We start from the raw sequence: 455,019 nt of genomic DNA on the forward strand, positions 1-455,019 counted from the left end.
GTAGAGTGGTAGCGCAACAGCCCTGTCCTGGTGGTCGTGCTTCTGTGAGAGGAAACCGACCCTATCCGGGCAGGGCTGTTGCGCTGTCAGCCCAGGCATCACCACCGGCCACCCCAGCCAGCAGTTCTGAATAACGCTCCTCCACTCCGGCACCGCGAGTCGAACCTCCAGACCCGTCGTGTCGAACCTCCGGCACCCCCGAGTTCGACGTTCGGGGCGGCTCACACCTCCAGGTCGTGCCGCCCCGAGATGAACTCCTGCACGCGGATCTTGGCGCGGATCAGCGGCTGCCGGACGCGCGCCTCCCGGCGGTAGGCGCGGCGCAGCTTGCTGGACCCCTCGGTGTACCGCCAGCGCGCCCACGGCGAACCCGGCCGGGCCAGCCGCAGCGCGCCGATCTCCGGCAGCACCGGCACCAGCAGCCCGAGCAGGCCGGTCCACACCTTGCCCTTGAGCAGCGCCACGATGGCGAACACCAGGTTCACCAGGATCACCAGCACGCGCAGCGCCAGCCCCTCGCCGTAGAACTCCTCGTAGCCCAGCGGCCGCGCCCCGAGCAGCAGCAGGCCCGTCATGCCGATGGCCAGGAACACCGCGTCGACCGACAGCCGCCCGTCCTTGGTCCAGTACACGTCCCGCAGGTGCAGGATCAGCGCGAACTCGTCGAGCACCAGCGCCGTGCCCACGCCCAGCAGCGCCGCCGCGCCCGCGCGCAGCCCGTACTGCTCGTCGGGCGAGGCCAGGCCGACCAGCCCGCCCAGCATCAGGAACACCGCGCCGAACACGACGTGGTGGATGTGGGTCCCGCCGGGCGTGATGTTGCCGGGCCACCACCGCACGCCCGCCCGGATCATGCGCACGCTGATCCGGATGAAGACGAACGTCACCACCAGGCCGAGGAAGAAGAACAGCAGCCGGGACTGGGGCAGGTGGAGCGAGTACACCACCCCATTTTCACCCGGCCGGGACTAGTTGAACGTCACGCCGCCCTGGATGTCCCCGGCCTGCAGCACGTGCCCGTGCACGGTGCCGGAAATGGAGTTGGTCACGCGCCCCGTCTGGGTCACCGAGTCGTGCTCCCGCAGCCGCCCGGCGAACCCCGGGTCGGCCGCCGTGGCGCGCTCCAGGGCCTCGCCGAGGGCCCTGACCTGGGGGGAGTCCGCGGGTGCGCCCTCAGCGGCGGTGAGCGCCGCGGTGGCCACCGGGTCGTCGGCGAACTGCCTCCTGACCAGCTCGTACAGACCTCCGACGGCCCGCGTGGCCAAAGACGCGGCGATGGAGAGCAGCACCGGTTCCGGCATGTCAGACCCCCTGTGGTCGCGGTCACGAACACCGTAGCAGTGCGACTCGCCGCGTTCTGCCGCTCGACTGCCGGCCGCATCCCGTGGTTGACTGTCTTCGGTCGTACCTATCTGTGTTCGTGTTCCACCACGCTCGCGGATCGGAGTTGCGGGCGCCGAACACTCCTCGCCAGGAGGGGCCGGAGCCCCAGCGGACCCGGTGGTCGCAAGCGCGATCCGGCACCTGTTAGAGGAGAAGTAGCAAGATGGCAGTTCAGGGCACCGTCAAGTGGTTCAACGCGGAGAAGGGCTTCGGCTTCATCTCCCCGGACAACGGTGGCGCCGACGTGTTCGTGCACTACTCGGAGATCCAGACCAACGGTTACCGCACCCTGGAAGAGAACCAGCGGGTGGAGTTCGAGATCGGCCAGGGGCAGAAGGGCCCGCAGGCACAGGCGGTTCGACCGGTCTGACCTGGTCCGGGTCGCACTGATCCGGAACCTCTTGCCGGGCCGCCACCTCCCCCACCGGGAGGTGGCGGCCCGGTTCGCGTCAGGCGTCAGCCGTCAACCGCTCGGCTCGCGTCAGCCGCTCAGCGCGGGCGCCGGGCCCACCTGGTCGCCGTAGACGCGCTTGCCGACCAACCGCGCACCGTCGAAGACGAAGAACGCGGTGGTCCGCACCCGGACCGACCGGCCGGTCGGCTCCTCGCCGCCCAGGCTGCCGAGGTGGGTGCCCTCCAGTTCCAGCTCGACGATCACCGCGTCGTCGGCGTGGTGCAGCTCCACCAGCCTGCTGCGCCGGTCGGGGAACGCCGACCGCACCCGCGCGTAGTACCCGGTGAACTCGTCCCGACCGTCGAACACCTGGCCCGTCGACACGATCTCGCAGCGCGGGTGGTCGAACGCGCCGACCGCGGTGTCGAACTCGTGCTCGTTCTCCGACTCCAGGTGCTCCAGCACGATCGCCTCGCGCAGGGCCCGCAGGGCCTTGGACGCGGTCATGCGCGGTTCCCTCCGTGTTGTCGCCTCGTGAGCGACCAAACACCGCCCGCGCACCGCCAGTCAAGACGCTGACGGCGGTTCGCCGCAGCCCTCGGGGGCGCTCATGCGGCTCGGTGATCGACGGGATTCGTCGTACCCCCCGCGTACGGTGCTGTGCGTCACATTCCGGAAGGGGACGCCACGCACCTGCTCGCCATCGGCACCCGGAAGGGCTTGTGGCTCGCGACCAGCGAGGACCGGGCCGAGTGGGAGGTCGGCGGCCCGCACCACCGCATGACCGAGGTGTACGCGGTGGCCATCGACCCCCGGCGGCTGGTGGGCACGACCTGGCAGGAGCCGGAGCAGCCGCCCGTCGCCTTCCCGGCCGACGCGTCGCTGGAGCGGGTGTGGCAGTTCGCCCTGACGGCCGACCCGGACGTCGTCTACGCGGGCACCCAGCCCTCGGCGCTGTTCCGCTCCGAGTACGGCGGCCGGACGCACGCGCTGGTCGAGGGCCTGTGGAAGCACCCGCACCGGGAGCAGTGGGGCGCGGGCCACGGCGGCAGCTCGTGGCAGGCGGGCAACACCGGGATCAGGGCCTACTTCCTGCCCGACCCCTACCCCGAGTTCGGCCAGTGCGTGCACGAGGTCGTGCGGCACCCCGACGTGCCGGACCGGATGTTCCCGCAGAACCACCACGGCGTCTGCCGGTCCGATCGGCCGACGCGGGCGGGACGTGGGAGGCGCTGCGCGCGGGCCTGCCGGACGGCTTCTGGACGGCCGTGATGCGCGACGCCATGTGCACGGCCACCGCCACGCCCGCGGGGCTGTACTCCGGGTCGCGGTCGGGTGAGGTGTACGCCGGCGCCGACGAGGGGGAGTCGTGGCGGCAGGGCGCCGCGCACCTGCCGGACGTGCTGTGCGTGCGCGCCGCGGAGGTGTGAGGCCGTGCGGGTGGTGGTGCTGATCCCCGGCCCGCTGTGGCAGGTGGCGGGCGTCGCGGGCAGGTTGGAGGTCGACCTGCCGGGGCCCGTGACCCCGGGTGGGCTGCTCGACCACCTGGCCGGTACCCGCTGCCGGACCGGCGCCCGCGGGACGAGCGGGCCGGGTCGCGCCGGTACGTGAACTTCTACGTGGACGGTGAGGAGTGCCGTCGGTCGGCCGGGGCGGAGACCGAGCCGGGGCCCGGGGCGGAGGTCCGGATTCTGCCTTCGGTGGCCGGGGGGTGATCCGGGCGTTGCGGGACCACGAACCCGCCGGTCGCGCTGATCGGCGGGCCCGCGGGTGCCGGTCGCGCCGCTCAGCGGTCGCCCTGCGGCTCGCGGCCGTGCCGCGGCTCGGCGATGGCCCGGTAGAGCGGGCGCAGCTCGTCGGTCACCGACCGGCCCGCCACCACCAGCGGGTCGAGCTGGTCGAGCAGGGCGTCCGGCCGCCCGCGCACCGGTTCCGGCAGCTCCGGCACCGCCGCGGTCGGCCGGGGCCGGGTCCAGAACGCCTCCAGCGGGTCCTCCCGCGGCCGGGCACCCCCCGCCTCCGCGACCTCGTCGCCCTCCGCCGCTTCCCCGGGCTCCTCGGGGCGCATCGGTGCGCGCAGCTCGCGGAGCCGGTCCAGCAGGTCCTCCTTCGACCGGCCGCGCCAGGCGAGGATCTCGAACGGGTCCCGGTCGAACGACTCGGCCAGCAGGTGGCAGGTGGCGGCGAGGTGCTTGCACGGCACCTCCCAGTCCGGGCACGTGCAGTCCATCGACAGCTCGCGCGTGGTGGCCGGGAACAGCGTCAGGCCGAGGCCGGTGAACACGTCCTCGATCTCCGGCGGCATCTCGCCGGCCAGCAGCTTCGCCGCGAACAGCGCCCGGTCCGCCAGCGCGTGCTCGACGCGGGTCCAGTCGTCCTCGTCGAACTTCCGCACCCCGATGCGCGCCCGGTACGGCTCCGGCCGCGTCCCCGCCACCAGCGCCACGACCAGGCTCGTCGACAGCGACAGGCTGAGCACCTGCCCGGTCCGCGCGTACGCGCGCCCCCGGTCCAGCCGCCCGCCCATGCCGAACGACTCCAGCACCTCCACGAACCGGCGCGACCACCACGTGCGCGCGATCTCGCCCCGCTTGCTGCGCAGCGTCAGCCCGCCCTCGACCCGCAGCGGCCGTCCGCCGGGCCGGTGGCGCGTCCCGTCAACCACCCACGGCCTCCCCGGACAGGGCGAACAGCCGGTGCAGTTCGCCGGTCGACAGCTCGGTCAGCCAGTCCTCGCCCGCGCCGACCACGAGCTGCGCCAGGTCGCGCTTCTCCTCGATCATCAGGTCGATCCGCTCCTCCAACGTGCCCACGCACACGAACTTGCGCACCTGCACGTGGTCGCGCTGCCCGATGCGGAACGCCCGGTCGGTCGCCTGGTCCTCCACGGCGGGGTTCCACCAGCGGTCGAGGTGGATGACGTGGGTGGCGGCGGTGAGGTTCAGCCCCGTGCCGCCCGCCTTGAGCGAGAGCACGAAGACCGACGGCCCGCCCGGGTCCTGGAACCGCCGGACCATCTCGTCCCGCGCCCTCTTCGGGGTGCCGCCGTGCAGGAACAGCACCTCGGTGTCGAACCGCGCGGCCAGGTGCGGCGCGACCAGCGAGCCGAACTCGGTGAACTGGGTGAAGCACAGCGCCTTGTCGCCGTCCGCCAGCGCCTCCTCCAGGACCTCCTCCAGCCGCGCCAGCTTGCCCGAGCGGCCCGCGACGCGGGACCCGTCGCGCAGCAGCTGGGCGGGGTGGTTGCAGACCTGCTTGAGCCGCGACATCGTGGCCAGCACCAGCCCGCGCCGCTTGATGCCCTCGGCCTCGGCGATCCGCTGGAACATGTCGTCCACCACGGCCTGGTACAGCGATGCCTGCTCGGCGGTCAGCGTGCACAGCTGCTTGACCTCGATCTTGTCCGGCAGGTCGGTGATGACCTTCGGGTCGGTCTTGAGGCGGCGCAGCACGAACGGGCCGGTGATCCGGCGCAGCCGCACCGCCGCGTCCTCGTCGTGGTGCCGCTCGACGGGCACGGCGAAGCGGGCGCGGAAGGTGTTGATCGAGCCCAGCAGGCCGGGGTTGACGAAGTCCATGATCGACCACAGCTCCGCCAACCGGTTCTCCACCGGCGTCCCGGTCAACGCCACCCGGTGCCGCGCGGGCAGCGACCGCACCACCTCCGACTGCCGCGTCGCGCTGTTCTTGACGTTCTGCGCCTCGTCCAGCACCACCCGGTCCCACGCCACCCCGGCGAGCGCGCTCGCGTCCCGCGCGAGGACCGCGTAGGTGGTGATCACCAGGTCGCAGTCGGCGTCGAGCGCCCGGTCCGCGCCGTGGTGGACGCGGACCCGCAGGCCCGGCGTGAACCGCGCGGCCTCCCGCTGCCAGTTGCCGACCACCGACACCGGGCACACCAGCAGCGTCGGCGGGCGCCTGCCGTACCGGCGGTTGTGCGCCTCCAGCGCCAGCAGCTGCACGGTCTTGCCCAGGCCCATGTCGTCGGCCAGGCACGCGCCCAGCCCCAGCCGGTCCAGGAACGCCAACCACGCCAACCCGCGCCGCTGGTACGGCCGCAGCTCCGCGACCAGCCCGGGCGGGTCCTCCACCGGTTCGAGGCGGTGCTCCACCTCGCCGGACAGCAGGTCGCCCAGCCAGCCGTCGGCGCGGACCCCGTTGAGCGGCAACGGCAGCCCCGCGTCGTCGGGGTGCAGGCCCGAGTGCAGCAGCACCCGGGCGGCCGACATCCGCCCACCGCCGCGTCCGAGGAACGCGAGCCCGGCGGCGAGCCGCTTGCGGTCGACGTGCACCCACCGGCCGCGCAACCGGATCAGCGGCACCTTGGCCTTGGCGAGCGCACCCAGCTCGGCCTCGGTCAGCCGCTCGTCACCGAGCGCCAGCTCCCACCGGTAGTCGACCAGCGCCCTCAGCCCGAGCTCGCTCTCCTTCGCCACGGTCCCCGCCGTGCCGCGCCCGGTCGCGTCGAGCACGAGCCCCAACCGGTTCGGCTGCCGCCACCACGCGGGCAGCAGCACCCCGAACCCGGCCTGCGCCAGCAGCGGCGCGTGCGTCAGGAAGTCGTACGCCCCCTCCACGTCCAGCACCAGCTCGACGGGCCGCTTGGCCGCCAGGGCGCGGTCCAGCGCGGGGTAGAGCCGACCGGCCCGGCCGAGGTCGCCGAGCAGCACCTCCTCGGGGCGGTCCACCCACCTCCTCAGCGCGGTGTCCCCCCTGCGCCACAACCGTTCGGCCGACACCAGCACGCTGGGCTCGTCGACGGCCTGGAGCAGGAACTCGACCCGCCAGTCCTCCTGGCGCGGATCGCCCTGGTCGGGTGAGCCGAGCCGGAAGCACGTCCGAACCGGCAACTCCCGCAACCCGCGCGCCGCCCACTCGCCCAGCACGTGCCGCAACCGGTCGACCTCACCGACGGCGTGGTCGACCGACGGATCCCCCACCAGCGCGGCCAACCACCGCCCGACCACCTCCCCGTCGGCCGCGTCCGCGCCGTCGGTCGTGCCCGAGAGCAGCCGCCGGACCTCCCGGTCGACGAGCCGGTCGAGCACACCGGTCAGCACGTCGACCGACACACCGGCGGCAGACCCGCCCCCGTTCGCGGTCGGGTCGGCGGCGAGGAAGGAGGCGGGCGTGCTGGTCCGCAACGCGGCGTGCCGCAGCGAGTCCACGCCGGACAGCGCCGCGCGCCACCGGGCGGTCCGGTCGCCGTCGATCACGGGCAGCACGCGTCCACGCCGGACCAGGTCCAGCCCGAACTCCACCGCCTCGCCGAGGAACTTGGCCGACACCCCGAACCGGCAGTCCGGCAGCCGCGCGGGCACGGCACCGTCCCACCACAGGACGGGAACCACCCACTCCCGCCACCGCAGCGCACCGCGCCGGACCGGCTCCTCCCGGACCAGCTCCGGCGAGGCGACCGGCCCGGAGGCGAACGAGGGCAGCCGGAGCCGAAGCTCACCGACCTCCCCGCCGTCCAGCAACGCCCGCAGGTCCGCCCCACCGACGGCGAACGGGTGCCGCACCGTCGCCCGCGGCAACCGCCCGACGACCCGGGCGGGCAGCCGCGAGTCCTCAGCCCACAGCGCCACCCGACCGCCGACCGCTCCCACGCTGTGCAGCACCAACACGGGGGTGGACTCTATGTGCCACCACCGACGGCGTTACCCACGGCGACGCCCGACGCCGGTGCCCGAACGCCCGGTGTGCCGGGAGTGCGTGAAGACACCGGCCCACCGAACGCACGGGGCACGCCCCGGAACACCGGCGCACCGGGAGCCTGCGCACGGGCGGGCTGCCGTCCCGGGGCCCGTGGTGCACCACGGGCCCCGGGACGGGCGTTGGGTCAGCCGGCCTCCCGGGATCGGACCGGGCAGGCGGCGGAAACCGCCGGCAGCCGCCGGAGGCCGTCGAAGGCCGCTCGGGAAAGCGGGTCAGTGGACCTGCCGGGACTTGGAGCGCCCCAGCACCGTCACGCCGACACCGGCCAGGCCGACCTGGAGGGCCGTCTCCAGCCAGTCGAAGCCGGAGGTCTCCGCCACCCCGAGGACCGAGGCGGCGAAGGTGCCGACCAGTGCCGCCGCGATGCCGACCAGGATCGTCATCACCCACGAGATGTGCTGCCTGCCCGGCACCACCAGCCGACCGAGGCCGCCGATGAGCAGACCGATGAACAGTGCCGAGATGAGCCCGGTGATCTCCACGAGAGGTCCTTTCCCCCGCTTGCAAGTCCACCTCCAGCATCAGTCCACCCCCTCCCCGGCCGAATCGGGTTTGCCCCTGACCCGTCCCTGATCCGGACCCTGAAGATCCGGACCTCGAAGATCGGGACCTCGGACATCCGGACCTCGGACATCCGGACCTCGGACATCCGGACCCTGAAGATCCCGGCCCTGGACCCGGTACACCCGCGCCCCCTGGTCCGACAGCGCCCGGCCCGGCACGTCCGGGTCGCAGCCGATCCTGGCCAGCCGGGACCGGATCGAGGTGGGTGAGCGCTCCAGCCGCCTGGCGATGGTCCGGATCAGGTCGGCGCTCGGCCCACCCCCGGCGGTCAGCCACTCGGCGCGCAGCTCCTCGTCCTGCTCCTCGCCCCACGGCTGGTTGGCGTTGGCCGGGCGGTGCCCCGGCGCTGTCGGCGGCGGGCCGCTCAGCCTGCCCAGGGCGTCCAGCACCTGCCCCAGGAGCCTGCCGAGCTTCGCCCCGGCGTCGGCGGGCAGGCGCAGGGTGCCCTCGGCCACCAGCGCCCCGGAGGAGTCGGTGCCGGCCAGGTGGACCGACAGCTCGGGGTCGGCGGTCGCCACCAGGCGGTAGGTCGAGGAGCCGATGCGGACGGAGTTCTCGTACGTGGTCGTCGTCATGGTGATGACGGTAGACCGGGGGTCTGACAATTTTCGGTTCCGCGCCTGTCCGTGCAGGTCAGGGGCACAGGCGGCACGGGCCGGGTGCCGTCGGCGTGCCGGTCAGGTAGGGCTTGATGTGGTCGGCGATCGCGCGTGCCAGCAGCGGGGGCACGGCGTTGCCGATCTGCCGGGCCACCTCGATCTTGGTGCCGCACCACTCGAAGTCGTCCGGGAACGACTGGAGCCGGGCCGCCTCCAGGTGGGTGATCGGCCGGTCCACGCGGTGCCCGTCGGGACCGTCCTCCCACTGCGGGTGCAGGTAGCGGCCCTTCTCCGGCTTGTAGAACTCGGTCCGGATGGTCAGCGACGGCTCGTCCCACCGCATCCGGCCCATCACGTCCGTGGTGCCGGTCTTCTTCTCCCGCCAGCACCGCGGCAGCAGCTCCGGCGGCAGGTCGAACCGCCCGCCGCCGGGTGGGATCAGCCGGTAGCGCTGCACGGACAGCGGCGTGGGGTTGCGGCCGATGTGCAGGTCCGGGCTCTTGAAGCGGCCGGGCAGCACGCGGCCGAAGAACTCCACCTCGCACTTGGGCAGCGCGGTGGTCAGCGGCTGCTCCGGCAGGCCGCGCAGCACGTCGCGCACGGTGTGCCAGCGCCCGCGCGGGTGGGTCGGCGCGGGCAGCGGGATGCGGCCGACGCGCGAGCCGATCACGATGGCCCGGCGGCGGCGCTGGGGCACGCCGAAGTCCGCGGCCAGCAGGATGCCCGCGCTCAGCTCGTAGCCCTCGGTCTCGGCCTGGAGCAGCGCGAACTCGGTGGAGGACAGGAAGCGGTCGACGTTCTCGATCACGAACACCGACGGCTTGGCCCGCCGCACGAACCGCAGGTACTCCCGCCACAGCGAGTTGCGCGGGTCGTTCACGTCGCGCGAGCCCAGGTTGGAGAACCCCTGGCACGGCGGCCCGCCCACGACCACGTCGACCTCGGGGATCGCGCTGTCCGGCACGGACGCGATGTCGGTCCACCGCATGTGGTCCTCGCCGAAGTTCGCCGCGTACGTCGCCGCCGCGTGGAGGTCCCACTCGACCGCCATGACCGGCGCGTATCCGCCCGCCGCCGCGAAGCCGGAGGTCATGCCGCCGCAGCCGGCGAACAGGTCGATCACGGACAGCACGGCGCTCAGGCTAGCCCACCGCGCCGCCGGAGCACCGCCTCCCGCACCCGACTCGCCGCGGCGGCCGGGTCCTCGTGCTCCCACACGCGCACCGCGAGCCACCCCGCCTCGGCCAGCACCTGGTCGGTGTTGGCGTCCCGCGCCCGGTTGCCCTCGATCTTGGCGCGCCAGAACTCGCCGTTGCGCTTGGGCCACGTGCCGTGCTCGGGGCACCCGTGCCAGAAGCAGCCGTCCACGAACACCGCCACCCTGGCGGGCCCGAACACCACGTCGGCCTCGCGCCGGACCGCGCGCACCGGCCGCCGGTGCACCCGGTACCGCAGGCCGAGCCGGTGCAGCTCGCGGCGCAGCGCCACCTCGATCCCGGTGTCGCGCGAGCGCTGCTTGCTCATCCGGGCGCGGACGTCGTCCGTCGTCTCCAGGTTCGGCACCGGGCCATGATGGCTCACCCGGGGTGCAGCACGTCCCGCAGCCTCCGCGCCGCCCGGTCGAGCTGGTCGCGCGCCGGCAGCGGCACGGGGCCCACCCTGGTGAACCGGGTGATCCCGAGGTCGGCGAAGAAGAACGGCGGCATGGCGTGCACGAGCAGGTCCGCCGACCGCTGCGGGCCGCCGCGCGGGTTGAGCACCAGCCGGTCCACCCAGGCGTCGACCTCGAACACCACGTCCGCCAACGGGTGCACGCGCACGTCCAGCCCGTGCCCGCGCAGCACCGCCAGGACGTAGGTGTCGCGCAGGAACGCGAGGTAGTCGCGCACGACCCGGTCGCGCAGCGCCACCCGCGCCGCGCGCCCGGCCCCGGCCACGACCTCGCGGGCCGGCGTCCACAGCATCTCCCGCGCCCGCTCGTCGGACGCGCAGGAACCGCGGAACGCCGGCCAGTCGGGTAATCGGCCCGACGCCTCCACCACGTGGTGCGCCACCACGGTGAACGGCACGTCCGGCCGCCAGCCCCGCACCCCCGGCACCTCCGCCGGACTGGGCGCGGGCGCGCTGCGGCAGGCGGCCTCGACCTCCTCGGCGGTCACCCGCAGGACCGCGTCGGCCTCGTGCGCCATCACCTGCTCCACGACCCGGCCGCGCCCGCGGTACCAGCCGTTGAACCGGTACCTCGTCTCCTGCGTCACGTTGAACAACCGGCGCACGTCCAGTGCCGTGGTCATGACGCCGAGGGTACGGACGAACACCGACAGTTCCGGTGGAAGCGCAGGTCAGCCCAGGGACAGGTCGGCGCGGTCGGCCGCCGTGCGCCCCGCGTCCCAGCCCGCGGCGCTGCGCACCGCGGTCGACTTGGCGACCGTGCGCGTGAACATCGCGCCGAAGTACTCGTCCACGGCCTTCCGCCGCGCGGCCAGCACGGGCAGCAGCCGGTCGTCGTCCTCGGGCACCTCGTTCGCCGCGCGCAGCCGTTCCCCGATCCGGTGCGCGTAGGACAGCAGGAACGACTTGCGGAAGGCCAGTGACCGCTCCTCGGAGCTCTTGCCCGCCCGCTCGCCCGCCGCCACCATCGCCCGCGTCGCCTGGACCAGCAGCGACGCCGACAGCAGCTCGACGATCTCCAGGTCGAGCTCCTCGCCGACCAGCGCCACGAACCCCAGGTCGTACACCACGGCGCGGCACCGGTTGGCCTCGGCCACCACGTGCACGACCTGCGCCTTGCCGTCGAAGTACCGCTTGTCCAGCCACAGCCTGCGCGACGTCGTGGTCGGCGCCTCGACCGGCATCCGCTCCAGCGCGTGCCGCGTGACCAGCTCCTGCGCCTTGGCCGACAACGCCTCCGCCTCCTCCGCGTACGGCGTCGACTCGGCCTTGGCCAGCAGCCCGCGCACCCGGTTGAGCACCTTCGGGTCGACGTTGTGGTGGGCGAGGTCGGCCAGCGGCGTGCCGGGCTTCGGCACGATCACCGGCAGCCCCGGCAGCGCGACCAGCACCCGCAGCACCGCCACCGCGGCCGCCACGGCGTCGTCGCGCAGCTCGATGTGCCTGCGCGCCCACTCGTCCACCAGCGGCGCGCCGGCCTCCCACCAGACCTCCGCCCCGATCTCCGCCAGCTGCTCCCGCCACCGCGGGTGCAGGACCCGGTGGCGGGACGCCTCCAGGGCCAACGAGTCCACCAGGAACGACAGCGCGCTCTCGTCCGCGTTGCGCCGCACCACCTCGTACACGTCGTAAGGCAGCCAACCGTGCTCCCACAGGTGCTCGAAGGCGCGCCCGAGCACCGCCCGCACCGCGTCGTCCACTTCGGCCGCGGGCAGGGAGGAGGTGCGCGGCGGCCTGGCACGACGGTTGGTCGCGGCCCGCCACAGCGCCTCGCGCAGGTTGTCCACGACCGCCGATTGTCCCCTTTCGGGTGTGGTGTCGCCGCGCGCGGTGCGCGTTGCGCGCCCCGGTGCCGCCGGACGTGCCAGCCTCGCGCCGTGAGCCGGAAGCCGACGGTGGTGCACCGTCCACAGGGGACGCGACTGAGCCCGGCGCAGCGGGCCGTCGTGCGCCGCTGCCGCGCCCTGTCGCGGGTGGCCGACCCGCTGGAGCTGGAGCTGGTGGTCAGCGGCGCGGTCGCCGACGTGCGGCCGGACGAGGAGTTCTGGGCGGGCCTGATCGAGCACGCCGTGTCGGTGCCCGGCGCCCGGCACCACACCCTGCTGCGCGTGCTCGCCGCCGTGCTCACCGGTCGGCCGCGCGAGTGGGCGGCCAACGCCGCGGTGCCCGTGGGACCCGCCCTGGCGGTCGGCGACGCGTGGATCTGCGACCGCTCGCTCGACGCCGGCTACCTGGTGCTGATCTGCGCCTACCGGTTCGCCGAGCAGGCGCACGCGATGGTGTTCCTGATCGACGAGCTGGCCGGCGGCGCGGTGCGCCGGGCGTTCGTGACGCGCGACGTCGACACCGCCCGGCAGCGGCTGGCCCGCCACGGCCGGCTGACCCGCATCGCGGCCGACGCCGCCCACTGGCTGCTGGCCAAGTCCTACGACCGGTTGGACCGCGGCGCCGTGGACGTGGGCGGCGACGTGCGGCGGACCCGGCTGCTGGCCCGCCGCCGGATCGCGCTGGCGTTCGGCTGAAGCCGCGTCGAATGCCCTGGAACGTCTCGCTCACCATGCCGGGTCAGCGATGCGGGTCCCCGGCGCCGCTCGAACGCGGAGCGAGCGGGCTCGACGTGGTGTGCGGTCCAGTTGATCGGTTCAGGGCGGCCGCAGCGCCACGGCCGTTCAAATTCGGGACGCGCGGCAGTGGCGACGGGGCATCGCGGATGAGGCCGCCGATGAGGGGTCACGTGGACGAGGCCCCGCGGTGAACCCGGTCACCGAGAACTCGGTGAACGGATCTCGTGGTCGGTTGGGTGCAAAATCAATTAGCAATCTCGTGAGCGACATCACGTGTACCGTTGGTCCGAATGCCGAACCGGTTCGCTCAATAGGGCAATATGAGATGACCGTTCCCATACCGTACGGTCGTGTTGGTCGAGTCGACACGCCAGTGGGGGTGGGGATGTCGCGATCGGGAGAAGGGTCGGAGGGGCGAGTCGCAGCGGATAACGCGTTGTCCGGTGTGACGGCGGGTGCGGTGGTCCAGGTCGGTGTCGTGCACGGTGGTGTTGCTTTCCACAATGGACCCAAGACATCGCCGGTCCCTCGACAATTGTTGGCTGCGCCCATGCATTTTACTGATCGACTCGACGAGTTGGGCGAATTGGATCAGGTGCTCGAAGCGAGCCAACGCAACGCGACGCGCACGTTCGCCGTGCTGAGTGGTCCGGGGGGTATCGGCAAGACCGCACTGGCGCTGGAGTGGGCGCACAAGGTGCGCGACCTGTTCACCGACGGTCAGCTCTACGTGGACCTCGCGGGCTTCAGCGGGAGCACCCCAGTGGCCCCGGAGGAAGCCTTGGGCCTGTTCCTGCGCAGTCTCGGTGTCCCGGCGGAGCAGGTGCCGGTGAATATCGCCGAGCAGGCCGCGCTCTACCGCTCCCTCACGGCCGACAAGAAGCTGCTGGTCCTGCTCGACAACGCCTACTCGGCCGCCCAGGTACGACCGCTCGCACCCAATTCACCCTCCAGCGCGGTCCTGGTGACCAGCCGCAACCGGTTGACCGGCCTGGTGGCGGAGGGAGCGCAGTTGGTCGATGTCGGTCCGCTGGCCAAGGCATCCGCCATCCAGTTGTTGGCCAAGGTGGTGGGGCGACGGGTGGACGACGAGCCGGACCGGGCCGAAGCGCTCGTGGGCATGTGCGGCGGGTTGCCCATCGCGGTCCGCGTGGCCGCCGCGCGACTCGCCACCCGGCCGAAGTGGTCGGTGCAGAAGGTCCTGACCGAGCTGAGCGACGAGCGGCGTCGCCTGGCGCGGCTGTCCGCTCCCGAGTTGTCGGTGCAAACGACGTTCGACCTGTCTTACCGGGCGCTTCGACCGACTGCGGCGATGCTCTACCGACGGCTCGCGCTGCACCCCGGTCAGGAGTTCGGAGCCCTGGTGGCCGCGGCCGTGCTCGGTGCCGACTCGCACGAGTTGCTGGAGGAACTGGTGGACGGAAGCCTGGTCGAGTCGGTCGGGGAGAGCCGTTACAGGTTCCACGACCTCCTGCGGTTGCACGCCCGGAGCAAGGCGGACGAGGAGGGAACCGACGAGGCGGAACGCGCGGTGCGCCGCATGGTCGAGTGGTACCTCCGCGGCGCGATGGCGGCCGACCTGGTGGTCACCCCGCATCGGCGCAGGCTTCCCCACGAGTTCGCGGTACCGCCGGAGGACCCGCTGGAGTTCACCGACCGCGAGTCCGCCCTGTCCTGGTTGGAAGAGGAGCGGCGGAACCTCGTCTCCTGTGCTCGGGTGGCGGCGGAGCACGGCTGGTGGGAGCTGGCGTGGCACTTGTCGGACGTGCTCTGGCCGCTGTTCCTGCACCACAAGCACTACCGCGACCGACTGGTGATCGACCAGTTGGGGATCGAGGCGGCACGGAGGTGGGGCAACCGGTTCGCCGAGGCCGACATGTTCAAGCGGTTGGGCATGGTGTGCACGACGCTCGGCCGGTTCGACGAGGCGGGCGGGCACCTGCGGACGTCCGCCGCGATCGCCGAGGAAACCGGCGACCGGCGTGGAGCGGCCGATGCGCGGGAGGCGTTGGCGCTCCTGCACGTCGCCAGGGGCGAGCTGGCCGAGGCGGTCGAGCTGTTCGGGGAGCTGGCGCGGGTCAATCGCGAGCTGGGTGCCGACCGGAGCCTGGGGCTGGTCCTGATCAACCTCGGCAAGGTGCTCGCCAGGTCGGGACGCGGTGACGATGCGGGCGCCGCGCTGGTGGAGGCCGTGGAGCTGTTCGACGACTTCGACCCACCGGATCCCTACAACCGGGCGCGGGTGGTCGCGGCGCAGGCCGAGGTACACCTGCGCACCGACGACCTGGTACGAGCGGACCGCACGGCCCGTGACGCGCTGGACGCCATGAGGGCGCTCGGCTCCAAGCAGGGCATGGCCGAAGTGCACCAGGTGATGGCCGAGACCGCGGAACGGCAGGCCGACCCCGGGCGAGCCGCAGAGCACTGGGAGCAGGCGCTGCGGCTCTACACCGAGATCCGGTCGTCAAAGGCGGCCGAGGTCGCCCGGCGACTGCGGGGAACGGACGGCGACCACGAGCCACCCGCACGCGACAGCTGACCGGCTTCCGCGGTGGGGCGCGCACCAGACGGGCAGGCCGCGCCGCCGCAGCGCCCTCAGGTCGAGCCGCGCCGAGTGCCACGCGTACAGGGAGTGGGCCGCGGAGCGCACGACTGCCTCTACGTCGAGGCAGGGGGCGTCGAGCGCTGCGGGCGTCAGCTCGACCACCTGGCCGGACTCCGTCCGCGCGACCAGCCGTTCCGCGGACACCACCACGGCCAGGGCGGCGAACGGGTTGTCGTGCAGCAGCAGCTCCGCAGTCCAGTGCGCCACCTCCACGTCGGACGTCGGGCGCACGACCACATCGGCCAAGCCGTCCGGTCCCGCTGTCCAACGCACCACGGGTTCGGTCATGACAGTCCTTCCGGGGAAGCGGGTGGTACGGCGCGGTGCCGACCCGGCTCGGAGACGCCCAGCAACCGGTACATGACCCGGCGGAGCTCGGCGGACGCCTGGCCGGGGCGTGAGGTTAACCGGGGACGTATGAGCCGGTTCAACTCCGGAGCGCGCGCCGCCGCCGCTTCCAGCTGCCGGCGCACGGGTACCTCCGGATCGAAACGCGGTGCATGCTGCTGCAGCAGTTCCTGCGCGGACCCCCTGCTGGTCGTCGCCCGAACCGGTGCGTCGACGAGCACCACGGGACGTTCGACGGCAGCCGCGTAGACACCGACCGATCCGTGGTCGGCCATCACGTAATCAGCGGCGACCAGGGCGGCCCGCCAATCCGCGTGCGGGCCGACCACGATCAACCCCGCATCCCGGCACTCGGCCAGCCAGGCGTCGACCTGACGCTTGCCGTGTCCGAACCACGCCGCCGGGTGCACCAGGGTGACCACCCGGAAGCCCTCCGGGGTCAACTCCTCCAGCAGCCGCGGCAGCAGGTCCTCGAACCTGGCGAACAGCGAGTCGAGCCCCCACGTGGAGCTCACCACCACGACTCGCTCGGCTGGGCCGACACCCAGGGCGGCCCGGTACAGCTCGCGGTGGGGGAGGCTCGCGACCAACCGGTCGTGGCAGGGATCACCCGCCACCACGGCCACGTCCAGCGCCTGCGGGCACTGCCGGCGCAGCACCTCCCGCTCGTCGTCGTGAGCCAGGACCAGTGCGTTCACCAGCACGCGGCCGTTGTGCACCAACCGCTGGCTGTCGAGTCCGTAGGCCACCGGCTCGCCGCCGGCTTGGAAGGACTTGCCGTAGCCGGCCCCGTGCGGCATGACCGCCAGCGGTGCGTGCAGTTCGTGCAGACTGCCGTACGCGGCCGCGATGGCGAGGTCGAACTTCTCCCTGACCACCAGCTCCCACGGCAGCACGATGCCGCCGGTGGACCGCAGGAAGTCGTCGACGCCGTTGCTGAAGGCATCGGGTGCCGCGGTGAAGACCACTTGGACCCGCGTGTCCGTCTCGATCAGCTCGACCGCCTCCAGCAGGCGTTGACCACTCGTCACCGTGTGCACGACGGCGAGCACCGACAGGCAACCGGCACGGCTGACCCACCGCGGGGCGTCCAGCCCGATCGGCACCCGCGGCCACTCCCAACTCCTCGTCATCCACTCCCCCTCGCTCGCCCGACCCTGGGAAGAGGGTCGCGCCCCGGCTTGCCGGCGACTTGCAGTCCGCTTGCACCGACTGATCGCCCTCCTCCGGCTTCCTCAATTCGGACTAAAAACCGGCAAAGGTGGGTCCGGGAGTGGGGTCGATGAAGCACAATGCGTACAAGGGCCGGGGGGCCAGCGAAAGGTGGCGCTGGTGGAGTTCAAGATCATCGGCAAGACCCGATTACACGTCGACGGGAAAGATTACGATTTGGGGCCAGCCAAGCACCGTGGTGTGATGGCATTGCTGCTGTACTACTTCCCAGGGCACGTCCAGGTGGACACCATGGCGCACGTGCTCTGGCCGAACAGCACGTCCGAGCAGGTCAGGCGCAGTCTGCAGCCGATCGTCAGCAAGCTCCGCGCAATTCTGGCCAAATCTGGGACAGGGGCCTCCATCACGAAGGAGGGCAATGCCTACCGGCTCGTGCTGGACCAGGCCGAGGTGATCGACTACCACCGTTTCCGCAAATTGGCGGAAGAGGGTCGAATGGCGGCCGGACGTGGTGATCACCAAACCGCTAAAACATGCCTGCGCAAAGCGTTGTCGCTGTGGAGCGGTCGACCGCTCCAAGAGCTGGAGGGCAGCTGGGCGGACCGGTGTCGGGATCAGATGGAGACGTTCGACCGGCTGCCAGCCTTCCACGCCCTGCTGGACAGCCAGCACCAGCTCGGCGAGCACCTGGAGGTGATGGCGGAGGCGGGCAGGCTGGTCGAGACCCAGGCCCCCGACGAGGTGTTCGCCGCCCTGTACATGCGCTCTCTGGAAGCCCTGGGGCGCTATGCCGCCGCACTGGACTTCTACGCCGCGTTCTGCCGCCGCTTGTTCGAGCACGTCGGCGCCGAGCCCGGGCCCGAGCTGCGCCACCTCTACAAGTCGGCCCTGCACAAGCAGGCGGACTCCGCGGCTCAGGAGGCTGCCCCGCCGCACCAGGTGCCGGCACCGGCCCGCAACTTCATCGGCCGGGGAGACCTGCTCGCCGACCTCGACGCGCTGCTCGACCAGGACGGCCGGGGACAGGTGGTCGCACTGCACGGGATGCCGAGCGTCGGGAAGAGCCAGCTCGCGCTCAAGTGGGCCGCGCGGCACCTCGACCGATTCCCGGACGGGAACCTGTACCTGGAGCTGCGCGGGCACAGCCCCGGCACGCCGGTCGCGGCGGACGACGTATTGGCGTTCCTGCTGAAGTCGCTCGGCGCCGAGCGAATACCCGCCACCGGCGATGAGCGGCAGTCCGAGCTCCGCCGGGTCCTCGCCAACCGCAGGATGCTCATCCTGCTCGACGACGCCTACGACAGCAGGCAGGTGCGGCCGGTGCTCGCCGCCACCGCCAACTGCTTCACGATCATCACCAGCCGCACGCGCCTGGTGGGCTTGGGCGTGCGCGACCACGTGGACCTCAAGGCCGTGCCACCGCTCTCCAGGGCCGAATCGCTCTTCCTCCTGCGCAAGGAGATCGGGTACGCCCGGGCCGATCGGGAACCGGACGCGCTGCGGGACCTCGCCGACCTGGTCGACGGCCTGCCGCTGGGGTTGCGGATCATCGCGCAGCAGGTCGCCCACCGGCCGGGCACCTCGATCTCGGAACTCGTCGAGGAGTTCCGGGACCAGGAAGGGCTTGGCGTCCTCGGTGCGGTGCACGACAGCGACGACGACAGCGTGACGCTGCCCGTGGCGTTCTCGTGGTCATTCCGCGACCTGCCGGAGGAGATCGCCCACACGTTCCGCCTGCTGGGGCTCAACCCCACCGCCGAGTTCGGGCTTGACGCCGCGGTGGCCCTCCTCGGCGCACCGGAGGAAGTCGTGAGCGCCCACCTCGGTGTGCTCGTCCGGACGAACCTGCTCGACCACGGCAACGCGCCCCGTCGGTTCCGGTTGCACGACACGCTGCACGGCTTCGCCCTGCTGCTGGTGCGTCGCGACGAACCCACCCGGGTCCGCGCGGACGCGATGACGCGCTTGCTCGACTGGTACCTGGCTTCTTCCGGTGTCGCCGCTCACATGCTGGACCCGCAGACGTCACCGGTTCCGCCGCTGCCCGGCATGTCCTCGAACGCGATATCGCCGGCCGACCAGACCGAGGCGCTGAAATGGCTGACCCAGGAGCGGGCCAATTTGACGGCGGCGGTTCCGCAGGCGGTCCGCCACGGCTTCCACGGACACGCGTGGCGGCTGTCGGCCAATTTCCACGAGGCGTACGACCGGTCCGGTCGCTATGAGGATGTTCTCGCCAGTCATCGGGCGGCGCTGAAAGCCGCCGCGGTGTTGGACGACCAGGAAGCGCTGAGCGGGACCCACAGCAACATCGGAATGGTGCTGTACCGGTTGTGCCGATTCGACGAGGCGCAGAACCACTTCAAGGCGGGTGCAGAGATAGCCGAGCGGATCGGCGCCCAGGAGATACAGCTGATCTGCGCCCACAACCTCGCCAGCATACAGTTGGCCATCGGGGAAGTCGGTAGCGCGATCGAGCTGTACCGCGAAACCCTCGAGGCCGTGCGTCGTTCCGGCTTCCGCGACGGCGAGGCATACGCGCTGAGCGAATTGGCCAACGCCTATCGCAGGATCGAGCGCGACGACCTCGCTCTGGATTTTTATCAACAGGCACTGTTGATAAGGCGCGCTATAAATCACACGAGAGGGGTGGCGAGCACCCTGACCGACATCGGCCGGTTGAGGTTCGAGCGGGGTGAGCACGAGGAGGCCCTGCGCCTCTTGCGGGAGGCGCTCGAGGTCCACCCCGCGGGCGGGGACCGGGACCGGGCCGGCGAAGCACTCGTGACCATCACCGAGGTGGAGTACGACCTCGGCAGGTTCGACGAGGCGATCGCCCACGCGAAACAGGCGGTGGCGCTCTGCACGTCAACGGCGGGCGTGCACGCCCGTGAACGCCAAGGACATGTATTGCACATATGGGGGCATGCCCTTGTCGCCTTGGGCGAGCTGCATGAAGCCGAGGTCCGGTGGTCGCAGGCGGTCGAGGTTCTGAATGGTCTGAACCAAGTCGAGGTGGAGACTTTGGTTCAACATTTGGCGAACTTGAGAAGTTCGCCAAGCGACATCCCCCTGCCCAGGACCAATGGGGCTAAAGGGGGCAATCCTACGGATCCGACGTCACTCGAGGTGACGGATGGAGGCGGCCAAGGAGGTGATGTCTTCACTGTAGAGTGACTGGGAGCGCTCCCGGAATAGGGTAATTATCCATCACGGGCCGACTGTCGGCAACATACTGCGGGTACCGCCAGAACGGGGGACCCCGGTTGGGTCTTGGCCACCGGTCTGTGGTGGAATACCGCGTGCGTAGAGTAAGCGTGAGTCGCACTCACGTTCTAGTCGTGGCAGGCTTCGCGGTGGGGGCGATGTTGTTCTCCGCGATGCCGGCGTCCGCATCCGAAGGGCCCGAAGACGCGGTTCGGACCACTTATCCGACTCAGGTTGTCAACGGCGGGGGCGAGGAGTTCTTCGTCTGCTGGCCTGGGCGCATCGGCTAGTCGAAGGAGCAATCAGTGATAGAGGACTTAGACGGACCCGGCAGTACCCGAACCGGAACGCGCGAGGCGCCGACGTGAAAGCGGGCGGGAGAGCCATCTCCCGCCCGTCCGGCGAGGAAGTCCTCGTGTAAAGGGGCGTGCAACACAAAGAGGGCCACCGGTTGGTGACCCTCTTCGCATCGAGTGCGCCGCCAGGGACTCGAACCCCGAACCCGCTGATTAAGAGTCAGCTGCTCTGCCAGTTGAGCTAGCGGCGCTCGGACTGTCTTGCTCCGTCCGACGTGGAGAACATTAGCACAGCGTCCTACCCGGTTCCCAATCGCCTGGTCAGCGCGGGTGTGCGGCGTTCTCGGCCAGGGGGAACTTCGCCAGGTAACGATCCAGCATCTCGGGCAACACCGTCAACCCTCTGGGCGTCACCTTGTCAGGGGATGCCGAAGTCCTGCAGTGACGACGGGGAACGGCGCCTCGGGGACGACTGGAGGGTGTGGATGTACCGCAAGCGGGGGACGCGCGGAGTGCTCGGGCTGGTCGCGATCGGATTGGTTGCGACCTTGGTCACAAGTTGCTCCTCCGGTCCGGCCGGGGACGGGGGTGCCGGGGCGGCCGAGTCCACCTCCACGTCCTCCACCCCGCCGCCCAAGCCGGTGGCGTTGAGCACGTCCACGGCGGACGCGGCGGTCGACGTGCCGCCCGGGGTGCCGGTCACCGCCACGGCGGCGGACGGGAAGATCACCGACGTCAAGCTGACCAACGCCGAGGGCAAGGTCGTCGCCGGGCAGCTGAGCCCCGACGGCCTCCAGTGGACCAGCACCGAACCCCTCGGCTACGACAAGACCTACACCTTCGCGGTGACGGGCGCGGGCGCGGACGGGCAGTCGGTCACCAAGACCTCGACCTTCACCACGGTCAAGCCGCGCACGCTCACCTTCCTCTCCATCACCCCGCTGCAGGACCAGGTGGTTGGCATCGGCCAGCCGCTGGCCTTCTACTTCGACGAGCCGGTCGCCGACAAGGCCGCGGCCGAGGCGATGATCTCCATCACCACCGAGCCGAAGGTGGAGGGCGCCTTCTACTGGTTCGACGAGGACACCGTGCACTGGCGCCCGCAGCACTTCTGGACGCCCGGCACGAAGATCACCATCGACGCCCGGATCTACGGCAAGCACGTCGGCAACGGCGTCTACGGCGAGGAGGACCGGCACATCACCGCCTCCATCGGCGACGCCGTCGTCCACGAGGCCGACGGCGCGAGCCACCAGGTGGTCACCAAGGTCAACGGCCAGGTCGTGCGCACCATGCCGACCTCCATGGGCGACGCGCAGAACCCCACCCCCGTCGGCACCTACGTGCTGACCGAGAAGCACGACCACATGGTGATGGACTCCCGCACCTACGGCCTGTCCCTGGACGCCGGCGGCTACGTCACGCCGGTGGACTGGGCGGTCCGCATGTCCAACAGCGGCATCTTCTTCCACAGCGCGCCGTGGTCGGTGGGTGACCAGGGGTACCGCAACGTCAGCCACGGCTGCCTGAACCTCTCGCCCGAGAACGCCAAGTGGGTGTTCGACAACGCCAAGCCCGGCGACGTCGTGGTGGTCACCAACTCCGGCGGCCCGGTGCTGCAGCCGTGGGACGGGTTCGGCGACTGGCAGGTCCCCTGGGAGCAGTGGGTGAAGGGCAACCGCTAGCCGACGTCGGTCACGCGACCCGCCGCCACCTCCAGGCGGCGGGTCGTGCGCACCGCGTCCAGCATCCGCCGGTCGTGCGTGACCAGCAGCAGCGTCCCGCGGTAGGACTCCAGCGCCGACTCCAGCTGCTCGATCGCGGGCAGGTCCAGGTGGTTGGTCGGCTCGTCGAGCACCAGCAGGTTCACCCCGCGCGCCTGGAGCAGCGCCAGCGCCGCCCGGGTCCGCTCGCCGGGTGACAGCGACGCGGCGGGCCGCAGCACGTGCGCCGCCTTGAGCCCGAACTTGGCCAGCAGGGTCCGCACGTCCGCGGGCGCCATGTCCGGCACGGCCGCGCCGAACGCGTCCACCAGGGCCTCCTCGCCCAGGAACAGCCCGCGCGCCTGGTCGACCTCGCCCACCACCACGCCCGAACCCAGCGACGCCGAGCCGGACTCCGGCGCCACCCGCCCGAGCAGCGCGGCCAGCAGGGTCGACTTGCCCGCGCCGTTCGCGCCGGTGATGGCGATCCGGTCCGCCCAGTCGACCTGGAGGTCGACCGGTCCGAGCACGAACCCGCCGCGCCGCACCACGGCCGACCGCAGCACCGCCACCACCGCGCCCGAGCGCGGCGCCGCGGCGATCTCCATCCGCAGCTCCCACTCCTTGCGGGGCTCCTCCACGGTCTCCAGCCGCTCGATCAGCCGCTCCGTCTGCCGCGCCTTGGCGGCCTGCTTCTCGGTCGCCTCGGTGCGGAACTTGCGCCCGATCTTGTCGTTGTCCGGCGCCTTGCGGCGGGCGTTCTTCACGCCCTTCTCCATCCACGCCCGCTGCGTGCGGGCCCGGTCCTCCAGCGACGCGCGCGTGGCCGCGTACTCCTCGTACTCCTCGCGGGCGTGCCTGCGGGCGACCTCGCGCTCCTCCAGGTACGCCTCGTAGCCGCCGCCGTAGGAGCGCACCTGCTGCTGCGCCAGGTCCAGCTCCACCACGCGGTTCACCGTGCGCGCCAGGAACTCCCGGTCGTGCGACACCAGCACGGTCCCGGCCCGCAGCCCGGTCACGAACCGCTCCAGCCGCTCCAGGCCGTCCAGGTCCAGGTCGTTGGTGGGCTCGTCGAGCAGGAACACGTCGTAGCGGCTGAGCAGCAGCGAGGCCAGGCCGACGCGGGCCGCCTGGCCGCCGGACAGGGAGGTCATCGGCTGGTCCAGCGACACGGCCAGGCCCAGGTCGGCGGCCACCTCCGCGGAGCGCTCCTCCAGGTCGGCGCCGCCGAGCCCGAGCCACCGCTCCAGCGCCTCGGAGTAGCCCTCGTCGGTGCCCGCGGCCAGCGCCTCGGTGGCCCGGTCCAGCTCCGCCTGCGCGGCCGCCACGCCGGTGCGGCGGGCCAGGAACGCGCGCACCGACTCGCCCGGCCGCCGGTCCGGCTCCTGCGGCAGGTGCCCGATGGTCGCCGTGGTGGGGGAGAGGCGGATCACACCGCCCTCGGCGGGCAGCAGCCCGGCCAGCGTGCGCAGCAGCGTGGACTTGCCCGCGCCGTTCGCCCCGACCAGGCCGATCACGTCGCCGGGCGCGACCACGAGGTCTAGGTCGGAGAACAGGACCCGGTCGCCGTGCCCGGCGGCGAGCCCCTTCGCGACGAGTGTGGCGCTCACGGCAGTTCCCCCCGAAGAAAACCAGGACAACGACAAGACGCCCCCCGACCGGAGTCGAGGGGCGTCCGCTTGGGGTGAGTGACGGGACTTGAACCCGCGACACCTGGGATCACAACCCAGTGCTCTGCCAGCTGAGCTACACCCACCAAGACCGGTTGACCCGGCGGCCTGAAGCATACACACCCCTGCCGCCGGGCCTGAAATCGGGCCTATTCCACGCGGTCGGCGGCCAGGAGTTCGCTGGCCACGGCCTGCGCCTGCTCCGAGGTGGGCCCCGGCTGCGGCACGAACGCGGTGCGCCGGTAGTACGCGAGCTCCCGGATGGACTCGCGGATGTCGGCGAGCGCGCGGTGCGCCAGGCCCTTGCCCGGCTGCGCGTAGTAGATGCGCGGGTACCAGCGCCGGCACAGCTCCTTGATCGACGACACGTCGACCATCCGGTAGTGCAGGTGCGCGTCGAGCACGGGCATGTCGCGGGCGATGAACCCGCGGTCGGTGGCGATGGAGTTGCCCGCCAGCGGCGCGGTGCGCGGGTCCGGCACCCACTGCTTGACGTAGTCGAGCACCAGGGCCTCGGCGTCGGCCAGCGTCACCGCCGACCGCCGCACCTCCTCGGTGAGCCCCGACTTGGCGTGCATCTGCATCACGACGTCCGGCATCGAGTCGAGCACGGTGTCGTCGGCGTGGATCACCACGTCGACCCCCTCGCCGAGCACGTTCAGCTCCGCGTCGGTCACCAGTGCCGCGATCTCGATCAGGGCGTCCTTGCCGAGGTCGAGTCCGGTCATCTCGCAGTCGATCCACACCAGGCGATCCATCACCAGGTCAACCCTAGTCGCCTGATCGTTCCGGGCCGGTCGGGTCGGCCGCGCGCCCAGCTACCGATCTCATCACGCCGGGGCGAGTTCGGGCGCGACCCCCCGCCTGGCGCGCACCTTCATGGACAACAGCGCCGCGGTGATGCTCAGCACGCCGGCGGCGTACCAGGTGGGCGCGTAGTCGCCGAAGTGGTCGCGGGTCAGGCCCGCCGCGGTGGCCGCGATCGCGGCGCCGACCTGGTGCGAGGCGAAGACCCAGCCGAACACCACGGGCGCGGACGCGCCGAACACCTCCCGGCACAGCGCGACGGTCGGCGGCACGGTCGCCACCCAGTCCAGGCCGTAGAAGACGATGAACACCAGCATCGACGGGTGCACCGAGTCGTGGAACAGCTGCGGCAGCACCAGCAGCGACGCGCCGCGCAGCGCGTAGTACACGGCGAGCAGCACCCGCGAGTCGACGCGGTCGGTCAGCCAGCCCGACAGCACGGTGCCGACGATGTCGAACACGCCCACCAGCGCGAGCAGGCCCGCCGCGGTGGTGGTGGGCATGCCGTGGTCGTGCGCGGCGGGGATGAAGTGCGTGCCGACCAGGCCGTTGGTGGTGGCGCCGCAGATGGCGAAACCGGCGGCCAGGTACCAGAACGGGCCGGTGCGGGCGGCGGCGGTCAGCGCGCCGACGGCCCGCCGCGCCGCGCCCCGGGCGGGGACCGGCACGGGCACCACCTCGGTGCCCCCGTACGGCGGCACGCCCAGGTCGGCCGGGTGCTCGCGGAGGAGGAACAGCACCAGCGGCACCACGGCCAGGGCCGCCGCGGACACCAGCAGCGACGCCGAGCGCCAGCCCGACGACTCCGACAGCGCGGCCACGCCGGGCAGGAACACCAGCTGCCCCGTCGCGCCGCCCGCGGTGAGCACGCCGGTGACCAGGCCGCGGTGCTTGACGAACCACCGGCCGGTGATGGTGGCGACGAACGCCAGCGCCATCGAGCCCGTGCCCAGGCCGACCAGCACGCCCCAGCACAGCACGAGCTGCCACGACGAGGTGATGAACACGGTCAGCCCGCTGCCCACCGCGACCAGGGTCAGCGCCGAGGCCACCACCCGGCGCACGCCGAAGCGCTCCATCAGCGCGGCGGCGAACGGCGCGGTCAGGCCGAACAGCAGCAGGTTGACCGACACGGCGAACCCGATGGTGCCGGTGGACCAGCCGAACTCCCGCCGGAGGGGTTCGATGAGGGCGCCCGGGGTCGCCCGGAACGCCGCCGCGCCGACGAGCGCGACGAACGCCACGCCCGCCACCGCCCACGCCCAGTTCTGCCTGCTTCGCGTCACGGGGCGAGCCTCCCCGCCCGCGCGGCCCTCGGCCAGTGGCCGGATAGCCAATATGTGCAAAGATCCGGCCATGGATGTCCGCCACCTGGTCGCCGTGCTGGCGCTGGACGACGTCGTGGGCTTCGACCTCGGCACCCCGCCGCAGATCTTCAACGCGGCGCGGGACGAGCGGGAGCGGCGCTTCTACCGGGTCCGGGTGTGCACGCCCGGCGCCCGCCCGGTCCGCAGCTCGGCCGGGTTCACCGTCACCCCGGACCACGGCCTGGAGGTGCTGGCCGAGGCCGACACGGTCGTCGTGGCCGGCGTGCACCAGGACGCGCTGCTGGAGCGCGGCGTGCTCGAAGCCCCGGTGCGCGACGCCCTGCGCGCGGCGGCGGAGCGGGGCGCGCGGGTGATGTCGATCTGCACGGGCGCCTTCGCGCTGGCCGCCGCCGGCCTGCTGGACGGCCGCCGCGCCACCACGCACTGGGCCCACGCCGCCAACTTCCGCCGCCTGTTCCCGCGGGTGGACCTCGACCCGGACGTGCTGTTCGTCGACGAGGGCGACGTGCTCACCTCGGCCGGCGTCGGCGCGGGCATCGACCTGTGCCTGCACGTGGTGCGCCACGACCTCGGCAGCCGCATCGCCAACATGGCCGCCCGCCGCTGCGTGGTGCCGCCGTGGCGGCCCGGCGGGCAGTCCCAGTACATCGTCCGCCCGGTGCCGGGGCCGACCGACACCTCCACCGCGCCCACCCGCGCGTGGGCGCTGGAGCACCTGGAGGAGCCGCTGAGCCTGAAGGTGCTGGCCGACCACGCCCGGATGAGCGTGCGCACGTTCACCCGCCGGTTCCACGAGGAGACCGGGATGACCGCGGTCAAGTGGCTCCACCGGCAGCGCGTGGAACGGGCGCGCCACCTGCTGGAGACCACGGACCTCAGCGTCGACCGGGTGGCCAGGCACGCCGGGTTCGGCACGGCCGCCGCGCTGCGGCAGCAGATGGGCGCCGCCCTCGGCGTGCCGCCCAGCGCCTACCGGACCGCGTTCCGCTCGGCCGACCGGGTCCGGCCGGGCGGCGAACCGGTGGCCGCGGGCTAGCCGCGCTCCAGGAACGGCCGCAGCAGGTCCGGCACTGCCGCGTCGGCCAGCGCCAGGCCGTCCGCCTCGGCCACGTCCACCACGGAGTACGCGCCGTCGCCCGCGGCGGTGGTGGCGGTGACCGTGACCAGGCCCGCGCGGCGCTGGAAGAACGAGCGGGACACCCGCCAGCCGATCACGCCGGTGCGCTGGAGCGCGACGGTCTCGCGGACCAGCGAGCCCGAGCGGGCCACCAGGTAGCGGTCGGTCAGCGCGTGCCCCAGGTTGCGGTACCGGTCCCAGCCCAGCAGCGCGGCGAACGGCACCAGCGCCAGCACCGGCGGCCAGGTCCAGCCCGGCGCCCACCACGCCAGGCCCGCGGCGAGCACCGGCAGCGGCACCACCGCGCGCACCAGCCTGCGGCGCAGCGCGGCCGCGGGGTGGCGGCGCAGCGGGGTCCGCGTCGGCGGGGCGCCCTGCCGCAGGACGGCGGCGGACACCCGGTGCGCCTCGTCCGCCGGCGCGGGCGGCAGCAGCAGGTTGCTCTCGCCCTTGCGGCCCAGGCCCGTGGTCACGGTCTTCGCGTGCGCGCCCCGACCCGCCCGCAGCAGCAGCGGCTCGACCAGCTCCACGCCGCGCAGCCGTTGCCCGTCAACGGAAACCGAGCGCGTGGTGAGCAGGCCGCGCCGGACCCGCACCGTGTCGTCCGGCTCGCGGGTCAGCCGGTAGCCCCAGAACTGCACGACGTAGACCAGCGCCGAACCCAGGGTCGCCACCACCAGCACCACGCCGGCGAACAGCCCGACGGTCGCCCACAGCGGCTGCTCCACCACCCAGTGCGCGGCGTCGGTCATCGGGCCCAGGACCTCCAGGTCCAGCTCCCGCGCGAAGTTCACCACGAAGCCGAACAGCGCACCGGCCGCGACCACGCCCGAGAGCGTCAGCGGCGCGTAGCGCAGCCACCGGGTGTCCCATTCGGACAGCACGGTGCCCGGCCGCTCGGCCTCGGGCGCGGTGGCGGGCGCGTCGGCCCGCACGGCGGTCAGCAGCAGCACGCGCAGCCGGTCGGCCTCGGCGGAGGACACCGCGTCCAGGGTCAGGCCGTCCTCGCCGGGCTGGTCGCGCTGCCCGGTGCCGACCCGGATCGCGGACAGGCCGAACAGCCGGTGCCCGAGCTTGGCGGTGAGGTCCACGGTCCGGACCCGGTCGCGCGGCACCGCCAGCCTCTTGCGCACCAGCAGGCCGGTGCGCAGCTCGACCTGCTCGGCGGTGATCCGGTACCGGGTGGTGACCCACCGCAGCAGGCCGAACAGCACGATCAGCACGACCACGCCGGCGCTGGTCAGCAGCCGCCACGTCTCACCGCGGCCGAGCACCAGCAGGCCGACGAACAGCGGCACGAGGTTGACCAGCTCGTTGAGCGGGCGCACCACGACCATCCGCACGTCCAACCGGTGCCAGTCGACCACCGGCTCCGCGTACTCCGGCGCGGTGGGCAGGTCGGCGGGCAGCCCGGCCGTCACGTGGCATCACCCGGCGTGGCCTGGGTGGTCGTGGTCAGCTCGTCGGCCAGCCGCACGGCGTCGGCGTGGTCCAGGCCCTCGATGTGCACCGGGCCCGCGGCCGAGGCGGTGGTGACGGTGACCGTGGACAGGCCCAGCAGCTGCTGGAGCGGCCCGCGCTTGGTGTCCACGGTCTGGATGCGCGAGACCGGGGCGATGCGCCACTCCTGGTTCAGCCAGCCGGCCAGCGTGTAGACCGCGTCCGGGGTGGCCTCCCAGCGGTGGACCCGGTAGCGCCAGCGCGGCATGACCAGGGTGTGCGCGGTGCCGAGGACCAGCGTCGCCACCGCGGCGACCAGCTGCCACGGCGACCGGGCGAAGACCAGCACGACCAGCTGCGGCAGCAGCAGCACCGCCCAGCCGATGAGGGCGTGCAGGGTCCAGAGGGTGATCGACTTGCGGCTCACCTGGTGCCGCGGCGCCCGCAGGCGCACGACTTCGCTGCTCACCTGACCCACTGTGCCCGAAGGCCGGGCCCGCGCGTGCGCGAACCCGGCCTCCGGTCCTGGTGTCAGGGCTGGGAGTACGGCGCCTGGAAGACCCGGGCCGTGACGGTCCCGTCCTGGGCGGCCGCGCTCGCGGGCGCGCCGATGAACACCGCCAGGCCGGCCAGGACGGCCAGCGCGGCCAGGCCCTTGCGCAGGGAGTGCACAACCATGGTCGAACTCCGTTCGATCGCAGCGGCTTGTCGGCAGGGTAGGCAGCCGGACGAGCTCCGCCGGGAACGCGGGGGGAAGCGTCCAACCGGAGCATGGCACACAGGGGTCCTCGTGGTCATCACCCACTTCTGTCTTACCGGCACTGGGCAATACCCCCGAGGTGACGGACCTGGTCGTCGCGGGTGTCCCGCCGCCGGGCACAACGAGCGGGCCGCGCGGAGGTGACCCGCCCGGTGGCGGACGTCACCCCGGCGGGACCTCGCCGCCCAGGTCGAGCCACCACACCGCCGCACCGGCCCGGTCGCGCACGCCGATGGTCCGGTAGATGCGCTGGAGGTGGTTCTGCACGGTCTTGGGCGACAGCGCCAGGTCGGTCGCGATCGCGCTGGTGCTCGCGCCGCCCGCCACCCGCCGCAGCACCTCGATGCCCCGCTTGGTCAGGCCCGCCCGCAGCGCCCGCGCGACCCGCCGGTTGTCCCGCTCGGCGGTGGCGGAGCCGCGCAGCGACGACCGCGCCTCCCGGGCCCGGCCGTCCTCCCGGCGCCACCCGGGCGCGTCGTCGACCAGCTGCTCCACCAGCCGCGCGGACGGGTCGAGCTCCCGCATCCGCAGCAGGTCGCGGCCCTGCTGCAGCTCCCACAGCCGGTACTGCTCCAGCTGGCAGCGGGCGTGGTGCAGGGCCTCGGCGAGCCGGCCGAGGCGTTCGTGGGCCGAGCTGAGCGCGCCGTGCGCCCGCACCGCGACCTCCCGCGCCACCGCGCCCGCGGCCAGCTCGGCGGCCTGGGCGAGCAGCCGGAGCTGGTCGCCGTGCCTGCCGCGGGCGCAGCTGACCCGGGCCCGCGCCATCAGCAGCTCGGCCCGCAGCACCGGCCGGTCCTGCCCGTCGAGCAGCTGGTCGGCCCGCTGGCACGACCGCAGCGCGCGTTCCACCTCGCCCAGGTCCAGCCGCACGTGCGCGAGCAGCAGGTTCAGCCGCGCCATGCGCACCGGCTGGTCCAGGTGCCGCCACCGGTCGCGCACCTGCGCGCACAGCGCCTCGGCCCGGCGCAGCTCGCGCGCGCACGGCTCGCCGTCGGCGCGCTCCGCACCGGACCGGTCGGCGCCGGACCACCCGGGCCCCGCGCCCCCCGGGTCGGGGCAGCGCCCGTCCGCGGCCCACCGGGGCGCGCGGTGCTCGTGGTGCTGCGCGCGCAGCACGCCGGCCTGCTCGAACAGCACCGAGCCGATCAGCTCGGCGTCCTTGGCCAGCTCGGCCAGGCCCAGCGCCCGCGCCAGCGAGTGCAGCGACCGCTCGGGCGAGTCGATCCGCCGCTCGACCACGGCCTGCGAGAACCCGCACCACGCCTGCAGCCCCACGTGCCGGTTGGCCGCCGCGATCCGCCGCACGTGGTCGATGGCGTCCAGGGCGGCGGGCAGCAGGCCGCGCTTGCCCAGGGCGACCGACTGGGTGAGCACGCCGTAGGCGACGCCCTCGGCGTCGTCGAGCCAGGAGAACGCGGCCACCGCCTTCTCGGCGAGCTCCAGCGCGTCACCGGGTCGGCCCTCGTCCAGCGCCAGGCGCGCCTCGCGCAGGTCGGCCACCGCGGTGATCCGCTGGTCCGCCGCCGGCCGGCCGGGAATGGTCATCGTCGCCCCCGGGCGTCAGCGTACCCACCGCCCCGGCCCGGTCGAGGGCGCCGGTGCGCTCACCCCAGCTCGCGCTTGAGCACCTTCCCGGTGGCGTTGCGCGGCAGGGCGTCAACGAAGACCACCTCGCGCGGCACGGAGAACCTGGCCAGGTTGCCGCGGACGTGCTCGCGCACCGCGTCCGCGTCCAGCCGGCCCGGTTCCTCGCACACCACGTAGGCCGCCAGCCGCTGGCCGAACCGCTCGTCGGGCACGCCGACCACGGCCACCTCGCGCACCCCGGGCAGGGCCGCGAGCAGGTCCTCCACCTCGCGCGGGTACACGTTCTCGCCGCCGGAGACGATCATCTCGTCGTCCCGGCCCGCCACGAACAGCAGGCCGTCCTCGTCGAGCCTGCCCACGTCGCCGGTCGACATCAGGCCGTCGCGGACCTCCTTGCCGCCGCCGTTGGTGTAGCCGTCGAACAGCATGTCGTTGGCCACGAAGATGCGGCCGGTCGCGCCGGGCGGCACCGGGGCACCGCGCTCGTCGAGGACGGCCAGCCGGGTGCCGTGCGGCGGTCGGCCGGCGGTGTCGGGGTGCCGGGCCAGCTCGTCGGGGCGGGCGATGCTGACCCACGACACCTCGGTGGAGCCGTAGAGGTTGTAGAGCACCGGGCCCAGCTCGGCCAGGCACCGGCGGGCCACCGGCGGCGGCAGCGCCGACCCGCTGGAGGCGATCACGCGCAGGTCCGGCAGGGGCGGCCGGTCGGGCAGCTCCAGGACGCGTTGCAGCATCACGGGCACCACGAACAGCGCGTCGCAGCGGTGCTCGCGGGCGTCGGCCAGCACCGGTCCCGGGTCGAACCGGCGGCGCAGCACCAGGGTCGCGCCGAGCACGAGCCCGATCTGGAACGCGGCCAGGCCCCAGGTGTGGAACAGCGGCGCGGGCACGCAGAACCGGTCGCCGGCCCGGAGCGGGATGCGCGAGAGCAGCGCGGCGGCGGGCACGAGGCTGGCCGGCTCGGGCCGCCGGGCGCCCTTGGGCGCGCCGGTCGTGCCGGAGGTCAGCACGACCAGCCGGCCGCGCGGTGGCCGGGCGGGCAGCGGCGTGGCGGGTGAGCCGGCGATGAGCTGGTCGAGCGTGCGGCTCCTGGTGGTGCCCTCGACCCAGGCCATCACCCGGCGCACCCGGCGCGGCGCGCGGGTCAGCAGGTCGCGGAACTCGGTGTCGGCGACGACCACCGACACGTCCTGCTCGCGCAGCACGGTCGCGACCTGGCCGGCGCTCAGGCCGGTGTTGAGCAGCACGGTGTGCGCGCCGATCTTCCCGCACGCCACCACGGTCTCGACGAAGCCGCGGTGGTTGCGGCACAGCACCGCGACCTTCGCGCCCGCGGTCACGCCCAGGTCGCGCAGGCCGTGCGCGAGGCGGGTGGTGCGCTCGTCGACCTGCGCGAAGGTCAGCGACCCCGCGTCGTCCACGATCGCCGGCCGGTCGGGGTGCCGGGCCGCGCCGGTGGCGTAGCCGAACGCCGGGGTGATGTCCCAGCGCAGGTAGGCGTCCAGCACGCCGAGCAGCCGGCCCGGGGCCATCGGCCGCACGACCCCGGCGCGCACCAGCGTCACCAGCGCCCGCAGCGCGCCCACGACCCGCCTCACCGGGCGGCTCGCGGGGGCGCGGCCGCGGCGGGTTCGGTGCGGACCCGCCCGGAGCGGTGTGCCGGCGACGTCGCGGGGAGGGGGACCGGCAGCACCCGCGCGGACGCGGAGCCGGTGCCCGGGGGCTCGTCCGGCGCGCGGCCGGTGGCGTGGTGCGGCGGCTCGGCCGCCGACTGCGGCCCGACCGGCGCGAACACCTGTTCGCGGGTCGGCCGCCGGAGAAGCCTCTCGACCGGGCGGCGACCGGTGGAGCCCGTCGCGCCGGTGACGGAGTAGGTGCTCACGACCCCGATACTGACATTACCTACCCGCGAGTAGGAAGAGGGTCGGCGGAAATCGGAACGCGCGTGATCAGTTTTCCGGCGCGTCGGACGCGTTCACCACCGCGTCGCGCAGGGCGGCGCGCAGCCGGCCCACCTCCAGCGGCGTCAGCACGGCCGCCTCGCCGGGCGGCACGGTCACCACCACGTGGCCCCGGCTGACGAAGACGGTCATGTCCCGGCGACGGGACGCGATGTCACGACAGGAGATCTGCCACTCCTTGGGTGTGCCCACGGCCCCCTACCTCCAGCTGTCTCGACACGTGCGCTCGGGTCCGGCGCTCGCGAAGTGAGACGCACGTTGGCCGGTGCCATGACGGAGGTCCGCCGGCGACCTGCCGAGCTGGTCATAGCCTGGCACGTGATCATTGCCCGAGTCACCCGAAGGTGGAAAGTTCAGGGGCTGGTGGCGACGGATCGTGATGTTCGCTCCGGGTTAATCACCCGGATGGCCTATGCGGTCTCGTCAGAGGCAGGAGCCGCTGCCCGGTCGGTCGTCCGAGCCGATCAGCCGCTCCAGGACCACCCGGAGGTCGTGGCGCTGCCCGGGCTCCAGCCCGGCGGTGAAGTCGCGCTCGACCTCCTGGTGCACCTTCTCCACCTCGGCCTGCACGGCCCGCCCCCGGTCGGTGATCACCGGCACGCGCACGCGCCGGTCGTTCGGGTCGGGCCGGCGCTGGATCAGGCCCGCCCGCTCCAGCCGGTCCAGCTCGGCGGTGAGGGTGGTCTTGTCCAGGCCGAGCGCGTGGCCGAGGGCGAGCTGGGTGCGCCGGAACTCCTCGCTGGCCAGCGCGGTGAGCACCAGTTGGCCGCGCGCGGTGATGCCGTGCCCGGCCGCCGCCTCCTGGATGGCCGCGCCCAGCTTCTGCGCCGCGCGGTGCAGCAGCCAGTTCAGGCCAACCTGCCTGGTGCAGCGGTGGTCGGCGGCGAGGTCCATGTCACCCATCATAAGCCCGGTGTCAGATCTTCTTGGTTGAGAATATATTGACTCGGAAGAGCTGGGCTCGTATGTTCTGAGCTAGGAAGTTCTTGGGAGGAACAATGTCTCACCTGCTGCACATCGACACCAGCCTGCGCACGGAGGGGTCGGTGTCCCGCGAGGTCACGGGGGCGTTCGCGCAGGCGTGGCGGGCCGCGCACCCGGACGGCGGCTACACCTACCGCGACCTGGGCGCGGAGCCGCTGCCGCACGTGGACCCGGCCGCGCTCGCCTCGCGCGAGGGCACCGGCGACCGGTCGTTCGAGCAGCGGCTGGTGGCGGAGGTGAGGGCGGCGGACACGCTGGTCATCGGCGCGCCCATGTACAACTTCAGCGTGCCGTCCAGCCTCAAGGCGTGGCTGGACTGGATCGCGGTGCCGGAGCTGTTCGTGGACCAGGAGACCGGCGAGGGCGCGCTGACCGGCAAGCGGGTGGTCGTGGTGACCGCGCGGGGCGGTTCGTACGCGCCCGGCACGCCGCGGCACGCGTTCGACTTCCAGGAGCCCTACCTGCGGGCGGTGTTCAGCATGGTCGGGCTGGACCGGGACCTGGAGTTCGTGCACGCCGAGCTGACCAAGGCGCACAGCGTGCCGCAGCTCGCGCAGTTCCGGGAGCTGGCGGTGGCCTCGCTGGAGGACGCGCACCGGGTGGTGCGCGAGCTGGCCGCGGTCTGACCGGGGGAGGGGGTGGCGGGGGCGCGCGGGGGGCGCCCCCGCCACCCCGGGGGCTTCCCGGCTGCCGGGCCGCGCCGCGGTGTCGTGGCGGCCCGGCGCCGGGGCAGCCGCCCGTCGACGCCGGGCCGCGACCCCTTCCGTCATCCGAACGAAGGAACTCCTCCCCGCTGCCAGACTGGGGACCATGTCCGAGCCGATCGCCGCGGTCGTCGTGCGCGCCGCCGAACTCACCGCGCGCGGCCTGCCGCAGCGGGCGGTCGAACTGCTCCGCCCGGCGCTGGCCGCCAACCCGCTGCACGCCGAGGCGTGGTGCCGGCTCGCGGCGGCCCACCTGGACGCGGGCGAACCCGACCCGGCGCTGGAGGCGGCCAAGCGCGCCCTGGTGCTGCCCGGCGACCAGTCGTGGGCGCAGCGCCTGACCTCGCTGGCCTTGGGCGAGCTGGGCCGGCACGCCGAGGCGCTGGTGGCCGCGCGCGAGTGCGTGCGGCGCGAACCGGGCGACTGGCGGTGCCTGGTGGTGCTGGCCGAGGCCCTGGCCGGGGCCGGTGAGCTGCGCGAGGCGGTCGAGGTGGCCCGCGGGGCGACCGGGCTGGCGCCGACCGAGGCGCGCGCGCACCAGGTGCTCGGCGACGCCGCCCTGCGCGTGCGCGACTGGGGCACGGCCGAACGCGCCTACCGCACCGCGTTGCGGCTCGACCCCGGCGCCGACGACGTGCGCGCCAACCTCGCCACCGCGCGCCGCAAGCGCGGCGGACCCGCGCCCGCGCCGGTCGCCGTCCACGCCCTGGTGCAGCCCGTGCTGTCCCGGCTGGCCGCGCTGCTGGTCGCCGGCGGGCTGGTGCTGCTGCTCGCGGCCCTGCCCCGGCCGACGCCGCTGCTCGGGTGGTTCGCCGCGGCGCTGGTCGCGGGCTGCGTGGCGGTGGTGGCGCGGCTGCTGGTGCGCGACGGGGTGCGGCGGGCGCTGCCCCCGCTGCTGCGGCGCCGGCCGCTGACCGCCGCGGTCGCGGTGCTGTTCGGGCTCGCCGTGCTGGTGCTGGCCGGGTGGTCGGTCGCCCTGCTCCTCGGCGCCACCACGACGCAGCCGCTGGTCCTCGCCTGGCTGTGCTCGCTCGTCGGCGGGGCCGTCGTGGTGCTGCGCGGTCGGTAGCCTGGAGCCGGGAAGGGGGGCCGATGACCCGACGCGCGCTGCTCGCGGTCCTGGCGCTGGTCGCCGGGTTCGCCATCACCGCGCCCCTGCCCCGGGCGACCGCGGCCGCGGCCGCCGTGTCGGCCACCACCAACGCCGCCCACCTGCCCGACAGCACCACCCGGGGCACCACCTCGGTGCACCCGGTGCAGCAGGCGGGCCACCTCGGGCAGCCGCTGGACGGCGTCCAGCCGCCCGTGCACACCACGCCGGCGCCGCCGGTGCGCGCGGACGTCGTCGCCCCCGTCCACCGGCGGTCCGAGCGCTCGGACCGGACCCCGCTCGGCGACCGCGCGCCGCCACCGACCCCCGGTAGCTGAACACACCCCGTTCACCTCAACCGGAGGTCCCCCACCCATGTCGCGCCCCGATGCGCGACGGGCTCTCGTCGTCCGCGGGCTGTTGTCCCTCGGCGTGCTCGTCGCGTCCGCCTTCGCCGTGCTCACCGTCCCACCGCGCCTCGGCCTCGACCTGCGCGGTGGTACCCAGATCGTGTTGGAAACACCGTCCGACGCCACCGCCGACGCCACCGACCGGGCGATGGAGGTGCTGCGCCGCCGCGTCGACGGGCTCGGCGTCGCCGAACCCGTCCTGGCCCGCTCCGGAGATCACCGGATCGTGGTCGAACTACCCGGCCTCCAGGACCCGGCGGAGGCCGTCGAGGTGCTCGGCCGCACCGCGCAACTGGCGGTGCGGCCCGTGACCGGACCCGGGTCGTCCCCGACCCCCGACGGCGACTCGGTCGGCCTCGGCGACGTCGTGCTCACCGGCGAGGGCATCGAGGACGCCCGCGCCACGCCCGACCAGCGGGGCGCCGGCCACGTGGTCGGCGTCGACTTCCGCGGCGACGCGCCGGCCACCTGGCAGCGGGTGACGGCCGAGGCCGCGTGCGCCCCGCCGGGCGACCCGCGGCGGCGGGTGGCGTTCGTGCTGGACGGCGAGGTGGTGTCCGCGCCGCAGGTCGACCCCTCGGTGGTGTGCGGCACCGGCATGATCGGCGACGGCACCCGGATCACCGGCCGGTTCACCCGGGCCGAGGCCGAGGAGCTGGCGCTGGTGATCCGGTCCGGCGCGCTGCCGGTGCCGGTGGAGGTGGTGGAGCAGCGGACCGTCGGCCCGACGCTGGGCGCCGAGGCGATCGACGCCAGTGCCCGGGCCGCGGTGCTGGGCGTCGCGCTGACCGGGTTGTTCCTGGTGTTCGCCTACCGGTTGGCCGGGCTGGTGGCCGTGCTCGCGCTGGTCGGCTACGCGGGCGTGGCCTACGCGGCGCTGCTGGCGGTCGGCGCGACGCTGACGCTGCCCGGCCTGGCCGGGTTCGTGCTGGCGATCGGCATGGCGGTGGACGCCAACGTGCTGGTGTTCGAGCGCTCGCGCGAGGAGTACGCGCGGCGCAAGCGCTTGCCACGATCGGTGGACCAGGGGTTCCGGGGCGCGGTGGGCGCGGTGGCGGACTCGAACATCACCACGCTGCTGGCCGCCGGCCTGCTGTTCTGGCTGGCCACCGGGCCCGTGAAGGGGTTCGGCGTCACCCTGGTGATCGGCGTGCTGGCCTCGCTGTTCAGCGCCCTGGTGCTGACCCGGGTGCTGTTGCGGTTGGTGATGCCACTGCTGGAGAAGCGTCCACGCTGGAGTGGTCTGCACTCACTCGGTCGGGTGCGCCCATGGCTGACCGCGCGCGGCATCAAGCTGTACCGGAACCCCCGCCGCCCGCTCCTGGTGGCCGGCCTCGTGCTGTTGGTCGCGGTGGCCGGCCTGCTGGTGCGCGGCCTGGAACTGGGCGTCGAGTTCACCGGGGGACGGGTCCTGGAGTTCACCGCCACCAGCGCCGACGTAGGCCGGGTACGCGCCGAGCTGGCCTCAGCCGGCTTCGCCGACGCGGTCGTGGTCAACGCGGGCGACGGCCTGTCGGTGCGGACCGGCCCGGTCGACCCGGCCGCCGCGACGCGGATCGGGGAGGCGGTCGACCGCGCGACCGGCGGCGCCGAGAAGGTCGGTGACGAGCTGATCGGCCCCAGCCTGGGCGCCGAGCTGCGGCGCGACGCCCTGATCGCGCTGGCGGTGGCGGTGGCCGCGCAGCTGGCCTACCTGGCCGTCCGGTTCGACTGGCGGCTGGGCCTGGCCACGGTGGTCGCGCTGGTCGCCGACGTGGTGGTGCTGGTGGGCGCGTTCGCGTGGTTGGGCAAGACCGCGGACGCGGTGTTCCTGGCCGCGGTGCTGACCGTCATCGGCTACTCGGTCAACGACTCGGTGGTGGTGTTCGACCGGGTGCGCGAGCTGCGGCGCACCCGCGCCCCGTTCCCCGACGTGGTGAGCGACGCCGTGCTGCAAACCCTGCCCAGGACGGTGAACACCGGCATCGGCGTGCTGTTCGTGCTGGCCGCGCTGCTGCTCTTCGGCGACGGCTCGCTGGCCGACTTCGCCGCCGCGCTGCTGATCGGCCTGGTGGCCGGCACCGTGTCGACGGTGCTGACCGCGGCACCCGTGGCGATCGCGCTGGAGGAGCGGTGAGCACCGGTCGCGCGGGGGCGCGTTCCTCGCCACCGGTGTGATCGCACGGGCCGACGACTGCCCACGACCCCGCTGTTCGCGGTCGTGGGCAGTCCATCCGGGCCCGACACCCCGGTCTGCCGCTCGTGGACGACCCGGTGGCCGGCGGGCGCAAGCCGGCCCTGGCCGGCACCGGCTACCTGCTGCTCGACATCGGATTCGCCCGGCAGACTCGGAGCCCATGAAGGGCCGGCAATCAACCAAGCGCATGCCAGCTGTCCGCGACGACGGTCGAGGCGGAGCACCTCTGGCCGGCTCTGCTGGACGCCCGCGGGGGCGTCGCGCTGCGGGTGCTGACGGCGCTGGGCGTCGATGTGGCGGCACTGCGGGCGGAGACCGCCGCGCGCGTCCGATCCGCGCCGGTCGAACCGTTCACCGCCGAGTCGTTCCCGGAGGGCCTGGGCGCACGCCGCGACCCGTCCGCCCGAGCCGATGCGATCCTGCGCGCCGCGGTCGACGAAGCAGCAGGTGGGCGCGTCTTCGCGCACCACCTGCTGCTCGCCCTCCCGGCCCACGAGCTGATCGGGGAGGTGGAGGTGCCGTGCGCGGAGGTGGACCGGCTGCTGCGTGGTTGCGGGTGCGGGGACGCGGGGCCAGCATGATCGGCACGCCGAGCGGAAGGTGAGGACGACGATGACCGGCCAGTTCGCCGCCTACCAGAACGAGATCTACCTCCAGGGCCTGGCGGGCAACGTGCCGCCGTTCACCACGGACCCCGGCGCGCTGGAGGAGTCCGCCCGCGAGCGCCTGGGCCCCGGCCCCTTCTGGTACGTGGCGGGCGCCGCCGGGTCCGGGGCGACCGCGCGGGCCAACCGCGAGGCGTTCGACCGGTGGCGGATCGTGCCGCGGATGCTCACCGACGCCACCGAGCGCCACCTCGGCACCACGGTGCTGGGCACCGACCTGCCCGCGCCCGTGCTGCTCGCGCCCGTCGGCGTCCAGTCGATCCTGCACCCGGACGGCGAGCTGGCCACGGCGCGCGCGGCGGCGGAGCTGGGGGTGCCCTTCGTGCTGTCGACGGCCTCCTCGCACACGATCGAGGAGGTCGCGGAGGCGGCGCCGGACGCCGCGCGGTGGTTCCAGCTCTACTGGCCCAACGACCCGGACGTGGCGGCGAGCATCCTGGAACGCGCGCGCAAGGCCGGCTACAGCGTCCTGGTGGTCACCCTCGACACCTGGACGCTGGCCTGGCGCCCGCACGACCTCGACCAGTCCTACCTGCCGTTCATCCGGGGCGTGGGCACGGCCATCCCGTTCTCCGACCCCGCCTTCCGCGCCGGGCTGGCCGCGCCGCCGGAGGAGGACGCGCCGATGGCGATCCTGCGCTGGGTGCAGCTGTTCACCGGCACCGACCGGTCGTGGGACCAGTTGGCGTTCCTGCGGGAGCACTGGGACGGCCCGATCGTGCTCAAGGGCATCCAGCACGTCGACGACGCGCGCAAGGCCGTCGACTCGGGGGTGGACGGCGTCGTCGTGTCCAACCACGGCGGGCGGCAGGTCGACGGGGCGGTCGGGTCGCTGGAGGTGCTGCCGGAGATCGCCGACGCGGTGGGCGAGCAGGTCGAGGTGCTGTTCGACTCCGGCGTCCGCGGCGGGGCCGACATCGTCAAGGCGCTCGCGCTGGGCGCCCGGGCCGTGCTGGTCGGGCGCCCCTTCGCCTACGGCCTGGCCCACGGCGGCGAGGTGGGCGTGCGGCACGTGCTGCGCAGCCTGCTCGCGGACTTCGACCTCACCCTCGGGCTGTCCGGGCACCGCAGCCCGGCCGAGCTGAACCGGGGGGTGCTGCGCCGGCGGGGGTGACCGATCCGTTCAAGACACCGGACCCGGCGCGTGCCTACCGTTGCCGCATGATCGAAGCAGCACGATCCTTCCTGTGGCGCAATGCGCGCGTGCTGGAGCAGCGGCGGTTCGCGTTCCTGTTCGACGGCGGGCCCGCCGGGCCGGTGGTGCACGCGGTCCTCGCGCACCGCAACGACGACGGCGGGTACGGCCACGCCCTGGAACCCGACGGGCGCGGGCCGAGCAGCCAGCCGCTGCACACGTTCACCGCGCTGTCGCTGTTCCACGAGGTCGGGGCGACCGAGGTCGGGGTGACCGAGCACGCCGCCGCGGCCTGCGGGTTCCTGGCCTCGGTGGCCAACCCCGACGGTGGCGTGCCCAACTGCCTGGCCACGGCGGCCGGGCACCCCAGGGCGCCGTGGTGGCAGGTGTCCGCGGACAGCGACCTGCTGATGACGGCGCTGTCGGCGAGCGCGCTGCACCGGCTGGGCGTGGCGCACCCGTGGCTGGACGCGGCCACGGAGTTCTGCTGGCGGCGCATCGCCGACCTGACCTCGTCGCACCCCTACGAGGCGCACGCCTGCGCCCGCTTCCTCGACCACGTGCCCGACCGGGAGCGGGCCGGGCGGGAGGCGGAGCGGCTGGGCGCGCTGGTGCGGGAGCAGGGCCTGGTCGACCTCGGCGACGGGCGGCCGCACGAGGGCTACGCGGCCGGTGAGACGCACACGCCGCGCAACTACGCGCCCACGCCGGACAGCCTCGCCCGGCGCTGGTTCACCGACGAGGAGGTGGAGCGGGACCTCGACGCGCTCGTCGCGGCGCGGCAGGAGGACGGCGGGTGGACGTTCGCGTGGCCGGCGTGGACCCCGGTCACCACCTACGAGTGGCGTCCGATCGTCACGATCGAGGCACTGCTGACGCTGCGCGCCTACGGCCGGATCAGCTGACCCAGCGGCACGCCGGCCAGGTCGCGCACCTCGCGGGACAGGTGGGCCTGGTCGGCGTAGCCGGTGCGGTGGGCGACCTCGGCGAACGGCACCCCCGCCCGCGCCAGCCCCACCGCCCGGTGGAACCGCAGCACCCGGTGCAGCACCTTGGGGCCGTAGCCGAACGCGGCGAGGCTGCGCCGGTGCAGCTGCCGCACCGACAACCCCAGGTCGGCGGCCAGGCCGGCGACGCCCGTCGTGGGCACCGCCGCCGCGATCGCGGCCGCCACCGGGTCCGGCGGCCGGGCCCGCAGCCTGCCCAGCGCGGCCGCCCCGAGCACCGCGCACGGGTCGTCGGCCGCGCCCAGCTCGTCCTCCAGGCGCGCGGTCGGGCCCCACAGCTCCGCCAGCGGCACCCGCTCGTCGCGCAGCACGTGCCCCGGCACGCCGAACACCGCCGGTCCCGTGCCCGGCCCGAAGCGGACGCCGAACAGCGTGCCCGGTCCCGACGACGTCGTCAGGTGGGCCCTGGTGTCGGGCCCGGCCACGAACAGCTCGCCGGAGGTTGACCACATGACGTCGGTGCAGCCGTCCGGCACGACGCGCCCGGTCTCGTGCCCCGCGGTGGTCCGCTGCCACGCGCAGGCCAGGCCGGCGAACGGGCGTTCGACGTACACCCGACCGAACATAGCGCGGTGGTGGCGGGCCGCGTCGCGCGGCCCGCCACCGGGCTCACGTGCCGAACCTGATCCAGTTCACGCTTACGTATGCGCTGGGCTGGCCGCTGGTGAACGTGACGTAGACGTCCTGCGTGCCGCTGACGCCCGCGATGTTCGCGGGCACCGTGCGCCAGCTCTGCCAGCCGCCGGTGTTGGCCAGGGCGAAGCTGCCGATCGGGGTCGCGGTCGGGCTGCCCAGCCGCACCTCGACCAGGCCGCTCACCCCGTCCGCCGCGCCGGAGGCGACCCGGCCGTAGAACTGGCGCGCGGTGGTCGAGCCGAACCGGACGCCGGAGAACCGCAGCCAGTTGCCGTTGCCCAGGCGCGCCACGGCCTGGCCGCCCTCGGCCGACTCGATCGTGCCGCCGCTGCGGGCGGTCGCCTGCTCGGCCTGGATGTCGGCGAACGCGTCCCAGCCGCTGCCGCCGGGCTGGGTGGTGGTCGTGGTCGTCGGCTGGGTGCCGCCGCCCGCGCTCCACACCGCGACGTAGTCCACCACCAACGAGTGACCCGGCACGGTGGCCGAGGTCGGCGTGGACCCGCCCGCGACGCCGTTGGGGAACGCGCCGCCGACGGCCAGGTTGAGCAGCAGGAAGTACCCGGCGTGGCTGGTCATGTTGTTCCACGTGGTGGCGTCGAACTGGTTCTGGTTGACGCTGTGGAACTGCTGGCCGTCGACGTACCAGCGGAACTGCTTCGGGCTGACGCTCTCGTCCCACTCGAACCGGTAGGTGTGGAACGCCGACTGGCACGACGAGCCGGGGCACGCGCGGCTGGCGCCCAGGCCGTTGGTCTCGTTGCACGGCCCGCCCGGGTTCACGCCGCAGTGCAGCACGCCCCAGGCGGAGTTGATGCCGTTGACGTTCTCCATGATGTCGAACTCGCCGATGGCGGGCCAGTTCCAGTAGTTGCCGCGGTAGGGGGAGCCGAGCGCCCAGAACGCGGGCCAGTAGCCGAGCGCGGCCTGGCCGGTGACGTTCGGCATCTGCAGGCGGCTCTCGATGGCCAGCTTGCCGCCGGCCGGCGGCTTGAAGTTCGCCCGCTGGGTCTCGATGCGGGCGGAGGTCCAGTTGCCGGAGCCGTCGCGCAGGGCGGTGATCCGCAGGTTGCCCGCGCCGTCGAGCTTGATGTTGTCGGTGCTGCTGGTGTAGTTCTGGATCTCGCCGGTGCCCCAGTTCGCGGGGCCGCCCGGGTAGCCGTGGCCGAGGTCGAAGATCCAGTTCTGCGTCGAGGGCAGGGTGTTGGCCGGGCCGGTGAAGTCGTCGCTCCACTGGAGCGTCCAGCCGGGTGGGGTGGACGGCACCGACGCGTCGGCCGACAACGCGGCGAGGGTCGCCAGGGGGACGGCGGTGATCATGGCGGCAGCGGTCGCGAGCACGCGCCGTCGGCGACTCGTGGTGAGCACCATGCGCGGTGACCTCCTTGTCACTGTGTTCTGCGCGACAACGAATTCCACCTTCATGAGAGCGCTCTCACCCGTGATCGTTCAAGCGCCGAACGGCTCAACCCCCACCTGACCCCGCGCGTGTCCTCCACTCGGACACCGCGTGTCCACCGCTCAGGCACCGCGTGTCCTCCACTCGGACACCGCGTGTCCACCGCTCAGGCACCGCGTGTCCTCCACTCGGGCCTCGCGAGTCGAACGCCCAGACCCCGCGTGTCGAACCCCCAGAACCCCCGAGTTCCACGTTCGCGCACGGCGGACCGGGCACGGAGAGGTGCGCGAACGTGGAACTCGGGGGTCTTGAGGGTTCGACACGACGGTGCTGGAGGTTCGACTCGCGGTGTCGGAGTGGAGGACACGCGGTGCTGGAGTGGAGGACACGCGTGGGGTGGTTATTTCGCTTCGGCGTAGGTGTCCACTGGGGAGGGTTTCAGGGGGAAGCGGACCGGGGTGTCGCCGAAGACCAGGCGGGAGGCTTCCGCGCCCGCGGCGATGACCTCGGCGCAGACGACGTCCGCCTGCTCGCGCGGGCAGTGCACCAGGACCTCGTCGTGCTGGAAGAAGACCAGGTGCGCGGCCGGGGCGGAGTGGTGCAGGCGGCGGCGCAGGGCGCCCAGCAGGGCCGCGGTCCAGTCGGCGGCGCTGGCCTGGACCACGAAGTTGCGGGTGAAGCGGCCCCAGTCGCGGGCCGCGCGCCGGGAGCGGCGCAGCGCGTCCTCGCCGTCGTCGGTGCTGCCGGTCAGCTCGCGCCACGCGTCCGACGGCGGCGGGCTGGTGCGGCCCAGCCGCGAGCGCACCACGCGGCCCTGCTCACCGGCCAGGGCGGCGGCCTCCACGTAGCCGACCGCCTCGGGGAACCGGCGCCGCAGCACGGCCATCGCCGGCGCCGCCTCACCGCCCGTGCCGCCGTACATCGCCGACAGCATGGCGAGCTTCGCCCGCCCCCGGTCACCGTTGAAAGCCTCGGCCGCCAGGGTCGTGTACAGGTCGTCGTCCGCGGCCGCCGCGGCGAACGCGCGGTCGTCCGCCAGCGCCGCCAGCACGCGCGGCTCCAGCTGCGCCGCGTCCGCCGCGACCAGCTTCCACCCCAGGTCGGCCCGCACCGCGGTCCGCAGCACGCGCGGGATCTGCAGCGCCGCGCCACCCCGCGTCGCCCACCGCCCCGACACCACGCCGCCCACCACGTAGTCCGGCCGGAACCGCCCGTCCGCCACCCAGGCGTCGAGCCACGACCAGCCGTGCGCCACCCACAGCCTGGCCAGCTCCTTGTACTCCAGCAGCGGCGCCACCGCCGGGTGGTCGACGCGCTTGAGCACCCACGCCCGCGCGGACGGCACGTCGATGCCCTCGCGCGCGAACGCCCGCACGATCCCCGGCGGGTGGTCGGGGTTGACCTGCCTGCCGCCGAACGCCGCCGTGATCCGGTCCGCCAGCTCGGCCAGCACCCGCGGCCGCGCCCCGTTCACCGGCCGCGGCCCGAGCAGGTCCTCCAGCAGCCGCTCGTGCACGTCCTCCCGCCACGGCAGCCCGTGGTGCGTCATCTCCGCGGCGGCCAGCGCGCTCGCCGACTCCGCCGCGAACAGCAGCCGCAACCGGTCGGCGTGCGGCAGCCCGGCCGCCACCCGCTGCTGCGCGCCGTGCACCTCGACCACCGCCTCCAGCGGGTCGACCCCGCCGGGCAGCCGCTCCTGCTCGGGCTCGAACAGCGTCGGCTGGCTGTCCCGCTTGCGCGGCCCGTGGTCCTCGGGCACCGGCAACCCGCGCAGCCGCGCGACCGCCGCGCCCAACCCGCGCGGCTCCCGGTGCCGCGCCTGGTAGGCCAGCAGCAGGTACTCGGCGTGCGCCAGGTCCTGGCACCGCTCCACCCGCACCCCGCGCGCCAGCAGCTCCGGGTAGACCTCCCCGGTGGCCGCCCACACCCACCGCGGCCGGTGCCGCTGCTCGAACTCGCCGACGGCGGCCGCGAGGTCGGTCGTCACGACCTCCGGGCCGGTGGGCTCCCCGGTGTCGGAGAGCGGGCGCAGGCGACCCGCGTTCTCCGCGTCCGGTACCAGGGCTACGAGCATGCCCCGATTGTGCTCAAGGGGTACGACAATCCGCGCGGCCGTCGATGGCGACGAGCGTCATGGCGATCGCCCGGTCGGTGGCGGGGCGAGACCAGGGACCGGTCCCGGTGCAGGGCCCTACCGTGGGTCCGGAAATGCACCGGTCGTGGGTAAATGAAATTCTGTGAGGTGGAAATGGACTGGACGAGGCGTGTTTTCGTGCGCTTTGCGATGGTTTTCGTTCTCGCGGGGGTCGCCCTTTCGCCGGGGGTGGGGACGGCGTCGGCCGACAGCGTTCAGACCTTCCGGAACCGGGCGACGGGCCTGTGCCTCGACGACAGCAACGAGGTCGGGCTCCGGACGTTCCCCTGCAACGGGTTGGACTACCAGAGGTGGAACGTCCACCGCTGGAACGACGGCACCTTCCAGCTCCGGAACGTCCACACGGGCAGCTGCCTGGGCGTCTACAAGCACCCGAACGGGACGTGGGTGCCCGAGGCCGGTACCTGCAGGGCGACGCCGGCGTACAGCTGGTACTCCCGTCGGGTTTCCGGTGGGATCAGGCTCTGGAGCGAGGTCGTCGACACCCGGTGCCTGTGGGGTGACGGGCATGCCGTCGACGGGGGCCGGGCGGTGGACTTGAACTCGTGCATCGGCGGGTACGAGCCCGCGGAGACGGTCTGGTTCTGACCCCGGCAGCACGTGGACGTCTTCGCGATGCGGCAGTCGGTCAGCCCGATCACCCGCCCCGGTGGCCACCCGCGATCACAGGTGGCCGCCGGGGCGGGGGCGAACCGTTCGGCTTTCCGCCGTGCTCGGACTTCGCCCGGTGTTCGAGTACGGGCGGAAGTGATTCGGCCGCGGGTGGGAGTCGCAGCGCAATTGCGGGTTTTGTTGTTCTTGTTCGATCGCGATGTGAGCCGGGCGGATGGCGCTCGTCCCGCACGGGGGACGCCAGGAGTCGGCTACCCCGACCCTCGTCGGCCCGCCACGCCGTCCACCGCCTCGACGTTCCGGGAGGCGGCACCAACGGGCTCACCCGGGCGTGCGGGGACGTCGCCGCTGTCCGCGCGCCGACCAAGGCGTGGCCGCTGTCCGCGCGCCGACCGGGACACCGCCGTCGAGCCGCGCCGGACCCGCGTCACGGGCTGCGCAGGGGTCCCCGCCCAGGGGGTCCCCTGCTTTCATCATCCCGCAGGGGTCCGACAATTCGGCTCGGCGATCCCCGGCCGCCCCACAACTCCCGGTCACCCGATCGAGTCCGGACCGGCCGGGCAAGATAGGCGCGTGGACCTGTCGCCCGGCGAGCTGCTGGACCCGAGTCACGAGGTGGTGCCGTTCCACGGGCGCAGCGCGGAGCTGCGGGCGCTCACCCGGTGGCTGGCCGGCGGCGGCTCGTCGGTCCTGCTGCTGCGCGGTCCCGCCGGCGTCGGCAAGACCAGGCTGGCACGCCGCTTCGCGCGGGACGCGCCGGTCCGCGTGGTGGACGACGCCGACCTGCTGCCCTGGCGCGACCTGCACGACCTGCTGCGCGAACCGCCCACCCGGGTCCTCCTGCTCGCCCGCGCGGGCGGCTGGTGGTGGTCGGCGGTGCGCCAGCGGGCGGCCGACCTGGGGCACCGCGGGGTCGAGCTGGCGCTGGAGCCGGACCCGCACGGGCACGCCGCGTCCTTCGCCATCGCCTGCGCCCGCTTCGCCGACGTCCTGGGGCTGCCGCACCCGGTGACGCGCCCGCCCGCCGCCGCGACCTACCACGACCTGCACCTGGCCGCCCTCGCCGCGGTGCACGGGGTGCGCTCGCAGGACCCGGTCGACCTGGTGCGGTGGCTGGTCAGCGTCGACCCCGGGGCGACGACCCGCGGCCGGTTGGCCGAGGACGTGCTCGCGGTCACGCTGCTCGACGAGCGGATCGAGCCCGAGGCCACCCCCGCGGCGCTGGAGACGCTGGTGCGCGCCGCCGACCGGTGGGCCCACCTGCCGCGGCGGGTGGAGCGGTTGTTCACCGGGCGGCCGGAGCTGGCGGCGACCGCGACCGGCGCCACGCTGCGGGCCGTGGCCGTGCTCCCCGCGGTGGCGCGGAAGGTCGCGCGGCACGTGTTCGACGACGCCCGGTTCCACGGCGACCCGCTGCCCGCGCTGCTCACCCGCACCCTGCTGCGCCACGGCACGGCGAGCCGGGCCGAGCTGGCGGAGCTGCACGGCATGCTGGGCGCTCGCGCCGCGCTGGCCGCGTTGCGCGAGGAGGCCCTGGAGGCGGCCCGGGGCGAGGTCGCGCTCTACCGGGAGCTGGCCGCGGTCGACCCGGTCGAGCACCGGTCGGCGCTGGCCGACGCGCTGGGCGACCTCGGGTTGCGGCTCGTCGCGGTCGACCGGGGCGAGGAGGCGGTGGCGGCGGCGGAGGAGGCCGTGGAGCTGTGCCGGGTGGCGGCGCGCGAGGACGCCGACTACGCGCCCCAGCTCGCGGGTGCCCTGGACCGGCTCAGCCAGCGCTACGCGGCGACCGGTCGGCGTGACGAGGCGCTGGCCGCGGTCGGCGAGGCGGCCGAGTTGTTCCGGGAGCTGGCGGGTCGGCAGCACGCGCTGTTCGGGCTGGACCTGGCCAAGGTCACCCACCACCGGGCGGCCCGGCTGGTCGACGCGGGTCACCTCCCCGAGGCCGCGCACACCGCGCGGCTGGCCCTGGCGCGCTGGCGGTCGGTGGCCGCCGCCGACCCGCGCTTCGAGGCCGAGTTCGCCCGCACGCTGGTCTCGATCGCCTCGCTGCTGTCCTCGTTCGGCCTGGCCGGCGAGGCGGTGGCCGCGGTGGAGGAGGCGGTCGCGGTGCTGCGCAGGCTCGCCCGGGCCAACCCGCGCGACTTCGAGCCGGAGCTGGCCGGCGCGCTGGGCGAGCTGGCCGGGCTGCTGCACGCGCGGGGCCGCCCGCTGGAGGCGGCCCGGGCCGCGGAGGAAGCGGTGCTGCTGCGCCGCCACCTGGCCCGCGCGGGCGGACCGGACGCGGTGGTGCGGCTGGCCGCGGTGCTCGGCGCGCAGGTCGAGGTGCTGGCGGCCAACGGGGCGCGCGTCCCGGAGCTGCTGGGGGTGGCCGAGGAGGCGGTGGAGCTGCTGCGCCCCCTGGCGACCCGCCACCCGGCGGCGCTGGCGGCGGCCCGGGCGCGGGTGGCGGGGCTGCTGCTGCGGGCCGGGCGCGAGTACGAGGCGCGGGAGGTGGTGGACGAGGTGCTGGCCGCGGTCGGCGACCTGCCGCGCCACGTGGTGCTCGGGCACGGCGCCGGGCTGGCCGCCGCGCTGCGCGCGCTGGCCGACGAGCTGCCCGCGACCGACGAGCAGGCCGCGTTCCTGGTCGAGCGGGCCGCGGTGACCTGGCGCGACCTGCTGGGCCGCCACCGCGCCGCGGCCGCCGCGCTGCCCGCGTGCGTGCACCGGGTGGCCGTGCTGCGGCACACCAGGGGGCACCCGGACGCGGCCGACCTCGCCCGGTGGGCCGTGCTGCTGTGGCAGCTGACCAGGACGCCGGGGGAGCTGGCCGCGGACCCGCGCTACGCCGAGGCGCTGCTGTTCCGCGTGCGGGTGTGCGTGGAGCGCGACACCGACCTGGACCGGGCGCTGCTGCTGGCGCACCGCGCCGCGGAGGTGCTGCGCGCGGCGGGCGCGCCGGCGGAGGCGGTGCTGCGGGCCGTCGGGGCGGTCGACGACGTGGTCCGGGCGCACGCCGACCCGGAGGCGGCGCGCGCCCGGCTGCGCGGGATGCCGGCTACCCCGTGGTGACCAGCGAGCGCAGGAAGAACGCCACGTTCGCGGGCCGCTCGGCCAGCCGCCGCATGAAGTAGCCGTACCACTGGTCGCCGTAGGGCACGTACACGCGCATGCGGTGCCCCTCGGCGGCGAGGCGCCGCTGCTCGTCGGGCCGGATGCCGTAGAGCATCTGGAACTCGTAGCTGTCCTTGGACCGCCCGGAGGCCAGCTCGCGGGCGATGGCGATCAGCCGCGGGTCGTGCGAGGCGACCATGGGGTAGCCCCGGCCCGCCATCAGGACCTTCAGGCAGCGCACGTAGGACAGGTCGACCTCGGTCTTGTCCTGGAACGCCACGGAGGCCGGTTCCTTGTAGGCGCCCTTGCACAGCCGCACCCGCGACCCGGGGCCGGCCAGGTCCCGGCAGTCCTGCTCGGTGCGCTTGAGGTACGCCTGGAGCACCGCGCCCACCCACGGGAAGTCCACCCGCAGCTCGCGCAGGATGCCCAGGGTGGAGTCGGTGGTGGTGTGGTCCTCCATGTCCAGGGTGACCGTGGTGCCGACCGCGCCCGCCGCCGCGCAGATGCGGCGGGCGTTGTCCAGGGCGATCTTCTCGCCGTCCTCGGGCAGGAACTGGCCCACCGCGGACAGCTTCACCGACACCTCGGCCCGCCCGGTGTGCCCGGCCAGCTCCAGCCGGCGCAGCAGGTCCAGGTACGCCTCGACGGTGGCGGCGGCCTGGTCGGCGTCCCGGGTGTCCTCGCCGAGGTGGTCCAGGGTGACGTACCGGCCGTCGGCGACCAGCTCGCCGGTGGTGGCGACGGCGGCGTCGACGTCGTCGCCGGAGATGAAGCGCCGGACCACCGGGCGGGTCAGCGGGGTGCGTTCGACGAGCTCGCGGACGGCGTCGGAGCGCGAGGCGGCGAGCAGGGCTGAGCGGAGCATGGTCACCCCTGGTGCGGGTAGCGGTAGGAGGTCGGAGGCGTGAACGTCTCCTTGATCGACCGGGGGCTCACCCAGCGCAGCAGGTTGTGGATCGAGCCCGCCTTGTCGTTGGTGCCGGACGCCCGGCCGCCGCCGAAGGGCTGCTGGCCCACGACCGCGCCGGTCGGCTTGTCGTTGACGTAGAAGTTGCCCGCGGCGAACCGCAGCTCCTCCTGCGCCTTGACGATGGCCCGCCGGTCCTGGGCGATGATCGAGCCGGTGAGGGCGTAGGGCGCGGCGTTCTCCATCTGCCGCACCACGGTGTCGTAGTCGGCGTCGTCGTACACGTGCACGGCGAGCACCGGCCCGAAGTACTCGGTGGTGAACACCTCGTGCCCGGGGTCGGAGCCCAGCAGCACGGTCGGCCGCACGAAGAACCCGTCGGTGTCGTCGGCGGTGCCGCCGGCCACGACCTCCAGCTTCGGGTCCCGCCGCGCCGACTCCAGCACGCCGGAGAGCTTGTCGAACGAGCGCCGGTCGATCACCGCGCCCATGAAGTGGGAGAAGTCGGTGACGTCGCCCATCGTCAGCGACTCGACCTCGGCCAGGAAGTCGTCCTCGAGCCGGTTCCACACCGAGCGCGGCACGTAGGCGCGGGACGCGGCCGAGCACTTCTGGCCCTGGTACTCGAACGCGCCGCGGACCAGCGCGGTGCGCAGCACCTCGACGTCGGCCGACGGGTGGGCCAGCACGAAGTCCTTGCCGCCGGTCTCGCCGACGACGCGCGGGTAGGCGCGGTAACCGGCGATGTTGGCCCCGACCCGGCCCCACAGGTGCTGGAAGGTCCTGGTGGAGCCGGTGAAGTGGATGCCGGCCAGGTCCGGGTCGGCCAGCGCCACCTCGGACACGGCCAGGCCGTCGCCGGGCAGCAGGTTGATCACGCCCGGCGGCAGGCCCGCCTCCTCCAGCAGCCGCATGGTCAGGTGCGCGGCGAAGGACTGGGTGGGCGAGGGCTTCCACAGCACCACGTTGCCCATGAGGGCGGGCGCGGTGGGCAGGTTGGCCGCGATGGCGGTGAAGTTGAACGGGGTGATCGCGTAGACGAAGCCCTCCAGCGGGCGGTGGTCCGTGCGGTTCCACACGCCGGGGGAGGACTGCGGCTGCTCGGCCAGCAGCCGGCGGCCGAAGGAGACGTTGAAGCGCCAGAAGTCGATCAGCTCGCACGCGGCGTCGATCTCGGCCTGGATCGCGGTCTTGGACTGGCCGAGCATGGTGGCGGCGTTGAGCTTCGCGCGCCACGGGCCGGCCAGCAGGTCGGCGGCCTTGAGCAGGATGGCGGCCCGGTCGTCGAAGGACATGGCGCGCCACTCGGGCGCGGCGGCCTTGGCGGCGGCGATGGCGTCGCGGGTGTCCTGCTGCGTGGCGCCGTGCAGCGTGCCCAGCACGGCCCGGTGGTTGTGCGGCTGCACCACGTCGTGGCGCTCACCGCCGCCGACGCGCTGCTCACCCCCGATGGTCAGGGTCAGTTCGACGGGCTCCTTGGCCAGCTCGACCAGTTCAGCCTGCAGCCGCGCCCGCTCCGGGGTGCCGGGGGCGTAGCTGAGGACTGGCTCGTTCACCGGCGCGGGGACCGCGGTCACGGCATCCACAAGCTGCTCCTTCGCCACGGGGTCAGGGGTTGCCCCAACGGTGGTTGGGTTCCCCAACGCTAGGACTTCCGACCATGCGTCCCGTTGTGCGCGCATCTAGGCTTGGGCACCCGCCGTTGTAGGAATGGACAAAAGGATGAGTCTGCGTCAGGTCCTGATGGCGCTCGGTGACCCGCTGGTCGAGGTGCAGGCCGCGCCGCGCGGGCTGGAGGCCGACGTGCTCGACGTGGTGATCCTCGACCCCGACGACGCGCCCGACGTGCGGCCGGGCGACCTCGCGCTGGTCGTCGGCGCCCGCGGCCGCGCGGCGCTGCCGCTGGTCCGGGCGGCGGGGGCCGGGGGAGCGGCGGCGGTGGCGGTCAAGGTCGACGCGCCGGCGCCGGTGCTGCGGCAGGCCGCGACCGACGCGGGGGTGGCCCTGCTGGCGGTCCGGCCCGAGGTCCGGTGGGAGCACCTGGAGGCCCTGGCCCGGGGCGTGGTGCACAACGCCCGGCTGACCGCCGACGCGGGCGCGGGCGAGGCGTCGGGCGACCTGTTCGGCCTGGCCCAGACGATCGCCTCGCTGACCGGCGGCATCGTCACCATCGAGGACACCGCGAGCCGCGTGCTCGCCTACTCCCGCTCCTCCGACGAGGTGGACGAGCTGCGGCGGCTGTCGATCCTGGGCCGCCAGGGGCCCGAGCCGTACCTGAAGATGCTCCGCGAGTGGGGCGTCTACCAGCGGCTGCGCGCCGGCGAGGAGGTCGTGCGCATCGACGAGCACCCGGAGCTGGGCATCCGCCGCCGCCTGGCGGTGGGCGTCCACGCGGGCGCGCAGCCGCTGGGCGCGATCTGGGTGCAGGAGGGCGCCACGCCGCTGACCGGGCAGGCCGAGCGGGCCCTGCTCGGCGCGGCCCGGGTGACCGCGCTGCACCTGGTGCAGCGGCGCGAACCCGCGGTCGCCTTCCGCGAGGACCTGCTCGCCGCGCTGCTCGACGGCCGCACCGACGCCGGGTCGATCGCCGAGCAGATCGGCGCCGACCCGGACCGGCCCGCCGCCGTGGTGGTGTTCGCGCTGCGCGGGCAGGAGCACGCCGACCGCACCGAGCACGAGCTGCGCCGCGCCGAGATGACCAGCCTGATCTCCGTGCACGCCGCCGCCTACCGGCGCACCGCCCTGGTCAGCCAGCGGTCCGGCCGCACCTACGCGCTGCTGCCCGACCTGCCGCCCAAGGCGCCGCTGCTGGCGCTGACCAGGGAGATCGTGGTCGCCGCCGGGCGGCACACGGGCCTGCGGGTGCAGGCCGCGGTCGGCTGCACGGTGCCGACCGTGGACGAGGTGATGGTCTCCCGCGAGGAGGCCGACCGGGTGCTCGACGCGATGGCCCGCGACCTGGACGCCGACGTCGCCACCCTGGCCGACGTGCGCTCGCGCGTGCTGGTCGGCGAGACCCTGGCGCTGCTGGCCGGGCACCCGCGCGTCCGCGACCCCCGGCTGGCCGGGCTCGACCCGGAGCTGGCCCGGTCCCTGCTGGTCTACCTGGACGAGTTCGGCGACGTGCGCACCGCCGCGGCCCGGCTGCACGTGCACCCGAACACCCTGCGGTACCGGGTCCGGCGGGCCGCCGAGGTCGGCGGTTTCGACCTGGGCGACCCGCTGTTCCGGTTGTTCGCGCAGTTGCAACTCAGGCTGCCCTGAGCCGGGAACCGCCCGCGCCGTACCCTCCGGCGGGTGAGCACCCGCGGCAGCGACTTCGCTGAACTCTCCCGGCTGGTCAAGCAGCAAGGTCTGCTCGACCGCCGCATCGGCTACTACGTCCGGTACCTCGTCGCGGCGGTGGGCGCGTTGGCGCTCCTCGGCGCCGCGCTGGTGCTGATCGGCGACTCCTGGTGGCAGCTCGTGGTCGCCGCGGCACTGGCCGTGGTCTACACGCAGATCGCCTTCCTCGGCCACGACGCCGGCCACCGGCAGGTCTTCGCCGACCACCGCGCCAACCAGACGACCGGGCTGCTGCTGGGCAACCTGCTCATCGGCGTCGGCTACGGCTGGTGGATGGGCAAGCACAACCGCCACCACGCCAACCCCAACCACGAGGACGACGACCCGGACGTCGACATCGCGGTGCTGGCGTTCAGCGCCGAGCAGGCCGAGCGCAAGCGCGGCTTCTTCCGGTTCGTGGTCAAGCACCAGGCGTGGCTGTTCTTCCCGCTGCTGCTGCTGGAGGGCTTCAGCCTGCACGCCATCAGCACCGCCGCCGCGGTGCGCCGCGAGGTCAAGGCGTGGCGGCTGGAGCTGGCGCTGCTGGCCGTGCACGTCGTGGGCTACCTGGCGGTGGTGTTCCTGGTGATGTCGCCGCTCAAGGCCGTGGTGTTCATCGCGGTCCACCAGGGCCTGTTCGGCATCTACATGGGCTGCTCCTTCGCGCCCAACCACAAGGGCATGCCGGTGCTCCAGGCGGGCCACCAGCTGGACTTCCTGCGCAAGCAGGTGCTGACCTCGCGCAACGTCACCGGCGGCTGGTTCACCGACTTCCTGCTCGGCGGCCTGAACTACCAGATCGAGCACCACCTGTTCCCCAGCATGCCCAGGCCGCACCTGCGGCGCGCGCAGGTGCTGGTCCGGGACTTCTGCCTGCGCAACTCGGTGTCCTACGCCGAGTGCGGCCTGTTCACCTCGTACGGGTACGTGCTGAAGCACCTGCACGAGGCGGGGGCTGAACTGCGCGGTACAGGAAAGCTCGCTCCAGCAGGGTCCAGGTAGTGGTGGTCAGCAGGTAGACCCCGGCGGCCAGCGGCAGGGCGGCGGCGATCGGCACGGTGCCGAAGGGCATCAGCCGCAGCAGCCGGGCGAACGGCGGCTGCGGCCCGCCGCCGCCCTGTTCCCGGGTCTTCCGGGCGACCGCCGCCTGCCACCGCGAGGTGGCGAACGCGACCGCGGTCAGCAGGGCGAACAGCCCGGCGAACACCGGCGTGTGCGCCCACGTGCCCCACCAGTGCGTGCCCAGCGGCACGCCCAGCAGCGTGCCGTCGAGCAGCGGGTTGGGCGTGGTGACCAGCCGGTACACGACCATGAAGAACGGCACCTGCACCAGCGCGGGCAGCAACCCCGCGAACAGCGACGTGCCGCTGTCCCGGTACAGCTCCAGGGTCTTCTCCTGGAGCTTGACCCGGTCCTTGCCGTGCTTGCGGTGCAGTTCGCGCAGTCGGGGCGCCAGTGCGGCGCGGGCCTTCTCACCGCGCACGGCGGCGCGGCTGAGGGGGTGCATCAGCAGCCTGACGGCCGCGGTGAACAGGACGATGGCCAGGGCGGGCGTGGCGAACCCGGCCAGGGCTGAGCCCAGGGCGTGGAACAAGGGACGACTCCGTCTGCAGAGCTGGGAAGGGGGACTGGCGGCCTATCGGCCGAGTCCCGGTGCCCTGGGACGGGGACGCCCGGCGGCGTCGGGGTCGCGCAGCCGCAGGAACGCGGCGCGCAGCGACTTCTCGCGGATCGACAGCGACCGCACCCACGCGGGCGCGGCGTGCACCACCGGCGCGGCGGTGAGCAGCAGCACGACCAGCGCCACCGCCGTGACGGCGGCGATCACCTCGGTCGGGGAGTGGAGCAGCGCGAGGGCGTAGAGGGCGGGCAGGTACACCGCGAGCAGCAACCGCAGCCGGTCCACGTCCCCCACCTCCCTCTAGTCCACTGTACCGACCAGCGCGGGCCGCGCGGGGTGGTCGTAGCGCACGGTCACGTCGGCGTGCGGCTCGTAGGAGGCGTACGCGGGCAGCGTCCACCGCCACTGCTCGGGCATCTGCCGCTCCAGCGCGCCCGGCGACAGCCACAGGTGCACCGACAGCTCCGCGGGCAGCCACTTGTCCAGCAGCATCGTGCCGTCCAGCAGCAGCACCCCGGACGGGCCCAGCTCCACGTAGTCGGCGCGGTGCGCCCGGTCCGCCGCCGCGTTCCACAGCGCGGGCAGCACCCGGCCCGAGCCGCCGGGGTCGAGCGGGTCCAGCACCTCGCGGGTCAGCCCGCCCACGTCCAGCCACGAGTCGCGGAACGAGTCCGGGTCGTGGTGGCCGTGCTCCAGGCGCACGGACGCGGGCCGCAGGAAGTCGCCGGCCGACACGCGCAGCACCGGGCGGCCCGCCGCGCGCAGCGGCTCCACCAGGCGGTCGGCCAGCCCGCCGGGGTCGGTCGGCGGCGCGCCGTCGAGCAGCACGCGGGCCCACGCCGGGCGCGGCAGCGCGTCGACCCGCGCGACCAGCTCGTCCACCAGCGCCCGCGGGGTGAGGGGAACGACCTTCACGGCAGCGGGTAGTCCTCCCAGCCGGCGGGCAGCACGGGCACCGGCCAGCCGGGGTCCGGTGCCCAGTCCGCCCACGCCGGGTCCCACCACGTGGCACCGGCGGTCAGCATGGCCTCGACGTCCTTGCCGGCGGCGCGGATCGCGTCGGCCTGCGCGGCGTCGTACTTGCCCTCGGCGACCTGCTGCTCGAACTCGTCGCGGTCCAGCTCCTCCCAGGGGCCGTCGACCGGGACCCAGTAGTCCAGCGCGTGGTCGAGGGTGTCGAAGCCGAGCGGGGTGCGGCGGAACGGGGCCTGGAGGTTGAGGTACCAGCCGGCGAACCGGCGCTGCTCGCCCTGCCAGTACAGGTCGACCGAGTAGGCGTCGCCGGGCCGGTGCAGCTGGAGCTTGCCGGTGCCGCGCCAGTGCGTCCGGCCGAGGGTCCGCCAGTGGTGCGGCCAGGGGTGCTCCGGGAACCCGAACACCGTGCCGGGCGCGGTGAACACCACCAGCAGCCCCGGCTCGTCGAGCACGACCCGGGTCGGCGTCACCGACCACGGCCTGCCGTGCAGCACCTCGCGCCGCAGTGCCGTGTCCCCCGGTCGGAAGTGCCCCATGCCGCACAGCCTAGGCAACGGCCGGCCGGTCGGCGGCCGTGGTCGCCTCCCGGCACCGACCCTCCCGCCGGGAACAGGACCGGCCGAACCGGCGGGGGAGGCGGCTCTCCCGGCCGCCTCCCCCACCCCCGTCAGCCGTTCCAGGGCACCTGCGGCGAGGCGTAGAAGTTGACGCCCATCACCCTCCACCGCTCGGCCTGCGCGGCCAGCCGCACCTTGAACGACGCCCAGTCGTGCGTCGACCACGGCGACCAGCCCAGCTCGGCGATCGCGGGCAGGCGCGGGAACGCCATGAACTCCACGCCGGCCGAGTCGGTCAGGGTCTCGCTCCACAGCGGGGCCTCCACCCCGCGCACCGCCGACCCGGGCAGGCCCTCGACGTAGGCGCCGGGGTTCCAGTCGTAGGCGTCCTCGACGTCGGTGTACCCGGCCCAGCTCAGCCCCAGCGGGGTGTTCGCGTCGTACTTCATGTCCAGGTACGCCTTGCTGGCGGGCGACAGCACGATCCCGTTGCCCCGCGCGGCGGCGGCGACCACGTCGGGCGCGGTGGTCCTGGTGCCCCAGAACTGCGCCACCGCCTCGGCAGGCGGGCCCGCCTTGACGAACTCGTGCCAGCCGGAGGCGACCTTGCCGTGCTTGGCGACCAGCGGCACGACCTTGTCGATGAACAGGTCGAAGTCCGGGTCGGTGGTGGCGTGGGCCTCGTCGCCGCCGATGTGGATGTACCGGCCGGGGGTCAGGGCGGCGACCTCGCGCAGCACGTCGTCGACGAACTTGTAGGTGATGTCCTTGGTGATGCACAGCGAGCTGAAGCCGACGTCGATGCCGGTGTAGAGCGGCGGCGCGACGCCGTCGCAGTTCAGCTCCGGGTAGGAGGCGAGCGCGGCGTTGGTGTGGCCCGGCATGTCGATCTCCGGGATCACCGTGATGTGCCGGGCCGCCGCGTAGGCCACGAGGTCCCGGTACTGCTCCTGGGTGTAGTAACCGCCGGGGCCGCCGCCCACCTCGGTGCTGCCGCCGTGGGTGGCCAGCCTCGGCCAGCTCTTGATCTCCAGCCGCCAGCCCTGGTCGTCGGTCAGGTGCAGGTGCAGCCGGTTGACCTTGTAGAGGGCGATCTGGTCGATGTACCGCTTGACCTCGTCGGGGCTGAAGAAGTGCCGGGCCACGTCGAGCATCGCGCCGCGGTGGGCGTAGCGCGGGTGGTCCAGCACCCGGCCGCCCGGCGCGGTGAACGGGCCCTGCTGCCGGGTCTTCGCCTCGACCTTGGCGGGCAGCAGCTGGCGGAAGGTCTGCACGCCCGCGAACAGGCCCGCGGCCGTGCGCGCCCGGACGACCACGCCGGCGCGGGTCACGTCGAGCTGGTAGCCCTCGTCGCCGACCTCCCGGGGTGCGCCGGTCAGCAGCAGCGCGATGCCCCGCGTGGACGCGCCGGGCACGACCGGCAGCCGGTAGCCCGTGGACGGGCGCAGCACGCCGGCCAGGAACTCACCGACCCGCCGGGCGTCGGCCGAGCCGGGCTGGGTGTGGATGCGGGTGTCCGCGCCGAGGGTGAAGGCCGCGCCGGGGCGCGGGGTGACCTCCACGGGAGCGGGCACGATGTGGCGCAAGGGGTTCTCCGGGGCTGCTTGTGCGGGTGCCGCCGCGCCGACCGAGCCCAGGAGCAGCAGGGCGGCGAGCGCCCGGCCGAGCCCGCGCCTCGCGGCGCCTTCCGATTTTCTGGACACCTGACGTCCTCCTGGCAGGCGTGCGGGTTTCAGGGGCGGCGGCCGGATTCACCGTTACAGCCCCACCAGGAGGTGTCAAGGTCCAGACCAATCGGGGTCAGCGCAGCTTCGGCCGGCCCAGGTCCGGCCACGAGGCGGCGAACCGCTCCGCCAGGGCCCGCGCCCGCGCGGTCTCCAGGCCGAGCAGCAGGCCGAAGGTGAAGCCGTTCTCGCCGTCGAGCCGCGCCTTGGCGCCCAGCTCCCGCAGCACCGGCCGCGCCACCACGCTGTCCTGGTGGTCGCCCAGCAGCGTCTGCACGTCCTTGAGCCGCTTGCCGTACCTCCTGGCCCGCTTGCCGAACACCGGCGCGGCCACCTCGACGGAGTAGCGCAGCCGCTTGGCCGCCTTGCGCGCCTCGTGCAGCCCGGTGTCGTCGTGCGCGGCGGCGACCCGCTTGGCGAGCCTGCGGTAGGCGTCGTCGACCAGCTCCGGGAGCACCTTGGTGGCCTTGCGGCGCGCCAGCGGGGTGAACGGCGGGTCCTCGACCAGCGCGTCGACCGCGTCGAGCAGCGCGAAGTACCGGGAACCGTCCAGCGCCGCCACCGCCGACTGGTGCGCGGCGGCCTCCAGCGGGGAGAAGTGCCTGGTCAGCAGGGCCCGCACCGGGCCGAGCACCAGCTCGTCCTCCAGCTCGCCCACGCCCCGCTCGAACCGGTCGCGCAGCACCTCCAGGTCGCGGGCCTGCCCCAGCACGCCCGCGAGCCACTTCAGCTCGCCGACCAGCTCGCGGGTGCGGTCGCGCGCCACCACCGCGCCGAACGCCTGCAACGCGCTGCGCAGCCGCCGCGTCGCCACCCGCATCTGGTGCACGGCGTCGTCCTCGCCCCGGCGCACCCGCGGGTCCTGGTGCTTCAACGCCTCGACCTGCTCGCGCAGGTAGGCGCGCACCACGTCACCGGCGGACGTGCCGACGGCCGGCGCCGGCGCGGCGGGGGAGAGCCGGTCGCCCAGCAGCCGGGTCAGCTTGGCCGACGACCGCGACCGCACGATCCCGGCGTCCGACAGCCGGGCCTCCACCCGGTCCAGCAGCCCGGTGTCGCCGCGCTCGCCCAGCTCCACCTCGAACTCCCGCCACGAGTCGACGCGCGACTCGTCGGCGGTGTCCTGCGCCGACACCAGGTCCTCGACCACCTCGGCGAGCAGCCGGCCCTTCCCGTCGACCAGCTGCCAGCGGTGCCGCGTGGTCCGGATGCGCGCGACCGGCGACAGCTCGCCGCCGCGGGCGTGCGCCTGCACCAGCGACCCCAGCTCCCGGGGCGGGTGCTCGGCCGCGCGGCCCGCCGGCAGCCGCACCTCCTCGCGGGTGTCGCCGCCGACCGGCAGCTTGAGGTGCCAGCCCGCGTCGTCCCCGCCGGTGCGGCGGCGCAGCGTCAGCCCGGCGCGGGCCAGCCGGAGGTCGGCGGTGTCGTAGTAGACCGCCTCCAGCCGCTGCTCCTCCGGCCCCGCCGCCGCGGCGACCCCGGGCAGGCCGCCCAGGTCCGGCAGCGAGGTCCCGTCGGGCGCCTCGTACTTGCGTTCCGTCTCGTGTACCGACCTCGCCATGCACCAGGCATACACCCTTTGGTCACGTTTCAGTCATCATCACCATGGGTGACCGGTCGTTAACCTTGCCGGGGGTTTGCGTCGGACCGTCCGCGTGGTTTTCGCCCCGGGCACCTGGACGGGGCCCCTTCATGGGGTTGTCTGGTCCACGTGCCCACGGAGAAGGAGCGGCTCGACGAGGTCGAGCCGACGGTCGCGGACCTCGTCGCCACCACGGAGGCGCTGAAGGTCGAGCTCAACCGGGTGAACACCCGGCTGCGCGTGCTGGAGAGCAGGCTCTCCGGCGCGGGCTCGGGACCCGACGAGGACCTGGACGCGGTGGACGACATCGCCGAGACCGCGGCGGCGCTGCGCGCGGCGTGGGACGCCGAGCAGGAGCTGCTGGCCGACTCGTGGCGGGCCGACCTGCGCTCGGAGGTGGCCGAGTACGAGTCGCTGCGGCAGGAGCGCGACACCCTGGTCGCCAGGCTCACCTCCACCCGGCTGCCCCGCATCGAGCGCGACCAGCTCCAGCACCGGGTGGACAACCTGGAGTGGCAGATGGGCATGCAGGAGGTGGCCGCCGCGGGTGCGGCCGAGCGCCTGGCCGCCGACCAGGCCGCCGCCGAGGAGCCGTGGCGCGCCGAGGCGGTCATCGCCGGCGACAAGGCCCGCCTGGAGATCCTGGACATCGCCCGCGCGCGCCTCACCCGCGCCCTGGCCGCCGACGCCCGCATGCCGCTGTGGTTCCGCGTGGGCCTGGGCGAGATCACCAACCCCGACCCCACCCCCTGGGTGGAGGCCGCCGTGGCCCTGATCGCCTACCGCCTGGAGTACGGCGTCACCGACCCCGTCTCCCCCCTCGGCGAGGTCCCCTCGGCCACCTCGGGCTTCGCCGCCTGGGTCCGCCGAGCCGAGGCGTACACCGACCTGGTGGACCAACTGGACGCCCTGCGCCCCTGACCCCAACGCACAACACCCGGCCTCCGAACGCATGACACGCGGGCTCCCAACGCATGACACGCCCGAATGCCGGCCTTAACCCCCCGGCGTGTCATGCGCTCAGACCACGCGTGTCATGCGCTCAAGCCGCGCGAGTCGAACGTTCGGAGCCGTCGTGTCGAACGTTCGGGACCCCCGAGTTCGACGTTCAGCAGGTCTTGAGCATCGCGGCCAGGGCGTCGCGCTCGGCCTCGTCCACGCTCAGCGAGTAGGCCGTCTTCACCGACACCACCGCCCGCGCGTACGTGCACCAGTACGCCTCCACCGGCGGCTTCCACTTCGCCACGTCCTGGTCGCCCTTGGACCGGTTGCTGCTCGCCGTCACCGCGACCAGCTGCAACCCGCCCATGTCGTTGGCGAACTTCTCCCGCTGCTCGTCGGTCCACTTGTCCGCACCCGACCGCCACGCCTCGGCCAGCGCCACGGTGTGGTCGATGTCCAGGTCGCCCGCCTTCGTGACGGTCACCCCGTCGTACGGGCTGACCCACGTCCCGGACGTGGCCCGGCACTCGCCGTCGGTCTGCACGTCCGAGCCCTGCCGCTGCAGCACGATCTCGCGCGTGTCGCACGAGTCGCCCTGGCTGCTCCAGTGCGGGAACCGCTCGCGGCTGTAGCCGGTCATCTTCCCCTCGGGCGCCACGGTCAGCGCCGCGAGCTGCGCCGCCGGGTCGTCACCCGGCGCGGCGGGTTCGCTGGTCGCCGACGGCGCGCCTCCCGGTGGCCCGGTGTCGTCGTTGTCCTGGGCCAGGTAGAAGCCGATGACGACCAGGGCGATCAACAGGACGATGCCGGCCGCCGTGCTCGATCGCTTGCCGCTCATGCACCAATGATCAGTGATGACGGCCGTCGCGCAAACACCGGATCCGAACCACTCCGGGATAATCGCCACCCGTGCGGGGGATTCGAACGGCGTTCGACGTGGTCATACCGGCCGGCACGGCGCTGCTGACCGCGTGGGTGGTCCTGGGCACGTCTCAGCACGGCCACCTCGTCACCGCGTCGGCCGCCCTGTCGGCCCTGGCCTGCGGTGCCGCGCTGTGGTGGCGCCGACGCCACCCGGTGGCCGTGATGGGGGTCGCGCTCGCGGGCGGCCTCGTCGTGCAGGTGGTCGCGCCGATGACCGTGTTCCCCCTCGCCGCCCTGTTCGCCGTCGGCGCGCTCGCCGCCGCCAGGCCGCCGCTGGTCTCGTTGCCCGCCCTGGCCCTGCTGCTGGGCGTGGTCTCGCTGAACTTCCGCACCACCACCGACGAGGACACCTTCTTCGTGATGGCCGTCGCCGCGCTGTCGTGGCTGCTGGGCGAGAACCGCCGGGGCGCCACCGCGCGGGCCGCCGAGCGCGCCGTGGCCGAGGAGCAGGCCCGCATGGCGCGCGAGCTGCACGACGTCATCGCGCACGGCGTGTCGGTGATCGTCGTGCAGGCGGCCGCCGCGGACGACGTGTTCGACCACCGGCCCGACCGGGCGCGCGAGTCGCTGCGGGCGATCGAGGCCACCGGCCGCGCCACGCTCGACGAGCTGCGCAAGCTCTTGGGCGGACCGGCCGAGCGCCCCGGCCTGGACCGGCTGGCCGACCTGGTCGAGCCGCTGCGCGCGGCGGGGCTGCGGGTGGACGTGCGCTGCGAGCCGGTGCCGCTGCCCGCGGGCGTGGACCAGTCGGCGTACCGGATCGTGCAGGAGGCGCTGACCAACACCCTGCGCCACGCCCGCGCGAGCCGGGTGGAGGTGTCGGTGCGCGGCGGCCCCGGCGTGCTGGAGCTGGAGGTCCGCGACGACGGCCGCGGCGGCCTGGTCGGCGTCGGCCGCGGCATCCCGGGGATGCGCGAGCGGGCCGTGCTGCTCGGCGGCACGGTCGAAGCAGGCCCGCTGCCCGACGGCGGGTTCGGCGTGCGCGCCCGCCTGCCGCTGGCGGCCGCCCGGTGATCCGCGTGCTGATCGCCGACGACCAGGCGCTGGTGCGCGGCGGGTTCCGGATGATCCTGGAGTCGCGGGACGACCTCGACGTGGTCGGCGAGGCCGCGGACGGCGCGGAGGCGGTGGACCTGACCGCGGCGCTGGACCCGGACGTGGTGCTGATGGACGTGCGGATGCCGGGCGTGGACGGCCTGGCCGCGACCCGCCGGATCGTCGGTTCCGGCTCCGGGGCGCGCGTGCTGGTGCTCACCACCTACGACGTGGACGACTCGGTGTACGAGGCGCTGCGCGCCGGCGCGAGCGGGTTCCTGCTCAAGGACGTGCGGCCGGTGGAGCTGGTGGAGGCGGTGCGGGTGGTGGCCCGCGGCGACGCGCTGCTGGCGCCGTCGGTGACCAGGCGGCTGCTGGACCGGTTCGTGCGGGCGCTGCCCGCGCCGCCGCCCCGCGCCCTGGACGTGCTGACCGGGCGGGAGGTGGAGGTGCTGCGCCTGGTGGCGCTGGCGATGTCGAACGCCGAGATCGCCGCGCACCTGGTGCTGACCGAGGCGACGGTGAAGACGCACGTGTCGGCGGTGCTGCGCAAGCTGGGGCTGCGCGACCGCGTGCAGGCCGTGGTGTTCGCCTACGAGGTGGGCCTGGTGCGCCCGGCCTCCGCCTGAGGGGGGAGGCCGGAGACCGTTCCCGCGCCCGATGTGCCCGGCGCCCGCGGTTCCTAGCGTCTGCGGGCGTGAGCTTCCTGCTGTTCCTGCTGGCGCCGCTGGTCGGCGAGTACGTGCTGGGCAACGTCCCGGTGTCCGAGCTGCCCGCGCTGGTGGTGCTGGCGCCGATGTACGGCGGGGGAGCGGTGCTGGTCCGCGAGGTCGCCCGCCGCACCGGCCGCGGTTGGCCGGCGATCCTGGTGCTGGGCCTGGCCTACGGCGTGCTGGAGGCCGGCCTGCTGGACCAGTCGCTGTTCAACCCCTCGTTCGAGGGCCACGACTTCCAGGCGGTGACGCCGGTGCCCGCGCTGGGCATCAGCGCGGTGAACTCGCTGGCGTTCGTGGTGGGCCACGCGGTGTGGAGCATCGGCGTGCCGATCGCGCTGGTCGAGACGGTGGCGTGGCGGCGGCGCACCGGGCCGTGGCCGGGTCGCGCCGGCCTGGTCGGGTATGCGCTGGTGTTCGTCGCCGGTTCGCTGCTGGTGCACCGGTTCCTGCTGCGCCAGGAGGGTTTCCTGGCCTCGCCCGCGCAACGGGTCGGCGCCGCGGCGGTCGTGGTGGCCCTGGTCGCGGTGGCGCTGCTGCCGCGCCCCCGCCCGCGCGTCGAACGGCCGGTGCCCCGGCCGTGGGTGGTGGGCGTCGGCGCGTTCCTGGTGTCCTCGCTGTTCGTGTCGGTGCCCGAGGACTGGGCGGGGTTCGCGCTGAAGCTGGGCTGGCCGGCGACGGCGGCCGCGGCGGGGCTGTGGTGGGGGCGCGGCACGCGGTGGGGCGCCGCCCACCGCTTCGCCGCGGCGGCCGGCGCCCTCGTCACCTGCACGTGGATGAGCTGGATCCTGGTCGAGAAGGCCCCGGCACCCCTGCTGGCCCACGCCGTGCTGGTCGTGCTGACGTGGGCCTCGCTGTTCGCCGTGCGGCGGTTCGCGGTCAGGGGCGGCTCGTGAGGTACCCGCCCATGTGCGTGAAGTACTCGGTGGCGCCGAGTTCGCGGCCGTCCTCGGTGCGCACCCGCTTGACCAGCAGCGCGTGGTTGCGGCCGCGGCGGGCCAGCGCGCCGGCGACGATCGCCACGCCGTCGCCCTCGCGGTAGAAGATCCGGCCGGGCGTGCCGCCGTAGCGCCCCTCGGACACCTCGGCCTCGACGATCTCCAGCCGCTTGCCCCTGTGGAAGCAGAACGCGCTCGGGTACGGCGCGCACTGGGCGCGGACCAGCCGGTCGAGCTCGTCGGCCTCCCACGTCCAGTCGATGCGCAGGTCCTCCTCGGCGCGCTTGTGGAAGAAGCTGGCCTTGGACCGGTCCTGCTTGAGGAAGTCGGTGCGGCCCTTGGCGATCTCGGCCAGGCCGTCGACGGTGATCGGGCCGAACAGGGCGAGGGTCTTGTGGAACAGGTCGGCGGTGGTGTCGCGGGGGCCGACCGGGACGGCGCGCTGGAGCACGATGTCGCCCGCGTCGAGCGTCTCGTCCATCATGTGGGCGGTGACGCCGACCTCCTTCTCGTCGTTGATCAGGGCCCAGATCAGCGGCGAGAAGCCCGCGTAGGCGGGCAGCAGCGAGTCGTGCACGTTCAGCGTGCCGTGCTTGGGCAGGGTGAAGATGTGGGGCGGGATCCAGGTGCGCCAGTTGGTGGCGACGATGACGTCCGGCTCGACCTGCTTGAGCCGCTGGAACAGCTCGTCGTCGTCCGGCCGGTTGCGGATGATCGTCTCGACGCCGTGCTCGGCGGCCAGGTCGGCGACGGAGTCGCTCCAGATGCGCTCGTAGGCGTGGTCGCTCTTGGGGTGGGTCACCACCAGGACGACCTCGTGCTCGGAGTCCAGCAGCGCCTGGAGGGTGCGGTGACCCCAGGTTTGGTAGCCGAACATGACGACGCGCATGGGCGCTCTCCTTAGCCTCGCCTAAGTTATCGCACCCTAACCTAAGTTGGTGTTCGCTAGCCTGCGCGGGTGATCCTGGACCAGAAGTTCGTGAACGGACGGGTCGTGACCCTGGACCCGGCCCACCCGGCGGCCACCGTGATCGGCACGTGGGCGGGACGCGTGGTCGGCCTGGACGACGCCGTGGCGGACCTGCCCGCCCGGCGGGTGGTCGACCTGGGCGGGGCGGTGGTGCTGCCGGGGTTCGTCGACGCGCACAACCACCTGGCCTGGGCCGGCCGGGCCTCGCGGACCCCCGACATCTCCTCGTGCGCGACCGTGGTCCAGGTGCTGGACGTGCTGCGCGCCGCGCCGCGGACCTCCGACTGGCTGGAGGTGGCCGGGTACGACCACCGCGCCCTGGACCGGCCGCTGACCTCCCGCGACCTGGACCTGGTCGGCCCGCGGGTCTACGTGCAGGACCTGTCCGGGCACGCGTGCGTGGTCAGCGGCGACGTGCTCGACGTGCTGCCCGCGCACGTGCTGCGGGAGGCGCAGCGCGACGCCGAGGGGAGGCCGACCGGGTTCCTGGCCGAGGGCGCCCAGACCGCGGTGCGGGCCCTGCGGCTGCCGTACTCGCTGGACGACATCGCCGCGGACGTCGCGCTCGGCGCGGCGCAGTGCGCCCGCGAGGGCGTGGTGCTGGCCGCCGAGGCGGGGGTCGGTGGTGGCCTGATCGGCAGCAGCCCGCTGGAGGTCGAGGCGTACCAGCGCGCCGACCTGCCGATCCGCGTCCAGCTCATGGTCTCGGCCGACCGGCTGGAGCCCGTGGTCGCCCACCTCGCCGACGGCATCCGCCGGGCCGTGCCGCTGGGCCTGCGCACCGGCCTGGGCGGCGACCGGCTGTCCATCGGCGCGCTCAAGCTGTGGACCGACGGCGGCATGATCGCCCGCACGGCGGCCCTGACCTCGCCGTACGAGGGCATGGACACGGCCGGCCAGCTCCAGGACGACCCGTCGCTCATGCACGCCGCGATCGTCGACGGCCACGCGGCCGGGTGGCAGCTGGCCGTGCACGCCATCGGGGACCGGGCGATCGACTTCGCCCTCGACGCGCTGGCCGACGCCCAGCACGCGGTGCCCCGGCCGGACGCGCGGCACCGCATCGAGCACTGCGGGCTGGTGCGGCCCGAGCAGGTGGACCGGATCGCGGAGCTGAACGTGGTGCCGGTGGTCCAGCCGACGTTCCTGTGGGCCTACGGGGACGACTACTCGCGGATCATGGGGCCGGAGCGGGCGCCGTGGCTGTACCGGGGGCGGGCGTTCCTCGACCGGGGGATCGTGGTGGCGGGCAGCTCGGACCGGCCGGTGGCCGACGGGAAGCCGTTGCGGGCGGTGCAGTTCATGGTCGAGCGGCTGTCGCGGGAGGGGACGGCGGTCGGGCCGGACGAGGCGGTGTCGGTGGAGGAGGCGCTGCGGGCCTACACGTTCGGCGCCGCTTACGCCTGTCGGCGGGAGGACGTGCTCGGCAGCGTCGGGCCGGGGCGGTTCGCCGACTTCGCGGTGCTGGCCGACGACCCGTTGAGGTGCGAGGTGTCGCGGATCGGGGACATCGAGGTGCTGGCGACGGTGGTGGGCGGCGACTTCGCCCACGACGCGGGGGGCTTCGGCGGCGAGTGACCCGGGCCGACCCTGACCAACACCGACCTGTGCCGACCCGGCCGTGACCTGCCCGGACCTGTGCCGACCCGCCCCGACCCCGCGCCGCCCCCGACCCCTCGCCCCGCCCCCTCGGTTCGGGCCCTCGGTCCGGCCCCGACCCCCGTGTCCCCCTCGGCCCTCCTCGGCTCCCTCGACCCCGCGCGCCGGCCGGCGACCTGGCCACCGGCCGGCGGGCGGGGTCAGGCGCTCATCCGCCAGTGCACGACGTACCCCGCCGCCTCGGCCGCGATCAGCGCGTCGAGCTTGGCCAGGTTCGTCCGCCGCGACATCCGGAACGCCCGCCCGCGCCGCGCGTCCAGCACCAGCGGCGTGGCGTCGGGCAGCACGTCGTCCATGCTCTGCTGCAGCACGCGCAGCGCCACGTTCGCCGCCTCCTGGGTCAGCGGCGGCTCCTTGACGTACACCAGCACCGCGGCCCGCGACCCGTCCGGCGCCAGCAGCCCCAGGTGCGGCCGCACCCGCAGCTCCAGCTCACCGGCGAACCACCGCGTCGACCCGACCGGGATGCCGGTGGCCCGCGTGTCCAGCAACCAGGGCAGGAACCCGTCCCGCAGCTCCTGGAACGCCCGCAGCTGCCCGGCCCGCGGCGAGTCCAGCGCCACCCCGATCGCCTTCTCCAGCTCGGCCTCCGGGTCGGGCGAGTTCGCGGCGCGGCGCATCGCGTCGCGCATCGGGTTGTAGAAGCCCGCGACCCACTGCCCCGACGACAGGTAGATCCGGCGCTGATCGTTGACGATGCTGATCCGGCCACGCTGGCCGCTCATGGCGTACTCGGTGAAGGACAGGGCGGTGACGCTGACCAGTGCCACGGCAGGCTCCCCTCGGGCGATCGAACTCGTGTTCGATTCTACTCCGGGGGTCCGACAAAAAACCGTCCTCAAGCACGCACTTTGGCCAGCAGCGGACCCAGTTCGGGGTCCTCGGCGACCTCCTCGAAGATGGCCGTGAGGGTGTGCTCGAAGAACGGCTCCGCCTCGTCGAGCACCTGCCGCCCGGCGGGGGTGATGCAGCTGAACACGCCGCGCCGGTCGGTCTCGCACAGCTCCCGCGACGTCAGCCCGGACTGCTCCAACCGGGCGACCAGCCGGCTCACCGAGCTCTGGTTGAGCCCGACCACCTCGGTCAGCTCCTGCATCCGCAGCTCGCCTTCCGGCGCACCGGCCAGCGCGGACAGCGCGACGAACTCCGACATGCCGAAGTTGAACCGCCGCTGCAGGGCGCGCTCCAGGTTCGCGTTGATCCGGTTGTGCAACGCCCGCAGACCCGACCAAGTGGCGTGAACGGACAACGACGACCCCCTGGGACGAAGCTGTGGGCCTCCCATCCTATGCCGCTCGGCGCGGGCCTAAGCTGCGACCGGGAAGGAGCCGAGCGTGGCTGAACGACCGGACATCGACCTGACCAGACCCAGTGCGGCCCGGGTGTACGACTACTACCTCGGCGGGGCGCACAACTTCGCCGTGGACCGGGAGATGGCCGAGCAGGCCATCCGGATGTGGCCCGAAGTGCCGATGATCATGCGGGCCAACCGGGCGTTCCTGCGCCGGGCCGTGCGGTTCTGCGTGGCCCGGGGGGTCACCCAGTTCCTCGACCTGGGCTCGGGCATACCGACCGTGGGCAACGTCCACGAGGTGGCCCGCGCCGCCGACCCCGGGGCGCGCGTGGTCTACGTCGACAACGACCCGGTCGCGGTCACCTACAGCCGCACGATCCTCGACGGCGACCGGCAGACCGCCGTCGTCCAGGAGGACCTGCGGCACCCGGCCGAGGTGCTGGCCGCCCAGCAGCTGCTGGACCTGTCCCGGCCGGTCGCGGTGATGATGGTCGCGGTCCTGCACTTCGTGGCCGACGGCGCCGCGGACGTGGTCGCCGCCTACCGCGACGCCGTGCCGCCCGGCAGCTTCCTGGTGGTCTCGCACGCCACGGGCGACGGGCAGGCCCCGCGCGACGCCGACGCGCACACCGACCTGTACCGGCAGCGCACCACCACCCCGATGACCATGCGCTCGAAGGCCGAGGTGGAGGCGTTGTTCGCGGGGTTCGAGCTGGTGGAGCCGGGTGTGGTGCACCTGCCGCTGTGGCGGCCGGAGACGCCGGAGGACGTCGACGAGCACCCCGAGCGCTTCGCCGGGCTGGCCGCGGTCGGCCGCAGGCGCTGAGTTCGCACCTCCGAGTGATCGGGGACCACCGGTCGCCGCCGATGTCGTGGTTTTGCCACCCGGCAGGTGCGGCTGCCGCCGAGGCTCCCCCCGACCCGGTCGGGGCGGGTGCCCCCGGAGCGCGTCCTGGCCGGCGGCCGGGTCGAGTCCCGCGACGCGCTCACCGGCATCGCGCGCGGCCCGGGCGTGCCGCCGGGCTGCACGGGCCCACCCCGTCCAGGCCGAGTCGCGCGACTGCGCCGGCCTGGACGAGCGCGCCGGGCGCGACCGGTTCCCCGCGCACGCGGCCCCGGTCACCGCGGGTTCCGCCGCCACCTCGCCGTGCCGCGCCAGGACGTGCCGCCGCACCGCGTGACCCCGGCCCTCAGGCGGGCCGGCCGGGTGCCTCCTCCCGCCGCACCGCCTGCGCGATGCGCGCCCGCACCACCTCCACGGCGAGGGTGACCAGGTCGTCGAAGCAGGGCGTCGGGCCGGTCCGGGTCCAGGAGGCCATCCGGCGGACGGCCTCCAGCACGTCGTCGGCCTGCGGCGCCAGCGTCTCCGCCACCTCGGCGAGCAGCGCCAGCGCGGCGACCGCGGACACGCCCGCCGTGCGCGCGGTCAGCACGGCGCGCGCGGCCCGCACCTCCACGGTCCCGTCCGCGCGCCTGACCAGGATGCCGTTGGCCACCATCGCCGCCAGCAGGTCGGGCCGCTCGCGCAGCGCCTCGGTCACCGCGCGGCCCACCGGCAGCAGCCGCACCAGGCAGGCGTCCGGTTCCAGCAGGGCCTGCACGGCGTCCAGCGAGAGGCCCTGCCGCTGCAACCGCAGCACGTGCCGCATGCGGGTCAGGTGGGCGCGCAGGTAGTACGGCGTCCGGCCCACCCGGACGGGCTGCGGCAACAGACCGCGTGCGTGGTAGGAACGCACGGTCCGGGTGGTCACCCCGATTTCTGCGGCAAATTGATTGACGTTCATCAGGCGGGTGTCCCTTTTCCGGTGAAGGGAACCCGCCGTCGGTCTCCACGGAGTGTTGGAACGGTCTGCGAGAAGATCGGCGCTCTCCATCGCGTTCCCCCTTCGATGCGGGGACCAATCCGAGGAAGCCTTAATCTGGCGGATTGTTCCCCAGTGTACGACGGCGATGCCCGGAGCAGTCTGCCACCGGGCGCATAAGCAAACCATAAGCAGTGTGCGGGGTTGATCCGAAAGGGCGATGCCCGCCGGCAACCGGCAGGCTCCCGGAACGAAGCGCTTCCGGTGCTTCCCTCGTCGGTGCTCCCGTGCTAGCGGCGGGATTGGGGTTCGGGCAATTGTGCGAACCTGGAAGTATTTACTTCCAACTCTGCTGAGCTGCGGGATTCGTGGTCAGAATTCTCGGCGTCCGAGATGTCGCCCGATACCGGGTGGCACGATAGAGGGAGGACAGGCCGCCGATGATTGACACCCAGAACCGCACGTTCCTCGTGCGGGCGCTCAAGATGCTGGTCGTCTCGCTAGCGTTCTTCGCGGGTACGTCCGCCGCGGTGCAGGCGGCGTCGGCCGCGCCCGCCGTGCAGTCCGCCGCCGTGCAGGCCGTCGCACCCCAGGCCGCGCCCCAGGCCGCCCCCGCCGACTCGCAGCCGTCGGTCGCGGCGAGCTGGGCGTGCACCAGCTACCTCTACAGCAACGCCGTCGAGCGCTACTGCAACGTGTACTCCGGCTACATCCGCTCCTACCTGCAGTGCAGCAACGGCTACACGTACTACAGCGCGTGGGTCGGCACGGGTTCGTGGTACTTCCTGCAGATCTGCCCGTCCGGCTACTACCGCGTCTCGTCCGGCATCCAGTACACCGGCTGATCCCGGCAACACCCCCACCGCGCGGTCCCCGGTCCCAGGCCGGGGACCGCGCCCCCGCGCGCTCAGGCATCGGCCAGCGCTGCGGTGGGCGGCAGCCGCGCCGCGCGCACCGCGGGGTACACGCCGGCGAGCACGCCGATGGCCGTCGCGGCGCCGACCCCGCCGAGCAGCACCGGCACGGGCAGCACGGCGGGCCACCCCTGGACGACCGCGTAGCCGGCCGTGACCGCCGTGCCGAGCAGGGCGCCCGCCGCGCCGCCGATCCCGGCGAGCACCACCGACTCGGTGAGGAACTGGGCCCGGACCTGCCGCCTGCTCGCGCCCAGCGCCCGGCGCAGGCCGATCTCCCGCCGCCGTTCGAGCACCGAGATGACCATGGTGTTGGCCACGCCGATGCCGCCGACGAGCAGGGCGATCGCCCCGAGCCCCAGGAACAGCGCGGAGTAGGCGCGCTCGGTGATCCGCTGGGCCACCAGCACGTCCGACGGCCTGCTGACCAGCACCTCGTTCGGCCGCTCCGGGTTGACCGTGCGGCCCAGCACCGACTTCACCGCCTCCACGGCCTGCTCCCGCGCCCGGACGTAGACCAGGCCGGGGGTGCCGTCGAAGCCGAGGTACCGCTCGGCGGCGGGCCACCCGACCAGCGCGGACCCGTCGATCTCCGGCGCCAGCGGCACCGGTTCCAGCACCCCGGCCACCGCGAACGACCGGTCCGCGATCCACACCAGCGGCGTGGGCCCGGCGGCCGGGAGCTCGACGCCCAGCACGCGCGCGGCCCGGTCCCCGAGCACCACCACGGGGTAGTGCTCGGTGGCGGGGGTGAGGAACCGCCCGGTCCGGACCCGGGCGTGGACCACGTCGAGCAGGTCGAGCCGGCCGGCCGCGACCCGGATGCCGCCGTTGTCCGCGCGCGGCACCAGGTCGCTGCGCCGCACCGTCGCCGTGGTCGCCCCGGTCGCGGACACCGCCTCGACCGGCGGGATGCGCCTGATCATGGCCGGCGAGTCCGGGGGCAGCTTCGCCCTGGTCGAGCTGAACAGGTCGTTGCCCGGCGAGACGGTCAGCAGGTTCGGGCCCAGCGCGGCGATCTGCGCCCGCAGCGCGGCCTGGCTCGACGCCGGTATGCCGACCACGGCGACCAGGGAGGCGATGCCGATCGCGATGCCCAGGGCCGCGAGGGCGGTGCGCACCAGGCGGGTGCGCAGGCCGACCAGGCCCAGCAGCAGCACGTCGGCCGGGGACAGGCGGGTGGGGCGGGGGAGTTCGGTCACGGCCGCCACCCCGTGTCCAGCCGGATGCGGCCGTCGAAGACCTCCACCCGGCGGGGCGCCGCCGCGGCGATCGCCCCGTCGTGCGTGATCAGCACGACCGTGGTGCCCTCGGCGTTGAGCTCGCGCAGCAGCGCCAGCACCTCGCCGCCGGAGGTCGAGTCGAGGTTCCCGGTCGGTTCGTCCGCCAGCACGACGGACGGCCGGTTCACCACGGCCCGGGCGATCGCGACCCGCTGCTTCTCGCCGCCGGACAGCTCCGCGGGCAGGTGGTCGGCGCGGTGGGTCAGCCCCACCCGGGCCAGCGCCGCGTCGGCGCGGGCCCGGCGCTCGCGGCGGGGCACGCCGCGGTAGACCTGGGCGGCCACCACGTTCTCCCGCGCGGTCAGCCCCTCGGTCAGGTGGAACTGCTGGAACACGAAGCCCAGCCACGACGCGCGCAGCGCGGACAGCCGCCGGTCGGGCAGCGCGCCCACGTCGTGCCCGTTGACCAGGACCCGGCCCGCGCTGGGCCGGTCCAGCGCGCCCATCAGGTGCAGCATGGTCGACTTGCCGGAACCCGACGGCCCGACCACCGCGACCAGCTCGCCCGCGCCCACCGCGATCGACGCGCCGCGCAGGGCGGCGACGCCGCCGGGGTGGACCTTGGCCACCCCGTCCAGTTCGAGCACCGGGGTCACGACGCCACCACCACCTCGGCGCCCTCGACCAGCCCCGGGCCGGTCACCTCGACCAGGCCCGACGCGAACATGCCCGGCTCGACGGGCACCAGCGACCGCCCGCCGTCGCGCAGCACCTCCACGGCGTAACCGCCCTCGGCCAGCGCCACCAGCGCCCGCACCGGCACGGCGAGCACCTGGTCGCGCCGAGCGCCGGTCAGCACCACCACGACCTGGCCGGACTCGGGCGCGGCGGCCGGGTCGGCGAACGCGACCGTGACCACCAGCTTGGTCTCGCCCTCCTCGGCCGAGGCGGTCGCCACCGACCGCACGGTCCCCGCGGCGGTGCGCCGGTCCGGCAGCCGGACCTCGACCGCGGCGCCCGCCGGGGCGTAGTCCCGGCGCGACTTCTCCAGCTCGGCGGTCACCAACCGCTCGGTGCCCGTGACCTCCATCAGCTCCCCTTCCGCCGCGGCGCCCAACTGCGCGGTGACGCGGTCGACCCGCACCGCCGCCGGCAGCACCAGCGCGTCGCCCTGCGCCAGCACGCCGCTCTGCGGGAGGCCCGCGGCCTTCTGCCACTTCCGCAGCGCCCGGCCGGTGCCCGCGTCGAACTTCCCGTCCGGCGGACCGGCCTCGGCGTAGCCCAGGGCGACCAGGTTCTCCTGGAGCACCCTCACGTCCGGCCCGGCCGGCACGTCGGCGCGGATCTCCCGGTACAGCGGCGTCGAGCCGATCAGCAGCGGCACCGCGACCGCGTCCACCGCGTAGAGCGGCTGGCCGCGGTCGACGACCTTCCCCGGTTCCGGCAGCCAGGTCAGGGTGCCCTGCTTGCGCCCGGACAGCGGCGTCGCGGCGCCGTACCCCGGGGTGCCGTCGACCTCGACCCGGTCGACCAAGTCCGTCCGCACGACCTTCGCGGTGGCGGGTGGCGGCGCGGTCGGCCGCGCCGCCGGTTCCGGCCTGGTCGCCACCCGGGTGAACAGCACCACCCCGACCGTGGCGGCGACCGCGAGGACCACCGCGACCAGCAGGAGCCGCCGCCGCCGCCGGCGGAGCGCCCCCCGCCCCTGCGGCTCGACTTCGGTCACCGCGTGCTCTCCGGCGTCAACCCGTTCGTCCGGCGCGAGCAGTCGGCCATCTTCTCCCGGATGGCCGGGTCGTTGATGTCAATTCCCTCGGGAATTCGTGAAACACCTTCGCCAGCGCCCTGGTTGGGATCTGGGTCGGGGTATTCGACGCCCTTCTCGCGCATGCACTTGGCGAATTCACGGGCCTGTGCCAGGGCCTCCTCGCCCATCGGTTTCGCCGCCCCGCCGTCGGGCAGGAACCGCCGGCACCGGTCCAGTGCCTCCTGCTGCTTGCGCTGGTCACCGGGCGCCGCGCTGCCCTGCGCCTCGGGCTGGTTCTCGTCGTCCGGGGTGCCCTGTGCCTCGATGTCGACGCCGTTCTCCTTCATGCACCGGGTGAAGGCGTCCTGCCCGTCGGTGCTGCCGGCGGCAGCGGCCTCGCTGGTGGGGGAGGCGCTCGACACCGACGGCACGCCGAGCGGTTCCTCCTTGGCGCAGGCGGCCGCGGCCAGTACGCACGCCGCCGCGAGCATTGTCGTGATCAAGCGGGTAACCATGAATCGCCTCCGAAAGCGAACCGGCTTTGTCGGTTGTTCTACCCGGAAGCGGATCTCTGGACCGTAAGGGTCACGCTTATGGTTTGCTTAGACCCGCTTGAGCACAATGGGCCCATGCGGGTTCTGGTCGTCGAGGACGAAGTGCTGCTCGCCGAGGCCATCGCCGAGGGGCTGCGGCAGCAGGCCATGGCCGTCGACGTCTGCTTCGACGGCGCCGCCGCGCAGGAGAAGGTGGGGGTCAACCGCTACGACGTGGTGGTGCTCGACCGCGACCTGCCGCTCGTGCACGGCGACGACGTGTGCCGGGGCATCGTGTCCACCGGCGGCACCACGCGGGTGATCATGTTGACCGCCGCCCGGAACGTGATGGACCGGGTGCACGGCCTCGGCCTGGGCGCCGACGACTACCTGACCAAGCCGTTCGCGCTGGCGGAGCTGGTGGCCAGGGTGCACGCGCTGGGCCGCCGGGTGCAGCCCGCCCTGCCGCCCGTCCTGCGGTGGGGCGACATCGAGATGAACGTGCCCAGGCACCAGGTCCTGCGCGAGGACCGGTTCGTCTACCTCTCGCGCAAGGAGTTCGCCGTGCTGGAGGTGCTCATGCGGGCGGGCGGGGCCGTCGTTAGCGCCGAGGAGCTACTGGAGCAGGCATGGGACGAGCACATCGACCCGTTCACCAACGCGGTGCGGGTGACGATGATGACGCTGCGCAAGAAGCTCGGCGACCCGCCGGTGATCAGGACCGTCCCGGGGGTGGGGTACCAGCTGGTCGAGTGAGCGGCCGGCGGCTCTCGGTCCGGACCAGGCTGTCGGTGCTCATCGGCGCGCTGCTGCTGGTCAGCGGCGCGCTCCTGCTGGGCGTCAACTACCTGCTGGTCAGCGGCGCCCTCCCGGTCCCGCCGGACCAGGCGCCGACCTCGGTCGCGCCCCCGCCCGGCGGCGAGGAGCGGCTGGTGCCGGACCGGGAGGGCGACTCCGGGACGCGGGTCCACGAGGTCGACATCCAGGGGTACCGGTCCGACATGCTCCGGACGCTGCTGATCCAGTCGGGCGTCACGCTGGCCGGTTCGGCGGTGGTGGCGCTGCTCCTGGGGCGGCTCGCGGCCTCCGGGATGCTGCGGCCGGTGCACCACGTGGTGGCGATGGCGCGCAGGCTCAGCGCCGACGAGCTGGACCAGCGCATCCGCATGCAGGGACCGAAGGACGAGCTGACCGAGCTGGCCGACACCTTCGACGGGATGCTGGACCGGCTGGCCAGGTCGTTCGACAGCCAGCGGCGCTTCGTCGCGAACGCCTCGCACGAGCTGCGCACCCCGCTGGCCACGCAGCGCACCATGGTCGAGGTGGCCATGACGCGGCTGGGCAAGGACCGGGCCGCGCGCGAGCTGTGCGAGAAGCTGCTCGTGGTCAACGCGCGCAGCGAGGCGCTGATCGAGGGGCTGCTGGTGCTCGCCAACAGCGACCGGGGCCTGGAGCGCACCCAGCCGGTGCGGCTGGACCGGATCGTCGTCCAGGTCGTCGACGCCCACCGCCCGGCCCTGGAGCAGGCGGGGGTCCGGCTGCACGCGGCCTCGGCGCCGCGGACCGTGCCGGGCGACCCGGTGCTGCTGGAGCGGCTGGTGACCAACCTGGTGGGCAACGCGATCAAGTACAACGACGGCGGCGCGGTCTGGGTCCGGGTGGGGGCCGAGCCCGCGCTGGAGGTGGCCAACACCGGGCCGCCGGTGCCCGCCGACCGGGTGCCGAGCCTGTTCGAGCCGTTCGTGCGGCTGCGGTCCGAGCGGGTGGGCGCGGACCGCGGCGTGGGGCTGGGCCTGTCGATCGTCGCCTCGGTCGTCCGCGCGCACGGCGGCGCGGTCCGGGCTGAACCCCGGGACGGGGGCGGGTTGACCGTCGGGGTGTCGCTGCCGTGAGCGCAGGGCGGCGCTGTCGGACCCTCCCCGGGCCGGTCGGTCGCGTCGACCTCCACCTCGTTCCCGGCACGGCAGCGGCGACCGGCGGGGGACGCCGGTCGCCGAGGGGAGAAGGGGAGGGGCCCGGCGTCGTTGCCAGGCCCCTCCCCGGACCGCGGGGTGGTCAGCCGACCCGGCAGGTCAGGCTGGGCCAGCTCCAGTTGCCGTTGTGCTGGATGGTGAAGCCGAAGGTGTTGCCGCTGCCGTTGGGGCGGGCGGTCATCACGTTGCCGCTGGAGTCCCAGGTCGGGCTGGTGTTCCAGGTGGCGATGATCCGCTGCGGCGAGCTGACGGTGACCGTCACGATCCAGCTGTTGGTGCCGGAGACGGTGACCTGGCCGTTGAACCGGTCGCTCCACTTCTCACCCTCGGCGTAGGTCGCGGTGCAGCCGCCGCCGGGGTTGGACGAGGTGGTCGTCGGGCCGGTCGTCGTCGACGTCGGCGTGGTCGTGCCCGAGCCGCTGTTCAGCGCGGACAGCACGGAGTTGTAGGCGGCCTTCTTGTTGCCGGAGCCGTCGAACAGCAGCGGGGTGCCCGAGGCGCGCCAGGAGTCGCTGTCGCGGATGCCCCAGACGGTGATGCCGGTGCAGCGGGAGACGGCCAGGCACGCCTGGACCACGCCCTGGTACTGCTGGGCCTGGGTGGAGCCGGAGCCCTCGATGTCCAGCTCGGTGATCTGGACGTCCACGCCGAGGTCGGCGAAGTTCTGCAGGGTGGTGTGGTAGTTCGACGGCACCGGGTTGCCGCTGTTGAAGTGCGCCTGGAACCCGACGCAGTCGATCGGCACGCCACGGGACTTGAAGTCCTGCACCATCCGGTACACGCCCTGGGTCTTGGCGTGCGACCAGTTGTCGGTGTTGTAGTCGTTGTAGCAGAGCTTCGCGTTCGGGTCGGCCGCCCGCGCGGCCCGGAACGCCGCCTCGATCCAGTCGTTGCCCGTGCGCTGGAGGTTCGAGTCGCGCCGCGCACCGCTGCTGCCGTCGGCGTACGCCTCGTTGACCACGTCCCAGGCGTAGATCTTGCCCTTGTAGTAGGTGGCGACCTGGGTGATGTGGTTGAGCATGGCGTTGCGCAGCGCGGTGCCGGACATGTTCTGCATCCAGCCCGGCTGTTGCGAGTGCCAGGCCAGGGCGTGGCCGCGGACCCGCATGCCCTGGTTGCGGGCGTGGTTGACGATCCGGTCGCCGTTGCTGAACGAGAACTGGTTCTGGTTCGGCTCGGTGGCGTCCATCTTCATCTCGTTCTCGGCCGTGACCATGTTGAACTCGCGGTTCAGGATGCCCACGTAGGTCGAGTCCGAGAGCTTGTTCGCGGCCACGGCCGTACCGAAGTAGCGACCCCGCTCGGTCGCCGAGGCGGCGAGGGTGGTCCCGGCACTGGCGGGCGAGGCCACGAGCACCGCGGCGCCCGTCGCGGCCGCCACCAGCGTCGACACGAGTGCGACTCGCGAGACTGACTTCGCTGTCAGCTTCATGTTTTGGCACTTCCTGGGGGGAGCACCTGCGGCTTCGGCAGGTGGGTGAGTGGTCCCTGAAACTTTCAGCAGTATTAACCGAAACTAGTCGGCCCCTCAAGTACTTGTTTCGAGCGTTGGTCTCCCGGGGCAGCGACGCTCCGGGGTGTGAACCCGTGGATGCATCGCAGAAGAATCGGTTAACCTTGATCCACTGTTGGAGGCAAAACCGCAGCTAGGCAAGGCTTGTGGGGTCCACTTGATCCATTCCGGACCCTGGCGCCCAGCCGTCCTTCGGTGGAAGAAGTTATCGAAAGTATTCGAAACTATATTCGCAAGTTTCTGTGTCCGAAGACGGTTCGGTTGGCACGCTGTTGAGGCAGGTGCCCCATCCCGTCCATAGCCCGATCGGCCTATTTGAAAGTCTTTCGAACCCGACGGCCTCGCCGGCCGCCGGTCGCAGCGGTTTAGGAACGATCGTTCTTGACTGGTCGTTCCTAAACGCTCTACGGTGGGCGCATGGGCCGACCCAGGGGATTCGACGAAGCCGAGGTGGTGCGAGCGGCGGCGGCGCTGTTCGCGAGCCGGGCGTACGACGGCGTGTCCGTCGACGACCTGGTCACCCACCTGGGTGTGCACCGCAACAGCCTCTACAAGACCTTCGGCAGCAAGCGCGGCCTGTACCTGGCGGCACTGCGCTGGTACCTGGAGCACGAGGTCCACCCCCTGGCCGAGTCGCTGGGACGCGCCGGCGACTTCGCCGGGGCCGCGCGCCTGGTGTCGTCGGAGGCCGGGACGGACCTGGACTTCCTGCTGCTGGCGGCGGTCGAACGCGCACCGGTGGACCCCGAGGTCGCCACCGAGGTGACCAGGGCCCTGGACGTCATCGACGAGGCGCTGGGCGCCGTCGCGGCCACCCCGCCACCCACCGCCGCCCTGCTCGGCCTGCGCCTGCGCGCCAAGGCCGAGCAGGGCGCCACCCCTTCCCGCTGAGGAGCACGACATGGCAAAGGTCCACATCGACGGCGACGACCTGGTCGTGGTGATCGAAGGGCTGGACAAGCTCTGGGCGCTCAAGAGCACCCTGACCATCCCGCTGGCCAACGTCCGGGGCGCCACCGCCGACCCGGGCATCGCCAAGGAGCCCAAGGGCATCCGCGCCCCCGGCACGCACATGCCCGGCGTGATCACCGCGGGCACCTTCCACCTGAACGGCGACCGGGTGTTCTGGGACGTGCGCGACCCGGCCAAGGCCGTCGTGATCGAACTGGCCGACGAGCGCTACGCCCGCCTGGTGCTCCAGGTCGACGACCCCAGGGCCACGGTCGAACTGGTCGAAGGCGTCACGCGCCGCCCCTGATCCCCCCGCGAAAGGCACCCCACGTGTTCCAGCGCAGAACAGCGCTCACCCTGGCCCTGACGACCGCCCTCCTGGTCACGACCCCCGCCGGCGCGACCCCCGCGTCGATCCCGGCCACCGACCACGAGGTCGTGTTCACCGTCGAGGGCACGAAGACCTACGGCACCCTCCACGTCCCGGCCCACCGCAGGGGCCAACGGCTCCCCGCCGCGCTCCTGCTGCCCGGCAGCGGCCCCACCGACCGCGACGGCGACCAGCCACCGGCGATCACCCCGCACACCCTGTCCCACCTGGCCGCCGCCCTGGACGGACAGGGCGTCGCCACCCTCCGCTTCGACAAGTACGGCAGCGGCCGGACAGGACTGGGCGCCTACGAGGGCCACCCCGAGGACGTCGACCACCCGGCCTTCGTCCGCCAGGCCGCGGCCGCCTACGACCTGCTGCGCGCCCACCCCGCCACCGACCCGCGCGCCCTGCTCGTCGTGGGCCACAGCGAAGGAGCGCTCACCGGCCTCCTGCTGGCCGACAAGGTCCACCCCCGCCCGGCCGGCCTGGCGCTGCTGCAACCGCAGGCGATCCGCCTGCTGGACCTGATCGCACTGCAACTGCACGCCCAACTGGCCGCGGCGGCGCAGGCCGGCCGGCTCACCCCGGAGCAGCAGCGGGCCAACGACCAGGCCGTGGACCGCGCCGTCGGCGCCCTGCGCGCGAACCAACCGCTCGACCCGACCGACCTGCTGCCCACCCTGGCCCAGTTCTTCCAGTCGCTCTTCGACGGCCCCAGCCGCCGCTTCGTCCTGAGCAACGACCGGGTGGACCCGCCGACCGCTGCCAGCCACCTCCGCCCGGGCACCCGGGTCCTGCTGACCTGCGGCACCAACGACCCCCAGGTCCCCTGCGCCACCACCGACGCCCTCGCGGGGGCCCTGCGCCGAGCCCGCACCACCGGCCCGGGCCGCACGGTGCTGCCCGGCGTGGACCACAACCTGCGCGGCACCGACCCGGACACCCTGGCCCCCGCCGCCCTGACCGCCCTGCGCGCCTTCACCGACGGCCTGCGCTGAAAACACGATCGGGCGGTGGGCGCTCACAGCCACGAGCTGTGAGCGCCCACCGCCCGATCGTCGACGTCGAGCGCCCCCGGCAGGATTCGAACCTGCGACCTCGGGATTAGAAGTCCCTCGCTCTCTCCACTGAGCTACGGAGGCTCAGGGGCCGTTGACCACGCGCTGTAGCACCGTAGCCGGCCCCACCGGACACATCGTCCGGAAGACTCGTCGCGTTTCCGTTCCGCGCGGGAAGACCGATCAGAACGGCCTAAAAGTGATGTGTATCACTCTGGAGCGGCCGTCGAGTCGCGCAGGACCAGGGAGACGGGCAGTCTTGTCGGCTCTCCCGGTCTGCCGCCGTCCAGCAGGCGCAGGGCCAGCTCGCCCGCGCGCCGCCCCTTCTCGGTCAGCGGTTGACGCACGGTAGTCAACGGCGGGTCCGCGTGCTCCGCGGCCGGCACGTCGTCGAACCCGATCACCGACACGTCGGCGGGTACCCGCAGGCCGAGGTCGCGTACCGCCTGCAGCGCGCCGAACGCCAGTTCGTCCGACGCGCACAGCAGCGCCGTCGGCCGGGGGGAGGCGGACAGCAGCTCGCGCGCACCGGCCCGGCCCAGCTCGCGGCTGCTCCGCGCGCACTCCCAGACCGGCTGCGCCCCGACCACCGCCAGGTACCCGCGCAGCCGGTCCCGGGTGACCCGGAACGGCGCGCTCTCCAGCCGCTCGGCCGACACGGGGCCGCTGTGCCCGTCGGGGTGCAGCGCGAACGTGACCACGCCGAACCGGCGGTGCCCCAGCTCCCGCAGCGCGGTCGCGGCCATCCGCGCACCGCCGAGGTCGTCCACCTCGACCCGCGCCGTGTCCGGTAACACCGGCTGGTCGATCACCACCATCGGCAGGCCGCGCGCCCGTGCCGCCGCCAGGGCCGGCGCGTCGTCGGGCAGCGAGTAGGCCACCACGACGTCCGCCTGCGCCCGCGCCACCGTCTCCGGTCGCGGCCCGCCCCGGTCGCGGCCCGGCATCAGCACCAGGCAGTGGTCGTGCCCGTCCACGGTCGACGCGAGCCCGTCGAGCACGACCGACAGCGCCGGGTCGGAGAACGACGTGGACAGCTGCTGCCCGAGCATGAACCCGACCGCCGCGCTGTGCCTGGTCGCCAGGCTGCGCGCGACCGGGTCCGGCCCGGTGTAGCCCATCTCGGCGGCCGTGGCGAGGATGCGCTCGCGCAACGCGGCGGAGAGCTGGTCCGGCCGGTTGTACGCGTTGGAGACCGTCGCGCGCGACACGCCGACGGCGCTGGCGACCGTGTCGAGCGTCGGTTTCCGGGGGCGGTCCACGTGGGGAGCGTAACGAGGTATTCCGTTGGACGTTCTGAAGCGCTTCAGTCACACTCGTACCCATGCCGACGCCACGCCTCGCCGTCTTCGCGGTGTTCCTGTTCAACGGGGCGCTGTTCCTGTCCTGGGCCGCCCGGATGCCCGCGCTGGCCGCCCAGGTCGGCGCCACCGAGGCGACGCTCGGCCTGGCGCTGCTCGGCGCCAGCCTCGGCCTCGCGCTCACCGCGCCGTTCGCGGCCCGGGCCTGCGCGCGGGTCGGCGCCCGCAGCCTGGTGCTGGCCGGCTCGGCGATCACGGTCGTGGGCGTGCCCGCGCTGACCCTCGCCACGTCACCGCTGCAGCTGGGCCTGACCCTGTTCGTGCTGGGCTCGTGCGGCGCGATGCTGGACGTCGGCATGAACGTCGCCGCGGTGGCCGTCACCCGCGCGCTGGACCGCCCGCTGATGCCGCAGTTCCACTCGGGCTTCAGCGTCGGCGGCCTGATCGGCTCGCTCGGCGCGGCGGCCGCCGCGGGCGCCGGCTGGGACCTGACCCGCCACCTGCTCACCGCCGCCGTCGTCGGCGCGCTCGCCATCGTCTGGGTCATCCGGGCCGTGCCGGGCGCCACGGGCGACACCGCCGACGCCCCGGCGGGCGACCGCCCGGTGCTCAAGCGGCCGCTGCTGTGGCTGCTGGCGCTGATCACGCTGTGCTCGGCGATCGCCGAGGGCGCGACGGCCGACTGGTCCGCGCTGTTCTTCGTCGACCAGCGCGGGGTGGGGGAGAGCGCCGCGGCCGCCGCCTACGTCGGGTTCTCCATCGCGATGGCCGTCGCCCGCCTGTTCGGCGAGCCGGTGCAGCGCCGGCTGGGCCCGTACCGCCTGCTCGCGTCGGGCGCGGTGGTGGCCGCGGCGGGCCTGGCGCTGGTCGTGCTGGTGCCGCTGCCGGCCACCGGCTACGTCGGGTTCGGCCTCGTCGGCCTGGGCCTGGCGTTCGCCTTCCCGGTGATCATGGACCTGGCGGGCGACGCGGGCCGCCGCGACGACGGCACCGGCGGCGAGCGCGAGATCGGCATGGTGACGACGGTCGCCTACACCGGCTTCCTGGTCGGCCCGCCGCTGGTCGGCGGCATCGCGCACGCCAGCAACCTGTCGGTGTCGCTGGGCTTCGTGGCGGTGGTGATCGCCATGATGGTGCCGGCGGTGTGGCTGGCCCGGCGCTCCCGGGCCCGCGAGGTCACGCGGCGGGCAGTCGGTTCAGCGCGGCTTTGAGCAGCGGCCGCATCACCGCGAGCATCTGCTCCTCGGCACCGCCGGGCTGGGCCATCGCGACCAGGACGCTGCGGTTGGTGTTCACCGCCAGCGTCGCCGTGCACGCCGTCTCGGTGCCGCCGGGCTCGCAGTACACCCAGGTCGAGTGCCCCTCCACGACCAGCTCGTGCCCCTTGCTCTGCCGGGACCGCACCTGCTCGTACTTCTGGTAGAGCGCGGCGACGACGGTGCGGCCCGCGGTCGAGCCGTCGTCGAGCAGGTACTGGCAGGACTCCTGGATCACGTCGTCCTTGCGCGCGGGTTCCTTCTTCAGCGGCCCGATCGACTTGAGGTCGTCCGCGGTCAGCAGCCCGCACGGCTCCACGCCGACCACCGTGCGCGGGCGCGCGATCTGCGGCCCGCCGGGGGCGGACGTCGTGGTGGGCGGTGCCACCGGGGCGTCGGGGACCGCCGTGCCGTTGATGGTGTAGCTGCACCCGGCGGTCAGGAGCAGGGCGAGGGCCACCAGGGGGGCCGTGCGGGAACCGGTCACACCCGGCAACGGTAGCGGGTGTGATCTGCGCACGTCCGGCGGTTGGTGGCGGTGGACCGGCGGCGCCTACCCTCGTGCCGTGACCACTGAAGCGCCCACCCGAACCCAGCGCACCGGTCTGATCCCCCTGCTGGTGGTCGGCACGGCGATAGCCGCCCTGGTGGCGGCGGGCCTGCTGGCCCTCACCACCGGCGGCGCGTCGGGCCTGATCGTGGTGCGCGTGGTGACCGAGGCGAGCGCGGTGGTGACCATCGGCTCCCTGCTGCTGGCGGCGTTCCTGGTGCCGCCGCAGGACAGCGGCACGCTGGCCGCCGACGGCTACGCGGCGGTGCGCACGGCGGCGTGGACGGCCCTGGTGTGGCTGGTCGGCGCGGTCCTGGCGGTGCCGTTCACGGTGGCGGACGCGCTGGGCCAGCCGGTGGGCGCCTTCCTCGACCCCGAGGTGCTGCTGCGGACCGCGGGCCTGGTGGAGCAGTCCAAGGCGTGGGTGATCACGGCGGTGGTCGTGGCGCTGATCGCGCTGGGCTGCCGGCTGGTGCTGTCCTGGGGCTGGACCACCGTGCTGTTCTTCGCGTCCCTGTTCGCGCTGGTGCCGGTCGCGGTGACCGGGCACTCCTCGGGCGGCGGCTCGCACGACGTGGCCACGAACAGCCTGCTCTACCACCTGGTCGGCGCGGCGCTGTGGGTCGGCGGCCTGATCGCGCTGCTCGCGCACGGCCGCCGCAGTGGCGCCCACCTGGCCCTGGCGACCTCGCGGTTCTCCCGGCTCGCCCTGGTCTGCTGGATCGTGATGGCGGTCTCCGGCGTGGTCAACGCGTGGGTGCGGCTGCCCGTGGACCAGCTTTTCACCAGCGATTACGGCCTGCTGGTGCTGGGCAAGACCGCCGCCCTGGTCGCGCTGGGCGTGATCGGCTACTTCCAGCGCGAGCGGGGCGTGAAGCAGGTCGTGGCCACGGGGTCCGGGCGCGCGCTGCTGCGGCTCGCGGGCGTCGAGGTCCTGCTGATGTTCCTGACCTTCGGCCTGGCCGCCGCGCTGAGCCGCACGCCGCCGCCCGCCGAGGGCCGCACCCTGCCCAGCCGGGTCGAGCTGCGCATCGGCTACGACCTGTTCGGCGCGCCCACCCTGCCCCGGCTGCTGTTCGACTGGCGGTTCGACCTGGTCTTCGGGACCCTCGCGATCACCCTGGCCGTGCTCTACCTGCTGGGCGTGCGGCGGCTGCGCAAGCGCGGCGACGCGTGGCCGGTCGGGCGCGCGGTCGCGTGGGTCGCGGGCTGCCTGACCGTGCTGTTCGCCACGTCGTCGGGCCTGGGCCGGTACGCGCCGGCCATGTTCAGCATCCACATGGAAGCGCACATGCTGCTGTCCATGCTGGCGCCGATCCTGCTGGTGCTGGGCGGGCCGGTGACGCTGGCGCTGCGCGCCCTGCCCGCCGCCGGCAAGGGCACCCCGCCGGGGCCGCGCGAGTGGCTGCTGGCGTTCGTCCACTCGCCGGTGGCGAAGGTGCTGACCAACCCGTTCGTGGCGCTGGCGCTGTTCGTGGGCTCGTTCTACGGCCTGTACTTCTCGGGCCTGTTCGACCGGGCGCTGGACTACCACTGGGCGCACCTGGCGATGAACGCGCACTTCATCCTGGTCGGCTACGTCTTCTACTGGCCGGTGATCGGCATCGACCCGTCCCCGAACCGCCTGCCGCCGCTGGGCAGGCTGGGGCTGCTGTTCGCCTCGATCCCGTTCCACGCGTTCTTCGGCATCGTGCTGATGAGCTCCCAGACGGTGATCGGCGAGGAGTTCTACCGCTGGCTCGGCCTGCCGTGGGCGACCGACCTGCTGGAGGACCAGCGGCTGGGCGGCGGCATCGCGTGGGCGGCGGGCGAGCTGCCGCTGATCGTGGTGATGGTGGCGCTGCTGGTGCAGTGGGCCAGGTCGGACGACCGCGAGGCCCGCCGGGCGGACCGGCGGGCGGACGCGGACGGCGACGCGGACCTCGCCGCGTACAACGCCATGCTGCGCAAGATGTCCGGCAAGGACTAGGCCGGCACCGGGCGCCGGAAGCCCCGCACCGCGAGCACCCAGCCCACGGCGGCCAGCGCGCCGCTGGTGACCAGCGCGCCGACCACGCCGGTGACGGGGTGGCCGAGCGCCATGGCGCGCGCCGCGTCGACCGCGTGGGTCAGCGGGTTGACGTCGGCGACCGCCTGGAGCCAGCCCGGCAGGCCGCTGACCGGCACGTAGGCGCTGGAGGCGAACATCAGCGGGAACATCGCCAGGAAGCCGACGGTCTGCATCAGCTCGGCGTTGCGCAGCCACGTGGCGATGGCCAGGAACACCCAGCCCAGGCCCCAGGAGACGGCCAGGGCCAGCGCCAGCGAACCGGCCACGCCGAGCAGGCCGCCCGCGGGGGAGAAGCCGAAGATCGTCACGGCGAACACCAGCATCAGCAGCAGCTGCGCGGACGTGCGGACCAGGTCGGACAGGCTGCGGGCGACGAGCACCGCGCCCAGCCGGATGGGCAGCGAGCGGAACCGGGCCAGCACGCCGTTCTTCATGTCGGTGACGAGGCCGACCCCGGCCTGCAGCGAGGACTGCATGGCCGTGTTGACCAGGATCGCGGGCATCAGGAAGTCGATGTAGGCCACCCCGCTGGGAAAGCCGGGCGTGTCGGCGATGCTGGCGAAGATCTGGCTGAACAGGGTCAGCATGATCAGCGGTTGGAGGACGCTGAACACGATCATGCGCGGGTCGTTGACCAGGGTGCGCAGCGACCGGCGGGTCAGCACGAGCACCTGGGTGCCGAAGTCGGTGCCGCGCCAGCGGGTCGGCGGCGCGGCGGTCGGGGTCGTCATGTCGGGGCTCCCGTTCAGGCCGCGTGCTGGTGGGCGAGGGCGAGGTAGACGTCGTCGAGGGTCGGTTCGCCCAGGGCCAGCTCGGTGGCCTCCAGGCCGACCTCGTCCAGGGCGCGGACCACGGTGGCGAGCTGGCGGGACGACGTGACGGGCGCGGTGAGCGCGTGCCCGGCGGCGACGGGTTGCAGGCCCGCCCGCTCCAGCGCCTCGGTGGCCTTGGGCACGTCGGTGACCTCGGCCAGGGTGACGGTGACCGTGCGCCTGCCGACCTGGGCCTTCAGCTCGGCGCTGGTGCCCGAGGCGACGACCCGGCCCCGCGAGAGCACGGTGATGGAGTCGGCCAGGCGGTCGGCCTCGTCCAGGTACTGGGTGGTCAGCAGGACCGCGGTGCCGTCGGTGACCAGGCGTTCCACGATCTCCCACAGGCCAAGCCGGCTGGCCGGGTCCAGGCCGGTGGTCGGCTCGTCGAGGAAGATCACCTCGGGGTGGCCGACCAGGCTCGCGGCCAGGTCCAGGCGCCGGCGCATGCCACCGGAGTAGGTGCGCGACGGCCGCTTCGCCGCGTCGGCCAGGCCGAACAGCTCCAGCAGCTCGGAGCCGCGCTCCCGGGCCTGGCGCGGGCTCGCGCCGAGCAGCCGGGCGATCAGCACCAGGTTGTCCAGGCCGGACAGCTGCTCGTCCACGGCGGCGAACTGGCCGGTCAGGCCGATGCGGCTGCGCACCTGGTGCGCCTCGCGGACCACGTCGAACCCGGCCACCCTGGCGTGCCCCGAGTCCGGCGGCAGCAGCGTGGTGAGCACGTTGACCAGGGTCGTCTTGCCCGCGCCGTTGTGGCCGAGCAGGCCCAGCACGGTGCCCCTGGGCACGGCGACGCCCACCCCGTCGAGCGCCTTCTGCGCGCCGAACGCCTTGCCGACGTCCGTCGCCTCGATCATCAGGTCGTTCACTGGTCTCCCCTCAGCAGCACGCCGTGCAGGTACACCTCGACGAGCTGGTCGATGTCGGCCGTGGCGTCGCCGAACCCCTTGCCCTGCATGCGGTTGGTGAACACGAGCCCGAGCAGCAGCCGGGCGGCCAAGGACGGGTCGACCCGCAGGCGGTCCGCCGGGCCGAACAGCGAGGCGATGCGCTCGGCGAGCAGTTGCATCTCCACCGGCGGGCCCTTGTGCTCGCGCTCCTCGTCGCGCGGGTCGAAGCCGGTCTCGCGCAGGACGCCGACCAGCGTCCACATCCGGTCCAGGTAGCCGGTGACGGCGCCGACGGCCCAGGAGAGCCGGTCGGCGAGCTTCTCGGCCCGGCGGGCCTGCTCGATCAGCTCCAGCTCCGCGTCGGCCGCGAGGAGGGTCCGCACGCAGGTGCGGATCAGCTCCTGCTTGTCCTTGAACGCCCGGAAGACCGTGCCCTCCGCGATGCCGGCCGCCTTGGCGATCTGGCTGGTGGTCACGTTGGCGCCGTGGGTGAACAGCAGCGGGATGGTGGCCTGGACGATCGCCTCGCGGCGGTCCTCGGGGCTCATCGCCGGTGCTCGCCTGCGGCGCCGGGTGGTCTCCTCGGGCATGGGACCAGGTTATGAGTGAGTCCTCACTCATGTCAACGAGTGAGTGCTCACTCATTGCGATTATGCATGCCTCGGAAGTTGTCCACAGGTCGCGGTTCCGCGCTTCCCGACCCGGCCGACGGCGGGCAACCTGGTCCTGGGCGATCAACGCGAGGAGGCGGTCGTGGCTTACAACGAGACGCGGGTCACCGTGTGCGGCAACGTGGCCAGCAAGGTCACGCACCACAAGGTCGGCACGGGGTTCAGCAAGGTGAACTTCCGGTTGTTCACCACCGAGCGGCGGTGGGACCCGGAGCAGCGGACCTGGGGTGACGGTGCCCAGATGTTCCTGTCGGTCAACTGCTGGCGGGCGCTCGCCGACAACGCGCACGCCTCGCTGAACCGCGGTGATCCCGTGGTGGTGACCGGGCGGATGATGATCAAGGAGTTGCGGGAGGAGGGGCACACCAGGCAGTTGGTCGAGATCGAGGCGAGCGCCATCGGGCCGAACCTCGCCCTGTGCACCGCCACGCCGTCGCGCACGCGGGCGGCACCGGAGGTCGCGTCGGCCGACGTGGCCGGTGTGGCCGGTGCGGCCGGTGAGGGCAAGGGGCTGTTCGAGCTCGTCGGGGCTTCGGGGCAGGCGGGGGCTCGGAGGTCCGCGGGGGCTTCCGAGGTCGCGGAGCCTCGGTCGCCTGTGAGGGCTTCGGGGAGCGCGGAAGTCCGGCTGTCCCCAGGGGCGCCGGAGGGCGCGGAAGTCCTGGCTGCCGCAAAAGCCCCCGGAGCCGAGGAGGCCCCAGCGCTCGCGAAGGTCCTGGAAACCGCGGGGGTCGCGGAAGCCTCTGTGCCCGAGGAACCGCGCGTGTCCGAGGAACCTCGCGTGTCCGAGGAGTTTCGGGCATCCGGGGAGTCCCGGGCGTCCGGGGAGTCCGCGGGCCCGGTCGCCGACCCGCTTCCCGCTCCCGCCGCCCCCACCCGCACGGCGACCAGGCGCAAGGCCGCCACCCGGACCCCCGCGCCCGCCGCTCCCGCGCCCGCCGCTTCGGGCTCTGCTGTACCGGGTTCTGCTGTCCCGGACTCCATCGCCCCAGCGCCCGTCCCGGCGTCGGTCCCCGCGCCCGCCCCTGCCGCCGAGACCGACTCCGTCCCCGGGCCTGCCGCCCCCGTGCCCGCCGCCCCCGTAGTCGCGCCACCCGTCCCCGAGATCGTGGCCCCCCGCAAGGAGGGCGAATCGGTGCTGGTGCGGTCGGGTGAAGGGGAGCGGCCGAGGGAGGTGGCCGAAGTGCCGTTCTGAAGCAATCGGGCTACAAGCCCTTCCCGAACGGGTATGACAGCGGAGAATGCGGCGGGCAGTCGTCGCCGTTGCGAGCGTGGAGGAGGGAGGTCGTGGGTCGGCGCCGTGGGCGGGACCCGCGCAGGCATCGGGGGCTTGACAGCACGACGAGTTCGCGCATCGGATCGGATCCGCTGGTCGCAGCGCCGCGCCAGGGTGGTCGCCGGACCGGGTGACAGGTGTGGGTGACCCACGTTCGCGTTAACTCTTCGTTGTCGTCACGTCCGTTGCCGGCGTCCGAGGTTCAGGCCCGATCGGCACCGCTCTACGATCGCGGGCATGGCCGAGTTCATCTACACCATGAAGAAGGTGCGCAAGGCGCACGGGGACAAGGTCATCCTCGATGACGTAACGATCATGTTCCTCCCGGGCGCGAAGATCGGTGTCGTGGGCCCGAACGGCGCCGGCAAGTCGAGCGTGCTGAAGATCATGGCCGGCCTGGACACCCCGGGCAACGGTGAGGCGTACCTCTCACCGGGTTACACGGTGGGCATCCTCCAGCAGGAGCCGCCGCTCAACGAGGAGAAGACCGTCCTCGGCAACGTGCAGGAGGGCCTCGGCGAGATCAAGGTGAAGCTCGACCGCTTCAACGAGATCGCCGAGAAGATGGCCGTCGACTACTCCGACGAGCTGATGGAGGAGATGGGGCAGCTCCAGGAGGAGCTGGACCACGCGAACGCGTGGGACCTCGACTCCCAGCTGGAGCAGGCGATGGACGCCCTGCGCTGCCCCCCGCCCGATGCCGAGGTCAAGAACCTGTCCGGTGGCGAGCGCCGCCGGGTGGCGCTGTGCAAGCTGCTGCTGAGCAAGCCCGACCTGCTGCTGCTCGACGAGCCCACCAACCACCTGGACGCCGAGAGCGTGCTGTGGCTGGAGCAGCACCTCTCCCAGTACCAGGGCGCCGTCCTGGCGGTCACCCACGACCGGTACTTCCTGGACAACCTCGCCGAGTGGATCCTGGAGCTCGACCGCGGCCGGGCCCACCCGTACGAGGGCAACTACTCCACCTACCTGGAGAAGAAGGCCGAGCGCCTGGCCGTCCAGGGCAAGAAGGACCAGAAGCTGCAGAAGCGGCTGAAGGACGAGCTGGAGTGGGTCCGGTCGGGCGCCAAGGCCCGCCAGGCCAAGTCCAAGGCCCGCCTCGGCCGCTACGAGGAGATGGCCGCGGAGGCGGAGAAGACCCGCAAGCTCGACTTCGAGGAGATCCAGATCCCGCCGGGCCCGCGACTGGGCAACGTCGTGGTCGAGGTGGAGAACCTCAAGAAGGGCTTCGGCGACCGGGTGCTGATCGACGGCCTGTCGTTCAGCCTGCCGCGCAACGGCATCGTCGGCGTGATCGGCCCGAACGGCGTGGGCAAGACCACGCTGTTCAAGACCATCGTCGGGCTGGAGCAGCCGGACGCGGGCGAGGTGAAGATCGGCGAGACGGTCAAGCTCTCGTACGTCGACCAGAACCGCGCGGGCATCGACCCGAAGAAGAACGTCTGGGAGGTCGTCTCCGACGGCCTGGACTACATCCACGTCGGCAGCGTCGAGATGCCGTCGCGGGCGTACGTCAGCGCGTTCGGCTTCAAGGGCCCGGACCAGCAGAAGCCGGCGGGCGTGCTCTCCGGTGGCGAGCGCAACCGGCTCAACCTGGCGCTGACGCTCAAGCAGGGCGGCAACCTGATCCTGCTGGACGAGCCGACGAACGACCTGGACGTCGAGACCCTGGGCTCGCTGGAGAACGCGCTGGAGCAGTTCCCCGGCTGCGCCGTGGTCATCTCGCACGACCGGTGGTTCCTCGACCGCGTCGCCACGCACATCCTGGCGTGGGAGGGCACGGACGAGGAGCCGGCGCGCTGGTACTGGTTCGAGGGCAACTTCGAGGGCTACGAGAAGAACAAGGTCGAGCGCCTGGGCGCGGACGCGGCGCGTCCCCACCGGGTGACCTACCGCAAGCTGACCCGCGACTGAGAGCCGAGTACCGACATCGTGGCGGCGAGGGGCGAGGCGCAGGCGGACGTCGAGGTGAGCACGCTGGTCGTGCCCGCCTGGCGGCTGCGTTGGCGGGCACCGGAGCTGGCGCTGGTGCTGGGCGAGCGCGCGGTCGCGCTCGCCTCCGCCCGCCGTGACGAGGTCGACCGGTTGCGCGCGGAGGCCCTGGTGGTCTTCGCGAGCAACCGCATGGGGCGGGGCGTCCGGACCGCGGACCGGGCGCTCGACGCGCTCAAGGCGGCCGAGGCCGAGGGCGAGCGGGAGACCGCCTGGCGCCTCCGCGTCGAACTGGCCGACAGCGCCAGGTCGGTGGGTGCGCCGCTGACGGGCTTCGCGGCCGTCCGCCCGGTCCTGGAGGCGGACGACGTGCCGCCGGGCCTGCGCGCCTCGGCCCTCGTGCAGGCCAGCGAGTGCCTGGTCTCGGTGGGCCGGGGCACGGCCCTCACCCGGGCCCTGGACGAGGCCGACCACCTCTACCAGGCCGACCCGCTGCTCGACCACGACATCACGATCCTGCACCGCGGCCTGCTCCGGGCCGCGGTCGCGGGCCAGCACCGCCGCTGGGGCGACCTCGCCGCGGCGATCACCGCCTGCCGCGAGGGCCTGGCCCTGCTCGACGATCTGGAGGACGCCGAGTCGGACAACGGCCAGGTCCGCGGCCGGCTCACCGTGGAGCTGGTCTGCGCCCTGCTGGACTCCAACAAGGAGGGCGAGGCGTCGCAGGCGGGCACCCCCCTCCTGGAACGCCCGGTCCGCGCACCCGCCGCGGCCACCACCGGGTGGCTGCGCCTGGCCCTCGCCACCAGGGTCCACCTGCCCGCGGGTCGCGTCGACCAGGCCCGCGACCTGCTGCGCGACGCGGCGGACAACGCCGAGCGCCACCAGCTCGACACCCTCCAGACCGAGAGCCTGCTGGCGCTGGCCCACGTCCACGAGGTGTCCGGCGACCTCACCGAGGCCCTGCTGAACCTGCGCACCGCGCACGCGGCCGAGCGCAGGCGCGCCAGGGCCGTCTACGCGGTGCGCGCCAGGCTCGCCGCCGAGTTCTCCGGCGTCCACCGCCAGCCCGCCGGCAGCCTGCACGACCAACTGGCCGCCCTGCTCAGCGCGGGTGACCCGACCTTCCCGCCCGCCGCCGACCCCGGCCTGGCACCCGACGTCAAGCAGCAGCTGCGCCAGTGGCGACCGGTGCAGGTCCACCGCAACGAGGGCCTGCGCGTCAAGCGCTCCCGCCGCGCGGCCGAGGACATGACGGTCGAGGGCATCTCGGCGGCCAGGGCCCACGCCGCCGACCGCTGGCGGTTGGTGCACCCCTTCGGTGAGCAGGGAGGACAGGGCGGCCACGACGAACAGCGCAGCCTGGGCGAGCGGCCCGCCCCGACCGAGCAGCCGAGCCAGGGTGGGCAGCCGAGCCAGGGTGGGCAGCCGAGCCAGGGTGGGCAGCCGAGCCAGGGTGGGCAGCCCGCCCTGACCGAGCAGCCCGCCCTGACCGAGCAGCGTGGTCTGACCGAGCAGCGTGGCTTGACCGAACAGCGCGACCAGGGCGGGCAGCACAACCAAGGTGGGCAGCCCGGCAAGGATGGGCAGTCCAACCCGGGGGAGCAGGCCAGCCCGGGTGAGCAGGCAGCGGACACCCCGAAGCCCACCGGTCGCCGTCGAGCCCCGGAGCCGGACTCGTTGTCGCTGCCTCTGTCACGGCCCCTGCCGCAGCCCCTGTCCCAACCCCTGTCTCAGCCCTTGCCGCAGCCGTGGTTGGCGGCTCAGCCGCGTCCGGAGGTGTCGGAGCCGCCGCCGGTCGCCCAGGGACGCCCGGAACACGCCAGAACCAGCGAAGCGAAACCAACCGCCCTCTCCCGTCCCCCCACCCCTCCAGGCGGCTTGGACCTCCACTCCGGTACCGCCCCCACCCCCTCGCTCGGCGTCGTCCCCACCGGCCCCGTTCCCTCCCCGGCCCCGGCGACCACGCCGCCCCCCGCGCAGGCCCCCGCACACACCGCTGCGCCGCCTTCTGCGCCACCTGCCGTCACGCCACCTGCCGCGCCGCCGGGCTTCGCGTCGCCCCCTGTGGCGCCCCCGAGCCCAGTGCGAGGGCCTGCGCAGGGACCGACTCCGGACAACCCGATCTCGGGGAACCCGTCGGCACCTCCCGCGCCGACCAGCGGGCCCACCGACTTCGACCTGCCGCCGGCCCTGGGAGGTGCGGCCCCGACCGCCTTCGGGACCCCGACTACCCCGGCCGTGCCGGGGAGAGCCGGTGCCCACGACAGCCCTGCCGGCGCAGACCCGGCCGAAACCGCGATCACCGGGGCCGCGATCACCGAGGCCGCAACTGCCGAGACCGCGACCGCCGAAACCGCCTCCGGTTCAACCGCCAAGGCGAGCGGGGAGCGCACCGTCCCCGCCGCTGGGTTGATCGCGGCTGCCGGAGCGGTGCGCAGCGGGCGGCGACGGGCGGCCAGGGAGGCGGCTGAGGAGGAAGCCGAGAGGTCACCCGGTGAGCCGGCGGGCGAGTCCAGCGTGCTGGACAGCCTGAAGGCCGCCGGGTTGCTCCACTCCCCGCGAGCCGGAGGACGGCGGCGGGCTCCGGAGGCTGAGGAGCCCGTCCCGGACGCGCCGGTCGTTCCGGTGCCGGAAGCCCCTGGCGGGTCGACTGACGAGCCGGTGATCACTGTCGAGCCGAAGGCCGTCGAGCCGAAGGCCGTCGAGCCGGAAGCCGTCCAGGCGGAAGTCGTCGAAACGGAAGTCGCCGTTGATCAGGTGCAGTGGCGCGTTGAAGCACCTGCGCGGTTCCGAACCGACGAACCGGTTGACACGGCGGTTGACATGCCGGTTGACATGCCGGTTGACATGTTCGACTCGCCCACCATGGTTCAACCCGTCGTTCGGGATGATGTCCCGCCTGTTGGGCTCGGCGCGGCATTTGTGAAGGGGCCCCTGATCCCCACCGCGCGGACGCCCGAACCACCCGATTTCACCTCGGTCGCGCCTCTGTTCCCGATCGAGGACGTGGACGGCGGGACGCGGCCCGCCGAGGTCGAGTCCGACAACCCCGACAACGAGCCCGCCACCGAGACCAGTACCGAGATCGGCGCCCGGACCGAGATCATGCCGTTGATCAAGGTGGAGCCGGAGGACGTGCCCCGGCGCCCCGTGTTCGACGAGCCGAGGCCCGCGCCCGAACCCGCGCCCGAACCTCCGCCCGCGTACGAACCCGCTTCCGCGTACGAACCCGCTTCCGCGTACGAACCCGCTTCCGCGTACGAGCCTGCCTCGGGGTACGAATCTGCCTCCGGGTACGAGCCCGCGCCGGAACCCGCGCCGGTTCTCGAACCCGAACCTCGCCCCGAAGCTGTTTCGGAGCCCATCGCAGAGCCCATCGCGGAGCCCGCTCCGGAGCCCACCCCTGCGCCCCCGGCGTCCTCGACCCCGGTGCCCACCACCCCGGAACCCGACCCGGCTCCGCCGACGCCGAGCAACCCGGTCCCTTCCAGCGGCCTCACCGGCCCGTCCGGCCTCACCGGCTCCACGAGCTTCCTCGGCGCCGCCGACGTCGAGGACGACGCCCCTGAGCAGCCGTTCGTCCGGGCCGTCGTGGTCGGGGGCAGGACCATCGACCTCCCGGCGGTCGTCGAACCCGCCTCGCCCACCGAGCCGCCGAGCACCACCCGCGCCTCGCGTCGCCCGAAGAGCGACCTCAGCCTCGCCGAACTGCTCGCCGAAGCCCTGGTCGCCTACGAGGACGCCCGCCGGCAGGACGAGGCGTCCTACCGGTCGGACCACGACGCCCCGGCCGACCACCTCGACCAGGCCGCCTACGCCGACCGGCCCGCCCGCACGGACCAGGCCGCCCACACCGACCAAGCCGCCCACACCGACCAGGCCGCCCACACCGACCGGCCCGCCCCGCCCCAGGACGACCAGCCGACCCGAACCCCACAGGTCGCGCAGGTCGCCCCGGGCGACGACGACACCGTGCCGATCACCCCCGTGGCACCGACCGCCCCGGACAACGAGACCACCGCGCCCATCCGGCGCGTGGACCCGCCCCGCTTCGACACCTGGACGCTTCCCGAATCTTGAAATGATTTGAGGTTCTAATAAGGTTTCCCGCGGGTAACAAAGCGGGAAATACATCCGTGCCGTGGTGAATTCGCCACTTTGCGTCAAGTGGTTCGATTCAGTTGACGGGTTGAGCCGAACGGGTTCGCGCGCATGTGATTAAGTGGTGTGCGGACCCGGTACACAGAGGTACCGGATAGCGTGGAGCCGCCTGAACATGACCTCGACTGGAGTCCCGTCCCGATCCGAGCACGCCACCGGCAACGGCGCCGTGGCCCGCGTCGCCAGCCCCGAGCAGGCGCGTGACGAGCTGATCGAGCGGGCCGCCGCCAACGCCCCCGAGCTCTCCGACCTGATCCGCCTGTACTACCGGCACGTCCCGGCCGAGGAGGTCATCGACGACGACCCGGTGGACCTGGTGGGCGCGGTGCGCTCGAACTTCCAGCTCGCCGAGACCCGGGTGCCGGGTCGCCCGGTGGTGCGGATCCTCAACCCGACACGCGCGCACGACGGCTGGGCCTGCCCGGCCACGGTCGTGCAGGTGATCACCGACGACATGCCGTACCTGGTCGACTCGGTGGCCTCCGAGCTGACCCGCGGCGGCGTGCAGGTGCAGCGCGTGGTTCACCCGATCGTGGTGGTGCGCCGGGACCTGGTGACGGGCGCGCTCGGGGAGGTCCTGCCCACGGCGGACCCGGCCGAGCCGCCGTCCGACGCGATCGCCGAGTCGTGGATGCACATCGAGGTCGACCTGCTCACCGACCCGCACCGGGCCCGTGAGCTGGAGACCAGGCTGCACACCGTGCTCAACGACGTCCGCGAGGTCGTCGAGGACACCGGCAAGATGACCGGCACCGCGCTGTCGCTGGCCGACGAGCTGGAGGCGTCACCGCCGCCGCTGCCCCGGCACGAGGTGTCCGACGGCGCGAGACTGCTGCGCTGGCTCGCCGCCGACCACTTCACCTTCCTCGGCTACCGCCGCTACGAGCTGGTCCGCGACGACCCGGCCACGGCCGGCGAGCCCGCCCTGCGCGCGGTCCTGGCCAGCGGGCTGGGCGTGCTCAGACAGGACAGCCTCGCGGCGCGCAGCCTGACCGCGGGTCCCGACGCGGGCGCCCAGGCGCTGTCCCCGGAGCTGCTGGTGCTCACCCAGGCCAGCGCCCAGTCCAGCGTCCACCGCTCGGTCTACCCGTACTACGTGGGCGTGAAGACCTTCGACGCCGACGGCAACGTGACCGGCGAGCACCGCTTCCTCGGCGTCTTCTCCACCACGGCCCTGCACGAGGACGTGCTGGACATCCCGGCCGTCGAGCGCCGGGTGCGCGACGTGATCCACCGCGCGGGCTTCCCGCTGCACTCCTACTCGGGCCAGCAGATGCTGGAGGTGATCCAGAACTACCCGCGCACCGAGCTGTTCTCGGTCGACCCGGACACGCTGTACCAGACCGTGACGGGCGTGATCGCGCTGGCCGAGCGCCGCCGCCTGCGCCTGTTCCTGCGCCGCGACCCGTACGGCCGCTTCTTCTCCTGCCTGGTCTACCTGCCGCGCGACCGCTACACCACGACCTCGCGGCTGGCCATGCAGGAGGTGCTGATCGACCAGCTCGGCGGCGTGAACCTGGAGTACAGCGCGCGCGTCGGCGAGTCCGCGCTGGCCCGCGTGCACTTCACCGTGCACACCGAGCCGCAGCGGCAGGTCGAGCCCGACACCGGCCACATCCAGCAGCTGCTGGCCGAGGCCGTGCGCTCGTGGGACGACCGCATGGTCGAGGCGGTGCTGGAGCAGGGCCACGGCCTGGGCGCCGAGTCGTCCTCCGAGCAGGGGCAGCGCATCGCCGCGGCGTTCCCCGAGGCGTACAAGGAGGACTTCGCCGCGGCCGAGGGCCTGGCGGACTACCGGCGCATCGAGGCGCTCAAGCCCGGTGACCTGGACATGGTCTTCTACGTGCCGCGCGACGCCGAGGCGGGCGAGCGCCGCTTCAAGCTGTTCCTGGCCGGCGGCCGGATCACCCTGTCGGACGTGCTGCCGATGCTCCAGCGCATGGGCGTGGTCGTGGCCGACGAGCGCCCGTACGAGCTGGTCCGCGACGACGGCACCGAGTGCTGGATCTACGACTTCGGCCTGCGCATCGACCAGGCGACCCTGGACAAGCTGTCGCAGGAGGACGCGGAGGCCGTCCGCACCCGCTTCCAGGACGCGTTCGCCGCGATGTGGCGCGACGAGGCCGAGGTGGACGGCTTCAACACGCTGGTGCTGCGGGCGGGCCTGACCTGGCAGCAGGCGGCGATGCTGCGCGCCTACGCCAAGTACCTGCGGCAGGCGGGCACCCCCTACAGCCAGGACTACATCGAGGACGCCGTGCTCGGGCACACCGAGGTCGCCACGGCCCTGGTGCGGCTGTTCGAGGCCCGGTTCGACCCCAGCCTGGACGACGCCCGGCGCGAAGGCCGCACCGAGCAGCTGGCCGGTGAGATCACCGCCCTGATCGACGACGTGACCAGCCTGGACGCGGACCGCATCCTGCGCAGCCTGCTCACCCTCGTGCAGGCGACCCTGCGCACGAACTACTTCGTCCGCGACGCCGACGGCAACCCCCGCCCCTACCTGGCGGTCAAGCTCGACCCGCGCGCGATCCCGGACCTGCCGCAGCCGCGGCCGCGGTTCGAGATCTTCGTGTACTCGCCGCGCGTGGAGGGCGTGCACCTGCGGTTCGGCCCGGTCGCCCGCGGCGGGCTGCGCTGGTCCGACCGGCGCGAGGACTTCCGCACCGAGGTCCTGGGCCTGGTCAAGGCGCAGGCGGTGAAGAACGCGGTGATCGTGCCGGTGGGCGCGAAGGGCGGGTTCGTGGTCAAGCGGCAGCCCGCGCCGACCGGCGACCCGGGCCTGGACCGCGAGGCGTTCCTGGCCGAGGGCATCGCCTGCTACCGCATGTTCATCTCCGGCCTGCTCGACCTCACCGACAACCTCAGCTCGGGCACGGTCATCCCGGCGCCGCAGGTGGTGCGCCACGACGGCGACGACACCTACCTGGTGGTCGCGGCCGACAAGGGCACCGCGTCGTTCTCCGACATCGCCAACGACGTGTCGGCCTCCTACGGCTTCTGGCTGGGCGACGCGTTCGCCTCCGGCGGCTCGGTGGGCTACGACCACAAGGCCATGGGCATCACCGCCAAGGGCGCGTGGGAGAGCGTGAAGCGGCACTTCCGCGAGCTGGGCGTCGACACCCAGGCCCAGGAGTTCACCGTGGTCGGCGTCGGCGACATGTCCGGCGACGTGTTCGGCAACGGCATGCTGCTCTCCGAGCACATCCGGCTGGTGGCCGCGTTCGACCACCGGCACGTGTTCATCGACCCGAACCCGGTCGCCCAGCTGTCCTACGCCGAGCGCAAGCGCCTGTTCGAGCTGCCGCGCTCCTCGTGGGACGACTACGACCGCTCGCTGATCAGCGAGGGCGGCGGCGTGTGGCCGCGCACGGCCAAGTCGATCCCGGTCAGCGAGCAGGCCCGGGTGGCGCTGGGCCTGCCCGAGGGCGTGACCAAGCTGTCGCCGCCCGAGCTGATGAAGGCGGTCCTGCTCGCCCCGGTCGACCTGCTGTGGAACGGCGGCATCGGCACCTACGTCAAGGCGTCCACCGAGTCCCACGCCGAGGTCGGCGACAAGGCCAACGACGCGATCCGCGTCAACGGCGCCGACCTGCGCGCCAAGGTCGTCGGCGAGGGCGGCAACCTGGGCCTGACCCAGCGGGGCCGCATCGAGTTCGCCCGCGCCGGCGGCAAGGTCAACACCGACGCGCTGGACAACTCGGCGGGCGTGGACTGCTCCGACCACGAGGTCAACATCAAGATCCTGCTCGACGAGCTGGTCCGCGACGGCCGGCTCGACACCGGGCGGCGCAACGAGCTGCTGGGCCAGATGACCGACGAGGTCGGCGAGCTGGTGCTGGCCGACAACTACGCGCAGAACTTCGTGCTGGGCGTGTCCCGCGCCCACGCCGCGCCGATGGTGTCGGTGCACGCGCGGCTGGTCGCGGACCTGGAGCAGCGGGGCGCGCTCGACCGGGCCCTGGAGGCGCTGCCGTCACCGGCGGAGTTCAAGGCGCTGGAGAAGTCCGGCGAGGGCCTGACCTCGCCGGAGCTGGCCACGCTGCTCGCGCACGTGAAGCTGGCCCTGAAGGAGGAGGTGCTGGCCAGCGACCTGCCCACGGTCGACGTGCTGGCCCGCAAGCTGCCCGACTACTTCCCCAGCGAGCTGCGCGAGCGGTTCACCGACGCGGTCGCCGGGCACCCGCTGTCCCGCGAGATCATCACCACGGTGCTGGTCAACGAGGTCGTCGACGGCGGCGGCGTGTCCTACGCGTTCCGGCTGGCCGAGGAGACCAGCGCGTCGGCGACCGACGCCGTGCGCGCCTACACCGTGGTCACGGCGGTATACGGCCTGCCCGCGCTGTGGCGGGAGATCCAGGCGCTGGACAACGTCATCCCGACCCACGTCCAGGACGCCATGGTGCTGGAGAGCCGCCGCCTGCTGGACCGGGCGTCCCGCTGGCTGCTGACCAACCGCCCCCAGCCGCTGGCGGTCGGCTCGACCATCAGCCGGTTCGGCCCGGTGGTCGCGGCCCTGGCACCGCGCGTGCCCGAGCTGCTCAAGGGGCAGGAGGCGCAGTCCTGGGCGGAGCACACCGAACGCCTGGTCGCGCACGGCGTGCCGGAGGACCTGGCGCGGCGGGTGGCGTCGCTGCTGTTCACCTACGCCCTGCTGGACGTGACCGAGGTGGCGGAGCTGGCCGAGCGCGAGGACGGCGCCACGGCCGGGCGGGAGCGGACGCACGAGGAGACCGCCGAGCTGTACTTCGCGCTGTCCGAGCACCTGGACATCGACCGGATGCTCAGCTCGGTGTCGAACCTGGAGCGCCTCAACCGCTGGCACTCGCTGGCGCGCCTGGCGCTGCGCGACGACTTCTACTCGTCGCTGCGGGCGATCACCGTCGACGTGCTGCGGTCCGCGGACCCCGGTGACGGCCCGGACGAGAAGATCGCCGCGTGGGAGCAGGCCAACTCGTCCCGGCTGGGCCGGGCGCGGGCCGCGCTGGCGGAGATCAACCGGGTGACCAGGCTGGACCTGGCCACGCTGTCGGTGGCGGCGCGGCAGGTGCGCAGCATGATCCGCTGACGCCCGCGCGGGCGCCGGTCACCGGTAGAGCGCGTCGGTGATCGGCGCCCAGCGCGGGTCGGGCCCGGCGGGCGTGAGGACGGGCCGGTTCGGCGCGTACCCGAGCGCGAGGCCCAGGTCCGGGTCGGCGAACGCCAGCGCGCCGCCCGCCCCGGTGTGGCCGAACGCCCGCGGGTTGGGCGAGTACGGGCGCAGCGCGTTGGGCAGCATGTAGCCCAGGCCGAACCGGGTCGGGCCGCCCAGCACCTCGTCGTGGCCCTCGCTGCGCGGCGCGGTGGCCTCGGCCAGGGCGGTCGGGGGCAGCAGGTCGCCGATCCGCCCGAGCAGCCGGGCCAGCGCGCGGGCCGTGGCGTGGCCGTTGGCGGCGGGGACCTGGGCGGCGCGCCACGCCGGGGTGTTGACCACGCCGGGCACCACGAGGTCGGCCGGGTTGGCGAAGGCCAGCGCGGTGATCGGCGCGGGCGGCGGCCCGGCCGGTCCGGCTTTCGGGGACGGCCCGCCCGGCCCGGCCCCCGGCGGCGGTCCACCCGGCAATCCGCCCGGCCCGGCCCCCGGCGGCAGCACGAACGCGGGTTCACCGGGTCCCGGCCACCCCAGCGGCACGCCCAGTTCGGCGGTCAGCTCGCGCGGTTCGCGGCCGGTGGCGCGGCGCAGCACCTCGCCGACCAGCCAGCCGAAGGTGACCGCGTGGTAGCCGTGCCGCGTGCCGGGCTCCCACCACGGCCGCTCGGCGGCCAGGGCGGTGGTCATCGCGGTCCAGTCGTAGAGGCTGCCGGCAGGCAGGGGCTCGCGGATCGCGGGCAGGCCGGCCCGGTGCGACAGCAGGTCGGCCACGGTCGTGGCGGTCCCGAACCCCGGCCAGTACGCGGACACGCGCGCGTCGAGGTCGAGCAGCCCGTCGCGGGCGGCCAGGTGCGCCGCCGTGGCGAGCACGGCCTTGGACACCGAGAACACGTTCACGGCGGTGTCGCGCTCCCAGGGCAGCCGCCCGGCCTCGTCGCGCGTGCCGTGCCACACGTCGACCACCAGCCGCCCGCCGGCCACGACCGCCAGCGCGGCACCACCCTCGCCGACCCCGTCCCGAAAAGCCTCGACGACGTGCTTGAACGCCGGATCGCAGATCATCGCCCCAGTCCTCAACCTAGGTTGCTAAACCAGGGTTGAACATGTCAGCATCCGCCGGTGCCGTCAACCCCCGACCTCACCCTGCTGTTCACCGCGCTGGCGGCGTCCTGCGACGCGGCCGTGCGCGCCCGCATGGCCGACGCCGGTCACCCCGGGGTCCGCACCGTCCACGGGTACGTGTTCCAGCACCTGCTCGTCGGGCCGGTCCGCGTCACCGACCTCGCCGACCTGCTGGGCATGACGGCCCAGGGCGCGTCGAAGGTGGTCGCCGAGATGGAGCGCGTCGGCTACGCCGTGCGGCGCCCCGACCCGCACGACAGCCGCGTCCGGCTGGTGGAGATGACCCCGCGCGGCCACGAGGCGGTGGCGGCGGGGAGGGCGGCCCGCGCCGAGGTCACCGCCGAGCTGCTGGCCGGCCTGGGTGACGACGCGGGGCCGGTGGTGCGCGCCCTGGACTCGCTGGCCGACCGCACCGGGGCGATGCGCGACCTGATGGCGCGTCGGCTGCGGCCCTGACCGGGAGGACGCCGGCGGCGGGACCGGGGTTCCGGTCCCGCCGCCGGGCGTCACCGCGTCAGTTCCGCCAGGTGTCGGACGGCGAGGCCGGGACCGTGGCCGTGCGGTTCGCGCCGCTCTCCCACGTCACCGCCCCCGAGGCGTCCTTGCGCACGTACTTGTACTGGATCGCCGTCCCGGTGGGCAGCGACAGCGATGCCCGCCAGGTCGGGTAGGTCGCCGCGGACAGCGGCACCGCGTTGGCCGGGTTCCACGAGCCCAGGGACGCGTGGTCGCCGACGACGAAGATGTTCTGGCCCGGCGACGTGGTGGCGCTGACCGCGAACGACACCGTCCCGGTCGGCGGGGGAGTGGTGCCGCCGCCGGTCGCGCCGGTGTGCAGGGCCAGCGCCTCGCCGGCGCCGAGGGTGGCGGTGAACTGGCCGTTCGAGCCCACCGACACCGCGGCGCAGCCGTCCCGCTGGACGTTGCAGTAGCTGCCGGCCGGCAGGGAGGTCTGGAACGTGCGGGTCAGGGGCGTCGACTCGCGGTTGATCACCACGAAGCCCTTGGTGCCGCGGCCGAAGGCGATGGCGTCGCCGCCGTTGTCCCACCAGTTCGTCACGGCCGTGCCCGCCACGGTGTTGCGGAACTGGACCATGTTCGCGATCTGCGTCCACCGGTGCTGGCACTTCCACCCGGACGTGTAGCACTCGGCACCGCCGGGCGGGCCGGCGTCGTGGTCGCTGAACTCGTAGCCGGAGTACACGTTCGGGGCGCCGTACGGCCACGCGAGCATGAAGACGTTCGCCAGCGTGTACGTGGAGCCGTCCTTGTACGACAGGGTGGAGCCGTTGCGCTCGGTGTCCCAGTTGTCCACGAACGAGCGAGCCTGGTTGCTCGGCAGGTAACCCCACGACTGCCCGAAGGTGCTCAGGTAGGCGAGGTTCTCGTTGGTGAAGATCCGCTTGATGTCGTAGGCGTAGCGGAACTCGTCGACGTCACCCGAACCGGTGTACTCGCCCGGCTGGACCGCCTCGCCCGCGCCGTAGATCACCTCGTGCACCCAGAACACGTTCGGGTTGCTCAGCCGCGACTTGATGGCCGACAGGTCGGCCGCCGCGACGTGCTTGGCCGCGTCGATGCGGAAGCCGTCCACGCCCAGGGAGATCAGGTGGTTGAGGTAGGTCGCGATCCGGCCGCGCACGTAGTCGCTGCCGGTGTTCAGGTCCGACAGGCCGACCAGCTCGCAGTTCTGGACGTTGTCGCGGTTGCGGTAGTCGCTGATGCCGGTGCGGCAGGAGTGGAAGTCCGGGTCGCTGTAGGTCCCGGGGTAGTCGTACTTCGTGTAGGACGAGCCGCCGGTGCCGGTGCCGGACCCGGCGCTCATGTGGTTGATCACCGCGTCCGCGATGACCTTCACGCCGGCCGCGTGGCAGGCGGCGACCATGTTCCGGAACGCGGCCTCGTCACCGAGCCGGCCGGCGATCCGGTAGCTGACCGGCTGGTAGGAGGTCCACCACTGCGAGCCCTGGACGTGCTCGGTGGCGGGCGAGACCTCGACGAACCCGTAGCCCTTGGGCCCGAGCACGGTGGTGCACTCGCTCGCGACCCGCGAGAACGGCCACTGGAACAGCGTCGCGGTCACGTCCTTCGCCGAGGGCGGGCTCGCAAAACTTTGCGGAACGACGAACAGGCTCAGCAGCAGGGTGGCTGTGGCGAGCAGGGCTCGCCGGGGTGCGGAAACCACGTTGTCTCCTTGGCTGGCAGGGAATGTGTTCTAGGTCATACCAGTTGCGGGACTTGCTGAAAACACTTGCAAAGTATTTCATTGCCCTCCGGCCGACCCGACCCGGAAGGACACCCCCATGACGCAGGACTGGTGGCGCGAGGCCGTCATCTACCAGGTCTACGTGCGCAGCTTCGCCGACTCCAACGGCGACGGCGTCGGTGACCTCCCGGGCATCCGCTCCCGGCTGCCGTACCTGGCCGGGCTGGGCGTCGACGCGGTGTGGATCACCCCGTTCTACGCCTCGCCGATGGCCGACGGCGGCTACGACGTGGCCGACTACCGCGCCGTCGACCCGTCCTTCGGCGAGCTGGAGGACGCCCGGCTGCTCGTCGAGGACGCGCACGCGCACGGCATCCGGGTGATCGTCGACCTCGTGCCCAACCACACCTCCGACCGGCACGCCTGGTTCCAGGAGGCGCTGCGCGCCGGGCCGGGCTCGCCCGAGCGCGCCCGCTACCACTTCCGCGACGGCCGGGGCGACCAGCCGCCGAACGACTGGGAGTCCGTCTTCGGCGGCCCGGCGTGGACCAGGACCGCCGACGGCCAGTGGTACCTGCACCTGTTCGCGCCCGAGCAGCCCGACCTGAACTGGGGCCGGCCGGAGGTGCGCGAGGAGTTCCTCGACGTGCTGCGGTTCTGGCTGGACCTGGGCGTGGACGGGTTCCGCGTCGACGTGGCGCACGGCATGGTCAAGGCCGACGGCCTGCCCGACGTCGGCACGCCCGGCCACCTCAAGCTGCTGGGCACCGAGCCGCTGCCGTTCTTCGACCAGGACGGCGTGCACGAGATCTACCGCGACTGGCGCAAGGTCCTCGACTCCTACCCGGGGCAGCGGATCGGCGTGGCCGAAGCGTGGACGCCCAGCCCGGAGCGCACCGCCCGCTACCTGCGCGCCGACGAGCTGCACCAGGCGTTCAACTTCCACTACCTGACCGCGGGCTGGGACGCCGCCGCGCTGCGGGCCGTCATCGACGACTCGCTGGCCGCGATGGCCCCGGTCGGCGCGCCCACCACCTGGGTGCTGTCCAACCACGACGTGCAGCGGCACGCCACCCGCTACGGCAGCGTCACCCGCGCCCGCGCCGCCGCCCTGCTGATGCTCGCCCTGCCCGGCAGCGCCTACGTCTACCAGGGTGAGGAGCTGGGCCTGCCCGAGGTGCTGGACCTGCCCGACGACGTGCTCCAGGACCCGGTGTGGGAGCGCTCCGGCCACACCGACCGGGGCCGCGACGGCTGCCGCGTGCCCATCCCGTGGACGGCCGAGGGCCCGTCGCTCGGCTTCGGCGACGGCGGCTCGTGGCTGCCGCAGCCCGCGTCCTGGGCGGAGCTGAGCGTGGCGCGGCAGCAGGGCGACCCGAACTCGGTGCTGGAGCTGTACCGCTCGGCCCTGCGCGCCCGGCGCGCGCACCCCGACCTCGGCGCGGGCTCCGAAGTGGAGTGGCTGGACGTGCCCGGGGGCGTGCTGTCGTTCCGCCGCAACAGGTTCACCTGCGTGGTCAACCTCGGGACCGAGGTCGTCCGGCTGCCCGCCGACGGCGAGGTGCTGCTGTCCTCGTCGGGCGTGGCGACCGACGGCGCGGACCTCCTCGTGCCGCCGGACACGACCGTGTGGCTCTCGCGCCCGTAGAGTCACCCGATGTGACAGCGCGGCTCAGTGACATCGCGACCCAGGCAGGCGTGAGCGAGGCGACGGTCAGCCGCGTGGTCAACGGCAAGCCAGGCGTCTCCGCGGCCACCCGCCAGGCCGTGGTCGCCGCGATGGACGTCCTCGGCTACGAGCGCCCGCCGCGCCTGCGCCAGCGCAGCGCCGGGTTGATCGGGTTGATCACCCCCGAGTTGAGCAACCCGATCTTCCCGGCGTTCGCGCAGGTCATCGAGCAGGTGCTGACCCGCGACGGGTACACGCCGGTGCTGTGCACGCAGACACCGGGCGGCTCGACGGAGGACCAGCTGACCGACATGCTGGTCGACCGCGGCGTCAACGGCATCGTGTTCGTCTCCGGCCTGCACGCCGACACCACCGCCGACAAGGACCGCTACGTCAAGCTCGCGGGCCGCGGCGTGCCGTTCGTCATGGTCAACGGGTTCACCGACCAGGTCTCCGCGCCCTTCGTGTCGGTGGACTACCGGGCGGCGGCGCGCCTGGCCGTGTCCCACCTGGTGGAGCTGGGGCACGACCGGATCGGCCTGGCGGTCGGCCCGCCGCGGTTCGTGCCCGCGCAGCGCACCGTGGAGGGCTTCGCGCTGGCCCGCCCCGGCGCCGGCGACCTGGTCGAGCACTCGCTGTTCACCGTCGAGGGCGGGCAGGCCGCGGCCAACGCCCTGCTCGACCGCGGCTGCACCGCCATCGTCTGCGGCAGCGACCTCATGGCGTTCGGCGCGATCCGCGCGGCCCGGCAGCGCGGCCTGCAGGTGCCCCGGGACGTGTCCGTGGTCGGCTTCGACGACTCGCCGCTGATCGTGTTCGCCGACCCGCCGCTGACCACCATCCGCCAGCCGGTCGAGGCCATGGGGCAGGCCGCCGTGCACGCCCTGCTGGAGGAGATCGGCGGCACGCCCGCGCCGCACGCCGAGTTCGTGTTCCAGCCCGAGCTGGTGGTCCGCGGCTCGACCGGCGCCCGCCCGAGGTGAGCCCCCTCGTTCGGCGGATGCGGGCCCAGCGCCTGTCCCGCCCGGCCGCGGACGTGGACGAGCTGCTGGGCTCGGTGTTCGCGTTGCAGGCCCAGGACGTGCCCGCCGCACGGCTCGCGGCGCGCGCCAGGGGCGTGAGGTTCCTCGACGGTCCCGTGGTGCGCACGTGGGCCATGCGCGGCACCCTGCACCTGCTGCACGAGCGCGACCTGTGGGTGGTGCCGCTGCTGGCGCCGGTGTTCATCGCGGCCGGTCGGCGCAGGCGGTCGCAGCTGGGGCTGACCGACGAGCTGTGCGCGCGGGCGCTGCCGGCGCTGCGCGAGGTGCTGACCGGGCCGCTCGACCGCGCCACCGCGGTCGCCCGCCTGGCCGAGGTCGGCATCCCGCTCGACCCGAGGTCGCAGGCACCCGCCCACCTGCTCGCCTACGCGGCGTACTCGGGCGTGCTGAAGCGCGGCCTGGACGACACGTACGAGTTGTTGCACATCGACTGCGAACCACGCGACGTGACCGAGCTGTGGCGCCGCTACCGGCGTGCCTACGGCCCGGCCACGCCCGACGACTTCGCCGCGTGGAGCGGGCTGCCCAAGCGCGGCCTCCGCGACCTGCCGCCGGTCGACGACGAGGCGTTCGGGGAGGTCGACGGGGTGTCGGGGCCTGCCGGAGGGGCGGCCGGGTGCGCCGGGGCAGCCGGGCCGACCGGCGTGGTCCGGATGCTCGGCCACTTCGACCCCTACCTGCTCGGCTACCGCGACCGGTCCGCCATGCTGGACCCGGCGCACGCCCGGCTCGTCCAGACCGGCGGCGGGTTCCTCACCCCGCACGTCGTGGTGGACGGCCGCGTGGTCGCCACCTGGCGGCGCGTCGGCGGGCGGATCGAGGTTCACCCCTTCGGACCTCGCCCGGACGTGGCCGAGGAGGTCGCCGACCTGGGGCGCTTCCTCGACGTGGACGCCGCCTTAACCTGGGTGTAGCACGTGGATAGGGTCTCGGCCACCGATGTCGACCGCGGGAGGCGCGTTCAAGTTGGGTGTGTTCGTCACGGGTGTGCGCCCGCGCTGGTCCGACATGGACGCGTACGGCCACGTCAACCACGCCAACACGGTCACGCTGCTGGAGGAGGCGCGGATCGACCTGCTGTTCACCGAGGCCGCCCGGCACGGCGTGCCGGAGATGGCCAGGGGCGTGGTCGTGGCCCGGCTGGTGGTGGACTACCTGGCGCCGCTGGTGTTCACCGGTGACGAGGTGCTGGTGGAGATGTCGGTGCGCGAGCTGAAGTCCGCCTCGTTCACCCTCGACTACGCCGTCCGCGGCGGCCGCCGCGAGGGCAGTGCCGTGGTGACCAAGGCGGAGACCCTGATGGTCCCCTACAACCTGGAGGCGGGGCGCCCCCGCCGCCTGCTGGATGCCGAGCGCGACTTCCTCGCCGGGTGGCGAGCCGGAGGTAATGGTGCCTGAGTTGGTCCTCGACCCCGCCGAGCGCGACGACCTGGGCGCGTTCGTCGCCCGAGCCGTCCGCCTGGACCAGCAGGCGGTGGTGCGGCTGCGCAACCGCGAGTCCGGGAACCTGGTGGACGCGTGGGTGGCGACCCCGTTCGACGCCCTGGCCACCCGCACGGTGGCCGGGCGGGTGAGCCCCGGTGACGTGACCGTGTCCGCGACCGACCTGCTCACCGGCCTGGCGGTGGTGCGCAGCGAGGTCGTCGACCCCGGTCCGGCGCGGGACATGATGTGGCGCTCGGCGCTGCCGCCGACGGCCGGCTGGCTGGCGGTGGACCGGCTGCCCGGCAGCGTGGTGTCCGAGCTGGCCGAGAAGGGCGTCGCGGTGGCGCGGGAGAACGCGGGACCGCGCGGCACGCCGCCCGCGTCGCTGCTGGACCAGACCGTGATCACGGTCAGCGGGTCCGGGCTGGACGTGAAGGTGCCGATGCGGTGCCTGTTCGCGCTGTCCGGGATGGGGTTCCTGGGCGGTGACGACGTGCGCGTCACCGCCACCGACTCGTGGCTGCGCATCGACGCCCGGTTCGGCGCGGTGGTCCGCCGCCGCCACTCCATGCTGCCGCTGCTGGTCTGAGGCCCCGGGCGGCCCGGGCGCGCGGTGGGCCGCGCGCCCGGGACCCCGGTCAGACCAGCCAGACGGCCGTGTCGGGCGGCAGCTGGTTGCCGTCCATCGGGCCGCTGGCCAGCAGCACCTCGCCGGGCGGCAGCGGCACCGGGGCGCCCGAGGTGTTGAGCGCGCAGATCAGGCCGCCGCCCTTGCGGCGGAACGCGAAGCAGCCCGCCGGGGCGCCGTACCACTCCAGCTCGTCGCCGGTGAACGCCTGGTGCGACTTCCGCAGCTCCAGCGCGTGCCGGTAGAACGAGAGCATCGAGTCCGGGTCCTCCAGCTGCGACTCGGCGGTCAGGCCCGCCCACTCGTTGGGCTGGGGCAGCCAGGTGGTGACCCCCTCGGTGAACCCGAACGGCGGGGTGTCGCCCTCCCAGGGCAGCGGGACGCGGCAGCCGTCGCGGCCGCGCCTGGTGTGGCGGGAGCGGGTCCAGATCGGGTCCTGGAGGGCCCAGTCGGGCAGCTCCACGTTCGGCAGGCCCAGTTCCTCGCCGTTGTAGAGGTAGACCACGCCGGGCAGGGCCAGCTCGACCAGGGCCATGGCGCGGGCCCGCTGCCGGCCGATCGAGCCGTCACCGTAACGGGTGACGTGCCGGACCACGTCGTGGTTGGACAGGGTCCAGGTCGGCGGCGCGCCGGTGCCGCGCACGGCCGCCAGCGAGTGGTCGATGGCCGCCCGCACCGCGTCCGCGTCGAACTCCGCCTCGACCAGGCGGAAGTTGAACCCCAGGTGCAGCTCGTCGGGGCGGACGTAGCGGGCCCACCGCTCGTCGTCCTTGACCCAGATCTCGCCGACGGCCATCCGGCCCGGGTACTCGTCGACGACCTTGCGGATCATCCGGTGCACCTCGTGCACCCCGTCGTCGTCGAAGCGGGGGTCGAGGGCGTTGTCGTGCCGGACCCCGGAGCCCAGCTCGGCGCGCGGGTCCACGTCGGGCAGGCCCACCGGCTTGGCCATGCCGTGGGCGACGTCGATGCGGAACCCGTCCACGCCCCGGTCCAGCCAGAACCGCAGCGTGCGGGCCAGGTCGGCGGACACCTCGGGGTTGTCCCAGTTCAGGTCCGGCTGCTCCGGGGCGAACAGGTGCAGGTACCACTGCCCGTCCGGCAGGCGCGTCCACGCGGGGCCGCCGAACTGGCTGGGCCAGTTGTTCGGCGGCAGGGACCCGTCGAAGCCGCCGCCCTCGCGGAAGACGTAGCGGGCCCGCTCGGGCGACCCGGGACCGGCGCGCAGGGCGGCCTGGAACCACGGGTGCCGGTCGCTGGTGTGGTTGGGCACCAGGTCGATGGTGACGCGGATGTTGTGCGCGTGCGCCTCGGTGACCAGCCGGTCGAACGCGTCGAGGTCGCCGAACAGCGGGTCGACGTCGCGCGGGTCGGCCACGTCGTAGCCGTGGTCGGCCATCGGCGAGGTGAAGAACGGCGTGAGCCACAGCGCGTCCACCCCGAGCAGTTCGAGGTACCCGAGCCGGGAGCGGATGCCGTCGAGGTCGCCCACGCCGTCGTCGTTGGCGTCGGCGAACGACCGGACGTAGACCTGGTAGAAGACGGCGTCACGCCACCAGGCGGACTCGTCGGCGATCTCTGGTTGGAGGTCGGAGGATCGTCGCACGAGAAGTCATCCTGCCATTCGCGGCCGACGGCACGACCTCGTTCGGGTGAGCAAGGATCACGCCCAGGCGTTCATCAGGCTGTTGGCGGCCATGTCGAGGTAGGCCCAGAGCTGCTTGCGGTGCTCGGGGGACAGCTCGACCGAGTCGACGGCGACCTCCATGCAGCGCAGCCAGGCGTCCCGCTCCACGGGACCGATGACGAACGGGGCGTGCCGCATCCGCAACCGGGGGTGACCGCGGGTGTCGGAGTAGGTGTGCGGGCCGCCCCAGTACTGCATCAGGAACAGCCGGAAGCGCTCCTCGGCCGGGCCCAGGTCCTCTTCGGGGTACAGGGGGCGGAGGATCGGATCGGTGGCTACCTCCTGGTAGAAGCGCGCGACGATCCGGTGGAACGTGTCGTACCCGCCCACCGCTTCGTAGAAGTTCTCCGGAGGATTGGTCACCCCTCCATCCTGCCTCAGGTGCCGGGGCGGGGCCCACGCCCACCCGGTGTGGGCCGAGTCGCGGTCGAGCCGGGTTCGAGCGGGAAGCGAGCCGGGGTCGGGGCTGCCGGGGCCGGTGGGGGACGGGACCTGCGGCGGGGTTGTCGGGTGGCCGGGCACGTGGGCCGGGTGGGGGACCGGCCCTGCCGGGCGCGGGGTCAGGGGACGTGCGGGGCCGCGGGTGGGGCGGGGGCCGGAAGAGGACCAGTCCGCGACCGGGGTCGCGAGCTGGTGAGCAGGATCACGGACGGGGCTGCGAGGCCCGGGTCGCGCAGCCCGGGTCGCGCAGCTCGGGTCGCGCAGCTCGGGTCGCGCAGCTCGGGTCGCGCAGCTCGGGTCGCGCAGCTCGGGTCGCGCAGCTCGGGTCGCGCAGCTCGGGTCGCGCAGCTCGGGTCCCGCAGCTCGGGTCCCGCAGCCGGGGCATCAAGCCGCGGTCACGGGGCCGAGACCACGGAGCCAAGACCACGGGGCCGAGGTCACCCCCGCCGGCGTCACGATGCCTTGAGCGAGATCCCCGCGTCCTCCAGCGCCGGCATGAGCTTGGCCCGCAGCGCGCGCTGCACGGCCCACTGCCGCCCCGGCCGCACCTTGACCGTCACGCGCATGGTGATGCCCTCCGGCGTCACCTTCTCCACACCCAGGACCTGCGGCTTGTCCGTCACGTCCTTGGCCAGCAGCTCCTCCGCCGTGGCCTCCTCGGCCGCCACGGTCAGCACCTCCGTGGCCGAGGCGAGGTTCGCGCCGTAGGCCAGCGGCAGGTCGACCACGGCCACCGCGAAGCCCTGCGACGAGTTGCCGACCCGCATGATCTCGCCGTTGCGGACGTACCAGACCGTGCCGTTGGTGTCGCGGATCGTGGTGATGCGCAGGGCCACCGACTCGACCGTGCCCGTCGCGGGCCCGAGGTCGACCACGTCGCCCACGCCGTACTGGTCCTCCAGCATCATGAACATGCCGGCCAGGAAGTCCTTGACCAGGTTCTGCGCGCCGAAGCCGATCGCGACGCCGAGGATGCCCGCCGAGGTCAGGATGGGTGCGACGTTCATGCCCAGCTCGGTCAGCACCTGGATGAACGCGACGCCGAAGACGATGATCGTGACGAACGACTTCAGCACCGAGCCGATGGTCTTGGCCCGCTGCTCCCGCCGCTCGGAGGCGAACGCGCCCAGCGCCTGCGGCGCCCGCTCGCGCAGCGGCTTGAGCAGCTTGGGCTTGCGACCGCCGTTGCCGCGGGTCATGCCGTCGATGAGCCGCCGCAGGACCGCTCGGATGATCACCGCGACCACCACGATCAACACGATCCGCAGCGCGCCGCCCGCGATCCTGGGGCCGTTCTCGACCCACCACTCGACTGCGAGCGTCCGCTCCACGTCCACCACGAAGCAGTCCTCCCGATCTACAACTCGAGGCCCGTCGCCCAGGCCAGGAAGGTCAACTGGTCCACGGCCAGCCCGACGGACCGGCTGACCGACCGCCCCGCGTGCCCCACCTCGGTCTCCCGGCGGATGAGCACCGGGTGCTTGGTCGGATCGCTCGCCGACGCGTGCTGCAGCGCCGCGCACATCTTCCGGGCGTGGTTGGGGTCCACGCGGCTGTCCGACTCGAAGACCGTGAACAGCACCGAAGGGTACTCAACCCCCGGCCGCACCCGGTGGTACGGGGAGTAGGACAGCAGCCACCCCAGCTCCTCCGGCACGGCCGCCGACCCGTACTCCTCCGCCCACAACCGCCCGAGCAGGAAGTTCTCGTACCGCACCATGTCCAGCAGTGGCGCCGAGCACACCACCGCCGCGTACAGCTCGGGCCGCTGCGTCAGCGCCGCCCCGACCAGCAGGCCGCCGTTCGAGCCGCCCATGACCGACAGCTGCTCCGGTGTCGTCCACCCGTCCGAGACCAGCCGCTCCGCCGCCGCGTGGAAGTCGTCGAACACGTTCTGCTTCCGCGACCGCATCCCGGCCTTGTGCCATTCCTCTCCCTCCTCGTCGCCGCCGCGCAGCGACGCGTGCGCCCACACCCCGCCCGCCTCGACCCACGCCAGCGTCGTGGCGCTGTACCCCGGCCCGCGCCCGACGGCGAACCCGCCGTACCCCGTCAGCAGCGCCGGCCTGGGCAGGTCCGGGTCCCGCGTCCCGGACACCACGAACATTCGCACGACCGTCCCGTCCGCCGACGGGTACGAGACCTGCTGTGTGGACAACTCCGGGATCGTCACCCGTCCGGGGGCCGGGGTCTCCAGCGAGACGACGCCCCCGGACAGCGAGAACCGGTACACCGACAGGGGCGTGACGAAGTCGGACCAGCCGAACCACAGCACGTCGCGGTCCGCAAGGGTCCGCTCGTCGACTGTGGACAACCCGTGCACCGACCCCGTCCCGGGGAGCGCGATCTCCCGCAGCCACGTGCCGTCCGCGGCGTGCAGGTGCAGCTCCGAGACCGCGTGCCGGGTCCGCAGCACCACCAGCGACCCGTCCAGCGGCACGACCGCGTCCAGCACCGAGTCCGGTTCCTCGGCCACCAGCTCGGTCCACGCGGTCGGCTCCGCCGGGTCGGCCACGCACAGCCGGAACCGCGGCGCGCCCAGGCTGGTCAGCAGGTACAGCCGCCCGTCGGCGCCCACCCCACGCCGAGCACTGCGCCCCGTCGTCGGCCGAGAGCACCGGCCGCAGCTCCCCGGAACCGCGCAGGTCGGCGATCCACACCGAGTCCCGCCGCACGGTCCCCGGCGCGCCGACCACGACCAGCCACCGGCCGTCCTCGGACACCGTCAGCCCGTAGTAGTAGGTGTGGTCGAGCCCGTCGCCGTGCACGTTCACGTCCGAGGCGGTCGGCGCGCCCACCCGGTGCCGCCACACCCGCCGGTGGAACTGCCGCTCGTCCTCGGGCACCAGGTCGGGGTCGAGCCGCCGCACGTAGAAGAACTCCTCGCCGCCGGGCAGCCACCCCACCGGCGAGTACCGGCAGCGGTCGACGGGGCCGTCGAGCAGCTCGCCGGTGTCCACGTCGACCACGTGCAGCAGGGAGTGCTCGTCGCCGCCCACCGATACCTGGTACGCCAGCCGCGTGCCCTCCAGCGACGGCGACCAGCGGTCCAGCGTGGTCCGCCCCGACGGGTCGAGCGCCGACACGTCGAGCAGCACCCGCTCCACGCCGTCGACCCGCACGTAGAGCACGGGGTGGTCCTGGTCGGGGTCGCGGCGCGTGTAGAACACCCGGCCGGCCCGCCGCACCGGCACGCCGACGGACCCGGTGCGCATCAGCTCGGCGAGCCGCGCGCCCAGCCGCTCGCGGCCCGGCATCGCGTCCAGCCACGACCGGGTGAGGTCGTCCTGGGCGGTCGACCACGCGTCGGTGCGCGGGTCGGCCGGGTCCTCCAACCAGCGGTAGGGATCGGCCACGGCGTGCCCGTGCAGGTCCTCGACGAGGTCGAGCCGTTCGGCGGTCGGGTAGGTGGTCGTCGCAGGCAGCGCTGCGCGGGGAGGCTCGGTCACCCCGCCGAGCGTACCGACAGATTTGAAAACGATCGTCGATAGGGGTGGGTTCACCGAAGTTTTGGCCACGGCTCCGTGACACGTCACATATCACAGGTGATTTTTCACCGTGATCTGTGGTCTCCTAGGTCTGAACCGGTGGAGGTGGTCGCGTGCCAGACCGACAACCCACCCCGATCGGCGCCCTGGCGAACGCCGGGATCGCGTCGTCGGCCCCGTACGGCCCGAAGCAGCCCGGCGTGCACGCCGTGGCGGTGGGCGGGGAGGGAGCCGGTCCGGCCCCCCTGGTGCTGCCCTGGGGGAGGCGCAAGGTCCTCCTCCTCAACGCCACCTTCGAGCCCCTGACCGCGCTGCCGCTGCGGCGCGCCGTGGTGCTCGTGGTGTGCGGGAAGGCGGAGGTGGTGCACGGCGACCCGGCGGGCGCCGTCGTCCACTCCTCGACGGCCCAGGTGGTGGTGCCGTCGGTGATCAGGCTGGCGAACTACGTGCGGGTGCCCTACCGCGGCCGGGTCCCGCTGACCCGCGCCGGGCTGATGCACCGCGACCGGTACCGCTGCGCGTACTGCGGCGGGCGCGCCGAGACCATCGACCACGTGGTGCCGCGCAGCAGGGGCGGCGCCCACTCGTGGACCAACTGCGTGGCCTGCTGCGCCCGGTGCAACCACCGCAAGGCCGACAAGCTCCTGTCGGAGCTGGGCTGGCGGCTGCGGGTGGTGCCCGCCGCGCCCCGCGGGCCGCACTGGCGGCTGCTGGCCGGCGTCACCGAGGCCGACCCGCTGTGGCTGCCCTACCTGGGCGAGCCCGCGGCCTGACGCGCCCCTTCACGCCGCGAGGGCGAGGTCTTCGCGGCGCACCGTGATGCGCACGGAGTCCGATGCCGTGATCCGGACCGAGTCCGACGCGGTGATCCGGACCGAGTCCGACGCGGTGATGCGGACCGAGTCGTCGGCCGTGATCCGGACCGAGTCGGACGCCGTGATGCGCACCGAGTCCGAGGCCGTGATGCGGACGGAGTCGTCCGCGGTGATCCGAACGGAGTCCCGCGCGGTGATGCGAACCGAGTCCGGGGACGACGCCTGAGCCTGAACAGTGGTAACGCTCTGCTCCGATCGGGTGTACGGCGAAAGGGTGAGGGTAGCAACGTGAAAGCGCTTCACGGTGTACATGTCGTGTCCTCCGGGCCTCGTGAGGCGGGACTTTTGATCCCTCAAGGGATGCGCAAGAGCCGTACAGGTGAAAAGTTAGAAGCCGAGTGGGCCCGGGACAAGACGCCAAACCGGCCGCCATTCACCTCCTTCCGGGGGAAGCCCGTCCGGGTGCACGCGCTGCGACGAACGACCCGCCGGCCTGCTGCATCCGGAGCCGATCACCGCGGGCGGTGGCATCGCCCCAGGTAGGGGGTCGGCCGCGACGGGCCTCCCCAAGCCTCGCCGGGTGCCCTGCTTTCGTGAGGGGAGTGGTCCGCCGGTTACCTACCGGGCGGTCGCGAGCGGAACGTGATCGGGGCCCGCGGCGGCGGGGCGGCGTTCACAGACGGCGCGGCCGCCGGCGGGTGGTGCGCGCGGCCCCCAACCCCCACCAGTGCGGAAAGGGGTGACCTCGACCTGAGGCGGGCAGCGGGATCGGTTACCGTAACCGCCGTGACCATCGTGGAGACCGTGCTCGTCTTCGCGCTGATCCCGCTGGCCATCTACGGCGTGATCGCGCTACTGACGCTGAGGCCGAAGGCCACCCGCATCCAGCGGTACCGGCCCGGTCAGGAATGGGATTACGCGCCCGTCTGGTGGACCGCCAACCCCGCCGGCCTGCCCGGTGGCGCGCACCAGGTCGCCGCCGCGCCGGTCGAGGGCCGCACCGCCGTGGGAGGCGCTCGTGGCAACTGGTGAGCTGACCCGAACCGAGGTGGACCCGTCGACCCTGCCGGTCGGCGCCGCCGTGACCAACAGCGGCCGCGTGTCCGCCGCGAAGATGTACGAGCCGCACGCGCCGAGCCTGCCGTTCACGCCCGTGCAGCTGTCCACGCTGGACGAGGTGCTGACCGTGGCCGGCCGCACCACCGGCCTGGACTTCAGCGTCTACCTGGGCGGGCTGGGGCCGGACTCGCGGGCGCGGGCCGAGGAGCTGCACGCCTCCACGCCGAACCCGGCCAACGCCGTGCTGGTCGCGGTGTCGCCCGGTGAGCGCGTGGTCGAGGTGGTGACCGGCGAGGAGTCCCACCGGCGCCTCGACGACCGCGGCTGCAAGCTCGCGGTGATGAGCATGATCGCCTCCTTCAAGGAGGGCGACCTGGCGGGCGGCCTGATCAGCGGCCTGCGCATGCTGACCGACCAGGCCGGGTACGCGCCCCGCCGCTGAACGGCTCCGACGCGAGGAGGCCCCGGCTGCCCGGCCGGGGCCTTTTTCGTGCCGCCGGCTTTCGGCGGGGCCCTGTTCCGATTGGGTGGATCGCTGCCCGAATTTGTTGCGCGAAAGCACCACGCGCCTGCGCGGTATTCGTCCGACGAGCTGGCGTCGACTGATTGAAGTGCTTTCCCGGGTGTTGCGCGAACGCGCCTCGAATTCGACGGGTTCCGGTGTATTCTGGAGCATAGCCGCAGCTAGAAGCGGTACAGCCGGTACATTCCGTCCCTCGAAAAGTGCATTGACGGCTACGTTTTACCTCGTGTCATCCTGGTGCGGAACAAATCCAGACCGAGGGGAACCATGCAGACGGACGAAAAGCAGTCCACCCGCCTGAGCACCGCGCGCAGCCGGGAGCTGGGGGAGGAACTGCGCCGCGTGCGGCACCGGGCCGGGATGTCGTCGGGGTTGGTCACCGAGGCGCTGGGCTGGTCGCTGGGAAAGCTGTCCAAGCTGGAGACCGGCACCCGCGGCACCAGCCCGTGGGAGATCGGCACCCTGCTCGGCCGGTGCGGCGCGGACAAGGCCACGCGCGAGCGCATCATGGCCATCGCCAACGAACCGGACACCGGCAGCTTCCTGCGCCGGCACGCCACGGCGGCGGACGACCTGCTCGCGGTGGCCCTGCACGAGGGCGTGGCCCGCGCGATCGCCACCTACGAGCCGATCACCGTCCCGAGCCTGGCCCAGACCGAGGACTACGCCCGCGCCCTCACCGGCGACCACGACCTGGCCGGTGCCCGCGTCGCCCGCCAGGAGAACCTGAACCGCGCCGACGGCCCCGACACCGTCGTCTACGTCCACGAGATCGCGCTGCGGCTCGTGGTCGGCGACGTCGGCGTCATGCGCGACCAGGTCCTGCACCTGACCGCGCTGTGCGGCCGGCCGCGGTACGGCCCGCGCGTCATCCCCATGACGGCGGCCGCCCACGCCGCGCTGCGCCACCCGGCCACCGTGCTGACGTTCAACGCCCCGTTCAAGCCCCTGGTCTACACCGAGACCGACGCGGCCACCGTCTTCCACGACGACCCCACCACCGTCACCGTCTACCAGGCGAAGATGCGCCGGCTGCACCGCCTGGCCCTCGACGCCGAACGCTCACGCGACCTCCTGGCCCGCTGGGCCGAGGTCTACGACAGGGAGACCCGCTGATGTCGCTGCGCCCGTTCCGCTGGCTGCCCCACAACGGCAAGCGCCACGCCGTGCCCGCCGAACTCGTGCCGAGGGACGCGGCCACCACGCTGTGCGGGGAGGAGCTGGTCATCCCGGTCCAGCGCGCCTCCTCCCTGGAGTGGTGCTGGCCGACGTGCACCGACTGCGACAGCGCCTGGCGGCGGGTCGAGCGCATCCCCGCGTTCCCGCGCCAGCGCACGGCCGCCTCGAAGCGGACCTGGAACATCCCGATCACCACCGGTTGACCGGGTTCCCGCGTCCGGCCGAGGCGCGCCCGCGGGGGCAGCGGCCCGCCGTTCGCGGTCTTCTGCGGCGAAGCGGGCCGTTCGACGCCCTTCCGCCGAAAACCCCGGACGAACGCGGCGGGGCGGCACCGACCAGCCGGTGCCGCCCCGCCCGCGCCCCGCGTCAGGACCGGTCGAACTCCTGGGCCGCCAGGGCGCGGACGATGCCCGCCCGCCCCTCCGACACCAGCCGCCGCAGGGCGGGTGGCCTCTCCTCGGCCAGCCAGGCGTCCGCGGCCGCGACCGTCTCCGGCGAGATCGACCACGACGGGAACAGCCCCACGACCACCGACTGCGCCCGCTCGCTCGACCGGCGGTCCCACACGTCCGCCACGTCGGCGAAGTACCGGGCCACGAACGGCTGGAGCAGGGTCTTCTGCCCGGGGTGGTGGATGCCCGCCACGATCGCCTCGGACACCGCGTTGGGCAGCTCGTCGTCGTTCACGGCGCGCTCCCACGCCTCGCCCTTCGCCTCCGGCGTCGGCCGCAGGGCCCGGGCCTGCTCGGCCTTGCGCAGGCCGGTGGCGGTCGGGTCCCGCTCCTCCTCGGCGTTGATCTCGTCCAGGCCCGCGGCACCGTGCGCGACCAGCGCGTGCAGCAGCCGCCACCGCAGGTCGGTGTCCACGACCAGGCCCTCCAGCACGTCGGTGCCGTCGAGCCAGCCGCGCAGCACCGCCGCGGTCGCCTCGTCCAGCACCGAACCCGCCAGCGAGTTCACGAACGCCAGCTGGTGGTCCGACCCCGGCTCCGCGGCCCGCGCCAGCTCCAGCGTCCGCGAGGTGAACCGCCGCCAGCCCTCCTCGCGCCACGACGCGTCGGCGTAGGAGGACAGCGCGGTCTGCGCCTGGAGCAGCAGCCGCTGCACCACGCCCACCTCGGTCTCCGCCGCCAGCCCGCCGAGCACCAGGTTCACGAAGTCGCGGGCCTTCAGCTCGGCCTCGCGCGTCATCTCCCACGCCGCCGACCAGCACAGGGTCCGCGGCAGCGGCTCGGCGATGTCGGAGATGTGGTCGATCAGCGACGCCAGCGAGTCCGGGTCCAGCCGCATCGTGCAGTAGGTCAGGTCGTCGTCGTTGACCAGCACCAGCTTGCCCCGGTGCACGCCGACCAGCTCGGGCACCTCGGTGCGCTCGCCCGACACGTCCAGCTCGACCCGGTGCTTGCGCACCAGCTTGCCGCCCTCGTCGTCGTAGACGCCGATGGCCAGCCGGTGCGTGCGCAGCTCGCCCGCGCCCGGCCGGGCACCGCCCTGGAGCACGGCGAACTCGGTGAACCGGCCCTCCGCGTCAACGGTGAACTTCGGGCGCAGCAGGTTCAGGCCGGTGGTCTCCAGCCACTGCGCGCTCCACCACGACAGGTCGCGGCCGGACGCCTCCTCCAGCGCGCCCAGCAGGTCGGCCAGCGTGGCGTTGCCCCAGGCGTGCTTGCCGAAGTACACCCGCAGGCCGGCCAGGAAGTTCTCCAGCCCCACGTACGCCACCAGCTGCTTGAGCACCGAGGCGCCCTTGGCGTAGGTGATGCCGTCGAAGTTGACCTCGACCGCCTGGAGGTCCTGGATGTCCGAGGCCACCGGGTGCGTGGACGGCAGCTGGTCCTGCCGGTAGGCCCAGGACTTCTCGATCTTGGCGAACGTGGTCCACGCCTGCCGGTACTCGGTCGCCTCGGCCTGGGCCAGCACCGACGCCCAGGTGGCGAACGACTCGTTCAGCCACAGGTCGTCCCACCAGCGCATGGTCACCAGGTCGCCGAACCACATGTGCGCCATCTCGTGCAGCACGGTCTCGGCGCGCCGCTCGTACAGGTAGCGGGTCACCCGGCTGCGGAAGACGTAGTCCTCCAGGAAGGTGACGCAGCCCGCGTTCTCCATCGCACCCGCGTTGAACTCGGGCACGAAGCACTGGTCGTACTTGCCGAACGGGTACTTGACCCCGAACGCGCCGTGGTAGAAGCCGAAACCCTGCTTGGTCTCGGTGAACAGGCGCTCGTGGTCCATGTGCCCGGCCAGCGACGCCCGGCAGTAGATGCCCAGCGGGATCGTCGTCGCACCGTCGGTGAACTCGTCCCGCCACTCCGCGTAGGGGCCCGCGACCAGCGCCACCAGGTAGGTGGACATGGGCTTGGTCGTCTCGAAGGAGTGCACGTCCGCGCCGCCGACGCCGTCCTCGGTGGACGCGATCGGGGCGTTGGAGATGACCTTCCAGTGGTGCGGCGCGGTCACCCTCAGCGTGTAGACGGCCTTGAGGTCGGGCTGGTCGAAGCAGGCGAACATGCGCTTGGCGTCGGCCGTCTCGAACTGCGAGTACAGGTAGACCTCGCCGTCCACCGGGTCGACGAACCGGTGCAGGCCCTCGCCGGTGTTGGTGTACCGGCAGTCGGCCTCGACGGTCAGCTCGTTGACGTCGGCGAGGTCGGGCAGGTGGAGCCCGTCCTCCTCGCGGTAGGTGGAGACGTCGAGCTCGCGGCCGTTGAGCACGGCGCGGTGGACGGTGGCGGCCACGACGTCGACCCACGAGGACGAGCCCGGCGTGCGGCTGCGGAACGCGACCGTCGTGGTGGAGCGGAACGTGTCCGAGCCGGGCTTGCCACCGCCGTCGGTCAGGTCCAGCTCGATCCGGTAGGAGTCGACTTCCAGCAGCGCAGAGCGTTGCTGCGCCTGGTCGCGGGTGAGGTTGGGTGCCGCCACTGGTCACCTCGTCTGCCGGCGCCTTCGGCGCTGACCTCGTCGGAACGGGGAACGTGTCGCGCGGGTGAACACGACAGTCGCATCCAATCACGAGGTGAGCCGAGAAGTGGACAGGCGTCCGAGGGAAGACTGCGTCACGTCGGTTCGTTGTCAACGACCGGGGGCCGCACCGGCGGCTACCGCGAACCGCCCACGAAGGGGAACGCACCATGTCGGCAGAGGGCACCACGAAGGTCGACTTCTACTTCGACCCGGTCTGTCCGTTCGCGTGGATCAGCTCTCGCTGGATCCTCGAGGTCGAGAAGCAGCGGGACATCGACCTGAACTTCCGCGTGATGAGCCTGTCGGTCCTGAACGAGGGGCGCGACCTGCCCGACGAGTACCGCGACATGCTCGACCGCGCCTGGGGGCCGGTGCGCGTGGCGATCGCGGCCGCCAAGCAGCACGGTGACGGCGTCCTGCGCGACCTCTACACCGCGCTGGGCACCCGCATCCACAACGAGGGCATCAAGGACTACGCCCAGGCCGTCAAGCTGGCGCTGGAGGAGGTCGGCCTGCCCGCCGAGCTGGCCGCGGCCGCCGACACCGACGAGCACGACGAGGAGCTGCGCGCCAGCCACCACCGGGGCATGGACCCGGTGGGCATGGACGTCGGCACGCCGACCATCCACATCGACGGCGTGGCGTTCTTCGGCCCGGTGCTGAGCAAGATCCCGCGGGGCCAGGACGCGCTGAACGTGTTCGACGGCGCCCGCGCGCTGGCGAGCTACCCGCAGTTCTTCGAGCTGAAGCGCACCCGGACCGGGGGGCTCGACTTCTCCTGAGGCGCCCGGTGTGACACTCTGGGGTGAAATTCGTCCGAGAGTGTCACACCGTCGTGCGGGGGTCGTCGTGATCGAGGTCGTCAACCCGGCCACCGAGGAGGTCCTGGGCACGGTCCGCGCCGGCACCGCCGGTGACGTCGACACCGCCGTGACCAGGGCCGTCACCGCGTTCCCGGCGTGGTCGGCGACGTCGGTGGCGGAGCGGCTGGCCGTGGTGCGGGCCGTGGTGGCCGGTCTGCGGGCGCGGGCCGACGAGCTGGCGTCCACCATGACCGCGGAGATGGGCACGCCCGTCACGTTCGCGCGGAAGGTGCAGGTGCCCAACCCCGTCGGCATCGCCGAGGGCATCGAGGCCGCGCTGGCGGGCGGGTACTTCGACGGCGAGGAGATCGGCAACTCGCTGGTGCTGCGCGAGCCGGTCGGCGTGGTCGCGGCGATCACGCCGTGGAACTTCCCGCTGCAGCAGATGGTGGCCAAGGTCGTGCCCGCCCTGGCGGCGGGGAACACCGTGGTGCTCAAGCCGAGCGAGCTGGCGCCGTTCACCGCCGACCTGCTGGCGTCGGTGCTGGCCGGGGCGGGGGTGCCCGACGGGGTGTTCTCGCTGGTCCACGGCACGGGACCGGTGGTCGGCGAGGCGTTGGCGGTTCACCCGATGGTGGACATGGTGTCCTTCACCGGGTCGACCCGGGCCGGGCGGCGGGTGGCGTCGCTGGCCGCCGACACGGTCAAGCGGGTGGCGCTGGAGCTGGGCGGCAAGTCCGCGAACGTCGTGCTGGACGACGCCGACCTCGCGCGGGCGGTGAAGATCGGCGTGGCCAACGCGTTCATGAACAACGGGCAGGCGTGCAGCGCGTGGACCCGGCTGCTGGTGCCCGCCGACCGCCACGACGAGGCGCTGGAGGCCGCCGTCGCCGCGGCGGCGAAGTACGAACCGGGCGACCCGGCCCTGCCCGCCACCCGCCTCGGGCCCGCCGTGTCGGCCGCCCAGCGCGACCGCGTCGTCGGCTACATCAGGCGCGGGGTCGAGGAGGGCGCCGAGCTGGCCCTGGGCGGCCCCGACGCGCCCACCTCGCGCGGGTTCCACGTCGCGCCGACGGTGTTCGGGCAGGTCAGGCCGGACATGACCATCGCGCAGGAGGAGATCTTCGGCCCGGTGCTGTCCGTGCTGCCCTACCGCGACGAGGACGACGCGGTGCGCATCGCGAACTCCACCGTCTACGGCCTGGGCGGCGCCGTGTTCTCCGCCGACCCCGACCGCGCCCTGGCGGTGGCCAGGCGCCTGCGCACGGGCCAGGTGGACATCAACGGCGCGGCGTTCAACACCAGCGCCCCGTTCGGCGGCTACCGCCAGTCGGGCAACGGCCGCGAGTTCGGCACCCACGGCCTGGCCGAGTTCACCGAGCTGAAGTCCATCCAACGCTGACCCACCCCGCGCGAGTCGAACCTCCAGACCCCGCGTGTCGAACGCCCAGACCCCCCGAGTTCTACGTTCAAGCACCCCTGCGGGGGTCGCGAACGTAGAACTCGGGGGTCGTGGAGGTTCGACACGACGGTGCCGGAGGTTCGACTCGCGCGGGTTCAGGGGCGTAGGGCGCCGTTGAGCAGGCGGGGGGCGGCGGTGCTGACGTTGACCTGGGCGGCCAGTTCGACGTCGGCGGCGTGCCCGGCGGCGATCAGCTCCCGGCCCGACACGCAGCCGGTGAGGGCGTCGGCCACCGAAGTTCGCTCGAACGTGTCAGCCGCCATTTCCGCCTCGACGGAAGCGGGGCCGTAGCCGCGCAGCGCCGACAGCACCGCGCCGGCCCCCAGCAGGTCCTCCACCGCCGGCCGCAGCGGCCCGAAGTCCGCCGCCTCGTCCGATGTGGTGATGTTCACGCCCCACCGCTCACCGCCGGGCACCACGCCGATCGGCCCGCCCGCGGCCAGCTCCCGCGCCGCCGCGGCCACCGCCGCCGCGTTGCGCAGGCACCCCGCCAGCACGACCGCCCCCGTGCCCGCCGCCAGGTCGCACAGCGTCGCCCCGTTCGGCGACGGCAGCTCCAGCTCCACCCCGGCCGGCACGTTCACCAGCGTCGACGGCCGCAGCGACCACGACGGGTCCGCCGGTTCCGCCGCCCGCGCCCGGTCGGACCACCGGATCGGCCGCACCGAACCCCCGCGCGCCACCACGACGTCCGCGGCCGTCGAGAACGACAGCACGTCCACCACCACGAGCACCGCGCACTCGACCCCGAGCGCGGTGACCCCCTCGCCGCCCCACTCCAGCCGCAGCCGGCGGCCCTCCTGCCCGAACATCGGGCCAGGATGGCAGACTCCCTGACGTGCGCGTTTACCTGGCATCAGACCACGCGGGCTTCGAGCTGAAGACCGCCCTCGCCAAGCACCTCGCCGAGGCCGGCCACGACGTGGTCGACGTCGGCCCCGCGGTGTACGACGCGGAGGACGACTACCCGCCGTTCTGCATCGAGGCGGCGAGCCGGGTCGTCGCGGAACCCGGCAGCCTCGGCGTCGTGATCGGCGGCTCCGGCAACGGCGAGCAGATCGCGGCCAACAAGGTGCCCGGCGCCCGCGCCGCGCTCGCCTACAGCGTGGAGACCGCGAAGCTGGCCCGCGAGCACAACGACGCCCAGCTCATCGGCGTCGGCGCGCGGATGCACACCACCGAGGAGGCGTTCGCGATCGTCGAGGCGTTCCTGGCCACCCCGTTCTCCGGGGCCGAGCGGCACGCCCGCCGCATCGACATCCTGCGCGACTACGAGCGGACCGGGCAGGCCCCGCCGCTGCCCTGACCGGCGGCACCCGGCACCACCGGGTAGTTTTCAGCCGTGCCTGAAGGTCACACCCTGCACCGCCTGGCGCGGCTGCACCAGCGCCGCTACGCGGGCTCGACCGTGCGCGTGTCGAGCCCGCAGGGCAGGTTCCCCGCGGGCCTGGTCGACGGTCGCCTGTTCGAGGGGGCCGAGGCCCACGGCAAGCACCTGTTCCACCACTACGGCCCGGACGCGACCGTGCACGTCCACCTGGGCCTGTACGGCTCGTTCACCGAGTCGCCGCACCCGGTCGTCGAGCCGGTGGGGCAGGTGCGGATGCGGGTGGTCGGCGCCACGCACTGGACGGACCTGCGCGGCCCGACCAGGTGCGAGGTGCTGACCGACGTGGAGGTCGACGCCCTGCGCGCCCGCCTCGGCCCGGACCCGCTGCGACCCGACGCCGAACCGGACCTGGCGTACGCGAAGGTGGCCGGGTCGCGGCAGTCGATCGCGGCGCTGCTGATGGACCAGGCCGTGCTGGCGGGCGTGGGCAACGTCTACCGCGCCGAAATCCTGTTCCGGCACCGCGTGCCCCCGTACACGCCCGGCAACCGGGTCGACAAGGCGCTGTGGGACGACATGTGGTGCGACCTGGCCGTGCTCATGGAGGGCGGGGTGGAGGTGGGCCGCATCGACACCGTGCGGCCCGAGCACCTGCCCGAGGCCATGGGGCGCGCCCCGCGCGAGGACCGGCACGGCGGCGAGGTGTACGTCTACCGCCGCACCGGGCTGCCGTGCCTGGTGTGCGGCACGCCCGTGGTCTCGGCCGCGCTGGTCGGGCGCACCCTCTACTGGTGCCCGACCTGCCAGGCGGGCTGACCGCGCCGGGCCGGGCCCCGAACCGTCAGAAGTCGAACCCGCCGAAGTCGCCGCCGAAGTCCCCGCCGCCGAAATCGCCGCCGCCGAAGTCACCGCCCATGTCACCGCCCATGTCCCCGCCGGCGTCGCCCATGTCACCGCCGTCGCCCGCGTCCGCGCCGTCCGCGTAGCCGTCGGCGTAGGCGTCCGCGGCCGCGACACCGGCCATGCCCGAGAACATGGCGCTGAACAGCAGCATCGAGCCCAGCCCCCAGGCACCCGCGACCAGCGCGGGCTTCCACCACGGCTCGGAGTACCAGCCCTGCGGCACCGGCCGCCCCGCCACGATGCCACCCGGGTAGTAGTGCGGCGTGCGCGAACCCGGCCGCGGCGAGGCCGCGTAGTGGTGGCCCTCCACCGTGACGTCGCGCTCCTCGGACACCCGCCCGGCGCGGCCCTGACCGGTGAGGTCGGGCAGCTCGGGGCCCGGGTCGAGGCCCATCGCGGTGCGCGCGGCCCGCACGTAGTACAGGCCCTCCATCGCGGTCTGGGTGACCAGCCGGCACTGCTCGACCGTGCGCGCCTGCTCCATCTGCGACCCGGCCGCGGTGAACCGCTCGGACGCGTCCGCCAGCGCCTGCTGGGAGGCGACGTCCGTGCCGGTCAGGTTCACCACCTGGCCGCCGAGCCGCTCCACCCAGCGCCGGGCCTCGGCCTGGGCGTCCTCCAACTGCCTGCGGCGCTTCGCCGCGGCGTTGTTCGCGAGCAGCCAGCCCGCGCCCACGACGACGACCAGCAGGACGACCAGCACGATCCCGGTGCTCATGCAGTGCACAACGCCGGGCGGGGGCGTGCGGGTTCCCGCACCGGGTCAGAACACCTCCGGGCAGTGGGGCTCGTGGTCGCCCAGGAACGCGTGCGACAAGGCGTTGAGGGACCCCGGCGTGATCTCGCGCACCCGCTGGGCGCGCGCCAGGGACGTCAACCGCGTGCCGCCCAGGTAGGCCGCGCCCAGCGCCTGCACGTCCAGTTCGACGTCCGGGTCGTCGTCCACCCGCTGCGCGGTCGCCTCGCCGCCCTTCACGGTCAACCGCACGCGGCCGGCGTTCCACGGGCAGAACCCGTCGGACACCGCCAGCACCACGTCCACGTCCGAGCCGTAGCGGCGCTGGGCGAGCGCGCGGTCGACGTCCACCAGGCGCACCCACAGCGAGTCGCTGCGGCTGCGCAGCGCGAGCCGCACGTCGGCCAGCAGGTGGAGGACCGGGTCGTCGGAGGCGGTGAAGAACTTCAGCTCGCCGATCAGGTCCATGTCCAGCAGGTGCCGGTAGAGCGCCGCGTACGCCTCGGGGGTGAGCGCCGCGATCTCCCGCACGTGCAGCTCGCCGCGCGGACCGCGTTCCTGCCAGTCCTGCTTGACCCGGTACACCGCGTAGCCCTCGGGGTGCTTCACGTACTTGTAGGCGCTCAGCCCGCCGCGGTCGTGCTCCTCGTCGGCGAAGTGGTGCCCCCACTGGGCGTCGTTGCGGCTCAGCCAGCCCGTGCGGCTCGGGCGCAACGCCTCGTAGACGTCCCTCATGTGCGGCATCGCCTCGTCGCGGGGCACCTCGCGGACCCGCGCGCCGCCCAGCGACACGCCGGGGTGGAACGCCGCGTTCTTCGGCACGGACAGCCGCGCGAACTCGGCCGCGAGCCCGTAGCCGAACCGCCCGTAGATCGCCGCCTCCGACGCCCACAGCGCCGCCACGGCCTCGCCACCGTCGCGCAGGTCGTCCAGTTGGCCGCGCATGACCCGGGTGAGCACGCCGCGCCGGCGGTGGTCCGGTTTGACGACCACGGACGTGACGGCGGCGACCGGCTGCGGACCGCCGCCGGGCACGGTCATCTCACGCGTCTGCACACCACCGCCGCCGACCATCTCGTCACCGTCGAACACGGCGTGCGTGCGCCCGGGCTCGAACAGGTCGCCGTAGCGGTCGAGCCGGTCCTCGCGCACGTCGTTGAGGAACGCCGCGTCGACGACGCGCTGGAAGTCGTGGAGGTCGTCCGGGGTCAGCGTGCGGAGGGTGAGCGCCATGAGCAGTTCATACGCCGGTGGCGCGGCCCGCGCGATCCCAATTCGGGGCCGCCCGACCCCGTGGCGGGCCGTCCGCTCGGTTCACCGTGAAGTGCGGTCACGCGGGGAGCACACTGTGGCGATGGACAAGCTGCGGGTGGTCCTGAGATGCCTGGTGTCGTTCACCATCGGGCTGCTCATGGTGCTGCTGGCGATCCGCTTCGGCGAGGCCCTGTGGCGCGCGCTGGTGTCGTACGGCAGGTAGGCCGTTCGGGGGAGGGGGCATCCGGCCGCTTCCGGGGACGGCGGTCCGGGCGTCGTGCTGACATGGGGGCATGACGTGGGACCCGTTCGGGACGTTGGCGCGAACCCTGTGGATCACCGGTGGGCAGTGGGCGGGCAAGAGCACCGTCGCGGACATCCTCGCGGTCCGATGTGGACTGACCGCGTACCACTACGACTACCACGACGCCCGGGGGCACCTGGACCGGCGGATCGCCGCCGGGGTCGAGCTGCCGGACGCGGAGCAGGACTACGTGCGGGACACGCCCGAGCGGACGGCGGCCCGCGTGCTCGCCGGGTTCCCCCGGCGCTTCGAGTGGGCGCTGGACGACCTGCGCGCGCTGGTGTCGGGGCGGCCGGTCATCGCCGAGGGGTGGGGCCTGCGGCCCGAGCTGGTGGTGCCGATCGCCCGTTCGACGAGGCAGGTGCTGGTCATGGTGCCGACCGAGGGGTTCCGCCGGTACCAGGCCGCCACCCTGCCGCGGGCGGGGGCGCTGTCGCAGCCGGTGAGCGACCCGGAACTGGCCCAGCGCAACCGCCTGGAACGCGATCGGCTGATCGCCGCGGACGCGGTGCGCAGCGCGCGCGAGCTGGGGGTCCGGGTGCTGGAGGTGGACGGGTCGCGGGACGCCGAGGCCGTGGCCGACGTGGTGGCCGACCACTTCGGGCTCTAGGTGGGTCGCGGGAGGCGGACGGGGGAGTCGTCCCGGGTCGGTTCGGCTCCCGCGACCCGGTCGATCGGCTTTGTGGATTTTTTGCGGGTCCACCGGCGGAAATCGATCGCGGCGCGCGCAGGGGTTTGCGGGGGGCGTGCGTCAAGTTGTTCTGGTGCCACTTCGGCGTGGGAGTCGGGCGGCGGTAATGCGGGCCTGCGCGGGCCCGGAGCGTCGGTCGGGCGAGTCGCCGGGAACAGCCGGAAGTCGGGTTCCCGGCGACTCGGGTGACCGGCCCAATAGCCCCTGGCGGGGCTCGGTCGTGGCGAGGATATCCGTCACTCGGGGGCGTGCGTCAAGACCGCGGCGCTGCCCCGAATGCTTGAAAAATGACGGTCGTCGTACCGGTGGTACACGTCGGTGTTTGGTTATTCACCCCCTGGTCGGCTTGTTGGCCAGGCTTGTCCGGGCTGGTGGGCGCGGCGGGCTGAACGGGGCGCGGCGGGACGGCGCACGGCCGCCTGTGACCAGTCGGCGACGGAGGCGCGCATCGGGATCGGCGCTCTGCCGTTCCTGTTCGAACAGTGCAACGAGATCCCCGATCGCATTCGCACGCAAGGATTGGGGAACCGCGAGACCCGGTTCGAGTTCTCGACTGATCTCTTCTCGCTGGTTGGTGTGAATCGCCGGTAACTGTCCGACGGTGTTGGCGGGCCTTGGGCTTTCCCCGGCGACTCGTGTGACCGGCACACATCGGCTGATCAAAGGGGGCCGGTCGTGTCGAGGGTATCTGGCGTTGAGGGACGTGCGCTTCGCTGTGCTTGTCCGGGGTGGCTGCCGTTGATTTTCGCCCCCACGGGGCGTGCGTGATGGGTGGTGGGAAGTGGGTGGATCCGGTTCTGTTGTCGGTGGTCGAGCGGCAGACGAGATCGAGAAGCACCTCGGCGCGTTCGTCGACGCGGCCAGGAAATTTGCCGGTGCGCCGGACGTCCACCTGCATGACCTTCGGCGCACCGGCAACACCCTGGCGGCGGAAACCGGGGCGACGCCGCGTGAGCTGGTGGACCGGACGGGGCACAGCTCCACCCGTGCGGCTCCACGCCCGGGAGGAGCGGGGCCGGACGGTCGCGGCGGGCATCGAGGCCGTGGGCGAGGACCAACGGGCACGCGAGGGGCGCGGAAGAGTCGCGAAAACGAAAAGACCGCCCACAAAGGACGGTCCGCAAGCGCTCTACCAGCAGAAGAAGCGGAGAGCGGGTGACGGGAATCGAACCCGCATGACCAGCTTGGAAGGCTGGGGCTCTACCATTGAGCTACACCCGCACGCGCTCACCGGGGTGGGCGCGGGATCAGCTTAGCCGGTCGCGATAGGCTGGTGCGGACCGGGGCGTGGCGCAGTTTGGTAGCGCACCCGCTTTGGGAGCGGGGGGTCGCAGGTTCAAATCCTGTCGCCCCGACGGTTGCCCTGGCCGACCCGACGGGTTGGTCAGGGCCCTCCCGGGTAGCCCCCGCGCATGACCACCACACCGTTCGAGCCCCACCCCGAGTTCGGCAAGCCCCGCATCGCGGCCGCGGACCCCGGGCCGGGGGCGCCCGAGCAGGCCGAGGGGTTCGGGGTCCAGGCCGAGGACTCCGACCACGAGCACGACGTGCGCCCGGCCGACGACGGGGACTAGCCGCCCAGCTCGTTGACCGCCGTCGACACGGCGGCGGCCTGCTGCTCCAGCTCGTGGTCGGTCGAGTCCTCGCGAACGCCCCGTCCCAGCAGCTCCTGGCGGGACACCAGGAGCAGGGCACCGCGGTAGGCGTCGGTGTCCAGGTCGTCCACCTGGACGACCTCCACGCGCCCCTCGACCAGCACGAGGGTGGGGTCCGGGAGGCTGGAGGCCAGCAGGTCGCGCAGGTCACTGCCCTTGACGGTCATGACGTCCGGCCTACCCCCCGTGCGGCCGGCGAAACCGACCGGCGAAACCGGCCCCGGCGGCGAGACGCAGCGGCCGTTCTTGAGCACACCCGCGCCCGGGTGCTCAAGAACGGCTCGACGACCACCCCGGTCAGGCCGGTGTCGCGACCTGTTCGCTCACCACCTGCGCCGCGGCGGACACGAGTGCCGTGACCGACGGGTTGGTGGAGTTGTCCTGCCGCCACGCGAACTGCGTGTAGACCCGGAACGGCGGCACCCACGGCAGGCGGCACAGCCTGCCGTCGGCCAGTTCGGCGGCCACCGTCACCTCGGGCACCAGCGAGATGCCCAGGCCCGAGGCGACCGCCCGCTTGGCGGCGTCGATCGAGTCCAGCGCCAGCACCGGCGACCGCGACTCCGCGTCCTGCAGCCCCAGCGCCTGCTCGAACTGCTCGTAGTAGCTGGCGCCGTTCTCGGCCCGGATGAGCGTGCTGCCGCGCAGCTCGTCCTCGGTGATCACCGACCGCCTGGTCAGGGCGTGGGTCGGACCGGCCACCATGACCAGCGGCTCGGGGCAGAGCACGGTCGTCTCCAACCCCTCGCGGGGCTCGACGGAGCCGATGAAGAACGTGCAGTCCAGCCGGCCCTCGCGCACCGCGGTCAGGTTGGCCTGGGTGTTCCGCGAGTGCAGGGAGATCTGGACGCTCGGGTACCGCCAGCACATGTACTCGATGAGTGGTAGCAGACGGTAGTCGGTCAGGCTCTGCGCGCTGCCGATGACCAGCTTGCCGTGCGGCTCGCCGTTCATCGTGATCGCTTTCCTGGCCTTGTCGGTCAGGGTGATTATGTTCCGGGCGAACGGCAGCAGTTCGACCCCGGCCGAGGTCATCTGGATGCCGCGTGGAAGCCTTCGGAACAGCGGCACCCCGAGGGTTTCTTCCAGTGCTTTGATCCGCGTGGTGATGGTCGGCTGCGAGCAATTCAGCGTGGCGGCTGCCTTGGTGAAACTGCCCGTTTGAACCACAGTCGTGAACGCCAAAAGCTGACGCGTCTCCATGGAGCTCCCCAACGGTACGTGAAAGTGGTCCGCGAGAGGCCGGTGCGGGACGGCATCGCGATCGCCGGTTTCATGGCGGCAGTTGACCTGGTCGCGCCCGCGAGCTGGGGCGACCGGGAGTTGATCAACATCGCCGCGTAACCGCCAGGGGCGCCGCCCGGTGTGCGCGCGGCGTACCCGGAACCCGTCGTGCACCGAGGTGACGGTCCGTGTTCGAAGTTGGTCCCGAACTGATGTTCGGCAGCGGCGGAATGGATCTCATCGGGTCATCGGCACCTTGTCTGGTAGGTGGTTAAAGAGCGCGATGACATTGTCTCGCTCGTTCCTGTCGGTCGTCGTTGTCGGACGCGTCCGCTGCTGACCCCCCAGAACGTTCCGACAACCTTGAAAACATTCCTCCCAACGTGCGGGTCCGGGCGTCACGCTACCTGAAACCCACACTAATGGACTACGGCGAGTGGAGTCATCTCGACAAGTGAAAGTTTTCCGTCGAGCACTGCTCCGAACGGCCCTAATTCACCCCTTGTGGTCAACCTCCCCGTGCGTCCGGTTGCACATGGTTACTCGTTGCTGCTGCATCCGTGTTACACGATCAACATCCGATCTCTCCACGTGCTGACGCCCTCCGCAGGGCCGATGGCTCCCACCGTCACCTGAACGGACCAGTGATGAAGGGTTCCGCTGAGCCTGAAGGGTGAACGCGGGCGGCTGGATGGTCCCCGGCCAAGACGCTGATCGACTCGTACACACCTGGCGCAACGACGGCGACGCCGCGTGGTGTGGCCGGTTCCGGCGCTCCGGGCGATGTCTGCCCGCAAGACCTACGACCTCTGCCCCGGCTCCCCCTCGGCACGCGCTCGCACCAGCGGTTTAGAGCCGGTGTTGTGTTTCCGGTCCGCCGCCCGGCGCGGCGGGCCGGTGCCCGCCCCGCGCCCCGCCCGGGACGGGCGTCCGGGCCCAGCGATCGGAGGGGTGCGGCGCCGGCCGCTGAGACGGGGCGGGCGTCCGGTAGGGGGATCGCGGCACCGCCGGCGGGGTGGCGAACGGCCGATCGGCGCTTCGGGGACGAAGCGTGCGAACGGCCCAGCGGGCCACCGGCGCGAACAGGGGTGAACAGCCGATCCCGAACCCGCCGGACAAGGCCGTCAAACGGGCGCCGGCGCGGGGAGTTGACGAATTGCGGGCGGATCACCGCAATGCGATTCCCGCCGGCACCGCAATGCCGCGACAATGCCCGCGCCGGCGCCGCGGCACCGCGACCGGCCGCCCGGAGCCGGGGTGCCGCCTCCGTCACACCCGGCGACCGCCTAGACTCAAGCGAATCCCGGCGCGCCCCACCGTGCCCCGGGACGTTCCGCACGTCCTGCCCGTTACGAGGAGACCACGTTGAAGAGCACCGTCGAGCACCTGAGCCCGACGCGGGTCCGGATCAACGTCGAGGTGCCGTTCGACGAGCTCAAGTCGGACTTCGACCGCGCCTACCGCAAGCTGGCCAAGCAGGTCCGCATCCCCGGCTTCCGCCCCGGCAAGGCCCCGGCCCGCGTGCTGGAGAGCCGCATCGGCCGCGCGCCCGTCCTGGACGAGGTCGTCCAGGAGGCCATCCCGGCCAAGTACCTGGAGGCCGTCACCAGCGGCGAGATCCGGACCCTGGGCCGCCCCGACTTCGAGGTGACCAAGATCGAGGACGGGGAGTCCCTGGCGTTCACCGCCGAGGTCGACGTCCGCCCCGAGATCACGGTCCCCGCGTTCGGCGAGCTGTCCGTCACCGTCGACGACCAGGAGGTCACCGACGAGGACGTGGACACCCAGCTGGACGACCTGCGCGCCCGCTTCGCCACCCTGACCGGCGTCAAGCGCCCCGCGCAGGAGGGCGACTTCGTCGTCGTCGACCTGTCCGCGAGCGTGGACGGCGAGGAGGTCGAGGAGGCCAAGACCACCGGCCTGTCCTACGAGATCGGCTCCGGCCAGCTGGTCGAGGGCATCGACGAGGCCCTGGTCGGCGCCTCCGAGGGCGAGACCAAGAACTTCACCACCACCCTGGTGGCCGGTGAGCACGCGGGTCGCGACGCCGAGGTCACGGTCACGCTGAACTCCGTCAAGGAGCGCCAGCTGCCCGACCTCGACGACGAGTTCGCGCAGCTGGCCAGCGAGTTCGACACGCTGGAGGAGCTCAAGGCCGACCTGCGCACCCGCCTGGGCCGGGTCAAGAAGATGCAGCAGGGCGTCCAGGCCCGCGACAAGGTGCTGGAGGCGCTGCTGGCCAGCGTCGACGTGCCGCTGCCCGAGGCCGTCGTCAAGAGCGAGATCGAGGCCCGCGAGCACGACGCCGTGCACGCCCTGGACCACGACGAGGCGCGCTTCGCCCAGTGGCTGGAGGAGCAGGGCCAGACCCGCGAGCAGTTCGACACCGAGGTGCGCGAGGCGTCCGAGCAGGCGGTCAAGACCCAGCTCGTGCTCGACGCCATCGCCGACGCCGAGCAGCTCAGCGTGACCGACCAGGAGCTGACCGAGCGGATCATCTACCAGGCCCAGCGGTTCGGCATCAGCCCCGACGAGTACGTCAAGCGGGCGCAGCAGTCGGGCCAGCTCGGCGCGATCTTCGCCGACGTGCGCCGGGGCAAGGCGCTGGCCTCGGTCGTGCGCCAGGCCACCGTGACCGACTCCGCCGGCAACGCCCTGGACCTCGACGAGCTGTTCGGCGAGCCGAGGACCGAGGCGAACGCCGAGGAGAAGTCCACTGAGGATTCCGCGACCGCGGAGTGAAGCCCTGAGCGAACGCGGGCGGTGTCGGGAAGTCGACGCCGCCCGCCTTCGTTAAGGTCGTTGCTACGTGACTCTTTTCGGCACAGCTAGTCGGCAAAGTTAGGCAGGCAGACGTGACGCAGCACTCTCTCCCGGCGCCCGTGATGCGAGCGGCCTCGGGGATGAACCTCAACGACTCGGTCTACGAGCGCCTGCTCCGCGAGCGGATCATCGTGCTGGGGTCGCAGGTCGAAGAGGGCATCGCCAACCAGATCGTGGCCCAGCTCCTGCTCCTGGCGGCGGAGGACCCGGAGAAGGACATCACCTTCTACATCAACTCGCCCGGCGGCTCGGTGACCGCGGGCATGGCGATCTACGACACGATGCAGCTCATCGAGCCCGACGTGGCCACCTACGCGATGGGGCTCGCGGCGTCGATGGGCCAGTTCCTGCTCTCCGCCGGCGCCCGCGGCAAGCGGCACGCCCTCCCGCACGCGCGCATCCTCATGCACCAGCCCTCGGCGGGCGTGGGCGGCACCGCGGCGGACATCGCGATCCAGGCGGACATGCTCGTCCGGACCAAGCAGGAGATGGCCGAGCTGATCGCCGAGCACACCGGTCAGCCGGTCGAGCGCATCATCGCCGACTCGGACCGCGACCGCTGGTTCACCGCCCAGGAAGCCCTGGAGTACGGCTTCGTGGACAAGGTGATCAGCCGGGCCAGCCAGGCATCGACCAACTGACCGCGAGCACCCAGGAGACACCGAAGTGAGCCAGTTCCACGCGCCGCAGTCCCGGTACGTGCTCCCGTCGTTCGTCGAGCGCACCAGCTACGGCATCAAGGAGTCCAACCCGTACAACAAGCTGTTCGAGGAGCGCATCATCTTCCTCGGCGTGCAGGTGGACGACGCGTCGGCCAACGACGTGATGGCCCAGCTGCTGGTGCTGGAGTCCGAGGACCCGGACCGCGACATCCTGATGTACATCAACTCGCCGGGTGGCTCGTTCACCTCGCTGATGGCCATCTACGACACCATGCAGTTCGTCCGCCCGGACATCCAGACCTACTGCCTGGGCCAGGCGGCCTCCGCCGCCGCCGTCCTGCTGGCGGCGGGCACGCCCGGCAAGCGGCACGCGCTGCCCAACTCCCGCATCCTGATCCACCAGCCGGCCACCGAGGGCGTCTACGGGCAGGTCTCCGACCTGGAGATCCAGTCCAACGAGATCCAGCGCGTGCGCCGTTTGATGGAGACCACGCTCGCCCGGCACACCAGCCGCTCGCCCGAGCAGGTGCGCCTGGACATCGAGCGCGACAAGATCCTCACGGCCGAGGAGGCCAAGGACTACGGCATCGTCGACAGCGTCCTGCCGTACCGGAAGCTCTCGGCGTCCAAGTAGTGGGCGTGACCCCCGACACGCCGAGCCGACCAGGGGTCCTGCGCGGTTCGGGGTGTCGGGGGCACGCTGGTCCTCCCGCACAGGCGGGTGGGACGGGTACCGTCGAGGGGAACGGGCGGTCCCGCACCCAGCGGGCAATCGCCACACCAGCAGTCAGGCGCACCCGACCAGGTGGCGCGCCGGAGGGGACAGAGGTCAGCGGTCATGGCACGTATCGGTGACGGCGGCGACCTGCTGAAGTGCTCTTTTTGCGGTAAGAGCCAGAAGCAGGTGAAAAAACTCATCGCCGGACCGGGTGTCTACATCTGCGATGAGTGCATCGACCTCTGCAACGAGATCATCGAGGAAGAACTCGCGGAGGCCGGCGACGTCAAGCTCGACGAGCTGCCCAAGCCCGCCGAGATCCACGAGTTCCTCGACCAGTACGTGATCGGGCAGTCCGAGGCGAAGCGCACGCTGTCGGTGGCGGTCTACAACCACTACAAGCGCATCCAGGCGGGTGACCGCGGGCGCGAGGGGCGCGACGACGGCGTGGAACTCGCCAAGTCGAACATCCTCATGCTCGGCCCGACGGGCTGCGGCAAGACGTACCTGGCCCAGACGCTGGCCAAGATGCTGAACGTGCCGTTCGCCATCGCGGACGCCACGGCGCTGACCGAGGCCGGCTACGTGGGCGAGGACGTCGAGAACATCCTGCTCAAGCTCATCCAGGCGGCCGATTACGACGTCAAGCGCGCCGAGACCGGCATCATCTACATCGACGAGGTCGACAAGATCGCCCGGAAGAGTGAAAACCCGTCGATCACGCGCGACGTGTCCGGCGAGGGCGTGCAGCAGGCGCTGCTGAAGATCCTGGAGGGCACCACGGCGTCGGTGCCGCCCCAGGGCGGGCGCAAGCACCCGCACCAGGAGTTCATCCAGATCGACACCACGAACGTGCTGTTCATCGTGGCGGGCGCGTTCGCGGGCCTGGAGAAGATCATCCAGGACCGGATCGGCAAGCGCGGGCTCGGCTTCGGCGCCGAGGTGCGCACCAAGGCCGAGGTCGACGCGGCGGACTACTTCGCCGAGTCGATGCCGGAGGACCTGATCAAGTTCGGGCTCATCCCGGAGTTCATCGGCCGGTTGCCGATGGTCGCCAGCGTGACGAACCTGGACAAGGAGTCCCTGGTCCGCATCCTCACCGAGCCGAAGAACGCGCTGGTCAAGCAGTACCAGAAGCTGTTCGAGATGGACGGGGTGGAGCTGGAGTTCACCCGGACCGCGATGGAGGCCGTCGCCGACCAGGCGATCCTGCGCGGCACGGGCGCCCGGGGCCTGCGGGCGATCATGGAGGAGGTCCTGCTGCCGGTGATGTACGACATCCCCAGCCGCTCGGACGTCGCCAAGGTCGTCATCACCGAGCAGACGGTCAAGGAGAACGTGAACCCGACCATCGTGGCCCGGCAGCCCTCGCGCCGGGAGCGCCGCGAGAAGTCGGCCTGAGTTGTCCCTGCCGCACGCGCTGATCCTGCACGGCCTGGGCGGGTCCGGGCCGACGCACTGGCAGAACTGGCTGGCGGGCGAGCTGGCCCGCCACGGCGGGCCGGTGGACGTGCCGGTGCTCACCGAGCCGGACCGGCCCAGGTTGGCGGTGTGGCTCGACGAGCTGCGCGGCCACCTGGCCGCCATGCCGGTGTCGCCGTCACGCGAACGGGTGGTTGTCGCGCACTCGCTCGCGTGCCTGCTCTGGCTGCACCACGCGGCGGGGGACGTCGACGAGGCGCTGCGGGTCGACCGGGTCCTCCTGGTCGCCCCGCCCGCCCCGGACTACGCCGGCGAACCGCTCATCCGCGAGTTCCTGCACCCGGTGCTCGACCCCACCGCCGCGCGGCGGGCGGCGGTCTCCACCCGGGTCGTCACGGGCGAGGGCGACCCGTACTGCTCCCTGGCCAGGGCCAAGGAGCTGGCCGAGGCGCTGCGCGTCGACCTGGACGTCATCGTGGGCGGCGCCCACCTCAACGCGGACGCCGGCTACGGGGAGTGGCCCGCGGTGCTCAAGTGGGTGCGCAGCGACCGCACCTCGCTCACGCCGCGCTGACCCCGGGCCCGGCTAGAGCACCCGCCGCGCGCCGCCCGCGTCGGCGAACGAGCGCACCACCCGGTGCAGCGTCTCGAACACCTGGCCGGCGGACCGGTCCACCAGGTAGTGCGGCATGTCGCCGCGCTCCAGCACCGGCCCGGGCTCGCGGGGCACGCCCAGGTAGGGCGAGTACATGAGCAGGCCGTGCTCGTCGTCCAGGTCGGTGGCCAGGGCGGCGAACCCCGCGTAGTCCGGCACCTGGTGCACCTCGAAGCGGTCGGTGGCACCGGGGTGGCGCGCCTTGAACTCGCCCAGCCGCTCGACCGAACGGCGGATGCGGCCCGGCAGGTCCTCGTCGCGCTGCTGGGCCAGGGCGGCGACGGCGGGGCTGTCGGGCGCCAGGACCACGCAGCGGTACGTGCCGCCGCGCCGCAGGAACGACAGCACCGCGTTGCGGAAGGACGCGGGGCGCTCGGACGTGGTCAGGTAGCCGGCGCAGGTGTTCAGCGCGGTGCTCAGGTCGACCACCTCGTGCGCGGCGGTGTCGACGAGCCTGGCCTTGTCGGCCTGGGAGGGCCGCTCGCGGTAGGCGTGCACGGTCAGGCTGTCGGTGAACCCGCGGTGGGCCAGCCACAGGCGCTTCGCCGGGACGCCGGGCGGGGCGAGCACGTGGACCTGCCGGTCCTCGAACTCGCCCACCGCCTCGAAGCCCAGCACCAGGTCGCCGCCGATCCGGTGGACGTCCTCGGAGATGGCCAGGCAGTCGCCGGGGACGGCCTCCTCCAGGTGCGACACGAAGTTGATCTCCGGGGTGTGGATGGTCCCGGAGTCGCCGCTGTACCGGATGGTGCCCTTGTGCAGGGCGACGCGGACGTGCAGGGAGCAGCGCACGGCGATCCGGGCGAAGTGCTCGCGCACCTGGTGGAGGCGGTCGGTGACCAGGGCCCGGCCGGCGTTGAGCGCGGTGGCGAGGGCGGCGCTCTCGTTGTCGTCGTGGATCGCGAAGATGCCGCCGTCGCCGCGCCAGGACCACAGCTCCGCCCGGGCGCACCCGTGCTCGGCGGCGAGGTCGGCGATGCTCGACTCGGTGGTGGTGCGCAGCAGGTTGAACGCGTCGGACACCCGGTCGCGCGGGTGGTCGCGCACCGCCCGCGAGTAGCCCACGGCGTCCACCACCAGGAGGTACACGTTCTCGTAGGTCCGCCCGGCCTCGAAGCGCTCCGCCACCGCGACCCTCCCGGTTGTCTCGGTGGGCCCAGGATGCCGCAGCGGCGTGCGCACGGCCGGTAGCGCCGCGCTCACGAACCGGAAAAGCGCCCACCAGCGCGACGGCTCCCGGCGGGCCGCGACGGCTCAGGCGCCGACCGGCGCGCCGGCGGTCGGGAACGGGCCGGCCGCCGTTCGGCTCGGCCCGCCACCCGATCGCACGCGAACCGGCCGGACGCCGGGTCCGGCTGTGCCGCGCCCGCCCGGCCCCCGGGACGCGGCACCCGCTCGAACCCCGGCGAGCACCAGCGGCGGGGAGTCCACCCGGTCCAGGCGGGCGCTGCCGATCGAGGCGTCGTCGAGCAGGAGCGCCGGCACCCCCGTCGCCGGGCCGCTGCCGACGTCCGGGGCGGTGCGGCCGGGGCGGGGGTCAGGGGCGTCGGGGTGGGTCACCATGGTCCCGGGCAAGCAGGGACCTGTGGAGGTCAGCGGGAGATCCTGCGACCGAGGAAGCGGATCACGTCCGGGACGACCTTCCGGTAGAACGCGTCGTCGTGGCCGCCCGGGCCGACCGAGGCGACCGCGAGCCGCGTGCCGGCGATGAACCTGCGGGTGCCCTCGATGAACCGGTCGTGGTCGCCGACCCACACGCCGATCGGGGCGTCGCCCAGCGCGTCGAGGTTGCGCAGCGGGTCCAGCGACGCCCACTGGGCGGGGTCGCGGAAGGCGTTGCGCTTGGCCATCTCCTCCCACGACGTGATCAGGGCGGGCGAGATCGCGGCGACCGCGCCGACCCGCTCGCGCCGCTCGTGCTTGCGGCGCGCGTACAGCAGGGCGCCGAAGCCGCCCATGGACACGCCCGTGCAGGCGAACGGGGCGCCGTAGCCGCGCTCGGCCAGCCAGCCGGGCACCTCCTCCAGCAGCATCGCCATCGGGTCGTCGCCGGGGACGTTCTCGTGCCAGTAGTGGTCGTCGCCGTCGACCGCGACGAACCCGAACGGCGGCACCGAGCCGCGGTTGACCGCGGCCACCAGCACCTCCGGCATGCCGCCCACCGCGGCCAGCCGCGCCGTGCCGTAGCGGCCGTGCAGCAGGATCGACATGGGCAGGCCCTCGGTGGGCACGCCCGGCGGCACCATGGTGAGCAGGTCGACCTCGCGGCCGCGGTACCGCGAGCGCACCCGGTCCACGGTCACCACGGCCCGCTGCACGGCGGGCACCGGGCCGGCCACGCCCAGCGCGTACCGGAGGGCCTCGCCGAACGGCGCGTCGGTCCGGACGCCCGCGGTCACGCCCACCGCGGCGAGGGCGCCACCGCCCAGGGCGGTGAGCACGGTACGCCTGCCGACCATGTCCCCTCCAGTGCTCCACCTCGACATCGCCGGGGACGGGGACGGCGTTTCGCTCAGTCGGGTGATGCTGCCCGCACCCGCTCGACACCCAGCTCCCGCAGGACCCGCTCGGTGTGCTCGCCCGGCGCGGGCACGGGCGCCGGCTCCCAGCCCCAGGCGTCGGAGTCGACCGGCGGGCGCAGCGCGGTGACCTCGCCGCCGGGCACGGGCACCGGGGTCAGCCGGCCGCGCGCGGTCAGCTGCGGGTGCGCGGGCAGGTCGGCCACGTCGCGGGTGCGGGCCGCGGGCACGTCCGCCGCGTCCAGGGCGGCCAGCAGCCCGCCCGCGGTCCAGCCGGAGAAGTCCAGGGCCTCGTGCAGCTCGGCGCGGTGGGCGACGCGGGAGGCGACCGTGCCGAAGCGCGGGTCGTCGGCCAGGCCGGGGCGGCCCAGCACCGCGCACAGCCGGCGCCACTGCGGGTCGTTCTGCACGGCCAGGTGCACGGTGCCGTCCGCGCACGGGAACGGCCCGTAGGGCGCGATGCTGGGGTGGTGCGCGCCGGTGCGCGGCGCGGCGGCACCGGTGCCCGCCGCGTACAGCATCGGCTGGTGCATCCACTCGGCCATCGCCTCGAACAGCGACAGGCGCAGCGTGGCGCCCTCGCCGGTGCGGGCCCGGTGCAGCAGGGCGGCCAGCACGGCGGCGTGGAGCTGCACGCCGGCGGCGATGTCGGCCACCGAGATGCCGGCCCGGGCGGTGACCTCGCCGTCGCCGGTCAGCCCGACCAGGCCCGTCTCGGACTGGACCAGGGCGTCGAACGCCTTGCGCCCCGCGTACGGGCCGTCCGCGCCGTAGGCGGACAGCTCGCCGACCACCAGCCCGGGCCTGGCCCGGCGCAGGGTGTCGGCGTCCAGGCCCAGGCGGCGGGCGGCGCCGGGGGACAGGTTGCACAGCACCACGTCGGCGAGGTCGACCAGGCGGTCGACCACCTCGCGGTCGGCCGGGTCCTTGAGGTCGAGCGCCACCGACTCCTTGCCCGCGTTGGTCCAGGCGAAGTAGGACGACACCGAGCCGCACGCGGTGTCGTAGTCGCGGGCGAAGTCGCCGCCGCCGGGTCGCTCGACCTTGATCACCCGCGCGCCCAGGTCGGCCAGCAGCCGGGAGGCGTACGGGACGGCGACGGCCTGCTCCAGGCTGAGCACGACCACGCCGTCGAGCGGCCTCACGCGATCACCCGTTCGTGGCCGGTGTAGACGTTCATGGAGTCGCCGCGCAGGAACCCGACCAGCGTCACGCCCTGCTCCTCGGCCAGCTCGGCGGCCAGCGACGAGGGCGCGGACACGGCCGCCAGCACCGGCACGCCCGCCATCGCGGCCTTCTGCACCAGCTCGAACGACGCCCGCCCGGACACCACCAGCACGGTCCCGGTCAGCGGCACCCGGTCGCCCAGCACCGCCCAGCCCAGCACCTTGTCCACCGCGTTGTGCCTGCCCACGTCCTCGCGCACCACCAGCGCCTCGCCCGCGGTGGTGAACAGCCCGGCGGCGTGCAGCCCGCCGGTCGAGGCGAACACCTTCTGCCGCTCGCGCAGCGCGTCCGGCAGGCCGGCCAGCACGTCGACGTCGACCTCGGCGGGGTCGCCCGCGGGGGAGTAGCGGGTCTTGAGCCTGACCGCGTCCAGCGCCGCCTTGCCGCACACCCCGCACGAGGAGGTGGTGTAGAAGTTCCGCTCGACGCCCGCCTCCGGCGCGGCCACGCCGTCGGCCAGGGCCAGGTCCAGCACGTTGTAGGTGTTCGCCCCGTCCGGGCCGGTGCCCGCGCAGAACCGCGCCACCGCCACGTCGGCCAGGCCGCCGATCACGCCCTCGGAGAGCAGGAACCCGTGCGCCAGCTCCACGTCGTGGCCCGGGGTGCGCATGGTCACGGCCAGCGCCCGGCCGCCTACGCGCAGCTCCAGCGGCTCCTCGGCGGCCAGCGCGTCGACCCGCCTGCGGGACGTTCGTCGCGCGTAGGTGACCACTGGGCGACGCACGGTGACTCGGCCCATCGTCGAACTCCTTCTCCAGGCTAAGTTTCCCCGCAAGCCAATCACCAGGCTACGGAGGTGTCGGCCAATGGGTTTCCTGGACCGCTCCAGGACGATCGCCCCGCCGGACTGGAACCGCTGGCTGGTACCGCCCGCCGCGCTGTCGGTGCACCTGGCCATCGGCCAGGCGTACGCGTGGAGCGTGTTCAAGCCGCCCTTGGAGAGCGCCCTGGGGCTCACCGGCACGCAGAGCGCGCTGCCGTTCCAGCTCGGCATCGTGATGCTCGGCCTGTCCGCGGCGTTCGGCGGCACGCTGGTGGAGCGCAACGGCCCGAGGTGGGCCATGTTCGTGTCGGCCACCTGCTTCTCGTCCGGGTTCCTCGTCTCCGCGCTGGGCGCCTGGACCGAGCAGTACTGGCTGGTCGTGCTCGGCTACGGGGTCGTCGGCGGCGTCGGCCTGGGCATCGGCTACATCTCGCCGGTGTCCACGCTGATCAAGTGGTTCCCGGACCGGCCGGGCACGGCCACCGGCATCGCCATCATGGGTTTCGGCGGCGGCGCGCTGATCGCCTCGCCCTGGTCGGCGTGGATGCTGGGGTCCTTCGGCCGCGACAGCACCGGCATCGCGCTGGCGTTCCTGGTCCACGGCCTGGTGTACGCGGTGTTCATGTCGGTGGGCGTGCTGCTGGTCCGGGTGCCCGAGCGGACCGGGGAGCGGGCGGTGGTGCGGTCGGCGGTCAACGTGTCGGCCCGCAACGCCCTGCGCACGCCGCAGTTCTGGTGCCTGTGGGTCGTGCTGTGCTTCAACGTGACCGCGGGCATCGGCATCCTGGAGAAGGCCGCGCCGATGATCCGGGACTTCTTCGCGGGCACGCCCGTCCCGGTCGCCGCGGGCGCCGCCGCCGGGTTCGTGGCCCTGCTGTCGCTGGCCAACATGGTCGGCCGGATCGCCTGGTCGTCCACATCGGACCTGGTGGGCCGCAAGAACGTCTACCGCCTCTACCTCGGCGTCGGCGCGCTGACCTACCTGGTGCTCGCGCTGGCGGGCAACGCGTCCAAGCCGCTGTTCGTGGTCTGCGCGATGCTGATCCTGTCGTTCTACGGCGGCGGGTTCGCCACCGTCCCGGCCTACCTGAAGGACCTGTTCGGCACCTACCAGGTGGGCGCCATCCACGGCCGGCTGCTCACCGCGTGGTCGCTGGCCGGCGTGCTCGGGCCGCTGATCGTCAACGCCATCGCCGACGGCCGGGCGGCGGCGGGCAGGACCGGTCCGGACCTCTACACGACCTCGCTGTTCATCATGATGGGGCTGCTGCTGGTCGGCTTCGTGGCCAACGAGCTGATCCGGCCGGTGGCGGCGAAGTACCACGAGCCGGAAGGGGCGCTGCGGTGAACCGGAGGGGACTGGTGGTGTTCGCCTGGCTCTGGGTCGGGCTCCCGCTGGCCTACGGGCTGGTCGAGCTGATCCGCAAGGTCACCGCGCTGTTCACCGGCTAGGGTCGGCAGGTGGGCAACTACGACGTGGTGGTGGTCGGCGGCGGGCACAACGCGCTGGTCGCGGCGGCCTACCTGGCGCGTGCCGGGCGGCGGGTCCTGGTGCTGGAGAAGCTCGACCACGTCGGCGGCGCCGCCGTGAGCGAGCAGGCGTTCCCGGGCGTCGGCGCGCGGCTGTCGCGGTACTCCTACCTGGTCAGCCTGCTGCCCGACCGCGTGGTGGCCGACCTGGGGCTGCGCGTGCGGCTGCGGTCGCGCGCCGCGTCCTCGTACACGCCGGCGGGCGACCTGCTCGTCGAGCGGGAGCCGGGCCCGGCGACCGCCGCCTCGTTCCGCGCGCTGACCGGGTCCGACGCCGAGTTCGAGCGCTGGCGGCGCTGGTACGGGGAGCTGGAGGGGTTCGCCCGGGCGCTCGCGCCGACCGCGCTGGAGCCGCTGGTGCCCCGCGAGCGGGCGCGGTCGCTGGTCGACCCGGCCGTGTGGGACCGGGTGGTGGAGCGCCCGCTGGGCGAGACCCTGGAGGAGCTGTTCACCCACGACGTGGTGCGCGGCGTGGTGGCGACCGACGGGTTGATCGGCACGCACGCGTCGCTGCACGACCTGGCCGCCAACCGGTGCTTCCTGTACCACGTCGTCGGCAACGGCTCGGGGGAGTGGCTGGTGCCCGTGGGCGGCATGGGCGCGGTGACCGCCGAGCTGCTGCGGGTGGCGCGGGAGGCGGGCGCGGAGGTCGTGACCGGCGCCGAGGTGTCCCGGGTTGACGCCGACGGCACCGCGGCGGAGGTCGAGTACGACGGCCGGGTGGTGGGCGCGCGGTTCGTGCTCTCCGGTGTCGCGCCGGCCACCCTGGACGTCCTGCGCGGTCGGCCGCGGCCCGCGGTGGCCGAGGGCTGCCAGGTGAAGGTCAACATGCTGCTGGAGCGGCTGCCGCGGTTCCGCTCGGGCGTGGACCCGCGGCTGGCGTTCGCGGGCACGCTGCACCTGGACGAGTCGTACGGGCAGCTGGAGGCCGCGTACCGGGAGAGCGCCGCCGGGCGGGTGCCCCCGGTGCTGCCGGCGGAGATGTACTGCCACACGCTGACCGACCCGTCGATCCTCGCGCCCGACCTGGCCGGGCGCGGGTGGCACACGCTGACGCTGTTCGGCCTGCACACGCCCGCCGCGCTGTTCGAGGCCGACAACGCGGGGCTGCGCGACGAGCTGGTCGGGCGCTACCTGGCCGCGTTGGACGAGCACCTGGTCGAGCCGATCGAGTCGTGCCTGGCCACCGACGCCGACGGGCGGCCGTGCCTGGAGGCCCGCACGCCGCTGGACCTGGAGGCGGAGCTGGGCCTGCCGCGCGGCAACATCTTCCACGGCGCGCTGTCCTGGCCGTTCGCCGAGACCCCGGAGGAGGTCGGCCGCTGGGGCGTGGAGACCGACGTGGCCAACCTGCTCACCTGCGGTTCGGGCGCGCGGCGCGGCGGCGGGGTCAGCGGCATCGGCGGGCACAACGCGGCGATGGCCGTGCTGGCGGCTTCCTGAGGGCCCGCTGACGGCTTCAGCGGTCCCTCAGCGCGACGGCGCGACGCTGGGCGCGTGAACAAGATCAGGGTGTTGACCCTCACCGTGGCACTGCTGCTCACGACCACCGCGGCGGCGACGGCCGAGGAGCCCCGGCACGCGGCCGGCGTCTCCGGCAGCGCACGCGTCCACTACGCCTACTCGCCCGACGACGACATCAGGTTCCGGTTCGACGCGCACGCCGCGCCCTACAGCAGGCCCACCCCGGAGGCGCCGGGCGGGCTGCCCACCGACGCGCGCGGCACGGTCCGCTTCTCCCACGCCCGGGACGGCGTGACCTACACGGCCGAGGCCGAGGTGGACTGCCTGCTCACCGGAGGTCCGGTCGCCACCCTCACCGCCGTGCTCACCGGTTCCTCGCACGGCCGGCTGCCGATCGGGGCCCGGCTGGGCTTCAGCGTCCTGGACGGCCGCCCCGACCGGATGGGCTTCTCGTGGGGCGTGGCCGACGGGACCGACCTGCGGCCGTGCCTGGCGCCGGCGCCGTTCGCGCCCGTGGTCGAGGGCGGTTTCCGGGTGCGGCACGGCGACCTGCCGCCGCTGCCCTAGAGCCCCGCGAGCAGCGTCGACACGAGCTGCTGCACCCGCGCGGCGTTGGCGCCGGAGCTGACCGCGACCTCGACCGTGCCGCGCCGGGCCACCACGAGGGTGTGCACGACCTCGCCGCTGGTGGTCGTGGCGCGGTACGCCTCGTCCGGCAGGTCGGGCACGTCGGTGGTGCTCGCGTGCTCGGCGCGGCGCGCGGCGAACGAGGCCGCGTCCGCGCCCGTGGTGAACCGGACCTCCGCGCCGCCGCCGTCGTAGGTGCAGGTCACCACGTTGTCGCGGATCGCCTGGCGGGAGTGGTTGAGCCGCAGGCCCAGCACCTCCCCGACCACGTCCTGCGGCGCGTCCGCGCAGCTCACGCCGGCCGACTCGGTGGCGGTCGGCGGCGGCTCGGTGCTCGTGGTCGGCGCAGGCGCCGGTTCGGCGGAGCACGCGCCGAGCGCGAGCAGCGCCGCGGCGGCGAGCGCGGTCCTGGCGTTCACACCCGGTGTCGTCGGCCGGGCGGTCGGCATCGTTACCCGCGTATCTAAAGGTTTCTTGCTAAAGGAGTCTTGCTAAAGCTATCTTCATGTACGTGGCCGAGTCCGACCTGATCCGCGATCCCAAGGCGCTGCGCGCGTTGGCGCACCCGTTCCGCTGGAAGCTCATCGCGGTGCTGAGCGGTGAGGGGCCGTGCACCGCCACCCGGTGCGCCGAGCTGACCGGCGAGAGCGTGGCCAGCTGCTCCTACCACCTGAACATGCTGGCCAAGTACGGGTTCGTGGAGGAGGTGCCCGACCAGGGGCGGCAGAAGCCGTGGCGGCTGGCGCGCCGGGACCAGAGCTGGTCGAGCCTCGGCCTCGACCAGGAGGGCGCACTGGCCGCCGAGGCGGCGAGCGAGGCGTTCCTGGAGCAGGAGTTCGCCTCGATCCGCGAGCGCTTCCGCCGCAGGGAGCTCGAACCGGAGGAGTGGCGCCGGGTCGTCGGCATCGACGCCACGCTCAACTTCCTCACCGCCGAGGAGGCGCGGGCGGCGCTGGAGGAGGTCCGCGAGGTGCTGCGCCGCCACGCCGACCGGGTGGACCCCGACGCCCGGCCGGACGGGGCCCGACCGGTCCGCTTCCTGCTGGCCACCACCGTGATGCCCAAGCGCGACAACTAGGGGGGACCATGTCGCACGACCACCTGCTGCTCGGCGTGGCGACGCAGCGCATGCACGAGCGGGAGCGCGCCGCCGAGCGCCACCGACTGGTCGGGGGAAAGCGCTTGCGCGCCCTGTCCGGCTGGGTCCGGCTCGACTGGCGCGTGGTGCGGGGGCACCGCGAGCTGGTCGCGGGCTTCGGCGTCTCCTGGCGCCGGGCGCCCGGCTAGGCCGGCTCCGGCAGGAGCGACCCCGGCCGGCCGGACGACCTGTCGGGGACGCCGCCGAGGCGTCAGTCGACCGGCTCCAGCCGCACCACGACCGACTTCGACGTGGGCGTGCCCGACACCTCGGCGGTGGAGTCGAGCGGCACCAGGGCGTTGGCTTCGGGGAAGTACGCCGCCGCGCAGCCGCGGGCCGTCGGGTAGGCCACCACGCGGAAGCGGGGCGCGCGCCGCTCGGTCACGCCCGTCGGGTCGTCGGGCCACTCGCCGACCAGGTCCACGTACCGCCCGTCGCCCAGGCCGAGCTCGGCCAGGTCGTCGGGGTTGACGAACACCACCCGCCTGCCGTCCTTCACGCCCCGGTAGCGGTCGTCCAGGCCGTAGATCGTGGTGTTGTACTGGTCGTGGCTGCGCAGGGTCTGCAGCAGCAGCCGGCCCGGCGGCACCTCCAGCACGGTCAGCGCGTTGGCGGTGAACTGCGCCTTGCCGGTGCGGGTCCCGGTGAACTCGCGGGCGTCGCGCGGGGCGTGCGGCAGCACGAAGCCGTCCGGCCGGCGCACCCGCTCGTTGTAGTCCTCGCACCCCGGCACGACCCGCGCGATCCGGTCGCGGATCAGGTCGTAGTCCTTCTCGAACTCCTCCCACGGCACCGGGTGGTCCGGCCCGAGCACGGCGCGCGCCAGCCGGCAGACGATCGACACCTCGGACAGCAGCCGGTCGCTCGCCGGTTCGAGGCGGCCCCGCGAGCGGTGCACCACCGACATCGAGTCCTCGACCGTGACGAACTGCTCGCCGCCGTGCTGGAGGTCGCTCTCGGTGCGGCCCAGCGTCGGCAGGATCAGCGCGGTGCGGCCGTGCACCACGTGCGACCGGTTCAGCTTGGTCGACACGTGCACGGTCAGGTCCAGGCCCCGCAGCGCGGCCTCGGTCACCGGCGTGTCCGGCGTGGCCGAGGCGAAGTTGCCGCCCACCGCGAAGAACACCTTCACCCGGCCGTCGCGCATGGCCCGGATCGAGCCCACCGTGTCGTAGCCGTGGGCGCGCGGCACGGCGATGCCGAACTCCGCCTCCAGCCCGGCCAGGAACCGCTCGGGCATCTTCTCCCAGATGCCCATGGTCCGGTCGCCCTGCACGTTGGAGTGGCCGCGCACCGGGCACAGCCCCGCGCCGCGCTTGCCGATCATGCCGCGCAGCAGCGCCACGTTCGCGACCTCGCGGATGGTCGGCACGGCGTGCCGGTGCTGGGTCAGGCCCATCGCCCAGCAGAAGATCGCGCGCTCCGAGGAGGCCAGCAGCCGCGCGAACCGCTCGACCTGCGCGCGGGGCAGGCCGGTGGCCCGGTCGACGGCCGCCCAGTCCAGCCGCCGCACGTGCGCGGCGTACTCGTCGAACCCGTGCGTGCCCGCCTCGACGAACCCCCGGTCCACCGCGTCCCAGGACAGCAGCAGGTTGCCCACCGCCTGGAACAGCGCCTGGTCGCCGCCCAGCCGGATCTGCAGGAACTCGTCGGCCAGCGGCGTGCCCGGACCGACCAGGCCGCGCGCGTTCTGCGGGTTCTTGAACCGCAGCAACCCGGCCTCGGGCAGCGGGTTCACCGCCACGATCCGCGCGCCGGCGCGCTTGGCGTCCTCCAGCGCGGACAGCATCCGCGGGTGGTTGGTGCCCGGGTTCTGGCCCACCACCACGACCAGGTCGGCGTGGGCGAAGTCGTCGATGCCCACCGAGCCCTTGCCGATGCCGGTGGTCTCCGACAGCGCCGCGCCGGAGGACTCGTGGCACATGTTCGAGCAGTCGGGCAGGTTGTTGGTGCCGAAGGAGCGGACCAGCAGCTGGTAGAGGAACGCGGCCTCGTTGCTGGTGCGGCCGGAGGTGTAGAACACGGCCTCGTCGGGGCTCGCCAGGCCGCCCAGCCGCGAGGCGACCAGCTCGAACGCGTCCTGCCAGGAGATCGGCTCGTAGTGCGTCGCGCCCTCGCGCAGCACCACCGGCTCGGTGAGCCTGCCCTGCTGCCCCAGCCAGTAGTCGGTCTTCCCGGCCAGCTCGGCGACCGGGTGCTCGCGGAAGAAGTCCGGGCCGACGCGGCGCCTGGTGGCCTCCTCGGCCACCGCCTTGGCGCCGTTCTCGCAGAACTCGGCCAGCCTGCGGTGCCCCTGCGGCTCGGGCCACGCGCAGCCGGGGCAGTCGAAGCCCTCGCGCTGGTTGAGCAGCCGCAGCGTGGTCGCGGTCCGGGTCACGCCCATCTGCTCCACGCCGCGCTTGAGCGAGACGGCCACGCCCGGCAGCCCGGCCGCCCAGCGCTTGGGCTCGCGCACGTCGAGCTGCGACTCGTCCACGTCCTGCCGCGGTGGCCTGCGTTCCATGGTCGACATTGTGCCGCCGGCGCACCCCGCGCGAGTACGCCGGCGGTCTCCCCGATCGACCGGCCGGGCAGGCCGGCGCGCGTCCGCTGGGCACGGGCCGCAAGGGGTTGCGTCGACCCGTGCACCCGGCGCCGTCACCTGCGACGATCCGGAGATCAACGTCAATTGTGAGCTGCGCCACAACCCGGCGAATCGGCCGAACGGGTGACCTCTGGCGCCGGTCCGGTCAGCCCGGGCAGCCGTCGGTCGGCGACGCGGGCGCGCCGACGTCGAACTCCAGCCCCGGCGGCAGGTCCGGCTGCGCGAACGCCGGGGCGAGGTAGCCGCGCGCGGCGGCCGAGCACGAGATCGAGCGCAGCGTGCCCAGCGAGTCGTCGGCCCACAGCCCCTCGACGCCGGGCGGGCCCGAGCGCACCGAGTAGCGCACCTGGAACCGGGCCACCGCCACCGCGTCCAGCGGCCCGCGCACCTCCTCGGGCCGGTCCGGGCGGAAGGCGTAGGCGAAGGTGTAGTCGGTGCGCACCACCAGCTCGCCCGCCGGACCCGCCTCGGCGGCCATCTCGCCCAGCACCTTCGGCTCGGCCTCGGCCAGCCGGGCGCCCCGGTCCACCCGGGTCGCCAGCAGCGCCGCCTCGCCGTCGTTGCGCCCGTCGAACAGGGTGCGCAGCGAGTCCCGCAGGTCCGGCGCGAACAGCGCGACCAGCGGCTCCGGGTCGTGGTCGACCAGCACCCGCCGGTCCAGCCGCGCGGTGACCACCGCCTGCCGCACCCGCGCGTAGGCGTCGGCCACCTGCTCGGCGGTGAAGCCGCCGACCGGCTCCGCCCGCGGCGCCACGACCCCGTCCGCGCCGTCGGCCCACGTCGTCGCGGTGGTGCCCGCGAACGGCTCGTCCGGGTCGAACGCGTCCGACCGCCCCGACCGGGTGGCGAACACCGCCCACACCAGCAGCCCGGCCACCACCGCCGCGGCCACCCCGGCCAGGTGCCCGCGGCGGGGCCGCCACGACCGCAGCCGCCGCCACCGCGCCTCGCGCCGCGCGCGCCGCAGCGCGTCCCGCGCCCACCCCTCGTCCCGCAGGTCCGGGTGGTCCTCGATCCCGTCCACTACGCGCGGCACCCCACCGGGAGCGCACCGGGGGCGGTGGCGCCACCGCGGCCGCGCGGGAGGGCCCGGCGTACCGGCCGGTCCGCGCCGGCGCCACCGGCGGTCCCGGCGCCGACCGGGACCCCGTCGCGGTCGAACCGGTGCCCCGGCCGGGTCCGCGGCCACTGCTCGTCGTTCGGGCCCGGGCGGTCCTCCGGGGTGTCCCCACCCGGCCCGAACCGCTCGTCGCTCTCGCCCATCCCCCCGGCTCCCCCGGTCGTGCGTCACCCGTGCGCGCGACAGCATCACACGTCGACGGCGTTACCAGGTATCTGAGTCGAAGTCGATACTCGCGCCTCCGTAGACTTCCACCGTGACTGAGACGCCCACCGCACCGCAGCGCTCCGAACTCCCGCCGGCCTGGAACCCGGCCGAGGTAGAGGCCGGCCTGTACCAGCGGTGGGTCGAGCGCGGCTACTTCACCGCCGACGCGGGCAGCGACAAGCCGCCGTTCACCATCGTGCTGCCCCCGCCCAACGTCACCGGCAGCCTGCACATGGGCCACGCCCTCAACCACAGCGTCATGGACGCGCTGACCCGGCGCCGCCGGATGCAGGGCTACGAGGTGCTGTGGCTGCCCGGCATGGACCACGCGGGCATCGCCACCCAGACCGCGGTCGAGCGCGCCCTGGCGAGCGAGGGCCGCTCCCGCCACGACCTGGGCCGCGAGAAGTTCGTCGAGCGGGTCTGGGAGTGGAAGGCCGAGTACGGCGGCAGGATCCTCGACCAGATGCGCCGCCTCGGCGACGGCGTGGACTGGAGCCGCGAGCGGTTCACCATGGACGAGGGCCTGTCCCGCGCCGTCCAGACCATCTTCAAGAAGCTCTACGACGACGGCCTGATCTACCGCGCCGAGCGCATCATCAACTGGTGCCCGCGCTGCCAGACCGCGCTGTCGGACATCGAGGTCGACCACTCCGACGACGAGGGCGAGCTGGTCTCGATCCGGTACGGGTCGGGCGAGCGCTCGATCGTGGTGGCCACCACCCGCGCCGAGACCATGCTGGGCGACACCGCGGTCGCGGTGCACCCGTCCGACGAGCGCTACCGGCACCTGATCGGCACCGAGGTCGAGGTGCCGCTGACCGGGCGGTTCGTGCCGGTCGTGGCCGACGAGCACGTCGACCCCGAGTTCGGCACCGGCGCGGTCAAGGTGACCCCGGCGCACGACCCGAACGACTTCGAGATCGGCCGGCGCCACGACCTGCCCGCGCTGACCGTGATGGACGGCCGCGGCGTGATCACGGTCCGGGGCCCGTTCGAGGGCCTGGACCGGTTCGAGGCGCGCCCGGCCGTGGTCGCCGCCCTGCGCGAGCAGGGCCGGATCGTCGCCGAGAAGCGCCCCTACACCCACTCGGTCGGCCACTGCTCGCGCTGCGACACGGTCATCGAGCCGCGGCTGTCCATGCAGTGGTGGGTCAAGGTGGAGCCGCTGGCGCGGGCGGCGGGCGACGCGGTCCGCGACGGCCGCACCGCCATCCACCCGCCGGAGCTGGCCAAGCGCTACTTCGACTGGGTCGACAACCTCAACGACTGGTGCATCTCGCGCCAGCTCTGGTGGGGCCACCGCATCCCGGTCTGGTACGGCCCGGACGACCAGGTGGTCTGCGTCGGCCCCGACGAACAACCGCCCGGCGAGGGCTGGGTGCAGGACGAGGACGTGCTGGACACGTGGTTCTCGTCCGGCCTGTGGCCGTTCTCCACGCTGGGCTGGCCCGACCGCACCGACGACCTGGCCAGGTTCTACCCGACCGGCGTGCTGTCCACCGGCTACGACATCCTGTTCTTCTGGGTCGTCCGGATGATGATGTTCGGCCTGTACGCCATGGACGGCAGGCAGCCGTTCGACCACGTCTTCCTGCACGGCCTGATCCGCGACGCGCAGGGCAAGAAGATGTCCAAGACGCGCGGCAACGGCATCGACCCGCTGGACTGGATGGACGCCTACGGCGCCGACGCCACCCGGTTCACCCTGCTGCGCGGCACCAGCCCGGGCTCGGACCTGGCCGTGGCCGAGGAGTGGGCGGCGGGCTCGCGCAACTTCACCACCAAGCTGTGGAACGCCACCCGGTTCGCGCTGAACAACGGCGCGACGGTCGAGCGGCCGCTGCCCGCGCGCGAGGAGCTGACCGACGCCGACCGCTGGGTCGTCGACCTGCTCGACGCGCTCGTGGTCGACGTGGACCGGGCCTTCGAGGGCTTCCAGTTCGCCCGGCTCAGCGAGGCGCTGTACCACTTCACCTGGGACGAGTTCTGCGACTGGTACCTGGAGCTGGCCAAGGTCCAGCTCGCCGAGGGCGGCGCGCGCGCCGAGGCCACCCAGGCGGTGCTCGGCCACGTGCTCGACGTGCTGCTGCGGCTGCTGCACCCGCTGACGCCGTTCATCACCGAGACCCTGTGGACCACGCTGACCGGCGGCGAGTCGCTGGTGGTCGCGGACTGGCCGAAGCCCACCGGCGTCGAGCGCGACGAGGTCGCCGCGCAGCGCGTCGAGGGCCTGAAGAAGCTGGTCACCGAGATCCGCCGGTTCCGCTCCGACCAGGGCCTCAAGCCCGGCCAGCGGGTCGCGGGCAAGGTGCGCGGCGCGTGCTGCGTCGACCTGGCCGACCAGGTGCCGTCGGTGCGGGCGCTGACCCGGATGACCGAGCCCGGCGAGGAGTTCGCCCCGTCGGTGTCGCTCGACGTCGGCCTGCCCAAGGGCACGGTGAAGGTCGAGCTGGACCTGTCCGGCGCGATCGACGTGGTCGCCGAGCGCAAGCGCCTGGCCAAGGACCTCGCGGTGGCGGAGAAGGAACGCGCCCAGTGCGAGGGCAAGCTCGGCAACGCCGGGTTCCTGGCCAAGGCGCCCGCCGACGTGGTGGCCAAGATCCAGGCGCGGCTCGACGCGGCCAACGCCGAGATCGACCGCATCAACGCCCGGCTCGACACCCTCCCCCAGTCGTGAGCGGCTTCGAGCAGGGGGCGCTGGAGGAGCTGCGCCAGGTCGAGGCGGAGCTGAACACCCGCTGGCCCGAGACCAAGCTGGAGCCGAGCCTGGACCGGATCCGGCAGCTCGCGGACCTGCTCGGCGACCCGCAGCGGTCCTACCCGGTGGTGCACGTCGGCGGCACGAACGGCAAGACGTCCACCTCGCGCATGGTCGACGCGCTGCTCACGCGCGTCGGCCTGCGCACCGGCCGGTACACCAGCCCGCACCTCCAGCTGGCCACCGAGCGGATCAGCGTGGACGGCGCGCCGATCAGCCCCGAGCGCTACGTCGAGGTCTACCGGGACGTCGAGCCGTACCTGGCGATCGTGGACGGCCGCAACGAGGTGCCGATGAGCAAGTTCGAGGTGCTCACCGGCATGGCGTTCGCCGCGTTCGCCGACGCGCCGGTGGACGCCGCCGTGGTCGAGGTCGGCATGGGCGGCTCGTGGGACGCCACCAACATCGCCGACGGCAAGGTCGCGGTGATCACCCCGATCGGCCTGGACCACGTCGAGTACCTGGGCGGCGACATCGCGGGCATCGCCGAGGAGAAGTCCGGGATCATCAAGCCCGGCTCGGTCGCCGTGCTGGCCCAGCAGGAGGCCGCCGCGGAGCAGGTGCTGCTGCGGCGGTGCGCCGAGGTGGACGCCAGCGTGGCGCGGCTGGGCTCGGAGTTCGGCGTGCTGCACCGCGACGTCGCGGTCGGCGGCCAGGTGCTGCGGCTCCAGGGGCTCGGCGGCGTGTACGAGGACGTGTTCCTGCCGCTGCACGGCGCCCACCAGGCCGCGAACGCGGTGCTGGCGCTGGCCGCGGTGGAGGCGTTCTTCGGCGCGGGCGCCGACCGGCAGTTGGACGTGGAGGCGGTGCGCGAGGCGTTCGCCGGCGTGTCCTCGCCGGGCAGGCTGGAGCGGGTGCGCTCGGCGCCGACCGTGCTGGTCGACGCGGCGCACAACCCGCACGGCGCGCAGGCGCTGGCGCGGGCGCTGGACGAGGAGTTCGGCTTCCGCAAGCTGGTCGCGGTGGTCGGCGTGATGGACGACAAGGACGCGGTGGGCATCCTGTCCGCGCTGGAGCCGGTGGTGCAGGAGGTCGTGCTGACCGCGAACTCCTCCACCCGGGCCATGGACCCCGACCTGCTCGCGGGCGTGGCGATCCCGATCTTCGGCGAGGACCGGATGTTCGTACGGCCGCACCTGCCCGACGCGCTGGAGGAGGCGGTCCGGCTCGCCGAGGAGGACGACGACGGCGACGTGCTCTCCGGCGGCGGCGTCGTGGTGACCGGCTCGGTGGTGACCGCGGGCGAGGCGCGGGCCCTGTTCGGCAAGGAGCCGTCGTGACCGCGCCCGCGCCGAAGAAGGACCCGATGAAGGGCTTCCGGGGCATCATGGCGGGCACGCTGGTCCTGGAGGCGATCGTGGTCGCCCTGGCGCTGCCGGTGGTGGCCAAGCTGGGCGGCGGCATCGGCACCGGCACCGGGTTCCTGGTGCTCGGCCTGATCGTCGCGTTCATCGCCACGTGCGGGGTGCTCAAGCGCCCGTGGGCGGTGCACGTGGTGGTGGCGCTGCACGTGGTGATGGTGGCGTCGTGGTTCCTGATGACCGCGCTGGGCGGCATCGGCGTGGTGTTCAGCCTGGTGTGGGTGTACCTGTTCTGGCTGCGCCGGGACGTGGTCAGGCGGATGGCCGAGGGGCGGTTGCCCAGCCAGCGGCAGTAGTCCGCGACGCCTTCGCGTTCGGCGGTGCGGCGACCGCCCGGTGCTCACCCGCGGCGTGCGGTCCGGCGACGTGACCGCCGACGGCGGCCTGGTGCGGACGCGGGCCGACCGGCCCGCGCGGATGCCGGTCGAGGTGTCGTCGGACCCCTCGGTCCGGCGCGCCCGGGTGGTGCGCGGCCCGCTGCTCTCGCCCCGGGACCGGCGGCACGGGCCGGGTGCGTCAGCTCTGGTGCACCAGCCGATCCGGCGCGGCCTTCGTGTCGAGCCAGGTCCTGGCCAGCTTGCCCGCCGCCGCGCGGAACACGCCGTCGCGGTTGCCGTCGTCGGGCGTGATGGTCTCCGACCGCTTGTCCAGGACGAGGTACCGCTGCGCTCCGCCGTCGGTGTGGAACCGGTAGCGCGCCTCGGCTTCGGTCTCGTCCTCCTTGTGCAAGTACACGAGCATCGCCATCGCGATCACCTCCAGGGTTCGCTGTAGTCCTCATTGGACGCGGGCGGGATCTGGTTCTCCCACCGCGACACGTCGTTGGCCGCCGCGTGGGCTTCCCGGTACGAGGCGTTCGGGTTCTGCCGCCAGTATCGCGCCTCGGCGAGTTCGTGTTCGAGCAGGGCGATGTCCGAGGGTTGCGCCCGGCCCGACCGCAGCCTCAGCCACGCCTCCGCCATGTCGGGGTTGGGGTCGAAGCGGGCCATGACCGTGCCCCCGTCGACGCCCTCCAGCGGGTGCAGGTCCTCGAACACGTGGTTCTTGATCTGCTCGATCTCGGCGCGGCTGAAGCCGGTGCCGCCCCCGGCCCGGGGCACGTCGGCGACGTGGCCCGCGACGTCGCCGACGTCGTCGGACCCGCGGATCGACTGGTACGCGTTCTCCGACCAGCGGTCGATGCGGTCGTAGGCGCGCAACGACCCGTCGTCCACCGGCCGCGCGCCGCCGGTCTGGCCGGGACGGGGCAGTTCACCGCCCGACCTGGCCGGGGCCTTGAGGTCGTCCAGCACCTTGCGGACCTGGCCGAAGACGTCACCGAGCCGGCGTAGCAGCGGGACGAGCTCGCCGATCGTCCGCACCAGCTTCTTGAGGATGTCGCCGATCTTCGCGGCCCACCGGGCCACGGCCGCCGACGCCTGCGCGACCACGACCGGCGTGGCCAGGCCGAGCGTGAACGCCACCTCGGCCGCCCAGGAGATCAGCCGCCCCACGAGGTCGGCGATCAGGTCCCGCACGACCTCGCGCACGACGGCGACGACGACGCCGGCCATCTCCACGGCCGAGCCGAACCCGTCGGCGGCGGTGGACGCGCCGCCGAGCACCTCGGCGGTGTTCTCGGCGGCGGCCCGGTAGGCGTCACCCGCCTGTCCCTGCCACCCGGCGGTGTCGCTCGCCACGTCACGCGTGTAGTCGTCGCGGACGTCGGCCACGGCTTTGGCGACGTTCTTCCAGGTGGCCGCGTGGGAGGCGACGAGGTCGGCGTTGCCCGCGAGCCAGTCCAACGCGTCGGACAGCGGCTTGACGTGCTCGATCAACCACGAGACGCCGGCCGAGACCAGCGAGCCCAGCGGGTCGACGACGACGCTCAGCGCCTCCAGGCCGACGCCCGCGACGCCCATGCCGATGTCGAGCCAGCTACCGCTCTCGATGCCGGACTTGATGTCGGCGGCGGACTCGGCGATCCCGATGCCGGAGTACCACCGCGTGCTGTCCTGGACAGGGGCGACGAGCGGATTGGTGTCGGTCAACGCAGGCTCCCGAAGGTGACCGCGGCATCGTCCTCGCGCTGCTCGTACTCGTCGGCCGTGTACTTCACCCGGGTGGCGATGTCGGCCATCCCCTTGGTGCCGGCCGTCAACGCGTCATCGGCCTGGTCCTCGATGCCGCGCATGACCGAGGGCAGGAATTGGCACAGCTGTCCGTAGGCGCCGTCGGCCATGCTCACCGTGCGGGCGGCGTGCACCGCCTCGCCCAGCCGTTCGGCCAGTGCTTCCAGCCTGGCGGCGTGCGCGCGCAGCTCACCGGGCAGGACGTCGTAACCGCTCACCACCGCCTCCTTCACCTGAGGTAGGACTCGTCGCCGAAGTCGTCGTCATCCCGACGACTCCGCGGTGCGGGTGGCGGGGCGTCGCCGAAGCGGTCGCGGTACGCGTCCACGACCATCCGGCGGGTGTCCGGCAGGTCGTCGCCCACCTGTGCCTCCGTCGCGGCCCGGACCTCACCGGCGATCCGCGCGCGGGCGGCGTTCAGGGTGTTCATGAACAGCGGACCGAGGTCGTCGGGGCGCACCGGGACCGCCCGATCGGTGAACCGCACGTCCACCGGTGAGCCGGTGGAGTCGACGGTCACGACCACCGCGCCGTTGGGGCTGGTCTCCGTCACCCGGATCCGCTCCACCTGGTCGCGCAACGCCTGCAGGCGATCGGCCCGGCTGCGCATCCCCTCGACCCAGTTGTCGATGCTGCGCTCCGCCTGCTCCGGATCTCCGCTCAACAGGCCGTCCCACCGTGGCTCCGCCATGCGACGGTTATAGCCGGGTGCTGCCGGAGTGATCACGCGATCGGGAGAAATTCCACTCGATACGCGCCTCCTCGGCGGGCGTACCCGCCGAGAAGGCAGGTCGTATGCATACCCGGAAGTGGTGCTGACGTTGCCTCAGCACACCGAGAGGCGGGTGGACGTGCTCGCCGCGCGGGCGTTCCGGGCGTTCCACGAGTGGCAGCCGATCGACCCGCGGCAGGCCGTGTCCACCGCGGGTTCCGCCACGGCGCACCACTACTCGCCGAGCGTGCGCCAACGCCCCGCCGGCGGCCAACGCCCCGCCGCTAAACGGGGTCCGGCACTTCGGCGAGGTGGAGGTGTCGCGGGACGGCGAGCCGACCGCGTGGCTGCGCGACGTCACCGGCCGGTCGCGGTGGAGCAGGACCCTCCAACCGCGGCGCCGCTGAGGTGTGACACTGGCGGCATGACGCCACCCCACCCCGCGTCCGGCGGCCTCCCGTCGCCGGACGCGGTGCGCCGGCTGGTGACCCGCGGCCGGCCCGCGGAGTTCCCGCTCCCGCCGACGGTCCCCTGGTCCGGGGTGCCGGCCGCGGCCGAGGGGTTGCGCGCCGGGTTGGGCGCGGACGACCTGCTCGTCATCGCCTCGCCCGGCGCCGGACCGGGGCGGCCGCCGTCGCTCGTGGTCCGGCGGCTGGTCGACCGGGACGAGGCCCGTCGGCTGCGCGGCCCGCTGGAGGCGCTGGTGGCGGAGTTCCGCGACCTCGCCCACCGGCTGGCCGTGCCGTTCCGGCTGCACGTCGAGCCGGCCCTCGTGGGCGGGGACGAGTACCCGGACGAGCTGGAGGCGGCGGGCGAGACCTGGTCGCTGCACGTCCACGGCGAGCACTGCCTGTTCGCCGGCCTGGTCAGCGGGAGGGAGGTCGAGGTGAACACCGACGACCCCGACGCGGTCGACCCCGGGTTCCTGCTGCGGTACGCCGAGTCGACGGGACGCCACGCGGAGGTCCGGGCCGCCTGCGTCGAGGGCTTCCACGACATGGACCGGATGCTGACCCTGGCCGGCCTCGGGCCGCGCCGGGGGTGACACCCGAGCGGTTCGCCGACGGGGACCGGCCGACGCACCGCTGCTCGCCGGAGCGTGCGGTGTTCCAGGGCTTCGGCGCGACGTCGTCGACCCCGCTTCCGGCGCGGGCAGGTGCGCCGCGCCCGGCTGATCCGGGCGCTGCGGTACGAGGTCACCAGGCGCGCCGAGGACGACGGCTGCTCGTGCCCCGACCCGGACGACCGGCACGCCCGGGCCGTCGCGGCGGGCGGGGCGGAGGCGGTGGCCCGCGCCACTCGACGGTCAAGGACCCGTCGGGCAACCGGGTGTGGCTCCACCAGGGGTGAGAGCTGCAAGATCCTGCAAGCAGTTGCAGCCTTCTGGACCTTGTTACACCGGCTTCGACGTGGTTTTGTGCACTCCGTCCCGGCGGCTTGCCGGGACGGGTTTGCAAGATCTTGCGACAAGGAGGTCGCGATGCGTCGGGCCGTCGCCGCACTCATCGCCTTGGCCGTCGTGCCTTTCTCGCCACCGACATCCGTCGCCGCGCCCGCCGCGCAGCGGCTGGCCGTCGGCGCGGTCACCGACATCGCGCCGGGGGTGCGGGACGGCGACCGGAAGCTGGCCCGGGACGCCCTGCGCGACGACCTGACCGGTGAGCGGTTCTACTTCGTCATGCCCGACCGGTTCGCCAACGGCGACCCGGCCAACGACCGCGGCGGCACGTCCGAGGCCGACCGGCTCAAGAGCGGGTTCGACCCGTCCGACAAGGGCTTCTACCACGGTGGCGACCTCAAGGGCCTGCGCGACAAGCTCGACTACCTCGACGGGATGGGCGTCACCGCCATCTGGATGACCCCGATGTTCCGCAACCGGTGGGTGCAGGGCACCGGCGCCGACGCCTCGGCCGGCTACCACGGCTACTGGACCACCGACTTCACCGAGCTGGACCCGCACTTCGGCACCACCAACGACATGCGGCGGCTGATCCGCGACGCCCACCGGCGCGGCATGAAGGTCTTCTTCGACATCGTCGCCAACCACACCGCCGACCTGATCGACTACGCCGAGGGCGAGCACGACTACGTCAGCACCGGCGCGCAGCCCTACCTGGACGAGCGGGGCAACCCCGTCGACATCGCCGCCATCGCCGGCCGGGAGGACTTCCCCCGGCTCACCGCGCCGTACACGCCGGTGGTCAAGGGCGAGAAGAGCCCCGCCTGGCTCAGCGACCCCTCGCTCTACCACAACCGCGGCGACTCGACCTTCAGCGGCGAGTCCAACGAGTACGGCGACTTCTTCGGCCTCGACGACCTGATGACCGAGCACCCGACGGTCGTCAAGGGCATGAAGCGGATCTTCACCAGCTGGATCGACACCCTGGGCATCGACGGCTACCGCGTGGACACCGTCAAGCACGTCAACCTGGAGTTCTGGCAGGCGCTGGCGCCGCACGTGAAGCGGTACGCGGAGATGCGCGGCAAGAAGGACTTCTTCGTCTTCGGCGAGGTCTTCGACTCCAGCCCCGCGTTCACCTCCCGCTACACCACCGAGGGGAAGATGCAGGCCGCGCTGGACTTCCCGTTCCAGAGCGGCGCGGCGACGTTCCTGTCCGGCGGCGGCGCGGCCCGCCTCGGCGAGGTGCTGGTGGACGACGACCGCTACACCGACGCCGACTCCAACGCCTCCTCCCTGCCCACCTTCCTGGGCAACCACGACATGGGCCGCATCGCGTGGATGGTGCGGCAGAACCGGCCGGGCGTCACCGAGGCCGAGCTGCTCGAACGGCTCAAGCTCGGCAACGCCCTGATGTACCTGTGGCGCGGCAACCCGGTGGTCTACTACGGCGACGAGCAGGGCTTCGCGGGCGGCGGCGGCGACAAGCTCGCCCGCCAGGACATGTTCGCCTCCGCGACCCCCGAGTACGCCGCGGAGGACCTGGTCGGCAGCGACCGGACCGGCGCGGTGGACAACTTCCGCACCGACCACCCGCTGTACCGGCAGCTCCGGGCGCTGGCCGCGTTCGTCGACCGCGACCCGGTGTGGCGGGACGGCAACCAGGCGCTGCGGCTGGCCCGGGGCGACGTGATCGCGTTCAGCCGCACCGGCCGCGCCCAGCAGGTCGAGCACCTGGTGGTGGCCAACGCGGGCACCGCGCCCGCCACCGTCGAGGTGCCCGCCGCCGGCACCGGCTACCGCCCCGTGTGGCCGTCCGCCGGGGCGCAGGTCAACGCCTCGAACGGCAAGGTCACGGTGACCGTGCCCGCGCTGTCCGCGCTGGTCCTGCGCGGCACCGGCGCGCTGCGCGCCGTCGCGCCCGCGCCGACGCTGGCCGTGCCGCCGACCGGCACCGCGCTGGACGACCGGGTCGAGCTGCGCGCCGACGGCGTCACCTCGCCGTACGCGCAGGCCACGTTCGCCGCGCGGGTCGAGGGGCAGCGCGACTGGCAGGTGCTGGGCACCGACGACGCCGCGCCGTACCGGGTGTTCGCCGACCTGGCGTCGCTGCCCGGTGCCGCGGTGGGCAGGTCCGTCGAGGTGCGGGTGGTGGCCAAGGACGCCAGGGGCGCGCTGGGCGCGGACGGCGCCCGGGTCGGCCTGGTCGCCGCGCCGCCGGTGCAGCCGCCGACCGCCACGTCCTCGGACTGGCTGGTGGTGCACTACAACCGCCCGAACGGCGACTACGACGGGTGGGGCCTGCACGCGTGGGGCGACGTGGAGGACGCGCCGACGTGGGACGCGCCGCTGCCGTTCTCCGGTGAGACCCCCTACGGCCGGTTCGCCTGGGTGAAGCTCAAGCCGGGCGCCAGGTCGGTCGGGATCATCGCCCACCGCGGCGACGAGAAGGACACCGACGGCGACCGGTTCGTCGACCCGGGCGTGACGCCTCAGGTGTGGCTGGAGCAGGGCCAACCCGCCGTGCACGCCAGCGAGGTCGCCGCGACCGGCCGGGCCGTGGTGACGCACCTGGGCGACGCGACCGGCGCCGTCGTCCGGGTCGGCACGACCGACCACCCGTTCACCGGGGGAGTGGCGACCATCCCCACCACCTCGCCGGTGGAGTTCTCCGTGGTGCGCGGCGGCGTGGTCGAGGCCACCGGCCGCACCGCCGGCCGGGCGTGGGTGAACAACGGCGCGGTGCACGCGAGCCGGGCCGCCGCGGAGAACCGCGCGGTCATCCACTACCACCGCCCCGACGGCGACTACGCCGACTGGTCGCTCTACCACTGGACCGGGTCGCTGGAGCCCAGCCCCGGCTGGAACCAGTCGCGCGTGCCGGACGGCTCGGACGGGTTCGGCGTGTACTGGTCGGTGGCGCTGGAACCCGGCGCGGCCGGGCTGAGCAGCATCATCCACCGCGGTGACGCCAAGGACCCCGGCGCCGACCAGTTCCTTGACGTGACCGGCACCGGCTACGAGGTCTGGTACGCCTCCGGCGCGACCAGGCCCGACGGCTCCATCTCCTACGTGCTGCCGCCCTCCGGCGGCCAGGGCGTGGAGGACGACCTGGGCAGGGCCAAGGCCATTTGGGTGTCCAAGGACCTCGTGGTCTGGGACGTGCCCGTGGTGGCCTCCGACGGCTACCGGCTGGAGTACGACGGCAAGGTGCTGCGGCTGGAGCCGTCGACTCAGGCCGTGCCCGACGGGTTCCCGCACCTGCGCGGCAAGCCGGTGTTCCGGGTCCGCGACACCGCGCGGGTGGACGAGGCGCTGCGCGGCAGGCTGTCCGCCGTGCACGTCGACCCCGGCGGCGGCCTGCGGCACCGCACCGGCGTGCAGATCGCCGGCGTGCTGGACGACCGGTACGCCGCCGAGGCCGCGAAGCTGGCCTACGGGCCGGTGTTCGACGGCGACCGGGTCACCGCGCGCCTGTGGGCGCCCACCGCGTCCTCGGTGAAGCTGAAGCTGTACGCGCGGCCGTCCGGCGACCCCGCGCAGGTCGTGGACCTGGTGCGCGACGACGCGTCGGGCTCGTGGTCGGCCTCCGGGAACTGGGAGGACCGCTACTACCTGTACGAGGTGACCGTCGCCGGGCGCGCGGTGACCGTGACCGACCCGTACTCGGTGGCGCTGTCGGTGGACTCCACGCACTCGCAGTTCGCCGACCTCGGCGACGCCCGCACCATGCCCGCGGGCTGGGCCGGCGAGGTGGCGCGCGGCCTGGACGGCGACCCGACCGAGCACGGCATCACCGAGCTGCACGTGCGCGACTTCTCCATCGGCGACGAGTCGGTGCCGGCCGCCGACCGGGGCACCTATCGGGCGTTCACGCACCGCTCGTCGACGGGCATGGCGCACCTGCGGCAGCTCGCCGAGGCCGGGCTGGACACCGTGCACCTGCTGCCCACCTTCGACATCGCCACCATCCCGGAGAAGCGCTCGGACCAGCGGCAGCCGGCGTGCGACCTGGCCGCGGCGCCGCCGGACTCGCCCGCGCAGCAGGAGTGCGTGACCGCCGCGGCGGCGCGGGACGGCTTCAACTGGGGCTACGACCCGTTCCACTACGACGTGCCCGAGGGCTCCTACGCCACCGACGACGCCCAGGACGGCTGGGCGCGGTCCAGGCAGTACCGCGAGATGGTGCAGTCGTTGCACGCCAACGGCAACCGCGTGGTCGTGGACGTGGTCTACAACCACACCGCGGCGGCCGGCGACGCACCGACGTCCGTGCTGGACAAGGTGGTGCCCGGCTACTACCAGCGGCTCAACGCCGACGGCACGGTGGCGAACTCGACGTGCTGCGCCAACACCGCGACCGAGAACGCCATGATGGGCAAGCTGGTGGTGGACTCGGTGGTCCGCTGGGCCCGGCTGTACAAGGTGGACGGCTTCCGGTTCGACCTGATGGGCCACCACCCCAAGGCCAACATCCTGGCCGTGCGGGCGGCGCTGGACGCGCTGACCGTCGAGCGCGACGGCGTGGACGGCCGCAAGATCCGCGTCTACGGCGAGGGCTGGGACTTCGGCGAGGTCGCCGGCAACGCGCGGTTCGAGCAGGCCACCCAGGCCAACCTGGCGGGCACCGGCATCGGCACGTTCAGCGACCGCCTGCGCGACGCGGTGCGCGGCGGCGGGCCGTTCGACGCCGACCCGCGGGTGCAGGGCCTGGCCTCCGGCCTGGCCGGCGACCCGAACGGCTCGCCGGCCAACGGCGACGTGGCCGCGCGGCTGGCCAACTACACCGACCTGGTGAAGCTGGGCATGGCGGGCAACCTGGCGTCGTACCGGTTCCGCTCCACCTCGGGCGGGGAGGTCACCGGTCGGGACGTGCCCTACAACGGCTCGCCCGCCGGGTACGCGGGCGGACCGGCCGACGTGATCACCTACGTGGACGCGCACGACAACGAGACCCTGTTCGACTCGCAGGCGTTCAAGCTGCCGGCCGGCACGTCCATGGCGGACCGGGTGCGGATGCAGAAGGTGGCGCTCGCGCCCGTGCTGCTGGGGCAGGGCCAGCCGTTCCTGCACGCGGGCTCGGAGTTCCTGCGCTCGAAGTCGTTGGACCGCAACAGCTACGACTCGGGCGACTGGTTCAACCGCTACGACCCGTCCCTGCGCGACAACGGCTTCGGCCGCGGCCTGCCCCCGGCGGCGGACAACGCGGACAAGTGGCCCTACGCCGCGCCGCTGCTGGCCGACGCCTCGCTCAAGCCGTCGTCGGCGGACATGCGCACGGCCGTGGGCAACACCCTGGAGCTGCTGCGCATCCGCCGCTCGTCCCCGCTGTTCACGCTGAACGACGCGGCCCTGGTGCAGCAGAAGCTGTCGTTCCCGGCCGCCGAGCCGGGCGTGGTGGCCGCGCTGCTGGACGACGAGGTCGGGCCGGACGCCGACCCGGCGCTGGACGCGGTGCTGGTGGTGGTCAACCCGTACCCGGTGGAGAAGTCGGTGGCGGTGGCCGGCGACTGGCGGAACTCCCCGCTGAGCGGCGACCGGGCCGTCGTGGGGGGCGGGTCGGTGCGCGTGCCCGCGAGGTCGGTGGTGGTGCTGACCCGCTAGTGGTCGGCCAGTTCGACGCGTGACCGAACGTCCTCGGCGCGCAGGATGCGGAACTCCCGCTCCTGCGCGCCGAGTACTTTCAGGAACCCCGGAGCGGTCTCCATCACGTACCCCTCGAAGGTCGTGCCGGTCTCGATGCGCTCCCGCGGCACCCACGGCGTGGCGACCACGGCCGCCACCACCAGCGCCACCGCGCCCACCACCCAGCCGAAGCGGCGCAGCAGGAACACCGAGGCCGGCCGGCGGCGGACCACCACCAGCCCGGCGGTCAGCAGCACCGCCGCCACCGGCACCCACCAGCGGTGGTAGGTCAGCACGTGGGCGACCAGGAACGCCACCGGCACGGCCACGGCGAGCGGGGCGGTGCGTGATCTGGTGCCCGCGGCGTAGAAGATCGTCAACGGCACCATCAGCACCAGCAGCGCGCTGCTGATCCGCGAGTCGGCCATGAACGTGCCGAGGAACAGCCCCGGCGCGTCCTCCAGGTCCAGGGTGTGCAGCAGCGCGAAGGCCACGTGCCAGTCGTAGTGCGCCACCGCGAGCAGGCGCAGCAGCACGAACAGCACGGCGGCCACCGTCACGGCGGACGCGACGTGGGACTTCTCCTCGGTGGTCACGGCGGCCACGATGGCAGGCCCGGCTACCCTTGGCCCCAGTTGCACGAATCCCTACAAAGGAGTAACGACCGCCGTGAGCGAGCGCACCCTGGTCCTGGTCAAGCCCGACGGCGTCAGCCGCGGCCTGGTCGGCGAGGTCATCTCCCGCATCGAGCGCAAGGGCCTGAAGCTGGCTGCGCTGGAGCTGCGCGTCGTGGACCGCGCGACCGCCGAGCAGCACTACGCCGAGCACGACGGCAAGCCGTTCTACAACGACCTGGTGGAGTTCATCACCGGCGGCCCGCTGGTCGCGCTGGTCGTGGAGGGGCCGCGCGCCATCTCCGCGTTCCGCCAGCTCGCGGGCGGCACCGACCCGGTGGAGAAGGCGACCCCCGGCACCATCCGCGGCGACTTCGGCCTGGAGGTCCAGTTCAACCTGGTCCACGGCTCGGACTCGCCCGAGTCGGCCGAGCGCGAGATCAAGCTCTGGTTCCCCGCGCTGTAGAGCACCCGCCCGAACGGCCCGGGAACCCCCGTCGGTTCCCGGGCCGTTCGGTTCCCGGCCCCCCGGCGGCTCGCCGCCCGCGCCCCGACCCCACCCGCAAAACCGCTCCGGGACTGTCGTACCCCGCCGCTACCGTGATCGCGTGACCACCACCACCCTCGTCGCGGCCAAGGCGCTGACCAAGCGCTTCGGCACGTTCGAAGCCGTCCGCGGGATCGACGTCGAGGTGCGCCGGGGCGAGGCGTTCGGCTTCCTCGGCCTCAACGGCGCGGGCAAGTCCTCCACCATGCGGATGGTCTCCTGCACCTCCCCGCGCACCGGCGGCGAGCTGCGGGTGCTGGGCATGGACCCGGACACCGACGGCCCGCGCATCCGCGCCCGCCTCGGCGTCGTGCCCCAGCAGGACAACCTCGACACCGAGCTGACCGTCCGGCAGAACCTGGAGGTCTACGGCCGGTACTTCGGCCTGTCCCGCGCCGCGGTGCGGGCCAAGGCCGGCGAGCTGATGGAGTTCGCCCAGCTCACCGACCGCGCCGACGCCGAGGTGGAGCCGCTGTCCGGCGGCATGAAGCGGCGCCTGACCATCGCCCGCTCGCTGGTCAACGACCCGGAGCTGCTGCTGCTCGACGAACCGACCACGGGCCTGGACCCGCAGGCCCGCCACCTGCTGTGGGACCGGCTGTTCCGGCTCAAGCAGGCCGGGGTCACGCTGATCATCACGACCCACTACATGGACGAGGCCGAGCAGCTGTGCGACCGGCTGGTGGTGATGGACGGCGGCCGGATCGCGGCGGAGGGGTCGCCCGCCGAGCTGATCCGCCGCTACTCCACGCGCGAGGTGCTGGAGCTGCGCTTCCCGCCCGGGCAGCAGAGCGCCGCCGCCGTGCACGACCTGGCCGAGCGGGTAGAGGTGCTGCCCGACCGGGTCCTGCTCTACACCGCCGACGGCGAGGCGGCGCTGTCCGCGGCCCACGCGCGGGGCGTGCGGCCGGTGTCGAGCCTGGTGCGCCGCAGCAGCCTGGAGGACGTCTTCCTGCGCCTGACCGGCCGGACCCTGGTGGACTGACGTGGACCACGTGCCCGGCTCGCTGCGCGCCGCGCTGATCGCGGTGGAGAACCACTGGACCTGGTACCGCCGCAACTGGCGCGCCACGGCCGTGACCAGCTTCCTGCAACCGGTGCTGTTCCTGCTGGCCATGGGCGTGGGCTTCGGCTCGCAGGTCCAGCCGGGCGAGGCCACCGGCGGTCACCGCTACGTCGTCTTCCTCGCCCCGGCGCTGCTCGTGCTCACCGCCGTGCAGAACGCCATGTTCGAGTCCACCTACGCGGTGTTCTCCTCGTTCAAGTGGCAGAAGACCTACCACGGGGTGGTGGCCACCCCGGTCACGCCCGCCCAGGTGCTCCACGGCCAGCTGCTGTGGATCGCGCTGCGCCTGCTCTCGGGCACCGCGGTCTTCCTCGCCGTGGCCGTCGCCCTGGGCGCGGTCACCAGCCCGTGGGCCGTGCTGGCGGTGCCGGCCGCGGTGCTCGCGGGCATGGCGTTCAGCGCGCCCGTCGTCGCCTACACCGCGACCCGGGAGAAGCCGGACTCGTTCAACGCCCTCTACCGGTTCGCGCTGGTGCCGATGACCCTGTTCACCGGCGCGTTCTTCCCGCTGGACCAGCTGCCGGCCTGGCTGCACCCGCTGGCCTGGGCGACCCCGGTCTGGCACGGCATCGAGCTGGCCCGCGGCGCCGCGTTCGGCACCCTGGCGCCGCTGCCCGCCGCCGGCCACGTCGCCTACCTGGCCGCGTTCGTGGTCGTGGGCACGGTCCTGGGCCGCCGCCACTTCCACCGGAGGCTGACCGCATGACCCGCACCCTCGACCCCGTCCGGCCGAGGACCGGCGGCGGCCTGCTGCTGCGCGTCGTGCCGCCCGGCCTGTACGCGGGCCGCCCGCACGCCCTGGTCGAACGCGCCTACCTGGTCAACCGGCGGGCGTGGATGTCGGTGGTCTCCGGCTTCTTCGAGCCGCTGTTCTTCCTGCTCTCCCTCGGCTTCGGCTTCGGGCGGCTCGTGACCTCCGCGGAGGGGGTCGACTACCCGGTGTTCGTCGCGCCCGCGCTGCTCGCGGCGTCGGCGATGAACGGCGCGGTCTTCGACGCGACGTTCAACCTGTTCTTCAAGTTCAAGTACGCCAAGGTCTACGACGCGGTGCTGGCCACGCCGATGGGGCCGGTGGACATCGCGGTCGGCGAGGCCGCGTGGTGCCTGATCCGCGGCGGCCTGTACTCGGCCGGCTTCCTCGGCGTGATGCTCGCGTTCGGCCTGGTCGCCTCGCCGTGGGCGCTGCTCGCGCTGCCGGTGTGCCTGCTGGTCGCGCTGGCCTTCGCCGCCGTCGGCATGGCCGCGGCCACCTTCATGCGCACCTGGCACGACTTCGACCTGGTCCAGCTGGCCGTGCTGCCGCTGTTCCTGTTCTCCGGCACGTTCTACCCGCTGTCGGTCTACCCCGGCTGGTTGCGCGCCGTGGTCGGGTGGACGCCGCTGCACCACGCGATCGAGCTGCTCCGGGCCCTGACCACCGGTGACGTCGGCTGGGGCGACCTGGGGCACGTGGCGTACCTGCTGGTGATGGTCGTCGTCGGGGTGGCGGTGGCCTCCCGCAGGCTCGGCCGGCTGCTGACCGCGTGACCGCCGTTCCGAACCACCCCCGGGCTGCCGTTACCCTGGATCGCGTGAGTGTCGAGTCAGTCTTCCCCGCCCTGGAGCCGCTGCTGCCCAGGGTGTCCAAGCCGGTGCAGTACGTCGGCGGGGAGCTCAACGCGACCGTCAAGGACTGGGACGCCGCGGCGGTGCGGTGGGCCCTGATGTACCCGGACGCCTACGAGGTCGGGCTGCCCAACCAGGGCGTCATGATCCTGTACGAGGTCCTCAACGAGCAGCCGGACGTGCTGGCCGAGCGCACCTACGCGGTGTGGCCCGACCTGGAAGCGCTGATGCGCGAGCACGGCGTGCCGCAGTTCACCGTGGACGCGCACCGGCCGGTCGGCGCGTTCGACCTGTTCGGCGTCAGCTTCGCCACCGAGCTGGGCTACACGAACCTGCTCAACGCGCTGGACCTCGCGGGCATCCCCGTCCACGCCGCCGACCGCACCGAGGATCACCCGATCGTGGTCGCCGGCGGTCACGCCGCGTTCAACCCGGAGCCGATCTCGGAGTTCGTCGACGCCGCCGTGCTCGGCGACGGCGAGGAAGCCGTCCTGGAGATCACCGACATCGTCCGCGCCTGGAAGGCCGAGGGCCGCCCCGGCGGCCGCAACGAGCTGCTGACCAGGCTCGCCGAGACCGGCGGCGTGTACGTGCCGCGGTTCTACGACGTGGAGTACCTGCCCGACGGCCGCATCCAGCGCGTGGTGCCCAACCGCGAGCGCGTGCCCTACCGGGTGTTCAAGCGCACCACCATGGACCTCGACGCGTGGCCGTACCCGAAGCAGCCGCTGGTGCCGCTCGCGGAGAGCGTCCACGAGCGGATGAGCGTGGAGATCTTCCGCGGCTGCACGCGCGGCTGCCGGTTCTGCCAGGCGGGCATGATCACCCGCCCGGTGCGCGAGCGCTCGATCGAGGGCATCGGCGCGATGGTGCAGCGCGGCCTGGAGGCGACCGGCTTCGAGGAGGTCGGCCTGCTGTCGCTGTCCAGCGCGGACCACTCGGAGATCGCCGAGGTCACCAAGGGCCTCGCCGACCGCTACGAGGGCACCAACACCAGCCTGTCGCTGCCGTCGACCCGGGTGGACGCGTTCAACATCGACCTGGCCAACGAGCTGTCCCGCAACGGCCGCCGCTCGGGCCTGACCTTCGCCCCCGAGGGCGGCAGCGAGCGCATCCGGCGCGTGATCAACAAGATGGTGTCGGAGGAGGACCTGATCCGCACGGTCAGCGCCGCGTTCGCGGCCGGCTGGCGGCAGGTGAAGCTGTACTTCATGTGCGGCCTGCCCACCGAGACCGACGACGACGTGCTGCAGATCGCGGAGATGGCCAAGAACGTCATCCGCGCGGGCCGCGAGGTGTCGGGCCGCAAGGACATCCGCTGCACCATCTCCATCGGCGGGTTCGTGCCCAAGCCGCACACCCCGTTCCAGTGGGCGCCGCAGTGCGACCCGGAGACGGTCGACGACCGGCTGCGCAAGCTCCGCGAGGCGGTGAACTCCGACCGGGCGCTGGGCCGCAACATCGGCATGCGCTACCACGACGGCAAGCCGTCGCTGATCGAGGGCCTGCTCTCCCGGGGCGACCGGCGCGTCGGCCGGGTCATCGAGCGGGTCTGGCGCGAGGGCGGCCGCTTCGACGGCTGGTCGGAGCACTTCTCCTACGACCGCTGGGTCGCCGCCGCGGCGGCCGAGCTGGAGCCGCTGGGCGTCGACCTGGCCTGGTTCACCACCCGGGAGCGCGAGGAGCTGGAGGTCCTGCCCTGGGACCACCTCGACTCGGGGCTGGACAAGGAGTGGCTCTGGGCCGACTGGCAGGACGCGCTGGACGAGCGTGAGCAGGACGACTGCCGCTGGACGCCCTGCTTCGACTGCGGCGTGTGCCCGGCGATGGGCACCGACATCGAGGTGGGCCCGACCGGCCGCACGCTGCTGCCGATCTCGCCGGTGGGCAAGGGCTCGCCGGTGCGCAACCCGGCGCTGGCCAAGCACTGAGCGGCGGGTGCCGGGTGGGCGCCTGACCGGCACCCGCCCCGGCACCCGACAACCCGTCCGGTCAGGTCGTCGAACCCCGAATAACCCGTCGCCCGCCCCACCGGCGCCACCTAAGGTCGCCCGAGTGGACCTGACCCCCCTCGCCGTGCCCCACACGCTCACCCACCTGAAGCCGCTGCTGCCGCCGCCCCCGGCCCGCGTCCTGGAAGCCGGCTGCGGTCGCGGCGCCCTGGCCGCCGCCCTGGCGGAGCTGGGCTACCGGGTCACCGGCGTGGACCGCGACGCCGGCATGGCCGCCGCGGCCGGGGAGCGCGGCGTGCCCGTCATCCGGGCCGATGTCCGCGAGGTCTCCGGCGAGTACGACGTCGTGCTGTTCACGCGCTCCCTGCACCACGCCGAGGACCTGGACGGCGTCCTGGCCCACGCGGCCGCGCTGCTCGCACCGGGAGGGCGGATCGTGATCGAGGAGTTCGCCTGGGAACGGGTCGACCGCGCCGCCGCGCACTTCCTCCACGACAACCGCGCGCTGCTGGTCGCCACCGGCCTGCTCGACGCCGACCTGCCCACCGGCGACCTGCTCGACGCCTGGGTCGACGCCCACGACTCCCTCCACCGGGGCTCCGCGATGACCGCCGCCCTGGGCCGCGTCGGCTCCGACCCGACCGAGGTGGCCACGGGCATCCTGTGGCGCCTGGTCGACGGCCGCGGCGGTGCCTGGGTCGAGCCGGCCCGCGTCGCCGACGCCCTCGACGCGATCCGCGAGGCCGAACGACGCCGCCTGGCGGCCGGCATGCTCCCCGCGGTCGGTCTGTTCGCGTCCGTCCGCCGGTGAACGCCGGGAGAACCCCGTCCACCGGTTCGTGGGTCCACGACCAGGTGAACTACTCCTGCACCGCCGCCAGCGCGTCGACCATCCCGTGCCCGTAGAACCCGTTGTACTCGGAGTAACCGGTGCAGTAGGCGTCCTGCACGCCCGTGCCGTTGAGGTCGTAGTCCGCCGGGCACGGCAGCGTCTCGGCCCGCTGGTTGAGCATCCGGTTCAGCTCCGGCGCGGCGACCTCCGGGTGCGTCGACGCCAGCAGCGCCGCCACGCCGGCCACGTGCGGCGCGGCCATCGACGTGCCGCACGAGTAGTCGTAGCCGGCCGGCACGGTCGACAGCACGCACCCGTTCCGGTCGTCGGCCGGCTGCTGCTTGCGGTCGCCGCCCGGCGCGGTCACGTCCACCGCGCCCAGCCCGTAGGAGCTGTAGCCCGCCTTGACCAGGTCCGCGCCCACCGACGACACCGCCACCACGTTGCGCAGCTGCGCGGGCAGCACCAGGCACGTGCTGTCCACCGGTCGCGGCCGGACGTCCTCCGGCGCGGCGTTGGTCGGGCTCAGCGCGTCCTGCCCCGGCTTGGTCAGGTCGGCCGCCGCGTTGCCCGCGGCCGCCACGGTCAGCACGCCGCGCCCGGTGGCGTAGTCGACCGCGCGCCGCACCGCCTCGTAGACCACGGCCTGGCCCACCTTGTTCTGGCAGGTGAACACCCACGGGTCGATGAAGTAGCTGTTGTTGGTGATGGTCATGCCCCGCTCGGCGGCCCACATGAACCCGCACACCGCGTACTCGGGGTAGATGAACCCGTCGTCGTCCACGACCTTCACCGACGCGATCCGCACGCCCGGCGCCACGCCCGTGGTGCCCAGCCCGTCGTCGGCCGCCGCGATCACGCCCGCCACGTGCGTGCCGTGCGCGGACGTCGTCGGCGACCAGGAGGCCGGCGCCGGGTCGGCCACGCCCGTGGTGCAGCCCGCGGACAGCGCCGGGTCCAGCGCGCCGACCAGGTCCGGGTGCGTCGGGTCGATGCCCGAGTCGAGCACGCCGACCACCACGTCCCGGCTGCCGGTGCTCACCGCGTGCGCCTCGGCGGCCCGGATGAGGTCCATGTCCCACTGCTCGGCGGTGCGGTCCACCGCGCCCGCGAGCGCGCGGGTGCCCGTGACCTCGTCGTTGTTCTTGCGGGCGGGCGCGCCGGTGCGCTTGGACAGGCCGTCGAGCTGCGCGCTGTAGGCGCGGTCGAGGCCGATCCGCGACCCGAACGAGGGATCGGCGGACACGGCCACCGCGACCGAGATCTGCGGGTGGTAGGCGGTGGTCGTGCCGCACGCGGCCGCTACCTGCGCATCGGCCAGCGGCGCGCTCGTGCCGGGTGCGAAGACGACGAGGTAGCGCAGCGGTGCGCCGTGCAGGACGCAGTCGGCCGCGGGTGGCGCTTCCTCGGGGTCTGCCTGGGCGCTCGCGGTGGTCGCGAAACCGCCCGCGGTCGCGAGCAGGGCCGCGCTGACCGCGACCGCTCGGACGCGGCGGAGCAGAGGCACGGGGGACCTCCAGGACTTCGACCGGTTCGGCCTGTTGGCCGTCGTGTGACCGCTGGTGCCGGACGGTAGCCAGGCGACGCGAAGCAGACAAGCTCAACGGTGTCCAACGCGTCCAAGGTACCGTCCTCACGGAGCAGGAACGTGGACCGTTGGGGTGCTCGACCCCGACGGCACCCACCCGGGTACCCAGGAGGAGTAGCACTGAGTCGCCAGCAGCAGCCCAACCCTTCGGCCGCACCGGTGCAGAGGCTCCGGCTGCGCTACGCCAAGCGCGGCCGGTTGCGCTTCACCTCGCACCGCGACATCGCTCGCACGTTCGAGCGCGCCCTGCGCAGGGCGGGCGTGCCCATGGCCTACTCCCAGGGGTTCAGCCCTCACCCGAAGGTGTCATGGGTGGGCGCGGCGCCGACGGGCGTGGCCAGCGAGGCCGAGTACGTCGAGGTCCAGGTCGTGGAGCAGGTGGACCCCGACGCGCTGCGCACCGCGCTGGACGCGGTGCTGCCGCCGGGGCTGGACGTGCTGGAGGTCGTCGAGTCGGGCGGGGGCAACCTGCCCGAGCGCATCGACGCCAGCCGGTGGCGGGTCGAGCTGCCCGGTGTGCCGCCCGAACGGTTGGCCGAAGCGGTGGCCGCGCTGCTCGCCGCGCCGTCGGTCGAGGTCGAGCGGCTGACCAAGGACGGCCGCAAGGTGGTCGACGTGCGGCCCGCCGTCGTGTCGGCGCAGGTCGAGGCGCATTCGAGCGACGCGGGACACGATGCGGCGGATTTGTCACGTCCGTGTGGGATACTCGTGACGGTCGTACGGCAGACAACCCCTACCGTTCGACCCGACGACGTGCTGAGCGCGCTCAGAGCCGTCGCCGACCTGGTTCCGCCGGTGCCCGCGAAGGCGACCCGGATGGCGCAGGGGCGGCTCGACGGCGAAGGCGGCCTGGTCGACCCGCTGGCCCTCGACAGGGCGGCGGAGGTCTGACCGGACCGCCGGAGCGGCGCTGACGGCGTCGTCGAGGAAGAGCTATCAAGACCTGCTGTGCCGCGCGCCCCCAAGGCGGGTAACCACAGCACGAGGCAAGGATTCCCGCCGCCAGCCGCGGCGGTGAGTGGACAAGAGAGGCCCCTGCGCGGCCGCGTCCCCCAGGACGCGCCCGGGGGCGGAGGAGCTGCGTTGTCGAACACGGAAAAGCCCGCCGGCCCCGCCGGCGGGGGTAACGCCACACCCGCGCACCCGGACCTGGCGGACCTGCCGGCCAAGCTGAGGGTGCACGCGCTGGCGAAGCTGCTCAACGCGAGCAGCAAGGACGTCCTGGCCGCGCTGGCCGACCTGGGTGAGCCGGTGCGCAGCCCGCAGTCCAGCGTGAGCCGGGACCTGGCGCTCAAGGTCGCCGAGAGCCTGCTGAGCTGGGACGACATCGTCACCGGCGAGGTCGACGAGCACACCGAGGAACCGGTGGCGGTCGCCCGCGAGGTCGCGCCGCTGACCCCGCTGTTCGCGCCGCCGTCCGCGGTGTTCCTGCCCCCGACGCCGCTGGCGGTCGAGCCGCCGGTGGTCGAGGAGGAGGACGACGAGGTCGAGGCCGACGCCGACGAGCAGGCGGGCGCCGACGACGCCGGTGACGAGGGCGAGGGCCGCCGCCGCCGTCGTCGTGGCCGGCGTGGTCGTGGCCGCGGCAAGGGCGCGGGTGACGAGGTTCACGGCGAGGACGAGGCCGAGGACGAGGCGGCCGAGGCCCCGGAGGCGGAGGCCGAGGCGGCCGAGGAGCCCGCGGCCGAGGACGAGGGCCCGGGCAGCCGCCGGCGCCGTCGCCGTCGCCGCCGCAAGACCGGCGCCGAGGACGAGGTCGCCCCGAGCGAGGACGACCCGCCGAACACGGTCGTGCACGTCCGCGAGACGCACACCCGCGACGCCCGCGACGACAAGGCCGACTCCGAGGCCGCGCAGAACGAGGTGCGCAGCGTCCGCGGCTCGACCCGGCTGGAGGCCAAGCGCCAGCGCCGCCGCGACGGCCGCGAGGCCGGCCGCCGCCGCGCCCCGGTGCTGTCCGAGGCCGAGTTCCTGGCCCGCCGCGAGGCCGTGGAGCGCACGATGGTGGTGCGCGAGCGCGGCGACCGCACGCAGATCGGCGTGCTGGAGGACGGCGTCCTGGTCGAGCACTTCGTGACCTCGGCGGGCACCGGCTCGCTGGTCGGCAACGTCTACCTCGGCCGGGTGCAGAACGTGCTGCCCTCGATGGAGGCGGCGTTCATCGACATCGGCCGGGGCCGCAACGCGGTGCTCTACGCCGGCGAGGTCGACTGGGACGCGGCCGGCCTGGAGGGCAAGGCCCGCAAGATCGAGCAGGCCCTGTCGACCGGCGACAGCGTGCTGGTGCAGGTCACCAAGGACCCGGTCGGCCACAAGGGCGCCCGGCTGACCACGCAGATCAGCCTGCCCGGCCGCTTCCTGGTGTACGTGCCGGGCGGCGGTGCCACGGGCATCAGCCGCAAGCTGCCCGACAACGAGCGCAAGCGCCTCAAGGACATCCTCAAGCGGGTCGTCCCCGAGGACGCGGGCGTCATCATCCGCACCGCCTCGGAGGGCATCGCCGAGGAGGAGCTGGCCCGCGACGTGACCCGCCTGCAGGCGCAGTGGCAGGTCATCAAGGACAAGGCGAACGCGCCCAAGGCCCAGGCGCCGCAGCTGCTCTACGAGGAGCCGGACCTGCTGGTCAAGGTCGTCCGCGACCTGTTCACCGAGGACTTCGCCGCCCTCGTGGTCCAGGGCTCGGACGCGTGGGACACCATCGACGGCTACGTGCGGCACGTCGCGCCGGACCTCCAGGACCGGCTGCGCCGCCACGTCGGCAACAACGACGCGTTCGTCGAGTACCGCATCGACGAGCAGCTGCTCAAGGCGCTGGACCGCAAGGTGTGGCTGCCGTCGGGCGGCTACCTGGTCATCGACCGCACCGAGGCGATGACGGTCATCGACGTGAACACCGGCAAGTTCACCGGATCGGGTGGAAACCTCGAAGAGACGGTGACGCGCAACAACCTGGAGGCGGCCGAGGAGATCGTCCGCCAGCTCCGGCTGCGCGACGTCGGCGGCATCATCGTGATCGACTTCATCGACATGGTGCTGGAGTCGAACCGCGACCTGGTGCTGCGCCGGCTGACCGAGTGCCTGGGCCGCGACCGCACCCGCCACCAGGTGGCCGAGGTGACGTCGCTGGGGCTGGTGCAGATGACCCGCAAGCGGGTCGGCACGGGCCTGCTGGAGGCGTTCTCGACCACCTGCGAGCACTGCCGCGGCCGGGGCCTGATCGTGTCGACCGAGCCGGTCCAGGCGCACAACCACGGCAACAACGGCGGTGGTGGCGGCGGGGGCGGTGGCCAGGCGCAGCAGCAGCAGGGCGGCCGCAAGTCGCGCCGGGGCAAGTCGGTCGAGCCCGTCGAGCAGGCCGAGCCCGTGGTCGAGGTGCCGGAGCCGGTGGCCGAGCCCACCGTGCCGCCCGCCGAGGAGCCGCAGGCGGTCACCGAGCCGCCCACCTCGGAGGAGCCGGTGGCCGCCGTGGTCGAGGCCGCGGTGGTCGAGGAGGCCGCGCCGGAGGCGCCGAAGCGGGAGCGCCGCCAGCGCCGCCGCGCCCGGCGGGAGGCGGGTGCCGTGGTCAAGCACGGTGCCGAGCACCCGGCCGAGCAGGCCCAGGCGCCCGCCGACCAGCAGGCCCAGGCCGCTCAGGCCCAGCCCGCTCCGGACGAGACCGCCGCGCCCCGGGACGCCCAGGCGCCCGCCGCGACCGAGCCCGCCGCGACCGAGCCCGCCCCGGCCCAGGCCGCCGCGGAGCAGGTTCCGGCGCCCGAGCAGCCCGCCGACACCCCGGCCGGGCAGCCGACCGGTGCCGACCGGCCGCAGCCGACCGCCGAGGCCGCCTCGGAGGCCGCCCCGGAGGTCGAGGTGCCCGAGCAGCCGGTCAACGGCCGCGCCCCGGAGGCCGCGCCCGCCGCGGCGACCACCCGCCGCCGCGCACCCAGGCGGGCCGCCTCGCGTCCCGCCGGCCCGCCGCTGAGCGGCGTGAAGGAAGCCTGAGCCACCCCCTGTGGACAACCGCCCGCGCGGTTGTCCACAGGGACGCTCCGGCGCCCCCCGCGCGTCACCCCCCTGTGGTTGGCTGAGCGCGAGGGGGCCCCGCCCGGGGGGACCCCCGAACGAGGTGCCCGCGCTCGCCCGGACGCGGCGCCGCAAGCTCCTGAACAGGGACTTCCCGGTACGACCACCCCGGTTTGACCCCGCCGTCCACCGCCACGTAACCTGATACGCGGCCCGCCGTCCGGTGGGCCCTGTCGCGTGAAGCCCGAGCTCGTTCTTGCAGGTGCGGCTCCAGGTGCGCGCGACCCCGTCCCGTCGAGTAGCAGGAGACTTCCGTCCCGATGTACGCGATCGTCAAGACCGGCGGCAAGCAGTACAAGGTGGCTGTCGGCGACGTCATCGAGGTCGAGAAGCTCGCAGGCGAGCCGGACACCGAGATCACCTTCGCGGCGCCGCTCCTCGTGGTGGACGGTTCCGACGTCACCTCCGACGCCGACGCCCTGGCGAAGTTCTCGGTGACCGGCAAGGTCGTCGAGCAGACCAAGGGTCCCAAGATCCGCATCCACAAGTTCAAGAACAAGACCGGCTACCACAAGCGCCAGGGTCACCGCCAGAAGCTGACCCGCGTCGAGGTCACCGGCATCACCGGTAAGTGAGGATCTGACTAGCCATGGCACACAAGAAGGGCGCATCCAGCTCCCGCAACGGCCGTGACTCGAACCCCCAGTACCTCGGGGTCAAGCGGTTCGGTGGTCAGGTCGTCAAGGCTGGCGAGATCCTGATCCGCCAGCGCGGCACCAAGTTCCACCCCGGCGTGAACGTCGGCCGCGGCAAGGACGACACCCTGTTCGCCCTGGCCCCCGGTGCGGTCCAGTTCGGCGTCAAGCGCGGTCGCAAGACCGTCAACATCGTTCCGGCCGAGGTCGCCTGACCTCCGGCTTGCACGAGCCTCGACGAGGGGCGGGACCGGTGCACTCCGGCTCCCGCCCCTCGTCGCATCTCCAGGAAGGAAATACCCGTGTCCCGCTTCGTCGACCGGGTCGTCATCCACGTCGCCGCAGGTGACGGGGGCAACGGCGTCGCCTCCGTGCACCGCGAGAAGTTCAAGCCGCTGGGCGGCCCGGACGGCGGCAACGGCGGCAAGGGCGGCGACGTCGTGCTGGTCGTCGACTCCCAGGTGCACACGCTGCTCGACTTCCACTTCCGGCCGCACGCCTCGGCGGGCAACGGCAAGGGCGGCCAGGGCGGCAACCGCGACGGCGCCAACGGCCAGGACCTGGAGCTGCGCGTGCCCGACGGCACGGTCGTGCTCACGCCCGACGGCGAGCTGGTGGCCGACCTCGTCGGCGAGGGCACCCGGCTGATCGCCGCCCAGGGCGGCCGGGGCGGGCTGGGCAACGCCGCGCTCGCGTCCAAGGCCCGCAAGGCGCCCGGGTTCGCCCTGCTGGGCGAGCCGGGTGAGGCGCACGACCTGGTGCTGGAGCTGAAGTCCGTCGCGGACGTGGGCCTGCTGGGCTTCCCGTCGGCGGGCAAGTCGTCGCTGATCTCGGTGCTGTCCGCGGCCAAGCCGAAGATCGCCGACTACCCGTTCACCACCCTGGTGCCGAACCTGGGCGTGATCACCGGCGGCGAGACCACGTTCACCATGGCCGACGTGCCCGGGCTGATCCCCGGCGCGGCCGAGGGCAAGGGCCTGGGCCTGGACTTCCTGCGCCACATCGAGCGCTGCGCCGTGCTGGTGCACGTGGTGGACTGCGCCACCTACGAGCCGAACCGCGACCCGCTGTCGGACATCGACGCGCTGGAGGCGGAGCTGGCCGAGTACACGCCGTCGCTGGCCGACGACCTGTCCGAGCGGCCGCGCGTGGTCGTGCTGAACAAGGTCGACATCCCGGAGGCGCGGGAGCTGGCCGAGCTGGTGCGCCCGGAGATCGAGGCGCGCGGCCTGCCCGTGTTCGAGGTGTCCACGGCCAGCCGCGAGGGACTGCGCGAGCTGACGTTCGCGCTGGCGCGGATCGTCGAGGAGTACCGGGCGTCGAGGCCCAAGGCGGAGGCGACCCGGATCGTGCTGCGGCCCAGGGCCGTCGACGACGCGGGCTTCACCGTCGTGGAGGACCCGCAGGCGCCCGGCGGGTTCATCGTGCGCGGCGAGCGGCCCGAGCGGTGGATCCGGCAGACCGACTTCAGCAACGACGAGGCCGTCGGCTACCTGGCCGACCGGCTGGCCCGCCTCGGTGTCGAGGAGGTGCTGGTCAAGATGGGTGCCCAGCCCGGCTGCCAGGTCTCCATCGGCGACCTGGTGTTCGACTGGGAGCCGACCACGCCGGCCGGCATCGCGATGACCATGACCGGACGAGGCACCGACGCGCGGCTGGAGCAGAACAACCGCGTCGGCGCGTCGGAGCGGCTGGCGGCCAAGAAGGCCCGTCGCCTGCCCGGCGTCTACGACGAGTACGAGGACGACGACGAGTGATCGCCTCCGCGGTGGTGTCGCCGGCCCGGCAGGCCGTGTCCGCGGCGTCCCGGGTCGTGGTGAAGGTCGGTTCGTCGTCGCTGACCACGGCCGAGGGCGGCCTGGACCGGTCGCGGCTGGACGCGCTGGTGGACGCCGTGGCCGCGCGCCGCGAGGCGGGCAGCCAGGTGGTGCTGGTGTCGTCCGGCGCGATCGCGGCGGGCCTGGCCCCGCTGGGCGTCACGCGGCGGCCGCGGGACCTGGCCACGCAGCAGGCGGCGGCCAGCGTCGGGCAGTTGGCGCTGGCCCACGCGTACGCGAACTCGTTCGGCCGGTACTCGCTGACCGTCGGGCAGGTGCTGCTGACCGCGGACGACGTGGTGCGGCGGGCGCACTACCGCAACGCGCAGCGCACGTTCTCCCGGTTGCTCGCGCTGGGCGCGGTGCCGGTGGTCAACGAGAACGACACGGTGGCCACCGAGGAGATCCGGTTCGGCGACAACGACCGGCTGGCCGCGCTGGTGGCGCACCTGGTCGGCGCGGACGCGCTGGTGCTGCTCTCCGACGTCGACGCCCTCTACGACGGTGACCCGCGCCGGCCGGGGGCGCAGCGCGTCACCGAGGTGACCGGTCCCGCCGACGTGGACGGGGTGCGGGCCGGTTCGGTCGGCGCGTCCGGCCTGGGCACGGGCGGGATGGCCTCGAAGCTGGCGGCGGCCCGCCTGGCGGCCTCGGCGGGCATCCCGGTGCTGCTGGCGGGTGCGGCGGACGCGGCGCGGGCGCTGGGCGCGGCGGACGTCGGCACGGCGTTCGCGGTGACCGGACCCCGCCTGTCGGCCCGCCGGTTCTGGCTGGGCCACGCGGCGGGCGCGACCGGCAGGCTCCGGCTGGACGACGGCGCGGTGGCCGCGGTCGTGGGCCGCCGGCGGTCGCTGCTGGCGGCGGGCATCACCGACGTGGAGGGCTCGTTCGACGCCGGTGACGTGGTGGAGCTGGTCGACCCGACCGGGCTGGTGGTGGCGCGCGGCGTGGTGGCGTTCGACGCCGCGGAGCTGCCCGGCCTGATCGGGCGGTCCAGCAAGGACCTGCCCGCCGAGCAGCGCCGCGAGGTCGTGCACGCGGACGACCTGGTGCCCCTGCGCCCCTAGCCCGCTCCTCCGGCAGCCGACCGCGTGCACCGGGTGGCACTTCAGCGCAGCTCGACGCCCCTGGTCTCGGGCAGGGTGAGGACCACCGGGAACGCCAGGGCCGCCGCGACCGCCACGTAGCGGAAGAACGCGTCGCCGATCCACCGGATGACCAGGGGAGCGGTGCCGCCGAACAGGGCGACGGTCAGGTTGTACCAGGAGCCGATGCCCAGGGCCCGCAGCTCGGTCGGGAACAGCTCGCTCATCACCGCGGGCGCGATGGACGTCATCGCGGTGTAGAGGCCCAGGCCGACGCAGAACACCACGAGCAGCCGGCCCACCCCGGGGCCGATCAGCGTGGACAGCGGCAGCACCAGCAGCGCCGTCGCCGTCGACCACACCAGCAGCTGCGGCCTGCGCCCGAGGCGGTCCGCCAGCGCGCCCATGGGGTACTGCAGGGCGACGAACAGGCCGGTGGCGATCGACAGCGCGAGGAACACGTCCCCCGCGGCCGCGCCGCGCTGGGTGACCGCGAACGGCGTGAGCGCGCTGAAGAACGTGTAGTAGCAGAGCGTCGAGAGCATGCTGAACCCGACGAGCCGTCCCACGGCCGCGGGGTGCTCGCGCAACGTCACCACCAGCGGCCGCCTGAGCTGCCGCGCCTTGGCCTTGTTCTGCTCGAACTGCTCGGTCTCCTCCAGGCTGCGCCGCATCCACAACCCCACCAGCCCCAGCACCCCGCCGACGAGGAACGGCACGCGCCAGCCCCACGACGACAACTGCCCGGCGGTCAGCGTGCGCGCCAGCACGAAGCCCAGCACCGACGCCACCAGCACCGCCGTGCCGGTGGAGATGTAGAAGAACGCCGAGTACCGACCCCGCCGCTCCGGCGGCGCGATCTCCGCCAGGTACGCCGACGCGTTCGACACCTCACCGCCCAGCGACAGCCCCTGGGCGATGCGCGCGAGCAGCAGCAGGACCGGCGCCAACCACCCGACCTGCGCGTAGGTGGGCAGCAACCCGATCGCCACCGACCCGCCCGCCATCAGCACGATGGTCAGCAGCATCGCCATCCGCCGGCCGTGCAAATCGGCGAAGCGCCCCGGCAGGTACCCGCCCAGCGGCCGGAAGAAGAACGCGATCGCGTACGCCGCCAACGTGTTGATCAGCGCGAGCCGCGCGTTCTCCTCGGGGAAGACCTGCGTGGCGAAGTAGATGCTGAAGGTGGCGTAGATGCTCCAGTCGTACCACTCGATGGCGTTGCCGATCGACGCGGCCACGAGCTTGCGCACGGGCAGGCGGTGCTGGTGCTCCACGACAGCCATGGTTGGACACGACCACGAAGTCGATGGACCCGGTAGATCCTTCACCGGCCCGCCGACGTCAGATCATGCGTTCCCTCCACTCCTCGGCCAGCAACCCGAACAGCAGGTCGTCGGTCCACTCGCCCTTGATCCACGTGCTCCGCACCCGGTGCCCCTCCTGCCGGAAGCCGAGCCTGGTCAGCAGCCGCGCGGACCGCTCGTTGCGCGCGTCGCACTCGGCGCCGACCCGGTACAGCCCGCGCTCGTCGAACAGGTGCTCCAACACCCGCCGCACGGCCTCGGTCGCGTACCCCCGCCCCTGGTGCGCGGGCGCCAGCGTGTAGCCGATCTCCGCCTGCATCCGGTTCGGGTGCAGGTTCACCCCGACGTCGCCGACCAGTTCACCGCCCACCTCGACGGCGAACTGGAACCACCCCGGCTCGTCCACGTCGAGCGCGGCGACCTCCCGTACGAACTCCTCGGCCTGCGCCAGGGAGAACGGCGCGTCCCACCCCTGGTAGCGGGCCACGTCCGGGTCGGACCGGTACGCCGCGAACACCGGCGCGTCGCCTTCCGCGAACGGCCGCAGCAGCACCCGTTCCGCCATCAACCTCACCCCGTCACCACCGGCGCCTCCCCATCACCACCACCCCTTCCGGTCACCGCGACCCGTCCCCAACGGCCCCGCGCCACACGCCCCGCCCCCTTGCACCGCGCCCCTCGACACCGCGCCCCTCCTCACGCCGCACCCCGCCACGCCGCGCCCCTCACGCCGTCACCGCCAACGCGAACGGCAGCACCGCCCGCGCCCCGGCCCGCCGCAACAGCCGCGCCGCCACCGTCATCGTCCACCCGGTGTCGACCCGGTCGTCCACCAGCAGCACCGGTCCGTCCACACCGGACAGATCGGGTCCGCTCACCTCCCGCACCAGCCCCGCCAGCCGCTGCGCGCTGTTCGCCCGGTGCGTCGACTCGCCCAGCCACACCTGCCCGAGCACCGGCAACCGCCCCACCGACGCGATCCGCCGCCCGAAGCTGCCCACCAGCTCCGGCCGCGTCCGCGACCCCACCGTCACCACGCCCACCGGCCGCTCGGCCCAGCCCCACGCGGCCAGCACCTTCACGCACGCGGCGAACACGTCGTCCGGGATCTCCCGGTCCGCCTCGGCGAACAGCGACCGCAACCGGTTGCCCCAGCCGATGTCGGTCAGCCGCCCCAGCGCCCACCCCGTCGACGCCGCCTCGTCCGCCGGGATCTTCCCCGACAGCGGCACCCCGGCCGCCGCCATGCCGGTCGGCCACATCTTGCGCGGCTCCACCTCCACGCCCGGCCGCAGCAACCGCTCCCGCGCCGCCGACGCCGCCGCCTGCGACACCTCCGCCGAGGGCCGCCGCCCCGTGCAGTTGTCGCACCGCCCGCACGGCACCGCGTGCGGGTCGTCCAACTGCCGCAACAGGAACTGCATGCGGCAGCCGTCGGTGGCCAGGTAGTCGAGCATCGCCTGCTGCTCGACCCGCCGGGCCGCCTCGATCCGCTCGTACCGCTCGGCGTCGTAGTCCCACGGCCGCCCCGTCGACACCCACCCGCCGCGGACCCGCCGCACCGCCCCGTCCACGTCGAGCACCTTGAGCACCACTTCGAGCCGGGTGCGCGACAACTCCACTATCGGCTCCAGGGCGGCCGTTGACATCGCTCGATCCGGTGACAGCGCGTCGAGCACCTGCCGCACCACCCGTTCGGGTGGGAACGCCAGCGACGCGAAGTACGCCCAGATGTCCCGGTCCTCCGCGCCGGGCAGCAGCAGCACCTCGGCCCGCTCCACGCCGCGCCCGGCGCGCCCGATCTGCTGGTAGTAGGCGATGGGGGAGGCCGGCGCGCCGAGGTGCACCACGAACCCGAGGTCGGGCTTGTCGAACCCCATGCCCAGCGCCGAGGTCGCCACCAGCGCCTTGACCCGGTTGGCCAGCAGGTCCGCCTCGGCCCGCTGCCGCTCCGCCGGGTCGGTGCGCCCCGAGTACGCGGCCACCTCGTACCCGCGCGAGCGCAGGAACGCCGCCACGTCGTCGGCCGCGGCCACGGTCAGCGCGTAGACGATCCCCGACCCCGGCAGCTCGCCCAGCCGCTCGGCCAGCCACCCCAGCCTGGCCTCGGCCGTGGGCAGCCGCACCACCGACAGCCGCAGGCTCTCGCGGTCCAGCGGGCCGCGCAGCACCAGCGCGTCCGCGCCCGCGCCGAGCCCCAGCTGCTCGGCCACGTCCCGCACCACCCGGTCGTTCGCCGTGGCCGTGGTGGCCAGCACCGGCACCCCCGCGGGCAGCTCGGTCAGCAGCGTCCGCAGCCGCCGGTAGTCCGGCCGGAAGTCGTGGCCCCAGTCGGAGATGCAGTGCGCCTCGTCCACCACCAGCAGCCCCGCCGACGCGGTCAGCGCGGGCAGCACCGAGTCCCGGAAGTCCGGGTTGTTCAACCGCTCCGGCGACACCAGCAGCACGTCGACCTCGCCGGCCGCCACCCGGTCCTGCACGCCCTGCCACTCGTCGGTGTTGGCCGAGTTGATCGTCGCCGCGTGTACGCCCGCCCGCGCCGCGGCGTCGACCTGGTTGCGCATCAGCGCCAGCAGCGGCGACACGATCACCGTGGGCCCCTCGCCCAGGGTCCGCAGCAGCGCCGTGGCGATGAAGTACACCGCGGACTTGCCCCACCCGGTCCGCTGCACCACCAGCGCCCGCCGCCGGTCGGCCACCAGGGCGCGGATGGCCGTCCACTGGTCCTCGCGCAGCACGGCCGAGGGGCCGGCCAGGGCCCTCAGCCGTTCCTCGGCCAGTTCGCGGAGCGCGTTGTCGTCCATGGCGACCACCTTGGCAGAGACCTCCGACAGGTTCCGATCCCCGAGAACCTCCACGACAGCCACGACCGGGTGACCGTAGGCTGAGCCGCGTGACTGATGACCTGCGCGAACAGGTGCACGCCGCGGCCCGGCGCGCCCGCGTCGCCGCCAACGAACTGGTCCTTGCCACCCGCGAGCGCAAGGACGCGGCCCTGCACGAGATGGCCGGCGCGCTGCGCGCCAGGGCCGCCGAGGTGCTGGAGGCCAACGCCAAGGACCTCGAAGCGGGTCGCGCCGCCGGCCTGACCCAGGGCCTGCTGGACCGCCTCGCGCTCACCGAGGCGCGCGTCGAGGGCGTGGCCGCCGGCCTGGAGACCGTGGCGGGCCTGGCGGACCCGGTCGGCGAGGTGCTGCGCGGCTCGATCCTGCCGAACGGCCTGGAGCTGCGGCAGGTCCGCGTCCCGATGGGCGTGGTCGGCATGGTCTACGAGGCCCGCCCGAACGTCACCGTGGACGCCGCCGGCCTGGCGCTGAAGTCCGGCAACGCGGCCCTGCTCCGCGGTTCCTCCTCCGCCGAGCACTCGAACACCGCGCTGGTGGCGGTGCTGCGCGACGCCCTGGAGGCGGTCGGCCTGCCCGCGGACGCGGTGCAGCTGCTGCCGTGCCACGACCGGGCGTCGGTCACCCACCTCATCACCGCGCGGGGCCTGGTGGACCTGGTCATCCCGCGCGGCGGCGCGGGCCTGATCAACGCGGTCGTGCAGCAGGCCACCGTGCCGACCATCGAGACCGGCGTGGGCAACGTGCACGTGTACGTGGACGCGTCCGCCGACCTCGACATGGCCGAGCGCATCGTGCTCAACTCCAAGACCCGCCGCACCAGCGTGTGCAACGCGGCCGAGTCGCTGCTGGTGCACGCCGCCGTCGCGGACGAGTTCGTGCCCCGCATCACCGAGGCCCTGCTGGCGCGCGACGTCACCGTGCACGGCGACGAGCGGTTCGCCCGCGACGGGCGCGTGGTGGCCGCCACGGACGAGGACTGGGACGCCGAGTACCTGTCGCTGGACATCGCGGCCCGCGTGGTCGGCTCGATCGACGAGGCCATCGGGCACATCGCCGCGCACGGCTCCGGCCACACCGAGGCCATCGTGACCTCCGACCTGAACGCGGCCCGCCGGTTCACCACCCTGGTCAACGCGGCGGCCGTCATGGTCAACGCCTCCACCGCCTTCACCGACGGCGGCGAGTTCGGCATGGGCGCGGAGATCGGCATCTCCACCCAGAAGCTGCACGCGCGCGGCCCGATGGGCCTGGCCGAGCTGACCTCCTCCAAGTGGCTCGTCTGGGGCGAGGGCCAGGTCCGGCCGACGTCGTGAGCCGACCCCGGAGCGCCGCCGCGACCAAGGCGGCGCTGCTGGAGGCCGCCGCGAAGCTGTTCGCCGAACGGGGGTTCGACCGCACCACCGTGCGCGACATCGCGAGCCTGGCGGGCGTGAACCAGGCCCTGCTGTTCCGCTACTACGGCAGCAAGGACGCCCTGTTCGCCGCCGTGCTGGCGTCGCGGAGCCGCGAGCTGCTGGAGGACTCGCCCGCCGAGCAGCTGCTGCGCAACACGCTGCTGCGGATGCTGCACGACGAGCCGAGGCCCGAGGACCACCCGCTCTACGCGATGCTGCGGTCCTCTCAGCACGACACGGCGGCCGAGGCGCTCCGGCGGCGGATGGGGGAGGAGTACGCGCAGGTCCTGGCGTCCCTCACCGACGCCGAGGACGCCGAGTTGCGCGCGGACCTCGTGCTGGCGTGGTTGGTGGGCATCGGCGTGATGCGCATCGTGTTCCGCAAGCAGCCGTTGGCGGGCGCCGACGCGGAGCACGTGGTGGCGTTGGTGACCCAAGCGGCCGCAGTGCTGCTGGAACGCACCGATGGCGGTTGACGGTCCGTAGTGGCGTGCCTACGGTCGGAAGTAAGCGAATGCTTACTCGGGGGTACCGATGGAAATCAGGGCTTATCCGTTCGCCGAACCGGACGACCTCGTGCTCGACCCGACCGTCCTGGAACTCCAGCGCGACGAGCCGGTGGCGCGCGTCCGCCTGCCGTACGGCGGTGAGGCGTGGCTGGTCACCAGGTACGAGGACGTCAAGACCGTGCTGGCCGACCCGAGGTTCAGCCGCGCCGCGGTGATGGAGCCGGGCGCCGACGTCCCGCGCACGCTGCCGACCATGCCGCTGGAGAGCAACATCCTGAGCATGGACCCGCCGGACCACACCCGGCTGCGCAAGCTGGTCGCCAAGGGGTTCACCGCCCGCCGCACCGAGCTGCTGCGGCAGCGCGCCCAGGAGATCGTGGACGGCCTGCTGGACGCGGTGGAGGAGCAGGGCCCGCCCGCCGACCTCGTCGAGGCGCTGGCGATGCCCCTGCCCATCACGATCATCTGCGAGATGCTGGGCGTGCCGTACGAGGACCGCGCGAGGTTCCGGACCTGGTCGGACGCCGCGATGGCGATCACCGCGTTCCGGCCCGAGGAGATCACCGCGGCGAACGACGCGCTGCGCGACTACATCGCCGGGCTGGTGGTGGCCAAGCGCTCCGCCCCGGCCGACGACATGCTGTCCGAGCTGGTCGCGGTGCACGACAACGAGGACCGGCTCAGCGCCGGGGAGCTGGTCTCGTTCGGGGTGACGCTGCTGGTCGCGGGCCACGAGACCACCGCCAACCAGATCGGCAACTTCGTCTACCAGCTGCTGCGCGACCCCGACCTGCTCGCCCAGCTGCAGGCCGACCCGGCGCTGGTGCCGGCCGCGGTGGAGGAGCTGCTGCGCGTCACCGCGCTGGGCGCCTCGGCGGGGTTCCCCCGCATCGCCACGGCCGACGTGGAGCTGTCCGGCGTCACGGTCCGCGCCGGCGAGGCGGTGTTCGTCAACAACATCGCGGCCAACCGCGACCCGTCGGTGTTCGACCGCCCGAACGAGGTGGACTTCCACCGCGAGCACAACCCGCACGTGACCTTCGGCCACGGCGCGCACCACTGCATCGGCGCGTCTTTGGCGCGGATGGAGCTGCAGGTCGCGATAGGCACCCTGCTCAAGCGCTTCCCGCTGCTCCGGCTGGACGGTGACGTGGCGCTCAAGAAGGGCAGGCTGATCCGGGGCCCGCTGGCCCTGCCGGTGAGGTGGTGACGCCGTGAGCTGGTCCGTGGAGGTCAACCGGGGCACGTGCCTGGGCACCGGCATGTGCACGTCCATCGCGCCGGACCACTTCCGGCTCGAAGGCGGCACGTCGACCCCGGTGGAGCCGTCGATAGAGCCCGCCGACGCGGTGCTGGACGCGGCCGAGTCGTGCCCGATGGAGGCGATCCTGGTGCGCGACGCCGACGGCACGCTGCTCGCGCCGCAGGAGTAGCCGCGAAAGTTCACTCGATCGCGTCATGACGGCGGGGGAGCCGCGTCCCACCGCCACGCGCCCGCTCGGGGCGGTGCGCGTGACCCGCGGACGCGGCCCACTCCCCCGGGGCGCGACCACGGTGTCCGGTGCGCGGGCGGCGCGGTTCCGGGTAGCTGCCGTCCGCCCGCGCACCACCCGAACTAGGCTCACGTCCCATGTCCAACCGCCGGATCGGCGTCATGGGTGGCACCTTCGACCCGGTGCACCACGGCCACCTCGTCGCGGCCAGCGAGGTCCAGGCCCGCTTCGACCTCGACGAGGTCGTCTTCGTGCCCACCGGGCAGCCCTGGCAGAAGAGCGAGCGTCAGGTCAGCGCGGCCGAGGACCGCTACCTGATGACCGTGGTCGCCACGGCGTCCAACCCCCGGTTCTCCGTCTCCAGGGTCGACATCGACCGGGCCGGCCCCACCTACACGGTCGACACGCTCACCGACCTCAAGGGCGCGCACCCCGGCGCGGACCTGTTCTTCATCACCGGCGCGGACGCGCTGGAGCAGATCCTGTCCTGGCGGCGCGCGGACGACGTCTTCGGCCTCGCGCACTTCATCGGCGTCACCCGACCGGGCTATGAGCTGGACGACACCCACCTGCCGCCCGGCGCGGTGTCGCTGGTCGAGGTGCCCGCGATGGCCATCTCGTCCACCGACGTCCGGGCCCGCACGGCCGCCGGCCTGCCGGTGTGGTACCTGGTGCCCGACGGTGTCGTTCAGTACATCTCGAAGCGCGGGCTTTACTCGGTGCCTGACTGACGCCGGACGCCGGTACCCTCAGTAACTCGTGCGGGCGTATCGGCGTCCGCCGAGGTGATGAGGAGAGACGTGGCAGCCACCGACGAGGCACGACGGTTGGCGCTGGTCGCCGCGAACGCGGCAGCCGACAAGAAGGCGCACGACGTCATCGTGCTCGACGTGTCCGACCAGCTGGTGATCACCGACGTGTTCGTGATCGCCTCGGCGCCCAACGAGCGCCAGGTCGGCGCGATCGTGGACAACGTTGAGGAGAAGCTGCGCGAGGCCGGTCGCAAGCCGGTCCGCCGCGAGGGCGCGCGGGAGGGCCGCTGGGTCCTGCTGGACTTCGTGGACGTCGTCGTGCACGTCCAGCACGTGGAGGAGCGCAGCTTCTACGGCCTGGAGAGGCTGTGGAAGGACTGCCCGCGCATCGAGTTCGACGCCGGGCCCGTGGCCGACGAGGTCGCCGAGGCATGACCCTCAACCGGCTCGTGCTGTGGCGGCACGGTGAGACCGACCACAACGCGACCGGGCGCATGCAGGGCCACCTGGACTCGGCGTTGACCGAGACCGGGTGGAACCAGGCCCGGTTCGCGGTGCCGGTGCTCGCCGGGTTCGCGCCCGAGCTGGTGGTCGCCTCCGACCTGCACCGGGCCCGGGACACCGCCTCGGTGTTCACCGAGGTCACCGGGGTCGAGCTGCGCATCGACGAACGCCTGCGCGAGACCCACCTGGGCAAGTGGCAGGGCCTGACCACCACCGAGATCGAGGTGGAGTGGCCCGGCATGCTGGAGCTCTGGCGCGCCGACGGCACGCTGGCCCCGCCCGACGGCGAAACGCGCGTGGAGGTCTCCGAACGCGCGCTGGCCGTGGTCGACGAGGTGGACCGGGAGTTCTCCGGCACGGTCATGCTGTGCGCGCACGGCGGCCTGATCAGCGCGTTGACCGGGCGGCTGCTGGAGCTGCCGGTGGACCGCTGGGGGCTGCTCGGCGGCATCGGCAACTGCCACTGGACGGTGTTCACGCGGCGCCCGGGCGGCGACGGCCGGTGGCGGCTGTCGTCGTACAACGCCGGAACCACCCGGTGAGGCTGCTCGTCCTCGGCGACTCGCTGACGTTCCACGGCCCGCGGGGGCCGCTGCCCGCCGACCACCCCCGGCTGTGGCCGAACGTCTGCGCGGCGGCGCTGGGCGGGCGCGCGGAGCTGGCGGCGGGGTTCGGCTGGACGGCCCGGGACGCCTGGTGGGCGCTGACCGGCGACCCGCGCGTGTGGTCGCTGCTGCCGCGCACGGACGTGCTGGTGCTGGCCGTGGGGCACATGGACACGCTGCCCTCGCCGCTGCCCACGTTCTGGCGGCAGGGGCTGCGCTACCTGCGGCCCGACCGGGTGCGGCGGCGGGCCCGGGCGGCGTACCGGGTGCTCCAGCCGGTGCTGGCGCGGCTGCTCGGCGGGTACCCGGTGGCGCTGCCGCCGCACCTGACCGTGCGGTACCTGGACGACTCGGTGCGCGCGGTGCACGCCCTCGAACCCGGCATCCGGGTGGTGGGGATGACGCCGTCGGTGCACAGCGCGCCCGCGTACGCGGGGGTGCACACCGGGCGGGCGGCCGCGGAACGCGCGCTACGCGGGTGGGCCGGGCGGACGGGCGTGCCGCTGCTGGACGTGCCCGCCCTGGTGGGCGAACACGTGCGGTCACGACGCGGCAACCCGGACGGCATGCACTGGGGCTGGGAGGCGCACGAACTGGTCGGCAACGCCATGGCGGAACTGGTCAGGGCCGTGGCGGTTGGCCACCCGGGTCGGCCGGAGACGTAACCTCGGCACTCGTGTCCACCACGATCGTCACCGACTCCACGGCGTACCTGCCCGAGGGGTTCGCCCAGCGGCACGGCATCCGGGTCGTCCCGCTGCACGTGGCCGTGGACGGTCGCAGCAGGCTGGACGGGGTGGACTTCGGTCCGGCGGAGCTGGCGGCGGCGCTGGGGGAGCACCGCCGGGTGACCACGTCCCGGCCCACGCCCGGCGAGCTGGCCGGGGTGTACCGGTCGGCGCTGGAGGACGGTGCCGAGGCGATCGTCTCCGTGCACCTGTCCCGGGAGCTGTCGGGCACGTGGGAGGCGGCGCGGCTGGCCGCCGAGGAGGTCGACCCCACCCGGATCAGGGTGGTCGACTCGCGCGCCACGGGCATGGGCCTGGGCTTCGCCGTGCTGGCCGCCTGCGCCGCCGCCGAGGACGGAGCGCGGGCCGAACGGGCGGCGACCGGGGCGGCGGCGCGGGTCAAGATGTTCTTCTGCGTGGAAACGCTGGACCACCTGCGGCGGGGCGGGCGCATCAGCCCCACGGCCGCGTTGCTCGGCACGGCCCTGGCGGTGAAGCCGCTGCTGCACGTCGACGACGGCCGCATCGTGCCCCTGGAGAAGGTCCGCACCACGGGTCGCGCGATCGGCCGCCTGGTCGACCTGGCCACGACGGCCGCCGGCTCCGGCCCGGTCGGGCTGGCCGTCCACCACCTGGCCGCGCCGGAGCGCGCCGCGGAACTCGCGACCCTGCTCGACGAACGCGTGCCCGGCTCGACCGGCTGCCTGATCTCCGAGGTGGGGGCGGTGATCGGGGCGCACACCGGGCCTGGGGTGCTGGGCGTGGTGGTGCTGCCGGGCGGGGTGTCGTAGCCCGCTTTATGCATCAATCGGAAGTTGTCCACAGATCCGGAATCCGCCACCCCGCGACTCCGCCAACCGGCCTAGCGTCGATCACATGTTCGACGCGAACCCGAGAACCACGAAAGCCCGCCTCGACGCCCTGGTCGCCCAGGAGCGCGGCAAGCACCGGGCACCCGAGGCCGAGACGCTGGTCTTCGTCGAGGCCGAGGGCCGGGGCAGCGCGCCACCCGGCAGGCTGGGGCGCCTGCTGCGCCGCTGGCTGCCCGAGCACGCCCCGCCCCGCCGCTTCGTCCTGACGGCCGGCGTCACGGCCGCCGTGGCCCTGGTGGTCGCGCTGGCCCTGTGGTGGCGGCAACCGGTGCCGGAGAGCCCTCCCGACCTGCCGGTCGCCGAGGCCGCCGCGATCACCAGGACCGAGCAGCAGCTCGTCGTCAACGTCGTCGGCCAGGTGCCGACACCGGGCCTGGTGACCGTGCCCAGCGGCGCCAGGGTGGCCGACGCCGTGCGTGCCGCGGGCGGTGCCAACCCGGGCACCGACCTGACCGCGCTCAACCTGGCCCGCAAGGTCACCGATGGCGAGCAGATCGCCGTGGGCGTCCCCGCACCGCAACCGGTCGACCCGACGACCCAGCCGCTGGACCTGAACACCGCGACCGAGGAACAGCTCGACACCCTGCCGGGCGTCGGCCCGGTGACGGCGCGGCGGATCGTCGAGCGGCGCCGCGAGCAGGGCCCGTTCACCTCCCTCGAACAGCTGGGCGAGGTCGAGGGGATCGGCGACGCGAAGCTGGCCAAGCTCGGCGACCTGGTCCGCATCTAGCACACCGCACCGTCCACGAGCCTCCTCCACAACCGACCCGACAGCACACCCGGCACCTCATCCGGCAACTGATCCGACACCTCATGGAGCCCTCATGAACACGGCCTGTTCCTGCCCGGACCCGCACACCCCCACCAGGACCACACCAACCCCCAGGGCCGCCTCGATCCCGGCGACCGCCCCGTCTCGCCTCAAGGCGCCCACGCTGCCCGAAGCCTGCACCTGCCCGCACTCCGCGAAGTGCCGCCAGTCGACCCCGTTCTCCCTCCAACCACCCACCCCTCGCCCGCCCACCCCTCGCCCGCCCGCAGATCAGCTCACCGCAGATCAGTCCACCGCCGAGCAGTCCACCGCCGAGCAGCCGCCCACTGCCCAGCGACCGCCCACCAACCGAACCGCCGCCGCCGACCGAACCGCCGCCAACCTCAACCCCCTCCACCGCCGCATCCGACAAGCTCTCGACCACCTCCTCTTCCGCCGCCCCAACACCGCCGCCCCCTCCTTCCGCCAACGACTGCGACGTCTCCTCGACCGCCTGCACCTCATCGCCCGCCACCGCTTCCACCACCGCTTCCGGCAGCGGGCACGACGCCTGGCCGAGCGCCTGCTCGACCGCCTGGTCGACCACCTGCTGCGCCGCGTGTTCGGCGACACCCGCAGCGGGAGGCGGCGCTTCCACACCGCCCTCGTCCACTGCCTCCGGTGGACCGGCTCATGAACCCCCGCGCCCACCTCGTCCCGGCCGCACTGGCCGTCTGGTCGACCGCCCTCGCGGGTCTCCTGTGGACCTGGTGGGCCGCACCGGCGGTCGGCCTGACCGCGGCGGTGGTCGGCGGCCTGGCGCTGCGCCCCTGGCGCCCGGCAGCCGTCGCCGTCGCGGTCGCCGGGCCGGTGGCGGCGTGCTGGATCGGCTTCCAAGCCCACGCGTCGGCGCACCACCCGCTGCGCGCGGACGCCGAGCGCGGCACGTCCGCCACCCTCCACTTCGAACTCGACAACCGTCCGCACGGCCTGCGCACCAGCGGCTTCGGCTCGCAGGCGGGTGGCATCGACCTCGTCCTGGCCCACGCGACCCTCGACGACGGCGGTCGGGTGGTGGTCCTCGCCCCGGCCGAGGGGTGGCAGGACCTGCTGCCCGGCCAGCACGTCACGGCCAGGGGCGCGCTCGTCCCGCCGCGGCGCGGTGAGCTGACCGTCGCCGTCCTCCGGGTCCGCGGACCGCCGCGGGCGGTGACCGGGGCACTGGTGTGGCAGCGGGTGGCCGAGGACCTGAGGGCCGGGCTGCGGGACGCGAGCACCGCCCTCGACCCGGAACCCGCGGGGTTGTTGCCGGCCCTGGTCGTCGGTGACACCTCGCGCCTCGCGCCGAGGGTGGTGGAGGAGTTCCGCACCGCGGGCCTCGCCCACGTCCTCGCGGTCAGCGGGGCGAACCTGGCCATCCTGTGCGGCGCGGTGCTGTTGCTGCTGCGGCGGTTCCACGTCGGGCCGCGCGGGTGTGCGGCGGGCGCGATGGCCGCGCTGGTCGGGTTCGTGGTGCTGGCCGGGCCGGAGCCGAGCGTGCTGCGGGCTGCCGTGATGGGTGCGGTGGCGTTGCTCGCGCTGGTGCTGGGACGCGAGCGGTCGGCGTTGCCGGCGCTCGCGGCCGCGGTGGTGGTCCTGGTCCTCTACGACCCGGAGCTGGCCACCGACCCGGGGTTCGGCCTGTCGGCGGTCGCGACGGCGGCGCTGGTGCTGCTCGCGCCGAGGTGGTCCGCCGCGATGAGGGAACGCGGTGTGCCGGTCGGGTTCGCCGAGGCGCTGGCGGTGCCGGTGGCGGCGAACCTGGCGACCGCGCCCCTGGTCGCCGCGCTGTCCGGTCAGGTCAGCCTGGTCGCGGTGGTGGCGAACCTGCTGGTCGGGCCGGTGGTGGCGCCGGCCACGGTGCTCGGGGTGTCGGCCGCGGTGCTGGCGCAGGCGCACGAACCGGCGGCACGGCTGGTCGTCGAGCTGGCCGGGCCCGCGGTGGGCTGGCTGATCACCGTGGGTCGGCACGCCGCGGCGGTGCCGGGTGCGGCGGTCGGGTGGCCCGGGGGCTGGACCGGCGGGCTGCTGCTGGTCGGGGTGCTGGTGCTCGGCTGGGTGGTGCTCCGGGTGCGGCGGCTGCGGGTGTTGGCCGCGGTGGCGGTGGTCGGGGTGGTGGTGGCCCTGGTGCCGTTGAAGGTGGTCTCGCCGGGCTGGCCGGTGCCGGGCTGGTCGGTGGTCGCCTGCGACGTCGGCCAGGGCGACGCGGTGGTCCTGGCCACCGCGGAGCACGACCGGGCGGTGCTGGTCGACACCGGTCCGGAGCCGGTGCCGGTGCTGTCGTGCCTGCGGCGGTTGGGGGTGCGGCGCATCCCGCTGGTGGTGCTCAGCCACCTGCACGCCGACCACGTCGGCGGGCTGGGCGCGGTGCTGGCGGAACGGGAAGTGGGCGCGGTGGCCGTGGGGCCGGCGCGCCAACCGGAATGGGCTTGGGAGGAGGTGCGCGCACAAGCGCGGGCGGCGGGTGTCCGCGTGGTCGAGCTGGGCGTCGGGCAGCGGCTGGGCTGGCCGGGACTGCGGCTCGACGTGCTGGCTCCGCGAGCGGGCCCGGTGGGCAGGACGAACACGGCGATCAACGACGCCTCGCTGGTGCTGCGGGCCTCGACCGGGGCCGGGCGGGTGCTGTTGACCGGGGACGTCGAGCTGGTCGGCCAGGCGGACCTGCTCGGCGGGCACGTCGACCTGGGGGCTGACGTGCTGAAGGTGCCGCACCACGGGTCGCGGTACTCGTCACCGGAGTTTCTCGCGGCCGTCCGGCCGCGGGTCGCGCTGGTGAGCGTCGGCGCGGGCAACCGCTACGGCCATCCCAGCGCGGTGGTGGTCGACGCCCTGGCGCACCAGGGCGCGCTGGTGCTGCGCACCGACCGGGACGGCGACACCGCCGTCCTCGCCGGGGAGAACGGACCGCGGGTCGCCCGCCGGGGCGACCCGCTGAACAACGCGAGAGGGAGCAACCGTGAACACGAGCACGAAGAAGGACACGTGGATCCGGCTCAACACCGGCTGGAGCCGGCCCGGCGACCACCGGGCGCTGGGGTGGGCGCTGTGGCAACCCAGCTACACCGCCCAGCCGTGGCCACGCGACGAGCTGCGGCCCGCTTTCACCTACTACGTGTGCGAGGAGCGGCCCGACGGCGAGCGCGGGATCATCGCCAGGGCCACCGCCACCGGCGTGGTCGGCACCGCCGAGGTGGCCTCCGCCGACGCGGCCTACCGCCTGGTCGCCGACACCCTGTTCGACGACGCCCTGGCGATACCGCCGGAGGAGTGGCACACCGAGCGCTACAACGCGGAAAAGGCGAAGCGGCCGTGGCCGCAACTGCTGACGGCGTGGCGCGTGGTCACCGAACCGGTGAGGCCGCGCGTCCTGCCCGAGCTGAGCGCCTTCCCGCGCACCGGCTGGTTGCGCACATCGGGGATCGCGCTGTGACGGCCGCACCGGGGTCGAACGCCATGAAGTCGGCTGCCACGGGGGTGACTGCCACAGGGGGAGCTGTCGCGAGAGCAACTGTCGCGGGAGCGGCTGTCGCGGGGGCGACTGCCACGGGAGCGGCTGCTACGGGGCAGCCTGGAGCGGACCCGGCCGGAGCAGGTCTGGCCGGAGCGGGCCCGGGTGGAGCGGAGCGGGCCAGGGGAGGAGCAACCGGGCTGGGAGCCGCGGGAGTGGACCCCGGTGGGAGCGTGCCCGCCGAGGTCCGCCTCGACAATCCCGGTCCTGGTCCCAGCTCCGGTTCCAGTCCCGGCCGCAGTCCCGGTCTCAGTGCCGGTCTCAGTCCTGGAGGGCGTTCAGCACGGCCTCCGCCGAGGGCGGCACGTTCGCCCGCGGGCCGACCCGGTCGCCGAGCGCGTCGAGGGTCTTGAGGCCGTCGCCGGTGATCAGCAGCACCGTCTCGCCGTCCGGGTCCAGCTTGCCCTGCTCGACGAGCTTCTTCGCGGTCGCCACCGTCACGCCGCCGGCGGTCTCGGCGAAGATGCCCTCGGTGCGGGCCAGCAGCCGGATGCCCTCGACGACCTCTTCGTCGGTGACGTCCTCGATCGCACCGCCGGTGCGGCGCACGGCGTCGAGCACGTAGGGGCCGTCGGCGGGGGCGCCGATCGCCAGCGAGCGGGCGATGGTGTCCGGGCGCACCGGGGAGACCACGTCGTGACCGGCCTTGAAGGCGGCCGAGACGGGGGAGCACCCGGTGGCCTGGGCGCCGAACACCCGGTACGGGGTCTGCTCGACCAGGTCGAGTTCACCCAGTTCGCGGAACGCCTTGTCGACCTTGGTCAGCTGGGAGCCGGACGCGATGGGGACCACGATCTGGTCGGGCAGGCGCCAGCCGAGCTGTTCGGCGACCTCGAAGCCCAGCGTCTTGGAGCCCTCGGCGTAGTAGGGGCGGACGTTGACGTTGACGAACGCCCAGTCCTCGTGCTCGGCGGCGAGTTCCTGGGCCAGCCGGTTCACGTCGTCGTAGTTGCCGTCGACGGTGATCAGGTTGCCGTCGTAGACGGCGGTCATGAGGATCTTCGCCCGCTCCAGGCTGGAGGGCACCAGGACCACCGACCGCCAGCCGGCGCGGGCCGCCGCGGCGGCGACGGCGTTGGCGAGGTTGCCGGTGGACGGGCAGGCCAGGACCTTGAAGCCCAGTTCGCGGGCGGCGGCGAGGGCGACGCCGACGACGCGGTCCTTAAAGGAGTGGGTGGGGTTGCCGGTGTCGTCCTTGACCCAGACCTTGCGCAGGCCCAGGGCCTTGGCGAGGCGGTCGGCCTCGACCAGGCGGGTGCCGCCGGGGCTGGTGTTGGGGTGCGACTCGACGGTGGAGGGCACGGGGAGGAGGCTCTTGTAGCGCCAGATCGAGCGGGGGCCTGCCTCGATGTCCTCACGGCGGACCCGGCCGAAGTCGTAGGCCACTTCCAGGGGGCCGAAACACTCCAGACAGGCGTATTCCGGGGCGAGCGGCGTCTCGTGCCCGCACTCGCGGCACGACAGGGCGCGCGCGGGACCGAGGTCGAAGGAGGTGGTGGTGGCCGAGGGTGCACTGACAGCAGTCATCGCGAGGTATCTCCTCATCTTTCCCGCGTCGCGGGTCGGAATTGGCACCGTGGTCGCCAGCGAACGCTGTGCGACGGGTTGCCGGGGCTTCTTCGGGCCGATCCCTCTGCCCCTCTGGATGAGCGGTATTCAGTTGTTGTCGCCTCAACCTACGACACGATCCCGACCCGTAGCCAGCGAAGTCCACCATCCGGACGGCGGACGGGCGTGGGAGGATCGCGGCCGTGAGTGCGCCCGCTGACACGCCCGATGCCGTTCACCTGGTCGTGGGCGAGGAGGAGTTGCTGGTCGAACGCGCTGTTCGCGGTGCCCTGGAACTCGCCCGGAAGGCCGATCCGCAGGCCGACCTGACCCGCGTCCGGGTGACCGAACTCACCCCGCCCGAGCTGGCCGAACTGGTGAGCCCGTCGCTGTTCGCCGAGGGGCGGGTGATCGCGCTCGAAGCCGCGCAGGAGGCGAGCAAGGAGATCGCCGACGCCGTGATCGCCTACGCCAAGTCACCCGCCGAGGGGGTGACGCTGGTCGTGGTGCACACCGGCGGCGGGCGCAGCAAGGCCGCCAAGGAGCTGCCCGCCGCGCTGCGCAAGGCCGGTGCCGGCGTGACCGAGTGCCCGAAGATCACCAAGGCCGCGGACCGCGAGGCGTTCGTCCGCAACGAGATCCGCTCGGCGGGCGGCAAGGCCGACCCCGAGGCTGTGGGGGCGCTGATCGAGGCAGTCGGCTCCGACCTGCGGGAACTGGCCGCGGCGGCGTCGCAGCTGGTCGCCGACACGGGCGGCAGGGTCGACGCCGAGGCGGTCCGCCGCTACCACCGGGGACGGGCGGAGGTGACCGGGTTCGCGGTCGCGGAGAAGGCCGTGATGGGCGACCGGGCCGGTGCGCTGGAGGCGTTGCGCTGGGCGATCCAGCTCGGCGTGCCGCACGTGCTGGTGGCGGACGCGCTGGCGGACGCGGTGCGCACGGTCGCGCGGGTGTCCGCGGTCGGGCGGGGCGACCCGTTCAAGCTCGCGGGTGAGCTGGGCATGCCGCCGTGGAAGGTGAAGAAGGCGCAGGGCCAGTCACGTGGCTGGGAGGAGCGCGGGCTGGCGGCGGCCATGTCGGTGGTCGCGGACCTCAACGCGGACGTGAAGGGTTACGCCGCCGACTCGGGTTACGCCCTGGAACGGGCGGTGCTGAAGATCGTCGCCGCCCACGGCCACCGCTGAGCCGGGTTTGCCGCCGCTGGGCTGGGGGTGCCGCCGCTGAGCCGGGTTCGCCGCTCCTGGGGCGGGTTCGCCGCCGCTGGGGCGGTGGGTGGAACGGGCCCTGGAACAGGGCCCGGAACGCCGGAGCGCCGCCCACCCCGGCGGGGTGGGCGGCGCTCCGCAGCCGTTGACCAGCCGCTGGTCGGTCCGTTTCCGGGCCGACCGACTCAGATCTGGTTGGCGCGCTTGGCCAGCGCCGACTTCTTGTTGGCGGCCTGGTTGGCGTGGATCACGCCCTTGGTGACGGCCTTGTCGAGCTTGCGGGAAGCCTCCGCCGCCAGCGCGACGGCCTTCTCCTTGTCACCGGCCTCGGCGGCCTCACGGAACTTGCGGATCGCGGTCTTCAGCGACGACTTGACGGCCTTGTTGCGCAGGCGCGCCTTCTCGTTCGTCTTGATCCGCTTCATCTGGGACTTGATGTTCGCCACGCGAAAGCCACCTTTTCCTCGGTTCGGAGTCGCACCGCGCTCGTCATCGGCACCACCCCGGCTCGGGGCGGTCTTCCTCCACGGCGGAATGCCGCGCGGTACGGCCGTCCACGATATCAGGGCTGCTCACCGCACCGCGAAACCGGCCCTCCCGTCGCCGACCAGCACCTCGTAGCCACCCTTCGCCACCTCGGGCCTGCCCGTGTCGTCCATGTCACCCGCGGTCACCGCGAGGCGCTTGACGTCGAACGACACCTGCACCGCGCGCTGCTCGCCCGCCTTCAGCGCCACCCGGGTGAAGGCCACCAGGCGCCGGTCCGGGGTGAGCACCTTGCTGACCGGCTGGTGCACGTACACCGGCAGCACCAGGGTGCCGTCGCGGGCGCCGGTGTTGGTCACCGTCACCGACACCTCCACCCGGCCGTCGCGGCGCACGTCCGTCGACTTCAGGACCGGTGCGGAGGTGGTGAAGTCCGTGTAGGACAGCCCGTGGCCGAAGGCGAAGGCCGGGTCGTAGTCCGAGCTCTCGCCCACGTTCGCGCCGCGCGGCTGGTCGTAGGTGAACGGCTGGTCGCCGACCGTCTTGGGCCACGACACCGGCAGCCTGCCGCTGGGGTTCACCGCGCCGAACAGCACGTCGGCGATCGCGCTGCCGCCCTCCGAGCCGGGCAGCCAGCCGGCGAGCAGCGCGGGCGCGTCCGCCACCGTGCCCAGCACCTGCGGGCGCCCGGTGAGCAGGACCACGACCACCGGCTTGCCGGTCGCGCGCACCGCGTCCACCAGGCCCTGCTGCTCGGCGGTCAGGGCGGGCGACTCGGTGTCGGCCTCGCCCTCCGCGCCCGGATCCTCGCCCAGCACGACGACCACGGCGTCCGAGTCGGCGGCCTGGGCGACGGCGTCGGCCCGGGTCGGGGCGGAGACCACGTTCGCGGTCGGGACGGCGGCCCGGACGCCCTGGAGCACCGTGGTGGTCGGCGGCAGCGGCGACCCGGCCGGCACGCCCTGCCAGCCCACGGTCCAGCCGCCGAGCTGGCGGGGCACCGAGTCGGCCGCGTCGCCGGTCACCACGAGCTTGCGCGCGCCGGTCGACAGGGGCAGCACGCCCTCGTTGCGCAGCAGCACCACGCTCTCGGCGGCGGCCTGCCGGGCCAGCGGTCGGTCGGCCCCGTTGACGATCGCGTCGGCCCGCGCCGGGTCCACGAACGGCTTCTCGAACAGGCCCAGCTCGAACTTCAGCGTCAGGATGCGCCGCACCGCCTGGTCGATCCGCTTGCCGCTGATCGCGCCGCTGCGCAGGTTCGCCAGCAGCCCCCGGGTGAACTCCGCCGCGTTCGACGGCTCCATGGCCATGTCCACGCCCGCGTTCACCGCCATCGCGATGGCCTCCTGGTAGTCCGCCGCCACGTGGTAGCGGTCCACCAGGTACTGGATGTCGGCCCAGTCGCTGATCGCCACGCCCCGGAAGCCCATCCGCTCCCGCAGCTGCTCGGTCAGCAGGTAGGGCGACGCGTGCGCGGGCACGCCGTTCACCGCACCGGAGTTGATCATCACGGTGCGCACGCCCGCGTCGAACTGCGCCTGGAACGGGGGCAGCACGGTGTCCTGGAGGTACCGGATCGGCAACTGCGCGGGCGCGCGGTCGTGGCCGTTGAACGGCTGGGAGTAGCCCGCGAAGTGCTTGGCGGTCGCGGCGAGCTTCGCGGTGCCGTCGGCGCCGTCCTGCTGACCGCGCACGTTCGCCGCCGCCAGCGCGCCCGCCAGCACCGGGTCCTCGCTGTAGGTCTCGTAGTAGCGACCCCACCGGGTGTCACGGGCCAGGTCGGACACCGGCGCGAAGTTCCAGAACACGCCGGTGGCGCGCATGGCCCGCCCGGTCGACCTGCCCAGGTCCTCCATCAGTTCCGGGTGCCACGTCGCGCCGAGGCCGATCTGGTGCGGGAACATCGTCGCGGTGACCACGTTCGAGTGACCGTGCACGCCGTCCGCGCCGTAGATCAGCGGGATGCGCAGGCGACTGCGGTCCATCGCGTACCGCTGGATCTCGTTGGTCATCTCGGCCCACGCGCGGGGCGTGTTCGGGTTCGGCGTGTCACCGCCACCGGACAGGACGGAGCCGACCTCCGCGTCGTCCAGCACGGCCTTCATGCAGTCCTCGCGCAGCGGACCGGGGGTCCACTCGCAGTCGCCGCGCAGCTTGCCCAGCCTGATCTGGGTCATCTGGCCGACCTTCTCCTCCGGTGTCATGCGCCGCAGGAGGTCGTCCACGCGCCGCTCGACCGGGGCGCGGGCGTCCTGGTAGTGCGGGCCGCGGGGTTCCGCGACGCCGCTGGCATGAGCTCCGGTGGCTAGCAGGGCCAGCGTGGCCAGCGCGGCCGCCGCGGTGCGCTTGCGGGATCTCCACATCGAGGAACCTCCTGGGGAACGGGACCCGGACCAACCCTGGCTGTGTGACATGTCTCACGACAGGGCCGAACGGAGCATTTGGGAGCGCTCCCAGGGGCTTGAACAGCGGAAAGACGAAGGAGGGTGGGGAGGGGGCGTACCGGTGGTGGGCGGCCTGGGGAAGGGGCCCGCGGGGCGGAGGGCCGCGGAAGGGGGTGGAAGGCGGGGGCTGGAGGTGGCGGCCGGGAGTGCCGTAAAAGCAGTACGCTCGTCCTATTACGCTGTTCGAGTGAACGTCCCACTCGACTGGCCCGGTTTCGGGCACGTCTCCCTCGCCGCCTTGTTGTTCCTCTGCCTGGCCGCCGCGCTCGCGGGGGCGGTCGACGCGGTGGTGGGGGGCGGCGGGTTGATCCAGGTGCCCGCCCTGCTCCTGGTCGCGCCCGGCGGGCAGCCGTTGTACGCGCTGGCCACCAACAAGATCGCTTCCGTGGTGGGCACGGCCGCCGCGGTGCGGACCTACGCCCGGCAGACGCCGATCGACTGGGCCGCCGCGCTCCCCATGGCGTTGGCCGCGTTCGGCGGGGCCACCGGCGGGGCGGCGTTCGCGGGTGCGCTGGCGCCCGGGGTGCTCAACGGCGTGGTGCTCGTCGCCCTGGTCGCCGTCGGCGTCTACACGTGGCGCAAGCCGGCGCTGGGGGTGGCCGAGGCGCCCCGGTTCACGCGGGTCGCCCAGGTCGGGGTGATGGCGCTCGGCGGGGCGCTGATCGGCTTCTACGACGGCCTGGCCGGGCCGGGCACCGGGGCGTTCCTGGTCTTCCTGCTGGTCGGCCTGGTCGGCTTCGCGTTCCTGCGCGCCTCGGCGACGGCGAAGGTCGTCAACGTCGCCACGAACCTGGGCGCCCTGCTGTACTTCATCCCGGCGGGCAAGGTGCTGTGGGGGCTGGGCGCGGTGCTCGCGGTGTGCAACGTGACCGGTGCGGTGCTCGGGGCCCGGCTCGCGGTCCGGCGCGGGTCGTCGTTCGTCCGCCGGGTGTTCCTCACCGTGGTGGTGGCGCTGGTGGTCAGCCTGGGGTGGAAGGCGGTGGTTGGATGACGCGGAACGTCGCGCCCATCGGGTCGCCGATGGTGGCGAACCGGCCGAGCCGCGACTCGGCCACCTCGCCGACGGCCACGCCGCCCAGCTCGGACGCCCGCCGGGCCGCCGCTTCCGCGTCGGGCACCGCGAAGCAGGTCATCCAGTGCGCCGGGATCTCCACCGGGATCTCGTCGGCCATCCCGAGCACCCCGGCCACCACCCGGCCGCCCACCCGGAACCGGGTGTACGGGAGGTCGGGCAGCGGGTCGGGCTCGACGCCGAACACCCGCTGGTAGAACTCCGCCGCGCCGAACGGGTCCCGGGTGGCCAGTTCGTTCCACACCACCGCGCCCGGCTCGTTGACCGCGTACGCGCCGATGTGCGTGCCCGCCTCCCACAGCCCGAACGCGGCGCCGGTCGGGTCGACCGCGATCGCCCCGCGCCCCGGGCCGCCGGTGTCGAACGTCGGCACGAGCACCTTGCCGCCCTCCGACCGCAGTGCCGACAGCGACTCGTCCAGGTCGTCGGTGGCCAGGTAGGTCGTCCACACCACGGGGAACATCGCGTCCGGCGGCATCTCGCCGAACCCGGCCACGGGGCGCCCGCGCACCAGGGCGTTGGTGTAGTGACCGGTCTCGGGGCCGCCGATCTCGAAGTCCCAGCCGAACAGGCCGCCGTAGAAGGCCATCGTGGCCTCGCGGTCGGTGGTCATCATGTCCACCCACGCGGGCGTGCCCGGTGCGTACGGCTCGTTGACGTCGGTCACGGCGTCCACGTTCGCACCGGGTCACGCCACCCGCGAGTCGATCAACGGTTGGCGGAGCCGCGTCCTCGGCCCGCCCGGTGGCCGGGGGTTGTGGGAGGTCGGCGGCCTGGTGGCGAGGCGGTCCGGGGACGGGGTGATCGGTGGGTGATCCCGGCGGGGGCACCGCATTGGCGGGACGTCGCCCCGGCTCGCGCGCCACCCGCGCGGCCGACGTCCCGGCCCTCTGCCGACCCGGTTCCCGCTAACCGGTGTCCCGTTCGGCGTCCGACTCCGACCCGGCGCCCGCCCCGGTCTCCGCCCCCGCCCCGGACTTGCGCGGCCGCCCGCGCTTGGGCTGGGCCCCCGTGCCCGAGGGCAGGCGGCCCGCTTCGGCGAGCGCCCTGCGCAGCAGGAACTCGATCTGCGCGTTGGTGCTGCGCAGCTCGTCGTTGGCCCACCTCACCAGAGCGTCGTGCACCGCCGGGTCGAGGCGCAGCAGGACGCCCTTGCGCTCGGCCAAGTCAGTGGTACAGCGATCCGGCGTTGACCACCGGTTGCGTCGATCGCTCACCGCACAGCACGACCAGCAGGTTCGACACCATCGCCGCCTTGCGCTCCTCGTCCAGTTCCACCACGTCCTGCTCGGCCAGCCTGGCCAGCGCCAGCTCGACCATGCCGACCGCGCCCTCCACGATCCGGGTCCGCGCCGCGACCACCGCGCCCGCCTGCTGGCGCTGGAGCATCGCCTGCGCGATCTCCGGAGCGTAGGCCAGGTGCGTCAGGCGCGACTCGATGACGTTCACCCCGGCCGACTGCACGCGGGCCGCGATCTCCAGCGACAGCGTCTCGGTGATCTCGTCGGCGTTCTCCCGCAGCGACAGCCCGGCCTCCTCGTGGTTGTCGTACGGGTAGCTGGTCGCGATGTGCCGCACCGCGGTCTCGGTCTGGATGCCCACGAACCGCACGAAGTCGTCCACCTCGAACTTCGCCCGCGCGGTGTCCTCGACCTGCCACACCACCACGGCGGCGATCTCGATCGGGTTGCCGTCGGCGTCGTTGACCTTCAGCACCGCGGTCTCGTGGTTGCGGATCCTGGTCGACACCTTCGCCTTGGTGGCGAACGGGTTGGCCCACCGCATGCCGTCCTGCCGCACCGTGCCGATGTAGCTGCCCACGAACTGCAGCACGCGCGCCTCGCCGGGCGCGACGGTGAACAGGCCGCCCGCGGCGATGCTGCCGCCCGCGACCAGCAGCGAGCCGCCGACGATCGCGGGCACGCTCGGGCCGTCGTCGCCCGGGATCGAGCCCAGCACGATCAGCGCGACGCCCGCCAGGATCATCACCAGCAGGACGGCGAGCGCCGCCCACCCCGACACGTGCTTGGCCTCGCGCTCGCGCACCGCGGGCGTCGGCATCCGCACGGCCACGTCCACCGCTGTGTCCATCTCCACCCCTCAGGTCATATCTCTTGCTTAGCAAAGTGATATCACTTTTTCCAAGGGCGGGCAAACGGCGCCCGGGCAACCGGGGAGGTGGTGGCGCGTCACTGGAGGCGTGGAGACCATCACGGTGCGGGCGCCGCGCGCGGACGACAGGTGGCCGCTCGTCGACGTCCACGTCCGGGCCCGCCGCAGCTACTACGAGGGGTACCTGCCCGAGGAGGAGCTGGCCGACTGGGAGCGGGCGATCCGTGCCACCGGCTACGACTTCACCAGGCCCGGCCGGGTGTGGCTGTGCGCCGACCTGGACGGCGGGCCGGTCGGCTTCGCGCTGGTCACCCCGGACGGCGAGCTGCTGCAGCTCCAGGTCGACCCGGCTCACTGGGGCAGGGGCGTCGGGCACGCGCTGCACGAGGCGGCCCTGGCGGAGCTGCGCGGCCTCGGCCTCACCACCGCCCGGCTCGACGTGTTCGCCGGGAACGAGCGCGCGCGGGCGTTCTACACCGCGCACGGCTGGCGCGAGGTCGGCCGCACCGACGAGGCGCCCGCGCACGTGCGGATGGCGCGCGACCTGCACCTGTGATCCGCTGGTGGGCGTGGAGATCCTGAGCAGCCGCGTGCTGGTCCGCTCGGCGGACCCCGAGCGCGCCCGCGCGTTCTACCGGGACGTGCTCGGCCTGGCCGTGCACCGGGAGTTCCCCGGCGGCACGGTGTTCTTCCTCGGCGGCGGCTTCCTGGAGGTGGCGGGCACCGGGGAGGAGCCCGCGACCGGGGCCACGCAGCTGTGGCTCCAGGTCCGCGACCTCGGTGCCGCCGCGGCGGACCTGGCCGACCACGTCGTCCGGCCCGCGCGGCGCGAGCCGTGGGGCCTGGACGAGATGTGGGTCGCCGACCCGGACGGGCGGCGGATCGTGCTCGTCGAAGTCCCGGCCGGGCACCCGCTACGCCGGGACGTCCGCCAGTAGCTGCACGGCCGGCGGCACCACGCCGCCGTACTGGTGCAGCGACGTGCGCACGTTGGCGAACCCGGCCTGCTCCGCCTCCCGGATCAGGTCGAACTCCGAGGTGTCCAGCACCATCCGGTGCACCGACACCACCAGCCGCCCGCCCGGCCGCAGCACCCGCCGCAGCTCGTGGAACGCGGCCGCCCGGTTGCCCCACAGCTGGAGGTTGTTCACCGAGACCACCACGTCCACCGACGACTCCGGCTGCCCGGTGCGCGCGGCCGCGCCCTCGCGCAGCTCGACCCGGCCGGCCACGATCAGCTCGGCGCACCGGTCGCGCGCCTCGGCCAGCATCACCTGCGACGGGTCCACGCCGATCGCCTTGAGGGCGCGCTCGCCGACCAGCTTCAGGCCCACGCCGGGCCCGGGGCCGAGCACCAGCACGACCTCCTCGGCGGTCGGGGCGGCCACCTCGACCGCGTGCTCCTCGGCCTTCGCGTTCAGCCTGGCCATCACCCGGCCGCCCAGCTCGCCGACCTTGCCGCGCGGGTGGCCGAACGCCGCGTCCAACGCCTTCATCAGGTTGTTCGCCATGTCCTCCAGGGTCGTGACCGGGCGCCGCCGGCGCATCGGGGATCGCCCTGAGCGGGGCTCGGGATGTTCCCCCGGCACGACCCCGCGCACCCGAAGTCGAACGGGCTCGGCCGTTCGCGTGGCCGCCGGCCCCTGTTCGGATGACGACCGGCGGGTAGGGGGTGGAGGGGCGCTAGCGTCCCGGCATGGACGAGGTGATCCGGCGCGCCCGCGCCGAGGCCGCCGCCGGCCTGCGGGCGGAGCTGCGCGACCACCTGCGCGCCCAGCCGGTGGAGTGGCTGGTGGAGCGGCTGCTCGACCACCTGGTCGCGTGCCAGGGGCTGCCCCTGCCGCCGCCCGCGCCCGCCACCGCGCCGCACCGGGTGAGCGCGGTCGAGCTGACCGAGGCGGTGCTGGCCGACTTCACCGCCGCCCACCACGGCTACGACCGGGAGCGGCTGGTCCTGGAGGGGTACCTGGTGGACCCGCCGGCCAAGGGCGGCCCGCTGCTGGGGCCGGAGCACCGCACGCCCGCCGGCGAGGACCTGCTGGCCCGCGCCAAGGACGTGCTGCACGCCCTGCTGTACAGCGGGTCGCCCGACCGGGTGCAGCGCGAGCTGCTGAGCCTGACCGTGCCGCGGGCCAAGCTGCCGGTGTTCGAGTTCGTCCGCGAGGCCGCCACCGAGATCAGCGCCGAGGGCACGTGGACCGACCCGACCGGCGCCGCCCACGACGACCGCGCGGGCAACACCGTGGTCCAGGTCGAGTACGGCGAGGTCGCGGGCGAGCTGGTCGGCCACGGCATCGTCACGGCCCTGCGGCTGATCAACGAGCTGGAGGTCAACGAGGTGGTCCTCTACGCCCGGATGGAGGACGTCGAGCAGAGCACCCTGACCTAGTTCCAGCCCAGCCGGCGCAGCGCGGTCACCACCAGCGAGAACCGCTCCGGCTCCAGCACCGAGCCCTCGCGCCGGATGTCGTCCTCGGCCAGCTCGAAGACCCGGTCCAGGCGCGCGTAGGAGCGCCTGCCGTCGCGGTCCCAGCGACCCGAGCCCAGGTCCAGGCAGTCGTCGGCCTCGCGCCCGGCGGGCGGCTTGCTGGTCAGCATCAGCGCCAGCAGGGCGCGGCCGCGCCTGCCCACGACCAGCAGCGGCCGGTCCTTGCCGCGGTCGGGGTCCTCCTCGAAGGGCACCCACGCCCACACCACCTCGCCCGGGTCGGCCAGGCCGTCGAGGTCGGGGGAGTACTCCAGGGTCGCCGCGGCGGTGGCCGAGTGGACCTCGCGCACCGCGCCCCGGTCCGGGCGGGGGTCTTCACCGTTGTCGTGCACGGCGGGCAGCCTAGTGAGGACGCGGCCCGTCGGCCGAACGGGGACGTGACGCACGACACGCGCGGACGGCGGTCCCGGTCGGGACCCCGCAGGTGGGGGAGGTGGTCGCCCCGGGGGTCCGGCGGCCCGGAACACCCCGGCGCGGCACGCCCGGGCCCGGTGACGTGAGAGAATGGGGCGATTCCCCCGTCTTTCACGTGCGAGGACCCTGAGTGACCACGTTCGCCGACCAGACGTTCACGCCTCCGGAGCTGATCCGGAACTTCTGCATCATCGCGCACATCGACCACGGCAAGTCGACGCTGGCCGACCGCATGTTGCAGCTCACCGGCGTCGTCGAGGAGCGGGCGATGCGCGCGCAGTACCTCGACCGCATGGACATCGAGCGCGAGCGCGGCATCACGATCAAGGCGCAGAACGTCCGGCTGCCCTGGCAGCTGGACGGGCAGGACCACGTGCTGCACATGATCGACACGCCGGGCCACGTCGACTTCACCTACGAGGTGTCCCGGGCGCTGGAGGCGTGCGAGGGGACGATCCTGCTGGTCGACGCCGCGCAGGGCATCGAGGCGCAGACGCTGGCCAACCTGTACCTGGCGATGGAGAACGACCTCACCATCATCCCGGTGCTGAACAAGATCGACCTGCCCGCGGCGGACCCGGAGAAGTACGCCAAGGAGCTCGCGCACATCGTCGGCTGCGAGCCCGAGGAGGTGCTGCGCGTCTCGGCCAAGACCGGCGTGGGCGTCGGCGACCTGCTCGACGAGGTCGTGCGCCGCATCCCGGCGCCGGTCGGCGAGGCGGACGCGCCCGCCCGCGCGATGATCTTCGACTCGGTCTACGACACCTACCGCGGCGTGGTCACCTACATCCGCGTGGTCGACGGCAAGATCACCCCGCGCGAGCGGATCCGGATGATGTCCACCGGCGCCACGCACGAGCTGCTGGAGGTCGGCATCATCTCGCCCGAGCCCAAGCCCAGCCGCGGGCTCGGCGTCGGCGAGGTGGGCTACCTGATCACCGGCGTGAAGGACGTGCGCCAGTCCAAGGTCGGCGACACCGTCACGTGGGAGAAGAAGGGCGCGACCGAGCCGCTGGCCGGGTACCGCGAGCCCAAGCCGATGGTCTACTCCGGCCTGTACCCGGTGGACGGCTCGGACTACCCGGTGCTGCGCGAGGCGCTGGAGAAGCTGCAGCTCAACGACGCCGCGCTGACCTTCGAGCCGGAGACGTCCGCGGCCCTGGGCTTCGGCTTCCGCTGCGGCTTCCTGGGACTGCTGCACCTGGAGATCACCCGGGACCGGCTGGAGCGCGAGTTCAACCTGGACCTGATCTCCACCGCGCCGAACGTGGTCTACCGCGTGGTGATGGAGGACGGCTCCGAGCACGTGGTGACCAACCCGTCCGACTGGCCCGAGGGCAAGCGGGCCGAGGTGTACGAGCCGGTCACCAAGTGCACGATCATCGCGCCCAGCGACTACATCGGCGCGATCATGGAGCTGTGCCAGGCCAAGCGCGGCCAGCTGGGCGGGATGGACTACCTGTCCGAGGACCGCGTCGAGCTGCGCTACACGATGCCGCTGGGCGAGATCATCTTCGACTTCTTCGACTCGCTGAAGTCCCGCACCCGCGGGTACGCCTCGCTGGACTACGAGGAGTCGGGCGAGCAGAGCTCCGAGCTGGTCAAGGTCGACATCCTGCTGCAGGGCGAGGCGGTGGACGCGTTCAGCGCGATCATCCACAAGGACCACGCCTACAACTACGGCACCAAGATGGCGGCCAAGCTGCGCGAGCTGATCCCGCGGCAGCAGTTCGAGGTGCCCATCCAGGCGGCCATCGGCTCGCGCGTGATCGCCCGCGAGACGATCCGCGCGATCCGCAAGGACGTGCTGGCCAAGTGCTACGGCGGTGACATCACCCGCAAGCGCAAGCTGCTGGAGAAGCAGAAGGAGGGCAAGAAGCGGATGAAGATGGTCGGCCGGGTCGAGGTGCCCCAGGAGGCATTCGTCGCCGCGCTGTCCACCGACGACTCCGGCGGCAAGGACAAGGGCAAGAAGTAGGACCGGCGGTACCGTCCCCGTCGATCGGAACACCCGCGGGTGACCGGTCGGCGGGGATCGCTGTTCTTGGCGGGCTTCTCCGGGGTGGTTGGCGCACCGGACCGGAGGAGGGGCGCGATGATCTGGAGCAAGCGTTGCGAGCGCGTCGGCGAGGTGCTGTTCACGGGGCCGATGCCCGGCGTCGTGCACCAGAAGGCGCTGCTGCGACTCGCCATCCGGCTGGACGCGGTGTGCCCGGAGGGGGTGTGCCCGGAGGGGGTGTGCCCGGAGGGGGTGGAGGTGCTGGTCGGCCCGCTCGCCGTGGTGACGGAGGTGACCGAGCCGCACCCCGATGTGCTGGTGGCCCGGCGCGAGGACCTGGCCGCCGCGGCCCTGCCGGGCACCTGGGCCACTCGGCCCTGAGGTCCTCCCCGAAATGACGAAAGGACCTCCAGGACGCCCCTGTCCTGAAGGTCCTCGAAAGGGCCGGCCGGCTCAGCTGTAGTTGCGGAGCAGCCTGTCCACCGCGTGCCGGCGGAGGATCGCTTCGAGCTCCCGGGCCTCGTGGCCGGAGTGGCGGGCGAGGATCGCCTCCATGTCCATCCGGGCGCTCGGGGTGTTGTAGGTGGCCAGCTCGCGCTCCAGTTCCGCTTCCCGCTTGCGGATGGCGCGCCGCGTGGCGAAGTACGTGCGAACGGTCTTCAGAGGGTTCGTCATGTCGCCTTTCGGGTCGATCTCTCTGTATCGGTTCACCTCTATGATGCCGCACGTCAGAGCCCTGCGCAGTTGATTTTGACGTGACGTCCGCCGCAACTGTTACCGGTGGTCGACCGATCACCGCGCGCACGCGTCACGCCGGTAACGCCACCCTCACCGCCCGCCGTCGAGGAGGTCGAGCGCCCGCGCGTACTTGGCCCGCAGGCGGTCCCGGGTGGCCTGGTCGAGCAGCGCCATGCGGGGCGGCGAGGTGTTGTCGGCGATGTCCGCGCGCTTCACCTCGACCGCGACCGGGTCCGCCCGCACCCGCGCCAGGTAGTCCTCCTGCGCCTCGCCGTCGCGGTGGCTCAGCGCCAGCACGGTCCGCACGACCGCCGCCGGGCAGCCCGCCGCCAGCAGGTCGTCCGCCGTGACGGAAGTGTCCTCGACGACGTCGTGCAGCACGGCCGCCATGCGCGCGTGGTCGCCGGACACCCCGGCCATCACGCGCAGCGGGTGGCCGATGTAGGGGTGACCGGACTTGTCGACCTGGCCGGCGTGGGCGTCGCGCGCGATCCGGATGGCGTCATCAACGGTGAACGTCACCGGACCATGTTCACACCCTTGACAAGTGCCATTGGTCTAGTCCATTTTCGAGTGGCCCGCGTCACCTGAGCTGGGCTGAGGCCGCCGACGAGAACGTGGAGGTGGACGTGGCTTCGAGGACGAGACGCGCGCTTGGCGCGCTGGTGGCGGGCCTGCTGGCGATCGCGGGCCTGACCCTGGTGGTCGCGGGCAGCGCGTCGGCGGCCAACCTGGTCGCCAACCCCGGGTTCGACTCGGGCAACACGGGCGGCTGGACGTGCAGCGCCGCCACGAGCGTGGTGACCACGACCAAGCGCAGCGGCACGCACGCCCTGGCCGGCACCCCGGCGGGCACGGACAACGCCCGCTGCTCGCAGACGATCACCGTGCAGCCGAACACCGCCTACAAGCTCAGCGCGTGGGTGCAGGGCAGCTACGTGTACCTGGGCGTGACCGGCACCGGCAGCGGTGACAAGAGCACCTGGTCGCCCGGTTCGACGGGCTTCACCCAGTTGGCCATCGACTTCACCACCGGCGCGAGCACCAGCGTCACCGTCTACGTGCACGGCTGGTACGGCCAGCCCACCTTCTACGCCGACGACGTGAGCCTCGACGGTCCGGGCACCCCGCCGACGAGCACCACCACCACGACGACGACCACGACGACCACCACCACGACCACCACGACGACGACGTCCAACCAGCCGGGACCGGCGCTGCCCAAGCACCTGCTCACCGGCTACTGGCACAACTTCGACAACGGCTCGCGGGTGCTCAAGCTGGCCGACGTGCCGACCACCTACGACGTCGTGGCCGTCGCGTTCGCCGACGCCACCACCACGCCCGGCGCGGTCGCGTTCACCCTGGACCCGACCCTGTCGAGCAAGCTCGGCGGCTACACCGACGCCCAGTTCAAGGCCGACGTGCGCACGCTCCAGTCGCGCGGCCAGAAGGTGATCATCTCGGTCGGCGGCGAGAAGGGCACGATCAGCGTCGGCAACTCCACCGCCGCCACCAACTTCGCCAACAGCGTCAAGCAGCTGATCGCGAACTACGGCTTCGACGGCGTGGACATCGACCTGGAGAACGGCGTCAACTCCACCTACATGGCGCAGGCGCTGCGCGGCATCCACGCCGCCGGCGGCCGGGTCATCACCATGGCGCCGCAGACCATCGACATGCAGTCCACCCAGCAGGAGTACTTCAAGCTGGCGCTGGCCGTGAAGGACATCCTCACGGTGGTCAACATGCAGTTCTACAACTCCGGCACCATGCTCGGCTGCGACCAGAAGGTCTACGCCCAGGGCACGGTGGACTTCCTGGTCGCGCTGGCCTGCATCCAGCTCCAGAACGGCCTGCGCCCCGACCAGGTCGGCCTGGGCCTGCCCGCCACGGGTGCCGCGGCGGGCGGCGGCTACCAGTCGCCCGCCAACGTCAACGCGGCGCTCAACTGCCTGGCCAAGGGCACGAACTGCGGTTCGTTCAAGCCCTCCCAGACCTGGCCCGGCATCCGCGGCGCGATGACGTGGTCGATCAACTGGGACGCGGCCAACAACTGGCAGTTCGCCAACACCGTCGCACCGCACCTGGACACCCTGCCGTAGCACGGCGGGTGCCGCCCCCTCCGGCGCCGTCGGAGGGGGCGGCACCGCTGCTCAGCTGATCCGCTGGGCGCCCGACTCGACGTACGCGGTCTTGGCGAGCGTCGCGGCCGACCCCGGGTCGGTCCGCTCGGCGAGGAACCACCAGTCCATCCGCACCCGCTCCGGGCCCACCTCCAGCACCGCGTAGCCGTGGGAGTCCAGCTCCACGAACCGCAGGTGCCGGTTGAGGCCGTGCAGGGCGGTCTCCAGCGCCAACGAGGCGGTGCGCGGCGGCACGCCCAGCAGTTCGTCGATGTTGTCGGAGGTGACGGACGGCACGACCAGCTCCGTGGCCACCGTTCCGGTCAGCGGGTACAGCGCCTCGTCGACCGGCACGTCGAACGCCCACGAGCTGTGCACGTCGCCGGTGAGGAAGACGGTGTCGCGCACGTCGTGCTCGGCGAGCAGGGCGACCAGCTCGCGCCGCTCGTGCCGGTAGCCGTCCCACTGGTCGTTGTTGATCGTCGGCCCGACCAGCTCGGCGACCGCGCCCGCCTGCGGGGTGGCCGGGAGCAGCAGCGGCGAGAAGATCACGGAGTTGCCGACCAGCTTCCAGCGCACCTCGGGGTTCAGCAGGCCCTCGCGCAGGAACGCCATCTGCTCCGGGCCGGTCATGGTGCGGGCCGGGTCGTCCACCCGGCCCTCGTCGACCTGCTCGCTGCGGTAGGAGCGCAGGTCGAGCATGGTCAGCTCGGCGAGCGTGCCGAAGCGCAGGCGGCGGTGGATGCGGTCGCCGTCCAGGCGCACGGGCATCCACTCGCGGTAGGCGCGCAGGGCCGCCGCCTTGCGCTGCCGCCACGGACCTTCGGTGGCCTCGTCGTGGCCGTTCGCCCCGCCGGCCCACGAGTTCTCGGCCCACTCGTGGTCGTCCCAGGTGATGATCCACGGGTAGGCGGCGTGCAGGGCCCGCAGGTCGGGGTCGGTCTTGTACTGGGCGTGGCGGACCCGGTAGTCGGTGAGCGAGACGGCCTCGTGCGGCGGTTCGTGGGTGCGGTGCCGGGTGCCCACGTAGTCCTCGTACAGGTAGTCGCCGAGGTGCACCACCGCGTCCAGGTCGTCGCGCTCGGCGAGGTGCCGGTAGGCGGCGAAGTGGCCCGCGACCCAGCTGGAGCACGAGACGACGCCGAACCGCAGGCCGGCGACCTCGGCGTGGTGGGCGGGCGCGGTGCGGGTGCGGCCCGTCGGGGAGTGCCCGCCGCGGAAGGTGAAGCGGTAGAAGTACCAGCGGTCGGGCCGCAGGCCCGTGACGTCCACCTTGACGGTGTGGTCGCGCTCGGGCCCGGTGACGACCCCGCCCCGCCGGACCACGTGCCGGAAACCGGCGTCCGACGCCACCTCGTAGCCGACCGCCGCGACGGGGCCTGCGCCCGAGCCGGGCGCGCTGTCCTCCGTGGGCGTGACGCGGGTCCACAGCACCACGCGGTCGGGCAGCGGGTCGCCGGAGGCGACGCCGTGGCGGAACGGGCCGTCGCCGGCCCCGGCGGCCGACGCGGGGAGGGCGGGTGCGAGCAGCGCGACGCCGGCGAACGCGCCGAGCCGCAACGCGTTCCGGCGCGGGTGGGTGTGGGGCATGCCGCCATTCAACCCATCGAGTGACCGCCGTCGCCGCCCTCCGTCCCGCCGGCGGGCAACCCCGAACGTCGGGTTCACCGGTCCCGAACGTTCGACACGGGGGTCCTGGACGTTCGACTCGCGCGGGCTGGGGGCTCTGGGCCGGTGTGCGGGGGGTTAGGGTCGGGGCATGTTCGAGCGGCTGGAAGTGCCTGTGATCGCCGCGCCGATGGCCGGTGGGGTGTCGACGCCGGAGCTGGTGGCGGCGGTCGGGGGTGCCGGGGGGATGGGGTTCCTGGCGGCCGGCTACCAGTCGGTCGAGGCGGTCGCCGAGCAGGTCGGTGCCACCGCGGCGCTGACCGACCGGCCCTTCGGGGTCAACCTGTTCGTGCCGGGGCCCCGGGCCGCGGTGGACTTCACGGACTACCGGGAGCGGGTGCGGGGGCAGTCGCCGGTCGAGCCCGGTGAGCCGCGGTGGGACGACGACTCCTACGCGGCCAAGCTCGAACTGGTCATGGCGTTGCGCGTGCCGGTCGTCTCGTTCACCTTCGGCCTGCCCACCGCCGAGGACGTCAACCGCCTGCACGCCGCCGACGCCGCGGTCGTGGTCACGGTCACCACCCCGCAGGAGGCGGAGCAGGCGGCCCGGGTCGGCGCGGACGCCCTGTGCGTGCAGGGCGTCGACGCGGGCGGGCACCGCGGCACGTTCGCGGACGACGGCGTCTCACCCGGCGGCGGCGAGCTGCTCGGCGTGCTGGCCGCCCTGCGGCTGGTCCGCGACCGGGTCGACCTGCCGCTGATCGCCACCGGCGGCCTGGTGCACGGCGCGGACGTCGCCGCGGTCCTGGTCGCCGGCGCCGCGGCCGCCCAGCTCGGCACCGCGTTCCTGACCACCCCGGAGGCCGGCACGGCGCCCGCCCACCGCCAGGCCCTCGCCGACGGCACCCGCCGCACGGCGCTGACCAGGGCGTTCAGCGGTCGCCCGGCGCGCGGCCTGGTCAACCGCTTCCTCACCGACAACGCCGACCACGCGCCCGCCGCCTACCCCGAGGTGCACCACCTGACCAGGCCGGTGCGCGCGACCGGCGACCCGGAGCTGATGTCGCTGTGGGCCGGGCAGACCTACCCGCTGGTCCGACCGGCCCCGGCCGCCGAGGTGGTGCGGCGGCTCGTTTCCGAGGCGCGCCAAGCACTTTCCGTCGCCAACACGCGCATCCCGCCGGGGTAGGGCCGCAGAATGTGCGCGTGACCACAGCGCGCGAGCTCGCCGACGAGCTGCTGACCCTGGTGCTGGACGCCAACCCGGTGATGGCGACCCTGCTCGGCCTGCCCGGCTGGGACGACCGGCTGCCGGACCACGGCGCGGCCGGTGAGCGGGCGCTGCGGGCCCGCGCCCACGACGTCGCCCGCCGCGCCGAGGAGGGCGACGACGACCCGGTGACCCGCGCGGTGGTGGCGCAGCAGGCGTGGAGCCTGGTGCACCGCATCGACGCGAACCTGGTCGAGCACACCCACGCCGAGGGCCTGAACGCCCCGGTGGTGCTGCTGCTGGCCGCCCTGCCGCTGATCCGCCCAGCCGACGACGGCGCCCGCCGCGCCTACCTGACCCGGCTGGCCGCGTTACCCGGTTGCCTCGACGCCCTGGCCCGCAGGCAGCGCGAGTCCGCCCGCCGCCCGGTGCGGCACCTGGTGGCCTCCGCCATCGCCCGCCTCGACCGCTACCTCGCCCAGGGCAACGGCGCCGAGGACGACGACCCGCTGGCCGCGCCGCTGGCGGGCACGCCGCTGGCGGGCGAGTGCGCCGCGCTGCTGCGGGACGCCGTGCGCCCGGCCGTCGCCCGCTACCGCGACTTCCTGGGCGCCGAGGTCCTGGACCGCGGCCGCGGCGAGGAGCAGCCCGGCCTGTGCTGGCTGCCCGACGGCGACCGGGTCTACGCGGCCCTGGTGCGCGTCCACACCACCACCGACCACAGCCCCGAGGAGCTGCACCGCACCGGCCTGGCGCTGGTGGAGGCGCTGGACCGCGAGTACGAGGAGGTCGGCGCGCGCGTGTTCGGCCCGGTCGGCGCCGCCGAGGTGCGCGCCCGCCTGCTGGCCGACCCGGGACTGCGGTGGCGCAGCGCCGCGGAGATGCTGCGGGAGGCCAGGCGGTCCGTCGCGCGGGCCGAGGCGGTCGCCGCCGACTGGTTCGGCACCCTGCCGCGGGGCCGGTGCGCGGTGGTGGAGGTGCCGGCGGCCGAGGCGCCCAACGCGCCGCTGGCCTACTACGTGGACCCGGCGATGGACGGTTCCCGGCCGGGCACCTACTTCGTCAACACCCACCTCGCCGAGCAGCGCGAGCGGTTCAGCGCCGAGGCCACCGCGTTCCACGAGGGCGTGCCGGGCCACCACTTCCAGATCGCGCTGGCCCAGCAGGTGGAGGACCTGCCGCTGCTGCGCCGCTTCGCCTCCATCGAGGCGTACCTGGAGGGCTGGGCGCTGTACTCGGAGCGCCTGGCCGACGAGATGGGCCTCTACAGCGACGACCTGACGCGGCTGGGGATGCTGTCGGGCGACTCGCTGCGCGCCGCCCGCCTGGTGGTCGACACCGGCCTGCACGCGCTGGGCTGGACCAGGCAGCAGGCCGTGGACTACCTGCGCGCCAACGCGGTGATGCCGGACGTGGACATCTTCGCCGAGGTCGACCGGTACACCGAGAACCCCGCGCAGGCGCTGTCCTACATGGTCGGGCGGCTGGAGATCCAGCGCCTGCGCGGGAAGGCGGAGCGGTGCCTGGGCGACCGCTTCGACATCAGGGCCTTCCACGACCTGGTGCTGCGGGGCGGCCCGCTGCCGATGGCCGTGCTCGCCGACGTGGTCGACGGGTGGTGCGCGTCAGTCCTGGCGGTTGAGGACTGACCTGCGCCTGCCGTAGCCGAAGTAGACGACCAGGCCGATGGCGAACCAGACGCCGAACCGCAGCCACGTCTCCGGCGCCAGGAAGGTGATCAGCCAGAGCGAGAACACCACGCCGATGACCGGCACGACGGGCATGCCGGGCGTCTTGAAGGTGCGCGGCAGGTCCGGCTGCTTGTACCGCAGCACGATCACCGCCACGCACACCACGACGAACGCCAGCAGGATGCCGATGTTGGTCAGCTCCGCGGCCTCGGCGATCGGCAGGAAGCCCGCGATGAGCGCGGACGCGACGCCCAGCACCCAGGTGATGCGCGTGGGCACGTGCTTGACCGGGTGGGTCTTGGCGAACCAGCCGGGCAGCAGCCCGTCGCGGGACATCGAGTAGCCCACGCGCGCCGCGCCCATGAGGAAGGTGAACAGCACCGTGGTGATGCCCAGCACCGCGCCGACCGAGATGACGATGCCCAGCGCGGGCAGGCCGATGTCGACGAACGCCGAGGTGAACGCGCTCTCGGAGTCGACGTCCCGGTAGTTGACCATGCCGGTCAGCACCAGGCAGGCCAGCACGTAGAGCACCATGGACACGGCCAGCGAGTAGATGATCGCCTTGGGCATGTGCCGCTGCGAGTCCTTGGACTCCTCGGCGGCCGTGCTCATCGCGTCGTAGCCGAACACCGCGAAGAACACGGTGGCCGCGCCGGTGAACGCGCCGGACAGGCCGAACGGGAAGAACGGGTTGTAGTTGTCGGTGTCGATGTGGAACGCGCCGACGACGATCACCAGCAGCACCACGGCGACCTTGAGGTAGACCAGGGTGGTCTCGAACCGGGCCGCGTTCTTCATGCCCTGGTTGAGCACGAACGCGATCAGCAGGCACAGCAGCACGGCGAACAGGTTCACCTTGTAGCTGCCCGCCGCCACGCCGTCGCCCTCGGTGCCGGGCGCGCCGAGCATCCACACCGGCAGGTCGATGCCGAGCAGGCTGAGCAGTTCGTTGAAGTAGCCGCTGATGCCGATCGCCACCACGGCCACGATCGCGGTGTACTCCAGCAGCAGGTCCCAGCCGATGAACCAGCCGACGATCTCGCCGAGCACCGCGTAGCCGTAGGTGTAGGCCGAGCCGGCCCGGGGGATCAGGCCCGCGAACTCGGCGTAGGAGAACGCGGCCGCGGCGCTCGCGATGCCCGCGAGGAGGAAGGAGATCAGCACGGCGGGGCCCGCGGTCTGGTTCGCCACGGCGCCGGCGAGCGAGAAGATGCCCGCCCCGATGATGCCGCCGACGCCGATCGCGGTGAGCTGCCAAAGGCCCAGCGTGCGGGTCAGCCCGGTCTTCTCCTCGCCGATCTGCTCGATGGGCTTGCGGCGGAACACCCCGCTGCCCTGGCCGAAGCCGCCTTGCACCGTCATGCGCCAGCTCCCTCGATGGTCTTGGTGCGGCGAACCGTACGCGCGCTGACCGCCACGGGGTTTGTCCGATCACACCACCGTGAAACCGCCTGTTTGTGCGATCGGACCGTTGATCGGGGGAACAAGCGGGCACCCGGGCGGGTTGACCGGGGCGTGCAGCTCGAAGTGTGGTCGGACGTGGTGTGCCCCTGGTGCTACGTGGGCAAGCGGAAGCTCGAACTCGCCCTGGAGCGGTGGGACGGCGAGCCGGTGGACGTGGTGTGGCGGCCGTTCCAGCTCGACCCGCGCGCCGAGAACAGCGGTCGGCCGATGGTCGAGGTGCTGGCGGGGAAGTTCGGCGCGGACGGCGCGCGGCAGGCGCAGGCCCGGGTGACGGAGGTGGCCGCCTCCGTGGGGCTGGACTACGACCTGGCCCGGCAGGTCGAGGCGAACACCTTCGAGGCCCACGAGCTGCTGCTGCACGCGCGTGAGCAGGGCGTGCAGGGCGCGGTGGGCGAGCGGTTCTTCCGGGCCCACTTCACCGAGGGCGCCGACCTGGGCGACCGGGCCACCCTGGTCGGGCTGGCCGAGGAGGCGGGGCTGGCGGGCGCGGCGGACGCGCTGGCCGACGCCGACCTGGCCGACCGCCTGGAGCGGGAGCTGGCCGAGGGCCTGGCGATCGGCGTGCGGTCGGTGCCGACGTTCGTGGTGGGCAACCGCGGCGTCGCCGGCGCGCAGGACCCCGAGGTGCTGCTGGACCTGCTGCGCACCGGCGGCTGAACGCGGTTGCCGGGCGCGCCTAGCGGCTGAACACGATCTTGCCGGCGGTCTCGCCGTCGAGCATGGCGCGGAAGCCCTCCTCGGCGCGCTCCAGCGGCAGCTCGGCGCCGATCTGCGGGCGCAGGCCGTTGAGCTCGCAGAACGACAGCAGGTCGCGCAGCTCGTCGCGGGTGCCCATGGTCGAGCCGACCACGCGCAGCTGGAGGAAGAACACCCGCTGTAGTTCGGCCGCCGTGGCGTCACCGCTGGTGGCGCCGGAGATGACGATGATGCCGCCCGGCTTGAGCGACTTGACCGAGTGCGACCAGGTGGCCTTGCCGACGGTCTCGAACACGGCGTCCACCCGCTCGGGCAGGCGGGCGCCGGACTCGAAGGTGTCGTGCGCGCCCAGGCTCGCCGCCAGCGCCCGCTTCTCCTCCGACCGGCCGGTCACCCACACCCGGAAGCCCGCCGCGCGGCCGAGCTGGACCAGCGCCGTGGCCACGCCGCCCGAGGCGCCCTGGACCAGCATGGTCTGGCCGGGGCGCAGGCCCGACTTCACGAACAGCATCCGGTACGCGGTCAGCCACGCCGTGCCCATGCACGCCGCCTCGGCGAAGCTCAGCCCGGCGGGCTTGGGCAGCGCGTTGCGGGCCGGGACGACGACGTGGTCGGCGAACGTGCCCTGGTGCTTCTCGGTCAGCAGGGTGCGGCCGGGGTCCAGGGTCTCGTCGCCGGACCAGTCCGGGTCGCCGATCACCGAGTGCAGCACGACCTCGGTGCCGTCCTCCAGCACGCCCGCGCCGTCGCAGCCGAGGGTCATCGGGAACCGCTCGGCCTTGATGCCGACACCGCGCAGCGTCCACAGGTCGTGCATGTTCAGGCTGGCCGCCCGCACCGCCACCCTCACCCAGCCCGGCGGGACCTCGGGGTCCGGTCGGTCGCCGACGCGCAGGGCGGCGATCGGGTCTTGCGGGCTCGGCTCGGCTGCGTAGACGGCGAACATGCGGGCAACTTACCGAGTGGTAGCGGCCACCGTGCGGTGAAGCACGTCACCCGACTAGGCTCGGTGACGTGGTCGAGACCTTCCAGCAGTGGTGGGACGGGGTCGAGCTGTGGATGGCGCAGCTGGCCTTCCCCTTCCAGTTCGCCCTGCTCATGGGGGTGCTGCTGCCGCTGTGCCTGGGACTGGCCCGGCTGATCGACCGGGTGGTGGACAACGCCTCGACCAGGTTCAACCCGGTGCCCAAGGTGCCGCCGAAGACCGTCGGGCGGGGCGAACCCGCCGAACCGGGCACGCGCGTCGGTTCGTAGGCTCTCGAACGTGACTCCCGCTCGTCGCCTGACCGTCGCGCTGCTCGGGCTGGTCGTCCTGGTCGTGGTCGGCTACTTCGCCAAGGACGCGACCGACCCGGCACCCACGGGCACCACCCCGACCACGCGGACCTCGCAGGGCCCGGCCGACGTGCCGGGCGCGTCGTCCGGGCTGCCGGTGGAACGGCTGTCGCGGCTGCCCGAGCAGGTGCGGCAGACCTGGGAGCTGATCGAGCGCGGCGGGCCGTTCCCGTACCCGCGCAACGACGGCACGACGTTCCAGAACCGGGAGAAGCGGCTGCCCGGCAAGTCCGGCGACTACTACCGCGAGTACACCGTGCCCACGCCCGGCAGCGACGACCGCGGCCCGCGGCGCCTGGTCACCGGCTCGGCCGACGAGGTCTACTACACCGGTGACCACTACGCGTCGTTCGTCGTCGTGGACGTGACCGGGTGAGCACCTACCGGCACCACGTGCGGGCGGGCGCGCGCACCCGGCGGGAGGCCATCGCCGCGATCGCCGACGCGCTGGGGTTCCCCGACTGGTTCGGGCACAACCTCGACGCCCTCCACGACAGCCTGACCGACCTGTCGTGGCTGCCCGAGGGCGAGCACGTGCTGGTGTGGGAGGGCGGTGTGCCGGAGGTCGAGGCGGTGCTGGCCGACGCCGCCGCGCGGACCGCGGAGCTGGGCGGCCGCGTGCTGACCGTCGTGTACACCGACTGAGCGACACCGCCCCGCCTCGTCCTGCGAGGGACCCTCACGTCCGGGGCGGTCGCCGCCCGTAAGGCCGTCGCGCGGCGCGACCGAGCGCACCGGCCGGTCCTAGTCCCCGGTCGGCACCCAGGACGGCTTGCGCTTGCCGACGAACGCGGCGATGCCCTCCTGGCCCTCGGGGCCGCCGAAGTGCCGCGCGGACAGCTCCAGCATGTCGGCGAACACCCCGCCGAGGTCGTTCGACCGGGGCTCGCGCAGCATCCGCTTGGTCGCGGCCAGGGCGCCGGGCGCGCCCAGGGCCAGCATGTCGGTGTAGCGGGTGACCTCGGCGTCGAGCCCGTCGGCGGGCACCGCGGAGTTGATCAGCCCGATGGCGGCGGCGCGCGGGGCGGTGAACGTCTCGCCGGTCAGGAACAGCTCGTGCGCGGCGCGGGGGAGCAGGCGCGGGAGCACGGTCACCGAGATCACCGCGGGCACCACGCCGATGCGGACCTCGCTGAACGCGAACGTGGCGGTGTCCACCGCGACCGCGATGTCGCACGCGGCGACCAGGCCGACGCCGCCCGCGCGGGCCGGGCCGGCCAGGCGGGCGACCACGGGCTTGGGGCTGGTCCACAGCCGCTCCAGGATGGCGGGGAACTCGTTGACCCCCTGCCGGTCGGCGCTCGCGCCGCCCGCCTCCTTCAGGTCCATGCCCGAGCAGAACACCGGTCCGGTGTGGCTGATCACGAGCACGCGCACGGAGTCGTCGGCCGCGGCGGCGTCCAGGTGCGCGGTCAGCTCGGCGCGCAGCTGCCGGGACAGGGCGTTGCGGTTGTGGGGGGAGTCCAGCGTGATCGTCGCGATGCCACGCCGCACCTCGTAGTGGACCAGCTCTTCTGCCATGGGCCGCACTCTACGGTCGCGCCCGGCCCGTCACCGCCGGGCGGCCCGACCCACCGGCCGAGCCCGACCCGTCAGGCGGTGCGCGCCACCGGCACGTCGCACAGCGCCGAGGTGTAGCGGTGCAGCACCAGTTCCGCCACCTCGGGGTCCGCGCCCAGCGGCGGCGCGACCACGGCGTCCGGGCCGGCCAGCCGCGTGACCCGGTCCGGCAGGAAGCCGGGCGCGAGGAACCACGACGCCACGGCGATGCGCTCGGCCCCGCGCGCCCGCAGCCGCCCGACCGCGGTCGGCACGTCGGGCGCCGCCGAGGCCGCGAACGCCGCCTCCACCCCGGCCCAGCCCGCGCCCGCCGCCCACCGGGCCGCGATCGAGGACACCAGCGCGTTGGCCGGCCCGTGGGAGGAACCGGCACCCGCCAGCACCACCCCCAGGGACCGGTCGCCCGACCGCACGCCCACCGAGGCCAGCCGCCGCAGGGCGGCCGACTCCAGGCGCGGGTCCGGGCCGAGCACGTCGGCGATGGTCACGTCCAGGTCGGGCAGCCGGGCGTCGGCCACCGCGCCCGGCACGTCGACCCGCGCGTGGAACGCCCGGCCCAGCAGCAGCGGCACCACCACGGCCGAGCGGTGGCCGTCCGCGCGCACCGAGCGCAGCACGTCGCCCAGCAGCGGCACGGACAGGTCCAGGAACGAGCCCCGCACGTCCAGCTCCGGCCGCAGCGCCCGCACCACGTCCAGCAGGGCGTGCACGGTCGCCGCGGACCGGGGGTCGCGGCTGCCGTGCGCCACCGCCACCAGCGCGGTCACAGCGCACCCGTCAGACCGCGGGCCCGCAGCACCGCGCGCTCCAGCGGCCGGAACACCAGCAGCTCGATGCCCACGCCGACCAGCAGGATCAGGAAGATCGCCGCGATGACCATGGAGATGTCGTTGAGCGACGAGCCGTTGTGCAGGTACTGCCCCAGGCCCTCGCCGAGCTGCGGCGAGGTGGCGATGATCTCCGCCGCCATCAGCGAGCGCCAGGAGAACGCCCAGCCCTGCTTGAGCCCGGCCAGGTAGCCCGGCAGGGCGGCGGGCAGCAGGATGTGCCGGGCCGAGGCCAGGCGACCCGCGCCCAGCGCCTGCCCGACCCGCGGCAGCAGCGGCGGGATCTGGTCCACGCCCGCCACCAGGCCGTTGGCGATCGACGGGACCGAGCCCATCAGCACCACGAAGTAGATGGTGGCGGGCGTCGCGCCGAACCACAGGATGCCCGCGGGCACCCACGCCACCGACGGCAGCGACTGCAACCCGGTCAGCAGCGAGCCGATGGCCGCCCGCACCACGCGCACCTTGGCGATGAGCAGCCCCAGCGGCGTGGCGATGACCACGGCGGTGAGGAAGCCGAGCACCGCGCGGTGCACCGAGGTCCACAGCACCTCCACCGCGCGGCCGGTCTCGATCGCCTCGGCCACCGAGCCCCACACGGTCGCGGGTGCGGGGAGCTGGTACTCCGGCCAGAGCGCCAGCGCCCACAGCAGCTGCCACACGCCCAGCAGCAGGGCGAACGCGATCAGCGGCGGCACGGCGGTGCGCAGGAACCGCTTCCACGGCGAGGGCCGCTGCTCCTGCGAGGGCGCGTCCAGCGCGTCGAGGCCGGCGCCGACGGCCGCCAGGTCGGTGTCAAGCCGCGGCATGACCGCTGATCACCTCTCGCAGGTGGCCGGTGATGTCGCCGATGAGCGCGGCCTCGTCGCCGGTGGTGGTGTCCCACTCGCGCACCACGCGGCCGGGCCGCGAGGACAGCAGCACCACCCGCTGGCCCAGGCGCACGGCCTCGCGCACGTCGTGGGTGACGAACAGGATCGCGGTGTTGGTCTCCCGCCACACCCGCACCAGCTCCGCCTGGAGCACGTCGCGGGTGATGGCGTCCAGCGCGGCGAACGGCTCGTCCATCAGCAGCAGGCCGGGCGTGCCCTCCTCGGCGCTGCCCAGCGTGGAGGCCAGGGCGCGGGCCAGGGCCACGCGCTGCCGCATGCCGCCGGACAGCTCGTGCGGCCGCTTGTGCCCGGCCCCGACCAGGCGCACCAGCGACAGCAGCTCGTTGGCCTTCTCCCGGCGCGGGCCGCGCTTGAGGCCCGCGAGCCGCAGCGGCAGCTCCACGTTGCGCACCGCGGTCAGCCACGGCATCAGCGCGGCCTCCTGGAACATCACCGCGGGGCGCGAGGTGGCCAGTTCGATGCGGCCCGCGGTGGGCGCGTCCAGCCCGGCGACCAGGTTCAGCAGGGTCGACTTGCCGCAGCCGGACGCGCCCAGCAGGCACACGAACTCGCCCGGCGCGACCCGCAGGTCCACCCCGTCGAGGGCGACGACGGCCGAGGGGCCGTGGCCGAACGCCTTGCGGACGTCGGTCAGCGTCACGGCGACGTCCGCGGTGGACCGGGCCGTCGCGGGTTCGAGCGTGGAGGTCATGGTGTGCCTGCCTTCCTCGCGCCTACTTCTTGTCCAGCCCGGAGGTGTCCACGGTCGGCTTGCCCGCCGCCGAGAGCACCTTGTTCAACAGCGTGAAGTCGGCGAGGCCGGCCACGTTCGCGGCCTCCTTCGCCACGCCCGCGGTCACGGCGTCCTTCGCCAACTGCGGGAAGCTCTTGGCCTGCGGGTCCAGGGTCAGCTCGATGTTGTCGAACGCCCGGTCCAGCACCGGTTCGCCCAGCGACTTGCCGGTGAGGTTCTTCAGCGCGGCGTTGACCACCTGCTTGGCCTCGACCTTGTTGTTCTGCGCGAAGTCGGTGGCGGCCAGGTGGCCGCGCAGCAGCGCCTCGACGGTCTGCGGGTGCTCCTGGAGGAACTTGGTGCGCACCAGCAGCACCGTGGTCGGGAACCGCCCGCCCTCCCACAGGGTCTTCTCGTCCAGCAGCACCTGCGCGCCCGCGTCCAGCACCAGCCGCGACGACCACGGCTCCGGCGCCCACGCGCCCTGCACGTCGCCCTTCTTGAACAGGTCGAGCGACTGCGCGTTCTCCGTGTTGGTCACGTTGACCTGGTCGGGGCCCGCGCCGACGGTGAGCTGCTGGTCGGCCAGCCACTTCTTCAGCGCCACGTCCTGGGTGTTGCCCAGCTGGGGCGTGGTGATGACCTTGCCCTTGAGGTCGGCCGGCGAGGAGATGCCGGGCGCGACCACGAGCTGCGCGCCGCCGGAGGTGGCGCCGGCGACCAGCCGGACGGCCTCGCCGTTGGACTTGGCGTAGGCGTTGATGGCCGGGCCGGAGCCGATGAACGTGGCGTCCAGCGACTCGCCGAGCAGCGCGTTGACCGCCTCCGGGCCCGCGTTGAAGGTCTGGGTGGTGAGCTTGGTGCTGCCCAGCTCCTTGGCGAACAGCCCCTTGTCGACGCCGATGAGCGCGGCGGCGTGGGTGACGTTGGGGAAGTAGCCGAGGCGGATCTCCGCGGCCGCGCCCTGGTCGGCGGCTGCGGTGTTGGCGTCCTCGGCGCGCTCCACGCGGGAGCACCCGGCGAGCGCCGTGAGTGCGGTCAGTACGGCCAGTGACGTGGTCAGGATGGTGCGTCTGGTTCTCACGGCGGCGGTTGCCTTTCTGGGTGGTCAGGGACCGGGGGAGACGAGGGCGTGGCCGTCGGCCGCGTCGTTGTCGATGCCGTCGAGCACCGGCAGCGGCGCGCCCACGAGGCCGGCGGCCAGCGTGCTGCCGTCGGCGGCGTCGATCACCAGGAACGAGCCGGTGCGGCGGTTGCGCGTGTAGTCGTCGACGGGGATCGGCTCGGCCGTGCGCACGGCGACCTGGCCGATCTCGTTGAGGGCCAGCGAGGCGGGTGCGTCGGTGCTGGCCAGGCGCTGCTCGTCGAACCGGGTGCGCAGCTCGGTGACCATCGCCTGCACGGTGCGCGTGCCGTGCTTGACCAGCACGCGGGCGCCGGGCGCCAGGGGCTTCTCCGACAGCCAGCACACGGTGGCGTCCAGCTCGTCGGTCACCGTCGGCGGCACGGCCGCGGCGGCGATCAGGTCGCCGCGCGAGATGTCCAGGTCGTGCTCCAGCAGCAGGGTCACCGACTGCCCGGCGGCGGCCTCGTCCAGCGGGCCGTCGGCGGTGTCGATGCCGGTCACCGTGGAGCGCAGCCCGTTCGGCAGCACGGCCACCTCGTCGCCCACCCGCACGGTGCCCGCCGCGACCAGGCCCGCGTAGCCGCGGTAGTCGGGGTGCTCGGGGGTGCGCGGGCGGATCACGTACTGCACCGGGAAGCGGAACGGCGCGTCGTGCGGGTCCGGTTCGACCGGCACCGTCTCCAGGTGCTCCAGCAGCGTCGGGCCGGTGTACCAGGGGGTGCGGTCGGAGCGCTCCACCACGTTGTCGCCGGCCAGCGCGGACACCGGGATCTCCACCACGGCGTCCTCGGCGTAGCCCAGGGCGGTGGCGTGGGCGGTGAACTCCTTGGCGATGCGGGCGAAGGTCGGCTGGTCGAAGCCGACCAGGTCGATCTTGTTCACCGCCAGCACCAGGCGCGGCACGCCCAGCAGCGCGAGCACGGCCGCGTGCCTGCGGGTCTGCTCGACCACGCCCTTGCGGGCGTCCACCAGCAGCACGCCGAGCTGCGCGGTGGACGCGCCGGTCACCGTGTTGCGGGTGTACTGCACGTGGCCGGGGGTGTCGGCGAGCACGAACGAGCGCTTCGGCGTGGCGAAGTAGCGGTAGGCCACGTCGATGGTGATGCCCTGCTCGCGCTCCGAGCGCAGGCCGTCCACCAGCAGCGACAGGTCGGGGGTTGCCAGGCCGCGGTCGGCGCTGGCCCGGTGCACCGCGTCCAGCGTGTCGGCCAGCACCGACTTGGTGTCGTACAGCAGCCGCCCGACCAGCGTGGACTTGCCGTCGTCCACGCTGCCCGCCGTGGCGAGCCTCAACAGGTCGCTCATCTAGAAGTAGCCCTCCCGCTTGCGGTCCTCCATGGCGGCCTCGGACAGCCGGTCGTCCGCGCGCGTCGCGCCGCGCTCGGTGAGCCGCGAGGCGGCCACCTCGGCGATGACGGCCTCGATGTCGGCGGCGTCGGACTCCACCGCGCCGGTGCACGACCCGTCGCCGACGGTCCGGTACCGGACGGTCTTGCCGACCAGCCGCTCGCCCTCGCGGGGACCGCCCCACGGACCCTCCGCCAACCACATGCCGTCGCGCAGGTAGACCTCGCGGTGGTGGGCGTAGTAGATCGACGGCAGCTCGATGCCCTCGCGGGCGATGTAGTGCCACACGTCGAGTTCGGTCCAGTTGGACAGCGGGAACACCCGCACATGTTCGCCCGGCCGGTGCCTCCCGTTGTAGAGGTTCCACAATTCGGGACGCTGCCGGCGCGGCTCCCACTGCCCGAAGGAGTTCCGCAGGCTGAAGATGCGCTCCTTGGCCCGCGCCCGCTCCTCGTCCCGGCGCCCGCCGCCGAACACGGCGTCGAACCTGTGGCCGGTGATGGCGTCGAGCAGGGGCACGGTCTGCAGCGGGTTGCGGGTGCCGTCGGGGCGCTCGGCGAGCCGGCCGTCGTCGATGTAGTCCTGGACCCGGGCGACCTCCAGGCGCAGCCCGTGCCGGGCCACGACGCGGTCGCGGAACTCGATGACCTCGTCGAAGTTGTGCCCGGTGTCCACGTGCAGCAGCGGGAAGGGCACCGGCGCGGGCCAGAACGCCTTGATGGCCAGGTGCAGCAGCAGGGTCGAGTCCTTGCCGCCGGAGAACAGGATCACCGGCCGGTCGAACTCGCCCGCCACCTCGCGGAAGATGTGGATCGCCTCGGACTCCAGGCGGCCCAGGGTGTCCAGAGCTGTGGTGGTCATCCGTGCAACCCGCATTCCGTCTTGGCGAGCCCGGCCCACCGGCCGCTGCGCGCGTCCTGACCCGGCAGCGGCTTCGCCGTGCACGGGGCGCACCCGATGGACGGGTAGCCCTGCTGGACCAGCAGGTTCTCCAAGATGCCGTGCTCGTGGAGGTAGCCGTTGAACTCGTCGTCGCTCCACGGGGCGATCGGGTTGACCTTGACCAGCCCGTTGCGCTCGTCCCACTGCACGATCGGGGTGTTGGCCCGGGTCGGCGCGTCGACGCGGCGCACGCCGGTCACCCACGCGTCGTACTTGGCCAGCTCGCGCCGCAGCGGCACCACCTTGCGCAGGTGGCAGCACTTGCCGGGGTCGGTCTTGAACAGCTGCCCGAACTCCGCCTCCTGGTCGGCCACGGACTGCTCGGCGGCGGCGTTGACGATCCGCACGCCCGGGTAGACCAGGTCGACCGCGTCGCGCACGCCGATGGTCTCCGGGAAGTGGTAGCCGGTCTCCAGGAACAGCACGTCCACGTCCGGCTTGACCTTGACGGCCAGGTCGATCAGCACGGCGTCCTGCATGTTCGAGGCGACGATCCAGCTGTCGCCGAACGTGCGGGCGGTCCACGCCAACGCCTCCTCGGCACTGGCGTCCGCCAGCTCGACCGAGGCGGCCTCGGCGATCACCTTCAGCTCCTCGGCCCTGGTGGGGGCGGTCACCGCTGCACCTCCTGGGGAAGGTTGAGACCCACGAACTTGACCGTGAACACGCGGCGGCACGAGGCGCACAGCCACGAGTGGGAGGGCTCCTCCTGCGGGCGGAGGTCCTCGTCGCCGCAGTAGGGGCAGTAGAAGGGGGTTGCGCGCTCGCTCACCTGAGATCGGCCTCGTCGGCGCGGGCCACCCACTGCGCGAACCGCTCGTCCGCCTCGCGCTTGGCCACGAAGTTGCGCACCACCCGCTCGACGTAGTCGGGCAGCTCGGCGGCGGTGACCTTGTGGCCGCGCAGCTTGCGGCCGAACCCGGCGTCCAGGCCCAGGCCGCCGCCCAGGTGCACCTGGAAGCCCTCGACCTGCGCGCCGTGCTCGTCGGTGACGATCTGGCCCTTGAGGCCGATGTCGGCGGTCTGGATGCGGGCGCAGGAGTTGGGGCAGCCGTTGATGTGCACCGCGATCGGCTCGGTGACCCCGGCCACGACGTCGGCGAGCCGGGCCTCCAGCGCGGTCACCAGCTCCGCCGCGCGGGCCTTGGTCTCGACGATGGCCAGCTTGCAGAACTCGATGCCGGTGCACGCCATCACGCCCCGCCGCCACGGCGACGGCTCGGTCTGCAGGCCCAGCTTGGCCAGGTCGGCCTGGAGGGCCTTGACCTCGGCCTCGGGCACGTCCAGCACGACCAGCTTCTGCTGCGGGGTCAGCCGCACCCGGGTCGACCCGGCGCGCTCGGCCACCTTGGCGACCTCGACCAGCGTCGAGCCGGACACCCGGCCGGCGATCGGGGCGGCGCCGACGTAGTACAGGCCGTCCTTCTGGCGGTGCACGCCGATGTGGTCGCGCGGCACCGCGGGCACCTCGGGCGCGGGCCCGTCGACCAGCTTCCGCTTCAGGTACTCGGTCTCCAGGACCTCGCGGAACTTCTCCGGGCCCCAGTCGGCGACCAGGAACTTGATCCGCGCCCGGTGCCGCAGCCGGCGGTAGCCGTAGTCGCGGAAGACCGCGATCACGCCCTCCCACACGTCCGGCACCTCGTCGGCGGGCACCCACGCGCCCAGCCGCTTGCCGATCATGGGGTTGGTGGACAGGCCGCCGCCGACCCACAGGTCGAAGCCGGGGCCGTGCTCGGGGTGGACCACGCCGACGAACGCCACGTCGTGGATCTCGTGCGCCACGTCCGGCAGGCCCGAGATCGCGGTCTTGAACTTGCGCGGCAGGTTCGAGAAGCGCGGGTCGCCGATGTAGCGGCGCAGGATCTCCTCGATCGCCGGGGTGCCGTCGACGACCTCGTCCTCGGCGATGCCGGCCACCGGCGAGCCGAGGATCACGCGCGGGCTGTCGCCGCACGCCTCCATCGTGGTCAGGCCCGCGGCCTCCAGCTTCTGCCAGATCGTGGGCACGTCCTCGACGCGGATCCAGTGGTACTGGACGTTCTGCCGGTCGGTGATGTCGGCGGTGTCGCGCGCGTAGGTCTGGGACAGCTCGCCGATCAGCGCGAGCTGCTGGGTGGTCAGCCGGCCGCCGTCGATGCGGACGCGCAGCATGAAGTACTCGTCGTCCAGCTCCTCCGGCTCCAGGGTGGCGGTGCGGCCGCCGTCGATGCCGGGCTTGCGCTGGGTGTAGAGGCCGTACCAGCGGAACCTGCCGCGCAGGTCGGCCGGGTCGATGGAGTCGAAACCGCCGTGGGCGTAGATGTTCTCGATCCGCGCCCGCACGTTGAGCGGGTTGTCGTCCTTCTTGCTCCGCTCGTTGGGGTTCAGCGGCTCGCGGTAGCCCAGCGCCCACTGCCCCTCACCTCGGCGCTGCCTGGCGCGCTGAGGCGGCTTGCCTGGCGAGGTCGTCGGGGGGACCATCCTCGTCCTCCGGGGGTTTCGGGGCGCTGGCGGCGCGTGCGAGTCCCGGGGTGAGCCGTGGTGGGGGTCTCGTCAGCGCGCCCGGCGCCGACGGGAACAGAAAGGTCGGGCGCGGGTCAGGCCGAGTTGCGGCACATCGCGCTCGAAACGCGACGGAAGTCGACGTGGCGGCGCACCACCAGGCGGACTCCGTTCGACGTCATGCGCTCAGCGTGCCACGCGTCCATCCCGTGGTCCACCGCCATCCGCATGGTGGGACGGCCGTCACGGCGGGGGTTGCCCCTGGTAAATGGGACAATGGAGGCCATGCCCTCCGCCCTGCCGACCGGCGACCCCGCGCCCCCCGACGGCTCGCTGCCCGCCGCCGCCCTCACCGGCCTGGGCACCCGGCCGTTCGGCGTCTACGTGCACGTCCCGTTCTGCGCGACCCGCTGCGGTTACTGCGACTTCAACACCTACACCGCCGGTGAGCTGGGCACTTCCGCCTCGCCCGCCTCCTGGCTCGAGGGGCTGCGGCGCGAGCTGGACCTGGCCGCGCGCGTGCTGGGCACCCCGCCGGCGGCCGAGACGGTGTTCGTGGGCGGCGGCACGCCGTCGCTGCTGGGCGCCGACGGGCTGGCCGCCGTGCTCGACGCGGTGCGCGGCTCGGTCGGCCTCGCGCCGGGCGCGGAGGTCACCACCGAGGCCAACCCCGAGTCCACCTCGCCCGCGTTCTTCGCGGCCCTGCGTGACGCGGGTTACACCCGGGTGTCGCTGGGCATGCAGTCCGCGGCCCGCCACGTGCTCGCGCTGCTGGACCGGGCCCACACGCCGGGACGCCCGGTGGCGGCGGCCCGGGAGGCGCGGGAGGCGGGCTTCGAGCACGTCAACCTCGACCTGATCTACGGCACGCCGGGGGAGACCGCCGACGACCTGCGGGCCTCGCTGGACGCGGTGCGCGGCGCCGGCGTGGACCACGTCTCGGCCTACGCGCTGATCGTGGAGGAGGGCACCGCGCTGGCCCGCCGGGTGCGCCGCGGCGAGCTGCCGATGCCCGACGACGACGTGCTGGCCGACAAGTACGAGCAGGTCGACGCGGCCCTCACGGCCCACGGGCTGCGCTGGTACGAGGTGTCGAACTGGGCGGCCGACGAGGCGGCCCGCTGCCGCCACAACCTGCTCTACTGGCAGGGCGGCGACTGGTGGGGCGCGGGCCCCGGCGCGCACAGCCACGTCGGCGGCGTGCGCTGGTGGAACGCCAAGCACCCGGCGAAGTACGCGGAGCTGCTGGCCGCGGGCACCTCGCCCGCCGCCGGGCGCGAGGTGCTGTCCGACGACGACCGGCGCGTGGAGCGGGTGCTGCTGGAGCTGCGCCTGGTCACCGGCCTGCCGGTGGACGCCCTCGACGACGGCGGCCGGGCCGGGGCGGAGGTGGCCGCCGAGGACGGCCTGCTCGACCCCGCCGAGCTGGACCGCGGCCGCTGCGTGCTCACCGACCGGGGCCGGCTGCTCGCCGACGCCGTGGTGCACCGGCTCACGTGAGCGGGGCGGGCCCTTCCCCGGCCCGACCGGGGCGGGCACCTGCTCACCCGAGCGTGGCGGACACCGACTCCCCGACCAGCCGGTAGCCCAGCGGCCCGTACAGGCGGTCGACCTTGCCGTCCGGCTCCGTCTCCAGGAACGGCGTCGCGCCCGCCGCGAACACCCGCGCGGTCAGGTCCGCGCACACCGCCGACGCGATGCCCCGCCGCTCGTGCGCGGGCAGCACCGCGATACCCGCCACCTGCGCCAACCCGCCGTGCGGCGCGGTGTGCGCGCCGGCGCCCGCGGGCACGCCGCCCAGCCGGGCCAGCACCACCACCCCGCCCTGGTCCAGCAGCGCCTGCTGCCGCTCCAGGTCCGCCTCCCCGGCGGTCGGGCCGAGGCCGAAGGCGGTGTTCTGCACCACCGAAGCGGCCAGCAGGTCCTCGTCCGAGGTGACCGCGCCCACCACCAGCCCCGCCGGCGGCGCGGGGGCGCGCGGCTCCTCCGCGACCATCAGCGGCAGCAGCCGGTCCACCTCGAACCCGGCCGCGTCGAGGGCCGCGTCCACGCCCGGCGCGGGCCGCAGGTACTCCAGCCGCGGCGTGCGCGACCGGTCGTGGAAGGCTGTCACCAGTGCCGCGACCTCGGCCGCGGTCGGTTCGGCGCCCTCCTCGGGCACCGCGTAGTTCAGGTACGGGTTGTCGCTGTGGGCGTCGAAGCGGACCAGGAACGGGCCGACGCGCACGGCGTCCGCCCGGATGGACTCGCGCAGGTTTCGCCGGATGAGCGTCAGCACACCCGCCATCCTGTGCACACCTGCGGGATCAAGGCGAACGAAATTTACGAAGAAGGCGCTCACCTCCGTAAACTCGGGGTGGAGGTCCGGACCGGTCGTGGAGGTGACGTGCGGTGAACGCGGATGAGCGCAGGTTCGAGGTGCTGCGCGCGATCGTCGCCGACTACGTGTCCAACCACGAGCCGGTGGGCTCCAAGGCGCTCGTGGAGCGGCACAACCTCGGCGTGTCCAGCGCCACCGTGCGCAACGACATGGCTGCGCTGGAGGAGGAGGGGTACATCACCCAGCCCCACACCAGCGCGGGCCGGGTGCCCACCGACAAGGGCTACCGGGTGTTCGTGGACCGGTTGAGCGAGGTCAAGCCCCTGTCGTCGGCCGAGCGCAAGGCCATCCAGAGCTTCCTCGAAGGCGCCTACGACCTCGACGACGTGCTGCGCCGCAGCGTCCGGCTGCTGGCCCAGCTGACCCGGCAGGTCGCGGTCATCCAGTACCCGACGCTGAGCCGGTCCACCGTGCGCCACCTGGAGGTGCTGGCCATCACGCCGGCGCGGCTGATGCTGGTGCTGATCACCGACACCGGCCGCGTCGACCAGCGGTCGGTCGACCTCGGCGACGTCATCACCGAGGAGAACGTGGCCCGGCTGCGCGCGGTGCTGAACTCGGCCATGGGCGGCAAGCGCCTGTCCGACGCCTCGGCCGAGGTCGCCCAGCTGCCCGAGCAGGCGCCGGCCGAGCTGCGCGACGCGATGACGCGGGTGAGCACGGTGCTCATCGAGTCCCTGGTCGAGCACCCCGAGGAGCGCCTGGTGCTGGGTGGCACGGCGAACCTCACCCGCAACGTGGCAGACTTCCCCGGTTCGCTGCGCCAGGTGCTGGAGGCGCTGGAGGAGCAGGTGGTGGTCCTCAAGCTGCTGGCCTCCGCCCGCGACCCCGGCACGATCCTGGTGCACATCGGCGAGGAGAACGAAGCGGCGGAGATGCGCAGCACCTCGGTCGTGTCCATCGGCTACGGCAGCCGGGACAACCTGCTCGGCGGCATGGGAGTGGTGGGACCGACCAGGATGGACTACCCGGGCACGATGGCGGCCGTGCGAGCGGTCGCCACCTACGTGGGTGAGATCCTGACCGGGCGGTGACGACGGGGGAACACCGCGGTCCCGCGGGACGTTTGGCAAGCGAGCGAACGCGCGCCCGAACGCGTTCGCAGGAGGAAACACGGTGGCGAGGGACTACTACGGCACGCTCGGGGTCTCCAAGAACGCGACCCCCGAGGAGATCAAGCGCGCCTACCGCAAGCTCGCGCGACAGCTCCACCCGGACGTCAACCCCAACGAGGAGGCCCGCTTCAAGGAGGTGACCGCCGCCTACGAGGTCCTGTCGGACCCGAAGAAGCGGCAGGTCGTCGACCTGGGCGGCGACCCGCTGGAGCCCGGCGGCGGTGGTGCGGGCATGCGCGACCCGTTCGCGGGTTTCGGGCTCGGCGACATCATGGACGCCTTCTTCGGCGCGGGCGGCGGTGGTGGGCGCGGCCCGCGCAGCCGCGTGCAGCCCGGCTCGGACGCGCTGATCCGGCTGTCGCTCACGCTGGAGGAGTGCGCCGCGGGCGCCCAGCGCGAACTGACCGTCGACACCGCCATCCTGTGCGACCGCTGCGTGGGCAGCGGCACCGCCGAGGGCAGCGGCCCGGTGCGGTGCGACACCTGCGGCGGCCGCGGCGAGGTGCAGTCGGTGCAGCGCTCCTTCCTGGGCCAGGTCGTCACCGCGCGGCCCTGCCCGGTGTGCCGCGGCTTCGGCGAGGTCATCCCCGACCCGTGCCAGCAGTGCGCGGGCGAGGGCCGGGTGCGCTCGCGGCGCACCATCTCCGTGCAGATCCCGGCCGGCGTGGCCGAGGGCATGCGCGTGCGGCTCGCGGGCCAGGGCGAGGTCGGCCCCGGCGGCGGCCCGGCCGGCGACCTCTACGTCGAGGTCGAGGAGGTCCCGCACGAGGTCTTCGAGCGCGACGGCGCCGACCTGCACTGCTCGGTGCGCATCCCGATGACCACCGCCGCGCTGGGCGCGGTGCTGCCGCTGCAGACGCTCGACGGCGAGGAGGAGCTGGAGATCGAACCCGGCACCCAGCCGAACACCGAGCTGGTGCTCACCGGCCGCGGCATGCCCCGGCTGCGCTCCAACGGCCGCATCGACGGCCACGGCGACCTGCACGTGCACCTGGAGGTCCTGGTGCCGACCAAGCTCGACACCCGGCAGGTCGAGCTGCTGCGCGAGCTGGCCGTGCTGCGCGGCGAGGAGGAGCCCACCCTCGCGCACAACGGCAAGGTCGGCGGTGGCCTGTTCTCCCGGCTGCGCGCCGGGCGCAACCACCGGTGACGCTGCCGGTCTTCCTGGTCGCCGCGCTGCCCACCGGTCCGTCGGCGCTGCTCGACGGGCCGGAGGGGCGGCACGCGGCCACCGTGCGCCGGCTGCGGCCCGGTGAGGAGCTGGTGCTCTCCGACGGCTCCGGCGCCCAGGCCCGGTGCGCGGTGACCGCGGTGCGCAAGGACGCCCTGGAGCTCGACGTCGTGGAGCGCTGGGTGGTGCCCGAACCCGCCGTGCGCGTGGTGCTGGCCCAGGCCCTGGTCAAGGGCGACCGCGGCGAGCTGGCCGTGGAGCTGGCCACCGAGGCCGGCGTGGACGCCGTCGTGCCCTGGCGGGCCTCGCGCTGCGTGACCAAGTGGGACGACGGCCCGCGCGGCGCCAAGGCCCTCGAACGCTGGCGCGCCACCGCCCGCGAGGCCGCCAAGCAGGCCAGGCGCGCCCGCGTGCCCGCCGTCGCCGAACCCGCCGGCACCGCCGAACTCGCCCGGTTGGCCGGTTCGTCGGCGGTTGCATTGGTTTTGCACGAATCTTCTTCGTCGCCCCTGGGATCGGTTCCGCTGCCCGCTTCCGGCGAGGTGCTGCTGGTGGTCGGACCTGAAGGCGGCATCACCGACGAGGAATTGTCCGCGTTGACCGCGGCGGGCGCCCACGCGGTGCGACTGGGCCCTGACGTCCTGCGCGCGTCGACGGCCGCGGCGGTGGCCCTGGGTGCGCTCGGTGTGCTGACCGATCGCTGGCGGTAATGATTCCCGTCTCTTCTGGCGAACGGCCCACGCAGGGGTTACGCTCATGCCGGACGGGGCGATTCGGTCCAATCCGGTCGGCCCTTCACACCAGACTCGCCGGACACCTCCCCCCTCGGTCCGGCGCCGCCGCGTCGCGGTGGGACGACCCCCAGGTCCCATCGCGGCGCGGCCCTCTTTTTGTGACGAGGTTTTCATTGCGCATCGCGTACGGGGCGCACCCGAGCCAGTTCGGGGAGTATTCCGCGCCCGCCGGTGAATCGTTTCCCGTCATCGTGGTAATCCACGGTGGTTTCTGGCACCAGCGTTATGGCCTCGAACTCGGCCGCCCGCTGGCCGCCGACCTCGTCGCCCACGGCGCCGCCGCCTACAACGTCGAGTACCGGCGCATCACCGGCGGCGGCGGGTGGCCCGAGACCGGGGACGACGTCCTGGCCGCCCTCGACGCCCTCGACCCCGCGCTGGGCCCCGTGGTGACCCTCGGTCACTCCGCGGGCGGCCACCTCGCCGTCTGGGCCGCCGCCCGCCACCCCCGCGTGGTCGGCGCCGTCTCGCAGGCCGGGGTCCTGGACTTCCACCTGCACCCGCAGATCACGCGTCGTGCCGCCGAACTGCTCGGCGGCACCCCCGACGAGGTGCCCGGGCACTACGCCGACGCCTCACCCGCCGCCCTGCTGCCCATCGACAAGCCGATGGTGCTGGTCCACGGCACGGAGGACGAGGACGTGCCGTTCGAGCAGAGCGCCGCGTTCGCCCGCGCCTCGGGCGCCGAGCTGGTCGAGCTGCCCGGGACCGGGCACATGGAGGTGATCACCGTCGGCACCCCGGCGTGGGCCGCCTGCCGCGACGCCGCCCTGCGACTGGCCCGGCAGCGGACCGGGTAGCGGGGCGGGCCGGCTCGGGTGCTGCCTGCCTGGTGGTCGGCTCGGGTCGGGCGGTGGTCTCGCGTCTGCTTCGGCGGCGGGCCGGTGGCGGTTGCGGGTGCGGGCTCGGGCCCGGCTCGCCTGCGGACCGGGCGGCCGGCTCGGTAGCCTGCCGCGCATGTCCGACTGCCTGTTCTGCCGCATCGTCGCCCGCGAGATCCCGGCCACCGTGGTGCACGAGACCGACACCACGCTGGCGTTCCGCGACATCGCCCCGCAGGCGCCCACGCACGTCGTGCTGGTGCCCAAGACCCACGCGGGCGACGCCGTCGCGCTCGCCGCCGCCGCACCCGGCGTGCTCGACGACCTGTTCCTGGCCGCCGGCGAGGTCGCCAAGGCCGAGGGCGTCGCCGAGAGCGGCTACCGGCTGCTGTTCAACACCGGCGCCGACGCGGGCCAGACCGTGTTCCACGCCCACCTGCACGTCCTCGGCGGCCGCCGGCTCGGCCCCCTGGCCTAGGGCCCGCGCCACCGGACCGCCGACCGGTCGGCGCCGAACACCTCGGCGTCGACCACCCGCACCCGTCGACCGGCCCGAACCCCGATCCCACCCGCGGCCGGAACACCCGCTTCCCCACACCCCCTCTGTCCAGCGGTTTTCCAACTCCGGTGCGGATTGTCGGCGGGGACGGCTAGCATCGTCGGGTAGGTCGGAACACCCCGAGCACGGCGCCAACGCGCAGGAAGAGGACCCGAGGCCACGTGGCCGGTACCGCTGACAACACGCCGCAGGCAGGCCAGGCCGCGGCCGACGCCCAGTCCAAGTTCGCCGTGCCCGACGGCGCGGTGCTCGCCCTGCTCGGGTCGCGCGACGAGAACCTCAGGCTCGCCGAGGAGCTGCTCGACGCCGACGTGCACGTGCGGGGCAACGAGATCACCCTCTCCGGCCAGCCCGCCGACGTGGCCTTCGCCGAACGGGTGTTCACCGAACTGGTCACCCTCGCCAGCCGCGGCCAGCAGGTCGGCCCGGACACGGTCCGCCGCACGGTGGCCATGCTGTCCGCGGGGACCAGCGAGTCGCCCGCCGAGGTGCTCAGCCTGGACATCATCTCCCGGCGCGGCCGCACCATCCGCCCGAAGACGCTGAACCAGAAGCACTACGTCGACGCGATCGACCAGAACACCGTCGTGTTCGGCATCGGCCCCGCCGGCACCGGCAAGACGTACCTGGCCATGGCCAAGGCCGTGCAGGCGCTCCAGGCCAAGCAGGTCAACCGCATCATCCTGACCCGACCGGCGGTCGAGGCGGGCGAGCGGCTGGGCTACCTGCCGGGCACGCTGTACGAGAAGATCGACCCGTACCTGCGCCCCCTGTACGACGCCCTGCACGACATGGTCGACCCCGAGTCGATCCCCCGGCTGACCCAGGCGGGCACGATCGAGGTCGCCCCGCTGGCCTACATGCGCGGCCGGGCGCAGCCGGTGTTCACCGAGGTGCTCACCCCGGACGGCTTCCGCCCGATCGGCGGCCTCCGGGTCGGCGACCTCGTGATCGGCTCGAACGGCGAGCCCACGCCGGTGCTCGGCGTGTACCCGCAGGGCGAGAAGGACATCTACCGCGTCACCGCCCAGGACGGGGCGTCGACCCTGTGCTGCGGTGACCACCTCTGGACGGTCCGGACGGCGTCCGACCGCCGCCGGGGCAAGCCGTGGCGGGTCCTGGAGACCAAGGAGATGATCGGCAACCTCCGGGCCGCCCACGCCCGGCGGTACGAGTTGCCGCTGCTCAGCGCGCCCGTGTGCCACCCGGAGCAGGAGGTCCCGATGGACCCCTACGCCCTGGGCCTGCTCCTGGGCGACGGCTGCCTGACCGGTACGACCACGCCGTCCTTCGCCACGGAGGAGCCGGCGCTCGCGACCGCGACCACCGCCCGGAGCGGGGTGCGCGGCTCGTCGGCGGCGCCCGGAGCCAAGTGGGCGGGCGCGGTGCGGGTCTCGAACCCGATCGACACCGGTGTCCCCGAGGCATCCGTTCCCGTCGCCTACCGGCAGAACACCGCCGGAGTCCGGCTCGGCGTGCTCCAGGGGCTGCTGGACCGCGCCGGCGAGCCGGTGAGGCACGCCGGCCGCACCTGCGGCATCCGGTACACGACCGCGTCCGTCCAGCTCAGGGATGACGTCGTGCACCTGGTCCGGTCCCTGGGCGGTGTCGCCTCCGTGCGAGCGGGCTCGGCCGACGCGCACGTCGTCGACATCCGCCTCCCGCAGGGCGTCGAGCCCTTCCGGCTGACCCGGAAGCTCGACGAGTACCGCGCGGCGGGTGGCGGGGGCCGTCCGATGCGGTTCATCGACAGCATCGAGCCGGCGGGGCGCGCGGAAGCGGTGTGCATCCAGGTGGCGGCGGAGGACTCGCTGTACGTCACCGAGGACCACCTGCTGACGCACAACACGCTCAACGACGCCTTCATCATCCTCGACGAGGCGCAGAACACCACGCCCGAGCAGATGAAGATGTTCCTCACCCGGTTGGGCTTCGGCTCGAAGGTCGTGGTGACCGGTGACATCACCCAGGTCGACCTGCCCGGCGGGCAGCGCAGCGGCCTGGCCGTGGTCCGGGACATCCTCGACGGCGTCGACGACGTCCACTTCTCGATCCTGACCAGCAACGACGTGGTGCGCCACCGCCTGGTCGCGGACATCGTGGACGCCTACGAGAAGTGGCAGGTCGAGCAGGACGAGCACGATCCGCGCGATCGGGGCGGGCACCACGCCGGACCCGGTGCGCGCTCGCGCGGGCAGCGCCGGGGACGATAGTCGCCGTGAGCATCGAGATCGCGAACGAGTCGGGCGTCGGCGTCGACGAGCCGTCCATCGTCGCCGCCGCCCGGTTCGCCCTGGACCGAATGGGCGTGAGCCCGTTGGCCGAGCTGTCCGTCCTGCTGGTCGAGCTGGACGTGATGGCGGACCTGCACCAGCGCTGGATGGACCTGCCGGGGCCGACGGACGTGATGGCCTTCCCGATGGACGAGCTGGACTCGGCCCGCCGCCCGGACGCGGCGGGGTTGGGGCCGGCGCTGCTGGGTGACATCGTGCTGTGCCCGGAGTTCGCCAAGGACCAGGCGAAGAAGGCCGGGCACGGCCTGCTGGACGAGTTGCACCTGCTGACCGTGCACGGCGTGCTGCACCTGCTGGGCTACGACCACGCCGAGCCTGCCGAGGAGCGGGAGATGTTCACGTTGCAGAACCGCATCCTCGGTGACTTCCGCGCCGCGGCGGCGGAGGCCGCCCGGCAGTCGGCGCAGCGGGAGGCGGACTCGAAGCTGCTCGGGGCGGTGGGGCTGGAGGACGCCGACCGGCCCGGACCGACGGACTGAGGCGGCGGGGTGCTGGCGAGTCCTGCCGGCCTGCTGGTGCTGGCCGTGGTCCTGGTGTTGGCGGCGGGTGCGTTCGCGGCGGCGGACGCGGCGCTGGGCACGGTGTCGCGGGCGCGGGTGGAGGCGTTGCAGCGGCAGGGTCGTGCGGGTGCGGGGCAGTTGATCGCGCTGCTGGCCGACCGGCCGCGGCACGTGAACCTGCTGCTGCTGTTGCGGCTGGGGTGCGAGCTGGGTGCGACGGTGCTGGTCACCGTGGTGTGCCTGGGGCGCGTGTCGACCGGCTGGGTGGCGGTGCTGGTGGCCGGGCTGAGCATGCTGGTGGTGTCCTACGTCCTGGTGGGCGTGGGTCCGCGCACGATCGGCCGGCAGCACCCGTACGCGGTGAGCCTGGTGGCGGCGGCGCCGATCCGGGTGCTGGGCCGGGTGCTGGGGCCGCTGAGCAGGCTGCTGATCCTGGTCGGCAACGCGATCACGCCGGGCAAGGGGTTCCGCGAGGGCCCGTTCTCCTCGGAGGTGGAGCTGCGCGAGCTGGTGGACATGGCCCAGGAGCGCGGCGTCGTGGACGAGGGCGAGCGGGAGATGATCCACTCGGTCTTCGAGCTGGGTGACACGATCGCGCGCGAGGTGATGGTGCCGCGCACGGAGATCGTGTGGATCGAGAGCACCAAGTCGATCCGGCAGGCGCTGGCGCTGTCGCTGCGCACCGGGTACACGCGGGTGCCGGTGATCGGGGAGAGCGTCGACGACATCGTGGGCGTGGTGAACCTCAAGGACCTGGTGCGGCTGACGCTGGCGGAGGACCCGAACGGCACGGTGGTGTCGGACGTGATGAAGCCGGCGTCGTTCATCCCGGACTCGAAGCCGATCGCGGACCTGCTGCGGGAGATGCAGCTCTCGCGCAACCACCTGGCGGTGGTGGTGGACGAGTACGGCGGCACGGCGGGCCTGCTGACGATCGAGGACATCCTGGAGGAGATCGTCGGCGAGATCACCGACGAGTCCGATACCGACGACCGGCCGCCGGTGGAGCACCTGGCGGACGGGTCGGTGCGGGTGAGCGCGCGGCTGCCGGTGGACGACCTGGACGCGTTGTTCGGCACGGAGCTGGACGACCACGAGGTGGAGACCGTGGGCGGGCTGCTGGCGCAGCGGCTGGGCCGGGTGCCGCTGCCGGGCACGGAGGCGGAGATCGCGGGCCTGCGGATGCGGGCCGAGGGCGGCAAGGACGAGCGCGGGCGGGTGCGCATCACCACGGTGCTGGTGCGCCCGGCGCACAACGACGAAGGCGACGAGGGGAACCCCGGTGAGTGAGCTCGACCCCGAGGACCTGAAGATCATCACGCTGGCCCGGTCGGCGCGGGCGCGCACGGGCGCGGCGGAGGGCGCGGCGGTGCGCGACACCGACGGCCGGACGTACGCGGCGACCACGGTGGCGCTGCCGTCGCTGGGGCTGACCGCGTTGCAGGCGGCGGTGGCGGCGGCGGTGTCCAGCGGCGCGGAGGGCCTGGAGGCGGCGGCCGTGGTGACGGCGTCGGAGTCGGTGGACGAGGCGTCGGTGGCGGCGGTGCGGGACCTGACGGCCGGTGCGCCGGTGCTGCGGGCGGACGCCGCCGGCGAGCTGCGCGAGACGCTGTAGGTGCGCGACTACGTGACGGTGTGCCGCGGCTGCTGCTGCGGCACGCGCAAGAAGCACCCGGACTACGACCACGAGGGCCAGCTGCGGCGGCTGGAGGTGCTGGCGGCGGCTTCGGGTGGTCGGGTGAGCCTGCGCACGGCCGACTGCCTGGACGCGTGCGAGCACTCGAACGTGGTCGTGGTGAAGCCGCGCGGGCAGAAGCCGGTGTGGCTGGGGTTCGTGCTGCACGACGCGGTCATGGACGACCTGGAGCGCTGGCTGGTCGAGGGCGGGCCGATGCCGGCGGCGCTGGAGCTGAACCGGATCGCGCCGCCGGCGCAGCGGGCGTGACGTAGGCTGTGATCATGACCGAGCGAATCGAGTCCAGCCCCCGCCGGTGAGCGAGGGGACCGGGGCCGGCCCCCGGACCAGCCTGTACGAGCACGTGCTGCGCCTGCACGAGCAGCACCCCGACGGGCCGCTGCCGCGCGGCGGTGAACCCTTCCCGAACGACCCGCCGCGGCGCGGGCGCAGGCCAGCGCGCACCGACCGGCGCCTGGCCGGTGCGGACGCCGCGGCCGTCCTGGACCGGTACCTGGCCGGGGACGCCCACCCGTCCGCCCTGGTGGGGGCGTTCCGCGAGCTGAGCGTGCCGATCCACCCCAACGACCACCTCGCCGCGGCCGCGCTGCGCACCGACCGGGAGCGGGTGCGCCGGACCGGGCGGTGGCTGGTGCGGCACGGCCCGGCCGAGGCCGACGTGCTGGTCGGCCTGGCCCTGCTGGCGTCCGACTGGGACGAGGACGACATCCCGCTGATCCGCACGATCGGCCTGTCGGCGCTCACCTTCGGCCCGTTGGCCGCCGCCGCCCTCCAGCGCCGCCGGGGCGGGGCGGACGCCCTGCTGTGGTTGGGGGAACGGGTCACCGGCTGGGGTCGGGTGTCCGTGGTCGAGGCGCTGTGCCGCGTCGGTGGTGAGCGGGCGCGGCCCTGGCTGCTGCGCCGGGCCTGCGACGGGGACTTCCTCAACGCCTACTTCGCGGGGGAGGTGGCCACCGCCGCGCACCTGCACCACGCCATCACCACCGGGTCCGACGACGCGCTGGTCGACCACACCGGGCGGCTGCTGGTGGTCCTCGGCTGCGCGAGCGGGATGGGCACGACCCTGGGGGGCTACCCGCCTGCGCGCGCGGTGGTCGAGGCGCACGCAGGTCACCTCGCCCGGCAGGCGCCGACGGCCGACAGGTTCGCCACGGCGGTGTCCATCGCCTCCGACCTGGCCGGCCCGAAGGCGGTCGCGGGCGCCACCCGGGAGCAGCGGGACGACCTGGTGGAGCGCTACCGGGCCGTGCTGGACCGGGACGCCTGGTGCGCGGTGGTCCGGCCGCTGCCCGCCGACCCGGGGGACCGGTACGCGTGGCTGCCCCGCGCCGGGGCGGCCCTGGGGCTCAGGGCGTTCGGGGCCTGAGGGGGTTCGGTGGAGCGGCGCCCCCGGGGTCGGGGTGACCTGGGTCCGGGGGCGCGGTCGAGGGCGGCGCGGTCGGGAGCGGTGCGGTCTGGAGCGGTGCGGTCGAGGGCGGCGCGGCGCTGTCGGTGCGACCGGGGACAATGGCGGGATGGATGGTTACCGCTCCGGGTTCGCGTGCTTCGTCGGCCGCCCCAACGCCGGCAAGTCGACGCTGACCAACGCGCTGGTCGGGACCAAGGTCGCGATCACCTCCAGCAAGCCGCAGACCACCCGCCACACCATCCGCGGCATCGTGCACCGCGAGGACGGCCAGCTCGTGCTGGTGGACACGCCCGGCCTGCACCGCCCGCGCACCCTGCTCGGCCAGCGCCTCAACGACCTGGTCCGGGAGACCTGGTCGGAGGTCGACGTGGTCGGGTTCTGCGTGCCCGCGGACCAGAAGGTCGGCCCGGGCGACCGGTTCATCGCGGGCGAGCTGGAGAAGATCGCCAAGCGCACCCCGGTCATCGGCATCGTCACCAAGACCGACCTGGTGGGCCAGCAGCAGGTCGCCGAGCAGCTGCTGGCGCTGCAGCAGGTGATGGACTTCGCCGAGCTGATCCCGGTGTCCGCGGTGGACGGCTACCAGGTCGACACCCTGGCCGAGCTGCTGGTCGGCAAGCTGCCGGAGGGCCCGCCGCTGTACCCGGACGGCGAGCTGACCGACGAGCCCGAGCAGACGCTGGTGGCCGAGCTGATCCGGGAGGCCGCGCTGGAGGGCGTGCGCGACGAGCTGCCGCACTCGATCGCGGTGGTGGTGGAGGAGATGGCGCCCCGCGAGGGCCGCGACGACCTGGTCGACATTCACGCGAACGTGTTCGTCGAGCGCCCCAGCCAGAAGGCGATCATCCTCGGGCACCGCGGCGAGCGGCTCAAGCAGGTCGGCATCACCTCGCGCCGCCAGATCGAGAAGCTGCTGGGCACGCGCGTCTACCTGGACCTGCACATCAAGATCGCCAAGGACTGGCAGCGCGATCCGAAGCAGCTGCGCCGCCTGGGGTTCTAGTGGCCAACCTCTACCGGGACACCGGGGTGGTGCTGCGGGTGCAGAAGCTCGGCGAGGCCGACCGCATCATCACGCTGCTGACCCAGCGGCACGGCAAGGTGCGCGCGGTCGCCAAGGGCGTGCGCCGCACCTCGTCCCGGTTCGGCGCGCGGCTGGAGCCGTTCGCGCACGTCGACGTGCAGTTCTACCCGGGCCGGTCGCTGGACGTGGTGACCCAGGTGGAGACCGTGGACGCGTTCGGGGTGGACCTGGTGGACGACTACCAGCGCTACACGGCCGCGTGCGCGGTGCTGGAGACCGCCGACCGGCTCACCGCCGAGGAGGGCGAACCGGCGCTGCGGCTGTACCTGCTGGTCACGGGCGCGCTGCGGGCGCTGGCGGCCAAGGAGCGGGACGCCTCGCTGGTGCTGGACGCGTTCCTGCTGCGGGCGATGGCGTTCGCCGGCTGGGCGCCCGCGGTGGACGAGTGCGCCCGCTGCGGCGACCCGGGCCCGCACCGGGCGTTCAACGTGCACGCGGGCGGCATGGTGTGCCCGCGGTGCCGCCCGCCGGGCAGCGCCTCGCCGTCCGCGGACACCCTGAGCCTGCTCTCGGCCCTGCTGCACGGCCGGTGGGACGTGGTGGACGCCATCCCGACCGCCGCCCGGCGCGACGCGGGCGGGCTGGTCGCCGCGCACCTCCAGTGGCACCTGGAGCGGCAGCTCCGCTCGTTGCCCTTGGTCGAGCGCAGGGCGCAGCCGAGCGGGGGTTAGGCTCGCCCGTCCCCACTTGAGCACCCCGAGAGGACGACCATGCTTCGCCGACGGCGGGCGGACCGCGTCCAGCGCGTCCCCCGACCCCCGGAACCGCACCCCTCCGGCGCCACGCCACCCGACATCCCGGCCGACCTGGTGCCCAGGCACATAGCCATCGTGATGGACGGCAACGGCCGCTGGGCCAACCAGCGCGGCCTGTCCCGCATCGAGGGGCACAAGCGCGGCGAGGCCGTGGTGGTCGAGGCGGCCAGGGGCGCCATCGAGCTGGGCGTGAAGTGGCTGTCGCTGTACGCGTTCTCCACCGAGAACTGGCGCCGCAGCCCCGACGAGGTGCGCTTCCTCATGGGGTTCAGCCGCGACGTGATCCACCACCGCACCGACGAGCTGGACGAGCTGGGCGTGCGGGTGCGCTGGGCCGGCCGCCGGCCGCGGCTGTGGCGCAGCGTCATCAAGGAGCTGGAGGTCGCCGAGGAGCGCACGCGGGACAACGACGTGCTCAACCTGGCGATGTGCATCAACTACGGCGGGCGCGCCGAGGTCGGCGACGCGGCGCGGGAGATCGCCCGGCTGGCGGCCGCCGGGCAGCTCAACCCCGAGAAGGTGGACGAGCGCACCGTGGCCCGCTACCTGTACCAGCCCGACATGCCCGACGTGGACCTGTTCATCCGCCCGTCGGGCGAGAAGCGCACCTCGAACTTCCTGCTGTGGCAGTCGGCGTACGCGGAGATGGTGTTCCAGGACATCCTGTGGCCCGACTTCGACCGGTTGGACCTGTGGCGGGCCTGCGAGGCTTACGCCCGGCGCGACCGGCGCTTCGGCGGTGCCGTGGACAAGCCCGACGTGGAGGTGGCCGAGTGAGCGACGACGCCGAGGTGACCGGGCGGCTGCTGACCGCGGCCCGCGAGGCGCTGGAGATGTTCCACGAGGTGCACGTGGACGACGACGGCGCGCTGAGCTTCCGGCACGGCGACGTGCCGTGCGCGGTGCAGGCGATGCGGCTGGCCGAGGGCCTGACCGTGCTCAGCCTGACCTGCGTGGTGGCGTGGGACCTGCCCAACGACCCGAAGCTGGCCGGTTCGGCGGCCGAGCGCGCCGGCCAGGGCCTGTTCGGCACGCTCGGCGTGATCCACACCGAGCGGGGCATGGACGTGACGCTGCGGTACGCCTTCCCGGCCGAGGGGCTGAAGGCGGAGCCGCTGAGCACGCTGCTGATGCTGGTCGTGTCGACCGCCTCGCAGCTGCGCAACGAGCTGCTGGCCGGAACCGGGGGAGGGGCCTGATGGCCGGGGTGATCGTGTACGAGCCGGACGACGAGTCCGAGGTCGAGGGCCTGCCGTGGGCGGTGACGTTCGAGGCGTCGGCGGGTGAGGACTGGGCGCCGTTCGTGTGCGGGCCCTACGAGCGCGACGAGGCCGTGCGGCTGGCCGAGGAGGTGCTGGCGGGCGGTCGCGGCGTGACGGCCGTGGTGGAGCCGCTGCTGCCGCTGCGCGAGGCGGCCGACGTGCTGGCCACCATCGAGGAGTTGCGCGAGGAGGGCTGAGCCGGGCCCGGCCGTCACGACCCCGGGCCGTCGCCCGATCGGTCGTGACGGCCCGGCGCGGTGGCCGGCTACGTTGGCCGGGTCGTCGTCCCGAGTGGGAGGAGCCCCGTCATGAGAGCCGCCGCACGCGCTGCTTTATGCGCCACCGCGATCGTCGCCGCCACCTGCGTCGCCACGCCCACCGCCTCGGCCGCGGCGAGCGTGACCGTCACCGGTGCCTCCCTCGACGGCTACCCCTACGGCGTCATGACGGCCTCGGGCACCGCCACCTGCTCCACCACCTCGGGCACGGCCACGCTGGAGGTCTCGGCCAACCAGATCTTCGGGGGTCACCTCGCGGCCGGCCAGGGCAGCACCACCATCTCGTGCGCCCAGCAGCCCGCCTACTGGACGGTGACGCTGGGGCCTCAGCCGAACACCTGCCCCGGCAACCCCTGGTACGGCTACTGCTTCCAGAGCAGGTCGTTCGCCCAGGTCTTCGCGGTCCTCACGGTGGGCGGGGCGTTCGAGGCGGTCGGGTCCGCGTCGGTCAACACCTGATCCGGCCGGTGCGTGATCGCCCGATCGGTCGTGCCGGTCCGCCGGGGCTCCTGGCTAGCGTGGGACCTCGTCGTCGCGTCCCGGGAGGAGCCCCGATGAGACCGAGAACCCGAGCGATCCTGTGCGCGGCCGCCACGGTCGCGGCCACCTGCCTCGCCGCCCCCGCCGCCTCGGCCGCCACCGGGAGCGTGAACGTGGAGGGCGGGTTCCTCCAAGGCGCCACCCCCTACTACGGCGTCCTGGTCGTCCAGGGCACGGCCACCTGCTCCGGCGCCTCCGCCCCGGCCGTCATCGAGGTCGAGGCCGTCCAGCTCATCGGTCACAACGCGAGCGGCGAGGGTTTCACCGTCGTCCAGTGCGACGGGCAGCCGAAGCAGTGGGAGGTGCGGCTGGGCCCGAAGGAGGCCGACTGCCTCGTCGGCGTCGAGCCGTACTGCTTCAGGGCCAAGACGGGGGTGACCTACGCCTTCGCCGACCTCGTCGTGGACGGCGTGCTCGTGGACGACTCGAGCGCGCGGATGCCCACCTGACCCGCCGGGGCGGCGTTCGCGTGGCGCGGGGAGCGGTTCTGGCATCATCTCGAAAGTGACAATCACTGGCGAAATCCGGGGACCGGGTCCGCGCCGCACCCCGCCGCGGTGGCGGGTGACCTCGCTGGAGGTGCTCTGCGGCCTGCTGGTGCTCGCGCTGGTGCTGCAGGACTGGCTGGTCGGCGTGCTCGACGTGCCGGTGCTGCGCACCGCGTCCACGGTGTTCGTGGCGGTGTGCGTGCAGGCCCTGCCGTTCCTGGTGCTCGGGGTGCTGATCAGCGGCGCGATCGCGGCGTTCGTGCCGGCGAGCGCGCTGCGGCGGCTGCTGCCGAGCCGGACGGCGCTGGCCGTGCCCGTCGCCGGGGTCGCCGGGGTGGCGCTGCCGGGGTGCGAGTGCGCGTCCGTGCCGGTCGCGCGGCGGCTGATGCAGCAGGGCGTGGCACCCGCGGTGGCGCTGTCGTTCCTGCTCGCGGCGCCCGCGGTGAACCCGGTGGTGCTGGTGTCCACGGCCGTGGCGTTCCGGGACGCGCCCATGGTGGTGCCCGCCCGGTTCGCCGGGTCGCTGCTGACCGCCGTGGTGATGGGCTGGCTGTGGACGCGGTTCGGCAAGGCCGGGTGGATCGCCGAACGCGCGCTGCGCCGCCTGCCCGACCACGACGGCAGGTCCCGCTGGCTGGTGTTCGCCGAGACCGCCCGGCACGACCTGGTCGACGCGGGCGGCTTCCTGGTCCTGGGCGGGGTGTTCGCGGCGGCGTTCAACGTGCTGGTGCCCCAGTCCTGGCTGGAGGCGCTGGGCGGTCGACTGGTGCTGTCGATCGTGGTGATGGCGCTGCTGGCCGTGGTGCTGGCGCTGTGCAGCGAGGCCGACGCGTTCGTGGCGGTGTCGATGACCGCGCTGCCGCTGCTGCCGCGGCTGGTGTTCCTGGTGGTCGGCCCGGCGGTCGACGTCAAGCTCGTCGCGCTCCAGGCGGGCGCGTTCGGCAAGTCCTTCGCGGCGCGCTTCGCCCCGGCCACGTTCGTGGTGGCGATCGCGTGCGCCCTGGCGGCGGGAGCGGTGTTCCTGTGAGGCGCGAGACCCAGAACATCCTGCTGGTCCTGCTCGGCGGCGCGCTGCTCAAGCTCGCGCTGACCGGCACCTACCTGCGCTACGTCAAGGAGTCCCTGCGACCGTGGCTCGTCGTCACCGGCGCGGTCATGGTGGTGCTGGCGCTGATCGCCATCGCCCAGGACATCCGGGGCGCGCGGGCCGAGGCGCACGACCACGGCCACGACCACGGCTCGTCGCGCAGCCCGTGGATGCTGCTGCTGCCCGTGCTCGCGGTGTTCCTGATCAGCCCGCCCGCGCTGGGCGCGGACTCGGTCAACCGGGTCGACGTCAACGCCGCGCAGCGGTCCCAGGTCTCCGGCGGGTTCGCGCCGCTGCCCTCCGACGAGGTCGTGCCGCTGACCATCGGCGAGTTCGTCACCCGCACCGCGTGGGACGACTCCGGCTCCCTGGACGACCGCGTGGTCAGGCTGACCGGGTTCGTGGTGCGCCAGGACGCCGACGTGTTCATCGCCCGGCTGACCATCGGCTGCTGCGCGGCCGACGCCCGGCCGGTCAAGGCGCGCATGGTGGGCCTCGACCTCGCCGCGCTGCCCGACGACCAGTGGGTCGAGGCCACCGGGCGCGTGGTGCCGGGTTCGGCGAGCCCGGCCAGCAAGTACGTGCCCACGTTCACCGTCAGCGAGGTCCTGCCGATCTCCCCGCCGGAGGACACCTACGAGGGCTGACCGGCCTTGGCGTTGCACTCCCGGCAGGTGCCGAAGATCTCCACGGTGTGGCTGACCTCGACGAACCCGTTCTCCGCGGCGACCCGGTCGGCCCACTTCTCCACCGCCGGGCCCTCCACCTCGACCGTGCGGCCGCAGCCGCGGCACACCAGGTGGTGGTGGTGATGGGCCGAGCAGCGGCGGTAGATCGCCTCGCCCGAGTCGGTGCGCAGCACGTCCACCTCGCCCGCGTCGGCCAGCGACTGCAGGGTGCGGTAGACCGTGGTCAGCCCGATGCCCTCGCCGCGCTTGCGCAGCTCCTCGTGCAGCTCCTGGGCCGAGCGGAACTCGCCGAGCGAGTCGAGCAGCTTGGACACGGCGGTGCGCTGCTTGGTCGAACGCAGGCCGGGCACCGAGGTGGGGCGCTCGCTAGTGGTCACATCTCCTCCGTGCGGCGGGTCCGGTCGGTCTCGTTGATACCACGCGGCCCCTCGTCCACGTGGGTCACCGCGTCCACCACGATGTGCGCCAGGTGCTCGTCCACGAGCCGGTAGACGACCTCGCGGCCGTGCCGCTCGCCGTGCACCACGCCCGCGGCCTTGAGCACCCGCAGGTGCTGGCTGATCAGCGGCTGGGCCACGCCCAGCGCCTCCACCAGCTCGTGCACGCACCGGTCGGCCTCGCGCAGCTGGAGCACGATCGCGATGCGCACCGGCGCGGCCAGCGCGCGCAGCAGCTCGCCGGCGGCCGCCAGCGTGCGCGCGGGCCTGACCGGCACGGGGGCGGGGACCACGCGCTCGGGGGAGTGCACGTGCTCGCCCCGCACTCCGACCGACACGGCGCCTCCCACGTGGTATGGATTTTCAGCACCGATACTACGGCGCTAGACCACCGAGACGGTGATGAGCACCAGCACCGCCAGCACCAGCAGCCGCAGCACGCGCGCGCTGGGGGCCAGCAAGCGCCAGGTCGTCGCCAGCAGGGCCGCCACGCCCAGCGCCAGCACGCCCAGCAGCACCGCGCCCACCGGGCCGCGCAGCCACACGCCGAGCGCGAACAGCGCCAGGACCAGCAGGAACACCGCGGGTGCGGGCACCCGGGCGAGCGGCCCGGCGCCGGGGATCAGGGTCCGCTTGGAGTCACCAGCCACCGTGGCATCCTTGCACCGTGCTGCTCGTGTGCCGCTTCACCGTGCCGGAAGCCTCCACCGGGGCGTTCACCGAGCGCGTCGACCGGGCCCTGGCGCTGCTGACCGCCCAGCCCGGCTGCCGGCGGGCCCAGCTCTCCCGCTCCACCGACGAGGACGAGCGGTTCGTGCTGACCGCGGAGTTCGACTCGGTGGTCGCCTACCGCCGGGCCCTGTCGCCGTTCGAGGTGCGCGAGCACGTGGTCCCGCTGCTGTCGGAGGCCGACACCGACGGGCCGGCCGCCTACGAGCCGCTGCTGGTGGCGGACGGGGGCGAGGTGCGCCGCGAGACCAGCCTGCTGGCGCGCGACGCGGGCACCGTCCGGCTGGGCGAGGCCGCGGGGCCCTCCGAACCGCGCTAGGGCGGCGGCGCGACCCGGTCGGCGGTCGCGGTCGGTCAGGGGTCGAGTGCCGACAGTCCGGTCGCCCGATGGGGGTGCGGCGGTGAGGGCTACCCTGACAGCCCCGTACCTGCATCTCCCTGATGGAGTCGTCCGTGGCAGCCGATCGCATCGAGACCGTCGTCAGCCTGTGCAAGCGCCGCGGGTTCGTGTACCCGTGCGGTGAGATCTACGGCGGCACCAGGTCGGCGTGGGACTACGGTCCGCTCGGGGTCGAGCTGAAGGACAACATCAAGCGCCAGTGGTGGAACGCCGTGGTGCGCGGCCGCGAGGACGTGGTCGGCCTGGACTCGTCGGTGATCCTGCCGCGCGAGGTGTGGGTGGCGTCCGGGCACGTCGAGGCGTTCGTCGACCCGCTGGTCGAGTGCACCTCGTGCCACAAGCGGTTCCGGCAGGACACGCTGGCCGAGGAGTACGCCGAGCGCACCGGCAAGCAGGTCGCCGAGGGCGACCTGACCGACGTGCCGTGCCCGAACTGCGGCACCCGCGGCCAGTACACCGAGCCGAGAATGTTCAACGGCCTGCTCAAGACCCACCTGGGCCCGGTGGAGACCGACGAGGGCCTGCACTACCTGCGCCCGGAGACCGCGCAGGGCATCTTCACCAACTTCCTCAACGTGCAGACCACGTCGCGGCGCAAGCCGCCGTTCGGCATCGGCCAGATCGGCAAGAGCTTCCGCAACGAGATCACGCCGGGCAACTTCATCTTCCGCACCCGCGAGTTCGAGCAGATGGAGATGGAGTTCTTCGTCGAGCCGGGCACCGACGAGGAGTGGCACCAGTACTGGATCGACGAGCGCACCCGCTGGTACACCGACCTGGGCATCTCCAAGGAGAACCTGCGGCACTACGAGCACCCGGCGGAGAAGCTGTCGCACTACTCCAAGCGCACGGTCGACATCGAGTACCGCTTCCAGTTCGGCGGGCAGGAGTGGGGCGAGCTGGAGGGCGTCGCCAACCGCACCGACTTCGACCTGAACACGCACTCCAACCACTCGGGCGTGGACCTGTCGTACTTCGACCAGGCCACCAACTCGCGCTACCGCCCGTTCGTCATCGAGCCCGCCGCGGGCGTCGGCAGGCCGATGATGGCGTTCCTGCTGGAGGCGTACACCGAGGACGAGGCGCCCAACGCCAAGGGCGGCGTGGACAAGCGGGTGGTGCTCCGCCTGGACCGCAGGCTGGCCCCGGTCAAGGCGGCCGTGCTGCCGCTGTCGCGCAACGCCGAGCTGTCGCCCAAGGCGAAGGACCTGGCCAACCAGCTGCGCCGCAACTGGAACATCGAGTTCGACGACGCGGGCGCCATCGGCCGCCGCTACCGGCGGCAGGACGAGATCGGCACGCCGTTCTGCGTGACGGTGGACTTCGACTCGCTGACCGACCACGCGGTGACCGTGCGGGAGCGGGACACCATGTCGCAGGAGCGCGTGTCGATGGACCAGCTGGAGGGCTACCTGGCGGCCCGCCTGGTCGGGGCCTGAGGCTTCACCGGCGCCTGAACTCGCTGGGGCTGACCCCGCGGACCCGCTTGAACGCCGAGCTGAACGCGAAGGCGGTGCCGTAGCCGACCCGGCGCGCCACCGCCTCCAGCGTCGTGCCGGGCTCGCGCAGCAGGTCGGCCGCCAGGGTCAGCCGCCACGAGGTCAGGTAGGCCATCGGCGGTTCGCCGACCAGTTCGGTGAACCGCCGCGCCAGCGCCGCCCGGGACACGCCCACCGCCCCGGCCAGCGAGGCGACCGTCCAGCTCCGCTCGGGCGCGGCGTGCAGCAGCCGCAGGGCGCGGCCGACCTCGGGGTCCAGGTGCGCCCGGTACCAGGAGGTCTCCTCGGCCAGCCGGGCCCGCAGCGCCGAGATCAGCAGCAGGTCCAGCAGCCGGTCCAGCACGGCCTGCTGGCCGGGCAGGTCCCGGCCCACCTCCTCGACCAGCACCGGCACCAGCGCCTGCCCGGGCACCACGGCCACCCGCGGCAGGGCGGCGAGCAGCCGGCCGCCCACCTCGCCGTCGAACCGGTAGGTGCCGCTGATCAGCACCGCGGCCCCGTCGGGTTTCTCGCCCCACGTGCGCACGCCCCGGTCCCACGCCTCGCACAGCTCGTCGCCGCCGGGCGTGGTGGTGCGCGCACCGGGGTGGATCACCGCCCGCGGCTCGGTGGCCGGGTCGTCGGCCACGGTGTAGGGCTCGGGCCCGCGCACCACGACCACGTCGCCGGCGCGGAAGGCGACCGGCGCGCCGGCGTCGGGCACCACCCACCCGTCACCGCGCACCGCGACGAGCACCGACAGCGGCGCCTCCTCGGCGACGCGCACCGACCACGGCGGGTCGAACACCGACCGCACGACGAACGCGCCGCGGGCCCGGGGGCCGTCGAGCAGGGCCGCCAACTCGTCCACGCGGCCAGCCTAGAGACGCCCGCGCATGCGTTCGAGCGCCGGAGCCATGGAGGCGGGCGCGCCGCCCGGCTTGACTGGTGCCGTGTTCCCCACGGTGACGATCATCGCGGCCCTGGGCTGCGGCACGATGGCAGGCGTCTTCTTCGCGTTCTCCGCGATGGTCGTGCCCGGGCTGCGCCGGGCCACCCCGGCCGAGGGCGTCGCGGCGATGCGGGCGATCAACGCCGCCGTGCTCAACCCGGCCTTCCTCGGGGTCTTCCTGGGCACCGCGGTCGCCTCGGTGCTCGCCGCCTTCGGGGGCGACCCGCGGGCGTGGGCCGGCGCAGCGCTCTACCTGCTGGGCGGCATCGTGCTCACCGCCGCCTACCACGTGCCGCGCAACGACGAGCTGGAGCGCGTTGCCACGCCGGAGTACTGGGCCCGCTACCTGCGGGAATGGGTGCCGGCCAACCACGTGCGCGCGTTGGCGTCGCTGGCCGCGAGCGCGGCCTTCGTGCTGGCGGCCCTGCACCAGGCGGGGCCGGCTCCCTTGCCATCGATGTTCGAGCACTGATAGCGTGAAGACACCGGAGGTTGCTCCGGTTCGGGGCGGGTGACGGCCCCGGTGATTACGCAGAGTTAAGCAACACCATTGCAATGGCGTGGGTCACAAACGTTCGAGTGAATATCGCGGCCGACTCCCGGAAGTCGGTTCATCATTAACAGTCACGTCACCCCGTTTTGTGACACTGGATCCAGGCGCGACTCATCGGGGGGTGTCATGGCGCGAGTGGCCGTACTGGTCGCATTGGTGCTGGCCGCCGTCTTCGCCCCGGCACCGCTCGATTCCGCCTCGCTCGCCCGCGCGATTCCGGCGAGCCCGGGCGCGCCCCTCGTGGTCGAGGAGGAGTCCTCGCGCGAGTGCCGCCAGGCGGCCGAGTCGCGATCATGCCCGGCCCGGTTCGCGCCGGCCAGGAACGTGAAACCGGCTTCACGTCACGGCGTCGCGCCGTCCCGGCACGACGCCCGGGAACCGGTCCTGCCCGCCATCGGCCGAGGCCGGGCCGAACACCTCCGCAAGTGGTCGAGACCACCGGCGTTGCAGGTGTTCCGGAACTGAGGACGCGGGTCCTTCCGCCGCCGATCGCACGCCCGTCGACCGACGAGTGGGGAAACCCGTGGAATTCCACCAACTGGTACAGCACGCCCGCGCGCATTCGAGCCGCAGACCCCGGGAAACGGGGCGCAGGCTCGCCGTGGGCCAATCACCGACCGCCCTGTTCATCACCTGCGCGGACTCACGCATCGTGACCGCCGACATCACCGGTGCCGAGCCCGGCAGCCTGTTCGAGCTGCGCACCGCGGGCAACGTCATCCCGGCCTACGACCCGGGCTCCGCCTCCAGCGAGATCGCGACCATCGAGTTCGCGGTCGTCGGGCTGGGCGTGGCGGAGGTCGTGGTCTGCGGCCACTCGCACTGCGGCGCGGTCCGCGCCCTGCACTCGGGTGCCACCGCGCTGGACCACCTGCCCAACATGCGGCGCTGGCTGGGCTCGCACGCCCGCTTCCGCCCGCGACCCGAGCCCGACCAGGCCCTGCGCGCCGAGGGGCAGCGGCACGTCACCGCCCAGCTGGCCGCGTTGCGCGACTACCCGTTCGTGAAGGAGCGGGTCGAGTCCGGGGCCCTGCGCCTGCACGGCTGGTTCTACGACATCGAGACCGGCGAGGTGCTCAACCACCGCGCCGACCTCTTCCAGCCGCTGTGAGCGGCCCTGACGCCTCCGGAGCCGTCCAGTGAGCACCTACACCGAACAACCGGCCCCGCCGCGGCGGGCCACGACCTTCTGGCCCGACGTCGGCGCCTCCCTGGTGGTCTTCCTGGTGGCGCTCCCGCTGTGCGTGGGCGTCGCCGTGGCCTCCGGGGTGCCCGCGGAGCTGGGCATCGTCACCGGCGTGGTGGGCGGCCTCGTGGTCGGCCTGCTGCCCGGCAGCACCATGCAGGTCAGCGGACCGGCCGCGGGCCTGACCGTGCTGGTCGCGGACACCGTGGCCGCGCACGGCCTGGCCGCCCTGGGCCTCATCGTGCTGGGCGCGGGCCTGCTCCAGGTGGCCATGGGCGTGCTGCGCCTGGGCCGCTGGTTCCGCGCCATCTCACCCGCCGTGGTGCAGGGGATGCTCGCGGGCATCGGCCTGGTGCTGGTGCTGGGCCAGCTCTACCCGTTCGCCGGGCAGGACCAGCCCGCGACCACCGGCGAGAAGATCGCCGGCCTGCCCGGCCTGCTGCTGACCGCGGTCACCACGCCGGTGGGCCTGAGCGGCGTGGCCATCGGCGTGCTGACGCTCGTCGTGACCGGCCTGTGGAAGCGGACGCCGCTGCGCGCGGTGCCCGGGATGCTGGTGGGCGCGGTGGTCGCCAGCGCGGTGGCCCTGCTGCTGCCGCTGCCGCGCATCTCGGTCGGCTCGCTGGGCGACGTGGTCTCGGCGGTCGACCTCTCCCTGTTCGACGCGGGCGTGCTGGGCGCGATGCTGACGTTCGCCCTGGTGGCGTCGGCGGAGAGCCTGTTCAGCGCGGCGGCGGTGGACCGGATGCACGACGGGCCGCGCACGAGGTACGACACCGAGCTGGTCGCCCAGGGCGTCGGCAACACCGTGTGCGGCCTCCTCGGCGCCCTGCCGATGACCGCGGTGATCGTGCGCAGCTCGGCCAACGTGGACGCGGGCGCGCGCACCCGCCTGTCCCGCGTCCTGCACGGCGCGTGGCTGCTGCTGTTCGTCGTGCTGCTGCCGGGCGTGCTGGCCTACGTGCCGCTGGCCGTGCTGGCGGCGCTGCTGGTGCAGGCGGGCTGGAAGCTGCTCTCGCCCGGGCGGGTGCTGGCCCTGGCCCGCACCGACCGGGCCGAGGCCGCCGTGCTCGTGCTCACCGCGGGCCTGATCGTGCTGACGGACCTGCTGACCGGCACCCTCGCCGGCCTGCTGGCCGCGGTGGTGAAGACGGCGTGGGACGTGTCCCGCCTGTCGGTCACCGTCACCCGGCACGGTGAGGACCACCACCACGTCGCGGTGCGCGGCAACGCCACCTTCCTGCGGCTGCCGGAGCTGCTGGAGACCCTGGAGGCCCTGCCCGACGGCAGGCGCGTGCGCGTGGACCTGAGCGGGGTGCGGCACCTCGACCAGGCGTGCGGGCAGGCGATCGACCAGTGGGCCGCGCAGCGGCAGGGGGTGGAGCTGATCCACCCGGCGGCGGTGGACTGACCGGACCGACCGGACCGACCCGGCGCGGGGACCGCCCCTCCGCGCCGGGTGGGTTCCGGCGGGTCGCCGCTGGTGCGCTCGCGGGTGTGCGCCGCCCCTCCGCGCCGGGTGGGTTTCGGCGGGTCGCCGTTGGTGCGCGTTGCGGGTGTGCGCCGCCGGGCGGGTTCCGGCGGGCCGTCGGTGCGCGTCGCGGGTGCGCCACCCTCCGCGCCGGGCGGCCTCAGCCCGCCACCCCGTCCACCACCGCACCGGTCACCGCGGTCAGCCGGTCCTTGGCCTCCTGCTCGTCCACCCCGCTCTGCACCGACAGCGCCACCACGACGTACCGGTCGGCCACCACCCCGGCCGTGTGCAGGTGGAAGTCCCCCGGCAGGTACCACATCCAGCCCTGCTTGGCGTAGGCGTCCGTGCCCGGCGCCATCAGCCCGTACGCCTGGTCGAACCCGTCCGCCGCGGTCGACCGCGCCTCGGACAGGGCGTCGACGACGAAGTCCCGGTCCTCCCCGGGCATCGAGGTCAGCACGTACCGGTAGAGCCGCGCCACGTCGTCGGCCGACATCTCCACGTCACCCCACTGGGCGGCGTCGTCGGGCGCCCGGGTCTCGGTCAGGCCGGCCAGCGAGGTCACCCGCTCGACCGCGCCCATGCCGTCGTAGAGGTCCCACAGGGTGTTCATGGCCTCGTCGTCGCTCAGGCTCAGCGCGCGTTCCAGCAGGTCCAGGTCCTCCAGCGGCACGTCGCCGGTGGTCAGCACGTCGACCGCGACCAGCAGCTTGCTCAGCGACGCGGTGCGGAACGGCGCGTCGGCGTCGTGGCCCGCGGTGGCGCCGGTGTCCAGGTCGACCACGGCCAGCCCGAGGTCGGCGCCGCCGCCCGCCTCGACCGCCCGCGCCACCACCGCCGCGAGGTCCACCGCCACCGGGTCCGCCGCCGGCGCGTCGGCGGTCACGCGCGGCGCGACCAGGGCCTGGCCGGTCGGTGACGCGACCAGCGACGTGTGCGCCCCGCACCCCACCAACGCGACCATGCCCAGCGCCAGCGCGCTCGAAGACCACCGTTCCGCCACGATTCCACGTTGCGCGTCACAACCGCCTGATGTCGAGCGATTCCTCCTGTGAGCATCCTGAAGGGTCACGCCGTACCACGTACGCGCCGCCGCCCGCCCGCTCGGACACCGCCTCCACCAGCTCGGTGCCGCGGTAGACGAGCCCGGCGCCGTCGTCGGTGCAGTGCGTCTCGGGCAGCACCCCGTCCGCCACCGCCCGGTGCACGGTGGGCCGCCGGAGGGCCTCGCTGTCGTAGTGCACGCCGTTGCCGTAGGGCAGGAAGCCCAGCCCGTTGGTGACCACCCGCAGCTCCGGGCCGAACGAGTCGGTGGTCCCGCCGGCGAACCAGCAGATCGACCCCGCCGACACGCCGCCGAGCACCACGCCCGCCCGCCACGCCGCGCGCAGCGCGCCACCGAGGTCGTGCACCGCCCACACGGCCAGCAGGTTGGCCACCGAACCGCCGCCGACCCACACCACGTCGTGCTCGCGGACGAAGCCCGCCAGGTCGTCGGTCGGCGGCATCGGGAACAGGTTCAGGTGCGACACGTCCCAGCCCGCCAGCCGGCCTGCCTCGTCGAGGTCGGCGTGCCACGACCGCTGGTCGCCGGAGGCCGTGCCGACGTGGCACAGCCGCGGCCGGCGGCCGTGGACGCCGGACAGGTCGACGGCGTGGTGGACGAGCTTGTGGAACTCCAGGTTGGTGCGCCGGCCGGTGCGGAACCCGCCGGAGGTGGCGACGATGGTGGGCTGGTCTGCTGCCATGGCCGCGATCCTGGCAGTGGTGGCGGCCGTCGCGCACAGGGCGTGTGTGGGATCATGCGCGGTGTGAAGTTCCTGCCGTGGCTCCGCAGGTTGGTGATCCGCGCCGTGCTCGGTGCCCTGGTCATCGGGGTCCTGGTGGTGGGCGGCACCGCGTTCCGCGTCTGGCAGGTCGCCCGCGAGGACGACCGCACGCACGCCGACATGGCCGTCGTGCTCGGCGCCGCCCAGTACAACGGGGTGCCCTCCGACGTGCTCGAAGCGCGCCTCCAGCACGCCCGGCGGCTCTACCAGCAGGGCGTGGTGGGCTACATCGCCACCACGGGCGGCCGGCAGCCGGGGGACAACTACACCGAGGGCGAGGCCGGCCGGATCTGGCTGGAGGCGCACGACGTCCCGGCCGACCGGATCCTGGAGGTCGGCGAGGGCACCGACACGCTGGGCAGCATCCGCGCCGTGGCCGCCGCCGCGCGGGAGAAGTCGCTGCGCACGGCCGTGATCGTGAGCGACCCGTGGCACTCGCTGCGCGCCCGCACCATGGCCGAGGACGAGGGCCTGGACGCCTGGACCTCGCCGACGCGCAGCGGGCCGAACGTGCAGACCCGCGAGACCCAGCTGTTCTACATCCGCCGCGAGACCGGCGGCCTGCTGTACTACCACCTGATGAAGGCACCGGCCGGCGCCTTCGACGGCATCCTGCTCTGACGCGACCGCCGCGAGGGCCCGACCCGCGCCCACCTACCCTGGTGGGATGCGCCAGGGCTACACCGACCACGACGCGGCGCGGCTGGCCGGGGAGCCCCCCAAGCAGGGCGTGCTGCCCGGCGCCCGCGAGGAGCGCCGCTCGCCCTTCTCCCGCGACCGGGCCCGGGTGCTGCACTCGGCGGCCCTGCGGCGGCTGGCGGGCAAGACCCAGGTCGTGGGCCCCCACGAGGGCGCCGAGGTGACCGGCGTGCCGCGCACCAGGCTCACGCACTCCCTGGAGGTCGCGCAGATCGGCCGCGGCATCGGGGAGGAGCTGGGGTGCGACCCCGACCTCGTGGACACCGCGGGCCTCGCGCACGACATCGGCCACCCGCCGTTCGGGCACAACGGGGAACGCGCGCTCAACGACCTGGCCGGGCCGTGCGGCGGGTTCGAGGGCAACGCCCAGACCCTGCGCATCCTGACCCGCCTGGAGCCCAAGACCGAGCACGGCCTCAACCTCACCCGCGCGTGCCTGGACGCGGCCACGAAGTACCCGTGGCCCCGGCGGCCCGGCGTGGTCAAGTTCGGCGCCTACGACGACGACCTGCCGGTGTTCACGTGGTTGCGCGAGGGCGCGCCCGAGCACCGCCGCTGCCTGGAGGCGCAGGTCATGGACTGGGCCGACGACGTGGCCTACTCCGTGCACGACGTGGAGGACGGCGTGCTGGCCCACCGCATCCGGCTGTCCGCGCTCGGCGACCCGACCGAGCGGGCCGCCATCGCGGAGCTGGCCGCCAAGCACTTCTGCGCCGAGCCGGTCTCCACCCTGGAGGCCACCGCCGACGAGCTGCTGCGCCTGCCGGTCATCGCGGACCTCGCCGAGTACGACGGGTCCCGCCGCGCCCAGGTCGCCCTCAAGCGCCTCACCAGCGAGCTGGTCGGCCGGTTCGCCTCGGCGGCCGTGGGCGCCACCCGCCGGGCGCACGGCGACGGCCCGCTCACCCGCTACCGGGCCGACCTGGTCGTGCCGCCGCGGGTGCAGGCCGAGGTCGCGCTGCTCAAGGCGGTGGCCGTGCGGTACGTGATGAGCGACCCGGCGCGGCTGGCCGTGCAGGCCCGCCAGCGCGAGCTGGTCGCCGAGCTGGCGGACGCGCTGCTGCGCCGCGCCCCGGACGCGCTCGACCCCGCGTTCCACCCGGCGTGGGCGGCGGCCGGGGACGACGCCGCGCGGCTGCGCGTGGTGGTCGACCAGGTCGCGACGCTGACCGACGCGCAGGCCGTGGCGTGGCACCGGGCCCTCCGAAGCGCCCCCGGGGAAATGTGACCGGTGGCACACTCGGGGAATGGACGACAACCGCCCCTCCGGCTTCGCGGAGGAGAACCGACCGCCCGGCCGACCGGAGCCGTGGCGCAGGCCGAGCCGGGAACCGGTGCCGGCCCTGGTCGAGCCCCCCTACCCCGGGTGGGACGACGACGAACCCGACGACGGTTCCGCCGGCGTGCGCGAACCACGCCGCCCCAAGCCCTTCGGCCCGGTCAGCGGCGCCGGGGAGCGACCGCCCCCGGAAGACCCGATCCTCGTGGAGGAAACCCAGTGCCTGATCGAGCGCGGCTGACGTTCGCCCTCACCCTGCACGACGCCATCGCGCCCGATCGCACGCGGAACGCCTGCTGGTCGCCCCACTCGGTGGCCGGTGCCCTCGCCCTGACCGCCCGCGCCGCGCGCGGCGGGACGCGGGCCGAGCTGACGCGCCTGCTGGGGGACGTCGACGCGGTCGGGGTGGAGGTCGACGGCGCCGAGTTCGCCGTGGCCAACACCCTGTGGGCCGCCGACGGCCTGCCGCTGGAGGAGGACTTCCTGGCCGAGCTGGCCGACCGGCCCGGCGCCGCGGTCCGCCCCGCGCCGTTCCGGGACGACCCGGAGGGCGCGCGCAAGCTCATCAACGCCGACGTCGCCGAGACCACCCGGCAGCTGATCCCCGAGCTGCTCGCCGCCGGGTCGATCACCGACGACACGGTGGCCACCCTGGTCAACGCGCTGTACCTGAAGTGCGCCTGGACCGCGGAGTTCCCGGAGCACGACACCGCCGACCGGCCGTTCCGGGGCGCGGGCGAGGTGCCGACCATGCGCCGCACCGAGCGCGTCCGGCACGCGCACCGCGCCGGGTGGCAGGCGGTGTGCCTGCCCGCCCACGGCGGCGTGGAGGCGGTCGTGCTGCTGCCCGACGACGAGCTGGGCGGCACGGAGGGCGTGCCCGAGGTGCTGGACGCCCTGGACTGGCGGCGCGTCGAGCTGTACCTGCCCAGGCTCCGGATCGGCATGAACGCGTCGCTGGCCGAGGCGTTGCGGCGGGTCGGCGTGCGGACCCTGTTCACCCCCGGCGCCGACCTGACCGGCCTGAGCCCCGACCCGCGCCTGTACGTCGACGACGTGGTCCACGAGGCCGTGCTGCGGGTGGACGAGCAGGGCTTCGAGGGTGCCGCGGCGACCGCCGTGACGATGCGGATGGTGTCGTTCACCCCCGAGGACGAGCCCGCCCTGGTGGTCCGGGTCGACCGCCCGTACCTGCTGCTGGTCCGGCACGCGGCCACCGGCGCGGTGTTCTTCCTGGCCCAGGTGGTCGAGCCCTAGCCGTCACGTTCGCGCGCCCCGCCTCGTCCACCGGGTGTCGGACCCGGAACGAGGAGGAACGCATGGCCAGGATCCCGGTCGTCCCCGCCAGGGGCGCCAGCGCGCTGGTGAAGATCGCCTACCGGCTCAGCAGGCGCAAGTTCGGCGCGGTGCCCGAACCGGTCGCCGTGTCCGCGCACCACCGGAAGTTGATGGTGGTCGGCGCCCGGCACGAGCTGGGCGTGGAGCGGGCGGCGCGGGTGCTGCCGGTGTCGCTGCGCGAGCTGGTGGTCTACGCCACCGCGGTCAAGCTCGGCTGCTCGTGGTGCGTGGACTTCGGCACCATGCTGATCAAGCACGAGGGCCTGGACGTGGACCGGCTCCGGGAGATCGGCGACTACGCGAACTCCGACCGCTACACCGAGCTGGAGAAGCTGGCGCTGGCCTACGCCGACGCCATGACCGACACGCCGGTCACCGTCACCGACGAGCAGGTCGCCGAGCTGGACCGGCGGCTCGGGCACGACGGGCTGGTCGAGCTGACCTACCTGATCGCGCTGGAGAACAACCGGGGCCGGTTCAACTCGGCGCTGGGCATCACCGACCAGGGCTTCACCTCGGGGGACGCCTGCCGGGTGCCGATGCCCTAGTCGAAGCGCACGTGGCCGAGCTTGTCGGGGTTGACCACGTCGTAGATCGCGACGACCAGGCCGTCGCGCACCACGATGCTGCTCACCCGCGCGCTGACGCCCGGCTGCTCGGGGAAGAGCACGCCCAGGTCGCCGTTGACCAGCACCGGCCGCCCGGCGGCGGTGATGCCGCCGTACTTGCGCACCAGGCCGAGCAGGAAGCGCGCCACCTTCGCGGGGCCGTCGATGACGTTGATCGCGGTCCTGGCCTTGCCGCCGCCGTCGCCCACGGCCACCACGTCCGGGTGCAGCAGGCCGACCACCGCCCCCACGTCGCCGGTGGCCAGCGCGGCGACGAAGCGCTCCAGCAGCTCGCGCTGCTCGTCCAGCGCCACGCGGGGCGGTGGCTCGGCCGCGGCCACCGCCCGCCGGCCGCGCGAGGCGTGCTGGCGGGCCGTGGCCTCGGTCACCCCGAGCACGGCGGCGATCTCGGTGAACGGCACGCCGAACGCGTCGTGCAGCACGAACGCCACCCGCTGCTCGGGCGTGAGCCGGTCCAGCACCACCAGGGCCGCCATCCGCACGCCGTCGTCGCGCACCACGGCGTCCAGCGGGTCGTCCTCGCCGGAGGTGATCAGCGGCTCGGGCAGCCACTGGCCCACGTACCGCTCGCGCCGCACCGCCGCCGACCGCAGCCGGTCCAGGCAGATCCGGCCCACCACGGTCGTCAGCCAGCCCCGCAGGTCCCGGATCTCCGCGCGCGCCCGGTCGCCGAGCCCGGTCAGCCGCAGCCACGCCTCCTGCACCGCGTCCTCGGCGTCCGCGACGCTGCCGGTGAGCCGGTAGGCCACCCCCACCAGGTGCGCGCGGTGACCGGTGAAGGCGGCGGCGAGGGTCTGCTCGGCTGCGGTCATGGCCACCAGTCAACCAGCACTAGACTCGCCTGCTGTGGCAGGACGCATCCGGGAGAGCGACATCGCGCTGGTCCGCGACCGGAGCCGGATCGACGACGTCGTGGGCGACCACGTGTCGCTGCGCCGGGCCGGTGGCGGCGCGCTGAAGGGCCTGTGCCCGTTCCACGACGAGAAGTCGCCGTCGTTCAACGTCCGCCCCACGCACGGCACGTTCCACTGCTTCGGCTGCGGCGAGGGCGGCGACGTCATCGCGTTCGTGATGAAGATCGAGCACCTGGGGTTCGTCGAGGCGGTCGAGCGACTGGCCGACCGGGCGGGCATCCAGCTGACCTACGAGGGCGGCGGCGCGACGATCCAGCGCGACCGCGGCACCCGCAGCAGGCTGCTGGAGGCCCACCGGGCCGCCGCCGAGTTCTACGCCGAGCAGCTGGCCTCGCCCGACGCCATGCCGGCGCGCGAGTTCCTGGCACAGCGCGGCTTCGACGAGGCCGCGGCCCGCACCTTCGGCTGCGGCTTCGCCCCGGCCGGCTGGGACCGGCTGACCAAGCACCTGCTCGGCCGCGGCTTCGAGCTGACCGAGCTGATCAAGGCCCAGCTGACCAAGGAGGGCCGCCAGGGGCCGATCGACCGGTTCCACCGGCGGCTGCTGTGGCCGATCCGGGACCTCGGCGGCGACGTGGTCGGCTTCGGCGCGCGGCGCATCTTCGACGACGACCAGATCCAGGCCAAGTACCTCAACACCTCCGAGAGCCCGATCTACAAGAAGTCGCAGGTGCTGTTCGGGCTGGACCTGGCCAAGCGGGAGATCGCCAAGCGGCGGCAGGCCGTGGTGGTCGAGGGCTACACCGACGTGATGGCCATGCACCTGGCGGGCGTGCCCACGGCGGTGGCCTCGTGCGGCACGGCGTTCGGCGCGGACCACATGAACGTGCTGCGGCGGCTGCTCATCGACGACTCGCTCAACGGCGAGGTGATCTTCACCTTCGACGGCGACTCGGCGGGGCAGAAGGCGGCGCTCAAGGCGTTCGAGGGCGAGCAGCAGTTCACCGCGCAGACCTACATCGCGATCGCGCCGGACGGCATGGACCCGTGCGAGCTGCGGCAGGCCAAGGGCGACGTGGCCGTGCGCGACCTGGTGGCCCGGCGCACGCCGCTGTTCGAGTTCGCCATCCGCACCCGGCTCAAGGACTACGACCTGGACTCGGTGGACGGCCGGGTCGAGGCGCTCAAGGCGATGGTGCCGTTCGTGGCGCAGATCAAGGACCGGGCCAAGCGCGACGGCTACGCCACGCGCCTGGCGTGGTGGGTGGGCTGGGACGACGAGGCGGCCGTGGTCCGCCGGGTCCGCGAGACGGCCAACGGCCGCGCCCCCGCGCCCGCGGCACCGGCCCGCCGCCGCCCGGTGGACCCGAACCAGGGCGCCCTGCCCGTGGACGTGGGCGGTCCGGCGCGCCCCGACCCGCGCGACCCCGCGCTGTGGGCGCAGCGGGAGGCGCTGAAGTCGGCCCTGCAGCTGCCGGAGATGGCCGGGCCGTACTACGACGCGCTGCCGGACGAGGCGTTCACCAACCCCGCCTACCAGGCGCTGCACCGGGCGGTGCGGGAGGCGGGCGGCGCGTCGGCGGGACTGTCCGGGCCCGCGTTCGTGGAGGCGGTGTCGCAGGCGTGCGGGCCGCCGGTGCTCAAGTCGCTGGTGACCGAGCTGTCGGTGGAACCGCTGCAGGTCAAGGCGGGCGACCAGTACCCGTACGTGCAGAGCGTGCTCAAGCGGCTGCAGCAGATCCACCTGTCCGGGCAGATCGCGGAGCTGAAGTCGCGGCTCAAGCGCGTGTCGCCGCTGGAGGACCCGGACGAGTACCGGGCGCTGTTCGGCGACCTGGTGGCGCTGGAGGCGTACCACAAGGAACTGGGCCAGCAGGCGATCGGCGGGCTGTGATGGGGTTGTTCCGGAGGTTGTTCGGCTCGGGCGCGCCCGAGGGGTTCACCGGGGAGCTGGAGCCCGAGGAGCACGTGCTGGCGTCGGCCGCGGTGGGGACGTCGTGGCTGGTGGCGACCTCGCACGGGCTGTGGCTGCCGGGTCCGCGGCGGGTCGGGTGGCACCTGGTCAGCAAGGCGACGTGGACCGGGGGCGCGCTGGCGGTCGTGGAGGCGGTCGAGGACGGCGCGGCCGGGGAGGCGGTGCTGCTGCGCGACCTGCCGCCGCAGCGGTTCCCGCTGGAGTCGCCGGGCCGGGTGCCGCAGGTGGTGCACGAGCGGGTGACCGGGTCGATCCGGTCGCGGCACCGCAACGAGGTGCCGGGGGCGTGGTTCCTCCAGCGCAAGGTGGCCGGGCGCGACGGCGTGGTGCTCCAGGTGCGGCCGGACCCGGGCGCGGACGTGGCGGCGTTGCGGGACATCGCCGCGTCGGTGGCGGAGAAGCTGCGGGGCGTAGGGTAACAGTACGATCGTACTGTTTGGAGGCGCCTCATGTGGGACCCGGCCGAGTACCTCGCGTTCGCCGACCACCGGTCGCGACCGTTCCACGACCTGCTGGCGCGGGTGGGCGCGACGGAGCCGCGCCGGGTGGTCGACCTCGGCTGCGGGCCGGGGAACCTGACCGCGACCCTGGTGTCGCGCTGGCCCTCGGCGGTGGTCGAGGCCCTGGACTCCTCGCCGGAGATGGTGGCGGCGGCGCGGGAGCGCGGGTTGGCCGCGCGGGTCGCCGACGTGGGGTCGTGGGAGCCCGCGCCGGACGTCGACGTCGTGGTGACCAACGCGGTGCTCCAGTGGGTGCCCGGGCACGAGGAGCTGCTGCGCGGGTGGGTGCGCGCGCTGCCGTCGGGCGCCTGGCTGGCGGTGCAGGTGCCGGGGAACTTCGACGGGCCGTCGCACCGGTTGGTGCGGGAGCTGGTGGCCGAGGGGTGGCCGGGGCTCAGCGGGCTGCTGAGGGAGTCGCCGGTGCTGGACGCCGTGGGGTACGCGGAGGTGCTGTCCGAGGCCGCTGTGGACGCTTGGGAGACGACTTACGTGCAGCGGTTGGAGGGGGAGGACGCCGTGCTGGGGTGGATCAGCGGGACGGCGCTGAGGCCGGTGCGGGCGGCGCTGGGCGAGCGGGGGTGGGAGGAGTTCCGGGCGGCGCTGGCACCCCGGCTGCGGGCCGCCTACCCGCGACGGGACGACGGCACGACCTGGTTCCCGTTCCGGCGGGTGTTCGCGGTGGCCAGGGTGCGCTGACCCGGCGGGTTCACGCCTGCGCCGAGGCCGCCTCCCGGAGTTCGCCGGGGGCGGCCTCGGCGCAGGCGCTCGCGCTCGTCGGCCGGTTCGGCCGGCCGGCCGTCGCCGATCAGTTGGCGCGCGGGATGACCGGGTCGCGCCGGTAGCCGTTGGCCTCGGCGCTGGTCTTGGCCGCAGTCGTCGTCCGACGCCCGAAACCGGTCTTCTCGCTCACCTTGGCCCGCACCACCCCGGCCGCGCCCTGCACCGCGGGGTGGTCGGCCAGGGCGCGGTAGGCGCGCACGATCTGGTCGTACCGATGACGGCCGGCGCGCGCTCCCAGCACGTAGCCGACGGCCGCACCGAACAAGATGCCCTTCATCAGGTCCTCTCCTCCCGTTGTGCCTGGTCACGCCCCTTCATACCCCGTTAAGAGGGGGGTGTGCACGAGCACTGTCCCGGATGCGCTAGAGTTATGTCCCGTCAGGCCGAGAGGCCCGGCGCACAACCGAACAATCCCCCATAGCTCAACGGCAGAGCATTCGACTGTTAATCGAAGGGTTACTGGTTCGAATCCAGTTGGGGGAGCGCGATGGCAGCCCCAGGTCCGCGGACCTGGGGTCTTGTCGTTTCATGGGGCCGGGGTACCCGGCAGTCACCCATTTGTCACCACGATCGAGTGGTTTCTTGGGGCAGGCTGACCCTCATGTCCCAGGACCTCGCCACCCGTCGGCGCCAGGACCGCTTCGCCAACCTGCGCCGCATCACCGCGCTGGACCCCGAACGCGACCACCAGGAGATCCTGCGCATCTCGTCGGGCTACGAGTTCCCCTGGGACTACGTGCGGGCGCTGGAGTTCGCCCTGTTCAGGACGTACTGCGTCCCGTCGGTCTCGGCGCTGCTGGCCAGGACCGGCGAGTTCGAGCGCAGACCGCAGAAGCGCTACGACGACACCGCGCTGCTCATGGTCGAGCTGGTGGACCACGGCTACGACTCCCCGCGCGGCAAGGAGGCCCTGCGCGTGGTCAACCGCCTGCACGGCAGGTACGAGATCTCGAACGACGACATGCGCTACGTGCTCTCCACGTTCGTGTACGACCCGATCGAGTGGATCACCGCCTACGGCTGGCGCCCCCTGACCGACCACGAGCGCGTGGCCGCGTTCCACTTCTACCGGGCCGTGGGGGCGCGGATGGGCATCAAGGACGTCCCGGACACCTACGAGGCTTTCCGGGCCTTCAAGAAGGCGTACGAGGCCGAGCACTTCGCCTACAGCGACACCAACCGCAGGATCGGCCGGTACACCCTCGACCTGTTCTGCTCCTGGTACCCGCTGCCGAAGTCCCTGACATCCCGCGCCGTCCTCTCCCTCCTGGACGCCCCGATGCTGGAGGCGTTCGGCTTCCCGCACCAACCGCGCCTCCTGACCGCCGCGGCCAGGACCGCCCTGCGCCTGCGGGCCGGAGTGGTCCGCCGGATGCCACCCCGCCGCACCGCGCGCCTGACCAACGACCCGCGCAACCGCACGTACCCGAACTACCCGACCGGCTACCGGCCGTCCGACCTGGGGGCGCGGTAGGCGCCAGTGCACAGCTTGGTCACGCCCTGCCGGGTTGGCGAGACGCACCGAACCCTGATCTGTACCCTCCAGAACCGCACGTCAGGGGGCGGTAGCTCAGCCGGTCAGAGCAGCGGACTCATAATCCGTCAGGTCGTGGGTTCGAACCCCACCCGCCCTACTGTTTCGGCAGGTCGGGTGTGGTGACGCGAAAACTGGCCATGATCGTTGCCACACCGACCCCTCGCTTTTCGCGCCGGAACCCCTCAACCGCCGTCAACGCATCGGGCGCGGGGCGGGACTACTCGCCGATCTTCTTCGCGCTCAGCGTGATGGTCGTGTCGCAGTCGACGACCTCGCCCGCGGCCACGCTCTGGGCGGTGGTGGTCCAGTTGCGGTCCACCACCAGCAGGCGGCCGCGGCCGGTGGCGTCCTCCTCGCGGAGCATGTAGAGCCCGGCGGCCTGCATGGTGTCCTGCGCGGTCTGGTGGACCAGGCCGACGACGTTCGGCACGGTGCACGTTTCGGGGGCCGGGGGCGGCGGGGCTTCCGCGGTGGTCGGGACCGGCGCGGGTGCCGGGATGTCCTCGCGGGTGGTGATCGGCGCGGTGGTGCCGCCGGTCTGGCCGGTGGTGGGCGAGCAGGCGGTGAGCAGGGCGGCGGTGCCGAGCAGCACGGCTAAGCGGGTCTTCACGGGGTTCCTCCTGGCGGGCGTTCTCGTCGCGCACGTCGTTTGCCGGTCACCGGGCGCTGCCACCAACCTGGCACAGGCGTCACCCGAGGGAGACGGCGATCAGGGCGATGGCGGAGCCCCCGAAGACCACGGTGTTGCGGACGTGGGTCTGGGCGCGGACCCAGTGGGGGAAGGCGTTCTCGGCGGCACGCAGGAAGGGCGCGACCTGGACGCGCGCGAGTTCACCGCCCTTGCGGCGGAAGGCGGCCTCCACGGACCTGACCGCGGTGAGGTTGCTGTAGACGATCACCACGTTCATCAGCACCACCAGCGAGGAGAAGACCCAGGTCAGCGGCCGTCCGAGGTCGGCGCCGGCGAGGTTGAGGGCGGCGGTGGCGGTCATCACCGCGGCGACGGCCACCGGGGCCGCGGTCTCGTGGCCGCCGGCGTCGAACCGGAGCTTGTTCTCCTCCAGGACCTCGGGGCGGACCTGCTGGCGGCGGAGTTCGGCGGTCGCGGCGGCCTTGGCGGCGGGGCCGAACCGGTGGCGGACCACCGGGATGCTGACGAAGGCGACGGCGACGAGCAGCTGCATGGCGGCGGCGAGGGTGTTCACGGAGGGTCTCCCTTGGCTTGAACTTAGTTCAACTGGCTGACGGGAGAGACGTTAGACCGCGACTTGAACTATGTGCAAGTGCGTTCTTGAACTTTGTGCAAGCCGGTGCGTACCGTGCGGCCATGCCACGCGACACCCTCACCCGGGACCAGATCGTCCGCGCCGCCGTCGAGCTGCTGGACGCGGAAGGGCTCGACGGCCTGAACATGCGCGCCCTGGGCAAGCGGCTCGACTCCGCCGCCACGGCCGTGTACTGGCACGTCAAGAACAAGGACGACCTGATCCTGCTCGCCACCGACCTGGTGTGGGGCGAACTCCGGCTGCCCGACCCGGACGCGGCCGACTGGCGCACCGCGACCACCGCCATGGCCACCGACCTGCACGGCATGTTCACCCGCCACCCCTGGCTGGTGCAGGTCTTCGCCACCCACCTGGTCTACGGCCACGGCAAGGCCCGCCACGACGACCACGGCCTCGCCGTCCACGAGGCCGCCGGCTTCACCGCGGACGAGGCCGACCAGGCCGCCGCGGCCGTCTTCACCTACGTCCTGGGCAACGCGACCGGCGCCGCCGCGACCGCCTCGCTCACCCGCCGGTTCGACGAGGACCAGGAGCGGTTCCACGATGCCCTGGACAAGGCCCGGGAGGTCGCCGCGCACTACCCGCGCCTGCGCGCCCGCCTGGGGACCCCGGCGGCGACCGGTTACGCCGCTTCCCCCGACGAGTCCTTCGAACTCGGCCTCCAAGCCCTCCTCGACGGGCTGGAACGACGGCTCGACCGCAGGGCCTCAGTCCACGCACGGCACGGGTGAGGGCGCGGCGGGTGGTCCGGACGAGCCCCGCGGGTCCAGGACCGCCGCCGCGGCCTCGCGCAGGGCCTGTTCGCCGTCCAGTGGCAGGGTGTGGAAGGTCGCGCCCGACACGTCCCGCAGCGCCGCCAGGGCGTCCCACCCCTCCGACACCACCACGTGGTGCTCGGCCACCTCAACCAGCGCCGCGAGGGAAGCCGGGCCCTCCTGCCCCACCCGCCGGGCCAACGCGCCCAGGAACGCCTGCTGCCGCCGCACCCGGTCGAGGTCACCGCGCGGCAGCCCGTGGCGCTGGCGGACGAAGGCCAGGGTCTGCGCCGGCGTCAGGTGCTGGACGCCGGCCGGGAAGTCGGCGCCCGAGTAGGACGGGTCCCGCGTCGCCCGGTTCAGGCACACGTCGATCCCGCCCAGGGCCGTGGTCAGGTGGTGGAACCCCACCATGCTCACCTCGACCAGGTGGTCCACCGGCACGCCCAGCAGCGCCTGGACCGTCAGCACCTGGGCCCGCCGACCGGCTTCCCGCCCCAGCCACTCGGCCTCCGCCGCCGGCACGGTGGCGGGCAGCGTCCGCTCCAGGGCCTCCTTGGCACGCCCGTACGCCTCCTTCACCTTGCCCCGCCGCGGTCCGCCGCCGGGGATGCCCAGCAGCGCCACCTCGTTGTCCCGCGGGATGGACAGGGCCACCGCCGGGCCCGCGCCCAGGTGCAGCAGCACCAGGGTGTTGGCGTTGTAGCCACCCCGGTCGACGTCGCCGGCGTGCAGGGCGTCCAGCACCTCCTGGGGCGGTGTGGTGCCGTCGGCGTTGCGGCGCGTGGTCAGGCCCATCACCAGCACGTTCGTCCCCGACGTCGAGCGCGGGGCGTCCGGTGGGATCGCCTGCGAGCGGCGGACGCCGGTGTCGACCTCCTGGTACGCGGACCACGCCACGCCCGCCGCCACCAGCACCGCCGCGGACATGACCACCCATGTGGCCCGAAGCACCGCGTAGAACTTTGAACGCACGATCTTTCCCCCCGGTCGTTCTCTAAAGTAGTCACAGGGGGGATGTGTCGTGGGCGACCGCATGGCTCACCTGCCGAGCCTGGCGGCGGTCGCGGTGGCGGCCGTGTTCACCCAGGCCGCGGTGTGGCTCGACGGCGAGCGACCCGGGTTGTTGTTCGGCGTCTTCACGGTGTTCGGTTCGGTGCTCGCCGCCGCGATGGTGCGGCCGGTGGGGTTGTGGGTCGTGGTGCCCGCGCCGCCGCTGCTGCACGCCGCTCTCGTCGTGGCCGCGACGGCGGCCGCTCCGGGGGCGTCGGCGGTCCTGGTCGTGCGCGCGTTCCCGCACGTCGCGGTGGCGGTGGGCGCGGGGCTGGTGGTCGCGGCGGTGCGCGTGGGGGGAAAGTGGTGGAGGAGCAGGTCTTCGTCGACCGGACGGGCAGGCGCGGCGGGGTGATGCGCGCCGCCGGGCTGGCGGTCGCGGTGTCGCTGCTGTGCCTGGCGGTGGTCATCGTGGCGACCGTCGCCCGGCAGGTGCCGTGAGGGTGCACTGGGTGTCGCTGGCGTTGGGGCTGTGCCTGCTGATGGGCGCGCTCGCCTTCCACGCCTACGCGACGGGACGGGTCGGGCAGGGCGCGCGGCCGGCGGCGCCGGCGGAGGCCGTGGCACCGGGCGTCACCGCGCTCGTCTTCCACGGCGGGCCGCACCCGCGTTACACGCCCCGCCTGCTCGACGAGCTGGCCCGGCACGGCCTGCGGGCCACCTTCTTCCTGGTCGGCGCGCACGTCAACGAGCATCCGGAGCTGGCGCGGCGGATCGTGCGCGAGGGGCACGAGGTCGGGGTGTCGTCGTTCCGCGAGGGCGGGCGCGACGGGCTCGGCACGGCCTTCGCCCGCACCGCCCTCGCCGCGGCCACCGGCGTCGGCGGCGCGCCGGCCGAACCCGAGCCGGACACCCCCGACCTGCACCGGTACGACGCCGACCACGTCGTCGCCGACGTGCTCGCCGGCCCGCGCGGCGTGGTCCGGCTGCACGTCTCCAGCGTCACGCCCGCCGTGGTCGACGGGCTGGTCGCGGCCCTGGCCGGGCACCGCTTCACCACGCTCGCCGGCGCCACCGGCCGGCCGCCCGCCGCCACCGACGCGGGCCTGGCCGAACGGGTCACCGGGCACGCCCTGAGCTGGGCGCAGCACCACGGCGACGTGCTCGCCGCGGTCCTGGGCGCGGTCGCCGCGGCGGTGGCGGCCCTCGCGGCGCTGCGCACCGCCCTGCAGCTGGGGCTCGCGCACACCTCGCGCCGCCTGCGCCGCGAACTCCCGGTGCGGCCCCACGCACCGCCGGTCTCGGTGGTCGTGCCCGCCTACAACGAGGTCGCCAACATCGCCGGCGCGGTGCGCTCGATCGCCGCCTCGGACCACCCGGCCGAGGTCGAGGTGGTCGTGGTCGACGACGGCTCGACCGACGGCACGGCGGACGCGGTGCGCGCGCTCGGCCTGCCCAACGTGCGCGTGGTCGGCCAGCCCAACCGCGGCAAGTTCGCCGCCCTCAACGCGGGCATCGCGCTCGCCCGGCACGACGCGCTGGTGCTGGTCGACGGCGACACGGTGTTCGAGCCCGGCACGGTGTCCGCGGTCGTGCGGCCGCTGGGCGAGCCGGGCGTGGGCGCGGTGTCGGGCAACGTGAAGGTCGCCAACCGCGGCGGCCTGCTGGGCGCCTGGCAGCACCTGGAGTACACCGCCGGCTCCAACCTCGACCGGCAGGTCCTCAACGCGCTGGAGTGCATCCCGACGATCCCCGGCGCGATCGGGGCGTTCCGGCGCGAGGCGCTGGAGGAGGTCGGCGGCATCAGCCCCGACACCCTCGCCGAGGACACCGACGCCACCATGGCGATCACGCGCGCCGGGTGGCGGGTGGTGTACGAGCCGGCCGCGCGGGCGTGGACCGAGGTGCCCACCGGGGTCGGGGGCCTCTACAAGCAGCGGTACCGGTGGTCCTACGGCACGTTCCAGTCGATGTGGAAGCACCGCCCGGCGCTGCGCGAGCCGAACCGGATGGGCCGCTTCGGGCTGCTCTACCTGCTGCTCTACCACGTCCTGCTGCCCGCGTCGGCGCCCGCGCTCGACCTGTACGTGCTGTACGGGGCGTTCGTGGCCGACGCGCCGTGGGCGCTGGTGGTCTGGGCCGCGTTCCTGGTCGTGCAGACGGCGGGCGCCGGGTACGCGCTGCGCCTGGACGGCGAGTCGCTGAGGGTCCTGTGGCTGTTCCCGCTCCAGCAGTTCGCCTACCGGCAGCTCACCTACGTGGTGGTGATCAAGTCGCTGTTCACGGCGCTGCACGGGGTCCCGCTGCCGTGGCTGACGGCGCGGCGCAGCGGGCTCGCCCGGGTGGTCGGCGGGTAGTACCGCCGGTAGCATCGGCGGTATGAAAATCAGTGTGAGCCTGCCCGAGGAAGACGTAGAGTTCGTTGATCGCTACCTGCGGCAACATCGCAGCGCCTCCAGGTCCTCGGTGATCCACCAGGCGATCGCGCTGCTCCGCGAGGCCGGACTGGAGAACGCCTACGCCACCGCGTGGGAGGAGTGGGAAGCCGAGGGGGAAGCCGACATGTGGGACGTGACCGCGTCAGACGGTGTCGTCGATGCGGCGAGGTGACATCTACTGGGTGGACCTGGAGCCGGTGCGCGGCACCGAGGCCAACAAGGTCCGCCCGGCCGTGGTCGTGAGCAACGACGCGGCGAACCGGGCCGCCGGGCGGGGCGGCCGGGGCGTGGTGACCGTCGTGCCGATCACCTCGAACACCACGCGGGTGTACCCGTTCCAGGTGCTCCTGCCCGCCAGGGACTGCGGCCTGGACAGGGACTCCAAGGCGCAGGCCGAGCAGGTGCGCACGGTGGCCGCGGTCCGGCTCCGCGCCCGCATCGGCGGTCTGCCGCCCGCCGTGCTCAAGCAGTTGGACGAGGCGCTGAGGATCCACCTCGCGCTCTGAGCGCCCGGGGGCACGGCACTGGTCGAGGGCACCAACGGCCCCGGGGGTTCCGGTCGTTCCGGGTGCCCCGCGGGCGAGTGGCCGGGACCACCCCTGGACGAGGGGCAGCCCCGGCACCGGTCTCACCCCACCACGCGGATGGCGCCCGACGGGCACAGGCTCGCGGCCTCGCGCGCCTTCCCCTCGTGCGCACCGGTCGGCGACGGCTCCAGCAGCAGCACCGTCCCGTCGACCTCGTCCTGGTCGAACACCTCCGGGTCGGTCAGGGCGCACATGCCCGCACCGACGCACCGCTCGCGGTCGACCTCGATCCTCATGAGAACGCCACCGGCAGTTCGTGCACGCCGTAGATGGCCATGTCCGTCCGCATCCTCACCTCCGCCGGGGGTACCGCGAGCCGCAGGTCCGGGAACTCCCGGAACAGGGCCGAGTACCCCACCCTCATCTCGATGCGCGCCAGCTGCTGCCCGAGGCACTGGTGCACACCGTGCCCGAACCCCAGGTGCCCGGTGGCCGACCGCCTGATGTCGAACTCGTCCGGCCGCTCGAAGCGCCCCGGGTCGCGGTTGGCCGCCGCCACCGAGATCGACACCGTATCGCCGGCGCGGACCAGCGCACCACCGACCTCCACGTCCTCCAGCGCCGTCCGGGTGGTGCCGAAGTGGATGATCGTCAGGTACCGCAGCAGCTCCTCGACGGCGTTGTCCACCAACCCCGGGTCGGCGCGCAGCGCCGCGAGCTGGTCCGGTCGGGTCAGCAGCAGGAACGTGCCCAGGCCCAGCATGTTCGCGGTCGTCTCGTGCCCCGCGATGAGCAGCAGCATGCCCATGTTGGTGACCTCGGCCGCGGTCAGCTCGCCGGTGGCGATCAGGCCGCTGAGCATGTCGTCGCCCGGCTCGGCGACCTTGCGCGCCACCAGGTCGCCGACGAACGCCTGCACCCGCTCGAACGCGGCCCTGATCTCCTGGAACGTCCGGTCCAGGCGCAGCGCCTCGCCGGTGTCCCGCTGGAACGCGGCCCGGTCCTCGTAGGGCACCCCCAGCAGCTCGCAGATCACCAGCGACGGCACCGGCAGCGCGAAGTGCGCCACCAGGTCCACCGGCGAGCCGTGCTCGCGCAGGCCGGCCAGGTGGTCGGCCACGATCTGCTCGATCCGGGGGATCAGCTGGTTCATCCGCCGCACGGTGAACTGCCCGGTGAGCAGCTTGCGGTAGCGGGTGTGGTCCGGCGCGTCCATCCCGATGAACATGCCCGGCTCGGCCGGCGGCAGCTCCGGGATGGTGTCGCCGCCCGCCGGGCGGATGACGTGGTGCAGCTCGGTGCGGCTGCTGAACCGCCGGTCCGCGTGCACCTCGCGGGCCAGGTCGTAGCCGGTCACCAGCCACCCGACGTGGCCGTCGGGGAACTGGAGCCTGGTGATCGGCTCGGTCTCGCGGAGCACCCCCAGCTCCCGCGGCGGGTCGAACGGCGAGGACCTCTCGGTCGGCAGCTTGGACAGCAGTGTTTCGGTCATTCCGCACACCTCCCAGTGCGTTAGGACTCCCTTCGCAAGCTACAGAACATTCACGAAGCCGTGAAGTAAATAAGCCGTAAGAGAACGTCTGTAGTACGTCTGATAGTAGGTGTGCTACAAAATGCCCGAGAACTCTGACGAGGGGGAGGTGAGGGTCCTTGGTCATCGAGGTGCGCGACCTGCGGATGCGCTACGGCACGACGGACGTGCTGCACGGGGTCGGGTTCACCGCGGGGCCGGGCGAGGTGGTGGCCCTGCTCGGGCCCAACGGGGCGGGCAAGACCACCACCATCGAGATCCTGGAGGGCTTCCGGCTGCCCTCCGCGGGTCACGTCCGCGTCCTGGGGCAGGAGCCCGGCAAGGGGGACGAGGTGTGGCGCGCCAAGCTGGGCGTGGTGCTCCAGTCGTGGCGCGACCACGGCCGCTGGCGCGTCCGCGAGCTGCTGGACCACCTCGGCCGCTACTACCGGCCCTACAGCACGCCCGAGCGGCCGCGGCCGTTCGACACCGACGAGCTGATCGCGACCGTGGGGCTGACCGGGCACGCGCACGCCAGGATCGGCAAGCTCTCCGGCGGCCAGCGGCGCAGGCTGGACGTGGCCATCGGCATCGTCGGCCGCCCCGAGCTGCTGTTCCTGGACGAGCCGACCGCCGGGTTCGACCCGCACGCCCGGCGCGACTTCCACGACCTGGTGCACCGGCTGTCCGACCTGGAGGGCATGACGATCCTGCTCACCACCCACGACCTGGCCGAGGCGGAGAAGCTGGCCGACCGCATCCTGGTCCTGGCGGGCGGCCGGATCATCGCCGACGGCAGCCCCGACCAGCTCAGCAGGCAGGTCGCGGGCAAGTCCGAGGTGATCTGGACCCACGGCGGGCGGCGGCACGTGCACACCACCGACGACCCGACCGCGTTCGTCCGCGACCTGTTCCGCCGCCACGAGCGGGGCATCTCCGAGCTGGAGGTGCGGCGCAGCAGCCTGGAGGACACCTACATGGCCCTGGTGCAGCGGCACGAGACCGGCCAGCAGCGGGAGGAGGTGGCCGCGCTGTGAACGCCACGCTCCACGGGGTCCGGCTGGGCCTGGAACGGGGGCTGCGCGAGTTCCGGCACAGCCTGCGCAGCTCGGACCAGTTCTTCACGCTGTTCAGCTCGATCGGCTTCCTGACCGTGCTGTGGTTCCAGCGCGACTCGCGGGTGGAGGACACCTCCCTCACCCTCGCCGCGCTCACCCTGCCCAGCATCATCGGCATGTCGGTGGTCTTCGGCGGGCTGGTCGGCCCGGCCGGGCAGCTGGCGGTCAACCGCGAGGACGGCACGCTGCTGCGCGCCAAGGCCGTGCCCAACGGGATGGTCGGCTACCTGGTGGGCCGGGTCACGCAGACGTCGCTGGACACCGCGTTCGCCCAGCTGGCGTTCCTGGTGCCCGGTGCCTTCCTGGTCGACGTGCTCGCCGGGGTGGGCGCGGCGGACCTGCTGGCGCTGGTGGCGGTGCTGCTGCTCGGCATGCTCGCCACGCTGCCCTGGGGCGCGGTGATCGGCTCGATCGCCAAGAGCCCCGGCAGCGCCATGGGCATGACCATGCTGCCCATCATGGGCGTCACGGCCATCTCCGGCATCTTCTACCCGATCACCGCCATGCCCGGGTGGCTGCAGGCCGTGGCCCAGGTGTTCCCGATGTACTGGGCGGGGCACGGCACCAGGTGGGCCCTGCTGCCGGACGCGGCGGCCGCCGCGGAGCTCGGCGGGACCTGGCGGCTGCCGTTGGCGGTGGTGGTGCTGGGCACGTGGGCCGTGGTCGGTTTCCTGGTTGCGCCTACCATCCTGCGGCGGATGGCCCGTCGGGAGTCGGGGTCGGACATGGAGAGCCGTCGCCAGGCGGCGCTGCAGAGGATCTCTTGAGCCGGAGGGGCCTGGGGTGAGCGAGAGCGTCTACAACCGGATCGCGATGCTGCGCGCGGAGCGCGGGGTGTCTCGCCGGCAGCTCTCCGAGGCCCTGGGCATCCACTACCAGACCGTCGGCTACCTGGAGCGGGGCGAGTACAGCCCGAGCCTCTACCTGGCGCTGCGCATCGCGCAGTACTTCGAGGTGCCGGTGGAGGTGGTGTTCTCCACCGAGCCGTTCCCGCGGCTGGGCAGCTCGGAGCGGTCCGCTTAGGGGCGGTGCCCGGCGTGGCACCGTCCCCTTCCGGGTGCCACCCGAAGGCGAACTCGACGGCAGGGCGGGGATCGGTGCTCCGAGCGCCGCCCGGGGCGGGCCTGGAGCGGGTCCGGGGGCTTCAGCGCCCCAGCACCGCCCGCAGCGCCGAGCGCACCGCCCGGGCCAGGTCGGCGCGGTTCTCCGGCGTGCCCGCCTCGGGCGCGGTCAGGGCGCCCGCACCGACCAGGCGGTCGAACAGCAGCCCGTCGAAGAAGGCCACCAGGTCCCGGCTGCCCGACTCCGGGTCCGGCGCCCCCCACGCGGCCAGCAGCGCCGCGGCGTGGGCGCGGATCGGCCGCCCGTGGACCAGGACGCCGCGCAGCTCCGGGTGGTGCGTCGCCTCCAGCAGGCACGCGTAGCGGGCCAGGGTGCGTTCGCGGCCGGCGGTCATCCAGTGGTCGAGCAGGGCCGCCACGTCCTCGGCGCACCGGTCCGGGTCGCCCGGTGCGGCCAGGCCCGCCGCGGCCGCCTCCGCCTCCGCCGCGTCCAGCTCCGCCAGCCGCCGCACCACGGCCTCGACGAGCGCCTTGCGGGTGCGGAAGTAGGCGGAGGTGGAGCCGGTCGCGACCCCGGCCCGCGCGTCCACCGCGCGGTGGGTCAGGCCGCGCATGCCCAGGGTCGCCACCAGGTGGATCGCGGCGTCGGCCAGGGCGGTGGTGCGCTCCGTCACGGGTCCAACCTCCTTCTACGGCTGTAGAGTATCGGTTCTACAGGTGTAGAAGGGGTGGGACGTGAAGGCGGTCGTGGTCGGTGGCGGGCTCGGCGGGATCACCGCGGCGGTGGCGTTGCGCGCGGTCGGGTGGGAGGTGGTCGTGCTGGAGCGCGCGCCGGAGTTCGGGGAGGTCGGCGCCGGGATCGGGGTGATGCCGAACGCGCTGCGCGCCCTGCGCGAGCTGGGCCTGGCCGACGAGGTGCGGCGGATCGGCACGCCGCGCGTGCCCGGCCTGCTCCGCGACCCGCGGGGGCGGGTGCTGGTGCGCGTGGCGCAGGGGTCGGAGCACGTGGTGGCCGTGCACCGGGCCGACCTGCACCGGGTGCTGCGGTCCGCGCTGCCGGAGCGGTGCCTGGTCACCGGGGTGGAGGTGCGGTCGGTCGACGAGCTGGACGCGGACCTGGTCGTGGCGGCCGACGGCATCCGCAGCGGCATCCGGCGGGAGGTGTTCCCGGAGCACCCCGGACCCGTCTACGCGGGCGCGACGGCGTGGCGCTCGGTCACCGGGGCGCGGTTCCCGCGCGACGTGGAGATCGGCCAGACGCTGGGGCCAGGCACGGAGTTCGGCGTGCTGCCGCTGGGCGACGGCCGGGTGTGCTGGTACGCGGCGGTGGTGGCGCCCCCCGGCGGGCGCGCCGACGACGAGCTGGCCGAGGTGCGGCGGCTGGTCGGGACGTGGCACGACCCGGTGCCGGCGCTGCTCGACGCCACGCCGCCGGGGACCGTGCTGCGGCACGACGTCCACGAGCTGCGCGCGCCGCTGCCCGCCTACGTCCACGGACGGGTGGCACTGCTGGGTGACGCCGCGCACGCCATGACGCCGTACCTGGGGCAGGGCGCGTGCACCGCGATCGAGGACGCGGTGGTGCTGGCCGCGCTGTGCGCGCGGCACGACGTGGCGACCGCGCTGGCCGGGTACGACCGGTTGCGCAGGCCGCGCACGCAGGCCGTGGCGCGGGCGTCGCGGGTGCTCGGCGCGGTGGGGCACCGGCTGCGCAACCCCCTGGCGGTCGGGGTGCGCAACGTGGTCGTGCGCGCGGTGCCCGGGTGGGCGGTGGCGCGCGGGGCGGACCGGTTCACCGGCTGGGCACCGCCCTCCTTGTCACCTGATAGGGGGTAAAGACTGAGTGATGTAAATCACAAATAACCCCCAGAATTCGGTGCGATAACGATCGAATATCACTCGTTCTTGCAGGATGGGTCACCCTTTCGCGCGATCAAGCACGCAGCGTGTGGGTCAGGACGCGGGGCGTGCCGACGTCCGGGTGCGCAGGAGGACGGTGCACGTTCCGTGCCAGTGCAACTACGGTGTCGCGCCATGGCCCCCGTCCCCTCGTGCCCGACTGAAGCCATCCCCCTGCGCCGCCCCTTCGTCGACCTCGCCGAGGCCGACGAGTTCATCCGCCTGCACCACGCCGAGCACCCCGAGCTGGGCCCGGTCGGACAACGCCTCGCCGAGGTGCGCGCCGAGGTCGCCGCGACCGGCACGTACCGCCACACGGCCGAGGAGCTGGTGTTCGGCGCGCGCGTCGCGTGGCGGAACAGCGCGCGCTGCATCGGTCGCCTGTACTGGCGCAGCCTCAAGGTCCGCGACCTGCGGGACCTGCGCGACCCCAAGGAGGTCGCCGACGAGTGCGTCGAGCACCTCAAGCTCGCCGGCAACGGCGGCCGGATCCGGCCCGTGATCAGCGTGTTCGCCCCCGACGAGCCCGACCGGCCCGGCCCGCGCATCCGCAACGAGCAGCTGATCCGGTACGCCGGGTACCCCGGCTCGGACGGCGGCGTGCTGGGCGACCGGCGCAACGTGGAGATCACCGCGAGGGCCCTGGAGCTGGGGTGGCGCCCGCCCGCGCCGCGCGGGCCGTTCGACGTGCTGCCGCTGGTGGTGGAGCGCGAGGACGCCGAGCCGTGCCTGGTCGAGCTGCCCCGCGACGCCGTGCTGGAGGTGCCGATCAGCCACCCCGAGCTGCCGTGGCTGGGCGAGCTGGGGCTGCGCTGGCACGCCGTGCCCGCCATCAGCGGCATGCGCCTGCGCATCGGTGGGATCGACTACCCGGCCGCGCCGTTCAACGGCTGGTACATGGGCACCGAGATCGGCGCGCGGAACTTCGCCGACGCCGACCGGTACGACCTGCTGCCCTACCTGGGCAGGCGGATGGGGCTGGACACCTCCAGCGTGCGGTCGCTGTGGAAGGACCGGGTCCTGGTCGAGCTGAACCGGGCCGTGCTGCACTCGTTCGCGCAGGCGGGGGTCACCATCACCGACCACCACACCGAGTCGGACCGGTTCCTGACGCACCTGGGCAAGGAGGAGGCGGCCGGCCGCTCGTGCCCCGCCGACTGGACGTGGATCGTGCCGCCGATGTCCGGCGGCATCACCAGCGTCTTCCACCGCTACTACGACAAGCGCGAGCTGGTGCCCAACTTCTTCCCCGGCGACACCGAGGGGGTCTGCCCCGTCATCCACTGAGGCGGGTGAGGTCCACCGGCGGGTCAGGTCGGTCGTACCCGGTCCCGGACGTCCTCGGCGCGCGGGTCGCCCAGCGCCTCGTACAGCCCCACGGCCAGGTGGCGGTGCGTTGCCGGGGCGGCCCGCGCTCAGGTACGCCGAGCCGAGGTCGTTCAAGGCGCTGCCGATGGTCCGCTGGTCGCTGCGCGCACGCCGGATCTCCAGGGCCCGGTGCAGCCGGTCCGGGGCGAGGTCGGACCGGCCCGCCCGCTCGTGCGCCTTGCCGAGCCACTTCAACGCGGTCGCCTCGCCCCCCGGACCGCGCAGTGGGCCACGGCCAGCGCGGTGAGCAGCCAAGCCCGCGCGGTCGGCTCCCGGCGGCGCCGGGCCGCGACGAGGTCTTCCTGTTCGAGGTCCCACCACTTCGACACGGCCTGCGGGGTGGTGAACTCGGGAGGCGGCTCGGCCGGTTCGTCGTTTTCCGTGCATTCGACCGCGTGCGGTCGCAAGAGGTCGTGCAGGCTGTACCGCTTGCCCTGCTCGTTCCGCACCGTGTGCGTCGACACCAATTCCGCCAGGACCTTCCTGGTCCCGGCCTCGGTGGCCCCGGCGAGGACGGCCGCGGCCCGCGGGCCGACATCCGGACCGGCGACCGGGCCGAGGAGCCGGAACAGCCGCGCGGCGGCGGGCGAGAGCGCCCGGTAGGACCAGGAGAACACCGCGCGCACGGTGCTGGTCTCGTCGTCCTCCGCCGCGAGCACGTCCAGCGGCAGCCGGGACGCGCCGTCCCTGATCGCCAACCCGGTCGGCAGGTCGCGGTGCCGGGCGGCAGCGGTCTGACCTGCTCGACCGGGGACGCGTTGTCGAGCAGGACCAACACCCTGCGGCCGCGCGGGGCGGACCGGTAGAGCGCCGTTTTCGCCCCCCTGATCACCTGGATGGGGTGCGCCTGTTCCACCGGAAATTCGAGCCAGGCGTCCAGGTGGCGCAGGGTGGGAGTCGCGGGCGTGCTCGTCCGGTGTCCTCCGACCGGGCACCGCCCGATGCGCATCGGGTGCCCGCGGGGACGGCCCGCGCAGGGCAGCAAGACGTACATACGGTTGAAATAGCCACGCACGTGTGGTGTAGATCACCTTGAGCGGTCTACCGTGACCGATCGTGAGAGTGGGCATACCCGCGGAGTCGCGGCCCGCCGAGCGCCGCGTAGCCGGTCTACCGGAAACGGTGACCACGCTGATCGGTGCCGGTCTCGCGGTGGACGTGCAGTCCGGGGCGGGCGGGCACGCCCACGCCTCCGACGCCGCCTACCGCGCGGCCGGCGCGAACGTCGTCCCCGACCACCCCGCCGGGCGGTGCGAGGTCCTGGTGTCCGTCCAGCCGCCGACGCCCGACGAGGCCGCCCGGCTGCGGGAGGGCGACATCACCGTCAGCTTCCTCCAGCCGGGCGGCGAACCGGAGCTGGTCGAGGTCCTGCGGTCGCGCGGGGTCACCTCCTTCAGCCTCGACCTGCTGCCCCGCGTCACCAGGGCGCAGTCGGCCGACGCCCTGTCGTCGCAGGCGCTCGTGGCCGGCTACCGCGCCGTGGTCGAGGCCGCCGAGCACCTGCCGCGGTTCCTGCCGATGTTCACCACCGCCGCGGGCACGATCCCGCCCGCCAAGGTGCTCGTCCTCGGCGCCGGCGTGGCCGGGTTGCAGGCCATCGCCACGGCCCGCCGCCTCGGCGCGGTCGTCGAGGCGTACGACGTGCGCGCCGCGGCCAAGGAGGAGGTCCGCAGCCTCGGCGCGAAGTTCCTCGAACTCGACCTGGAGACGCAGCAGGGCGTCTACGCGCAGGTCCAGTCCGAGGAGTTCCTGGAACGCCAGCGGGAGCTGGTCGGCGAGCGGGTCGCCGCCTCCGACGTCGTCATCACCACCGCCGCCGTGCCCGGCCGCACCGCGCCGGTGCTGGTCACCAACGACATGCTCAAGGGCATGGCGCCCGGCTCGGTGGTGGTCGACCTGGCGGCCGAGTCCGGCGGCAACGTCACCGCGTCCCGGCCGGGCGAGCGGACCTGGGTCGGCGAGGTGCTGGTGCTGGGCGCCCGCAACATGCCCAGCAGCATGCCGGTGCACGCCAGCCGCCTCTACGCCCGCAACGTCGCCAACCTGCTGCTGATGATGACCAGGGACGGCCGCGTCGAGCCGGACTTGGACGACGAGGTGCTGGCCGGCTGCTGCCTGACCCACCGGGGCGAGCTGAGGAGGGAGCTGCCGTGATCGACCTGCTGACGATCTTCGTGCTCGCCGTGTTCGTGGGGTTCGAGGTCGTGTCCAAGGTGTCCACCATCCTGCACACCCCGCTGATGTCCGGCGCGAACGCCATCCACGGCGTGATCCTCGTCGGCGCCGTCCTCATCACCGGCCACGCCCAGTACCCGCTGGAGGTCGTCCTCGGCCTGGTCGCGGTGTTCCTGGCCACGGTCAACGTGGTCGGCGGGTTCGTGGTCACCGACCGGATGCTGGAGATGTTCAAGGGGCACGGGAAATGACGCCCACCTGGGTCCAGCTCGCCTACCTCGTCGCCGCCCTGTGCTTCGTGCTCGCGCTCAAGGGGCTGAGCACGCCGAGGTACGCCCGCGCGGGCAACCTGCTCGGCGCGGCCGGCATGGCGCTGGCCGTGGTCACCGCCTACGCCCACGGCGCGGTCCACAACGGACCGCTCATCCTGGTCGCGGTCGCCGCGGGCGTCGCGGTGGGCATCCCCGCGGCGCGGTCGGTGAAGATGACCGCCATCCCGCAGATGGTGGCGCTGTTCAACGGCGTCGGCGGCGCGGCGGCCGCCCTGGTGGCGCTGACGGAGTACCTGGCGGTCACCGACGCCTCGGTGCTGTTCGAGGTGGCCACCGCGCTCACCGTGCTGATCGGCTCGGTCAGCTTCTCCGGCAGCGTGGTCACGTTCCTCAAGCTGCAGGAGGTCATGACCACCCGGCCGGTGCTGCTGCCCGCGGGCCGGTTCCTGGCCGTCGGCGCGGCCGCGGCGAGCGCCCTGCTGGCCCTGGGCGTCGTGCTCACCGGCAGCAGCGCGCTGCTGGTGCTGCTGGCCCTGGCCGGGCTCGCGCTGGGCGTGCTGTTCGTGCTGCCGGTCGGCGGCGCGGACGTGCCGATCGCCATCTCCCTGCTCAACGCGTTCACCGGCTTGGCCGTGGCCGCGTCGGGCTACGTGCTGGCCAACACGCTGCTGATCGTCTCCGGCACGCTCGTCGGCGCGTCCGGCACCATCCTGACCAGGCTGATGGCCCAGGCCATGGGCCGCTCGCTGGCCAACATCCTGTTCGGCGCCTTCAAGACCACCGACGCCGCCGCGGCCGGGGGCGAGCAGCGCACCGTCCGGTCCGGCACGGTCGAGGACGTCGCCATCCTGCTCGGCTACGCCCACTCGGTGCTGGTCGTCCCCGGCTACGGCCTGGCCGTGGCGCAGGCCCAGCACGCCGCGCGGGAGCTGGCCCACCTGCTGGAACAGCGGGGGATCGACGTGAAGTACGGCATCCACCCCGTGGCCGGTCGGATGCCCGGGCACATGAACGTCCTGCTCGCCGAGGCCGACGTGCCTTACGAGCAGTTGAAGGAGCTGGACGACGTCAACCCCGGGATCGGCAGCGTCGACGTGGTGCTGGTGGTGGGGGCGAACGACGTGGTCAACCCGGGGGCGCGGGACGAGCCGAGCAGCCCCATCTACGGCATGCCGATCTTCGACGTGGACCGGGCCAAGTCGGTGGTGTTCATGAAGCGCTCGATGCGGCCGGGGTTCGCGGGGGTGGACAACAGCCTGCTGTACAACCCGAAGACGACGCTGCTGTTCGGGGACGCCAAGGACTCGTTGACCAAGCTGTTGACGGCGGTGAAGCAGGTGTAGGTGGTGGAGCGCGGTGTGGGCCGTGAGCACGGCCCACACCGCGTGGCCCCTAGCGGAGCAGGTACTGGATGATCTGGCCCGCGACGAACAGCAGCACGGAAAGGGCCCCCGACGAGCGGGGGGCGCGGGCGCAGTGGCAACGGCACTGCCTCGGGATGACGCGTCTCTTCGGCATGATCGCTCCCTGTCTCGACCGGCCAAGGGCACAGATGTCCTGTGACCTGTTCCGGCTGCGAGTTCCGCCTGGTGAGGCGGAGGTGGAGAATGCCGTGCTGTGACGCGGGCGATAGTCTCGCACCGCTTCGCCCCGAGGTCAACGCCCAGTCGGTGACCTCGTCGGCCCCATCGTCCGGACCGGCCTGATCAGGATCGGGATCCCGGCGCGCAGCCGCGCCTCACCCGCAGAACGAACCCGCGCGCCGCCGCCCCGCCACGCAGAAGCGGTTGCCCTCGGGGTCGGCCAGCACGACGAACGGCGGCTCACCCGGCCCGAGCCGGTCGGGGTAGTGCGGCCAGGGGACCCGCCGCGCGCCCAGCGCCACCAGCCGGTCGACCTCGTCGTCCAGGTCGACCTCCCCCGCGTCCAGGTCGAGGTGGACCCGGGGCCGCTCCTCGACCGGGCTCTCGCTGAGGTCCATCGCGATCGCCGCACCCGCGACACCCGGCGGCGGCTCGACCACCACCCAGTCGTCGCCGGCGAAGCGCGGCGCCCGCCGGACGTAGCCCAGGGCCGCGGCCCAGAACGCACCCGCCCGCTCGCAGTCCGAAACCCCCAGTGAGACCTGCGCGATCGCGGTCACGGCACCACCCTCACAGCTCGTACCCCGGCACGGGCGGTCCGAAGTGGTCGCCGAACGCGGCGTCCACGCCGATCCCCGCCCACCACGCCGCCTGCTCCGGCGTCGACACGTCCGGCACCGCCACGGACGCGCCGGACTGCCGGATCAGGCGCACCATGCGGGTGATCGCCTCGTGCAGGAACCCCGGCGGCCGCTCCGCCAGCCTGCGCACCACCGACGGGTCGAGCAGCAGCGAGCCGACCTCCAGGTCCCCGACCAGCGACAGCTCGGCCTGACCGCCGTTGAAGCGGCTCAGGCCGGTGGCGATGCCGCTGTCCCGCAGCACCTGCGCGTTGTCCTGCCCGGCGTCGGTGAACATGGACCTGGTGTCCAGGAAGATCCGCAGCCGCGACGCGGGCAGGCCGGTCTCGTCCAGCGTCCGCTTGACCGTGCGGACCAGGTCCTCGTCGCGCGACTGCATCGGCGACAGCTCGAAGTACAGCACCCCGGGCACCTCGCCCGCCGCCTCGCGCAGCGCCCACTGGCCGAGCGCCAGGGACAGGCCGCCCGCCTCGGCGAGCTCCAGGCAGTCGTCGTGGCCGAGCTCGTCCCAGCGCAGCCGCGCCACGTGGCCGAGCACGCGCCCGTCCGCCGGGTCCACCACCGGCTGGTGCCCGACCTCCAGCTCACCGCCCGCCAGCGCGCCCGGCATCCGCGCCGCTCGCGCCCGCCGCTCCCGGGACCGCTGGTCCTCGTGCCGGTCGTAGGGCAGCCACTGCCGCTTGCCGCCCTCCTTGGCCCTGCGGAGCGTGGCGTTGGCGGCGCGCAGCAGCTCGGCCACCGGCCAGCCCGCGCCGGGCCGGTCGACCACGCCGATGCTGCACGTCAGCGCCACGCCGTCGGCCATCGGCCGCTCCAGCGCCGCGTTGATCCGCTCGACCAGGGCGGGCACCGTCGGCGTGGTGGGCGAGTGGACGACCACCACCGCGAACTCGTCGCCGCCGACCCGCGCGACCAGCGCCCGCTCGTCGGCGACCGCGGCCTCCAGCCGGCGGGCCACCTCCACCAGCAGCCGGTCGCCGACGTCGTGGCCCAGGCCGTTGTTGACCACCGAGAACCCGTCCAGGTCCAGGTGGTACAGGGTGATCCCGCCGCGCGAGGAGCCGTGCAGCGCCTCCAGGCGGGTGATGAAGTGCTGCCGGTTCGACAGGCCGGTGAGCGAGTCGTGCAGCAGTTGGAAGTCCAGGTTCTTCTGCAGCAGGTGCAGCTCGCTGACGTCCTCGACCATGGTCAACCGGTAGGCGGGCGCGCCGTGCTCGTCGCGCAGCGCGGACACCGCCAGGTGCGCCCACACCGGCTCGCCGTCGGCGCGCAGCAGCCGCCGCTGCTCGCGGAACCGCTCCACCCGGCCCTCGTCCACCGCCCGGTACGCGGCGGCCAGCGGCTCCACGTCGTCGGGGTGGAACAGCTCGCGCAGCCGCCGCCCGGCGAACCAGGCCGGGTCCCGGTCGACCATCCGGGCCAGCGCCGGGTTGACCTCCACGCAGGTCCCCGCCCGGTCGCTGATCACCACGCCGAACGCGGAGGAGTCGAACACGTCGCGCAACCGCGCCTCGCTGGCCCGCAACCCGCGCTCGGCCCGGCGCTTGGCGACCAGCAGCGCCTGCTTGACCTCCTCCTGCCGGTCGAACGCGTCCAGCCGCATCGCGGTGGCGAACCCCGCGCTCACCCGGCCCAGGATCGCGACCACCTTCTCGGTCAACCGCGGCACGTCCCGCAGCTCCGGGGTGAACAGCAGGGCGTGCCCGAGCACGTCCACGGTGCGCTGCAACGTGTCCGCCCCGGTGAAGTGCGCCCCGACCAGCCGGTGCCCGACCGCGGCGACCGGTTCGGCGGTGAACGGCTCGGCCTGCACCGCGTCCGCGATCACGTCGACCAGTTCGAGCAGGAACAGCTCGATCTCCTGCGGCGACATGGGCACGTAAGCGGTCGCGTAGATGGCGCGCGTCCACGCGCGCGCCAGTTCCTGCCGCCGCGTCCTAACGGGTGGCGACAACGCTGCTCACCTCTTGCGACCCACCCCGGCGAGGATCCCGGCCCGGTCCGGGTCCTCCTCGACGGCACCCTCCTCGGGGCGCCACAGCGGCAGCGGCACCACACCCGGCTCGACGAGGTCGAAACCGTCGAACAGCGCGGTGATCTCGGCGCGCGTGCGCGGGTGCATCGGGTTGGCGCTGCGGCTCATCACCTCGACCACCTGCGCCATCTCGCGCGGCTGGAGGTCCCAGGTGAACTGCGACAGCGCCAGGTGGCTGCCGGGTCCCACGGCGTCGCGGTAGGCGGCGAGCACGCCGGCCGGGTCGCGCTCGGGCGGCACGAAGTGGAGCACGCCGACGGCCAGCACGCCGATCGGCTCGGCGAAGTCCAGCAGGCCGGTGGCCCGGGCGGCGGCCAGCACCGCGCCCGGGTCGGTCATGTCCTCCTGGAGGATCGTGGCGCGCTCCTCGTGCTCCAGCAGCATCCGGCTGTGCGCGACGGCGACGTCCTCGAAGTCCACGTACACCACGCGCGACCCCGGTGCGGCCCGGTGGGCGACCTCGTGCACGTTGCCGACCGTCGGGATGCCGGACCCCAGGTCCAGGAACTGCCGCACGCCCGCGCCGACCAGGTGCAGCACCGCGCGCCGGAGGAAGGACCGGTTGAGGCGGGCGATCGTGCGGGCGTTGGGCTGCGCGTGCACGAACTTCTCCGCCAACGCCCGGTCAGCGGCGAAGTTGTGCCCGCCGCCCAGCAGGTAGTCGTAGACCCGCGCGGCGCTGGGCAGCCCCGGGTCGACCTCGTCCGGCACCCATCTCGGCCGTTGCGCCACCACACCTCCTCGCCCCCGGTGGGCGAGGTTACTGATGCGCCCGGGTGCTCGGGCAGGGGAGGGGACCGCTTGTCCCCGATCGGCCTACAGTCACCCGTTGGTGTGATGTGGCACGCTGCCGTCCCACCTGTCGGGCACCGCTGCGGGAGGGCCACCCCGCGAACCGTCCGCCAGTACCATTCGCCCATGTCAGACGAGGCCCGTACGCTCACCGACGTCGTCACCAGGCTCCGGCGGGCGCTGCGCACCAGCATCCGCTCGGAATGGCCGTGGGACGCCCTGCCGATGGCCCAGGTCGAACTCCTCCAGACGCTCGCGGAGCGGCCGCCGATGCGCGTGGGGGACCTGGCCGCGGAACTGCGCCTCGCACCCAACACCGTCAGCGGCCTGGTGGGGCAGCTGATCGAGAACGGGCTCGTCGAGCGGGGCGGCGACCCGACCGACCGCCGCGTCGCGCGGTTGTCGGTGACGCCCAAGGGGCACGAGCAGCTGGCCGTGTGGCAGGCCGCGCACGAGAAGCGCATCGGCACGGCGCTGGACAAGCTGGAGCCGGGGGAGCGGGCCGACGTGGTGCGCGCCCTGGCGGCCCTGGACCACCTGGTGGACCACCTGCGTGCCCACTGAGTCGGGGAGGCCGGGCGGGTCGGGGGCCCTGGCCGGGTCGGGGGCGCGGGTCGGGTCGGCGCGGCCGGCCGGGTGGCGGGTGGTCGCCGCCGTGGCCCTGGGCGGCGGCCTGGGCGGCACGGCCCGGTACGGCGTGGGCCTGCTGGTGCCCGGCCTGGTCGGCACGGTCGTGGTCAACCTGGTCGGCTGCGCGCTGATCGGCGTGCTGATGGTGCTGGTGCCGAGGCCGCACCCACTGGCGCGGCCGTTCCTCGGGGTGGGCGTGCTGGGCGGGTTCACCACCTTCTCGGCCTACGCCCTGGACGCGGTGCGGCTGGGGGACTGGCGCGCGGGCGCGTACCTGGTGCTGACGGTCCTGTGCGGACTCGCCGCCACCGCCGGCGCGGCCGCCCTGACCCGGCGGGTCGCGCCGTGACGGCGGGGCTGGTGTTCGCCGGGGCGGCGGTGGGCGCGGTGCTGCGGTACCTGACCGGGCTCCTGCTGCCGCGCCGGTTCCCCTGGGCCACGCTGGCGGTCAACGTGGCGGGCTCGTTCGTGCTCGGGGTGGTGGCCGGGGCTTCGCCGGCGGTGACCGCGCTGGTGGGTACCGGGTTCTGCGGCGGGCTGACCACGTTCAGCACGTTCAGCTGGGAGACGGTGGCGCTGGTGGAGGCCGGCAGGGCGGGGCAAGCGCTGGCGAACGTCGCGACCAGCCTGGTCACCGGCGTCGCGGCGGCCTTCCTCGGCTACGCCCTCACCCGATGACGTCGAACTCGCGCCGCATCCAGCGGTCGAGGAAGTCGCGCACCTCAGGCGACACCCCCAGCCGCTGCAACCTCGTCAGCGCGTCCCACCGCTCCTGGTCGCCCTGCCGCCCCTCGACCAGGGCGTGCAGCGTCCTGCTCTTGAGCCACCGGTCGGCGAGAGGGTCCCGGTGGCGCTCGGCGGTCTCCAGGAGCGGCAGGTTGACGAGGTGGGCGAGGTCGAACTCATCCATCGGGTAGACGCCCCTCGCCTGGTCGGAGTGGTCCCTGAACTCGCGCCACCACTTCCGCGCGGTGATCCACGGGCGTCGGGCCTCGATCAGGGTGCGGGGGTGCAGCGTCGGCCGCAGGTCGTCCCGGTCGACCAGGGGGGCGCCATACCCGTCGGTGAGGTAGAGCACCTTGGCGCCGAAGCGGCGGACCGCGTCGTCCAGGTCGGTGTCCGGTGCCACCAGGGCACCCACGACGTTGGTCTTCACCCAGTCGACGATCTCCTCCCGGTCGAGCCTCATGCGCAGCCAAGTGAGGTGGGCGGCGTCGTCACCCTGCCCGATCAGGTGCCGCAGCGCGGTGATGGTCGCCTCGCGCAGCGCAGGCTGGTTGACCGGAAGCCCTGACCACGCTGTGACCAGGGGCATGTCCCGCAGCAGGGTCCGACTGGTGGAGTGGGACGTGGCCCAGTAGAAGAACTGCGCCCCCACCGGCTGCGGCGTGGCGTTGCGCACGAACCGGTCGGCCAGCAGGCGTAGGACGTCCGGGGTGGGCGTCAGGTAGTGGAGCGTCTGGGCGGCCGTCAGCAGTGCCCGCGGGTCGCCCTCGGCTGCGATGCGCAGCACCGCGCTGGCCCCGTCGTCCTGGTTGCGGTCGAACTGCTGGAGCGCAAGTTGCCGCACCACGTTCGACACCGGCTCCCGTGAGTCCGGCTTCAGCACCTCCCACAGCGCCTCGGGCGTCGTCCTGGTGCGCACCAGGTACTCGGCGGCGAAGAACTCCATGAAGGTGCGGTGCGTGAAGCCGTACTTGGGCTCCACCTCCCCGCCGCCGACGTCGGTCAGCACCCACGGCCGCCCCGAGCAGAACTCCACGAACTGCTCGGACTCCTCCTCGGCCTCGTGCGGTCGGTAGCCCTTGGTCTCCTGGAGGAAGTCGCCGAGCATCCGGACCACGCGCCCGCGCGGCCAGCCGACACCCGACTCGGCCGCGGTGAACTGCCGCCAGGCCAGGTAGCCGACGGCACTGCGCAGCCGGCCCTGGAACCGCAGCGGGTCGAGCAGACCGCGCAGGCGGTCCCACGTCTCGAACAGCATCAGGGCGCACTTCTCGTAGATCTGCGCCAGGTTCGCCGGGATGTAGTGCTCGAAGGCGAACATGTTGCACAGCAGCGCCAGCAGCAGCGGGTTGCGCCGCAGCTCCTCGACAGAGGCGCTCTCCCGCAGGAACGCCTCCGCCAGGTCCGCGCGCTGGTCCTCCCGGGTGCTCTCCTCCAGGGCGAACCAGTACCGGGCGTACCGCGCCACGCGCTCGTCGTCGAACTGCTCGACCATGCCGACGGTGAACAGCGCCGAGTCCAGCGGAGCCTCGTCATAGCCGATCTTGCGCGCGGTGACGACCACCGGCACCAGGGGGTAGAGGTGCGTGAACGACTCCACCAGCCGCGCGAACCGCCGGCGCAGCTCCGGCTCCACCAGCTCGTCCACCCCGTCGAGGATCACCACGGCCCGGCCGTTGCCCAACAGGTACTCGACGGCGTCGTCCGGGGCGACGAGGTTGTACGGCTCTTGGCACAGGACCTTCAGGTAGAACACCAGCCCGCGTCCGCCGTCGCGGAACGACGCGGTGAAGTCGCGCAGCACTACCAGGAAGGGCACCCGGCCGTGCTCCTCGCGCGCGATCTCCCAGGCCAGCTTCGCCGCGAACGTCGACTTGCCCGCGCCTGGGTCCCCCAGGACCACCGAGCGGCGGCCGGGCGCGGTCAGGTCGGACAGCCCGTCGAGCGCGGGCTCCACGTAGAGCCGCGAGTACGGCACCGATCGGCTGGTTCCCAGGTGCGGCATCCGCATCCGCCCGTGCAACTCCGCCACCTGCGCCCGCAGCCGCTCGCCGAAAGCGTGGAACCCAGCCAACGACACGACCCGGTCCAGCAGCCTGCCGTTGGCCGTCGCCGCGGCGGCCAAGTGCGCCACACCCGCCGCGGTAACCCGGTCGATTTCGCCTGGGCCCAGGTCGCGCACCTCGTCCAGCACCGCCGCCTGCAACGCCGCGAGCACGACGTCCGCACCCACCGTCAGCTGCTCGGGAGCGAACCCCGCAGCGTGCCGCAGGCCCATCCGGACCTCCTCGCGCAGGGCCGGCTCGATCTCCTCGGCCCTCCGGTCGCGCAGCAGCCGCCACAGGGTCAGCTGGAGGGCGACCTCCTCGAAGTCCGGGGAGTCCAGGTAGCGGGACAGGCCCGCGGCCTGGTCACCACGCAGCGACGCCACGAAGTCGTCGGCCACCGCCCTGGCCGTCGTGGCGCGCGCGTCCCGTCGGAGCTGCCGTGCCTGCAATCGGCGCCGACCCGCCCCGAACAGCTTCGAACCGGCCGCGGCGGCAGTCCGCCCGGCAGCTGCCTCGATCCCCGTCACCGCTCACACGGTAGCCAGCCTCCCCAGCACCGGCGGCAGCTCGCCGGTGTGCACGACCCCCAGCCGCTGCGTCGCCCGGGTCAGCGCCACGTACAGGTCGCTGGCCCCGCGCGGCGACTCGTCGAGGATGCCCGCGGGCTCCACCACCAGCACCGAGTCGAACTCCAACCCCTTGGCGTCCACCACGCTCAGCACCACCACCTGCGCGTCCAGGTCGTCGGACGCGCCCGGCACGCGCGCCCGCAGCCCGGCGACCGCCGCCGCGGGCGCGATCACCGCGAGCTTGCCGTCCCCGACCGCCGCGACCTCCTTCTCCACCAGCGGCGGCAGGGCGTCCTCGACCGAGGGCACCCGCAGGCCCCACGGCGGGAAACCGCTGTCGCGCACCGAGGTCGGCGGCTTCAGCGCCGGGTCGACCGACGCCAGCACGTCCGCCGCCACCGCCATGATCTCCGACGGCGTCCGGTAGTTGACGGTCAGCTCGGTGAGCTTCCACCGGTCCATCACGTACGGCGAGAGGACCTGGTGCCACGACGCCGCGCCCGCGATGTCGCCGGTCTGCGCGATGTCGCCGACCACGGTCATCGACTTCGACGGGCAGCGCCGCATCAGCGTCCGCCACGCCATCGCCGACAGCTCCTGCGCCTCGTCCACGATGACGTGCCCGAACGTCCACGTGCGGTCCGCCGCCGCGCGCTCGGCCGCGGTCTCGTAGCGCTCGGTGCCGTGCCGCTCGGCCAGCCGGTAGGCGTCGACCAGGTCGGTCGCCATGAGGATGTCCGGGTCGGCGTCGTCCTCCAGGTCGAGGATGTCCAGCACGCCCTGCGCGTAGTCGATGGCCTGCCGCCGCTGGCGCTCCGCGCGCGCCTTGGCCTCGGTGTCGTCCTCGCCCAGCAGCTCGGCCGCCTCGTCGAGCAGCGGCACGTCGGCGGGCGTCCACTCCGCGCCGCGCGGCCGGTGCAGCAGCTCGCGCTCGGCGGGCGAGAGCTTCGGCGCGGCCTTGGCGATCCGCTTCGGCGACGCGTACAGGTCCTCCAGCAGCCGCTGCGGCGTCAGCGTCGGCCACAGCCGCTCGACGACCTCCTGCACCGCGGGCTCCTCGCGCAGCTCGCGCCGGATGTCGTCGATGTCGGCCTGGTCCAGCAGGTGCCGACCGAGCCGGGACACGGCCTGCGCGGCCAGCGCCGAGATGATCTCCCGCTGGAACGTCCGCCGCGCCTCGTTGTGCGGCCGGCGGGTGCGCCGGGCCCGGCCGCGGGCGTCGCTGATGGTCCGCCGGTCCAGCCGCAGCACGTCCTGGTCGAACGGGACCTCGACCAGGTTCGGCGCCTCCTGCCGGTCCTTGATCGCGCGCGAGACCACGTCGGCCATCTCGATGCGGCCCTTGAGCGCCGCCACCTCGGCGGGCTCGCGGCCCACCGCGGTCAGGCCGGGGAACAGCTCGCCCACGGTCGACAGCAGCACGCCCGTCTCGCCCAGCGACGGCAGCACCTGGCCGATGTAGCGCAGGAACGTCGCGTTCGGCCCGACCACCAGCACGCCGCGCTTGGCCAGCTGCCGCCGGTGCGTGTAGAGCAGGTAGGCGGCGCGGTGCAGGGCCACCGCGGTCTTGCCGGTGCCCGGACCGCCCTGCACGACCACCACGCCGTTCAGCTCGGTGCGGATGATCCGGTCCTGCTCGGCCTGGATGGTCGCGACGATGTCGCCCATCTGCCCGGTGCGGCTGGCGTTGACCGCGGCCAGCAGGGTCGCCTCGCCGGTCAGGCCCTCCGAGGTCCGGGTGGGGTCGACCGAGTTGATGTCGAGCACCTCGTCGTCGAAGCCGACGACCTTGCGCTGCTTGGTCCGCAGGTGGCGGCGCCTGCGGACGCCGTCCGGGGCGGCGGCGGTGGCCAGGTAGAACGGACGGGCGGCGGGCGCGCGCCAGTCCATCAGCAGCGGCTCGTACTCCTTGTCCTCGTCGAACAAGCCGATCCGGCCGATGTAGAAGCGGTCGTCGGTGTGGAAGTCCAGTCGCCCGAAGCACAGCCCGTTCTCCACCGCGCTGTACTGGGCGAGCTGGTCGGAGTACAGGGCCACCGCGGTGTCCCGCTCGGAGCGCATCTGGTGGGTGCCACCGGTTTGCCGGAGCGCGCCGGCCAGGCGCTTCGAGCTCTGCTCGCGGAGGTCGTCCAGCCTGCCGTACAGCATCGACACGTATTCCTGCTCCGACTCGGTTTCCGCGAGCCGGAGGTCATCGGAGGGGCTTGACAACGTGCCTCATTTCTGGATAGCGTGGTTTATCAGCCTGTGTTGCATTGCGGCTGACAGTTGTTTGCGCCCTTGCTGCCGCGCAGAACGTCTAATCTACTACACGCATCCGCCCGTGGGGCCCGAACGACTTCACCAGTAGTCGGGGTCGGCGGCCGGTCCTGGGCCGGGTCGGCGAGGTCGAGCGGCGGGGTCGCTCGTGGGGCGCGAGAGGGCTGGACGCGGCTGCCGCCGTTCGCTCGACCGGGTGATCAAAGCTCCGGGTGATCAAGACTTCGGGTGATCAAGACTTCGGGTGGTCGAGGCTCTGAGTGATCGAGGCTCCGGGGGGTCGAGGCTCCAGGGGGGCAAGACGTCCGGTGGTCGGGGTGCCGGTGGTCGTGCGGCTGTCCGACCGATCGCTCGCACCGGTCTTCAACCCGGTCTTCCCGCCCCGATCTCCCCACCCCGGTCCCTCCGCGCGTCCCGGTCCTTCCCGGTCCTTCCCGATCCCCCGCGCCTCCCCGCGCTCCCGGCCACCACGCCACGTGAGGACCGCTCGACCTCGGACCACCGGATGAGCGGCTGTCGCGCGGCAGGCGGGTGAAACCGTTCCCCGCCGCCGAACCGCCCCGGCACGCTGACCAGCGTGAGGGAGCATCGTCGGGAGGTGGCCAGGCTCTGCCGCATCGCGGTGGACCGGTCGAGGTGGCAGCTCGCGTTCGCGTTCGTCGTCTCCGCGTGGGCCCTGGCCTGGGTGGTGGGCCAGCCGTTCGGCGCGCCGGACCCGCTGGACGTGCTCCCCGCGCGCTGGGCGGGCCTGTCGACCGGCTGGCTGGACGCGGCGAGCGCGTGGGCCGCCGGTCGCACCGGCTTCCTCGCGGTCGCGGCCGGGCTGCTGTGGGCGATGACCCGCCCCGGCGGGCAGGTGACGGCCCCGCTCGGGTGGCTCGCGGTGATGGCGGCGGCGGAGGACGTCGGCTACGTCGCGGTCAGGTGGGCGCTGCTGACCCTCCTCGCCTTCCTCGCCGTGATGGGCCTGGCGTCGCTCACCGGGCGGCGGGCGTTCGTGGTCGACCGGGTCGCGGTCATCCCCGGCGACGTGGCCCGCGCGGGCGCGACGGCAGTGGCGCTGTCGGCGGTCGTGCCGCTGCTCGCACCCGGACTGCTGCTCGCCCGGTTGGTCGGTCCGTACCTCACCCGACCGCCGCGACCCGCCCCGGCGCCGATCGTCCGCCCCCGGTCGCCCGAACGGCCGCCGCCCGCCGAGGGGGTCGACCCGGTGCCCGCCCAGCGCGCCGGCGCCGGTTTTTCGTGGTCAGGGCGTTCCGGGCGGAAATAGTTTTGCACTCCAACAATCAACCCGATGGAACCGAGGGAACCTCACATCACATTCCGGAATCGTCTGTTTGGGCTTACCGGTCCGTATCCATCAAGATGAGTGCGTGCATGAAAATCCCGCCGAAAACCGCTTAGCCAAGGTGATGCGGCGTCAGCCCGTTCAGCAGCGCGGTGCCGCCACGGTGACCGCCATTGTCGATGCCTGCGCGACGCTGCTCAACGAGTACGACTACGACGACATCACCACCGCCAGGATCGTCGAGCTAGCAGGCGTGCCAATTGGATCGTTCTACCAATACTTCCCGGACAAGCGCTCTGTCGTGCACGCGTTGGCCCTGCGCGGCATGGAGGAGTACCTGGCACGGGTGGAATCCCTGTTCACAGAGGGTCGGCTCGCCCAGGACTGGCGGGAAGCGGTGCAGCAGGTGGTAAGCGTCTACCTGAGGATGGTGACCGATCTGCCCGGTTTCGGGCGGGTGCGGTTCAGCGACCTGCTCGACGGGCACCGGCTCGACTCGTCGGTCGACCAGTACGAGCTGATGGCCGAGCGGCTGCGCGACCTGTTCCTCGGCCGCTTCGCGGTGCGGGGCGACGCGCCGGTCACGCTGACCTTCCGGATGGCGGCCCAGACGGCCGACGCGATGTTCAAGCTCGCCGAGCGCGTGGACGAGGAGGAACGCCCGGTGGTGCTCCGCACCGCCGACCACGTGATCTTGAAGATGCTCTCCGGCGTGTTCGACCCGGCGTGACTTGCCGGGCAGGTCCGGGTGGTGTGGGCTGGACCGGTGGACGACGACTTCGACGTGATCGTGATCGGCGGCGGCCCGGTGGGCGAGAACGCCGCGGCCCGGACCGCCGCCGGCGGGCTGCGGACCGCGCTGGTGGAGGCCGAGCGGGTCGGTGGCGAGTGCTCGTACTGGGCGTGCATGCCGAGCAAGGCGCTGCTGCGGCCCGGTCACGCGCTCGCCGCCGCCCGGCGCGTACCGGGCGTCCCGGTCGGCGACCACCTCGACGCGGCGGCGGTGCTCCGGCGGCGCAACGGGTTCACCTCGAACTGGGACGACGCGGGCCAGGTCGAGTGGGCCGAGGGCGCGGGCCTGACCGTCGTGCGCGGCCGCGGCCGGCTGGCGGGTGAGCGCCGGGTCGACGTGGGCGGCCGCGTGCTGACCGCGTCCCGGGCGGTCGTCGTGTGCACGGGCAGCGTGCCGCGCGTGCCGTCCCTGCCGGGCCTGTCGGACGTGCCGCACTGGACCTCGCGCGACGCGACCTCCGCGCAGGAGGTGCCCGACTCGCTGGTGGTCCTCGGCGGCGGCGTGGTCGGCGTGGAGATGGCGCAGGCGTGGGCGCGCCTGGGCTCGCGGGTCACCCTCGTGGTCTCCGGCCCGCGCCCGCTGCCGAAGTCCGAGGACTTCGCGGGCGACCTGGTCGCCGACGGCCTGCGCGAGGACGGCGTCCGCCTGCTCACCGGGGTCCGCGCCACCGGTGTGTCCACAGCGGACCCCGGTGTCTCGCTGGCGCTGTCGGACGGCTCGACGGCCGAGGGCGCCCACCTGCTCGTGGCCACCGGGCGCGTGCCGGCGACCGCGGACCTCGGCCTGGAGGAGTTCGGCTTCACCGCGGGCGAGGCGCTGCCGGTGGACGACACCGGCCGCGTGTCCGGTGTGGACTGGCTGTACGCGGCGGGCGACGTCACCGGCCGCGCCCTGCTGACGCACCAGGGCAAGTACCAGGCCCGCGCGGTCGGCACGGCCATCGTCTCCGGCGCGGTGGACCCCGAGCCGTGGACCGCGCCGGTGTCCACCGCCGACCACACCGCCGTGCCGCAGGTCGTGTTCACCGACCCGGAGGTGGCCTCGGTCGGGCGGACCGCGGCGCAGGCGCGCGAGGACGGCCTGGAGGTCCGGGTGGTCGACCTGGACATCGCGGTCGCCGGGTCGTCCCTGCACGCCGACGGCTACCGCGGCAAGGCGCGCATGGTGGTGGACGAGCGCAAGCGCACCCTGGTCGGGGTGACGTTCGTGGGGCCCGACGTGGCCGAGATGCTGCACGCGGCCACCATCGCCGTGGTCGGCGAGGTGACCGTGGACCGGCTGTGGCACGCGGTGCCCGCCTACCCGACGATCAGCGAGGTGTGGCTGCGGCTGCTGGAGGCGTACGGGCTCTGACGCGACGCTGCGTAGGGCGCCGTTGGGCGGATCGTGTTCGCGGCGGTCGGGGACGTGGTCCGACCGCCGTAAACGCTGCCGCCATCGGTTGTCTGAACCCTGAAAGTGCGGTCACGTCTCATTAGACTGCGCAGGTGAGCAGGGGAACGGTGGTCTTGACGGCGGGCGCCGTGCTGTGGTGCGCCTTCGTCATCGCGACCACCTTCCTGCCCGGCGGTCCCGCGTGGGCGCCGCTCGCGGTCTACCTGCCGGGGTTCCTGGTGCTGCCGGTCGTGCTGCACACGCTGTTGCGGGCGCGGTCCGCCGCGCTGTTCTGCCTGGCCCACGTGCCCAAGCCGGTGCTGGTGCCCGCGGTGGTGGCCGCGGTCGGCGGGTGGCTGTGCTCGTTCGGCCTGGTGACCGGCAAGCCCGGGACCGAGTCGTTGAGCGCGGTGGCCGGGCTGGTGATCGTGCTGCACGTGGCGTTCGGCCTGATCGCCGTGGGCATGGTGCGCACCGGCCGCTGAACCCGCCGGGTTTTGAACGCGCTTCCGGTTCTGGGCCCCGCCACCACGCCCCGCCACCACGTCCCGGCCCCGCCGCCGGCCCGCGCCCCAACCGCCCCTACTGCTGGACCGCGGGCAGCCGCAACGCCTGCTCGGCGACCTGCCCCAGCGCGGCGTCGGCCGAGTCCGACTCGCCCTCCGCCCACACCGCCTGCGCGATGCGCACCTGCGCGCCCTTGGCCAGCGACCGGATGGCCGCCCGGTCGAACGACGTCGGCCCGCCCGGCCAGCCCTTGCCCTCCTGCGCCGGCGCGGCCACCCCGCCCGCGCCCGCCGTCGCCGCCACCGCGTGCAGCTCACCGGCGCGCGTGGCGTCGGGCAGGTTCAGCTCGGCCACCGCGACGCCGACCTTGCGGCCGTCCACCTCGGTCTCGTACTGGGCGCGCCGCAACTGCATGCACACGTGCTCGGACAACCAGCCCCGCACGTCGCCGAACGCGTGCGCGGCGCAGTCGTCGGTCCGGTCCGCGCCGCGCGGCGAGAAGTTGCGGCCGTCCACCACGACCGTGGTCGGCTGCGGCGCCGAGGTCGACGCCGTCGAGTTCTCCGCGGCGTTGCCCCACGTCAGGGAGAGGACCAGCGCGACGACCAGCAGCACGCCGACCGCGGAGGCGATCACGTAGGGCAGCACGCGGCGGCGGGCGGGCGGCGCGACCTTCGGCAGCAGCATCGTGCTGGCCGACGCCAGGTCGGCCGCCGCGTCGGAGAAGCCCTCCGCCTGCAACTGCGGCCTGGGCGGCGGCGCGCCGGTCGGTGCCAGCACGGCGACGAGCTTGGCGGCGTGCTCGACCGAGCAGGGCCGGTCGCTGGTGGCCAGCTCGCGCGCGGCGGCCAGCAGCGTGGTCGGCTTGGGGTGCAGCACGCGCACGCCCCGGTTGAGGTCCGCGGTCGGCTGCACGACCTGGCCGACGTACGGGCCGACGGCCACCACGGTGGTCACCGGCAGCGGCTCGCCGCGCATGTCCTGGATGCGCCGGGCGACCGCGGCGGACGCCGCCAGCGTCTCGGCGGCGGGGCTCAGCGCGCCGTCCGGGCGGGTCAGCGGCCAGCCGTCGGTGCGCCACTGGCCGTTGAGCGGCGCCTCCAGCCGCACCGCCGGGTCGGGCAGGTCCACGCCGACCACGACGAGCACCCCGCGCGGCAGCACGACCACGGCGTCCAGCTCCCGCGGGCACCCCGGCGGCCGCACCCCCAGCAGGGCGATGCCGCCGAGCACCGCGTCGCCGTGACCCCAGGTGCTCAGCGCGGCGCGCACGTCCGCGCCGACCTTCGAGGGCTCCGGGCCGAGTCGGATCAACCGCACGTGATCACACCGTTCCACACGGACAGACACGGTAGCGCCGCCGACCTCGGGTCGGTCGCCCCGCATCGCGGGTGTTGACGATGCGTGACTGTCATCACCTGTTCGGAGGCGACTCATTAGGCCGAACACACCTCCCGGCCGCCGGCCCCCGCTGCTGGTTCCGACCGGCCTCCGGGGCGGGGCTCCAGGTTGGTGCCGGGGGTTGGGGCCGCGGACCGACCGCCCCGACAACCGACCGCCCCGACAAGGGAACCGGCGCGGTCGCCGCGTTGATCACGCGACCGTGTCCGGTTGATCTCGCAATGTGATCCCCGCGCCCGCGAGACCGACCGCGACGGCCGAAAAACGGGTCGAAAGTCCTGTATCTGACCCGCCCGGGTGAGGAACGGGCTGGTTCTTCTGGCGGACCGCTGCCTGAGCGGGCAGAATGACCAAGTCGGGATTACACAAGATCGCCGCGGGACTCGACAGGTCGTAGGGGAAGACGTCCCTCGTCGAGTAGCGGAGGTCAGCTGTGAGCACCCGTGGCAGGACCAGTGGCGTGGTCTACGTCCACTCGTCGCCGTCTGCGGTCTGTCCGCACGTCGAGTGGGCGATCTCGGGCACCCTCGGTGAGCGAGCGGACCTCAAGTGGGCGGCGCAGCCCGCTGCGCCGGGGCAGTTGCGCGCCGAGTGCAACTGGACGGGCGAGGCCGGTACCGGAGCCCGGCTCGTGGCCGCGCTCCGGGCGTGGCCGATGCTCAGGTTCGAGGTGACGGAGGACCCGAGCCCGGGCGTGGACGGCGTGCGGTACTGCTTCGCACCCGTGCTCGGCCTGTGGCACGCGCGCACCAGCGCCAACGGCGACATCGTCGTGTCCGAGGACCAGCTCAGGGCCCTGGCCGCCCGCAGCCGGGGCGGGGAGTCGTTCGCGCACGGCGTGGACGAGATCCTCGGCGCGGCGTGGGACGACGCGCTGGAGCCGTTCCGGCGCGCGGGTGACGGCGCGCCCGTCACCTGGCTGCACCGGGTGGGCTGAGCCGCACCACCGAAGACCGGCGTGTCCGGCGGTACCGGGTTCCGACCCGGTACCGCCGGACCCCGCTCCGGGCTCGGGGAGAACCGCCTCGACGCACCGCCGACCAGGCCCCGGCGCATCACCGACCGGGCAACCGGACGCCAGCGCGCCGCCGCCCGGCCCCCGCCGCCCGGCCGTTCACACCCAGCCGCGCCCCCACCGTCCTCAGTGGACGATCGGTGCGGGCTGCCAGGCCGCCATCAGGTCCCGGTAGGCCGCCGACGACCCCATCAGCTCCTCGTGCCGCCCCAGCAGCGGCGCACCGCCGTCCATCACCAGCACCCGGTCCGCCCGCAGCGCCGAGGACAGCCGGTGCGCGATCACCACCAGCGTGCCGCCGCGCGCCGCGAACGCCTGCTCCACCACGACCTCCGCCGCCGGGTCCAGCGACGACGTCGCCTCGTCCAGGATCACCACGTCGGCATCGGACGCGTGCACCCGCGCCGCGGCCAGCAGCTGCGCCTCACCGGCCGACAGCCCACCGCCGGCGTGCCCGATCGTGCCCGCCAGCCCGCCCAGCCGCGCCAGCACCGCCGACGCGCCCACCGCCTCCGCGGCCGACAGCAGCCGGGCGTCCGACGCGTCCGGCGCGAGCAGCGCCAGGTTCTCCCGCACGGTGCCGGTGAACAGGTACGTCTCCTGCGGCACCAGCGCGATCCGCCGGTGCCGCAGCGCGGGCGCCACCGACCGCACCGGCACCCCGCCGAACAGCACCTCGCCCTCCTGCGGCGCCACCAGCCCGGTGACCAGCCCGGCCAGCGTCGACTTGCCGATGCCGCTGGGCCCGACCACGGCCAGGTGCGACCCCTCGGGTAGCACCAGGTCCAGCGACCGCACCACGGGCTCGGCGCCCGCGCCCCACCCGAAGGTCACCCCGCGCAGCTCCACCTCGTGCCCGGCGGGCACCGCGTCGCCCGCGGGCCGGTCGACCGGCGGCGCGGCCTCGGCCAACCGGCGCAGCGCCACGACCAGCCGCAGCACCACCGTGCTGGTGGTGTCGGCCAGCCGCCGCAGCGCGGGCTGCACGCTCGTGCTCAGGTACACCACCGCGCCCAGCACCTCGCCCGCGCTCAGCTCGCCGGAGCGCACCATCGCGGGCGCCGCGACCAGCAGCAGGGCCAGCGGCGCGAACCCGCCGAGCGTGATCACCACCCCGCGCAGCGCGGTCGCCCACGCCACCCGCACCGCCGCCGACGCCTGCCGGTCCACCCGCGCCACCACGTCGTCCTGCGCGTGCGCGGTGCCGCCGACGGCCACCACGTCCCGCATGCCCAGCAGCACCGACCCGGCCGCGGCCGCGGCCTCCTCGTCGGCCAGCACCAGCCGCCGCTGGCCGCGCGCCAGCGACGGCAGCAGCAGCCCGAACAGCGCCAGCGCCGCCACCACCGGCAGCACCACCAGCCAGGCCAGCGACGACACCGTCGTGGCCAGGCCGACCAGCGCGGCGGTCGTGGTCACCAGCAGCGCGCGGGCCTGCACCAGCACGCCCGCGGTCGCGTCGCGCACCACCTCGACGTGCCGGGTGATCCGGGCGACCGCGCTCGCGTCGGGCTGCCGGGTGTGCGAGCCGCCGCGCAGCACGCCGCGCACCACCTCGCGCACCAGCGCGTCCCGCAGCGGCTCCACCACCGCGCCCAGCCGCATGAACACCTGCCGCAGCCCGAACCCGCCGAGCACCGCGACGCAGGCGAACGCCAGCAGCCAGCCCACGCCGACCCAGGGCCTGCCGGCCGCGAAGCCGCGGTCCACCGCCAGGCCAACCAGCCGGCCGGACAGCAGCGCCGGCACGCCCTCCAGCACCGACCAGCCGAGCAGCACCGCGATGCCGCGCCGCTGCTCCCGCAACGCCCGCAGGTAGGCCATCAGCCGAACACCGCCCGGTACTCCTCGTCGTCCCACAGCCGCTCGTGCGGCGCCACCGCGCGCACCCGCCCGCCGTCCAGCCACACCACGGTGTCCGCCCGCCGCGCGGTCGCCGCCCGGTGCGTCACCACCACGCGCGTGCGGCCGGGCAGCGCCGACTCCACCGCGCGCTCCACCGCGGACTCCGTCACGGTGTCCAGGCTGGCCGTGGCGTCGTCGAGCACCAGCACGGCCGGGTCGCGCACGAACGCCCGGGCCAGCCCGAGCCGCTGCGCCTCGCCGCCGGACATGGGCGCCGCCGACATCGGCGTGTCGTAGCCCTGCGGCAGCCGCACCACCACGTCGTGCACCTGCGCGGCCCGGCACGCCGCGCGGACCTCCTCGTCGCCCAGCGGCGTCCCGTACCGGACCGCGTCCCGGACCGTGGTGCCCACCAGCGCGGGCCGCTCGAACGCATACCCGACCGACCCGCCGCGCCGCACCTCGCCGGACGCGGGCCTGGCCAGCCCGCCGATCACCGCGGCCAGCGCCGACTTGCCCGCACCCGACCGGCCCACCACGGCCACGAACGCGCCGGCCGGCACGGTCAGGTCCACGTCGTGCAGCGCGTCCGGCACGCACACCCCGGTCAGCCGCACCTCGCCCGGCGTGGCCGACCCGGGCGGCGACGGTTCGGGCACGGGCGCGTCGAAGACCTCCTCCAGCCGCGCCGCGGACGCGCGGGCGCGTTGCAGCGCCGTGAGCAGGCCCGCCTGGCCGACCACCGTCATGCCCAGCGCCACGTACCCCAGCGCGGCCAGCACGTCGCCGACGCTCAGCCTGCCCGCGACCACGCCGAACCCGGCCGCGGTCAGCACCGCCAGCTCCACCGCGGGCAGCAGCAGGCCCGCCCGCCAGATCATCCGCGCCTGGGTGCGCCACATCCCCGCGCCCGCGCCCGCCAGCCGGGGCAGCGGCCGCAGCACCCGCTCGGCCTCCTGGTCGGCGCGACCGGAGGCGGCGATCGTGCGCAGCCCGCCCACGGCGTCCACCAGCCGCGCGGACAGCTCGCCGGACACCTCCTGGTAGATCGCCACGTCGGAGGCTGTCAGCCGCAGGTGGGAGCGCACCAGCAGGGCCGCCAGCGGCACGCTGAGCGCGAACACCACGGCGAGCCGCCAGTCCAGCAGCGCCAGCGCCGTGACCGCGCCCGCCGCGGTCAGCACCGAGATGCCCAGGTTCACCGCCGGCACCGCGATCGCGCCCGCGATCGCGCTGTCGCCGGTCAGCCTGCTGACCGCGTCACCGGCCTCGAACCGGGCCGGGTGCCCCAGCGCCAGCAGGTGCGCGCTCAGCCTGCGGCGCAGCCACGCCGTGCCGCGCGCGGTGATCGAGGCGGCCAGCACCACGCCGATCGCGTCGCCGACCAGCTCCACGCCCGCCAGCCCGACCAGGAACAGCACGGCCCCGCCCGCGGGCCGGCCCGCCAGCACCGCGTCCACCGCCCTGGCCAGCGCCGTCGGCAGCAGCAGCCCGGCCGTGGTGGCCAGCAGCGCGTTGACCGCCAGCAGGAGCCACCGCGGGTCCCGGCGCACGACCGAGGAGAGCAACATCTCCAGCTCCTAGAGGCGCATCATGTGTAACGGGGGTCCGACGGCGTGCCGTCGGACCCCCGTGGGAGACCGGGTGAGCGGCGCACTTCGCCTGCGCCGCTCACCCGGGGTGTGCCGTGGGCCTGGATCAGCAGGCCAGCAGGCTCACGGTGGAGTGGCTGCAGGGGAGCAGCAGGGAGGCGTTGGAGGCGGTGGTGCTGCCGCCGCCGCCGCTGCCGCCCGACGCCATCGCGCTGGTGGACTCGGGGGTCTCCAGGTCCTGCAGGTCGAGGATGAAGTCCATCGTGAACTCCTTGTTCGGGGGATCGGAAAGGGTTACTGCTACCGACCCGGGAGGGTCGGGGCTTTGAGGAACGGCAGCACCGGTGTGCCGTCCACGGCGGCGCCGAGCGCGAGCAGGACGCCCGCACCGCCCGTGTTGAGGTCCATCGACAGCCGCCGCAGCTGGATGCCGGGGAACGCCAGGCCCCCCTGGTGGGGCACGGCGTGCCAGGCCAGCGCGGCCAGGTGCCGGTCGATCGCGTGCCGCGGCCCGCCCGCGTGGGCGAGCGTGGCCAGCAGGCCCGCCCGGCCCAGCATCAGGGCGGGGTGGATGACGAACTCGCCGGTCGTGCCCGCGACCAGCTCGGGCAGCCGCGCCACGACCGGGAGGTCCGGCGCGACCAGGCGGAACTCGTTGAGCACCAGGGCGATGCCGGCGCTGCCGACACCCACGTAGGGCAGGGTGCGGAAGTTGCCGTCGCGGACCTGCGTGGAGCCGTCCAGCGCGGTCATCGTCTCGGCCAGGTCCCGCTCCAGCGCCCGGACGCCCGCGTCGAGCCAGCGCCGGTCGCCGGAGTGCTCGAACAGCCGCAGGAACAGCAGCGCCGGGCCGGACCAGCCGTGCTCCAGGCCCGCGCGGGCCTTGTCGCCGGGCGGTTCGGCCCCCGCCAGCGCCGCGTCGAGCCGTTCGCCCAGCTCCAGCGCCCGCGCCGCGTAGCCCTCCTCGCCGCGGGTGCCGGCGAAGTGCAGCAGGTTGAGGCCGATGCCGGCCAGGCCCGCGCTCAGGCCGTGGTCCTTGGTCCCGGGCACCATCTGCGCGTAGGAGCCCACCAGCTCGCCCGCCAGGTCGCGGTGGCCGAAGTTCTCCAGCACGTGCGCGATGCCGTGGGCGCCGGTGAAGAAGCCGGGCTCCTTCGGCGGGTCGCGGCGCACCGCCTCCAGCAGCCACCGCTCGTGGTCGGGGAACCGGCCCTGGCCGCTGACGTCCAGCGCGTGCAGCACGCCCGCCGCGCCGTGGCCGAAGCCCGCGCCGCCGACCTCGAACTGCTCCACGTCGCCCGGGAACAGGCGGTCGGCGCGGTGCGGGGTGGCGCTGGCCAGGATCGCCGCGGCGATCATCTTGCGCACCACCGGCCAGTCCGGCTCGGGCACGTCCAGCGCGGTCGTCGCGGGACCCGTCGGCGGGTCGACGCGGGGCGAGAGCACCTCGACGATCCGGTCGCAGTACTCGTCGGGCAGGCCGAAGCGGCGGCGGATGAAGTCGACGTGGGAGCGCAGCTTCACCGGCGACAGCTCGACCACGGCGTTGAGCGGCAGGAAGACGTAGAGGCGCAGCGCGGCCAGGGCGTGGTCGTCGATCTCGAAGCCGGTGCGGTCCGGCGGCGCCTGGAAGCCCGGCGCGCCCAGCGTCGGCTTGCCGTCCTCCTCGATGCCGAACGCCAGCTCGAAGTCGATCAGCGAGACCGAGTCGTCCTCGTCCACCAGGACGTTGAGGGGGTGCAGGTCGCAGAACACCACGCCGCGCTCGTGCACCTGCGCGATGATCCGCTCCACGTCGGCGACCAGCTTCAGCGCGCGCTCGGTGTAGGCGGCGACGGCCTCGTCGGTGACCTCGTGGTGGGTGAGCGGGTAGTTGTGGCCCAGCCACTGGCCGAGCGGGCGGCCGGGGACCTCGGCCATCGCCAGGAACTCGTGCTCCCAGGCGGTGAACAGCTCGAAGACCTCGGGCACGCCCGGCACGCCCGCGACCCGGGTCAGGGTGGCGTGCTCGCGGCGCAGGCGGGTGACCGCGTCGACGTTCTGCCGGTCCAGGCCCGCGTGCGGCCGGGCCTCCTTGAGCACGACCCGCCGCTCGTCGGACTTGCGGATCGCCTCGTAGACGCCGCCGCCGTTGGAGAAGTGCAGCGAGCGGACCACCCGGTAGGGGAACTCCTCGGCGCTGCCCGCGCGGCGGGCGGCCAGGTGCTCGCGCAGGCAGGCGGGCAGCTCGACCCAGTCCGGCACCCAGAACACCGGCTTGCGCCGGTCGGGCACGAGCGAGCCGTCCGGGCCCTCGATGGCCAGCACGCGCTTGCCGTCCTGCTCCAGCCACTGCTCGACGAAACCGCCGTAGCGGACGAACAGCGGGCCGGCGCCGTAGCGGAGGTCGCTGAGGATGTACGCGCCCGGCTGGCCCTTCAGGATCTCCGACAGCTCGACGAGGGTGCGCTCCAGTTCGGCTTCGTCGGCCGGGTAAATGGTGATCAGCTTGCCGCTGCCCTCGCGCGGGGCGTACTTGGAATTCCGGGCGAGGACGATTCCCTGGGTGCGCAGGTACTTGAACGGGATGCGGCGCCCGACCAGGTACTCGTAGGACTTGAGCAGCACCTCGCCCGCGTTCAGCACGGTCGCCGAGACGTGGATCTTCCAGCCCTGCTTGGGCAGGACCACGCCCTCCGGGTGCAGGTGGCGCCAGATGTTGCGGTCGCCCTGGGACCAGCCCGCGGGCAGCGCGGGCAGCACCTGCGAGAAATCGTCGAGGGCTGTTTCGTCCTGGCTTTGCACGTCGTAGAAGAGGCGGTCCGCGAAGCAGTAAGCCTCATAGCGGAGATCCATCGGAATTCGCCTCCCCACGACTTTTGGACTGGCATATTCCCCCATGTTGCCGGCCGGTGAACAATCCACCAATTCGGGGAGACGGTACGTCCGTTCGTGGAGACTCCAGGTGCACTCAGGTGCACGTATCGTGGGTATTGGCCCAGGATGTTCACCCGGTTGCCATGTTTGTCCTCACCCGGAAGCGGCGATAGTTAGCGATCGGCACTAAACGGAACCGCCTCGTTTCTTCCTTTGCGCGGAGATGACCTGCGACTTCACGCGGCTCTCCGCCGTAGTGCGGTCGGATCACCGACCGTGGCCGGTTCGTCCTGTCGGGGGATGTGGCGCCGCAATGTGCGCGTTAATGTCTGCGTTATCCTGCAAACGGCTCAAAATTTTTCCGATGGACACATTCGCCGGGTGAGGTCGGCGGTTCCCAAACCGCAAACTTCGGGGCAGGTGCTGGGCCTTCCGGGTGATTGTCGATCCGGGCCGCCGCTGTGGCACCCTCGTGCACGTGCCGACCCGCCTGCTGCTGCCCCTCGTGCTGGTGGTCGTCGCCGCCACCGCCGGCGTCGGCGTGCTCGCCCGCGAGGTGTACCGCCGCCCCGCGCCGGCGCGGGGCGACCAGATCGCGGTGCCGAGCTCCGGCTCGTCGTCCCCCGTGCCGCGCGGCGACCAGCCGGGCAGCGGTGCCGTGCAGCTGAGCATCGACGCCTCGATGCACCCCGACGGCACGCGCGTGCGCGAAGTGCTCCAGCGGTTCTTCGACTCGATCAACGGCCACGACTACGAGCTGTGGACCAGGGCCGTCACCCAGCGCCGGGTGGACGAGACCCCGCGCTCGCGCTGGGTGTCCGACTACGAGAGCTCGCGGGACGGCACGATCCTCGTCCACCGCGTCGAGTCGGTCGACCCGGGCCGCCTGCGCGTGCTCATGACCTTCACCAGCACCCAGGACCTGGCCAAGGCCCCCGCCGACCTCCAGGCCGACTGCATCCACTGGCGCGTCGTCTACCCCCTCCAGGTGGAACGCGGCGCCCTCCGCGTGGACCTCGGCACCGAGGGCTCAACCTCCCAGTTCACCCCCTGCTGACCCCCGAACGCAGAACTCGGGGGTCCCCAACGTTCGACACGAGGGTCCCGAACGTTCGACTCGCGGTGTCCGACTGGAGGACACGCGGTGTCCGACCGGAGGACACGCCGGGTGGAAGCGCTCTCACCGCGCGTGTCCTCCACTCCGGCACCGCGTGTCCTCCGGTCCGGCACCGCGAGTCGAACGTTCGGGACACCCGTGTCGAACCTTCAGGGCCGGTGAGTTCTACGTTCGGGGAGGTCTGGGTACGGCGATGGGGCCGTCCACCGGGTGGGCGGCCCCATCGGGGAAGTGGGGATCAGAGGGGGATGTTGCCGTGGGCGCCGCGGCCGGCGGGGGCGGCGGCCAGGGCCTGGGCGAGCCTGCGGCGGGTCTGGGTGGGGTCGATGACCTCGTCGACCACGCCGATGGCCAGGGCCCGGTCCACGCCGCCGGCGATGCGCTCGTGCTCCTCGACCAGGCGGGTGTGCAGGGCCTCGCGCTCGGCCGGGTCGGTGACCGCGGCCAGCTTCTTGCGGTGCAGGATGCCGACGGCCGCCTTGGCGCCCATCACGGCCACCTCGGCGATCGGCCACGCGAACACCGCCGTGGCGCCCAGGGAACGGGAGTTCATCGCGATGTAGGCACCGCCGTAGGACTTGCGGGTCACCAGGGTCACCCGCGGCACCACGGCCTCGCCGAAGGCGTGCAGCAGCTTGGCGCCGCGCCGCACCACGCCGTCCCACTCCTGGCCGACGCCGGGCAGGTAGCCGGGCACGTCCACGAGCACCAGCAGCGGGACGCCGAACGCGTCGCACATCCGCACGAACCGCGCCGCCTTCTCCGCGGACAGCGAGTCCAGGCAGCCGCCCTTGCGGATCGGGTTGTTGGCGATCACGCCGACCGTGCGGCCGCCGAGGCGACCGAGGCCGACCACGATGTTGGCCGCCCAGCGGGCCTGGAGCTCCTCGAAGGTGTCGCTGTCGAGGATGGCGCGCACCAGGGGCTTGACGTCGTAGGCGCGCTGCGGCGCCTCCGGCAGCAGCGCCCGCAGGTCCTCGCCGTCGGGCACCGAGTGCAGGTCGAACACGCCCGGCTGCGCGAACAGGCCGGTGATGCGCCGGGCGCGGGCGTAGGCGTCGGGCTCGTCGTCGGCCACCACGTGGACCACGCCGGACTTGCGGCCGTGCGCCTCCGCGCCGCCCAGGCCGTCCATGTCGATCTGCTCGCCGGTCACCGACCGCACCACGTCCGGCCCGGTCACGAACACCTTGCCCGCCGGCGCCATGATCACCACGTCGGTGAGCGCCGGCCCGTACGCGCCGCCGCCCGCCGCCGGGCCGACCACCACCGAGATCTGCGGCACGCGGCCCGAGGCGCGGATCATCGCCGCGAACATCTGGCCCATGCCGTCCAGCGACTCCACGCCCTCGGGCAGGCGGGCCCCGCCCGAGTGCCACACCCCGATCACCGGGGTGCGCTCGCGCACCGCGGTGTCGATGGCCTCCACGATGTGCCGGCAGCCCTCGGACCCCAGCGCGCCACCCATGCGGGTGGCGTCGCTGCAGTAGGCCACCACCCGGGTGCCGTTGATCCGCCCCCGCACCGCGTACATGCCGCTGCCGTCGCGCGGCCGCAGCGGGGCGATCGAACCGGGGTCCAGCAGCTGGGCCAGCCGGACCTCCGGGTCGCGGGGATCGAGGTCGCCATCCGCCTCCGGGTTCGCCGGTCGGGATGCAAGGGCAGTCATCGCGGAACTCCTCGGGTGGGCTTGTCAGACCTGGGTGAAGACGAGCGAGACGTTGTGGCCGCCGAAACCGAAGGAGTTGTTCACCGCCGCGACGAGATCGATCTTGCGCGGTTCGCCGGTGACGACCTCCAGCTCGACCCTCGGGTCCTGGTTCTTCAGGTTGAGCGTGGGCGGCACCACCCCGTCGCGGACCGACAGCAGCGTGGTGATCGCCTCCACCGCGCCCGAGGCGCCCAGCAGGTGCCCGTGGTTGCCCTTCGGCGCGGTGAGCACCGGGTGGTCGCCGATCGCCCGGCGCACCGCCTGCGGCTCGATCACGTCGCCCACCTGCGTGGAGGTGGCGTGGCAGTTCACGTGGCCCACGTCGGCCTTGTCGACGCCCGCGGTGCGCAGCGCCGCCGCGATGGCCCGGGACTGCCCGATGCCCTCCGGGTCGGCCGCGGTGATGTGGTGGCCGTCGGAGCTGGTGCCGATGCCCGCGAGCCTGGCGTAGATCCGCGCGCCGCGCGCCCGGGCGAACTCCTCGCGCTCCAGCACCACGATGCCAGCGCCCTCGCCGAGCACGAAGCCGTCGCGGTCGACGTCGAACGGCCGGGACGCGCCCTCGGGGTCGTCGTTGCGGGTGCTCATGGTCCGGGCCTGGATGAAGCCCGCCATGGTGATCGTGGTGATGCACGCCTCCGCGCCACCGGCCACGACCACGTCCGCCTCGCCCGACTTGAGCATCCGCCACGCCCAGGCCAGCGCCTCGGCGCCCGACGCGCACGCCGAGACCGGCGCGTGCACGCCCGCCCGCGCCTTCAGGTCCAGGCCGACGTGCGCGGCCGGGCCGTTGGGCATGAGCATGGGCACGGTCAGCGGCGAGACCTTGCGCAGGCCGGAGGTCTCGATCAGGTCGTCCTGGCTCAGCAGCGTCATCGCGCCGCCGATGCCGGTGCCGACGACGACGCCGAGCCGCTCGGGGTCCACGTCGTCCTCGCCGAACCCGGCGTCCGCCCACGCCTGGCGGGCGGCGACCACGGCGACCTGCTCGCAGCGGTCGAGCCGGCGGGCCTCGACGCGCGGCAGCACCTCGGTCGGGTCGACCGCGAGCGGCGCGCCGATCTTCACCGGCAGGTCGAACCTCTCGACGAAGTCCGCCGTGAGCGTGCGCACACCGCTGCGGCCGGACAGCAGTGCGTCCCAGGTGGAGGCGACGTCGCCACCGAGCGGGGTGGTGGCACCCAGCCCGGTGACGACGACCTCGTTGCTATTCGTCATGCGTTGGCGGCGATGTAGTTCACCGCATCGCCCACGGTCTTGAGGTTGGCCAGCTCGTCGTCCGGGATCTTCACGCCGAACTTGTCCTCGGCCTGCACGGCGATCTCCACCATGGACAGCGAGTCGATGTCCAGGTCGTCCACAAAGGACTTGTCGGCCGTCACGTCGGCCGCCTCGACGCCGGCGACCTCCTCGACGATCTCGGCGAGTCCCTTCTGGATGTCCGCGTTGCTCACTGAAAGTCCCTTCCTTCTCGGTGCGCCCGGCTGGTCTTGACGACGCCGGAATCCTGGTTTGCGGTCACGGCAGCCGGACGACCTGCCCGGCGTAGGACAGGCCGGCCCCGAAGCCGACGAGCAGCGCCACGTCACCGCTGCGCACCTCACCCGCCGCGCGCATGTGGTCCAGCGCGAGCGGGATCGACGCGGACGAGGTGTTGCCGGAGTCCACGATGTCACGTGCGATCACGAGGTCTTCACGCGCACCCTTGGCGCGCAGCCGCTTGGCGATGGCCTCGATGATCCGCAGGTTCGCCTGGTGCGGCACGAACACGTCGACGTCGGACACGTCGATGCCCGCCAGCTCGACGGCCCGCAGCGCGACCGGCGCGATCTGCGTGGTGGCCCAGCGGAAGACCGCCTGGCCCTCCTGGAAGATGAACGAGTCGCGGTCCTTGATGTGGATCGTGTCCACCAGGTCGCCCGCGCTGCCCCACGCCACCGCGCCGATGCCCGGCTCGTCGGCCGGTCCCACCACCGCGGCGCCCGCGCCGTCGGCGAAGATGATCGCGGTGGACCGGTCCAGCGGGTCCACCCAGTCGGTCAGCTTCTCGGCGCCGATCACCAGCACGTGCCGGGCGGTGCCCGCGCGGACCAGGTCGGAGGCGGTGCCCAGGGCGTAGCAGAAGCCCGCGCACGCGGCGTTCAGGTCGAACGCGGGCGCGGCCTTGACCCCGATCCGGTCGGCGACCTGCGCCGCGGCGTTGGGGATCGGCGACGGCATGGTGCAGGTGGCCACGATGACCGCGCCGATGTCGGACGGGGCCAGCCCCGCGTCGGCCACGGCCTTGGCGCCGGCCTCCACGGCCATGTCGACCAGCAGCTCGTCCGGCTTGGCGAACCGGCGGTTGGCGATGCCGACGCGCTCGCGGATCCACTCGTCGGAGGTGTCCATGCGCAGGGACAGGTCGTGGTTGCTGACCACCGTGTCGGGCTGGTAGCTGCCCAGGCCGATGATGCGGCTGCCCGCGGGACCGGTGGGGACGGCGAGGTTCGTCATCGGGACACCCCCGTCCCGGCGGTCTCGGCGGCGGCGAGCAGCTCGGCGACGCCGTCGAGGTGCGCGGGGGTCTTGAGGGCGAGCGTGGCGGTGCCCTTCAGCTCGCGCTTGGCCAGGCCGGTCAGCGCGCCGGCGGGCGGCAGCTCCACCACCGCGGTGACGCCGCGCCCGGCCAGGGTCGCCTGGCAGGCGTCCCAGCGCACCGGGCGGGTCACCTGGGAGACCAGGCGGTCCAGCACCTCGGCGCCGTCGGTGACCACCGCGCCGTCGGCGTTGGACAGCAGCGGCAGCACCGGGTCGGACACGGCGATCCCGGCGGCGCGCACGCGCAGCGCGTCCTCGGCGGGCGCCATGTACCGGGTGTGGAACGCGCCCGCGACCTGGAGCCTGCGGACCTTCGCCCGGTCGGGTGGTTGTTCGACCAGCTTGTCGAGGGCGTCCAACGGGCCGGCGGCGACCACCTGCCCGGCGCCGTTGCGGTTGGCGCCGACCAGGCCCAGCTCGTCCAGGCGCGCCAGCACCTCGTCCGGTTCGCCGCCGAGCACGGCGACCATGCCGGTGGGGGCGAGCGCGCACGCGGCGGCCATCTCGGCACCGCGCACGGCGGCCAGCGCGACCGCGTCGTCGGCGCCGAGGACGCCCGCGATCGCGGCGGCGGCCAGCTCGCCGACGGAGTGGCCGGCGATGACCGTGTCGGCGGGCAGCTCGACGCGTCGCCGCAGCTCCTCGTGGGCGAGCAGGGCCAGGGCGACCACCAGCGGCTGGGTGATCGCGGTGTCCTTGATCTCGTCCGCGTCGGCCGTCGTGCCCAGGCGGAGCAGGTCCAGGCCGGTCGCTTCGGACCACTTCGCGACGCGCTCGGCAGCCCCCTCGACGTCGAGCCAGGGGGTGAGCATGCCGGGTGTCTGCGACCCCTGTCCGGGGGCGAGGAGGGCGATCACGTCCCCAACTGAACACGGTGGACTCGCTTTCCCGGGATGCCGCCACTGACGAATCCACGGGTCCGCAGTTGTAGGGTTCCTACAAATGCGACTCGCGGATGAACGTCAGACGACGTTCCGCGTTGTCGACCGCGTCGCACATCGGGCCAAATGGGACATGAGTCCTCCGTCACACCCCGGTCACCACAGCCCGCGGGCGCGGGCGAGCCGGCCCACCGCCAGCGCCACCCGCAGCACCAGCGCGTCCCGGGGGTCGTTGGCGTTGCGCCCGGTCAGCTCGGTGGCCCGGCGCAGCCGGTAGCGGACGGTGTTGGGGTGCACGAACAGCTTCCGCGCGCACGCCTCCAGCACGCCGCCGACCTCCAGGAAGGTGTCCACGGTCTCCAGCAGCGCGCCGCCCGCCTCCTCCAGCGGCCGGGCCACGCGGTCGACCAGTTGCCACTCGGCCTCCGGGTCGCCCGCCAGCGCCCGCTCCGGCAGCAGGTCCAGCGACCGCACCGGCCGCGGCGCGGCGGGCCACCCCACCACCGCCCGCAGGCCCGACAGGGCGTCGCTCGCGCTGCGGTGCGCGTCGGCCAGGCTCGGCACCGTCGGCCCGGCCACCACGGCGCCCGCGCCGAACGCGTCGGCGATCCGCGCCAGCGCGTCACCGCGCTCGGTCTCCCCGCCCAGCAGCACCACCAGCCGCGAGCCCTGCACGCTCAGCAGCACCTGCCGCCCGATGCGCGCGGCCCGGCTGCGCACCTCGAACACCACGGCGGGCGGGTCGTCCGACGGCGGGTTGCCCACCAGCACGGTCGCCTCGGCCGCCGGGTCCCAGCCCAGCGCGGTGGCGCGGGAGAGCAGCGACTCCTCCGCGTCGCCGCGCACGATGCCGTCGACGACCAGCGCCTCCAGCCGGGCGTCCCAGGCGCCCCGGGCCTCCGCCGCGGCCGCGTAGGAGGTGGCCGCGGAGAACGCGATCTCCCGCCCGTACCGCAGCACGCCCTCGTTGAGCAGCGCGCGTTCCGCGTCGTCGCGCGCGAGCCGGGGGAGCTGCCGCTCGAACAGCTCCAGCGCGATCCGGACCAGCTCCACGGTCTGGCGCAGGCTCACCCAGCGGGAGATGTCCTTGGGCGCGGACCGGAACGCCTCGGCGGTCAGCCGGATCGCCTGCTGCGGGTCGTGCAGCCAGGACACGAAGCCCGCGACCCCGTTCTGGATGAGCAGCAGCACGCCGGCGCGCTGGTCCGCGGGCATCCGCCGGAACCAGGGCAGCCGGGCCTCCATCTCGGCCACGCTCGCCGCGGCCAGGTCGCCCGACGCCCGCTGGAGGGTGCGCAGCGTGTCCCGCGACAGGGTCGTCGGTCCGGTCATGCCGCCCACCATCGCACGTTCTCGAGGGGACGACACAAACGAGTGATTCAGCCTGACGGTGTGGGCCGATCGCCCTACGTTCTGAGGCGTTCGGAGCAGCCGGGGTATGGAGGATGGACGTGCGCAGGTTCACAACGGTCGGCCTCGTGCTCGCCGCCGTGCTGGCGACCGCGGTCGGCACGTCGACCGGGTCGGGGCGCAGCGACCCGCTGGCCGAGTTCCACAACCAGGAGCTGGTCTGGAAGCCCTGCCACGAGGGGCTGGACTGCGCGGAGCTGGTGCTGCCGCTGGACTACGCCAGGCCGGCCGAGGAGAAGATCTCGCTGGTGATCAGCCGCCGCAGGGCGACCGACCCGGCGCGGCGGCGCGGCGTGCTGGTGCTCAACCCGGGCGGGCCCGGCGGCTCGGGCCTGGGCATGCCCCTGTACCTGGCCAACTCGGGCGCGGCCCAGGTCTACGACCTCATCGGGTTCGACCCCCGCGGCGTGGGCGGTTCCACGGCGCTGACCTGCAACACCGTGCCGCCGCTGACCAAGCTCGACAGCAGGCCCGCGGACGAGGACTTCCCCAGGTGGGCGGCCGAGGCGCGGGCCGCGGAGGAGGCGTGCCAGCGCTCGGCGGGCGGCATCCGGCAGTTCATCAACACCCCCAACACCGCCCGCGACCTGGACGTGGTCCGCGCCGTGCTGGGCGAGGAGAAGATCAACTACCTGGGCTACTCCTACGGCACGTACCTGGGCGCGGTCTACGGCAGCCTGTTCCCCCGGCGGCTCAACCGCAGCGTGCTGGACTCCTCGGTGCACCCGGAGTGGATCTGGCGCGAGCAGTTCCGGGCGCAGGCCGTCGCGCTGCGGCGCAACGTCGAGCAGTGGGCGGAGTGGGTGGCCCAGCGCGACGAGCACTTCAAGCTCGGCACCGACGCCGCCGGGGTGATGGCCACCGTCGAGGGGGTGGCGGCCTCGCTGGCCGCGCAGCCGGTGGCCGACAACACCCGCACCGACTTCGACGCGGCCATGGGCGTGGGCACCCGCTACCGTCCACTGTGGTCCCAGCTCGCCGACGCGGTGACCCGGCTGCGCGCGCGCCAACCGGCCGAGAGCGCGCTGCTGATGGCCCGCTCCGCGCAGGACGAGCTGGTCTCCGGCGTGTTCAACACGGTGACGTGCGAGGTCGACTGGCCGACCGACCTGGAGACCTACTACGAGGACATGCGGGTGTTCCGCGAGCGCTACCCCTACGGCTTCGGCGTGGTGCGCGCGGCCCCGACGACCTGCGCGTTCCGCACGTTCACCCCGCCCGAGCCCGAGGTGGTGCTCAAGCGCGACGGGTACCCGGTCGGCGTGGTGGTGCAGGCCGAGGGCGACACGCAGACGCAGTACGAGAGCGGCCCCGCCATGGCGGCCCGGCTGGGGCACAACCTGCTCACCGTGCTCGACGAGGGCAGGCACGGCATCTACGGCTCCAAGAACGCGTGCGTGAACCGGGTGGTGGACCGCTACCTGGTCGACGGCGTGCTGCCGCCCAGCAGCTCGACGTGTCCCGGCGACCCGCGCCCGACCTTGGAGGCGCCCGCGTCGGTACCGCTGGTGCAGTCCTACTTGGACGGTCTGGTGCTCGGTCAGCGCCCCTGAGGCGCGGTTGGCGACGGCGAGGGCCGGGCGACCCCACGTGGTCGCCCGGCCCTCGCTCCGCCGTGCCGTGGACCGGCCGTCGCCGCGGCCGACCCCGGTGATGTGAAAACGCTCGGCGCGGGCACCCCGCGCCGAGCGTTTCCCTCTCCCCGGTCCCCACCGGTGATTCCACTCTGGACCGTTCGGGCAAGATCCGCCACGCGAGTCACCCTTTCGTGCGGGCAGTTCAGGTTGCCGGGTGATCTCTGCTTGCGAAACGATCACGACGCGAGCGGGGCAGGGCCGGCCACCCCTCGGGGACCGCCCCCGCGGAGACCGCCCCCCCGGGCGCCGGCGCCCCGAAGCCGGCGGGCATCGGAGGCCCCCGCCGCGGCGCGGGGGCCTCCGGCGGCGGGACGGTCGGCCGTGTCACCCCGGTGGTGGCGCGCCGTGCCGCGCCCCGCGTCAGCCCTCCAACCGGTCCAGCACGTCGGCCCAGCTGACGTAGGCGAACCCGGTGGTGTCCGAGTCCCCGACCGCGGGCCGGCGCTCGCCGTCGTGCACGACCAGCAGCCCCTCCGGGTAGCGCGGCCCCAGGTCGGCGACGACCGCGTGCGCGCCGTCCGAGTGCTCGACCGAGTCGTTGCCCCGCCCGGCGCCCACCCGGAACGACCCGACCGGCCGGTTGCGCCCGGTCCGCTCGTAGGCCACGAACCGCGAGTCGCCCTGGCTGGACGCGAGCAGGTACCGGCCGGCCACGGTCAGGCCCTCCGCGTCCGCCTCCAGCAGCCGCCCGCCGACGCCCGGGTCGGGCCCGGACACCGCGCACTCCCCGGTCCGCGGGTCGTAGGTCTGCGGCACCCCGAAGGAGCGCACGCGGTCGACCAGCACCGGCTCGCCGAACCCGGACGCCCGCAGCGGCACCCGCCACACGCCGACGTCCTCCTGGGCCGCGTACAGCACCCCGTACCGCGAGTCCACGACCATGCCCTCCAGCTGCGGCCCCTCGCCGGGCTCGCCGCACGGCGCCCAGGTGCCGCCGCCGGGCAGCGGGAACGACGACGGCAGGTCCAGGGTCGCCGCCACCGCCGTGCCCACCGTCCCGCCGGCGGTCGGCACGACGTGCAGCAGCGCCAGCCGCGTTTCGTCGCGCCTGCTGGTGACGACCACGGGCGTGCGCCCGACGAACCCGGCGGCCAGCCCGTAGGCGGTGCGCTGCCCGTCGACCTCGGCCTCGGAGGCGGAGAACACCGGCCGCGCGGCGGGGTCGGTCACGTCCCGCACCACCGCCGCGCCCGCCGCCGAGCCCCGCGCGTCCACCTCGTAGACCCGCACCCGGTCGCGGCCCCGGTCGCTGACGAACGCCAGCTCCCGCGCCCGGCCGCCGACGGGCACCCCGCCGAGCACGTCCACGTTGTTGTAGCGGCCGGGCATGGCGCCCGGGGTCGGCGCGGCCGGCGCCGGGTAGCGGCCCAGGGTGCGCCCGGACAGGTCGAACGCGGCCAGCCCGCCCTCCTTGAGGGTGCCGAGCACGACGCTCCGACCGGCCGAGCGGGGGTGCACCCACACGGCAGGGTCGTCGGCGTCGGCGTTGGCGGGCACCCCGGCCGGGTCGTCGGCGAAGGACTGCGTCTGCGCCACCGGGACCACCACCCCGTCGGCGGCGGGAGCGGCGGCCAGCAGCAGCGGGACCAGGGCGGTTACGAACAGAATTCGCATTCGGCGCAGGCTACGCAGATCCGGTGTACGGCGGCCGAACCGCGGGTTTTGTGCTGTTGGTCACCCGAGGAACACCGGGGCGTGGCATGGTGTTCGAGGCGAGTGAGCAGACATGCGCTCCGGGGTCGGTGGAAGTCCGAACCGGCGGTGACAGCCCGCGACCCGCCCGAGGAGGGCGGTTGACCCGGTGGAACTCCGGGGCCGACGGTGAGAGTCCGGATGGGAGGCGCGCGTGCCGTTGGCGTGCCCTGCCCCGGAAGAAGCCTGTCGGGGATGGAGGACGCGGTGCACGTCTTGATGGAGCACGGCTTCACGGTGTTCGGCCAGAAGGTCTCCTGGGCTGAGTTCGTCGGCCAGGTCTTCGCCCTGGCCGTGGTCTGGCTGGCGCAGCGGCGCAGGCTGCTGACGTGGCCGGTGCAGCTGGTCTCGGTGACGCTGCTGTTCGTGGTCTACGTGTCGGCCGACCTCGGCGGCACGGCCGCGCGGCAGGTCGTGATCGCGCTGATCACCCTCTACGGCTGGTGGGCGTGGACCCGCAGGCGCGACCCGGTGTTCGGCGTCGTGGTCCGCAGGGGCACCGCCAAGGAGCGGCTGGCGGTGCTGGCCGCGTTCGTCGTCGGCACGGTCGCCTTCGCCCTGGTCCTGCAGGCCACCGGCGCGAGCTGGGCGCCGTGGCCGGACGCCGCGATCTTCATCGGCACGGTGCTGGCCTTCACCCTCCAGGGCCTCGGCCTGGTCGAGTTCTGGCTGGTCTGGCTGGCGGTGGACGCGATCGGCGTGCCGCTGCAGCTCCAGTCCGGGCTGTACTTCAGCGCGTTCGTCTACATCATCTTCGCCGCCCTGGTGGTCCGCGGCTGGGTCGACTGGAACCGCGAGGCCAGGCGGTCCGCGGTCGCGTCGGCGCAGCACAAGCCCGCCTAACGCCCCTTCCGCGCGTCGTCGAGGTCCTCGGCGAGGCGCGCCACCTCGGCGTCCACCGTCTCGGGTTTCTCCAGCGCGTCGTGCAGCGACTCCTGGATGATGCCGGTCAGCTCGTCGTAGTACGGCGAGACGGGGCGGGCCCGGGCGCCCGTCATGACGTCGCGCAGCCGCTCCAGCCCGCGCTCGCGGTACAGCGCGGTCCAGGTCGGCGGGAACCCGGCGCTGCGGTGCAGGGCCCGCTGGTTCTGCTCGCCGATCAGGAAGTTGATGAACTCGGCGGCGGTCTTCTGGTGCGTCGAGCACCGGGAGACCGCCAGGTTCCAGCCGCCCAGCGCGCCGGGGCCGGGCAGCGGCACGAAGTCGACCCTGCCCGCCACCGGCGAGCCCGGCGCGTTGAGCTGCGGGAGCGCGTTCGGCCAGTGCCGCAGGAACAGCGCGCCGCCCGCGCGGAACGCGTCCCGGCTGGCCACCTCCTGGTAGTCCAGCGCCGCCCGCGGGATCCACCCCTCGGCGAACCCCGACGCCAGCCGGTGCACAGCCGCCCGCGCGCCCGGCTCGTCCGGTCGCAGCAGGTCGCCCCGGTGCGCCCAGACCACCTCGGCCACGTTGGCCGTCAGGCCCTCGTACCGGGCGAACTGGCCCAGGTAGCCCGCCAGGCCGTACCGGGGCGCGACGGTGGTGGCCAGCTCCACCAGCTCGTCCCACGTGCGCGGCGGCTGCCTCCCGGCCGCCTCCAGCACGTCGCGGCGGTAGTAGAGCAGCCCGACGTCGGCCCGCCACGGCACCGCCCACAGCCGGCCGTCGTGCCGGGAGGCGTCCACCAGCTGCGGCAGCAGCGAGCCCAGCGGGAACTCCTTCTCCAGCACCGGCTCCAGGTAGCCGGCCGCGGCGAACGCCGCCGTCCACACCACGTCCACGGTGACCACGTCGTAGCAGCGCGCCCGGTGCTCGGCGCGGTCGACGCCGGCCAGGTCCTGCGCGCGGGCGGTCAGCTGGGCGCGGTGGGCGTCGGTGGAGGCGGGCATCTCGTGGAACGTCACCTCCTCGTCGTCGCCGTGCTGGGCGTTCCACTGCTTCACCAGCTCCTTGATCTGCCCGCCCGCCGAGGTGTCCAGGCCGTCGGCGAAGGCGATCGGCCCGCGCCCCTGGTACCCCTCGACCTCCGGTGGCCTCCCGCAGGCCGCCAGGACGATCACCAGCACGACGAGCACCCGCACCACGTCACCCACCCCAGATCGCCTTCGCCACGCCCTCCAGGGCCAACTGGGCGCCCTCCGCGCCCACCACGGGGTGGCACACCCCGCTGTTGGCCTCGACCACCGACTCCAGGGGCGTGCCGCGGTCGCAGGCGCCCGCGCCGAACCCCACGCCCACCGCCCGCAGGCGGCTCGCCGCCCCCGGACCGGACGGCCGCCCGCCCAGCAGCACCACCACGTCCGCGCCCAGCCGGACGGCCTCCTCGACCGCCGGTCCCGTCGCGGGCACCTCCAGCACCGCGTCGCGCGGCCCGAGCTCGGCCCGCAGCAGCGCCGCGAACGCCGCCGCCTCGGCGCCCTCCGCGGCGAGCGCGATCCGCTTGGGCAGCGCCGCGCCCCGCCACGCCCGGCGCACCTGCCGCGCGTCCGGCTGGGTCGGCAGCTCCTCGGGCCGGCCCGCCCGGGGCTCGCCGCGCAGCCCGGTGTTGCCCTCCGCGTCCCGGTAGCCGGCGCGCCGCAGCGCGTCCTGGCCCGCGATGGACAGCAGGTGCTCCCGGAACCGCCGCACCGCCTCCCGGCGGCGCGGGTTGACCGGTGCCGAGCGCTCCACCTCGACGAACGGGTGGTCCAGCACGACCGTGCCGCCCTCGGGGTAGAGGATGCGGCAGGAGTCGTCCAGGGACGCGGCCCGCTCCGAGGTCAGCACCGCCGCCTCGCCCCGGCACGGCGCGCCGCCGCCGGTCTCGCGCGCGACCCGGTGCAGCTCCAGCGGCGAGTCCAGCCGCAGCGCGTCCAGCCGGCCGTGCACCAGGGTGATCACCGCGGCCAGGCCGGTGCCGGAGGAGGCGTCCACCTCGGCGAGCCGGCCGACGGGCCAGGCGAACTCGCGGTCGTTGCCGATCCGCTCGGCCTGCTCCGCCGAGGCCGCGAGCACCACGGGGGACTGGGCGACGTGCCCGGAGCGGGTCAGCCGCAGGCCCGGTACCCGCCGGTCCGCCAGGTCGCGGTCGACCCCGTCGACCTCCAGGGACGTGTCCGGCAGCCACACGTGCGGCTCGGCGCCGATCTCGCGGACCGCCCAGGCGGGCCACCCCTCGCCGAGCGCCTTGGCCACCACCTCGTCCGTGCCGCCCGCGAACACCAGCACGCTGACGCCCTTGCAGCCGTGCGGGGTGAACCCCCGGGAGGCCCGCTCGAACTCCAGCGCCAGGTCGGCGACCACCGACCGCTTCTCGGTGGAGGCGACCACGTTGAGCTGCAACGGGTCCGGGCACGGCGGCGGCGGGACGGGCGCGTCGGCCGCGGTGAACCCGGCCAGCAGCAGCACCGGCGGCAGGAGGAGCGCCAGCGGCGGCTTCCGGCGCCCGCGGCGGTGCCGGGGCGGGCGGTGCCCCTCCGCCGGGGGCGGCCTGGACCTGGGCGAGCGCACCAGGTGGAGCCGGGTCGCGTGGCCGCCGGGCACGTGCACCCACGCCTGGTCGCGGAACTGCTTGACCCGCACCTCGACCCGCTCGTAGGCGTCGGGCTCGGCCGCCGGGTCGTCGCGGACCACGTCCTCGAAGAACCGGCGGGACACGATCAGGGCCAGCACGCCGGTCGTGCGGTCCACCGCCTCCCGCAGCGGCGCCGAGTCCAGCAGCCGGAACGCCAGGGTCACCTCGTCGCCCACCACGCCGTGCGCGTCGTGCCGCACCTCGCCCGCGGTCACCGCGATCCGCAGCCGCACCCGCGCGTCCTCGGCCCGGCGGGCGTTGTAGCGGAGCAGCTCGCCGGCCAGCGCGTGCCGCAGGGCGCCCACCACCCGGCCCTTGGGCACGCTCGGCGGGATCAGCACCAGCACGCCGTCGCCGCGGTCCTCGTGGTGGGTCTCGGACCAGTCCAGGCCGCACTCGTCGAAGGCGCCCTCCAGCGCGTCGTAGAGGCCGCGCCGGATCTCCTCCTGGTGGTTGCTCCTCCGCAGGCTGAACCCGGACACGTCGACGACCAGCACCGTGCGGTGCATGGCGTGGTGCGGCGTCCCCATCCGACCTCTCGTTGGACGCTGGGCAGAGCGCCCAGTCTATGGGGCAGATCACACCCGGCGTGGCCGCCTCGCGAGGTTGACGCCGATCGCAGTAGACGCGCGAGGGGGGTGGTCCGCCGCGGACCACCCCCCTCGTCGACGCGCGTCGGTCAGGCCAGGCCCGCGTCCTGCGTCGAGGGACCGGCCGCGGTGACGTCGTCGATGCGGTAGCGCCGGGCCGCCTCGACCACCTTCGAGTGCTCGACCTCGCCGCGCCTGGCCAGCGCGGCCAGCGTGGCGACCACGATCGACTCGGCGTCGACCAGGAAGTGCCGCCGCGCCGCCGGCCGGGTGTCGGAGAAGCCGAACCCGTCGGTGCCCAGCGTGGTCATGTCCGTCGGCACGTACGGGCGGATCAGGTCCGGCACCGCCGACATCCAGTCCGACACCGCCACCACGGGGCCCGCGGAGCCGGCCAGCGCCTGCGTCACGTACGGCACGCGCGGCTCCTGGTCGGGGTGCAGCAGGTTGTGCCGGTCGACCTCGACGGCCTCGCGGCGCAGCTCCGAGTACGAGGTGGCCGACCACACGTCGGCCCGCACGCCCCACTCCTCGGCCAGCATCCGCTGGGCCTCGACCGCCCACGGCCCGGCCACGCCGGAGGACAGGATCTGCGCCCGCGGGCCGTCGGACCCCTCGGCGGCCTTGTACCGGTACAGGCCCTTGAGCAGGCCCTCCACGTCCAGGTCGGCGGGCTCGGCCGGCTGCTGGTAGGGCTCGTTGTAGACGGTGATGTAGTAGAAGACGTTCTCGGCGTTCTCGCCGTACATCCGCCGCAGGCCGTCCCGGACGATGTGCGCGACCTCGAACGACCACGCCGGGTCGTAGGCCACCACCGCCGGGTTGGTGTGCGCCAGCAGCAGCGAGTGGCCGTCCGCGTGCTGCAGGCCCTCGCCGGTCAGCGTGGTGCGGCCCGCCGTGGCGCCCAGCACGAAACCGCGCGCCATCTGGTCCGCCGCCGCCCACAGGCCGTCGCCGGTCCGCTGGAACCCGAACATCGAGTAGAAGATGTAGATCGGGATCATCGGCTCGCCGTGCGTGGCGTAGGACGTGCCCGCCGCGGTGAACGACGCCGTCGAACCCGCCTCGTTGATGCCCTCGTGCAGGATCTGGCCCTGCTCGCTCTCCTTGTAGGCCAGCATCAGCTGGGCGTCCACGGAGGTGTACATCTGGCCGTTCGGGTTGTAGATCTTCTGCGCCGGGAACATCGAGTCCATGCCGAACGTGCGCGCCTCGTCCGGGATGATCGGCACGATCCGGCCGCCGATCTCCGGGTCCTTGGCCAGGTCGCGGACCAGCCGGACGAACGCCATCGTGGTGGCGACCTCCTGCTTGCCCGAGCCCTTGCGGACCACGTCGTAGACCTTGTCACCGGGCAGCACCAGCGCCTTGGACTTGCCGCGGCGCTCCGGCACGAACCCGCCCAGCTGCTTGCGGCGCTCCAGCAGGTACTGGATCTCGGGCGACTCGGTGCCGGGGTGGTAGTACGGCGGCAGGTACGGGTCGAGGTCCTTGTCGGCGATCGGGATGCGCAGGCTGTCCCGGAAGAGCTTCAGGTCCTCGTGGGTCATCTTCTTCATCTGGTGCGTGGCGTTGCGCGCCGCGAAGTGCGGGCCCAGGCCGTAGCCCTTGATGGTCTTGGCCAGGATGACCGTCGGCTGGCCGACGTGCTCCACCGCCGCCTTGTACGCCGCGTAGACCTTGCGGTAGTCGTGGCCGCCGCGCTTGAGGTTCCACACCTCGTCGTCGGACAGCGGCGCCACCAGCTCCTTGGTGCGCGGGTCGCGCCCGAAGAAGTGCTCCTTGACGTACGCGCCGTCATTGGCCTTGTACGTCTGGTAGTCGCCGTCGGGCGTGGTGTTCATCAGGTTGACCAGGGCGCCGTCGCGGTCGGCGTGCAGCAGCGCGTCCCACTCGCGGCCCCAGATGACCTTGATGACGTTCCAGCCGGCGCCGCGGAAGAACGCCTCCAGCTCCTGGATGATCTTGCCGTTGCCGCGGACCGGGCCGTCCAGGCGCTGGAGGTTGCAGTTGACCACGAAGGTCAGGTTGTCCAGCTGCTCGTTGGCCGCGATCTGGAGCAGGCCGCGCGACTCCGGCTCGTCCATCTCGCCGTCGCCGAGGAACGCCCAGACGTGCTGGTCGGAGGTGTCCTTGATGCCGCGGTCGCGCAGGTAGCGGTTGAACCGGGCCTGGTAGATCGCGTTCATCGGGCCCAGGCCCATGGACACGGTCGGGAACTCCCAGAAGTCCGGCATCAGCCGCGGGTGCGGGTAGGACGGCAGGCCGCCGCCCGGTCCGGCGTGCGAGAACTCCTGGCGGAAGCCGTCCAGGTGCTGCGAGGACAGCCGGCCCTCCAGGAACGCCCGGGCGTAGACGCCGGGCGAGGCGTGGCCCTGGATGAACACGTGGTCGCCGCCGCCGGGGTGGTCCTTGCCGCGGAAGAAGTGGTTGAAGCCCACCTCGTAGAGGCTCGCGGAGGACGCGTAGGTGGAGATGTGGCCGCCGACGCCGACGCCGGGGCGCTGCGCGCGGTGCACCAGCATCGCGGCGTTCCACCGGATCCAGGCGCGGTAGCGGCGCTCCACCTCCTCGTCGCCGGGGAACCACGGCTCACGCTCGGTGGGGATGGTGTTGACGTAGTCCGTGCTGGTCAGCGAGGGGACACCGACGTGGCTCTCCCTGGCCCGCTCGAGCAGCCGCAGCATCAGGTAGCGGGCACGCTGCTGCCCGCCGCCCTTGAGCACGGCGTCGAACGACTCCAGCCACTCCGCGGTCTCCTCCGGGTCGATGTCGGGGAGGTGGGCGGCCAGACCGTCACGGATGACGCGTACCCGCTCGGGGGTGTTCTGCGGGGCCAAGGGATCTCCTCGTTCCGGGGTCTTCTCGACTCCCATCGTCGCGTCGGTGGCACGTTCCCGTCACCGCTACCGGTGAGTAGTTCTGGATCGTGTCCCTCGCGCGCGCGAATAGGAGGTATGTAGAGCGTGCCTCATGGCCTCGGGGTAGCGCATCCGGGGGTACCCGATGCGGCGTGTCTTGGCACTTACGGTTGCGCGTGGCAGGGCTGACGGTGTTCCCTAGCCGCGACTGGTAGTGACATCGCGCGGCAGTCGTACCCCGGCTGCCGCTCTTGTGTACTTGGAGGAGTGGAAGCCGTGGTCGCCGCGGAAGACGCCGGCAAGATCGGTGTCGCCGACAGGCTCGGGATCGAACCGGGCGCCGTTGTCCAGGAGATCGGCTGGGACGAGGACGTCGACGACGACCTCCGCGCCGCGGTCGAGGAGCGGATCGGCAGTGATCTGCTCGACGAGGACGACGACGAGGTCGTGGACGTGGTGCTGCTGTGGTGGCGGGAGGACGACGGCGACCTGGCTGACGCCCTGATCAACGCCACGACGCCGCTGGCCGAGGAGGGGACGATCTGGGTGCTGACGCCCAAGACCGGGCGACCGGGGCACGTCGAGCCCAGTGACATCGCCGAGGCCGTGTCGACCGCGGGGTTGGCCCAGACCTCCAACATCAACATCAGTGGTGACTGGTCCGCGACGAGGCTGGTGTCGCCGAAGTCGGCCAAGACCAAGCGCTGAGGCAGGACCCGTCGGCGGGCTCCCGGGGTGGGGGCCCGTTCCCCGGGCTGCTCGCGGAAAGGCGGTTACCGTGGTCGACGTGGGTGCGCAGGCACCTGACTTCACCCTGGTTGACCAGGACAAACAGCCGGTGGCGCTGTCGTCGTTCCGCGGGCGCCGCAACGTCCTGCTGGTGTTCTACCCGTTCGCCTTCAGCGGCACGTGCACCGGCGAGCTGACCCGCCTGCGCGACGAGCGGCAGGTCTACGAGGCGGCGGGCGTGCAGGTGCTGGGTGTGTCGGTGGACACGCCGTTCAGCCTGAAGGCGTGGTCGACCAGGGAGGGCTTCGGCTTCCCCCTGCTGTCGGACTTCTGGCCGCACGGCGCCGTCGCCCGGGCGTACGGCGTGTTCGACGAGCGGTCCGGCATGGCGGTCCGCGGCACGTTCCTGATCTCCTCGACGGGTCTCGTCCGCTACGCCCGGGTCAACGAGCCCGGGGAGCCGCGGGACCAGGAGGAGTGGAAGCGCGCCGTGGCGGCCCTGGCCTGAGGTACCCTGCCCGCGCCGGTCTTCCGGCTTTCGATCCCTCCGGGCTTGATCCCTCCGGGGTTCGATCCCTTCGGGGGCGCGTAGCTCAGCGGAAGAGCACTCGGTTTACACCCGAGCGGTCGCAGGTTCGAATCCTGCCGCGCCCACTGTGTTGTGTGGGGGTGCAACCCCCACGCCCCGCCCGGCGGGCTCCGCCCCCGGACCCCCGGCCGGGGGCTTCGCCCCTGGACCCCGCCGGGGGCTTCGCCCCTGGACCCGATTGGGGCTTGCGCCCTTGGCTTCGCCTCTCGGTTTCGCTGTTGCGCTTCGCGCTCGCGGGGTTACGGGCAGTGGCGGTCGGGGGTGATTTCGAAGAGGTCGTCGAACTGCATGGGTGCCAGGGCGGTGAGCGCCCCGCCGATGAAGGCCGGGCCGGGTTGGAGGTGGCCGGTGAGCACGCGGGTGACCGTGGAGCGGTGGACGCCCATGGCCCTGGCCAGGGCGTAGTCGGACGGGAATCCCGCCAGTTCCACGGCCTTGGTGAAGGCGCCCTTGCGCAGGCGAATGGTCTGCGGGGCTCCGACGGGCCTTTTCACGGGTCAGGACGCCTTCGCGTCGTACCGGTCGGCACAACGGGCGAGGAGCTTCTTCGAATCACCGGGGCCGAGGGCCAGGCGGTTGAGTTGCCGGAATTTTTCCTCGTAGGTGGCGACGACTACGGGATCGTCGTGGAAGACGGTGGCCGCGTCCGTTTCGACGTGGACCACCGGTTGGTGGGGCGGTTCCGGAATCAGCAGCGTGGCCGGGTGGCGCAGGGCGGTGTGCAGTCCCCTGGCCTCCGGGATTACCCGGACGACGGTGTTGGCGGTGCCGGCGAGCAGCGTCAGGTAGAGCAGTTGTTCCTGCATCACCTCGGTCGAGCCGACCGAGGTGCCCAGGGCAACCTCACGAATGAACAACGTCATTCCTCGGGTGGCCGATGTCATCAGGCGGCGTTGGCGCGTCAGGCGGGTGGTGACGACGTCCTCGTCACCGGTCAGGGCGAGTGCGTAGTCGGCGGTCTGGGCAAGGTCGGGGATGCCGATCGGGTCGTAGGCGGTGACGGCGGTGGCCTGGTCCTCGTGGACGCGCAGTCCGGGCAGGTGGTCGGCCGAGTGGTCGTGCAGGCGCAGGAAGTTGCCGGTGTCGGTCATCTCGGCCAGTGCGGTGACCTGGTCGCGGGTGGACTTGTCGGCGTTGCAGATACCGAGCAGGAAGAAGATGTCGTCCCTCGACGTGCCGCGCGTGCCGGTCTCCAGCTTGGTCAGCTTGCCCGCCGACCACCCCAGGGTGGTCACCATGTCCTTGAACGAAATGCCCGACCGGCGTCGGACCGTGCGCAGGTAGGCGCCCAGTTCGCGGCTGTGGGCGGTGCTTTGCCTGTTTGTTAGGTGTCCGTGTTCCATCAGCGTCCTTGAATGCGCACGAGTGGACGACACCGGGTAGGAGGTGTCAGGTCCACTGTGACAAGGCGATCAGGTGCTGAGAAGTGACAGAACTCGGTAGTCCGCCGTACCGGTGGAGTCCACTGTGACAACACGTCCCAGTCGGGCAGATTCCGCGGTGCGGCGACCTACAGTTCGATGTGGAGGCGATCCGCCAGGCGCAGCAGCGGTGTCTGCTTGCGACGTGCGCGTTCGACCAGTTCGCGCACCGTTTGGCGGCTCAGGGTGTGGTAGCGCATCCACTCGGGTGCGATTCGTTCGGCGGCGAGCAACCGGGCGGTCGCGGCGTCGTCCTGGTTCAGCTCGCTGTGCGCGATCGCCACGTCGAGCAGGTGGCGGGCTTTGAAGGTGGGGGAGATCCACCCGTTTCCCGGGACGGTTTTGACCAGTTCCAGTGCGTATTCGAACCGTTCGCTCTCGACCGCCGCGTTCACCGCCGCGATGGCGGCGTTGGTCGGCCCGAACGGCGTGGCGCAGATGTTGTGGTCCCGGCCGAGCCTGGCGGCGGCGGCCCGGGCCAGGCTCATGTGCTCCTCGGAGCGCTCGACGTGCTTGTTCCGCACCGCCGCGCCTGCCGCTCGCAGCATGAGGATGCCCCACACGGCCAGGCTCTCGGCCGACCCCCGCACGAAGTCCGGTTCGAGCTGCGCGGCCTTGCGGAGCGCCGCCGTTTCGGCGTCGGCCAGGCGGCCCTGCTTGAAGAACACCCAGGAGAGGGCCGAGACGTTCATGGCCTGGAGCAGTTCATCGCCCGATTCCTCCGCCGCCTCCTGCGCGCGGATGAGGCCGATGTAGCCGATGTCCGGCCTGCCGAGTGCCGCGAGCATGGTCGAGGCGATCTGGATGACCTCGGACAGCAGGCCGTGCGCGGCGGACCGGTCGTCGCCGGACGATTCGCGCACGGCGGCACGGGCTTCGGCCATGAGGCCGGGCAGCATGGCGCCGAGTTGGGCGAACGAGCCGTGCTGCCGGACCGACTCCGCGTGCGCGAGGGCCGCGCGCAGGCCCTCGACGGTCGGCGGTTCGTCGTTGAACACCTCTTCGTCGGCCAGGCCGGGGAAGTACGACAGCGAGGTCAGCTCGTCGCGGATGGCCAGGACGCCGACGGCTTCCTCGTCGACCCGCGGTTCGATGCCGCTGGTCTGGCCGAGGAGCTGGGGCACGTCCTTGTCCACGGCGCGGGCTATGCGGGTCAGCGAACTCATGCTCGCGGTGTGCCTGACCTCCTGCTCCAGCTTCCGGATGAGGTCGACGCTGACCTCCGCCCTCTCGGCGAGCTGTTCCTGGGTCAGTCCGCGGCTCACCCGGGCGCGCTTGACGCGCTCACCGAGGCTCAGGTCGTCGCTCACGGGCCGGGCACCTCCCGATCGGTCGGAACAGGACCGCGAGTCTCAGAATACGCAGGTCAGCGTCGTGCTGAACGGGTGATGCGGACTAGGACAGGGTGTCCTGGAACCGCTGTCCGCCAAGTTCCGGGGCAGTGGGACGCGAAGTCGTTCCCGGTGCTGTCGGCACGGCCGAAGCCCCTCAACAGCTGAACCAGTCGGTCACCTCGCGGATGACGAACGCCTGCCACTCCTGGCTCTGGGGATCGGCGTAGGTGGGGTCGTCGTGGACGGCGAAGCCGTGCTGGGCTCCGTCGATTTCCAGCAGTCGGTGTTCGGTGGTCAGGTGCGCGAGGGCGGCGCGCGAGGATTCGACGGGGACGAAGGTGTCCTTGGTGCCGTGGACGATGAGGGTGGGTGCCGCGATTTCGCCGAGGACTTCGTTCGGCTTGAGCCAGAAGACCTCGTTGAGGATGCCGTAGCCGTGCTTGAGGCTTGGGCTGAACTCGATGTAGCCCTGTTCGGTCCAGTAGACGCGGTTGTCGATGGTGCGCTTCTTGTAGTCGAGCCGGGGGTTGAGCAGCACCAGGCGCTCGATCTCGTCCGGCCGTTTGGCGGCGTAGTAGCCGCAGATGCTGGCGCCGATGAGGCCGGCCTTGGGGAGGGTCGTCCTCGCGCGAATGGCCGCCACCGCCACCCGGATGTCGTTGAGCATGGAGGACAGCGTCAGGTCCTGCTGCCGACCTTCACTCTCGCCGTGTCCGCGGTGGTCGAAGCGCAGCGATGCGATGCCCGCTTCGGCCAGGCCCGCCGCCAGACGTGTGAAGAAGCCGCCTTCATCGCGGGTCACCCCACCGCCGTGGACCAGGACGGCGGCGTGCTCGGCCGGGGCTTCCGGCAGCACCAGGGTGCTCTGGAGGTGCAGGCCGTCCAGGGTGCGGAGGCGCGGGAAGTCGGACGAGGCGGTCATGGCGGCTCCTGCGTGTCCGGTGGCCCCCAAGCCATGGTCCACCTGCCACGGCGAGGCCGCGTGCACCGACCGAACGAACCGGGTGAGGTGAGCAGGTGGCGGACGTCCACCAGGCGAAGCGGGCGGCCCGTGAACGCGTGTGGGCGCTGCTGGAGCGCGAGCGCCGTTCCGCCTGGCGTCCACGGCCACATCCCGGCGTTGGCGATGCGGCGGAAGTCGGGGGGACGACCGCGAGGCGGCACGCGCCAACCGGTGTTCAGTCGGTCGTCAACCGGGAGTTCGCCGAGTCGACCTCCGGTGCGCCGATCCGTTCGAAGATGACCCTGGCCGCGAGCCAGTGGTCACGGGCTTCGGTCGACCGCCCGAGCCCGTCGAGGACGTCACCCAGGTCGAGCAGGGTCGACGCTTCCTCGTAGGGGTGGTCGAACCTCCGGAACACCGCCAGCGCCTCGCGGTGGTGCTCAAGCGCCTCCGGCAGTCTGCCCTCGGCCCGGCGTGACGTGCCCAGCGAGTTGAGCGCACGCGCCTCGGCGAGTCGGTCCCGCGTGCTCCGGAAGATCTCCAGGGCGCGGAGGCCGTGGTCGAACGCCTCGCCGAACCGCTCCAGGGCGCGGTGGCAGTCGCCGAGGCTGAGCAGGCACATCCCCTCGCCACGTCGCGCGCCGACCCGTCGCAGCGCGGCGAGCGCTCGGCGGTGGTGCTCCGCGGCGAGGTCGAACCGGCCGGCGTCCTGGTGGATCAAACCGATGCCGCGCAGGGCGAAGCCCTCGTTCCGGGAGTCCCCGGCCGCCCTGCTCAGGGCGACGGCCTCGTGGTAGGAGGCCAGTGCCCCGTCGACGTTGCCCAGGAAGCCGTCGGCGTCACCGAGGCCGATGAGGTTCGCGACCACCCAGGGGCGCGAGTTGATCTCCCGCGAAGCCCGCACACCGGTGGCGTACACCTGCCGGTAGTCCGACCAGTACGCCCGGACCTCGTAGAACCCCGCCACCGCTCTGGGCATCACCGCCGCGAGGTCCAGGTGGTTCGAGGTCAGGGCCTGTTCGAGGACGGCGAGCAGGGTGAACCTCTCGACCTCGAACCAGGCCAGCGCCTCCTCGGCGCCGGAGAACGACAGCGGCTCGACCGGGTCGTCGCCGTCCGGCAGGTCCGCCGCCCCGAGGGACAGGTCCGGCAGGAACGACCGCCGTGCGTTCGCCGCGCTCAGCAGGTACCAGCGGGTGACCCGGCGGACCGCCCGCCGGCGTTCCCCCGCCGTCTCCTCGGCGTCGGCGCGCTCGGCGGCGTAGAGGCGGACCAGGTCGTGCAGGCGGAAGCGCTCCGCCGCGACCTGCTGCACGAGGTGGGAGTCGGTCAGGGACCCGAGTGCGCGGCGGGCCGACCGGCTGTCGTGGTCGGTCAGCGCCGCCGCGGCCGCGGTGCCGATGTCCGTGCCCGCGTGCAGGCCGAGCAGCCGGAACGCCCTGGCCGCCACCGGGGACAACCGGTGGTAGGACCAGGAGAAGACGGCGCGGACGTCGGCGAGTTCGTCGTTGCGGGACGTCAGCGCGTCGAGCCGCCGGTACTCGTCGTCCAGTTCGTCGGCGAGTTCGGCCAGGGGGAGGTAGACCTCATCGGTGAGCCGTTCCGCGACGATCCTCAGGGCCAGTGGCAGGTAGCCGCAGCGCAGTGCGATCCGCGCCGCCGGTCCGGGTTCGCGGTCGACCCGCTCGGCACCGATCAGCCGGCGGAGCACTTCCACCGATTCGTCGGGGGTGAGGACGTCCAACACGATGGGGCCGGCACCTTCGGTGACGATGAGACTGGACAGGCGGCTGCGGCTCGTTATGACGGTGAAGCACTCCGGTGCGGCGGGGAGCAGCGGGCGGACCTGGGCGGCGCTCGCGGCGTTGTCGATCACGACGAGCACGCGCTTGCCGTCGAGCACCGACCGGTACAGGGACGCGGACAGCTCCGGGTCCGCCGGGATCCTCTCGGGTGGCACGCCGAGCGCGTGGAGGAAGAACTCGACGCCTTGTCGGGGTGTCAGCGCCAGGCCCGGCCCGTAGCCGCGCAGGTCGAGGTACAGGTCGCCGTCCCGGAAGCGGCGCCGCACCCGGTGCGCCCAGTGCAGGGCCAGGGTCGACTTGCCCGTTCCCGGGGCGCCGGTGACGGACGTCATCGGCGGCGAGCTCTCCAGCAGCAGCGCGTCGAGGGTCGCCAACTGCTCCTCGCGGTTGACGAAGCGCGCGGGTGCGTTCGGGAGCTGCCTGGGCAGCGCGACCCCGGCCGCGGCGTGGCCCATGTGGACGTCGCCGTGTATCGCGCCGGCTTGCACCACGGAGTTGATCCGGCCGGTGACCTCGTTCCCGCCGCCGCCCGTCGGCTCGCCCGTCATCGGCGGTCAACCGGGCAGCGAGTTCCGGTACTGGTCGAACGGCACGCTGTGCGCCACCGCGAGTTCCCGGTAGTCCAGGTACTCGCCCACCGCGGCGCCGGTCAGCAGTTCCCGTCCGGTCTGGACACCTCCTTCGTAGTGCAGGAGGACCACCGAGTCGTCGTCGAAGACCCAGAAGTCCTGCGCGGGCAGCACGTCGGTCACCGGGTCGTGCGAATCCAGGACGCGTATTTCCTCGCCCGCCTCGACATTTCCGGGATAGGCCCAGGCGAACTGGCGGCGCTGGTAGTCCGTCAGCGGGTTCGCCACCACGCGCACCCGCCGGACGACCTTGCCGGAGCGCCGGTACTCGCGAAGGCTGCCGTGCCACTCCGCGTTGTACGCGGGCGGCATCGGTTCGCCCGCGAGGAACAGCTCCATCAAGCCGCGCTCTGATTCGACGTTGTACTCCGGCAGCGTCTCCAGTCGAAAGGCGGTTCGGTCGAAGGCGTCCCACTGCCGCGCCCAGGCGTCGAGGTCCAGCGGTTCTCCGCCTTGTCCCGGCTCCCACCCGGACTCACCCGACGGCACGTGCGGCCGCCACGAGCAGGTCGAGGGGGATCTCGACCACGGCTTCACCGTCCGGCGGGGTCACGTCGCCGGTGTCCGGCACGAGCGCGCCCTGGACCGCGATCGTCCCCCGGTCGGTCGCGTAGATAGTCGGGCAATTCCGATCATCGCAAGGGCTGTTCCCGGCCACAAGAGTCAACTTCACGTCGCAGCCCCCTCGGATCGGGTCGAGTGGAATCGAGAAACCGATGCTAGCACGGCTTTCTCTGTTTTCCCTGCGGCGTGCCCGGGAACAACCGTATCGGGGGATAGTCGTGGCGTGTCGACAACTCGTTCTCATGATCGGCTGCGCCGGCTGCGGTGCTGCGACCTGTGGTAATAATGCGTTATCGGGCCCGGCGAGTAAATGCGGCCAATTTCTGGTTCGGGTTGTTCGACGTCGCGAGTTCCGCAGTATTGCGGGTCGGAGTCTTGGTGTCCGTTTCCGAGCTTGAGCTGGTGCGGGCACTGTGGTGCGCAGATGGGGGATCTCCTGATAGATCGGACGGTGTCTATGCGCCGTTCCACCAGGGGTTCCGTTGTTATCGTGCCCGATGCCCGCGAGCGGTGTCACCGCGGGTGCCCGATGCTGTCGTCTGGCCGCTTCCCACGAGCCCGTTCGGCGGGCGAGGCGGTAGCCGGGTGATCGTGGACGCGATCCTGTACGTGGTCGACAACGGCATCACATGGCGGGCCCTGCCGGCGGACTGCCCGCCCTGGCCCACGGTCTACCAGCGTTTCGCCGCCTGGGGAGAGGGTCGGTGCGTCGCAGCGACTGCTCGACGGACTGCGCGACCGCGTGCGGCTCGCGGGAGCGCGGGTCGCGGCGCCGTCGGCGGCGGTGATGGACTCGCAGTCGGTGCGCGCGGCCGCCACCGTCGGCCGGGCCACGCGGGGGTGGGACGGCGGGAAGAAGGTCGCGGGCCGTAAGCGGCACGTCGTCGTGGACACCATGGGCCTGCCGTTGGCGGTGCTGGTCACGCCCGCCTCGACGCAGGACCGGGTTGCCGCCCGCGGCCTGCTGCGCCGGATGCGCGACACCGCCGGGAAACGGGCCGCGCCGGTCTGGGCCGACGGCGGCTACACCGGACCGTTGCTCGACTGGGCACGCAGGACCTTCGGCCTGGTGGTGGAAATCGTTGAGCGTCCGCGGGTGCCGTGCGTCACCGTGCTGCCCAGAAGGTGGGTGGTGGAAAGGAGCCTGGCCTGGATCACCGGACACCGCCGCTGCGTCCGCGACTACGAACGCCCACCCCACCACCACGAAGCCATGGTCCGCTGGTCCATGATCCGCATCACCAGCCGCCGACTCACCCAACACCAGCAGCTCGGAAACGGGCACTTATCGAATTTCACGCGAAGTGCTCGCCGTGGGCGATCTCCGCTCCTGCGGCGAGCGGCTTTCCGGGCAACCGCTGTGGCAGGTGCTGTCCCGAGGGGGCGACTCCCCGGGACAGCACCCACCTCCCCCTGGTGGTCGGCCGATCGGTGACGAGCCGGGCGGTCACCTCTCGTCGACCGCGGTCCGTCGGCGTTCGTCGCCGGTCGCCAGTTCGCGCCGGCGCCGGGCGAGTGCTTCGCCGCGCTGGTGCTGGGCCCGCGTGGTGTACCCGTTGCCCGCGAGGGCGCCCAGGAGGAAGACCGTCGCGAGGGCCGCCGTCACCAGGAGCACCGAGTACATGGGAACCGCCCCTCATTTCTGCCTTGGCCGCCGCGGGGAGAAGCCACCAGACTTGACCCCGAACAGCTCAACCGACGCGGGGTGGGGCGATCAAGGTGGGGTCCGGGGGAGATCTGGCGACATCGGGTGGAACGACGACCTGGGCGCGCCACGACCTCGTCCGGGAACTCGGCCAGGTGCGCGAGCGCGGCATCATGCGGGTGGACAGCCCGAACCCGGACCTGCGGCCGCGGGAGCTGCCGATCCTGCGCACCGTCGCCCACCGGTGGGACCCGTCGCGCCGGTCGTTCGCCAACAAGCTGCTGGACCTGGTCCGCGAGGCCGTCTCCGAGATCCCCGACGGGTTGGCCAAGGAGGCCGCCAAGCGGCTCTACGGGCTCGACTCGGACCCCACGTTCCCGCGGCCCAGCCAGTGGCGCACCGAGGCCCGCAAGATGTTCCCGCTGCTCGGCGCCGACGAGTGGCGCAAGGGCACCGAGCTGGAGATCCTCGGCCTCGTCGCGGGCAACGTCGAGGTGCTGGTCGCCGACGAGCGCCGGGTCGAGCCCGGGGCGTGGCGGCCGATCCGCGCGCTGCCCCGGTCGACCAGGCTGGTCGGCCGCGACGCCGAGCTGCGGCAGCTCGTCGAGGCGTGCGGCCCGGAGCGGGAGCACATGCCCCTGTGCTTCCTGCACGGGATGGCGGGCGTGGGCAAGACCGCCCTGGCGGTCACCGCGGCGCACCTGCTGGCCAACCGCTACGACGACGGCCAGCTCTACCTGAACCTGCACGGCTTCACCGCCGGGCGCGAACCGCTGACCGCGTACGAGGCGCTGGGCGCCCTGCTCCGCCAGGTCGACGTGACCACCCCGCTGCCGCAGGACGTCGACGAGCGGTCCGCGCTGTGGCGGCGGCACCTGTCCGGGCGCCGCGTGGTGCTCGTGCTGGACAACGCGGTGTCCGCCGAGCAGCTCGAACCGCTGCTGCCGGGCACCCCGACGTGCGCCGTGCTCGCCACGTCGCGGCGGCACCTCGACGCGGTCGACCACTCCTGGGAGCTGACCGTCGACAGCCTCGCCCCGGACGACGCCGTGGAGCTGCTGCGGTCCGCCCTGCCCGCGGACCACCGGATCGGCCAGGTGCACGAGCTGCGGCGCATCGCGGACGCCTGCGGCCGGCTGCCGCTCGCCCTGCACATCACCGCCCGCCACATCCACCGCAGGCCCCGCGAGCCGCTGGCCGGCCTGGCGCAGGGCATGGCGTCCTCGCCGGTCCGGCGCTCCCGGGTCGTGGACAAGCACGGGGCCATCAGCAACGCCCTGCTCGCCTCCTACCACCGGGTCGACCCGCGGGACCGGGAAGTCCTCCGGCTGGTCTCCGTGCTGCCGGGGGTGGCCTTCACGACCGGCGTCGTCAGCGCGGTCTGCCGGCTCGACGGGGACGAGGCGGAGGGCGTGCTCGACGGCCTGTACGAGGACCACCTGGTCGAGAACCCGGCGCCGGGGGTCTACCAGCTGCACGACCTGGTCCGCGACTTCCTGCGCCGGCTCGCGTTCGCCGACCCCGGGTCCGCGGGCCTGCGGCGCGTGCTGACCGACCTGGCCCGCCACTACGCCCGCCGCCTGGCCGAGGTGGTGCCGCTGCTCTACCCGGCCGGCGCGGCGACCGCCGACCCCGCGAGCAACGACCCAGCGACGACCGACCCGCTCGACCCCGCGTCCGCGCGAACCTGGCTGGACGTCGAGCGCGACGGCATCGTGGCCACGATCGAAGCGCTCGCGCGGGAGGGCGAGGACGACGCCGTGGTCGAGCTGGCCGCCCTGGTGGCGCAGGACCTGTGCACCCGCGGGCACCTGCGCAGCGCCCTGACCGTGCACCGGCTCGCCATCGGGGCCGCGGCCGACGACGGGCGCCGCGCCGGCGCCGAGGAGGACCTGGGCGTGGTCCACCTGGAGATCGGCGACTTCCCCGAGGCGCTGCGCTGCTTCCGCGCCGCCCTGGGGTTCCGGGCGCGCTCGGGGGACCGGGCGGGCGCCGCGCGGCTGCTCAACCGGATCGGGTTCACCCACGAGCGGACCGGCGAGTACGCGTCGGCGGAGGCGGCGCTGGCGGAGTCGCTGGAGTTCTCCGACGCCGAGGACCTGGCGACCAGGGCCCAGACGCTGCACAGCATGGGCGCCGTGCGGTGGCGGCAGGCGAACTACGAGGGCGCGCTGGAGTGCTTCTGGCCCGCCCTGCGCATCCGGCGGCGGCTGGGCGACCGCCACGGGCAGGGCCGGACCCTGAACAACATCGGGTTCACCTTCCACCGCCTGGGGCGGCAGCGGCGGGCGCTGGCGTTCCTCCGGCACGCGTGGCGCCTGGCCGGGGAGACCGACGACGTCCCCGCGTCGGCCACGATCCTCAACAACTTCGGGTTCGTGCTGGCCGGGACGGGGCACTGCGACGCGGGCCTGGCGTTCGCGCGGGAAGGGCTGGGCACCGCGCGGCGGATCGGCACGCAGTACGAGGAGGGCCGCGCCCTCTGGGGCATCGGCGTCAACCTCGGCGGCCTGGGGCGGCGGGAGGAGGCGGAGGCGCACCTGCGCGAGGCGCTGGCGATCTTCGCGGAGCTGCGGGTGCCGGAGGCGCGCGCGGTGGCCGACGAGGTGCGGGCGTCGCTGGCCGGTTCGGTGCTGGCGCTACCCGACGGCGAGGCCGACCAGGCTCTCACCCCGTGACAGCCCCAGCAGCACCTCGCCGGGCAGGCACAGCTTCGAGCGCACCCGCCCGCTGCCCACCACGACCCGGGGAGCGGCCGCGATCCGCGAGTCGACCAGCACGCGCCAGTCGTCGGGCAGGCCGATCGCGGTCATGCTGCCGTACTCCATGCCGGTCGCCTCGACGGCGACCTCCCTGGGGATCAGCGTCACCCGGCGCATGCCCAGGTGCCGCCGGACGAAGCCGTTGAGGTCGGTGCGGGTGCCGGGCCGGATCACGCACGCCGCGCGCACCGACCGCCCGGCGCGGCTGCCCTCCACGAGCACGCAGTTCGCACCCTCGTCGTAGTCGAACCCGTAGCGGTCGCAGAATTCCACCCCACCCGCCGAAGCCGGGTCGATCTCCGCGACGAGGACCGAATCGCGCGGCCCGGGCGGCAGGGCCGCGATGGCTTCGCGCACCGGTTCGGCCAGCAAGTGCCCGGCGGTGGCCGCGGGGTGGAATTCCAGGGTTTCCGCCACGGCCGGCAGCGTACTCCCGGCCTCGTTACCACTACCAGGTGATATCAGGACCAGATGACCGTGGAACCGGCGGTGGTGAAAGCGATGAAGAACGAGAGCGAGAGCCGCCGGGTCCCGGGCGGGCACGGTTCGACCCGGTGGTAGTTGCGCGAGTTGAACAGCACCGCCGTGCCCAGGGCGGGCTCGACCACGGCCGGTTCGTCGTCGTCGAGCAGGTCGTCGGCGTAGCCGAAGCCGCGCCGGTGCCGCTCGTCGGTCGCCGCCCACCGCCGGTCCCAGACCAGGGTGCGGCCGCCCTCGCCGGCGTCGGTGAGGAAGAGGTTGAACGCGAGCTGCCCGGTGACGGTGGTCGACAGCAGGTTCGCGGGGTACTCCAGCCGGACGTCGTCCCAGTGCGGCAGCGTGCCCTGGTCGATGGCGCGCAGGATGCCCCAGTGCAGCATCCGTCCCTCGGCCGTCTTCGCAGGTCGCACCGGTCGGCCGAACAGCTCGGCGAACCTGCGCGGCACGAACTCGCGCAGCTCGCGCAGGCACGGCAGGCGCTCGCACGCCGCGGCCGCGTCCGCGCGGGCGAGCCAGTAGTCCTCGGACAGCGCGCCGCCGACCCGGTGCTCGTTGAGCGTCGGGCCGAACCGCTGCGCGGGGATGACGTAGCGGGACGCGTCGTACTCCCCGAACGCCGACTCCCCGAACGCCGTCTCGTCGAAGACCGAGGCCACCGCCCGGCACAGCCCCTCGGCCGCGAAGCCGGTGACCCGCAGCGCGGCCAGGTCGCCGAGCAGGAGGGCGTGCAGGTCGTCGGTCGAGGTCTCCGCGGCGGTGCACGTCTTGACCCTGCGGTGATCGCCCATTTCGCACGTCCTCCGCGTCCGACGTCGCCTTTCAGCGAACACCGCCCGCGGTAAAGGTGTCCAGGGGCCAACGGGCCCAACCCGGGTGGACCGCCGGGGGTGGTCGATCCAGTGGTCGGAATTCTTTTCCGGGTGTCGGAGAATGATTTCCGCACCGTTCCGCGGAACTGCGGTGCGCCGCGGTCCCGCCCGGATCGGCCCGGCACCCGCGCCCGGTCGGCCGGGCCGCGCGGCGGGGCATTAGGGGTGGTTAACGCGTCCCCTCATGTGGCACACCCCTGTCCCGGGGCCCCGCCGGCCCGTAGCGTGTCGCCATGTCGCCCAGGATCGTCACCGTGGTGATCGGTGTCGCGTTCTTGCTGGCCGGTCTGCTGATCATGCTGCTGCCCCTGACCACCGGCTCGCCCTCCGGGGTGTCCGTGGCCTGCGGCAACTCCGTGGGCATGGGGTTCGACGAGCTCGCGGTGCGGGCCGAGGGCCCCGCGTTCGTCGAGATCTGCGGCCGGCTCCGGGTGGAGCGGTTGGCGTGGGCCGCTCCGGTCGCGGTGTTCGGCGTGCTGCTCCTCGCGGGTGCCGCGCTGCTGCGGAGGAGGCGTTCGCCCGCGTGAGGTCGCGCGAGTTGTTACCCATTGGTAGGTTCACCGCGTGCGGTGGATGGTCTACGGGGTGAGCGGGTTCACCGGGGAGCTGGTGGCCCGGTTGGCGGTCGAGCGCGGGGAACGGCCGGTGCTCGCCGGGCGGTCCGCGGAGAAGGTCGGGCCGCTGGCCCGTGAGCTGGGGCTGGAGCACCGCGTCTTCGCGCTCGGTGACGCCGCCGGCGCGCTGGGGGACGTCGACGTCGTCGCCCACTGCGCCGGGCCGTTCTCGGCCACCTCGCGGCCCATGGTGGACGCCTGCCTGGCCACCGGCACGCACTACCTCGACATCACCGGCGAGATCGACGTGTTCGAGGCGGTGGCCGCGCGCGACCGCGAGGCCCGGGACGCCGGCGTGGTGCTGCTGCCCGGCATCGGCTTCGACGTGGTGCCCACCGACTGCGTCGCGGCGATGCTGAAGCGGGCGCTGCCCACGGCCACCCACCTCGACCTGGCGTTCGTCACCGGGGGCGGCGCCAGCGCGGGCACGGCGCGCACCGCGGTGGAGGGCTCGGCGTTCGGCGGGCGCGCCCGGGTCGACGGCGTGATCCGCACCGTGCCGCTCGCGCACCGGCGGCGGGTCGCCCACTTCCGGGACCGCCCCCGCGCCGTCGGCGCCATCCCGTGGGGCGACGTCAGCACCGCCCACCGCTCCACCGGCATCCCCAACGTCACCACGTTCACCCCGCTGCCCGCGCTGCTCGGCAGGCTCCAGCCGCTCGCCGCGCCGCTGCTGCGCACGCCGTGGGCCCAGCGCGTCGGCAGGGACCTGGCCGGGCGCGTCGCCGGGCCGGACGAGCGCACCCGCCGCACCACCGGCTGCGAGGTCTTCGGCGAGGTCTGGGACGCCGACGGCAACCGCTTCCGGGCCGCGCTGAGCGGGCCCAACGCCTACGACCTGACCGCCGACTCGGTGGTCGAGGCGGTCCACCGGCTGCCCGCGGTGCCGCCCGGCGCGCACACGCCGTCCAGCGCCTTCGGCTCCGACTACGTCCGGGCGCTGGACGGCGTGGTGGTCAGCGGCCCGACAGCAGCGAGGTGACCTCCTGCGCCGCGCCGCCGGCCTCCAGCAGGTGGCGCAGCTGCTCGGGCAGCACGTCGCCGCGCTTCTGCACGGCCTGCGCGTAGAGCCGGCCCGCGCGGTAGGACGAGCGCACCAGCGGACCCGCCATGACGCCGGAGAAGCCGATGGCCTCGGCGGTCTCCTTGTGCGTGACGAACTCCTCCGGCTTGACCCAGCGCTCCACCGGGTGGTGGCGGGGCGAGGGGCGCAGGTACTGCGTGATGGTGATGATCTCGCAGCCCGCGTCGTGCAGGTCCGACAGCGCCTCGGTGACCTCGTCCGGCGTCTCGCCCATGCCCAGGATCAGGTTGGACTTGGTCACCAGCCCGGCCTCGCGGGCGGCGGTCAGCACCTCCAGCGACCGCTCGTAGCGGAACGCCGGCCGGATGCGCTTGAAGATCCGCGGCACGGTCTCCAGGTTGTGCGCCAGCACCTCGGGCCGCGAGGCGAAGACCTCGGCCAGCTGCTCGGGCACCGCGTTGAAGTCCGGGATCAGCAGCTCGACGCCCGTGCCCGGGTTCAGCTCGTGGATCTGCCGGACGGTCTCCGCGTACAGCCACGCGCCGCCGTCGGGCAGGTCGTCGCGCGCGACACCGGTCACGGTCGAGTACCGCAGGCCCATGGCCTGCACCGACTCCGCCACCCGCCGCGGTTCGTCGCGGTCCAGGTCGGCGGGCTTGCCCGTGTCGATCTGGCAGAAGTCGCAGCGCCGGGTGCACTGCTCGCCGCCGATCAGGAACGTGGCCTCGCGGTCTTCCCAGCACTCGTAGATGTTGGGACAACCGGCTTCCTCGCACACCGTGTGCAGGCCCTCGCGCTTGACCAGGCCCTTGAGCTCCCGGTACTCGGGGCCCATCTTCGCCTTGGTCTTGATCCACGAGGGCTTCTTCTCGATGGGCGTTTGGCTGTTGCGGACTTCCAGCCGCAACAACTTCCGACCTTCAGGTACGACGGTCACGACACCGACTTTACGTCACGCCGGGTCGGGTTCCACGCCCGTGAGCTTGGCCGTCAGGTCCCACAGCCGGCTCGCCGCGAGCTCGTCGCGGGAGGCGGCCGTCGACCACGCCGGCCCGGGGTGGCCGAACATACCGCGCAGCCCGCTGGGGCCGTAGTAGCCGCCGGGTTCGACCCCCGGCGCGGTGGCCGCGTAGAGCTGCGGCAACGCGCCCTTCTCCACCGGCTGCGAGAACAGGTTGCCGATCTTGGCGCCCAGGCCGATCAGCGGGTTGCCGCGGGAGCGGGCCGTGTTGGCGCTCAGCTCGGTCGCGGTGACGCCGGGGTGGGCGGCGACCGAGGTCACGTCCAGGCCGGCGGCGCGGGCCCGGCGGTCCAGCTCCCTGGCGAACAGCAGGTTGGCGAGCTTGGACTGGGCGTAGGCGGGCCAGGCGCGGTACCGGCGCACCTCGTAGTCGGGGTCGGCCAGGTCGACCGAGCCCGCCTGGTGGGCCAGGCTGGACACGGTGACCACCCGCGCGCCCGGCCGCGTGCGCAGCGCGGGCATGAGCAGCCACGTCAGCGCGGCGTGCCCCAGGTGGTTGGTGCCGAACTGGCGCTCGAAGCCGTCGGCGGTGCGCCCCAGCGGCACCGCCATCACACCGGCGTTGTTGATCAGCAGGTCCAGCGCGTCACCGGTGCGCTCGCGCACCGCCTTGGCGGCCGCGCGCACGGAGGACAGGTCGGCCAGGTCCAGCCGCACCAGCTCGGCACTGGCGCCCGCCGCGAGCACGCGCTCCAGCGCGCGCTGCCCGCGCTCGGGGGACCGGCAGGCCAGCAGGACGTGCGCGCCCCGCGCGCCGAGCACTTCGGCCGTGCGCAGGCCCAGCCCCGAGTTCGCGCCGGTCACCAGCGCGGTGCGACCGGTCTGGTCGGGGATGTCGGCCTCGGTCCACTTCGCCATGGTCGACACCTAACCGGGGTCAGGCGCTCTTCGCCAGCCTGCGGTGGCGGCCCGGCACGACGGTCCGCGGCGAGGTGCGGATCAGCCGCTCGAACGCCGCGCCCACCCGGGCGATCTCGTCGGCGGGCTCGGACAGCTCGGCCAGGCCCGCGGTCAGCGCCAGCACGCGGTGCTCGCGCTCGACGGCCTCGCCGGAGGTCAGGTGCGCGTCCAGCACGGCGCGCAGCACCGGCTGCTCGGCGGCCAGCGCCTGCCACGTGCGGGTGACGACGTCCACCCGGTCGGCGGAGGTGTCCTCCAGCGCGACGCCGAGGCGCCCGGTGAGCTGCCGCATCCACCGGTAGTGCAGGGCGAGGAGCAGTTCGCCCTCGTCGGAGAACAGGTCGCGGTCGAAGGTCAGCGGTGCACCGGGGGCGTCGGCCGCGGCGCGGAGCACGGCGTCCAGGGCGTCCCGGCGTCGGTAGAAGTCGGTCCAGCTCATCTTCACGCCTCCTCTCTCGTGGTGACCGGGCTCATACCTCGGGTCTTCCACATACCGTCGGTATGGCCACGACTCGAACATACCACGAGTACGTACCGTCGGTATGTCGTACCGTTGTGAACGTGGTGACAGTGCGGTCGAGGCGGTTGGAGTACTCCGAGTCCACGAGGCAGGCCCTCGTGGACAGCGCCGTGGAGCTGTTCACCAAACGCGGTTACGCGGGCACTTCGCTGGACGAGGTGGCCAAGCGGGCGCGCCTGACCAAGGGGGCGCTCTACCACCACTTCAGCGGCAAGCAGGCGTTGTTCGAGGCCGCCTTCGACTCGGTCGAGAACGACTTCGTGCTCAAGCTCACCGAGATCGTCAGCGCGCCCGGCGACCCGTGGGACACCGCCATAGCGGGGCTGCGCGCGTACGTGCGGGTGTGCCTGGAGCCGCCCTACCAGCGGATCGTCGTCCACGAGGCGCCGGTGGTGATGGGGTGGGAGCGCTGGCGGGAGGCCGAGGAGCACTTCAGCTTCGGGCTGCTGCGCTCGACCATCGAGGTGCTGGTGGAGTCGGGTGAGCTGGAGCAGCTGCCGGTGGAGACGATGACCCGGCTGCTGTTCGGCGCGCTGTCGGCGGGGGCGAGCACCATCGCCGGCGCGGCCGACCCGCGCAAGGCCAGCGCGGAGGTCGAGCGGACCATCGTGCGGGTGGTCGAGGGGCTGCGGGTGCGCGAGGACGGGCACGGCGAGGGGCGTGCGGAGGGGCGCGGCGAGGACGGTCGGCGCGAGGACACCGCCCGGCGCGAGAGCAGGCGCTCCCGCCGCCGCTGACGGCTCCACGGCACCGGCCGCTCAGTTTCGGCCGCTCAGTCTCGGTCGCCCGCTCCCGGCCGCTCAGTCCGGCCGCCCAGTCCCGCTCGCCCAGCCCTGGCCGCTCAGCCCCGGCCGTCCAGCCCCGGTCACTCGCCGTCCACCTCCTCCAAGACGCTCGAATCGCGGCCACGCCACCGGGCCGATTAGCGTGGGCGCGGTGGAACTCCGCATCTTCACCGAACCCCAGCAGGGGGCCTCCTACGACGACCTGCTGGCCGTGGCGCGCACCGCCGAGGCCGCGGGTTACGGGGCTTTCTTCCGCTCCGACCACTACCTGAAGATGGGCGACGTCGACGGCCTGCCCGGCCCGACCGACGCCTGGATCACCCTCGCCGGCCTGGCCCGCGACACCGAGCGCATCCGCCTGGGCACCCTGATGACCGCCGCCACCTTCCGCCACCCCGGCCCGCTGGCCATCAGCGTCGCCCAGGTGGACCAGATGTCGGGCGGCCGGGTCGAGTTCGGCCTGGGCGCGGGCTGGTACGAGGAGGAGCACACCGCCTACGGCCTGCCGTTCCCGCCCACCGGCGAGCGCTTCGAGCGGTACGCCGAGCAGCTGGAGGTCGTCACCGGCCTGTGGAACACCCCGCCGGGTGAGACCTACTCCTTCGAGGGCAAGCACTACCGGCTCACCGACTCGCCCGCCCTGCCCAAGCCCGCCCACCGCATCCCGGTCCTGATCGGCGGCCTGGGGCCCAGGCGCACGCCCGCGCTGGCGGCCAGGCACGCCGACGAGTTCAACCTGCCCTTCGCCGACGCCGAGACCGCGGCGCAGCAGTTCGCCCGGGTCGAGGCCGCGTGCGAGGCCATCGGCCGGGACCCGGGCGAGATCACCCGCTCGGTCGCGCTGGTGGTGGCCATCGGCCGGGACGACGCCGAGGTCGCGCGCCGCGCCGCCGCGATCGGCCGCGAGGTGGACGAGCTGAAGCGGAACGGCCTGGCCGGCACGCCGGCGGAGGTCGTGGACCGGCTCGGGCAGTGGCGGGAGAGGACCGCGGTCACCCGCGTCTACCTCCAGGTCCTGGACCTGGCCGACCTCGACCACGTCGAGTTCGTCGCGGCCGAGGTGGCGCCTCAGCTGCGCAGCTGACCGGCCACGTCCGAGGCGGCGGTGAGCAGGACGAGCACGGGGATCGCGGCGGCCGGCCGCAGCCGGTAGTTCCCGCGCTCGTCCTGCTCCACCACGCCGGACCCGGTGAGCGCCTTGAGGTGGTGGTACAGCCGTCCGGTCGACCCGAGCCGGGTCGCCTCCTGGAGCGCGGCGGCGGGTTGCGCGCCCTGGTCGAGCAGCGTGCGCACGATCTCCACCCGCGCCGGGTGCGCCAGCGCGGACAGCACCTCGACCCGGGGCCGGTCGGTCAGCGACAGCGCGTGCTCGGGCGTCACGTCGATGCGCCAGGACACCTGCCCGTCGCCGAACTCGACCCGGCCGCCGTAGCCGAACGTGCCGCCGCCACCGCCGTTGCCGGGCGGGTCGGCGGTCGCCCGCCCGTCGCCCTCCAGGGCGGCCACGCGCCGCTCCAGCTCGGCCAGCCGCTGCACCAGGTCCACCGCCGCCATCCTAGGAGAGGCTGACCTGGAATTCCCGGAGCACGCCGGGGTCGAGCAGGGCCTGGCGCACCAGCAGGACCAGCCGGTCCCCGGCCACGAACCGCGCCACGTCCAGCCCCCTGGTCAGCACGGCCGCGGTGCCCACGCGCCCGTCCGCCCACCGCACGCTCATGCCGACGGTGATCACGCCCGGCAGCGCGCCGCCCTTGAACCCGATGCCCGCCACGCCCGGCGGCAGCTCGCCCAGCGCGGCGCCCGCGCGTTCGAGGTGGTCCCGGGCGACGGGCACGTCGGTGAGCGCGCGGTGGATCCGGCTCAGCGCGACGGGGCTGCCCGCCCAGGTGGTGCCCGCCCACGCGGCCTGGCCGTCGTAGCCGGGCAGGGCCGGTATCCGGCCGATGACCTCCAGCTTGACCCGCGGGTCCCGGATGTACTGGGCCGCGCTGACCGGGCGGCCGAGGATGAGGTGCAGGAACTCGGTCAGGATCTCCGGCACGGGCGCGCCGGGCCGGCCGTACCGGGCGGCGGCGGCGCGCAGCACGCCCTCGCCCAGCCGGTGGCGCAGGAAGTCGGTGGCGGCGTTGTCGCTGAACCGGATCATCGACGCGACCACGTCGTCCAGCCGCACCCGCCGGTTCGGGTCGTCGGCGATGGTGTCGCCGGCGGACGGGATGCCCAGGGCGCGCAGGGACGCCGGGTGCGCGCCGCCGTCGAGCCCGATGTAGTACTCCTCCCAGTCCCCGACGCGGACCTCCTCGTCGGGCCTGGCCGCACCGGTCGCCACGGCCTTCGCGTACCCGGCCAGGTGCACCACCTTCACCGCCGAGGCCAGCGGCTGGGGTTCGGCCGCCCGGTGCGCCACCCGGCCGCCGCGGCCGTCGTCGAGCACGGCGGCCACGTGCTGCCGGTTGGCGCGCAACCAGGCGAACCAGTCGTCCGGCTGCGCCAGGGCGCGACCGGTCGCGGCGGGCAGGAGCGCGACGGCGCCGGCCGCCCCGCACGCGCGGAGCACGTTCCGTCTGGACAGGAGCACGACGGATCTCCCCTCTAGTTTTCCGTAATTCCGGAATAGTAGAGGGGAGCGTCGCGCGGTGTCAGCCCGTCTGGACGGCGAACGTGACGCCGGCGGCCACCGGCTGCGACCGGACCAGGGTGCGGTCGGTCAGCGGCAGGTCGCCGTTGAGCGCGTCGACGACGGCCCGCTGGGCCAGCGGCAGCACCTCGGCCACGGTGACGTCCCGGTCCAGCTCGCGCGACAGCGAGGCCACGCCCGCGTCGCGGATGCCGCACGGGATGATGTCGTCGAACGCGGCCAGGTCGGCGTTGCAGTTGATCTCGAACCCGTGCATGGTCACGCCGCGCTGCACGCGGATGCCGATGGCCGCGACCTTGCGCTCGACGCCCCGGTCGTCGGCCGGGACCCACACGCCGCTGCGGCCCTCGACCCGGCCGGTGCGCACGCCGAGCTGGTCGCACACGTGGATCAGCGCCTGCTCCAGCCGCCGCACGTACTGCACGACGTCCAGCGGCTCGGCGAGCTTGACGATCGGGTAGCCGACCAGCTGGCCCGGCCCGTGCCAGGTGATCTTGCCGCCGCGGTCGACGTCCACCACGGGGGTGTCGCCGCCCTGGGGGCGCTCCTCCGGCTCGGTGCGCCGCCCGCAGGTGTAGACCGGGGGGTGCTCCAGCAGCAGCAGCGTGTCGCCCAGCGAACCGTCCACGCGGGCTTCGGCCAGCTCGCGTTGCAGGTCCCAGGCGGCCAGGTAGTCGATGGTGCCCAGCTCGCGCACCTCGATCGGCGCGGTCGAGGCGCGGCAGGAGGGGTCAGGACTGCTCACGCCTCGACACTACGCCCAGCGGCAGCAGCCGGAGGGCGTGGGCGGCGACGAGCCCGACCCCGGTCGTGGCGAGCACCGCGCCGACCGTGTCGGTGAACCAGTGCACCTCCAGCGCCACCCGGCCGGCCGCGATCAGCACCACGGCCGTGGCCGCCAGCGCGATCGCGTGCCGCAGGTACCGGTGCGCGAGCCGGCCGACCAGCACCACGCCGGTGAACGCGACCGCGGTGACCGCGGTGACGTGGCCGCTGGGGTAGCTCCACTGCGGGTGCTCGACGGGGCGGACGCGCCGGTAGCCGTACCGGGCGAGGACGGTGCACCAGGACACGCCCAGCAGCACCGCGGCGCGCAGCAGCAGCGCGTCCTTGGCCAGCAGCGCGCGCAGCGCCAGCGACAGCAGGGCGATCGTCGCCAGCCCGGGGCTCAGCACGAAGCTGACCACCGCCGCGGCGTGCGTGACGTTCGGGTCCAGCTCGGTCGCGACCAGGTGCAGCTCCCGGTCGATCCCGGGCACCTCCCGGTGCACCGACAGGCCCAGGACCAGCGAGGCCAGCGCCAGCGCGACGCCGACCAGCACCCCGACCGGCACGGCGGTCACCCGCCGACGGCCGCCGCCACGGCGGCCCCGAGCGAGGGGTGCAGGAACTGGAAGCCGTGCCGCTCCAGCACGCGGGGGATGGCGCGCTGACCGGACAGCAGGCCCTCGTCGGCCAGGTCGCCGAGCGCGAGCCGGAGCGCGAACGGCGGCGCCACCCAGGGGGTGGGCCGGTGCAGCGCGTGCCCGACGGTGCGGGTGAACTCGGCGTTGGTGACCGGGCTGGGCGCGGTGACGTTGACCGGGCCGCGGACGTCGCGCTCCAGGGTGAACCGGATGGCGGCGACCGCGTCGTCCAGCGAGATCCACGGCATGTACTGGCGGCCGTCGCCCAGCCGCCCGCCGAGGAAGGACGAGAACAGCGGCCGGATCCGGCCGAACAGGCCGCCGGAGGGGCTGATCACCAGGCCGGTCCGCAGCCGCACCACGCGGGCGGAGGTCTCGGCGGGCGCGGCCGCGGCCTCCCAGCGGCGGCACAGCCCGGCGAGGAACCCGCTGCCCGACGGCGCGGTCTCGTCGACCACCTCGTCGCCGGTGTCGCCGTAGTAGCCGACGGCGCAGGCGTTGACCAGGACGGGCACGCCGTGCTCGGCGACCGCGCCGGCCAGCACCTCGGTGGGCACGGTGCGGCTGTCCAGCAGGACCTGCTTGCGGGCGTCGGTCCAGCGCCTGTCGGCCACGCCCGCGCCGCACAGGTTGACCACCGCGTCCACGCCGTCGAGCGCGCCCGGGTCGACGCGCCCGGCGGGCGGGTCCCAGCCGCGCTCGTCCGGGGCGGCGGGGCGGCGCCGGACCAGCCGGACGACCTCGTGCCCGCCACCGCGCAAGGCGGCCACCAGGCTGGTGCCGATCAAACCCGAGGAACCCGCGACCACGACCCGCATGGGTTGATCGTCTCGCAGGGTCGGGCCGGTCGCACAGCGGCGGGGTGCCGGTCGCGCCGCGGGGGAGCCCCGAGAACGGCGAAGGCCGCCCCCGGTGCCCCGGGAGCGGCCTCCGCGACCTCGTGCCCTACAGGCCCAGGTCGGCCTCGAACGCGCCCTCTTCCAGCCGGTTCTTGACCGTGGTCAGGAAGCGGCCCGCGTCGGCGCCGTCGACCAGCCGGTGGTCGTAGGTCAGCGCCAGGTAGGCCATGGACCGGATGGCGATGGTGTCGTCGCCGTTCTCGTCAGTGATCACCACCGGGCGCTTCTTCACCACGCCCACGCCCAGGATGCCGACCTGCGGCTGCTGGATGATCGGCGTGTCGAACAGCGCGCCGTTGCTGCCCAGGTTGGTCAGCGAGAACGTGCCGCCGGTCAGCTCGTCCGGGGTCAGCTTGTTCGCGCGGGCCCGCGCGGCCAGGTCGCCGATCTTGTGCGACAGGCCGGCCAGGTTCAGGTCGCCCGCGTTGGCGATGACCGCGTTGAGCAGGCCGCGCTCGGTGTCGATCGCGATGCCCAGGTGCTCGGCACCGTGGTACACGACCTCCTTCTTCTCCTCGTCGATGGAGGCGTTGAGCACCGGGTGCTGCTTCAGCGCCTCGACCGCCGCCTTGGCGAAGAAGGGCAGGAACGTGAGCTTGGTGCCCTCGCGCTGCTCGAACGCGGCCTTGGCGCGGTTGCGCAGCCGGGCGATCTTGGTGACGTCCACCTCGAAGACCTGGGTGAGCTGCGCCGAGACCTGCAGCGACTCGCGGGTCCGCTGGGCCACGATCTGCCGCAGCCGCGGCAGCTTCTGCACGGTGCCGCGCTTGCCGCTGGTGTCCGCGGCCGGCGTGGCGACCCGCTGGGCCGGCGCGGACGCGGCCGGGGCGGCGGGCGCGGCGGCCGGTGCCGGTGCCTTCTTGGCCTCGACGGCGGCCAGCACGTCCTGCTTGCGGATGCGGCCGCCGACGCCGGTGCCCTTCAGCGACGACAGCTCGATGCCGTGCTCGGACGCCAGCTTGCGCACCAGCGGCGTCACGTACGGCGCGCCGTTGGCGGACTCGTCCTGCCTCGGCGCCTCCTGGGCGGGGGCGGCGGACTCGGGCGCCTCCTGCCGCGGCTGCTGCGAGGGCGGCTGCGGCGCCTGCTGCTGCGGCGCGGCCTCCTGCTGCGGTGCCTGCTCGGCCTGCTTCGGGGCCTCCTGCTGCGGGGCCTCCCGGACCGGCTCGGGCTCCGGGGCCTGCTGCGGTGCCGGCGCGGGCGAACCCGAGCCGATCACCGCGAGCCGCCCGCCGACCTCGACGGTCTCGTCCTCGCCCGCGGTGATCTCCAGCAGGGTGCCGGCCACCGGGGACGGGATCTCGGTGTCGACCTTGTCGGTGGACACCTCCAGCAGCGGCTCGTCGACCTCGACGGAGTCGCCGACGGACTTCAGCCACCGGGTCACGGTGCCCTCGGTGACGCTCTCGCCCAGCGCGGGCATGGTCACCGGGGTGCCCTCGGCGGCACCGCCGCCGGACTGCGGCGCCTGCTGCCGCGGGGCGGCCTCGGCCTGCGGCTCCGGCTGCGGGTCGGGTGCCGACTGGGGCTCCGGCTGCGCCTCCTCGGCGGGCGCGGTGCCGCCGCCGGAGGTCGAGTCGTCGTCGCCGGAGCCCGAGCCGTCGCCGATGACGGCGAGCTCGGCGCCGACCTCGACGGTCTCGTCCTCCTGGGCGACGATCTTCTGGAGCACACCCGCCGCGGGGGACGGGATCTCGGTGTCGACCTTGTCGGTCGACACCTCCAGCAACGGCTCGTCGACCTCGACGCGGTCACCCTCCTGCTTCAACCAGCGGGTGACCGTGCCCTCGGTGACGCTCTCGCCGAGTGCGGGCATTTGGACGGAGAAGGCCATCGTTCGCTGACTCCTCGTGCGTGGGTCGAAGTTCGGCTGACTGGGGTGCGACGGTCAGCCGTGCACGTGCAGCGGCTTGCCGGCCAAGGCGAGGAAGGCTTCGCCGAGGGCTTCAGTCTGGGTCGGGTGGGCGTGGATCAACGGCGCCACGTCCTCGGGGTACGCCTCCCAGCTGTAGATCAGCTGGGCTTCACCGATCAGCTCGCCGACCCGCTCGCCGACCATGGTGACACCGACCACCGGGCCATCGGGCGCCTTCACGAGCTTGACGCCACCGGCGGTCTTCAGGATCTGGCTCTTGCCGTTGCCCGCGAGGTCGTAGACGAACGTCTCCACGGAGCCGTACTTCTCCTTGGCGGCGGCCTCGCTCAGGCCCACCGACGCGACCTCGGGCTTGCAGTAGGTGACGCGCGGGATGCCCGCCTCGTCGATGACCTTCGGGTTCTGCCCGGCGATCTCCTCGGCGACGAAGATGCCCTGCTGGAAGCCGCGGTGCGCGAGCTGGAGGCCGCGCACGATGTCGCCGACCGCGTAGACGCCGTCGAGGTTGGTCCTCAGGCGCTCGTCGGTGACGACGAAACCGCGCTCGACCTGGACGCCGGCCTCCTCGTAGCCGTGGCCCGCGGTGTTGGGGCCGCGGCCGACGGCGACGAGCAGCAGGTCCGCCTCCAGCACGTCGCCGGACTCCAGGGTCACCGCGACGCCCGACTCGTTCTGCGTGGCGCCGGTGAACTTCACGCCGGTCTTGAACTTGATGCCGCGGCGGCGGAACGCGCGCTCCAGCTGCTTGGACGCGTACTCGTCCTCGGCGGGGACCAGGCGGGGCAGCGCCTCCACGATGGTCACGTCGGCGCCGAAGGAGGCCCACACGCTGGCGAACTCGACGCCGATGACGCCGCCGCCGAGCACGACCACCTTCTCCGGGACGAAGTCCAGGTTCAGCGCCTGGTCGCTGGTGATGACCCGGCCGCCGATCTCCAGGCCCGGCAGGCTGCGGGCGTAGGAGCCGGTCGCCAGCACCACGTTCTTGCCGGTGTACCGCGTGCCGTCGACCTCGACGGTCCTGTTGCCCACGAAGGTGCCCGCGCCCTCGACCAGGGTGACCTTGTTGGCCTTGGCCAGGCCCTGCAGGCCCTTGTAGAGCCGGCTGACCACGCCGTCCTTGTACGAGTTCACACCCGCGATGTCGATGCCCTCCAGCGAGGACTTCACGCCGAACTGGTCACCCTCGCGGGCGTTGTCCGCGACCTCCGCCGCGTGCAGCAGCGCCTTGGTCGGGATGCAGCCGCGGTGCAGGCAGGTGCCCCCCAGCTTGTCCTTCTCGACCAGGATGACGGACAGGCCGAGCTCCGCAGCGCGGAACGCGCAGGCGTAGCCGCCCGAGCCGCCACCGAGGATCACGAGGTCGGCGGAGGTGTCGGTCACGGGATCTCCCTGGAGGACTTGATGCCTTACTTCGCGCGGGTGCGCGCGTGTGTGATTGCCATCTTGTCACTACGGCGGGAAGGCCGGCGACGCGGTGTCCTGTTCGGAGGATTTGGCGTCACCTTCACCTCGGCGCCGGCACCATGGCGTCGAGGAGTCGCTTCGGGAGGTGGCCCCGTGGGCCTGTTCGACCGTTTTCGCAGGAAGCAGCGCCCCGGCGTGCTGCGGGCGGCCACGTCCACGGACACCGGCCACCTGGAGCGGTGGGCCGCCGAGCGGCGCGGCGTGGAGGCGTACGTCGAGCCGAAGACGACCGTGACGGAAACCACGGTGGTGCTCGTCGCCCACGACGGCGAGTGGACGCGCAGGCGCATCGACGGCGCGGACGGCGCGCGGCGGTTGGCCAAGAAGCTGGGCATCCCGATCTACGACGCGGGGATCGTCGGTTACCCCAAGCGCATGCGCGAGTACTCGCGGCGCAAGAACAGCCAGGGCTAGCCGGCCGCCGCGACGGGTCGTGGCGCGCTCGGCGGGACAAGCCTGAACCGGGCACGCCCGGACCCGGCGTGCCCGGAGCGGGTGCCGTCGACCGGTCGGGTGCACCGGGACCACACTCCAGTGCACCCGACCGGTCGGCAACCGGGCTCCGCCGCGATCAGCCGTCCGGGAACCGGATCAGCCGTCCGTGGGCCCGGTCAGCCGTTCGCGGCGATGTCCGCCAGCACCGCGGCCAGGGTGCGCACCGGCGTGCCCGTGCCGCCCTTGGTCGTGTAGCCGTACGGCGCGCCGCTGTGGAACGCGGGCCCGGCCACGTCGATGTGCGCCCACGACACGCCCTCGGCCACGAACTCGCGCAGGAAGATGCCCGCGGTGAGCATGCCGCCGAACCGGTGCCCGGCCACGTTGGCGAGGTCGGCCACCCGCGAGTCGATGTCGGCCCGCAGCTCCTCCGGCAGCGGCATGGCCCACGCCTGCTCGCCCACCGCGCGGCCCAGCTCGGCCACCCGGTCGCGGAACTCGTCGGTGCCCATCACGCCCGCCGTGCGCTTGCCCAGCGACACGACCTGCGCGCCGGTCAGCGTGGAGGTCTCGATCAGGTAGTCCGGCGCGTCCTCGCAGGCCCGCACGATCGCGTCGGACAGGATCAGCCGGCCCTCGGCGTCGGTGTTGAGCACCTCGACGGTCTTGCCGCCGTACATGGTCAGCACGTCGCCGGGCCGGTAGGCGGTGCCCGACGGCATGTTCTCCGCCATCGGCGCCCACGCGGTGACCTCCAGCGGGAACTTCAGCTTCGCCGCCAGCACCACGGTGGCGATCACGGCCGCCGCGCCGCCCATGTCCGAGGTCATCTCGTCCATGCCGGCCGCCGGCTTGATCGAGATGCCGCCGGTGTCGAAGGTGATGCCCTTGCCGACCAGGGCGACCTTCTTGGCGGCCTTGGGGCCGCGGTAGGTGATGCGCACCAGGCGCGGCGGGCGGCTCGACCCGCCGCCGACGCCGAGGATGCCGCCGAAGCCCTGCTTGCGCAGCGCCTTCTCGTCCAGCACCTCGACCTCCAGGCCCTCGGCCTTGGCCAGCGCGGCGGCGCGCTCGGCGAACGAGGCCGGGAACAGGTCGTTCGGCGGGGTGTTGACGAAGTCGCGGGTGGTGGTCACGGCCTCGGCGATGGCGGTGGACGCCTTCACCGCCGCCCGGTGGGCCCGGGTGGTGCCCTCGGCGGGCGCGACGAGGTCGACCCGCGCGACCGGGCCGTCGCCCTTGTTCGACTTGTACGCGGTGAACGCGTACGCGCCCATCACGGTGCCCTCGACGGCCGGGCCGAGGTGCAGCGCGGACAGCGTGGTCACCGCGCGCTTCTTGCCGGCCAGGGCGCGGGCGGCGGCACCGGAGGCGCGGCGCACCTGCTCCTCGGCGACCGAGCCGTCGGCGGCGGGCTTGCCCAGGCCGACGGCGACGACGACCGGCGCGGCCAGCCTGCCCAGCGTGGGCAGGGTCACGACCTCGTCCTGCTTGCCGCTCGCGCCGAGGGCGGCGAGCACGTCCACCAGGCCGCCGTCGAACGCGGTGTCCACCGCCTCGGCCCCGCCGGCGAGGGAGAGCCCGTCCGGGCCCTGCACGGTGCCCACCACCACGGCGTCCGCGGCGGTGGTGCTCAGGTCACTGTCGGTGATGGCGAGTTTGGGCGCGGTCACTGCGGCTCCTCGACGAGTCCTCCCGGCACTTCCTGGTCGTGCGTCGGGATAGGGTTGATCGTCTCGCATGCTAAAGGTCCCGTTCACGCGGACGGCGGCGGCACCTTCGATAGCATGGAGTAACAATTAACACGTTCGGGCGTAAACCGCCCGGGCATTAGCGGTCACCCGATCCATCTGGGACTGTGTACGCGTGACGATTCCGCCCCGTGCCGGGGCCGTGGTGCTCGGCCTGGGCGCCGTGCTCGGGGTCGGTGTGCTCACCGGTTTCGCCCCGGCCGCCGCCGAGGCGGGCGCCTGGTTCCTCCCCGCGCTCGCCCTCGCCGCCCTCGCCGCGCTGTGCTGCGCGTTCTCCACCGCCGACCAGCACCGCGCCCACCCGGCCGCCGCCGGCGGCTACGCCTACATCCGCAACCAGCTCGGCCCGTGGCCCGCGCGCATCGGGGGGAGCGCCCACCTGGTCGGCCGGGCCGGCGTGGCCGCCGCGCTGGCCGGCGCGTTCGGCTCCTACGCGTTCCCGGAGCACCGGGCCGCCGCCGCGGTCGGCCTGCTCGCGGTGACCGCGGCGCTGGGCGCTTCGGGGTTCCGCTGGGGCACCCGGGCCTCGCTCGCCGCGGTCGCGGTGGCGCTGGGCGTGCTCGCGGTCGTGGTGCTGGCCTGCTTCGCCGTGCCGCCGCCGGGCAACCCGGTCACCACCGCCGGCGGCCCCGGCTTCGACGGCCTGATGGGCGCCGCCTCGCTGCTGTTCGTGGTGTTCACCGGGTTCGAGCGGATCACCGCGCCGCTGCCGGGCGACCGGGTGTTCGGCGACCGCGTGCTGCGCTTCGCCATCCCGGCCCTCGTCGGGTTCGCGCTGGTGGTCGCCCTGGCCGTGGGCGCGGCGGTGCTGCGGCAGCTCGGCCCGGCCCGGCTGGCCCTGTCCCCGGTCCCGCTGCGGGACGCCCTGGTCGCTGCGGGCGGCCGGTCGGTGCTGCCGCTGCTGGCCGTGGGCGTGGCCGCGATCGCGGTGCCGGCGCTGTTCGCCGTGCTCGGCTCGGCCCGCCGCACGCTCGTGGGCATGACCGAGACCGGCGACCTGCCCCGGCCGCGCGCGGCCTGGCCGCTGGAGGTGGTGGTGCCGGTGGCCGCCGCGCTCGGCGCGTCGGCGCTGCCCCCGGCCACGGCGCTCGCGATCGGCGCGTGCGGCACGGCGTTCTACTACGGCTTCACCAACGCCTCGGCGCGCGTGCTGCTCCAGGAGGACCGCACCTGGCCCATGCGCACCGCGTGCCTGGGGCTGGGCCTGTCGGTGCTGCTGGCGATGAGCGCGCCCGCGGAGGCCCTGGTCGCCACCGGCGCGCTGATCGCGCTGGGTACCGGTCTGATCGCGCTGGGTCGGGTGCGGGTGCCGGTCGGGTAGCCCGACCGGATGGTCGGACGTCCGAGCGTCGGGACGGCGATTTTCCGACGTCCGCGCGGCGGTTACTGTGCTGTCATGACGACAGCGTTGCCTTTCCACCGGACCCCCGACCCGCAGCCGGCGACCCCGGAGCGCGTTGCGGAGGTACTGGCGAAGCCGGGCTTCGGGCAGCACTTCACCGACCACATGGTGACGATCCGCTGGAACCGCGAACAGGGCTGGCACGACGCGGCGGTCGAGCCCTACCACTCGCTGGAGCTGGACCCGGCGGCCATGGTGCTGCACTACGGCCAGGCGATCTTCGAAGGGCTCAAGGCGTACCGCCAGCCCGACGGTTCGATCGCGTCCTTCCGCCCCGAGGCGAACGCCGAGCGCTTCCGCGCGTCGGCCCGCCGGATGGCCATGCCCGAGCTGCCCGACGAGCTGTTCCTGGCCTCGATCCGGGAACTGCTGGCCGTCGACGGGCGGTGGGTGCCCTCCGTGCCCGAGGAATCGCTCTACCTGCGGCCGTTCCTCTACGCCACCGAGAAGGGGCTGGGCGTGCGGCCGGCGGGCGAGTACCTCTACGTGCTCATCGCCTCGCCCGCCGGGTCGTACTTCGCCGGTGGCCTGAAGCCGGTCACGGTGTGGCTGTCGACGGAGTACGTCCGCGCGGCGCCCGGCGGCACCGGCGCGGCGAAGTTCGCGGGCAACTACGCGGCGTCGCTGGTGGCGCAGGCGCAGGCCGCCGAGCAGGGCTGCGACCAGGTGGTGTGGCTGGACGCGGTGGAGCGCCGCTGGGTGGAGGAGATGGGCGGGATGAACCTGTTCTTCGTCCTCGGCTCCGGCGCGGACGCGCGCGTGGTGACCCCGGAGCTGTCCGGGTCGCTGCTGCCGGGCATCACCCGCGACTCGCTGCTGCGGGTCGCGCAGGACCTGGGGCACGCGGTCGAGGAGCGCCGGTTCTCCACCGAGGAGTGGGAGAAGAAGGCCGAGTCCGGTGAGCTGACCGAGGTGTTCGCCTGCGGCACGGCCGCGGTCATCACGCCGGTCGGGCACGTCAAGCACTCGGGTGGCGAGTTCGCCGTCTCCGGCGGCCGCACCGGCGAGGTCACCCTGAAGCTGCGCAGCCACCTGACCGGCATCCAGCAGGGCCTCGTCGCCGACCCGCACGGGTGGATGAGGAAGATCGGCTAGCGGTTCCAGGGCTGTTCAGAGGACTGTTCCGCAGGACTGCCAGAGGACTGCTAGAGGGCGCAGACCGCCAGCACCGCGAGCGTGGCGGTCTCGCAGGCCGCGCCGAGCACGTCGCCGGTGATCCCGCCGAACCGCCTCCGCGCGTGCCGCACCAGCAGCAGCACGAGCCCGGCCGCGAGCACCACCGCGGCCGGGCCCCGCCACGGGTCGACCAGGAACCCGGCGACCGCCAGCGCGACCCACCAGGCGGCGGCCGCCCACCACGGCTGCGACCCCGCCACCAGCGCGCCCAGCCCCTCGGGCCGGGCCGCCGGCACACCGCGCAGGCAGCACAGCGCGAAGGCCGCGCGCCCGGCGGCCAGGGCGAGCACCACCGCGCCCCACCCGACCACCGGCAGGGCGGCGGCCTCGGCGCCCAGCACCACCAGCAGCGCGACCACCGCGAACGGGCCGGCGCCACCGTCCCTCATCACGGCCAGCGCCCGCTCGGGCGGGCCGTAACAGCCCAGCCCGTCGGCGGTGTCGGCGAGCCCGTCCAGGTGCATGCCGCGGGTGGCCAGGGCCAGGAAGCCCACCACCAGGAAGCCGCCGAGCAGCCCCGGCAGCACGGCCAGCAGCCCCGCGGCGGCCGCGCCCAGCAGCACGCCCACCAGCGGCGCGAGGGCGATGGCCCGCCGCGCCGCCCGCGCGTCGACGTCCCCGACGACGCGGACGGGCAGCACGGTCAGCCAGGACAGCGCCAGGCGCATCAGCCGCGCCCCATCAGTCGCGCCCCATCAGTCGGTCGCGTCCCGTCAGTCGCGCCCGGAGACGCCCGCGCTCTCGAACGTGGCCATCTCGGCCAGCACCCGCGCGGCCATCACCACCAGCGGCAGCGCGGCCACCGCGCCCGAGCCCTCGCCGAGCCGCATGTCGAACTCCAGCAGCGGCTCCAGGCCCAGGTGGTTGAGCGCCAGCGCGTGCGCGGGCTCCGCGGACCGGTGCCCGGCCACCCACCACTCGCGCGCACCCGGCGCCAGCTCCTCGGCCACCACCGCGGCCGCCCCGGACACCACGCCGTCCAGGATGACCGGCGTCTTGCGCACCGCCGCCTGGGCCAGGAACCCGGCCATCGCGGCGATGTCCGCGCCGGCGGCCACCCGCAGCAGCGCCAGCGGGTTGTTGATCACCGGACGGGCGCGGCGCAGCGCGTCCCGGATCGCGGCCGTCTTGCGCATCCAGCCCCGGTCGTCGATCCCGGTGCCGCGACCGACCACGGCCACCGGCTCCGACCCGGTCAGCGCGGCGATCAGCACCGCCGACGGCGTCGTGTTGCCGATGCCCATGTCACCGGCGATGAGCAGGTCCGCGCCGCCGTCGACCTCGTCGTCGGCGAGCTTGCGACCGACCTCGACGGCGCGCCGCGCCTCCTCGTCGGTCAGCGCGTCCTCGCGGTCGATGGAGCCGGAGCTGCGCCGCACCTTCAGGTCGCCGACGGCGGTGTCGGAGTCCACCGCCACGTCCACCACGCGCACGGTCGCGCCGGCCACGTTGGCCAGCACGTTCACCGCCGCGCCGCCGGCCAGGAAGTTGGCCACCATCTGCCCGGTGACCTCGCTGGGGTAGGCGGACACGCCGTGCCGCGCCACCCCGTGGTCGCCCGCGAACACCACCACGCGGGGCCGCGTGAACGGCCGCGGCGGGCACTCGCCCTGGCAGGCCGCCACCCAGGCGCCCAGCTCCTCCAGCCGGCCGAGCGAGCCCACGGGCTTGGTCAGCGCGGCGTGGCGGGTCACCGCCCGGTGGCGGGTGACCTCGTTGGGCGGCTCGACGGGCGGGAACTCGATGGTCACCGACTACCTCCGGCTTCCGGCTTCGCGCAAGTGCAGTGGGATCCCGGCGACGACCAGCAGCACCTCGTCGCACACCTCGGCCAGCCGCGCGTTGAGCGAGCCGAGCTGATCGCGGAAGAGCCTGCCAGAGGGCGTGCCGGGCACGACGCCGAGGCCGACCTCGGCGGAGACCAGCACCAGCCGGCTGCGCGCGTGGTCGACCGCGCGGACCAGGTCGGCGCACGCCGCGTCGACGGGTGCGAGGTCCCGGCCGTCCCAGGCGCCCGCGTCGTCCAACGCGCCGGTCAGCCAGGTGGCCACGTCGTCCACCAGGATCGGCGGGTCGTCCGGGGTGGTGGCGGTGAGCAGCGCGGGCAGGTCACCGGGCGCCGGTGCCTCGACGGTGGTCCAGGTGGAGGGCCTGCGCGCGACGTGGCGGGCGATGCGGGCGTCCCAGTCGGGGTCGTCGGCGTAGCGGCGGGCGGTGGCCACGTAGGTCACCACCGCGTCGGTGATGAGCCCCTCGGCGTGCGCCGACTTGCCCGACCGCGCACCGCCCAGGACCAGTGTCCGACGCGTCACACCCCACCCCATTCACTCCGTCGGCGCATAGCCTGGCCGCGAACGTTACCCAACGGACGCGCCGGGAGGGTGGCCGTGGTGGAGTACCGGTGGCGGTACCAGGACGAGCAGGGGCGTGAGGTCGAGGGACCGGCCGAGGTGTTCGCCGACCAGACGGCGGCCGAGGACTGGTTCGGCGGGGCTTGGGCGGAGCTGAGGGACGCCGGGGTGGCCCGGGTGACGCTGCTGCGCGACGAGGCCGAGGTCTACGGGCCGATGTCGCTCGCGCCGGCCGAGTAGGGCGGGTTCTTTTCTACGACTGTGCAGGCACGGAGCATCCGGACCAGTTTTGAAGCCGGGATCCAGCGGACGGCGGGGTCGGTGAAGGCGACCGGTTCGCTTTCGACAGCGACAGGGGAGTGCGGGCCCCTTCGGTAGCGGAAGCCGTCAACCCCGTAGACCGGGTGTGCGCGGGCGCGGATGAGGTGGTGTCCTTCTGCGCGCAGGGCGGGGCAGGTGCGGGTCGCCAAGTGCGCGCAGGGGTGGCAGATCGGGGGTTCGGCGACGAGCATTCCCTCGGGCCAATCCGGCCAGTCGCGGGTGCGGTCGGGGAGTAGCCACAGGACGCCGTCTCGGTCGTGGTCGGCTGGTCCGCCGCAGACCTGGCACAGCAGTTTGCGCATGGCGCGGCGTTGCCGGTGGACGTGGATCCGGGCGAACCGGGGTTTGCCCCGTCCGGGGTTGATGGTCGCGTGGTCCCAGACCACGAGCTGTGGATCGCTAACCGTCTCTTCGCTCCACATGGCGATGCAGGGGACGACAGGATTCGCTGTGCGGGCGATCTTGGCGGGTTTTGCAATCATGTGTCGACAGCTTTTCTTTTCGCTTGTCGCATCGGGTGCTTATGCCATTGCGTCGAGCCCGGTTGACTTGGTCTCCGTTCCTGCCGGTTGCGCCTGGTAGCCCGGTTGACTGGCGCGTTTGGCGTTGTCTGGTTCACGAAACCAGGTGTCTGGTATGAGGTGCGCTACAGTCTGGTATGGACGCGAAAGAGAGGAACGAGCTGTGTCGCAAGTTCCCGAGGTGGACGGCCTGCGGCTGAGGGCTGCCAGGGAGTACGCCGGGTTCTCCCTCACTCGGATGGCGCAGGCGACCAATTACTCCAAGTCGTACCTGGGCTTGGTGGAGACCGGCGTCAACCCGGTCACTCTCGAAGTGGTGGCGGCGTACGAGCGAGCATTGGGGATCGGTATGTATCGACCGGACATCAATCACCCGCGACTGAAGAAGATCGAAGGCCCCGAGCACCTGCAGAGAATTCGGGAGGCGGTGGAAGCCGGGGATCCCGACATCTTCGCCCAGGGGCCGACGTCCAGTTCGATCGACGCGGCCGTGGCCCCGGTCGTGGGGCCGGGGGCCATCGGGAACTTCCGCCGGTGGGCCGTCAGCGGGAAGACCTCGACGTTGCGGGCCAACGCGGTGAGCATCCTGGGCTTCCTGCCGGGGCGGGAGAACGCCGACATCGTCGTCCGGGTGCTGGAAACCGACGCCACCGTGCGACGGCTGTGCCTGGCTTCCGAGGTGTCCCGGCTGACCCAGTGCGGTTGGGACGTCGCCCTCGCGGTCGCGGACGACCCGACCACCGCGCCGGAGCCCAGGAGGCTCGCCGCCAAGCTCGCCAAGGAAGCGGTTGACCCGAAGGACACCGAGTCACGCTGGTGCGCGGGCTACCTGCTGCAACGCCTGGCGCCGGTCCTCGGTTCGGGGAGTTGACCAGCGGTGGCCACCCTCAGCGTTGACGAACTGGTCGGCCGAGACGAGTGGGACCGGGTCGTCGACACCCAGCGGCGGCCCTTCGTGGTCTACAAGTTCGCCGCCACCCTCGACGGGCGGATCGCGGCCGAGGACGGCACCAGCCAGTGGATCACCAGTGCGGAGAGCCGCGCCGAGGTGCACCTGCTGCGCGCGGGCTGTGACGCGACCGTCGTCGGCTCCGGCACGCAGCGGGCCGACAACCCCAACCTCGCCGTGCGCGGCAGCGACGACCCGCGGTTGGACATGTCGATTGTTGACAATCCCGAGCGGCAGCCGTTGCGGGTGGTGATCGACAGCAACGCCAGGACGCCTCGGGACGCGAACGTCTGCAACGACGCCGCGCCGACGCTGGTCGTGGTGGCCGAGGACGCCGACGCCTCGCACCTGGACGGGGTGGTGGAGGTGCTGCGGGTCAAGCGCGCCGATCGCGGACTCGACCTGGGGGAGGTCCTGGCCGGCCTCCTGGGGCGCGGGGTGCGGGCGGTGTTCCTCGAAGGCGGGCCGACCCTGGCCGGCAGCTTCATCGCCCGGGGCATGGTCGACCGGGTGGTGAACTACGTCGCCCCCGCCCTGCTCGGCTCGGGCAAGAGCGGTCTGGGGGACGCGGGCATCCGCAGCATGTCCGGCATCCTGCGCCTGGAGCTGGTCGACGTCGCCCGGTCGGGGACCGACGTGCGGTTGGTGTCGCGGCCGGTGCGGTAGGCCCCCGGACACCTTGTGAGACGCAGAAGTCTCGAAATGGCGAGGTCGAGGAGATGCTCACACCAGCACGACCGACGTGGAATAAAACCGGGAGAACGCCGCATGTCGAGGGACGACGCCGCCCTTGAAGGGGTCCGGTGGCGCACGAGCAGCCACGGCGACGGCGGACGGGACGCCGAGGGCCTGGAGATCGGTGCCCCGGCCGACCCCGGATCCGACGACAGGCGGTTCGCCCGGGACGCGAAGGACCGCGCCGGCGGCCACCTGACCTTCCCGGCACGCTCGTTCGCGGCCTTCGTCAAGTCCCAGCGGGGTTCCGACCGGTGGCAACGGGGCACCTCCCGCGCGGAGAGGTGCCCCGTTGCCGGCCCCCGACTCAGGGGGTGACGGTCAGCCGCGGGTCGGTTTCGACGGAGTCGCCCAGCACCTCGTCGATCTTCTCCAGCAGCTCGGCCTCCAGCTTCACGCCGGCCGCCTTGACGTTCTCGTGCACCTGCTCCGGCCGGGACGCGCCGATGATCGCGGACGCCACGTTCGGGTTCTGGAGCACCCACGCCACGGCGAGCTGGGCCAGCGAGAGACCCGCCTCCTCGGCCAGCGGCTTGAGCTTCTGCACCTTCTCCAGGACGTCGTCCTTCAGGAAGCGGGAGATGAACTTCGAGCCGTTCGCGTCGGTGGCCCGCGAGCCCTCCGGCACCGGTTGGCCGGGCAGGTACTTGCCGGTCAGCACGCCCTGGGCGATCGGCGACCACACGATCTGGCTGATGCCCTCGCGCTCCGAGGTCGGCACGACCTGCGGCTCGATGACGCGCCACAGCATCGAGTACTGCGGCTGGTTGGAGATGAACGGCACGTTCAGCTCACGGGCCAGCGCCGCGCCGCGCGCGATCTGCTCGGCGTTCCACTCCGAGACGCCGATGTAGAGCACCTTGCCCTGCCGCACCAGGTCGGCGAAGGCGAGCATGGTCTCCTCCAGCGGCACGGTCCGGTCGAACCGGTGGGCCTGGTAGAGGTCGACGTAGTCGGTCTGGAGGCGCTTGAGCGAGCCGTTGATGGACTCGACGATGTGCTTGCGGCCGAGGCCCTTGTCGTTGGGGCCACCGGGGCCGGTCGGCCAGAAGACCTTGGTGAAGATCTCCAGCGACTCGCGGCGCTGCCCCTTCAGGGCGCGGCCCAGCACCTCCTCGGCCTTCGTGTTGGCGTACACGTCGGCGGTGTCGAAGGTGGTGATGCCCGCGTCGAGCGCCGCGTGGACGCAGGCCGTGGCCTGCTCCTCCTCGACCTGGGAACCGTGGGTGAGCCAGTTGCCGTACGAGATCTCGCTGATGTTCAGGCCACTGCGGCCGAGGCGTCGGAACTCCATGCGGCCGAGTCTAATGAGGACTCGTTCGGCAAGCTAATGAACTGTCGGGACGCCCGGGAGGTGGAACGGACCGGCGGCTGACGGGGGACCGGCTCCTGCGACGAACCTCCCGCACGCCACCGCCCCGCGGAGGCGTGCACCTCGCTCCACCGCTGCCGACACCCGGCCCCGACCCGCAGAAGTGCGCCGACCCGTACGTCTGATCGGGTTGCCGGCGGCGTCTTCACCACCACGCGCCGGACGGCCTCCCTAGCGTGGTGCCCGGCCTCGTGAAGGAGGGCACCATGGGCGTCGGACCCACCGACCCGCACGTGCACAACCACGTCAGCGGCCCGGTGCACGGGAACGTGGTCCAGGCGCACACGGTGAACACCCACCCGCCGATCCCCGTCCTGGAGAGCAGCGCCCCCGGTGTGGTGCTGGTGCTGCTCGGCGCGGCGCTGGTGCTGACCTCGTTCGGGGGCTGGGCGTCGATCGTCTTCCGCGCCGTCGCCAGTGGCGGGGCCACCCGCTTCGGCCCGGTCCTGCCGTCCGGGGTGCCGCTGCCCGCCTTCTACTTCATCACGGTCGTCGGCGGCGGCGTCGTGTTCCTGATCGGCGGCTCCATCGCGACCAGGGACCCCGCGCGGCGGCGGTGGGTCGTGGTGCGGCACACCCTGGTGGCGGCGGCGGTGATCGCCGGGCTCGTCGTCGCGGTCGACCACCTGCGCGGCGAGGCGCCGTACGCGGACCTGCTGCCGCACTTCGCCGACTGCGGGGCGTCCACCGGGACCGGCGCGCCGGTGCCCACCAGGCCCTCCAGGGAGGCGCCCACGCTCCGGGAGTGGGTGTGCGCGACCCCGGTGCCCTAGACCCGGTCGCCCGCGCTCACCCGCGGCTTGGGCACGCGCAGCCGGCGGAGCTGGCTCGCCCGGATGAACGAGTACCAGCCGATGGACAGGCCGCGCGTCGTGTCGTTCGGGAACTTCAGCCGCACGCGGCGGGTGACCAGCCGGCCGAGCACGAAGCCCTCCACGATCATCGCCAGCAGCATGAACGTGGTCAGCAGCGTGGCCCACTGCTGGATCCGGGGCGACGGCACCAGCAGCGCGACGAACACCAGGATCGCCAGCGGCATGAACAGGCCCATCAGGTTGCGGCGCGAGTCGACCACGTCCCGGATGTAAGCCTTCACCGGACCCCGGTCGCGCGGCAGCAGGTACTTGTCGTCACCGGCCATCATGCGCTCGCGGCGCACGGCCGCCGCGGCGCGGCGCTCCTCCTTGGAGACCTTGCTCCCGCGCGCCCGCTTGAACGCCTCGCGCTGGGTGCGCGGCGGGGGCGGCACCGGGCCGCGCCGCTTGCCCTCCGCCTCGCGGCGCTTCGGCGTCGGCCGACCCTTGCCGGGGGTGCGCCCGGTGTCCGCCGGTGTCACCTCCGGGGCGCTCTGCTCCGGGGTGGCGGTCTCGGCGGCTTCGTCGGCGTTGCGGCGCAGGAACCTCACCTCACCAGAGTAGGAGATGCCCCGATAAGTACTGTTCGCGAGGTGCGAGTTGTCATTGCGCCGGACTGCTTCGGCGGAACGCTCACCGCCCGCGAGGTCGCCGGGGCCGTGGCCGCGGGCTGGCACCGCGCCGCGCCCGACGACGAGCTGCGGCTGCGCCCGCTGGCCGACGGCGGCCCGGGCTTCGTGGACGTGCTGCACACCGTGCTGGGCGGCGCGCTGCGCACCACGACCGTCACCGGACCCCTGGGCACGCCCGTCGAGGCCACCTGGCTGGAGCACGACGGCACCGCTTACCTCGAATCCGCCCAGGCATGCGGCCTGCACCTGATCCCGGCCGACCGGCGCCCGGCGACCGCCGAGACCGCCACCACCGCGGGCGTCGGCGAGCTGCTGAACGCCGCGCGCGGCGCGAGCACCATCGTGGTCGGCCTCGGCGGCTCCGGCACCACGGACGGCGGCGAGGGGATGCGCCGGACCGCGGACCCCGTCACCGCCCGGCTCGTGGCCGCCTCGGACGTGGAGAACCCGCTGCTGGGCCCGCACGGCGCCGCCCGCGCGTTCGGCCCGCAGAAGGGCGCCTCGCCCGAGGCGGTGGAGCGCCTGGAGGCCCGGCTCGCGGCCATGGCCGAGCTGGCGGGCGTGCGCGACCTGCCCGGCGCGGGCGCCGCGGGTGGCCTCGGCGCCGGCCTGATGGCCCTGGGCGCGACCGTGGTGTCCGGCGCGGGCCTGGTCCGCGAGCTGACCGGGCTGGACGCGGCGCTCGACCACGCCGACCTCGTCGTCACGGGGGAGGGCAGCTTCGACTGGCAGTCGCTGCGCGGCAAGCTGGTGACCGCCGTGGCCAGGGGCGCGGCCGAGCGGGGCGTGCCGTGCCTGGTGCTGGCCGGGCAGGTCACCGTCGGCAGGCGGGAGGCCGCGGCGGTCGGCGTCCAGGACTCCTACGCGGTGGCCGAGCACGCCGGCTCGGTGGAGCGGAGCCTCGCCGACCCGGCCGGCACCCTCGCCGACCTGGCCGCCCACGTGGCGAGGCAGTGGTCACACCCCCGCCCGTCCTAGCTGTGCCACCATGGTGGGTGGAACAAAGCGGGTGTTGCCCGTGTTCACCGGGTAGAGATGCCCGCAAAGGACCTCTGAGGGAGAGCCATGACGACCGCTCAGGACTCAGCCACCACTCCTGCTGACGCCCCGCCCACCCACGGCGTGACGCTCACCGACGCGGCGGCCACCAAGGCCAAGGCGCTGCTCGACCAGGAGGGGCGCGACGACATGCACCTGCGCATCGCCGTCCAGCCCGGTGGCTGTGCGGGGCTGCGCTACCAGCTGTTCTTCGACGAGCGCACGCTGGACGGCGACGCCCTGCGCGACTTCGGCGGCCTGAAGGTGGCTGTCGACCGCATGAGCGCCCCCTACGTCGAGGGCGCGGTGATCGACTTCGTGGACACCATCGAGAAGCAGGGTTTCACCATCGACAACCCGAACGCGGGCGGCTCCTGCGCCTGCGGCGACTCGTTCCACTGATCGGGCGTTGAGTTCACCGCTGAAGGGCCCCGCCGAGGTGGGGCCCTTCAGCGCTTGGGGGCCTGACTTCGGGGGGTGCTCGTGCCCGGTCCCGTCGGCGGCGGGTTCGTCGCGCACCTGCGCGACCGGATCGGCGCGCTGGTGCACCTCGACCAGCGGCACGGCGGGCTCGTCGCGGCCCCGGTGGCCCTGCGGGCGTACCGGGAGGCCCGGGACCGCCTCCGGGCCGGTGGGGTGCGGCGCGGCCACGGGCGCGACGCGTGCTCGGCGCTGGCCGAGCTGGGCGAGGTCGCGGGCTGGAGCCTGAGCGACGCCGCCGCCCCGCGCCTGGCCGAGCGGGTCAACCGCGAGGCACTGGGGTACGCGCGCCTGGCCGGTGACCGGGGCGTGGAGCTGTTCCTCCGGCAGAACACCGCCATGCTGGCCGAGTGGACCGGCAGGCCGCGCGAGTCGGCCGACCTCGTCGGCGCGGTCCTGGAGACCCGGCTGTCACCCCGCCTGGAGGCCCTGTTCCGGCTGCGCCTGGCCCACGCGTCGGCCCAGCTCGGCCTCGACGGGCAGGCACGCCGGCAGCTCGCGCGGGCCCGCGGCCTGTACGAGGACGGCGTGCGCGACGACGACCCGCCCTGGTCGTGGTGGATCAACGAGGCCCAGCTCAACTGGTTCGAGGGTGCCGTCCACCTGCGGCTGGGCCGCGCGGCGTCGGTCGAGGCGTTCGAGCGGGCGGCCGAGGCGGTCTCGGAGCCGCGCATGGACCGCAACTGCCGGCTGTGGGCGCTCTACGCCCACGCGGTGAACCGCTCCTGGGGTGACGTCGACCGGCTCGCCCGGGACCTGCTCCCGGCGGGGGGCATCCGCTCCGGCCTCGCCCGCGCCCGCCTGGACGCCGCGCTCGGCGCCCTCGACCGGGGGAGGGCGCCGGGCACGGTCCGCGAACTGGTCTCGGCCCTGCGAGCCCGGGCGCAGTGACCTGGCCTCGCGGCTCTGACCTGGGCGTTCCCGCTCCCGCGGGCTCAGACGTAGGCGTCGAGGTCCGCGACCTGCGCGTAGTGGGCGTCGTCGACCTCCCAGGGGGCCGCGGCGCCCGGCTCCGGGAGGGCCTGCCGCGCGGGGCGCAGCTCCTCCGGCAGCGCGGTGCAGTCGTCGATCAGCTGGGCCAGCGTGTCCGCCTCTGGGGTGCTCACCTCCGCGACCGTATTCGTGCGGAGAGCTTGACAAAAGCCCTACCCGGCGGTAATCGCCCCCGAACGCGAAGGGGCCCCGCGGCGCGGCAGGCGCACCGCGGGGCCCCGGGGAACCGTCAGAGCTTGACCGGGTAGTGCGGCTCCGGCACGACCGGGCGGATCCGGCCCTCCACGAAGATGCCGTGCCAGATCATGAACACCAGCAGCGCCCAGATCCGGCGGCTGTTGTCCGCCACGCCCGACCGGTGCTCCTCGATGACCCGCAGCACCGCGTCCTTGTCGATGTACCGGTCGGTCTGCGACTGGCGCACGTGGTCGACCGCCCACTCGTGCATCTCGTCCTTGAGCCAGTGCCGGATCGGCACCGGGAAGCCCAGCTTGCGGCGGTTCAGCACGTGCGCGGGCACGATGTCGCGGATCGCCCGGCGCAGCGCGTGCTTGGTGGTCTCCCGGGTCAGCTTCAGCTCCGAGGGCACCTGCGAGGCGATCCGGAACACCTCCGGGTCCAGGAACGGCACCCGCAGCTCCAGCGAGTTCGCCATGGTCATCTTGTCCGCCTTGACCAGGATGTCGCCCCGCAGCCAGGTGAACAGGTCCACGTGCTGCATCCGCGTCACCGGGTCCCAGCCCTCCGACTCGCGGTACGGCTGCGCGGTCACGTCCTGGTGCGACACGTTCGGGTCATAGGTGCGCAGCACCTGCCGAAGCTGGTCGTCCAGGAAGATCCGGGCGTTGCCGTAGTAGCGCTCCTCCAAGGTCAGCGCGCCCCGCCGCAGCAGGTCCTTGCCGCGCACGCCCTGCGGGATCTTCGTGGACACCTTGCCCATGGCCTTGCGCAGCGCGCCCGGCACCCGCTCGAACGGCGCCAGCGACAGCGGCTCGCGGTAGATGGTGTAACCGCCGAACAGCTCGTCCGCGCCCTCGCCCGACAGCACCACCTTCACGTGCTCGCGCGCCTCGCGGGCGATGAACCACAGCGGCACCAGCGCCGGGTCGGCCACCGGGTCGTCCAGGTACCAGGTGATCAGCGGCAGGGCGTCCATCATCTCCTGCGCCGTCACCGCCCGGACCACGTGCTTCACCCCGATCGCGGCGGCCGACTCGGCGGCCACGTCGATCTCGGAGTAGCCCTGCCGGTGGAAACCGGTGGTGAACGTGATCAGGTCCGGGTTGTGCTCCTTGGCCAGCGCCGCGACCACGGTCGAGTCGATGCCGCCGGACAGGAACGAGCCGACCGTCACGTCCGCGCGCATGTGCTTGGCCACCGAGTCGCGCAGCGCCTCGGTGATCTCGTCGTAGAGCCGGTTCTCGTCCGCCTCGCCGCGCACCGCGCGCGGCCGGAACGTCGCCGGGAAGTACCGCTCGACCACCGGCTCGCCACCCGGCGTGAGCGTGAACGACGTGCCGGACTCGATCCGGTGAACCCGCGAGTGCAGGGACTCCGGCTCGGGCACGTACTGCAGGATCAGGTAGTGCTGGAGGGCCTTCTGGTCGACCTCCGGCCGGATGCCGATGGCCGGGGCCAGTTCCAGCACCGACTTCTTCTCGCTGGAGAACGCCACGCCGCCCGGCCCGGCCGCGTAGTACAGCGGCTTGATGCCGAACGGGTCGCGCGCGCCGAACACCACGCGCCGCGCCTTGTCCCAGATCAGGAAGGCGAACATGCCGCGCAACCTGGCCACCGCGGACGGGCCCCAGTAGTGGTAGGCCGCCACGATGGTCTCGGTGTCGCCGTCGGTGGCGAACCGGGCGCCGAACTGCTTGGTCAGCTCCGCCCGCAGCTCCAGGTAGTTGTAGATCTCGCCGTTGAACAGGATCGCGTACCGGCCCTGGGCCTCGGGCGGGCCCCAGTGCAGCGGTTGGTGCGAGTGCTCGATGTCGATGATGGACAGGCGGTTGAAGCCGAAGACGACCTCACCGCCCTGCCAGGTGCCGCTCTCGTCGGGGCCGCGGTGCCGCATGCAGCGCAGTGCCCCCGCCACCGCCGAGCGCGCCCGCTGGGCCTCGTCTTCGCCAGGGCAAACCAGTCCTACCAGGCCGCACACGCCGTAACACCTTTCGAGTCGTGTGGAGAAGAGTCCAGTATGCCGGGGCGGCTCTGTGTGACCGAAACTGCACCGCACGGGTGCGGCCCCCGAGGGGTGGGCCCCGTTGAGCTGGGTTACGCTCCCGCATGATCCGGCGAGGGCGCTCTAGTCCCTTGCCCGTGAGCACTTGAAGGCAGCGAGGAGGCGGCGAGCAGTGGGCCTGAAGGAGGGCACCAGGGCAGCCCGGCTGGCGAAGGTCGGTGGGCTGGTCGGCCTGGTCGGCGTCGGGGCCACGGGTTGCTCCACGGAAGAGGTGATGCGCTTCGGCTGGCCGGCGGGTGTGACCCCGCAGGCCGAGGCGATGCGCGAGCTGTGGACGTGGTCGGTCGTCGCCGCGCTCGCGGTCGGCGTCATCGTGTGGGGCCTGATCCTCTGGTCGATCGCGTTCCACCGCAAGAAGAGCGAGGAGCTGCCGCGCCAGGTCGCCTACAACCTGCCGCTGGAGATCGTCCTCCTGGTCGTGCCCACGGTCATCGTCGCGGTGCTGTTCTACTTCACCGCGGTGACGCAGAACTACGTCATCCGGGAGAGCGACGACCCGGACGTGACGGTCGACGTGATCGCGTTCCAGTGGAACTGGGAGTTCCGCTACCCGGAGTACAAGCTGGAGTCCGATGACACCCTCCCGGTGAGCACGGTCGGGTCGTCCGGCGAGATCCCGCTGCTGGTCCTGCCCCAGGGCCGCTCGGTGCGGTTCAACCTGGAGTCGACCGACGTCATCCACTCGTTCTTCGTGCCGGAGTTCCACTTCAAGCGCGACGTGTTCCCGGAGCCGAAGAAGAACAACCAGGACAACTCGTTCGAGATCGAGCGGATCGACCGGACGGGCTCGTTCGTGGGCCGCTGCGCCGAGCTGTGCGGCACCTACCACGCGGTGATGAACTTCGAGGTCCGGGCCCTGGAGCAGGGCGACTTCGACCGGTACATGGAGCTGCGGCAGCGGACCAACGAGGCGACCGGCCTGCCCTACACCGCGGCCGAGGCGCTCGGCGAGGTGGACTGCGGCGAGCTGTGCACGCCGTACGCCGTGACGACCAAGCCCTTCGACACCGACCGGACCGTCCGCGAGGCGTCGTCCGGCGGCGGGAAGTAGGAGGACGCTGCGATGAAGGTCGAAGCCCGCATTTTCGACTTGGTGATGGCGTTCTCGTTCCTGATGGCCGTCGTGTACGGCTACTGGACGTGGGCGGACACCGGGGCCGTCGAGCCCGTCGGCACGGTCGCCCTGGCCCTGACCGGCGGCCTGGCCCTGATCGTGGGCACGTACTTCCGGTTCGTCGCCCGCCGCATCGAGGTGCGGCCGGAGGACAACGCGGACGCCGAGATCAGCGACGGCGCCGGTGAGCTGGGCTTCTTCAGCCCGGGCAGCTACTGGCCGATCGGCCTGGCCGCGGCGGCCGCGACCGCGGGCGTGGCGCTCGCGTTCTGGCACGTCTGGATGCTGGTGATCGCGATCGTGCTGGTGCTGATCGCGGTCGGCGGCCTGGTGTTCGAGTACCACACGGGCCCGAACCACGAGTGAGCCCGCTTCGGCGGAAGGCCCCCACCCGACCGGGTGGGGGCCTTCTTCGCTTTCCGGGCCTTCCCGGGCGTTCTCAGGCCGCCTTGGCGTTGTTCTGGTAGCTGTCGACGTACTCCTGCCCGGACAGCTCCAGGATGCGGTAGACGACCTCGTCGGTGATCGACCGGAGCACCGGCAGCGACTCCTGCATGCCCGCGTACCGGTCGAAGCGCAGCGGCGCGCCGAACCGCACGGTCACCGGCCGGATGCGGGGCAGCCTCGCGTCGACGGGCTGGACCTCGTCGGTGCCCACGAGCCCCACCGGGACGACCGGCGCGCCGGACTCCAGCGCCATGCGCGCGACGCCCGTGCGGCCGCGGTGCAGGCGGCCGTCCAGCGAGCGCGTGCCCTCCGGGTAGATGGCGAACGCGCCGCCGTCGTCCAGGATGGCCTTGGCGGTGTCCAGCGAGGCCCTGGCGGCCCGGCCGAGGCCGCGGCGGACGGGGACGTGGCCCAGGGAGCCGAAGAAGTAGCGGGACAGGGCGCCCTTGACGCCCTTGCCCTCGAAGTACTCGGCCTTGGCGAGGAAGGAGACGCGGCGCGGCACCACCATGGGGATGACGATGCTGTCGATGAACGACAGGTGGTTGGCCGCCAGGATGACCGGGCCGGTGGCCGGTACGTTCTCCAGCCCTTCGACGCGGGGGCGGTAGACCAGGCGCGCCGTGGGCGCCACCACGCGCTTCATCACCGTGTAGAGCATGCCCACAGCATGACTCGCGCCTGTTGCGGCGTGGTGAAAAGGTGTCCCGGGTCTCCCAACCCCGCGTGTCCTCCACTCGAACACCGCGTGTCCTCCACTCCGACACCGGGTGACGGCCGCTGCAACACCGGGTGACGGCCGCTGCAACACCGGGTGAGAGCCGTCGACGTGCCGGAGTGCGACCTGAGCCTTCCGGGTGCGACGGCACGGCCTGGCGTCGTCGACCCGCGGCGGGCGAACCAGGTCCCCGGCGTCGCCCGCCGATCCCGCCCCTCAGGACTCGGCCAGCGACGCCTTCAGCTCGGTCGACCGCGCCGCCCACCGCCGCAGCAGGTCGGCCGCCGCGCCGGAGTCGACCGCCTCGGCGGCCCGCCCCTGCGCCGCCGCGAGGTCCGCGTGCAGGTCGTCGGACAGGCCGCTGTGCGCGGCGATCGCACCGGCCGCGTTGAGCAGCACCGCGTCGCGCACCGCGCCCGGCTTCCCGCTCACCAGCTCGCGCACGACCTCGGCGTTCACCGACGCGTCCCCGCCCTTGAGGTCCTCCGGCAGCGCCGGCGACACCCCCAGCCGCGACGGGTCGAGGCGGTCCCGGCGCACCGCGCCGCCGTCCACGACCCAGACCGACGTCGTGGTCGTGGTGGTGATCTCGTCCAGGCCGTCGTCGCCGCGCACGACCAGCGCGGTGTTGCCGCGGCGCGCGAAGACGCCCGCGATCAGGGGCGCGGCGCTCTCCCGCGCGCACCCGATGAGCCCCACCCGCGGCTGCGCCGGGTTCGTCAGCGGCCCGAGCAGGTTGAACGACGTGGGGATGCCGATCTCCCGGCGCGGCGCGCCCGCGTGCCGGAAACCGGGGTGGAACACCGGCGCGAAGCAGAACCCGATGCCCAGCTCGGCCACGGTCTGCTGCACGCCCAGCGGCGGCAGGTCGATGGCCACGCCCAGCGCCTCCAGCACGTCCGCCGTGCCGCACTGGGACGACGCCGCGCGGTTGCCGTGCTTGACCACCGGCACCCCGGCCGCGGCGGTGACCAGGGTCGCCATGGTCGAGATGTTCACCGACCCGGACTGGTCGCCGCCCGTGCCGACGATGTCCGCCACGCGCCCGGCCACGTCGAACCGGCGGGCGTGGTGCAGCATCATCGTGGCCAGGCCGTCCACCTCCTCGGGCGTCTCGCCCTTGGCGCGCAGCGCGACCAGGAACGCGCCCACCTGCGCGGGCGTCGCGGCACCGGTCATGACCTGGTCCATCGCCCACGCCGTGTCCTCGTCGGACAGGTCGGCGCGGTCGATGAGCCGGTTGAGCAGTAACGGCCAGCTGCGCTCCACCGCGGTCATCCGCGCACGACCGGCAGGGCCGTCGACCGCAGCACCTCGGCCACCGTCTCGGCCGCGGCCAGCGGGTCGAGCGGGTGCACCAGCACCGCGTCCGCCTGCGACCACGTCGCCAGCCACCGGTCGTCCTTGCGCCGGACCGCCACCACGACCGGGGGGCAGTCGGTGATCTCGTTCTTCAGCTGCCGGGACAGCCCCATGCCGCCGGTGGGCTGCGCCTCGCCGTCCAGGATGGCCAGGTCGACGCCGCCCCTGTCCATCTCGTAGAGCACGTCGGCGATGGTCCCGACCTCGACGTAGTCGACCCGGCCCAGGTCCGGCGCGGGGCGGCGCCCCACCGCGGTGATGATCGTCTCACGCACCTCGGGGCGGTGGCTGAACACCAGGATCCTGGTCGTCTGCGTGCTCATGTGCGCGTCCTCCGGCGGGTCGGGTGCCAGGTGACGCAGATGTTATCCGGCTAACCCGGTGTGACCTGAAGCGCATCCCACCCGATCCAGTCGCCGCCCAGCCGCTGGGCCAGCCCGGCCATCCGCGCGCGCTCCTGCGCGCAGTGCAGTGCGTCCAGCTTCTGCACCCGCAGGGCGTGCACGCGGTCGCCCCCGCGCAGCTCCCAGCCGTCCGGCGCGAGCAGTTCGCGGGCGCGTTCGACCTGGTCAGGGGGTAGTTCGAGGTGGTGGCGCAGCACCGCGGGCTCCTCGGCGCGCCACCGCGGCGACCGGGCCAGCGCCGCCGAGTCCGCCTCCGCGAGGTCGAACGCCTCCACGACCACCACCAGTCCGGGTGAATCGATCCGCAGTGGCGGTTCGCCCCCGCCGCGGAGGCGATCGCGCAACCGGCCCAGCAACCCCATGACCACCTCACCGCGTGTGTGACCCAGATGACCTGCGCACCCGCCCCGGACCCGATGGGCGGAGCGAAAACCTGCAAGCAATAATGCGTCGTGTGACAACGGCAGCGCCCTCAATCGGCCAGCGCGTGCACTCGCTGAACCGCCCGAACATGGTCAGCGTCGGCACCATCGTCTGGCTGTCCAGTGAGCTCATGTTCTTCGCGGGGCTCTTCGCCATGTTCTTCACGGTGAAGGCCCAGAACGAGGGGCACTGGCCCCCGGAGCCGACCGAGCTGAACGTGCCCTACGCACTGTTCTTCACGGTCATCCTGGTGGCTTCGTCGTTCACCTGCCAGTGGGGCGTGTTCGCCGCCGAGCGCGGTGACGTGTTCGGGCTGCGCCGCTGGTACCTGCTGACGCTGATCATGGGCGCGATCTTCGTGGCCGGCCAGGCGGGCGAGTACGTGAACCTCGTTCACGAGGGGACCACGATCCCGGGGTCCGCCTACGGCACCGTGTTCTACCTGACGACCGGCTTCCACGGCCTGCACGTGATCGGTGGTCTGATCGCGTTCGGCTACCTGCTGGTCCGCACGAAGCTGAGCAAGTTCACGCCCGCGCAGGCGACCTCCGCGATCGTCGTGTCCTACTACTGGCACTTCGTCGACGTCGTCTGGATCGGCTTGTTCGCCGTCATCTACATCGTGCCCTGACCAGCAAGAACCCCGAACTCACACCAGCAAGGGTTGCCGCACACATGACCACCAACACCACACGGGCCCGGAAGCGCGGCACCAAGCTGCGCAGGCGGATCTCGGGCCTGCTCGCGCTGGGCTTCGCGCTGCTGGCCGCGGGCTTCCTGTTCAGCGCCCTGGCGCCGCAGCCGCAGACCGCGCAGGCGCAGGACGACCCGGCGCAGGTGCGGCTGGGCGAGCAGCTCTACAACAACACCTGCATCAGCTGCCACGGCAAGAACCTCGAAGGCGTCGAGGACCGCGGCCCCAGCCTGATCGGCGTGGGCGAGGCCGCCGTGTACTTCCAGGTCTCCTCCGGCCGCATGCCGCTGGCGCGGCAGGAGGCCCAGGGCCAGCGCAAGCCCTCGAAGTTCACCGCCGAGGAGGTGGACGCGATCGGCGCGTTCATCCAGTCCCGCGGCGGCGGCCCGCAGACGCCCGAGGAGAGCGGCGCGGCGCTGCGCGGCGAGGACCCGGCCCGCGGCGGCGAGCTGTTCCGGCTGAACTGCGCGGCGTGCCACAACTTCACCGGTCGCGGCGGGGCGCTGTCGTCCGGCAAGTTCGCGCCCGAGCTGGAGGGCGTGACCGAGGAGCAGATCTACACCGCGATGCTCACGGGCCCGCAGAACATGCCGAAGTTCTCCGACCGGCAGCTCACGCCGGAGGAGAAGCAGGACATCATCGCTTACATCAAGTCGGTGTCCGACGGGAACAACAACCCCGGCGGCGCCCCCCTCGGCGGCCTCGGGCCGGTATCGGAGGGTCTGATCGCGTTCATCGTGGGTATCGCCGCCCTGATCGGCGTGACCCTCTGGATCGGAGCCAAGGCATGAGCGGCGAGAAGCCGACCAACCTGCCCAGCGAGGCGGAACTCGCCGGGATGAGCAGGGACGAGCTGGTCAAGCTCGGCACCAACCTGGACGGCGTGGAGCTCGTCCACTACGAGGAGCGGTGGCCGGTCAAGGGCACCCGCGCCGAGAAGCGCGCCGAGCGCCTCGTCGCCCTGTGGTTCCTGATCTCGGCGCTGTCGGGCCTGGCGTTCCTGGTCGCCTTCCTGTGGTGGCCGTGGAAGTACGAGACCCCGCGCACCGACGCGCACTTCCTGTACAGCCTGTACACGCCGGTCATCGGCCTGACCCTCGGCCTGGCCGTGGTGGCCCTGGGCGTGGGCGCGCTGCTGTACACGAAGAAGTTCATCCCGGAGGAGCTGGCCGTCCAGCAGCGCCACGACGGCGGCTCGGCGGAGATCGACAAGGCCACCGTGGTGGCCGAGCTCGCCGACGCGGGCACGCGCAGCACCATCGCCCGCCGCTCGCTGATCAAGCGCACCGCGGGCCTGGGCGCCGGCGTGTTCGGCCTGGGCGTGCTGGTCCTGCCGCTGGGCAGCCTCGTGCGCGACCCGTGGAAGAACAGCGACTCCAAGGACTCGCTGTGGCACACCGGCTGGAAGTCGGAGAACGGCGAGAAGGTCTACCTGCGCAACTACACCGGTGACCCGCACGAGGTCGTGCTGGTGCGCCCGGAGGACGTGGAGGCGGGCGGCTACCTGACCGTGTTCCCGTTCCGGGAGTCCGAGCGGGACGACGAGCACGCCCTCGTCGCCGCGACCAAGCGGGTCGACAACCCGGTCCTGCTCCTGCGCTTCCGCCCCGGCCAGCAGATCGTGAAGCGGGCCGGCCAGGAGGACTTCAACTACGGCGACCTGTACGCCTATTCCAAGATCTGCACCCACCTCGGGTGCCCGGCGTCGCTCTACGAGCAGCAGACCGGTCTGCTGCTGTGCCCCTGCCACCAGTCGCAGTTCGACGTCTTCCACTACGGCAAGCCGCGCTTCGGCCCGGCGACCCGCGCCCTGCCTCAGCTTCCGATCACGGTGGACGAGGACGGATACTTGATTGCCCGCAGCGACTTCATCGAGGCTGTGGGTCCGGCGTTCTGGGAGCGTAAGTCATGAGCGGCATCACCACGCCGACCAAGCGGCAAGGGGCGGCTGCCCGTGCGGCCGGCGGTGCCGCGAAGTGGGCCGACGACCGGTTCCACATGGCCGGCGGCATGCGCAAGCAGCTGAACAAGGTCTTCCCGACCCACTGGTCGTTCCTGCTCGGCGAGGTCGCGCTCTACAGCTTCATCATCCTGCTGCTGTCGGGCACGTACCTGGCGCTGTTCTTCGACCCCTCCATGGAGGAGGTCATCTACGACGGGACGTTCCAGAACCTCCAGGGCATCCCGATGTCCCGGGCGTACGAGTCGGCGCTGCAGATCTCGTTCGACGTGCGCGGCGGCCTGTTCGTGCGGCAGGTCCACCACTGGGCGGCGCTGCTGTTCATGGGCGCGATCGTCGTGCACATGTTCCGGATCTTCTTCACGGGCGCCTTCCGGCGGCCGCGCGAGATCAACTGGGTCATCGGCATCGTGCTGTTCATGCTCGGCGCGATCGAGGGCTTCCTCGGCTACTCGCTGCCCGACGACCTGCTGTCCGGCACCGGCCTGCGGGTGATGGCGGGCCTGCTGCTGTCGTTCCCGGTGGTCGGCACCTGGATCAACTGGCTGGCCTTCGGCGGCGAGTTCCCCGGCACGGAGATCATCCCGCGGTTCTACACGCTGCACATCCTGGTCATCCCGGCCATCATCCTGGCGCTGGTCGCGGCGCACCTGGCGCTGGTCTGGTACCAGAAGCACACGCAGTTCCCGGGCGTGGGCCGCAAGGAGACCAACGTCGTCGGCGTGCGCATCATGCCGGTGTTCGCGGCCAAGGGCGGCGGCTTCTTCGCCATCGTCGTCGGCATCACGGCCATCATGGGCGGCGTCTTCCAGATCAACCCGATCTGGAACTTCGGCCCGTACAGCGCGGCCCAGGTGTCGGCGGGCTCCCAGCCCGACTGGTACATGGGCTGGACGGACGGCCTGGTCCGCATCTGGCCCGCGTGGGAGCTCTACCTGGGCAACTACACGGTGCCGGAGCCGTTCCTGCCGTTCATGCTGGGCCTGCCGCTGCTGACCGGCGTCGCGGCGGTCTACCCGTGGATCGAGCGGAAGCTGACCAAGGACTACGCGCACCACAACCTGCTCCAGCGGCCGCGCGACGTGCCGGTCCGCACCTCGCTGGGCGTGATGGCGATCACGTACTTCATGGTGCTGCTGGTGATGGGCGCGAACGACATCTTCGCGTACAAGTTCGACGTCTCGTTGAACGCGACGACGTGGATGGGCCGGATCGGCCTGCTGGTCCTGCCGCCGCTGGCGTACTTCGCCACCTACCGGCTGTGCATCGGCCTCCAGCGGGCCGACCGCGAGGTGCTGGAGCACGGCGTGGAGACCGGCATCATCAAGCGGCTGCCGCACGGCGAGTTCATCGAGGTCCACCAGCCGCTGGGCCCGGTGGACGACCACGGCCACCCGCTGCCGCTGGAGTACCAGGCCGCGCCGGTGCCGAAGAAGATGAACAAGCTGGGGTCGGCCGGGCACCCGGTGCCGGGCAGCTTCCTGACCCCGGACCCGCCGGAGGAGACCGCGGCGCTGGCCCGCGCCCGCGCCGAGCGCGGCGTCTCGGCGAACGACTCGCTGACCGGCGAGAACGCCACCGCGGGCGAACTAGCCGGCAAGCCGGCCCAGCCCGAAGACTGACCAAGCCCAACGCGAAGGGCCCGGCACCTGGTGGTGCCGGGCCCTCGCACATCCCGCGTGTCCTCCAGTCCGACCCCGCGTGTCCTCCACTCGGACACCGCGAGTCGACCCTTCGGGACCGTCGTGTCGAACCTCCAGGACCCCCGAGTTCTACGTTCAGGACCCCTGGCCGGGGCGCGAATGTGGAACTCGGGGGTCCTGAGCGTTCGACACGACGGGTCTGAGTGTTCGACTCGCGGTGTCTGGGTGGAGGACACGCGGTGTCCGGGTGGAGGACACGCGCGGGGGTCAGGAGTCTTCGAGGCCGATGGCGAAGGCGGCGTCGGTGTCGCGCTTGGCGTAGGAGCGGAACGAGATGTGGGTGTCCGTGTTGAGCACGCCGGGCACCTTGGAGATGCGGCCGGGCACCAGGTCGGCCAGGTCCTCGTGCTTGGCGACCTTCACCAGGGCGATCAGGTCGACGTCGCCCGCGCACGAGTAGACCTCGGTGACGCCCTCGATGTCGGCGATCGCCTGCGCCGCGTCCGGGATGGTGTCGGCGGCGGCCTGGATCAGCACGATCGCGGTGATCACAGCGGTCCTCCTGCAAGTCGGGGTCTCGACCGCCCACATGCTAGTGGCCGGCGTCCCGGTACTGGTCGCGACCGGCGTCGGCGCGCGCCACCCACCCGCGCCACGACCCGGCGCCGCCCGCCGGCGAGGCCCACGGGGTGTCGCAGCGCACCAGGCGGGTGCCGGGCCGCTCCAGCCAGCGCAGCACCACGCCCACCTCCTCGGCGGGTGCGCCGAGCAGCGGCCCCTCGCCCGGCACGACGGTCTCCGCCCCGGCCACCAGCGACTCCACCACGGGCATCGGCGGCACGCCCCGCCGCGCCACCCCCGCCGAGGCCAGCCGCCCGTGCCGGACCACCGCGAACTCCCACCCGCCCGAGCCGTCGGGCCGGGCGGCCACCAGCTCCGGCAGGGCGGCGAGCGCGGCCAGCCGCTGCGCCCGGTCCAGCGCCCGCACCAGGGCCGACACCCGGTCCCGGCGGGCGGCGGCGTCCTCGAACCGGTGCGCCTGCGCCAGGGCGTCCAACTGGGCCGCCAGGGCGTCCAGCGGTGCCGTGTCGACGCCCGCGACGAGCCGCCGGAACGCGTCGGCGGCGGGCGCGTAGTCGGCCGCCGACTGCAGCCCCGCGCACGGCGCCTTGCACCGTCCCAGCTCGTAGAGGGCGCACGGCGTGCCCGAGGGCTTGCGCGCCGGGATGCGCTGGGCGCACGCCCGCAGCGGCACGGCGTCCTGGAGCGTCTCCGCGGCGGCCTCGGCCAGGCGCCGCGACCGGAACGGCCCCAGCGCACCCGCGCGCGGCGCCCGGACCACCGACAGCCGCGGGAACGCCTCGTCGGTCAGCACCAGCCACCACGCGCCGCCCGGGTTCTTGGAGCGCCGGTTGTAGGCGGGCCTGTGCGCGCTGATCAGCCGCAGCTCCCGCACCTCGGCCTCCAGCGGGTGGGCGCACTCGACCGCGTCCACCCGCACGGCCAGCGCCACCATCTCCCGCAACCGCTTGCGGCCCTCGCTCGCGGTGAAGTACTGCCGCACCCGCCTGCGCAGGTCGGAGGCCGTGCCGACGTACAGGACCTCCTCCGACGGGCCGCGGAACAGGTACACGCCGGGCACCGAGGGCAGGTGCGCGGCCAGCGAGCGCTTGCGGCGCTGCTCGGCGGTCACCTCCGGCAGGTAGGCGACCAGCTCCTCCAGCGAGTGCACGCCCACCGAGCCGACCCGTTCCAGCAGGTGGTGCAGCACCTCCACGGTGGCGCGGGCGTCGGTCAGCGCCCGGTGGTTGGGCTGCTCGGCCACGCCGAACAGCGCGGCCAGCGCGGACAGCCGGCAGCTGGGCGCCTCGTCGCGGGTCAGCACCCGCCGGGCCAGGCGCACCGTGCACACCACGGTCGGCCTGCGCCAGGGGTAGCCCAGGCGCTCGCAGGCGGCCTTGATGAAGCCCACGTCGAAGCCCGAGTTGTGCGCCACGAGCACGGCGCCGGCCGCGAACTCCAGGAACGCGGGCAGCACGGTGGCCAGCCGCGGCGCACCGGTCACCATCACCTGGGTGATCCCGGTCAGGGCCGTGACCTGCGGCGGGATGCCCCGCTCCGGGTCCACCAGGGTGGCGAACTCGCCGAGCACCCGCCCGCCGCGCACCTTGACCGCGCCGATCTCGGTGATCGCGTCCTCGCCCGCCCGGCCACCCGTGGTCTCCAGGTCGAACACGACGAACGTGGTCTCGCGCAGCGGGGTGCCCAGTTCGTCGAACGTGAGCTGTTCAGTCATCAACCGGGCACGGTAACCCCACGCACCGACAATCCCGCGCCCGACGGGGTCGGAGCCGCCCCGCGCCCGGTCGGAGAGCACCGGCGGGCGAGCGGGCTACGTCGTGTTACCGGATCGGTGGACGGCAGGGGTGGGCCGTAGCCTGTACGGGTGCAAGACCCGACCGCCCCCCTGGACGAGCTCGACGCCGGCGCGCCGGCCGAGCCCGTCGAGTCCACTGTGGACTGGGGTGCGCTGCCCGAGCCGCTGCGGATGCGGCTGGCCGAGCTGAGCGCCGACGCGCTGGGCGACCTGGCGAAGGTCGACGTGCCGCAGTCGCTGCGGGCCGTGGCCCGGTTCGCGCCCACCAAGCGCGCCCGGCTCGGCAGCGGCGCCCTGGTCGCCGGGCTGAGGTCGTCGACGAACTTCCGCGCGGCCGTGGTGGAGTGGCTGCAGCGCAACCGGCCGGCGGCGCTGGAGGTCACCGCGCCCGACCCGGTCGCGGCGGGCGCCGCGGCGGTGCTCCAGGGCGAGGAGGTGGCCAACCACTTCATCGAGCTGGTCACCCGGCGCGCGGCGGACGCGGCGCTGCGGGCCGAGCGGGACGCCGCCGTGCAGCGCGCCGAGCGCCTGGAGCTGGAGCTGGAGCGGCTGCGGGCGGAGCGGGCCGAGGTCGACGGCGCGGCGGACAAGGTCCGGCAGGCCGCCGAGGTGGAGCTGGAGCGGCTGCGCAAGCGGCTGCGGGAGCAGGGCGTGCGGCTGCGCGAGGCCAAGGACCGGGCCGAGTCGGCGGCGGCCGAGGTGGAGCGGGTGCGCGCGGCGGCCGAGGTCGAGGTGCGCCGGCTGACCGCCGAGCGCGACCGGGAGCGCGAGCGGGCCGAGAACGAGCGGACCAAGGCGCAGCGGGCCGAGGCCGACGCCGAGGTGGCGCGCCAGTCGGCCAAGGAGGCCCGCCAGGCCGACGAGGTGCGGCTGGCGCTGCTGGTGGACACCCTGGACGGCGCGGTGAACGGGCTGCGCCGCGAGCTGGCCCTGGGCGGCGCCGGACCGCGCCCGGCGGACCTCGTGCGCGGCGCCAGCGCGGCGCAGGGCGCGGTCGGCCGGGTGGAGGACCCGGCGGCGCTGGACCGGCTGCTCGCGCTGCCCGCGGTGCACCTCATCGTCGACGGCTACAACGTGACCAAGACGGGCTACCCGGAGCTGTCGCTGTCCGACCAGCGCGACCGCCTGGTGCACCAGCTGGCGGTGCTGGCGGCGCGCACCGGCGCGGAGGTGACGCTGGTGTTCGACGGCGCGGGCGTGGTGGCCGTGCCGACGTCCGGGCCGCGCGGGGTGCGGGTGCTGTTCAGCGACCCGGGCGTGCTGGCCGACGACGTGATCCGGGCGCTGGTGACCGCCGAGCCCGAGGGCCGTCCGGTCGTCGTGGTGACCTCCGACCGGGCGGTCGCGGACTCGGTCAGACGGCGGGGCGCCCACCCGGTGCCCTCCGCGGTGCTGCTGGCCCGACTCGGCCGGGTGTGACACGGATCGTGTTTTTAACACCACCGGGGGTCACACGGCGAGGTCATGGCTGCACCGTTCGAGGTGAAAAACGACCTCACACCGTTTTACACCCCCCGCTAGTGGACGATCGGACTCGCTTTTCGTAACCTAGCCGAGATCTCGCGGCGGGCAGTCGTCCAGCCTGGGCGACGACGCGAGCTCACCGCCGAATCGGCCTGTCGGGGTGCCGAGCCGGAAACGCGAACCTGAGCTGCCGGGCAGTCGCCCGCGCCCGCGCCGGTAGGCGGTCCAGACCTGAAGGAGACACGCGCGACTGTGGCGTCGCAACGACTCAAGCGCGGACTGCGCGGGGCGATGGCGGCCACGGCGGTGGCCGCCGCGGCGGTGGGCGTCATGCCCGTACCGGCCGGAGCCCAGCCGAACACACCCGCGAACGCCTCCGAGGCGCTGAAGAAGTACAACGAGCTGGCCGAGCAGGCGACGAAGCTCAACGAGGAGCTGCTGCGCGCCGAGGAGCAGCGCAACGCCAACCAGGCCGCCCTCGACCAGGCCAACGCCGAGCTCCAGCAGGCCACCCAGGCCGGCGAGCAGGCCAAGGCCGACGAGGAGGACTTCCGGGTCCAGGTCGACAAGCTCACCGAGGCGTCCTTCGAGGGCGCGCGGTTCAGCCAGCTGTCGGCGCTGCTCGTGGCGGAATCGCAGCAGGACTTCCTCAACCGCATGTCCGCGCTGGGCGTGCTGGCCTCCGACAACAGCGAGGCGCTGGGCAGGCTGTCCGGCGCGGTCGACGCCGCCGAGGACGCGCGCCAGAAGGCCGCCGACGCCCAGGGCCGCGCGCAGGCCGCCACCGACGAGGCCATCCGCATCGCCGAGGACGTCAAGAAGCGCCGCGACGACCTCGACCGGCAGAAGGCCGAGGTCAAGCAGCAGCTCGACCGGCTCACCGCGCAGGAGCGCACCAACCTCCAGTCGGTCGGCTCCGTGCCGAACGTGACCGTGCCCGAGGGCGTGGCCGGCGCCGCCCTCCAGTTCGCCCTGAACCAGATCGGCGACATGTACCAGTACGGCGCGACCGGCCCCAACCTGTGGGACTGCTCGGGCCTGACCATGAAGTCGTACGCGGACGCGGGCGTGAGCATCCCGCGCACCAGCCAGGGCCAGGCCGGCGCCGGCCGGCCGGTCAGCCGCGCCGAGGTCCGGGCCGGCGACATCATCGTCTACAACGGCGGCAACCACGTCGGCATGGCGGTGGACAACAACAACGTCGTGCACGCCTCCACCGACGGCGTCCCGGTCAAGGTCGTGCCGATCAACAACCCCGGCACCATCTACGCGATGCGCCGCATCGCGGGCTGACAGACGTGCTCCGGCGGGGTCATCCTGGGTGGGATGGCCCCGCCGACGCGCAACCCCGGCCCATGAGCCGCCACCGCGTGCCGCTGGCCCTGCTGGTCGCCCTGACCTTCCTGGGCGGCCTCACCGCGGCCGTGGCACCCCGGTCGCCCGCGCCCGCGGTCGCCGCCGCTGCCGAGCAGGCCCGGTCCGAGCAGGTCGGGGCGCTGCTCGACCGGCGCGCCCGGGCCCTGCTGGCGCGCGACGAGGCGGCGTTCACCGCCGACCTCGACCCCGGCGCGGACCCGGCGTTCCGGCGGCGGCAGCTCGACCTGTTCCGCAACCTCGCCGCCGTGCCGCTGGCCGAGTGGGGCTACCGCCTGACCGGCGGCCCCGACAGCGCACCGCCCGCGCCGCCCGCCGCCGACGAGGTGTGGGCGCCCGGCGTGCGGCTGTCCTACCGGCTGCGCGGCGTGGACGTCGAGGCGAGCGAGCAGGACGCGGCCTACCTGTTCACCCGGCGCGGCGACCGCTGGTACCTCAACTCCGACACCGCGCTGGAGCCGCTGGGCAGGCGCACCTGGCGCGGGCCGTGGGACTTCGGGCCGTGCCAGGTGCTCACCGGGCCGGGCGGGTTCGTGCTCACCCACCCCGGCGGCGAGCCGCTGGCGCGGCGGGTGCTGGCGGAGCTGGACGGCGCGGTGCGCGCGGTCACCGAGGTGTGGGGCCAGGCGTGGGCGCGGCAGGTGGCCGTGCTGGTCCCGGCCGGCGCCGAGGAGATGGCCGCGCTGGTCGGGCCCGGGTTCGCCACCGGGGCGATCGCGGGCGTCGCGGTGGCCGACCGGGTGGACCCCGCCACGCGCACCGCGCGCGGCCAGCGGGTGGTGCTCAACCCGGCCGCCGCCGGTGCCCTGTCGCCCACCGCGCTGCGGGTGCTGCTGCGGCACGAGATCACGCACGTCGCGGTGCGCGGCGAGACCGTCGACGGCGCGCCGATGTGGCTGCTGGAGGGCTTCGCGGACTACGTCGGCTACCGGGGCGGCGACGTGCCGCCCAAGCGGGCCGCGCCCCTGCTCGCCGCCCGGGTCCGGGAGGGGCTGCCGACCGCGCTGCCCGCCGACGAGGACTTCCGCGGCGCCGACATGGAGCTGGCCTACCAGCAGGCGTGGTCGCTGAACACCTACCTGGCCTCGGTGCTGGGCGAACCCGGCCTGGTGGACCTGTACCGGCGGCTGGCCCGGGTGCGGGCGTCCGAAGTGGACGGGGTGCTGGTCGAGGTGACCGGCGAGGGCACCGCGGCGCTCGTCGCGGGCTGGCGCGAGTACCTGCGCGCGACGTTCCCGTAACGTGGGCCCGTGCGTCGGACCCTGCTGGTGACCAATGACTTCCCGCCCCGGCCCGGTGGCATCCAGGCATACCTGCACGCCCTGGCCGTGCGGCTGCCCGACCTCGTGGTGTACGCGCCGTCGTGGACCTCGCCCGCCGGCTCGCACCCCGAGTTCGACGCGGTGCAGCCGTTCGAGGTGGTCCGGCACCCCGGGACGCTGATGCTGCCCACCCCCGACGTGCTCCGGCGGGCGAAGGACGTCGTGCGCGGCGCCGGCTGCGAGGCCGTGTGGTTCGGCGCGGCGGCCCCGCTGGCGCTGATGGCGCCGTGGCTGCGGGCCGCCGGCGCGGCGCGGGTGGTGGCGTCCACGCACGGGCACGAGGTGGGCTGGTCGATGCTGCCGGGCGCGCGCCAGGCGCTGCGGCGGATCGGGTCCGATGTGGACGTGGTCACGTTCGTCAGCCGGTACACGCGGTCCCGGTTCGCGGCGGCGTTCGGGCCGATGGCGGCGCTGGAGCACCTGCCGTCCGGTGTGGACACCTCGGTCTACCGGCCGGACGCGGGTGCCCGCGCGGAGATCCGCGCCCGGTACGGCCTCGGCGACCGGCCGGTGGTGGTGTGCGTGTCGCGGCTGGTGCCGCGCAAGGGGCAGGACGTGCTGGTGCGGGCGCTGCCCGAGATCCGGCGCCGGGTGCCGGGCGCGGCGCTGCTGGTGGTGGGCGGCGGGCCGTACCGGGGGGCGTTGGAGGAGCTGGCTGCCTCGGTGGGGGTGTCGGAGCACGTCGTGATGACCGGGTCGGTGCCGTGGGAGGAACTGCCCGCGCACTACAACGCGGGTGACGTGTTCGCCATGCCCTGCCGGACGCGGGGGAGGGGGCTGGACGTCGAGGGGCTGGGGATCGTGTACCTGGAGGCGTCGGCGACCGGGCTGCCCGTGGTGGCCGGTCGGTCGGGTGGTGCGCCGGAGACCGTGCGGGACGGGGTGACCGGGCGCGTGGTGGACGGGCGCGAGGTGGCCGAGGTGGTCGACGCGGTGGCCGGGCTGCTGGCCGACCCGGGGGTGGCGGCGAAGATGGGGGCGGCGGGGCGCGAGTGGGTCACGCGGGAGTGGCGGTGGGAGGACCTGGCCGACCGGCTGGTTCGGCTGATCGACGGGTGAGCGACGCTCGTTGGTGGTTGGTGGTTGGTGGCTGGTGGCTGGTGGCTGAGAGCCGGGAGCCGGGAGCCGAGGGCCGGGGACTGGCGGCTGAGGGCCGGGAGCCGAGGGCCGGGAGCCGGGACCCGAGGGCTGGGAGCCGGCGGCTGAGGGCCGGAGGCGGGAGCCGGGGCCAAAGGTCAGGGGCCGGAAGCCGGGCGCCGAAGGTCGGGGGCCGGGAGCCGAGGGCTGGGGCCGGGGTCGGAAGCTGAGGGCCGGAGGTCGGGAGCCGAAGGCCCAGCTTATCCATCAATCGCTTGATTGATGGATAAGCTGGGCGCAGGTCTCCTGTGCGGCAAGCACCCGGCCGACCCGGGTCAGCTGGCCAGCTCCAGTTCGCTGCGCTGCGTCGGCAGTGCGGTCACGACGTCCGGCAGCGCCCCGCCGGCAGGCACCCCATCGGTCGACCTCTCCTCGACCAGCACCTCCTCGACCAGCACTTCCTCCGGCAGCACCTCCTCCGGCAGCGGGTCGAGCAGCGGCTCGGCCTCGGCCAGCAGCTCACGCGCGGTCCGCAGTCCCTCGGCGATGCGGTCACGACGCCCGCGCAGCTCGTCCACCCGCCGCTGCGCCTCGGCGACGATGCCGGCCGCCCGGGCCTCCGCCTCGCGCACCAGCCGCGCCGCCTCCGCCTCGGCCGCCGCCCGCCGGGCGGCCAGGTCGGCGGCGGCCTCGGCGCGGCGGGCGTTCATGGCCAGCTCGAAGTCCGCCTGGACCTGCTCGCGCAGCTCGGCGGCCTGCTCGTCCAGCTCGCGCCGCCGCAGCTCGGCCTGCCGCGTCATGGCGTGGACCCGGTCGTGCGCCTGCCGCATGACCTCCCGGTGCTCGGCCTCCAGCTCGCGGCGGCGCTCGTCCAGCTCGCCGACCAGGCGGTCGTAGCGCTCGCGCAACCTGGTCGACGCCCGCTCCGCCGACGCCCAGTGGTGCTCGGCGGCGGCCTTGGCGCGGGCGGTGATCTCGGCCGCCTGCTCGTGCGCCAGCTCGGCCATCCGCCGCAGGCGGTAGTCCAGGGCCTGCGGGTCGACCGGGGTCCGGCACACCCGGTCCAGCTGCTGCCGCAGCACGTGGATCTCCGCCCGGGCGTTCTCCAGCTGCCGGGTCAGGTCCTCGGCGCGGGCGACCGCCTCGTCGCGGTCCACCGCGAGCGCCCGGAGGTCCGCCTCGGTGGCGGCGACGTGCCGCCGCACCTGGCCGGGGTCGAAGCCGCGCCACACCACGTCGAAGTCGGTGCGCAGGGGCAGCAGTTCCGCGTCGCCGTCGGCCGCCGTCACGGGAGGCTCCTCCTCGCTGTGATCGAAGTCATTTCCGCCGGGGACGCCTTGCGCGCCCCTCCACACCTTTGTTAGCACTCTCGGGCAGTGAGTGCCAACCGTGGTCTGCTTGTCGCTCCAGGAGGTCCCTCTTGAGCAGCTCGCCTTCCGCAGCTCCCGCCCACCCCCTGCCGCGCGGTCCCGAGGACCCGCTGCGCGTCGCCCTGGTCGCCCCGCCCTACTTCGACGTCCCGCCCAAGGCGTACGGCGGGGTGGAGGCCGTCGTGGCCGACCTGGCCGACGCGCTGGTCGCCCGCGGCCACTCGGTGACCCTGCTCGGCGCGGGCGAGCCCGGCACCGCCGCCCGCTTCGTGCCCGTGTGGGAGCGGACGGTCCCCGAGCGTCTAGGCGAGCCGTTCCCCGAGGTCGCCCACGCCGCGGCCGTGCGCCGGGAGCTGGAGCGGCTGGCGGTGGCCGAGGGGCTCGACGTCGTCCACGACCACACCCTCGCCGGTCCCCTCAACGCGCCCGCCCTGGCCGCGCTGGGCGTGCCCACCGTGGTCACCGTGCACGGCCCGGTCGACGAGGACCTGCACCGCTACTACCGCGCCCTCGGCGAGGACGTGCACCTGGTCGCCATCAGCGACCGCCAGCGCGCGCTGGCCCCCGACCTGAACTGGACCGCCACCGTCCACAACGCACTGCGCCTGCGCGACTGGCCGTTCCGGGCGCGCAAGGAGGACTACGCGCTGTTCCTCGGCCGCTTCCACCCGGACAAGGCGCCGCACCTGGCCCTGGAGGCCGCGCACGCCGCCGGCGTGCCGCTGGTCCTGGCGGGCAAGTGCGCCGAGCCGGTCGAGAAGGAGTACTTCGAGCGCGAGGTGCGCCCGCGGCTGACCGACCGCGACCACGTCTTCGGCGTCGCCGACGCCACCGCGAAGCGCGAACTGCTGGCCAACGCCCGCTGCCTGCTGTTCCCCATCCGGTGGGAGGAGCCGTTCGGCATGGTCATGATCGAGGCGATGGCCTGCGGCACGCCCGTGGTGGCGCTGCGCGCGGGCGCGGTGCCCGAGGTCGTGGCCGACGGCGTCACCGGCCTGGTCCGCGACCACCCCGACGAGCTGGTCGAGGCGCTGCGCGAGGTGCGCGCCCTGGACCCGGCGGCCTGCCGCGCCCACGTCGCCGAGCACTTCGACGTCGACCGCCTCGGCGCGGGCTACGAGGCCGCCTACCGCCGGGCCCTCGAACCCGGCCGCGACCTCGACGCCCTGCGCCGCGACTACGCCGCCCTGGACTCCGCGCTCGACCGGGTCTACGAGCGCGGCGTCGTGCACGCCTCCGGAGAACCGGCGTGACCGGCGCACCGGAGCCCTTCAACGCGGGGGAGCCCGCCCTGACCGGCGCCTCCGGCGGCACCACCACCCTGGTGGAGGGCAGCACGTTCTGCCTGTCCGACGGCACGGGCGACATCGAGCCGGGCACCGCGCACGGGCTGTTCTTCCGGGACGCGCGGGTGCTGTCGCGGTGGCAGCTGCGCCTGGACGGCCGCGCGCCGCACCCGCTGTCGGTGGCGCACCCCGAGGCGTTCGCGGCCAGGTTCGTGCTGCGCCGCCCGCCCGGCGCGGGGCAGGCCGACAGCACGCTGCTGCTGGTGCGCGAACGCCTGGTCGGCGACGGCATGCGGGAGGTCGTCACCGTGGAGAACCTGGGCCGCGAGGCCACGGCCGTGCGCCTGGACCTGCACGTCGACGCCGACTTCGCCGACCTGTTCGCGGTGAAGGAGGGGCGCGCGGTGCCCGGTGGCGCCGACGTCACCGCGGCGGGCCGGGAACTGCTGCTGCGCGACCGCGGTGACGGCGCGCGCGGGCTGTCCGTCAGCGCCACGGGCGACGTCACCGCGGTGCCCGGCGCGTTGAGCTGGCAGGTCGTGGTGCCCGCCGGGAAGCGGTGGTCCACCGAGGTCGCGGTGCAGCCCACCCTGGCCGGGCGGCCCGTCGAACCGCGGTTCCACCGCGGCGAGCGGATGGAGCACACCGAGCCCGCGCGCAAGATCATGGCCTGGCGCGCCGCCAGCACCGCGGTCACCGCGACCGACCCGGTGCTGACCGCCGTGCTGCGCCGCACCGAGAGCGACCTGGGCGCGTTGCAGATCCACGACCCGACGCGCGGCGGGCGGCCGTTCGTCGCCGCCGGCGCGCCGTGGTTCATGACCCTGTTCGGCCGCGACAGCCTGCTCACCGCGTGGATGGCGTTGCCGCTGGACGTCGGCCTGGCGCTGGGCACCCTCCAGACCCTCGCCGAGACCCAGGGCACCAGGACCGACCCGCTGACCGAGGAGGAGCCCGGTCGCGTCCTGCACGAGCTGCGCCTGGGCCCGGACAGCACGGCGGTGCTGGGCGGCAACCACTACTTCGGCACCGCGGACGCCACCCCGCTGTTCGTGATGCTGCTGGCCGAGTGCTGGCGGTGGGGCGCGGACCCGGAGGTGGTGCGGGCCCTGCTGCCCGCCGCGGACGCCGCGCTGACCTGGGTGCAGCGGTACGGCGACCGCGACGGCGACGGGTTCGTCGAGTACCGGCGCGCCACCGACCGCGGCCTGGCCAACCAGGGCTGGAAGGACAGCTTCGACGGCGTCAACGACGCCTCCGGCCGCCTGGCCGTGCCGCCGATCGCGCTGTGCGAGGTGCAGGCGTACGCCTACGGCGCGCTGCTGGCGCGGGCGGAGCTGGCCGAGGGGTTCGACGACCCGGCGGGCGCCGCCCGGCTGCGCGCCCGGGCCGACGAGCTGCGGCGGCGGTTCGCCGAGGCGTTCTGGCTGCCCGACCGCGGCTGGTACGCCGTGGCGCTGGACGGGCGCAAGCAACCCGTCGACGCGCTGACCAGCAACAGCGCCCACTGCCTGTGGACCGGGATCGCGACCGACGAGCACGCCGGAGCGCTGATCCGGCGGCTGGCCGACGCGGACATGGAGACCGGGTACGGCCTGCGCACGCTCGCCGCGTCGATGGGGGCCTACAACCCCATGAGCTACCACAACGGGTCGGTGTGGCCGCACGACACGGCCATCGCCGTGGCCGGCCTGCTGCGCTACGCCCACCTGCCGGGGGCGGTGGACCTGGCGCACCGGCTGGCCGAGGGCCTGCTGGACGCCGCCGCCGCGTTCGGCGGCCGGCTGCCGGAGCTGTTCTGCGGCTTCTCCCGGGACGACTTCAGCCCGCCCGTGCCGTACCCGACCTCGTGCTCGCCGCAGGCGTGGGCCAGCGCCGCGCCGCTGCTGCTGGTGCGCGCCTTCCTCGGCCTCGACCCGCACGTGCCGCGGCGGCGGCTGGCGGTCTCGCCGCACCTGCCGGGGCGGTGGGGCGAGGTGTCGCTGACCGACCTGCGGCTGGGCGAGGCGGTCGTGCGGGTGCGGGCGAGCGGCGAGCGCGCGGAGGTGGAGGGCCTGCCGGACGGCTGGACCACCTGAGGGATTCGGACCACGGTGACCGGACCGCCCGGCAGGACCACCCGAGCCGCCGGCCGGTCCGGGCGGGGGCGCCGACCGACCCGTCGGCGGTCGGCGCCCGCCGAGTACCGGCGGTCGCGCGGCTCCGCGACCCCGGCGCGCACGAGCGCCCAGGGCGTGAACGCCCGCCGCCTTCCCGGTCGCGCGGGCCGGGAGGTCGACGTCGTCCAGCCGCTCCGGATCACCCGGTCGGGGGGCGTTCCCCCAGGCGCTTGACCTGCTGCGCGACTCTGGTTATAAGAAAGGTGTATCGGTCAGTTACCAGGTGATCGTGGCCCGGGAGTGATCGACGTGACCGGTGTGCCGAGGGTCGGGCGGTCGGGTTCCGCCACCGCCGACGCGCACTTCGCCGACGTGGTCTTCGCCGACCAGCAGTGGGTGGACGCGGAGTTCGCGGCGCTCATCGCCGCCAACTTCGACGCCGCCGCCCCCGCCCCGCGCCCCCGCCCGGCGCGCGGGCCCTCACGCCACCCCCGACCGCCCGCGCCCGCCGGTGAACCGGTGGCGGGCGCGTGGGGTGCGAAGCCCCCGGTCGAGGCCCGGGAGCGCTCGCCACCCGCCCGCGCCCACCGAGCGAGTTCCACCGAGCGAGCGAGGAGGTGATGGGCACGGGGCCGGGACCGAAGCGCCCGCCGCGGAGCGGCTCGTCCTCCCCTTCCGCCGGCAGCCCGCGACCAGCGCCGGCCCGGCGTCCGACGACGCGCCCGCGACGAGCGCCCCGGCGGTGCCGCGCGGTCGGCGGCCCCACCCCACGACCCGGACCACCCACGAAATGCGTGCGCGCCCGCCGCCGCCTACGGTGGCAGCGGGCACTACCCCTGCGCTCCCGGGAGGACCGTCGATGAGTCCGGAGACGCCGTGGAACGACGCGGCCGACCAGCTCCGCCCAGTCGAACCCGAAGTGGAGGGCGCCGACCTGGACGAGGAAGCCGCCGTCGGTCGCGACGCGCCCACCGCGGTGACGCCGACGGGCGGTTTCGAAGCGGACCCGGCCGACGTCGCCGACCAGCAGCGCGCCGTCCCGCTGCCGGACGACCAGCCGGACCCCGACCGGTTCTGACCGGTCAGGACCCCGGCGGCTCCAGCAGGCGGTCGGCGCGGTCCAGCTCGGCCGCCGCGGCCAGGTCGTCGCCCGCGGCCCGGTGCACGGCGGCCAGCTCGACGCGCGCCGCCCGCTCGGCCGGCCGCAGCCCCAACCGCACGGTGAGCGCGACCGCCTGCTCCGCGAGCGCCCTCGCCTCGGCGTGCTCGCCGAGCAGCCGCCGCACGCCCGCCAGGCCCACCAGGGCCCGCGCCTCGCCCGGCGGGTAGCCGATCCGCCCGGCCTTGGTCAGCGCCTGCTGGAACTGCTCGTCCGCCACCGCCAACGAGCCCAGCCCCCGGTTCGCCGAGGCCATCACCACCAGCACGTTCGTGGTGATCCGCTGGTCACCGCCCTCGCGCAGCTCGGCCAGCGCCCGGTCCGCCAGGTCCAGCGCCTCGGCGTGCTCGCCCAGGTCCAGGCGCACCGACGCGGTGGCCTCCAGCGCCCGGGCCGCGGCCTCCCGGAACCCGGCCTCGGTGGCCAGCCGCAGCGCGTCGGCCAGGTGCGCCAGCGCCCGCTGCGGCTCGCCCGCCTGCTGCGCCACCACGCCCAGCAGCGTCAGCGCGGTGATCTCGCCGGCGCGCAGGCCGTGCTCCACGCTGATCGCCAGCGCCTCGCCGAGCAGGTCCGCCGCCTCGGCCAGCTCGCCGGTCTCGACGGCCAGCACGCCCAGCCCGGTGAGCACCGCCGTCTCGCCCGACCGCGGCCCGCCCGCCTCGCGCCGCAGCGCCAGGCACGTCTCCAGGTCGTTGCGCGCCGACGCCAGGTCGCCCGCCTCCAGCCGCACCACGCCGAGGTTGCCGCGCACCCCCGCCTCCGACTCCAGGTCACCGGACACCCGGTGCAGCTCGACGGCCCGCGTGTAGTGCTCGATCGACTCGGCGAAGTCGCCCAGCCGCCAGTGCAGCGTGCCCAGGTTCTGGTGCATCGCCGCCTCGCCCGCGACGTCCCGCTGCTCGTGCGCGGCGTCCATCCCGTACTGCGCGGTCAGCAGCCACTCGGTGACGTGCTTGCCGCTCCACAGGTACCCGCGCAGCCCGTCGGCCAGCCGCCACGACACCGCCGCCGGGCCGTGCTCGGCCGCCGCCCGGATCGCCGCGGCCAGGTTCGCCCGCTCCGCGTCCAGCCACGCCCGCGCCTGCGCCGCCGTCTCCACGCCGGCCAGCCGCGCCTGCCCGGCCGGCGCGGACGGCAGCCGCATCAGGTCCGGGTACAGCAGTTCCGCGCAGTGGTCCACGGCCCGCACGTAGAACTCCAGCAGCCGGGTGCGCGCGGCCTCGGCGTCCTCGGCCACCGAGGCGGCGAACCGGGCCAGCGAGTCGTGGAACGAGTACCGCCCGGCCACCCCCCGCACCAGCCGCGCCCCGGCGAGCTGGTCGAGCAGCAGCGCCGCCGCGGCGACCGGCACGTCCGCGACCCGGGCCGCCGCCTCCGGCGTGAAGTCCGGCCCCGGCACCACGCTGAGCAGCCCGAACAGCCGCCGCGCCGCCGGGGTCAGCGCGTCGAGGGCCAGGTGCAGCGGGTCGCGGTCGCCCAGTCGCTCCAGGTACCGCGCCACCGAACCGCCGCCCAGCGAGGCCGACGCCACGTCCAGCGCCAGCGGCAGGTGCCCGCACCGCCGCGCCAGCTCCTCCGCCGCCTGCCCGGACCGCCCCAGCAGGGCCAGCGACTCGGCGGGCGAGAGCACGTCCAGGTCCACCCGGCGGGCGCCGTCGACGGCGATCAGGCCGCGCAGGTCGTCCCGGCTGGTCACCAGCACCGGGCAGCTCGCCGCGCCCGGCAGCAGCGGGCGCACCTGGTCCGGCGCGGCCGCGTTGTCCAGCACCAGCAGCATCCGCCGACCGGCCAGCAGCGACCGGAACAGCGTGCTCTGCTCGTCCGGGTCCACCGGGATCTGCTCCGGCGGCACGCCCAGCGCCCGCAGGAACCGGGTCAGCACCTCCACCACCGGCGTCGGCGGCCCCGGCGCGTACCCGCGCAGGTCCGCGTACAGCCGCCCGTCCGGGAACCGGTCGCGCAGCCGGTGCGCCACGTGCGCCGCCAGCGCCGTCTTGCCCACGCCGGGCACGCCGGTCAGCACCACGATCGGCACGGCGGTCCGCGCGCCGTCCGGCGCGACCAGCCGGGAGATCCGGTCCACCGCCTCGGCGCGCCCCACGAACCCGGGCACCTCGGGCGGCAACTGGTCCGGCACGTCCGGGTCGACCTGCTCCACCGGCGCGGCCAGGCTCGGGTCGCCCACCAGGATCGCCTGGTGCAGCTCGCGCAGCGCCGCGCCCGGCTCCACGCCCAGCTGCTCGTCCAGCACCCGGTCGACCAGCCGGAACGCCTCCAGCGCCTCGGCCTGCCTGCTGCCCCGGTACAGCGCCACCATCAGCTGCGCCCAGAACCGCTCGCGCAGCGGGTAGTCCGCGGTCAGCGCGCGCAGCACCGGGATCACCCGCTCGTGGTTGCCCAGCGCCAGCTCGACGTCGACGTGCTCCTCGTGCGCCACCAGCAGCCGCTCGGCCAGCCGCGGCACCTCGTGGTCGCGCAGCGAGTCCGACGGCACGTCCGCCAGCGCCGGGCCGCGCCACAGGCCCAGCGCCTCGGCGTACAGGTCGGCGGCCTCGGCCAGGCGCCCGGACCGCGCGGCCTGCCGCGCCCGGCCCGCGGTGGCCGTGAACCGGTGCACGTCCACCTGCTCGGGCGGCACCACCAACCGGTAGCCGTCCGAAGTGGTCCGGATCAGCGACGGGTCGCCCAGCAGCTGCCGCAGCCGCATCACGTAGGTCTGGAGCGTGCCGCGCGTGCGCGCCGGCGGGCTGTCGCCCCACAGGAACGCCACCAGCTCGCCAATTGAGACGACCCGTCCCGCGCGCAGCGACAACGCGGCCAGCAGCGCGCGGTGCTTCCCCGCCCGGACGGGCACGGGTTGCCCCTGTATGCGCACCTCAAGCGGGCCGAGTAGACCGAACCACGGCCCAGCGCCCATCCGCTCGCGCCCCCTCGTCGCACCTTGCCGGGTACAGCCTAGGACGAGCGCTGACGGCGCGAGTCACCGCCGCGTCAGCGATACGACAGCGCGGTGCGGCAGTCTTCTGGATGTCCCGGTTGGGGGACCGGGACGACAAAGCTTCTCGGGTCCGCGTCAGCGGATACGCGATCACTGGGGGTCGAGTGGCCCGCACCTGTCAGGTGCGGGCCACTCGTCTGTGTTCAATGGCCGCTGCTCCGCAGACGGCGGCTCGGCCGCCTGTAGTCGGCCTCGCGGCCGGCCGGAGGCCGGCGCGGTGGTCCCGGTGGGGGTGGTGACCACCTCGCGGGGACGGGGGTGGGGCGGGGCTTGTGGTGGGGTCAGTTGGAGTAGATGGCCTCGATGTCCTGCTTGTAGTTGGTGGCGACGATCGAGCGGCGGAGTTTGAGGCTCGGGGTCATCTCGCCGCCGGCTTCGGTGAAGTCGGTGGGGAGGATGCGGAACTTCTTGATGGCCTCCGCCTTGGAGACGGCCTTGTTGGCCTCGTCCACCGCCGCCTGGATGACGGTGCGCAGGGTCTCGTCGTCGAGCAGGTCCGCGACGGTGGCGGAGGCCGGCTTGCCGTTCTGCTCCTTCCAGGCGGGGAAGAACTCCGGGTCGATGGTGACCAGGGCGCCGATGAACGGCTGCGCGTCGCCGACCACCATGCACTGGCTGATCAGGGGGTGGGCGCGGAGGCGGTCCTCCAGGACGGCAGGGGAGACGTTCTTGCCGCCGGCGGTGACGATGATCTCCTTCTTGCGGCCGGTGATCCTGAGGAAGCCGTCGGTGTCCAACTGGCCGATGTCGCCGGTGTGGAACCAGCCGTCCTCCAGGGCGTCGGAGGTGGCGGACGGGTTGTTCCAGTAGCTGCGGAAGACGACGTCGCCCTTGATCAGGATCTCGCCGTCCTCGGCGATGCGGACCGAGGTGCCGGCCACGGGGCGGCCCACCGTGCCCACGCGGAAGGCGGCCTCGGTGTTCACGCAGGCGGCGGCGCTGGTCTCGGTCAGGCCGTAGCCCTCCAGGACCGGGACGCCCACGCCGCGGAAGAAGTGCGCCAGGCGCTCGCCCAGGGGGGCGCCGCCGGAGACGGCGGCGATGCACCGGCCGCCCAGGGCCGCCTGGAGCTTGCTGTAGACGAGCTTGGCGAAGACCGCGTGCTTGATCTTCAGGCCGAGGCCGGCGCCGCCCCCGTCGAGGGCCTGGCTGTAGGCCACCGCGGTGGCCTCGGCGGCGTCGAAGATCTTGCCCTTGCCCTCGGCGTGCGCCTTCTGCTTGGCGCCGTTGTAGACCTTCTCGAACACGCGGGGGACGGCCACCACGAACGTGGGGCGGAACGACTGGAGGTCCGCGACCAGGTTCTTCACGTCCGGGGTGTGGCCCAGGGTGACCCGCGCGTAGACGCTGCACAGGGCGATGGCGCGGGCCAGGATGTGCGCCAGCGGCAGGAACAGCAGCAACGAGTTGCCCGCCTGCATGAGCTGCGGGAACGCGGTGATGTCCGCGCGGATCTCGGCCAGCAGGTTGCGGTGGCTCAGCTCGCAGCCCTTGGGGCGGCCGGTGGTGCCGGAGGTGTAGACGATGGTCGCGGTGTCGTCCGCGCCGACCGCCTTGCGCCGCGCGTGCGCGTCCTCGTCGGACACCGACGCGCCCAGCGCGGTCAGCTCGTCGACCGCGCCCGCCGCGTCGCCGTCGGGGCCCTCGACCTGCCACACGTGCCGCACCTCGGGCAGGCCGGACACGATCGAGTCCACCGCCGCCCGGTGCGCCGCGGTCTCCACGAACACGGCCTTGGCCGAGGAGTCGGACAGGATCCACTCGACCTGCTCGGCCGACGAGGTCTCGTAGATGGGCACCACGACACCGCCCGCCTGCCAGACGGCGAAGTCGAGCAGCGTCCACTCGTAGCGGGTCTTCGACATCAGGCCCACCCGGTCACCGGGCTCCAGGCCCGCGGCGACCAGGCCCTTCGCCACCGCGAGGACCTGGGCGGCGAAGTCGCGGGCGGTCACGTCCACCCACGTGCCGTCGACGCGGCGGCGGAAGCTGACGGCGTTGCCGAAGCGCTCCGCGTTCGCCCACACCATGTCGGTGAGGTTCTCCTCGGCAGCCACAGTGGCGGTGGCGGGGACGCTGAACTCGCGCACGTCGACCTCCGGACGTTGTTTGTTACCGGTGGGGAAACTTAGCCTGTGATTCCGGCGATACACCAGGCCGGGGCGGTGTTCCGTAACCGTGTCGTGGCACTCTTCCACCCCGTGCCCAGCGTTGACGTCGTGGACGAGACATTCATCGCGGTCCCGCCCGCCGCGGTCGCCGCCGCCTTCGCGCCGCCGGGGTCCTGGCGGGACTTCTGGCCCGACCTCACCCTCGATGTATACGCCGATCGGGGCATCCAGGGCCTGCGCTGGACGGTGGGCGGCGCGTTGGTCGGAACGATGGAGGTGTGGCTGGAGGCGGTGCTGGACGGCACCCTGCTGCACTACTTCCTGCGCGCGGACCTGCCCGGCGACCCGCCGGCCAGGCGCGTCCGGCGGGAGGTGCGGCGCCGCCAGCTGGCCGCGAAGGAGATCGGCCTGGGGCTCAAGATGGCCCTGGAGGCGGGTCGACCGCCGGGGGTGGCGCCGGCCCTGCCGTAGATTCGTCCCCCGTGCGGGTTCACGTCGTCTCCGATGTCCACGGCAACGCGGACGCCCTCGCCCGCGCGGGCGACGGCGCGGACGCCCTGGTCGTCCTGGGTGACCTGGTCGACTTCGTCGACTACTACGACCACGGCCGGGGCATCCTCGGCCGCGTGTTCGGCGCGGAGAAGGTCGAGGTGTTCGCCCGGCTGCGGCGCGGCAACGGCGGCGCCGAGACGGTCCGCTACATGCGGTCGCTGTGGGAGGGCCTGGACAACGCCGCCGAGGTGGTCCGGGAGGCGGTGCTGGAGCAGTACACCGAGCTGTTCGCGGCGATGAGCGCGCCCACCTACGCCACGCCCGGCAACGTCGACGACCCGGAGCTGTGGCCGCTGTTCGCGCGCGACGGCGTGCACGTGCTGGACGGCGCGGTCGCCGAGATCGGCGGCCTGCGGTTCGGGTTCGCCGGCGGCGCCGTGCTCGACCGGGGGTTCGTGCCCAACCGGCGCGGCCCGTGGCGGCCCTACCTGCGCACCGAGGAGGAGTTCGGCGCGGCCCTGGCGGGCCTGGGCGAGGTGGACGTGCTGTGCACGCACGTGCCGCCCGCGGTGCCCGACCTGGTCTACGACGTGGTCGCCCGCCGGGCGGAGCGCGGCTCGACGTCGCTGCTGAAGGTGATCGAGCGCGACCGGCCCCGCTGGTCGGTGTTCGGGCACGTGCACCAGCCGCTGGCCAGGCGGGTGCGCCTGGGCTGGACCGAGTGCGTCAACGTCGGCCACTTCCAGCGCACCGGCACGCCCCACGTGCTGAGCTGGTGACCCCGCACACCGGGTAGCCTCCCCGCATGGCCGACGAGTCCACCCAGTCCATCGTCATCGACGCGACGCCCGAGGAGATCGTGGCGGTCATCGCCGACTTCGACGCCTACCCCGAGTGGGCCAACGGCGTGCAGCGCACCGAGGTGCTGGAGACCGGGGCGGACGGCCGGGCGGCCCAGGTGAGGTTCAACATCGACCAGGGCCCGATCAAGGACGAGTACGTGCTGGCCTACGACGAGTGGTCGCCGGACCGCATCTCGTGGCACCTGGTCAAGGGGCAGATGCAGAAGTCGCAGGAGGGCAGCTACGTGCTGACCCCCCGGGGCGGCTCGACCGAGGTCACCTACACGCTGTCGGTCCAGCTGGTGGTGCCGATGATCGGCCTGTTCCGCCGCAAGGCCGAGAAGATGATCATGGACACGGCCCTCAAGGAGCTCAAGCGCCGGGTGGAAAACGCGCGGTGAGCGCCCGCCTGCTGCTGTTCACCGGCAAGGGCGGGGTCGGCAAGACGACTCTGGCCGCCGCCACCGCCGCCGCGCTCGCCGCCGGCGGCCGCAAGACCCTGGTCGCCTCCACCGACCCGGCCCACTCGCTGGGCGACGCGCTGGGCGTGCCGCTGTCCGACCGGGTCGCCGAGGTCGAGGGCACCGGGCTGCACGCCGTCCAGGTCGACCCGCGCGCCCTGGTCGACGACGCCTGGCGCGAGCTGCGCGGCCACCTGCGGACCGTGCTCGCGGGCGCCGGCGTGGACGAGCTGGAGGCCGAGGAGCTGACCGTGCTGCCCGGCGTGGAGGAGCTGCTGGCGCTCTCGGAGGTGCGGCGCCTGGCCCGGGGCGGCACGTGGGACGTCGTGGTCGTCGACTGCGGCCCCACCGCCGAGACCCTGCGCCTGCTGGCCCTGCCCGAGGCGTTCGCCTCCTACCTGGAGCGGCTGTTCCCCACCCACCGGCGCGTGGTGCGCGGCCTGCTGGCCGGCGTCGCGGGCAGCGGCTCGGTGGAGCGCTGGGACGCCACCGCCGACGCGCTCGGCAGGCTCGCCGAGGACCTGGCCCAGCTCCGCGACCTGCTCACCTCGGCGGAGACCGGCGTCCGGCTCGTGCTGACCCCCGAGCGGGTGGTCGCCGCCGAGACCCGCCGCACCGTCACCGCGCTCGCCCTCCAGGGCATCCGGGTCGACGGCGTGGTCGCCAACCGGGTCGTGCCCGACCCCGGCGAGGACGGCGGGCCGGCCGCGGCCTGGCTGCGCACCCGCCGCGCCGAGCAGGACGCCGTGCTCGCCGGGCTGGCCGACCTGCCCGGGCTGCGCACCGTGCCGCACCGGGCCGCCGAACCCGTCGGCACCGCCGCCCTGCTGGACGTCGCCGAGGGCCTCTACCAGGGGCGCGACCCGCTGGAGGGCGGGGGCGCCGCCGGCCTGCCGCTGGAGGTCGAGCGCACCGGCGACCGGGAGTACACCCTGCGCCTCGCGCTGCCCGTGGGCGACTCGGAGCTGGAGCTGGCCCGCGTGGGCGACGACCTGGCCGTCACCGTGGACGGCAGGCGCCGGCTGGTCGCGCTGCCCTCGCTGCTCAAGCGCTGCGCGGTGACCGGCGCGGAGCTGGACGACACCGGGTTGGCGGTGCGCTTCGCCCCCGACCCCGAGCTGTGGATGCGGTGAGGCACGTGGACCCGAAGCTGGCCGAGGAGCTGCGCCTGCTGCTCGACGCCGCCGCCGAGCGGGCGCAGCCGTGGCTGCACCGCGTGGCCGAGCAGGGCGCGACCGGGCACGACCCGGGCGCGTGCGGCTGGTGCCCGCTGTGCAACGCGGTGGCCCTGGTGCGCGGCGACCGCTCGGAGCTGGCCGCCAAGGCCGCCGAGCACCTGGTGGGCCTGATCGCGGTGCTGCGGGCCGCGCTGGCCGAACCGGCGGCCCCGGCCCCGGCCTCCGAGGAACCCGCCCGGCCCCGCGTCCAGCACATCCCCGTCGTCCGGCGGAACCAGTGCTAGCCGAACCGCTGCTGACCATCGGCATCGACGTCGGCGGGACCAGCGTGCGCGCGGGCGTCGTGGACGGCGACGGCGCGGTCCTCGACACCGCCCGCGCCGCCACGCCCGGTGACGAGGAGGCGCTGGAGGAGGCGATCGGCGCGGCCGTCGCCGAGCTGGCGTCCCGGCACCCTGTGGCCGCAGTCGGCCTGGCCGTGGCGGGCTTCGTCGCCGCGGACCGGCGCACCGTGCGGTTCGCGCCGCACCTGGCCTGGCGGCAGGCGCCCGTCGCCGACCGGATCACCCGCCGCGTGGGCATGCCCGTGGTCCTGGAGCACGACGCGAACGCCGCCGCCCTGGCCGAGTACCGCTTCGGCGCCGCGCGGGGCGCCCGGATCGCCGTCCTGGTGGCCCTGGGCACCGGCATCGGCGGTGCGCTGCTGGTCGACGGCGAGGTGTTCCGCGGCGCGCACGGCGTGGCGCCCGAGCTGGGCCATCTGCGGCTCGTGCCCGGCGGCCGGCCCTGCCCCTGCGGCAAGCACGGCTGCTGGGAGCGGTACTGCAGCGGCACCGCGCTGAGCACCACGGCCGTGGAGCTGCTGGCCCGCCACCCCGGCGTGTCCACCGTCCTGGCCCGGGAGGCGGGCGCCGACCCCGGCGCGGTGACCGGCCGCCGGGTGGCGGGCGCGGCCCGCGACGGCGACCCGCTGGCGCTGCGCGCCATGGCCGAGCTGGCCCGCTGGCTGGGCGACGGGCTCGCCCTGGTCGCCGACGTGTACGACCCGGAGGTGGTCGTCATCGGCGGCGGCGTGTCCGAGTCGGCCCCGCTGTTCCTCGACGACGCCCGCGAGCGCTACGCGGAGGTGGTGACCGGCGCGGGCCACCGGCCGCTGGCCCGCATCCGCACCGCCCAGCTCGGCGACGACGCGGGCATCGTCGGCGTGGCCTCGCTGGCCCGCGACGTGGCGGCGCGCACCTCGCGCAACGGACGGATCCGCTGAGCCGGGGCCTGGGCGTAGCATCGGGGAATGCGCACCTCCGGCGTCCTGGGCGCCACCAGGGGACTCGGGCTGCACGACCACATCTGCTGGCCCTACGAGGACCCGGAGGAGTTCCGCGCCCGCGTGCTGGAGTTCCTGGCCGACGGCCTGGTCCTGGGCCAGCAGTGCTGGTACGTCTCCGAGGGGCCCACCGAGGTGCTGACCTCCCACGTGGCGGAGCTGGGCCCGGCGCTGGAGTCCGGCGCGCTGCGCGTGGTGTCGGTCGACGAGACCTACGGCGGTGCCACGGTCACCCCGGCCGGGCAGGTGGCCACCTACGCCGCGGCCACCGAGGCGGCGCTGGCCGCCGGGTACGCGGGCCTGAGGGTGGCCGCCGAGGCCACGCCGATGGTGCGCGGCGACGAGGCGCTGGAGGCGTTCTGCCGGTACGAGCACCTGGTCGACCGCTACATGGCGGGCCGGCCGTTCGCGGCGATGTGCGCCTACAACCGCGCCGAGCTGCCCGAGGCCGCGATAGGCGAGCTGGCGTGCATGCACCCGGCCAGCGGCGCGGACGCCGCGCCGTTCCGCCTGTACGCCGCCTCCGGTGACCGGGTCGCCCTGGACGGCGAGCTGGACCTGGCCAGCCGCGAGCGCTTCCCGCGGGCGCTGGACCGGGTCGGGCTGAGCGCCGGCACCGGCCCGGTCGTGGTCGAGGCCGCGGAGCTGGAGTTCATCGACCACCACGCGATGTTCGCCCTCGCCCGCGCCGCCGGTGGCGAGGTGGTGCTGCGCACCAGGCACCGGGCGCCCGCCCGGCTGGCCGAGCTCGTCCGCGTGCCCGGCCTGCGGGTGGAGGCCGAATGAGGACGGGTGCGGCCCGCGACCACGTCGGGTACTACCACGAGACGGCGTTCTACGGCAGCGACACCGAGTTCCAGGCCCTGGTGGTGCCCTTCCTCGACGAGGGCGTGGCGGCGGGCGAACCGGTCCTGGTGGCGTGCTGCGAGACCAACGAGCGGCTGCTGCGCGACCGGGTCGCCGACGTCTCGGGCATCCGGTTCCTGCCCGGCGCCGACCACTACAGCCGCCCCACCGACGCGATCCTGACCTACCGGAAGCTGTTCGCCGAGTACTCGGGCGCGCCGCAGATCCGCGTGGTCGGCGACGTGCCGCACCCCGGCGTGGGCGCCGCCTGGGACTGGTGGTCGCGCTACGAGGCCGCGGTCAACGAGGTGTTCGGGGACTACGCCCTGTGGGGCCTGTGCCCCTACGACCTGCGCACCACGCCACCCGGCGTGGTGGCGGACGTGCTGCACGCCCACCCGCACGTGGCGGGCGTGGGCGCCAACCCCGACTACCTGGGCTCCTGGACCTGGCCCGACCCCGTGCCGGACCCGCTGGAGGCCGAGCCGCCGCTGGTGGACCTGGGCGACCCGAGCCCGGCCGAGGCGCGGCACGCCGTGTCCGCCGCCTGCGTGGCCACCCGGCTGCTGCGGGACGAGCTGGACGACATCATCTACGCCGCGAGCGAGGCGGTGACCAACGCCATCACCCACGGCAAGCCGCCGGTGCGGCTGCGCGTCTGGGCGGACGCCGAGCACGTCGTGGTGGCCGTGTCCGACCGGGGGGAGGGGCCGGGGTCGCCGGTCGTGGGCCTGGTGCCGACCTCGCAGACCACCAGCGCGGGCCTCGGCCTGTGGCTGACCCACCGGACCTGCCGCGGGGTGTCCATGTACCGGGACGCCAACGGCTACACCATCCGCCTGGTCGTCGGCGGTTAGGGCGCGGTCGGCGGGCGTTCGGTCGGCGGGCGGCCCGGGGCGGGGTGCGGTCCTGGCTCGGGCGGGTGCCGGTGGGAGCGCGGTCCCGGCCCCGTCGTCTAGAGCACGGCCCCGTCGTCCCAGCCGGAGTCCGGCGGCGGGCCGTTGCGGATGCGCAGCACCAGCCAGCCGACGCCGGAGCACATGACGATCAGCGCCAGCGGCGTCCCGACCGAGCCGGTCAACCCGAACAGGCCGGGGAACAGCAGCACCACCACGCCCAGCAGGATCAGCAGCAGCGCGGCGATCGTGCCCGGCCGCAGCGCGGGCAGCGGGGGCGGCTCGGGCGGCACGTAGTGCTCGTCCGACTCCTCGTCCCCCTCCTCGGCCGTGGCGACGGCGGGCTGGCCCTCGGGGCGCACCGGGCGGGCCGGCTCGGCCTCCTCGGCGGCGACGTCCTCCGCCGCGTCGTCCTCGTCGTCGGCCCAGGTGCGCTTGCCCACGCCCTCGCGCTCCAACCCCGCCACGATCTCGGCGAAGGTGGCGTCCACGTCCTCGGGGCCGTCGGTAGAGTCGCGTCGGGAGTTCATCGGCGTGCTCCAGCCCTCCGAGCCGTGGGAGACGGGTCCAGGAGTTCCATCGTCGCACGTGCCCGCCGTGTTGCGGGTACGACAGCCGGGCGACGGGTACGACCGTACCGCGTGCGCGAGGGGCTTCGTTGTGGTTTGTGGGCTTCGCTCCGTAGGCTGACGGGGGATCAAGCACGTCGAGGAGGCGCTCCCAGCGGTGCTCTACTGGTTGATGAAACACATCTTTCTCGGGCCGCTCCTGAACCTGTTCTTCCGGCCCAAGATCATCGAGGGCGCCGAGAACATCCCCGCGGAGGGCGGCGCCATCCTGGCGAGCAACCACCTCGCGGTCTCCGACTCGTTCTTCCTCCCGCTGAAGCTGTCCCGCCGGGTCACCTTCCCGGCCAAGATCGAGTACTTCACCGGCAAGGGCTTCAAGGGCGCGTTCAAGCGCTGGTTCTTCTCCGGTGTCGGCCAGGTGCCGATCGACCGGTCCAGCGCCTCGGCCGCGCAGAGCGCGCTCGACACGGGCGTGCGGATCGTGCGCGAGGGCAAGCTGCTCGGCATCTACCCGGAGGGCACCCGCAGCCCCGACGGCCGCCTGTACAAGGGCAAGGTCGGCGTCGCGTGGATCGCCCTGGAGTCCGGCGCCCCGGTGATCCCGGTGGCCATGTTCGGCACGGACAAGGCCAACCCCATCGGCTCGAAGATGTGGCGGCCGTACCCGATCCGGATCAAGATCGGCAAGCCGCTCGACTTCTCCCGGTACGCGGGCCTGTCCGGCGACCGGTTCGTGCTGCGCTCGATCACCGACGAGATCATGTACGCGCTGATGGAGCTGTCCGGCCAGGAGTACGTCGACGTCTACGCGGCCAAGGCCAAGGAGGCGCCCCGGGACGGGGCGGACCGGCCCGACCGGTTGCCCGAGGCGAAGGCGGGCTGAACCGCACCCCTAGGGTGGTGCCGTGCGGTTCTTCTACGACTGTGAGTTCATCGAGGACGGGGTCACCATCGACCTCGTCTCCATCGGGGTGGTCGACGAGGAGGGTCGCGAGTTCTACGCCGTCTCCACGGAGTTCGACCCGGCGAAGGCCGGACCGTGGGTGCGCGCCAACGTGCTCAACCAGCTCCCGCCGCCCGCCGACCGGTCGTGGCGCAGCCGGGAGCGGATCCGGACCGACCTGCTCGACTTCCTCGGCGGCCCCAAGGCCAACCGGGACGACGTCGAGCTGTGGGCGTGGTTCGCGGCGTACGACCACGTGGCGCTGGCGCAGCTGTGGGGCCCGATGCCCGCGCTGCCGCGCTGCCTGCCCCGCTTCACCCGCGACCTGAGGCAGCGCTGGGAGGACGTGGGCAGGCCGCGCCTGCCGCAGCCGCCCGCCGACGCGCACGACGCGCTGGCCGACGCCCGGCACAACCTCGCGCGGTGGAAGGTGATCGAGGCCGAACGGCTCAAGCGCGGCTTCCCCGTTCGGTAGCTGCGCCTTCGGGATGCGGTAACCAGGTCTTTCCCCGTTCGTGGTGGTGTGTTCTCCGTCCGGTAGGTGGACCCTCGCTTGCTGCACCGATCCAGCACGTGTCAGTCTTGGGTGACCCACGCCACGAGAAGAGATTGGCTAAGCAAATGCGCATTGGTGTGCTCACCGGCGGTGGTGACTGCCCCGGCCTCAACGCGGTGATCCGCGGTGTGGTCCGCAAGGGCATCGAGGTCCACGGCTGGGACGTCCTCGGGTTCCGCAACGGGTGGCAGGGCCCGATCGAGAACCTGACCAAGCCGATCGGCCTCGCCGACGTCGAGGACATCCTGACCCGCGGCGGCACCATCCTCGGCTCCTCGCGCACCAACCCGTACAAGGTCGAGGGCGGTGTCGACAAGATCCGCCAGGTCCTCAAGGACAACGGCGTCGACGCGCTGATCGCCATCGGCGGCGAGGACACCCTGGGCGTGGCCAAGCGGCTCACCGACGACGGCATCGGCGTCGTGGGCGTGCCGAAGACCATCGACAACGACCTGGGCGCCACCGACTACACGTTCGGGTTCGACACCGCCGTGCACATCGCCACCGAGGCGATCGACCGGCTGCGCACCACGGCCGAGTCGCACCACCGGGCCCTGGTCGTCGAGGTCATGGGCCGGCACGCGGGCTGGATCGCGCTGCACTCGGGCCTCGCCGGCGGCGCCAACGTGATCCTGGTGCCCGAGCGGCAGTTCAGCGTCGACAAGGTCGTCGAGTGGGTGGAGCGGCGGTTCGAGGCCCAGTACGCCCCGATCATCGTGGTCGCCGAGGGCGCGATCCCCGAGGGCGGCGCCGAGGTGCTGCACTCCGGTGAGAAGGACGCGTTCGGCCACGTCCGGCTGGGCGGCGTCGGCACCTGGCTGGCCGAGGAGATCGCCGAGCGGACCGGCAAGGAGTCGCGCGCGGTCGTGCTGGGCCACGTGCAGCGCGGCGGCATCCCGACCGCCTACGACCGCGTGCTCGCCACCCGCTTCGGCCTGCACGCCGTGGACGCGGTGGCCGAGGGCGACTTCGGCGTCATGGTCGCCCTGAAGGGCACCGACATCGTCCGCGTCAAGCTCTCCGAGGCGACCGCCGAGCTGAAGACCGTCCCCCTGGAGCGCTACCAGGAAGCCGAAGTCTTCTTCGGCTGATCCCCTCCCGCACCACGCACCCCGGGCGGCCACCACACCCCCGGGGTGCTTTTTCACACGCGTGTCATGCCTCCAGACCTCGCGTGTCATGCGCTGAGCCCCGGCGTGTCATGCGCTCAGGACCCCCGAGTTGGTCATTCAGAGCCGAGCCAGGGCACCTGAATGTGGATTTCGGGGGTGCTGAGTGCATGACACGCGCGGTTTGAGTGCATGACACGCGCGGGCTGGGGGCATGACTCGCCGGTTAGTGGGCGGCCAGGTGCAGGTAGGTGGCGAAGGTGCCCAGCCAGTGCTCGGCGTAGTAGCCGTGGCCCAGGACTTGGTGCAGGCCGGTGGTGGCGTGGGCCTCGGCGGCGGTGCGGGCCAGGTCGGTGTGGGGGTGCGACGGGGGGAGGGCGTCGGCGATGGCGCGCCACTGCCAGGCGCGGGACAGGGCCAGGCCGACCAGGTGGGAGCCGTGGGGGTCGGACGGGTCGTCGACCGGTGCGGGTTCCCGCAACACCTTCCAGCGGGCCTCCTCCAGGTCGGGCAGGAAGGCGTCGAACCACGCGGTGAACTCGTCCGGCGGCAGCACGCGGCGCATCAGGTCGGCCTCGGTGAGCGCGGGCGACAGGAAGTCCGCCGCGTCCGGCTCGAACCCGCCGTACCCGGCGTCCTCGCGGTGCCAGCGCAGCGCCGCCGCCGCGCACGCCGCCGCCAGCTCCTCGTCCCCGACGGCACGCGCCGCGTCCAGCACCAGCCCGGTGGCGAACGCGGTGTTGCCGTGCGTGCCGGTGCGCACCGGCAGCCGCGCGCCGGCCACCTTGACCAGGAAGCGCTCGCGCAGCACCTCGCTCAACGGCCGCAGCGCCACCGCCCACGGCGAGCCCCACGTGCGCAGCTCCGCGTCCAGCACCAGCAGCCACGCCCACCCGTAGGGCCGCTCCCAGAACCCGCCGCTCGGCCCGGTGAAGAACTCCGCCTCGACGCGCGCGTTCTCCGGCGTGATCAGCGAGTCGAGCACCCGCCGCGCCTCCTCGGCGCCGTCCAGGCCGGGCCGCAGCCGCAGCAGCCGCACCGCCAGCCACGTCTGGTGCACGCACGAGTGCCAGTCGAACGACCCGGCGAAGATCGGGTGCAGCACCCGCTGCGGCACCAGCCCGGCGTCGTCGGCGATCACGTGCGTCCAGTGCACGGGGTGGTCCCGCTGGACGTTCTCCACCGCCACGGACAGCAATCGCGCGGCCGTCCCATCATCCAACCGGGTGTCTGGCATGAGCCACATCATGCACAGCCGGACCGGTGCCCGTCCTGCAGTGTGGACAGCTATCTTTAACGTGTGAACTGGACCGTGGACGTGCCCGTCGACACGCTTCCCGAGCTTCCGCCCCTCCCGCCGGAGATGCGCTCCCGGCTGGACGACGCGCTCGGCCGTCCGGCAGCCCAGCAGCCGGAGTGGCCGGACGCGGAGCAGGTGCGCCGGGTGCGCGCGGTGCTGGAGAGCGTGCCGCCGATCACCGTGCCCGCCGAGATCGACCGCCTGCGCGAGAACCTGGCCGAGGTCGCCCGGGGCGAGGCGTTCCTCCTCCAGGGCGGCGACTGCGCGGAGACCTTCGCGGACAACACCGAGCCGCACATCCGCGCCAACGTCCGGACCCTGCTCCAGATGGCCGTGGTGCTGACCTACGGCGCGAGCCTGCCGGTGGTCAAGATCGGCCGCATCGCCGGCCAGTACGCCAAGCCGCGCTCGTCGGGCATCGACGCGCTGGGCCTGCCGTCCTACCGCGGCGACATCGTGAACTCGCTGGTCCCGACGCCCGAGGCGCGCGTGCCGGACCCGTCCAGGATGATCCGCGCCTACGCCAACGCGGGCGCGGCGATGAACCTGCTGCGCGCCATGACCACGGCGGGCATGGCCGACCTGCACCGCCTGCACGACTGGAACAAGGACTTCGTGCGCACCTCGCCCGCCGGGGAGCGGTACGAGGCGCTGGCCGGCGAGATCGACCGCGGCCTGCGGTTCATGTCCGCGTGCGGCGTGAACGACATGTCGCTGCACACGACCGAGATCTTCGCCTCGCACGAGGCCCTGCTGCTGGACTACGAGCGGGCCCTGCTGCGCCTGGACACCAACGGCGACCAGGCCAGGCTGTACGACCTGTCCTCGCACTTCCTGTGGATCGGCGAGCGGACCCGCCAGCTCGACGGCGCGCACATCGCGTTCGCCGAGCTGCTGTCCAACCCGATCGGCCTGAAGATCGGCCCGACCACCACGCCGGAGATGGCGGTCGAGTACGTCGAGCGCCTGGACCCGCACAACCAGCCCGGCAGGCTGACCCTGATCAGCCGCATGGGCAACAGCAAGGTCCGCGACGTGCTGCCGCCGATCGTGGAGAAGGTCACCGCCTCCGGCCACCAGGTCATCTGGCAGTGCGACCCGATGCACGGCAACACCCACGAGTCGTCCACCGGCTACAAGACCCGGCACTTCGACCGGATCGTGGACGAGGTGCAGGGCTTCTTCGAGGTGCACCGCCGGCTCGGCACGCACCCGGGCGGCATCCACATCGAGCTGACCGGCGAGGACGTCACCGAGTGCCTGGGCGGCGCCCAGGAGATCTCGGACACCGACCTGGCCGGCCGCTACGAGACCGCCTGCGACCCGCGCCTGAACACCCAGCAGTCGCTGGAGCTGGCCTTCCTGGTCGCGGAGATGCTGCGCAGCTGACGCGAGGACCGACGACGGCGGTGGCCCCCGACCTCGGGTGAGGTCGGGGGCCACCGCCGTTGTCGCGTCAGATGCCGACCAGCGTGATCCGGGTGTCCTTGGGCACGCGCTGGCCCGCGCGCACGGACTGGTTGACCACCCGCGCCCGGTCCCGGTTGTTGAACTGCACGTCCACCTTCAGCCCGAGCCTCTCCAGCTCCTCCTTGGCCTCCTGGACCCGCTTGCCCTCGACCTGCGGCACGGTCACCGCGTTCGACAGGAACACCGTCACCCGCCGGTCGTTGGAGGGCGCGTTCGAGCCCGCCGCCGGGTCGGTGCGCACGACCTTGCCGCGGTCCACCGCCTCGGAGAACTCCTCCGGTCCCTCGACGGGCTCGAACCCGGCGCGCTCCAGCTCGCCGAACGCCTCGTCCTTGGACTTGCCGGTGACGCTGGGCACGGGCCGGGGCTGGGCGCCCTTGCTGAGCACGATCGTCACGGTCGAGCCGATCGGCACCGGCGTGCCGCCCGCCGGGTCGAGCTTGACCACCTTGCCCTTGGGCACGCGGTCGCTGAACTCCTCCCTGGCCGGGTCGACCTTCGACTGGAGCCCCACCGACGCGATCTCCCGCTCGGCCACCGCGACCTCGACCCCGGCGTTGACCACCGGTACCACCGGCTTGCCGGTGGACACCACGATCCGCACCAGGTCGCCGCGGGTGAGCTCGGTGCCGCCCGGCGGGTCGACGCTGATCACCTGGCCCGCGGGCACCGTGTCGCTCTGCTGCGGGGTCCTGGTCCGCTTCAGCGAGGCCGCCTCGACCAGCTCGAAGGCGGTGGCCTCGTCCTTGCCGACCAGCTCGGGCACCCTGGTGACCTGGCCGACGGAGAACCACCAGGTGGCCACGCCGATCAGCACCGCGGCCACGACCACCACGCTGAGCCAGGTGATGAACTGGCGCTTGCCGCGCGCCCGCATCTCCTCGTACAGCTGCTCGGGCGTCTTCTTCCGCCGCGCCGGGCGCCGGGGGCGCGGGCGGGGCCTCGGCGCGGTGAGCGGCGCCTCGGCCGGCGGCACGAGCGCGGCCCGGGGGATCGCCCGGGTGCCCTGCGGGCCCGCCGGGGGCGGCACCAGCGGGTTCGGGCGGTGCACCGGCACGGTCGGGTCGGCGAAGGCCACGGGCGCGCCCACGCCGACGGGCAGGACCCGCACGGTCTGCTCGGCCGGGCCCGGCGGCGGCACCGGCCCGGCGCCCGGCGCGCCGAGGACCACCCGCTGGGTGAGCGGCTCGCCCGTCGGCACCCGCCGGGTCGGCGGCTCGCCGCCGGCGACCCCGGGTTCCCCCGTCGGCACGCGCCGGGTCGGCGGCTCGCCACCGGGCGCCTGCTCGGCGGGCGGGACCTCGGCGGGCGGCGCGACGGGCACCGGCACGTCCGCGGGCACCAGCCCGAGCTTCGCCCGGACCGCCTCCACCTCGGACAGGAACGACTCGGCGTCCGCGGGCCGCAGGAACGGCTCGCGGCGGGTGGCCCGGCGCACCAGCTCCGCGACCTCGGCCGGCACGTCCGGCACCGGCGGCACCTCGTCGTTGACGTGCCGGTAGGCCACCGAGATGGCGTTGTCGCCCACGTAGGGCGGCGCGCCGGTCAGGACCTCGTAGAGCAGCACGCCCGCCGAGTACACGTCGCTGCGGGCGTCGGTGTTGCCCGTGGTCACCTGTTCGGGTGAGAGGTAGGCGACCGTGCCCAGGATCACCGAGTCGCTGGTGACCCCCGCCGTGGACACCGCCCGGACCAGGCCGAAGTCGGCGACCTTCACCACGCCGCCGCGCCCGATCAGCACGTTCTCCGGCTTCACGTCCCGGTGCACCAGCTCCGCCCGGTGCGCGGCGGCCAGCGGCGCGAGCACCTTCTCCAGGACCGTCAGCGCGAGCGGCACGTCCAGCCTGCCGCGCTCGTTGAGCAGGTCGCGCAGGGTGCCGCCCTCGACCAGCTCCATCACCAGGAAGACCCGGTCCTCGTCGACGCCCTGGTCGTGCACCTGCACCACGCCGGGGTGGTGCAGCTTGGCCGCGGCCCGCGCCTCGCGCTCGAACCGCGCGACGAACTGCGGGTCCGCGGAGAACCTGGGGTCCATGACCTTGATGGCCACTTCCCGCTCCAGGCGCGTGTCCACGCCCCGGTAGACGGTGGACATGCCGCCGCGCGCCACCAGGGTGCCGACCCGGTAGCGTTGTTCGAGCAGCCCGCCGATCACGTTCGTCGCCGACCTTTCCACAGCCGTGGATCGTACGGTGGGTGTTGTTGACCGAGTGCCGTGCGCTGGATGGTCCCACGCGCGCGTGTGGGATCCGCGTCAAAGCCGCATGAAACCAAGGGTGTCCGCCGGGTAACCCGGCGGTGTACCGCGACCACCCGGTTGGCGCAGGGCATCGTTTCGGCCGTTGTGGCATCGTGACGCACGTGAGTGCGATTCCTGCCGCTGCCGACGTGCTGGCTCCCGACCTGGAGGTCCTGAACCTGCCGGAGGTCGCCGAGCGCCTCGGCCTGCCGATCAACCGAGTCCACCAGCTGCTGCGCGACGGCCAACTGCTCGCCGAGCGCCGCAACGGTGTGCTCGTCGTCCCCGCCCAGTTCCTCGCCGCCGGAGGCGTGGTCAAGGGACTGCCTGGCACCATCACGGTGCTGCGCGATTCCGGCTACTCGACCGAAGAGATCCTGCGGTGGCTGTTCACCGAGGACGACACGCTGCCGGGCACGCCGATCGAGGCGTTGCGCGGCGACCGCGGTCGCGAGGTCAAGCGGCGGGCGCAGGCCCTGGGCTTCTGACCGAACCGCACCACACCAGGAACAACCGGCCACGTCCGGGCGGCCCTCGGGTCGTCCGGACGTCGTGCTTCTCGGGCGACTCGTGTTGCGTTAACAGGACCGGTCGATGCGTGGGCGATTCGTGTTGCGTTAAGACGGATGGTGGAGGTGTGGGCGATTCGTGTTGCGTCAAGACGGATGGTGGACGCTTGAGCAACTCGTGTTGCGTCAAGGCGGCCGGTAGGCGCCTGGGCAACTCGTGTTGCGTTAAGGTGGTCGAAAGATGCGTGGGCAATTCGTGTTGCGTTAGTCCGGTGCCCTCAGCGGCCCGTGGCGCGGGCGACGAGGGCACGGGCCAGGCCGGGCAGGGCCACGGCCAGCCGGCGCGACGCCGGCACCGCCACCCGCCGGTCCAGCACCCGGTAGTCCGCCGCCGCGATCTCGTCCAGGATGCCCCGGTACAGCACCAGCGCGGTCCGCACGCACGGCCGCGCCGCCGGGGCGAGCAGCGCCACCCCGCCCTCGGCCTCCCGGTACACCGCCAGCGTGTGCGCCACGAGGTGCCGCAACGCCCGCCGCACCCGCTGGTCCACCCGCCCGGTGCGCCGGCCCGCCAGCAGCAGCTCCCGGTCGACCCCGTGCGCGGCCAGCACGTCCTCGGGCAGGTAGACCCGCCCCCGGTCCAGGTCCTCGCCGACGTCCCGCAGGAAGTTGGTCAGCTGGAACGCCCGGCCCAGCGCGGCGGCGGACGGCTCGGCCTCCGCGCGCGGCACCACCGTCCCGAGCACCGGCAGCAGCTGCAGCCCGATCACGGCCGCCGAGCCGTGCACGTACCGGTCCAGCGCCGCGAAATCCGGGTAGGACCGCACGTGCAGGTCCATCCGCATGGACGCCAGGAAGTCGGCGAACAGCCCGTGGTCGATCGAGTGGCGGTCCGCGGTGTCGGCCAGGGCCGCCAGCACCGGGTGCCCGGTGGGGTGCCCGGCCAGCTCCTCGGCGAGCTGCTTGCCCAGCAGGTCCAGCTCGGCGGCCGGGTCCTCGACCTCGCCGCCGTCCACGATCTCGTCCGCCCACCGCGCGAACCCGTACAGCGCGTGCACGGCCGGGCGCCGCGCGGGCGGGAGCAGGCGGGTGGCCAGGAAGAACGTGCGACCGTGCCGGGCGTTCAGCTCGCGGCAGCGGGCGTACGCCGCGGCGAGGTCCGTCACGTGTACCTGCCGGACAGCTTCAGCGGGTCGGGCCTGGTCAGCGTCGCGCACGCCAGCGCGCACACCGCCGTGACCAGCGCCAGGTAGCCCCAGGAGTACAGGGCCGTGTCGCCGTTGGGGAAGGTGACCAGCAGCAGCCAGGTGGAGAAGAACGCCGCCGCCTTCAGGCCCGTGGTGGTCCAGGCGAAGCCCGCGGCCAGCACCAGCGCCCAGCTGAAGTACCAGGGCAGCGTGGCCGGGGACAGCAGCGCCACCGCCAGCATGGTGATCGCCGCCCGCCGCACGGCCTCCGCGCCGCCGTCCTCCGCCGCCCGCCACTGCCGCCACGCGATGTAGACCAGCAGCAGCGAGCCCAGGCCGCGGGCGACGGTCATGAACCAGGTCGGCTCGACCCGGACGAAGGAGCTGACCACGGTGTGCGCGAAGTCGCCGACCGCGCTGGGCAGCGACAGCCAGTTCACGATGGTCGAGGACGAGCTGAGCGCGGGCACCCAGCCCAGGTCCAACCCGGACACCAGCGTGGTGGCCCCGAACACCAGCGCGAACACCGCCACGCCGCCCGCGACGGCCCGGCCCAGCCGCGCGTTGCGCGTGCCGTGCAGCCGCCGCGCCCACACCAGCACCAGGAACGGCAGCGCGACCACGGCGGTGGCCTTCACCGCGAACGCCAGCGTCACCACGGCCAGGCCGAGGACGTGCCTGCGGTCGAGCACCAGCAGCACGCCCGCGGCCATCAAGCCCACCATCAGCAGGTCGTTGTGCGCGCCGCCGATGAGGTGCACCAGCATCAGCGGGTTCGCCGCGACCAGCCACAGCGCGGTCGCGGGCCGCCCGCCCAGGTGCCTGGTCAGGCCGGGCAGCGACCAGCACAGCAGCACCAGGCCGCACGCCAGGGCGAAGCGCATGAGCACCACGCCGCCGATCACGCTGGCGCCGGTGGCCCACACGACGCCCTCGGCGAGCATCAGGAACAGCGGCCCGTACGGGGCCGGGGTGTTCTGCCAGACCCAACTGACGTTCTCCGACAGCGGGCTCTGCAGCACCGCCGGGCCCACCGAGTAGGGGTCCAGGCCGTTGAGCTTGAGCTGGCCCTGCGCCAGGTAGCTGTAGATGTCCTTGCTGAACAGCGGCGGCGCGAACAGCAGCGGCAGCGTCCAGGCCACCACCGCGGTGAGCACGGCGGGGCTGCCGACGTGCCGGTTGCGCACCATCCGGCCCAGCCGGACCCACGACCAGATCACCAGGCCCAGGCCGAGGTAGAGCACGGCGGTGGCCAGGTCGTGGCCGTGGCCGTAGCGGATCCAGCTCAGCGAGGTGTCGGCGATCAGCGGGTCGTGCTTGAGGACCGCGCCCGCGCCCGTGCCGCCCAGCGCGAGCAGCATGACGCCCGCCACGCCGAGCAGGATGGTGCGGATCGGGATGCCGCCGGGGTCCGGCCGGTCCCGTTCCGGGGTAGCCGACGACCGCACCGGGTCGACAGGTGCGGCGCTCGATCGGGAGGGGGTCGCGGCCATCGCCGGAACATCGTCGCACAACGGCGGGGCGCGCCGGCACGTGATGGGCCGGTCCGGTGTCGTCGTCGCGGCGTCCCGGGGGATCGTCGCACGGCGGCCTCACCCGGGCGAGTGACCACATGGAGTATTCGCGGTGCGCGCGACCGCCGGTTCGGCCCGGCCGAACGACCAGGTCAGCGCCTGGTGCGCGACCGGCGCCCGACCACCGGCCGGCGGGCCGCCGCGCCGACCGCGCCGGTGATCCGCTGGGCGGCGAGCCGGCCGGAGACCAGCACCGGCGGCACGCCCACGCCCGGCGTGGTGCCGCAGCCGGCGAGCACCGCGTTGTCCAGCACGAGGTTGCGCGGCCGGAACGGGCCGGTCTGGGCGAAGGTGTGGGCGGCGGAGAACGGGGTGCCCGCGGCCAGGCCGCGCGCGGCCCAGTCGCGCGGCGTGACCAGCCGCTCCACCTCGATCGCGGACCCGAACCCGGTCAGGCCGCGCGCCTCCAGCGTGCGCACCAGCTCCTCGCGGTAGGCGGGGCCGACGCGTTCCCAGTCGATGGCCGAGGTGCGCAGGTTCGGCGCGGGCGCCAGCACGAACAGGCCCTGCCCGGGCGGGGCGGTGACCAGCAGCGACGGGTCGCTCATCAGCGTGCCGCGGCGGGTCAGCTCGTCGAAGGTCCGCCGCCACGCGGCGCCGAAGAAGACGGTGTGGTGGGCCAGCTCGGGCCAGGTGCGCGTCACCCCGGCGTGCAGCACGACCGCGGACGGCGACCAGGTGATCGGCAGCGGTCGGCGCGGGCGGTGGCCGAGCAGGCGGTAGGAGGTCGGCAGGTCCGGGGTGAGCACCACCGCGTCGCACGGGATGCGCTCGCCCCGGGCGGTGCGCACGGCGGTGACCCGGCCGCCGATCCGCTCCAGCCACGCCACCCGCGTCCGGTAGCGGAACTCGGCCCCGGCGTCCTGCGCGGCGGCCGCCAGGGCGTCCGGCAGCGCGCGCATCCCGCCCTCGGGGTGGTAGACGCCCGCGACGGTGTCCATGTAGGCGATCACGGCGTAGGCGGCCAGCGCCCGGTGCGGCGGCACCCCCGCGTACAGCGACTGGAAGGTGAACACCCGCCGCAGGCGCTCGTCGGAGAGGAAGCGCGCCACCGACGGTTCGAGCCGGGCGAACCCGCGCAGCGCGGCCAGCTCCGCCAGCCGGGGCGTGAGCAGGTCCAGGGGCGAGTCGAAGTTCGCGCCGATGAACGCGTCCCGCTCCACCCGGTACAGCCGGGTCAGCCAGCGGCGCAGCTCCCGGTACCCGGCGGCCTCGCGGGGACCGGCGAACCGGCGCACCTCGGCCTCCATCGCCCCGGCGTCGGCGTGCACGTCCAGCGTGCTGCCGTCGGCGAAGCGGGCCCGGTAGGCGGGGTCGACGGGCCGCAGGTCGAGCCGGTCGCCCAGCGACTCGCCGACCGCGTGCAGCGCCTCGTCCACCAGCTCCGGCATGGTCAGCACGGTCGGGCCGGTGTCGAACCGGTAGCCGCCCAGGTCGAGTCGCCCGGCCCGGCCGCCGGGCACGGCGTCCCGCTCGACCACGGTGACCCGCCTGCCCGCGCCGAGCAGGTGCAGCGCCGCGGACAGCCCCGCCAGCCCCGCACCGACCACGACCACGTGGTCGGTGCGACCCGTGACCACGCGCATCGTCAGTAGGTCCGCTTCGTGGCGCTGATCGCCAGCTCGGCCAGCCGATCGGCCGCCGGTTCGGCCACCGGTGCCCGGTCCAGCGCCCGCAGCGCCGACTCGGTCAGCTCGCCGATCCGCTCCTCCACCGCGGCCACCGCGCCGACCCGCTCCAGCTGGTCCCGGGCCACGGCGACCGTCGCCTCGTCCAGGTCGGGGCGGCCCAGCGCGTCGTGCAGCACGTCCGCGCCGTACTCCATGCCCAGCGCCACCAGCAGCGTCCGCTTGCCCTCGCGCAGGTCGTCGCCCGCGGGCTTGCCGGTCACCGCCGGGTCGCCGAACACGCCGAGCAGGTCGTCGCGCAGCTGGAACGCCACGCCGATGTCGGCGCCGAACGAGCGCAGCCCGGCCACCAGCTCCGGCGAGCCCGCGCCGATGGCCGCGCCCATGTGCAGCGGCCGTTCCACGGTGTACGCGGCGGTCTTGAGCCGGTCGATGCGCAGCGCCGCGTCCGGCGAGGCGTCCCCGCGGGCCTGGGTGAGCACGTCGAGGTACTGGCCGGCCAGCATCTCGGTCCGCATGTCCCGCCACGGCAGGCTCAGCCGCTGCAGCGCGTCGGTGGGCAGCCCGGCCGCGAACAGCATGTCGTCGGCCCAGGCCAGGGCCACGTCGCCGATCAGCACGGCCGCGGCCAGGCCGAACCGCTCGGGTGCGCCCAGCCAGCCGCGCTCGCGGTGGTCGCGGGCGAACCGGACGTGCACGGTCGGCCTGCCGCGGCGGGTCTCGGAGGCGTCCATCAGGTCGTCGTGCACCAGGGCGCACGCCTGGATCAGCTCCAGCGAGCTGACCGCGGTGAGCACGGCGCCCGCCAGCTCGTCGTCCGGGTCGCCGCCAGCCGCGCGCCAGCCCCACCAGGCGAACGTGGGCCGGATCCGCTTGCCGCCGCCGAGGACGAAGTCGGCCAGCGCGTCCACGGCCCCGGTGAAGTTGCCCTCCATGCGCTCGCCCAGCGCCCGGCGGTCGGCGAGGTAGCCGGCCAGCGCGGTGTCGACGTGCTTGGGCAGTTCGAGGTCCAGTGGGTGGGGCGGCACGGGTCTATCGTCACCTCTGCGCCGTGCGGCCGCCCAACCGGGGGGTGGTCCACCTACCGGAAGGCTTGTCCCACCCGGCGGGCGTGGCTCTAGGCTGGTCGCATGACGTCGGTCGTCGAACGCCTCAGCGGGGACAAGCCCGTGTTCTCCGTCGAGTTCTTCCCGCCGCGCGACCCGGCGGACGAGGCCGTGCTGTGGCGCGCGATCCGCGAGCTGGAACCGCTCGACCCGGCGTTCGTGTCCATCACCTACGGCGCGGGCGGCTCCACGCGCGACCGGACCATCCGCACCACCGGGCGCGTGGTGCAGGAGACCACGCTGGTGCCGATGGCGCACCTGACCGCGGTGGACCACTCGGTGGCCGAGCTGCGCAACGTGATCGGCTGGTACGCGGCGGTGGGGGTGCGCAACATCCTCGCGGTCCGCGGCGACCCGCCCGGCGACGTCAACGGCGAGTGGGTGCGCCACCCCGAAGGGCTGAACTACGCCGAGGAGCTGGTCCGGCTCTGCCGCGAGCTGGGCGACTTCTGCGTGGGCGTCGCGGCGTTCCCCTACGGCCACCCGCGGTCGGCGGACCTGGACGAGGACACCAGGTACCTGGTGCGCAAGCTGCGGGCGGGCGCGGACTTCGCGATCGCCCAGCTGTTCCTCGACGCCGACGACTTCCTGCGGCTGCGCGACCGGGTGGCGGCGGTGGGCTGCGACACCGTGCTGCTGCCCGGCCTGATGCCGCTGACCACGCGCCGGACGCTGGCCAAGACGGTGGAGCTGTCGGGCGCGCCGGTGCCCGCCGCGGTGGCGCGCAGGCTGGAGCCGTTCCTGGACGACCCGGTGGCGTTCCGGGCGGAGGGCGTGGACCTGGTGACGGAGATGGGGCAGCGGCTGCTCGCCGAGGGCGTGCCCGCGCTGCACTTCTACACGTTCAACCGGTCGAAGGCGACGCGCGAGGTGGTCGGTCGGCTGGGCCTGGTGCCCGCTCGCGCGTGACCCGGCGGATGAACGCGAGCACCCGTCCGGTGAACGCGTCGCGCTCGTCCGCCCGCAGGGAGGGGTGGTGCCCCAGCTCGGGCAGCACCCCCACCTCGGCCGCGGGCAGCGGCGCCCGGAGCCGGTCCGCGGCGGCGACCGGGTCGTGCACGGCGCTGCGCCCGGCGAACACCGCCAGCACCGGCACCCGCAGGGACCGGATGGCGTCCTCGGCGGGGCGGGTCTGGAAGGGCAGGCGCGCCCGGTAGGTGCGGATCGCGGTGAGCACCAGCCGGGTGTCCGGCCGGTCGAGCAGGTCCGCGCCCGCGGCCCGGCGCAGCCACCGCCGCCACAGCCACTCCCGGTCGACGAGCGCGGCCACCGCACCGTGCAGCACCAGCCGGCGGGAGAACCCCGCGGTCACGGCGGTGGGGTCGAGCAGGCTGATCGAGGCGAGCCGGTCCGGCGCGTGGATCGCCTGGTTGACCGCGTGCCAGCCGCCGGTGGAGCCGCCCACCAGGTGCACCCCGGTCAGGCCCAGGCGGTCGAGCACGTCGTCGAGGCACGCCGCCCGGTCGCGGTGGTCGACCAGCGGCGCGGTCTGCACGCTGCGACCCGCCTCGCCCAGCGTGTCGACCGCGTGGACGGGGTGGTGCGCCGCGAACGCCGGGATCAGGTCCGCCAGGGAGGCCGTGGTGGCCATGAGCCCGGGCAGCAGCACCAGCGGCGGCGCGTCACCACTCCCGAAGCGGTAGACCCGGGTCGTGCCGTGCCGGGTGTCGACGTCGTGCACGGCGTCCGGCGCCGGGCACTCCGCCATCGCCCGCTCGTAGGCCGCGGAGTACCGCGCCCGAGCCGCCTCGTCCCTGAACCCGCCAACGCCCTTCATCGGCGACCCCCTTCCCTCGGTTGCACGAGACGCTATGAAGGGGCGGGGGCCTTCGTCTTGGACGAATGGAAGGGGGACCGGTGGCCGACTGGAGCCTGGTGGTGCCGCGCCGGGAGGTCGAGCGGGTGGCGGCGGAGCGGGCCTTCGGCCGCCCGGACCCCCGGTTGGCCGGGCACGTCCTCGACTACGCCGCGCAGGACCAGCCGCCGACGGGTCCGGTGGCCTGGCGGGTGGCCCCGCTCGCGGCTGTCACCGTGGTGCTCGACCTGGCCGCGCCGGACCGCCGCTCGCCCACCGGGCGGGTGCTGCCCGCCTCGCCGGTGCTGGGGCTGCGCGACCGACCGCTGGAGGTGGTGCAGGAGGGCGCCTGCCGCGACGTCACCGTCGCGCTGACGCCGGCGGGCGCCCACGCCCTGTTCGGCGTGCCCCTGCGGGAGCTGGCCAACGAGGTCACCGCCCTGGCCGACCTGCTGGGCCGGGAGGCGGCGCTGCTGCTCGAAAGGCTCGCCGAGGCGCCGGGCCGGCCCGCGCGGTTCCGGGTCCTGGACGCCTGGCTGGGGCCGCGCCTGGACGCCGGCCCGGAGCAGGCCGGGCCGGTGCGGTGGGCGTGGCGGCGGGTGATGGCCTCGGGCGGGCGGGTGCGCGTGGACCGGCTCGCCGCCGAGGTCGGCTGGACCCGGCAGCACCTGACCAGCCGGTTCCGCGAGCAGGTCGGGCTCACGCCCAAGGCGGCGGCCCGGGTGGCGCGCCTGCACCGGGCCGTGTCGCTGCCGACCCGGCCGGTGCCGGGAGGTCGCGGCGAGGTGCGGTTGCGCGGACCAGCCGCGCCTCAACCGCGAGTTCCGCGCGCTGACCGGGTACACCCCCGCCGAGCGGTGGGTGTGATGGCGTCAGGCGCCGAGCCTGCGCTCGGTGGCCGACTCCAGCGCCACGGCCAGCCGGTTGAGCCCGTTGACGCCGATGATCAGCGCCGGCGGGTCGGCCGGCTCCTTCTCGGTGAACGCCGCGTCCGCCCGCGCCCACAGCTCGGCGGGCACGCCGTGCTCGCCCATCCGGGTGACCGCGTCGGTCAGCCCCATGGCCACCCGCTCGGTCCCGGTGAAGAAGGTGGACTCCCGCCACGCCGAGACGGCGAACAGCCGCCGACGTCCTCACCCGCCCCCACCGCGTCGGTGGAGTGCACGTCCACGCAGAACGCGCACCCGTCATCAGGCGGTATGCCTCGGGCGCCACCGCGGGGAACCCCATCCCCATGCCGGGGGGACGAGGCGACCGGGGCGGGTGTGACAGCCGGTCAGGAGACGAGGCCGCGCCGGTGCGACACGACGGCCAGGACCAGCACGATCAGCGCCGCGCCGCCGGTCAGCCCGGCGACCAGCATGGCCCAGCCGAAGTAGGACACGGAGTTCGGTCCGGCGTACCGCACGGTCGCGGTGAGCATCGACGCCTGGCCCGGCTTCGGGGTCCACCCGATCGTGGCGTTGTCCTCTTCTCGCCCGTTCGTGTCGACGACCTCGCCCGGGAAGCTGATCTTCACCTGGATGTCGGCCCGCTCCGGCGGCACCTGGGTCAGGTCCACCGACCCCGACAGCGTCACCAGGTCGCCCGAGCGCCGGAAGGTCAGCTGGTACCGGCTGGACGACGCGCTGGTGGCCACCGACAGGGCCCTGACCTCGTCGAAGGTCAGCGCGCTGAACGACAGCTGCGTGCCCACGTAGTCGTCGAGCTGGTACGGCTTGGTGGTCACCCGGCCGGCCAGCTCCTCGGGCACCTTCAGCTGCGGGCCGGGGTCGTTGTCCCTGGTGGGCGGCGTGGCGGCGGTGATCTCGCCGGACACCCGGTCGTCCTGCGACACCGCCATGGCGGCGTGCAGCCGGACGCACCCCGTCAGCGTGAACGCCGCGAGGAGGAGCACGGGCAGGAGGAGCGCGGATGCCCTGGGCACGCGATCATCCTGCCGGCAGCGGTCAAAAGTTGACCGGCGGGACACGGTCGTGAGCCTGGCTAAGTACCTGTCGGGGGGATGCGACCCGCAGGTAACGTGCGGCGCATGGCAACCTCCCCCGCCGGCGTGCACGGCATCAGCAACCAGTTCGTGGCCGACACCGCGGCCGCGGACCCGTTGACCGCGACCTTCATCGGCAAGCCCGGCCACGACGACCGGCTGACCGACTTCTCGCCGGAGGGGCACGCCGCCCGCCTGGAGCTGGCCAGGCGGGCGCTCGCCGAGGTCGCGGCCGCCGAGCCCGCGGACGGGTCGGAGGTCGACGCCAAGGCCGTGTTCCTGGAGCGGGTGGGCCTGGAGGTCGAGCTGCACGAGGCCGGCCTCACCGCGAGCAACCTCAACGTCATCGCCAGCCCCGTGCAGTCGCTGCGCGAGGTGTTCGACCTGATGCCCACCGAGACCGCCGACGACTGGGCCGTGATCGCCAAGCGCCTGGCCGCCGTGCCGGAGGCGCTGGCCGGCCTGCGCGCGGGCCTGGCCCACGCCGCCGACGGCGGCCGGGTGGCGGCGCTGCGCCAGGTCACCAGGGTCGCCGCGCAGTGCGACACGTGGTCGGGCCGCGCGGGCGGCGGCTCGTTCTTCGCCCGGATGGTCGCCGGCGCGCCCGCCGGGGCCGCGCTGCGCACCGACCTGGAGGCGGGCGCGACCGCCGCGGCCCAGGCGTACGGCGACTTCGCCGACTTCCTGCGCGCGGACCTCGCGCCCCGGGCACCGGAGAAGGACGCGGTCGGCGAGGACGTCTACCGGCTCCAGTCGCGCTACTTCACCGGCTCCCGCCTCGACCTGGCCGAGGCGTACGAGTGGGGCTGGGCCGAGTTCGCCCGCGTCGAGACCGAGATGAAGCAGGTCGCGAACCGCATCGAGCCGGGCGCCACGCTCGCCGGTGCCGCCGCCGCGCTGGACGCGAACCCCCGCTACCTGGTGCGCGGCAAGGACGGTCTCCAGGCGTGGATGCAGGACCTGTCGGACAAGGCGCTGCTGGACGTGCGCGGCGTGCACTTCGACCTGCCCGACGAGCTGATGCGCCTGGAGTGCCGCATCGCGCCGCCCGGCGGCGGCGTCGGCGCCTACTACACCGGCCCCACCCCGGACTTCTCCCGGCCGGGCCGCATGTGGTGGTCCGTGCCCGCGGACAAGGAGGAGTTCTCCACCTGGCGCGAGGTCAGCACCGTCTACCACGAGGGCGTGCCGGGCCACCACCTCCAGGTCGCCACGGCCGTGCACCAGGCGGAGAAGCTGAACGAGTTCCAGCGCCTGCTGTGCTGGGTGTCCGGCCACGGCGAGGGCTGGGCGCTCTACGCCGAGCGGCTGATGCGCGAGCTGGGCTACCTGGAGGACGACGGCGACCTGCTGGGCATGCTCGACGCGCACCTGTTCCGCGCCGCCCGCGTGATCATCGACATCGGCATGCACCTGGAGCTGGAGATCCCGAAGGGCACCGGCTTCCACGAGGGCGAGCGCTGGACCCCGGAGCTGGGCCTGGAGTTCATGCTGACCCGTACCATCACCGACCCGGCCCACGTGCGCGACGAGATCGACCGCTACCTGGGCTGGCCCGGCCAGGCGCCGTCGTACAAGCTCGGCGAACGGCTCTGGCTGGCCGCCCGCGACGAGGCCCGCGCGCGCCACGGCGCGTCGTTCGACCTCAAGACCTTCCACTCCCGCGCCTTGGAGATGGGGGCCATGGGGCTGGACACTCTTCGTGAACGGCTCGCGCAGATCTGACCCGGACGGACGAGCGGAGCGGGGGCCTCACGACGAGGTCACCCGCTCCGGGGTTGAATGGGCGGGCGAGGAGAGGGGGAGGGATGACCAGACGTCCCGTGCGGTCCGCGCTCGGCGCGGTGCTGGCCGGCGCGCTGCTGCTCGGCGCGTCCCCGGTGGTCGCGCAGGCGCAGCCCGGCGCCGTCGCGGACCGGGACCAGTGGCGCATCCGGCAGGACATCGTGGACCACGCGCTGCGCGAGGTCGGCCAGCGCGAGGGCAGGGGGAACTACTACCCGCAGAAGTACCAGGACGCCGGCGGCCCGGGCGTGCTGCGCCCGGCCGAGTGGTGCGGCGTGTTCGTCAACTGGGCCTGGACCACCGCGGGCGTGCCCGTCCGGCCGTCCATGCGGCCCGAGGCGGGCGCGTCGGTGCTCGACCAGGGCCACTGGGCGACCTACTGGCAGAAGTGGGGCCGGGCCAACGGCCGCTGGAAGGACATCGGCGAGCGGGAGGTGGCGCCCGGTGACGCGGTGGTCTACGGCAACTACCCGGACATGCACGCGCACGTCGGCCTCGTGGTCGAGGTGAAGTACGACCGGACCGGCCGCAAGGCCACGCACGTCCGCACGGTCGAGGGCAACTTCGGCGACCGGGTCGTCTACTCCAAGCTGCGCCCGATCGACGGCCTCAACGCGGGCCGGTTCCTCAAGGCGACGGGTTTCGTCTCGCCGTTCTGAAGCCGGTGCGAGGGGGCGGGCGGTCCACCGGGACCGCCCGCCCCCTCATGCCACGGGCAGCGCGCGACCCAGCACGGCGAACGGCCGCGGGTCGCCGGTGAACTGGTAGTGCCGCAGCACGTCCACGAACCCCACCCGGCGGTAGAGCCGCCACGCCTTGCTCGGTCCCTCCGGTGTGGACAGCAGCACCCGCGAGTTGGGCACGCCCGAGAGCAGGTTGCGCAGCAGCTGCTCGCCGATGCCGCGGCCCTGCGCGTCGGGCAGCACGTGCAGCTCGGTCAGCTCGAAGTAGTCGCGCATCCACTCCTCGACCGCGGTGGGCCCGGCGACCATGGTGAGGCCGTGGCGCACCTGCTCGTGCCACCACTGGCCGACCGCGCCGCGGTAGCCGTAGCCGATGCCGACCAGCTCGTCCCGCTCGCCGAGGGCGGCCACGCACCGCCAGCCGTCGCGCAGCATGTGCGCCAGCCACATGGGGGCGCGCTGCTCGGCCGTGCCGGGCGGGTAGTTCATCGCGCTGACGTAGAGCGCCAGCGCCTCGCCCAGCCGGGCGTTGAGCTCGCGGGCGGACAGCTCCACCAGCCGCCGCGACGGTGCGGCGGTCACCGGGCGACCGCCGCGGGCGTGCCGCCGGTCAGCTCGACCAGGCCCGCGAACGTGGTCGGGTAGACCGCGTGCGGGTGCCCGGCCGCGGCCCACACCACGTCGTACCGCGCCAACGCGGTGTCGACGAAGGTCCGCAGCGGCGCGGGGTGCCCGATCGGCGAGACGCCGCCGATCACCTGGCCGGTGTGCTCGCGCACGAACGCGGGCGCGGCGCGCTCCACCCGGTCGACGCCCGCGAGCCCGGCCAGCAGCTCCTGGTCCGCGCGGTGCGCGCCGGAGGTGAGCACGAGCAGGGGCGCGGCCACGCCGTCGCGGACCGCGGCGAACACGAGGCTGTTGGCGATCGCGCCCACCGGCACGCCCACCGCCGCGGCCGCCTCGGCGGCGGTGCGGACGGCGTCGGCCAGCACGCGGATGCCGTCCGCCGACTCGTGGTGGCCGGCCTCGCACAGGGCGGCGGCCACCTTGCGGATGCCGGGGTGGTCGAGTGCGCTCACCCGTTCATGAGACCACGCGCGCCCGGCTTGAGGAGTGCCGGGCTCGCAGGATAGGCTTGCGGGGCTCGAACGTCTGTTCGAGCTATGCCTTGGCGGTGGGGCGGGGGAAGCGCCCCACCGCCAAGTGCCGCCGTCTCCCCGCGGCGGTCGTCGCTGTCCCGACGCCGCGAGGAGGCCGCGAGAGTGACTTCGACCTTCCCCCTCCAGCCCCGGCCGGCGTCGGCGGTCCGCCCGCGCCCCGGCGCGGGCCCGGACCCCTTCCCGTGCGGCAGACGACCTGGTGCGCCTGGTGGCGCGGTTCACCGAGCAGGCCGACGAGATCACGTACGAGGACACACTGTGAGCAGGGGACTGGTCGCCTACGACCGCCTGATCGACGTCGTGGAACTGGAAGCCGAACGCCTGGCCGACGCCGCGCGGGGGCAGCGCCCCGAGCGGCAGGTGCCCGCCTGCCCGGGGCTCAACCTCGGGGAGACGGCGCGGCACGTGGGCAGCACGTACCGGATGGTGTCGACCTGGCTGAGGGAAGGCAGCCAACCCCTGGTGTGGCAGCAGGACCCCGAGGAGGGCCAGTCGCTGCCGGAGTACGTGCGCGGCGGGGTGCGGGACCTCGTGCGCGCCCTGCGGGTGCACGAGCCCGACGACCCGTGCGAGACCTGGTGGCCCGCCGAGCGCAACCACCACTTCTGGGCGCGCCGCCTGGCGCACGAGTCGACCGTGCACCGGATGGACGTGCAGGCGGCGGCCGGGCTGCCGATCGACCCGGTGGACGACGACGTGGCCGAGGACGGCATCGACGAGGTGCTGTCGCTGTGGCTGGGGCACCGCCTGGACGTCATGGGCGTGCGCGGCACCCGGCCGGGTTCGGTCGCGATCGACGCGGGGAACCGGGTGTGGGTCGCGGTGGCCGGCCCGGAACCCGCCACCGCCCGGCTGGTCGCACCGGCCGAGGCCACCGCGGACGGCCGGGTGGCCGGCACCCCGATGCAGCTCTACCGCTGGCTGTGGGGCCGCATCCCGGACCGGGACCTGCCGCCCACCACCGGTGACCACGACGCCATCGCCCAGCTGTGGGCGCTGCTGCGGCTGGCCACCAAGTAGACGTGCGCCCGCCGCCGGTTCCCGGACCCCACCCGGCGGCGGGCGCACCCCACCTCGTTGTCTCACAACGGGGTCGAGGTGACCTCGCGCAGCCCGTCGGCGGTCGCGGTCTCCAGGCGGAAGCGCATCTCGCGGCCCTCGAACTCCAGCACCCCCACCGAGTTGCCGAAGTGCGGCCCGCTGAGCTTGTGCCACCCCACCGGGTCCGGCGAGATGCCCCGCCGGTCCGCCCAGCGCCGCAGCAGCCGCGCGATCGGCCGCGACCAGGACAGCCGGAACGCCGGCCGGAACACCCACGGCGGGTCGTTGTGCACCGGCGAGCACACCAGTTGGTAGACCTTCGCCTCCGGTCTGGAGGGGAACGACGCCCGCGCCGCGTAGCTGTGGTGCACGTCCCCGGACAGCACGCACACCGTGCCCGGTCCCCGCTCGTCCCGCGCGACCCGCTCGATCAGCCGGGCCAACCGCTCGAACGACGCCCGGAACGCGGGCCAGTGCTCCAGGTCCGCCACCTGCCGCACCTTCTCGCCCACCCGGCCGCGCCACCCGGGCAGGCCCGCCATCCGCTCGTTGAGCGACTGGAAGTGGCTCAGCCCGTGCGGCATCAGCCACGGCAGCGACGAGCCGATCAGCAGGTGGTCGAAGTCGCCGACCGCGTTCTCCTCGATCCACCGGAACTCGCCGTCGCCGACCATCAGCCGCTCCGGGCCGGACAGGATGCGTCCGCTGCGCGTGTCGATCACCAGCAGCCGGACGCGGCCGAAGTCGCGCAGGTAGCTCCACCGCGTCGACTTGCCGCCGTCGACCTCCTGGTCGGCCTGCTCGGCGAAGTCCTCCAGCAGCGGCTGCACGTCGCCGCCCGCCGCCCGGACCTTCTCGTAGAGCGGGTCGCGCGCCAGGTCCTGCGGGCTCAGGTTGCCCAGGTGCTGGTACACCCAGTACGACGCGAGGCCCGCCCGGATCCGCTCGGGCCACCACGGCTTGCGCGCCATCTGCTCGCGCCACACCCGCGAGGTGTTCCAGTCGTCGCGGACGTCGTGGTCGTCGAAGATCATCGACGTCGGCACCACCGACATCAGCCAGCGGATCTCCGGGTCGGCCCACGACTCGTGGTACAGCTCGGCGTACTCCCGGAACGACACGACCTCGCCCGCGGGCTCCGGCCGGCGCTCCGCCAGCCACTTCGTGATCCGCTGCGTGGGCTCGTCGGCGTAGACCTGGTCGCCCAGCAGCACCAGCGCGTCCGGCCACCGCTCGGCCGGTTCGTCCTTCATCCGCAACGCGTAGGAGTCCAGCGCGTCCACGCCGAGCTTGTCGGGCTTGCGCGGGTCGCCGACCTCCTTGGCCGCGCGGCACGACCCGAACAGCAGCCGCCGCACGGGTGTGGTGCGGATGCGCGGCGCCGGGAACGCCGAACCCGGTCGCGGCCACACCACCTCGCCGTCCAGCCGCACGTCGTACGGCGTGGTCGTGCCGGGCTCCAGGCCCTCGACGACCACCAGGGCGAAGTGCTGCTCGCCCACCTGGAACGTCCGCGCGCGGTGTCCCGCGACGGTCACCTCACAGGCCGTGTCCGTCTCGACCCACACCGTGGCCGACGTCGGGTCGACGTGCCTGAGCACCGGACCTAGCACCAGCTCCGCCATGGCGCAGACGTTACCTTCGGGCCATGGCAACGAGGTTGTACGAGGTCGTCGTGGACGCGAACGACCCGGCGGCACTGGCCCGCTTCTGGTCGGTCCTGCTGGGCAGGCCCGTCGTCGGGGAGTCGGACGACGAGGTCGACGTCGAGCTGGCCGCGGGGCAGGAGCTGACGTTCGTGCGGGTCGCGGACCGGAAGGACGGCAAGAACCGACTGCACCTCGACCTGACCTCCACCTCGGCCGAGGACCAGGCGGCGATCGTGGCGCGCGCGGAGGAACTGGGCGCGCGCCGGGTCGACGTCGGGCAGCGCGACGTGCCGTGGGTGGTGCTGGCGGACCCGGAGGGCAACGAGTTCTGCGTGCTGGAGCGGCGCGACGAGTACGCGCGCAACGGGCCGGTGGCGGCGATCGTGGTGGACTCGCTCGACCCGCGCGCGCAGGCGGCGTTCTGGGCGGCGGCGACCGGGCTGCCGGTGACGCGCGAGCACGCCGACTACGCGTCCCTGTGGCAGGAGGCGGGTCCGGCGGTGGAGTTCGTTCGGGTGGCCGAAGCCAAGCGGGGCAAGAACCGCCTGCACCTCGACGTGGTGCCGCCCGCGGACGGCGACCTGCCGACCGAGGTGGCGCGGCTGGAGGCGTGCGGTGCGGTGCGGGCGGACGTGGGGCAGGGCGACGTGCCGTGGGTGGTGCTGGCCGACCCGGAGGGCAACGAGTTCTGCGTGTTGACGCCCCGCTGAGCCGGGCGCGGTTCAGCTGTGGCCCGGTCGGCGGCGGCCGGACGTGTTTCGCGGATCTTCGGGCGTGGGCGGTCTTTCGGCCGGTCATGTGGTCGGGTTCACGACATTCCACGAATGCGCGGCACCGGCTGCTCCTCCGACCGCGCGGGCGTTCGCGGACACCTCGCAGTCCTGGTACTGCCTGAGCGGCGTGGAGGGGCGACCGGGCGACCTCCCGGTTCCGGCGCGACGGGCTGGGACTCGCGTTGAGATCTGGGCCGGGATCTGGGCCGGGGCCGGACTGAGGTCTGCGCCGGGATCTGGCGGCGGGGCTTGGCGGCGGGGTCTGGTGGCGGGGTCTGGTGGCTTCGAGGCCGACCACCTACAGTGCCGATATGCAATATATTAGTCGGGCGCTGTTCCGCGACCAGGCGTTGAGCGCGATCCGCGAGGCGATCCTGGGCGGCGACCTCGCGCCCGGCGAGGCGATCAAGGACGTGGAGCTGGCCGAGCGGCTGGGCCTGTCCCGCACGCCGGTGCGCGAGGCGCTGGCCCGGCTCACCGACGAGGGCCTGGTCGAGACCAAGCCGCACAGCTACACGCGCGTCACGCCGTTGGACACCGCGGCGGTGCGCGACGCGCACGTCGTCGTCCAGGCCATGCACGCCCTGGCCGCGCGACTGGCCGTGCCCAGGCTGGTGCCCGCGGACCTGGACGCGATGCGCGAGGCCAACGCGGCCTTCGCCCAGGCGCTGGCCGGCGGGGACGTGCCCGCCGCGCTGGCCGCCGACGACGCGTTCCACGCGGTGGCGGTGCGGCGCAGCGGGAACTTCGCCGTGGTCGCCACGATCGAGCGCTACACGCCGCTGGTGCGCCGCCTGGAGCGCCTGCGCTTCGCCGGACCGGCGGGCCGCCACTCCGTGGCCATGCACGACGAGATCACCACCGCCTGCGCGGCGGCCGACGCCGACCTGGCGGCCCGGCTGGTCGAGCGCAACTGGGCGACGCTGTCCGACCTGCTGGAGGAGAACTGACGTGGCACTGGCCGACTTCCCCCGTTACCCGCTGCTGTTCGGCCCGTCGCCGGTGCACCCGCTGGAGCGCCTGAGCGCACACCTCGGCGGTGCGCGCGTGTGGGCCAAGCGGGAGGACTGCAACTCCGGCCTGGCCTACGGCGGCAACAAGACCCGCAAGCTGGAGTACCTGGTGGCCGACGCGCTGGCGCAGGGGTGCGACACCCTGGTCTCCATCGGCGGCGTGCAGTCCAACCACACCCGCCAGGTGGCCGCCGCGGCCGCGCGGGCGGGCCTGGCCTGCGTGCTGGTGCAGGAGAGCTGGGTGGACTGGCCGGACGCGGTGTACGACCGGGTGGGCAACATCCTGCTCAGCCGCCTGATGGGCGCCGAGGTCCGGTTGGTGGAGGCCGGTTTCGGCATCGGCGTCAAGCCCGCGTGGGAGCAGGCGGTCGAGGACGTCCGCGCGGCGGGCGGCAAGCCCTACGCCATCCCGGCGGGCGCGTCGGACCACCCCCTGGGCGGCCTGGGCTTCGCCGGCTGGGCGGCCGAGGTCGAGCGGCAGGAGGCCGAGCTGGGCGTCCGGTTCGACACGATCGTGGTGTGCTCGGTGACCGGCAGCACGCAGGCGGGCATGGTGGCGGGCTTCGCGGGCAGCGGTCGGCGCGTCATCGGCATCGACGCCTCGGCGGAACCGTGCGACACGCGCGCCCAGGTGCTCCGGATCGCGCGGCGGACGGCGGAACTGCTCGACGTCGAGGTGGACGACTCGGACGTGACGCTGGACGACCGGTTCCACGAGGGCATCTACGGCGTGCCCGGCGAGGCCACGCTGGAGGCCATGAGGCTCGGCGCGCGCCTGGAGGGCATGATCACCGACCCGGTCTACGAGGGCAAGTCGTTGGCGGGCCTGGTGGAACTGGTCTCCAGCGGCGAGGTCCCGCGCGACTCGACGGTCCTCTACGCGCACCTCGGCGGCCAGCCGGCCCTCAACGCCTACAGCGCCCTGTTCCGCTGAACTCCTTGCGACGGCTGACAAAGCGCCGCGCGGGTTTTGCGCGCGGTCACGAAGACCGCGCCGTGCGGGATGCCGAAGGATGGTCCTCGCGTTGGTGGAGCGACAGGGAGGAGCGACCGATGTCGGTAGTTCGGGTGATGGGCAGCGCGGCCGTGCCGTCGGCGCAGGACTGGGTGCGGTAGCCCGCGCGACCGGTGCTCTGCGCGTGGTCACGAAGACCGCCACGTCCCCGACCTCGAAGGATGGTCCTCAAGTCCGACGCGACAGTGAGGAGCGAGGGCTGCCGGTACTCCGGCGGGCACGAGGGGCACGGGCCGCGGCGAACGCGGTGGCACGACGGGCGCACCGCACCGGGTTCCCGGGCGCGGCGCTGCTGGTGGCGGTAGCGCTGGTGTCGCCCACCCCGGCGCGGGGGTCGCCGCCACCCCGCTGGTGGGCTTCGACGCCGTGGCCACGCAGGCCGAGGGGCGCGTGTGGAAGCACCTCGGCCTGCGCCGCGACCGGTACGTCCTCTTCAACGACGGCTACATCCACCAGCAGGGCGCCATCCGCGAGAAGTGGCCGTTCCCGCAACCCTTCCCGACCTCCTGACCGCACGCACGACGGGCTGGGACCCGCCGCGACCGCCCGGCTCGACACCGGACGGGCGGCCCGCGGTGCACCACCGGCGACCGGCCCGGTCGCTGCCCCCCAGGGGTCGGGCCGGTCGTCGCGGTCACGGCGATCTCCGTGCAAGCGGTTCGGGTGCTCCGTCCCGGTAACACTCCCCCCGCGCCCCGCCACGACCGGCGGGCCGCCCGGCGAACCGCTAAGCCCGCAGCCGCAACCCCTTCGGCGTGGCGCGGAACCCGGCGTCCTGGAGCACGCCCGCCAGCCGCGAGCCCAGCGCCACCTCGCCGTCCGCCCGCTGCACCGCCAACTGCCCCAGCCAGCCGTCCCGCACGGCGCGGCCCAGCGCCTGCGCGGCCGCCCGCAGCGGTGCCTCCTCCTCGGTGAACGACAGCAGCGACCGACCACCCCGCTCCACGTACAGCGCCGGCACCCCGTCGACCAGCACCACGAGCGCCCCGGACTTGCGCCCCGGCCGGTGCCTGCCCCCGCCCAGCGGGTCGGGCCAGTCCAGGGCCGCGCCGTAGGGCTGCGCCGGGTCGGCGGCGGCCAGCACCACGGCCTCCGGCGCGCCCTCGTGCTCCTGGCCTGCCGGGCGGGACAGCGCGCGCAGCCGGTCCACCGCGCCCCGGGCGGCGAACTGCGCCGCGCCCAGGCCCTCGACCACGTACCCGCGCACCACCTGCCCGGACTCCTCCATCGCCCGCAGCACCCGGTACACGCCGCTGAAGCCGCCGGTCACGCGTTCGGTGTCCAGGGCGCCGCGGGTGAGCACGCCGTGCCGCTCCAGGAACGCCTCGGCCCGCGCGTGGGCCCGCCGGGTCGGGTCGGGCGCGGGCACGACGGCCAGGGACCAGCGGCCGGCGACCGCCGGCGGGCCGGTCCGGCCGGGCATGTCCGGCCTGCCCGCGCGCATGCGCGCGTACCGGCCGCGCGGCGCGGTCCGGCGCGGTTTGTGCGCCGTGCCGCCGCCCGCGACCAGCGCCCGCAGCGGCGCCAGGGTGTCGTTGGTGACCACGCCCGCCCACACCAGGTCCCACAGGGCGCCGACGACCTCGGGGTCGGTGGTGGGCCCCTGGAGGGACACCCGGTCGACGACCTGCCGGAAGAACAGCGCGCCGCCGGCCAGCGCCTCCACCACGGCCCGGTGCAGCGGCGAGTCGGGCGCGGCCTCCGGCACCAGGTCCGGCAGCAGCAGGTCGGCCACGTCGGTCGGGGCCAGGGCGACCCAGCCGTCGCCGCCGGCCAGGGAACCGCAGCCGGTCCAGGTCACCTCGCCCGCCGCGGTCAGCTCGTCGAGCAGCGCCGGGTGGTAGCCGGGCAGCCGCGCGGGCAGGACCAGCGACTCCACCGCGCTCGCGGGCAGCGGCGCGCCGGCCAGCTGCTCGACCACCGCGTACACGTCGTCCGCGGTCGGCGCGCCGCGCAGGCGCCTGCCGACGCCGTGCCAGCCGGGCAGGAAGCGGCCCAGCGCCGCGGGCTCCACCGGCTCCACCTCGGCGCGCAGCCGCGCCAGCGACGCCCGCCGCAGGCGGCGCAGCACCTCCGCGTCGCAGAACTCGGTCTGCGTGCCCGCCGGCCGCAGCTCGCCGCGCACCAGCCGGCCGGTGCCCGCCATCCGCTCCAGCACCGCCGTCACCACCGCGACGCCCAACCCGAACCGCTCGGCCGCCTGCGCCGCGGGGAACGGCCCGTGCGTGCGCGCGTACCGGCCCAGCAGGTCGCCCAGCGGGTCGGCCACCGGCTCGGTGAACGCCTCGGGCACGCCGACCGGCAGCGCCACGCCCAGCGCGTCGCGCACCCGGCCCGCGTCCTCGATGCCGATCACCCGCTCGTCGCCCGCGATCCGCACCCGGATCGCCCGCCGCCGCGCCACCAGCTCCGCCAGCCACTCCGGCCGCACGCCCCGCTCGGCCGCCTCGGCCTCGGACAGGTCGCCCAGGAACCGCAGCAGGTCGGCCGCGCCCTCGACGTCGCGCGCGTGCCGGTCCGGCGCGAGCCGCTGGAGGTTGCGCTCGACCTCCTCGACCACCTCCGGGTCCAGCAGCTCGCGGATCGCCTCGGACCCCAGCAGCTCGGCCAACAGCGCCGAGTCCAGCGACAGCGCCGCGGCCCGCCGCTCGGCCAGCGGCGCGTCCTCCTCGTAGAGGAACATCCCGACGTACCCGAACAGCAGGCTGCGCGCGAACGGCGACGGCGCGGGCGTCTCCACCTCCACCACCCGCACGCGCCGCGCCCGCACGTCGGTCATCAGCTCGCGCAGGCCGGGCACGTCGTAGACGTCCTGCAGGCACTCGCGCATCGCCTCCAGCACCACCGGGAAGCTCTCGTACTTCGCCGCCACCGACAGCAGCTGCGCCGCCCGCTGCCGCTGCTGCCACAGCGGCGTCCGCCGCCGCGGGTCGCGCCGGGGCAGCAGCAGCGACCGCGCCGCGCACTCCCGGAACCGCGCCGCGAACAGCGCCGACCCGCCCACCTCGGCCACCACGACCTGCTCGACCTCGTCCGGGTCGAGCAGCACGTCCTCGGCGCCGACCACCACCGGCGCGCCGTCGGCGTCCACCGCGTCCGGCAGCCGCACCACGATCCCGTCGTCGGAGTGCGCGGCCCGCACCTCGATCCCGCGCCGCTCCCGCAGCCGCGCCGCGATCGCCAGCGCCCACGGCGCGTTGACCTGCGCCCCGAACGGCGAGTGCACCACCAGCCGCCAGTCGCCCAGCTCGTCCCGGAACCGCTCCACCAGCACGGTCCGGTCGTTGGGCACGTGCCGCGTCGCCTCGCGCTGCTCGGCCAGGTAGGTCAGCAGGTTCGACCTGGCCCACGCGTCCAGGCCGGCCGCCGCGGTCCGCGCCTCGGCCTCGGCGGCGTCCGCGGCGGACACCTCGCGCAGGAACCTGCCCAGCGCGCGCCCCAGCTCCAGCGGCCGCCCCGGCGCGTCGCCCTTCCAGAACGGCATCCGCGCGGGCTGCCCGGGCGCGGGCACCACGATCACCCGGTCGTGGGTGATGTCCTCGACCCGCCACGACGACGTGCCGAGCAGGAACGTGTCGCCCACCCGCGACTCGTAGACCATCTCCTCGTCCAGCTCGCCCACCCGCGAGCCGGGGCGGTCCTCGGACGCGGGCGTCATCACCGCGAACAGCCCCCGGTCGGGGATGGTGCCGCCCGAGGTCACCGCCAGCCGCTGCGCGCCCGGCCGCCCGCGCAGCTCGCCGCTGATCCGGTCCCAGGTGATCCGGGGCCGCAGCTCGCCGAACTCCTCGCTCGGGTACCGGCCCGCCAGCATGTCCAGCACGGCCTGCAGGGCCGACTCCGGCAGCGCCGCGAACGGCGCGGCCCGCCGCACCAGCCCGGCCAGCGCCTCCACCGTCCACGGTTCCATCGCCACCATGGCCACCACGTGCTGCGCCAGCACGTCCAGCGGGTTGCGCGGGTAGCGCACGGCCTCGATCGCGCCGTCCCGCATCCGCTCCGCGACCACCGCGCACGACACCAGGTCGCCCCGGAACTTGGGGAACACCACCCCGCGCGACACCGCGCCGACCTGGTGCCCGGCGCGGCCGACCCGCTGGAGCCCGGACGCGACCGTCGGCGGTGCCTCGACCTGCACCACCAGGTCGACCGCGCCCATGTCGATGCCCAGCTCCAGCGACGACGTGGCCACCACGCACGGCAGCCGGCCGGACTTCAGCTCCTCCTCCACGGCGATCCGCTGCTCGCGCGACATCGAGCCGTGGTGGGCGCGGGCGACGGTGGCCGTGCGCTGGGTGGTGATGCCGGACTGACCGGGTGTTTCGGCGGGGAACCGGTCCGGCCCGGGCGCCTGGTCGGCGAACCCGTCCAGCCCGGGCACCCCCTCCGCCTCCTCCTCGGCCAGCTCGTTGAGCCGGGCGGTGAGCCGCTCGGCCAGCCGCCGCGAGTTGGCGAACACGATCGTCGACCGGTGCCGCCGCACCAGTTCCAGCACCCGCTGCTCCACCGCGGGCCAGATCGAGGCCCGCCGCTCCGCGCCCGCCGCCGACCCGGACACCTCGCCGGTCGGCTCGCCGAGCACCGACATGTCCTCGACCGGGACCTCGACCCGCACCTCGATCGTCTTGGCCGTCCCCGGCTGCACGACCGACACCGGCCGCCCGCCCGCCAGGAACGCGCCGACCTCCTCGACCGGGCGCACCGTCGCGGACAGCCCGATCCGCTGGGCGGGCCGCTCCAGCAGCGCGTCCAGCCGCTCCAGGGACAGCGCCAGGTGCGCGCCGCGCTTGGTGCCCGCCACCGCGTGGACCTCGTCGACGATCACGGTCTCCACGCCGCGCAGCGACTCCCGCGCCGCCGAGGTGAGCACCAGGAACAGCGACTCGGGCGTGGTGACCAGCACGTCCGGCGGGGTCCTGGCGAACGCCCGCCGCACGTCCGCCGGGGTGTCGCCGGTGCGCATGCCCACGGTGGTGCCGGGCTCGGGCAGCGACAGCCGGTGCGCGGCCTGCCGGATGCCCGCCAGCGGCGCCCGCAGGTTCCGCTCCACGTCCACGGCCAGCGCCTTGAGGGGGGAGACGTAGAGGACGCGGCAGCGCCGCTGGGGGTCTTCGGGCGCCTCGGACGAGGCCAGCCGGTCCAGCGCCCACAGGAACGCCGCCAGCGTCTTGCCGGAACCGGTCGGGGCCACGACCAGCGCGTGCTCGCCCGCGGCCGCCGCCTCCCACGCACCGGCCTGCGCCTCGGTGGGCGCGGCGAAGGCCCCGGCGAACCACTGCCGGGTGGCGGGGGAGAAGCGGTCCAGGACGTCCACGGCAACCATCGTGAACCAGAGGTCCGACAGTTTCGAATCGCGCCGCCTCCGGCGTCGCGGGCTCGGGCGCCCGGAAGTCGGCCGCTCGCGCCCGGTTTCCCGACGACCGATGAGCGTGATCGCCGGGAAATGAGTCACGAACGACCGACGCGCCCTCGCGGTGCGGGGCGTCTATGGGACGATCACCCCCGTCGAACCGAGGGGTGAGAGCGTGCGCGTGCTGTCCGTTGACCTGGGCACTTCCAACACCGTGGCGGTGCTCGCCGCGCACGGCAGGCCACCCCGGGTCGTCGAGGTGGACGGCTCCTCGACCATGCCGTCGGCCGTCTACTGCGAGGAGGACGGCACCCTGGTCGTGGGCCGCGACGCCGAGCGCCGCGCCCGCCTCGACCCCGCCCGCTTCGAGCCCAACCCCAAGCGCCGCGTCGACGACGGCGTGCTGCTGCTCGGCGACAACGTCGTCCCGGTCACCGACGCGCTGGCCGCGGTGCTGCGCCGGGTGCTGGAGGAGACCACCCGCCAGCTCGGCGGCGAGCCCCCGGACGAGGTCCGCCTCACCCACCCCGCCCAGTGGGGCCCCACCCGCCGCAACGTGCTGATGTCCGCCGCCCGGCTCGCGGGCGTCACCGGCGAGGTCGTGCTGGTCCCCGAGCCGGTCGCGGCCGCCTCCCACTACGCCTCGCTGGCCGTCGGCCAGGCGCTGGCCGTGTACGACCTGGGCGCGGGCACCTTCGACGTGGCCGTCGTCGGCGCCACCCAGAGCGGCTTCACCGTGCTCGCCGAGGACGGCCTGCCCGACCTGGGCGGCCTGGACGTCGACCAGGCCCTGCTGGAGCACGTCGGCAGGCAGGTCTCGCACCGCGACCCGGCCGCGTGGCAGCGGCTGCTGCGCCCGGAGTCGACGGCGGACCGGCGGGCCCGGCGCGCGCTCCAGGAGGACGTGCGGGTCGCCAAGGAGTCGCTGTCGCGGCACGCGCACACCGAGGTGCCGATGCCCGAGCCGTTCGAGGACGTGCTGGTCAACCGGTCCGACCTGGAGGCGCTGATCCGGCCGAGCCTGCTGCGCAGCGTGGAGCTGCTGGCCTCGACGATCCGCTCCACCGGCATGGCGCCCAACCAGCTCGCGGGCATCTACCTGGTCGGCGGCGCGAGCCGCATCCCGCTGGTGGCGACCATGATCGCCGAGCACGTGCGGGTGGTGCCGACGAGCCTGGACCAGCCGGAGACCGCGGTCGCCCTGGGCGCCCACCACGTGCCCAAGGACGGCATCACGCCCCGCTCCCAGGACCTGACCGTGCCCCGCGGCGAACCGGACACCGTGGTCACCCGGCCGGTGAACCCGGCGACCGGCGGGTCGCCGCAGGCGAACCCGGCCACCAGCGGCGCCCACCAGGTCAACCCGGCGTCGAGCGGCCCCTACCAGGTCAACCCCGCGATGAGCGGCCCCTACCAGGTCAACCCGGCGGTGAGCGGGCCCTACCAGGTCGGTGCACCGCAGCAGTTCAACTTCCCCAGCGTCACCCCGCGGCAGCCCGAGAAGAAGGGCCCGAACCGGAAGGTGCTGGTCGCGGCGGGCGCGGCCGTGGTGCTGGTGCTGGCCGTGGTGGGCGGGATCTTCGCGTTCGGCTCGTCGGGCACGCCCGACGCCCAGGACTGCAAGACCGACGTCGCGCTCGACGACAAGGGCTTCACGGGCTGCATGCGCCTGCTCGCGGGCGCCGTCGCGGACAACGCCTCGTGCAAGTCGGGCGGCACGCCGGGCGTGGGCGGCGTCAACAGCATCAAGGGCACCGTGGTCACCTGCTCGGTGCGGGACGACTACTCGGTCCAGTACGTCCTGACCGAGACGGTCACCGGTGCCGAGAACGGCGCCGAGGCCATGGTGCGCTCGCTCAAGAGCGACGTCGTCGAGGCGCGCTGGGAGGGCAACGGCCTGGGCGGCAAGTACCAGGCCGCCGCCGACGGCGGGCTGGGGCTGCTCGTGTTCACCGTCGACCGCCTCCCGCTGCTGGGCGTCGTGACCACGAGCACCGGCGGCGAGGACCTGACCGCGGACGTGGTGGCGGACTTCTTCGAGCGCGACGTCCAGCCCGGTACCTGACCCGGACGGTGGCTGGTCGGACCAGGGGTCCCCTGGGACGATCAAGATCGTGGTCGTCGCCGTCGGTGTGGTGCAGCGCAGGGTGCTGCGGGTGCTGGCGACCACCCAGGTGCTGGGCGCGGCGGGCGTCACCATCGGCCTGGCGGTGAGCACGCTGGTCGCCGCCGCGCTCGCGCGCTCCGACGCGGTGGGCGGGCTGGCGCAGACCGCCGCGGTGCTCGGCGCGGCCGCGTTCGCCCTGCCCACGGCCCGCCTGGCGGACCGGCGCGGGCGCCGACCCGCGCTGGCGCTCGGCTACGGCGCCGGCGCGGCGGGCGCGGCCCTGGCGGCGGTCGCGGTGGCGCTCGGCTCGTGGCCCGTGCTGCTGGCCGCCCTGGTGCTGTTCGGCGCGGCGTCCAGCGCGAACTACGCCGCCCGGTACGCGGGCGCCGACCTGGCCCACCCGCACCGCCGGGCCCGCTCGGTGGCGCTGGTGGTGTGGGCGTCGACGGCGGGCGCGGTGCTGGGGCCCAACCTGGCCGACCCGGCCGGCCGGCTGGTCGCCCGGCTGGGGCTGCCCGCGGGCGCCGGTCCCTACCTGCTGGCGGCCGTGCTGTTCGGGCTGGCCGCGGTCGTGGTGCTGAAGGCGTTGAGACCGGACCCGCTGACCGTGGCGCGGTCCGCCGTCCGACCCGCGCACTGCGCTGGCGGCCTGGGCGACACCAGGGGCTCGGTGGCGCTGTGGCGGTCGCTGCCGCCGGGCGCGAGGCTGGCGCTGGGCGGCGTGGCGCTGTGCCAGACCGCGATGGTCGGGCTGATGTCGATGACCCCCGTGCACATGGACCACGCCGGCTCGTCGCTGCGGGTGGTCGGCCTGGTGATCAGCCTGCACGTGGCCGCGATGTACGTGGCCAGCCCGCTGTTCGGGTGGATGGCCGACCGGCTGGGCCGGGTGCCCGTGCTGGCGATCGGCGCGGCGCTGGTGGTGGCCGCGGCGGGCGTCGCGGGCATGGCGCCCTCGCACGACGCGCCGCAGTTGGCCGCCGGGCTGGTGCTGCTCGGCTTCGGCTGGTCGGCGGGCCTGGTGGCGGGGTCGGCGCTGCTCACCGAGTCGGTGCCCGCGGCCGACCGGACGGCCGCGCAGGGCCTGTCCGACCTGTGCATGAACGTGGGCGGCGCGATGGGCGGCGTCACCGCGGGCCTGGTGGTGACCGCGTGGTCCTACGCCGCGCTCGGGCTGCTCGTCGGGTTCACCGCGCTGCCGCTGCTGGTGGTGTGCCTGCTCTCGTCGCTGCAGCGGGTGGGCTGATCAGCGCCTGCGGTTGTGCCGGAACGCGCGCAGGGCCACGACGAGCGCGGCCACGATCGTGGCGATCGCCACGACGGTCACGATCGGCGAGGACAGGTCCCCGAGGTCTGCCTGTGCCAACACCATGGTTCGAGGTTAGCGCCGTTCTCCCGGTCACGGCGACGGCGGCCCGGCGAGCCCGCGCCCGGCGCCGGACTCCCGCTCCACCCGGCGGCGGCCCGGGGCCGGGGCCGCCCTGCCGGCGGGCCGACGGCGGTTCGCGCGCTAGCCTGGGTGCGATGCGCAACACGGTGTTCCGCAAGTTGATGGCGAACGAGTTCGGCCAGGTCCGGGCGGAGATGGTGGCCCGCGACCACGTGATGTCGGCGCTGGGCGGGCGCACCGCGGACGAGGCGTTGGAGGCGGGTGTCCCGGCCAAGGAGGTCTGGCTCGCCGTCTGCGACGCGTTCGACGTGCCCGAACACCGCCGGTGACCCGGCGTGGCGACCGGCTGGTCGAACACCTGTTCGGCTACACTGCCCGACACGACCGGGTGACCTCACCCCGCTGGTGACCTGGTCCCCGCCGAAAAATGTCGGACCCCACCCGTAACGTCGGCCCCGACATCGCCAAGCGACCCCAAAGACAACCGAGGTGGACCCCAGATGGCACCCCAGGCTCCCGACCGGGACAAGGCCCTCGAACTGGCCCTGGCCCAGATCGACAAGCAGTTCGGCAAGGGCTCGGTCATGCGGCTCGGCGAGGAGGGCCGCGCCCCGATCGAGGTGATCCCGACCGGCGCGATCGCGCTCGACGTCGCGCTCGGCATCGGCGGCCTGCCCCGCGGCCGCGTGGTGGAGATCTACGGCCCGGAGTCGTCCGGTAAGACGACGGTGGCCCTCCACGCCGTGGCCAACGCCCAGCGCAACGGCGGCATCGCCGCGTTCGTCGACGCCGAGCACGCGCTCGACCCCGACTACGCGCGCAAGCTGGGCGTCGACACCGACGCGCTGCTGGTGTCCCAGCCGGACACCGGCGAGCAGGCGCTGGAGATCGCGGACATGCTGGTCCGCTCCGGCGCGCTCGACATCCTGGTCATCGACTCGGTGGCGGCCCTGGTGCCCCGCGCCGAGATCGAGGGCGAGATGGGCGACAACCACGTGGGCCTCCAGGCCCGGCTGATGAGCCAGGCGCTGCGCAAGATCACCGGTGCGCTCAACTCCTCCGGCACCACCGCGATCTTCATCAACCAGCTGCGCGAGAAGATCGGCGTGATGTTCGGCTCGCCCGAGACCACGACCGGTGGCAAGGCGCTGAAGTTCTACGCGTCGGTGCGCCTGGACGTGCGGCGCATCGAGACCCTGAAGGACGGCGGCGAGCCGGTCGGCAACCGCACCCGCGTCAAGGTCGTGAAGAACAAGGTGGCCCCGCCGTTCAAGCAGGCCGAGTTCGACATCCTCTACGGCCAGGGCATCAGCCGCGAGGGCTCGCTCATCGACATGGGCGTCGACCAGGGCATCCTGCGCAAGTCCGGTGCCTGGTACACCTACGAGGGCGACCAGCTCGGCCAGGGCAAGGAGAACGCGCGGAAGTTCCTGCGCGAGAACCCGGACGTGGCGAACGAGATCGAGAAGCGGATCAAGGACAAGCTCGGCATCGGCGCCACCCTGGACGCCGACGAGACGGCGGCCGCCGCGCCGGTCGAGTTCTAAGCGGGCGTGGCGGGAGGAGTGGTCGGAGGAGGCGGTCGAGGTCGCGGGACGCCCCGCGACCGCTCGACCGGTGAGTTCGGCGTCGGCGCAAACAGCACCGGCCTGCCCGGCTTCGGCGGGGCGGGTTCGGATGGCCCAGGTTTCGGCGGGGCGGGTTTCGGTGGTGCCGACTCCGACAGCCCGGCGTTCGGCGGCCGTGATTCCGGTGGTCCGGGTTCCGGCGGCCGGGGTTTCGACGACACCGGTTTCGACGACACCGGTTTCGGTGGCGAGGGCTTCGGCGGGACGGGCTCCGGCGGCAGCGGTCGCCGAAGCACGGAGCGCCGGGGCGCGGGCCGCCGAAGCGCGGGTCGTGGGAGCGCGGGGCGCCGACGAGCGGACTCCGGCGGCGGGTCCGGTGGTGGGCCCGGCGACGGGTTCAGCGACACCGCCTCCGGCGGCGGGGGTTCCGGTGACGCGGGTCCCGACGAGCCACGCCCGATCGACCCGGCCAAGGAGCAGCGCAAGGCGACCGACATCTGCTACGCGCTGCTCACCGCCCGGGCGCGCACCAGGGTCGAGCTCCGGGACGCCCTCCTCCGCAAGGGCATCCGCGAGGAGACGGCCGACCTGGTCCTGGGCAAGTTCGACCGGGCGGGCCTGATCGACGACGCGGCGTTCGCCGAGGTCTGGGTCCGCTCGCGCCACACGCACCAGGGCCTGGGCCGCCGTGCCCTGGCCGTGGAGCTGCGGCGCAAGGGCGTGGCTGACGAGGTCGCGGCCGAGGCGATCGCGGCGGTCGACGACGAGGCGGAGGAAGAGCGGGCGCGGGACCTGGTGCGCAAGAAGCTGCGCCCCATGGCGGCCCTGGACGACACCACCAAGATCCGTCGGCTGGTCGCCGCGCTCGCGCGCAAGGGGTACGCGGAAGGTCTGGCCTACCGGGTGGTCCGCGACGAACTCCGCCGGGCGGGCGAGGAGACCGACGCCCTGGACGACCTCACCCACGACTGACCAGGTCCGCGGGCCGGCAAGAGGGCAGGCGGGCCGGTCGGGCTGGACGCGTCAGGAGCATCAGGTCAGGGCTCGGCAGGTCGAGGCAGCCGGATTGGGCCGGGTCAGGCGGGCCCAGGGGAGTCCCTTCGGCAAGTCGGCCCGGGCAGGCCAAGCCGGAGAAGCCGGGTCAGGCAAGTCAAGCCGGAGAAGCCGGGTCAGGCAGGCCAAGCCGGAGAAGCCGGGTCAGGGAAGGCGGCGGCTCAAGCGCCAGAACTGGCGCTTCCCCTCCTCCCGCACCACCACCCCGAGCCGGCTCAGCTCGTCGCGCAGCTGGGCCGCGTCCTCCCCGTCCCCCTTGCGCAGCGCCTCCGCCCGCACCTTCAGCAGCGCGTCCGCCCCGGGCGGCAGGTCGGGCGTCCCCGCCACCCACCGCCGGTACTCCCCCTCGTGCGGGTCGCCGTCCAACCACTGGTAGCCGTGGCTCCGGAAGGCCCCCGCCAGCCGCTCCGCCGACAGGTCGTGGCGTTCCCGCGCCAGCTCCCCGGTGTCGACCCCGAGCAGCACGAGCTGCTTGCCGTCCTGGAAGGCGCCCGACACCAGGGTCCGGTCGAAGTTCCGCAGCCGCCCGCCCCGGTCGAACTCCACGCCCTCGTCGAAGACCTCCACCGCCAGCCGGTCGTGGGCGGCCATCCCGGCCAGCACCAGGCCGCCGAGTGCGCCGAGCCCCACCGCGCCGATCGTCACCCACGGCTCCGGCGCCGACGCCACGAGCCGGAACGGGCCCTGCAGCGGTGCCCACGGCAGGTCCGCCACCCAGCCGGAGATCCGCTTCAGCAGGTACAGCACCGCCGCGCCCAGGAAGGGCGACCCCGTCCAGACCAGCGCCACCTGCCCACCGGGCTCGGCCACGACCGTGCTCCGCCGTGCTCCCATCCCCCACTCACCTTCCCCCGAAGTGAGCCGCCAACCTATCGCCGTAGGCTGCGCGGGTGCGCATCAGGGCCGAGCACGTGGTCTGGGACTGGAACGGCACGCTGCTGGCCGACAACGAGGCCGTGCTGGCGGCGGTCAACCGGGTCTGCCGCGAGTTCGGCCGCGACGCGGTCACCCTCGACCTGTGGCGCGACACCTACAGCCGCCCGCTCAAGGACTGCTACGAGGGCCTGCTCGCCCGCACCCTGACCGCCGACGACTGGGCCCGCATCGACCTGGTCTTCCACGAGGAGTACCGCGCCGCGCTGCACGCCTGCGGCCTGGCCGAGGGCGTGCCCGACCGCCTGCGGTCCCTGCGCCAGACCCAGTCGCTGCTGTCCATGCACTTCCACGACGAGCTGGTCCCGACGGTCACCGAGCTGGGCCTGCTCGACCTGTTCACCCGCGTCGACGGCCTGCGCGCCGAGGTCGGCGGCGGGTCGAAGGCCGAGCACCTGGCCGCCCACCTCGACGCCCAGCGCCTGCGCCCCGCCGACGTCCTGGTCATCGGCGACGTGGTCGACGACGCCGACGCCGCCCGCCACGTGGGCGCGCAGGTCGTGCTCGTGGCCACGGGCGTCAGCTCGCACCGGGTGCTGGCGCGCACGGGCGTGCCGGTGGCGGACTCCATCCCGGAGGCCCTGACGTATCTGGTGTGACGCGGGTCACTCCTAGTACAGGCAAGCCGCCGCACCACTGGAGATGACCGCCATGACCCACCCAGCCGACCCGGGGCCGAGATCGGTCCGCCTGATCTTCGAGTACGACGACGACCGGCTCCGGCTGGTCCACCAGCAGCAGGTCGACGTCGCCGTCACCGGCTTCGACCTGCCCCGCGAGCACACCCCCGGCGACCACGTCGAGGTCCGCGACGCCGACGGCACCCCGCTCGGCCGCGTCGCCGTCCGCGCGCCCGCCGGGACCAGCGCCGAGGTCTTCCCCGAGGACCCCGACGACCCGATCACCCGCACCGACCTGCCCGCGGCCCGGGGCGCGTTCACCGTCGTCGTCCCGGTCACCGCCGACGCCGACCACGTCGCGGTCGTCCGCGTCGCACCGACCTCGGGCCGGGCCACCGCCGAATCCGCCGGAACCGCCGCCGTCACCGAGCTGGCCAGCTTCCCGCTGGAGCCGCGATGACCACCTCCGACGGCGCCGTCATCGGCACCACGCAGATCTTCGGTTCCGCACCGCGCAACCGCGCCTTCAACGTCGTCCTGCTCGCCGAGGGCTTCACCGCCGCCCAGCAGGCCGCCTTCGACAGCGCGGCCACCGCCTTCGTCGCCGCCCTGCGGGCCACCCCGCCGTTCGACGACCTGAGCCCGGCGGTCAACGTGTTCCGGGTCAACGTCCGCTCCACCGACGCCGGCGCGGACGACCCGGCGTCGGCGGGCGGCACGGGCGCGACCGCGCGGACCTACTTCGACGCCACGTTCGGCGGCAACGGCATCCGCCGCCTGCTGCTGGTCGACCAGACGACCGCGCTGACCGTGGCCGCCGCCCAGGTGCCCGAGTTCAGCCTGGTCCTGGTCGTGGTCAACTCCACCGTCTACGGCGGCGCGGGCGGCTCGGTCGGCACCTACTCGCTGGCCGCGGGCGCCACCGAGATCGCGATCCACGAGGCCGGGCACACCGCGTTCGGCCTGGCCGACGAGTACGCCTACTACGCGGGCGGCAACGAGACCGGCCACGACGTGCACCCGAACACCGAGCCGGTCGAGCCCAACGTCACGATCAACACCAACCGCGGCACGCTCAAGTGGGGGTGGGCGGTGGCCGCGTCCACCGCCCTGCCCACGATGTCCAACCCCGACTGCTCGACGGTGGACGACCGCCCGAGCCCGGTCCCCCCGGGCACGGTCGGCGCGTTCGAGGGCGCGCACTACTACCACTGCCGCGCCTACCGGCCCGAGCACGACTGCAAGATGCGCGCCCTGGGTCGGCCGTTCTGCCGGGTCTGCCGCGCGGTCATCTGGAACCGCATCGGGCCGCTGGCCGCGCTGCCCGCCCGCGCCCGCACCCCGATCACCGTCGTGGCCCGCTACCCCGAGCACCTGGACGTGTTCGCGGTGGCCGACAACGGCCGCACGATGAGCGACTGGTGGAGCCCCGCCACGGGCTGGGCGGGCTGGTTCCACGTCTCGGGCGGCATCGCCTCGCCGGGCGGTGCGGGTTCGCCGGTCACGGCCGTGTCCCGGGCCGGCGGCCACCTCGACCTGTTCACCGTCGGCACCGACAACCGGGTGTGGAGCGCGTGGTGGGACGTCTCCTCGGGCTGGTCGTCGTGGTTCCGGATCGGCACCCTGACCTGCCGCCCGGGGTCGACGGTGACCGCGGTCAGCCGCTACGACGACCACCTGGACCTGTTCACCACCGGCAGCGACGGCCGGGTCATGTCCACCTGGTGGCACGCGGGCAGCGGCTGGGCGGACTGGTTCCACCTGGCGGGCGGCGTCGCGGCCAACGGCGCGACCGTCACCGCGATCGCCCGCTACCGCGACCACCTCGACGTGTTCACCGTCGGCACGGACAACCGGGTGTGGAGCACCTGGTGGGACGACCGCGGCGGTTGGGCGGGCTGGTTCCGGGTCGGCACGCTGACCGCGCGCCCGGACTCCACCGTCACCGCCGTGGCCCGCCACCCCGACCAGATCGACCTGTTCACCACCGGCAGCGACGGCCGGGTCGTGTCGACCTGGTGGAACGCGCGCGGCGGCTGGGCGGACTGGTTCCACGTCTCGGGCGGGGTCGCCTCGGCCGGCTCGCCGGTCACCGCCATCGCCCGGTTCGACCACCACCTGGACCTGTTCACCATCGGCACCGACAACCGCGTGTGGAGCACGTGGTGGGACGCGGCGAGCGGCTGGGCGAACTGGTTCGTGGTGTCCGGCGGCGTCGGCAGGCCCGGCGGCCAGGTCGCGGCGATCCAGCGGGTCACCGACCACATCGACCTGTTCGTCGTCGGCTCGGACGGCCTGGTCCACAGCACGTGGTGGGACATCGCCTCGGGCTGGGCGGGCTGGTTCCAGCTGGGCGTGAGCTGAGGACGGGGGCGCTCCCGCACGGGAGCGCCCCCACCCGGGAACCCCTACAGCGCCGAAGCGGCGCGGGCCAGCTCCTCGACCCGGTCCCAGTCGCCCGCGGCCAGCGCGTCCTTCGGCGCGAGCCACGAACCGCCGACGCAGCCGACGTTGGGCAGCGCCAGGTAGCGCGGCGCGCTACCTGGCGTGATGCCGCCGGTCGGGCAGAACCGCAGGCCGGGCAGCGGGCCGCCGATGGACTTGAGGTAGTCCACGCCGCCCGCGGCCTCGGCCGGGAAGAACTTCAGCGCGGTCAGGCCGCGCTCGGCCAGCCGCATCGCCTCCGACACGGTGGCCGCGCCCGGCAGGAACGGCAGGCCGGTGTCCTCGGCGGCGTCCAGCACCCGGTCGGTGGAGCCGGGCGTCACCAGGAACGCCGCGCCCGCCTTGGCGGCCTGCTCGGCGTGCTCGGGCCGGGTGACCGTGCCCGCGCCGATGACGATCTCCGGCACCTCCGCGGCGACCCGCTCGATGGCCGCCAGTGCGGCGGGCGTGCGCAGCGTCAGCTCGATCACGCGGACGCCGCCGCGCAGCAGCGCCCGCGCCAGCGGCACGGCGTGCTCGGCGTCGTCCACGACGACGACCGGGATGACGGGGGAGAGCGCCAGCAGGTCAGAGCTGGTGGTCACCGGGACACCTCCTGGTTGAACTGGCCTTCGAAGTGCGAGGCCGCGATCGGGCCGAACACGCTGGCACCCCGGTCGGCGGGCCCGACCGCCCGCCGCAGCGCGGCGAACAGCTCGCGGCCCGTGCCGGTCCACGCCTGCGCGTCCGGGGGGAAGTCCACCAGCTCGCGCCCGGCGAGCTCCGCCGGGTCCACGAACGCCTCCAGGGTGCCGGTCTCGGCGTCGAGCCGCAGCACGTCGCCGTCGCGCACCCGGGCCAGCGGCCCGCCCACGGCCGCCTCCGGGGTGACCTGGATCGCGGCCGGGATCTTGCCCGAGGCGCCGGACATGCGGCCGTCGGTGACCAGGGCGACCTTGAAGCCCCGGTCCTGGAGCACGCCCAGCGCCGGGATGAGCTTGTGCAGCTCGGGCATGCCGTTGGCCTGCGGGCCCTGCTGCCGCACCACGATCACCACGTCGCGCTCCAGCTCGCCCGCCTTGAACGCGGCGCCGAACGCCTCCTGCGAGGTGAACACCCGCGCGGGCGCCTCCACCACGCGGTGCTCGGGCTTGACCGCCGACACCTTGATCACCGCGCGGCCGAGGTTGCCCGACAGCATGCGCAGGCCGCCGTCGGCGGCGAACGGGTCGGACGCGGGCCGCAGCACGTCGGTGTCCAGCGAGCGGCCGGCGCCGGGGCGCCACTGGAGCGCGCCCTCGACCAGCACCGGCTCCCGCGTGTAGCGCTCCAGGCCGGGGCCCGCGACCGTCCGCACGTCCTCGTGCAGCAGGCCGGCCTCCAGCAGCGTGTGCACCAGGAACTGCACGCCGCCCGCCGCCTGGAAGTGGTTGATGTCGGCCGAGCCGTTGGGGTAGACGCGGGCCAGCAGCGGCACCACCGAGGACAGCTCGGAGAAGTCGTCCCAGCTCAGCTCGATGCCCGCGGCCGAGGCGACGGCCACCAGGTGCATGGTGTGGTTGGTCGAGCCGCCGGTGGCCAGCAGCGCCACCAGGCCGTTGACCACGGACTTCTCGTCCACCACGTGCCCGACCGGGGTGTAGTCGTCCCCGCGGCTGATCTCCACGGCCCGGCGCGCGGCCTCCTCGGTCAGCGCCTGCCGCAGCCGGGTGCCCGGCGGCACGAAGCTCGCGCCCGGCAGGTGCAGGCCCATGACCTCCACGACGAGCTGGTTGGAGTTCGCGGTGCCGTAGAACGTGCAGGTCCCGGGGCTGTGGTAGGAGGCGGCCTCGGCCTCCAGCAGGTCCTCGCGGGTCGCCTTGCCCTCGGCGTAGAGCTGCCGCACCCGGGCCTTCTCCGAGTTGGGCAGGCCGGAGCTCATCGGGCCCGCGGGCACCAGGATCGCGGGCAGGTGCCCGAACGCCAGCGCGCCGATCAGCAGGCCCGGCACGATCTTGTCGCACACGCCCAGCAGCACCGCGGCGTCGAACATCTCGTGCGACAGCGCGATGCCGGTGGACATCGCGATCACGTCCCGGCTGAACAGCGACAGCTCCATGCCCGCGCGGCCCTGGGTGATGCCGTCGCACATGGCGGGCACGCCGCCGGCGAACTGCGCGACACCGCCGGCCGAGCGCGCCGCGTCCTTGATCCACGCCGGGTACTCGTGCATCGGCTGGTGCGCCGACAGCATGTCGTTGTACGAGGACACGATTGCCACGTTCGGGCGACGCACGGCCCGCAGCAGGTCCTTGTCACCGCCGGTGATCCCGGCGAAGCCGTGGGCGAGGTTGCTGCACGCCATGTCGCGGCGAGCGGGTCCCTCCCGGTGGGCCTGGGCGAGTCGGTCCAGGTAGGAGGCCCGGCCGGGGGCGCTGCGGGCGGCGATGCGGGCCGTCACTCGGGCGACGACGGGGTGCACGCTCATGTTCGCGGTCTCCGGTTGGTGATCACGGGCCGTGCGGGCCCGGTGGGACGACAGCGCTGGCGTCGCACGGACGGACGTGACAGCTCACACAGTAAGTCACGACACCGCGTCCTCACAAAAACGATTCAGGAACTGGGACGCGCCGGGGATACTTGTGGTGCTTGTCACAGACCCGCCGACTTGGCAGAGTTCGGCGGAGGACCGAAGGAGGTGCTGACCGTGACGTCTTCCGAGATCGTCGCCCTGCGCCGGGCGCTCGGGCAGCTGCGTCAGTGCGTCGGCGGCCTGCGCGCGCGGTACGGCGACGTGGCCGCCGTGCAGAGGCTGGCCAACGACGTCGAGCGCATGGACATCGACGCGACCGAGCTGGTGGACCTGGACCGCACGCCACGACCGCGGGAGGCACCCCGGGTCGAGCGGGAGGTCGTGGTCGTGCCCGACACGCCCTACGACCCGAAGCTGTGGCACGACGCCGACGACGAGGGTCTCGGCGGCTACCGCAGCCACCGCACCTGAGCGCCGACCGACCGGCCCCCGCGTGGATCACCGCGCGGGGGCCGGTTCGGTTTTTCCGGGGCCCCGGGTCACCGGTTCGGGCCATTGCCCCGAGGGCACCGCTGCGCCAACGTCCCTTCCCTGAACTGTCCCGCCACAACGGAGTGGAACCGAGGTGAGGTATGAGGGCGCAGATCGCCCAGCGCACGTTGCGAACCGACCGGTGGTGGCTGCCTCCGCTGGTCACGGTCGTGGGCCTGCTGTTGATCTCGGTCTACGCGGCCGTGCGCACGTTCATGGGCGACCACTACTGGGTGGACGAGTACCGCTACCTGACGCCCATGTACTCGCCGTGCCTGAGCCAGGAGTGCCTGCCCGCCGCGGCCCACTTCGGCCGGCCGCTGCCCGAGCTGCCCGGGTTCCTCACCCCGCCCGTGGTGATCATCCCGTTCCTGCTCGGCTTCCGCGTGACCTGCTACTACTACCGCAAGGCGTACTACCGGGCGGCGTGGCTGTCCCCGCCCGCGTGCGCGGTCGCCGAACCCCACGGCCGCTACACCGGTGAGACCCGGTTCCCGCTCGTCGCGCAGAACCTGCACCGCTACTTCTTCTACGCCGCGTCGATCCTGCTGCTGATCAACATCTACGACGCGTTCTACGCGCTGACCGCCGGCGTGGGCGTGGGCAACCTGGTGCTGCTGGTCAACGCGGGCCTGCTGGCCGCCTACACGCTGTCGTGCCACTCCTGCCGGCACATCGCGGGCGGGCGGCTCAAGCACTTCTCCAAGCACCCGGTGCGGTACTGGGCGTGGACGAAGATCTCCAAGCTCAACGCCCGGCACATGCAGCTCGCGTGGGCGTCGCTGATCTTCGTCTGCCTCACCGACCTCTACATCGCCCTGGTGTCCGCCGGGGTCGTCACCGACCTGCGAATCGTCAACTGAGGAGTGGTCTTGCCCGAGCTGGAACGGCATTCGTTCGACGTGCTCGTGATCGGTGCCGGTGGCGCCGGGCTGCGTGCCGCGATCGAGGCCAGGGAACACGGGATGCGCACGGCGGTGCTGTGCAAGTCGCTGTTCGGCAAGGCGCACACCGTCATGGCCGAGGGCGGCATCGCCGCGGCCATGGGCAACGTCAACGCCAACGACAACTGGCAGGTGCACTTCCGCGACACCATGCGCGGCGGGAAGTTCCTCAACAACTGGCGGATGGCCGAGCTGCACGCCAAGGAGGCGCCCGACCGGGTGTGGGAGCTGGAGACCTACGGCGCGCTGTTCGACCGGACCAAGGACGGGCGGATCAGCCAGCGCAACTTCGGCGGCCACGAGTACCCGCGGCTGGCGCACGTGGGCGACCGGACCGGGTTGGAGCTGATCCGCAGCCTCCAGCAGAAGGTCGTCTCGCTCCAGCAGGACGACTTCGCGCAGACCGGCGACCACGAGTCCCGGCTGCGGGTGTTCCAGGAGTTCACCGTCACCGACCTGGTCCTGGACGGCGACCGGGTCGCCGGCGCGTTCGGCTACTGGCGCGAGTCGGGCCGGTTCGTGCTGTTCGAGGCGCCCGCCGCGGTGCTCGCCACCGGCGGCATCGGCAAGTCGTTCAAGGTGACGTCGAACTCGTGGGAGTACACCGGCGACGGCCACGCGCTGGCCCTGCGCGCCGGCGCGTCGCTGGTCAACATGGAGTTCGTCCAGTTCCACCCCACCGGCATGGTCTGGCCGCCGTCGGTGAAGGGCATCCTGGTCACCGAGTCGGTGCGCGGCGACGGCGGCGTGCTGCGCAACTCCGACGGCAAGCGGTTCATGTTCGACTACGTCCCCGAGGTGTTCAAGGACAAGTACGCCGACAACGAGGCCGAGGCCGACCGCTGGTACACCGACCCGGACTCGAACCGCCGGCCGCCGGAGCTGCTGCCGCGCGACGAGGTGGCGCGGGCGATCAACGCCGAGGTCAAGGCGGGGCGCGGGTCCGAGCACGGCGGCGTGTTCCTCGACGTGTCCACCCGGATGCCCGCCGAGGAGATCACCCGGCGGCTGCCGTCGATGCACCACCAGTTCAAGGAGCTGGCCGACGTCGACATCACCGCCCAGCCCATGGAGGTCGGGCCGACCTGCCACTACGTGATGGGCGGCGTGCAGGTCGACCCGGACACCGCCGCGTCGTCGGTGCCGGGCCTGTTCGCGGCGGGCGAGGTGTCCGGCGGCATGCACGGCTCCAACCGGCTGGGCGGCAACTCCCTGTCCGACCTGCTGGTGTTCGGCAAGCGGGCCGGCGCGGGCGCCGCGTCCTACGTGGCCGGGCTCGCGCAGCGGCCGGTGTGCTCCGACGAGGCGGTGACCGAGGCCGAGCGGGTGGCCCTGGCGCCGTTCGACGGCACCGGCGGGGAGAACCCGTACACCCTGCACATGGAGCTCCAGCAGGGCATGAACGACCTGGTGGGCATCATCCGGCGGGCCGAGGAGATGGACCAGGCGGTCAAGCGCCTCGACGAGCTCAAGCGGCGCGCGGCGTCCGTGGTCGTCGAGGGGCACCGGCAGTTCAACCCCGGCTGGCACCTCGCGCTCGACCTGCGGAACATGCTGCTGGTCAGCGAGTGCGTGGCGCGGGCGGCGCTGCTGCGCACCGAGAGCCGCGGCGGGCACACCCGCGACGACTACCCGGGCATGGACCCGGAGTGGCGGCGCAGGCTGCTGGTGTGCCGGCTGTCCGGCGGCGAGGTCGAGGTGGTGGAGGAGCCGCAGGTGCCGATCCGGCCGGACCTGCTGGCCCTGTTCGAGCGCACCGAGCTGGAGAAGTACCTGACCGCGGGCGAACTGGAGGCGTGACGTTGGGGTACCAGGGGCACTTCCGGGTGTGGCGCGGTTCCGCCGAGGGCGGCGGCCTGGAGGACTTCACCGTGGAGGTCAACGAGGGCGAGGTGGTCCTCGACGTGATCCACCGGCTGCAGGCCACGCAGGCGCCCGACCTGGCCGTGCGGTGGAACTGCAAGGCGGGCAAGTGCGGCTCGTGCTCGGCTGAGGTCAACGGCCGGCCGCGGCTGCTGTGCATGACGCGCATGTCGGTGTTCACCGAGGACGAGACGGTCACCGTGACGCCCATGCGCACCTTCCCGGTGATCCGCGACCTCGTCACGGACGTGTCGTACAACTACCGGAAGGCGCGGGAGGTGCCCGCGTTCCGGCCGCCGGTCGGCGTGGCGCCGGGGGAGTACCGGATGCAGCAGGTGGACGTGCAGCGCTCGCAGGAGTTCCGCAAGTGCATCGAGTGCTTCCTGTGCAACAACACCTGCCACGTGATCCGCGACCACGAGGAGAACAAGGAGGCGTTCGCCGGGCCGCGGTTCCTGATGCGGGTCGCCGAACTGGAGATGCACCCGCTGGACGCGGCGGACCGGGTGCGCGAGGCGCAGTCCGAGCACGGGCTGGGGCTGTGCAACATCACCAAGTGCTGCACCGAGGTGTGCCCGGAGCACATCAAGATCACCGACAACGCGCTGATCCCGATGAAGGAGCGGGTGGCCGACCGCCGCTACGACCCGGTCACCTGGCTGGGCAACAAGCTGTTCCGCCGGTCGTGAGCGCGCGCGGGGTTCTCCGGGGCGCCCCGCCCCGGAAAACCCCGCGCGGTCCGGGGCCCCGCCGTGGCACGCTGGTGGTTCACCGTTCGCCGCCTGGGGGTACCCGCTTGCCCGCGTCGACCTCGCCCCACCCGAACCTCGCGGACTGGAAGCTCGAACCGTCCGGCTCGTCCTGGCTCCTCCGGTTCCGCTGCCCGCCGGAGGTCGCCGACCACGTCTTCGGCGCCCTGCCCGACGCCGAACCGCTGCGCAACCGCGGCACCGACCCCCGCTGGCCCTACCGCCTGCGGCTCGACTCCGCCCCGCCCGCCGACCTGGCCGACTTCCTCGCGCTGCTGGGCGAGGTGCTGGTGGTCCCCGTCAACCACGAGGCCCTGGACGCCGTGCTGGCGCTCGACCACCGGATGCAGTTGGACGGCTCCGCGCGCACCGACCGCGCCGAGCAGCTGCACCTGGTCAAGCACGGCGGCGTGCCCGCCGAGGTCGACCGGGCCGGGCAGGAGCTGGTCGCGGCGCTGGCGGAGGCGGTGATCCGGCACGAGTGGTACGTCCGGGCGACCCGCGTGCTGCCGGTGCCCGGCCACGAACCGCCGCGGCCGGCGGCGAGCGTGCTGCTCGGCCTCGCGCTGGCGCAGGACCTCGGCCTGGGGCTCACCCCGGTCACCGGCCCGGCCCGCAAACCCGCCCGGCTGATGACCGCGCGCGAGCGCGTCGACCTGCTGTCGGCGTTCCGGGTCGACGAGGACCTGACCGGGCGCACGGTGCTCGTCGTGGACGACGCCTACCAGAGCGGCTACACCATGGCGGGCGTGGCGAACGCGGCCCGCCGCGCCGGCGCGACCACCGTGCTGGGCCTGACCGCGGTGTGGCACACCCGCCGCTAGTCCCGGTACCCGGCGCGGCCGGCGCGTCGCCGAGCGCGGGCCCGCTTCACCGGGGCAGCGGCTCCCGGCGGCTCAGCCAGTTCCCCGGCACGCCCGTGCGCGTGGCCACGACCCCGCCGACGACGGCCGCCGTGGTGTCCATGTCGCCGCCCGCCTCGACGCAGGCCCGCAGCGCGGCCGGGTAGTCGTCGGCGTGGGTGGCGGCCACCCACAGCGCGAACGGCACGGTGTCCTGCGCGATCGACCTCGACCCGTTGCCCAGCTCGTGCGCGGCCTCCCCGACGGACCGGCCCAGCAGCCCCCGCGCCCGCTCGACCCCCCGCCGCACCTCGCCGTCGCCGAGGTGGTCGAGCACCGCGTCCAGCAGGTCGGGCCCCGGCAACGCCGCCGCGACCGCCACGGCCGCGGCGCCGGCCACCCCCTCCGGGTGCCCGTGCGTCACCTCCGCCTGCCGCACCGCCTGCGCCTTCGCCGTCACGGGGTCGCCGGCGAAGAACGCGCCCAGCGGCGCCACCCGCATCGCCGCGCCGTTGCCGCACGAGGGACCGCCCCGGTAGGCCGTCGCCGCCGCCTCCCGCCACGGCACGCCGTCGCGCACCCGGTGCAGCACCACCACCGCACCGGGCCCGTACCCCCGGTACGGGTCGCAGTGCTCGGCGAACGAGGCGGCCAGCCGGTCCTGGTCCACCTCGCCGTGCGCCAGGAGTTCGGCCAGCAGGAGGTGGGCCATCTCGGTGTCGTCGGTCCACGGCCAGGGACCCGGCGGGAACCGGTCGGTGCGGGGGCGGGCGAAGAACTGGGCGCCGAAGGCGTCGCCGACGGACAGGCCGTCGAGGGAGAGGAGCGCGGATTCGGGAGACATGTGCGGTCGAGGGTAGCCCTCACCACGCGTGGTGGACGGCGGAATGCCGGTGCCGGGCGGGCGCGACGTCGTCGCGGGAGCACCGCAGGGCACGGCGCTCGGCCAGGCGGGCCGGCCGGGCGACCTCCCGGTCGCGGTGGTGGGCGCGCGGGAACGAGCGGACCTCGACCACGCGGCGCACCGCCTCGGGCCGCGGCCTCCGGCGGCGGGCGGCGCGCGGGCAGGCGGAGCTGTGGCGCAGGTCGTCGAGCACGACGGTGAGCCACGCGCGACCGGGGCGGCGGGCGCGCGTGGAACGGGTGTGGTGGGTGGTGCGGGACACGATCGGCTCCCTCGGCGACACCGCCGGGTCCTTCCCGGCGGGGCTACCCGAAGCCGTGCGGACCCACCCTCGTCATCGGCGCGGCCGGAGCGCAACCGGCCTCGGAAAGCCGGAGGGCCCGGGACACGGGGTCCCGGGCTCAGGTACTGGTGGAGTGCACTTGTTCGTACCGTGCGCTATTCATCCAGCTGTCACTCGATCAGCTGTCCTCGGTCCAGTAGCGCTGGAGCCTGGCGACCGCTTCGTCCTTGCTCATCCCGGCCACCTCGGACTCGGCGAGGCCGACACGCGTGATCAGCATGTGCACGAGGTCGGCGGGCAGGGCTGCCGCCGGCGGCTCAGGCGTCCCGCGAGCAGGTTTGACGCCATCCTGCACACATGACCAGAACGCCGGTTCGTCGACGTCGAGTTGATCGCGGAGGATGTGCTTCCAGATGCTCTGCCCGTAGCCGGTGCGGTCCACCGGGTGCGAGATGCGGGTGCGCAGAATCCTGCCGTCGACAAGATCGAGTTCGTAAGTGACGTGATGCGTTCCAGTTCGGCCGCGGGCGTCGCGCACCCGGCGCCATTCCTCGACCTGGCAGAACGCCTCGTGATCCTTGCGCGCCGGCTGCGGCCAGGAAGTCACCGCGCGGCACCGACAAGCCACTCGCGTAGCTGCTCGTCGTCGCTGAAGCTGATCAGCTGCACCAATCCCCACTTGTCACGGTGGTTCGGAGCGTCGAGCAGGCGCTGCTGCCAGTCTTCCGCGTACTCGCGCAGGGCGTCGATCATCTCGGTGATCGCTTCGTCGAACGACGCGCCATCAGCCGCCACCGGCAGCCCCGGGATGAACACCGACCAGCCGCCTGCCTCCGGGACGACCTGGGCGTGCGACGGAACGATCGATGCGAGGAAGTGGCGCAGCCGCTTGACATCCACGACGGCTGTCGTGGCTGAGTCACGTCGAACCGTGGCGACTCGCCCCTGCTCCGCGGCATCCAGCAAGTCCTTCAGATGTGCGCGAGCATCGGTGTAGCTGTCGTAGTGAACAGCAGACATGCCGGCCTCCCCGGGTGGTCCTCACAAGCATGCCTCCGAAGCCCAAGTACGTCAAGTACGTGACGTACTTGGGCCGATGTTGCATTCAATGCAACCGTGAGCGGACATGGCAGAGCCGGGGCGACGACCGTCGCCCCGGCTCTGACCGGGTACTTCACCTGCTCAAGGCGCTCAGGGTCAGCTGCAACCCGAGGTGGAGCCGCAGCCCTCGCACAGGTAGCAGGAGCCCGCCGGGCGCATCTTCGTGCCGCACGTCATGCACAGCGGCGCGTCGGCGGCCTTGCCCAGGTGCAGCTCCAGCAGCTCGGTGGAGCTGCCGACCCGCACGTCCTGCGGCTTCGACTTCGACTCCGGCGCGGGCGACGGCGCGTTCGCCGGTGCC

The 455,019-nt window shown here is 73.6% G+C and carries 441 protein-coding genes, 8 tRNA genes, 5 pseudogenes and 2 riboswitches (2 of these 456 cut by a window edge); of the genes and pseudogenes, 246 read left to right on the top strand and 208 right to left on the bottom strand.

Annotated elements, in window-relative coordinates; genetic code table 11:
- The 3 genes from EKG83_RS06140 to EKG83_RS06150 all read right to left on the bottom strand — a co-directional run.
- Positions 1-17: the beginning of a transposase family protein gene (locus EKG83_RS06140; protein ID WP_084717238.1), read on the bottom strand. Its footprint begins 793 nt before the window's first position; 17 of the gene's 810 nt are visible here — the first part of the coding sequence; it begins with the start codon at positions 15-17; its stop codon lies beyond the left edge, outside the window.
- A gap of 204 nt (positions 18-221) precedes the next feature.
- The gene (locus EKG83_RS06145) at positions 222-944 is read right to left on the bottom strand and encodes a hypothetical protein (RefSeq protein ID WP_228122517.1); all 723 of its coding nucleotides are present in this window, start codon (positions 942-944) and stop codon (positions 222-224) included.
- A 24-nt stretch (positions 945-968) separates the two neighbouring features.
- Positions 969-1,301: a hypothetical protein gene (locus EKG83_RS06150; protein ID WP_033427734.1), complete on the bottom strand. Its 333-nt coding sequence runs from the start codon at positions 1,299-1,301 to the stop codon at positions 969-971.
- Positions 1,302-1,546: 245 nt separating this feature from the next.
- Here EKG83_RS06150 and cspE point away from each other — a divergent pair, with 245 nt between their 5' ends.
- The gene (cspE, locus tag EKG83_RS06155; RefSeq protein ID WP_033427733.1) at positions 1,547-1,753 is read left to right on the top strand and encodes a transcription antiterminator/RNA stability regulator CspE; all 207 of its coding nucleotides are present in this window, start codon (positions 1,547-1,549) and stop codon (positions 1,751-1,753) included.
- Positions 1,754-1,864: 111 nt separating this feature from the next.
- On the opposite strand, the gene EKG83_RS06160 is transcribed toward cspE, so the two are convergent.
- Positions 1,865-2,284 (bottom strand): ester cyclase, encoded by a 420-nt coding sequence (locus EKG83_RS06160; RefSeq protein ID WP_033427732.1) that lies wholly within the window; start codon positions 2,282-2,284, stop codon positions 1,865-1,867.
- A gap of 153 nt (positions 2,285-2,437) precedes the next feature.
- Between EKG83_RS06160 and EKG83_RS06165 the strand changes: the two genes are divergently transcribed.
- Genes EKG83_RS06165 through EKG83_RS47495 form a run of 4 tightly spaced genes read left to right on the top strand, consistent with a single transcriptional unit; the run spans position 2,438 to position 3,492 of the window.
- Positions 2,438-3,049, top strand: a complete 612-nt coding sequence (locus EKG83_RS06165) for a beta propeller repeat protein (protein ID WP_051764427.1) — start codon at positions 2,438-2,440, stop codon at positions 3,047-3,049.
- Positions 3,049-3,207, top strand: coding sequence for a hypothetical protein (locus EKG83_RS47485; RefSeq protein WP_228122518.1), 159 nt, complete (start codon positions 3,049-3,051; stop codon positions 3,205-3,207). The genes EKG83_RS06165 and EKG83_RS47485 overlap by 1 nt, the downstream gene beginning before the upstream one ends.
- Positions 3,208-3,211: 4 nt before the next feature.
- A complete protein-coding gene (locus EKG83_RS47490) occupies positions 3,212-3,388 on the top strand; it encodes a hypothetical protein (protein WP_228123003.1) in 177 nt (58 codons plus the stop codon).
- Between the two features lie 8 nt (positions 3,389-3,396).
- Positions 3,397-3,492, top strand: a complete 96-nt coding sequence (locus EKG83_RS47495) for a hypothetical protein (RefSeq protein WP_407690776.1) — start codon at positions 3,397-3,399, stop codon at positions 3,490-3,492.
- Between the two features lie 71 nt (positions 3,493-3,563).
- On the opposite strand, the gene EKG83_RS06175 is transcribed toward EKG83_RS47495, so the two are convergent.
- The 8 genes from EKG83_RS06175 to EKG83_RS06210 all read right to left on the bottom strand — a co-directional run bounded on the left by EKG83_RS06175 (position 3,564) and on the right by EKG83_RS06210 (position 12,116).
- Positions 3,564-4,442, bottom strand: a complete 879-nt coding sequence (locus EKG83_RS06175; RefSeq protein WP_033427731.1) for an SWIM zinc finger family protein — start codon at positions 4,440-4,442, stop codon at positions 3,564-3,566.
- On the bottom strand, positions 4,435-7,404 hold the full coding sequence (locus EKG83_RS06180; RefSeq protein WP_033427730.1) for a DEAD/DEAH box helicase: 2,970 nt from the start codon (positions 7,402-7,404) through the stop codon (positions 4,435-4,437). Before EKG83_RS06180 ends, EKG83_RS06175 begins: the two co-directional genes overlap by 8 nt.
- Before the next feature lie 303 nt (positions 7,405-7,707).
- Positions 7,708-7,977 carry a GlsB/YeaQ/YmgE family stress response membrane protein gene (locus EKG83_RS06185; protein WP_033427729.1) on the bottom strand — a complete coding sequence of 90 codons (270 nt, stop codon included), beginning with the start codon at positions 7,975-7,977 and terminating at the stop codon, positions 7,708-7,710.
- A gap of 39 nt (positions 7,978-8,016) precedes the next feature.
- Positions 8,017-8,634 (bottom strand): hypothetical protein, encoded by a 618-nt coding sequence (locus EKG83_RS06190; protein WP_194282995.1) that lies wholly within the window; start codon positions 8,632-8,634, stop codon positions 8,017-8,019.
- A 58-nt stretch (positions 8,635-8,692) separates the two neighbouring features.
- The gene (locus EKG83_RS06195) at positions 8,693-9,790 is read right to left on the bottom strand and encodes a DNA cytosine methyltransferase (protein WP_084715943.1); all 1,098 of its coding nucleotides are present in this window, start codon (positions 9,788-9,790) and stop codon (positions 8,693-8,695) included.
- 5 nt (positions 9,791-9,795) lie between these two features.
- Entirely contained in the window at positions 9,796-10,182 is a 387-nt protein-coding gene (locus EKG83_RS06200; RefSeq protein ID WP_063741237.1) for a very short patch repair endonuclease, read from the bottom strand.
- A 53-nt stretch (positions 10,183-10,235) separates the two neighbouring features.
- Positions 10,236-10,952, bottom strand: coding sequence for a hypothetical protein (locus EKG83_RS06205; protein ID WP_033427728.1), 717 nt, complete (start codon positions 10,950-10,952; stop codon positions 10,236-10,238).
- A gap of 48 nt (positions 10,953-11,000) precedes the next feature.
- A complete protein-coding gene (locus tag EKG83_RS06210) occupies positions 11,001-12,116 on the bottom strand; it encodes a DUF2786 domain-containing protein (protein ID WP_051764425.1) in 1,116 nt (371 codons plus the stop codon).
- 90 nt (positions 12,117-12,206) lie between these two features.
- Between EKG83_RS06210 and EKG83_RS06215 the strand changes: the two genes are divergently transcribed.
- Both EKG83_RS06215 and EKG83_RS06220 read left to right on the top strand, forming a co-directional pair.
- Positions 12,207-12,851: a hypothetical protein gene (locus EKG83_RS06215; protein ID WP_033427727.1), complete on the top strand. Its 645-nt coding sequence runs from the start codon at positions 12,207-12,209 to the stop codon at positions 12,849-12,851.
- A gap of 487 nt (positions 12,852-13,338) precedes the next feature.
- Positions 13,339-15,432 carry an ATP-binding protein gene (locus EKG83_RS06220; RefSeq protein ID WP_228122825.1) on the top strand — a complete coding sequence of 698 codons (2,094 nt, stop codon included), beginning with the start codon at positions 13,339-13,341 and terminating at the stop codon, positions 15,430-15,432.
- On the opposite strand, the gene EKG83_RS06225 is transcribed toward EKG83_RS06220, so the two are convergent.
- Together EKG83_RS06225 and EKG83_RS06230 are read right to left on the bottom strand one after the other, a co-directional pair.
- Complete coding sequence (locus EKG83_RS06225) at positions 15,358-15,786, bottom strand: hypothetical protein (RefSeq protein WP_153277910.1); 429 nt, start codon at positions 15,784-15,786, stop codon at positions 15,358-15,360. The two genes, EKG83_RS06220 and EKG83_RS06225, sit on opposite strands and share 75 nt — an antisense overlap.
- Positions 15,783-16,952, bottom strand: coding sequence for an NADPH-dependent FMN reductase family protein (locus tag EKG83_RS06230; protein WP_084715940.1), 1,170 nt, complete (start codon positions 16,950-16,952; stop codon positions 15,783-15,785). The genes EKG83_RS06225 and EKG83_RS06230 overlap by 4 nt, the downstream gene beginning before the upstream one ends.
- A 226-nt stretch (positions 16,953-17,178) precedes the next feature.
- Between EKG83_RS06230 and EKG83_RS06235 the strand changes: the two genes are divergently transcribed.
- Positions 17,179-20,196: an AfsR/SARP family transcriptional regulator gene (locus tag EKG83_RS06235; protein WP_033427725.1), complete on the top strand. Its 3,018-nt coding sequence runs from the start codon at positions 17,179-17,181 to the stop codon at positions 20,194-20,196.
- A 504-nt stretch (positions 20,197-20,700) separates the two neighbouring features.
- On the opposite strand, the gene EKG83_RS06240 is transcribed toward EKG83_RS06235, so the two are convergent.
- Positions 20,701-20,773 (bottom strand) — tRNA-Lys (locus EKG83_RS06240).
- A 297-nt stretch (positions 20,774-21,070) separates the two neighbouring features.
- Here EKG83_RS06240 and EKG83_RS06245 point away from each other — a divergent pair.
- The gene (locus EKG83_RS06245) at positions 21,071-22,207 is read left to right on the top strand and encodes a L,D-transpeptidase (RefSeq protein WP_322746633.1); all 1,137 of its coding nucleotides are present in this window, start codon (positions 21,071-21,073) and stop codon (positions 22,205-22,207) included.
- On the opposite strand, the gene EKG83_RS46750 is transcribed toward EKG83_RS06245, so the two are convergent.
- The 4 genes from EKG83_RS46750 to EKG83_RS06270 form a co-directional block, all read right to left on the bottom strand.
- Positions 22,204-23,835, bottom strand: a complete 1,632-nt coding sequence (locus EKG83_RS46750) for an ABC-F family ATP-binding cassette domain-containing protein (RefSeq protein ID WP_033427723.1) — start codon at positions 23,833-23,835, stop codon at positions 22,204-22,206. The genes EKG83_RS06245 and EKG83_RS46750 overlap by 4 nt on opposite strands.
- 70 nt (positions 23,836-23,905) lie before the next feature.
- Positions 23,906-23,981: transfer RNA gene (locus EKG83_RS06260), tRNA-His, on the bottom strand.
- A 63-nt stretch (positions 23,982-24,044) separates the two neighbouring features.
- Positions 24,045-24,656, bottom strand: coding sequence for an oligoribonuclease (gene orn, locus EKG83_RS06265; RefSeq protein ID WP_033427722.1), 612 nt, complete (start codon positions 24,654-24,656; stop codon positions 24,045-24,047).
- A gap of 69 nt (positions 24,657-24,725) precedes the next feature.
- Positions 24,726-26,060 (bottom strand): MFS transporter, encoded by a 1,335-nt coding sequence (locus tag EKG83_RS06270; RefSeq protein WP_194282997.1) that lies wholly within the window; start codon positions 26,058-26,060, stop codon positions 24,726-24,728.
- Between EKG83_RS06270 and EKG83_RS06275 the strand changes: the two genes are divergently transcribed.
- Positions 26,059-27,066 carry a GlxA family transcriptional regulator gene (locus EKG83_RS06275; RefSeq protein WP_228122519.1) on the top strand — a complete coding sequence of 336 codons (1,008 nt, stop codon included), beginning with the start codon at positions 26,059-26,061 and terminating at the stop codon, positions 27,064-27,066. The two genes, EKG83_RS06270 and EKG83_RS06275, sit on opposite strands and share 2 nt — an antisense overlap.
- Here the strand turns inward: EKG83_RS06275 and EKG83_RS06280 are convergent.
- The 8 genes from EKG83_RS06280 to EKG83_RS06315 all read right to left on the bottom strand — a co-directional run bounded on the left by EKG83_RS06280 (position 27,063) and on the right by EKG83_RS06315 (position 33,789).
- The gene (locus tag EKG83_RS06280) at positions 27,063-28,484 is read right to left on the bottom strand and encodes a PH domain-containing protein (protein ID WP_153278868.1); all 1,422 of its coding nucleotides are present in this window, start codon (positions 28,482-28,484) and stop codon (positions 27,063-27,065) included. The genes EKG83_RS06275 and EKG83_RS06280 overlap by 4 nt on opposite strands.
- 80 nt (positions 28,485-28,564) lie before the next feature.
- Positions 28,565-29,056 carry a PH domain-containing protein gene (locus EKG83_RS06285; protein WP_084715960.1) on the bottom strand — a complete coding sequence of 164 codons (492 nt, stop codon included), beginning with the start codon at positions 29,054-29,056 and terminating at the stop codon, positions 28,565-28,567.
- Between the two features lie 62 nt (positions 29,057-29,118).
- Complete coding sequence (locus EKG83_RS06290) at positions 29,119-29,265, bottom strand: hypothetical protein (protein ID WP_153277912.1); 147 nt, start codon at positions 29,263-29,265, stop codon at positions 29,119-29,121.
- A 244-nt stretch (positions 29,266-29,509) separates the two neighbouring features.
- A complete protein-coding gene (locus tag EKG83_RS06295; protein ID WP_051764417.1) occupies positions 29,510-30,892 on the bottom strand; it encodes a LuxR family transcriptional regulator in 1,383 nt (460 codons plus the stop codon).
- A 59-nt stretch (positions 30,893-30,951) separates the two neighbouring features.
- Positions 30,952-32,532: an AMP-binding protein gene (locus EKG83_RS06300; RefSeq protein ID WP_051764415.1), complete on the bottom strand. Its 1,581-nt coding sequence runs from the start codon at positions 32,530-32,532 to the stop codon at positions 30,952-30,954.
- Entirely contained in the window at positions 32,529-32,816 is a 288-nt protein-coding gene (locus EKG83_RS06305) for a hypothetical protein (protein ID WP_033427718.1), read from the bottom strand. Before EKG83_RS06305 ends, EKG83_RS06300 begins: the two co-directional genes overlap by 4 nt.
- Before the next feature lie 67 nt (positions 32,817-32,883).
- Positions 32,884-33,087: a hypothetical protein gene (locus EKG83_RS06310; protein WP_033427717.1), complete on the bottom strand. Its 204-nt coding sequence runs from the start codon at positions 33,085-33,087 to the stop codon at positions 32,884-32,886.
- Between the two features lie 231 nt (positions 33,088-33,318).
- Positions 33,319-33,789 (bottom strand): MarR family winged helix-turn-helix transcriptional regulator, encoded by a 471-nt coding sequence (locus EKG83_RS06315; RefSeq protein WP_228122520.1) that lies wholly within the window; start codon positions 33,787-33,789, stop codon positions 33,319-33,321.
- 104 nt (positions 33,790-33,893) lie between these two features.
- Between EKG83_RS06315 and EKG83_RS06320 the strand changes: the two genes are divergently transcribed.
- The 7 genes from EKG83_RS06320 (at position 33,894) to EKG83_RS06350 (ending at position 40,964) form a co-directional block, all read left to right on the top strand.
- On the top strand, positions 33,894-34,505 hold the full coding sequence (locus tag EKG83_RS06320; protein WP_033427715.1) for an FMN-dependent NADH-azoreductase: 612 nt from the start codon (positions 33,894-33,896) through the stop codon (positions 34,503-34,505).
- Between the two features lie 184 nt (positions 34,506-34,689).
- Positions 34,690-35,652, top strand: a complete 963-nt coding sequence (locus EKG83_RS06325) for a tetratricopeptide repeat protein (RefSeq protein WP_033427714.1) — start codon at positions 34,690-34,692, stop codon at positions 35,650-35,652.
- A gap of 23 nt (positions 35,653-35,675) precedes the next feature.
- Positions 35,676-36,011 (top strand): hypothetical protein, encoded by a 336-nt coding sequence (locus EKG83_RS06330; protein ID WP_033427713.1) that lies wholly within the window; start codon positions 35,676-35,678, stop codon positions 36,009-36,011.
- A gap of 37 nt (positions 36,012-36,048) precedes the next feature.
- Positions 36,049-38,199 carry a protein translocase subunit SecD gene (gene secD / locus EKG83_RS06335; RefSeq protein WP_033427712.1) on the top strand — a complete coding sequence of 717 codons (2,151 nt, stop codon included), beginning with the start codon at positions 36,049-36,051 and terminating at the stop codon, positions 38,197-38,199.
- Positions 38,200-38,453: 254 nt separating this feature from the next.
- Positions 38,454-38,840 carry a Clp protease N-terminal domain-containing protein gene (locus tag EKG83_RS06340; protein ID WP_084715936.1) on the top strand — a complete coding sequence of 129 codons (387 nt, stop codon included), beginning with the start codon at positions 38,454-38,456 and terminating at the stop codon, positions 38,838-38,840.
- 31 nt (positions 38,841-38,871) lie between these two features.
- A complete protein-coding gene (locus tag EKG83_RS06345; RefSeq protein WP_033427710.1) occupies positions 38,872-40,038 on the top strand; it encodes a lactate 2-monooxygenase in 1,167 nt (388 codons plus the stop codon).
- Positions 40,039-40,085: 47 nt separating this feature from the next.
- Positions 40,086-40,964, top strand: a complete 879-nt coding sequence (locus tag EKG83_RS06350; RefSeq protein WP_033427709.1) for a prenyltransferase/squalene oxidase repeat-containing protein — start codon at positions 40,086-40,088, stop codon at positions 40,962-40,964.
- On the opposite strand, the gene EKG83_RS06355 is transcribed toward EKG83_RS06350, so the two are convergent.
- The 3 genes from EKG83_RS06355 to EKG83_RS06365 form a co-directional block, all read right to left on the bottom strand.
- Positions 40,946-41,620 (bottom strand): helix-turn-helix domain-containing protein, encoded by a 675-nt coding sequence (locus EKG83_RS06355; protein ID WP_228122521.1) that lies wholly within the window; start codon positions 41,618-41,620, stop codon positions 40,946-40,948. The genes EKG83_RS06350 and EKG83_RS06355 overlap by 19 nt on opposite strands.
- A 55-nt stretch (positions 41,621-41,675) precedes the next feature.
- Positions 41,676-43,070 (bottom strand): carbohydrate-binding protein, encoded by a 1,395-nt coding sequence (locus tag EKG83_RS06360; protein ID WP_033427707.1) that lies wholly within the window; start codon positions 43,068-43,070, stop codon positions 41,676-41,678.
- Positions 43,071-43,498: 428 nt separating this feature from the next.
- Positions 43,499-45,172 (bottom strand): bifunctional 3'-5' exonuclease/DNA polymerase, encoded by a 1,674-nt coding sequence (locus EKG83_RS06365; RefSeq protein ID WP_033427706.1) that lies wholly within the window; start codon positions 45,170-45,172, stop codon positions 43,499-43,501.
- A gap of 174 nt (positions 45,173-45,346) precedes the next feature.
- Between EKG83_RS06365 and EKG83_RS06370 the strand changes: the two genes are divergently transcribed.
- Positions 45,347-45,841, top strand: a complete 495-nt coding sequence (locus EKG83_RS06370; protein WP_170191742.1) for an RICIN domain-containing protein — start codon at positions 45,347-45,349, stop codon at positions 45,839-45,841.
- A 597-nt stretch (positions 45,842-46,438) separates the two neighbouring features.
- On the top strand, positions 46,439-48,916 hold the full coding sequence (locus EKG83_RS06375) for an AAA family ATPase (RefSeq protein ID WP_033427704.1): 2,478 nt from the start codon (positions 46,439-46,441) through the stop codon (positions 48,914-48,916).
- On the opposite strand, the gene EKG83_RS06380 is transcribed toward EKG83_RS06375, so the two are convergent.
- A complete protein-coding gene (locus tag EKG83_RS06380; protein WP_033427703.1) occupies positions 48,903-49,826 on the bottom strand; it encodes a proline dehydrogenase family protein in 924 nt (307 codons plus the stop codon). The genes EKG83_RS06375 and EKG83_RS06380 overlap by 14 nt on opposite strands.
- Before the next feature lie 2 nt (positions 49,827-49,828).
- The gene (pruA, locus tag EKG83_RS06385) at positions 49,829-51,454 is read right to left on the bottom strand and encodes an L-glutamate gamma-semialdehyde dehydrogenase (RefSeq protein WP_033427702.1); all 1,626 of its coding nucleotides are present in this window, start codon (positions 51,452-51,454) and stop codon (positions 49,829-49,831) included.
- A 136-nt stretch (positions 51,455-51,590) separates the two neighbouring features.
- Here pruA and EKG83_RS06390 point away from each other — a divergent pair, with 136 nt between their 5' ends.
- Both EKG83_RS06390 and EKG83_RS06395 read left to right on the top strand, forming a co-directional pair.
- Entirely contained in the window at positions 51,591-53,132 is a 1,542-nt protein-coding gene (locus EKG83_RS06390) for a PucR family transcriptional regulator (protein WP_033427701.1), read from the top strand.
- A 33-nt stretch (positions 53,133-53,165) separates the two neighbouring features.
- On the top strand, positions 53,166-54,194 hold the full coding sequence (locus EKG83_RS06395) for a fatty acid desaturase family protein (protein ID WP_033427700.1): 1,029 nt from the start codon (positions 53,166-53,168) through the stop codon (positions 54,192-54,194).
- Here the strand turns inward: EKG83_RS06395 and EKG83_RS06400 are convergent.
- From EKG83_RS06400 to EKG83_RS06425, 6 genes are all read right to left on the bottom strand, one after another.
- The gene (locus EKG83_RS06400) at positions 54,103-54,786 is read right to left on the bottom strand and encodes a YidC/Oxa1 family membrane protein insertase (protein ID WP_033427699.1); all 684 of its coding nucleotides are present in this window, start codon (positions 54,784-54,786) and stop codon (positions 54,103-54,105) included. The two genes, EKG83_RS06395 and EKG83_RS06400, sit on opposite strands and share 92 nt — an antisense overlap.
- Positions 54,787-54,828: 42 nt before the next feature.
- Positions 54,829-55,098 carry a DUF6412 domain-containing protein gene (locus tag EKG83_RS06405; protein ID WP_033427819.1) on the bottom strand — a complete coding sequence of 90 codons (270 nt, stop codon included), beginning with the start codon at positions 55,096-55,098 and terminating at the stop codon, positions 54,829-54,831.
- A 15-nt stretch (positions 55,099-55,113) separates the two neighbouring features.
- On the bottom strand, positions 55,114-55,728 hold the full coding sequence (locus EKG83_RS06410; RefSeq protein ID WP_194282998.1) for a nucleoside/nucleotide kinase family protein: 615 nt from the start codon (positions 55,726-55,728) through the stop codon (positions 55,114-55,116).
- Positions 55,725-56,324 carry a DUF402 domain-containing protein gene (locus tag EKG83_RS06415; protein ID WP_033427698.1) on the bottom strand — a complete coding sequence of 200 codons (600 nt, stop codon included), beginning with the start codon at positions 56,322-56,324 and terminating at the stop codon, positions 55,725-55,727. The genes EKG83_RS06410 and EKG83_RS06415 overlap by 4 nt, the downstream gene beginning before the upstream one ends.
- A gap of 131 nt (positions 56,325-56,455) precedes the next feature.
- A complete protein-coding gene (locus EKG83_RS06420) occupies positions 56,456-58,048 on the bottom strand; it encodes a beta-N-acetylhexosaminidase (RefSeq protein WP_033427697.1) in 1,593 nt (530 codons plus the stop codon).
- Positions 58,049-58,145: 97 nt separating this feature from the next.
- The gene (locus tag EKG83_RS06425; RefSeq protein ID WP_033427696.1) at positions 58,146-59,630 is read right to left on the bottom strand and encodes a CYTH and CHAD domain-containing protein; all 1,485 of its coding nucleotides are present in this window, start codon (positions 59,628-59,630) and stop codon (positions 58,146-58,148) included.
- Between the two features lie 150 nt (positions 59,631-59,780).
- Here EKG83_RS06425 and EKG83_RS06430 point away from each other — a divergent pair, with 150 nt between their 5' ends.
- Positions 59,781-60,572 carry a hypothetical protein gene (locus EKG83_RS06430; protein ID WP_033427695.1) on the top strand — a complete coding sequence of 264 codons (792 nt, stop codon included), beginning with the start codon at positions 59,781-59,783 and terminating at the stop codon, positions 60,570-60,572.
- A gap of 187 nt (positions 60,573-60,759) precedes the next feature.
- On the opposite strand, the gene EKG83_RS06435 is transcribed toward EKG83_RS06430, so the two are convergent.
- Positions 60,760-61,431 (bottom strand): HNH endonuclease family protein, encoded by a 672-nt coding sequence (locus EKG83_RS06435; protein WP_033427694.1) that lies wholly within the window; start codon positions 61,429-61,431, stop codon positions 60,760-60,762.
- A gap of 71 nt (positions 61,432-61,502) precedes the next feature.
- Between EKG83_RS06435 and EKG83_RS06440 the strand changes: the two genes are divergently transcribed.
- The 3 genes from EKG83_RS06440 (at position 61,503) to EKG83_RS46755 (ending at position 64,161) form a co-directional block, all read left to right on the top strand.
- Positions 61,503-62,531: a sensor histidine kinase gene (locus EKG83_RS06440; protein WP_033427693.1), complete on the top strand. Its 1,029-nt coding sequence runs from the start codon at positions 61,503-61,505 to the stop codon at positions 62,529-62,531.
- A complete protein-coding gene (locus EKG83_RS06445) occupies positions 62,528-63,181 on the top strand; it encodes a response regulator (protein WP_033427692.1) in 654 nt (217 codons plus the stop codon). Before EKG83_RS06440 ends, EKG83_RS06445 begins: the two co-directional genes overlap by 4 nt.
- Positions 63,182-63,249: 68 nt before the next feature.
- Entirely contained in the window at positions 63,250-64,161 is a 912-nt protein-coding gene (locus EKG83_RS46755; RefSeq protein ID WP_051764413.1) for a hypothetical protein, read from the top strand.
- Here the strand turns inward: EKG83_RS46755 and EKG83_RS06455 are convergent.
- Complete coding sequence (locus EKG83_RS06455; RefSeq protein WP_033427691.1) at positions 64,145-65,092, bottom strand: methionyl-tRNA formyltransferase; 948 nt, start codon at positions 65,090-65,092, stop codon at positions 64,145-64,147. The genes EKG83_RS46755 and EKG83_RS06455 overlap by 17 nt on opposite strands.
- A gap of 69 nt (positions 65,093-65,161) precedes the next feature.
- Here EKG83_RS06455 and EKG83_RS06460 point away from each other — a divergent pair, with 69 nt between their 5' ends.
- Entirely contained in the window at positions 65,162-66,751 is a 1,590-nt protein-coding gene (locus tag EKG83_RS06460; RefSeq protein ID WP_084715932.1) for an amidohydrolase, read from the top strand.
- A 221-nt stretch (positions 66,752-66,972) separates the two neighbouring features.
- Here the strand turns inward: EKG83_RS06460 and EKG83_RS06465 are convergent, their stop codons facing one another.
- A complete protein-coding gene (locus tag EKG83_RS06465; protein WP_033427690.1) occupies positions 66,973-67,602 on the bottom strand; it encodes a hypothetical protein in 630 nt (209 codons plus the stop codon).
- 68 nt (positions 67,603-67,670) lie between these two features.
- Positions 67,671-68,081 carry a MarR family winged helix-turn-helix transcriptional regulator gene (locus EKG83_RS06470; protein WP_033427689.1) on the bottom strand — a complete coding sequence of 137 codons (411 nt, stop codon included), beginning with the start codon at positions 68,079-68,081 and terminating at the stop codon, positions 67,671-67,673.
- An 85-nt stretch (positions 68,082-68,166) separates the two neighbouring features.
- On the opposite strand from EKG83_RS06470, the gene EKG83_RS06475 reads away from it, so the two are divergent.
- Entirely contained in the window at positions 68,167-68,952 is a 786-nt protein-coding gene (locus tag EKG83_RS06475; protein ID WP_084715930.1) for an SAM-dependent methyltransferase, read from the top strand.
- Positions 68,953-69,316: 364 nt separating this feature from the next.
- Here EKG83_RS06475 and EKG83_RS06480 read toward each other — a convergent pair whose 3' ends face one another.
- Entirely contained in the window at positions 69,317-70,117 is an 801-nt protein-coding gene (locus EKG83_RS06480; RefSeq protein ID WP_322746685.1) for a MerR family transcriptional regulator, read from the bottom strand.
- 251 nt (positions 70,118-70,368) lie between these two features.
- On the opposite strand from EKG83_RS06480, the gene EKG83_RS06485 reads away from it, so the two are divergent.
- On the top strand, positions 70,369-70,773 hold the full coding sequence (locus tag EKG83_RS06485) for a hypothetical protein (protein ID WP_033427687.1): 405 nt from the start codon (positions 70,369-70,371) through the stop codon (positions 70,771-70,773).
- Positions 70,774-70,835: 62 nt separating this feature from the next.
- Here EKG83_RS06485 and EKG83_RS06490 read toward each other — a convergent pair whose 3' ends face one another.
- Genes EKG83_RS06490 through EKG83_RS06505 form a run of 4 tightly spaced genes read right to left on the bottom strand, consistent with a single transcriptional unit; the run spans position 70,836 to position 74,315 of the window.
- Positions 70,836-72,044 carry an ABC transporter permease gene (locus EKG83_RS06490; RefSeq protein WP_228122523.1) on the bottom strand — a complete coding sequence of 403 codons (1,209 nt, stop codon included), beginning with the start codon at positions 72,042-72,044 and terminating at the stop codon, positions 70,836-70,838.
- The gene (locus EKG83_RS06495) at positions 72,041-72,721 is read right to left on the bottom strand and encodes an ABC transporter ATP-binding protein (RefSeq protein ID WP_033427685.1); all 681 of its coding nucleotides are present in this window, start codon (positions 72,719-72,721) and stop codon (positions 72,041-72,043) included. Before EKG83_RS06495 ends, EKG83_RS06490 begins: the two co-directional genes overlap by 4 nt.
- A complete protein-coding gene (locus EKG83_RS06500) occupies positions 72,718-73,791 on the bottom strand; it encodes a peptidoglycan-binding protein (protein WP_033427684.1) in 1,074 nt (357 codons plus the stop codon). The genes EKG83_RS06495 and EKG83_RS06500 overlap by 4 nt, the downstream gene beginning before the upstream one ends.
- Positions 73,788-74,315, bottom strand: coding sequence for a hypothetical protein (locus tag EKG83_RS06505; protein WP_153277914.1), 528 nt, complete (start codon positions 74,313-74,315; stop codon positions 73,788-73,790). Before EKG83_RS06505 ends, EKG83_RS06500 begins: the two co-directional genes overlap by 4 nt.
- A 126-nt stretch (positions 74,316-74,441) precedes the next feature.
- On the opposite strand from EKG83_RS06505, the gene EKG83_RS06510 reads away from it, so the two are divergent.
- Positions 74,442-75,101, top strand: a complete 660-nt coding sequence (locus tag EKG83_RS06510; RefSeq protein ID WP_033427682.1) for a response regulator transcription factor — start codon at positions 74,442-74,444, stop codon at positions 75,099-75,101.
- Entirely contained in the window at positions 75,098-76,237 is a 1,140-nt protein-coding gene (locus EKG83_RS06515) for a sensor histidine kinase (RefSeq protein WP_033427681.1), read from the top strand. Before EKG83_RS06510 ends, EKG83_RS06515 begins: the two co-directional genes overlap by 4 nt.
- Positions 76,238-76,400: 163 nt before the next feature.
- On the opposite strand, the gene EKG83_RS06520 is transcribed toward EKG83_RS06515, so the two are convergent.
- Positions 76,401-77,750, bottom strand: coding sequence for an endo-1,4-beta-xylanase (locus EKG83_RS06520; RefSeq protein ID WP_153277915.1), 1,350 nt, complete (start codon positions 77,748-77,750; stop codon positions 76,401-76,403).
- 498 nt (positions 77,751-78,248) lie between these two features.
- Between EKG83_RS06520 and EKG83_RS06525 the strand changes: the two genes are divergently transcribed.
- From EKG83_RS06525 to EKG83_RS06535, 3 genes are read left to right on the top strand one after another with little or no spacing between them, the layout of a single operon-like run.
- Positions 78,249-78,722, top strand: coding sequence for a TetR/AcrR family transcriptional regulator (locus EKG83_RS06525; protein ID WP_033427679.1), 474 nt, complete (start codon positions 78,249-78,251; stop codon positions 78,720-78,722).
- A gap of 10 nt (positions 78,723-78,732) precedes the next feature.
- Entirely contained in the window at positions 78,733-79,089 is a 357-nt protein-coding gene (locus EKG83_RS06530; protein ID WP_033427678.1) for a hypothetical protein, read from the top strand.
- Positions 79,090-79,112: 23 nt separating this feature from the next.
- A complete protein-coding gene (locus EKG83_RS06535; RefSeq protein ID WP_033427677.1) occupies positions 79,113-80,153 on the top strand; it encodes an alpha/beta hydrolase family protein in 1,041 nt (346 codons plus the stop codon).
- A 71-nt stretch (positions 80,154-80,224) separates the two neighbouring features.
- On the opposite strand, the gene EKG83_RS06540 is transcribed toward EKG83_RS06535, so the two are convergent.
- Positions 80,225-80,297 (bottom strand) — tRNA-Arg (locus tag EKG83_RS06540).
- A 125-nt stretch (positions 80,298-80,422) separates the two neighbouring features.
- Positions 80,423-81,475, bottom strand: coding sequence for a LacI family DNA-binding transcriptional regulator (locus EKG83_RS06545; protein WP_033427676.1), 1,053 nt, complete (start codon positions 81,473-81,475; stop codon positions 80,423-80,425).
- Positions 81,476-81,537: 62 nt separating this feature from the next.
- Between EKG83_RS06545 and EKG83_RS06550 the strand changes: the two genes are divergently transcribed.
- Entirely contained in the window at positions 81,538-82,725 is a 1,188-nt protein-coding gene (locus EKG83_RS06550) for an MFS transporter (RefSeq protein WP_033427675.1), read from the top strand.
- Here EKG83_RS06550 and EKG83_RS06555 read toward each other — a convergent pair.
- Positions 82,691-83,257 (bottom strand): DUF3558 domain-containing protein, encoded by a 567-nt coding sequence (locus EKG83_RS06555; protein ID WP_033427674.1) that lies wholly within the window; start codon positions 83,255-83,257, stop codon positions 82,691-82,693. The genes EKG83_RS06550 and EKG83_RS06555 overlap by 35 nt on opposite strands.
- A gap of 79 nt (positions 83,258-83,336) precedes the next feature.
- On the opposite strand from EKG83_RS06555, the gene EKG83_RS06560 reads away from it, so the two are divergent.
- Positions 83,337-85,289, top strand: a complete 1,953-nt coding sequence (locus EKG83_RS06560) for a cytochrome c oxidase assembly protein (protein WP_033427673.1) — start codon at positions 83,337-83,339, stop codon at positions 85,287-85,289.
- Here the strand turns inward: EKG83_RS06560 and EKG83_RS06565 are convergent.
- From EKG83_RS06565 to EKG83_RS06575, 3 genes are read right to left on the bottom strand one after another with little or no spacing between them, the layout of a single operon-like run.
- Entirely contained in the window at positions 85,286-86,101 is an 816-nt protein-coding gene (locus tag EKG83_RS06565) for an ABC transporter permease (RefSeq protein ID WP_033427672.1), read from the bottom strand. The genes EKG83_RS06560 and EKG83_RS06565 overlap by 4 nt on opposite strands.
- A gap of 14 nt (positions 86,102-86,115) precedes the next feature.
- Positions 86,116-87,048, bottom strand: a complete 933-nt coding sequence (locus tag EKG83_RS06570; protein WP_033427671.1) for a daunorubicin resistance protein DrrA family ABC transporter ATP-binding protein — start codon at positions 87,046-87,048, stop codon at positions 86,116-86,118.
- A complete protein-coding gene (locus EKG83_RS06575) occupies positions 87,045-87,659 on the bottom strand; it encodes a TetR/AcrR family transcriptional regulator (protein ID WP_051764408.1) in 615 nt (204 codons plus the stop codon). The genes EKG83_RS06570 and EKG83_RS06575 overlap by 4 nt, the downstream gene beginning before the upstream one ends.
- 43 nt (positions 87,660-87,702) lie before the next feature.
- Between EKG83_RS06575 and EKG83_RS06580 the strand changes: the two genes are divergently transcribed.
- The 4 genes from EKG83_RS06580 (at position 87,703) to EKG83_RS06595 (ending at position 100,177) form a co-directional block, all read left to right on the top strand.
- Positions 87,703-88,932, top strand: a complete 1,230-nt coding sequence (locus tag EKG83_RS06580) for a single-stranded DNA-binding protein (protein WP_084715925.1) — start codon at positions 87,703-87,705, stop codon at positions 88,930-88,932.
- 318 nt (positions 88,933-89,250) lie between these two features.
- Positions 89,251-90,927 carry an energy-dependent translational throttle protein EttA gene (gene ettA, locus EKG83_RS06585; RefSeq protein WP_033427669.1) on the top strand — a complete coding sequence of 559 codons (1,677 nt, stop codon included), beginning with the start codon at positions 89,251-89,253 and terminating at the stop codon, positions 90,925-90,927.
- 18 nt (positions 90,928-90,945) lie between these two features.
- Positions 90,946-95,028 carry a hypothetical protein gene (locus tag EKG83_RS48895; protein WP_051764404.1) on the top strand — a complete coding sequence of 1,361 codons (4,083 nt, stop codon included), beginning with the start codon at positions 90,946-90,948 and terminating at the stop codon, positions 95,026-95,028.
- Positions 95,029-95,224: 196 nt separating this feature from the next.
- Positions 95,225-100,177, top strand: a complete 4,953-nt coding sequence (locus EKG83_RS06595) for an NAD-glutamate dehydrogenase (RefSeq protein ID WP_033427668.1) — start codon at positions 95,225-95,227, stop codon at positions 100,175-100,177.
- An 18-nt stretch (positions 100,178-100,195) separates the two neighbouring features.
- Here the strand turns inward: EKG83_RS06595 and EKG83_RS06600 are convergent, their stop codons facing one another.
- Positions 100,196-101,302 (bottom strand): serine hydrolase domain-containing protein, encoded by a 1,107-nt coding sequence (locus tag EKG83_RS06600; RefSeq protein ID WP_033427667.1) that lies wholly within the window; start codon positions 101,300-101,302, stop codon positions 100,196-100,198.
- 57 nt (positions 101,303-101,359) lie between these two features.
- Between EKG83_RS06600 and EKG83_RS06605 the strand changes: the two genes are divergently transcribed.
- Entirely contained in the window at positions 101,360-101,818 is a 459-nt protein-coding gene (locus EKG83_RS06605; RefSeq protein WP_211268981.1) for a MarR family winged helix-turn-helix transcriptional regulator, read from the top strand.
- Positions 101,819-101,876: 58 nt separating this feature from the next.
- Here EKG83_RS06605 and EKG83_RS06610 read toward each other — a convergent pair whose 3' ends face one another.
- Positions 101,877-103,445: a carbohydrate-binding module family 20 domain-containing protein gene (locus EKG83_RS06610; protein WP_228122524.1), complete on the bottom strand. Its 1,569-nt coding sequence runs from the start codon at positions 103,443-103,445 to the stop codon at positions 101,877-101,879.
- Positions 103,446-103,665: 220 nt separating this feature from the next.
- Between EKG83_RS06610 and EKG83_RS06615 the strand changes: the two genes are divergently transcribed.
- Genes EKG83_RS06615 through EKG83_RS06635 form a run of 5 tightly spaced genes read left to right on the top strand, consistent with a single transcriptional unit; the run spans position 103,666 to position 108,294 of the window.
- The gene (locus tag EKG83_RS06615; protein WP_033427665.1) at positions 103,666-105,216 is read left to right on the top strand and encodes a glycoside hydrolase family 13 protein; all 1,551 of its coding nucleotides are present in this window, start codon (positions 103,666-103,668) and stop codon (positions 105,214-105,216) included.
- 11 nt (positions 105,217-105,227) lie between these two features.
- Complete coding sequence (locus EKG83_RS06620) at positions 105,228-106,220, top strand: LacI family DNA-binding transcriptional regulator (RefSeq protein WP_194282999.1); 993 nt, start codon at positions 105,228-105,230, stop codon at positions 106,218-106,220.
- Between the two features lie 53 nt (positions 106,221-106,273).
- Positions 106,274-107,194: a DNA glycosylase AlkZ-like family protein gene (locus EKG83_RS06625; RefSeq protein ID WP_194283000.1), complete on the top strand. Its 921-nt coding sequence runs from the start codon at positions 106,274-106,276 to the stop codon at positions 107,192-107,194.
- A 52-nt stretch (positions 107,195-107,246) separates the two neighbouring features.
- A complete protein-coding gene (locus tag EKG83_RS06630) occupies positions 107,247-107,678 on the top strand; it encodes an acyl-CoA thioesterase (RefSeq protein ID WP_033427809.1) in 432 nt (143 codons plus the stop codon).
- Complete coding sequence (locus EKG83_RS06635; RefSeq protein WP_153277916.1) at positions 107,671-108,294, top strand: hypothetical protein; 624 nt, start codon at positions 107,671-107,673, stop codon at positions 108,292-108,294. The genes EKG83_RS06630 and EKG83_RS06635 overlap by 8 nt, the downstream gene beginning before the upstream one ends.
- A gap of 49 nt (positions 108,295-108,343) precedes the next feature.
- Here the strand turns inward: EKG83_RS06635 and EKG83_RS06640 are convergent, their stop codons facing one another.
- From EKG83_RS06640 to EKG83_RS48905, 5 genes and pseudogenes are all read right to left on the bottom strand, one after another.
- Complete coding sequence (locus EKG83_RS06640; RefSeq protein WP_051764398.1) at positions 108,344-109,939, bottom strand: glycoside hydrolase family 13 protein; 1,596 nt, start codon at positions 109,937-109,939, stop codon at positions 108,344-108,346.
- Between the two features lie 57 nt (positions 109,940-109,996).
- Complete coding sequence (locus EKG83_RS06645; protein WP_033427662.1) at positions 109,997-110,383, bottom strand: globin; 387 nt, start codon at positions 110,381-110,383, stop codon at positions 109,997-109,999.
- Positions 110,384-110,913: 530 nt separating this feature from the next.
- Complete coding sequence (locus tag EKG83_RS06650; protein WP_033427807.1) at positions 110,914-111,798, bottom strand: mechanosensitive ion channel family protein; 885 nt, start codon at positions 111,796-111,798, stop codon at positions 110,914-110,916.
- 20 nt (positions 111,799-111,818) lie between these two features.
- A complete protein-coding gene (locus EKG83_RS48900) occupies positions 111,819-113,039 on the bottom strand; it encodes a prolyl oligopeptidase family serine peptidase (protein WP_265590317.1) in 1,221 nt (406 codons plus the stop codon).
- 61 nt (positions 113,040-113,100) lie between these two features.
- Positions 113,101-113,997 (bottom strand): annotated as a pseudogene (locus EKG83_RS48905) (prolyl oligopeptidase family serine peptidase); the annotation flags it as partial.
- 65 nt (positions 113,998-114,062) lie between these two features.
- Between EKG83_RS48905 and EKG83_RS06660 the strand changes: the two are divergent.
- Entirely contained in the window at positions 114,063-114,722 is a 660-nt protein-coding gene (locus EKG83_RS06660) for an HNH endonuclease (RefSeq protein WP_228122525.1), read from the top strand.
- Positions 114,723-114,731: 9 nt separating this feature from the next.
- Here EKG83_RS06660 and EKG83_RS06665 read toward each other — a convergent pair whose 3' ends face one another.
- The gene (locus tag EKG83_RS06665) at positions 114,732-115,076 is read right to left on the bottom strand and encodes a hypothetical protein (RefSeq protein WP_153277917.1); all 345 of its coding nucleotides are present in this window, start codon (positions 115,074-115,076) and stop codon (positions 114,732-114,734) included.
- A 474-nt stretch (positions 115,077-115,550) separates the two neighbouring features.
- Here EKG83_RS06665 and ctaJ point away from each other — a divergent pair, with 474 nt between their 5' ends.
- The 4 genes from ctaJ to EKG83_RS06685 all read left to right on the top strand — a co-directional run bounded on the left by ctaJ (position 115,551) and on the right by EKG83_RS06685 (position 117,728).
- A complete protein-coding gene (ctaJ, locus tag EKG83_RS06670) occupies positions 115,551-115,796 on the top strand; it encodes an aa3-type cytochrome oxidase subunit CtaJ (protein ID WP_033427660.1) in 246 nt (81 codons plus the stop codon).
- A complete protein-coding gene (locus EKG83_RS06675; protein WP_033427659.1) occupies positions 115,783-116,265 on the top strand; it encodes a DUF5130 family protein in 483 nt (160 codons plus the stop codon). The genes ctaJ and EKG83_RS06675 overlap by 14 nt, the downstream gene beginning before the upstream one ends.
- A 348-nt stretch (positions 116,266-116,613) precedes the next feature.
- Complete coding sequence (locus EKG83_RS06680; protein ID WP_033427658.1) at positions 116,614-117,462, top strand: helix-turn-helix domain-containing protein; 849 nt, start codon at positions 116,614-116,616, stop codon at positions 117,460-117,462.
- Positions 117,462-117,728: a zinc finger protein gene (locus EKG83_RS06685; protein WP_033427657.1), complete on the top strand. Its 267-nt coding sequence runs from the start codon at positions 117,462-117,464 to the stop codon at positions 117,726-117,728. The genes EKG83_RS06680 and EKG83_RS06685 overlap by 1 nt, the downstream gene beginning before the upstream one ends.
- Positions 117,729-117,891: 163 nt before the next feature.
- On the opposite strand, the gene pepN is transcribed toward EKG83_RS06685, so the two are convergent.
- Positions 117,892-120,450: an aminopeptidase N gene (gene pepN, locus EKG83_RS06690; RefSeq protein WP_033427656.1), complete on the bottom strand. Its 2,559-nt coding sequence runs from the start codon at positions 120,448-120,450 to the stop codon at positions 117,892-117,894.
- 209 nt (positions 120,451-120,659) lie between these two features.
- On the opposite strand from pepN, the gene EKG83_RS06695 reads away from it, so the two are divergent.
- On the top strand, positions 120,660-121,274 hold the full coding sequence (locus EKG83_RS06695) for a mycothiol-dependent nitroreductase Rv2466c family protein (protein WP_033427655.1): 615 nt from the start codon (positions 120,660-120,662) through the stop codon (positions 121,272-121,274).
- 67 nt (positions 121,275-121,341) lie between these two features.
- Entirely contained in the window at positions 121,342-122,697 is a 1,356-nt protein-coding gene (locus tag EKG83_RS06700; RefSeq protein WP_228122526.1) for an aldehyde dehydrogenase family protein, read from the top strand.
- Positions 122,698-122,852: 155 nt separating this feature from the next.
- Here the strand turns inward: EKG83_RS06700 and EKG83_RS06705 are convergent, their stop codons facing one another.
- Complete coding sequence (locus EKG83_RS06705; protein WP_033427654.1) at positions 122,853-123,569, bottom strand: 2-phosphosulfolactate phosphatase; 717 nt, start codon at positions 123,567-123,569, stop codon at positions 122,853-122,855.
- Between the two features lie 26 nt (positions 123,570-123,595).
- Between EKG83_RS06705 and EKG83_RS06710 the strand changes: the two genes are divergently transcribed.
- Positions 123,596-124,063: a ribose-5-phosphate isomerase gene (locus EKG83_RS06710; protein WP_033427653.1), complete on the top strand. Its 468-nt coding sequence runs from the start codon at positions 123,596-123,598 to the stop codon at positions 124,061-124,063.
- Positions 124,064-124,099: 36 nt separating this feature from the next.
- On the top strand, positions 124,100-124,903 hold the full coding sequence (locus EKG83_RS06715; protein WP_033427652.1) for an Fpg/Nei family DNA glycosylase: 804 nt from the start codon (positions 124,100-124,102) through the stop codon (positions 124,901-124,903).
- Positions 124,904-124,928: 25 nt separating this feature from the next.
- Here EKG83_RS06715 and EKG83_RS06720 read toward each other — a convergent pair whose 3' ends face one another.
- Together EKG83_RS06720 and EKG83_RS06725 are read right to left on the bottom strand one after the other, a co-directional pair.
- Positions 124,929-125,708 carry a hypothetical protein gene (locus EKG83_RS06720; protein WP_033427651.1) on the bottom strand — a complete coding sequence of 260 codons (780 nt, stop codon included), beginning with the start codon at positions 125,706-125,708 and terminating at the stop codon, positions 124,929-124,931.
- A gap of 45 nt (positions 125,709-125,753) precedes the next feature.
- Positions 125,754-126,959, bottom strand: a complete 1,206-nt coding sequence (locus EKG83_RS06725) for a GNAT family N-acetyltransferase (protein WP_033427650.1) — start codon at positions 126,957-126,959, stop codon at positions 125,754-125,756.
- A 121-nt stretch (positions 126,960-127,080) separates the two neighbouring features.
- Between EKG83_RS06725 and EKG83_RS48910 the strand changes: the two genes are divergently transcribed.
- On the top strand, positions 127,081-127,203 hold the full coding sequence (locus tag EKG83_RS48910) for a hypothetical protein (RefSeq protein WP_265590318.1): 123 nt from the start codon (positions 127,081-127,083) through the stop codon (positions 127,201-127,203).
- A gap of 70 nt (positions 127,204-127,273) precedes the next feature.
- Positions 127,274-127,894, top strand: coding sequence for a hypothetical protein (locus EKG83_RS06730; RefSeq protein WP_033427649.1), 621 nt, complete (start codon positions 127,274-127,276; stop codon positions 127,892-127,894).
- A 1,231-nt stretch (positions 127,895-129,125) separates the two neighbouring features.
- On the opposite strand, the gene EKG83_RS06735 is transcribed toward EKG83_RS06730, so the two are convergent.
- A tRNA-Gly gene (locus tag EKG83_RS06735) sits at positions 129,126-129,196 on the bottom strand.
- 60 nt (positions 129,197-129,256) lie between these two features.
- On the opposite strand from EKG83_RS06735, the gene EKG83_RS06740 reads away from it, so the two are divergent.
- Positions 129,257-129,330: transfer RNA gene (locus EKG83_RS06740), tRNA-Pro, on the top strand.
- A gap of 57 nt (positions 129,331-129,387) precedes the next feature.
- Positions 129,388-129,549 carry a hypothetical protein gene (locus EKG83_RS46760; RefSeq protein ID WP_170191740.1) on the top strand — a complete coding sequence of 54 codons (162 nt, stop codon included), beginning with the start codon at positions 129,388-129,390 and terminating at the stop codon, positions 129,547-129,549.
- Here the strand turns inward: EKG83_RS46760 and EKG83_RS06745 are convergent.
- The 3 genes and pseudogenes from EKG83_RS06745 to EKG83_RS47515 form a co-directional block, all read right to left on the bottom strand.
- Complete coding sequence (locus tag EKG83_RS06745; protein WP_033427648.1) at positions 129,546-129,797, bottom strand: hypothetical protein; 252 nt, start codon at positions 129,795-129,797, stop codon at positions 129,546-129,548. The two genes, EKG83_RS46760 and EKG83_RS06745, sit on opposite strands and share 4 nt — an antisense overlap.
- A 130-nt stretch (positions 129,798-129,927) precedes the next feature.
- On the bottom strand, positions 129,928-130,584 hold the full coding sequence (locus tag EKG83_RS06750) for a LysR family transcriptional regulator substrate-binding protein (RefSeq protein ID WP_228122831.1): 657 nt from the start codon (positions 130,582-130,584) through the stop codon (positions 129,928-129,930).
- 126 nt (positions 130,585-130,710) lie between these two features.
- Positions 130,711-130,833, bottom strand: a pseudogene (locus EKG83_RS47515) (LysR family transcriptional regulator); the annotation flags it as partial.
- A gap of 1,386 nt (positions 130,834-132,219) precedes the next feature.
- Here EKG83_RS47515 and tig point away from each other — a divergent pair.
- The 5 genes from tig to EKG83_RS06775 all read left to right on the top strand — a co-directional run bounded on the left by tig (position 132,220) and on the right by EKG83_RS06775 (position 137,053).
- A complete protein-coding gene (tig, locus tag EKG83_RS06755) occupies positions 132,220-133,596 on the top strand; it encodes a trigger factor (RefSeq protein WP_033427646.1) in 1,377 nt (458 codons plus the stop codon).
- 113 nt (positions 133,597-133,709) lie between these two features.
- Positions 133,710-134,318, top strand: a complete 609-nt coding sequence (locus tag EKG83_RS06760; RefSeq protein ID WP_084715923.1) for an ATP-dependent Clp protease proteolytic subunit — start codon at positions 133,710-133,712, stop codon at positions 134,316-134,318.
- A gap of 25 nt (positions 134,319-134,343) precedes the next feature.
- The gene (locus tag EKG83_RS06765; RefSeq protein WP_033427645.1) at positions 134,344-134,973 is read left to right on the top strand and encodes an ATP-dependent Clp protease proteolytic subunit; all 630 of its coding nucleotides are present in this window, start codon (positions 134,344-134,346) and stop codon (positions 134,971-134,973) included.
- A gap of 204 nt (positions 134,974-135,177) precedes the next feature.
- The gene (gene clpX, locus EKG83_RS06770; protein WP_033427644.1) at positions 135,178-136,458 is read left to right on the top strand and encodes an ATP-dependent Clp protease ATP-binding subunit ClpX; all 1,281 of its coding nucleotides are present in this window, start codon (positions 135,178-135,180) and stop codon (positions 136,456-136,458) included.
- Position 136,459: 1 nt separating this feature from the next.
- On the top strand, positions 136,460-137,053 hold the full coding sequence (locus tag EKG83_RS06775; protein WP_033427643.1) for an RBBP9/YdeN family alpha/beta hydrolase: 594 nt from the start codon (positions 136,460-136,462) through the stop codon (positions 137,051-137,053).
- Positions 137,054-137,065: 12 nt separating this feature from the next.
- Here EKG83_RS06775 and EKG83_RS06780 read toward each other — a convergent pair whose 3' ends face one another.
- The 5 genes from EKG83_RS06780 to fdhD form a co-directional block, all read right to left on the bottom strand.
- A complete protein-coding gene (locus EKG83_RS06780) occupies positions 137,066-138,262 on the bottom strand; it encodes an adenylate/guanylate cyclase domain-containing protein (RefSeq protein WP_033427642.1) in 1,197 nt (398 codons plus the stop codon).
- A 126-nt stretch (positions 138,263-138,388) separates the two neighbouring features.
- Positions 138,389-138,709 (bottom strand): hypothetical protein, encoded by a 321-nt coding sequence (locus EKG83_RS06785; protein ID WP_153277918.1) that lies wholly within the window; start codon positions 138,707-138,709, stop codon positions 138,389-138,391.
- Between the two features lie 17 nt (positions 138,710-138,726).
- A complete protein-coding gene (locus EKG83_RS06790; RefSeq protein ID WP_051764393.1) occupies positions 138,727-139,593 on the bottom strand; it encodes an alpha/beta hydrolase in 867 nt (288 codons plus the stop codon).
- 53 nt (positions 139,594-139,646) lie between these two features.
- Positions 139,647-140,798: a CaiB/BaiF CoA transferase family protein gene (locus EKG83_RS06795; RefSeq protein WP_033427639.1), complete on the bottom strand. Its 1,152-nt coding sequence runs from the start codon at positions 140,796-140,798 to the stop codon at positions 139,647-139,649.
- Complete coding sequence (gene fdhD, locus EKG83_RS06800) at positions 140,795-141,619, bottom strand: formate dehydrogenase accessory sulfurtransferase FdhD (RefSeq protein ID WP_033427638.1); 825 nt, start codon at positions 141,617-141,619, stop codon at positions 140,795-140,797. Before fdhD ends, EKG83_RS06795 begins: the two co-directional genes overlap by 4 nt.
- 67 nt (positions 141,620-141,686) lie before the next feature.
- On the opposite strand from fdhD, the gene EKG83_RS06805 reads away from it, so the two are divergent.
- Genes EKG83_RS06805 through EKG83_RS06815 form a run of 4 tightly spaced genes read left to right on the top strand, consistent with a single transcriptional unit; the run spans position 141,687 to position 145,204 of the window.
- Positions 141,687-142,991, top strand: a complete 1,305-nt coding sequence (locus tag EKG83_RS06805) for an OFA family MFS transporter (protein WP_033427637.1) — start codon at positions 141,687-141,689, stop codon at positions 142,989-142,991.
- Complete coding sequence (locus EKG83_RS49975) at positions 142,988-143,095, top strand: MFS transporter small subunit (RefSeq protein ID WP_428829910.1); 108 nt, start codon at positions 142,988-142,990, stop codon at positions 143,093-143,095. Before EKG83_RS06805 ends, EKG83_RS49975 begins: the two co-directional genes overlap by 4 nt.
- A gap of 9 nt (positions 143,096-143,104) precedes the next feature.
- Entirely contained in the window at positions 143,105-144,616 is a 1,512-nt protein-coding gene (locus EKG83_RS06810) for a phytoene desaturase family protein (protein ID WP_033427636.1), read from the top strand.
- A gap of 54 nt (positions 144,617-144,670) precedes the next feature.
- Positions 144,671-145,204, top strand: coding sequence for a hypothetical protein (locus tag EKG83_RS06815; RefSeq protein WP_033427635.1), 534 nt, complete (start codon positions 144,671-144,673; stop codon positions 145,202-145,204).
- Here EKG83_RS06815 and EKG83_RS06820 read toward each other — a convergent pair.
- Positions 145,201-145,683 carry a hypothetical protein gene (locus EKG83_RS06820; RefSeq protein WP_033427634.1) on the bottom strand — a complete coding sequence of 161 codons (483 nt, stop codon included), beginning with the start codon at positions 145,681-145,683 and terminating at the stop codon, positions 145,201-145,203. The genes EKG83_RS06815 and EKG83_RS06820 overlap by 4 nt on opposite strands.
- A gap of 92 nt (positions 145,684-145,775) precedes the next feature.
- Between EKG83_RS06820 and EKG83_RS06825 the strand changes: the two genes are divergently transcribed.
- Together EKG83_RS06825 and EKG83_RS06830 are read left to right on the top strand one after the other, a co-directional pair.
- Positions 145,776-146,342, top strand: a complete 567-nt coding sequence (locus EKG83_RS06825) for an ArsR/SmtB family transcription factor (protein ID WP_170191739.1) — start codon at positions 145,776-145,778, stop codon at positions 146,340-146,342.
- An 8-nt stretch (positions 146,343-146,350) separates the two neighbouring features.
- Positions 146,351-146,551 (top strand): hypothetical protein, encoded by a 201-nt coding sequence (locus EKG83_RS06830; protein WP_033427633.1) that lies wholly within the window; start codon positions 146,351-146,353, stop codon positions 146,549-146,551.
- A 62-nt stretch (positions 146,552-146,613) separates the two neighbouring features.
- Here EKG83_RS06830 and EKG83_RS06835 read toward each other — a convergent pair whose 3' ends face one another.
- The 3 genes from EKG83_RS06835 to EKG83_RS06845 all read right to left on the bottom strand — a co-directional run bounded on the left by EKG83_RS06835 (position 146,614) and on the right by EKG83_RS06845 (position 150,249).
- A complete protein-coding gene (locus tag EKG83_RS06835; protein WP_033427632.1) occupies positions 146,614-148,905 on the bottom strand; it encodes an FdhF/YdeP family oxidoreductase in 2,292 nt (763 codons plus the stop codon).
- A gap of 226 nt (positions 148,906-149,131) precedes the next feature.
- Positions 149,132-150,010 carry a hypothetical protein gene (locus EKG83_RS06840; RefSeq protein WP_051764389.1) on the bottom strand — a complete coding sequence of 293 codons (879 nt, stop codon included), beginning with the start codon at positions 150,008-150,010 and terminating at the stop codon, positions 149,132-149,134.
- Positions 150,010-150,249 (bottom strand): hypothetical protein, encoded by a 240-nt coding sequence (locus EKG83_RS06845; RefSeq protein WP_033427631.1) that lies wholly within the window; start codon positions 150,247-150,249, stop codon positions 150,010-150,012. The genes EKG83_RS06840 and EKG83_RS06845 overlap by 1 nt, the downstream gene beginning before the upstream one ends.
- Positions 150,250-150,362: 113 nt before the next feature.
- On the opposite strand from EKG83_RS06845, the gene EKG83_RS06850 reads away from it, so the two are divergent.
- The 3 genes from EKG83_RS06850 to EKG83_RS06860 are packed head-to-tail and all read left to right on the top strand — an operon-like array spanning position 150,363 to position 154,731.
- Entirely contained in the window at positions 150,363-152,993 is a 2,631-nt protein-coding gene (locus EKG83_RS06850; protein ID WP_033427630.1) for a valine--tRNA ligase, read from the top strand.
- Positions 152,990-154,354, top strand: coding sequence for a bifunctional tetrahydrofolate synthase/dihydrofolate synthase (folC, locus tag EKG83_RS06855; RefSeq protein ID WP_033427629.1), 1,365 nt, complete (start codon positions 152,990-152,992; stop codon positions 154,352-154,354). The genes EKG83_RS06850 and folC overlap by 4 nt, the downstream gene beginning before the upstream one ends.
- 26 nt (positions 154,355-154,380) lie before the next feature.
- Positions 154,381-154,731, top strand: a complete 351-nt coding sequence (locus EKG83_RS06860) for a DUF4233 domain-containing protein (RefSeq protein WP_153278871.1) — start codon at positions 154,381-154,383, stop codon at positions 154,729-154,731.
- A gap of 220 nt (positions 154,732-154,951) precedes the next feature.
- On the opposite strand, the gene EKG83_RS06865 is transcribed toward EKG83_RS06860, so the two are convergent.
- Genes EKG83_RS06865 through EKG83_RS06880 form a run of 4 tightly spaced genes read right to left on the bottom strand, consistent with a single transcriptional unit; the run spans position 154,952 to position 157,237 of the window.
- The gene (locus EKG83_RS06865; RefSeq protein ID WP_153277919.1) at positions 154,952-155,182 is read right to left on the bottom strand and encodes a hypothetical protein; all 231 of its coding nucleotides are present in this window, start codon (positions 155,180-155,182) and stop codon (positions 154,952-154,954) included.
- Between the two features lie 5 nt (positions 155,183-155,187).
- Positions 155,188-156,465: a WXG100 family type VII secretion target gene (locus tag EKG83_RS06870; RefSeq protein WP_033427626.1), complete on the bottom strand. Its 1,278-nt coding sequence runs from the start codon at positions 156,463-156,465 to the stop codon at positions 155,188-155,190.
- Positions 156,462-156,764, bottom strand: a complete 303-nt coding sequence (locus EKG83_RS06875; protein WP_170191738.1) for a type VII secretion target — start codon at positions 156,762-156,764, stop codon at positions 156,462-156,464. The genes EKG83_RS06870 and EKG83_RS06875 overlap by 4 nt, the downstream gene beginning before the upstream one ends.
- 11 nt (positions 156,765-156,775) lie before the next feature.
- Positions 156,776-157,237, bottom strand: coding sequence for a YbaB/EbfC family nucleoid-associated protein (locus EKG83_RS06880; protein ID WP_051764385.1), 462 nt, complete (start codon positions 157,235-157,237; stop codon positions 156,776-156,778).
- A gap of 133 nt (positions 157,238-157,370) precedes the next feature.
- On the opposite strand from EKG83_RS06880, the pseudogene EKG83_RS49510 reads away from it, so the two are divergent.
- The 3 genes and pseudogenes from EKG83_RS49510 to pulA form a co-directional block, all read left to right on the top strand.
- A pseudogene (locus EKG83_RS49510) lies at positions 157,371-157,463 on the top strand (alkaline phosphatase D family protein); the annotation flags it as partial.
- Between the two features lie 219 nt (positions 157,464-157,682).
- Complete coding sequence (locus tag EKG83_RS06890; protein WP_033427625.1) at positions 157,683-158,303, top strand: hypothetical protein; 621 nt, start codon at positions 157,683-157,685, stop codon at positions 158,301-158,303.
- A gap of 435 nt (positions 158,304-158,738) precedes the next feature.
- A complete protein-coding gene (pulA, locus tag EKG83_RS46765; RefSeq protein ID WP_084715921.1) occupies positions 158,739-164,261 on the top strand; it encodes a pullulanase-type alpha-1,6-glucosidase in 5,523 nt (1,840 codons plus the stop codon).
- Here the strand turns inward: pulA and EKG83_RS06900 are convergent.
- Positions 164,258-164,878 carry a hypothetical protein gene (locus EKG83_RS06900; RefSeq protein ID WP_228122527.1) on the bottom strand — a complete coding sequence of 207 codons (621 nt, stop codon included), beginning with the start codon at positions 164,876-164,878 and terminating at the stop codon, positions 164,258-164,260. The two genes, pulA and EKG83_RS06900, sit on opposite strands and share 4 nt — an antisense overlap.
- 73 nt (positions 164,879-164,951) lie before the next feature.
- Between EKG83_RS06900 and ndk the strand changes: the two genes are divergently transcribed.
- From ndk to EKG83_RS06930, 6 genes are all read left to right on the top strand, one after another.
- Positions 164,952-165,362: a nucleoside-diphosphate kinase gene (gene ndk, locus EKG83_RS06905; RefSeq protein WP_033427623.1), complete on the top strand. Its 411-nt coding sequence runs from the start codon at positions 164,952-164,954 to the stop codon at positions 165,360-165,362.
- 142 nt (positions 165,363-165,504) lie between these two features.
- The gene (locus EKG83_RS06910; protein WP_033427622.1) at positions 165,505-166,428 is read left to right on the top strand and encodes an ABC transporter ATP-binding protein; all 924 of its coding nucleotides are present in this window, start codon (positions 165,505-165,507) and stop codon (positions 166,426-166,428) included.
- A gap of 1 nt (position 166,429) precedes the next feature.
- Positions 166,430-167,215, top strand: coding sequence for an ABC transporter permease (locus tag EKG83_RS06915; RefSeq protein ID WP_033427621.1), 786 nt, complete (start codon positions 166,430-166,432; stop codon positions 167,213-167,215).
- Positions 167,212-168,036 (top strand): ABC transporter permease, encoded by an 825-nt coding sequence (locus tag EKG83_RS06920; RefSeq protein WP_033427620.1) that lies wholly within the window; start codon positions 167,212-167,214, stop codon positions 168,034-168,036. The genes EKG83_RS06915 and EKG83_RS06920 overlap by 4 nt, the downstream gene beginning before the upstream one ends.
- A gap of 44 nt (positions 168,037-168,080) precedes the next feature.
- Positions 168,081-170,045 carry a TIGR03960 family B12-binding radical SAM protein gene (locus tag EKG83_RS06925; protein WP_033427619.1) on the top strand — a complete coding sequence of 655 codons (1,965 nt, stop codon included), beginning with the start codon at positions 168,081-168,083 and terminating at the stop codon, positions 170,043-170,045.
- Between the two features lie 124 nt (positions 170,046-170,169).
- Positions 170,170-170,877: a class I SAM-dependent methyltransferase gene (locus tag EKG83_RS06930; protein WP_051764384.1), complete on the top strand. Its 708-nt coding sequence runs from the start codon at positions 170,170-170,172 to the stop codon at positions 170,875-170,877.
- Positions 170,878-170,926: 49 nt separating this feature from the next.
- Here the strand turns inward: EKG83_RS06930 and EKG83_RS06935 are convergent, their stop codons facing one another.
- Positions 170,927-172,405: a S8 family peptidase gene (locus EKG83_RS06935; protein ID WP_033427618.1), complete on the bottom strand. Its 1,479-nt coding sequence runs from the start codon at positions 172,403-172,405 to the stop codon at positions 170,927-170,929.
- 240 nt (positions 172,406-172,645) lie between these two features.
- On the opposite strand from EKG83_RS06935, the gene EKG83_RS06940 reads away from it, so the two are divergent.
- The 6 genes from EKG83_RS06940 (at position 172,646) to proB (ending at position 180,067) form a co-directional block, all read left to right on the top strand.
- Positions 172,646-173,377 (top strand): TIGR03936 family radical SAM-associated protein, encoded by a 732-nt coding sequence (locus EKG83_RS06940; protein ID WP_033427617.1) that lies wholly within the window; start codon positions 172,646-172,648, stop codon positions 173,375-173,377.
- A gap of 192 nt (positions 173,378-173,569) precedes the next feature.
- Positions 173,570-176,467 (top strand): translation initiation factor IF-2 N-terminal domain-containing protein, encoded by a 2,898-nt coding sequence (locus EKG83_RS06945; protein ID WP_033427616.1) that lies wholly within the window; start codon positions 173,570-173,572, stop codon positions 176,465-176,467.
- Between the two features lie 341 nt (positions 176,468-176,808).
- The gene (gene rplU, locus EKG83_RS06950) at positions 176,809-177,123 is read left to right on the top strand and encodes a 50S ribosomal protein L21 (RefSeq protein ID WP_033427615.1); all 315 of its coding nucleotides are present in this window, start codon (positions 176,809-176,811) and stop codon (positions 177,121-177,123) included.
- Positions 177,124-177,137: 14 nt separating this feature from the next.
- A complete protein-coding gene (gene rpmA / locus EKG83_RS06955; RefSeq protein WP_033427614.1) occupies positions 177,138-177,398 on the top strand; it encodes a 50S ribosomal protein L27 in 261 nt (86 codons plus the stop codon).
- Positions 177,399-177,485: 87 nt separating this feature from the next.
- Complete coding sequence (gene obgE / locus EKG83_RS06960; protein WP_033427613.1) at positions 177,486-178,940, top strand: GTPase ObgE; 1,455 nt, start codon at positions 177,486-177,488, stop codon at positions 178,938-178,940.
- A 14-nt stretch (positions 178,941-178,954) separates the two neighbouring features.
- Positions 178,955-180,067, top strand: coding sequence for a glutamate 5-kinase (gene proB, locus EKG83_RS06965; RefSeq protein ID WP_033427797.1), 1,113 nt, complete (start codon positions 178,955-178,957; stop codon positions 180,065-180,067).
- 41 nt (positions 180,068-180,108) lie between these two features.
- Here the strand turns inward: proB and EKG83_RS06970 are convergent, their stop codons facing one another.
- The 3 genes from EKG83_RS06970 to EKG83_RS06980 form a co-directional block, all read right to left on the bottom strand.
- Positions 180,109-181,362: an MFS transporter gene (locus EKG83_RS06970; RefSeq protein ID WP_407690760.1), complete on the bottom strand. Its 1,254-nt coding sequence runs from the start codon at positions 181,360-181,362 to the stop codon at positions 180,109-180,111.
- Between the two features lie 67 nt (positions 181,363-181,429).
- Positions 181,430-181,957, bottom strand: a complete 528-nt coding sequence (locus EKG83_RS06975) for a GNAT family N-acetyltransferase (protein ID WP_194283001.1) — start codon at positions 181,955-181,957, stop codon at positions 181,430-181,432.
- A 160-nt stretch (positions 181,958-182,117) separates the two neighbouring features.
- A complete protein-coding gene (locus EKG83_RS06980; RefSeq protein WP_033427796.1) occupies positions 182,118-184,196 on the bottom strand; it encodes a RecQ family ATP-dependent DNA helicase in 2,079 nt (692 codons plus the stop codon).
- An 89-nt stretch (positions 184,197-184,285) separates the two neighbouring features.
- Between EKG83_RS06980 and EKG83_RS06985 the strand changes: the two genes are divergently transcribed.
- From EKG83_RS06985 to EKG83_RS07040, 12 genes are all read left to right on the top strand, one after another.
- Positions 184,286-185,551 carry a glutamate-5-semialdehyde dehydrogenase gene (locus EKG83_RS06985; RefSeq protein WP_084715918.1) on the top strand — a complete coding sequence of 422 codons (1,266 nt, stop codon included), beginning with the start codon at positions 184,286-184,288 and terminating at the stop codon, positions 185,549-185,551.
- Entirely contained in the window at positions 185,548-186,108 is a 561-nt protein-coding gene (locus tag EKG83_RS06990) for a TetR/AcrR family transcriptional regulator (protein WP_033427609.1), read from the top strand. Before EKG83_RS06985 ends, EKG83_RS06990 begins: the two co-directional genes overlap by 4 nt.
- 58 nt (positions 186,109-186,166) lie before the next feature.
- Positions 186,167-187,351 carry a cytochrome P450 gene (locus tag EKG83_RS06995; RefSeq protein ID WP_033427608.1) on the top strand — a complete coding sequence of 395 codons (1,185 nt, stop codon included), beginning with the start codon at positions 186,167-186,169 and terminating at the stop codon, positions 187,349-187,351.
- Positions 187,352-187,355: 4 nt separating this feature from the next.
- Positions 187,356-187,574: a ferredoxin gene (locus EKG83_RS07000; protein WP_033427607.1), complete on the top strand. Its 219-nt coding sequence runs from the start codon at positions 187,356-187,358 to the stop codon at positions 187,572-187,574.
- A 197-nt stretch (positions 187,575-187,771) separates the two neighbouring features.
- A complete protein-coding gene (gene nadD / locus EKG83_RS07005) occupies positions 187,772-188,365 on the top strand; it encodes a nicotinate-nucleotide adenylyltransferase (RefSeq protein WP_033427606.1) in 594 nt (197 codons plus the stop codon).
- Positions 188,366-188,434: 69 nt separating this feature from the next.
- Complete coding sequence (gene rsfS, locus EKG83_RS07010; protein WP_033427605.1) at positions 188,435-188,821, top strand: ribosome silencing factor; 387 nt, start codon at positions 188,435-188,437, stop codon at positions 188,819-188,821.
- Positions 188,818-189,432 carry a histidine phosphatase family protein gene (locus tag EKG83_RS07015; RefSeq protein WP_033427604.1) on the top strand — a complete coding sequence of 205 codons (615 nt, stop codon included), beginning with the start codon at positions 188,818-188,820 and terminating at the stop codon, positions 189,430-189,432. The genes rsfS and EKG83_RS07015 overlap by 4 nt, the downstream gene beginning before the upstream one ends.
- Positions 189,429-190,160, top strand: coding sequence for a diglucosylglycerate octanoyltransferase (gene octT / locus EKG83_RS07020; RefSeq protein WP_033427603.1), 732 nt, complete (start codon positions 189,429-189,431; stop codon positions 190,158-190,160). Before EKG83_RS07015 ends, octT begins: the two co-directional genes overlap by 4 nt.
- An 11-nt stretch (positions 190,161-190,171) precedes the next feature.
- Positions 190,172-191,014: a DegV family protein gene (locus tag EKG83_RS07025; RefSeq protein WP_033427602.1), complete on the top strand. Its 843-nt coding sequence runs from the start codon at positions 190,172-190,174 to the stop codon at positions 191,012-191,014.
- A gap of 85 nt (positions 191,015-191,099) precedes the next feature.
- Positions 191,100-191,825 carry a ComEA family DNA-binding protein gene (locus tag EKG83_RS07030; protein ID WP_084715914.1) on the top strand — a complete coding sequence of 242 codons (726 nt, stop codon included), beginning with the start codon at positions 191,100-191,102 and terminating at the stop codon, positions 191,823-191,825.
- Positions 191,826-191,919: 94 nt separating this feature from the next.
- Positions 191,920-192,543 carry a hypothetical protein gene (locus EKG83_RS07035; RefSeq protein WP_153277920.1) on the top strand — a complete coding sequence of 208 codons (624 nt, stop codon included), beginning with the start codon at positions 191,920-191,922 and terminating at the stop codon, positions 192,541-192,543.
- Complete coding sequence (locus EKG83_RS07040) at positions 192,540-195,746, top strand: DNA internalization-related competence protein ComEC/Rec2 (protein ID WP_322746686.1); 3,207 nt, start codon at positions 192,540-192,542, stop codon at positions 195,744-195,746. The genes EKG83_RS07035 and EKG83_RS07040 overlap by 4 nt, the downstream gene beginning before the upstream one ends.
- Here EKG83_RS07040 and thrC read toward each other — a convergent pair.
- Positions 195,655-196,920, bottom strand: a complete 1,266-nt coding sequence (thrC, locus tag EKG83_RS07045; protein WP_033427597.1) for a threonine synthase — start codon at positions 196,918-196,920, stop codon at positions 195,655-195,657. The genes EKG83_RS07040 and thrC overlap by 92 nt on opposite strands.
- An 11-nt stretch (positions 196,921-196,931) precedes the next feature.
- A riboswitch (SAM riboswitch) is annotated at positions 196,932-197,045 on the bottom strand.
- Between the two features lie 99 nt (positions 197,046-197,144).
- Between thrC and holA the strand changes: the two genes are divergently transcribed.
- Complete coding sequence (gene holA / locus EKG83_RS07050; RefSeq protein WP_033427596.1) at positions 197,145-198,125, top strand: DNA polymerase III subunit delta; 981 nt, start codon at positions 197,145-197,147, stop codon at positions 198,123-198,125.
- A gap of 206 nt (positions 198,126-198,331) precedes the next feature.
- Here holA and rpsT read toward each other — a convergent pair whose 3' ends face one another.
- On the bottom strand, positions 198,332-198,592 hold the full coding sequence (gene rpsT, locus EKG83_RS07055; protein ID WP_033427595.1) for a 30S ribosomal protein S20: 261 nt from the start codon (positions 198,590-198,592) through the stop codon (positions 198,332-198,334).
- Between the two features lie 126 nt (positions 198,593-198,718).
- The gene (locus tag EKG83_RS07060) at positions 198,719-200,995 is read right to left on the bottom strand and encodes a glycoside hydrolase family 3 N-terminal domain-containing protein (protein WP_033427594.1); all 2,277 of its coding nucleotides are present in this window, start codon (positions 200,993-200,995) and stop codon (positions 198,719-198,721) included.
- A 268-nt stretch (positions 200,996-201,263) separates the two neighbouring features.
- Here EKG83_RS07060 and EKG83_RS07065 point away from each other — a divergent pair, with 268 nt between their 5' ends.
- Positions 201,264-202,067: a TSUP family transporter gene (locus EKG83_RS07065; protein WP_033427593.1), complete on the top strand. Its 804-nt coding sequence runs from the start codon at positions 201,264-201,266 to the stop codon at positions 202,065-202,067.
- Here EKG83_RS07065 and EKG83_RS07070 read toward each other — a convergent pair.
- From EKG83_RS07070 to EKG83_RS07080, 3 genes are all read right to left on the bottom strand, one after another.
- The gene (locus EKG83_RS07070) at positions 202,036-202,815 is read right to left on the bottom strand and encodes a VOC family protein (RefSeq protein ID WP_033427794.1); all 780 of its coding nucleotides are present in this window, start codon (positions 202,813-202,815) and stop codon (positions 202,036-202,038) included. The two genes, EKG83_RS07065 and EKG83_RS07070, sit on opposite strands and share 32 nt — an antisense overlap.
- A 241-nt stretch (positions 202,816-203,056) precedes the next feature.
- Positions 203,057-203,314: a hypothetical protein gene (locus tag EKG83_RS07075; protein ID WP_033427592.1), complete on the bottom strand. Its 258-nt coding sequence runs from the start codon at positions 203,312-203,314 to the stop codon at positions 203,057-203,059.
- 1 nt (position 203,315) lies between these two features.
- Positions 203,316-204,239: an SPFH domain-containing protein gene (locus tag EKG83_RS07080; protein ID WP_033427591.1), complete on the bottom strand. Its 924-nt coding sequence runs from the start codon at positions 204,237-204,239 to the stop codon at positions 203,316-203,318.
- Positions 204,240-204,348: 109 nt separating this feature from the next.
- Here EKG83_RS07080 and EKG83_RS07085 point away from each other — a divergent pair, with 109 nt between their 5' ends.
- Positions 204,349-204,816 (top strand): GNAT family N-acetyltransferase, encoded by a 468-nt coding sequence (locus EKG83_RS07085; RefSeq protein ID WP_051764382.1) that lies wholly within the window; start codon positions 204,349-204,351, stop codon positions 204,814-204,816.
- Positions 204,817-204,829: 13 nt separating this feature from the next.
- The gene (locus EKG83_RS07090) at positions 204,830-205,198 is read left to right on the top strand and encodes a VOC family protein (RefSeq protein ID WP_033427792.1); all 369 of its coding nucleotides are present in this window, start codon (positions 204,830-204,832) and stop codon (positions 205,196-205,198) included.
- Here the strand turns inward: EKG83_RS07090 and EKG83_RS07095 are convergent.
- Positions 205,175-205,771, bottom strand: a complete 597-nt coding sequence (locus tag EKG83_RS07095) for a class I SAM-dependent methyltransferase (protein WP_033427791.1) — start codon at positions 205,769-205,771, stop codon at positions 205,175-205,177. The genes EKG83_RS07090 and EKG83_RS07095 overlap by 24 nt on opposite strands.
- A 185-nt stretch (positions 205,772-205,956) precedes the next feature.
- Between EKG83_RS07095 and EKG83_RS07100 the strand changes: the two genes are divergently transcribed.
- Entirely contained in the window at positions 205,957-206,649 is a 693-nt protein-coding gene (locus tag EKG83_RS07100; protein WP_033427590.1) for a hypothetical protein, read from the top strand.
- Here the strand turns inward: EKG83_RS07100 and EKG83_RS07105 are convergent.
- Entirely contained in the window at positions 206,646-207,080 is a 435-nt protein-coding gene (locus EKG83_RS07105) for a type II toxin-antitoxin system PemK/MazF family toxin (protein ID WP_033427589.1), read from the bottom strand. The two genes, EKG83_RS07100 and EKG83_RS07105, sit on opposite strands and share 4 nt — an antisense overlap.
- Positions 207,081-207,292: 212 nt before the next feature.
- Between EKG83_RS07105 and lepA the strand changes: the two genes are divergently transcribed.
- Both lepA and EKG83_RS07115 read left to right on the top strand, forming a co-directional pair.
- The gene (gene lepA, locus EKG83_RS07110) at positions 207,293-209,140 is read left to right on the top strand and encodes a translation elongation factor 4 (protein ID WP_033427588.1); all 1,848 of its coding nucleotides are present in this window, start codon (positions 207,293-207,295) and stop codon (positions 209,138-209,140) included.
- 117 nt (positions 209,141-209,257) lie between these two features.
- Entirely contained in the window at positions 209,258-209,542 is a 285-nt protein-coding gene (locus tag EKG83_RS07115; RefSeq protein WP_033427587.1) for a hypothetical protein, read from the top strand.
- Positions 209,543-209,614: 72 nt separating this feature from the next.
- On the opposite strand, the gene EKG83_RS07120 is transcribed toward EKG83_RS07115, so the two are convergent.
- Together EKG83_RS07120 and EKG83_RS07125 are read right to left on the bottom strand one after the other, a co-directional pair.
- A complete protein-coding gene (locus tag EKG83_RS07120; RefSeq protein ID WP_033427586.1) occupies positions 209,615-209,836 on the bottom strand; it encodes a hypothetical protein in 222 nt (73 codons plus the stop codon).
- Between the two features lie 153 nt (positions 209,837-209,989).
- Entirely contained in the window at positions 209,990-210,421 is a 432-nt protein-coding gene (locus EKG83_RS07125; RefSeq protein WP_033427585.1) for an HD domain-containing protein, read from the bottom strand.
- Between the two features lie 107 nt (positions 210,422-210,528).
- Here EKG83_RS07125 and EKG83_RS07130 point away from each other — a divergent pair, with 107 nt between their 5' ends.
- Positions 210,529-212,004, top strand: coding sequence for a chitinase (locus EKG83_RS07130; RefSeq protein WP_033427790.1), 1,476 nt, complete (start codon positions 210,529-210,531; stop codon positions 212,002-212,004).
- 51 nt (positions 212,005-212,055) lie between these two features.
- Here EKG83_RS07130 and EKG83_RS07135 read toward each other — a convergent pair whose 3' ends face one another.
- A complete protein-coding gene (locus EKG83_RS07135; RefSeq protein WP_051764380.1) occupies positions 212,056-213,615 on the bottom strand; it encodes an alkaline phosphatase D family protein in 1,560 nt (519 codons plus the stop codon).
- 169 nt (positions 213,616-213,784) lie between these two features.
- On the opposite strand from EKG83_RS07135, the gene EKG83_RS07140 reads away from it, so the two are divergent.
- Complete coding sequence (locus EKG83_RS07140; protein ID WP_033427584.1) at positions 213,785-214,822, top strand: nitronate monooxygenase; 1,038 nt, start codon at positions 213,785-213,787, stop codon at positions 214,820-214,822.
- Between the two features lie 17 nt (positions 214,823-214,839).
- A complete protein-coding gene (locus EKG83_RS07145; protein WP_033427788.1) occupies positions 214,840-216,492 on the top strand; it encodes a DUF885 domain-containing protein in 1,653 nt (550 codons plus the stop codon).
- Here EKG83_RS07145 and EKG83_RS07150 read toward each other — a convergent pair.
- Positions 216,469-217,899, bottom strand: a complete 1,431-nt coding sequence (locus EKG83_RS07150) for an amino acid permease (protein WP_033427583.1) — start codon at positions 217,897-217,899, stop codon at positions 216,469-216,471. The two genes, EKG83_RS07145 and EKG83_RS07150, sit on opposite strands and share 24 nt — an antisense overlap.
- A 153-nt stretch (positions 217,900-218,052) precedes the next feature.
- Here EKG83_RS07150 and EKG83_RS07155 point away from each other — a divergent pair, with 153 nt between their 5' ends.
- The gene (locus EKG83_RS07155) at positions 218,053-218,658 is read left to right on the top strand and encodes a DsbA family oxidoreductase (RefSeq protein ID WP_033427582.1); all 606 of its coding nucleotides are present in this window, start codon (positions 218,053-218,055) and stop codon (positions 218,656-218,658) included.
- Between the two features lie 19 nt (positions 218,659-218,677).
- Here the strand turns inward: EKG83_RS07155 and EKG83_RS07160 are convergent, their stop codons facing one another.
- Positions 218,678-219,643, bottom strand: a complete 966-nt coding sequence (locus EKG83_RS07160) for a zinc-binding dehydrogenase (RefSeq protein WP_033427581.1) — start codon at positions 219,641-219,643, stop codon at positions 218,678-218,680.
- A gap of 68 nt (positions 219,644-219,711) precedes the next feature.
- Between EKG83_RS07160 and EKG83_RS07165 the strand changes: the two genes are divergently transcribed.
- From EKG83_RS07165 to EKG83_RS07175, 3 genes are read left to right on the top strand one after another with little or no spacing between them, the layout of a single operon-like run.
- A complete protein-coding gene (locus EKG83_RS07165; RefSeq protein WP_033427580.1) occupies positions 219,712-219,951 on the top strand; it encodes a hypothetical protein in 240 nt (79 codons plus the stop codon).
- Between the two features lie 10 nt (positions 219,952-219,961).
- A complete protein-coding gene (locus EKG83_RS07170; protein ID WP_033427579.1) occupies positions 219,962-220,408 on the top strand; it encodes a ribonuclease domain-containing protein in 447 nt (148 codons plus the stop codon).
- Positions 220,405-220,677 (top strand): barstar family protein, encoded by a 273-nt coding sequence (locus EKG83_RS07175; RefSeq protein ID WP_033427578.1) that lies wholly within the window; start codon positions 220,405-220,407, stop codon positions 220,675-220,677. Before EKG83_RS07170 ends, EKG83_RS07175 begins: the two co-directional genes overlap by 4 nt.
- A gap of 99 nt (positions 220,678-220,776) precedes the next feature.
- Here the strand turns inward: EKG83_RS07175 and EKG83_RS07180 are convergent, their stop codons facing one another.
- The 10 genes from EKG83_RS07180 to EKG83_RS07225 form a co-directional block, all read right to left on the bottom strand.
- Positions 220,777-221,553, bottom strand: coding sequence for an enoyl-CoA hydratase-related protein (locus tag EKG83_RS07180; protein ID WP_033427577.1), 777 nt, complete (start codon positions 221,551-221,553; stop codon positions 220,777-220,779).
- Between the two features lie 71 nt (positions 221,554-221,624).
- A complete protein-coding gene (locus tag EKG83_RS07185) occupies positions 221,625-222,359 on the bottom strand; it encodes a sirohydrochlorin chelatase (protein ID WP_033427576.1) in 735 nt (244 codons plus the stop codon).
- Positions 222,356-223,228 (bottom strand): ABC transporter permease, encoded by an 873-nt coding sequence (locus EKG83_RS07190; RefSeq protein WP_033427575.1) that lies wholly within the window; start codon positions 223,226-223,228, stop codon positions 222,356-222,358. Before EKG83_RS07190 ends, EKG83_RS07185 begins: the two co-directional genes overlap by 4 nt.
- On the bottom strand, positions 223,215-224,003 hold the full coding sequence (locus tag EKG83_RS07195; protein WP_033427574.1) for an ABC transporter ATP-binding protein: 789 nt from the start codon (positions 224,001-224,003) through the stop codon (positions 223,215-223,217). Before EKG83_RS07195 ends, EKG83_RS07190 begins: the two co-directional genes overlap by 14 nt.
- A gap of 22 nt (positions 224,004-224,025) precedes the next feature.
- The gene (locus EKG83_RS07200) at positions 224,026-225,108 is read right to left on the bottom strand and encodes an ABC transporter substrate-binding protein (protein WP_033427573.1); all 1,083 of its coding nucleotides are present in this window, start codon (positions 225,106-225,108) and stop codon (positions 224,026-224,028) included.
- 24 nt (positions 225,109-225,132) lie between these two features.
- Positions 225,133-226,455: a sulfate adenylyltransferase subunit 1 gene (locus EKG83_RS07205; protein ID WP_033427572.1), complete on the bottom strand. Its 1,323-nt coding sequence runs from the start codon at positions 226,453-226,455 to the stop codon at positions 225,133-225,135.
- Complete coding sequence (cysD, locus tag EKG83_RS07210) at positions 226,456-227,358, bottom strand: sulfate adenylyltransferase subunit CysD (protein ID WP_033427571.1); 903 nt, start codon at positions 227,356-227,358, stop codon at positions 226,456-226,458.
- On the bottom strand, positions 227,355-228,056 hold the full coding sequence (locus tag EKG83_RS07215) for a phosphoadenylyl-sulfate reductase (RefSeq protein WP_033427570.1): 702 nt from the start codon (positions 228,054-228,056) through the stop codon (positions 227,355-227,357). The genes cysD and EKG83_RS07215 overlap by 4 nt, the downstream gene beginning before the upstream one ends.
- Positions 228,053-228,211 carry a hypothetical protein gene (locus EKG83_RS07220; protein WP_033427569.1) on the bottom strand — a complete coding sequence of 53 codons (159 nt, stop codon included), beginning with the start codon at positions 228,209-228,211 and terminating at the stop codon, positions 228,053-228,055. Before EKG83_RS07220 ends, EKG83_RS07215 begins: the two co-directional genes overlap by 4 nt.
- Positions 228,208-229,902 (bottom strand): nitrite/sulfite reductase, encoded by a 1,695-nt coding sequence (locus EKG83_RS07225; protein WP_033427568.1) that lies wholly within the window; start codon positions 229,900-229,902, stop codon positions 228,208-228,210. The genes EKG83_RS07220 and EKG83_RS07225 overlap by 4 nt, the downstream gene beginning before the upstream one ends.
- Positions 229,903-230,208: 306 nt before the next feature.
- On the opposite strand from EKG83_RS07225, the gene hemW reads away from it, so the two are divergent.
- Positions 230,209-231,423: a radical SAM family heme chaperone HemW gene (hemW, locus tag EKG83_RS07230; protein ID WP_033427787.1), complete on the top strand. Its 1,215-nt coding sequence runs from the start codon at positions 230,209-230,211 to the stop codon at positions 231,421-231,423.
- A gap of 43 nt (positions 231,424-231,466) precedes the next feature.
- Here the strand turns inward: hemW and EKG83_RS07235 are convergent, their stop codons facing one another.
- Positions 231,467-232,210: a GNAT family N-acetyltransferase gene (locus tag EKG83_RS07235; RefSeq protein ID WP_051764378.1), complete on the bottom strand. Its 744-nt coding sequence runs from the start codon at positions 232,208-232,210 to the stop codon at positions 231,467-231,469.
- A 104-nt stretch (positions 232,211-232,314) separates the two neighbouring features.
- Here EKG83_RS07235 and hrcA point away from each other — a divergent pair, with 104 nt between their 5' ends.
- The 20 genes from hrcA (at position 232,315) to EKG83_RS07335 (ending at position 248,802) form a co-directional block, all read left to right on the top strand.
- Positions 232,315-233,337: a heat-inducible transcriptional repressor HrcA gene (gene hrcA / locus EKG83_RS07240; protein ID WP_033427566.1), complete on the top strand. Its 1,023-nt coding sequence runs from the start codon at positions 232,315-232,317 to the stop codon at positions 233,335-233,337.
- Positions 233,338-233,419: 82 nt separating this feature from the next.
- Entirely contained in the window at positions 233,420-234,568 is a 1,149-nt protein-coding gene (gene dnaJ / locus EKG83_RS07245; protein WP_033427565.1) for a molecular chaperone DnaJ, read from the top strand.
- Positions 234,565-235,299, top strand: coding sequence for a 16S rRNA (uracil(1498)-N(3))-methyltransferase (locus EKG83_RS07250; protein WP_033427564.1), 735 nt, complete (start codon positions 234,565-234,567; stop codon positions 235,297-235,299). Before dnaJ ends, EKG83_RS07250 begins: the two co-directional genes overlap by 4 nt.
- Before the next feature lie 275 nt (positions 235,300-235,574).
- A complete protein-coding gene (locus EKG83_RS07255; RefSeq protein WP_228122528.1) occupies positions 235,575-236,183 on the top strand; it encodes an alpha/beta hydrolase family protein in 609 nt (202 codons plus the stop codon).
- Between the two features lie 157 nt (positions 236,184-236,340).
- Positions 236,341-236,682 (top strand): histidine triad nucleotide-binding protein, encoded by a 342-nt coding sequence (locus EKG83_RS07260; RefSeq protein ID WP_033427562.1) that lies wholly within the window; start codon positions 236,341-236,343, stop codon positions 236,680-236,682.
- A gap of 242 nt (positions 236,683-236,924) precedes the next feature.
- A complete protein-coding gene (locus tag EKG83_RS49515; protein ID WP_051764375.1) occupies positions 236,925-238,976 on the top strand; it encodes a PhoH family protein in 2,052 nt (683 codons plus the stop codon).
- Between the two features lie 5 nt (positions 238,977-238,981).
- Entirely contained in the window at positions 238,982-239,536 is a 555-nt protein-coding gene (gene ybeY / locus EKG83_RS07270; RefSeq protein ID WP_033427561.1) for an rRNA maturation RNase YbeY, read from the top strand.
- 12 nt (positions 239,537-239,548) lie between these two features.
- Entirely contained in the window at positions 239,549-240,847 is a 1,299-nt protein-coding gene (locus EKG83_RS07275) for a hemolysin family protein (RefSeq protein WP_033427785.1), read from the top strand.
- Entirely contained in the window at positions 240,840-241,172 is a 333-nt protein-coding gene (locus EKG83_RS07280) for a hypothetical protein (RefSeq protein WP_033427560.1), read from the top strand. Before EKG83_RS07275 ends, EKG83_RS07280 begins: the two co-directional genes overlap by 8 nt.
- On the top strand, positions 241,173-241,502 hold the full coding sequence (locus EKG83_RS07285; protein ID WP_033427559.1) for a hypothetical protein: 330 nt from the start codon (positions 241,173-241,175) through the stop codon (positions 241,500-241,502).
- A 46-nt stretch (positions 241,503-241,548) separates the two neighbouring features.
- Positions 241,549-242,619, top strand: coding sequence for a hypothetical protein (locus EKG83_RS07290; RefSeq protein WP_051764373.1), 1,071 nt, complete (start codon positions 241,549-241,551; stop codon positions 242,617-242,619).
- Between the two features lie 148 nt (positions 242,620-242,767).
- Positions 242,768-243,664 carry a GTPase Era gene (era, locus tag EKG83_RS07295; RefSeq protein ID WP_033427558.1) on the top strand — a complete coding sequence of 299 codons (897 nt, stop codon included), beginning with the start codon at positions 242,768-242,770 and terminating at the stop codon, positions 243,662-243,664.
- Positions 243,664-244,416: a DNA repair protein RecO gene (gene recO / locus EKG83_RS07300; protein ID WP_033427557.1), complete on the top strand. Its 753-nt coding sequence runs from the start codon at positions 243,664-243,666 to the stop codon at positions 244,414-244,416. The genes era and recO overlap by 1 nt, the downstream gene beginning before the upstream one ends.
- A 39-nt stretch (positions 244,417-244,455) precedes the next feature.
- Positions 244,456-245,277, top strand: a complete 822-nt coding sequence (locus EKG83_RS07305) for an isoprenyl transferase (protein ID WP_033427556.1) — start codon at positions 244,456-244,458, stop codon at positions 245,275-245,277.
- Between the two features lie 56 nt (positions 245,278-245,333).
- Complete coding sequence (locus EKG83_RS07310) at positions 245,334-245,699, top strand: hypothetical protein (RefSeq protein ID WP_407690777.1); 366 nt, start codon at positions 245,334-245,336, stop codon at positions 245,697-245,699.
- Positions 245,699-245,959 (top strand): hypothetical protein, encoded by a 261-nt coding sequence (locus EKG83_RS07315; protein ID WP_033427554.1) that lies wholly within the window; start codon positions 245,699-245,701, stop codon positions 245,957-245,959. Before EKG83_RS07310 ends, EKG83_RS07315 begins: the two co-directional genes overlap by 1 nt.
- 111 nt (positions 245,960-246,070) lie before the next feature.
- On the top strand, positions 246,071-246,499 hold the full coding sequence (locus EKG83_RS07320; protein WP_153277922.1) for a hypothetical protein: 429 nt from the start codon (positions 246,071-246,073) through the stop codon (positions 246,497-246,499).
- A 95-nt stretch (positions 246,500-246,594) separates the two neighbouring features.
- Positions 246,595-247,029 (top strand): hypothetical protein, encoded by a 435-nt coding sequence (locus tag EKG83_RS07325; protein WP_033427552.1) that lies wholly within the window; start codon positions 246,595-246,597, stop codon positions 247,027-247,029.
- Positions 247,030-247,084: 55 nt separating this feature from the next.
- Positions 247,085-248,095, top strand: a complete 1,011-nt coding sequence (locus EKG83_RS07330; RefSeq protein WP_033427551.1) for a permease — start codon at positions 247,085-247,087, stop codon at positions 248,093-248,095.
- On the top strand, positions 248,092-248,802 hold the full coding sequence (locus tag EKG83_RS07335) for a TIGR03943 family putative permease subunit (RefSeq protein ID WP_033427550.1): 711 nt from the start codon (positions 248,092-248,094) through the stop codon (positions 248,800-248,802). The genes EKG83_RS07330 and EKG83_RS07335 overlap by 4 nt, the downstream gene beginning before the upstream one ends.
- On the opposite strand, the gene EKG83_RS07340 is transcribed toward EKG83_RS07335, so the two are convergent.
- From EKG83_RS07340 to EKG83_RS07350, 3 genes are read right to left on the bottom strand one after another with little or no spacing between them, the layout of a single operon-like run.
- Positions 248,790-249,221, bottom strand: a complete 432-nt coding sequence (locus tag EKG83_RS07340; RefSeq protein ID WP_033427549.1) for a Fur family transcriptional regulator — start codon at positions 249,219-249,221, stop codon at positions 248,790-248,792. The two genes, EKG83_RS07335 and EKG83_RS07340, sit on opposite strands and share 13 nt — an antisense overlap.
- Positions 249,218-249,619: an ArsR/SmtB family transcription factor gene (locus EKG83_RS07345; RefSeq protein WP_033427548.1), complete on the bottom strand. Its 402-nt coding sequence runs from the start codon at positions 249,617-249,619 to the stop codon at positions 249,218-249,220. Before EKG83_RS07345 ends, EKG83_RS07340 begins: the two co-directional genes overlap by 4 nt.
- 45 nt (positions 249,620-249,664) lie before the next feature.
- Positions 249,665-249,931, bottom strand: coding sequence for a hypothetical protein (locus EKG83_RS07350; RefSeq protein ID WP_033427547.1), 267 nt, complete (start codon positions 249,929-249,931; stop codon positions 249,665-249,667).
- A gap of 17 nt (positions 249,932-249,948) precedes the next feature.
- Here EKG83_RS07350 and EKG83_RS07355 point away from each other — a divergent pair, with 17 nt between their 5' ends.
- The gene (locus EKG83_RS07355; protein ID WP_033427546.1) at positions 249,949-250,329 is read left to right on the top strand and encodes an antibiotic biosynthesis monooxygenase family protein; all 381 of its coding nucleotides are present in this window, start codon (positions 249,949-249,951) and stop codon (positions 250,327-250,329) included.
- Positions 250,330-250,463: 134 nt separating this feature from the next.
- Complete coding sequence (locus tag EKG83_RS07360; RefSeq protein WP_033427783.1) at positions 250,464-251,849, top strand: glycine--tRNA ligase; 1,386 nt, start codon at positions 250,464-250,466, stop codon at positions 251,847-251,849.
- A 4-nt stretch (positions 251,850-251,853) separates the two neighbouring features.
- On the opposite strand, the gene EKG83_RS07365 is transcribed toward EKG83_RS07360, so the two are convergent.
- A complete protein-coding gene (locus EKG83_RS07365) occupies positions 251,854-252,759 on the bottom strand; it encodes an AraC family transcriptional regulator (RefSeq protein WP_033427545.1) in 906 nt (301 codons plus the stop codon).
- Positions 252,760-252,841: 82 nt separating this feature from the next.
- Here EKG83_RS07365 and EKG83_RS07370 point away from each other — a divergent pair, with 82 nt between their 5' ends.
- The 4 genes from EKG83_RS07370 to EKG83_RS07385 all read left to right on the top strand — a co-directional run bounded on the left by EKG83_RS07370 (position 252,842) and on the right by EKG83_RS07385 (position 255,990).
- Positions 252,842-253,312, top strand: coding sequence for an anthrone oxygenase family protein (locus tag EKG83_RS07370; RefSeq protein WP_228122529.1), 471 nt, complete (start codon positions 252,842-252,844; stop codon positions 253,310-253,312).
- 216 nt (positions 253,313-253,528) lie between these two features.
- A complete protein-coding gene (locus tag EKG83_RS07375; RefSeq protein ID WP_153277923.1) occupies positions 253,529-253,858 on the top strand; it encodes a hypothetical protein in 330 nt (109 codons plus the stop codon).
- Between the two features lie 136 nt (positions 253,859-253,994).
- Positions 253,995-254,504, top strand: coding sequence for a carbonic anhydrase (locus EKG83_RS07380; RefSeq protein ID WP_228122530.1), 510 nt, complete (start codon positions 253,995-253,997; stop codon positions 254,502-254,504).
- 28 nt (positions 254,505-254,532) lie between these two features.
- Positions 254,533-255,990: a SulP family inorganic anion transporter gene (locus tag EKG83_RS07385; protein WP_051764369.1), complete on the top strand. Its 1,458-nt coding sequence runs from the start codon at positions 254,533-254,535 to the stop codon at positions 255,988-255,990.
- A 220-nt stretch (positions 255,991-256,210) separates the two neighbouring features.
- Here EKG83_RS07385 and EKG83_RS07390 read toward each other — a convergent pair whose 3' ends face one another.
- Positions 256,211-257,056, bottom strand: coding sequence for a serine hydrolase (locus EKG83_RS07390; protein WP_051764367.1), 846 nt, complete (start codon positions 257,054-257,056; stop codon positions 256,211-256,213).
- Between the two features lie 16 nt (positions 257,057-257,072).
- Positions 257,073-257,801: a Type 1 glutamine amidotransferase-like domain-containing protein gene (locus EKG83_RS07395; protein ID WP_033427544.1), complete on the bottom strand. Its 729-nt coding sequence runs from the start codon at positions 257,799-257,801 to the stop codon at positions 257,073-257,075.
- A gap of 63 nt (positions 257,802-257,864) precedes the next feature.
- Between EKG83_RS07395 and EKG83_RS07400 the strand changes: the two genes are divergently transcribed.
- The 5 genes from EKG83_RS07400 to EKG83_RS07420 all read left to right on the top strand — a co-directional run bounded on the left by EKG83_RS07400 (position 257,865) and on the right by EKG83_RS07420 (position 261,746).
- Positions 257,865-258,503 (top strand): YdcF family protein, encoded by a 639-nt coding sequence (locus tag EKG83_RS07400; protein WP_228122531.1) that lies wholly within the window; start codon positions 257,865-257,867, stop codon positions 258,501-258,503.
- A 46-nt stretch (positions 258,504-258,549) separates the two neighbouring features.
- Positions 258,550-259,809, top strand: a complete 1,260-nt coding sequence (locus tag EKG83_RS07405) for a deoxyguanosinetriphosphate triphosphohydrolase (protein WP_033427543.1) — start codon at positions 258,550-258,552, stop codon at positions 259,807-259,809.
- A gap of 19 nt (positions 259,810-259,828) precedes the next feature.
- Complete coding sequence (locus EKG83_RS07410; RefSeq protein WP_033427542.1) at positions 259,829-260,101, top strand: hypothetical protein; 273 nt, start codon at positions 259,829-259,831, stop codon at positions 260,099-260,101.
- Positions 260,080-261,117: a serpin family protein gene (locus EKG83_RS07415; protein ID WP_033427541.1), complete on the top strand. Its 1,038-nt coding sequence runs from the start codon at positions 260,080-260,082 to the stop codon at positions 261,115-261,117. The genes EKG83_RS07410 and EKG83_RS07415 overlap by 22 nt, the downstream gene beginning before the upstream one ends.
- A gap of 62 nt (positions 261,118-261,179) precedes the next feature.
- Positions 261,180-261,746, top strand: coding sequence for a carboxymuconolactone decarboxylase family protein (locus EKG83_RS07420; protein ID WP_033427540.1), 567 nt, complete (start codon positions 261,180-261,182; stop codon positions 261,744-261,746).
- Here EKG83_RS07420 and EKG83_RS07425 read toward each other — a convergent pair.
- Positions 261,743-262,639 carry a sigma-70 family RNA polymerase sigma factor gene (locus tag EKG83_RS07425; protein ID WP_033427539.1) on the bottom strand — a complete coding sequence of 299 codons (897 nt, stop codon included), beginning with the start codon at positions 262,637-262,639 and terminating at the stop codon, positions 261,743-261,745. The two genes, EKG83_RS07420 and EKG83_RS07425, sit on opposite strands and share 4 nt — an antisense overlap.
- Before the next feature lie 34 nt (positions 262,640-262,673).
- Here EKG83_RS07425 and dnaG point away from each other — a divergent pair, with 34 nt between their 5' ends.
- The 3 genes from dnaG to EKG83_RS07440 are packed head-to-tail and all read left to right on the top strand — an operon-like array spanning position 262,674 to position 265,852.
- On the top strand, positions 262,674-264,575 hold the full coding sequence (gene dnaG / locus EKG83_RS07430; protein ID WP_033427538.1) for a DNA primase: 1,902 nt from the start codon (positions 262,674-262,676) through the stop codon (positions 264,573-264,575).
- The gene (locus tag EKG83_RS07435) at positions 264,575-265,075 is read left to right on the top strand and encodes a hypothetical protein (RefSeq protein ID WP_033427537.1); all 501 of its coding nucleotides are present in this window, start codon (positions 264,575-264,577) and stop codon (positions 265,073-265,075) included. The genes dnaG and EKG83_RS07435 overlap by 1 nt, the downstream gene beginning before the upstream one ends.
- Before the next feature lie 30 nt (positions 265,076-265,105).
- Positions 265,106-265,852 (top strand): trans-aconitate 2-methyltransferase, encoded by a 747-nt coding sequence (locus tag EKG83_RS07440; protein ID WP_033427536.1) that lies wholly within the window; start codon positions 265,106-265,108, stop codon positions 265,850-265,852.
- A 109-nt stretch (positions 265,853-265,961) separates the two neighbouring features.
- Here the strand turns inward: EKG83_RS07440 and EKG83_RS07445 are convergent, their stop codons facing one another.
- Complete coding sequence (locus tag EKG83_RS07445; protein ID WP_033427535.1) at positions 265,962-266,213, bottom strand: hypothetical protein; 252 nt, start codon at positions 266,211-266,213, stop codon at positions 265,962-265,964.
- Between the two features lie 134 nt (positions 266,214-266,347).
- On the opposite strand from EKG83_RS07445, the gene EKG83_RS07450 reads away from it, so the two are divergent.
- The 3 genes from EKG83_RS07450 (at position 266,348) to EKG83_RS07460 (ending at position 267,570) form a co-directional block, all read left to right on the top strand.
- Positions 266,348-266,419: transfer RNA gene (locus tag EKG83_RS07450), tRNA-Asn, on the top strand.
- A 118-nt stretch (positions 266,420-266,537) separates the two neighbouring features.
- Positions 266,538-267,410: an oxygenase MpaB family protein gene (locus EKG83_RS07455; RefSeq protein WP_051764360.1), complete on the top strand. Its 873-nt coding sequence runs from the start codon at positions 266,538-266,540 to the stop codon at positions 267,408-267,410.
- Positions 267,411-267,495: 85 nt separating this feature from the next.
- Positions 267,496-267,570 (top strand) — tRNA-Ile (locus tag EKG83_RS07460).
- Between the two features lie 120 nt (positions 267,571-267,690).
- On the opposite strand, the gene EKG83_RS47535 is transcribed toward EKG83_RS07460, so the two are convergent.
- Entirely contained in the window at positions 267,691-268,083 is a 393-nt protein-coding gene (locus EKG83_RS47535; RefSeq protein WP_228122532.1) for a PASTA domain-containing protein, read from the bottom strand.
- 79 nt (positions 268,084-268,162) lie between these two features.
- The gene (locus EKG83_RS07470) at positions 268,163-268,678 is read right to left on the bottom strand and encodes a hypothetical protein (protein WP_033427533.1); all 516 of its coding nucleotides are present in this window, start codon (positions 268,676-268,678) and stop codon (positions 268,163-268,165) included.
- 122 nt (positions 268,679-268,800) lie between these two features.
- Here EKG83_RS07470 and EKG83_RS07475 point away from each other — a divergent pair, with 122 nt between their 5' ends.
- Positions 268,801-269,490, top strand: a complete 690-nt coding sequence (locus EKG83_RS07475) for a TetR/AcrR family transcriptional regulator (protein WP_051764359.1) — start codon at positions 268,801-268,803, stop codon at positions 269,488-269,490.
- Here EKG83_RS07475 and EKG83_RS07480 read toward each other — a convergent pair.
- Entirely contained in the window at positions 269,467-270,489 is a 1,023-nt protein-coding gene (locus EKG83_RS07480; RefSeq protein WP_228122533.1) for an LCP family protein, read from the bottom strand. The genes EKG83_RS07475 and EKG83_RS07480 overlap by 24 nt on opposite strands.
- A gap of 49 nt (positions 270,490-270,538) precedes the next feature.
- Between EKG83_RS07480 and EKG83_RS07485 the strand changes: the two genes are divergently transcribed.
- From EKG83_RS07485 to EKG83_RS07500, 5 genes are read left to right on the top strand one after another with little or no spacing between them, the layout of a single operon-like run.
- On the top strand, positions 270,539-270,922 hold the full coding sequence (locus EKG83_RS07485; RefSeq protein WP_051764354.1) for a DUF6542 domain-containing protein: 384 nt from the start codon (positions 270,539-270,541) through the stop codon (positions 270,920-270,922).
- On the top strand, positions 270,874-271,008 hold the full coding sequence (locus EKG83_RS48915; RefSeq protein WP_265590319.1) for a hypothetical protein: 135 nt from the start codon (positions 270,874-270,876) through the stop codon (positions 271,006-271,008). The genes EKG83_RS07485 and EKG83_RS48915 overlap by 49 nt, the downstream gene beginning before the upstream one ends.
- Positions 271,005-272,864 carry a glycosyltransferase gene (locus tag EKG83_RS07490; protein WP_033427531.1) on the top strand — a complete coding sequence of 620 codons (1,860 nt, stop codon included), beginning with the start codon at positions 271,005-271,007 and terminating at the stop codon, positions 272,862-272,864. The genes EKG83_RS48915 and EKG83_RS07490 overlap by 4 nt, the downstream gene beginning before the upstream one ends.
- Positions 272,865-272,886: 22 nt before the next feature.
- Complete coding sequence (locus tag EKG83_RS07495) at positions 272,887-273,117, top strand: ribbon-helix-helix domain-containing protein (protein WP_033427530.1); 231 nt, start codon at positions 272,887-272,889, stop codon at positions 273,115-273,117.
- Positions 273,104-273,451 (top strand): type II toxin-antitoxin system PemK/MazF family toxin, encoded by a 348-nt coding sequence (locus EKG83_RS07500; protein WP_033427529.1) that lies wholly within the window; start codon positions 273,104-273,106, stop codon positions 273,449-273,451. The genes EKG83_RS07495 and EKG83_RS07500 overlap by 14 nt, the downstream gene beginning before the upstream one ends.
- A gap of 122 nt (positions 273,452-273,573) precedes the next feature.
- Here the strand turns inward: EKG83_RS07500 and EKG83_RS07505 are convergent, their stop codons facing one another.
- Together EKG83_RS07505 and EKG83_RS07510 are read right to left on the bottom strand one after the other, a co-directional pair.
- Positions 273,574-273,768, bottom strand: a complete 195-nt coding sequence (locus EKG83_RS07505; RefSeq protein WP_033427528.1) for a ferredoxin — start codon at positions 273,766-273,768, stop codon at positions 273,574-273,576.
- A complete protein-coding gene (locus EKG83_RS07510; protein ID WP_033427527.1) occupies positions 273,765-274,964 on the bottom strand; it encodes a cytochrome P450 in 1,200 nt (399 codons plus the stop codon). Before EKG83_RS07510 ends, EKG83_RS07505 begins: the two co-directional genes overlap by 4 nt.
- Positions 274,965-275,149: 185 nt before the next feature.
- Between EKG83_RS07510 and EKG83_RS07515 the strand changes: the two genes are divergently transcribed.
- The 3 genes from EKG83_RS07515 to EKG83_RS07525 are packed head-to-tail and all read left to right on the top strand — an operon-like array spanning position 275,150 to position 277,123.
- Positions 275,150-276,019, top strand: a complete 870-nt coding sequence (locus tag EKG83_RS07515; RefSeq protein WP_084715949.1) for an ABC transporter ATP-binding protein — start codon at positions 275,150-275,152, stop codon at positions 276,017-276,019.
- Positions 276,016-276,867 carry an ABC transporter permease gene (locus EKG83_RS07520; RefSeq protein ID WP_033427526.1) on the top strand — a complete coding sequence of 284 codons (852 nt, stop codon included), beginning with the start codon at positions 276,016-276,018 and terminating at the stop codon, positions 276,865-276,867. Before EKG83_RS07515 ends, EKG83_RS07520 begins: the two co-directional genes overlap by 4 nt.
- Positions 276,868-276,883: 16 nt before the next feature.
- The gene (locus EKG83_RS07525; RefSeq protein WP_033427525.1) at positions 276,884-277,123 is read left to right on the top strand and encodes a helix-turn-helix transcriptional regulator; all 240 of its coding nucleotides are present in this window, start codon (positions 276,884-276,886) and stop codon (positions 277,121-277,123) included.
- Positions 277,124-277,244: 121 nt separating this feature from the next.
- Here the strand turns inward: EKG83_RS07525 and EKG83_RS07530 are convergent, their stop codons facing one another.
- Positions 277,245-277,835, bottom strand: coding sequence for a TetR/AcrR family transcriptional regulator (locus tag EKG83_RS07530; protein ID WP_033427524.1), 591 nt, complete (start codon positions 277,833-277,835; stop codon positions 277,245-277,247).
- A 61-nt stretch (positions 277,836-277,896) separates the two neighbouring features.
- Here EKG83_RS07530 and EKG83_RS07535 point away from each other — a divergent pair, with 61 nt between their 5' ends.
- Both EKG83_RS07535 and EKG83_RS07540 read left to right on the top strand, forming a co-directional pair.
- Positions 277,897-278,997, top strand: a complete 1,101-nt coding sequence (locus EKG83_RS07535; protein ID WP_033427523.1) for an FAD-dependent monooxygenase — start codon at positions 277,897-277,899, stop codon at positions 278,995-278,997.
- 198 nt (positions 278,998-279,195) lie between these two features.
- Positions 279,196-280,347, top strand: coding sequence for a nitric oxide synthase oxygenase (locus EKG83_RS07540; protein WP_033427522.1), 1,152 nt, complete (start codon positions 279,196-279,198; stop codon positions 280,345-280,347).
- Positions 280,348-280,619: 272 nt separating this feature from the next.
- Here EKG83_RS07540 and EKG83_RS07545 read toward each other — a convergent pair whose 3' ends face one another.
- Complete coding sequence (locus EKG83_RS07545) at positions 280,620-281,126, bottom strand: hypothetical protein (RefSeq protein WP_033427521.1); 507 nt, start codon at positions 281,124-281,126, stop codon at positions 280,620-280,622.
- Between the two features lie 358 nt (positions 281,127-281,484).
- On the opposite strand from EKG83_RS07545, the gene EKG83_RS07550 reads away from it, so the two are divergent.
- The 3 genes from EKG83_RS07550 to EKG83_RS07560 are packed head-to-tail and all read left to right on the top strand — an operon-like array spanning position 281,485 to position 284,218.
- Positions 281,485-282,582 (top strand): Re/Si-specific NAD(P)(+) transhydrogenase subunit alpha, encoded by a 1,098-nt coding sequence (locus EKG83_RS07550; RefSeq protein ID WP_033427520.1) that lies wholly within the window; start codon positions 281,485-281,487, stop codon positions 282,580-282,582.
- Positions 282,579-282,854, top strand: a complete 276-nt coding sequence (locus EKG83_RS07555; RefSeq protein WP_033427519.1) for an NAD(P) transhydrogenase subunit alpha — start codon at positions 282,579-282,581, stop codon at positions 282,852-282,854. Before EKG83_RS07550 ends, EKG83_RS07555 begins: the two co-directional genes overlap by 4 nt.
- The gene (locus EKG83_RS07560) at positions 282,851-284,218 is read left to right on the top strand and encodes an NAD(P)(+) transhydrogenase (Re/Si-specific) subunit beta (RefSeq protein ID WP_033427518.1); all 1,368 of its coding nucleotides are present in this window, start codon (positions 282,851-282,853) and stop codon (positions 284,216-284,218) included. The genes EKG83_RS07555 and EKG83_RS07560 overlap by 4 nt, the downstream gene beginning before the upstream one ends.
- Before the next feature lie 49 nt (positions 284,219-284,267).
- Here EKG83_RS07560 and EKG83_RS48920 read toward each other — a convergent pair whose 3' ends face one another.
- The 4 genes from EKG83_RS48920 to EKG83_RS07575 all read right to left on the bottom strand — a co-directional run bounded on the left by EKG83_RS48920 (position 284,268) and on the right by EKG83_RS07575 (position 287,866).
- Positions 284,268-284,393: a hypothetical protein gene (locus tag EKG83_RS48920; RefSeq protein WP_265590320.1), complete on the bottom strand. Its 126-nt coding sequence runs from the start codon at positions 284,391-284,393 to the stop codon at positions 284,268-284,270.
- 220 nt (positions 284,394-284,613) lie between these two features.
- Positions 284,614-285,018 carry a VOC family protein gene (locus tag EKG83_RS07565; protein ID WP_051764352.1) on the bottom strand — a complete coding sequence of 135 codons (405 nt, stop codon included), beginning with the start codon at positions 285,016-285,018 and terminating at the stop codon, positions 284,614-284,616.
- A 10-nt stretch (positions 285,019-285,028) separates the two neighbouring features.
- Positions 285,029-287,053: a diguanylate cyclase domain-containing protein gene (locus EKG83_RS07570; RefSeq protein ID WP_033427516.1), complete on the bottom strand. Its 2,025-nt coding sequence runs from the start codon at positions 287,051-287,053 to the stop codon at positions 285,029-285,031.
- 6 nt (positions 287,054-287,059) lie between these two features.
- Positions 287,060-287,866, bottom strand: a complete 807-nt coding sequence (locus EKG83_RS07575; protein ID WP_033427772.1) for an SAM-dependent methyltransferase — start codon at positions 287,864-287,866, stop codon at positions 287,060-287,062.
- 186 nt (positions 287,867-288,052) lie between these two features.
- Here EKG83_RS07575 and EKG83_RS07580 point away from each other — a divergent pair, with 186 nt between their 5' ends.
- The 3 genes from EKG83_RS07580 to crcB are packed head-to-tail and all read left to right on the top strand — an operon-like array spanning position 288,053 to position 289,234.
- Positions 288,053-288,490 carry a MarR family winged helix-turn-helix transcriptional regulator gene (locus EKG83_RS07580; RefSeq protein WP_033427515.1) on the top strand — a complete coding sequence of 146 codons (438 nt, stop codon included), beginning with the start codon at positions 288,053-288,055 and terminating at the stop codon, positions 288,488-288,490.
- Positions 288,480-288,905 carry a fluoride efflux transporter FluC gene (locus tag EKG83_RS07585; protein WP_170191737.1) on the top strand — a complete coding sequence of 142 codons (426 nt, stop codon included), beginning with the start codon at positions 288,480-288,482 and terminating at the stop codon, positions 288,903-288,905. Before EKG83_RS07580 ends, EKG83_RS07585 begins: the two co-directional genes overlap by 11 nt.
- On the top strand, positions 288,902-289,234 hold the full coding sequence (crcB, locus tag EKG83_RS07590) for a fluoride efflux transporter CrcB (protein WP_033427514.1): 333 nt from the start codon (positions 288,902-288,904) through the stop codon (positions 289,232-289,234). The genes EKG83_RS07585 and crcB overlap by 4 nt, the downstream gene beginning before the upstream one ends.
- Here crcB and EKG83_RS07595 read toward each other — a convergent pair.
- Entirely contained in the window at positions 289,224-291,857 is a 2,634-nt protein-coding gene (locus EKG83_RS07595; RefSeq protein ID WP_153277924.1) for an NACHT domain-containing protein, read from the bottom strand. The two genes, crcB and EKG83_RS07595, sit on opposite strands and share 11 nt — an antisense overlap.
- Before the next feature lie 3 nt (positions 291,858-291,860).
- On the bottom strand, positions 291,861-294,110 hold the full coding sequence (locus EKG83_RS07600) for a HelD family protein (RefSeq protein ID WP_033427513.1): 2,250 nt from the start codon (positions 294,108-294,110) through the stop codon (positions 291,861-291,863).
- Between the two features lie 625 nt (positions 294,111-294,735).
- Here EKG83_RS07600 and EKG83_RS07605 point away from each other — a divergent pair.
- The 4 genes from EKG83_RS07605 to EKG83_RS07620 all read left to right on the top strand — a co-directional run bounded on the left by EKG83_RS07605 (position 294,736) and on the right by EKG83_RS07620 (position 298,098).
- Positions 294,736-295,428, top strand: coding sequence for a hypothetical protein (locus EKG83_RS07605; RefSeq protein WP_153277925.1), 693 nt, complete (start codon positions 294,736-294,738; stop codon positions 295,426-295,428).
- A 103-nt stretch (positions 295,429-295,531) separates the two neighbouring features.
- The gene (locus EKG83_RS07610; protein ID WP_228122534.1) at positions 295,532-296,176 is read left to right on the top strand and encodes a TetR/AcrR family transcriptional regulator; all 645 of its coding nucleotides are present in this window, start codon (positions 295,532-295,534) and stop codon (positions 296,174-296,176) included.
- Between the two features lie 54 nt (positions 296,177-296,230).
- Complete coding sequence (locus EKG83_RS07615; RefSeq protein WP_211268983.1) at positions 296,231-297,592, top strand: dihydrolipoyl dehydrogenase family protein; 1,362 nt, start codon at positions 296,231-296,233, stop codon at positions 297,590-297,592.
- 134 nt (positions 297,593-297,726) lie between these two features.
- Positions 297,727-298,098 (top strand): hypothetical protein, encoded by a 372-nt coding sequence (locus tag EKG83_RS07620; protein WP_051764347.1) that lies wholly within the window; start codon positions 297,727-297,729, stop codon positions 298,096-298,098.
- Positions 298,099-298,195: 97 nt separating this feature from the next.
- On the opposite strand, the gene EKG83_RS07625 is transcribed toward EKG83_RS07620, so the two are convergent.
- Positions 298,196-299,440 (bottom strand): hypothetical protein, encoded by a 1,245-nt coding sequence (locus tag EKG83_RS07625; protein WP_033427512.1) that lies wholly within the window; start codon positions 299,438-299,440, stop codon positions 298,196-298,198.
- A 514-nt stretch (positions 299,441-299,954) separates the two neighbouring features.
- Between EKG83_RS07625 and EKG83_RS07630 the strand changes: the two genes are divergently transcribed.
- Positions 299,955-300,458: a DUF3145 domain-containing protein gene (locus tag EKG83_RS07630; protein ID WP_033427511.1), complete on the top strand. Its 504-nt coding sequence runs from the start codon at positions 299,955-299,957 to the stop codon at positions 300,456-300,458.
- Positions 300,459-300,662: 204 nt separating this feature from the next.
- Here EKG83_RS07630 and EKG83_RS07635 read toward each other — a convergent pair whose 3' ends face one another.
- The 4 genes from EKG83_RS07635 to lanKC form a co-directional block, all read right to left on the bottom strand.
- Complete coding sequence (locus EKG83_RS07635) at positions 300,663-302,360, bottom strand: ABC transporter ATP-binding protein (protein ID WP_033427510.1); 1,698 nt, start codon at positions 302,358-302,360, stop codon at positions 300,663-300,665.
- Entirely contained in the window at positions 302,360-303,952 is a 1,593-nt protein-coding gene (locus EKG83_RS07640) for an ABC transporter ATP-binding protein (RefSeq protein ID WP_033427509.1), read from the bottom strand. The genes EKG83_RS07635 and EKG83_RS07640 overlap by 1 nt, the downstream gene beginning before the upstream one ends.
- Before the next feature lie 127 nt (positions 303,953-304,079).
- Entirely contained in the window at positions 304,080-304,235 is a 156-nt protein-coding gene (locus EKG83_RS07645) for a SapB/AmfS family lanthipeptide (RefSeq protein ID WP_153277926.1), read from the bottom strand.
- A gap of 38 nt (positions 304,236-304,273) precedes the next feature.
- Positions 304,274-306,808: a class III lanthionine synthetase LanKC gene (gene lanKC / locus EKG83_RS07650; RefSeq protein WP_033427508.1), complete on the bottom strand. Its 2,535-nt coding sequence runs from the start codon at positions 306,806-306,808 to the stop codon at positions 304,274-304,276.
- 499 nt (positions 306,809-307,307) lie between these two features.
- On the opposite strand from lanKC, the gene EKG83_RS07655 reads away from it, so the two are divergent.
- Positions 307,308-307,886, top strand: coding sequence for a hypothetical protein (locus EKG83_RS07655; protein ID WP_228122535.1), 579 nt, complete (start codon positions 307,308-307,310; stop codon positions 307,884-307,886).
- A 298-nt stretch (positions 307,887-308,184) separates the two neighbouring features.
- Here EKG83_RS07655 and EKG83_RS07660 read toward each other — a convergent pair whose 3' ends face one another.
- The 6 genes from EKG83_RS07660 to EKG83_RS07685 form a co-directional block, all read right to left on the bottom strand.
- The gene (locus EKG83_RS07660) at positions 308,185-309,615 is read right to left on the bottom strand and encodes an acyl-CoA carboxylase subunit beta (RefSeq protein ID WP_033427507.1); all 1,431 of its coding nucleotides are present in this window, start codon (positions 309,613-309,615) and stop codon (positions 308,185-308,187) included.
- A 24-nt stretch (positions 309,616-309,639) separates the two neighbouring features.
- Positions 309,640-310,875: a beta-ketoacyl-[acyl-carrier-protein] synthase family protein gene (locus EKG83_RS07665; RefSeq protein ID WP_033427506.1), complete on the bottom strand. Its 1,236-nt coding sequence runs from the start codon at positions 310,873-310,875 to the stop codon at positions 309,640-309,642.
- Complete coding sequence (locus EKG83_RS07670) at positions 310,872-311,111, bottom strand: acyl carrier protein (protein ID WP_033427505.1); 240 nt, start codon at positions 311,109-311,111, stop codon at positions 310,872-310,874. The genes EKG83_RS07665 and EKG83_RS07670 overlap by 4 nt, the downstream gene beginning before the upstream one ends.
- Positions 311,112-311,175: 64 nt before the next feature.
- Complete coding sequence (locus EKG83_RS07675) at positions 311,176-312,153, bottom strand: beta-ketoacyl-ACP synthase III (protein WP_033427504.1); 978 nt, start codon at positions 312,151-312,153, stop codon at positions 311,176-311,178.
- Complete coding sequence (locus EKG83_RS07680; RefSeq protein WP_084715900.1) at positions 312,150-313,094, bottom strand: ACP S-malonyltransferase; 945 nt, start codon at positions 313,092-313,094, stop codon at positions 312,150-312,152. Before EKG83_RS07680 ends, EKG83_RS07675 begins: the two co-directional genes overlap by 4 nt.
- A 180-nt stretch (positions 313,095-313,274) precedes the next feature.
- On the bottom strand, positions 313,275-314,450 hold the full coding sequence (locus EKG83_RS07685) for a PucR family transcriptional regulator (protein WP_033427764.1): 1,176 nt from the start codon (positions 314,448-314,450) through the stop codon (positions 313,275-313,277).
- Positions 314,451-314,569: 119 nt separating this feature from the next.
- Between EKG83_RS07685 and EKG83_RS07690 the strand changes: the two genes are divergently transcribed.
- Entirely contained in the window at positions 314,570-316,081 is a 1,512-nt protein-coding gene (locus tag EKG83_RS07690) for an alpha/beta fold hydrolase (RefSeq protein WP_084715948.1), read from the top strand.
- A gap of 444 nt (positions 316,082-316,525) precedes the next feature.
- Here EKG83_RS07690 and EKG83_RS07695 read toward each other — a convergent pair whose 3' ends face one another.
- Entirely contained in the window at positions 316,526-317,770 is a 1,245-nt protein-coding gene (locus tag EKG83_RS07695) for a phytase (protein ID WP_407690778.1), read from the bottom strand.
- 120 nt (positions 317,771-317,890) lie between these two features.
- Positions 317,891-318,014, top strand: a riboswitch (FMN riboswitch).
- Between the two features lie 50 nt (positions 318,015-318,064).
- On the opposite strand from EKG83_RS07695, the gene pnuC reads away from it, so the two are divergent.
- Positions 318,065-318,700, top strand: a complete 636-nt coding sequence (gene pnuC / locus EKG83_RS07700) for a nicotinamide riboside transporter PnuC (RefSeq protein ID WP_153277928.1) — start codon at positions 318,065-318,067, stop codon at positions 318,698-318,700.
- Here pnuC and EKG83_RS07705 read toward each other — a convergent pair.
- The 3 genes from EKG83_RS07705 to aceE form a co-directional block, all read right to left on the bottom strand.
- Positions 318,697-319,929 carry an extracellular solute-binding protein gene (locus EKG83_RS07705; protein WP_033427500.1) on the bottom strand — a complete coding sequence of 411 codons (1,233 nt, stop codon included), beginning with the start codon at positions 319,927-319,929 and terminating at the stop codon, positions 318,697-318,699. The two genes, pnuC and EKG83_RS07705, sit on opposite strands and share 4 nt — an antisense overlap.
- The gene (locus EKG83_RS07710) at positions 319,922-321,919 is read right to left on the bottom strand and encodes a substrate-binding domain-containing protein (protein WP_051764343.1); all 1,998 of its coding nucleotides are present in this window, start codon (positions 321,917-321,919) and stop codon (positions 319,922-319,924) included. Before EKG83_RS07710 ends, EKG83_RS07705 begins: the two co-directional genes overlap by 8 nt.
- A 149-nt stretch (positions 321,920-322,068) precedes the next feature.
- Positions 322,069-324,819, bottom strand: coding sequence for a pyruvate dehydrogenase (acetyl-transferring), homodimeric type (gene aceE / locus EKG83_RS07715; protein ID WP_033427499.1), 2,751 nt, complete (start codon positions 324,817-324,819; stop codon positions 322,069-322,071).
- 297 nt (positions 324,820-325,116) lie between these two features.
- Here aceE and EKG83_RS07720 point away from each other — a divergent pair, with 297 nt between their 5' ends.
- The 3 genes from EKG83_RS07720 (at position 325,117) to EKG83_RS07730 (ending at position 326,223) form a co-directional block, all read left to right on the top strand.
- Complete coding sequence (locus tag EKG83_RS07720; protein ID WP_033427498.1) at positions 325,117-325,548, top strand: DUF3052 domain-containing protein; 432 nt, start codon at positions 325,117-325,119, stop codon at positions 325,546-325,548.
- 70 nt (positions 325,549-325,618) lie between these two features.
- Positions 325,619-326,077, top strand: a complete 459-nt coding sequence (locus tag EKG83_RS07725) for a peroxiredoxin (protein WP_033427497.1) — start codon at positions 325,619-325,621, stop codon at positions 326,075-326,077.
- Positions 326,078-326,151: 74 nt separating this feature from the next.
- Positions 326,152-326,223: transfer RNA gene (locus tag EKG83_RS07730), tRNA-Val, on the top strand.
- A gap of 174 nt (positions 326,224-326,397) precedes the next feature.
- Here EKG83_RS07730 and EKG83_RS07735 read toward each other — a convergent pair.
- The 7 genes from EKG83_RS07735 to EKG83_RS07765 all read right to left on the bottom strand — a co-directional run bounded on the left by EKG83_RS07735 (position 326,398) and on the right by EKG83_RS07765 (position 332,963).
- The gene (locus EKG83_RS07735) at positions 326,398-326,652 is read right to left on the bottom strand and encodes a helix-turn-helix domain-containing protein (protein WP_033427496.1); all 255 of its coding nucleotides are present in this window, start codon (positions 326,650-326,652) and stop codon (positions 326,398-326,400) included.
- Between the two features lie 3 nt (positions 326,653-326,655).
- Complete coding sequence (locus EKG83_RS07740) at positions 326,656-327,501, bottom strand: helix-turn-helix domain-containing protein (RefSeq protein ID WP_084715898.1); 846 nt, start codon at positions 327,499-327,501, stop codon at positions 326,656-326,658.
- Between the two features lie 167 nt (positions 327,502-327,668).
- Positions 327,669-328,889, bottom strand: a complete 1,221-nt coding sequence (locus tag EKG83_RS07745; RefSeq protein ID WP_033427494.1) for a helix-turn-helix domain-containing protein — start codon at positions 328,887-328,889, stop codon at positions 327,669-327,671.
- A gap of 178 nt (positions 328,890-329,067) precedes the next feature.
- Entirely contained in the window at positions 329,068-329,835 is a 768-nt protein-coding gene (locus tag EKG83_RS07750) for an alpha/beta hydrolase (protein WP_033427493.1), read from the bottom strand.
- Positions 329,836-330,091: 256 nt separating this feature from the next.
- Positions 330,092-332,209 (bottom strand): ATP-binding protein, encoded by a 2,118-nt coding sequence (locus EKG83_RS07755; RefSeq protein WP_033427492.1) that lies wholly within the window; start codon positions 332,207-332,209, stop codon positions 330,092-330,094.
- 6 nt (positions 332,210-332,215) lie between these two features.
- Positions 332,216-332,779, bottom strand: coding sequence for a DUF6879 family protein (locus EKG83_RS07760; RefSeq protein WP_051764337.1), 564 nt, complete (start codon positions 332,777-332,779; stop codon positions 332,216-332,218).
- Positions 332,766-332,963 (bottom strand): hypothetical protein, encoded by a 198-nt coding sequence (locus EKG83_RS07765; RefSeq protein WP_084715896.1) that lies wholly within the window; start codon positions 332,961-332,963, stop codon positions 332,766-332,768. Before EKG83_RS07765 ends, EKG83_RS07760 begins: the two co-directional genes overlap by 14 nt.
- Positions 332,964-333,139: 176 nt before the next feature.
- On the opposite strand from EKG83_RS07765, the pseudogene EKG83_RS49520 reads away from it, so the two are divergent.
- Positions 333,140-333,544, top strand: a pseudogene (locus tag EKG83_RS49520) (transposase); the annotation flags it as partial.
- 25 nt (positions 333,545-333,569) lie between these two features.
- Positions 333,570-334,289, top strand: a pseudogene (locus EKG83_RS07775) (transposase); the annotation flags it as partial.
- A 12-nt stretch (positions 334,290-334,301) separates the two neighbouring features.
- Here EKG83_RS07775 and EKG83_RS07780 read toward each other — a convergent pair.
- The gene (locus EKG83_RS07780) at positions 334,302-334,478 is read right to left on the bottom strand and encodes a hypothetical protein (RefSeq protein ID WP_153277931.1); all 177 of its coding nucleotides are present in this window, start codon (positions 334,476-334,478) and stop codon (positions 334,302-334,304) included.
- Positions 334,479-334,573: 95 nt separating this feature from the next.
- Between EKG83_RS07780 and EKG83_RS07785 the strand changes: the two genes are divergently transcribed.
- Positions 334,574-337,177, top strand: coding sequence for a tetratricopeptide repeat protein (locus EKG83_RS07785; RefSeq protein WP_153277932.1), 2,604 nt, complete (start codon positions 334,574-334,576; stop codon positions 337,175-337,177).
- Here EKG83_RS07785 and EKG83_RS07790 read toward each other — a convergent pair.
- On the bottom strand, positions 337,139-337,678 hold the full coding sequence (locus EKG83_RS07790) for a YbaK/EbsC family protein (protein WP_033427490.1): 540 nt from the start codon (positions 337,676-337,678) through the stop codon (positions 337,139-337,141). The genes EKG83_RS07785 and EKG83_RS07790 overlap by 39 nt on opposite strands.
- Positions 337,679-337,722: 44 nt before the next feature.
- The gene (locus EKG83_RS07795; protein ID WP_051764335.1) at positions 337,723-338,529 is read right to left on the bottom strand and encodes a 2OG-Fe(II) oxygenase; all 807 of its coding nucleotides are present in this window, start codon (positions 338,527-338,529) and stop codon (positions 337,723-337,725) included.
- 314 nt (positions 338,530-338,843) lie between these two features.
- Here EKG83_RS07795 and EKG83_RS07800 point away from each other — a divergent pair, with 314 nt between their 5' ends.
- Complete coding sequence (locus tag EKG83_RS07800) at positions 338,844-339,137, top strand: hypothetical protein (protein WP_033427489.1); 294 nt, start codon at positions 338,844-338,846, stop codon at positions 339,135-339,137.
- A gap of 46 nt (positions 339,138-339,183) precedes the next feature.
- The gene (locus EKG83_RS07805) at positions 339,184-340,206 is read left to right on the top strand and encodes a saccharopine dehydrogenase family protein (RefSeq protein ID WP_228122834.1); all 1,023 of its coding nucleotides are present in this window, start codon (positions 339,184-339,186) and stop codon (positions 340,204-340,206) included.
- Here EKG83_RS07805 and lipA read toward each other — a convergent pair.
- From lipA to EKG83_RS07820, 3 genes are read right to left on the bottom strand one after another with little or no spacing between them, the layout of a single operon-like run.
- Positions 340,181-341,185 carry a lipoyl synthase gene (lipA, locus tag EKG83_RS07810; RefSeq protein WP_033427487.1) on the bottom strand — a complete coding sequence of 335 codons (1,005 nt, stop codon included), beginning with the start codon at positions 341,183-341,185 and terminating at the stop codon, positions 340,181-340,183. The two genes, EKG83_RS07805 and lipA, sit on opposite strands and share 26 nt — an antisense overlap.
- 15 nt (positions 341,186-341,200) lie before the next feature.
- Positions 341,201-342,127: an oxidoreductase gene (locus EKG83_RS07815; RefSeq protein ID WP_033427758.1), complete on the bottom strand. Its 927-nt coding sequence runs from the start codon at positions 342,125-342,127 to the stop codon at positions 341,201-341,203.
- A gap of 19 nt (positions 342,128-342,146) precedes the next feature.
- Positions 342,147-342,608, bottom strand: a complete 462-nt coding sequence (locus tag EKG83_RS07820) for a hypothetical protein (RefSeq protein WP_033427757.1) — start codon at positions 342,606-342,608, stop codon at positions 342,147-342,149.
- Positions 342,609-342,739: 131 nt separating this feature from the next.
- Between EKG83_RS07820 and EKG83_RS07825 the strand changes: the two genes are divergently transcribed.
- Positions 342,740-343,426, top strand: coding sequence for a TetR/AcrR family transcriptional regulator (locus EKG83_RS07825; RefSeq protein ID WP_228122836.1), 687 nt, complete (start codon positions 342,740-342,742; stop codon positions 343,424-343,426).
- 199 nt (positions 343,427-343,625) lie between these two features.
- Positions 343,626-344,558: an LLM class F420-dependent oxidoreductase gene (locus EKG83_RS07830; RefSeq protein WP_033427755.1), complete on the top strand. Its 933-nt coding sequence runs from the start codon at positions 343,626-343,628 to the stop codon at positions 344,556-344,558.
- Here the strand turns inward: EKG83_RS07830 and EKG83_RS07835 are convergent.
- From EKG83_RS07835 to lpdA, 7 genes are all read right to left on the bottom strand, one after another.
- Entirely contained in the window at positions 344,543-345,028 is a 486-nt protein-coding gene (locus tag EKG83_RS07835; RefSeq protein ID WP_033427486.1) for an ArsR/SmtB family transcription factor, read from the bottom strand. The genes EKG83_RS07830 and EKG83_RS07835 overlap by 16 nt on opposite strands.
- Position 345,029: 1 nt before the next feature.
- Positions 345,030-346,052 carry a serine hydrolase gene (locus EKG83_RS07840; protein WP_051764333.1) on the bottom strand — a complete coding sequence of 341 codons (1,023 nt, stop codon included), beginning with the start codon at positions 346,050-346,052 and terminating at the stop codon, positions 345,030-345,032.
- A 61-nt stretch (positions 346,053-346,113) separates the two neighbouring features.
- Positions 346,114-346,857, bottom strand: a complete 744-nt coding sequence (lipB, locus tag EKG83_RS07845; RefSeq protein WP_033427485.1) for a lipoyl(octanoyl) transferase LipB — start codon at positions 346,855-346,857, stop codon at positions 346,114-346,116.
- Complete coding sequence (locus tag EKG83_RS07850) at positions 346,844-347,455, bottom strand: phosphatase PAP2 family protein (RefSeq protein ID WP_033427484.1); 612 nt, start codon at positions 347,453-347,455, stop codon at positions 346,844-346,846. The genes lipB and EKG83_RS07850 overlap by 14 nt, the downstream gene beginning before the upstream one ends.
- Positions 347,452-348,336 carry a TIGR01777 family oxidoreductase gene (locus EKG83_RS07855; RefSeq protein ID WP_033427483.1) on the bottom strand — a complete coding sequence of 295 codons (885 nt, stop codon included), beginning with the start codon at positions 348,334-348,336 and terminating at the stop codon, positions 347,452-347,454. Before EKG83_RS07855 ends, EKG83_RS07850 begins: the two co-directional genes overlap by 4 nt.
- Before the next feature lie 127 nt (positions 348,337-348,463).
- Positions 348,464-350,251 (bottom strand): 2-oxoglutarate dehydrogenase, E2 component, dihydrolipoamide succinyltransferase, encoded by a 1,788-nt coding sequence (gene sucB, locus EKG83_RS07860; RefSeq protein WP_033427482.1) that lies wholly within the window; start codon positions 350,249-350,251, stop codon positions 348,464-348,466.
- 54 nt (positions 350,252-350,305) lie between these two features.
- Entirely contained in the window at positions 350,306-351,676 is a 1,371-nt protein-coding gene (gene lpdA / locus EKG83_RS07865; RefSeq protein WP_033427481.1) for a dihydrolipoyl dehydrogenase, read from the bottom strand.
- Between the two features lie 177 nt (positions 351,677-351,853).
- On the opposite strand from lpdA, the gene EKG83_RS07870 reads away from it, so the two are divergent.
- On the top strand, positions 351,854-352,174 hold the full coding sequence (locus EKG83_RS07870; RefSeq protein ID WP_033427480.1) for an oxidoreductase: 321 nt from the start codon (positions 351,854-351,856) through the stop codon (positions 352,172-352,174).
- A gap of 197 nt (positions 352,175-352,371) precedes the next feature.
- On the opposite strand, the gene EKG83_RS07875 is transcribed toward EKG83_RS07870, so the two are convergent.
- Entirely contained in the window at positions 352,372-353,868 is a 1,497-nt protein-coding gene (locus EKG83_RS07875; RefSeq protein WP_033427479.1) for a leucyl aminopeptidase, read from the bottom strand.
- 193 nt (positions 353,869-354,061) lie between these two features.
- On the opposite strand from EKG83_RS07875, the gene EKG83_RS07880 reads away from it, so the two are divergent.
- Together EKG83_RS07880 and EKG83_RS07885 are read left to right on the top strand one after the other, a co-directional pair.
- Positions 354,062-355,267 carry an APC family permease gene (locus tag EKG83_RS07880; RefSeq protein WP_153277933.1) on the top strand — a complete coding sequence of 402 codons (1,206 nt, stop codon included), beginning with the start codon at positions 354,062-354,064 and terminating at the stop codon, positions 355,265-355,267.
- A gap of 75 nt (positions 355,268-355,342) precedes the next feature.
- The gene (locus tag EKG83_RS07885; RefSeq protein ID WP_033427478.1) at positions 355,343-356,443 is read left to right on the top strand and encodes a branched-chain amino acid aminotransferase; all 1,101 of its coding nucleotides are present in this window, start codon (positions 355,343-355,345) and stop codon (positions 356,441-356,443) included.
- 50 nt (positions 356,444-356,493) lie between these two features.
- On the opposite strand, the gene EKG83_RS07890 is transcribed toward EKG83_RS07885, so the two are convergent.
- The 3 genes from EKG83_RS07890 to cobU are packed head-to-tail and all read right to left on the bottom strand — an operon-like array spanning position 356,494 to position 358,836.
- Entirely contained in the window at positions 356,494-357,192 is a 699-nt protein-coding gene (locus tag EKG83_RS07890) for an adenosylcobinamide-GDP ribazoletransferase (RefSeq protein WP_033427477.1), read from the bottom strand.
- A gap of 45 nt (positions 357,193-357,237) precedes the next feature.
- Positions 357,238-358,275 carry a nicotinate-nucleotide--dimethylbenzimidazole phosphoribosyltransferase gene (cobT, locus tag EKG83_RS07895; RefSeq protein WP_033427476.1) on the bottom strand — a complete coding sequence of 346 codons (1,038 nt, stop codon included), beginning with the start codon at positions 358,273-358,275 and terminating at the stop codon, positions 357,238-357,240.
- A 3-nt stretch (positions 358,276-358,278) separates the two neighbouring features.
- On the bottom strand, positions 358,279-358,836 hold the full coding sequence (gene cobU, locus EKG83_RS07900; RefSeq protein WP_153277934.1) for a bifunctional adenosylcobinamide kinase/adenosylcobinamide-phosphate guanylyltransferase: 558 nt from the start codon (positions 358,834-358,836) through the stop codon (positions 358,279-358,281).
- A 75-nt stretch (positions 358,837-358,911) separates the two neighbouring features.
- Here cobU and EKG83_RS07905 point away from each other — a divergent pair, with 75 nt between their 5' ends.
- Entirely contained in the window at positions 358,912-359,115 is a 204-nt protein-coding gene (locus EKG83_RS07905; RefSeq protein ID WP_228122536.1) for a hypothetical protein, read from the top strand.
- Here the strand turns inward: EKG83_RS07905 and EKG83_RS07910 are convergent.
- On the bottom strand, positions 359,082-359,678 hold the full coding sequence (locus EKG83_RS07910) for a hypothetical protein (RefSeq protein WP_153277935.1): 597 nt from the start codon (positions 359,676-359,678) through the stop codon (positions 359,082-359,084). The two genes, EKG83_RS07905 and EKG83_RS07910, sit on opposite strands and share 34 nt — an antisense overlap.
- Positions 359,679-359,898: 220 nt before the next feature.
- Here EKG83_RS07910 and EKG83_RS07915 point away from each other — a divergent pair, with 220 nt between their 5' ends.
- The 3 genes from EKG83_RS07915 (at position 359,899) to EKG83_RS49525 (ending at position 361,719) form a co-directional block, all read left to right on the top strand.
- Complete coding sequence (locus tag EKG83_RS07915) at positions 359,899-360,588, top strand: helix-turn-helix domain-containing protein (protein WP_228122537.1); 690 nt, start codon at positions 359,899-359,901, stop codon at positions 360,586-360,588.
- Between the two features lie 6 nt (positions 360,589-360,594).
- The gene (locus EKG83_RS07920; RefSeq protein WP_033427473.1) at positions 360,595-361,332 is read left to right on the top strand and encodes a RibD family protein; all 738 of its coding nucleotides are present in this window, start codon (positions 360,595-360,597) and stop codon (positions 361,330-361,332) included.
- 102 nt (positions 361,333-361,434) lie between these two features.
- The gene (locus EKG83_RS49525) at positions 361,435-361,719 is read left to right on the top strand and encodes a DUF397 domain-containing protein (RefSeq protein WP_033427472.1); all 285 of its coding nucleotides are present in this window, start codon (positions 361,435-361,437) and stop codon (positions 361,717-361,719) included.
- Here the strand turns inward: EKG83_RS49525 and EKG83_RS07930 are convergent.
- Entirely contained in the window at positions 361,709-362,695 is a 987-nt protein-coding gene (locus tag EKG83_RS07930; protein WP_033427471.1) for an aldo/keto reductase family protein, read from the bottom strand. The two genes, EKG83_RS49525 and EKG83_RS07930, sit on opposite strands and share 11 nt — an antisense overlap.
- Before the next feature lie 284 nt (positions 362,696-362,979).
- Between EKG83_RS07930 and EKG83_RS07935 the strand changes: the two genes are divergently transcribed.
- Complete coding sequence (locus EKG83_RS07935) at positions 362,980-363,546, top strand: hypothetical protein (RefSeq protein WP_153277936.1); 567 nt, start codon at positions 362,980-362,982, stop codon at positions 363,544-363,546.
- On the opposite strand, the gene EKG83_RS07940 is transcribed toward EKG83_RS07935, so the two are convergent.
- Positions 363,543-364,178: a DUF3043 domain-containing protein gene (locus EKG83_RS07940; RefSeq protein WP_033427469.1), complete on the bottom strand. Its 636-nt coding sequence runs from the start codon at positions 364,176-364,178 to the stop codon at positions 363,543-363,545. The two genes, EKG83_RS07935 and EKG83_RS07940, sit on opposite strands and share 4 nt — an antisense overlap.
- A 42-nt stretch (positions 364,179-364,220) precedes the next feature.
- Between EKG83_RS07940 and EKG83_RS07945 the strand changes: the two genes are divergently transcribed.
- From EKG83_RS07945 to EKG83_RS07955, 3 genes are all read left to right on the top strand, one after another.
- A complete protein-coding gene (locus EKG83_RS07945; protein ID WP_033427468.1) occupies positions 364,221-365,237 on the top strand; it encodes a glycerate kinase family protein in 1,017 nt (338 codons plus the stop codon).
- Positions 365,238-365,324: 87 nt separating this feature from the next.
- Complete coding sequence (locus EKG83_RS07950) at positions 365,325-365,699, top strand: HesB/IscA family protein (RefSeq protein WP_033427467.1); 375 nt, start codon at positions 365,325-365,327, stop codon at positions 365,697-365,699.
- Between the two features lie 81 nt (positions 365,700-365,780).
- The gene (locus tag EKG83_RS07955; RefSeq protein ID WP_153277937.1) at positions 365,781-366,668 is read left to right on the top strand and encodes a hypothetical protein; all 888 of its coding nucleotides are present in this window, start codon (positions 365,781-365,783) and stop codon (positions 366,666-366,668) included.
- A 44-nt stretch (positions 366,669-366,712) separates the two neighbouring features.
- On the opposite strand, the gene EKG83_RS46770 is transcribed toward EKG83_RS07955, so the two are convergent.
- Together EKG83_RS46770 and asnB are read right to left on the bottom strand one after the other, a co-directional pair.
- Positions 366,713-366,883: a hypothetical protein gene (locus tag EKG83_RS46770; RefSeq protein ID WP_170191736.1), complete on the bottom strand. Its 171-nt coding sequence runs from the start codon at positions 366,881-366,883 to the stop codon at positions 366,713-366,715.
- Between the two features lie 116 nt (positions 366,884-366,999).
- The gene (gene asnB / locus EKG83_RS07960; protein WP_033427466.1) at positions 367,000-368,928 is read right to left on the bottom strand and encodes an asparagine synthase (glutamine-hydrolyzing); all 1,929 of its coding nucleotides are present in this window, start codon (positions 368,926-368,928) and stop codon (positions 367,000-367,002) included.
- Between the two features lie 196 nt (positions 368,929-369,124).
- Here asnB and ctaC point away from each other — a divergent pair, with 196 nt between their 5' ends.
- A complete protein-coding gene (gene ctaC / locus EKG83_RS07965) occupies positions 369,125-370,063 on the top strand; it encodes an aa3-type cytochrome oxidase subunit II (protein ID WP_033427465.1) in 939 nt (312 codons plus the stop codon).
- A gap of 12 nt (positions 370,064-370,075) precedes the next feature.
- A complete protein-coding gene (locus EKG83_RS07970) occupies positions 370,076-370,492 on the top strand; it encodes a cytochrome c oxidase subunit 4 (protein WP_033427464.1) in 417 nt (138 codons plus the stop codon).
- Between the two features lie 73 nt (positions 370,493-370,565).
- Here the strand turns inward: EKG83_RS07970 and EKG83_RS07975 are convergent, their stop codons facing one another.
- From EKG83_RS07975 to EKG83_RS07990, 4 genes are all read right to left on the bottom strand, one after another.
- Positions 370,566-371,234, bottom strand: coding sequence for a lysophospholipid acyltransferase family protein (locus tag EKG83_RS07975; protein ID WP_033427750.1), 669 nt, complete (start codon positions 371,232-371,234; stop codon positions 370,566-370,568).
- 273 nt (positions 371,235-371,507) lie between these two features.
- Positions 371,508-372,569, bottom strand: a complete 1,062-nt coding sequence (gene trpD, locus EKG83_RS07980) for an anthranilate phosphoribosyltransferase (protein ID WP_033427463.1) — start codon at positions 372,567-372,569, stop codon at positions 371,508-371,510.
- Complete coding sequence (locus EKG83_RS07985; RefSeq protein ID WP_033427462.1) at positions 372,566-372,976, bottom strand: amidohydrolase family protein; 411 nt, start codon at positions 372,974-372,976, stop codon at positions 372,566-372,568. Before EKG83_RS07985 ends, trpD begins: the two co-directional genes overlap by 4 nt.
- Positions 372,977-373,026: 50 nt before the next feature.
- Positions 373,027-373,419: a hypothetical protein gene (locus EKG83_RS07990; RefSeq protein WP_033427461.1), complete on the bottom strand. Its 393-nt coding sequence runs from the start codon at positions 373,417-373,419 to the stop codon at positions 373,027-373,029.
- Positions 373,420-373,502: 83 nt separating this feature from the next.
- Between EKG83_RS07990 and ctaE the strand changes: the two genes are divergently transcribed.
- The 4 genes from ctaE to qcrB are packed head-to-tail and all read left to right on the top strand — an operon-like array spanning position 373,503 to position 377,756.
- Positions 373,503-374,111 (top strand): aa3-type cytochrome oxidase subunit III, encoded by a 609-nt coding sequence (gene ctaE, locus EKG83_RS07995; RefSeq protein WP_084715892.1) that lies wholly within the window; start codon positions 373,503-373,505, stop codon positions 374,109-374,111.
- A gap of 44 nt (positions 374,112-374,155) precedes the next feature.
- Positions 374,156-374,965, top strand: a complete 810-nt coding sequence (gene qcrC, locus EKG83_RS08000) for a cytochrome bc1 complex diheme cytochrome c subunit (protein WP_033427459.1) — start codon at positions 374,156-374,158, stop codon at positions 374,963-374,965.
- Positions 374,962-376,086 (top strand): cytochrome bc1 complex Rieske iron-sulfur subunit, encoded by a 1,125-nt coding sequence (gene qcrA / locus EKG83_RS08005; protein ID WP_033427458.1) that lies wholly within the window; start codon positions 374,962-374,964, stop codon positions 376,084-376,086. Before qcrC ends, qcrA begins: the two co-directional genes overlap by 4 nt.
- On the top strand, positions 376,083-377,756 hold the full coding sequence (qcrB, locus tag EKG83_RS08010) for a cytochrome bc1 complex cytochrome b subunit (RefSeq protein WP_033427457.1): 1,674 nt from the start codon (positions 376,083-376,085) through the stop codon (positions 377,754-377,756). Before qcrA ends, qcrB begins: the two co-directional genes overlap by 4 nt.
- Positions 377,757-378,044: 288 nt before the next feature.
- Here qcrB and EKG83_RS08015 read toward each other — a convergent pair whose 3' ends face one another.
- Both EKG83_RS08015 and EKG83_RS08020 read right to left on the bottom strand, forming a co-directional pair.
- Positions 378,045-378,329, bottom strand: a complete 285-nt coding sequence (locus EKG83_RS08015; RefSeq protein WP_033427456.1) for an Lrp/AsnC family transcriptional regulator — start codon at positions 378,327-378,329, stop codon at positions 378,045-378,047.
- Positions 378,330-378,369: 40 nt separating this feature from the next.
- Positions 378,370-380,073 carry a DEDD exonuclease domain-containing protein gene (locus EKG83_RS08020; protein ID WP_033427455.1) on the bottom strand — a complete coding sequence of 568 codons (1,704 nt, stop codon included), beginning with the start codon at positions 380,071-380,073 and terminating at the stop codon, positions 378,370-378,372.
- A gap of 252 nt (positions 380,074-380,325) precedes the next feature.
- Between EKG83_RS08020 and EKG83_RS08025 the strand changes: the two genes are divergently transcribed.
- The 4 genes from EKG83_RS08025 (at position 380,326) to EKG83_RS08040 (ending at position 385,373) form a co-directional block, all read left to right on the top strand.
- Complete coding sequence (locus tag EKG83_RS08025) at positions 380,326-381,573, top strand: NYN domain-containing protein (protein WP_084715947.1); 1,248 nt, start codon at positions 380,326-380,328, stop codon at positions 381,571-381,573.
- A 297-nt stretch (positions 381,574-381,870) separates the two neighbouring features.
- Complete coding sequence (locus EKG83_RS08030) at positions 381,871-382,911, top strand: C40 family peptidase (RefSeq protein WP_033427454.1); 1,041 nt, start codon at positions 381,871-381,873, stop codon at positions 382,909-382,911.
- Positions 382,912-382,973: 62 nt separating this feature from the next.
- Positions 382,974-384,233: a hypothetical protein gene (locus EKG83_RS08035; protein ID WP_051764324.1), complete on the top strand. Its 1,260-nt coding sequence runs from the start codon at positions 382,974-382,976 to the stop codon at positions 384,231-384,233.
- A 9-nt stretch (positions 384,234-384,242) separates the two neighbouring features.
- Complete coding sequence (locus tag EKG83_RS08040) at positions 384,243-385,373, top strand: glycosyltransferase family 4 protein (RefSeq protein WP_033427453.1); 1,131 nt, start codon at positions 384,243-384,245, stop codon at positions 385,371-385,373.
- Between the two features lie 353 nt (positions 385,374-385,726).
- On the opposite strand, the gene EKG83_RS08045 is transcribed toward EKG83_RS08040, so the two are convergent.
- On the bottom strand, positions 385,727-386,680 hold the full coding sequence (locus EKG83_RS08045) for a coiled-coil domain-containing protein (RefSeq protein ID WP_051764322.1): 954 nt from the start codon (positions 386,678-386,680) through the stop codon (positions 385,727-385,729).
- Positions 386,681-386,811: 131 nt separating this feature from the next.
- Here EKG83_RS08045 and EKG83_RS08050 point away from each other — a divergent pair, with 131 nt between their 5' ends.
- The 4 genes from EKG83_RS08050 to EKG83_RS08065 all read left to right on the top strand — a co-directional run bounded on the left by EKG83_RS08050 (position 386,812) and on the right by EKG83_RS08065 (position 391,224).
- Positions 386,812-388,014, top strand: coding sequence for a glycosyltransferase family 4 protein (locus EKG83_RS08050; protein ID WP_228122538.1), 1,203 nt, complete (start codon positions 386,812-386,814; stop codon positions 388,012-388,014).
- Positions 388,011-390,125 carry an amylo-alpha-1,6-glucosidase gene (locus EKG83_RS08055; RefSeq protein ID WP_033427452.1) on the top strand — a complete coding sequence of 705 codons (2,115 nt, stop codon included), beginning with the start codon at positions 388,011-388,013 and terminating at the stop codon, positions 390,123-390,125. Before EKG83_RS08050 ends, EKG83_RS08055 begins: the two co-directional genes overlap by 4 nt.
- Positions 390,126-390,455: 330 nt before the next feature.
- On the top strand, positions 390,456-390,767 hold the full coding sequence (locus EKG83_RS08060; RefSeq protein ID WP_153277938.1) for a hypothetical protein: 312 nt from the start codon (positions 390,456-390,458) through the stop codon (positions 390,765-390,767).
- 238 nt (positions 390,768-391,005) lie between these two features.
- The gene (locus EKG83_RS08065; protein ID WP_033427450.1) at positions 391,006-391,224 is read left to right on the top strand and encodes a hypothetical protein; all 219 of its coding nucleotides are present in this window, start codon (positions 391,006-391,008) and stop codon (positions 391,222-391,224) included.
- A gap of 4 nt (positions 391,225-391,228) precedes the next feature.
- Here the strand turns inward: EKG83_RS08065 and EKG83_RS08070 are convergent, their stop codons facing one another.
- Positions 391,229-394,159 carry an AfsR/SARP family transcriptional regulator gene (locus EKG83_RS08070; protein ID WP_051764320.1) on the bottom strand — a complete coding sequence of 977 codons (2,931 nt, stop codon included), beginning with the start codon at positions 394,157-394,159 and terminating at the stop codon, positions 391,229-391,231.
- 425 nt (positions 394,160-394,584) lie between these two features.
- Complete coding sequence (locus tag EKG83_RS08075; protein WP_033427449.1) at positions 394,585-396,393, bottom strand: AMP-dependent synthetase/ligase; 1,809 nt, start codon at positions 396,391-396,393, stop codon at positions 394,585-394,587.
- 111 nt (positions 396,394-396,504) lie between these two features.
- On the opposite strand from EKG83_RS08075, the gene EKG83_RS08080 reads away from it, so the two are divergent.
- Genes EKG83_RS08080 through EKG83_RS08115 form a run of 8 tightly spaced genes read left to right on the top strand, consistent with a single transcriptional unit; the run spans position 396,505 to position 402,414 of the window.
- Entirely contained in the window at positions 396,505-396,885 is a 381-nt protein-coding gene (locus EKG83_RS08080) for a polyketide cyclase / dehydrase and lipid transport (protein WP_194283003.1), read from the top strand.
- Positions 396,886-396,896: 11 nt separating this feature from the next.
- Positions 396,897-397,685: a metallophosphoesterase family protein gene (locus EKG83_RS08085; RefSeq protein ID WP_033427447.1), complete on the top strand. Its 789-nt coding sequence runs from the start codon at positions 396,897-396,899 to the stop codon at positions 397,683-397,685.
- Between the two features lie 26 nt (positions 397,686-397,711).
- On the top strand, positions 397,712-398,149 hold the full coding sequence (locus EKG83_RS08090; RefSeq protein WP_033427446.1) for an SRPBCC family protein: 438 nt from the start codon (positions 397,712-397,714) through the stop codon (positions 398,147-398,149).
- Complete coding sequence (locus EKG83_RS08095; protein WP_033427445.1) at positions 398,146-399,342, top strand: ArsA family ATPase; 1,197 nt, start codon at positions 398,146-398,148, stop codon at positions 399,340-399,342. The genes EKG83_RS08090 and EKG83_RS08095 overlap by 4 nt, the downstream gene beginning before the upstream one ends.
- Entirely contained in the window at positions 399,339-399,671 is a 333-nt protein-coding gene (locus EKG83_RS08100) for a hypothetical protein (protein WP_322746637.1), read from the top strand. The genes EKG83_RS08095 and EKG83_RS08100 overlap by 4 nt, the downstream gene beginning before the upstream one ends.
- Before the next feature lie 23 nt (positions 399,672-399,694).
- Positions 399,695-400,651: an ROK family glucokinase gene (locus EKG83_RS08105; protein WP_033427744.1), complete on the top strand. Its 957-nt coding sequence runs from the start codon at positions 399,695-399,697 to the stop codon at positions 400,649-400,651.
- A gap of 27 nt (positions 400,652-400,678) precedes the next feature.
- Positions 400,679-401,497, top strand: coding sequence for an MEDS domain-containing protein (locus EKG83_RS08110; RefSeq protein WP_051764319.1), 819 nt, complete (start codon positions 400,679-400,681; stop codon positions 401,495-401,497).
- Entirely contained in the window at positions 401,494-402,414 is a 921-nt protein-coding gene (locus EKG83_RS08115) for a sensor histidine kinase (protein ID WP_033427443.1), read from the top strand. Before EKG83_RS08110 ends, EKG83_RS08115 begins: the two co-directional genes overlap by 4 nt.
- A gap of 98 nt (positions 402,415-402,512) precedes the next feature.
- On the opposite strand, the gene EKG83_RS08120 is transcribed toward EKG83_RS08115, so the two are convergent.
- Positions 402,513-402,983, bottom strand: a complete 471-nt coding sequence (locus EKG83_RS08120) for a hypothetical protein (RefSeq protein WP_033427442.1) — start codon at positions 402,981-402,983, stop codon at positions 402,513-402,515.
- A gap of 196 nt (positions 402,984-403,179) precedes the next feature.
- Here EKG83_RS08120 and EKG83_RS08125 point away from each other — a divergent pair, with 196 nt between their 5' ends.
- From EKG83_RS08125 to EKG83_RS08135, 3 genes are all read left to right on the top strand, one after another.
- The gene (locus EKG83_RS08125; RefSeq protein ID WP_033427441.1) at positions 403,180-403,905 is read left to right on the top strand and encodes a lysophospholipid acyltransferase family protein; all 726 of its coding nucleotides are present in this window, start codon (positions 403,180-403,182) and stop codon (positions 403,903-403,905) included.
- 22 nt (positions 403,906-403,927) lie between these two features.
- The gene (locus EKG83_RS08130) at positions 403,928-404,440 is read left to right on the top strand and encodes a polyadenylate-specific 3'-exoribonuclease AS (protein ID WP_033427440.1); all 513 of its coding nucleotides are present in this window, start codon (positions 403,928-403,930) and stop codon (positions 404,438-404,440) included.
- A gap of 146 nt (positions 404,441-404,586) precedes the next feature.
- Positions 404,587-405,612 (top strand): 6-phosphofructokinase, encoded by a 1,026-nt coding sequence (locus tag EKG83_RS08135; RefSeq protein WP_033427439.1) that lies wholly within the window; start codon positions 404,587-404,589, stop codon positions 405,610-405,612.
- A 244-nt stretch (positions 405,613-405,856) separates the two neighbouring features.
- Here EKG83_RS08135 and EKG83_RS08140 read toward each other — a convergent pair whose 3' ends face one another.
- Positions 405,857-406,867 (bottom strand): DUF2891 domain-containing protein, encoded by a 1,011-nt coding sequence (locus tag EKG83_RS08140; protein ID WP_033427742.1) that lies wholly within the window; start codon positions 406,865-406,867, stop codon positions 405,857-405,859.
- Between the two features lie 63 nt (positions 406,868-406,930).
- On the opposite strand from EKG83_RS08140, the gene EKG83_RS08145 reads away from it, so the two are divergent.
- Positions 406,931-408,319, top strand: a complete 1,389-nt coding sequence (locus EKG83_RS08145; RefSeq protein WP_033427438.1) for a class II 3-deoxy-7-phosphoheptulonate synthase — start codon at positions 406,931-406,933, stop codon at positions 408,317-408,319.
- Between the two features lie 67 nt (positions 408,320-408,386).
- Here the strand turns inward: EKG83_RS08145 and EKG83_RS08150 are convergent, their stop codons facing one another.
- Positions 408,387-410,576 (bottom strand): Stk1 family PASTA domain-containing Ser/Thr kinase, encoded by a 2,190-nt coding sequence (locus EKG83_RS08150; RefSeq protein WP_033427437.1) that lies wholly within the window; start codon positions 410,574-410,576, stop codon positions 408,387-408,389.
- A gap of 185 nt (positions 410,577-410,761) precedes the next feature.
- Between EKG83_RS08150 and EKG83_RS08155 the strand changes: the two genes are divergently transcribed.
- Complete coding sequence (locus EKG83_RS08155) at positions 410,762-411,127, top strand: Rv2175c family DNA-binding protein (protein WP_194283004.1); 366 nt, start codon at positions 410,762-410,764, stop codon at positions 411,125-411,127.
- 299 nt (positions 411,128-411,426) lie between these two features.
- On the opposite strand, the gene EKG83_RS47540 is transcribed toward EKG83_RS08155, so the two are convergent.
- The 4 genes from EKG83_RS47540 to EKG83_RS08170 all read right to left on the bottom strand — a co-directional run bounded on the left by EKG83_RS47540 (position 411,427) and on the right by EKG83_RS08170 (position 416,565).
- Positions 411,427-412,314: a phytoene/squalene synthase family protein gene (locus tag EKG83_RS47540; RefSeq protein ID WP_051764315.1), complete on the bottom strand. Its 888-nt coding sequence runs from the start codon at positions 412,312-412,314 to the stop codon at positions 411,427-411,429.
- Positions 412,311-413,828, bottom strand: a complete 1,518-nt coding sequence (gene mptB / locus EKG83_RS47545; RefSeq protein ID WP_211268979.1) for a polyprenol phosphomannose-dependent alpha 1,6 mannosyltransferase MptB — start codon at positions 413,826-413,828, stop codon at positions 412,311-412,313. The genes EKG83_RS47540 and mptB overlap by 4 nt, the downstream gene beginning before the upstream one ends.
- Before the next feature lie 173 nt (positions 413,829-414,001).
- Positions 414,002-415,495: a phytoene desaturase family protein gene (gene crtI, locus EKG83_RS08165; RefSeq protein WP_033427435.1), complete on the bottom strand. Its 1,494-nt coding sequence runs from the start codon at positions 415,493-415,495 to the stop codon at positions 414,002-414,004.
- Between the two features lie 2 nt (positions 415,496-415,497).
- A complete protein-coding gene (locus EKG83_RS08170; RefSeq protein ID WP_033427434.1) occupies positions 415,498-416,565 on the bottom strand; it encodes a polyprenyl synthetase family protein in 1,068 nt (355 codons plus the stop codon).
- A 102-nt stretch (positions 416,566-416,667) separates the two neighbouring features.
- Here EKG83_RS08170 and EKG83_RS08175 point away from each other — a divergent pair, with 102 nt between their 5' ends.
- Entirely contained in the window at positions 416,668-417,552 is an 885-nt protein-coding gene (locus EKG83_RS08175; RefSeq protein WP_033427433.1) for a methylenetetrahydrofolate reductase, read from the top strand.
- Here EKG83_RS08175 and EKG83_RS08180 read toward each other — a convergent pair.
- The gene (locus EKG83_RS08180) at positions 417,488-418,420 is read right to left on the bottom strand and encodes an alpha/beta fold hydrolase (RefSeq protein WP_033427432.1); all 933 of its coding nucleotides are present in this window, start codon (positions 418,418-418,420) and stop codon (positions 417,488-417,490) included. The two genes, EKG83_RS08175 and EKG83_RS08180, sit on opposite strands and share 65 nt — an antisense overlap.
- An 80-nt stretch (positions 418,421-418,500) precedes the next feature.
- On the opposite strand from EKG83_RS08180, the gene EKG83_RS47550 reads away from it, so the two are divergent.
- Complete coding sequence (locus EKG83_RS47550; RefSeq protein WP_228122539.1) at positions 418,501-419,817, top strand: hypothetical protein; 1,317 nt, start codon at positions 418,501-418,503, stop codon at positions 419,815-419,817.
- Here EKG83_RS47550 and EKG83_RS08195 read toward each other — a convergent pair.
- The gene (locus EKG83_RS08195; RefSeq protein WP_033427430.1) at positions 419,715-420,365 is read right to left on the bottom strand and encodes a DUF3153 domain-containing protein; all 651 of its coding nucleotides are present in this window, start codon (positions 420,363-420,365) and stop codon (positions 419,715-419,717) included. The genes EKG83_RS47550 and EKG83_RS08195 overlap by 103 nt on opposite strands.
- A 105-nt stretch (positions 420,366-420,470) precedes the next feature.
- On the opposite strand from EKG83_RS08195, the gene EKG83_RS08200 reads away from it, so the two are divergent.
- Positions 420,471-422,150 carry a DUF885 domain-containing protein gene (locus EKG83_RS08200; RefSeq protein ID WP_033427429.1) on the top strand — a complete coding sequence of 560 codons (1,680 nt, stop codon included), beginning with the start codon at positions 420,471-420,473 and terminating at the stop codon, positions 422,148-422,150.
- 83 nt (positions 422,151-422,233) lie between these two features.
- Positions 422,234-422,869: a CHAP domain-containing protein gene (locus EKG83_RS08205; RefSeq protein ID WP_033427428.1), complete on the top strand. Its 636-nt coding sequence runs from the start codon at positions 422,234-422,236 to the stop codon at positions 422,867-422,869.
- Between the two features lie 45 nt (positions 422,870-422,914).
- Here the strand turns inward: EKG83_RS08205 and EKG83_RS08210 are convergent, their stop codons facing one another.
- Both EKG83_RS08210 and EKG83_RS08215 read right to left on the bottom strand, forming a co-directional pair.
- Positions 422,915-423,475, bottom strand: coding sequence for a GNAT family N-acetyltransferase (locus tag EKG83_RS08210; RefSeq protein WP_033427427.1), 561 nt, complete (start codon positions 423,473-423,475; stop codon positions 422,915-422,917).
- The gene (locus EKG83_RS08215; RefSeq protein WP_033427426.1) at positions 423,472-423,972 is read right to left on the bottom strand and encodes a YbaK/EbsC family protein; all 501 of its coding nucleotides are present in this window, start codon (positions 423,970-423,972) and stop codon (positions 423,472-423,474) included. The genes EKG83_RS08210 and EKG83_RS08215 overlap by 4 nt, the downstream gene beginning before the upstream one ends.
- A 339-nt stretch (positions 423,973-424,311) precedes the next feature.
- Between EKG83_RS08215 and EKG83_RS08220 the strand changes: the two genes are divergently transcribed.
- Complete coding sequence (locus EKG83_RS08220; RefSeq protein WP_033427425.1) at positions 424,312-425,073, top strand: maleylpyruvate isomerase N-terminal domain-containing protein; 762 nt, start codon at positions 424,312-424,314, stop codon at positions 425,071-425,073.
- Between the two features lie 62 nt (positions 425,074-425,135).
- Here the strand turns inward: EKG83_RS08220 and EKG83_RS08225 are convergent, their stop codons facing one another.
- The gene (locus EKG83_RS08225) at positions 425,136-426,719 is read right to left on the bottom strand and encodes an alkaline phosphatase D family protein (RefSeq protein ID WP_033427424.1); all 1,584 of its coding nucleotides are present in this window, start codon (positions 426,717-426,719) and stop codon (positions 425,136-425,138) included.
- A 23-nt stretch (positions 426,720-426,742) separates the two neighbouring features.
- On the opposite strand from EKG83_RS08225, the gene EKG83_RS08230 reads away from it, so the two are divergent.
- From EKG83_RS08230 to EKG83_RS08245, 4 genes are all read left to right on the top strand, one after another.
- Positions 426,743-427,453, top strand: a complete 711-nt coding sequence (locus EKG83_RS08230; RefSeq protein ID WP_033427423.1) for a VOC family protein — start codon at positions 426,743-426,745, stop codon at positions 427,451-427,453.
- Positions 427,454-427,827: 374 nt separating this feature from the next.
- Positions 427,828-428,466 carry a GntR family transcriptional regulator gene (locus EKG83_RS08235; protein ID WP_033427422.1) on the top strand — a complete coding sequence of 213 codons (639 nt, stop codon included), beginning with the start codon at positions 427,828-427,830 and terminating at the stop codon, positions 428,464-428,466.
- A gap of 1 nt (position 428,467) precedes the next feature.
- Entirely contained in the window at positions 428,468-429,463 is a 996-nt protein-coding gene (locus EKG83_RS08240) for a 1-aminocyclopropane-1-carboxylate deaminase (RefSeq protein WP_033427421.1), read from the top strand.
- 432 nt (positions 429,464-429,895) lie between these two features.
- Positions 429,896-430,054, top strand: a complete 159-nt coding sequence (locus EKG83_RS08245) for a hypothetical protein (protein ID WP_153277941.1) — start codon at positions 429,896-429,898, stop codon at positions 430,052-430,054.
- 217 nt (positions 430,055-430,271) lie between these two features.
- Here the strand turns inward: EKG83_RS08245 and EKG83_RS08250 are convergent, their stop codons facing one another.
- Positions 430,272-434,867 carry an ATP-dependent helicase gene (locus tag EKG83_RS08250; protein ID WP_033427420.1) on the bottom strand — a complete coding sequence of 1,532 codons (4,596 nt, stop codon included), beginning with the start codon at positions 434,865-434,867 and terminating at the stop codon, positions 430,272-430,274.
- A 202-nt stretch (positions 434,868-435,069) separates the two neighbouring features.
- On the opposite strand from EKG83_RS08250, the gene EKG83_RS08255 reads away from it, so the two are divergent.
- Together EKG83_RS08255 and EKG83_RS08260 are read left to right on the top strand one after the other, a co-directional pair.
- Positions 435,070-436,959, top strand: coding sequence for an Hsp70 family protein (locus EKG83_RS08255; protein ID WP_033427419.1), 1,890 nt, complete (start codon positions 435,070-435,072; stop codon positions 436,957-436,959).
- A 49-nt stretch (positions 436,960-437,008) separates the two neighbouring features.
- Positions 437,009-438,247 (top strand): MFS transporter, encoded by a 1,239-nt coding sequence (locus tag EKG83_RS08260; protein ID WP_051764311.1) that lies wholly within the window; start codon positions 437,009-437,011, stop codon positions 438,245-438,247.
- Here the strand turns inward: EKG83_RS08260 and EKG83_RS48925 are convergent, their stop codons facing one another.
- A complete protein-coding gene (locus tag EKG83_RS48925; RefSeq protein WP_265590321.1) occupies positions 438,248-438,373 on the bottom strand; it encodes a hypothetical protein in 126 nt (41 codons plus the stop codon). It abuts the gene before it with no gap.
- A gap of 152 nt (positions 438,374-438,525) precedes the next feature.
- On the opposite strand from EKG83_RS48925, the gene EKG83_RS08265 reads away from it, so the two are divergent.
- From EKG83_RS08265 to EKG83_RS08275, 3 genes are all read left to right on the top strand, one after another.
- Entirely contained in the window at positions 438,526-438,720 is a 195-nt protein-coding gene (locus EKG83_RS08265) for a DUF3046 domain-containing protein (protein ID WP_033427417.1), read from the top strand.
- Positions 438,721-438,891: 171 nt separating this feature from the next.
- Entirely contained in the window at positions 438,892-439,938 is a 1,047-nt protein-coding gene (gene recA / locus EKG83_RS08270) for a recombinase RecA (RefSeq protein WP_033427416.1), read from the top strand.
- 480 nt (positions 439,939-440,418) lie between these two features.
- The gene (locus EKG83_RS08275; protein WP_033427739.1) at positions 440,419-440,931 is read left to right on the top strand and encodes a regulatory protein RecX; all 513 of its coding nucleotides are present in this window, start codon (positions 440,419-440,421) and stop codon (positions 440,929-440,931) included.
- A 225-nt stretch (positions 440,932-441,156) separates the two neighbouring features.
- Here the strand turns inward: EKG83_RS08275 and EKG83_RS08280 are convergent, their stop codons facing one another.
- A complete protein-coding gene (locus EKG83_RS08280; RefSeq protein ID WP_033427415.1) occupies positions 441,157-441,846 on the bottom strand; it encodes a YqeB family protein in 690 nt (229 codons plus the stop codon).
- Positions 441,847-441,902: 56 nt separating this feature from the next.
- Here EKG83_RS08280 and EKG83_RS08285 point away from each other — a divergent pair, with 56 nt between their 5' ends.
- Genes EKG83_RS08285 through EKG83_RS08295 form a run of 3 tightly spaced genes read left to right on the top strand, consistent with a single transcriptional unit; the run spans position 441,903 to position 444,929 of the window.
- Positions 441,903-442,544, top strand: a complete 642-nt coding sequence (locus tag EKG83_RS08285) for an HAD family hydrolase (RefSeq protein ID WP_033427414.1) — start codon at positions 441,903-441,905, stop codon at positions 442,542-442,544.
- Positions 442,545-442,596: 52 nt separating this feature from the next.
- Positions 442,597-443,025, top strand: coding sequence for a hypothetical protein (locus EKG83_RS08290; protein WP_033427413.1), 429 nt, complete (start codon positions 442,597-442,599; stop codon positions 443,023-443,025).
- Positions 443,022-444,929: a M64 family metallopeptidase gene (locus EKG83_RS08295; protein ID WP_033427412.1), complete on the top strand. Its 1,908-nt coding sequence runs from the start codon at positions 443,022-443,024 to the stop codon at positions 444,927-444,929. The genes EKG83_RS08290 and EKG83_RS08295 overlap by 4 nt, the downstream gene beginning before the upstream one ends.
- A 44-nt stretch (positions 444,930-444,973) precedes the next feature.
- Here the strand turns inward: EKG83_RS08295 and eda are convergent, their stop codons facing one another.
- Together eda and edd are read right to left on the bottom strand one after the other, a co-directional pair.
- Complete coding sequence (eda, locus tag EKG83_RS08300) at positions 444,974-445,594, bottom strand: bifunctional 4-hydroxy-2-oxoglutarate aldolase/2-dehydro-3-deoxy-phosphogluconate aldolase (protein ID WP_033427411.1); 621 nt, start codon at positions 445,592-445,594, stop codon at positions 444,974-444,976.
- Positions 445,591-447,456 (bottom strand): phosphogluconate dehydratase, encoded by a 1,866-nt coding sequence (edd, locus tag EKG83_RS08305; protein ID WP_033427410.1) that lies wholly within the window; start codon positions 447,454-447,456, stop codon positions 445,591-445,593. The genes eda and edd overlap by 4 nt, the downstream gene beginning before the upstream one ends.
- 219 nt (positions 447,457-447,675) lie before the next feature.
- Here edd and EKG83_RS08310 point away from each other — a divergent pair, with 219 nt between their 5' ends.
- The 5 genes from EKG83_RS08310 to EKG83_RS08330 all read left to right on the top strand — a co-directional run bounded on the left by EKG83_RS08310 (position 447,676) and on the right by EKG83_RS08330 (position 452,412).
- On the top strand, positions 447,676-447,972 hold the full coding sequence (locus tag EKG83_RS08310) for a hypothetical protein (RefSeq protein ID WP_033427738.1): 297 nt from the start codon (positions 447,676-447,678) through the stop codon (positions 447,970-447,972).
- A 161-nt stretch (positions 447,973-448,133) separates the two neighbouring features.
- A complete protein-coding gene (locus tag EKG83_RS08315) occupies positions 448,134-448,895 on the top strand; it encodes a hypothetical protein (protein ID WP_033427409.1) in 762 nt (253 codons plus the stop codon).
- Positions 448,896-448,904: 9 nt separating this feature from the next.
- Entirely contained in the window at positions 448,905-450,776 is a 1,872-nt protein-coding gene (locus EKG83_RS08320; protein WP_033427408.1) for a fumarate reductase/succinate dehydrogenase flavoprotein subunit, read from the top strand.
- A 2-nt stretch (positions 450,777-450,778) separates the two neighbouring features.
- Positions 450,779-451,528 carry a succinate dehydrogenase/fumarate reductase iron-sulfur subunit gene (locus EKG83_RS08325; protein WP_033427407.1) on the top strand — a complete coding sequence of 250 codons (750 nt, stop codon included), beginning with the start codon at positions 450,779-450,781 and terminating at the stop codon, positions 451,526-451,528.
- A gap of 107 nt (positions 451,529-451,635) precedes the next feature.
- Positions 451,636-452,412, top strand: a complete 777-nt coding sequence (locus EKG83_RS08330; RefSeq protein ID WP_033427406.1) for a phosphoribosyltransferase — start codon at positions 451,636-451,638, stop codon at positions 452,410-452,412.
- Positions 452,413-452,458: 46 nt separating this feature from the next.
- On the opposite strand, the gene EKG83_RS08335 is transcribed toward EKG83_RS08330, so the two are convergent.
- From EKG83_RS08335 to EKG83_RS08355, 5 genes are all read right to left on the bottom strand, one after another.
- Positions 452,459-453,274: an ADP-ribosylglycohydrolase family protein gene (locus EKG83_RS08335; RefSeq protein ID WP_033427405.1), complete on the bottom strand. Its 816-nt coding sequence runs from the start codon at positions 453,272-453,274 to the stop codon at positions 452,459-452,461.
- A gap of 19 nt (positions 453,275-453,293) precedes the next feature.
- Positions 453,294-453,596, bottom strand: a complete 303-nt coding sequence (locus EKG83_RS08340) for a hypothetical protein (protein ID WP_153277942.1) — start codon at positions 453,594-453,596, stop codon at positions 453,294-453,296.
- Between the two features lie 199 nt (positions 453,597-453,795).
- The gene (locus EKG83_RS08345; protein WP_033427404.1) at positions 453,796-454,224 is read right to left on the bottom strand and encodes a hypothetical protein; all 429 of its coding nucleotides are present in this window, start codon (positions 454,222-454,224) and stop codon (positions 453,796-453,798) included.
- The gene (locus EKG83_RS08350) at positions 454,221-454,637 is read right to left on the bottom strand and encodes a type II toxin-antitoxin system HicB family antitoxin (RefSeq protein ID WP_033427403.1); all 417 of its coding nucleotides are present in this window, start codon (positions 454,635-454,637) and stop codon (positions 454,221-454,223) included. The genes EKG83_RS08345 and EKG83_RS08350 overlap by 4 nt, the downstream gene beginning before the upstream one ends.
- A 177-nt stretch (positions 454,638-454,814) precedes the next feature.
- Positions 454,815-455,019, bottom strand: the final stretch of a protein-coding gene (locus tag EKG83_RS08355; RefSeq protein WP_033427402.1) for a vitamin B12-dependent ribonucleotide reductase. It continues 2,648 nt past the right edge of the window; the window shows 205 of its 2,853 coding nt (coding positions 2,649-2,853); its start codon lies off the right edge, out of view; it ends in the stop codon at positions 454,815-454,817.

Source organism: Saccharothrix syringae (genome assembly GCF_009498035.1).
Lineage (GTDB): Bacteria > Actinomycetota > Actinomycetes > Mycobacteriales > Pseudonocardiaceae > Actinosynnema > Actinosynnema syringae.

What these genes read in the sequence shown, in the direction of transcription:
- EKG83_RS08235 (WP_033427422.1), top strand. Translation starts at nt 427,828, where the DNA reads ATGCAATATATTAGTCGGGCGCTGTTCCGCGACCAGGCGTTGAGCGCG.
- crtI (WP_033427435.1), bottom strand. Translation starts at nt 415,495, where the DNA reads ATGCGCGTGGTCACGGGTCGCACCGACCACGTGGTCGTGGTCGGTGCG.
- EKG83_RS07500 (WP_033427529.1), top strand. Translation starts at nt 273,104, where the DNA reads ATGCGGCGAGGTGACATCTACTGGGTGGACCTGGAGCCGGTGCGCGGC.
- EKG83_RS07440 (WP_033427536.1), top strand. Translation starts at nt 265,106, where the DNA reads ATGTGGGACCCGGCCGAGTACCTCGCGTTCGCCGACCACCGGTCGCGA.
- EKG83_RS08025 (WP_084715947.1), top strand. Translation starts at nt 380,326, where the DNA reads ATGCGGCTGGCCGAGCTGAGCGCCGACGCGCTGGGCGACCTGGCGAAG.
- EKG83_RS06750 (WP_228122831.1), bottom strand. Translation starts at nt 130,584, where the DNA reads ATGAACGGCGAGCCGCACGGCAAGCTGGTCATCGGCAGCGCGCAGAGC.
- EKG83_RS06160 (WP_033427732.1), bottom strand. Translation starts at nt 2,284, where the DNA reads ATGACCGCGTCCAAGGCCCTGCGGGCCCTGCGCGAGGCGATCGTGCTG.
- EKG83_RS47485 (WP_228122518.1), top strand. Translation starts at nt 3,049, where the DNA reads ATGCGCGACGCCATGTGCACGGCCACCGCCACGCCCGCGGGGCTGTAC.
- qcrB (WP_033427457.1), top strand. Translation starts at nt 376,083, where the DNA reads ATGAGCGGCATCACCACGCCGACCAAGCGGCAAGGGGCGGCTGCCCGT.
- EKG83_RS08090 (WP_033427446.1), top strand. Translation starts at nt 397,712, where the DNA reads ATGGCCGACGAGTCCACCCAGTCCATCGTCATCGACGCGACGCCCGAG.
- EKG83_RS07975 (WP_033427750.1), bottom strand. Translation starts at nt 371,234, where the DNA reads ATGCTCTACACGGTGATGAAGCGCGTGGTGGCGCCCACGGCGCGCCTG.
- EKG83_RS07060 (WP_033427594.1), bottom strand. Translation starts at nt 200,995, where the DNA reads ATGTGGAGATCCCGCAAGCGCACCGCGGCGGCCGCGCTGGCCACGCTG.
- EKG83_RS08335 (WP_033427405.1), bottom strand. Translation starts at nt 453,274, where the DNA reads ATGTCTCCCGAATCCGCGCTCCTCTCCCTCGACGGCCTGTCCGTCGGC.
- EKG83_RS06835 (WP_033427632.1), bottom strand. Translation starts at nt 148,905, where the DNA reads ATGGAACGCAGGCCACCGCGGCAGGACGTGGACGAGTCGCAGCTCGAC.
- qcrC (WP_033427459.1), top strand. Translation starts at nt 374,156, where the DNA reads ATGACCACCAACACCACACGGGCCCGGAAGCGCGGCACCAAGCTGCGC.
- EKG83_RS07320 (WP_153277922.1), top strand. Translation starts at nt 246,071, where the DNA reads ATGAGAGCCGCCGCACGCGCTGCTTTATGCGCCACCGCGATCGTCGCC.
- EKG83_RS08175 (WP_033427433.1), top strand. Translation starts at nt 416,668, where the DNA reads ATGACGTCGGTCGTCGAACGCCTCAGCGGGGACAAGCCCGTGTTCTCC.
- EKG83_RS07030 (WP_084715914.1), top strand. Translation starts at nt 191,100, where the DNA reads ATGTTCGACGCGAACCCGAGAACCACGAAAGCCCGCCTCGACGCCCTG.
- EKG83_RS07395 (WP_033427544.1), bottom strand. Translation starts at nt 257,801, where the DNA reads ATGGCAGCAGACCAGCCCACCATCGTCGCCACCTCCGGCGGGTTCCGC.
- EKG83_RS07120 (WP_033427586.1), bottom strand. Translation starts at nt 209,836, where the DNA reads ATGACGAACCCTCTGAAGACCGTTCGCACGTACTTCGCCACGCGGCGC.
- EKG83_RS07780 (WP_153277931.1), bottom strand. Translation starts at nt 334,478, where the DNA reads ATGTACTCGGTGCTCCTGGTGACGGCGGCCCTCGCGACGGTCTTCCTC.
- EKG83_RS06435 (WP_033427694.1), bottom strand. Translation starts at nt 61,431, where the DNA reads ATGAGCGGCAAGCGATCGAGCACGGCGGCCGGCATCGTCCTGTTGATC.
- EKG83_RS06865 (WP_153277919.1), bottom strand. Translation starts at nt 155,182, where the DNA reads ATGGCGATGCTCGTGTACTTGCACAAGGAGGACGAGACCGAAGCCGAG.
- EKG83_RS07990 (WP_033427461.1), bottom strand. Translation starts at nt 373,419, where the DNA reads ATGGGGTTGCTGGGCCGGTTGCGCGATCGCCTCCGCGGCGGGGGCGAA.
- EKG83_RS08280 (WP_033427415.1), bottom strand. Translation starts at nt 441,846, where the DNA reads ATGGGAGCACGGCGGAGCACGGTCGTGGCCGAGCCCGGTGGGCAGGTG.
- sucB (WP_033427482.1), bottom strand. Translation starts at nt 350,251, where the DNA reads ATGGCCTTCTCCGTCCAAATGCCCGCACTCGGCGAGAGCGTCACCGAG.
- EKG83_RS07405 (WP_033427543.1), top strand. Translation starts at nt 258,550, where the DNA reads ATGCGCCAGGGCTACACCGACCACGACGCGGCGCGGCTGGCCGGGGAG.
- EKG83_RS07580 (WP_033427515.1), top strand. Translation starts at nt 288,053, where the DNA reads ATGTCAGACGAGGCCCGTACGCTCACCGACGTCGTCACCAGGCTCCGG.
- EKG83_RS06550 (WP_033427675.1), top strand. Translation starts at nt 81,538, where the DNA reads ATGCCGACGCCACGCCTCGCCGTCTTCGCGGTGTTCCTGTTCAACGGG.
- EKG83_RS08020 (WP_033427455.1), bottom strand. Translation starts at nt 380,073, where the DNA reads ATGACTGAACAGCTCACGTTCGACGAACTGGGCACCCCGCTGCGCGAG.
- EKG83_RS06225 (WP_153277910.1), bottom strand. Translation starts at nt 15,786, where the DNA reads ATGACCGAACCCGTGGTGCGTTGGACAGCGGGACCGGACGGCTTGGCC.
- EKG83_RS07205 (WP_033427572.1), bottom strand. Translation starts at nt 226,455, where the DNA reads ATGAGCGACCTGTTGAGGCTCGCCACGGCGGGCAGCGTGGACGACGGC.
- EKG83_RS06205 (WP_033427728.1), bottom strand. Translation starts at nt 10,952, where the DNA reads ATGACCACGGCACTGGACGTGCGCCGGTTGTTCAACGTGACGCAGGAG.
- EKG83_RS06290 (WP_153277912.1), bottom strand. Translation starts at nt 29,265, where the DNA reads ATGGTTGTGCACTCCCTGCGCAAGGGCCTGGCCGCGCTGGCCGTCCTG.
- EKG83_RS06830 (WP_033427633.1), top strand. Translation starts at nt 146,351, where the DNA reads ATGTCGCACGACCACCTGCTGCTCGGCGTGGCGACGCAGCGCATGCAC.
- EKG83_RS08200 (WP_033427429.1), top strand. Translation starts at nt 420,471, where the DNA reads ATGGCAACCTCCCCCGCCGGCGTGCACGGCATCAGCAACCAGTTCGTG.
- EKG83_RS07100 (WP_033427590.1), top strand. Translation starts at nt 205,957, where the DNA reads ATGGACGAGGTGATCCGGCGCGCCCGCGCCGAGGCCGCCGCCGGCCTG.
- EKG83_RS06415 (WP_033427698.1), bottom strand. Translation starts at nt 56,324, where the DNA reads ATGGGGCACTTCCGACCGGGGGACACGGCACTGCGGCGCGAGGTGCTG.
- EKG83_RS07795 (WP_051764335.1), bottom strand. Translation starts at nt 338,529, where the DNA reads ATGGGCGATCACCGCAGGGTCAAGACGTGCACCGCCGCGGAGACCTCG.
- EKG83_RS06455 (WP_033427691.1), bottom strand. Translation starts at nt 65,092, where the DNA reads ATGCGCGTCGTCATGTTCGGCTACCAAACCTGGGGTCACCGCACCCTC.
- EKG83_RS07540 (WP_033427522.1), top strand. Translation starts at nt 279,196, where the DNA reads ATGGCCCCCGTCCCCTCGTGCCCGACTGAAGCCATCCCCCTGCGCCGC.
- EKG83_RS07930 (WP_033427471.1), bottom strand. Translation starts at nt 362,695, where the DNA reads ATGGAGTTCCGACGCCTCGGCCGCAGTGGCCTGAACATCAGCGAGATC.
- EKG83_RS06295 (WP_051764417.1), bottom strand. Translation starts at nt 30,892, where the DNA reads ATGACCATTCCCGGCCGGCCGGCGGCGGACCAGCGGATCACCGCGGTG.
- EKG83_RS06530 (WP_033427678.1), top strand. Translation starts at nt 78,733, where the DNA reads ATGGCAAAGGTCCACATCGACGGCGACGACCTGGTCGTGGTGATCGAA.
- EKG83_RS07855 (WP_033427483.1), bottom strand. Translation starts at nt 348,336, where the DNA reads ATGCGGGTCGTGGTCGCGGGTTCCTCGGGTTTGATCGGCACCAGCCTG.
- rpmA (WP_033427614.1), top strand. Translation starts at nt 177,138, where the DNA reads ATGGCACACAAGAAGGGCGCATCCAGCTCCCGCAACGGCCGTGACTCG.
- EKG83_RS06325 (WP_033427714.1), top strand. Translation starts at nt 34,690, where the DNA reads ATGTCCGAGCCGATCGCCGCGGTCGTCGTGCGCGCCGCCGAACTCACC.
- EKG83_RS06685 (WP_033427657.1), top strand. Translation starts at nt 117,462, where the DNA reads ATGTCGCTGCGCCCGTTCCGCTGGCTGCCCCACAACGGCAAGCGCCAC.
- EKG83_RS08110 (WP_051764319.1), top strand. Translation starts at nt 400,679, where the DNA reads ATGCGCACCTCCGGCGTCCTGGGCGCCACCAGGGGACTCGGGCTGCAC.
- EKG83_RS07710 (WP_051764343.1), bottom strand. Translation starts at nt 321,919, where the DNA reads ATGGGGACGCCGCACCACGCCATGCACCGCACGGTGCTGGTCGTCGAC.
- EKG83_RS48925 (WP_265590321.1), bottom strand. Translation starts at nt 438,373, where the DNA reads ATGGTGTTGGCACAGGCAGACCTCGGGGACCTGTCCTCGCCGATCGTG.
- EKG83_RS07260 (WP_033427562.1), top strand. Translation starts at nt 236,341, where the DNA reads ATGTCCGACTGCCTGTTCTGCCGCATCGTCGCCCGCGAGATCCCGGCC.
- EKG83_RS06200 (WP_063741237.1), bottom strand. Translation starts at nt 10,182, where the DNA reads ATGAGCAAGCAGCGCTCGCGCGACACCGGGATCGAGGTGGCGCTGCGC.
- EKG83_RS08250 (WP_033427420.1), bottom strand. Translation starts at nt 434,867, where the DNA reads ATGGTTGCCGTGGACGTCCTGGACCGCTTCTCCCCCGCCACCCGGCAG.
- EKG83_RS06345 (WP_033427710.1), top strand. Translation starts at nt 38,872, where the DNA reads ATGACCGGCCAGTTCGCCGCCTACCAGAACGAGATCTACCTCCAGGGC.
- EKG83_RS07665 (WP_033427506.1), bottom strand. Translation starts at nt 310,875, where the DNA reads ATGACGAATAGCAACGAGGTCGTCGTCACCGGGCTGGGTGCCACCACC.
- EKG83_RS06190 (WP_194282995.1), bottom strand. Translation starts at nt 8,634, where the DNA reads ATGACGACGACCACGTACGAGAACTCCGTCCGCATCGGCTCCTCGACC.
- EKG83_RS07435 (WP_033427537.1), top strand. Translation starts at nt 264,575, where the DNA reads ATGGGGTTGTTCCGGAGGTTGTTCGGCTCGGGCGCGCCCGAGGGGTTC.
- EKG83_RS08295 (WP_033427412.1), top strand. Translation starts at nt 443,022, where the DNA reads ATGACCACCTCCGACGGCGCCGTCATCGGCACCACGCAGATCTTCGGT.
- EKG83_RS06315 (WP_228122520.1), bottom strand. Translation starts at nt 33,789, where the DNA reads ATGGACCTCGCCGCCGACCACCGCTGCACCAGGCAGGTTGGCCTGAAC.
- EKG83_RS07225 (WP_033427568.1), bottom strand. Translation starts at nt 229,902, where the DNA reads ATGGTCCCCCCGACGACCTCGCCAGGCAAGCCGCCTCAGCGCGCCAGG.
- EKG83_RS07160 (WP_033427581.1), bottom strand. Translation starts at nt 219,643, where the DNA reads ATGTTCGCCGTCTACGCAGCCGAGCCGAGCCCGCAAGACCCGATCGCC.
- EKG83_RS07935 (WP_153277936.1), top strand. Translation starts at nt 362,980, where the DNA reads ATGGGCGTCGGACCCACCGACCCGCACGTGCACAACCACGTCAGCGGC.
- era (WP_033427558.1), top strand. Translation starts at nt 242,768, where the DNA reads ATGGATGGTTACCGCTCCGGGTTCGCGTGCTTCGTCGGCCGCCCCAAC.
- EKG83_RS07420 (WP_033427540.1), top strand. Translation starts at nt 261,180, where the DNA reads ATGGCCAGGATCCCGGTCGTCCCCGCCAGGGGCGCCAGCGCGCTGGTG.
- EKG83_RS06705 (WP_033427654.1), bottom strand. Translation starts at nt 123,569, where the DNA reads ATGTTCGGGCAGGAGGGCCGCCGGCTGCGGCTGGAGTGGGGCGGCGAG.
- EKG83_RS07325 (WP_033427552.1), top strand. Translation starts at nt 246,595, where the DNA reads ATGAGACCGAGAACCCGAGCGATCCTGTGCGCGGCCGCCACGGTCGCG.
- thrC (WP_033427597.1), bottom strand. Translation starts at nt 196,920, where the DNA reads ATGACTGCTGTCAGTGCACCCTCGGCCACCACCACCTCCTTCGACCTC.
- EKG83_RS06350 (WP_033427709.1), top strand. Translation starts at nt 40,086, where the DNA reads ATGATCGAAGCAGCACGATCCTTCCTGTGGCGCAATGCGCGCGTGCTG.
- trpD (WP_033427463.1), bottom strand. Translation starts at nt 372,569, where the DNA reads ATGACCGCGGTGGAGCGCAGCTGGCCGTTACTGCTCAACCGGCTCATC.
- EKG83_RS06275 (WP_228122519.1), top strand. Translation starts at nt 26,059, where the DNA reads ATGGATGTCCGCCACCTGGTCGCCGTGCTGGCGCTGGACGACGTCGTG.
- rplU (WP_033427615.1), top strand. Translation starts at nt 176,809, where the DNA reads ATGTACGCGATCGTCAAGACCGGCGGCAAGCAGTACAAGGTGGCTGTC.
- EKG83_RS07985 (WP_033427462.1), bottom strand. Translation starts at nt 372,976, where the DNA reads ATGAGCACGCAGACGACCAGGATCCTGGTGTTCAGCCACCGCCCCGAG.
- EKG83_RS06575 (WP_051764408.1), bottom strand. Translation starts at nt 87,659, where the DNA reads ATGCCCGAGGAGACCACCCGGCGCCGCAGGCGAGCACCGGCGATGAGC.
- EKG83_RS08290 (WP_033427413.1), top strand. Translation starts at nt 442,597, where the DNA reads ATGACCCACCCAGCCGACCCGGGGCCGAGATCGGTCCGCCTGATCTTC.
- EKG83_RS07675 (WP_033427504.1), bottom strand. Translation starts at nt 312,153, where the DNA reads ATGACGAACCTCGCCGTCCCCACCGGTCCCGCGGGCAGCCGCATCATC.
- EKG83_RS06980 (WP_033427796.1), bottom strand. Translation starts at nt 184,196, where the DNA reads ATGGACGACAACGCGCTCCGCGAACTGGCCGAGGAACGGCTGAGGGCC.
- mptB (WP_211268979.1), bottom strand. Translation starts at nt 413,828, where the DNA reads ATGGCCGCGACCCCCTCCCGATCGAGCGCCGCACCTGTCGACCCGGTG.
- EKG83_RS07885 (WP_033427478.1), top strand. Translation starts at nt 355,343, where the DNA reads ATGACGACAGCGTTGCCTTTCCACCGGACCCCCGACCCGCAGCCGGCG.
- EKG83_RS08265 (WP_033427417.1), top strand. Translation starts at nt 438,526, where the DNA reads ATGCGCAACACGGTGTTCCGCAAGTTGATGGCGAACGAGTTCGGCCAG.
- EKG83_RS06320 (WP_033427715.1), top strand. Translation starts at nt 33,894, where the DNA reads ATGTCTCACCTGCTGCACATCGACACCAGCCTGCGCACGGAGGGGTCG.
- EKG83_RS07750 (WP_033427493.1), bottom strand. Translation starts at nt 329,835, where the DNA reads ATGACCGCCTCGTCCGACTTCCCGCGCCTCCGCACCCTGGACGGCCTG.
- EKG83_RS06975 (WP_194283001.1), bottom strand. Translation starts at nt 181,957, where the DNA reads ATGGCGGAACGGGTGCTGCTGCGGCCGTTCGCGGAAGGCGACGCGCCG.
- EKG83_RS06270 (WP_194282997.1), bottom strand. Translation starts at nt 26,060, where the DNA reads ATGGCCGGATCTTTGCACATATTGGCTATCCGGCCACTGGCCGAGGGC.
- ettA (WP_033427669.1), top strand. Translation starts at nt 89,251, where the DNA reads ATGGCCGAGTTCATCTACACCATGAAGAAGGTGCGCAAGGCGCACGGG.
- EKG83_RS07135 (WP_051764380.1), bottom strand. Translation starts at nt 213,615, where the DNA reads ATGCCCCACACCCACCCGCGCCGGAACGCGTTGCGGCTCGGCGCGTTC.
- edd (WP_033427410.1), bottom strand. Translation starts at nt 447,456, where the DNA reads ATGAGCGTGCACCCCGTCGTCGCCCGAGTGACGGCCCGCATCGCCGCC.
- EKG83_RS06615 (WP_033427665.1), top strand. Translation starts at nt 103,666, where the DNA reads ATGACGCAGGACTGGTGGCGCGAGGCCGTCATCTACCAGGTCTACGTG.
- EKG83_RS08120 (WP_033427442.1), bottom strand. Translation starts at nt 402,983, where the DNA reads ATGAACTCCCGACGCGACTCTACCGACGGCCCCGAGGACGTGGACGCC.
- EKG83_RS08225 (WP_033427424.1), bottom strand. Translation starts at nt 426,719, where the DNA reads ATGGCGGAGCTGGTGCTAGGTCCGGTGCTCAGGCACGTCGACCCGACG.
- qcrA (WP_033427458.1), top strand. Translation starts at nt 374,962, where the DNA reads ATGAGCGGCGAGAAGCCGACCAACCTGCCCAGCGAGGCGGAACTCGCC.
- EKG83_RS07635 (WP_033427510.1), bottom strand. Translation starts at nt 302,360, where the DNA reads ATGGCCTACCTGCGGGCGTTGCGGGAGCAGCGGCGCGGCATCGCGGTG.
- EKG83_RS07310 (WP_407690777.1), top strand. Translation starts at nt 245,334, where the DNA reads ATGTTCCACGAGGTGCACGTGGACGACGACGGCGCGCTGAGCTTCCGG.
- EKG83_RS06330 (WP_033427713.1), top strand. Translation starts at nt 35,676, where the DNA reads ATGACCCGACGCGCGCTGCTCGCGGTCCTGGCGCTGGTCGCCGGGTTC.
- EKG83_RS06370 (WP_170191742.1), top strand. Translation starts at nt 45,347, where the DNA reads ATGGACTGGACGAGGCGTGTTTTCGTGCGCTTTGCGATGGTTTTCGTT.
- fdhD (WP_033427638.1), bottom strand. Translation starts at nt 141,619, where the DNA reads ATGGGCCGAGTCACCGTGCGTCGCCCAGTGGTCACCTACGCGCGACGA.
- EKG83_RS07970 (WP_033427464.1), top strand. Translation starts at nt 370,076, where the DNA reads ATGAAGGTCGAAGCCCGCATTTTCGACTTGGTGATGGCGTTCTCGTTC.
- EKG83_RS07685 (WP_033427764.1), bottom strand. Translation starts at nt 314,450, where the DNA reads ATGACCGGACCGACGACCCTGTCGCGGGACACGCTGCGCACCCTCCAG.
- EKG83_RS08180 (WP_033427432.1), bottom strand. Translation starts at nt 418,420, where the DNA reads ATGAAGGGCGTTGGCGGGTTCAGGGACGAGGCGGCTCGGGCGCGGTAC.
- EKG83_RS07095 (WP_033427791.1), bottom strand. Translation starts at nt 205,771, where the DNA reads ATGGCGAACAACCTGATGAAGGCGTTGGACGCGGCGTTCGGCCACCCG.
- EKG83_RS06730 (WP_033427649.1), top strand. Translation starts at nt 127,274, where the DNA reads ATGACGTGGGACCCGTTCGGGACGTTGGCGCGAACCCTGTGGATCACC.
- EKG83_RS06920 (WP_033427620.1), top strand. Translation starts at nt 167,212, where the DNA reads ATGACCCGCACCCTCGACCCCGTCCGGCCGAGGACCGGCGGCGGCCTG.
- EKG83_RS07510 (WP_033427527.1), bottom strand. Translation starts at nt 274,964, where the DNA reads ATGACCGAAACACTGCTGTCCAAGCTGCCGACCGAGAGGTCCTCGCCG.
- EKG83_RS07180 (WP_033427577.1), bottom strand. Translation starts at nt 221,553, where the DNA reads ATGGCAGAAGAGCTGGTCCACTACGAGGTGCGGCGTGGCATCGCGACG.
- EKG83_RS06365 (WP_033427706.1), bottom strand. Translation starts at nt 45,172, where the DNA reads ATGCTCGTAGCCCTGGTACCGGACGCGGAGAACGCGGGTCGCCTGCGC.
- EKG83_RS07800 (WP_033427489.1), top strand. Translation starts at nt 338,844, where the DNA reads ATGTCGCCCAGGATCGTCACCGTGGTGATCGGTGTCGCGTTCTTGCTG.
- EKG83_RS07950 (WP_033427467.1), top strand. Translation starts at nt 365,325, where the DNA reads ATGACGACCGCTCAGGACTCAGCCACCACTCCTGCTGACGCCCCGCCC.
- EKG83_RS46760 (WP_170191740.1), top strand. Translation starts at nt 129,388, where the DNA reads ATGACCACCACACCGTTCGAGCCCCACCCCGAGTTCGGCAAGCCCCGC.
- EKG83_RS07815 (WP_033427758.1), bottom strand. Translation starts at nt 342,127, where the DNA reads ATGGCGAAGTGGACCGAGGCCGACATCCCCGACCAGACCGGTCGCACC.
- EKG83_RS07445 (WP_033427535.1), bottom strand. Translation starts at nt 266,213, where the DNA reads ATGAAGGGCATCTTGTTCGGTGCGGCCGTCGGCTACGTGCTGGGAGCG.
- EKG83_RS08115 (WP_033427443.1), top strand. Translation starts at nt 401,494, where the DNA reads ATGAGGACGGGTGCGGCCCGCGACCACGTCGGGTACTACCACGAGACG.
- EKG83_RS07455 (WP_051764360.1), top strand. Translation starts at nt 266,538, where the DNA reads ATGTCCCAGGACCTCGCCACCCGTCGGCGCCAGGACCGCTTCGCCAAC.
- EKG83_RS06995 (WP_033427608.1), top strand. Translation starts at nt 186,167, where the DNA reads ATGGAAATCAGGGCTTATCCGTTCGCCGAACCGGACGACCTCGTGCTC.
- EKG83_RS06380 (WP_033427703.1), bottom strand. Translation starts at nt 49,826, where the DNA reads ATGCTCCGCTCAGCCCTGCTCGCCGCCTCGCGCTCCGACGCCGTCCGC.
- secD (WP_033427712.1), top strand. Translation starts at nt 36,049, where the DNA reads ATGTCGCGCCCCGATGCGCGACGGGCTCTCGTCGTCCGCGGGCTGTTG.
- recA (WP_033427416.1), top strand. Translation starts at nt 438,892, where the DNA reads ATGGCACCCCAGGCTCCCGACCGGGACAAGGCCCTCGAACTGGCCCTG.
- EKG83_RS07660 (WP_033427507.1), bottom strand. Translation starts at nt 309,615, where the DNA reads ATGACTGCCCTTGCATCCCGACCGGCGAACCCGGAGGCGGATGGCGAC.
- EKG83_RS08140 (WP_033427742.1), bottom strand. Translation starts at nt 406,867, where the DNA reads ATGCCAGACACCCGGTTGGATGATGGGACGGCCGCGCGATTGCTGTCC.
- EKG83_RS07040 (WP_322746686.1), top strand. Translation starts at nt 192,540, where the DNA reads ATGAACCCCCGCGCCCACCTCGTCCCGGCCGCACTGGCCGTCTGGTCG.
- EKG83_RS07035 (WP_153277920.1), top strand. Translation starts at nt 191,920, where the DNA reads ATGAACACGGCCTGTTCCTGCCCGGACCCGCACACCCCCACCAGGACC.
- cspE (WP_033427733.1), top strand. Translation starts at nt 1,547, where the DNA reads ATGGCAGTTCAGGGCACCGTCAAGTGGTTCAACGCGGAGAAGGGCTTC.
- EKG83_RS07305 (WP_033427556.1), top strand. Translation starts at nt 244,456, where the DNA reads ATGCTTCGCCGACGGCGGGCGGACCGCGTCCAGCGCGTCCCCCGACCC.
- EKG83_RS06725 (WP_033427650.1), bottom strand. Translation starts at nt 126,959, where the DNA reads ATGGCGCTCACCCTCCGCACGCTGACCCCGGACGACCTCCACGACTTC.
- EKG83_RS06150 (WP_033427734.1), bottom strand. Translation starts at nt 1,301, where the DNA reads ATGCCGGAACCGGTGCTGCTCTCCATCGCCGCGTCTTTGGCCACGCGG.
- EKG83_RS08230 (WP_033427423.1), top strand. Translation starts at nt 426,743, where the DNA reads ATGGCAACGAGGTTGTACGAGGTCGTCGTGGACGCGAACGACCCGGCG.
- EKG83_RS06695 (WP_033427655.1), top strand. Translation starts at nt 120,660, where the DNA reads ATGTCGGCAGAGGGCACCACGAAGGTCGACTTCTACTTCGACCCGGTC.
- EKG83_RS07495 (WP_033427530.1), top strand. Translation starts at nt 272,887, where the DNA reads ATGAAAATCAGTGTGAGCCTGCCCGAGGAAGACGTAGAGTTCGTTGAT.
- EKG83_RS07015 (WP_033427604.1), top strand. Translation starts at nt 188,818, where the DNA reads ATGACCCTCAACCGGCTCGTGCTGTGGCGGCACGGTGAGACCGACCAC.
- EKG83_RS07640 (WP_033427509.1), bottom strand. Translation starts at nt 303,952, where the DNA reads ATGTTGCTCTCCTCGGTCGTGCGCCGGGACCCGCGGTGGCTCCTGCTG.
- cysD (WP_033427571.1), bottom strand. Translation starts at nt 227,358, where the DNA reads ATGACCACCACAGCTCTGGACACCCTGGGCCGCCTGGAGTCCGAGGCG.
- ctaE (WP_084715892.1), top strand. Translation starts at nt 373,503, where the DNA reads ATGCGTCGTGTGACAACGGCAGCGCCCTCAATCGGCCAGCGCGTGCAC.
- EKG83_RS08135 (WP_033427439.1), top strand. Translation starts at nt 404,587, where the DNA reads ATGCGCATTGGTGTGCTCACCGGCGGTGGTGACTGCCCCGGCCTCAAC.
- EKG83_RS06390 (WP_033427701.1), top strand. Translation starts at nt 51,591, where the DNA reads ATGAGTCTGCGTCAGGTCCTGATGGCGCTCGGTGACCCGCTGGTCGAG.
- EKG83_RS07560 (WP_033427518.1), top strand. Translation starts at nt 282,851, where the DNA reads ATGACGCCCACCTGGGTCCAGCTCGCCTACCTCGTCGCCGCCCTGTGC.
- EKG83_RS07805 (WP_228122834.1), top strand. Translation starts at nt 339,184, where the DNA reads ATGGTCTACGGGGTGAGCGGGTTCACCGGGGAGCTGGTGGCCCGGTTG.
- EKG83_RS07755 (WP_033427492.1), bottom strand. Translation starts at nt 332,209, where the DNA reads ATGACGGGCGAGCCGACGGGCGGCGGCGGGAACGAGGTCACCGGCCGG.
- EKG83_RS06805 (WP_033427637.1), top strand. Translation starts at nt 141,687, where the DNA reads ATGGGTTTCCTGGACCGCTCCAGGACGATCGCCCCGCCGGACTGGAAC.
- lanKC (WP_033427508.1), bottom strand. Translation starts at nt 306,808, where the DNA reads ATGGATCTCCGCTATGAGGCTTACTGCTTCGCGGACCGCCTCTTCTAC.
- EKG83_RS06860 (WP_153278871.1), top strand. Translation starts at nt 154,381, where the DNA reads ATGAAGGGCTTCCGGGGCATCATGGCGGGCACGCTGGTCCTGGAGGCG.
- EKG83_RS06280 (WP_153278868.1), bottom strand. Translation starts at nt 28,484, where the DNA reads ATGGTCGTGGTGCGCCCGCTCAACGAGCTGGTCAACCTCGTGCCGCTG.
- EKG83_RS06600 (WP_033427667.1), bottom strand. Translation starts at nt 101,302, where the DNA reads ATGATCTGCGATCCGGCGTTCAAGCACGTCGTCGAGGCTTTTCGGGAC.
- EKG83_RS06595 (WP_033427668.1), top strand. Translation starts at nt 95,225, where the DNA reads ATGACCTCGACTGGAGTCCCGTCCCGATCCGAGCACGCCACCGGCAAC.
- EKG83_RS07835 (WP_033427486.1), bottom strand. Translation starts at nt 345,028, where the DNA reads ATGGCGGCGGTGGACCTGGTGCAGCGGCTGGCCGAGCTGGAGCGGCGC.
- EKG83_RS07115 (WP_033427587.1), top strand. Translation starts at nt 209,258, where the DNA reads ATGATCTGGAGCAAGCGTTGCGAGCGCGTCGGCGAGGTGCTGTTCACG.
- EKG83_RS06745 (WP_033427648.1), bottom strand. Translation starts at nt 129,797, where the DNA reads ATGACCGTCAAGGGCAGTGACCTGCGCGACCTGCTGGCCTCCAGCCTC.
- EKG83_RS06720 (WP_033427651.1), bottom strand. Translation starts at nt 125,708, where the DNA reads ATGAGCACCGGGATCGTGCTGGTCGTCCTGCTGGTCGTCGTCGTGGGC.
- EKG83_RS07475 (WP_051764359.1), top strand. Translation starts at nt 268,801, where the DNA reads ATGCCACGCGACACCCTCACCCGGGACCAGATCGTCCGCGCCGCCGTC.
- EKG83_RS07910 (WP_153277935.1), bottom strand. Translation starts at nt 359,678, where the DNA reads ATGATTGCAAAACCCGCCAAGATCGCCCGCACAGCGAATCCTGTCGTC.
- EKG83_RS06845 (WP_033427631.1), bottom strand. Translation starts at nt 150,249, where the DNA reads ATGGGCGAGAGCGACGAGCGGTTCGGGCCGGGTGGGGACACCCCGGAG.
- EKG83_RS08350 (WP_033427403.1), bottom strand. Translation starts at nt 454,637, where the DNA reads ATGTCTGCTGTTCACTACGACAGCTACACCGATGCTCGCGCACATCTG.
- EKG83_RS08315 (WP_033427409.1), top strand. Translation starts at nt 448,134, where the DNA reads ATGAGGGCGCAGATCGCCCAGCGCACGTTGCGAACCGACCGGTGGTGG.
- EKG83_RS06360 (WP_033427707.1), bottom strand. Translation starts at nt 43,070, where the DNA reads ATGGTGCTCACCACGAGTCGCCGACGGCGCGTGCTCGCGACCGCTGCC.
- EKG83_RS07235 (WP_051764378.1), bottom strand. Translation starts at nt 232,210, where the DNA reads ATGGCGGGTGTGCTGACGCTCATCCGGCGAAACCTGCGCGAGTCCATC.
- clpX (WP_033427644.1), top strand. Translation starts at nt 135,178, where the DNA reads ATGGCACGTATCGGTGACGGCGGCGACCTGCTGAAGTGCTCTTTTTGC.
- EKG83_RS07150 (WP_033427583.1), bottom strand. Translation starts at nt 217,899, where the DNA reads ATGACGGTGCAAGGCGGCTTCGGCCAGGGCAGCGGGGTGTTCCGCCGC.
- EKG83_RS07515 (WP_084715949.1), top strand. Translation starts at nt 275,150, where the DNA reads ATGCGCTACGGCACGACGGACGTGCTGCACGGGGTCGGGTTCACCGCG.
- EKG83_RS07820 (WP_033427757.1), bottom strand. Translation starts at nt 342,608, where the DNA reads ATGAGCTGGACCGACTTCTACCGACGCCGGGACGCCCTGGACGCCGTG.
- EKG83_RS07740 (WP_084715898.1), bottom strand. Translation starts at nt 327,501, where the DNA reads ATGGAACACGGACACCTAACAAACAGGCAAAGCACCGCCCACAGCCGC.
- EKG83_RS48910 (WP_265590318.1), top strand. Translation starts at nt 127,081, where the DNA reads ATGGACAAGCTGCGGGTGGTCCTGAGATGCCTGGTGTCGTTCACCATC.
- EKG83_RS06680 (WP_033427658.1), top strand. Translation starts at nt 116,614, where the DNA reads ATGCAGACGGACGAAAAGCAGTCCACCCGCCTGAGCACCGCGCGCAGC.
- EKG83_RS06790 (WP_051764393.1), bottom strand. Translation starts at nt 139,593, where the DNA reads ATGGTCGGCAGGCGTACCGTGCTCACCGCCCTGGGCGGTGGCGCCCTC.
- EKG83_RS06665 (WP_153277917.1), bottom strand. Translation starts at nt 115,076, where the DNA reads ATGTACACCGTGAAGCGCTTTCACGTTGCTACCCTCACCCTTTCGCCG.
- EKG83_RS07410 (WP_033427542.1), top strand. Translation starts at nt 259,829, where the DNA reads ATGGACGACAACCGCCCCTCCGGCTTCGCGGAGGAGAACCGACCGCCC.
- EKG83_RS07505 (WP_033427528.1), bottom strand. Translation starts at nt 273,768, where the DNA reads ATGAGGATCGAGGTCGACCGCGAGCGGTGCGTCGGTGCGGGCATGTGC.
- EKG83_RS07195 (WP_033427574.1), bottom strand. Translation starts at nt 224,003, where the DNA reads ATGACCTCCACGCTCGAACCCGCGACGGCCCGGTCCACCGCGGACGTC.
- EKG83_RS07080 (WP_033427591.1), bottom strand. Translation starts at nt 204,239, where the DNA reads ATGGACACAGCGGTGGACGTGGCCGTGCGGATGCCGACGCCCGCGGTG.
- EKG83_RS07890 (WP_033427477.1), bottom strand. Translation starts at nt 357,192, where the DNA reads ATGCGCCTGGCGCTGTCCTGGCTGACCGTGCTGCCCGTCCGCGTCGTC.
- EKG83_RS07140 (WP_033427584.1), top strand. Translation starts at nt 213,785, where the DNA reads ATGTTCGAGCGGCTGGAAGTGCCTGTGATCGCCGCGCCGATGGCCGGT.
- EKG83_RS06565 (WP_033427672.1), bottom strand. Translation starts at nt 86,101, where the DNA reads ATGACGACCCCGACCGCCGCGCCGCCGACCCGCTGGCGCGGCACCGAC.
- EKG83_RS06485 (WP_033427687.1), top strand. Translation starts at nt 70,369, where the DNA reads ATGATTGACACCCAGAACCGCACGTTCCTCGTGCGGGCGCTCAAGATG.
- EKG83_RS06890 (WP_033427625.1), top strand. Translation starts at nt 157,683, where the DNA reads ATGACGCCACCCCACCCCGCGTCCGGCGGCCTCCCGTCGCCGGACGCG.
- EKG83_RS06425 (WP_033427696.1), bottom strand. Translation starts at nt 59,630, where the DNA reads ATGGCGAGGTCGGTACACGAGACGGAACGCAAGTACGAGGCGCCCGAC.
- nadD (WP_033427606.1), top strand. Translation starts at nt 187,772, where the DNA reads ATGTCCAACCGCCGGATCGGCGTCATGGGTGGCACCTTCGACCCGGTG.
- EKG83_RS06510 (WP_033427682.1), top strand. Translation starts at nt 74,442, where the DNA reads ATGCGGGTTCTGGTCGTCGAGGACGAAGTGCTGCTCGCCGAGGCCATC.
- pulA (WP_084715921.1), top strand. Translation starts at nt 158,739, where the DNA reads ATGCGTCGGGCCGTCGCCGCACTCATCGCCTTGGCCGTCGTGCCTTTC.
- EKG83_RS48920 (WP_265590320.1), bottom strand. Translation starts at nt 284,393, where the DNA reads ATGCCGAAGAGACGCGTCATCCCGAGGCAGTGCCGTTGCCACTGCGCC.
- EKG83_RS06520 (WP_153277915.1), bottom strand. Translation starts at nt 77,750, where the DNA reads ATGAAGCTGACAGCGAAGTCAGTCTCGCGAGTCGCACTCGTGTCGACG.
- EKG83_RS07425 (WP_033427539.1), bottom strand. Translation starts at nt 262,639, where the DNA reads ATGACCGCAGCCGAGCAGACCCTCGCCGCCGCCTTCACCGGTCACCGC.
- EKG83_RS08035 (WP_051764324.1), top strand. Translation starts at nt 382,974, where the DNA reads ATGAGCCGCCACCGCGTGCCGCTGGCCCTGCTGGTCGCCCTGACCTTC.
- EKG83_RS08205 (WP_033427428.1), top strand. Translation starts at nt 422,234, where the DNA reads ATGACCAGACGTCCCGTGCGGTCCGCGCTCGGCGCGGTGCTGGCCGGC.
- EKG83_RS06880 (WP_051764385.1), bottom strand. Translation starts at nt 157,237, where the DNA reads ATGGCGGAGCCACGGTGGGACGGCCTGTTGAGCGGAGATCCGGAGCAG.
- EKG83_RS08065 (WP_033427450.1), top strand. Translation starts at nt 391,006, where the DNA reads ATGAGTCCGGAGACGCCGTGGAACGACGCGGCCGACCAGCTCCGCCCA.
- EKG83_RS06525 (WP_033427679.1), top strand. Translation starts at nt 78,249, where the DNA reads ATGGGCCGACCCAGGGGATTCGACGAAGCCGAGGTGGTGCGAGCGGCG.
- hemW (WP_033427787.1), top strand. Translation starts at nt 230,209, where the DNA reads ATGCCCTCCGCCCTGCCGACCGGCGACCCCGCGCCCCCCGACGGCTCG.
- EKG83_RS49525 (WP_033427472.1), top strand. Translation starts at nt 361,435, where the DNA reads ATGTCGAGGGACGACGCCGCCCTTGAAGGGGTCCGGTGGCGCACGAGC.
- EKG83_RS06480 (WP_322746685.1), bottom strand. Translation starts at nt 70,117, where the DNA reads ATGGTTTGCTTATGCGCCCGGTGGCAGACTGCTCCGGGCATCGCCGTC.
- EKG83_RS07190 (WP_033427575.1), bottom strand. Translation starts at nt 223,228, where the DNA reads ATGCCGCGGCTTGACACCGACCTGGCGGCCGTCGGCGCCGGCCTCGAC.
- EKG83_RS07645 (WP_153277926.1), bottom strand. Translation starts at nt 304,235, where the DNA reads ATGGACTTCATCCTCGACCTGCAGGACCTGGAGACCCCCGAGTCCACC.
- EKG83_RS07315 (WP_033427554.1), top strand. Translation starts at nt 245,699, where the DNA reads ATGGCCGGGGTGATCGTGTACGAGCCGGACGACGAGTCCGAGGTCGAG.